Annotated in this window: 422 protein-coding genes, 10 tRNA genes, 2 other RNA genes and 2 pseudogenes (2 of these 436 cut by a window edge); 153 read left to right on the plus strand and 283 right to left on the minus strand. The window is 70.9% G+C overall.

All coding sequences use genetic code 11. From position 1 onward, the window contains the following. The 7 genes from AS850_RS07655 to AS850_RS07685 form a co-directional block, all read right to left on the minus strand. A protein-coding gene (locus AS850_RS07655; protein ID WP_216819870.1) for a peptidoglycan D,D-transpeptidase FtsI family protein crosses the window boundary here: on the minus strand, window positions 1-256 show its 5' end (the start). Its footprint begins 1,493 nt before the window's first position; only the first 256 of its 1,749 coding nucleotides appear in the window; it begins with the start codon at window positions 254-256; its stop codon lies beyond the left edge, outside the window. A gap of 171 nt (window positions 257-427) precedes the next feature. Beyond that, on the minus strand, window positions 428-2,014 hold the full coding sequence (locus tag AS850_RS07660; RefSeq protein WP_119868579.1) for an MFS transporter: 1,587 nt from the start codon (window positions 2,012-2,014) through the stop codon (window positions 428-430). 72 nt (window positions 2,015-2,086) lie between these two features. After that, complete coding sequence (locus tag AS850_RS07665; RefSeq protein ID WP_119868580.1) at window positions 2,087-2,455, minus strand: VOC family protein; 369 nt, start codon at window positions 2,453-2,455, stop codon at window positions 2,087-2,089. 89 nt (window positions 2,456-2,544) lie between these two features. Beyond that, complete coding sequence (locus AS850_RS07670; RefSeq protein ID WP_119868581.1) at window positions 2,545-3,468, minus strand: universal stress protein; 924 nt, start codon at window positions 3,466-3,468, stop codon at window positions 2,545-2,547. Next, on the minus strand, window positions 3,465-4,361 hold the full coding sequence (locus AS850_RS07675) for a universal stress protein (RefSeq protein WP_119868582.1): 897 nt from the start codon (window positions 4,359-4,361) through the stop codon (window positions 3,465-3,467). The genes AS850_RS07670 and AS850_RS07675 overlap by 4 nt, the downstream gene beginning before the upstream one ends. Before the next feature lie 130 nt (window positions 4,362-4,491). Continuing rightward, complete coding sequence (locus AS850_RS07680; RefSeq protein WP_119868583.1) at window positions 4,492-4,908, minus strand: pyridoxamine 5'-phosphate oxidase family protein; 417 nt, start codon at window positions 4,906-4,908, stop codon at window positions 4,492-4,494. A gap of 83 nt (window positions 4,909-4,991) precedes the next feature. Further along, window positions 4,992-5,067: transfer RNA gene (locus tag AS850_RS07685), tRNA-Val, on the minus strand. Window positions 5,068-5,234: 167 nt separating this feature from the next. Between AS850_RS07685 and AS850_RS07690 the strand changes: the two genes are divergently transcribed. The 3 genes from AS850_RS07690 to AS850_RS07700 all read left to right on the plus strand — a co-directional run bounded on the left by AS850_RS07690 (window position 5,235) and on the right by AS850_RS07700 (window position 5,548). After that, a tRNA-Gly gene (locus AS850_RS07690) sits at window positions 5,235-5,306 on the plus strand. A gap of 86 nt (window positions 5,307-5,392) precedes the next feature. Beyond that, window positions 5,393-5,463 (plus strand) — tRNA-Cys (locus AS850_RS07695). A 13-nt stretch (window positions 5,464-5,476) separates the two neighbouring features. Beyond that, window positions 5,477-5,548, plus strand: a tRNA-Val gene (locus tag AS850_RS07700). A 102-nt stretch (window positions 5,549-5,650) separates the two neighbouring features. Here the strand turns inward: AS850_RS07700 and AS850_RS07705 are convergent. Together AS850_RS07705 and AS850_RS07710 are read right to left on the minus strand one after the other, a co-directional pair. Then, complete coding sequence (locus AS850_RS07705; RefSeq protein WP_236940875.1) at window positions 5,651-5,989, minus strand: hypothetical protein; 339 nt, start codon at window positions 5,987-5,989, stop codon at window positions 5,651-5,653. Between the two features lie 108 nt (window positions 5,990-6,097). Next, window positions 6,098-6,391 (minus strand): DUF4193 family protein, encoded by a 294-nt coding sequence (locus AS850_RS07710; protein ID WP_119868584.1) that lies wholly within the window; start codon window positions 6,389-6,391, stop codon window positions 6,098-6,100. 138 nt (window positions 6,392-6,529) lie between these two features. Between AS850_RS07710 and AS850_RS07715 the strand changes: the two genes are divergently transcribed. The 6 genes from AS850_RS07715 (at window position 6,530) to AS850_RS07745 (ending at window position 12,273) form a co-directional block, all read left to right on the plus strand. After that, complete coding sequence (locus tag AS850_RS07715; RefSeq protein WP_119868585.1) at window positions 6,530-6,868, plus strand: hypothetical protein; 339 nt, start codon at window positions 6,530-6,532, stop codon at window positions 6,866-6,868. Between the two features lie 391 nt (window positions 6,869-7,259). Then, on the plus strand, window positions 7,260-7,598 hold the full coding sequence (locus AS850_RS07725; protein ID WP_119868587.1) for a YciI family protein: 339 nt from the start codon (window positions 7,260-7,262) through the stop codon (window positions 7,596-7,598). Between the two features lie 288 nt (window positions 7,599-7,886). Then, window positions 7,887-8,921 carry a methionine ABC transporter ATP-binding protein gene (locus AS850_RS07730; RefSeq protein ID WP_119868588.1) on the plus strand — a complete coding sequence of 345 codons (1,035 nt, stop codon included), beginning with the start codon at window positions 7,887-7,889 and terminating at the stop codon, window positions 8,919-8,921. Next, on the plus strand, window positions 8,918-9,682 hold the full coding sequence (locus AS850_RS07735; protein WP_236940876.1) for a methionine ABC transporter permease: 765 nt from the start codon (window positions 8,918-8,920) through the stop codon (window positions 9,680-9,682). The genes AS850_RS07730 and AS850_RS07735 overlap by 4 nt, the downstream gene beginning before the upstream one ends. A gap of 86 nt (window positions 9,683-9,768) precedes the next feature. Next, a complete protein-coding gene (locus AS850_RS07740; protein ID WP_119868589.1) occupies window positions 9,769-10,686 on the plus strand; it encodes a MetQ/NlpA family ABC transporter substrate-binding protein in 918 nt (305 codons plus the stop codon). Window positions 10,687-10,845: 159 nt separating this feature from the next. Beyond that, a complete protein-coding gene (locus tag AS850_RS07745) occupies window positions 10,846-12,273 on the plus strand; it encodes an LLM class flavin-dependent oxidoreductase (protein WP_119868590.1) in 1,428 nt (475 codons plus the stop codon). 299 nt (window positions 12,274-12,572) lie between these two features. Here the strand turns inward: AS850_RS07745 and AS850_RS07750 are convergent, their stop codons facing one another. Then, the gene (locus AS850_RS07750) at window positions 12,573-13,865 is read right to left on the minus strand and encodes an ammonium transporter (protein WP_119868591.1); all 1,293 of its coding nucleotides are present in this window, start codon (window positions 13,863-13,865) and stop codon (window positions 12,573-12,575) included. Window positions 13,866-14,079: 214 nt separating this feature from the next. Continuing rightward, window positions 14,080-15,087 carry a cell division protein ZapE gene (gene zapE / locus AS850_RS07755; protein WP_119868592.1) on the minus strand — a complete coding sequence of 336 codons (1,008 nt, stop codon included), beginning with the start codon at window positions 15,085-15,087 and terminating at the stop codon, window positions 14,080-14,082. Between the two features lie 152 nt (window positions 15,088-15,239). Here zapE and AS850_RS07760 point away from each other — a divergent pair, with 152 nt between their 5' ends. From AS850_RS07760 to AS850_RS07790, 7 genes are all read left to right on the plus strand, one after another. Then, on the plus strand, window positions 15,240-16,151 hold the full coding sequence (locus AS850_RS07760) for a sulfurtransferase (protein WP_119868593.1): 912 nt from the start codon (window positions 15,240-15,242) through the stop codon (window positions 16,149-16,151). Then, on the plus strand, window positions 16,148-16,594 hold the full coding sequence (locus tag AS850_RS07765; RefSeq protein ID WP_119868594.1) for a SufE family protein: 447 nt from the start codon (window positions 16,148-16,150) through the stop codon (window positions 16,592-16,594). Before AS850_RS07760 ends, AS850_RS07765 begins: the two co-directional genes overlap by 4 nt. Next, window positions 16,591-17,379: a dihydrofolate reductase family protein gene (locus tag AS850_RS07770; RefSeq protein ID WP_119868595.1), complete on the plus strand. Its 789-nt coding sequence runs from the start codon at window positions 16,591-16,593 to the stop codon at window positions 17,377-17,379. The genes AS850_RS07765 and AS850_RS07770 overlap by 4 nt, the downstream gene beginning before the upstream one ends. 20 nt (window positions 17,380-17,399) lie before the next feature. Continuing rightward, window positions 17,400-18,023: a DUF3000 domain-containing protein gene (locus AS850_RS07775; protein WP_119868596.1), complete on the plus strand. Its 624-nt coding sequence runs from the start codon at window positions 17,400-17,402 to the stop codon at window positions 18,021-18,023. After that, a complete protein-coding gene (locus AS850_RS07780; protein WP_119868597.1) occupies window positions 18,013-19,281 on the plus strand; it encodes an HRDC domain-containing protein in 1,269 nt (422 codons plus the stop codon). Before AS850_RS07775 ends, AS850_RS07780 begins: the two co-directional genes overlap by 11 nt. A 91-nt stretch (window positions 19,282-19,372) precedes the next feature. Then, window positions 19,373-20,587 (plus strand): thiolase family protein, encoded by a 1,215-nt coding sequence (locus AS850_RS07785; RefSeq protein ID WP_119868598.1) that lies wholly within the window; start codon window positions 19,373-19,375, stop codon window positions 20,585-20,587. Further along, window positions 20,584-22,713, plus strand: a complete 2,130-nt coding sequence (locus AS850_RS07790) for a 3-hydroxyacyl-CoA dehydrogenase NAD-binding domain-containing protein (protein WP_119868599.1) — start codon at window positions 20,584-20,586, stop codon at window positions 22,711-22,713. The genes AS850_RS07785 and AS850_RS07790 overlap by 4 nt, the downstream gene beginning before the upstream one ends. Window positions 22,714-22,804: 91 nt before the next feature. Here the strand turns inward: AS850_RS07790 and dxs are convergent, their stop codons facing one another. The 5 genes from dxs to dut form a co-directional block, all read right to left on the minus strand. Next, window positions 22,805-24,736, minus strand: coding sequence for a 1-deoxy-D-xylulose-5-phosphate synthase (gene dxs / locus AS850_RS07795; RefSeq protein ID WP_119868600.1), 1,932 nt, complete (start codon window positions 24,734-24,736; stop codon window positions 22,805-22,807). A 219-nt stretch (window positions 24,737-24,955) separates the two neighbouring features. Then, on the minus strand, window positions 24,956-27,772 hold the full coding sequence (gene acnA / locus AS850_RS07800) for an aconitate hydratase AcnA (protein WP_119868601.1): 2,817 nt from the start codon (window positions 27,770-27,772) through the stop codon (window positions 24,956-24,958). Between the two features lie 174 nt (window positions 27,773-27,946). Continuing rightward, window positions 27,947-28,660 (minus strand): DUF3159 domain-containing protein, encoded by a 714-nt coding sequence (locus tag AS850_RS07805; protein ID WP_119868602.1) that lies wholly within the window; start codon window positions 28,658-28,660, stop codon window positions 27,947-27,949. Window positions 28,661-28,667: 7 nt separating this feature from the next. Then, on the minus strand, window positions 28,668-29,303 hold the full coding sequence (locus tag AS850_RS07810; RefSeq protein ID WP_119870206.1) for a DUF3710 domain-containing protein: 636 nt from the start codon (window positions 29,301-29,303) through the stop codon (window positions 28,668-28,670). 104 nt (window positions 29,304-29,407) lie between these two features. Further along, window positions 29,408-29,914, minus strand: a complete 507-nt coding sequence (gene dut, locus AS850_RS07815; RefSeq protein ID WP_119868603.1) for a dUTP diphosphatase — start codon at window positions 29,912-29,914, stop codon at window positions 29,408-29,410. A 38-nt stretch (window positions 29,915-29,952) separates the two neighbouring features. Between dut and AS850_RS07820 the strand changes: the two genes are divergently transcribed. Then, window positions 29,953-30,408, plus strand: a complete 456-nt coding sequence (locus AS850_RS07820; protein WP_119868604.1) for a DUF3093 domain-containing protein — start codon at window positions 29,953-29,955, stop codon at window positions 30,406-30,408. Here the strand turns inward: AS850_RS07820 and AS850_RS07825 are convergent. After that, window positions 30,383-30,676, minus strand: coding sequence for a DUF4193 domain-containing protein (locus AS850_RS07825; protein ID WP_119868605.1), 294 nt, complete (start codon window positions 30,674-30,676; stop codon window positions 30,383-30,385). The two genes, AS850_RS07820 and AS850_RS07825, sit on opposite strands and share 26 nt — an antisense overlap. A 208-nt stretch (window positions 30,677-30,884) precedes the next feature. On the opposite strand from AS850_RS07825, the gene sepH reads away from it, so the two are divergent. Then, complete coding sequence (gene sepH / locus AS850_RS07830) at window positions 30,885-32,045, plus strand: septation protein SepH (protein ID WP_119868606.1); 1,161 nt, start codon at window positions 30,885-30,887, stop codon at window positions 32,043-32,045. 79 nt (window positions 32,046-32,124) lie between these two features. Here sepH and AS850_RS07835 read toward each other — a convergent pair whose 3' ends face one another. After that, on the minus strand, window positions 32,125-33,252 hold the full coding sequence (locus AS850_RS07835) for an alkaline phosphatase family protein (RefSeq protein WP_173795182.1): 1,128 nt from the start codon (window positions 33,250-33,252) through the stop codon (window positions 32,125-32,127). A 54-nt stretch (window positions 33,253-33,306) separates the two neighbouring features. On the opposite strand from AS850_RS07835, the gene AS850_RS07840 reads away from it, so the two are divergent. Genes AS850_RS07840 through AS850_RS07850 form a run of 3 tightly spaced genes read left to right on the plus strand, consistent with a single transcriptional unit; the run spans window position 33,307 to window position 37,265 of the window. Continuing rightward, window positions 33,307-35,769, plus strand: a complete 2,463-nt coding sequence (locus tag AS850_RS07840; protein ID WP_119868608.1) for a DNA gyrase/topoisomerase IV subunit A — start codon at window positions 33,307-33,309, stop codon at window positions 35,767-35,769. Then, complete coding sequence (locus tag AS850_RS07845; protein WP_216819872.1) at window positions 35,766-36,212, plus strand: DUF1801 domain-containing protein; 447 nt, start codon at window positions 35,766-35,768, stop codon at window positions 36,210-36,212. Before AS850_RS07840 ends, AS850_RS07845 begins: the two co-directional genes overlap by 4 nt. Before the next feature lie 48 nt (window positions 36,213-36,260). Beyond that, window positions 36,261-37,265: an aldo/keto reductase family protein gene (locus AS850_RS07850; RefSeq protein ID WP_119868609.1), complete on the plus strand. Its 1,005-nt coding sequence runs from the start codon at window positions 36,261-36,263 to the stop codon at window positions 37,263-37,265. Between the two features lie 57 nt (window positions 37,266-37,322). Here AS850_RS07850 and AS850_RS07855 read toward each other — a convergent pair whose 3' ends face one another. After that, window positions 37,323-39,440 carry a DNA gyrase/topoisomerase IV subunit B gene (locus AS850_RS07855; RefSeq protein ID WP_119868610.1) on the minus strand — a complete coding sequence of 706 codons (2,118 nt, stop codon included), beginning with the start codon at window positions 39,438-39,440 and terminating at the stop codon, window positions 37,323-37,325. 241 nt (window positions 39,441-39,681) lie between these two features. Between AS850_RS07855 and AS850_RS07860 the strand changes: the two genes are divergently transcribed. Further along, complete coding sequence (locus AS850_RS07860; protein WP_119870208.1) at window positions 39,682-39,909, plus strand: DUF7455 domain-containing protein; 228 nt, start codon at window positions 39,682-39,684, stop codon at window positions 39,907-39,909. Window positions 39,910-39,979: 70 nt separating this feature from the next. Here the strand turns inward: AS850_RS07860 and AS850_RS07865 are convergent, their stop codons facing one another. The 5 genes from AS850_RS07865 to AS850_RS07885 all read right to left on the minus strand — a co-directional run bounded on the left by AS850_RS07865 (window position 39,980) and on the right by AS850_RS07885 (window position 45,969). Next, window positions 39,980-40,735, minus strand: a complete 756-nt coding sequence (locus tag AS850_RS07865; protein WP_119868611.1) for a type 1 glutamine amidotransferase — start codon at window positions 40,733-40,735, stop codon at window positions 39,980-39,982. Further along, the gene (locus tag AS850_RS07870; protein WP_119868612.1) at window positions 40,732-42,012 is read right to left on the minus strand and encodes a Mur ligase family protein; all 1,281 of its coding nucleotides are present in this window, start codon (window positions 42,010-42,012) and stop codon (window positions 40,732-40,734) included. Before AS850_RS07870 ends, AS850_RS07865 begins: the two co-directional genes overlap by 4 nt. A 4-nt stretch (window positions 42,013-42,016) precedes the next feature. Then, window positions 42,017-43,408 (minus strand): RNA polymerase sigma factor, encoded by a 1,392-nt coding sequence (locus AS850_RS07875; protein ID WP_119868613.1) that lies wholly within the window; start codon window positions 43,406-43,408, stop codon window positions 42,017-42,019. Window positions 43,409-43,626: 218 nt separating this feature from the next. After that, on the minus strand, window positions 43,627-44,952 hold the full coding sequence (locus tag AS850_RS07880; RefSeq protein ID WP_119870209.1) for an MFS transporter: 1,326 nt from the start codon (window positions 44,950-44,952) through the stop codon (window positions 43,627-43,629). Window positions 44,953-45,042: 90 nt separating this feature from the next. Then, window positions 45,043-45,969 (minus strand): proteasome assembly chaperone family protein, encoded by a 927-nt coding sequence (locus AS850_RS07885; RefSeq protein ID WP_119868614.1) that lies wholly within the window; start codon window positions 45,967-45,969, stop codon window positions 45,043-45,045. A gap of 152 nt (window positions 45,970-46,121) precedes the next feature. On the opposite strand from AS850_RS07885, the gene AS850_RS07890 reads away from it, so the two are divergent. The 3 genes from AS850_RS07890 (at window position 46,122) to sucB (ending at window position 50,774) form a co-directional block, all read left to right on the plus strand. Continuing rightward, window positions 46,122-47,666 carry a leucyl aminopeptidase gene (locus AS850_RS07890; protein WP_119868615.1) on the plus strand — a complete coding sequence of 515 codons (1,545 nt, stop codon included), beginning with the start codon at window positions 46,122-46,124 and terminating at the stop codon, window positions 47,664-47,666. A 144-nt stretch (window positions 47,667-47,810) separates the two neighbouring features. Next, window positions 47,811-49,184, plus strand: coding sequence for a dihydrolipoyl dehydrogenase (gene lpdA / locus AS850_RS07895; RefSeq protein ID WP_119868616.1), 1,374 nt, complete (start codon window positions 47,811-47,813; stop codon window positions 49,182-49,184). An 84-nt stretch (window positions 49,185-49,268) separates the two neighbouring features. Further along, complete coding sequence (gene sucB, locus AS850_RS07900) at window positions 49,269-50,774, plus strand: 2-oxoglutarate dehydrogenase, E2 component, dihydrolipoamide succinyltransferase (protein WP_119868617.1); 1,506 nt, start codon at window positions 49,269-49,271, stop codon at window positions 50,772-50,774. A 13-nt stretch (window positions 50,775-50,787) separates the two neighbouring features. On the opposite strand, the gene AS850_RS07905 is transcribed toward sucB, so the two are convergent. Continuing rightward, window positions 50,788-52,125, minus strand: a complete 1,338-nt coding sequence (locus AS850_RS07905) for a protein kinase family protein (protein ID WP_119868618.1) — start codon at window positions 52,123-52,125, stop codon at window positions 50,788-50,790. A gap of 151 nt (window positions 52,126-52,276) precedes the next feature. Here AS850_RS07905 and AS850_RS07910 point away from each other — a divergent pair, with 151 nt between their 5' ends. Further along, window positions 52,277-52,999, plus strand: coding sequence for a DUF4191 domain-containing protein (locus tag AS850_RS07910; protein WP_119870210.1), 723 nt, complete (start codon window positions 52,277-52,279; stop codon window positions 52,997-52,999). A gap of 101 nt (window positions 53,000-53,100) precedes the next feature. Here the strand turns inward: AS850_RS07910 and AS850_RS07915 are convergent, their stop codons facing one another. Beyond that, complete coding sequence (locus AS850_RS07915) at window positions 53,101-53,529, minus strand: RDD family protein (protein WP_119868619.1); 429 nt, start codon at window positions 53,527-53,529, stop codon at window positions 53,101-53,103. A 142-nt stretch (window positions 53,530-53,671) separates the two neighbouring features. Between AS850_RS07915 and glnA the strand changes: the two genes are divergently transcribed. Together glnA and AS850_RS07925 are read left to right on the plus strand one after the other, a co-directional pair. Continuing rightward, a complete protein-coding gene (glnA, locus tag AS850_RS07920) occupies window positions 53,672-55,096 on the plus strand; it encodes a type I glutamate--ammonia ligase (RefSeq protein WP_119868620.1) in 1,425 nt (474 codons plus the stop codon). A gap of 201 nt (window positions 55,097-55,297) precedes the next feature. Then, window positions 55,298-56,257 carry a type IV toxin-antitoxin system AbiEi family antitoxin domain-containing protein gene (locus tag AS850_RS07925; protein WP_119868621.1) on the plus strand — a complete coding sequence of 320 codons (960 nt, stop codon included), beginning with the start codon at window positions 55,298-55,300 and terminating at the stop codon, window positions 56,255-56,257. 88 nt (window positions 56,258-56,345) lie between these two features. On the opposite strand, the gene AS850_RS07930 is transcribed toward AS850_RS07925, so the two are convergent. From AS850_RS07930 to AS850_RS07950, 5 genes are all read right to left on the minus strand, one after another. Continuing rightward, the gene (locus tag AS850_RS07930) at window positions 56,346-57,743 is read right to left on the minus strand and encodes a UDP-glucose dehydrogenase family protein (protein WP_119870211.1); all 1,398 of its coding nucleotides are present in this window, start codon (window positions 57,741-57,743) and stop codon (window positions 56,346-56,348) included. A gap of 105 nt (window positions 57,744-57,848) precedes the next feature. Further along, window positions 57,849-59,402 carry a glycoside hydrolase family 26 protein gene (locus AS850_RS07935; RefSeq protein WP_119868622.1) on the minus strand — a complete coding sequence of 518 codons (1,554 nt, stop codon included), beginning with the start codon at window positions 59,400-59,402 and terminating at the stop codon, window positions 57,849-57,851. Window positions 59,403-59,415: 13 nt separating this feature from the next. Next, on the minus strand, window positions 59,416-60,972 hold the full coding sequence (locus tag AS850_RS07940) for a glycosyltransferase (RefSeq protein ID WP_119868623.1): 1,557 nt from the start codon (window positions 60,970-60,972) through the stop codon (window positions 59,416-59,418). Between the two features lie 490 nt (window positions 60,973-61,462). Then, window positions 61,463-64,447 (minus strand): bifunctional [glutamine synthetase] adenylyltransferase/[glutamine synthetase]-adenylyl-L-tyrosine phosphorylase, encoded by a 2,985-nt coding sequence (locus AS850_RS07945; protein ID WP_119868624.1) that lies wholly within the window; start codon window positions 64,445-64,447, stop codon window positions 61,463-61,465. A gap of 9 nt (window positions 64,448-64,456) precedes the next feature. Then, window positions 64,457-65,794 (minus strand): glutamine synthetase family protein, encoded by a 1,338-nt coding sequence (locus AS850_RS07950; protein ID WP_119868625.1) that lies wholly within the window; start codon window positions 65,792-65,794, stop codon window positions 64,457-64,459. A 36-nt stretch (window positions 65,795-65,830) separates the two neighbouring features. On the opposite strand from AS850_RS07950, the gene AS850_RS07955 reads away from it, so the two are divergent. Continuing rightward, window positions 65,831-67,567 carry an NAD+ synthase gene (locus AS850_RS07955; protein ID WP_119868626.1) on the plus strand — a complete coding sequence of 579 codons (1,737 nt, stop codon included), beginning with the start codon at window positions 65,831-65,833 and terminating at the stop codon, window positions 67,565-67,567. 57 nt (window positions 67,568-67,624) lie between these two features. On the opposite strand, the gene AS850_RS07960 is transcribed toward AS850_RS07955, so the two are convergent. Continuing rightward, window positions 67,625-67,801: an SPOR domain-containing protein gene (locus AS850_RS07960; protein ID WP_119868627.1), complete on the minus strand. Its 177-nt coding sequence runs from the start codon at window positions 67,799-67,801 to the stop codon at window positions 67,625-67,627. Between the two features lie 65 nt (window positions 67,802-67,866). Here AS850_RS07960 and map (AS850_RS07965) point away from each other — a divergent pair, with 65 nt between their 5' ends. Beyond that, entirely contained in the window at window positions 67,867-68,736 is an 870-nt protein-coding gene (gene map / locus AS850_RS07965) for a type I methionyl aminopeptidase (RefSeq protein WP_119868628.1), read from the plus strand. 11 nt (window positions 68,737-68,747) lie between these two features. After that, window positions 68,748-69,509 carry a polyphosphate--glucose phosphotransferase gene (gene ppgK, locus AS850_RS07970; protein ID WP_119868629.1) on the plus strand — a complete coding sequence of 254 codons (762 nt, stop codon included), beginning with the start codon at window positions 68,748-68,750 and terminating at the stop codon, window positions 69,507-69,509. Between the two features lie 144 nt (window positions 69,510-69,653). Here the strand turns inward: ppgK and rnpB are convergent. From rnpB to AS850_RS07995, 5 genes are all read right to left on the minus strand, one after another. Beyond that, window positions 69,654-70,044, minus strand: an RNA gene (gene rnpB / locus AS850_RS07975) — RNase P RNA component class A. 24 nt (window positions 70,045-70,068) lie between these two features. Continuing rightward, window positions 70,069-70,809, minus strand: a complete 741-nt coding sequence (locus AS850_RS07980; RefSeq protein WP_236940877.1) for a zinc ribbon domain-containing protein — start codon at window positions 70,807-70,809, stop codon at window positions 70,069-70,071. Window positions 70,810-70,856: 47 nt separating this feature from the next. Beyond that, complete coding sequence (locus tag AS850_RS07985; protein WP_119868630.1) at window positions 70,857-71,681, minus strand: Nif3-like dinuclear metal center hexameric protein; 825 nt, start codon at window positions 71,679-71,681, stop codon at window positions 70,857-70,859. 44 nt (window positions 71,682-71,725) lie between these two features. Next, on the minus strand, window positions 71,726-72,916 hold the full coding sequence (locus tag AS850_RS07990) for a hypothetical protein (protein WP_123955472.1): 1,191 nt from the start codon (window positions 72,914-72,916) through the stop codon (window positions 71,726-71,728). A gap of 115 nt (window positions 72,917-73,031) precedes the next feature. Further along, the gene (locus AS850_RS07995) at window positions 73,032-74,789 is read right to left on the minus strand and encodes a hypothetical protein (protein WP_119868632.1); all 1,758 of its coding nucleotides are present in this window, start codon (window positions 74,787-74,789) and stop codon (window positions 73,032-73,034) included. 27 nt (window positions 74,790-74,816) lie between these two features. On the opposite strand from AS850_RS07995, the gene AS850_RS08000 reads away from it, so the two are divergent. Further along, on the plus strand, window positions 74,817-76,610 hold the full coding sequence (locus AS850_RS08000) for a DEAD/DEAH box helicase (RefSeq protein WP_119868633.1): 1,794 nt from the start codon (window positions 74,817-74,819) through the stop codon (window positions 76,608-76,610). Between the two features lie 21 nt (window positions 76,611-76,631). On the opposite strand, the gene AS850_RS08005 is transcribed toward AS850_RS08000, so the two are convergent. Both AS850_RS08005 and AS850_RS08010 read right to left on the minus strand, forming a co-directional pair. Continuing rightward, the gene (locus tag AS850_RS08005; protein ID WP_119868634.1) at window positions 76,632-77,102 is read right to left on the minus strand and encodes a DUF4395 domain-containing protein; all 471 of its coding nucleotides are present in this window, start codon (window positions 77,100-77,102) and stop codon (window positions 76,632-76,634) included. Next, window positions 77,089-77,544 (minus strand): TlpA family protein disulfide reductase, encoded by a 456-nt coding sequence (locus AS850_RS08010; RefSeq protein ID WP_119868635.1) that lies wholly within the window; start codon window positions 77,542-77,544, stop codon window positions 77,089-77,091. Before AS850_RS08010 ends, AS850_RS08005 begins: the two co-directional genes overlap by 14 nt. A 102-nt stretch (window positions 77,545-77,646) precedes the next feature. Here AS850_RS08010 and AS850_RS08015 point away from each other — a divergent pair, with 102 nt between their 5' ends. Beyond that, window positions 77,647-78,081 (plus strand): hypothetical protein, encoded by a 435-nt coding sequence (locus AS850_RS08015; protein ID WP_119868636.1) that lies wholly within the window; start codon window positions 77,647-77,649, stop codon window positions 78,079-78,081. Window positions 78,082-78,125: 44 nt separating this feature from the next. Here the strand turns inward: AS850_RS08015 and AS850_RS08020 are convergent. Beyond that, window positions 78,126-78,198: transfer RNA gene (locus AS850_RS08020), tRNA-Val, on the minus strand. 70 nt (window positions 78,199-78,268) lie between these two features. Further along, complete coding sequence (locus AS850_RS08025) at window positions 78,269-78,742, minus strand: peroxiredoxin (RefSeq protein ID WP_119868637.1); 474 nt, start codon at window positions 78,740-78,742, stop codon at window positions 78,269-78,271. A gap of 284 nt (window positions 78,743-79,026) precedes the next feature. On the opposite strand from AS850_RS08025, the gene aceE reads away from it, so the two are divergent. The 6 genes from aceE to AS850_RS08055 all read left to right on the plus strand — a co-directional run bounded on the left by aceE (window position 79,027) and on the right by AS850_RS08055 (window position 86,741). Next, a complete protein-coding gene (aceE, locus tag AS850_RS08030; protein ID WP_119868638.1) occupies window positions 79,027-81,771 on the plus strand; it encodes a pyruvate dehydrogenase (acetyl-transferring), homodimeric type in 2,745 nt (914 codons plus the stop codon). A 7-nt stretch (window positions 81,772-81,778) separates the two neighbouring features. Beyond that, complete coding sequence (locus AS850_RS08035; RefSeq protein WP_119868639.1) at window positions 81,779-83,038, plus strand: PucR family transcriptional regulator; 1,260 nt, start codon at window positions 81,779-81,781, stop codon at window positions 83,036-83,038. Between the two features lie 79 nt (window positions 83,039-83,117). Then, window positions 83,118-84,053, plus strand: a complete 936-nt coding sequence (locus tag AS850_RS08040; protein WP_119868640.1) for an ACP S-malonyltransferase — start codon at window positions 83,118-83,120, stop codon at window positions 84,051-84,053. Next, on the plus strand, window positions 84,050-85,060 hold the full coding sequence (locus AS850_RS08045; protein ID WP_119868641.1) for a beta-ketoacyl-ACP synthase III: 1,011 nt from the start codon (window positions 84,050-84,052) through the stop codon (window positions 85,058-85,060). The genes AS850_RS08040 and AS850_RS08045 overlap by 4 nt, the downstream gene beginning before the upstream one ends. A 102-nt stretch (window positions 85,061-85,162) precedes the next feature. Further along, the gene (locus AS850_RS08050; protein WP_119868642.1) at window positions 85,163-85,411 is read left to right on the plus strand and encodes an acyl carrier protein; all 249 of its coding nucleotides are present in this window, start codon (window positions 85,163-85,165) and stop codon (window positions 85,409-85,411) included. Between the two features lie 94 nt (window positions 85,412-85,505). Next, window positions 85,506-86,741, plus strand: coding sequence for a beta-ketoacyl-[acyl-carrier-protein] synthase family protein (locus AS850_RS08055; protein ID WP_119868643.1), 1,236 nt, complete (start codon window positions 85,506-85,508; stop codon window positions 86,739-86,741). Between the two features lie 156 nt (window positions 86,742-86,897). Here AS850_RS08055 and AS850_RS08060 read toward each other — a convergent pair whose 3' ends face one another. From AS850_RS08060 to AS850_RS08080, 5 genes are all read right to left on the minus strand, one after another. Then, the gene (locus AS850_RS08060; RefSeq protein WP_236940878.1) at window positions 86,898-87,347 is read right to left on the minus strand and encodes a DUF3145 domain-containing protein; all 450 of its coding nucleotides are present in this window, start codon (window positions 87,345-87,347) and stop codon (window positions 86,898-86,900) included. Between the two features lie 204 nt (window positions 87,348-87,551). Continuing rightward, on the minus strand, window positions 87,552-89,186 hold the full coding sequence (locus AS850_RS08065) for a bifunctional 3'-5' exonuclease/DNA polymerase (RefSeq protein ID WP_119868645.1): 1,635 nt from the start codon (window positions 89,184-89,186) through the stop codon (window positions 87,552-87,554). Window positions 89,187-89,229: 43 nt separating this feature from the next. Further along, the gene (locus tag AS850_RS08070) at window positions 89,230-90,060 is read right to left on the minus strand and encodes a DUF1684 domain-containing protein (protein ID WP_236940879.1); all 831 of its coding nucleotides are present in this window, start codon (window positions 90,058-90,060) and stop codon (window positions 89,230-89,232) included. A 68-nt stretch (window positions 90,061-90,128) separates the two neighbouring features. Beyond that, entirely contained in the window at window positions 90,129-90,752 is a 624-nt protein-coding gene (locus AS850_RS08075) for an FMN reductase (protein WP_173795220.1), read from the minus strand. A gap of 19 nt (window positions 90,753-90,771) precedes the next feature. Next, a complete protein-coding gene (locus AS850_RS08080; protein WP_119868648.1) occupies window positions 90,772-91,869 on the minus strand; it encodes an LLM class flavin-dependent oxidoreductase in 1,098 nt (365 codons plus the stop codon). Between the two features lie 327 nt (window positions 91,870-92,196). On the opposite strand from AS850_RS08080, the gene AS850_RS08085 reads away from it, so the two are divergent. Together AS850_RS08085 and AS850_RS08090 are read left to right on the plus strand one after the other, a co-directional pair. Continuing rightward, a complete protein-coding gene (locus tag AS850_RS08085; RefSeq protein WP_119868649.1) occupies window positions 92,197-92,526 on the plus strand; it encodes a PadR family transcriptional regulator in 330 nt (109 codons plus the stop codon). Beyond that, window positions 92,523-92,888 carry a DUF1048 domain-containing protein gene (locus AS850_RS08090; RefSeq protein ID WP_119868650.1) on the plus strand — a complete coding sequence of 122 codons (366 nt, stop codon included), beginning with the start codon at window positions 92,523-92,525 and terminating at the stop codon, window positions 92,886-92,888. The genes AS850_RS08085 and AS850_RS08090 overlap by 4 nt, the downstream gene beginning before the upstream one ends. A gap of 34 nt (window positions 92,889-92,922) precedes the next feature. Here the strand turns inward: AS850_RS08090 and AS850_RS08095 are convergent, their stop codons facing one another. Continuing rightward, the gene (locus tag AS850_RS08095) at window positions 92,923-93,357 is read right to left on the minus strand and encodes a hypothetical protein (RefSeq protein WP_119868651.1); all 435 of its coding nucleotides are present in this window, start codon (window positions 93,355-93,357) and stop codon (window positions 92,923-92,925) included. 140 nt (window positions 93,358-93,497) lie between these two features. Next, window positions 93,498-93,827: a zinc ribbon domain-containing protein gene (locus AS850_RS16495; RefSeq protein ID WP_164088414.1), complete on the minus strand. Its 330-nt coding sequence runs from the start codon at window positions 93,825-93,827 to the stop codon at window positions 93,498-93,500. Between the two features lie 160 nt (window positions 93,828-93,987). Here AS850_RS16495 and AS850_RS08105 point away from each other — a divergent pair, with 160 nt between their 5' ends. Continuing rightward, complete coding sequence (locus tag AS850_RS08105) at window positions 93,988-94,854, plus strand: ABC transporter ATP-binding protein (RefSeq protein ID WP_119868652.1); 867 nt, start codon at window positions 93,988-93,990, stop codon at window positions 94,852-94,854. Here the strand turns inward: AS850_RS08105 and AS850_RS08110 are convergent. Both AS850_RS08110 and AS850_RS08115 read right to left on the minus strand, forming a co-directional pair. Beyond that, entirely contained in the window at window positions 94,826-95,332 is a 507-nt protein-coding gene (locus AS850_RS08110; RefSeq protein WP_119868653.1) for a metallophosphoesterase family protein, read from the minus strand. The genes AS850_RS08105 and AS850_RS08110 overlap by 29 nt on opposite strands. A gap of 171 nt (window positions 95,333-95,503) precedes the next feature. Next, complete coding sequence (locus AS850_RS08115; RefSeq protein ID WP_119868654.1) at window positions 95,504-96,097, minus strand: hypothetical protein; 594 nt, start codon at window positions 96,095-96,097, stop codon at window positions 95,504-95,506. A 107-nt stretch (window positions 96,098-96,204) separates the two neighbouring features. Between AS850_RS08115 and AS850_RS08120 the strand changes: the two genes are divergently transcribed. Beyond that, on the plus strand, window positions 96,205-96,735 hold the full coding sequence (locus tag AS850_RS08120; RefSeq protein WP_119868655.1) for an AAA family ATPase: 531 nt from the start codon (window positions 96,205-96,207) through the stop codon (window positions 96,733-96,735). A 15-nt stretch (window positions 96,736-96,750) separates the two neighbouring features. Here AS850_RS08120 and AS850_RS08125 read toward each other — a convergent pair whose 3' ends face one another. Further along, a complete protein-coding gene (locus AS850_RS08125; RefSeq protein WP_123955473.1) occupies window positions 96,751-97,194 on the minus strand; it encodes a hypothetical protein in 444 nt (147 codons plus the stop codon). A gap of 75 nt (window positions 97,195-97,269) precedes the next feature. Further along, window positions 97,270-97,932: a hypothetical protein gene (locus AS850_RS16500; RefSeq protein ID WP_164088415.1), complete on the minus strand. Its 663-nt coding sequence runs from the start codon at window positions 97,930-97,932 to the stop codon at window positions 97,270-97,272. Between the two features lie 90 nt (window positions 97,933-98,022). On the opposite strand from AS850_RS16500, the gene AS850_RS16505 reads away from it, so the two are divergent. Then, window positions 98,023-98,490, plus strand: coding sequence for a DUF4870 domain-containing protein (locus tag AS850_RS16505; protein WP_164088416.1), 468 nt, complete (start codon window positions 98,023-98,025; stop codon window positions 98,488-98,490). Here AS850_RS16505 and AS850_RS08135 read toward each other — a convergent pair. From AS850_RS08135 to AS850_RS08145, 3 genes are all read right to left on the minus strand, one after another. Further along, window positions 98,487-99,011, minus strand: a complete 525-nt coding sequence (locus AS850_RS08135) for a GNAT family N-acetyltransferase (protein ID WP_119868658.1) — start codon at window positions 99,009-99,011, stop codon at window positions 98,487-98,489. The two genes, AS850_RS16505 and AS850_RS08135, sit on opposite strands and share 4 nt — an antisense overlap. A 151-nt stretch (window positions 99,012-99,162) precedes the next feature. Next, window positions 99,163-99,513 carry an excalibur calcium-binding domain-containing protein gene (locus AS850_RS08140; RefSeq protein WP_119868659.1) on the minus strand — a complete coding sequence of 117 codons (351 nt, stop codon included), beginning with the start codon at window positions 99,511-99,513 and terminating at the stop codon, window positions 99,163-99,165. Window positions 99,514-99,596: 83 nt separating this feature from the next. After that, window positions 99,597-99,911, minus strand: a complete 315-nt coding sequence (locus tag AS850_RS08145) for a hypothetical protein (protein ID WP_119868660.1) — start codon at window positions 99,909-99,911, stop codon at window positions 99,597-99,599. A gap of 205 nt (window positions 99,912-100,116) precedes the next feature. Here AS850_RS08145 and AS850_RS08150 point away from each other — a divergent pair, with 205 nt between their 5' ends. The 3 genes from AS850_RS08150 to AS850_RS08160 are packed head-to-tail and all read left to right on the plus strand — an operon-like array spanning window position 100,117 to window position 103,336. Further along, window positions 100,117-101,922, plus strand: coding sequence for an MFS transporter (locus tag AS850_RS08150; protein WP_236940880.1), 1,806 nt, complete (start codon window positions 100,117-100,119; stop codon window positions 101,920-101,922). Continuing rightward, entirely contained in the window at window positions 101,922-102,407 is a 486-nt protein-coding gene (locus AS850_RS08155; RefSeq protein ID WP_119868661.1) for a MarR family winged helix-turn-helix transcriptional regulator, read from the plus strand. The genes AS850_RS08150 and AS850_RS08155 overlap by 1 nt, the downstream gene beginning before the upstream one ends. Before the next feature lie 59 nt (window positions 102,408-102,466). Further along, a complete protein-coding gene (locus AS850_RS08160) occupies window positions 102,467-103,336 on the plus strand; it encodes an alpha/beta fold hydrolase (RefSeq protein WP_119868662.1) in 870 nt (289 codons plus the stop codon). 17 nt (window positions 103,337-103,353) lie between these two features. Here the strand turns inward: AS850_RS08160 and AS850_RS16510 are convergent, their stop codons facing one another. The 4 genes from AS850_RS16510 to AS850_RS08175 form a co-directional block, all read right to left on the minus strand. Continuing rightward, entirely contained in the window at window positions 103,354-103,506 is a 153-nt protein-coding gene (locus AS850_RS16510) for a hypothetical protein (protein ID WP_164088417.1), read from the minus strand. Between the two features lie 62 nt (window positions 103,507-103,568). Beyond that, window positions 103,569-103,642 (minus strand) — tRNA-Ile (locus AS850_RS08165). Further along, window positions 103,633-104,919 carry a glycosyltransferase gene (locus tag AS850_RS08170; RefSeq protein ID WP_236940881.1) on the minus strand — a complete coding sequence of 429 codons (1,287 nt, stop codon included), beginning with the start codon at window positions 104,917-104,919 and terminating at the stop codon, window positions 103,633-103,635. Before AS850_RS08170 ends, AS850_RS08165 begins: the two co-directional genes overlap by 10 nt. 63 nt (window positions 104,920-104,982) lie before the next feature. Further along, window positions 104,983-105,897, minus strand: a complete 915-nt coding sequence (locus tag AS850_RS08175) for a DMT family transporter (protein WP_119868663.1) — start codon at window positions 105,895-105,897, stop codon at window positions 104,983-104,985. 40 nt (window positions 105,898-105,937) lie between these two features. On the opposite strand from AS850_RS08175, the gene def reads away from it, so the two are divergent. The 3 genes from def (at window position 105,938) to AS850_RS08190 (ending at window position 107,606) form a co-directional block, all read left to right on the plus strand. Beyond that, window positions 105,938-106,504, plus strand: a complete 567-nt coding sequence (gene def, locus AS850_RS08180; RefSeq protein ID WP_119868664.1) for a peptide deformylase — start codon at window positions 105,938-105,940, stop codon at window positions 106,502-106,504. A 72-nt stretch (window positions 106,505-106,576) separates the two neighbouring features. Then, a tRNA-Asn gene (locus AS850_RS08185) sits at window positions 106,577-106,649 on the plus strand. 96 nt (window positions 106,650-106,745) lie between these two features. Continuing rightward, the gene (locus AS850_RS08190) at window positions 106,746-107,606 is read left to right on the plus strand and encodes a phosphotransferase family protein (RefSeq protein ID WP_164088418.1); all 861 of its coding nucleotides are present in this window, start codon (window positions 106,746-106,748) and stop codon (window positions 107,604-107,606) included. 23 nt (window positions 107,607-107,629) lie between these two features. Here the strand turns inward: AS850_RS08190 and AS850_RS08195 are convergent, their stop codons facing one another. The 9 genes from AS850_RS08195 to dusB form a co-directional block, all read right to left on the minus strand. After that, the gene (locus tag AS850_RS08195; RefSeq protein ID WP_119868666.1) at window positions 107,630-108,640 is read right to left on the minus strand and encodes a D-isomer specific 2-hydroxyacid dehydrogenase family protein; all 1,011 of its coding nucleotides are present in this window, start codon (window positions 108,638-108,640) and stop codon (window positions 107,630-107,632) included. A 10-nt stretch (window positions 108,641-108,650) separates the two neighbouring features. Further along, on the minus strand, window positions 108,651-109,535 hold the full coding sequence (locus AS850_RS08200) for an ATP-binding cassette domain-containing protein (protein WP_119868667.1): 885 nt from the start codon (window positions 109,533-109,535) through the stop codon (window positions 108,651-108,653). Next, a complete protein-coding gene (locus AS850_RS08205; RefSeq protein ID WP_119868668.1) occupies window positions 109,532-111,226 on the minus strand; it encodes a dipeptide ABC transporter ATP-binding protein in 1,695 nt (564 codons plus the stop codon). Before AS850_RS08205 ends, AS850_RS08200 begins: the two co-directional genes overlap by 4 nt. After that, a complete protein-coding gene (locus AS850_RS08210; protein WP_119868669.1) occupies window positions 111,223-112,242 on the minus strand; it encodes an ABC transporter permease in 1,020 nt (339 codons plus the stop codon). The genes AS850_RS08205 and AS850_RS08210 overlap by 4 nt, the downstream gene beginning before the upstream one ends. Window position 112,243: 1 nt before the next feature. Continuing rightward, window positions 112,244-113,335, minus strand: coding sequence for an ABC transporter permease (locus AS850_RS08215; RefSeq protein WP_119868670.1), 1,092 nt, complete (start codon window positions 113,333-113,335; stop codon window positions 112,244-112,246). A gap of 188 nt (window positions 113,336-113,523) precedes the next feature. Then, on the minus strand, window positions 113,524-115,182 hold the full coding sequence (locus AS850_RS08220; RefSeq protein ID WP_119868671.1) for an ABC transporter substrate-binding protein: 1,659 nt from the start codon (window positions 115,180-115,182) through the stop codon (window positions 113,524-113,526). A 172-nt stretch (window positions 115,183-115,354) separates the two neighbouring features. After that, the gene (gene dnaG, locus AS850_RS08225) at window positions 115,355-117,262 is read right to left on the minus strand and encodes a DNA primase (protein ID WP_119868672.1); all 1,908 of its coding nucleotides are present in this window, start codon (window positions 117,260-117,262) and stop codon (window positions 115,355-115,357) included. 73 nt (window positions 117,263-117,335) lie between these two features. Continuing rightward, complete coding sequence (locus tag AS850_RS08230) at window positions 117,336-118,541, minus strand: deoxyguanosinetriphosphate triphosphohydrolase (RefSeq protein WP_236940907.1); 1,206 nt, start codon at window positions 118,539-118,541, stop codon at window positions 117,336-117,338. A gap of 157 nt (window positions 118,542-118,698) precedes the next feature. Beyond that, window positions 118,699-119,871 (minus strand): tRNA dihydrouridine synthase DusB, encoded by a 1,173-nt coding sequence (dusB, locus tag AS850_RS08235; RefSeq protein ID WP_119868674.1) that lies wholly within the window; start codon window positions 119,869-119,871, stop codon window positions 118,699-118,701. A gap of 119 nt (window positions 119,872-119,990) precedes the next feature. On the opposite strand from dusB, the gene AS850_RS08240 reads away from it, so the two are divergent. Continuing rightward, window positions 119,991-120,470: a YbaK/EbsC family protein gene (locus AS850_RS08240; protein ID WP_119868675.1), complete on the plus strand. Its 480-nt coding sequence runs from the start codon at window positions 119,991-119,993 to the stop codon at window positions 120,468-120,470. A gap of 19 nt (window positions 120,471-120,489) precedes the next feature. Here the strand turns inward: AS850_RS08240 and AS850_RS08245 are convergent, their stop codons facing one another. The 4 genes from AS850_RS08245 to AS850_RS08260 form a co-directional block, all read right to left on the minus strand. Next, on the minus strand, window positions 120,490-120,675 hold the full coding sequence (locus tag AS850_RS08245; protein ID WP_119868676.1) for a hypothetical protein: 186 nt from the start codon (window positions 120,673-120,675) through the stop codon (window positions 120,490-120,492). Beyond that, window positions 120,672-121,334 carry a DsbA family oxidoreductase gene (locus tag AS850_RS08250; RefSeq protein ID WP_119868677.1) on the minus strand — a complete coding sequence of 221 codons (663 nt, stop codon included), beginning with the start codon at window positions 121,332-121,334 and terminating at the stop codon, window positions 120,672-120,674. The genes AS850_RS08245 and AS850_RS08250 overlap by 4 nt, the downstream gene beginning before the upstream one ends. A 62-nt stretch (window positions 121,335-121,396) precedes the next feature. Then, window positions 121,397-122,782, minus strand: coding sequence for a glycine--tRNA ligase (locus AS850_RS08255; protein WP_119868678.1), 1,386 nt, complete (start codon window positions 122,780-122,782; stop codon window positions 121,397-121,399). 78 nt (window positions 122,783-122,860) lie between these two features. Next, a complete protein-coding gene (locus AS850_RS08260) occupies window positions 122,861-123,949 on the minus strand; it encodes an aminotransferase class V-fold PLP-dependent enzyme (protein WP_119868679.1) in 1,089 nt (362 codons plus the stop codon). An 81-nt stretch (window positions 123,950-124,030) separates the two neighbouring features. Here AS850_RS08260 and AS850_RS08265 point away from each other — a divergent pair, with 81 nt between their 5' ends. Next, window positions 124,031-124,969 (plus strand): LysR family transcriptional regulator, encoded by a 939-nt coding sequence (locus tag AS850_RS08265; RefSeq protein ID WP_119868680.1) that lies wholly within the window; start codon window positions 124,031-124,033, stop codon window positions 124,967-124,969. Window positions 124,970-125,010: 41 nt separating this feature from the next. Beyond that, on the plus strand, window positions 125,011-125,682 hold the full coding sequence (locus AS850_RS08270) for a hypothetical protein (protein WP_123955474.1): 672 nt from the start codon (window positions 125,011-125,013) through the stop codon (window positions 125,680-125,682). A 13-nt stretch (window positions 125,683-125,695) separates the two neighbouring features. On the opposite strand, the gene AS850_RS08275 is transcribed toward AS850_RS08270, so the two are convergent. Together AS850_RS08275 and recO are read right to left on the minus strand one after the other, a co-directional pair. Continuing rightward, on the minus strand, window positions 125,696-126,487 hold the full coding sequence (locus AS850_RS08275; protein ID WP_119870216.1) for an isoprenyl transferase: 792 nt from the start codon (window positions 126,485-126,487) through the stop codon (window positions 125,696-125,698). Window positions 126,488-126,537: 50 nt separating this feature from the next. Beyond that, window positions 126,538-127,293 (minus strand): DNA repair protein RecO, encoded by a 756-nt coding sequence (recO, locus tag AS850_RS08280; protein ID WP_119868682.1) that lies wholly within the window; start codon window positions 127,291-127,293, stop codon window positions 126,538-126,540. Between the two features lie 34 nt (window positions 127,294-127,327). Here recO and AS850_RS08285 point away from each other — a divergent pair, with 34 nt between their 5' ends. After that, window positions 127,328-127,990: a trimeric intracellular cation channel family protein gene (locus AS850_RS08285; protein ID WP_236940653.1), complete on the plus strand. Its 663-nt coding sequence runs from the start codon at window positions 127,328-127,330 to the stop codon at window positions 127,988-127,990. 47 nt (window positions 127,991-128,037) lie between these two features. Here the strand turns inward: AS850_RS08285 and leuA are convergent, their stop codons facing one another. From leuA to hrcA, 13 genes are all read right to left on the minus strand, one after another. Further along, window positions 128,038-129,798, minus strand: coding sequence for a 2-isopropylmalate synthase (gene leuA, locus AS850_RS08290; RefSeq protein ID WP_119868684.1), 1,761 nt, complete (start codon window positions 129,796-129,798; stop codon window positions 128,038-128,040). Window positions 129,799-129,972: 174 nt separating this feature from the next. Next, on the minus strand, window positions 129,973-132,543 hold the full coding sequence (locus AS850_RS08295) for a bifunctional lysylphosphatidylglycerol flippase/synthetase MprF (protein WP_123955475.1): 2,571 nt from the start codon (window positions 132,541-132,543) through the stop codon (window positions 129,973-129,975). Further along, window positions 132,540-133,889, minus strand: coding sequence for an alpha/beta hydrolase (locus AS850_RS08300; protein WP_119868686.1), 1,350 nt, complete (start codon window positions 133,887-133,889; stop codon window positions 132,540-132,542). Before AS850_RS08300 ends, AS850_RS08295 begins: the two co-directional genes overlap by 4 nt. A 176-nt stretch (window positions 133,890-134,065) precedes the next feature. Beyond that, window positions 134,066-134,773 (minus strand): response regulator, encoded by a 708-nt coding sequence (locus AS850_RS08305; RefSeq protein ID WP_119868687.1) that lies wholly within the window; start codon window positions 134,771-134,773, stop codon window positions 134,066-134,068. After that, complete coding sequence (locus tag AS850_RS08310; protein ID WP_236940909.1) at window positions 134,770-136,050, minus strand: sensor histidine kinase; 1,281 nt, start codon at window positions 136,048-136,050, stop codon at window positions 134,770-134,772. The genes AS850_RS08305 and AS850_RS08310 overlap by 4 nt, the downstream gene beginning before the upstream one ends. Window positions 136,051-136,171: 121 nt before the next feature. Beyond that, a complete protein-coding gene (gene era, locus AS850_RS08315) occupies window positions 136,172-137,077 on the minus strand; it encodes a GTPase Era (RefSeq protein ID WP_119868689.1) in 906 nt (301 codons plus the stop codon). After that, on the minus strand, window positions 137,074-138,525 hold the full coding sequence (locus AS850_RS08320; RefSeq protein WP_173795183.1) for a hemolysin family protein: 1,452 nt from the start codon (window positions 138,523-138,525) through the stop codon (window positions 137,074-137,076). Before AS850_RS08320 ends, era begins: the two co-directional genes overlap by 4 nt. Before the next feature lie 9 nt (window positions 138,526-138,534). Continuing rightward, window positions 138,535-138,999 carry an rRNA maturation RNase YbeY gene (gene ybeY, locus AS850_RS08325; RefSeq protein WP_119868691.1) on the minus strand — a complete coding sequence of 155 codons (465 nt, stop codon included), beginning with the start codon at window positions 138,997-138,999 and terminating at the stop codon, window positions 138,535-138,537. Continuing rightward, window positions 138,996-140,003, minus strand: a complete 1,008-nt coding sequence (locus AS850_RS08330; protein ID WP_119868692.1) for a PhoH family protein — start codon at window positions 140,001-140,003, stop codon at window positions 138,996-138,998. The genes ybeY and AS850_RS08330 overlap by 4 nt, the downstream gene beginning before the upstream one ends. A 91-nt stretch (window positions 140,004-140,094) precedes the next feature. Then, a complete protein-coding gene (locus AS850_RS08335; protein WP_119868693.1) occupies window positions 140,095-140,472 on the minus strand; it encodes an HIT domain-containing protein in 378 nt (125 codons plus the stop codon). Between the two features lie 53 nt (window positions 140,473-140,525). After that, window positions 140,526-141,263, minus strand: coding sequence for a 16S rRNA (uracil(1498)-N(3))-methyltransferase (locus tag AS850_RS08340; RefSeq protein WP_119868694.1), 738 nt, complete (start codon window positions 141,261-141,263; stop codon window positions 140,526-140,528). A 2-nt stretch (window positions 141,264-141,265) separates the two neighbouring features. Beyond that, entirely contained in the window at window positions 141,266-142,369 is a 1,104-nt protein-coding gene (gene dnaJ / locus AS850_RS08345) for a molecular chaperone DnaJ (RefSeq protein ID WP_119868695.1), read from the minus strand. A 152-nt stretch (window positions 142,370-142,521) separates the two neighbouring features. Then, window positions 142,522-143,544, minus strand: coding sequence for a heat-inducible transcriptional repressor HrcA (gene hrcA, locus AS850_RS08350; RefSeq protein ID WP_119870217.1), 1,023 nt, complete (start codon window positions 143,542-143,544; stop codon window positions 142,522-142,524). Window positions 143,545-143,727: 183 nt separating this feature from the next. Between hrcA and AS850_RS08355 the strand changes: the two genes are divergently transcribed. Then, window positions 143,728-144,168, plus strand: a complete 441-nt coding sequence (locus AS850_RS08355; protein ID WP_119868696.1) for a DUF4870 domain-containing protein — start codon at window positions 143,728-143,730, stop codon at window positions 144,166-144,168. A gap of 21 nt (window positions 144,169-144,189) precedes the next feature. Here AS850_RS08355 and hemW read toward each other — a convergent pair whose 3' ends face one another. From hemW to AS850_RS08375, 5 genes are all read right to left on the minus strand, one after another. Then, window positions 144,190-145,416 (minus strand): radical SAM family heme chaperone HemW, encoded by a 1,227-nt coding sequence (gene hemW / locus AS850_RS08360; RefSeq protein WP_119868697.1) that lies wholly within the window; start codon window positions 145,414-145,416, stop codon window positions 144,190-144,192. 5 nt (window positions 145,417-145,421) lie between these two features. Beyond that, window positions 145,422-146,072 (minus strand): DUF1990 family protein, encoded by a 651-nt coding sequence (locus AS850_RS08365; RefSeq protein WP_119868698.1) that lies wholly within the window; start codon window positions 146,070-146,072, stop codon window positions 145,422-145,424. 91 nt (window positions 146,073-146,163) lie between these two features. Then, window positions 146,164-146,322, minus strand: a complete 159-nt coding sequence (locus tag AS850_RS16515) for a hypothetical protein (RefSeq protein ID WP_164088419.1) — start codon at window positions 146,320-146,322, stop codon at window positions 146,164-146,166. A gap of 36 nt (window positions 146,323-146,358) precedes the next feature. Next, window positions 146,359-148,209 (minus strand): translation elongation factor 4, encoded by a 1,851-nt coding sequence (gene lepA / locus AS850_RS08370; RefSeq protein WP_119868699.1) that lies wholly within the window; start codon window positions 148,207-148,209, stop codon window positions 146,359-146,361. Between the two features lie 116 nt (window positions 148,210-148,325). Then, complete coding sequence (locus tag AS850_RS08375) at window positions 148,326-149,477, minus strand: pyridoxal phosphate-dependent aminotransferase (protein ID WP_119868700.1); 1,152 nt, start codon at window positions 149,475-149,477, stop codon at window positions 148,326-148,328. Window positions 149,478-149,749: 272 nt separating this feature from the next. On the opposite strand from AS850_RS08375, the gene rpsT reads away from it, so the two are divergent. Beyond that, window positions 149,750-150,010 carry a 30S ribosomal protein S20 gene (gene rpsT / locus AS850_RS08380; RefSeq protein ID WP_119868701.1) on the plus strand — a complete coding sequence of 87 codons (261 nt, stop codon included), beginning with the start codon at window positions 149,750-149,752 and terminating at the stop codon, window positions 150,008-150,010. A 106-nt stretch (window positions 150,011-150,116) separates the two neighbouring features. On the opposite strand, the gene holA is transcribed toward rpsT, so the two are convergent. The 5 genes and pseudogenes from holA to AS850_RS08410 all read right to left on the minus strand — a co-directional run bounded on the left by holA (window position 150,117) and on the right by AS850_RS08410 (window position 158,624). Further along, complete coding sequence (gene holA, locus AS850_RS08385; protein ID WP_119868702.1) at window positions 150,117-151,157, minus strand: DNA polymerase III subunit delta; 1,041 nt, start codon at window positions 151,155-151,157, stop codon at window positions 150,117-150,119. A gap of 464 nt (window positions 151,158-151,621) precedes the next feature. Continuing rightward, window positions 151,622-153,514 (minus strand): annotated as a pseudogene (locus tag AS850_RS17050) (ComEC/Rec2 family competence protein); the annotation flags it as partial. 44 nt (window positions 153,515-153,558) lie between these two features. After that, window positions 153,559-154,389: a helix-hairpin-helix domain-containing protein gene (locus AS850_RS08400; protein WP_119868704.1), complete on the minus strand. Its 831-nt coding sequence runs from the start codon at window positions 154,387-154,389 to the stop codon at window positions 153,559-153,561. A gap of 105 nt (window positions 154,390-154,494) precedes the next feature. Continuing rightward, window positions 154,495-157,101: a leucine--tRNA ligase gene (gene leuS / locus AS850_RS08405; RefSeq protein ID WP_119868705.1), complete on the minus strand. Its 2,607-nt coding sequence runs from the start codon at window positions 157,099-157,101 to the stop codon at window positions 154,495-154,497. Window positions 157,102-157,211: 110 nt separating this feature from the next. Next, a complete protein-coding gene (locus AS850_RS08410; protein WP_119868706.1) occupies window positions 157,212-158,624 on the minus strand; it encodes an anthranilate synthase component I family protein in 1,413 nt (470 codons plus the stop codon). A 12-nt stretch (window positions 158,625-158,636) separates the two neighbouring features. On the opposite strand from AS850_RS08410, the gene AS850_RS08415 reads away from it, so the two are divergent. Then, complete coding sequence (locus AS850_RS08415) at window positions 158,637-159,452, plus strand: aminotransferase class IV (protein ID WP_119868707.1); 816 nt, start codon at window positions 158,637-158,639, stop codon at window positions 159,450-159,452. Between the two features lie 50 nt (window positions 159,453-159,502). Here AS850_RS08415 and cydC read toward each other — a convergent pair whose 3' ends face one another. From cydC to AS850_RS08460, 9 genes are all read right to left on the minus strand, one after another. Then, window positions 159,503-161,203 carry a thiol reductant ABC exporter subunit CydC gene (gene cydC, locus AS850_RS08420; protein ID WP_119868708.1) on the minus strand — a complete coding sequence of 567 codons (1,701 nt, stop codon included), beginning with the start codon at window positions 161,201-161,203 and terminating at the stop codon, window positions 159,503-159,505. Further along, a complete protein-coding gene (gene cydD / locus AS850_RS08425; protein ID WP_119868709.1) occupies window positions 161,200-162,879 on the minus strand; it encodes a thiol reductant ABC exporter subunit CydD in 1,680 nt (559 codons plus the stop codon). Before cydD ends, cydC begins: the two co-directional genes overlap by 4 nt. Before the next feature lie 28 nt (window positions 162,880-162,907). Then, complete coding sequence (cydB, locus tag AS850_RS08430; protein ID WP_119868710.1) at window positions 162,908-163,912, minus strand: cytochrome d ubiquinol oxidase subunit II; 1,005 nt, start codon at window positions 163,910-163,912, stop codon at window positions 162,908-162,910. Further along, the gene (locus tag AS850_RS08435) at window positions 163,912-165,324 is read right to left on the minus strand and encodes a cytochrome ubiquinol oxidase subunit I (protein WP_119868711.1); all 1,413 of its coding nucleotides are present in this window, start codon (window positions 165,322-165,324) and stop codon (window positions 163,912-163,914) included. The genes cydB and AS850_RS08435 overlap by 1 nt, the downstream gene beginning before the upstream one ends. A 259-nt stretch (window positions 165,325-165,583) precedes the next feature. Then, entirely contained in the window at window positions 165,584-166,513 is a 930-nt protein-coding gene (locus AS850_RS08440) for an ABC transporter substrate-binding protein (protein ID WP_335589165.1), read from the minus strand. Next, complete coding sequence (locus AS850_RS08445) at window positions 166,510-167,268, minus strand: ABC transporter permease (protein ID WP_236940654.1); 759 nt, start codon at window positions 167,266-167,268, stop codon at window positions 166,510-166,512. The genes AS850_RS08440 and AS850_RS08445 overlap by 4 nt, the downstream gene beginning before the upstream one ends. Continuing rightward, window positions 167,265-167,945 (minus strand): ABC transporter permease, encoded by a 681-nt coding sequence (locus AS850_RS08450; RefSeq protein ID WP_119868713.1) that lies wholly within the window; start codon window positions 167,943-167,945, stop codon window positions 167,265-167,267. The genes AS850_RS08445 and AS850_RS08450 overlap by 4 nt, the downstream gene beginning before the upstream one ends. Next, entirely contained in the window at window positions 167,942-168,802 is an 861-nt protein-coding gene (locus AS850_RS08455; RefSeq protein WP_119868714.1) for an ABC transporter ATP-binding protein, read from the minus strand. Before AS850_RS08455 ends, AS850_RS08450 begins: the two co-directional genes overlap by 4 nt. A 182-nt stretch (window positions 168,803-168,984) precedes the next feature. Then, window positions 168,985-169,629, minus strand: coding sequence for a TetR/AcrR family transcriptional regulator (locus tag AS850_RS08460; protein WP_236940655.1), 645 nt, complete (start codon window positions 169,627-169,629; stop codon window positions 168,985-168,987). A gap of 64 nt (window positions 169,630-169,693) precedes the next feature. On the opposite strand from AS850_RS08460, the gene AS850_RS08465 reads away from it, so the two are divergent. The 6 genes from AS850_RS08465 to AS850_RS08490 all read left to right on the plus strand — a co-directional run bounded on the left by AS850_RS08465 (window position 169,694) and on the right by AS850_RS08490 (window position 175,408). Next, on the plus strand, window positions 169,694-170,386 hold the full coding sequence (locus tag AS850_RS08465) for an SOS response-associated peptidase (protein WP_119868716.1): 693 nt from the start codon (window positions 169,694-169,696) through the stop codon (window positions 170,384-170,386). Window positions 170,387-170,390: 4 nt separating this feature from the next. Further along, window positions 170,391-171,449, plus strand: coding sequence for an App1 family protein (locus AS850_RS08470; protein ID WP_119868717.1), 1,059 nt, complete (start codon window positions 170,391-170,393; stop codon window positions 171,447-171,449). Between the two features lie 65 nt (window positions 171,450-171,514). Continuing rightward, window positions 171,515-171,856, plus strand: a complete 342-nt coding sequence (locus tag AS850_RS08475) for a helix-turn-helix domain-containing protein (RefSeq protein WP_119868718.1) — start codon at window positions 171,515-171,517, stop codon at window positions 171,854-171,856. Then, complete coding sequence (locus AS850_RS08480; protein WP_119868719.1) at window positions 171,856-173,142, plus strand: type II toxin-antitoxin system HipA family toxin; 1,287 nt, start codon at window positions 171,856-171,858, stop codon at window positions 173,140-173,142. Before AS850_RS08475 ends, AS850_RS08480 begins: the two co-directional genes overlap by 1 nt. A 62-nt stretch (window positions 173,143-173,204) precedes the next feature. Further along, complete coding sequence (locus AS850_RS08485) at window positions 173,205-173,531, plus strand: DUF6504 family protein (RefSeq protein ID WP_119868720.1); 327 nt, start codon at window positions 173,205-173,207, stop codon at window positions 173,529-173,531. Between the two features lie 17 nt (window positions 173,532-173,548). Further along, window positions 173,549-175,408 carry a glycoside hydrolase family 15 protein gene (locus AS850_RS08490; protein ID WP_257788657.1) on the plus strand — a complete coding sequence of 620 codons (1,860 nt, stop codon included), beginning with the start codon at window positions 173,549-173,551 and terminating at the stop codon, window positions 175,406-175,408. 67 nt (window positions 175,409-175,475) lie between these two features. On the opposite strand, the gene AS850_RS08495 is transcribed toward AS850_RS08490, so the two are convergent. Then, the gene (locus tag AS850_RS08495; RefSeq protein ID WP_119868722.1) at window positions 175,476-176,852 is read right to left on the minus strand and encodes a glucose-6-phosphate dehydrogenase; all 1,377 of its coding nucleotides are present in this window, start codon (window positions 176,850-176,852) and stop codon (window positions 175,476-175,478) included. A 278-nt stretch (window positions 176,853-177,130) separates the two neighbouring features. Here AS850_RS08495 and AS850_RS08500 point away from each other — a divergent pair, with 278 nt between their 5' ends. From AS850_RS08500 to AS850_RS08525, 6 genes are all read left to right on the plus strand, one after another. Then, the gene (locus tag AS850_RS08500) at window positions 177,131-180,625 is read left to right on the plus strand and encodes a DNA polymerase III subunit alpha (protein WP_119868723.1); all 3,495 of its coding nucleotides are present in this window, start codon (window positions 177,131-177,133) and stop codon (window positions 180,623-180,625) included. A 10-nt stretch (window positions 180,626-180,635) separates the two neighbouring features. Further along, on the plus strand, window positions 180,636-181,664 hold the full coding sequence (locus tag AS850_RS08505; RefSeq protein ID WP_119868724.1) for a glutathione S-transferase family protein: 1,029 nt from the start codon (window positions 180,636-180,638) through the stop codon (window positions 181,662-181,664). Further along, window positions 181,661-182,026, plus strand: coding sequence for a TraR/DksA family transcriptional regulator (locus AS850_RS08510; protein WP_119868725.1), 366 nt, complete (start codon window positions 181,661-181,663; stop codon window positions 182,024-182,026). The genes AS850_RS08505 and AS850_RS08510 overlap by 4 nt, the downstream gene beginning before the upstream one ends. Before the next feature lie 168 nt (window positions 182,027-182,194). Continuing rightward, window positions 182,195-183,463 carry a GAF domain-containing protein gene (locus AS850_RS08515; RefSeq protein WP_236940656.1) on the plus strand — a complete coding sequence of 423 codons (1,269 nt, stop codon included), beginning with the start codon at window positions 182,195-182,197 and terminating at the stop codon, window positions 183,461-183,463. 151 nt (window positions 183,464-183,614) lie between these two features. Next, the gene (exaC, locus tag AS850_RS08520; RefSeq protein ID WP_119868727.1) at window positions 183,615-185,156 is read left to right on the plus strand and encodes an acetaldehyde dehydrogenase ExaC; all 1,542 of its coding nucleotides are present in this window, start codon (window positions 183,615-183,617) and stop codon (window positions 185,154-185,156) included. Next, window positions 185,156-185,548, plus strand: coding sequence for a DUF779 domain-containing protein (locus AS850_RS08525; RefSeq protein WP_119868728.1), 393 nt, complete (start codon window positions 185,156-185,158; stop codon window positions 185,546-185,548). Before exaC ends, AS850_RS08525 begins: the two co-directional genes overlap by 1 nt. A 27-nt stretch (window positions 185,549-185,575) precedes the next feature. Here AS850_RS08525 and AS850_RS08530 read toward each other — a convergent pair whose 3' ends face one another. Beyond that, window positions 185,576-186,205, minus strand: coding sequence for a hypothetical protein (locus AS850_RS08530; RefSeq protein WP_119868729.1), 630 nt, complete (start codon window positions 186,203-186,205; stop codon window positions 185,576-185,578). Between the two features lie 109 nt (window positions 186,206-186,314). Between AS850_RS08530 and rplU the strand changes: the two genes are divergently transcribed. From rplU to AS850_RS08545, 3 genes are all read left to right on the plus strand, one after another. Next, the gene (gene rplU / locus AS850_RS08535) at window positions 186,315-186,626 is read left to right on the plus strand and encodes a 50S ribosomal protein L21 (RefSeq protein ID WP_119868730.1); all 312 of its coding nucleotides are present in this window, start codon (window positions 186,315-186,317) and stop codon (window positions 186,624-186,626) included. Between the two features lie 16 nt (window positions 186,627-186,642). Then, complete coding sequence (gene rpmA, locus AS850_RS08540; RefSeq protein WP_119868149.1) at window positions 186,643-186,900, plus strand: 50S ribosomal protein L27; 258 nt, start codon at window positions 186,643-186,645, stop codon at window positions 186,898-186,900. A gap of 372 nt (window positions 186,901-187,272) precedes the next feature. Next, on the plus strand, window positions 187,273-188,238 hold the full coding sequence (locus AS850_RS08545; protein ID WP_119870219.1) for a phosphodiesterase: 966 nt from the start codon (window positions 187,273-187,275) through the stop codon (window positions 188,236-188,238). A 359-nt stretch (window positions 188,239-188,597) separates the two neighbouring features. Here AS850_RS08545 and AS850_RS08550 read toward each other — a convergent pair whose 3' ends face one another. Continuing rightward, complete coding sequence (locus tag AS850_RS08550) at window positions 188,598-190,193, minus strand: stealth conserved region 3 domain-containing protein (RefSeq protein WP_119868731.1); 1,596 nt, start codon at window positions 190,191-190,193, stop codon at window positions 188,598-188,600. Window positions 190,194-190,314: 121 nt separating this feature from the next. Here AS850_RS08550 and mmuM point away from each other — a divergent pair, with 121 nt between their 5' ends. Continuing rightward, the gene (gene mmuM, locus AS850_RS08555) at window positions 190,315-191,196 is read left to right on the plus strand and encodes a homocysteine S-methyltransferase (protein ID WP_119868732.1); all 882 of its coding nucleotides are present in this window, start codon (window positions 190,315-190,317) and stop codon (window positions 191,194-191,196) included. 82 nt (window positions 191,197-191,278) lie between these two features. Here mmuM and AS850_RS08560 read toward each other — a convergent pair whose 3' ends face one another. From AS850_RS08560 to AS850_RS08570, 3 genes are all read right to left on the minus strand, one after another. Beyond that, window positions 191,279-191,653, minus strand: a complete 375-nt coding sequence (locus tag AS850_RS08560) for a DUF6804 family protein (protein WP_119868733.1) — start codon at window positions 191,651-191,653, stop codon at window positions 191,279-191,281. Between the two features lie 94 nt (window positions 191,654-191,747). After that, on the minus strand, window positions 191,748-192,323 hold the full coding sequence (locus tag AS850_RS08565; RefSeq protein WP_119868734.1) for a GDSL-type esterase/lipase family protein: 576 nt from the start codon (window positions 192,321-192,323) through the stop codon (window positions 191,748-191,750). A 28-nt stretch (window positions 192,324-192,351) separates the two neighbouring features. Next, window positions 192,352-193,893 carry an SDR family oxidoreductase gene (locus AS850_RS08570; protein WP_119868735.1) on the minus strand — a complete coding sequence of 514 codons (1,542 nt, stop codon included), beginning with the start codon at window positions 193,891-193,893 and terminating at the stop codon, window positions 192,352-192,354. A gap of 75 nt (window positions 193,894-193,968) precedes the next feature. Between AS850_RS08570 and deoC the strand changes: the two genes are divergently transcribed. Then, window positions 193,969-194,697 carry a deoxyribose-phosphate aldolase gene (deoC, locus tag AS850_RS08575; RefSeq protein ID WP_173795184.1) on the plus strand — a complete coding sequence of 243 codons (729 nt, stop codon included), beginning with the start codon at window positions 193,969-193,971 and terminating at the stop codon, window positions 194,695-194,697. A 31-nt stretch (window positions 194,698-194,728) separates the two neighbouring features. Here deoC and AS850_RS08580 read toward each other — a convergent pair whose 3' ends face one another. The 5 genes from AS850_RS08580 to AS850_RS08600 all read right to left on the minus strand — a co-directional run bounded on the left by AS850_RS08580 (window position 194,729) and on the right by AS850_RS08600 (window position 198,146). Next, window positions 194,729-195,688, minus strand: coding sequence for a bifunctional riboflavin kinase/FAD synthetase (locus AS850_RS08580; RefSeq protein ID WP_119868736.1), 960 nt, complete (start codon window positions 195,686-195,688; stop codon window positions 194,729-194,731). Window positions 195,689-195,694: 6 nt separating this feature from the next. Continuing rightward, complete coding sequence (locus AS850_RS08585; RefSeq protein WP_119868737.1) at window positions 195,695-196,177, minus strand: hypothetical protein; 483 nt, start codon at window positions 196,175-196,177, stop codon at window positions 195,695-195,697. 91 nt (window positions 196,178-196,268) lie between these two features. Beyond that, entirely contained in the window at window positions 196,269-196,637 is a 369-nt protein-coding gene (locus AS850_RS08590) for a hypothetical protein (RefSeq protein ID WP_119868738.1), read from the minus strand. Continuing rightward, on the minus strand, window positions 196,634-197,533 hold the full coding sequence (gene truB, locus AS850_RS08595; RefSeq protein WP_119868739.1) for a tRNA pseudouridine(55) synthase TruB: 900 nt from the start codon (window positions 197,531-197,533) through the stop codon (window positions 196,634-196,636). Before truB ends, AS850_RS08590 begins: the two co-directional genes overlap by 4 nt. A gap of 52 nt (window positions 197,534-197,585) precedes the next feature. Next, window positions 197,586-198,146: a hypothetical protein gene (locus AS850_RS08600; protein ID WP_119868740.1), complete on the minus strand. Its 561-nt coding sequence runs from the start codon at window positions 198,144-198,146 to the stop codon at window positions 197,586-197,588. A 29-nt stretch (window positions 198,147-198,175) separates the two neighbouring features. On the opposite strand from AS850_RS08600, the gene AS850_RS08605 reads away from it, so the two are divergent. Then, on the plus strand, window positions 198,176-199,039 hold the full coding sequence (locus AS850_RS08605) for an A/G-specific adenine glycosylase (RefSeq protein WP_164088505.1): 864 nt from the start codon (window positions 198,176-198,178) through the stop codon (window positions 199,037-199,039). Here the strand turns inward: AS850_RS08605 and rbfA are convergent. The 16 genes from rbfA to AS850_RS08685 form a co-directional block, all read right to left on the minus strand. Further along, window positions 199,036-199,500, minus strand: a complete 465-nt coding sequence (gene rbfA / locus AS850_RS08610) for a 30S ribosome-binding factor RbfA (RefSeq protein ID WP_119868741.1) — start codon at window positions 199,498-199,500, stop codon at window positions 199,036-199,038. The two genes, AS850_RS08605 and rbfA, sit on opposite strands and share 4 nt — an antisense overlap. A 147-nt stretch (window positions 199,501-199,647) precedes the next feature. Further along, window positions 199,648-202,437 (minus strand): translation initiation factor IF-2, encoded by a 2,790-nt coding sequence (gene infB / locus AS850_RS08615; RefSeq protein ID WP_119868742.1) that lies wholly within the window; start codon window positions 202,435-202,437, stop codon window positions 199,648-199,650. A 156-nt stretch (window positions 202,438-202,593) separates the two neighbouring features. Next, the gene (locus tag AS850_RS17055; RefSeq protein WP_119868743.1) at window positions 202,594-202,857 is read right to left on the minus strand and encodes a YlxR family protein; all 264 of its coding nucleotides are present in this window, start codon (window positions 202,855-202,857) and stop codon (window positions 202,594-202,596) included. A 180-nt stretch (window positions 202,858-203,037) separates the two neighbouring features. Further along, window positions 203,038-204,030, minus strand: a complete 993-nt coding sequence (nusA, locus tag AS850_RS08625) for a transcription termination factor NusA (RefSeq protein ID WP_119868744.1) — start codon at window positions 204,028-204,030, stop codon at window positions 203,038-203,040. 60 nt (window positions 204,031-204,090) lie between these two features. Continuing rightward, window positions 204,091-205,851 carry a proline--tRNA ligase gene (locus AS850_RS08630; RefSeq protein WP_119868745.1) on the minus strand — a complete coding sequence of 587 codons (1,761 nt, stop codon included), beginning with the start codon at window positions 205,849-205,851 and terminating at the stop codon, window positions 204,091-204,093. 44 nt (window positions 205,852-205,895) lie between these two features. Beyond that, window positions 205,896-206,792, minus strand: coding sequence for a hypothetical protein (locus AS850_RS08635; protein ID WP_119868746.1), 897 nt, complete (start codon window positions 206,790-206,792; stop codon window positions 205,896-205,898). After that, a complete protein-coding gene (locus AS850_RS08640) occupies window positions 206,789-207,850 on the minus strand; it encodes a vWA domain-containing protein (protein WP_119868747.1) in 1,062 nt (353 codons plus the stop codon). Before AS850_RS08640 ends, AS850_RS08635 begins: the two co-directional genes overlap by 4 nt. Next, on the minus strand, window positions 207,847-208,848 hold the full coding sequence (locus AS850_RS08645) for a VWA domain-containing protein (RefSeq protein ID WP_119868748.1): 1,002 nt from the start codon (window positions 208,846-208,848) through the stop codon (window positions 207,847-207,849). Before AS850_RS08645 ends, AS850_RS08640 begins: the two co-directional genes overlap by 4 nt. After that, the gene (locus tag AS850_RS08650) at window positions 208,839-209,315 is read right to left on the minus strand and encodes a hypothetical protein (protein ID WP_119868749.1); all 477 of its coding nucleotides are present in this window, start codon (window positions 209,313-209,315) and stop codon (window positions 208,839-208,841) included. Before AS850_RS08650 ends, AS850_RS08645 begins: the two co-directional genes overlap by 10 nt. Further along, window positions 209,302-210,204, minus strand: coding sequence for a DUF58 domain-containing protein (locus AS850_RS08655; RefSeq protein ID WP_236940657.1), 903 nt, complete (start codon window positions 210,202-210,204; stop codon window positions 209,302-209,304). Before AS850_RS08655 ends, AS850_RS08650 begins: the two co-directional genes overlap by 14 nt. Window positions 210,205-210,292: 88 nt before the next feature. Further along, complete coding sequence (locus AS850_RS08660) at window positions 210,293-211,273, minus strand: AAA family ATPase (protein WP_119870222.1); 981 nt, start codon at window positions 211,271-211,273, stop codon at window positions 210,293-210,295. 133 nt (window positions 211,274-211,406) lie between these two features. Further along, window positions 211,407-212,555 (minus strand): flavodoxin-dependent (E)-4-hydroxy-3-methylbut-2-enyl-diphosphate synthase, encoded by a 1,149-nt coding sequence (ispG, locus tag AS850_RS08665; protein ID WP_173795185.1) that lies wholly within the window; start codon window positions 212,553-212,555, stop codon window positions 211,407-211,409. Window positions 212,556-212,591: 36 nt separating this feature from the next. Continuing rightward, window positions 212,592-213,938: a M50 family metallopeptidase gene (locus AS850_RS08670; protein WP_119870223.1), complete on the minus strand. Its 1,347-nt coding sequence runs from the start codon at window positions 213,936-213,938 to the stop codon at window positions 212,592-212,594. A gap of 75 nt (window positions 213,939-214,013) precedes the next feature. Then, on the minus strand, window positions 214,014-215,105 hold the full coding sequence (locus AS850_RS08675) for a 1-deoxy-D-xylulose-5-phosphate reductoisomerase (protein WP_119868752.1): 1,092 nt from the start codon (window positions 215,103-215,105) through the stop codon (window positions 214,014-214,016). Window positions 215,106-215,149: 44 nt separating this feature from the next. Beyond that, window positions 215,150-216,145, minus strand: coding sequence for an FKBP-type peptidyl-prolyl cis-trans isomerase (locus AS850_RS08680; RefSeq protein ID WP_119868753.1), 996 nt, complete (start codon window positions 216,143-216,145; stop codon window positions 215,150-215,152). 51 nt (window positions 216,146-216,196) lie between these two features. Beyond that, window positions 216,197-216,700, minus strand: coding sequence for an OsmC family protein (locus tag AS850_RS08685; RefSeq protein ID WP_119868754.1), 504 nt, complete (start codon window positions 216,698-216,700; stop codon window positions 216,197-216,199). Between the two features lie 43 nt (window positions 216,701-216,743). Here AS850_RS08685 and AS850_RS08690 point away from each other — a divergent pair, with 43 nt between their 5' ends. Next, window positions 216,744-217,772 (plus strand): asparaginase, encoded by a 1,029-nt coding sequence (locus tag AS850_RS08690; RefSeq protein WP_119868755.1) that lies wholly within the window; start codon window positions 216,744-216,746, stop codon window positions 217,770-217,772. Between the two features lie 53 nt (window positions 217,773-217,825). Here AS850_RS08690 and AS850_RS08695 read toward each other — a convergent pair whose 3' ends face one another. The 9 genes from AS850_RS08695 to AS850_RS08735 form a co-directional block, all read right to left on the minus strand. Further along, on the minus strand, window positions 217,826-218,707 hold the full coding sequence (locus tag AS850_RS08695; protein WP_123955477.1) for a hypothetical protein: 882 nt from the start codon (window positions 218,705-218,707) through the stop codon (window positions 217,826-217,828). Window positions 218,708-218,816: 109 nt separating this feature from the next. Continuing rightward, window positions 218,817-220,685 carry a zinc ribbon domain-containing protein gene (locus tag AS850_RS08700; RefSeq protein ID WP_123955478.1) on the minus strand — a complete coding sequence of 623 codons (1,869 nt, stop codon included), beginning with the start codon at window positions 220,683-220,685 and terminating at the stop codon, window positions 218,817-218,819. Window positions 220,686-220,701: 16 nt separating this feature from the next. After that, window positions 220,702-223,113, minus strand: coding sequence for a transglutaminase domain-containing protein (locus tag AS850_RS08705; RefSeq protein WP_119868758.1), 2,412 nt, complete (start codon window positions 223,111-223,113; stop codon window positions 220,702-220,704). After that, window positions 223,110-224,495 (minus strand): DUF58 domain-containing protein, encoded by a 1,386-nt coding sequence (locus tag AS850_RS08710; protein WP_119868759.1) that lies wholly within the window; start codon window positions 224,493-224,495, stop codon window positions 223,110-223,112. Before AS850_RS08710 ends, AS850_RS08705 begins: the two co-directional genes overlap by 4 nt. Window positions 224,496-224,616: 121 nt before the next feature. Further along, window positions 224,617-225,588, minus strand: coding sequence for an AAA family ATPase (locus AS850_RS08715; RefSeq protein ID WP_119868760.1), 972 nt, complete (start codon window positions 225,586-225,588; stop codon window positions 224,617-224,619). A gap of 19 nt (window positions 225,589-225,607) precedes the next feature. Then, window positions 225,608-231,469, minus strand: a complete 5,862-nt coding sequence (locus tag AS850_RS08720; protein ID WP_119868761.1) for an Ig-like domain-containing protein — start codon at window positions 231,467-231,469, stop codon at window positions 225,608-225,610. After that, window positions 231,442-232,875, minus strand: coding sequence for a serine/threonine-protein kinase (locus AS850_RS08725; RefSeq protein WP_119868762.1), 1,434 nt, complete (start codon window positions 232,873-232,875; stop codon window positions 231,442-231,444). The genes AS850_RS08720 and AS850_RS08725 overlap by 28 nt, the downstream gene beginning before the upstream one ends. A gap of 217 nt (window positions 232,876-233,092) precedes the next feature. Next, complete coding sequence (locus AS850_RS08730) at window positions 233,093-233,923, minus strand: PP2C family protein-serine/threonine phosphatase (protein ID WP_119868763.1); 831 nt, start codon at window positions 233,921-233,923, stop codon at window positions 233,093-233,095. Then, complete coding sequence (locus AS850_RS08735; protein WP_119868764.1) at window positions 233,920-234,423, minus strand: FHA domain-containing protein; 504 nt, start codon at window positions 234,421-234,423, stop codon at window positions 233,920-233,922. Before AS850_RS08735 ends, AS850_RS08730 begins: the two co-directional genes overlap by 4 nt. Window positions 234,424-234,563: 140 nt before the next feature. Between AS850_RS08735 and AS850_RS08740 the strand changes: the two genes are divergently transcribed. After that, a complete protein-coding gene (locus AS850_RS08740) occupies window positions 234,564-235,082 on the plus strand; it encodes a methylated-DNA--[protein]-cysteine S-methyltransferase (protein ID WP_119868765.1) in 519 nt (172 codons plus the stop codon). Between the two features lie 41 nt (window positions 235,083-235,123). Here the strand turns inward: AS850_RS08740 and AS850_RS08745 are convergent, their stop codons facing one another. The 21 genes from AS850_RS08745 to argS form a co-directional block, all read right to left on the minus strand. Continuing rightward, a complete protein-coding gene (locus AS850_RS08745) occupies window positions 235,124-235,876 on the minus strand; it encodes a YaaA family protein (RefSeq protein WP_119868766.1) in 753 nt (250 codons plus the stop codon). 65 nt (window positions 235,877-235,941) lie between these two features. Beyond that, window positions 235,942-236,202 carry a F0F1 ATP synthase subunit epsilon gene (locus AS850_RS08750; RefSeq protein ID WP_119868767.1) on the minus strand — a complete coding sequence of 87 codons (261 nt, stop codon included), beginning with the start codon at window positions 236,200-236,202 and terminating at the stop codon, window positions 235,942-235,944. 2 nt (window positions 236,203-236,204) lie between these two features. After that, window positions 236,205-237,665 (minus strand): F0F1 ATP synthase subunit beta, encoded by a 1,461-nt coding sequence (gene atpD / locus AS850_RS08755; protein WP_119868768.1) that lies wholly within the window; start codon window positions 237,663-237,665, stop codon window positions 236,205-236,207. 33 nt (window positions 237,666-237,698) lie between these two features. Continuing rightward, window positions 237,699-238,604 carry a F0F1 ATP synthase subunit gamma gene (locus tag AS850_RS08760; RefSeq protein ID WP_119868769.1) on the minus strand — a complete coding sequence of 302 codons (906 nt, stop codon included), beginning with the start codon at window positions 238,602-238,604 and terminating at the stop codon, window positions 237,699-237,701. A gap of 75 nt (window positions 238,605-238,679) precedes the next feature. After that, on the minus strand, window positions 238,680-240,317 hold the full coding sequence (atpA, locus tag AS850_RS08765; protein ID WP_119868770.1) for a F0F1 ATP synthase subunit alpha: 1,638 nt from the start codon (window positions 240,315-240,317) through the stop codon (window positions 238,680-238,682). A 75-nt stretch (window positions 240,318-240,392) separates the two neighbouring features. Next, a complete protein-coding gene (locus AS850_RS08770; protein ID WP_119868771.1) occupies window positions 240,393-241,187 on the minus strand; it encodes a F0F1 ATP synthase subunit delta in 795 nt (264 codons plus the stop codon). A 2-nt stretch (window positions 241,188-241,189) separates the two neighbouring features. Beyond that, complete coding sequence (locus AS850_RS08775; protein ID WP_119868772.1) at window positions 241,190-241,747, minus strand: F0F1 ATP synthase subunit B; 558 nt, start codon at window positions 241,745-241,747, stop codon at window positions 241,190-241,192. 8 nt (window positions 241,748-241,755) lie between these two features. Continuing rightward, the gene (gene atpE / locus AS850_RS08780) at window positions 241,756-241,992 is read right to left on the minus strand and encodes an ATP synthase F0 subunit C (RefSeq protein WP_119868773.1); all 237 of its coding nucleotides are present in this window, start codon (window positions 241,990-241,992) and stop codon (window positions 241,756-241,758) included. A 48-nt stretch (window positions 241,993-242,040) separates the two neighbouring features. Then, the gene (gene atpB / locus AS850_RS08785; RefSeq protein ID WP_442856882.1) at window positions 242,041-242,838 is read right to left on the minus strand and encodes a F0F1 ATP synthase subunit A; all 798 of its coding nucleotides are present in this window, start codon (window positions 242,836-242,838) and stop codon (window positions 242,041-242,043) included. A 214-nt stretch (window positions 242,839-243,052) separates the two neighbouring features. Next, window positions 243,053-243,523 (minus strand): hypothetical protein, encoded by a 471-nt coding sequence (locus AS850_RS08790; RefSeq protein ID WP_119868775.1) that lies wholly within the window; start codon window positions 243,521-243,523, stop codon window positions 243,053-243,055. Beyond that, window positions 243,520-244,902 (minus strand): MraY family glycosyltransferase, encoded by a 1,383-nt coding sequence (locus AS850_RS08795; protein ID WP_119868776.1) that lies wholly within the window; start codon window positions 244,900-244,902, stop codon window positions 243,520-243,522. The genes AS850_RS08790 and AS850_RS08795 overlap by 4 nt, the downstream gene beginning before the upstream one ends. Before the next feature lie 10 nt (window positions 244,903-244,912). Beyond that, window positions 244,913-245,590 carry an L-threonylcarbamoyladenylate synthase gene (locus tag AS850_RS08800; protein WP_119868777.1) on the minus strand — a complete coding sequence of 226 codons (678 nt, stop codon included), beginning with the start codon at window positions 245,588-245,590 and terminating at the stop codon, window positions 244,913-244,915. 61 nt (window positions 245,591-245,651) lie between these two features. Beyond that, window positions 245,652-246,518 carry a peptide chain release factor N(5)-glutamine methyltransferase gene (prmC, locus tag AS850_RS08805; protein ID WP_119868778.1) on the minus strand — a complete coding sequence of 289 codons (867 nt, stop codon included), beginning with the start codon at window positions 246,516-246,518 and terminating at the stop codon, window positions 245,652-245,654. Window positions 246,519-246,524: 6 nt separating this feature from the next. Then, complete coding sequence (gene prfA / locus AS850_RS08810; RefSeq protein ID WP_119868779.1) at window positions 246,525-247,607, minus strand: peptide chain release factor 1; 1,083 nt, start codon at window positions 247,605-247,607, stop codon at window positions 246,525-246,527. A gap of 2 nt (window positions 247,608-247,609) precedes the next feature. Beyond that, the gene (rho, locus tag AS850_RS08815) at window positions 247,610-250,021 is read right to left on the minus strand and encodes a transcription termination factor Rho (RefSeq protein ID WP_236940659.1); all 2,412 of its coding nucleotides are present in this window, start codon (window positions 250,019-250,021) and stop codon (window positions 247,610-247,612) included. Between the two features lie 187 nt (window positions 250,022-250,208). Then, window positions 250,209-251,192: a homoserine kinase gene (gene thrB / locus AS850_RS08820; protein ID WP_119868781.1), complete on the minus strand. Its 984-nt coding sequence runs from the start codon at window positions 251,190-251,192 to the stop codon at window positions 250,209-250,211. Then, complete coding sequence (thrC, locus tag AS850_RS08825; RefSeq protein WP_119868782.1) at window positions 251,189-252,271, minus strand: threonine synthase; 1,083 nt, start codon at window positions 252,269-252,271, stop codon at window positions 251,189-251,191. The genes thrB and thrC overlap by 4 nt, the downstream gene beginning before the upstream one ends. After that, complete coding sequence (locus AS850_RS08830) at window positions 252,271-253,590, minus strand: homoserine dehydrogenase (protein WP_119868783.1); 1,320 nt, start codon at window positions 253,588-253,590, stop codon at window positions 252,271-252,273. The genes thrC and AS850_RS08830 overlap by 1 nt, the downstream gene beginning before the upstream one ends. Beyond that, window positions 253,587-255,002 (minus strand): diaminopimelate decarboxylase, encoded by a 1,416-nt coding sequence (gene lysA, locus AS850_RS08835; protein WP_119870224.1) that lies wholly within the window; start codon window positions 255,000-255,002, stop codon window positions 253,587-253,589. The genes AS850_RS08830 and lysA overlap by 4 nt, the downstream gene beginning before the upstream one ends. A gap of 70 nt (window positions 255,003-255,072) precedes the next feature. Continuing rightward, window positions 255,073-255,840, minus strand: coding sequence for an LmeA family phospholipid-binding protein (locus AS850_RS08840; RefSeq protein ID WP_119868784.1), 768 nt, complete (start codon window positions 255,838-255,840; stop codon window positions 255,073-255,075). Window positions 255,841-255,844: 4 nt separating this feature from the next. Further along, complete coding sequence (argS, locus tag AS850_RS08845) at window positions 255,845-257,527, minus strand: arginine--tRNA ligase (RefSeq protein WP_119870225.1); 1,683 nt, start codon at window positions 257,525-257,527, stop codon at window positions 255,845-255,847. 98 nt (window positions 257,528-257,625) lie between these two features. Here argS and AS850_RS08850 point away from each other — a divergent pair, with 98 nt between their 5' ends. Beyond that, window positions 257,626-258,282 (plus strand): hypothetical protein, encoded by a 657-nt coding sequence (locus AS850_RS08850; protein WP_119868785.1) that lies wholly within the window; start codon window positions 257,626-257,628, stop codon window positions 258,280-258,282. A gap of 48 nt (window positions 258,283-258,330) precedes the next feature. On the opposite strand, the gene AS850_RS08855 is transcribed toward AS850_RS08850, so the two are convergent. Further along, window positions 258,331-259,071 (minus strand): gamma-glutamyl-gamma-aminobutyrate hydrolase family protein, encoded by a 741-nt coding sequence (locus AS850_RS08855; protein ID WP_119868786.1) that lies wholly within the window; start codon window positions 259,069-259,071, stop codon window positions 258,331-258,333. Window positions 259,072-259,167: 96 nt separating this feature from the next. Next, a complete protein-coding gene (locus AS850_RS08860) occupies window positions 259,168-259,836 on the minus strand; it encodes a pyridoxine/pyridoxamine 5'-phosphate oxidase (RefSeq protein ID WP_119868787.1) in 669 nt (222 codons plus the stop codon). A 117-nt stretch (window positions 259,837-259,953) separates the two neighbouring features. On the opposite strand from AS850_RS08860, the gene AS850_RS08865 reads away from it, so the two are divergent. Continuing rightward, window positions 259,954-260,025: transfer RNA gene (locus AS850_RS08865), tRNA-Arg, on the plus strand. Between the two features lie 324 nt (window positions 260,026-260,349). Next, a complete protein-coding gene (locus AS850_RS08870) occupies window positions 260,350-260,694 on the plus strand; it encodes a YnfA family protein (protein WP_119868788.1) in 345 nt (114 codons plus the stop codon). Between the two features lie 166 nt (window positions 260,695-260,860). Here AS850_RS08870 and AS850_RS08875 read toward each other — a convergent pair whose 3' ends face one another. After that, entirely contained in the window at window positions 260,861-261,076 is a 216-nt protein-coding gene (locus tag AS850_RS08875; RefSeq protein ID WP_119868789.1) for a hypothetical protein, read from the minus strand. A 129-nt stretch (window positions 261,077-261,205) separates the two neighbouring features. Beyond that, window positions 261,206-262,081 (minus strand): EamA family transporter, encoded by an 876-nt coding sequence (locus AS850_RS08880; RefSeq protein WP_236940660.1) that lies wholly within the window; start codon window positions 262,079-262,081, stop codon window positions 261,206-261,208. Between the two features lie 110 nt (window positions 262,082-262,191). Here AS850_RS08880 and AS850_RS16940 point away from each other — a divergent pair, with 110 nt between their 5' ends. The 4 genes from AS850_RS16940 (at window position 262,192) to AS850_RS08900 (ending at window position 266,908) form a co-directional block, all read left to right on the plus strand. Continuing rightward, complete coding sequence (locus AS850_RS16940; protein WP_164088420.1) at window positions 262,192-264,267, plus strand: TPM domain-containing protein; 2,076 nt, start codon at window positions 262,192-262,194, stop codon at window positions 264,265-264,267. A gap of 125 nt (window positions 264,268-264,392) precedes the next feature. Further along, the gene (locus AS850_RS08890) at window positions 264,393-265,151 is read left to right on the plus strand and encodes a PspA/IM30 family protein (protein ID WP_119868791.1); all 759 of its coding nucleotides are present in this window, start codon (window positions 264,393-264,395) and stop codon (window positions 265,149-265,151) included. Window positions 265,152-265,239: 88 nt separating this feature from the next. Beyond that, window positions 265,240-266,064: an arginase family protein gene (locus tag AS850_RS08895; RefSeq protein WP_335589166.1), complete on the plus strand. Its 825-nt coding sequence runs from the start codon at window positions 265,240-265,242 to the stop codon at window positions 266,062-266,064. A 25-nt stretch (window positions 266,065-266,089) separates the two neighbouring features. Beyond that, window positions 266,090-266,908 (plus strand): crotonase/enoyl-CoA hydratase family protein, encoded by an 819-nt coding sequence (locus AS850_RS08900; RefSeq protein WP_119868793.1) that lies wholly within the window; start codon window positions 266,090-266,092, stop codon window positions 266,906-266,908. 72 nt (window positions 266,909-266,980) lie between these two features. On the opposite strand, the gene AS850_RS08905 is transcribed toward AS850_RS08900, so the two are convergent. Continuing rightward, a complete protein-coding gene (locus AS850_RS08905; protein ID WP_119868794.1) occupies window positions 266,981-267,151 on the minus strand; it encodes a CsbD family protein in 171 nt (56 codons plus the stop codon). 139 nt (window positions 267,152-267,290) lie between these two features. Between AS850_RS08905 and AS850_RS08910 the strand changes: the two genes are divergently transcribed. From AS850_RS08910 to AS850_RS08930, 5 genes are all read left to right on the plus strand, one after another. Continuing rightward, complete coding sequence (locus tag AS850_RS08910) at window positions 267,291-268,691, plus strand: dihydrolipoyl dehydrogenase family protein (protein ID WP_119868795.1); 1,401 nt, start codon at window positions 267,291-267,293, stop codon at window positions 268,689-268,691. Between the two features lie 22 nt (window positions 268,692-268,713). Further along, window positions 268,714-269,070, plus strand: coding sequence for a Fe-S oxidoreductase (locus AS850_RS08915; RefSeq protein ID WP_173795186.1), 357 nt, complete (start codon window positions 268,714-268,716; stop codon window positions 269,068-269,070). After that, window positions 269,067-269,894 carry an SDR family NAD(P)-dependent oxidoreductase gene (locus AS850_RS08920; RefSeq protein WP_119868797.1) on the plus strand — a complete coding sequence of 276 codons (828 nt, stop codon included), beginning with the start codon at window positions 269,067-269,069 and terminating at the stop codon, window positions 269,892-269,894. Before AS850_RS08915 ends, AS850_RS08920 begins: the two co-directional genes overlap by 4 nt. 350 nt (window positions 269,895-270,244) lie before the next feature. Then, entirely contained in the window at window positions 270,245-271,372 is a 1,128-nt protein-coding gene (locus AS850_RS08925; protein ID WP_119868798.1) for a glycoside hydrolase family 16 protein, read from the plus strand. Window positions 271,373-271,409: 37 nt separating this feature from the next. Then, window positions 271,410-272,303: an aminoglycoside phosphotransferase family protein gene (locus tag AS850_RS08930; RefSeq protein ID WP_119868799.1), complete on the plus strand. Its 894-nt coding sequence runs from the start codon at window positions 271,410-271,412 to the stop codon at window positions 272,301-272,303. Window positions 272,304-272,327: 24 nt separating this feature from the next. Here AS850_RS08930 and AS850_RS08935 read toward each other — a convergent pair whose 3' ends face one another. Genes AS850_RS08935 through AS850_RS08945 form a run of 3 tightly spaced genes read right to left on the minus strand, consistent with a single transcriptional unit; the run spans window position 272,328 to window position 275,220 of the window. Then, entirely contained in the window at window positions 272,328-273,113 is a 786-nt protein-coding gene (locus tag AS850_RS08935) for an ABC transporter ATP-binding protein (protein ID WP_119868800.1), read from the minus strand. Further along, window positions 273,113-274,198, minus strand: coding sequence for a FecCD family ABC transporter permease (locus AS850_RS08940; protein ID WP_119868801.1), 1,086 nt, complete (start codon window positions 274,196-274,198; stop codon window positions 273,113-273,115). The genes AS850_RS08935 and AS850_RS08940 overlap by 1 nt, the downstream gene beginning before the upstream one ends. Next, window positions 274,195-275,220 (minus strand): FecCD family ABC transporter permease, encoded by a 1,026-nt coding sequence (locus AS850_RS08945; RefSeq protein WP_119868802.1) that lies wholly within the window; start codon window positions 275,218-275,220, stop codon window positions 274,195-274,197. Before AS850_RS08945 ends, AS850_RS08940 begins: the two co-directional genes overlap by 4 nt. A gap of 247 nt (window positions 275,221-275,467) precedes the next feature. Here AS850_RS08945 and AS850_RS08950 point away from each other — a divergent pair, with 247 nt between their 5' ends. The 5 genes from AS850_RS08950 to AS850_RS08970 are packed head-to-tail and all read left to right on the plus strand — an operon-like array spanning window position 275,468 to window position 280,437. Next, window positions 275,468-277,015, plus strand: coding sequence for an ABC transporter substrate-binding protein (locus AS850_RS08950; RefSeq protein ID WP_236940661.1), 1,548 nt, complete (start codon window positions 275,468-275,470; stop codon window positions 277,013-277,015). Further along, window positions 277,015-277,968, plus strand: coding sequence for an ABC transporter permease (locus AS850_RS08955; protein WP_119868804.1), 954 nt, complete (start codon window positions 277,015-277,017; stop codon window positions 277,966-277,968). Before AS850_RS08950 ends, AS850_RS08955 begins: the two co-directional genes overlap by 1 nt. Continuing rightward, window positions 277,965-278,855, plus strand: coding sequence for an ABC transporter permease (locus AS850_RS08960; RefSeq protein WP_119868805.1), 891 nt, complete (start codon window positions 277,965-277,967; stop codon window positions 278,853-278,855). The genes AS850_RS08955 and AS850_RS08960 overlap by 4 nt, the downstream gene beginning before the upstream one ends. Next, window positions 278,852-279,631 (plus strand): ABC transporter ATP-binding protein, encoded by a 780-nt coding sequence (locus AS850_RS08965; protein ID WP_119868806.1) that lies wholly within the window; start codon window positions 278,852-278,854, stop codon window positions 279,629-279,631. The genes AS850_RS08960 and AS850_RS08965 overlap by 4 nt, the downstream gene beginning before the upstream one ends. Further along, complete coding sequence (locus AS850_RS08970) at window positions 279,628-280,437, plus strand: ATP-binding cassette domain-containing protein (RefSeq protein ID WP_119868807.1); 810 nt, start codon at window positions 279,628-279,630, stop codon at window positions 280,435-280,437. The genes AS850_RS08965 and AS850_RS08970 overlap by 4 nt, the downstream gene beginning before the upstream one ends. A gap of 180 nt (window positions 280,438-280,617) precedes the next feature. On the opposite strand, the gene AS850_RS08975 is transcribed toward AS850_RS08970, so the two are convergent. Beyond that, window positions 280,618-282,039 (minus strand): amidase, encoded by a 1,422-nt coding sequence (locus tag AS850_RS08975; RefSeq protein WP_119870227.1) that lies wholly within the window; start codon window positions 282,037-282,039, stop codon window positions 280,618-280,620. A 174-nt stretch (window positions 282,040-282,213) separates the two neighbouring features. Between AS850_RS08975 and AS850_RS08980 the strand changes: the two genes are divergently transcribed. From AS850_RS08980 to AS850_RS16670, 3 genes are all read left to right on the plus strand, one after another. Continuing rightward, window positions 282,214-283,254 (plus strand): hypothetical protein, encoded by a 1,041-nt coding sequence (locus tag AS850_RS08980; RefSeq protein ID WP_123955479.1) that lies wholly within the window; start codon window positions 282,214-282,216, stop codon window positions 283,252-283,254. A gap of 116 nt (window positions 283,255-283,370) precedes the next feature. Beyond that, the gene (locus AS850_RS08985; protein WP_119868809.1) at window positions 283,371-285,182 is read left to right on the plus strand and encodes a chaplin family protein; all 1,812 of its coding nucleotides are present in this window, start codon (window positions 283,371-283,373) and stop codon (window positions 285,180-285,182) included. A gap of 55 nt (window positions 285,183-285,237) precedes the next feature. Beyond that, window positions 285,238-285,786, plus strand: coding sequence for a DMT family transporter (locus AS850_RS16670; RefSeq protein ID WP_216819712.1), 549 nt, complete (start codon window positions 285,238-285,240; stop codon window positions 285,784-285,786). 19 nt (window positions 285,787-285,805) lie between these two features. Here the strand turns inward: AS850_RS16670 and AS850_RS08995 are convergent, their stop codons facing one another. The 6 genes from AS850_RS08995 to AS850_RS09020 are packed head-to-tail and all read right to left on the minus strand — an operon-like array spanning window position 285,806 to window position 289,915. Continuing rightward, window positions 285,806-286,408 carry a GNAT family N-acetyltransferase gene (locus AS850_RS08995; protein ID WP_119868810.1) on the minus strand — a complete coding sequence of 201 codons (603 nt, stop codon included), beginning with the start codon at window positions 286,406-286,408 and terminating at the stop codon, window positions 285,806-285,808. 4 nt (window positions 286,409-286,412) lie between these two features. After that, complete coding sequence (locus AS850_RS09000; RefSeq protein WP_236940662.1) at window positions 286,413-287,141, minus strand: uracil-DNA glycosylase; 729 nt, start codon at window positions 287,139-287,141, stop codon at window positions 286,413-286,415. Further along, window positions 287,131-287,877 (minus strand): Type 1 glutamine amidotransferase-like domain-containing protein, encoded by a 747-nt coding sequence (locus tag AS850_RS16675; protein ID WP_236940663.1) that lies wholly within the window; start codon window positions 287,875-287,877, stop codon window positions 287,131-287,133. The genes AS850_RS09000 and AS850_RS16675 overlap by 11 nt, the downstream gene beginning before the upstream one ends. Further along, on the minus strand, window positions 287,874-288,443 hold the full coding sequence (locus AS850_RS09010; RefSeq protein ID WP_119868812.1) for a phosphoribosyltransferase: 570 nt from the start codon (window positions 288,441-288,443) through the stop codon (window positions 287,874-287,876). The genes AS850_RS16675 and AS850_RS09010 overlap by 4 nt, the downstream gene beginning before the upstream one ends. Window positions 288,444-288,497: 54 nt before the next feature. Beyond that, window positions 288,498-289,280: a YqjF family protein gene (locus AS850_RS09015; RefSeq protein WP_119868813.1), complete on the minus strand. Its 783-nt coding sequence runs from the start codon at window positions 289,278-289,280 to the stop codon at window positions 288,498-288,500. Then, window positions 289,277-289,915 (minus strand): alpha-ketoglutarate-dependent dioxygenase AlkB, encoded by a 639-nt coding sequence (locus tag AS850_RS09020; protein ID WP_119868814.1) that lies wholly within the window; start codon window positions 289,913-289,915, stop codon window positions 289,277-289,279. Before AS850_RS09020 ends, AS850_RS09015 begins: the two co-directional genes overlap by 4 nt. Before the next feature lie 132 nt (window positions 289,916-290,047). On the opposite strand from AS850_RS09020, the gene AS850_RS09025 reads away from it, so the two are divergent. Both AS850_RS09025 and AS850_RS09030 read left to right on the plus strand, forming a co-directional pair. Then, the gene (locus AS850_RS09025) at window positions 290,048-291,631 is read left to right on the plus strand and encodes an outer membrane protein assembly factor BamB family protein (RefSeq protein WP_164088421.1); all 1,584 of its coding nucleotides are present in this window, start codon (window positions 290,048-290,050) and stop codon (window positions 291,629-291,631) included. Next, a complete protein-coding gene (locus tag AS850_RS09030; protein WP_119868816.1) occupies window positions 291,628-292,419 on the plus strand; it encodes a transglutaminase-like domain-containing protein in 792 nt (263 codons plus the stop codon). Before AS850_RS09025 ends, AS850_RS09030 begins: the two co-directional genes overlap by 4 nt. A gap of 52 nt (window positions 292,420-292,471) precedes the next feature. Here the strand turns inward: AS850_RS09030 and AS850_RS09035 are convergent, their stop codons facing one another. Next, window positions 292,472-293,254: an SDR family oxidoreductase gene (locus AS850_RS09035; protein ID WP_119868817.1), complete on the minus strand. Its 783-nt coding sequence runs from the start codon at window positions 293,252-293,254 to the stop codon at window positions 292,472-292,474. A 212-nt stretch (window positions 293,255-293,466) separates the two neighbouring features. Here AS850_RS09035 and AS850_RS09040 point away from each other — a divergent pair, with 212 nt between their 5' ends. The 5 genes from AS850_RS09040 (at window position 293,467) to AS850_RS09060 (ending at window position 299,386) form a co-directional block, all read left to right on the plus strand. Further along, on the plus strand, window positions 293,467-294,786 hold the full coding sequence (locus AS850_RS09040) for a bifunctional o-acetylhomoserine/o-acetylserine sulfhydrylase (RefSeq protein WP_119868818.1): 1,320 nt from the start codon (window positions 293,467-293,469) through the stop codon (window positions 294,784-294,786). Between the two features lie 103 nt (window positions 294,787-294,889). Continuing rightward, window positions 294,890-296,095: a homoserine O-acetyltransferase MetX gene (gene metX / locus AS850_RS09045; RefSeq protein WP_119868819.1), complete on the plus strand. Its 1,206-nt coding sequence runs from the start codon at window positions 294,890-294,892 to the stop codon at window positions 296,093-296,095. A 124-nt stretch (window positions 296,096-296,219) separates the two neighbouring features. Then, window positions 296,220-297,371 (plus strand): sensor histidine kinase, encoded by a 1,152-nt coding sequence (locus AS850_RS09050; protein WP_119868820.1) that lies wholly within the window; start codon window positions 296,220-296,222, stop codon window positions 297,369-297,371. Between the two features lie 13 nt (window positions 297,372-297,384). Then, on the plus strand, window positions 297,385-298,635 hold the full coding sequence (locus tag AS850_RS09055; RefSeq protein WP_119868821.1) for a hypothetical protein: 1,251 nt from the start codon (window positions 297,385-297,387) through the stop codon (window positions 298,633-298,635). Window positions 298,636-298,708: 73 nt separating this feature from the next. Continuing rightward, on the plus strand, window positions 298,709-299,386 hold the full coding sequence (locus tag AS850_RS09060) for a response regulator transcription factor (protein WP_257788658.1): 678 nt from the start codon (window positions 298,709-298,711) through the stop codon (window positions 299,384-299,386). Window positions 299,387-299,664: 278 nt separating this feature from the next. On the opposite strand, the gene AS850_RS09065 is transcribed toward AS850_RS09060, so the two are convergent. The 5 genes from AS850_RS09065 to AS850_RS09085 all read right to left on the minus strand — a co-directional run bounded on the left by AS850_RS09065 (window position 299,665) and on the right by AS850_RS09085 (window position 305,257). Further along, complete coding sequence (locus AS850_RS09065; protein WP_119870231.1) at window positions 299,665-300,864, minus strand: MFS transporter; 1,200 nt, start codon at window positions 300,862-300,864, stop codon at window positions 299,665-299,667. Window positions 300,865-301,118: 254 nt separating this feature from the next. After that, on the minus strand, window positions 301,119-302,675 hold the full coding sequence (locus AS850_RS09070) for a hypothetical protein (RefSeq protein WP_123955480.1): 1,557 nt from the start codon (window positions 302,673-302,675) through the stop codon (window positions 301,119-301,121). A 35-nt stretch (window positions 302,676-302,710) separates the two neighbouring features. After that, window positions 302,711-303,040 carry a thiamine-binding protein gene (locus tag AS850_RS09075; RefSeq protein WP_119868823.1) on the minus strand — a complete coding sequence of 110 codons (330 nt, stop codon included), beginning with the start codon at window positions 303,038-303,040 and terminating at the stop codon, window positions 302,711-302,713. Continuing rightward, window positions 303,037-304,368 carry a glycosyltransferase 87 family protein gene (locus AS850_RS09080; protein ID WP_119868824.1) on the minus strand — a complete coding sequence of 444 codons (1,332 nt, stop codon included), beginning with the start codon at window positions 304,366-304,368 and terminating at the stop codon, window positions 303,037-303,039. The genes AS850_RS09075 and AS850_RS09080 overlap by 4 nt, the downstream gene beginning before the upstream one ends. A 64-nt stretch (window positions 304,369-304,432) precedes the next feature. Beyond that, entirely contained in the window at window positions 304,433-305,257 is an 825-nt protein-coding gene (locus AS850_RS09085; protein ID WP_119868825.1) for an ADP-dependent NAD(P)H-hydrate dehydratase, read from the minus strand. A gap of 115 nt (window positions 305,258-305,372) precedes the next feature. On the opposite strand from AS850_RS09085, the gene AS850_RS09090 reads away from it, so the two are divergent. Further along, the gene (locus AS850_RS09090; RefSeq protein ID WP_236940664.1) at window positions 305,373-306,452 is read left to right on the plus strand and encodes an NADH:flavin oxidoreductase/NADH oxidase; all 1,080 of its coding nucleotides are present in this window, start codon (window positions 305,373-305,375) and stop codon (window positions 306,450-306,452) included. A 136-nt stretch (window positions 306,453-306,588) separates the two neighbouring features. Here the strand turns inward: AS850_RS09090 and AS850_RS09095 are convergent, their stop codons facing one another. From AS850_RS09095 to AS850_RS09105, 3 genes are all read right to left on the minus strand, one after another. Beyond that, entirely contained in the window at window positions 306,589-307,629 is a 1,041-nt protein-coding gene (locus AS850_RS09095) for a hemolysin family protein (RefSeq protein WP_119868827.1), read from the minus strand. Further along, window positions 307,626-308,972, minus strand: a complete 1,347-nt coding sequence (locus AS850_RS09100) for a hemolysin family protein (RefSeq protein ID WP_119868828.1) — start codon at window positions 308,970-308,972, stop codon at window positions 307,626-307,628. Before AS850_RS09100 ends, AS850_RS09095 begins: the two co-directional genes overlap by 4 nt. A 228-nt stretch (window positions 308,973-309,200) precedes the next feature. Beyond that, a complete protein-coding gene (locus tag AS850_RS09105) occupies window positions 309,201-310,640 on the minus strand; it encodes a GuaB1 family IMP dehydrogenase-related protein (protein ID WP_119868829.1) in 1,440 nt (479 codons plus the stop codon). A 178-nt stretch (window positions 310,641-310,818) separates the two neighbouring features. Between AS850_RS09105 and AS850_RS09110 the strand changes: the two genes are divergently transcribed. Further along, window positions 310,819-314,700, plus strand: a complete 3,882-nt coding sequence (locus AS850_RS09110) for a multifunctional oxoglutarate decarboxylase/oxoglutarate dehydrogenase thiamine pyrophosphate-binding subunit/dihydrolipoyllysine-residue succinyltransferase subunit (protein ID WP_442856883.1) — start codon at window positions 310,819-310,821, stop codon at window positions 314,698-314,700. Between the two features lie 518 nt (window positions 314,701-315,218). On the opposite strand, the gene AS850_RS09115 is transcribed toward AS850_RS09110, so the two are convergent. The 3 genes from AS850_RS09115 to AS850_RS09125 all read right to left on the minus strand — a co-directional run bounded on the left by AS850_RS09115 (window position 315,219) and on the right by AS850_RS09125 (window position 316,626). Beyond that, on the minus strand, window positions 315,219-315,662 hold the full coding sequence (locus AS850_RS09115; protein ID WP_119868831.1) for a GNAT family N-acetyltransferase: 444 nt from the start codon (window positions 315,660-315,662) through the stop codon (window positions 315,219-315,221). A gap of 77 nt (window positions 315,663-315,739) precedes the next feature. Next, window positions 315,740-315,982, minus strand: coding sequence for a zf-HC2 domain-containing protein (locus AS850_RS09120; RefSeq protein WP_119868832.1), 243 nt, complete (start codon window positions 315,980-315,982; stop codon window positions 315,740-315,742). After that, window positions 315,979-316,626: a sigma-70 family RNA polymerase sigma factor gene (locus AS850_RS09125; protein WP_119868833.1), complete on the minus strand. Its 648-nt coding sequence runs from the start codon at window positions 316,624-316,626 to the stop codon at window positions 315,979-315,981. The genes AS850_RS09120 and AS850_RS09125 overlap by 4 nt, the downstream gene beginning before the upstream one ends. 96 nt (window positions 316,627-316,722) lie before the next feature. Here AS850_RS09125 and aroA (AS850_RS09130) point away from each other — a divergent pair, with 96 nt between their 5' ends. From aroA (AS850_RS09130) to AS850_RS09140, 3 genes are read left to right on the plus strand one after another with little or no spacing between them, the layout of a single operon-like run. Beyond that, window positions 316,723-318,150: a 3-phosphoshikimate 1-carboxyvinyltransferase gene (gene aroA, locus AS850_RS09130; protein ID WP_119868834.1), complete on the plus strand. Its 1,428-nt coding sequence runs from the start codon at window positions 316,723-316,725 to the stop codon at window positions 318,148-318,150. A 32-nt stretch (window positions 318,151-318,182) separates the two neighbouring features. Then, window positions 318,183-319,253, plus strand: coding sequence for a ribosome small subunit-dependent GTPase A (gene rsgA / locus AS850_RS09135; protein ID WP_119868835.1), 1,071 nt, complete (start codon window positions 318,183-318,185; stop codon window positions 319,251-319,253). Between the two features lie 23 nt (window positions 319,254-319,276). Beyond that, window positions 319,277-320,044: an inositol monophosphatase family protein gene (locus AS850_RS09140; RefSeq protein ID WP_119868836.1), complete on the plus strand. Its 768-nt coding sequence runs from the start codon at window positions 319,277-319,279 to the stop codon at window positions 320,042-320,044. Window positions 320,045-320,092: 48 nt separating this feature from the next. Here the strand turns inward: AS850_RS09140 and fdhA are convergent, their stop codons facing one another. Next, entirely contained in the window at window positions 320,093-321,316 is a 1,224-nt protein-coding gene (gene fdhA / locus AS850_RS09145; RefSeq protein ID WP_119868837.1) for a formaldehyde dehydrogenase, glutathione-independent, read from the minus strand. A 118-nt stretch (window positions 321,317-321,434) separates the two neighbouring features. On the opposite strand from fdhA, the gene AS850_RS09150 reads away from it, so the two are divergent. Genes AS850_RS09150 through AS850_RS09160 form a run of 3 tightly spaced genes read left to right on the plus strand, consistent with a single transcriptional unit; the run spans window position 321,435 to window position 323,875 of the window. Continuing rightward, entirely contained in the window at window positions 321,435-322,109 is a 675-nt protein-coding gene (locus AS850_RS09150; protein ID WP_119868838.1) for a response regulator transcription factor, read from the plus strand. Continuing rightward, on the plus strand, window positions 322,106-323,128 hold the full coding sequence (locus AS850_RS09155) for a sensor histidine kinase (protein WP_119868839.1): 1,023 nt from the start codon (window positions 322,106-322,108) through the stop codon (window positions 323,126-323,128). The genes AS850_RS09150 and AS850_RS09155 overlap by 4 nt, the downstream gene beginning before the upstream one ends. Further along, the gene (locus tag AS850_RS09160; protein ID WP_119868840.1) at window positions 323,129-323,875 is read left to right on the plus strand and encodes an ABC transporter permease; all 747 of its coding nucleotides are present in this window, start codon (window positions 323,129-323,131) and stop codon (window positions 323,873-323,875) included. A gap of 36 nt (window positions 323,876-323,911) precedes the next feature. Here AS850_RS09160 and AS850_RS09165 read toward each other — a convergent pair whose 3' ends face one another. The 7 genes from AS850_RS09165 to AS850_RS09195 all read right to left on the minus strand — a co-directional run bounded on the left by AS850_RS09165 (window position 323,912) and on the right by AS850_RS09195 (window position 329,895). Beyond that, window positions 323,912-324,544: a VTT domain-containing protein gene (locus AS850_RS09165; protein ID WP_119868841.1), complete on the minus strand. Its 633-nt coding sequence runs from the start codon at window positions 324,542-324,544 to the stop codon at window positions 323,912-323,914. Between the two features lie 155 nt (window positions 324,545-324,699). After that, window positions 324,700-325,076: a transfer-messenger RNA gene (ssrA, locus tag AS850_RS09170) on the minus strand. A gap of 111 nt (window positions 325,077-325,187) precedes the next feature. Beyond that, entirely contained in the window at window positions 325,188-325,679 is a 492-nt protein-coding gene (smpB, locus tag AS850_RS09175) for an SsrA-binding protein SmpB (protein WP_119870232.1), read from the minus strand. Window positions 325,680-325,793: 114 nt separating this feature from the next. Continuing rightward, window positions 325,794-326,708 carry a permease-like cell division protein FtsX gene (ftsX, locus tag AS850_RS09180; RefSeq protein ID WP_119868842.1) on the minus strand — a complete coding sequence of 305 codons (915 nt, stop codon included), beginning with the start codon at window positions 326,706-326,708 and terminating at the stop codon, window positions 325,794-325,796. Then, window positions 326,705-327,469 (minus strand): cell division ATP-binding protein FtsE, encoded by a 765-nt coding sequence (gene ftsE, locus AS850_RS09185; protein ID WP_119868843.1) that lies wholly within the window; start codon window positions 327,467-327,469, stop codon window positions 326,705-326,707. The genes ftsX and ftsE overlap by 4 nt, the downstream gene beginning before the upstream one ends. A 106-nt stretch (window positions 327,470-327,575) precedes the next feature. Continuing rightward, complete coding sequence (prfB, locus tag AS850_RS09190; protein ID WP_119868844.1) at window positions 327,576-328,685, minus strand: peptide chain release factor 2; 1,110 nt, start codon at window positions 328,683-328,685, stop codon at window positions 327,576-327,578. Window positions 328,686-328,731: 46 nt separating this feature from the next. Beyond that, on the minus strand, window positions 328,732-329,895 hold the full coding sequence (locus AS850_RS09195) for a cysteine desulfurase family protein (protein WP_119868845.1): 1,164 nt from the start codon (window positions 329,893-329,895) through the stop codon (window positions 328,732-328,734). 63 nt (window positions 329,896-329,958) lie between these two features. Here AS850_RS09195 and glgX point away from each other — a divergent pair, with 63 nt between their 5' ends. The 4 genes from glgX (at window position 329,959) to glgB (ending at window position 337,279) form a co-directional block, all read left to right on the plus strand. Beyond that, window positions 329,959-332,022, plus strand: a complete 2,064-nt coding sequence (gene glgX / locus AS850_RS09200) for a glycogen debranching protein GlgX (protein ID WP_236940666.1) — start codon at window positions 329,959-329,961, stop codon at window positions 332,020-332,022. A 16-nt stretch (window positions 332,023-332,038) separates the two neighbouring features. Continuing rightward, window positions 332,039-332,524 carry a Cys-tRNA(Pro) deacylase gene (gene ybaK, locus AS850_RS09205; RefSeq protein ID WP_119868846.1) on the plus strand — a complete coding sequence of 162 codons (486 nt, stop codon included), beginning with the start codon at window positions 332,039-332,041 and terminating at the stop codon, window positions 332,522-332,524. 563 nt (window positions 332,525-333,087) lie between these two features. Then, window positions 333,088-335,100: an alpha-1,4-glucan--maltose-1-phosphate maltosyltransferase gene (locus AS850_RS09210; protein WP_173795187.1), complete on the plus strand. Its 2,013-nt coding sequence runs from the start codon at window positions 333,088-333,090 to the stop codon at window positions 335,098-335,100. A 10-nt stretch (window positions 335,101-335,110) separates the two neighbouring features. After that, a complete protein-coding gene (gene glgB / locus AS850_RS09215) occupies window positions 335,111-337,279 on the plus strand; it encodes a 1,4-alpha-glucan branching protein GlgB (protein ID WP_119868847.1) in 2,169 nt (722 codons plus the stop codon). 94 nt (window positions 337,280-337,373) lie between these two features. Here the strand turns inward: glgB and AS850_RS09220 are convergent, their stop codons facing one another. Together AS850_RS09220 and AS850_RS09225 are read right to left on the minus strand one after the other, a co-directional pair. After that, the gene (locus AS850_RS09220; RefSeq protein ID WP_119868848.1) at window positions 337,374-338,342 is read right to left on the minus strand and encodes a tetratricopeptide repeat protein; all 969 of its coding nucleotides are present in this window, start codon (window positions 338,340-338,342) and stop codon (window positions 337,374-337,376) included. After that, window positions 338,339-340,108 carry a hypothetical protein gene (locus AS850_RS09225; protein WP_216819714.1) on the minus strand — a complete coding sequence of 590 codons (1,770 nt, stop codon included), beginning with the start codon at window positions 340,106-340,108 and terminating at the stop codon, window positions 338,339-338,341. The genes AS850_RS09220 and AS850_RS09225 overlap by 4 nt, the downstream gene beginning before the upstream one ends. Before the next feature lie 227 nt (window positions 340,109-340,335). On the opposite strand from AS850_RS09225, the gene AS850_RS09230 reads away from it, so the two are divergent. Both AS850_RS09230 and AS850_RS09235 read left to right on the plus strand, forming a co-directional pair. Further along, a complete protein-coding gene (locus AS850_RS09230; RefSeq protein WP_119868850.1) occupies window positions 340,336-342,087 on the plus strand; it encodes a DivIVA domain-containing protein in 1,752 nt (583 codons plus the stop codon). Continuing rightward, window positions 342,084-343,142 (plus strand): AI-2E family transporter, encoded by a 1,059-nt coding sequence (locus AS850_RS09235; RefSeq protein ID WP_119868851.1) that lies wholly within the window; start codon window positions 342,084-342,086, stop codon window positions 343,140-343,142. The genes AS850_RS09230 and AS850_RS09235 overlap by 4 nt, the downstream gene beginning before the upstream one ends. Here the strand turns inward: AS850_RS09235 and AS850_RS09240 are convergent. The 10 genes from AS850_RS09240 to AS850_RS09285 form a co-directional block, all read right to left on the minus strand. Further along, entirely contained in the window at window positions 343,139-343,879 is a 741-nt protein-coding gene (locus AS850_RS09240) for an alpha/beta hydrolase (RefSeq protein ID WP_173795188.1), read from the minus strand. The genes AS850_RS09235 and AS850_RS09240 overlap by 4 nt on opposite strands. Next, window positions 343,876-344,181, minus strand: coding sequence for a hypothetical protein (locus AS850_RS09245; RefSeq protein ID WP_119868852.1), 306 nt, complete (start codon window positions 344,179-344,181; stop codon window positions 343,876-343,878). Before AS850_RS09245 ends, AS850_RS09240 begins: the two co-directional genes overlap by 4 nt. A gap of 55 nt (window positions 344,182-344,236) precedes the next feature. Further along, on the minus strand, window positions 344,237-344,890 hold the full coding sequence (locus AS850_RS16810) for a lytic transglycosylase domain-containing protein (RefSeq protein ID WP_236940667.1): 654 nt from the start codon (window positions 344,888-344,890) through the stop codon (window positions 344,237-344,239). Between the two features lie 234 nt (window positions 344,891-345,124). Continuing rightward, window positions 345,125-345,673: a DivIVA domain-containing protein gene (locus tag AS850_RS09255; RefSeq protein ID WP_119868853.1), complete on the minus strand. Its 549-nt coding sequence runs from the start codon at window positions 345,671-345,673 to the stop codon at window positions 345,125-345,127. 55 nt (window positions 345,674-345,728) lie between these two features. Then, complete coding sequence (locus AS850_RS09260) at window positions 345,729-346,703, minus strand: phosphatidate cytidylyltransferase (protein ID WP_119868854.1); 975 nt, start codon at window positions 346,701-346,703, stop codon at window positions 345,729-345,731. 19 nt (window positions 346,704-346,722) lie between these two features. Further along, window positions 346,723-347,241: a ribosome recycling factor gene (frr, locus tag AS850_RS09265; RefSeq protein WP_216819906.1), complete on the minus strand. Its 519-nt coding sequence runs from the start codon at window positions 347,239-347,241 to the stop codon at window positions 346,723-346,725. An 82-nt stretch (window positions 347,242-347,323) separates the two neighbouring features. After that, on the minus strand, window positions 347,324-348,043 hold the full coding sequence (pyrH, locus tag AS850_RS09270) for a UMP kinase (RefSeq protein WP_119868856.1): 720 nt from the start codon (window positions 348,041-348,043) through the stop codon (window positions 347,324-347,326). 129 nt (window positions 348,044-348,172) lie between these two features. Further along, window positions 348,173-349,000, minus strand: coding sequence for a translation elongation factor Ts (tsf, locus tag AS850_RS09275; protein ID WP_119868857.1), 828 nt, complete (start codon window positions 348,998-349,000; stop codon window positions 348,173-348,175). 45 nt (window positions 349,001-349,045) lie between these two features. Continuing rightward, the gene (gene rpsB, locus AS850_RS09280; RefSeq protein WP_119868858.1) at window positions 349,046-350,041 is read right to left on the minus strand and encodes a 30S ribosomal protein S2; all 996 of its coding nucleotides are present in this window, start codon (window positions 350,039-350,041) and stop codon (window positions 349,046-349,048) included. A gap of 286 nt (window positions 350,042-350,327) precedes the next feature. Then, a complete protein-coding gene (locus AS850_RS09285; protein WP_119868859.1) occupies window positions 350,328-351,788 on the minus strand; it encodes a sugar porter family MFS transporter in 1,461 nt (486 codons plus the stop codon). Window positions 351,789-351,991: 203 nt separating this feature from the next. Here AS850_RS09285 and AS850_RS09290 point away from each other — a divergent pair. Then, window positions 351,992-352,408, plus strand: a pseudogene (locus AS850_RS09290) (peptidoglycan DD-metalloendopeptidase family protein); the annotation flags it as partial. A 144-nt stretch (window positions 352,409-352,552) separates the two neighbouring features. On the opposite strand, the gene AS850_RS09295 reads toward AS850_RS09290, so the two are convergent. The 10 genes from AS850_RS09295 to AS850_RS09340 all read right to left on the minus strand — a co-directional run bounded on the left by AS850_RS09295 (window position 352,553) and on the right by AS850_RS09340 (window position 360,793). Next, the gene (locus AS850_RS09295) at window positions 352,553-353,479 is read right to left on the minus strand and encodes a tyrosine recombinase XerC (RefSeq protein ID WP_119868860.1); all 927 of its coding nucleotides are present in this window, start codon (window positions 353,477-353,479) and stop codon (window positions 352,553-352,555) included. Next, a complete protein-coding gene (locus tag AS850_RS09300; RefSeq protein WP_119868861.1) occupies window positions 353,476-354,402 on the minus strand; it encodes a metallophosphoesterase in 927 nt (308 codons plus the stop codon). Before AS850_RS09300 ends, AS850_RS09295 begins: the two co-directional genes overlap by 4 nt. 48 nt (window positions 354,403-354,450) lie before the next feature. Then, on the minus strand, window positions 354,451-355,680 hold the full coding sequence (gene dprA / locus AS850_RS09305; RefSeq protein ID WP_236940669.1) for a DNA-processing protein DprA: 1,230 nt from the start codon (window positions 355,678-355,680) through the stop codon (window positions 354,451-354,453). Further along, entirely contained in the window at window positions 355,677-357,212 is a 1,536-nt protein-coding gene (locus tag AS850_RS09310) for a YifB family Mg chelatase-like AAA ATPase (protein ID WP_119868862.1), read from the minus strand. Before AS850_RS09310 ends, dprA begins: the two co-directional genes overlap by 4 nt. Further along, window positions 357,209-357,571, minus strand: coding sequence for a YraN family protein (locus AS850_RS09315; protein ID WP_119868863.1), 363 nt, complete (start codon window positions 357,569-357,571; stop codon window positions 357,209-357,211). The genes AS850_RS09310 and AS850_RS09315 overlap by 4 nt, the downstream gene beginning before the upstream one ends. A gap of 134 nt (window positions 357,572-357,705) precedes the next feature. After that, the gene (locus tag AS850_RS09320) at window positions 357,706-358,029 is read right to left on the minus strand and encodes a DUF2469 family protein (protein WP_119868864.1); all 324 of its coding nucleotides are present in this window, start codon (window positions 358,027-358,029) and stop codon (window positions 357,706-357,708) included. Between the two features lie 99 nt (window positions 358,030-358,128). Continuing rightward, complete coding sequence (locus AS850_RS09325) at window positions 358,129-358,764, minus strand: ribonuclease HII (protein ID WP_119868865.1); 636 nt, start codon at window positions 358,762-358,764, stop codon at window positions 358,129-358,131. A 31-nt stretch (window positions 358,765-358,795) separates the two neighbouring features. Next, complete coding sequence (lepB, locus tag AS850_RS09330) at window positions 358,796-359,608, minus strand: signal peptidase I (RefSeq protein ID WP_119868866.1); 813 nt, start codon at window positions 359,606-359,608, stop codon at window positions 358,796-358,798. A 71-nt stretch (window positions 359,609-359,679) separates the two neighbouring features. Next, window positions 359,680-360,030 carry a 50S ribosomal protein L19 gene (gene rplS, locus AS850_RS09335; protein ID WP_119868867.1) on the minus strand — a complete coding sequence of 117 codons (351 nt, stop codon included), beginning with the start codon at window positions 360,028-360,030 and terminating at the stop codon, window positions 359,680-359,682. A 202-nt stretch (window positions 360,031-360,232) separates the two neighbouring features. Further along, window positions 360,233-360,793: a hypothetical protein gene (locus tag AS850_RS09340; protein ID WP_119868868.1), complete on the minus strand. Its 561-nt coding sequence runs from the start codon at window positions 360,791-360,793 to the stop codon at window positions 360,233-360,235. A gap of 38 nt (window positions 360,794-360,831) precedes the next feature. Between AS850_RS09340 and map (AS850_RS09345) the strand changes: the two genes are divergently transcribed. After that, window positions 360,832-361,602, plus strand: coding sequence for a type I methionyl aminopeptidase (gene map / locus AS850_RS09345; RefSeq protein WP_119868869.1), 771 nt, complete (start codon window positions 360,832-360,834; stop codon window positions 361,600-361,602). A 10-nt stretch (window positions 361,603-361,612) separates the two neighbouring features. Here map (AS850_RS09345) and trmD read toward each other — a convergent pair whose 3' ends face one another. From trmD to aroA (AS850_RS09390), 10 genes are all read right to left on the minus strand, one after another. Further along, window positions 361,613-362,308, minus strand: a complete 696-nt coding sequence (trmD, locus tag AS850_RS09350) for a tRNA (guanosine(37)-N1)-methyltransferase TrmD (protein ID WP_119868870.1) — start codon at window positions 362,306-362,308, stop codon at window positions 361,613-361,615. Window positions 362,309-362,315: 7 nt separating this feature from the next. Then, entirely contained in the window at window positions 362,316-362,939 is a 624-nt protein-coding gene (rimM, locus tag AS850_RS09355; protein ID WP_216819716.1) for a ribosome maturation factor RimM, read from the minus strand. Between the two features lie 4 nt (window positions 362,940-362,943). Then, the gene (locus AS850_RS16685) at window positions 362,944-363,180 is read right to left on the minus strand and encodes an RNA-binding protein (RefSeq protein WP_216819718.1); all 237 of its coding nucleotides are present in this window, start codon (window positions 363,178-363,180) and stop codon (window positions 362,944-362,946) included. Window positions 363,181-363,183: 3 nt separating this feature from the next. Continuing rightward, window positions 363,184-363,603, minus strand: coding sequence for a 30S ribosomal protein S16 (rpsP, locus tag AS850_RS09360; protein WP_119868872.1), 420 nt, complete (start codon window positions 363,601-363,603; stop codon window positions 363,184-363,186). A 161-nt stretch (window positions 363,604-363,764) separates the two neighbouring features. Further along, on the minus strand, window positions 363,765-364,208 hold the full coding sequence (locus tag AS850_RS09365; RefSeq protein WP_123955481.1) for an ArsR/SmtB family transcription factor: 444 nt from the start codon (window positions 364,206-364,208) through the stop codon (window positions 363,765-363,767). Between the two features lie 137 nt (window positions 364,209-364,345). Further along, entirely contained in the window at window positions 364,346-364,690 is a 345-nt protein-coding gene (locus AS850_RS09370) for a hypothetical protein (protein WP_119868874.1), read from the minus strand. A gap of 361 nt (window positions 364,691-365,051) precedes the next feature. Continuing rightward, a complete protein-coding gene (locus tag AS850_RS09375; RefSeq protein WP_216819720.1) occupies window positions 365,052-367,160 on the minus strand; it encodes an FAD-dependent oxidoreductase in 2,109 nt (702 codons plus the stop codon). After that, window positions 367,141-367,974, minus strand: a complete 834-nt coding sequence (locus AS850_RS09380) for an SDR family oxidoreductase (RefSeq protein WP_119868875.1) — start codon at window positions 367,972-367,974, stop codon at window positions 367,141-367,143. The genes AS850_RS09375 and AS850_RS09380 overlap by 20 nt, the downstream gene beginning before the upstream one ends. A 52-nt stretch (window positions 367,975-368,026) precedes the next feature. Beyond that, a complete protein-coding gene (locus tag AS850_RS09385) occupies window positions 368,027-369,205 on the minus strand; it encodes an acyl-CoA dehydrogenase family protein (protein WP_119868876.1) in 1,179 nt (392 codons plus the stop codon). 2 nt (window positions 369,206-369,207) lie between these two features. Next, window positions 369,208-372,345: a 3-phosphoshikimate 1-carboxyvinyltransferase gene (gene aroA, locus AS850_RS09390; protein ID WP_119868877.1), complete on the minus strand. Its 3,138-nt coding sequence runs from the start codon at window positions 372,343-372,345 to the stop codon at window positions 369,208-369,210. 232 nt (window positions 372,346-372,577) lie between these two features. On the opposite strand from aroA (AS850_RS09390), the gene AS850_RS09395 reads away from it, so the two are divergent. Continuing rightward, window positions 372,578-373,726 (plus strand): glutamate--cysteine ligase, encoded by a 1,149-nt coding sequence (locus AS850_RS09395; protein WP_119868878.1) that lies wholly within the window; start codon window positions 372,578-372,580, stop codon window positions 373,724-373,726. Window positions 373,727-373,766: 40 nt separating this feature from the next. Here the strand turns inward: AS850_RS09395 and ffh are convergent, their stop codons facing one another. Then, window positions 373,767-375,326, minus strand: coding sequence for a signal recognition particle protein (gene ffh / locus AS850_RS09400; RefSeq protein ID WP_119868879.1), 1,560 nt, complete (start codon window positions 375,324-375,326; stop codon window positions 373,767-373,769). Between the two features lie 103 nt (window positions 375,327-375,429). Between ffh and lipB the strand changes: the two genes are divergently transcribed. Beyond that, complete coding sequence (lipB, locus tag AS850_RS09405) at window positions 375,430-376,098, plus strand: lipoyl(octanoyl) transferase LipB (protein WP_119868880.1); 669 nt, start codon at window positions 375,430-375,432, stop codon at window positions 376,096-376,098. After that, window positions 376,095-377,081: a lipoyl synthase gene (lipA, locus tag AS850_RS09410; protein WP_119868881.1), complete on the plus strand. Its 987-nt coding sequence runs from the start codon at window positions 376,095-376,097 to the stop codon at window positions 377,079-377,081. The genes lipB and lipA overlap by 4 nt, the downstream gene beginning before the upstream one ends. Before the next feature lie 19 nt (window positions 377,082-377,100). On the opposite strand, the gene ftsY is transcribed toward lipA, so the two are convergent. After that, complete coding sequence (ftsY, locus tag AS850_RS09415; protein WP_119868882.1) at window positions 377,101-377,970, minus strand: signal recognition particle-docking protein FtsY; 870 nt, start codon at window positions 377,968-377,970, stop codon at window positions 377,101-377,103. Window positions 377,971-378,178: 208 nt separating this feature from the next. Here ftsY and AS850_RS09420 point away from each other — a divergent pair, with 208 nt between their 5' ends. Together AS850_RS09420 and AS850_RS09425 are read left to right on the plus strand one after the other, a co-directional pair. Beyond that, window positions 378,179-379,171 (plus strand): TerC family protein, encoded by a 993-nt coding sequence (locus AS850_RS09420; protein WP_119868883.1) that lies wholly within the window; start codon window positions 378,179-378,181, stop codon window positions 379,169-379,171. 61 nt (window positions 379,172-379,232) lie between these two features. Next, complete coding sequence (locus tag AS850_RS09425) at window positions 379,233-379,811, plus strand: histidine phosphatase family protein (RefSeq protein ID WP_119868884.1); 579 nt, start codon at window positions 379,233-379,235, stop codon at window positions 379,809-379,811. A 22-nt stretch (window positions 379,812-379,833) separates the two neighbouring features. Here AS850_RS09425 and AS850_RS09430 read toward each other — a convergent pair whose 3' ends face one another. From AS850_RS09430 to AS850_RS09480, 11 genes are all read right to left on the minus strand, one after another. After that, a complete protein-coding gene (locus AS850_RS09430; protein WP_119868885.1) occupies window positions 379,834-380,856 on the minus strand; it encodes a PrsW family glutamic-type intramembrane protease in 1,023 nt (340 codons plus the stop codon). Between the two features lie 9 nt (window positions 380,857-380,865). Then, window positions 380,866-384,411, minus strand: a complete 3,546-nt coding sequence (gene smc, locus AS850_RS09435; RefSeq protein ID WP_119868886.1) for a chromosome segregation protein SMC — start codon at window positions 384,409-384,411, stop codon at window positions 380,866-380,868. Between the two features lie 522 nt (window positions 384,412-384,933). Beyond that, window positions 384,934-385,914 carry a bifunctional DNA-formamidopyrimidine glycosylase/DNA-(apurinic or apyrimidinic site) lyase gene (gene mutM / locus AS850_RS09440; protein WP_119868887.1) on the minus strand — a complete coding sequence of 327 codons (981 nt, stop codon included), beginning with the start codon at window positions 385,912-385,914 and terminating at the stop codon, window positions 384,934-384,936. Next, window positions 385,915-386,646 (minus strand): ribonuclease III, encoded by a 732-nt coding sequence (gene rnc / locus AS850_RS09445; RefSeq protein WP_119868888.1) that lies wholly within the window; start codon window positions 386,644-386,646, stop codon window positions 385,915-385,917. Between the two features lies 1 nt (window position 386,647). Then, the gene (gene rpmF, locus AS850_RS09450; RefSeq protein WP_119868889.1) at window positions 386,648-386,851 is read right to left on the minus strand and encodes a 50S ribosomal protein L32; all 204 of its coding nucleotides are present in this window, start codon (window positions 386,849-386,851) and stop codon (window positions 386,648-386,650) included. Window positions 386,852-386,958: 107 nt separating this feature from the next. After that, entirely contained in the window at window positions 386,959-387,531 is a 573-nt protein-coding gene (locus tag AS850_RS09455; protein ID WP_236940671.1) for a YceD family protein, read from the minus strand. Window positions 387,532-387,548: 17 nt separating this feature from the next. Next, a complete protein-coding gene (locus tag AS850_RS09460) occupies window positions 387,549-389,834 on the minus strand; it encodes a transglutaminase family protein (RefSeq protein ID WP_123955482.1) in 2,286 nt (761 codons plus the stop codon). Continuing rightward, on the minus strand, window positions 389,827-391,044 hold the full coding sequence (locus AS850_RS09465) for a DUF58 domain-containing protein (protein ID WP_119868891.1): 1,218 nt from the start codon (window positions 391,042-391,044) through the stop codon (window positions 389,827-389,829). Before AS850_RS09465 ends, AS850_RS09460 begins: the two co-directional genes overlap by 8 nt. 41 nt (window positions 391,045-391,085) lie before the next feature. Further along, complete coding sequence (locus tag AS850_RS09470; protein ID WP_442856884.1) at window positions 391,086-392,099, minus strand: AAA family ATPase; 1,014 nt, start codon at window positions 392,097-392,099, stop codon at window positions 391,086-391,088. After that, window positions 392,096-392,590: a pantetheine-phosphate adenylyltransferase gene (coaD, locus tag AS850_RS09475; protein ID WP_119868892.1), complete on the minus strand. Its 495-nt coding sequence runs from the start codon at window positions 392,588-392,590 to the stop codon at window positions 392,096-392,098. The genes AS850_RS09470 and coaD overlap by 4 nt, the downstream gene beginning before the upstream one ends. A gap of 59 nt (window positions 392,591-392,649) precedes the next feature. After that, window positions 392,650-394,866, minus strand: coding sequence for an ATP-dependent DNA helicase RecG (locus AS850_RS09480; RefSeq protein WP_442856912.1), 2,217 nt, complete (start codon window positions 394,864-394,866; stop codon window positions 392,650-392,652). Between the two features lie 80 nt (window positions 394,867-394,946). Here AS850_RS09480 and AS850_RS09485 point away from each other — a divergent pair, with 80 nt between their 5' ends. Next, window positions 394,947-395,516: an RsmD family RNA methyltransferase gene (locus tag AS850_RS09485; protein WP_119868894.1), complete on the plus strand. Its 570-nt coding sequence runs from the start codon at window positions 394,947-394,949 to the stop codon at window positions 395,514-395,516. Window positions 395,517-395,523: 7 nt separating this feature from the next. Here AS850_RS09485 and thiL read toward each other — a convergent pair whose 3' ends face one another. Beyond that, a complete protein-coding gene (gene thiL, locus AS850_RS09490) occupies window positions 395,524-396,516 on the minus strand; it encodes a thiamine-phosphate kinase (RefSeq protein ID WP_119868895.1) in 993 nt (330 codons plus the stop codon). 23 nt (window positions 396,517-396,539) lie between these two features. On the opposite strand from thiL, the gene AS850_RS09495 reads away from it, so the two are divergent. Then, complete coding sequence (locus AS850_RS09495) at window positions 396,540-397,040, plus strand: DUF3515 family protein (RefSeq protein WP_119868896.1); 501 nt, start codon at window positions 396,540-396,542, stop codon at window positions 397,038-397,040. A gap of 38 nt (window positions 397,041-397,078) precedes the next feature. On the opposite strand, the gene AS850_RS09500 is transcribed toward AS850_RS09495, so the two are convergent. Genes AS850_RS09500 through leuC form a run of 6 tightly spaced genes read right to left on the minus strand, consistent with a single transcriptional unit; the run spans window position 397,079 to window position 403,592 of the window. Continuing rightward, window positions 397,079-398,182: a D-alanine--D-alanine ligase family protein gene (locus AS850_RS09500; protein ID WP_119868897.1), complete on the minus strand. Its 1,104-nt coding sequence runs from the start codon at window positions 398,180-398,182 to the stop codon at window positions 397,079-397,081. Between the two features lie 53 nt (window positions 398,183-398,235). Continuing rightward, window positions 398,236-399,330 (minus strand): NAD(P)H-dependent glycerol-3-phosphate dehydrogenase, encoded by a 1,095-nt coding sequence (locus AS850_RS09505; protein ID WP_442856885.1) that lies wholly within the window; start codon window positions 399,328-399,330, stop codon window positions 398,236-398,238. Further along, window positions 399,323-400,117: a lysophospholipid acyltransferase family protein gene (locus tag AS850_RS09510; protein WP_119868898.1), complete on the minus strand. Its 795-nt coding sequence runs from the start codon at window positions 400,115-400,117 to the stop codon at window positions 399,323-399,325. The genes AS850_RS09505 and AS850_RS09510 overlap by 8 nt, the downstream gene beginning before the upstream one ends. After that, window positions 400,118-401,485, minus strand: a complete 1,368-nt coding sequence (gene murA, locus AS850_RS09515) for a UDP-N-acetylglucosamine 1-carboxyvinyltransferase (RefSeq protein ID WP_119868899.1) — start codon at window positions 401,483-401,485, stop codon at window positions 400,118-400,120. It abuts the gene before it with no gap. Continuing rightward, window positions 401,485-402,096, minus strand: a complete 612-nt coding sequence (leuD, locus tag AS850_RS09520; RefSeq protein WP_119868900.1) for a 3-isopropylmalate dehydratase small subunit — start codon at window positions 402,094-402,096, stop codon at window positions 401,485-401,487. The genes murA and leuD overlap by 1 nt, the downstream gene beginning before the upstream one ends. Then, window positions 402,096-403,592 carry a 3-isopropylmalate dehydratase large subunit gene (gene leuC / locus AS850_RS09525; protein ID WP_119868901.1) on the minus strand — a complete coding sequence of 499 codons (1,497 nt, stop codon included), beginning with the start codon at window positions 403,590-403,592 and terminating at the stop codon, window positions 402,096-402,098. Before leuC ends, leuD begins: the two co-directional genes overlap by 1 nt. 185 nt (window positions 403,593-403,777) lie before the next feature. Between leuC and AS850_RS09530 the strand changes: the two genes are divergently transcribed. From AS850_RS09530 to AS850_RS09545, 4 genes are all read left to right on the plus strand, one after another. Continuing rightward, entirely contained in the window at window positions 403,778-405,337 is a 1,560-nt protein-coding gene (locus AS850_RS09530; protein WP_119868902.1) for an outer membrane protein assembly factor BamB family protein, read from the plus strand. A gap of 90 nt (window positions 405,338-405,427) precedes the next feature. Beyond that, a complete protein-coding gene (locus tag AS850_RS09535; protein ID WP_119868903.1) occupies window positions 405,428-407,023 on the plus strand; it encodes an outer membrane protein assembly factor BamB family protein in 1,596 nt (531 codons plus the stop codon). 22 nt (window positions 407,024-407,045) lie between these two features. After that, entirely contained in the window at window positions 407,046-408,092 is a 1,047-nt protein-coding gene (locus tag AS850_RS09540; RefSeq protein ID WP_119868904.1) for an FUSC family protein, read from the plus strand. A gap of 155 nt (window positions 408,093-408,247) precedes the next feature. After that, on the plus strand, window positions 408,248-408,739 hold the full coding sequence (locus AS850_RS09545; protein WP_119868905.1) for a hypothetical protein: 492 nt from the start codon (window positions 408,248-408,250) through the stop codon (window positions 408,737-408,739). A 143-nt stretch (window positions 408,740-408,882) separates the two neighbouring features. Here the strand turns inward: AS850_RS09545 and AS850_RS09550 are convergent. Beyond that, window positions 408,883-408,955, minus strand: a tRNA-Glu gene (locus AS850_RS09550). 145 nt (window positions 408,956-409,100) lie between these two features. On the opposite strand from AS850_RS09550, the gene AS850_RS09555 reads away from it, so the two are divergent. Next, entirely contained in the window at window positions 409,101-409,742 is a 642-nt protein-coding gene (locus AS850_RS09555) for an MBL fold metallo-hydrolase (protein WP_119868906.1), read from the plus strand. Between the two features lie 80 nt (window positions 409,743-409,822). Here AS850_RS09555 and AS850_RS09560 read toward each other — a convergent pair whose 3' ends face one another. The 11 genes from AS850_RS09560 to AS850_RS09610 form a co-directional block, all read right to left on the minus strand. After that, window positions 409,823-410,929 carry a branched-chain amino acid aminotransferase gene (locus AS850_RS09560; RefSeq protein WP_119868907.1) on the minus strand — a complete coding sequence of 369 codons (1,107 nt, stop codon included), beginning with the start codon at window positions 410,927-410,929 and terminating at the stop codon, window positions 409,823-409,825. An 8-nt stretch (window positions 410,930-410,937) separates the two neighbouring features. Then, a complete protein-coding gene (locus AS850_RS09565; RefSeq protein ID WP_119868908.1) occupies window positions 410,938-412,008 on the minus strand; it encodes a 3-isopropylmalate dehydrogenase in 1,071 nt (356 codons plus the stop codon). 112 nt (window positions 412,009-412,120) lie between these two features. After that, entirely contained in the window at window positions 412,121-413,710 is a 1,590-nt protein-coding gene (gene serA / locus AS850_RS09570) for a phosphoglycerate dehydrogenase (protein ID WP_119868909.1), read from the minus strand. Between the two features lie 214 nt (window positions 413,711-413,924). Further along, window positions 413,925-414,353, minus strand: coding sequence for a hypothetical protein (locus tag AS850_RS09575; protein WP_119868910.1), 429 nt, complete (start codon window positions 414,351-414,353; stop codon window positions 413,925-413,927). Beyond that, window positions 414,350-414,832: a hypothetical protein gene (locus AS850_RS09580; protein ID WP_119868911.1), complete on the minus strand. Its 483-nt coding sequence runs from the start codon at window positions 414,830-414,832 to the stop codon at window positions 414,350-414,352. The genes AS850_RS09575 and AS850_RS09580 overlap by 4 nt, the downstream gene beginning before the upstream one ends. Next, window positions 414,829-415,986 carry a mannitol-1-phosphate 5-dehydrogenase gene (locus AS850_RS09585; RefSeq protein WP_119868912.1) on the minus strand — a complete coding sequence of 386 codons (1,158 nt, stop codon included), beginning with the start codon at window positions 415,984-415,986 and terminating at the stop codon, window positions 414,829-414,831. The genes AS850_RS09580 and AS850_RS09585 overlap by 4 nt, the downstream gene beginning before the upstream one ends. 115 nt (window positions 415,987-416,101) lie before the next feature. Further along, window positions 416,102-417,127, minus strand: coding sequence for a ketol-acid reductoisomerase (gene ilvC, locus AS850_RS09590; protein WP_119868913.1), 1,026 nt, complete (start codon window positions 417,125-417,127; stop codon window positions 416,102-416,104). A 99-nt stretch (window positions 417,128-417,226) separates the two neighbouring features. After that, window positions 417,227-417,733: an acetolactate synthase small subunit gene (gene ilvN, locus AS850_RS09595; protein WP_119868914.1), complete on the minus strand. Its 507-nt coding sequence runs from the start codon at window positions 417,731-417,733 to the stop codon at window positions 417,227-417,229. Continuing rightward, on the minus strand, window positions 417,730-419,610 hold the full coding sequence (locus tag AS850_RS09600; protein WP_119868915.1) for an acetolactate synthase large subunit: 1,881 nt from the start codon (window positions 419,608-419,610) through the stop codon (window positions 417,730-417,732). Before AS850_RS09600 ends, ilvN begins: the two co-directional genes overlap by 4 nt. Window positions 419,611-419,665: 55 nt before the next feature. Beyond that, window positions 419,666-421,378: a dihydroxy-acid dehydratase gene (gene ilvD / locus AS850_RS09605; protein WP_119868916.1), complete on the minus strand. Its 1,713-nt coding sequence runs from the start codon at window positions 421,376-421,378 to the stop codon at window positions 419,666-419,668. 22 nt (window positions 421,379-421,400) lie between these two features. Beyond that, window positions 421,401-422,207 carry a hypothetical protein gene (locus tag AS850_RS09610; protein ID WP_119868917.1) on the minus strand — a complete coding sequence of 269 codons (807 nt, stop codon included), beginning with the start codon at window positions 422,205-422,207 and terminating at the stop codon, window positions 421,401-421,403. Between the two features lie 71 nt (window positions 422,208-422,278). On the opposite strand from AS850_RS09610, the gene AS850_RS09615 reads away from it, so the two are divergent. Continuing rightward, entirely contained in the window at window positions 422,279-422,851 is a 573-nt protein-coding gene (locus AS850_RS09615; protein ID WP_119868918.1) for a DinB family protein, read from the plus strand. Between the two features lie 30 nt (window positions 422,852-422,881). Here AS850_RS09615 and otsB read toward each other — a convergent pair whose 3' ends face one another. From otsB to AS850_RS09630, 3 genes are all read right to left on the minus strand, one after another. Further along, a complete protein-coding gene (gene otsB / locus AS850_RS09620) occupies window positions 422,882-423,706 on the minus strand; it encodes a trehalose-phosphatase (protein ID WP_119868919.1) in 825 nt (274 codons plus the stop codon). Beyond that, window positions 423,703-425,229, minus strand: a complete 1,527-nt coding sequence (locus AS850_RS09625) for an alpha,alpha-trehalose-phosphate synthase (UDP-forming) (RefSeq protein ID WP_119870241.1) — start codon at window positions 425,227-425,229, stop codon at window positions 423,703-423,705. The genes otsB and AS850_RS09625 overlap by 4 nt, the downstream gene beginning before the upstream one ends. 92 nt (window positions 425,230-425,321) lie before the next feature. Continuing rightward, window positions 425,322-426,137 carry a fructosamine kinase family protein gene (locus AS850_RS09630; protein ID WP_119868920.1) on the minus strand — a complete coding sequence of 272 codons (816 nt, stop codon included), beginning with the start codon at window positions 426,135-426,137 and terminating at the stop codon, window positions 425,322-425,324. Between the two features lie 7 nt (window positions 426,138-426,144). Between AS850_RS09630 and AS850_RS09635 the strand changes: the two genes are divergently transcribed. From AS850_RS09635 to AS850_RS09645, 3 genes are all read left to right on the plus strand, one after another. Next, window positions 426,145-427,113 carry a magnesium transporter CorA family protein gene (locus AS850_RS09635; RefSeq protein ID WP_119868921.1) on the plus strand — a complete coding sequence of 323 codons (969 nt, stop codon included), beginning with the start codon at window positions 426,145-426,147 and terminating at the stop codon, window positions 427,111-427,113. Window positions 427,114-427,201: 88 nt separating this feature from the next. Then, window positions 427,202-428,056 carry a sugar phosphate isomerase/epimerase family protein gene (locus AS850_RS09640; RefSeq protein ID WP_119870242.1) on the plus strand — a complete coding sequence of 285 codons (855 nt, stop codon included), beginning with the start codon at window positions 427,202-427,204 and terminating at the stop codon, window positions 428,054-428,056. A 27-nt stretch (window positions 428,057-428,083) separates the two neighbouring features. After that, on the plus strand, window positions 428,084-428,599 hold the full coding sequence (locus AS850_RS09645; protein ID WP_216819725.1) for a hypothetical protein: 516 nt from the start codon (window positions 428,084-428,086) through the stop codon (window positions 428,597-428,599). A gap of 7 nt (window positions 428,600-428,606) precedes the next feature. Here AS850_RS09645 and AS850_RS09650 read toward each other — a convergent pair whose 3' ends face one another. Continuing rightward, window positions 428,607-429,755: an SLC13 family permease gene (locus AS850_RS09650; protein ID WP_119868922.1), complete on the minus strand. Its 1,149-nt coding sequence runs from the start codon at window positions 429,753-429,755 to the stop codon at window positions 428,607-428,609. Beyond that, window positions 429,752-430,576 (minus strand): glycoside hydrolase family 16 protein, encoded by an 825-nt coding sequence (locus tag AS850_RS09655; RefSeq protein WP_119868923.1) that lies wholly within the window; start codon window positions 430,574-430,576, stop codon window positions 429,752-429,754. The genes AS850_RS09650 and AS850_RS09655 overlap by 4 nt, the downstream gene beginning before the upstream one ends. 60 nt (window positions 430,577-430,636) lie before the next feature. Here AS850_RS09655 and AS850_RS09660 point away from each other — a divergent pair, with 60 nt between their 5' ends. Then, entirely contained in the window at window positions 430,637-430,828 is a 192-nt protein-coding gene (locus AS850_RS09660; RefSeq protein WP_119868924.1) for a hypothetical protein, read from the plus strand. Between the two features lie 6 nt (window positions 430,829-430,834). Here the strand turns inward: AS850_RS09660 and AS850_RS09665 are convergent, their stop codons facing one another. Further along, on the minus strand, window positions 430,835-432,028 hold the full coding sequence (locus AS850_RS09665) for a mechanosensitive ion channel family protein (RefSeq protein WP_236940672.1): 1,194 nt from the start codon (window positions 432,026-432,028) through the stop codon (window positions 430,835-430,837). Between the two features lie 99 nt (window positions 432,029-432,127). On the opposite strand from AS850_RS09665, the gene AS850_RS09670 reads away from it, so the two are divergent. Then, window positions 432,128-433,678, plus strand: coding sequence for an amino acid permease (locus AS850_RS09670; protein WP_119868926.1), 1,551 nt, complete (start codon window positions 432,128-432,130; stop codon window positions 433,676-433,678). Between the two features lie 37 nt (window positions 433,679-433,715). On the opposite strand, the gene AS850_RS09675 is transcribed toward AS850_RS09670, so the two are convergent. After that, entirely contained in the window at window positions 433,716-434,237 is a 522-nt protein-coding gene (locus AS850_RS09675; RefSeq protein ID WP_119868927.1) for a gamma carbonic anhydrase family protein, read from the minus strand. Window positions 434,238-434,336: 99 nt separating this feature from the next. Between AS850_RS09675 and AS850_RS09680 the strand changes: the two genes are divergently transcribed. The 3 genes from AS850_RS09680 (at window position 434,337) to AS850_RS09690 (ending at window position 437,104) form a co-directional block, all read left to right on the plus strand. Continuing rightward, window positions 434,337-434,828, plus strand: coding sequence for a glutathione peroxidase (locus AS850_RS09680; protein WP_119868928.1), 492 nt, complete (start codon window positions 434,337-434,339; stop codon window positions 434,826-434,828). 95 nt (window positions 434,829-434,923) lie between these two features. After that, the gene (locus AS850_RS09685) at window positions 434,924-436,150 is read left to right on the plus strand and encodes an alpha/beta hydrolase (RefSeq protein ID WP_119868929.1); all 1,227 of its coding nucleotides are present in this window, start codon (window positions 434,924-434,926) and stop codon (window positions 436,148-436,150) included. A gap of 177 nt (window positions 436,151-436,327) precedes the next feature. Beyond that, a complete protein-coding gene (locus tag AS850_RS09690; protein ID WP_123955483.1) occupies window positions 436,328-437,104 on the plus strand; it encodes a hypothetical protein in 777 nt (258 codons plus the stop codon). On the opposite strand, the gene AS850_RS09695 is transcribed toward AS850_RS09690, so the two are convergent. Then, a complete protein-coding gene (locus AS850_RS09695) occupies window positions 437,067-437,909 on the minus strand; it encodes a TspO/MBR family protein (RefSeq protein ID WP_119868931.1) in 843 nt (280 codons plus the stop codon). The two genes, AS850_RS09690 and AS850_RS09695, sit on opposite strands and share 38 nt — an antisense overlap. Before the next feature lie 79 nt (window positions 437,910-437,988). Between AS850_RS09695 and AS850_RS09700 the strand changes: the two genes are divergently transcribed. Further along, window positions 437,989-438,432, plus strand: coding sequence for a MarR family winged helix-turn-helix transcriptional regulator (locus AS850_RS09700; protein ID WP_119868932.1), 444 nt, complete (start codon window positions 437,989-437,991; stop codon window positions 438,430-438,432). 94 nt (window positions 438,433-438,526) lie between these two features. Continuing rightward, complete coding sequence (locus tag AS850_RS09705) at window positions 438,527-438,844, plus strand: hypothetical protein (RefSeq protein WP_119868933.1); 318 nt, start codon at window positions 438,527-438,529, stop codon at window positions 438,842-438,844. Window positions 438,845-438,871: 27 nt separating this feature from the next. Here the strand turns inward: AS850_RS09705 and AS850_RS09710 are convergent, their stop codons facing one another. From AS850_RS09710 to AS850_RS09730, 5 genes are all read right to left on the minus strand, one after another. Continuing rightward, entirely contained in the window at window positions 438,872-439,783 is a 912-nt protein-coding gene (locus tag AS850_RS09710; protein ID WP_119868934.1) for a carbohydrate ABC transporter permease, read from the minus strand. 1 nt (window position 439,784) lies between these two features. After that, window positions 439,785-440,738 carry a carbohydrate ABC transporter permease gene (locus tag AS850_RS09715; protein ID WP_119868935.1) on the minus strand — a complete coding sequence of 318 codons (954 nt, stop codon included), beginning with the start codon at window positions 440,736-440,738 and terminating at the stop codon, window positions 439,785-439,787. 31 nt (window positions 440,739-440,769) lie between these two features. Then, window positions 440,770-442,116: a sugar ABC transporter substrate-binding protein gene (locus tag AS850_RS09720; protein WP_119868936.1), complete on the minus strand. Its 1,347-nt coding sequence runs from the start codon at window positions 442,114-442,116 to the stop codon at window positions 440,770-440,772. Between the two features lie 109 nt (window positions 442,117-442,225). Then, window positions 442,226-442,699, minus strand: coding sequence for a VOC family protein (locus AS850_RS09725; protein ID WP_119868937.1), 474 nt, complete (start codon window positions 442,697-442,699; stop codon window positions 442,226-442,228). Between the two features lie 74 nt (window positions 442,700-442,773). Further along, a complete protein-coding gene (locus AS850_RS09730) occupies window positions 442,774-443,208 on the minus strand; it encodes an META domain-containing protein (protein ID WP_164088422.1) in 435 nt (144 codons plus the stop codon). Window positions 443,209-443,336: 128 nt separating this feature from the next. On the opposite strand from AS850_RS09730, the gene AS850_RS09735 reads away from it, so the two are divergent. The 5 genes from AS850_RS09735 to AS850_RS09755 are packed head-to-tail and all read left to right on the plus strand — an operon-like array spanning window position 443,337 to window position 447,355. After that, a complete protein-coding gene (locus AS850_RS09735) occupies window positions 443,337-444,257 on the plus strand; it encodes an ABC transporter ATP-binding protein (protein WP_119868939.1) in 921 nt (306 codons plus the stop codon). After that, window positions 444,254-445,114, plus strand: a complete 861-nt coding sequence (locus AS850_RS09740; protein WP_119868940.1) for an ABC transporter permease — start codon at window positions 444,254-444,256, stop codon at window positions 445,112-445,114. The genes AS850_RS09735 and AS850_RS09740 overlap by 4 nt, the downstream gene beginning before the upstream one ends. A gap of 3 nt (window positions 445,115-445,117) precedes the next feature. Further along, a complete protein-coding gene (locus AS850_RS09745) occupies window positions 445,118-446,275 on the plus strand; it encodes a sensor histidine kinase (protein ID WP_119868941.1) in 1,158 nt (385 codons plus the stop codon). Next, window positions 446,272-446,895 (plus strand): response regulator, encoded by a 624-nt coding sequence (locus tag AS850_RS09750; protein ID WP_119868942.1) that lies wholly within the window; start codon window positions 446,272-446,274, stop codon window positions 446,893-446,895. Before AS850_RS09745 ends, AS850_RS09750 begins: the two co-directional genes overlap by 4 nt. Window positions 446,896-446,944: 49 nt before the next feature. Next, window positions 446,945-447,355 carry a DUF1801 domain-containing protein gene (locus AS850_RS09755; RefSeq protein ID WP_173795189.1) on the plus strand — a complete coding sequence of 137 codons (411 nt, stop codon included), beginning with the start codon at window positions 446,945-446,947 and terminating at the stop codon, window positions 447,353-447,355. A gap of 13 nt (window positions 447,356-447,368) precedes the next feature. Here the strand turns inward: AS850_RS09755 and AS850_RS09760 are convergent, their stop codons facing one another. Then, window positions 447,369-447,620 carry a hypothetical protein gene (locus AS850_RS09760; protein ID WP_123955484.1) on the minus strand — a complete coding sequence of 84 codons (252 nt, stop codon included), beginning with the start codon at window positions 447,618-447,620 and terminating at the stop codon, window positions 447,369-447,371. 174 nt (window positions 447,621-447,794) lie between these two features. After that, entirely contained in the window at window positions 447,795-449,021 is a 1,227-nt protein-coding gene (locus AS850_RS09765) for an MFS transporter (protein ID WP_119870244.1), read from the minus strand. Window positions 449,022-449,113: 92 nt separating this feature from the next. Between AS850_RS09765 and AS850_RS09770 the strand changes: the two genes are divergently transcribed. Further along, entirely contained in the window at window positions 449,114-449,593 is a 480-nt protein-coding gene (locus tag AS850_RS09770) for a DUF3592 domain-containing protein (RefSeq protein ID WP_119868945.1), read from the plus strand. Window positions 449,594-449,704: 111 nt separating this feature from the next. Here the strand turns inward: AS850_RS09770 and AS850_RS09775 are convergent. Further along, window positions 449,705-449,780, minus strand: a tRNA-Lys gene (locus tag AS850_RS09775). 113 nt (window positions 449,781-449,893) lie between these two features. Between AS850_RS09775 and bcp the strand changes: the two genes are divergently transcribed. Then, complete coding sequence (gene bcp, locus AS850_RS09780) at window positions 449,894-450,370, plus strand: thioredoxin-dependent thiol peroxidase (protein ID WP_119868946.1); 477 nt, start codon at window positions 449,894-449,896, stop codon at window positions 450,368-450,370. 54 nt (window positions 450,371-450,424) lie between these two features. On the opposite strand, the gene AS850_RS09785 is transcribed toward bcp, so the two are convergent. Then, window positions 450,425-450,862 carry a hypothetical protein gene (locus tag AS850_RS09785; protein ID WP_119870245.1) on the minus strand — a complete coding sequence of 146 codons (438 nt, stop codon included), beginning with the start codon at window positions 450,860-450,862 and terminating at the stop codon, window positions 450,425-450,427. Between the two features lie 168 nt (window positions 450,863-451,030). Between AS850_RS09785 and AS850_RS09790 the strand changes: the two genes are divergently transcribed. After that, window positions 451,031-451,279, plus strand: coding sequence for a WhiB family transcriptional regulator (locus AS850_RS09790; RefSeq protein ID WP_119868947.1), 249 nt, complete (start codon window positions 451,031-451,033; stop codon window positions 451,277-451,279). A gap of 246 nt (window positions 451,280-451,525) precedes the next feature. Here the strand turns inward: AS850_RS09790 and AS850_RS09795 are convergent, their stop codons facing one another. Continuing rightward, window positions 451,526-453,022: a sensor histidine kinase gene (locus AS850_RS09795; protein ID WP_119870246.1), complete on the minus strand. Its 1,497-nt coding sequence runs from the start codon at window positions 453,020-453,022 to the stop codon at window positions 451,526-451,528. A 64-nt stretch (window positions 453,023-453,086) separates the two neighbouring features. Here AS850_RS09795 and AS850_RS16525 point away from each other — a divergent pair, with 64 nt between their 5' ends. Together AS850_RS16525 and AS850_RS16815 are read left to right on the plus strand one after the other, a co-directional pair. Next, window positions 453,087-453,410, plus strand: a complete 324-nt coding sequence (locus tag AS850_RS16525; protein ID WP_164088423.1) for a helix-turn-helix domain-containing protein — start codon at window positions 453,087-453,089, stop codon at window positions 453,408-453,410. Between the two features lie 123 nt (window positions 453,411-453,533). Next, complete coding sequence (locus AS850_RS16815; protein WP_119868948.1) at window positions 453,534-454,052, plus strand: Rv3235 family protein; 519 nt, start codon at window positions 453,534-453,536, stop codon at window positions 454,050-454,052. Window positions 454,053-454,159: 107 nt separating this feature from the next. On the opposite strand, the gene secA is transcribed toward AS850_RS16815, so the two are convergent. The 3 genes from secA to AS850_RS09820 all read right to left on the minus strand — a co-directional run. Further along, window positions 454,160-457,021, minus strand: coding sequence for a preprotein translocase subunit SecA (secA, locus tag AS850_RS09810; RefSeq protein ID WP_119868949.1), 2,862 nt, complete (start codon window positions 457,019-457,021; stop codon window positions 454,160-454,162). A gap of 132 nt (window positions 457,022-457,153) precedes the next feature. After that, window positions 457,154-457,855: a ribosome hibernation-promoting factor, HPF/YfiA family gene (hpf, locus tag AS850_RS09815; protein ID WP_119870248.1), complete on the minus strand. Its 702-nt coding sequence runs from the start codon at window positions 457,853-457,855 to the stop codon at window positions 457,154-457,156. 159 nt (window positions 457,856-458,014) lie between these two features. Continuing rightward, window positions 458,015-458,312, minus strand: the 3' end of a protein-coding gene (locus AS850_RS09820; RefSeq protein WP_119868950.1) for a ComF family protein. 404 nt of this gene lie beyond the right edge of the window; only the last 298 of its 702 coding nucleotides appear in the window; the start codon falls outside the window, past its right edge — the gene reads right to left on this strand; its stop codon occupies window positions 458,015-458,017.

The following is a 458,312-nucleotide window of genomic DNA, read 5'->3' on the forward strand; positions in this document are numbered from 1 at the left end:
TCCCGAGGGCACCCCGGTAGGCGGTGGCGATCTTCGGCGCCACGGTGAGGTCGTAGCGGGACACGCTCCCGGCGAGGACGGTCCCGGAGCGGTCGACGATGTCGCCGCGGGTGCCGTAGAGCGTGACGGGGATGCTGCGCTTCTCGACCGCCTGGAGCCGCAGCTCCTCGGCCTGGACGACCTGGATGTCGACCAGCCGCACGGTGAAGACGCCGGCCAGCGCGAAGACCAGGATCATGGCCAGTGTCTGCCGCACGCGCCTGCTCCGCACGGGCCCGCTCCGCTGCCCCATCGCTCCCGCCCTCCGCTCGCCGTCCGCGCACCGCGACCCTGCGGCCACGGTGGCTGTCAGGCGAGACAGTACCTCGGGCCGGGCGGGATGTCGGGCGGCGCGCTGGGGCCACGGGGCTCCTGCAGGATGCGCAATTCAGACGGTCGGGGACGCCTCGTCGTCGGTCTCCCGCCGCCCCGAGAGGCGCAGCGTCGCCAGGAGGCCCACGACCAGGAACGCGGCCGCGGCGAACGCGGACGCGCGCGTGCCGTCGCTGAAGGCGATGCGGGCGGCCTCGGCCACGGCCTGGCTGGTCTTCTCGAGCGCGGGGATGGAGGCTCCCGCGCTGGTGACGACCGAGTCGACGACATCGGACCGGGCCGCCTCGGGCAGGTCGCCCAACCGCCCGGTGAGGGCCGTGCCGGTCGTCGTGAAGAGGACGGTGCCGAGCACGGCGATGCCGAGCGCGGAGCCGATCTGCCGCGCGGTGCTCGAGGTGCCCGAGCCCTGACCGCTCATCTCGACGGGGACGTCGGTGAGGACGACGCCGGTGAGCTGGGCCGTCGCGAGGCCGACGCCGAAGCCGTACACGAAGAGGAAGAGCACGAGGACGACCCATGTGGCCGTGGCGCTGATGACGAGGCCGAGACCTGCGACCCCGACGATCTCGGCGGCGATGCCGATGCGGACGATCGCGACCGGCGAGAGCCTCTTCACCAGGACGCTCGCCGAGATGCCGCTGGCGACGAACGATCCGATGGCGAGGGCGAGGAGGACGAAGCCCGTTCCGAGGGCGGTGTAGCCGACGACGTTCTGAAGCCAGAGCGGCAGCGACAGGATGATGCCGAACTCCCCGAGCGAGACGATCATCGCCGCGATGTTGCCGTTCCGGAAGGAGGGGATGCGGAAGAGCGACAGCGCGAGGAGCGCCGGGCGTCCCCGTCGCTGGCGGGACAGACCCCACAGGACGACGGCCACGCCCGACACGAGGGTGACGGCGAAGGCGACCGGGATCGGCGAGAGCGCGAACGGCCAGGTGAACGAGCCGACCGAGAAGGACTTCGTGGCCGTCCACCAGCCGTAGGTGCGACCCTCGATCAGGCCGAACACCAGCGTCGCGCTCGCCAGGACCGACAGGACCGCTCCGACGACGTCAACCCGCTGCGGCTCGCCCTCGGCCCGGCTCGGAGCGACGAACAGCAGGACGCCGACGATGATGACGGCGCCGAGCGGGACGTTGATCCCGAAGGCCCAGCGCCACGAGAACGACGTCGTCAGCCAGCCGCCGAGGAGCGGCCCCACGGCGACCATCCCGCCGATCGTGGACCCCCACACGGCGAACGCGATGCCGCGCTCCTTCCCGCGGAAGGTGGCGTTGATGAGGGAGAGCGTCGTCGGCAGGACCATGGCCCCGCCGATCCCTTGGAGCACGCGGGCGCCGATGAGCAGGTCGCCGGTCCCGGCGAGAGCCGCGAGGATCGACGACAGGCCGAAGACGGCGACTCCGGTCAGCAGGATGCGGCGCCTCCCGTACCGGTCGGCGAGAGTCCCGAAGACCAGCAGCAGCGCGGCGAAGACGAGCGTGTAGCTCTCCTGCACCCACTGCACCTGGGTGGACGTGATCCCGAGGTCGTCGATGATCGACGGGATCGCCACGTTCACGATCGTCGAGTCGACGATGATGAGGGCGACGGCGACGCTGATGAAGACGAGGCCGATCCATCGGCGCCTGGTGTCCGTCACGGTGGGATCCTTCGAATGCTAAGCCGGCTGATGTCTTAGCGAGTGTAATCCTCGGTGGCCCACCCCGGCGAGTTACCGGCGGATCTCCTGAAGGGCCCACGAGTTGCCGTCCGGGTCGGCGAAGTACGCGTAGCGGACTCCCCCGCCGACGTCCTGGACGTCGGACACCTCGACGCCTCGACCCGTCAGCTCCAGGCGGGCCGCCTCCACGTCGTCCACGACGAGGTGGAGGCCCGTGACAGGCCCCGCATTCGGATCGACCATTCCGGTTCCGATCACGACCGAGCAGGAGGACCCCGGGGGTGTGAGCTGCACCACCCGCATCCCGTTCCCCGGCTCGACGTCGTGGTCGACCGCGAACCCGACGCGATCGGCGTAGAACGCCTTGCTCGAATCGACGTCGTGCACCGGAAGCGGGACGAGCTCCAGTCTCATGTCCACGGGGACCCCTTTCGGCGGCGTGAGGAGACGCCCCCGCCGATGCGGGGACGCGCCGCGCTCGCCACCCTAGCCACCGAGCTCGGCATCGCTCAGGCCTCGACGCGGTCGCGGCTCCTGCGCGCCGCCTCGCGAGGGGCGTCCGCCGGATGGTGGACGACGACCGTGGGGACGGTCGGTCGCGCCGAGAGCGCCGACGAGACCGACCCGAGGAGGTGCCGCGCGACGGCGCTGCGGGCGTGGTCGCCGACGACTAGGACGTCCGCGTGGCGGGCCAGTCGCTCCAGCTCGACCTCCGGCCGACCCCGGACGACACGGCGCACGACGGGCACGTCCGGGAAGTCCGTCAGCCCCACCTCGATGGACTCCTCGAGCAGTTCCTCGTGCTGGTGCTGCATCAGCGCCTCGAGGGCCGGCGGCGAGACGAAGACGTCGTCCCACACCACCGGTTCGCTCCAGACGTGCACCGCCACGAGCCGGTCCCCGGTCTGCCGAGCTTCGTCCGCCGCGAAGCGGAGCGCCTCGAGGGCCGCGTGCGTCCCGTCGACACCGACGACGATGGACCGTGTCAGCGACTCCTCGTCGGCGGTCGCGGGGGGTCGACCGTGCTCGGGAACGATGACGACGGGGCCGGTCGCGAGCGTCGCCAGCTGGGCGGCGACCCGGTGGCGGCGCGCCTCGAGGCGGGGACGGGAGTCCCGTCCCACGACGACGGTGGCGCCCCGGAGCGCCGAGCCCAGGAGGACCTCCACGACGTCGCCGAAGAGGACCTCGCACGACACGCTCAGGTCGGGGTGCGCGCGCCGCAGGCGGGCGACGCGGTGGAGGAGGTGCCGCTCGGAGGCGTCGACCTCGAGTCGAGGCTCCAGGTCGTCCGGACTCGTCGGCCGGGGAACCGGCAGGATGCGCACGACCGACAGCGGTCGCCCGCGCCGGGTCTCCCGGAGCGCCGCCCATTCGAGGGAGGCCTCCGAGGCCGACGAGCCGTCCCAGGCCGCCACCGTCGACTCGGTCATCGGGACACCGCCCCGGACAGCGACGCCAGGGAGAACCCGGCGACGGTGCCCGGACCGAGGATGGCGATCGGACACGGCATCGACTCGAGGAGGGCGGTCGAGACCGAGCCCAGGACGAGACTCGCCAGAGGGCCGCGACCGCGCGCCCCGACGACGACGAGCTCGGCGTCCCTCGCCCGGTCGAGGAGCGCGTGCGAGGCGGTCCCCACGTCCAGGTGCGACGCGTGCAGCAGATCGGGTGCGGCCCGGCCCACGAGGGCCGACGCCTCCGCCAGCACCCGGCGGTGAGCGTCCTCCAGCCAGGGCGCGCCCTCGATGTCCCCTCCCCGGATCGGATTCATCAGCGGCCCCAGCCAGGCGTGCACCAGGTCGAGCGGCGAGCCGTCCCGGTCGGCCTCGCGGGCGGCGAACACGACGGCGGCGTCGGATTCGGGAGACGAGTCGACGCCCACCACGATGCCCCGGGCATCCTGCGGGGACGTCTCGGGAACGATGACGACGGGGCCCCGCGCGTGTCCGGCGAGCTGGCCGCCGAACGACCAGGCGAAGCGGAAGTACGGTGCGCTGCGGTGGCGGGTGCCGATCACGAGCACCGTCTGCGGCGACGAGTTGTCGAGCAGGATCTCCGTGGCGTCGCCCGAGACGAGCTCCGAGGTCACCGCGAGACCCGGGTGCTCTGTCCGTAATCGGGCGATCTCGTCGTCGAGCGAGACGATCGATGCGGCCGTGACCTCGTCCGCCCACAGCGCCTCGGACTCGACGAAGGGGAACGGGCCGAGGACCCGGAGGACGTGCAGCCCGCCCCCGTGCCGACGGGCGCGCCTCGCCGCCCAGTCGAGAGCCGCCCGCGAGGCGCTGCTGCCGTCCCAACCGACGATCGTGGCGTGGGTCATGATCCGAATCCTCTCGTCCGTCCGGCGCTATCGCCGGTGGTCGGCCCAGGATCCCCGTGCTCGCGCTCTCGGAGCAGGGCCGAAAGTCCCGACGGGCTCCGGCCGGGATGGGGTGACGCCGCCGCGGGCGTCAGGAACGCGACGGCGGCGTGGGCAGGAGGCGTCCCGTCATGAGCACGGGCTCGATCCGGACCCGGTGCGGCTTGAGGGTGTCGACCCAGGAGCGGATGGGGTGGCGCTCGTCGGCCTCGACTTTCTCGTCGTCGGTGAGGACACCGGCGATGCCGCGGACGACCACGCTCCAGACGACGTCCCCGAGGTCGCCGTCGGCCTCGAACACGACGTCCCGACCCCGGACGAACGCGTCGAACTTCCGTCCGCCGGCGGTGAGGAGGTGGATGTTGCCTCGGTCGACGACGTAGTTGACCGGGAAGATCTCGACGCGTCCGTCCGCGAGGAACGCGAGGCGGCCCACTCGATGCCTCCGGAGGTGGTCGAGGCACTGGGTCGCGCTCAGGTCGGTGATGACGTCGTCGGTCGCAGCCATGCCCGAGTGTCTCGAGTGGTCCGCGGCGGCGACAGGGGCTTTCGTCCCGGCGGTGTCTGTGCCTGCTGTCACGAGGAGAATGATGGTGGGCGATACCGGACTCGAACCGATGACCTCTTCCGTGTGAAGGAAGCGCGCTACCAACTGCGCCAATCGCCCAATGGGACTCGTCGATACTACTGGACGACGCGTCTCCGGACCTATTCGACCGGGCCCGAGTTCCTCCCGTGTCGACGGCAGGAAGACACGAATTGTTCTCAGTTTGTGCACGACGCCGACAATCGGTTAGAGTTCCTGAGGTCGCGGGAACGCGGCAGAAACACAATGCGGATGTGGCGCAGTGGTAGCGCATCACCTTGCCAAGGTGAGGGTCGCGAGTTCGAATCTCGTCATCCGCTCGAGTGAAAGCTCACCAGAGAGGTGATCCACCTGTTTGGTGGCTTCTCCACTCCTGGTGAGGGGCCCTTCGGGGTGACACTCAGGTGGTGGGGTGGCCGAGAGGCGAGGCACCGGCCTGCAAAGCCGTTCACGCGGGTTCAAATCCCGTCCCCACCTCGAGAAACACCCTGAGCGATTGGCGCAGCGGTAGCGCGCTTCCCTGACACGGAAGAGGTCACTGGTTCGATCCCAGTATCGCTCACACAGAAAAACCCCCGGCCTTCCGGGGGTTTTTGCTTTCCCCGTGAGGATCGCCGATAGCGCCTTTCGCGGGGTCAGCGCGGCACGACCACCCCGTGCGAGGTCATGCCTTTCGAGATCTCGAGGACGCGACCACGGTGCCGACGACGAGGGCGATCGCCCCGACGGCTGCAAGAACGATGCCGACGCCGACACTCGTGTAGTCGGGTGCGACGAAGTGCTGCGTGTATTGCGCGTACGTGTGAACGGGAAGCGTCGGAAGAGGCCCGGAGAACACCGTCGACGCGCGGTCGATGGATGCCTTCGACACGAGCGCGATCATCACGCCGACGACGAGGGCCACCACCCCGACAGCGAGAAGCAGGACGACGATCGGTTTTCGTCGCGGGGAGACACCGCCCGGTATCGGACGCGGCCCTCCGCCCAGGGGCGCATCGGTCATGAGGGAAAACTAGACGATCGGGGCGCCGAGCGCTACCGGACGCAGCCGCGTCGCAGTGCGAAATGGCGACGTCAGGCTTCCGGGCGCGGTGGCGCGACTCCCCAGCAGCTACAGGGCAGCGCACTCCATGCAGACCGGCCCGAGCTTCGACTCGTGGTCGAGCTGGATCCGCGGGCGCACCAGGAAGCACTCGACGCAGGTGAACTCGTTCTCCTGCATCGGGAGCACGACGACGTCGAGCGCGTCGTCGATGATCGCGGCATCGAGCTCGAAGCCGTCGGCGCTGTCGCCCTCGTCGAGGTCGGCTGCGAGGCCGGTGGCCTTCGTTCCGCGAGCCTCGATCGAGATGGTGTTCTCGTCGCCGTCGGGGGCGTTGCGGGGTGCGTCGTAGTCGGCGGCCATGGTGATCTCCTGCAGGTTCGTGAAGTGGTCAGGCTCCGTTGCCCGCCGCCACTATAGATGCACGATCCTGTCCGTCACGTCGTGTTCGCCTGCAGAGTATCCGTCTGAGCGTCGGTGGCCCCGCCTACTGTCGCTGGCATGGGAGTCGCCGGACCGGGCAAGAGCGTCGACGCGGTACTTCGACGCCGGCCCGATGAGCACCCGTTCGCGATCCCGGTCGCACCGGGCACCCAGGGGCTCTGGCTCATCCGGGTCACGCCGACGCCTCTCGGCGACGTCCTGAAGCGCTCCGAGGGCGGCGCCTTCGTCTACGACGTCTACGCCCACTGCCGCGACGACGAGGGTGGTCGGCCGTGGCTCAGGACGTTCCGGAGGTTCAACTCGGCCGTCGCCTGGGCTGCTCAGCATGAGCGTGACATCTTCGAGCTGATCGCGAAGAACTCCCCCGAGCCGGAGCCGTGGCCGCCGCCGCAGTAGCCCCCCTTGCTACGACGTCCGATCGTCCTCGGTCGGGTCTCGATCACCGACGAGGTCGACGTCGAGGTCCCGGTGCCCGTATGTGGCGATGCCATCGACGTCACGGGCCGCCGACGAGACGACGCCCGCGCGTTCGCCGAGTACCGCCCTCCGCAGGCGACCGATCCGGGGGCGACGGTGCTCCGATGCGTCCATGCGCCGACACTACGTCCGTCACGCGTCGAGCAGAACCCGCGGGGCCGACCGCGTGCCGGCCCGGACCGCCAGTGTTTCCCGCGCCGGCTCGCTCTTCAGGGCGGCGGCGGCTCAGGGGGTGGCGCCGCCAAGGAGATCGGCGGATGCTTGACGCCAGCCGCACGGCGAACACCGCCACCCGTTCGAAGGAGAACCGATGCGCTTCCTGCTTCTCATCTGCACCGATCCGGAGGCGCCCGCCTACGTCGCCGAGGAGGACGACATCGGCGACTGGGTCGAGGAGGTCACGACGAGGAAGCTGGCCGTCGAGGGCGACCGGATCCGCCCGGCCGACGACGGGAGGACGGTCACGCTGCGCGACGGGGCCGTCCGCGTCGCGGAGGGCAGCACCGGCGGCCTCACCGACCGCATCGCCGGCTTCGACCTCCTCGAGTGCGCATCGCTCGACGAGGCGGTCGACGTCGCGTCGAGGCACCCCATGGCGCGCTTCGGCCGCGTCGAGGTGCGACCGACCTGGCCCATCGACGGTCTCTGACGGAGACGGGTTGTCAAGCGGCTCGGCGGAGCGTAACGTGCCTGCTGATCGGCCCGGACCACGCTGACGGACGGGCCGTTCCCCTGTGGTGACGGCCCCACCCACCTCCTCCGCCGACCCGAGGCGCGACGGGAGACCCGTCGGCGATCAGGCCCACCGGTCTCGGCGGGTGTCCCGGACAACGGAGTCCGGGACGCCCGTCGACTCGACCGACGTCACACGCGGACATGATCGGTCACCGACCGACATCCACCCCGGTGGCGAGCCGGATGCCCCTACTGTCGCCGCATGATCCGAATCCAGCAGCTCACCAAGGCCTACGAGCACGGCGGCACCCGCACCGTCGTGCTGGACCGCCTCGACTTCGAGGTCGACTCCGGCGAGATCGCCGCCGTGGTCGGTCCGAGCGGGGCGGGCAAGTCGACGCTCGCCGCGTGCGTCAACCTGCTGGAGCACCCGACGTCCGGTTCCGTCCTCGTCGACGGCGAGGACCTCACGGCGCTCTCCGAGGCCGGCCTCCGCGTCGCCCGCCGGCGGATCGGCACGATCTTCCAGTCCGACGGGCTCTTCTCGAGGCGCACCGCCGCCCAGAACGTGGCGCTGCCGCTGGAGTACCTCGGCGTGACCGCCGCCGAGTCGAAGGCGCGCGTCGCCGAGCTCCTCGACCGGGTGGGCCTCGCCGATCGGGCGACTCACTATCCGCACCAGCTGTCCGGGGGCCAGCGGCAGCGCGTCGGAATCGCGCGCGCCCTGGCTCTCCGCCCGCGCATCCTGCTCTCCGACGAAGCCACCTCGGGGCTCGACCCCGACTCGACCCGGTCGATCCTCGGTCTCCTCCGCCAGCTGCGCGACGAACTCGATCTCTCCATCCTGCTGATCACGCACGAGATGGACGTCGTCCGACAGGTCGCCGACACCGTCGGCCGCCTCGAGGGCGGCCGGTTCACCGAGTCCGGTCGGGTCGTGGATCTCCTGCAGGATCCGGTCTCCCGCCTCGGCCAGGACCTCCAGCCCCGCCGCGAGGCCCAGCCCGCCGCGGCCGGCGAGGTGCACCTCGCCGTGGCGTACGGCTCCTCCGCGGTCCCCACGGATTGGCTGGCGCGGCTCGGAGACGACCTCGGCTCCCCCGTCGGGCTCCTCGGCGCCTCCATCGAGGTCGTCGGCGGAGCCACCGTCGGTCACGCCACCGTCGGGATCCGCGAGGCGGATCTGCGCAGAGCCCGGGACGCGCTGCTCCGGCTGGGACTCACGCCTCGGGACGGGGCACCGGCGGTGGGCGTCGACGCGGTCGTCGCCGACGCCGACCTGGAGCGTGTCGCGTGAGCGCTCTGTCGGCGCCTCTGGCCGCGTCGATCGGCGAGGTCCGTGTCCCGCTCGACCGGATCGCCGGGCTCGTCCTCCCGGCCCTGGGAGACACCGTCGTCATGGTGGGCGTCACCATGGTGATCGTCGTCCTCGTGGGAGTACCGCTCGGGGCCGTGGTCCACAACACGGCGCGGGGAGGTCTGTACGAGCATCCTGCGGTCCACGCCGTCGTCGGCTGGGTCGTGAGCCTCGGGCGGTCGCTGCCTTTCCTCATCCTGATGGCCGCGATCATCCCGTTCACGCGTCTCATCACGGGCACGAACATCGGGATCCCCGCGGCCGTCGTGCCGATGTCGCTGGCCGGGATCGCGTTCTTCAGCCGGATCGTCGAGAACGCGCTCCGAGCCGTCCCGACGGAGTACGCCCGGGTGGCCCGCGCCTCGGGGGCGTCCCGGCTGCAGGTGATCCGCACGGCGCAGCTCGCCGAGGCGATCCCGCTGATCGTGGGCGGCCTCACGATCAACACGATCGCCATGATCGAGTACTCCGCCATCGCCGGGACCATCGGCGCCGGGGGCATCGGCTACGTGGCCGTGACCTACGGCTACCAGCGCTTCGACACGCGCGTCATGATCGCCACGATCGTGATCCTCGTGGCGCTCGTGGCCCTCGTCCAGTTCGTCGGCGACCGCCTCGCACGACGCCTCACGCCGAGCCTCGCCCGAAGGCGACCGGTCTCCGCCCGGACGCGCGCGTCGGAACCCTCCCCCGTCGTCTGACGCCTCCCCGTCACCGCAGCACCTTCCCCTTCCCTCTTTCCCCTTCTCCACCCCCGTCCCTCACCCCTCCCAGGAGCAGCTTCGCCATGCCGGAAAACAGCACCCCCACCCCGTCCACCGCCGACGACCTCGGCTTCACCCTCAAGCACCGCCGCCGCTGGCCCTTCGTCGTCGGAGCCGCCGTCGCGGTCGTCGCGATCGCGGCGGGGATCACCGTCCCCCGGCTCGTCCCCAGCGCGTCGGCCAACGACGTCAAGGGCGCGACCCTCTCCGTCGCGACCGCGGAGGGCAACTCCGCCGAGCAGGCGCTGGTGAACTTCGTCGCGAAGAACGTCGCGCCGAAGTACGGCATCAAGGTCGCCTTCAAGGGCCTCGCGGACTCCACGACCCTCAACCGGGCCGTGAGCGAGGGCGACGTCGCCGGTACGGTCTACCAGCACAAGCTCTGGCTCGGTCAGGTCCTCCAGGCGAACCCGTCGTTCCAGGAGACGGCGGCCACGCCCGTGTTCCGCTGGGGCTTCGGTCTCTGGTCGACCAAGTGGAAGTCGGTCGACGAGATCCCCGACGGCGCGACCATCTCGCTCTACTCCGACCCGGCCAACGAGGCGCAGGGGCTGTGGATCCTGGAGCGGGCGGGCCTCATCACGCTGAAGCCCGGGATCGACAAGGGCTCGGCCACTCAGGACGACATCGCGTCGAACCCCAAGCACCTGACCTTCACGCTGCTCGACTTCGCGGCGCAGTCCCGCTCGCTCGGCGACCTCGACGGGGCCGTCGGCTACACGGAGTACTACCTCGCCGCGGGGATCCCCCTCGACCAGCGCATCTTCGCCCCCGCCGCCCCCGACGAGTTCGCCGGGCAGCTCACCGTCGGGACGAAGTACCTGAAGTCCGACAACGTCAAGAAGCTGATCGCGGCGTGCAAGGACCCGGCCGTGCAGGAGTTCCTCGCCACGGATCCCAACGAGAAGGGCATCCTGCTGCCGCTCGACGCCGCGGAGTGACCCGTGGGGCGCCCTCGCGCCCCGCCGACCCCCATCCGGATCCGACCGATCGCCCCGCCGCGACCGGTCGGATCCGGCGCGCCCGCGGCTCCTGCGATCCCGTGACTCCCGGTTACGCGGGCCGAGACAGACGCCCCGCAGGGCATGCACGATGGCTCCATGACCCGTCAGATCCGCTTCAACGCCTTCGACATGAACTGCGTCGCCCACCAGTCCTCGGGCCTGTGGCGCCACCCCCGCGACCGCTCGCGGCACTACAACGACATCGAGTACTGGACGCACCTCGCGCGGCTCCTCGAGTCGGGGACGTTCGACGGCATCTTCATCGCCGACGTCCTCGGCACCTACGACGTCTACGGCGGCAACAACATCGCCGCGGTGCGGAACGGCGCCCAGATCCCCGTCAACGACCCGGTCCTCCTCATCTCGGCCATGGCGGCCGTCACGGAGCACCTCGGCTTCGGGGTGACCGCCGGCACCGCCTACGAGCACCCCTACCCGTTCGCCCGGCGCATGTCGACGCTCGACCACCTCACCAAGGGTCGGGTCGGCTGGAACGTCGTCACCGGCTACCTCCCGAGCGCCGCCCGCAACATGGGTCACGAGGACCAGCTCGAGCACGACACCCGCTACGACGTCGCCTCCGAGTACCTGGACGTCCTCTACAAGCTGTGGGAGGGCTCCTGGGAGGACGACGCCGTCGTCGAGGACACCGAGGGCGGCCTCTTCACCGACCCCGAGAAGGTCCACGAGATCGGCCACTTCGGAGAGCACTACACGGTGCCCGGGATCCACCTCTCGGAACCCAGCATCCAGCGCTCCCCCGTCATCTACCAGGCCGGGGCGTCGCCGCGCGGCGTGCGCTTCGCCGCGGAGAACGCCGAGGCGATCTTCGTCTCCGCTCCGACGGCCGCGGTGCTGAAGGCCACGGTGGGCAGGATCCGCGACGCCCTCGCCGAGGCCGGTCGCGACCGCTACTCCGCGAAGATCTACACCCTGCTGACGATCATCACCGACGAGACGCACGAGAAGGCGGTCGCGAAGCACGAGGAGTACCTCCGCTACGCCAGCGAGGAGGGCGCGCTCGTCTTCATGTCCGGCTGGACCGGGATCGACCTGTCGCAGTACGACCTCGACCAGCCGATCGGCGACGTCCAGGGGAACGCGATCCAGTCGGTCATCGAGAACTTCCGGGAGTCGGCGAAGCTCGACGGCCGCGAGTGGACCGTGCGCGACATCGCCCGCTTCGGAGCCATCGGGGGGCTGGGACCGATCTTCGTCGGCTCCGGCGCGGAGGTGGCCGACCACCTGCAGGAGCTCGTCGAGGAGACCGACGTCGACGGGTTCAACCTCGCCTACGCCGTCTCCCCCGGCACCTGGGAGGACGTCATCGAGCACGTGATCCCGGAGCTGCGGAAGCGCGACGCGTACCCGTCGGCGTACGAGGAGGGCAGCCTGCGGCAGAAGCTCCACGGGCGCGGCGACACGCTGCCCGAGGAGCACCGCGGGGCGTCGTTCCGGCTCGGCGGGAGCCGTTCGACGAGCACCGGGTCGGTCGCGGATGCGGAGCGGGTGGCCGCGCGGTAGGCGGCGCCGTCGCTGCTGCGTTCCGCGGCCCGTCGCTGCGCCCCGTACCTCCACGAAACGCCGCTCACGTCCTAACGTGAGCGGCGTTTCGTGGAGTCACACGCGACTGCGCCCGGTCGGCCCGGCGTGAGACTCCACGATGTGCGGCCTTTTCGGAACATGAGCGGCGAGTCGTGGAGTCCCGGTGGTCAGCGGCGCGCGCGGGGCCGCAGGATGCTCGGGGCTGGGCCGCCCGAGGCGGGGGGACGGCGGAGGGGCCCCGACAGCGACGCTGCCGAGGCCCCACCGGAGTGCGAGTGCTAGACGCGCTCGTCGAGGAGCACGTAGCCCTCCTCGCCGTGCACGGCCGTGTCGATGCCGGCGATCTCGTCCTCGTTGGTCACGCGGAAGCCGATCGTCTTCTGGATGATCCAGCCGATGACGAACGCGAGCACGAAGGAGTAGACCATGACGGCCAGGGCCGCCAGCGCCTGGATCCCGAGCTGCTTGAAGCCACCGCCGTAGATGAGGCCGGCGCTGCCCTGGTAGGCGAAGATGCCGATGAACAGCGTGCCGACGATGCCGCCGACGAGGTGGACGCCCACGACGTCGAGCGAGTCGTCGAAGCCGAGGCGGAACTTCAGGTCGATCGCGAGGCAGCAGACGACACCGGCGACGATCCCGAGCACGATGCCCCAGAAGGGCGTCAGCGCGGCACAGGCGGGGGTGATGGCGACGAGTCCGGCGACGGCGCCCGAGGCGGCTCCGACGGAGGTCGACTTGCCGTCCTTGATCTTCTCCACGACGAGCCAGCCGAGGACGGCGGCCGCGGGAGCCGCGAGCGTGTTGATGAAGGCGAGGGCGGCGGTTCCGTCGGCGGCGAGCTCCGAGCCGGCGTTGAAGCCGAACCAGCCGAACCAGAGCAGGCCGGCGCCCAGCATCACGAAGGGAGGGTTGTGCGGCTTGTAGGCGCCCTTGGCGAAGCCGACGCGGCGGCCGAGGACGAGCGCGAGAGCCAGGCCCGCGGATCCTGCGTTGATGTGCACCGCGGTACCACCCGCGAAGTCGATGAGGCCGAGTCGGGCGAGCCAGCCGCCGTCGACGACGACGCCGTCCTTCAGCGTGAAGTTGAAGACCCAGTTCGCGACCGGGAAGTAGACGACCGTGGCCCAGATGCCGGCGAAGATCATCCACGCGCCGAACTTGGCGCGGTCGGCGATGGCACCGGAGATGAGGGCGACGGTGATGATGGCGAACGTGGCCTGGAACGCCGCGAACGCGATCGTCGGGTAGCCGGTCGCGGTCGTCGAGTGCGCCTGGTCGACCAGCGCGTTCAGGCTGAACAGGGTCGGGTCGAAGCCGATGACGCCGTCGATGCCGATGAAGCCGGCGCTGCCGCCGGGGCCGCTGGGAGCGCCCGAGAAGGCCATCGAGTAGCCGTAGAGGACCCACAGGACCGCGATCAGGCCGATGGCTCCGAAGCTGAGCATCATCATGCTGATGACGCTCTTGGCCTTGACGAGTCCGCCGTAGAAGAAGGCCAGGCCGGGAGTCATGAGCAGAACCATGGCGGCAGTTATCAAGACGTAGGCGGTGTTGCCTTGGTCGAACATCTGGTGTCACCTCTCAGTTGTGCAGTGCAAGGGGTACCCGGCGCGCTCGACAGCTGACGTGCAGAAGAGGGATTCGAGTTCACCGCCTCGGGTACGGCCCATCCTGGCGGGCACACGTTTCGTTTCATGTGCGCGAATGTTTCCCCGATGTAACACGAATCCGCGCTATGTAAACAACACGTTTCGACGTGCTGGCCCTCCGGCGGGAGGAGGCCTAGAGGAGTGTGAGTGCGACGAGCCGAGACATGGCGCGCAGATACTTCTTGCGGTAGCCGCCCGCGAGCATCTCGGCGCTGAACACCTCGTCGAGAGGGATGCCCGAGGCCGTCACGCGGATCTGGGCGTCGTAGAGGCGGTCGACGAAGGCGACGAAGCGGAGCGCCTGCGTCTGGTCGTGAAGCAGCGCGACGTCGCGGAGGGCGACCTGGTCGAGACCGTCCAGGAGCTTGACGTACTTGCTCGGGTGCACGGTGGCGAGGTGGTCGACGACGCTCGCGAAGGAGTCGTCGGAGACGGTGCCGGCGGCCCGGTCGAGGGCGGCGTCGACGTCGTCGGTCACGACGGCGTGCGCCTCGACCTCGCGGCGACGGTAGTCGGTGCCGTCGATGCGGAGCGTGCGGAACCGGCTGGAGAGCGCCTGGATCTCCCGGAGGAAGTCGGCGGCGGCGAACCGGCCCTCGCCGAGGGCGTTGGGGGGCGTGTTGGAGGTCGCGGCCATCCGCGAGCCGCCGTCGGCCAGCTCGCCGAGGAGCCGGGTCATGATCATCGTGTCGCCCGGGTCGTCGAGCTCGAACTCGTCGATGCAGATCAGCGACGCGCCCTTCAGCTGCGCGACCGCGCCCGCGTAGCCGACGGCTCCGACGAGAGCGGTGTACTCGATGAACGTGCCGAAGTACTTCGTGCCGGGCGTGCGGTGCCACAGGGCGGCGAGCAGGTGCGTCTTGCCGACGCCGAAGCCGCCGTCGAGGTAGAGCCCGGCAGCGTGCGTCGCCGCAGCGCGTCGACGGAAGAGACCGCGCGACGCCGGGGCGGAGGCGCCGAACGAGGCGACCGCCTCCACCGCCTCCTGCTGCGACGGGAAGGCCGGATCCGGTCGGTAGTTCTCGAGGGAGGCCCCGTCGAACTGGCGCGGCGGCACGAGGTGCGCGACGATCTCGGCGGCGCTGATACTGGGCGTCCTGTCGGTCAGCGAGACCACCGTGCGCGTTGCCTCCGCTGCCATCGAACGGTGCCTGCCAATCTGTGTCAGAGTCGTGAGGGTCGCATGCGGCATGAACCGGCAGTGTCGAGCGTTGGAGCCGACGCGCGACTTCCGAGTTTACGCCGCGCCCGACCGCAACGAGTCGCCCGAACGGGGCGACGACAGGAGGAAGAATGTCCGTCGATCTCGACCCGTCCACCCGCTTCGCGGAGTACGCCCACCCCGAACGCCTGGTCTCGACCGAGTGGCTCGCCGCCCACGTCGGAGACGAGGGCCTCGTCGTCGTCGAGTCCGACGAGGACGTCCTGCTCTACGAGACCGGGCACATCCCCGGCGCCGTGAAGGTCGACTGGCACACCGACCTCAACGATCCCGTCCAGCGCGACTACATCGACGGCGCGGCCTTCGCGGCGCTGCTCGGCGAGCGGGGCATCTCGCGAGACAGCACCGTGGTCATCTACGGCGACAAGAACAACTGGTGGGCCGCCTACGCGCTCTGGGTCTTCACGCTGTTCGGCCACGACGACGTGCGACTCCTCGACGGCGGGCGCGCCAAGTGGGAGGCCGAGGGTCGTGAGTACACCACCGACGCCCCCGCCGTCGCGGCGACCGACTACCCCGTCGTCGAGCGAGACGACAGCCGGATCCGCGCCTACAAGGACGACGTGCTCGCCCACTTCGGCAAGCCCCTCATCGACGTCCGCTCGCCGGAGGAGTTCTCGGGGGCGCGCACCACGGCTCCTGCGTACCCCGAGGAGGGCGCTCTCCGCGCCGGCCACATCCCCAGCGCGCAGAACGTCCCGTGGGGCAAGGCCGCCGCCGAGGACGGCACGTTCCGCCCGCTGGCCGAGCTGAACGCCCTCTACCGCGACGGCGCCGGCCTGAAGGACGGCGACGACGTCGTCGCCTACTGCCGGATCGGCGAGCGGTCGAGCCACACCTGGTTCGTCCTGCACCACCTCCTCGGCTTCGAGAACGTCCGCAACTACGACGGCTCGTGGACCGAGTGGGGCAGCGCCGTCCGCGTGCCCATCGTCCAGGGCGCCGAGCCCGGCGAGGCCCCGGCGCCGGTCCCCGCTCGATGAGCGACTCCCCCGCGCTGCCCCCCGCCCTGGCGGAGATCCGGCAGGACTTCCTCGACCTCGGGGTGAAGGACCGCCTGCAGCTCCTCCTCGAGTTCTCCAACGAGCTCCCGGAGCTGCCGGCCCGGTACGCGGACCACCCCGACCTCCTCGAGCGGGTCGAGGAGTGCCAGTCGCCGGTGTTCATCTTCTCCGAGGTGGAGGAGGGCCGCGTCCACCTCTTCGCGACCGCCCCGCGCGAGGCACCGACGACCAGGGGCTTCGCCTCGATCATCGCCCAGGGTCTCGAGGGGCTCACCGTGGAGGAGGCACTGGCCGTGCCCGACGACTACCCGCAGACGATCGGCCTCGTCGAGGCTGTCAGCCCTCTCCGCATCCGGGGCATGACGGCCCTCCTCGGCCGGGCCAAGCGGCAGATCCGCGACAAGACGGCTCCCGCTCTGTGAGCGAGCTGCGCCTCCTGCACCGGTCGCGGGCCGCCGGGCCCGACGTCGTGACGAGTCTCGACGTCGGGTCCGAGGCCACGCAGGAGACGCTGCGGAGCTGGTACCGCCCGCCCGCGACCCCGTGGCTCCGGCTCAATCTCATCGCCGCGGTCTCGGGCGACGCGGCGGGCGTGGACGGAACGAGCGAGACGCTGAGCAACCCGGCCGACCGCGCGATCCTGCGGGCCATCCGCGACGTCGCCGACGCGGTCGTCGTCGGTGCCGCCAGCGTGCGGGCCGAGGGGTACCGCCTCCCGGCGCGCGCGAAGCTCGTCGTCGTCACCTCCTCGGGCGACCTCCAGGGGCACCGCATCGCTCCCGAGCGGGCCGAGCAGCTCGTCGTGGTGTGCCCGGCGGGAGCGTCCGACCGGGTCCGGGCGTCGCTCGGCGACCCCCTCGCCGACCTCGCGACCGTCATCGTCGTTCCCGACGCCGACGGACGCCTCGCGCCGCGCGACATCGTCGCGACCCTGCGCGAGCACTCGTTCGAATCGCTCGTGTGCGAGGGCGGCCCGTCGCTCGCGGGGCAGTTCCTCCGCGAGCGGCTCGTCGACGAGCTGTGCCTGTCGACCTCGCCGATCGTGATCGGGAGCGGACTCCCCGTCTTCGGCTCCGAGCGGTTCGACGCGTCGGCGCTCACCCTCTGTCAGCTCCTCATCGACGAGCAGAGCGCTCTCTATGCGCGGTGGCAGGTGACGCGCGACGGTCGGGGGGCTCTCGGCGTGCCTCTGGGCCCGCCCTCGTGAACGAGCCTAATCTTCCTAACGTGTCCGAAACTCCCTCGTCTCCTCCGGATCCGGCGTCCGTTCCGGACCCTCGGCCGGCCGTGTTCGCGAGCGCGGTCGACAGGGTGCGGGGTATCGCATCGCGCGACGACCTCGTCGTCTCGGAGATCCCGGCGCCCTCCGGCCTCGCTCCGCACGCCTTCGCTCTCGCCGCCGACGTCGTCGGCGCCCGTTCGCTGCCCGATCCCGACCTGGGCACCGGGCGCTTCATCGTCCTCTACGACGCGGACGAGCCCGACCAGTGGGGCGGCCCCTGGCGCGTCGTCTGCTTCGCCCAGGCGCCCCTCGAGACCGAGATCGGCCTCGACCCCTTCGTCGCCGACGTCACCTGGAGCTGGCTGATCGACGCGCTCGACAGCAACGGCGCGTCCTACGCGGCGGCCTCGGGCACGGCGACCAAGATCCTCTCGACCGGCTACGGCGAACTGGCCGAGCAGGGCGACGGCGCCCAGCTCGAGCTCCGCGCCTCGTGGTCCCCGGTCGACGGCGACCTCGCCCCGCACGTCGAGGCCTGGTCGACCCTCGTCTGCACCCTCGCCGGGCTCCCGCCCACCGCGGAGGGTGTCACCCTGTTGGCTTCGCGGAGGGTCGGGCGTGACCAGTAGCACCTCGTCGGGTTCGCCCGACGCACCGTCGTCGCGGGTCGCGACGGCCGACGACGACCACGGCTTCGTCGACGTCATCGACGACCGCGAGGGGTACCTCCGCGCCGTCGACGCGATCGCGCGCGGTCACGGGCCGATCTCGATCGACGCCGAGCGGGCCTCCGGCTACCGCTACTCGCAGCGCGCGTACCTCATCCAGATCTTCCGCCGCGGGTCGGGCGTCTTCCTCTTCGATCCGCCCGCGATCGGCTCCTTCGCCGAGCTCGACGCCGTGATCCGCGACGAGGAGTGGGTCCTCCACGCCGCCTCGCAGGACCTCGCCTGCCTCCGGGAGGTCGGGCTCGATCCGACCCGCATCTTCGACACGGAGCTCGGCGCCCGATTGGCCGGGATGCCCCGCGTCGGTCTCGGCGCCGTCGTCGAGGAGCTCCTCGGCATCCACCTGGCCAAGGAGCACTCCGCCGCCGACTGGTCGACCAGGCCCCTCCCGCAGAGCTGGCTCGTGTACGCCGCGCTCGACGTCGAGCTGCTCGTCGATCTCCGCGACGCGATGTACGAGGTCCTCGCCGAGCAGGAGAAGCTCGAGATCGCCGAGGAGGAGTTCCAGGCGACCCTCCGTCGCGAGGCGAAGCCGCCCCGGCAGGAGCCCTGGCGCCGCACCTCCGGCCTCTCCACGCTGAGGGGTCAGCGAGCCCTCGGGCTCGTCCGCGAGCTGTGGGAGGCGCGCGACGAGTACGCGCGCGAGGTCGACACCGCGGCCGGACGGCTCCTGCCCGACTCGTCGATCATCGCCGCGGTGCGCAACGCGCCCGAGACGAAACGCGATCTGGGCGCCATGAAGGAGTTCGTCGGGCGCGCCAGCCGGACCGAGCTGGCCCGCTGGTGGGCGGCGATCGAGCGCGGCCGCGCGACGAGCGACCTGCCGTCGCTGCGGGGTCCGTCGTCCGACACGCTGCCGCCGCCCCGGTCGTGGGTCGACCGCGCCCCCGAGGCCGACGCCCGGTACAAGGCCGCGCGTCCGAGGCTGCAGCACATGTCCGAGGCGATGTCGATCCCCGTCGAGAACCTCCTGACGCCCGACCACCTCCGCCGGGTCGCCTGGGACGCCCCCGAGGTGTTCGATGCGGAGCACGTCGGGGCCGCCCTGCGCGACGCCGGAGCCCGCGAATGGCAGATCGAGGCCACGGCTCCGGTCATCGCGCAGGCCTTTGTCGAGGCCCGCCAATCCCTCGAGCACCCGCCCGACGACGCTTCGTAGGAAGAGTCAAAGGATTCGAGGGCCCAGGGTGGCCCTCTTACGATGAGGAGCGATCCCGGGTCGACCGGGAGCATTCATGTCAGGAGGCAGTGTGGCCGAGAGAACAGAAGTCGTCTTCGTCGACGGGGTACGGACCCCGTTCGGTCGGGCGGGCGAGAAGGGCATGTACTGGCAGACCCGGGCCGACGACCTCGTCGTCAAGGCCATGAAGGGCCTGCTGGAGCGCAACCCGGAGCTCGACCCGGCAGCGATCAACGACGTCGCCATCGCGGCCACGACCCAGACGGGCGATCAGGGGCTCACGCTGGGGCGCACGACGGCTCTCCTCGCCGGTCTCCCCCAGTCGGTCCCCGGCTACGCGATCGACCGCATGTGCGCCGGAGCCATGACGAGCGTCACGACCACGGCCGGAGCCATCGCCTTCGGCGCCTACGACTTCGCCCTCGCCGGTGGCGTCGAGCACATGGGCAGGCACCCGATGGGCTTCGACGCCGACCCCAACCCGCGCTTCCTCACCGAGCGCCTCGTGAGCGCCGAGGCGCTCAACATGGGCAACACCGCCGAGCGGATCCACGATCGCTTCCCCGAGCTCACCAAGGAGCGGTCCGACCGCTTCGCGCTGGGATCCCAGCAGAAGCTCCAGGCCGCCTACGACGCGAAGCACATCCAGCCGGACCTCGTGTCGGTGGCCGTGAAGACGAGCGCCGGATGGGGGCTCGCCGATCGCGACGAGGCCCCGCGCCCCGAGACCACCCTCGAGGGCCTCGCGGGTCTCCGCACCCCGTTCCGGCCCCACGGTCGCGTGACGGCCGGCAACTCGTCCGGCCTCAACGACGGCGCCACCGTCAGCCTCATCGCCTCGGAGGACGCCGCCAAGCGGGCGGGGATGACCCCGAAGATGCGCCTCGTCAGCTTCGCCTTCGCCGGAGTCGCACCGGAGATCATGGGCATCGGCCCGGTCCCGGCCACCGAGAAGGCGTTGGCCAAGGCCGGGCTGACGATCGACGACATCGGGCTCTTCGAGCTCAACGAGGCGTTCGCCGTCCAGGTGCTGTCGCTGCTCGACCACTTCGGCATCGACGACGACGACCCCCGCGTCAACCCCTGGGGCGGAGCGATCGCCGTCGGCCACCCGTTGGCCTCGTCCGGCGTCCGACTGATGATCCAGCTCGCCCGCCAGTTCGAACTCCACCCCGAGGTCCGCTACGGCCTCACCGCCATGTGCATCGGCCTCGGCCAGGGCGGCAGCGTCATCTGGGAGAACCCGTTCTTCGACGGCCGCCGCACGAAGGGAGCGCGCCGATGAGCGTCGACACCACCACCCTGCTCGAGATGTCGGCTGACGAGGTCGTGACGCACTCCTACGTGCGCGACGTGACCCTCGCCTCCGGCGCCGTGCTCGCCCTCGTCACCCTCGACAACGACCGTGACCACCGTCGTCCCCCGACGCTCGGCCCGGTCACGCTCGTCGAGTTCTCCGAGACGATGGACCGCCTCCGGGCGCGCGCCGCGAAGGGCGAGATCCAGGCGATCGGCGTCACCGGCAAGCCGTACTTCCTCGCCGCCGGCGCCGACCTGTCCAAGGTCGGGCAGATCCCGACCCGCGAGGCCGGGCGTCAGATGGCCGAGCTCGGCCACGAGGCCCTCGGCAAACTGCACGACGCCGGCGTGCCGACGTTCGTCTTCATCAACGGCCTGGCCCTCGGCGGCGGGCTCGAGATCGCGCTGAACGCCGACTACCGCACGGTCGACAGCACGGCTCCGGCCCTGGCGTTCCCCGAGGTTTTCCTCGGGATCATCCCGGGGTGGGGTGGGGCGTGGCTCCTGCCCAACCTGATCGGCATCGAGAACGCCCTCAGGGTCATCGTAGAGAACCCGCTCAAGAACAACCGGACCCTCAAGGCCCAGGAGGCCTTCGACCTCGGGATCGCCGACGCGATCTTCGGTCCGGCCGCCTTCCTGGAGGACTCCCTCCGCTGGGCGGACGGCGTCGTCACCGGCACCGTCCAGGTCGTGCGGAAGAACGCCCCCGGCAAGATCGAGCGCGCCGTCAAGTGGGACGCCGCGATCGCCATCGCCCGGAAGACTCTGCAGTCGCGCATCGGCACCGTCGCGAAGTCGCCGTACGCGGCACTCGACCTGCTCGCGGGCGCGAAGCGGGCCAGCCGCGAGGAGGGCTTCCGGGCCGAGGACGAAGCCCTCGCGGACCTCGTCTCCGGCGACCAGTTCCGGGCCAGCATCTATGCGTTCGATCTCGTGCAGAAGCGGGCCAAGCATCCTGCCGGTGCCCCCTCCCCCGATCTCGCTCGGAAGATCACGAAGGTCGGCGTCATCGGAGCGGGTCTCATGGCGTCGCAGTTCGCCCTCCTGTTCGTGCGCAAGCTGAAGGTGCCGGTGGTCATCACCGACCTCGACCAGGCGCGCGTCGACAAGGGCGTCGCGGGCATCCGCTCGTCGATCGACGAGCTCCAGGCCAAGGGCCGGATCTCCTCCGACGAGTCGAACCGGCTGAAGGCGCTCGTCTCGGGCACGACCGACGTGGCCGACTTCCACGACGCCGACTGGGTGATCGAGGCGGTCTTCGAGGAGCTGAGCGTCAAGCGGGAGGTGTTCCGCAACGTCGAGCGGGTCGTCTCCGACACCTGCGTCCTCGCCACGAACACCTCGTCGCTGTCGGTCACCGCCATCGGCGCCGAGCTCGCGCACCCGGAGAGGCTCGTCGGCTTCCACTTCTTCAACCCGGTCGCCGTGATGCCGCTCGTCGAGGTCGTCAACGCGGAGGGCACCGACGACGAGACGCTCGCCACGGCGATGGTCGTCGCGAAGACGCTGGGCAAGAACGCCGTCATCACCCTCGATGCGCCCGGGTTCGTCGTCAACCGGATCCTGGCCAAGCTCCTCGGCGAGGCCATGCACGCGGTCGAGACCGGGACGCCATTCGAGGTCGTCGACCGGGCGACGGCGCCGTTCGGCCTCCCCATGACGCCGTTCGAACTGCTGGAGCTCGTCGGGCTCACGGTCGGCGCGCACGTGCTCGACACGCACCACGCGGCCTTCCCGGAGCGCTTCTTCGAGAGCCCGGCCCTGCACCGCCTGGCCGAGTACGGCAAGATCTTCGAGCGAGACGCCAAGGGCAAGCGCAAGGGCTTCGACCCGAAGGCCGTGAAGATCGTCGACGGCCACGGCACGGCCCTGACCGAGGCGGAACTGCTGCGCCGGGTCGAGGACGGCCTCGCCGACGAGATCGGTCGTATGCTCGATGACGGTGTCGTCGCCGCTCCGGAGGACATCGACCTCTGCCTCATCCTCGGCGCGGGCTGGCCGTTCCAGATGGGCGGGGCGACGCCCTACCTCGATCGGGTCGGCGCGTCCGAGCGCGTGCGCGGTCGGACCTTCCACCAGCCCGCCATCCGCGGCGTCTCCGCCGTCTGACACTCGTAGCGGCGCCCGACACAGGCTGTTGCCGGTGTCGGGCTCCGCTGCACGTGTGGGGAGCTCCTGCGGATCGCGAGGTGGTCGCGCGCTAGTCGCGGGCGGCCTGGGTCGCGCGCTCGGCCTCGCGTCGGGCGACGGGGATCTTGCTGCCGAGCACCATCGCCGTCACGTCGCGGGCGATGACCTGCGGGGTGAGACCGGCGTCTTCCAGGATCTGGGCGCGCGACGCGTGCTCCAGGAACTCGTCGGGAAGCCCGAGCTCGGTGACGGCGGTGTCGACCTCGGCCGCGCGGAGATCCTGACGGACCCGCGTGCCGATCCCGCCGACGCGGATGCCGTCCTCGAGGGTCACCACCAGGCGGTGCTCGGCGGCCAGACCGATGATGCTCTTCGGCACGGGGACGACCCAGCGGGGGTCGACGACGGTCGCCCCGATCCCCTGGTCGGCGAGGCGCTCAGCCACGTCGAGGGCGAGCGTCGCCATCGGCCCCACGGCGACGATGAGCACGTCGGGCTTGTCGCCGCGGCGCAGGACCTCGACCCCGTCGTCGAGGCGTTCGACGGCCTCGATGTCGGTGCCGGCCGGCCCCTTGGGGAAGCGCACGACGGTCGGACCGTCGGTGACGGCCACGGCCTCGCGGAGCTCCTCGCGCAGACGCGTGGCGTCGCGGGGGGCGGCGAGCCGGATGCCCGGGACGACCTGCAGGATGGCGAGATCCCACATGCCGTGGTGACTCGGGCCGTCCGGCCCCGTGACGCCCGAGCGATCGAGCACGAACGTCACGCCGGCCTTGTGCAGCCCGACGTCCATCAGCACCTGGTCGAAGGCCCGGTTGATGAACGTGGCGTAGAGGGCGACCACCGGGTGCAGTCCGCCGAACGCGAGGCCGGCCGCCGAGGCGACGGCGTGCTGCTCGGCGATGCCGACGTCGAAGACGCGCTTGGGGTACTTCTCGGCGAACCGGTGCAACCCGACGGGGCGGAGCATGGCGGCGGTGATGCCGACGACGTTCCGGTCGTGATCGGCGATGTGGACGATCTCGTCGGCGAACACGTCGGTCCAGCCGGGACCCTTCGAGGTCTCGAGGGTCTCGCCGGTCTCGGGGTCGATGTGGCCGACCGCGTGGAACTGGTCCGCCGCGTCGTGGAGGGCCGGCTCGTAGCCGCGGCCCTTCTGCGTGATGGCGTGGACGATGACAGGGGCGCCGTAGTTCTTCGCCTGCCGGAGCGCCTCCTCCATCGCCGCCTGGTCGTGGCCGTCGATCGGGCCGATGTACTTGATGTCGAGGTTGGAGTAGAGCGCCTCGTTGTTCGTGAAGCGGCTCAGGAAGCCGTGCAGGCCACCCCGCACGCCGCGGTAGAAGGCCCGCGCCGGCGAGCCGAGGTGGTCGAACGCCGCGCGCGACGACAGGTGCATGTCGCGGTAGGGGTGCGACGTGCGCACCGAGTTGAGGAACCGGGCCATGCCGCCGATGGTCGGAGCGTAGGAGCGGCCGTTGTCGTTGACCACGATGATCAGCCGTCGCGTGTTGTCGTCGCTGATGTTGTTGAGGGCCTCCCACGTCATCCCCCCGGTGAGGGCGCCGTCGCCCACGACCGCGATGACGGAGCGGTCGCCGTGCCCCGTGAGGGTGAACGCGCGCGAGATGCCGTCGGCCCACGAGAGCGACGACGAGGCGTGCGACGATTCGACGATGTCGTGCTCGGACTCGCTGCGCTGCGGGTAGCCGGCGATGCCCTCGCGGAGGCGCAGGGCGGAGAAGTCCTGGCGGCCCGTGACGAGCTTGTGCACGTACGACTGGTGACCGGTGTCGAAGACGATGGCGTCCTTCGGCGAGTCGAAGACCCGGTGCAGCGCGAGGGTCAACTCGACGACGCCGAGGTTCGGACCGAGGTGGCCGCCGGTCTTGGAGACCTCGGCCACGAGGAAGCGGCGGATCTCGGCTCCGAGGGCGATCATCTGCTCGTCGCTGAGGCCGTCGAGATCGCGGGGCCCGTGAATGGTCTCGAGGAGGCTCATGTCACTCCCTTTCCGCGCCCCGGTAGAGGACGCCTCGTCAGTTTATGCGCCGCACCTGACGGCGGCCCGCCGACGCCTCGGTGTCCCGCGAAAGCCTCTCGGCATCACGCGAGTGCGCCGCGTCACCACGCGGAAGCGCCGCGACGCCGGACCCGGTGCAGCGAGCTGCACGGGCCGACGTCGCGGCGCTGAGGCGATCCGGCGGTCACCGACCGGTCGCTAGACCAGCGAGCGGAGGACGTACTGCAGGATCCCGCCGTTCCGGTAGTAGTCGGCCTCGCCCGGCGTGTCGATGCGGACGACGGCGTCGAACTCGACGGTCTCCTTGCCGGCGGGCGAGTGCTCGGTCGGCTCCGCGACGACGTGGACCGTCTTGGGGGTCGTCCCCTCGTTGAGCGCCGTGAGCCCGGTGATGCTGATGCTCTCGGTGCCGTCGAGGCCGAGCGAGGCCCAGGTCTCGCCGGCCGGGAACTGCAGCGGCACCACGCCCATGCCGATGAGGTTCGAGCGGTGGATGCGCTCGAAGCTCTCGGTGATGACGGCCTTCACGCCGAGGAGCGAGGTGCCCTTGGCCGCCCAGTCGCGCGACGAGCCGGAGCCGTATTCCTTGCCCGCGAGGACGACCAGCGGCGTGCCCTGGGCCTGGTAGTTCGCCGACGCGTCGAAGATGAACGACTGCGGGGCGTCCTGCTGCGTGAAGTCGCGCGTGTAGCCGCCCTCGACGTCGTCGAGGAGCTGGTTGCGCAGACGGATGTTCGCGAACGTTCCACGGATCATGACCTCGTGGTTGCCGCGACGCGAGCCGTAGGAGTTGAAGTCCTTCCGGTCGACGCCGTGCTCCGAGAGGTAGCGACCGGCCGGGCTGTCGACCTTGATGGTCGACGCCGGGCTGATGTGGTCGGTCGTGACGGAGTCGCCGAGCTTCGCGAGGACGCGGGCTCCCTGGATGTCGACCACGGGCGACGGCTCGAGCGCCATGCCGTCGAAGTACGGGGGCTTCCGGACGTAGGTCGACTCGTCGCTCCACTCGAAGGTCGCGCCCTCGGGGGTCGGGAGCGAGCGCCAGCGGTCGTCGCCGTCGAAGACGGCGCCGTACTCGCGCGTGAACATGTCGGTCTCGATCGACTCGTCGATCGTCTTCTGGACCTCGGAGGCCTCGGGCCAGATGTCGCGGAGGTAGACCTCGGTCCCGTCGGACGCGGTGCCGAGGGAGTCGTTCTCGAAGTCGAAGTTCATCGATCCGGCGAGGGCGTAGGCGATGACCAGCGGCGGCGAGGCGAGGTAGTTCATCTTGACGTCGGGGTTGATCCGACCCTCGAAGTTCCGGTTGCCCGAGAGGACGGCGGTGACGGCGAGGTCGTTGTCCTGCACGGCGGTCGAGATCTCGTCGAGAAGCGGGCCGGAGTTGCCGATGCAGGTCGTGCAGCCGTAGCCGACGGTGTAGAAGCCCAGGTCTTCGAGGTAGCTCGTCAGGCCTGCCTTCTCGTAGTAGTCGGTGACCACCTTCGAGCCGGGAGCCAACGTGGTCTTCACCCACGGCTTGACCTTGAGGCCCTTCTGGCTGGCGTTCCGGGCCAGGAGGCCGGCGGCCAGCATGACCGACGGGTTCGACGTGTTGGTGCAGGAGGTGATCGCGGCGATCGCCACCGCCCCGTGGTCGAGCGTGAAGGCGGATCCGTCGTCGAGGGTGACCGAGGTCGGCTTCGACGCGGTCGTCGGGGCGCTCGAGGCGAGCACCCGGTGGAGCTCGTGGGCGCTCGTCTCGTCCTCCGACGTGAAGCCGACGGGGTCGGACGCCGGGAAGGTGCCCTCGACCGCGTCGTCGACGCCGGAGTGGGAGGTGGAGGTGTACGTGCCGAGGTCGTTCTCGAACTGGGACTTCGCGAGCGACAGCTCGATGCGGTCCTGCGGGCGCTTGGGTCCGGCGATCGACGGGACGACCGTGGCGAGGTCGAGCTCGAGGTACTCCGAGAAGACCGGCTCGACGCTCGGGTCGTGCCAGAGCGTCTGGGCCTTCGCGTAGGCCTCGACGAGGGCGACCTGCTCATCGCTCCGGCCGGTGAGGCGGAGGTAGTCGAGCGTGACGTCGTCGATCGGGAAGATCGCGGCGGTCGAGCCGAACTCGGGGCTCATGTTGCCGATGGTTGCGCGGTTGGCCAGCGGCACGGCCGCGACGCCCTCGCCGTAGAACTCGACGAACTTGCCGACGACGCCGTGCTTGCGGAGCATCTGGGTGATCGTGAGCACGACGTCCGTCGCGGTCACGCCCGTGGGGATGGCACCGGCGAGCTTGAAGCCGACGACCTTGGGGATGAGCATGGAGACGGGCTGGCCGAGCATGGCCGCCTCGGCCTCGATGCCGCCCACGCCCCAACCCAGCACGCCGAGGCCGTTGACCATGGTCGTGTGGGAGTCGGTGCCGACGAGCGTGTCGGGGTAGGCCCGCAGGATGCCCTGCACGGTGCGCGTGTACGTGACCTGCGCCAGGTACTCGATGTTGACCTGGTGCACGATGCCCGTTCCCGGCGGGACGACCTTGAAGTCCTCGAAGGCGGTCTGACCCCAGCGGAGGAACTGGTAGCGCTCCCCGTTGCGCTCGTACTCGAGCTCGACGTTGCGCTCGAGGGCGTTCTCGGAGCCGAAGAGGTCGGCGATGACCGAGTGGTCGATCACGAGCTCCGCGGGCGAGAGGGGGTTGATCTTGGTCGGGTCGCCGCCGAGGTCGGCCATGGCCTCGCGCATCGTGGCCAGGTCGACGATGCAGGGGACGCCGGTGAAGTCCTGCATGACGACGCGAGCCGGCGTGAACTGGATCTCGGTGTCGGGCTCCGCCTGCGGGACCCACGAGCCGAGCGCCTCGATCTGCGCTTTCGTCACGTTGGCACCGTCTTCGGTGCGGAGGAGGTTCTCGAGGAGGACCTTGAGGCTGAAGGGCAGTTTGTCGTACCCGGGAACCGCGTCGATGCGGAACACCTCGTACGACTTGTCACCGACCTCGAGCGTGCTCTTCGAACCGAAGCTGTTTACGTCTGACACGTGCCGTCTCCCTTGCTGCCACTGCCTTGGATGCCGTGCGCACTCCTCTCGGGAGAGCGCGACGGCCACTTCGTGGGCACGAGCCCACCGAGGCCAGCTTAAGTCAGCCCGCTCGCGCGCGACCGACTTCGGCTGTTTATCTTGATATCGAGATAAACCTAGCAGCAGGAGCCGCTACTCGGCGTCCGATCCGGCGCGCGCCGCGTAGACGGTGCGGACGAGCAGCCACGTGACCCAGAGCATGGCCGCGTAGAACGGCACCCCGAGCACGAGCTTGGCGGCGGCGAGGAGCGCCGCGTCGCGCGCCAGGAAGAGCGGCACCTCGACGGCGAGGCGGATCGCGAAGAGGAGGACCCAGAGCCACGTCGTCAGGGTCAGGACGCGACGCTTGGCCCGGTCGCCGCGCCACGAGCCGCCCTCGTTCGTCAGGAGGCCGACGACGACGCCGATGAGCGGCCAGCGCGCGGCGAGGCTGATCAGGAGGACGGCCAGCGAGACGGCGTTGATCACGATGCCCGGGATGAAGTTGTCGACGGCCCGACCGGAGATGAGGGCGAGGAACGCCGAGAGGGCGATCCCGAGGAGACCGGCGATCGCCTGCGGCAGGGGGCCGCGTTGAATCGCTCGCACCGCCACGAAGACGACTCCGACGACCACCGGGATGAGGACCGACGGAAGGAGTTCGTGCGAGAAGGTGTAGATGACGAGGAACGCGAGCCCGGGCAGGATCGACTCGACGAGCCCGCGGACTCCTCCGATGGCCGTGAGGAGCGCGTGCCCGGTCGGGACCTCGCCGGGGGCGACCCGGCCGATCCCGGCGCGGAGCGCGGCCTCCCGTAGCTGCTCCCGGAGGGAAAGCTCGGGCGTCGGGCGCTCGTCGTCGCTCATGCGGCGCTCAGACGACCGTGGCGGTCGGGTCGCTCGGGTTCGCCTTCGGCATGTGCAGCGGGATGAGGTCGCGCGGAGGCATCGGGTCGGTGCCGCGGACGACGACGACGCTGCGGAACAGCTCCTCGATCTTCTCGGCGGCCTCGGGATCGACCGTCGCGTCTCCGGCGATGACGCCGCGGAGGAACCAGCGCGGACCGTCGACGCCGACGAAGCGCGCGAGGCGGCTGGTCTGACCGGCGACGGCTCCCTCGGAGCCGGCCGCGATCGGGATCTCGGCGCGGATCTCGGGACCGAAGGGACCCTCGACCTCCTCGGTGGTGCCGCCCTGCTTGCGGATCTGGTCGGCGATCTGGTCGCGGATCTCGTGCCAGAGGCCCGTCGACCGCGGAGCCGCGAAGGGCTGCACCTGGAGCGTCGACTTGGCGAAGTCGAGCCCGACGGCGACGACGCGCTTGGACCCCTCCTCGACCTCGAGGCGGAGGTGGAGGCCCTCGCGGGGGACGATCTTCACGCCGCCGAGATCGACGTAGGGGCGCACGGGGTTGGCCTCGGACTCGTCGAGCGGGCCCTCCTCGGCCCGGTTCTCCGGGGCGGACTTGTCGTCGAGGACGACCTCGAGCTCCTCGCTCGGTGCCTCCACGAGGTCGACGGCGTCGAGGGTCTCGCTGTCGGCCGTCTCGACGTCGGCCTCGCGGACCTCGGTCTCGGCCAGCTCCTGCGCGGCCTCGCGCCTGGACTTCCTGCTCACTTGGTGCCTCCTGGCGTGGTGTGCTCCGCCCGATCGTCGGGCGCACTGGTGGTGTTCGCGTAACCGGTCGAGCCGAAGCCGCCGGCGCCGCGGACGCTGTCGGGGAGGGCGTCGACGGTGGTGAACGTGGCTCGGACGACCGGCATCACGATCAGCTGGGCGATGCGATCGCCCGCGTGGATCTCGAAGTCGGTGTCGTCGGTGTTGAGAAGGGCGACCTTGATCTCGCCGCGGTAGCCCGCGTCGACCGTTCCCGGCGTGTTGAGCACGGTCACGCCGTGCTTGACGGCGAGGCCGGAGCGCGGGACGACGAACGCCGCGTACCCGTCGGGCAGCGCGATCGACACGCCGGTCGAGACGAGGGCCCGCGAGCCGGCTCGCAGGATGAGGTCCTCCGCGGCGTGGAGGTCGGCTCCCGCGTCGCCGGGATGGGCGTAGCGGGGTTCCTGGGCCGTCCCGTGCCCGGGTGCGGGCGCGAAGGGCACGTCGAGGGTCTCGGTCACGTGTCGAGGGTAGTGCAGAAGTCTGGTCGAATAGTCCCATGACCGCCTACCGCGAACGCCTCGCGCCGCCCCCGCTCGTCTTCCTCGCCTGGGCCCTCGTGGTGCCCGCGAGCATCCTGGTGTTCCTCCCCATCGACGCCGCGGTGGGCTGGGGCGTGGGGATCGGGCTCTACCTGGCCATCTCGCTGCTGCTCTTCTTCGGCTCGCCCGTGCTGCGGGTCGACGAGTCGGGCTTCCGTGCCGGCCGGGCGATCCTGTACCCCGGAGAAGTGGGAGCGACCGCCGCTTTCCTCGCGGAGGAAGCGACGGCCGAGCGGGGTCCGCGGTTGGATGCGCGCGCCTGGACCCTCTTCAGGGGCTGGGTGAAGCCGGTGCTCCGCATCGAGCTCACCGATCAGAACGACCCGGCGCCGTACTGGCTCGTGTCGACGAGACACCCCCAGCGGCTGTCGCAGGCCCTCGATCAGATCAGGCCGCGCACTCCAGGCAGATAGGTCCGAGCTTCGACTCGTGGTCGAGCTGCGAGCGGTGCTTCACGAGGAAGCACTCCACGCAGGTGAACTCGTCCGCCTGCGGGGGCAGCACGACGACGTCGAGGTCGAGGTCGGAGAGGTCTTGACCGGCGAGCTCGAAACTGCCCGGATTGTCGGCGTCGTCGGCGTCGACCACGCCGCTCATCTTGTCGGGAACCCGCTCTTTCAGCGCCTCGATCGACTCGGAATCGTCGTCGTTCTTGCGAGGTGCGTCGTAGTCGGTCGCCATGCCCATCCAGTTCTGTACGAGGTCTTCTACCAAAATCGGCGGGCACAGTTTGCACCATGGGAAAGGCAATAGCAAACCGGTCTGAGGGCCTCGGAAGACGCTCGAAGCCGCACGAGGAGAACTTGCGGCACGCCCGCGCTATTCCCCGGATTTCCGCCTCCTGCGTGGCATCCTGACTGCGAATCACGACAACGGAAGCTGTGGGCCCATGCAAGATCTGAAGGTGATCGGCGTCGAGAGCGGCGCGCTCCTGGTGGCCACCGACGCGGGGAGCGAATACCGCCTCCGCGTGACGGGGACACTGCAGTCCCAGCTGCGGGCTGCGGACCCCGAGCGGGCCGTGACCCCGCACAAGGTGCCGCCCCGCGAGATCCAGGCGCTCGTCCGCTCCGGTCGCTCGGCCGAGCAGGTCGCCGCCGAGACGGGCGTCGAGCTCGACTACGTGCGCCGCTTCGAGGGCCCCGTCCTCGCCGAGCGCACCTACGTCCTCGAGAGCGCCCGCCGCGTGCCCGTGAGCCTCGCCGGCGACGGCGTCGCCCAGGGCGAGACCTCGACCTTCGGGAGCGTCATCGACGCACGCCTCGACGCCGCCGAGGCCACCGAGCGCGACTGGACCTCGTACAAGGACGCCGTCGAGGGCTGGGTCGTCCACGTCAGCTACACGACCCAGGAGGTCGAGCGCGACGCCACCTGGCGCTTCGATCCGAAGAAGCACGCTCTCGCGCCGCTGAACGGCGACGCCCACACCCTCTCCCGCCACGGTTCCGCCCACACACCGCTGGTCCCCCGGCTCCGTGCCGTGGGCGATGCCGGCCGCATCGCCGGCGAGGCCGGCCCGAACGACTCGGGCCGCTTCGACAGCGGCGCGTTCGAGGTCGAGCAGGAGGCCCGTGAGACGACGATCCCCGGTGACTCCGGCGAGACCTCCGACCGGTCCCGCGAGGGTCGCTCGCAGGCCTCGGTCGCCGCCGTCAACCGCGCGCCGGAGCCGCAGGCCGAGCACAACCAGACCGCCGACCTGCTGGAGGCTCTCCGGCGACGCCGCGGGGAGCGCGAGGCCGCCCGCTTCGACGACGACCCCTCCGACCACTCGCGTGCCGCTCACCCCTCGACCGGTTCGTTGCGCGTCGTGGACGTGCCGCTCGACGACATCGACGTGCCGACGGAGCCGGAGCCCGCTCGCACGACCAAGCCTCTCGCCACGCATCCGACCGCCTCGCGTCAGTCCGCTCCGCGCTCCGACGACGAGTCGACCGACACGGCCCCGAAGGCACCGCAGCGGTCCGCGCGGGCGCGCAAAGGCCGCGCATCGATGCCGAGCTGGGACGAGATCGTCTTCGGCGCCCGCTCGGACGACGACCCCGCCTGAGCCCGACCCCGCCGTAGCCCGACCCCGCCTGAGCCCGACCCGCGAGACCAGCGGCACTCCGCCGAGCACGAGCGGCTCGCTAGGCGAACGCGCCGAAGCGCAGGAGCGGGACGCGCGTCTCCTCGTCGCTCCACGAGCCGTGCTGGCCGATCATGCCCCGCCCGCGGTCGTCCTCCGAGCGGTAGTACGCGATCCCCTTGCGAGCGGCGACGAGAAGATCTCCGATCCGCGGCAGCACCGCCGGGTCGACGTCGCCGAACCAACCGGCCTCGACCGCCTCGTCGCGCGTCACGACCCAGGACCTGTGCCCCTCGGCCGCCCGCCAGGCCTCCCCGAGACGGGAGCGACCGTCGTCGTCGAGGGCCGGATCGACGTGGAGCTGAAGGCATCGCGGCTCCCCCGCCACGTGCCGGACGCCCTCGGTCAACGCGGGTTTCGTCCCCCAGATGACGTGCTTGTGCGCGGGGACGTCGACGATGCCGTGGTCGGCGGTCACCAGGACGGCCTGATCGCGGGCGAGGTCGTCCACGAGGCTCCTGACCTCCCCGTCGACCTGCTCCAGGGCTCGCGACCACTCCTCCGACTCCCAGCCGTGGCGGTGCCCGGCCATGTCGAGTTCGGGGATGTAGAGGTACGTCAGCGATCGGCCGGGCGACCGCAGGATGCCCCGCGCGGCCTCGAACCGCGCCGAGACGGTCTCGGCCGACCGGTACGTCGCCCCGCGGAGGATCGCCCTCGTGAGACCCGAGTCGGCGTACCGGGCGGGCCCGACGGTGAACGCGTCCACCCCCGATCCGGCGAGGCTCTCGAACACGGTGGGGACGCGCTGCCAGGTCGCGGGGTCGAGGTCGGCGTCCCAGCCGGACAGCTGCTTCACGACGCGGTCGTGGGCCGCGTCGAGGACGCTGTAGCCGACGAGGCCGTGCCGCCCGGGAAGGGCACCCGTCGTGAGCGTCGTCAGGCCCGCCGCCGTCGTGGTCGGGAAGCCCGACCACAGCGTGTCGCGGGGGCCTGAGAGAGTGCGGGCGTACGCGGCTCGCGCGCGGAGGGCGGACGCTCCGAGCCCGTCGACGAGGACCACGACGACCGATCGCGCCGGGGCGAGGTCGAGGGGGTTGGCGGCGCCGGACAGGGCCGCGACGCAACTCGGGAGGACGTCCGCGAGGCTCACGACCGACGGGTCGCGCGCCGGTACCATGGTCGTCATCGGCCCCAGTCTGGCACAGCCCGACCGGCGGCGGCCCGCACCAGACAGGACGACATGACGACGACCGAAAGCTCCTTCGGGGGCAACTCCTTCGAGGGCGAGCGCATCGAGGAGATCGACGTCTCCACCGAGATGCAGGGGTCCTTCCTCGAGTACGCCTACTCGGTCATCTACTCCCGGGCGCTGCCCGACGCGCGAGACGGGCTCAAGCCCGTCCAGCGCCGGATCCTCTACCAGATGTCGGAGATGGGGCTCCGGCCCGATCGCGGCCACGTCAAGAGCGCCCGCGTCACGGGCGAGGTGATGGGCAAGCTGCACCCGCACGGCGACACGGCCATCTACGACGCCCTCGTCCGTCTCGCGCAGGACTTCACGATGCGCCTGCCGACGATCGACGGGCACGGCAACTTCGGCTCGCTCGACGACCCGCCGGCCGCGGCCCGCTACACCGAGGTCCGCCTCGCGCCCGCCGCGATTGCGATGAACGAGGGCCTCGGCGAAGACGTGGTCGACTTCGTCCCCAACTACGACAACCAGCTGATGCAGCCCGAGGTCCTGCCCTCGGCGTTCCCCAACCTCCTCGTCAACGGCGGCAGCGGCATCGCCGTCGGCATGGCCACCAACATGGCCCCGCACAACCTGATCGAGGTCGTCGGGGCCGCCAGGCACCTCATCGATCACCCGGACGCCACGCTCGACGACCTGATGCGGTTCGTCCCCGGTCCCGACCTCCCCACGGGCGGGACGATCGCCGGCCTCGCGGGCGTCCGCGACGCCTACGCCACGGGGCGCGGCAGCTTCCGCGTCCGCGCCAAGGTCTCGATCGAGAACCTCACGGCGCGCAAGAAGGGCCTCGTCTTCACCGAGCTCCCGTATCTGATCGGCCCCGAGAAGGTCATCGAGAAGGTGAAGGACGGCGTCAACGCCAAGAAGCTCACCGGCATCTCCGACATCAACGACTTCAGCGACCGGCACCACGGCATGCGGCTCGTCGTCGACATCAAGACCGGTTTCAGCCCCGAGGCGGTCCTCGAGCAGCTCTACCGGCACACCCCGCTGGAGGACGGCTTCAGCATCAACAACGTCGCCCTCGTCGAGGGGCAGCCCCGCACCCTGGGCCTCAAGGAGCTCCTCGAGGTCTACGTCGGTCACCGCCTCGAGGTCGTGACGCGCAGGAGCCGCTACCGCCTCCAGAAGAAGGAGGACCGCCTGCACCTGGTCGAGGGCCTCCTCATCGCGATCGTCGACATCGACGAGGTCATCCAGGTGATCCGCACCTCCGACGATTCCGACGCCGCCAAGACGCGGCTGCGCGAGGTCTTCGACCTGTCCGACCTCCAGGCCGAGTACATCCTGGAGCTCCGTCTCCGGAGGCTCACGAAGTTCAGCCGGATCGAGCTCGAGACGGAGCGCGACGAATTGACGGCCGCGATCGCCGAGCTCCGCGAGCTGCTCTCCGACCCGCGCAAGCTCCGCGCCCTCGTGTCCGACGAGCTGGCCGAGATCGCGGAGACCTACGGGACCCCGCGTCGCACCCTCCTCACCGAGGCGGCGCCGTCGGTGGCGTCGACGTCGCGGAAGGCCGCCCCGGTGCTCGAGGTGGCCGACGTGCCGACGCGCGTGTTCCTCTCGACGACGGGGCGGCTCCTGCGGGTCGACCTGCAGGAGGCGCAGGGCGACGCCCCCGGGCCGGCCGCTCGCCGCACGAAGCACGACGCCATCCTGTCCCGGCTCGACACGACCTCGCGCGCCGAGATCGGCGCCGTGACGAACACCGGGCGACTCGTGCGGTTCAGCCCCGTCGACCTGCCCGCCGTGCCGCCCTCCTCCGTCCAGCTCGGCGCCGGCGTCCCGGCCCGCGACTACCTGGGGCTCGCCGACAAGGGCGAGCGGGTCCTCGCGATCGTGTCGCTCACCGCCGATCAGCCGCTGGCGCTCGGCACCGCGCAGGGCGTCGTGAAGCGGGTCACGCCCGGGCAGTGGCCCGGGAAGCCCGACTTCCCCGTCATCTCCCTGAAGCCCGGCGACAGCGTCGTGGGCGTGGCGCAGGGCGACGACTCCGACGAGCTCGTCTTCGTCACGTCGAACACGCAGCTCCTGCGCTACTCGGCGTCGCTCGTGCGTCCGCAGGGCACGCAGGGCGGCGGCGTCGCGGGGATCGCTCTCGCGGCAGGAGCCACGGCGATCTTCTTCGGAGCGGTCAAGCAGGGTGCGTCGGCCGTCGTGGCCACGATCTCGACCTCTTCGGCCACCATCGCCGGCGCCGATCCGGGCCGCGCCAAGGTGAGCGACTTCGCCGACTACCCGGGCAAGGGCCGAGCGACCGGCGGTGTCCGTGCCCACGCGCTGCTCAAGGGCGAGGACGCCCTGTCCGTGGCGTGGGTCGGTGCGGCTCCCGCCGTGGCCGTCGCCGCCGACGGGGGCGTCCGGAAACTGCCGGAGACGCTGTCGCGGCGGGACGCGTCCGGGACCCCTCTCGACACGGTGGTCGGCTCCATCGGATCGGCCGTCTCGTGAGCGCCGCCGAGCCGACTCCGTCGCAGCTCATCGACGGTCGGATCGCCGAGCTGGGCGACTGGCGGGGCGAGACGCTCGCCCGCGTGCGAGCCCTGATCCTGCGATCCGTCCCCGGCGTCGTCGAGGAGTGGAAGTGGCGGGGCGTGCCGGTCTGGTACTCGGACGGCATGCTCTGCACCGGTGAGGCCTATCGGGCGAGCATCAAGCTCACCTTCGCCAAGGGGGCGTCCCTCGACGACCCGGCCGGGCTCTTCACCTCGAGCCTCGACGGGAACGTCCGACGGGCCGTCGACCTCCTCGAGGGGCAGGAGCTCGACGAGGAGGCGCTCGTCGCGCTCGTCCGAGCGGCAGCGGCCCTCAACGCCGAGAAACCCGCGCGACCGGCCCGTGCGGCCCGGCGGCCCGGACCGGCTCGCCCGTCGGAGGCCGCGGAGCCCGAGTAGCGTCGATCGTGGCCGGCACCGACGCCGCCACGACAAGGAGTACGCACGATGGAATTCAGATACCTCGGCAATTCGGGCTTGAAGGTCTCCGAGCTCACGTTCGGCAACTGGCTCACCCACGGATCCCAGGTGGAGAACGACACCGCCTCCGCCTGCGTCCGCAAGGCCCTCGAGGTCGGCATCTCGACGTTCGACACGGCGGACGTCTACGCCAACACCCAGGCCGAGGTCGTCCTCGGCGAGGCGCTCAAGAACGAGCGCCGCGAGTCGCTGGAGATCTTCACGAAGGTCTACGGGCCGACGGGTCCCAAGCAGCACAACGACACCGGGCTCAGCCGCAAGCACATCACCGAGTCGATCAACGGCTCGCTGAAGCGCCTGCAGACCGACTACGTCGACCTGTACCAGGCGCACCGCTACGACGTCGAGACCCCTCTCGAAGAGACCATGGAGACGTTCGCCGACCTGGTCCGCCAGGGCAAGGTCCTCTACATCGGCGTCTCCGAGTGGAACGCGCAGCAGCTGCGCGACGCGTCGGCGCTGGCCAAGGAGCTCAAGATCCAGCTCGTCTCGAACCAGCCCGAGTACTCGCTGCTCTGGCGGGTCATCGAGTCGGAGGTCGTCCCGGCCTCGCGCGAGCTCGGCATCTCGCAGATCGTCTGGTCGCCGATCGCTCAGGGTGTCCTGAGCGGCAAGTACAAGAAGGGTGCCGCCCTCCCCGAGGGCTCGCGGGCCACCGACGACAAGGGCGGCGCCGCGATGATCAAGCGCTGGCTCGGCGACGACGTCCTCGACGCCGTGGCCCAGCTCGAGCCGATCGCCGACGACCTCGGCCTCACGCAGGCGCAGCTCTCGCTCGCCTGGGTGCTGTCCAACGACAACGTCGCCTCGGCCATCATCGGGGCCTCGCGTCCCGAGCAGGTCGAGTCGAACGCGAAGGCGTCGGGTGTGAAGCTGGAGTCGGACGTGCTCGCGAAGATCGAGTCGATCTTCGCCGGCCTCGCCGAGACCGACCCGTCGAAGACGCAGATGCCGGCCGGCCGCGAGGCGTAGGACCGCAGCGATCGACCGCGTGGTGGCACCGCTCCGGCGGCGCCACCCCGCGGCGTCTCAGGTGTCGATGCGCTCCCGGGCGAGACCCGCCCCGTCGATGATGAACTCCTTGCGGGGGGCGACGTCGTTGCCCATCAGCAGCTCGAAGACGCGCCCGGCGTTCTCGGCGTCCTCGACCTTGACACGCCGGAGCATCCGGTTGCTGCGGTCCATGGTGGTCGTGGCGAGCTGCTCGGCATCCATCTCGCCGAGACCCTTGTAGCGCTGGATCGGATCCTGGTAGCGCTTGTTGGTCCGTCGGAGCCCCGCGAGGACGCCCTGGAGCTCCTGCTCGGAGTACGTGTAGATCGTCTCGTTCGGCTTGGACCCGGGATTGACCACGACGACCCGGTGCAGCGGCGGCACAGCCGCGAAGACCCGGCCCTGCTCGATCATCGGCCGCATGTACCGGAAGAACAGCGTGAGCAGGAGGGTGCGGATGTGGGCACCGTCGACGTCGGCGTCGCTCATGATGATGATCTTGCCGTAGCGGGCGGCTTCCAGTTCGAACGAGCGACCGGATCCGGCCCCCACGACCTGGATGATCGAGGCGCACTCGAGGTTCGACAGCATGTCGCTGACGGACGCCTTCTGCACGTTGAGGATCTTGCCGCGGATCGGCAGGAGCGCCTGGAACTCGCTGTTCCGCGCCGCCCTCGCCGTGCCGAGAGCGGAGTCGCCCTCGACGATGAAGAGTTCGGTCTGCATCACGTCGTTCGACCGGCAGTCGACGAGCTTCGTCGGCAGCGAGGACGACTCCAGCGCGTTCTTGCGGCGCTGGGTCTCTTTGTGGGCCCTCGCGGCGATCCGCGACTTCATCTCGGCGACGATCTTGTCGAGGACCGCGGCCGTCTGCGTCTTGTCGTCGCGCTTCGTCGAGGAGAAGAGCTCGGAGAGCGTCGTCGCCACGACGTTCGCGACGATGCTGCGGACGGCCGGGGTCCCCAGGATCTCCTTCGTCTGACCCTCGAACTGCGGCTCCGGGAGGCGGACGGTCAGGACGGCCGTCAGCCCCGCGAGGACGTCGTCCTTCTCGAGCTTGTCGTTGCCGACCTTGAGGCGGCGCGCGTTCGCGTCGACCTGCTGCTTGAGGAATTTGAGGAGGCCGGCCTCGAACCCGGCCTGGTGCGATCCGCCCTTCGGGGTGGCGATGATGTTGACGTAGCTGCGTGTCACCGTCTCGTAGCCGGAACCCCAGCGCAGGGCGATGTCGACCTCGCAGTCGCGCTGCACCTCGGTCGAGACCATGGCGCCGCCCTCGGTGAGGACGGGGATCGTCTCCGCGTAGTGCCCGGTGCCCTGCAGCCTCCAGGTGTCGGTGACGGCCTGGTCGGGAGCCAGGAAGTCGACGAACTCGCTGATCCCGCCCTCGTAGGAGAAGGTCTGCTCGACCGGGGAGCCGTCCTCCGCGAGGTGGCCGGGCCGTTCGTCGCGGATGCGGATCGAGAGCCCGGGAACGAGGAACGCCGTCTGCTGGGCGCGGGCCAGGAGGTCCTCGGTCTGGAACGCCGCCCCCTTCGTGAAGATCTGCCGGTCGGCCCAGTAGCGGACCCGGGTCCCGGTGACGCCCCGCGGGGCCTTGCCGACCACGCGCAGGACGCTGTCCGAGACGAACGGGCTGAACGGCGCCTCCGGCGTCTTCTCGCCCGTGTCGGCGAACGTGCCCGGTTCGCCGCGGTGGAACGACATCGCGTGGACCTTGCCTCCGCGATCGACCTCGACGTCGAGCCGCTCGGAGAGCGCGTTCACGACGGAGGCGCCGACACCGTGGAGCCCGCCGGACGCGCCGTAGGAGCCGCCACCGAACTTCCCGCCCGCGTGCAGCTTCGTGTAGACCACCTCGACACCCGAGAGGCCCGTCTTCGGCTCGATGTCGACGGGGACACCGCGGCCGGTGTCGCAGACCTCGACGCTGTCGTCCTCGTGCAGGATCACGTCGATGGCCGAGCCGTGGCCGGCGAGGGCCTCGTCGACGGAGTTGTCGATGATCTCCCACAGACAGTGCATGAGGCCGCGCGAATCGGTCGAGCCGATGTACATGCCCGGGCGCTTGCGGACCGCTTCGAGCCCCTCCAGGACGGAGAGGTGGCGAGCGGAGTAGTTCGAGGACGCGGTGTCGGACGCGGACGCTGCCAAGGTGCTCCTTCTGATGCTGCTGCCGATGCCGCGGAATGCCCCGCGGCACGCGGATGTTCCAGTTTATCGAGGACCGGCGATCCGATCGGCCCCGACACCCAGAAGAGGACGCGCCCTGAAGTGGGGCCGTGGATTTCTCTTCGCGGGGAGCGAAATCGAGCGAAATGTCGCACGAACGAAACGTGCGCGTGTTTTGATGAGTGACACCCACCCGCAGCACCACCGTTTGGAGGAGCATTCAATGACTCAGATGGCCACCGACCACAACGCCGTCGACGAGCTCGGCTCCCGTTACCAGTTGTCCGCAGCCGACCGCTGCGACTCGTGCGGGGCCCAGGCTTACATCCGCGCAACCATGGCCACCGGCGAACTCCTCTTCTGCGCCCACCACGGCGCGAAGTTCAAGGAGAAGCTGCAGCCGAACGCCATCGAATGGCTCGACGAGACCGCCAAGCTGAGCGCGCACTAGCGCCGGCTGCTCGAACGTCGGAAGGCGCGCACCCCACCGGGTGCGCGCCTTCCGTCCGTCCGGGGCGAGGTCACATCGCCTTGAAGGCGCGTTCCAGGTTCGTGGTGATGACCTCGCGCGATCGACGCGCGAACTCGTCGAGCTTGGCGTGTCCCTCGCCCGTGACGTAGTCGGCTCCCCGACGCGCCAGGGCGGCGGTGAGCACCCGGTCGGCGAGGGCGGGGTTGAGCGGCAGGACGGGACCCTTGAGCTGCGTTCCGAAGGACGCACCCCGCAGGATGCCCTCTCCCCCGTCGCCGTTCCCGCCGCCTCGCACGACCCGCCCGAAGGGCGCGCCCGTCGGACCGAGCTCGAAGCGCGTGGCGTGGTCCTCGAAGCCGAGGACCTTCAGGTCTCCGCCACCGTAGGTGGTGTCGACGTCGAAGTAGTTCGTGCGGCGCTTCGCCCCGCGGTGGGCACGCGCGTCGAAGAATCCGAGGCCCTCGAGGTCGTCGCCCGTCTCGGGGACGACGCCGTGGGAGAGCACCTCCATCCCGCCGCCGATCGCGACGACGGGCACACCCGCGTCCGCCCAGTCCGGCAGGACCGAGCGGAAGCGCTCGAGGTCGGCGCGCAGCGCGCGGAGGGTGGACAGCGGTCCGCTGCCGACGACGACCAGATCGGCCGTGACCGGGAGCTCGTCGCCGGGACGCTGCTCGTGGACGGTCACCTCGACGCCGGCCCGACGGGCACGCTCGACCAGCGTGACGACGTTGCCGCCGTCTCCGGCGGTCCCGAGCTGCTCCGGGTAGAGCTGGACGAGGGTGAGGGTGGCGGGAGCGCTCACGCTTGCTTCTCCAGGTCGGGGTAGCCGAGCATCCTGCGGGCGATCATCATCTGCTCGTAGTTGACGATGAAGTTCTTCGTCTTCGACGCGGGCGCGGGAAGCGCCTTCATCAGCTCGATGGCCTTCTCGATGTCGGGTTCGACGGTCGAGATCGGGATGCCGGCGTGCTCGAGGCGCAGGGCGATCTGCCAGGCCTTGGCGCCGGACACCACGTCGACGTGGTCGAGGGCCGAGAAGTCGACGTCGTAGATCCAGGAGATGTCGGGCGTGCCCTCGTCGATTGCGAGGAGCACCTGCTCCGGTGCGCTCTCCAGGGCGTCGAGGTTGAGCTGCAGGCTCGCGGCGTTCTTGAACATCACGAACTCGGCCTCGTCGGTCCCGATCTTGAGCCGCTCGCCCCGCCCGTACGCGGGCTTCATCGCGGCGAAGGCGGCGATCGCCCGGTCGGCACGGAAGGCGTCGCCGAGGGCCACCTTGGCCGTCTGGATGGCCGCGGCGGCGTCGACGGCGTAGTGGAGGCCGCGGGCCGGAAGACGCACCTCGAGGATCGTGGCCGCGGCGCCCTCCTCCGTCAGCGTGACGGTCGCACCTCCAGAGGTGAGAGCGGTCACCTCCGCCTCCGCGTGCAGGGGGGCTGCGACGGAACCGCCGGTCGACGCGAAGTCGTTGGCGTTCTGGAGTCCGTGCGGAGCGGCCGCGACGAGGTCGCCGGAGGCTCCGAAGCGCGTCACGTCGAGCGACTCGTTCGTGAACGGGCCCAGGTACTCGTCGTCGCGGTTGGTGACGACGTGCGCCGACGAGGTCGCCGCCGTGTCGGTCATCATGTCGGCCACGCGCTCGGTCTCGTAGAAGCGGTAGAGCTGGTCGACCTGGACGTTGAGCATGAGGACAGTCGACGGGTGCAGGAGCCCGCTCAGCTCCACCGCGAACGCCTCGTCGACCTCGAGAACGCCGACGTCGGCCTTCAACCGCCCGAAGACGCTCACCTCGCCGAGCAGCGCCGAGGCGATGCCCTGAGGCAGGTTCGCCCCCGTGGGGTTCGTGAACACCCGGAGACCGTGGGCGCGCAGGATGTCGGACAGCATGTGCGTCGTCGTCGACTTGCCGTTCGAGCCGAGCACGAACAGGACACCCCGGTCGAACTGCTTCGTGACATCGGTGAGGAACGTCGGGAGCAGCTTGAGCACGAGGTAACCCGGGTACGCGGAGCCTCCCCCACGAGCTCGGGCGAGGACACGGACGAGACGCCCCAGCAGGATGGGGAGGACGTAGCGCACGGGCCTACTCGAGGTAGTCGCGCAGCGACTGCGATCGCGACGGGTGGCGCAGCTTCGCCATCGTCTTGGACTCGATCTGGCGGATCCGCTCGCGCGTCACGCCGAACGTGTCACCGATCTGGTCGAGGGTCTTCGGCATGCCGTCGCCGAGGCCGAAGCGCATGCGGATGACGCCGGCCTCGCGCTCGGAGAGCGAGTCGAGGAGGGACTCCAGCTGCTTCTGCAGCATGGTGAACCCGACCGCGTCGGCCGGGACGACCGCCTCGGTGTCCTCGATCAGGTCGCCGAACTCGCTATCGCCGTCCTCGCCGAGCGGGGTGTGGAGGGAGATCGGCTCGCGGCCGTACTTCTGGACCTCGACGACCTTCTCCGGCGTCATGTCGAGTTCGCGGCTGAGTTCCTCGGGGGTGGGTTCGCGACCGAGATCCTGCAGCATCTGACGCTGGACGCGGGCGAGCTTGTTGATGACCTCGACCATGTGCACCGGGATGCGGATGGTGCGGGCCTGGTCGGCCATGGCTCGCGTGATGGCCTGGCGGATCCACCAGGTCGCGTAGGTCGAGAACTTGAAGCCCTTGGTGTAGTCGAACTTCTCGACCGCGCGGATGAGGCCGAGGTTGCCCTCCTGGATGAGGTCGAGGAACTGCATCCCGCGACCCGTGTAGCGCTTCGCCAGGCTGACGACGAGTCGCAGGTTCGCCCCGAGGAGGTGGCTCTTGGCGCGCTGGCCGTCGCGAGCGACCCAGCGCAGCTCGCGCTCGACCTCCTTGGAGAGACCGGTCGAGTTCGACAGTTTGTCTTCGGCGAAGAGACCCGCCTCGATGCGCATCGCGAGCTCGACCTCCTCGGCCGCGTTCAGGAGCGCGACCTTGCCGATCTGCTTGAGGTAGTCCTTCACGGGGTCGGCGGTCGCGCCCGTGATCGTGGACGAGTAGACGGGGATCTCGTCGTCGTCGTCCTGTGAGATGACGAGGGCACCGGTCGGCAGAGCCTCCTCGCCCTCCTTCTCGGTGGTCTCGGTCTCGTCGTCCGTGGCTTCCGCTCCGGCGACCTCGGGGGCCTCCGCGTCGGGGGTCTCGGCCACGACCTCGACCTCGACGTCGGAGGCGTCGATCTCCTCGTCGTCGTCGTCGGCCTTGGCAGCCTTCGTCGAGGCCTTGGCGGCGGCCGCCTTGGTGGGGGCCTTGGCCGCGGTCGTCTTCGCGCCGGCGGCCTTCGCGGTCGCTTTAGCGGGAGCCTTCTTCGCGGGGGCCTTGGCCGGAGCCTTGGCCGCGGTCGTCTTGGCGGCGGCGGCCTTGGGGGCGCCTGCCGTGCTCGTGCTGTCTGTCGTCGCAGCGGCGGTCTCGTCGACGTTCTCGTCGGCGACCGCGGTCGCTGCCTTGGTGCGAGTAGCCATTGGTGCACCTTTCACTCGGGCTTCGATGTCAGAAGATATGCCCGAATTTCCGAGCCGCTGATCGCCCGACCCCACGTGGCATAACTGTTTCTTGGCATAACGAGGACCCATGTCAAGTCCTCGTGGTGGAGACGAGAGACAGGAACGGGTCCGTACGTAATTATTGCACGGCTGATGGCGACCCGTTTACAGGACCCGTGGATCCTGCTATCGGGGGTTCACCTCCGGCGCAATCTCCTGCTGAGAGCAACCCAGATCGGGGCCACCTCTATTCCCTCCTCGAGGTGCAGCCCCCTCCGCGTCGACCGTCGGGCATGGACGAGGAAGACGACGCCGAGCCCGATCACGACGTACTGCACGAGGAAGGCGACGCGGAAGCTGCTCCAGGCGAACAGGGGCGCGGGATTCCCGGTCGCCGTCGACGCGCCGTGCAGGGCGTCCAGCACGAGGCCGATCAGGTACATCATCACGAAGCTCGCCAGGAAACCGCCGACGTTGACGATCCCGTTGGCGACGCCGAGGCTCCGGAGCGGATTGAAGGTGCGGGCGAAGTCGAATCCGATCAGCGATCCCGGGCCCCCGATGCCGAGGGCGATCACCAGCAGAATGATCAGCCAGCGCGGCGGAAGGCCCGGCCAGAGGAGCACGACCGTCCAGAGGACGCCGATCAGGCTGACGATGCCGAGGACGAGGTTCGACCGGCGCAGCGGGAACCGAGCGGTCAGGAGTCCCAGAACCGGTCCCGCGATCACGCCCGTGACCACGAGGAGCGTGAGGAGCGCGGAGGCCTCGCCGCGGGTGTAGCCGAGCCCCCCGACGAGCATCGGGACGCCCCAGAGGAGGCTGAACACGGTTCCGGACGACTGGGTGACGTAGTGCGACCAGAAGCCCAACCTCGTGCCCGGGCGCTTCAGGCTCTCGGCGAGTTGGCGCCCGGCCGTCGACCACGTCGAGACGACGGGCAGCTCGTGCTGTCGTGCGGGCGCGTTGCGGACGAAGACGAGCAGGACCACGACGGAGAGCACCGCGACGGAGGCGGCCGTCGTGAAGGCGGCTCCCCAGCCGGCGGTGTGGAGGACGGCCGCCAGCGGGATGGCCGAGAGGATCTGCCCGATCTGCCCGATGTTGCCGGTCCACTGCGAGACCTGAGGCAGGACGGGCCCTCGGAACCACGACGGCAGGAGGCGGATGACCGAGATGAAGGTCATGGCGTCGCCGGCGCCCACGAGCATCCTGCCGACGATGGCGACGCCGATGACCGGCGGGGACACCGCGACCACCAGCTGACCGAGCGCGAGGACCGACGCGCCCGTGACGAGCAGCGCCCGGGGGCCGACACGGTCGAGCAGGATGCCGACGGGGATCTGGAGCCCCGCGTAGACGACGATCTGGGTGACGGCCAGCGCGGACAGCGTCGCGGCGTCGATGGAGAAGACGTGCTGCGCGTCGACGCCCGCCACTCCGAGGGAGGAGCGCTGGAGGACGGCGACGACGTAGGCGAAGACGGCGGCGCCCCAGACGATCCAGGCGCGGGCGGAATTCACGCCGTCCACGCTACCGGTCCGCGGCGGCTGTCTCGGCCGCTGCCGATCCGGAGCCGCGCCCTCGTGGCGCCCCCGCCACGACCGCCGGTATCAGGCCAGCCCGGGGCCGGCGTCGTCGTCGCGACGGGTCGACAGGAACTTCTCCAACTCGGCCGCGATCGCGTCGGCGCTGGGCACCTGGCCGTCGAGGCCGATCAGCGGCGACGGCAGGGGGTTGCCCTCCATGTACGTGTCGTGGCGCTCCTCGAGGGTCTGCACGAGTCGCGAGAGCTCGTGATTGCCCTGAACCTGCTCGTCGACCTTGGCGATGAACTCGCGCCCCTCCTCGCGGAGGCGGTCCGTCGGGAAGATGAGGCCCGTGGCCGCGCTGATGCTCGAGAGGGCGGCGACGGCCGCGTCGGGGAACTCCGTGTCAGCGAGGTAATGCGGCACGAGGAGGACGAACCCGGCCGTCGGGTGACCGGTCGCGGCGAGCTGGTACTCGACCAGGTGGAGGGCGTTGGCCGGGGCCTGCGTGGTCGGCCGCCAGACCGACAGCGACTCGATGAGGTCGACCCGGTTGCCGCTGACCGTGACGCCGAGCGGCCTCGTGTGCGGCACCGGCATCGGGATGGCGTGCACCCACGTGGTGGTCGAGACGCCGTAGCGGGAGACGAGCCCGAGGATCGACGAGGTGAACTGCTCCCAGCGGAAGTCGGGCTCGAAGCCGGACAGGAGCAGGAACTGCTGGCCGAGCTCGTCGCGCATGAGCCGGAGCGTGAGGGTCGACGCCTGGTAGTCGGCGATGTGGTCCTGGTCGAACGTGATGACGGGACGGCGGGCGCGGTAATCGAGCAGGGTGTCGGCGTCGAACGTCGCGACGATCTCGCCCTCCAGGGTGTCGACGAGGTAGCTCGTGAGCTGCGAGACGGTCGATCCGGCGTCGGCGAATCCCGTGAGGCCAGCGACGAGCGGCAGCCCCTCGGGCACGCTCTCGGCGCCGGGAGCGAGCTCGTAGAGGTCGGTGGGATCGGACATGCCCTCAATGCTAGGCAACGTTCCCCGGCGGGACGCCCGCGCGGACGATGCTGACAGCGAACAGGCCATCCGACGCGGTCGACGCAGGATGTCCGTGGCCTCGCTCGGGGCTCCGGCACGTCTCCCCTCCCCCGCTCGATACGATCGTGGGTATGACCGTCGCGAAGCTCTCCGTCTCCTCGTCCGTTCCCGACTCCGACGTGCTCGTCATCGCCGTGGCCCCGGCCGCGGCATCGACCGGCGGGTCGACCGGCGGGTCGACGGGCGGCGACGAGGTGTCCATCGAGGCCGGTGGCCCCGAGCTCTTCTGGGACTCCCCGGAGCTCGCCCGGTCGCTGGCGTCGTTCGGGGTCGCGGGCGGCCGCGACGAGCTGACCCGCCTCCCCGCGTCGGTCCTCGGCGACACGGCCGGTTCCGCCGTGTCCGTGGCCCTCATCGGTCTGGGCGGCCGTCCCAGCGTCGAGACGCTCCGCTACGCGGCCGGATCGGCCGCCCGTCAGCTCGCGGGAGCCGATCGCATCGCGCTCGCGCTCCCCGTCCAGGATGAGGACGAAGCCCTGGCGGCCCTCGAGGGGGCCGGCATCGGCGCCTACTCCTTCGACGTCTACCGGAAGGCGACCGCCTCCGAATCCAAGGGGGCCGTCTCGGACATCACCCTCGTCACCGACTTCGACGTGCCGGAGCGACTGGTCGCGAAGGCGACGAGCGTCGCCTCCGCCGTCCACGTCGTCCGCGACCTCGTGACGACGCCGCCCATCGACCTCTACCCCGAGAAGCTCGCCGACGAGGCCGTCCGACTCGCGGAGGGCACCGGCGTCGAGGTCACCGTCCTCGCGGGCGACGAGCTGCGCGACGCCGGTTTCGGCGGCATCGTCGGCGTCGGCCAGGGCTCCGCGCGGGGGCCGCGCCTCGTGAAGGCCTGCTGGGCGCCCGAGGGCGCGCAGAAGCACCTCGCCCTCGTCGGCAAGGGCATCACCTACGACACCGGCGGGCTCTCGCTCAAGCCCGCGGGGAGCATGGTCGGCATGAAGTACGACATGACCGGAGCTGCGACCGTCCTGGCCGTCGTACTCGCCGCGGCCGAGCAGAACCTGCCGGTCCGCGTGACGGCGTGGCTGTGCATCTCGGAGAACATGCTCGGTGCCGATCCGATCCGCCCCGACGACGTCCTGACCATCAAGAACGGCACCACCGTCGAGGTGACGAACACCGACGCCGAGGGGCGGCTCGTCCTCGCCGACGGGCTCGCCGCAGCGAGCGAGGAGCAGCCGGACGCCATCGTCGACGTCGCGACGCTGACGGGCGCGCAGGTCGTCGCCCTCGGCATGCGCTACGTCGGCGTGATGGGAACCGACGACCTCGCCCCGCTCGTGGTCGAGACGGCCGACCGCGCCTCGGAGCCGTTCTGGCGCGTTCCGCTCGCGCCGGAACTCCGTGCTCGGCTCAAATCCGATGTGGCCGACCTCGTCAACGCGACCCCCGGGAACACCGCCGCCGGCATGCTGCTCGCCGGCGTCTTCCTCAAGGAGTTCGTCGGGACGCGCGAGGGCACCGACGAGCTCATCCCGTGGGCACACCTCGACATCGCGGGGCCCAGCGAGAACAAGGCGGGCGGCTACGGCTTCACCACGAAGGGCGCGACCGGAATCACCGTCCGCACGCTCATCGACCTCGCAGCCAGTTTTTCGGCGGCGTAGTAGGGTCGTCAGGGCGGGAAAAACTCGCTGGAGAAGGGCTGTCCGGCCCACCCACTCTCTCCGACCACGACTGAGACCCAGTCGCTCGTCGAGGTGTGACGGTGCTTCCGACAGCCGTGTCCGAACGCACGAAGGAGTTGCTGGGTGTCGGAACAGAATTTTGACCTTGTGGTGCTCGGTGGCGGGAGCGGCGGCTACGCCGCGGCGCTCCGAGCGAGCGAGCTGGGGTTCTCGGTGGCGCTCATCGAGAAGGACAAGGTCGGCGGCACCTGCCTGCACCGCGGCTGCATCCCCACCAAGGCCCTGCTCCACACGGCCGAGGTCGCGGACGTCTCGCGCGAGTCCTCCAAGTACGGCGTCAACACCGAGTTCCAGGGCGTCGACATCCAGGCGGTCACGACCTACCGTCGCGACATCGTCGAGCACAAGTACAAGGGCCTCCAGGGCCTCGTGAAGTCGCGCGGCATCACCACGATCACGGGCGAGGGCCGGCTGACGTCGCCGTCGACCGTCCAGGTGGGCGACGACACCATCACGGGCAAGAACATCGTGCTGGCCACGGGCTCCTACTCGCGCAGCCTCCCCGGCCTCGAGATCGGCGGGCGCGTCATCACGAGCGAGCACGCCCTCGAGCTCGACTACATCCCCGACAGGGTCATCATCCTCGGCGGTGGCGTCATCGGCGTCGAGTTCGCCAGCGTCTGGAAGTCCTTCGGCGTCGACGTGACCATCGTCGAGGCTCTCCCCCACCTCGTTCCGAACGAGGAGGAGTCCATCTCGAAGGCGTTCGAGCGCGCGTTCCGCAAGCGCGGTATCGCCTTCAACCTCGGCGTGCGCTTCCAGGGCGTCACGCAGGACGACTCCGGCGTCGTCGTCACCCTCGAAGACGGCAAGACGTTCGAGGCCGATCTGCTCCTCGTCGCCGTCGGCCGCGGCCCCGTCACTCAGAACCTCGGCTACGACGAGGTCGGAGTGACCCTCGACCGCGGTTTCGTCATCACCGACGAGCGTCTCGCGACGAGCGTCCCCGGCGTCTACGCGGTCGGCGACATCGTCCCCGGCCTGCAGCTGGCCCACCGCAGCTTCCAGCAGGGCATCTTCGTCGCCGAGGAGATCGCGGGCCTCAAGCCCGTCGTCATCGACGACGTCAACATCCCCAAGGTGACCTACTCCGACCCGGAGGTCGCCTCCGTCGGGCTCACCACCGCGAAGGCGACCGAGAAGTACGGCGCCGACAAGATCGCCGCCTACGACTACAACCTCGCCGGCAACGGAAAGAGCTCCATCCTCGGTACGGCCGGCTCGGTGAAGGTGATCCGCGTGGTCGACGGCCCGATCGTCGGCATCCATATGATCGGCGCTCGCGTCGGCGAGCTCGTCGGTGAGGCTCAGCTCGCCGTGAACTGGGAGGCCTACCCGGAGGACATCGCACCCCTCGTCCACGCCCACCCCACCCAGAACGAAGCCCTCGGCGAGGCCATGCTCGCCCTGGCTGGCAAGCCGCTCCACGCCATGTAGGCGTGGACGGTCGCCGAGACACGTCCGCACACACAAACTGACAGGCAGCCCACGAAGGCTGCGCAAGTCGAAGGAGTCCCCCTGATGAGCGAATCCGTCAACCTCCCGGCACTCGGAGAGAGTGTCACCGAGGGCACGGTCACCCGCTGGTTGAAGAACGTCGGTGACCGAGTGGAGGTCGACGAGCCGCTGCTCGAGGTCTCGACCGACAAGGTCGACACCGAGATCCCGTCTCCCGTCGCCGGGGTGATCGAAGAGATCCTCGTCGGCGAGGACGAGACCGTCGAGGTCGGCACCGCCCTCGTCACGATCGGTGACGGCAGCAACGCGGGCGGATCGAACGACGCTCCGGCCGAGCCGGCCGCGGAGCCCGCTCAGCAGGAGTCCGCCGCCGAGACCGGCGACCCGGAGCCCGAGGTCGAGGTGCCGTCGGACGACGCCCCGGCTCCCGGGGAGTCCGAGCCCGAGGCCGCACCGGCTCCGGCGCCCGCCGTCGACCCCGCTCCGGCGGCGGCGGCCCCGGCCCCGGCGGCACCCGTCGCAGCGGCCCCGGCTGCTCCGGCTCCCGCGGCGCCCGCCGCCCCGGCCCCCGTGTCCGCGGCTCCCGCTGCGGCCGCTCCCGCTGCGGCCGCCCCCGCCGAGCCTGCGGCCCCCGCCTCCGGCGGCCCCGTCGGGTACGTCACCCCGCTGGTGCGCAAGCTCGCCAACGAGAAGGGCATCGACCTGTCGACCGTCTCCGGCAGCGGTGTCGGCGGACGCATCCGCAAGGAAGACGTCCTCGCCGCCGCGGAAGCCGCTGCGAAGGCGACTCCGGCCGCTCCGTCCGCCGCGGCTCCTGCCGCCTCGTCCGCTTACACGCCGCTCGAGACGTCGCCCCTGCGCGGCACGACGGTCCCGATGACGCGTCTCCGCAAGGTGGTCGCGGAGCGCGCCGTCCAGTCGATGCAGGCCACGGCTCAGCTCACGACCGTCGTCGAGGTCGACGTCACCAAGGTGGCCGCGTTCCGCGACGCCGTGAAGGCGGAGTTCCTGCAGAAGACCGGCAACAAGCTGTCCTTCCTGCCGTTCTTCACCCTCGCCGCCGCGGAGGCCCTGCAGGCGTACCCGAAGCTCAACGCGACCGTCGACGGCGACTCGATCGTCTACCCCGACCACGAGAACATCAGCATGGCCGTCGACACCGAGCGCGGCCTGCTCACTCCCGTGATCAAGGACGCCTCGAGCCTCGACATCGCCTCGCTCGCCGCGGCGATCGCCGATCTCGCCGGTCGTACCCGCGACAACAAGCTGACGCCCGACGAGCTCTCCGGTGGCACCTTCACGGTGACCAACACCGGCTCGCGCGGCGCCCTGTTCGACACCCCGGTCGTCTTCCTCCCGCAGGTCGCGATCCTCGGGACCGGCATCGTCGTGAAGAAGCCCGTCGTCATCTCGGCGGACGGCGCGGATGCCATCGCGGTCCGTTCGATGGTCTACCTGGCCCTCTCGTACGACCACCGCATCGTCGACGGTGCCGACGCCGCGCGCTTCCTCGTGGCGGTCAAGAACCGTCTCGAGGGCGGCGACTTCCAGGGCAAGCTCGGCATCTGAGTCCGTCCGCACCTCAGCGGACATCGCTCAACCTCCAGCCGGCCTCGGTTCTCACCACGAGAACCGAGGCCGGTTCGCTGTTTCCGTTGCGCGATGAGCCGGGCCGCAGGACGGCGTCGAACAACACCGTGTCGTCGAAGGCGTTCGTCTGTTCGCCCAGCTCCACGGCCACGGGGCGGGTCGCGAGGAGCGACGGGTCGGCGACGGCCGCGGCATCGTCGCGGGCGAGGGGCGACCCCGCTCGATCGACCCGGGTCAGGCAGTCGGCATCGAGACTCCGCAGGCACTCCTCGCGATGCGCGAGCAGGAGCCGCGTGGTCGACTCGACGTCGTCGTCCGCCGGCCCGCTCGGCGGGGGTGACGCCGACGGAGCACGGTCGCTCGGCCCGGGAGCCCGGTCGCCACCGGATGTCGCGTGCGCGCCGTCCGTCTCTTCGGCGCTCGACGCCGATCCGCTCGACGGACCGTCGCCCGCCTCGCCGTCGAGGGCTACGGCGGCGATCGCCACCGACGCCATGACCACTCCGGACGTCAGCCAGACGCGCGGGCGGACCTGGACGAGGGCCGCTCGCACCCGCGACTGCAGGGGCACGGTCGCGGTCTCCGCGTCGGCCGACGCACCGGAACGAGTGGCGCTCGGGTCACGGGCGGAGATCATTTGGGGAACGGTCGCGCCGACGTCGGGTCTCTCGACGGGCACAGCCTCCTCGAGACCGAACACCGCCTCGATCAGTTCGTCCGGCGAGGCCCCGGAAAGCAGGAGGCGCGAGACGAGACGGCGAGATGCCTCGTCGCCTCCCACGGTGACGTCGACGATCTCCCGGACGAGTCGGCGAGCCGCGTCGCCGACGGTCACCGGGGCGAGAGGAGACACGGCGACGATCGAGTCGGCGGGTCGGAGCGCCGTGAGGACCGGCGCGCCCCGGGCGTCGAAGAGGACGTTGTCCCACGTGATGCCCTCCGCCAGCGTCACCCCGGGGTGGAATCGCCGTCGCTCGAGATGCACGAGTGCGCGCAGGAGCGGGACGACGAGGGTCACCGCCTCGCCCGCCGTGATGACCTCGCGTTCCCGCACGAGGGCCTCGGCGGACAGCGGATCGAGGCGCGGGAGGACGAGGCCGAGGCCGGTCGGCGTCTCGGCGAGGTCGAGCAGGGGAACCAGGTGCGGGTGATCGAGCGAGGAGAGGATGGCCGCTTCGGACAGGGCCGAGCGCCTCTGCGCCGGGCCCCGGTGGATCTTGACGACCCGCGGCTCCTGCGCGGAGTCGGCCCACTCGTGCACGTCGGCGTGGGCTCCGGCGGCGAGGAGGGGACCCGTCTGCCGGGCCTGCGAGGTCGATGTCGTGGTCATGCGACGATGCTGCCGGATCGCCGCCCCACGGCGACGTTCTCGTCGACAGACCGTGGAGAACGGAGGGTTCGGCGCCCCCTGTGGAGGAGTCGCGACGGAGCGGGTTCGCCGAGGACTCCGGCACCGCCCCGGAGCCCGTATCCTAGTGACCATGGCACGCAGCAAGTCCGCGGAGAACACATCCTCCGCCCCAGCAAAAGAGCCCGGCCGTCTGAAGCAGATGTACCAGGTCTTCAACATGACCCGGCGCTACGACTCCATGGCGATCTGGTGGATGATCGCGGCGTTCGTCGTGCCCGTCCTCATCGGCATCGGGTTGGCGTTCGGCGTCTCCGGCGGCAATGTCCTGAGCTTCGTGCTCTACATCGTCGTGGGCGTCATGGCCGGCGTGCTCGTCTTCATGATCGTGCTCGGCCGACTCGCCGAGAGGGCGGCCTACTCGCAGATCGAGGGGCAGCCGGGCGCCGTGGGAGCCGTGTTCAAGAGCGGCCTCCGTCGTCAGTGGCGCGCCAACGAGATGCCCGTCGCCGTGAACGGCCGGAGCCAGGCGGCCGTCTACCGCGCCGTGGGTCGTCCCGGCGTCGTCCTCGTCACCGAGGGCACGCGCGGTCAGACGCAGAAGATCGTCGAGGAGGAGAAGCGCAAGGTCGCGCGGATCACTCCCGGAGTCCCGATCACGGTTCTCAGCGTGGGGCCGGAGGCCGAGTCGATCCCCCTGCACAAGCTCGCTCGTCGGATGAACCGCGTGAAGAACGCGATCGGGCGCAACGAGGTGCTCGCCGTCAGCAACCGGCTCGACTCGCTCGGGCAGAACAAGCTGCCGATCCCCAAGGGCGTCGACCCCATGCGTGTCCGCCCGGGGCGTCCGCGCTGATCGGAGCCCTCGATCGAGAGCCCGTCACCCTCGCGGGGTGGCGGGCTTCGTCGTTCCGCGGAGCCGTCACGCGCGGACGCGAGTCGCCGCGTCCGTCTCGCTCAGACGCGGACGAGGATCGTGCCGACGGCGCGATCGTGCAGCCCGCGCTGGTCCCGGTCGTAGATGACCGCCGGGATCACGATGCAGACCAGGAGGGTCCGCACGATGGGGCGCCAGACGCCGATCGTCCCGCCGAGAAGCGGAACGACGCGCATCCCCGTGAGCAGGTGGCCGATGCTGCCGCCGATCGTCACGAGGAAGACGATCTGCATGACGGCGAAGACCGCGAGCGTCGCCAACGACTGGTAGTGGAAGAAAGCGATGGAGATGACCACGGCGAGGGCCCAGTCGATCGCGAGGGCCCCGATCCTGCGACCGAGTCGACCCATCGATCGCGGCCCCGTCTCGGGCAGCCCGAGGTCGTGGCCCGGCCACGGTGTCGGCCTCCGCTCGGGAGGGAAGGAGTCGGATGACGCGTCGTTCGGCATGCCGTCGAGCCTACCGATCCGCCCACGCGTAACATGCGTGAAACATTGGCGTCACCAGGCAGAAACGGCCCCTCAATAGCCTCATGACTGGAGGCGTCCCGCTTTCGCCCACAGTTCCACGCCCATTGGAGAGACTTCGCGTATGTTCAAAGATTCTTCCGAGGTGCTGAAGTTCATCAAGGACACCGACGTCAAGTTCCTTGACATCCGGTTCACCGACCTTCCCGGTGTCCAGCAGCACTTCAACATCCCCGCATCCACGGTCGACGAGGAGTTCTTCTCGGTCGGTCAGCTCTTCGACGGCTCTTCGATCCGCGGCTTCGCGTCGATCCACGAGTCCGACATGCAGCTCATCCCCGACGTCACCACGGGCTACGTCGACCCGTTCCGGGCCGAGCGCACGCTCATCCTCGTCTTCGACATCTTCAACCCGCGCAACGGTGAGCTCTACTCCCGCGACCCGCGTCAGGTCGCCAAAAAGGCCGAGCGCTACCTCGCGTCGACGGGCATCGCCGACACTGCGTTCTTCGCGCCCGAGGCCGAGTTCTACGTCTTCGACGACGTCCGCTACGAGGTCAAGCAGAACAGCAGCTTCTACAGCGTCGACTCTGAAGAGGGCGCCTGGAACACCGGTCGCGTCGAGGAGGGCGGGAACCTCGCCAACAAGACGGCCTACAAGGGCGGCTACTTCCCCGTCTCCCCCGTCGACAAGACGGCCGATCTCCGCGACGACATCAGCCTCAAGCTGATCGAGTCGGGCCTCGAGCTCGAGCGCGCGCACCACGAGGTGGGCACCGGCGGCCAGCAGGAGATCAACTACCGCTTCGACACGATGGTGCATGCGGCCGACGACATCCTCAAGTTCAAGTACATCGTGAAGAACACGGCCGAGCTCTGGGGCAAGGTCGCGACGTTCATGCCGAAGCCGCTCTTCGGCGACAACGGGTCGGGCATGCACACGCACCAGTCGCTCTGGAACGACGGCACGCCGCTGTTCTACGACGAGAACGGCTACGGCGGGCTCTCCGACATCGCGCGCTGGTACATCGGCGGCCTGCTCAAGCACGCTCCCGCGGTGCTCGCCTTCACGAACCCGTCGATCAACTCGTACCACCGTCTGATCCCGGGCTTCGAGGCTCCCGTCAACCTGGTCTACTCGGCCGGTAACCGCTCGGCGGCCATCCGCATCCCGATCACGGGCACCAACCCGAAGGCCAAGCGCATCGAGTTCCGCGTTCCCGACGCCGCCTCGAACCCGTACCTGGCCTTCGCCGCGCAGCTCATGGCGGGCCTCGACGGGATCCAGAACCGCATCGAGCCGCACGAGCCCGTCGACAAGGACCTGTACGAGCTCCCGCCCGAGGAGGCGAAGAACATCCCCCAGGTTCCCGCATCCCTCGAGCACGCGCTGCAGGCGCTCGAGGCCGACCACGAGTTCCTGACCAAGGGCAACGTGTTCACCGAGGACCTCATCGAGACCTGGATCGCCTACAAGCGCGAGAAGGAACTGCTCCCCATGGCGCAGCGCCCTCACCCGTTCGAGTTCGAGATGTACTTCGGCGTCTAGTCCGTCGAGCCGCACCCCCGCTAAACCCTCGCGCTCGGCTGTCGCGGTGGTCCTAGGACCACCGCCGCGGCCGGGTGCGAGGGTTTAGCCGTGCCCGGGGCGCGGTCGGCGGCCCCTCCACAGGCGAGGTCGTGCGGCAGGTTGTGCACAGGGGGTGGAGCGGGGCGCCGCGGGGATCCCCGGAGCGGGCATCCTGCCCTCATGACCACCGCACCCGCCCTCGCCGTCCGCTCGTCCGACTTCATCGCCGCAGGTCTCGACGATCGGTCGCTCCGTCGCCTCCGTGAGCGGGGCCGCCTGGCGCGGGTCGTGCCGGGTGCGTACGTCGATGCCGACCTCTGGGGTCGCCTGAGCGACCGGGAGCGCTACGTCACCCGCGTCCACTCGACCGTGTCGCGTCTGCAGGGGCCGGTAGCGATCTCGCACTGGTCGGCGGCGGCGGTCTGGGGGTTCCCCGTTCCGGACGCCTGGCCGGAGTCGGTCCAGGTCGTCGATCCCCGCCGGGCGTCGAGCAATTCCATCCCGACCCTCCACCGTCGGCCGGGCATCCTGCCACCCGATGAGGTGGTCGACTGGGAGGGACTGCTCGTCACCACGCCGTCCCGGACGGCGGCCGACCTGGCGCTCATCAGCGGTTTCACCGATGCCGTCGTCGTCTTCGACCACTGCCTCTTCAAGGGTGTCCTCGATCCCGCGATCGTCCGCGGCCTCTTCGATCGCCGACGCACGGCACGACGGCGGCGCTCGGCGCTGGCCGCCCTCGATTTCTCCCGCGCAGGAGCCGCGTCGCCGGGCGAGTCGTTCAGTCGCGTCGCGCTGGCGTCGCGTGGTTTCCCCGAACCGGTGCTGCAGGCCCCCTTCGCCGACCACCGCGGCCCGATCGGCCTCGTGGATTTCTGGTGGCCGGAACGCGGCATCGTCGGCGAGTTCGACGGCGACGTCAAGTACACCGACCCGCGCTACACGCGCGGCAGGACCGCCGCCGAGGTCGTCACGGAGGAGAAGCGTCGTCAGGCCCGCCTCCGGGCGGTGCCTGAAGTGCGCGACGTGGTGCGGTGGGACTACTCCGTCGCGCGCGACCCGGATGAGCTGGCGCGGCGACTCCTCGCGGCGGGGTTGCCACGCGTAAACCCTCGCGCCCGGCTGCCGCGGTGGTCCTAGGACCACCGTGACGACCGAGCGCGAGGGTTTAGCGGGCGGGCGGCGAAGCGGGCGGCGAAGCCGACCGTCTACGGCGTGCCAGCGCGGGCTACGCGGGGAGAGCCGCCGACTCCAGGACGCGGCGCTGGCGCGGCACGACACGGCCGCCGAGCGGACGCACCTCCCAGCCGGCCGCCGACCAGACGCTGGCGTCCAGGGCGTTCCGCGCGTCGAGCACGACGGGATTCGCCGCGAGCTCGGCCAGGTGCTCCGGGTCGGCCGTGACGAAGATCTTCCACTCGGTGAGCAGGAGGACCACGTCCGCGTCCGTGACGGCCTCGTCGAGGGTGTCCGCGAACGAGAGCGTCGGGAAGCTGCGCTGCGCGGTGACCGAGGCCTCGGGGTCCATCACGAGGACCTGTGCGCCTCGCAGGTGGAGAGCCGCGGCCACGTTCAGAGCGGGCGAGTCGCGGACGTCGTCGGTGTCGGGCTTGAACGCCGCTCCGAGCACCGCGATCTTGCGGTTCAGCACGGAGCCGCCGCAGGCGTCGATGGCCTGGTCGATCACACGCTGTCGCTGCAGCATGTTGATCTCGTCGACCTCCTGCATGAGACCCACGACGCGTCCGGCACCGAGCTCGTTGGCCCGGTACATCAGGGCGCGGATGTCCTTGGGGAGGCAGCCTCCGCCGAAACCGAGTCCCGCGTTGAGGAACTTCCGACCGATCCGGTCGTCGTGGCCCAGCGCGTCGGCCAGGACCGACACGTCGGCTCCGGCGACCTCGCAGAGCTCGGAGATCGCGTTGATGAACGAGATCTTCGTGGCCAGGAACGCGTTCGCGCTCACCTTGACGAGTTCGGCGGTGGCGAGATCGCAGGAGATGACGGGCGTGCCCGTCGAGATCGGCTCGGCGTACACGGTGCGGAGAAGCGCCTCGCTCTTCGCGTCGGTGCCGCCGAAGACGATGCGATCCGGCCGGAGGGTGTCCTCCACGGCGTGAGCCTCGCGAAGGAACTCCGGGTTCCAAACGACCTGCGCCTCCACGCCCTCGGGCTTCGCCTCCGCGACCAGCTTGCGGAGGCGGGCGGCCGTGCCCACGGGCACCGTCGACTTCCCGACGATGAGACCGTCGTGGCTGAGCGCCTCGGCCACGGCCTTGGTGGCGGCTTCGACGTAGCTCAGGTTCGCGGAGTGGCTCCCGCGGCGCTGCGGCGTTCCGACGCAGATGAAGTGGACGTCGCTCGTGGCGACGGCGTCCGCCAGGTCGCTCGTGAAGCGCAGGCGACCGGAGGCGACGTGCTCGACGATCAGCTCGGGGAGACCGGGCTCGTAGAACGGGACGCGCCCGGCGCTCAGCGCCTCGACCTTCGTCGGGTCGGTGTCGACGCCGATGACGTCGAAGCCCATCTCCGCCATGGCGGCGGCGTGCGTCGCGCCGAGATACCCGGTCCCGATCACGCTGATGCGGGGCTTGAGCCCGGAGGCGGGGATGGTGGTCTCGTCCATCGGGTCGATGTCGTCGGCGGGCGAGGTGGGGATGGTCTTCTTGGGAGTGCTCACGGTGGTCTCCTGATGCTGGTGAGGCGGTGCGGAAAAGGGGTGGTGACGCGACTACTGGACGACGGGGCGGAGGCGGTAGCCGAGGTCCGTCCTGTCGATGCCGTCTTCGAAGGCCTTCGTCGACTGCTTGGTGGAGTTGATGCGCCAGTCGTTCGTGATGGTGCTCCCGTTGGAGGAGGTCGTCACGGCGAGGTTGAACCAGGAGAACCCGATGATGTCGGAGTTCGCAGGATCGGCGAGGCCCTCGAAGAAGCTCGTGATCCAGCCCGGCTTGATCGAGGCTCCTGCCGGTCCGACCTCTGCGGCACCGACCTCGGCCAGCATGATCTTCTTCGACGGGGCCACCTGGCGGAGCACGCCCAGGGTCTTGTCGAACGTCCCGGAGAAGGTGGTGACCTGCGTGTTCCCGGTGCTGGCGGGCCGCTCGTACCCGGACATCCCGACCCAGTCGACGTACTCGTCGCCCGGGTAGAGGTCAGCTGTGTACTCCGCGGTCTGGTGCGACGAGGTGAGGTTGTCGAGGCGGTTCGGCGCCCAGATCCAGGCGACGTACTTGTTGGCCCCCTCGGCGGCGAAGACGTCGTGGACGTGCTGCCACATCTTCACGAAGTCGCCCTTCGAGTTGCCGTTGATCGACTTCCCGTGACCGTCGTCCTCCGACCAGGGGTACCAGGTGGCGTTCATCTCCTGGTCGAGGCGGATGGCCAGGGGCTGGCCGTTGGCGACGATGTCGTCGGCGTACTTCGTGAGGTAGGCGTCGAAGTCGCCCTTGATGATGTTCGGCAGGGAGTACTTCGGCTGGTTCGCGGCGTTGTTGCTCGCCGTGATCGGCTGCGACTCCCACGTCATCATCGGCAGGTCGCCCTTGGCCCAGGAGGCCTGGACGGCCTCGGGACGGAAGTCCTGGTCCCAGCCCTGGAAGTAGCCGGAGACGTTGGGCTGCGACCCGACGTCGGTCGCCACCTGGTTGAACTCCGAGAAGCTGAACGGCGACTGCGCGGTGTAGAGACCGAAGTAACGGCTGGTGGGCGAGATGATCGAGGCCAACGACGGGGTCGCAGGAGTCACGGGTCCGACGGTGCCGCCTCCGCCGCTGTCGCCTCCCCCGGCGTCCCCCGAACCCGTCCCCGCGTCCGTGCCCGCTCCGGTGGAGTCGGCGCCGCCTCCGGCCGCCGCGGCGACCGAGGCGGGCGTCCCGCCGGCGGCCATGGCGGCTTTCAGCGACTTGACGGCCCCTTCGGCCTTCGACGCTCCGGCCTTCGCCGCGGAGAGCTGCGTCTCGAGCGCCTTGGCCTTGCCGAGAGCCGCGGCCAGCTGCGCCTTCTGCGAGGCGAGGGCCGCCGACTGACTCGACATCTCGGACTTCGTGGAGACGAGCTGGTCGAGCAGGTCGGCGCGGTCGTTCTTCAGGGTCATGTTGGTCTGCACCGGCTGGACGACGTCGCCGACGATCTTGCGCACGGGGTTGTCGGTGGGAGACATCCAGATCAGCCAGGTGATCAGGGCGAGGAGGACGACGATGGCCGTGGCTCCGAGGGTGGTTCGGCGGGCGTTCCGCTTGTCGGTGGACCACCAGGCTCCGCCGGAGCCGAGGGGGGTGATCATGGTCTCGCTGTACTCAGACAATGAAGAGCGCCTCCAGGACGATGATGGTTGCGCCGATGACGTAGGGCCACGCGGCTTTGGGGTTGAGGCGGCGTCGGGCGGGAACGGCGGGTGCCTGCGTCGCGACCGCCTGGCGGGAGCGCCTGCGGCTCTTGACGAGGACGGTCCCGGACTCCGGGTCGGCGGGCGTCCCGAAGTCGAAGAGCGTGTCGACGCCGAGCTCCGAGGGCGCCTCGGCGAACTGCGCCTCGAGGGCGTCGAGCGCGGTCGCGCCCTTCTCCTCGCGCTTCTCGACCTCCTGCGACACCTCCGCGGTCACGTCGCCGCCGGCGTAGGCACCCGCTCGGGTGCCCCATCCTGCGGAGTGACCCATGCGGAAGAAGCCGATGATGCGGATGGGCATGAGGAAGAACGTCGACACGATGATGAAGACGGGCAGGCGGATGAAGTCGCCCGGCTTCTCGGAGAGGTGGCGCATCTGACGGATCGCCATGCTGAGCACCGACGACACGACCATGAGGGCGACGATCCCGACGACACCGGCCCGGAAGCCGTACTCGTGGAGGATCCCGATGTAGAGGTTCGTGCCCTGGTGCGTGATGCCGTTGTAGATCCAGCCGCCGACGACCCCGAGGAGGACGAACGGCAGGATGATGTCCATCGCGAAGAAGAACGCCAGCATCGGCGCGTGGCCGAGCATCCAGGGCATCATGCGGAGCGTGTTGTACTGGCTGCCGCGAGCCCAGCGGAGCTGCTGCTTGAAGAGCTTCTTCACCTGCAGCGGAGCGTCCGTGTAGACGAGGCTGGTGTGCTGGTAGACGGTGCGGTAGCCCTCCTTCAGCGTGAGGTTCGTCAGCGTGCGGTCGTCGCTCACCTCGAGGAAGACGCCCATGAACTTCTCCGTCATGAACTTGTCCATGACGCGCACCAGGATCTCCCGGCGGAACGCGATCGTGCGGCCGGGGAGGCAGCCGATCTGCCCGAGGACGCTCTGGGCCGGCATCGAGTAGAGGGCGCGGCTGTTCTCCAGCCAGTCCGCCCAGCGGGTGATCCAGCTGCGCTCCGGCTCCAGGATCCGCTGCCTCGTGGTGACGCCGCCGACGCTGGCCTGCGCGAAGGGCTTGACGAGCTCCGAGAGGGTGCCGGGGGTCCAGACGGTGTCGCTGTCGACGAGGATCGTGATCTCGCCGCGCGAGAGCTCGGTGCCGATCATGACGGCGTTGCGCTTGCCGGGGATCGGCGTGTGGGTCCACCGGACCAGGGGTGCGAAGTCCTCGCAGATGGCCTGGAGCACCGGGTTGGGCTTGCCGTTGATGACGACGATGATCTCGTCGGGGCCCTGTTCGACCATGCGGCCGATGACGTCTCGGAAGAGGTCCTCCGGCTCGTCGACGACGGGGACGACGACGCTCGTCGTCCCGGTGAACGTCCCGGTGAAGGGGCGGTAGTTGCGGGAGATGACGACCTTGATGATCCAGAGGACCCAGATCATGATCGAGTACACGCTGAACAGGTAGACCTCGGGGTGGCCCTGGATCTCGTGCCGGATTTGGAGAATGAACGTTAACACGGTGTCGCCTCGCGAAAAGGGTGTGTGAGGTGGCTTCCGCGTCATTGGGGAATCGGGCGTTCGGGTGATTCACATTTGTAGTCGATGGGAATACCGCTCACAAGGCGAGAATCTGCCGCCGACCGGAACATACTGCGGGGTACGTCACGGGCGGTCGCGCGGTGTCGTGCGAAATGCCGACACGCATCGGCGGACTCACACGAGCGGGTCGCGACGGCTGGCCGGCCCGATGCGTTCTCGAGGCTCGATGCTCTGCAGGCGGACCGAAACACGGCCGTGATCAGCAACGGAGTCACGGCTCGGCGCCAGGCCGACGACCCTTGGAATCGGATGTGACCTCGATGCGGCCGCGGAGGGGCCGTGCGTGCCCGTCATCCGCCCGTAACTCCTGCGTCATCTGACGCGGGGTACACGTGCCCGAAACGGGGCACAATCCGCCGGATCGATTGAAGCCGCCGAACCAAAGCGTTCTCGGGCGTGTCGCGGACCGTCAGACGGTGGGTTCGGGCGACTTCTCGATGCCGTAGAAGCCGGCCTCGAAGACGTGTCGGGCCCGCCTCGTCGTGGCGAGGTAGTCCTCCTCGAGCTGCGTCGCCGAGCCCGGCGGGTACTCGAGGAGTCGGGCGACGGCCTCGAGCTGCCGCCGGTCGGCGGGCAGCAGGTCGCTCGTGCGGGAGGTCCAGAGCATCACGGCGGATCGGGCGCGGGAGGCGATGGTCCACGCGTCGCGCAGCTTCTCGGCATCCTGCGGTTCGACGAGCCCCGCTTCGGTGGCCGCCTCCAGGGCGCGCAGGGTCGACGGCGTGCGGAGTCCGGGCACGCGGGCGGCGTGCTGCAGCTGCAGGAGCTGGACGTACCACTCGACATCGCTGAGCGACCCGCGGCCGAGCTTCAGGTGCCGCGTCGGGTCGGCCCCCTTGGGCAGGCGCTCCGACTCGACGCGCGCCTTGATGCGCTTGACCTCGCGGACGTCCTGCTCGGAGAGTGCCTCCGGGTAGCGGACCGTGTCGGCCAGCGCCTCGAAGTCGCCGAGCAGGGCGGCGTCGCCCGCGGCACCCCGGGCCCGGAGGAGCGCCTGGGCCTCCCACGTCAGCGCCCAGCGGGCGTAGTACGCCGCATAGGCGTCGAGCGACCTCACGACGGGCCCGTTCTTGCCCTCGGGCCGGAGATCGGCGTCGAGGTCGAGAGGCACGAGCGGGTCGAGGGTGAAGCGGTGGAGGTCGGCGACGATCTGGGTGGCGCGCTGCTGCGCCGTCGTGTCGGCCGGATCCGCCGCCCGGTAGACGTAGAGGACGTCGGCGTCGGACCCGAAGCCGAGCTCCTGCCCGCCGTAGCGTCCGAGAGCGATGACGGCGAACTCGAGCCCCTCGGCGCGTCCGTCGCGCCGGGCCAGAGCCAGCGCGCCACCGATCGTGGCGCTCATGACGGCGGAGAGCCCGCGCCCGAGCTCGTCGACGGTGATGACGCCCACGATCGCTCCGAGGGCGATCCGCAGGATCTCGCGCCGCCGCGCCGACCGGATCACCTGCGCGGAGGCGGCCGGGTCGTCGTGCCGGGCCAGAGTCGCCCGCGTCTCCTCCCAGAGCGCCTCCTCGCTGCGCGGGCGGAGGTCGTCGTCGTCCTCCAACCAGGAGGCGGCCTCCGGGATGCGCTCGAGGAGGTCGGCGACGAAGCGCGAGCTCGACAGGACGGTCGTGAGTCGCTGCGCCGCCCCGGACGAGTCGCGCAGCATCCGGAGGAACCAGTACGACTCCCCCAGCCCGTCGCTGAGACGGCGGAAGGCGAGGAGGCCGAGGTCGGGATCGGTCCCGTCGGCGAACCACTGCAGCATCGCCGGCAGGAGGTGTCGCTGGATGGTCGCCCGGCGCGAGACGCCGCTCGACATGGCCTTGATGTGCGCGAGCGCGCCGCGCGGGTCGCGGAACCCGATCGCCGTGAGGCGGGCGACGGCGGAGTCGGTCGTGAGCGCCAGCTCCTGCTCGGGCCGCCGGGCGACGGCCGACAGCAGCGGACGGTAGAAGAGTCGCTCGTGGAGGCTGCGGACACGCCGCTTGATGGCGTGCCAGTGCGACTGCAGGCCGTCCGCGGACGTCGCCAGCCCGGTCGACCGCGCGAGGATCCGCAGCTCCTGCTCGCCCGTCGGCATGAGGTGCGTCCGCCGCATCCGGAACAGCTGGATCCGGTGCTCCAGCAGGCGGAGCTCCCGGTAGTCGCGGTCGAACTCTGCCGCCTCGACGCGGCCCACGTACCCCTCGGCGACGAGGGCTCCGAGCGCGCCCAGCGTGGACCGCTGGCGGATGGCCGTGTCGGCCTGCCCGTGGACGAGCTGGAGCAGCTGGATGGTGAACTCGATGTCGCGGAGACCGCCGGGGCCGAGCTTCAGTTGCACGCCGACCTGCTCGGCGGGGATGTGGGCGGTCACCCGCTCGCGCATCTTCTGGACCGACTCGACGAAGTTCTCGGTCGACGCGACCGACCAGACCAGGGGGCTGAGCCTCTCGACGTACTCGCGTCCCAGGGCGAGGTCGCCGGCGATCGGCCGGGCCTTGAGCAGCGCCTGGAACTCCCACGGCTTCGCCCAGCGCTCGTAGTAGGCGAGGTGCGACGAGAGGGTGCGGACCAGGGCGCCGTTCTTCCCCTCCGGGCGGAGGTTGGCGTCGACCTCCCAGAGCGGCTCCTCGGGGGCGAGGTCGGACAGCGTGCGCGTCGTGGCGATCGCCAGCTTCGTGGCGATCTCGACGGCACGCGCAGGATCGAGGTCGTCGCCGTCGGCCACGAAGATGACGTCGACGTCGCTGATGTAGTTCAGCTCACGGGCCCCCGTCTTGCCCATCGCGATGATCGCGAGCCGGGTCCGGCGGATCTCGTCGGCGTCGAATGCCACCTCGCGGCGTGCCACGTCGAGGGCGGCCTCCAACGCGGCGCCCGCGAGGTCGGCCAGGGCGGCCGCCACGACGTCGAGGCCGGCGACGGGGTCGTAGAGGGAGAGATCGAAGGCGGCGAGGCAGACGAGGCACTCCCGGTAGGCGACGCGGAGGGCCGTCCGGGCGTCGTCGCCCGTCAGACCCTCGACGGCGTGGAGCAGGTCGCGCTCGTAGTCGTCCTGGTGCGGGACGGTCCAGATCTTCTTCCGGAGGCACCGCAGCGCCTCGGGCCGGCGAGCGAGGAACGAGGCCAGGCCGTCGGATGCGCCGAGGACGGCCATGAGGCGGTCGCCGGGCCGCTCGTCCGTCCGCGTGGCGCTGGGGTCGGAAGCGGACCGCAGGAGCTCGCCGACCGCCTCCGGCGCCCGGTCGAGGAGCCGCTCGAACCGGACGAGCGCGCCGTCGGGATCGGCGCTCTGCCCCAGAGCGCCGAGATAGTCGGCGAGGAGCGGCTCGCGCTCGGTCAGCGCGTCGAGGAGATCACGGCTGGCGCGGAGGTCGGCGAAGCCGAACCGCGCCAGATCGGTGAGAGCCGTCGCTCCTCGTGGCATGGTCTCCCGCTAGAGCATCTCGAGGTTGGACTGAAGCTCGAAGGGCGTGACCTGCGCGCGGTAGGCCTTCCACTCCTGACGCTTGTTCTTGAGCACGTAGTTGAAGACGTGCTCGCCGAGCGTCTCGGCGACGAGCTCGCTGTCCTCCATGAGGGAGAGGGCGTGGTCGAGGCTCGCGGGGAGCTGGCTGTAGCCGAGAGCGCGCCGCTCGGCGTCGCTGAGGCTCCAGACGTTGTCCTCGGCCTCCGCGGGGAGCTCGTAGCCCTCCTCGATGCCCTTGAGGCCCGCCGCCAGGAGGAGCGAGAAGGCGAGGTAGGGGTTCGCGGCCGAGTCGATGGCGCGGTACTCGACGCGGCTCGACTGCCCCTTGTTCGGCTTGTAGAGCGGGACACGGACGAGAGCCGAGCGGTTGTTGTGGCCCCAGGTGACGAAGCTCGGAGCCTCGTCGCCGCCCCAGAGCCGCTTGTAGCTGTTGACGAACTGGTTCGTGACGGCCGTGATCTCGGGCGCGTGGCGGAGCAGCCCCGCGATGAACTGACGGCCGATCTTGGAGAGCTGGTATTCGGCTCCGGCCTCGTAGAACGCGTTCGCGTCGCCCTCGAAGAGCGAGAGGTGCGTGTGCATTCCCGAGCCGGGCTGGCCCTGGAGCGGCTTCGGCATGAACGTGGCGTAGACGCCCTGCTCGATCGCGACCTCTTTCACCACCGTGCGGAAGGTCATGATGTTGTCGGCCATCGTCAGCGCGTCGGCGTAGCGGAGGTCGATCTCGTTCTGGCCGGGGCCGGCCTCGTGGTGGCTGAACTCGACGGAGATGCCGAGGTCCTCGAGCATCCGCACCGACCGGCGTCGGAAGTCGTGAGCGGTGCCGCCGGGGACGTTGTCGAAGTAGCCGGCGGTGTCGACCGGCTGCGGGCCCTCGGGGCCGAACTTCGACGACTTGAGCAGGTAGAACTCGACCTCGGGGTGCGTGTAGAAGGTGAAGCCGCGGTCGCCGGCCCGGGCGAGCGTGCGCTTGAGCACGTTCCGCGGGTCGGCCACGCCGGGGAGGCCGTCGGGCGTCGCGATGTCGCAGAACATCCGGGCTGTGGGGTCGTCGGTTCCGCGCCACGGGAGGATCTGGAAGGTCGTGGGGTCAGGATGCACGAGCACGTCGGCCTCGAACGACCGCGTGAGGCCCTCGATCGCCGACCCGTCGATGCCGACGCCCTCCGCGAAGGCCCCCTCGACCTCGGCCGGCGCGATGGCGACCGACTTGAGGGTGCCGATGACGTCCGTGAACCAGAGTCGGATGAACTTGATGCCTCGCTCTTCGATCGTGCGAAGAACGAAGTCGGTCTGCTTGTCCATTCAGGCCCTTTCTGCTCCCTGAGTAGGCTAGTGGCTATGCCCCGACTCCGCTTGGCGCTCGCGCAGACCAACCCCGTCGTGGGAGACCTCCGGGGCAACGCCGAGCAAGTCGTCAGGGCCGCTCGCGCCGCCCACGACGCCGGGGCCGACCTCCTCGCCACGGGCGAGATGAGCCTCACCGGCTACCCCATCGAGGACCTCGCGTCGCGGCCCGGTTTCCTGGTGGCCGCGCGGCACGCGGTGGAGGCGCTGGCCGCCCGGTTGGCCGAGGAGGGGCTCGGCGATCTGGCCGTCGTGGTCGGGCATCCTGACGGACCGTTCGAGCCCCGGCTCCTCGACACGTCGAACGCCCCGACGGCCATCGCCAAGAACTGCGCGAGCGTCCTGCAGGGCGGGCGTGTCGTCACCACGACCGCGAAGTACCACCTGCCCAACTACTCGGTGTTCGACGAGTACCGGGTCTTCATCCCCGGCGACGAGCTTCTGGTGCTCCGGATCCGCGGCGTCGACGTCGCGCTCATCGTCTGCGAGGACCTCTGGCGCGACGGCGGGCCGGTCGGCCGGGTCATGGACGCCGGGGCGGGCCTCCTGCTGGTCGTCAACGCCAGCCCGTTCGTCGCCGACAAAGACGAGGTGCGTCTGCCCCTGGTCACGCGGCGGGCGACCGAGAACGACGCGGTCGTCGCCTACGTCAACATCGTCGGCGGTCAGGACGACCTGCTGTTCGACGGCGACAGCGTGATCGTCGACGGGTCGGGGGCGATCCTGGCGAGGGCTCCGCAGTGGCGGGAGCACCTGCTCGTCACCGACCTCGACCTGCCGGAGGCGGTGGCCGACGTCCTCCCGGCCGGTATCCGCCGGGTGGCCGTGGCGGCCTCGACCATCCCGGCCGTCGACGCCCTCCCCCGCGACGTCGCCGAACTGCCCGACGATCGCGAGCAGCTCTGGAACGCCCTGGTCGTGGGCACCCGCGACTACGTGGAGAAGAACGGATTCCGGACGGTGATCCTCGGGCTCTCCGGCGGGATCGACTCCGCTGTCTGCGCCGCGATCGCCGCCGACGCGATCGGAGCCGACCGGGTCCACGGCGTCTCGATGCCGTCGCAGTGGTCGTCCGATCACTCTCGCTCGGACGCCGACGACGTGGCCGAGAGGATCGGCGTGCGCTATTCGACGGAGCCGATCGCCGACCTGGTGGCGCCGTTCGAGCGACAGCTGGAACTCACCGGCCTCGCCGCGGAGAACGTCCAGGCCCGGGCGCGCGCCCTCGTCCTGATGGGGCTGTCCAACCTCCACGGCCACCTCGTCCTCACGACGGGCAACAAGACCGAGTTGAGCGTCGGTTACTCGACGATCTACGGAGATTCCGCCGGCGGCTTTGCCCCGATCAAGGACGTCCCGAAGACGATGGTCTGGGAGCTCGCCCGCTGGCGCAACGCCTTCGCCGAGTCGCGCTCGGAGACCCCGCCGATCCCGGAGAACTCGATCACCAAGCCGCCCTCGGCCGAACTCCGACCGGGCCAGGTCGACGAGGACACCCTGCCGCCGTACGAGGTCCTCGACGGCATCCTCGACGCGTACATCACCCGCGCGCTCGGCGTCGACGACGTCGTCGCGCTCGGGTACGACGCCGACGTGGTGGGAGAGGTGACGCGGCTGGTGGACCGCTCCGAGTGGAAGCGCCGTCAGGGCGCGATCGGGCCGAAGATCTCCGGGATGGCGTTCGGGCGCGACAGGCGTCTGCCGATCACGTACCGACCGACCGAGCTCTGAGGCCCGGGGCTCCTGCCCGAGGTGGCGTCCTGTCGGGCCGCCTCGTCGAGCCGACCGTCAGCGGTCGTCCTCGGCCTCCTCGGCCGCCCACTTCTCGCTGTTCGCCTTGATCTGCGCGAGGGCGTGCTCCGCTTCCGCGCGGGTGGCGTAGGGGCCTGCCCGGTCGACGGCGGGAGAGACCATGCCCTCCTCCACCTGGTGGGTCTTCGTGTTGAACCAGAATTCGTCAGCCATGCCTCGCAGCCTACGACGCCCAGCGGGAGTCCGGACGCCTTCCCGCGTCCGTCTAAGCTGGTCGCATGCCCCGGGATCACGACGGTCACCTGACCCCCGGCCGGATCTCAGCGCAGCGTCCGGTCCCTGTCGCCATTCCGCGACCCGAGTACGTGGGCAAGGCGGCTCCTGCCCCCTACACCGGCGGTGACGTCTACGACGCGGCCGACATCGAGCTGATCCGCGAGAGCTCGCGCATCGCCTCCGACGCCATCACGGCGGTCGGTGCGGCCATCGTCCCGGGCGTCACGACCGACGAGCTCGATCGGATCGCCCACGAGTACGTCATCTCGCACGACGCCTACCCGTCGACCCTCGGCTACCGCGGATTCCCGAAGTCCGTGTGCACCTCCGTCAACGAGGTCGTCTGCCACGGCATCCCCGACGACACCGTCCTCGAAGACGGCGACATCGTCAACATCGACATCACGGCGTTCAAGAACGGCGTCCACGGCGACACCAACCGCACGTTCGTCGTCGGCGAGGGCTCGCAGGAGGCGCGGGATCTCGTCGAGCGGACGCGGACGGCCCTCGACCGCGGCATCAAGGCCGTCGCTCCGGGTCGCCAGGTGAACGTGATCGGCCGCGCCATCGAGATGTACGCGAAGCGCTTCGGGTACGGCGTGGTCCGCGACTACACCGGACACGGCGTCGGGCGCGCCTTCCACTCGGGCCTCATCATCCCCCACTACGACGCGCCCCAGAACGACGACGTCATGAAGGTCGGGATGGTCTTCACCATCGAGCCGATGCTCACCCTCGGCGGGGTCGACGCCGACATCTGGGCCGACGAGTGGACCGTCACCACGCGCGACAAGTCGCTCACCGCGCAGTTCGAGCACACCCTCGTCGTCACGGAGCGTGGCGCCGAGGTCCTGACCAGCTACCAGCACTAGAGAGGTTCACCGTGGCAACCAAGGCAGTGGGTATCGACATCGGAGGCACCGGGATCAAGGGCGCCATCGTCGACGTCGATTCCGGGGAACTCCTCACCGACCGGATCAAGAAGCCCACTCCCGAGGGCGGCGAGCCCGACGCCATCGTCGCCGTCGTGAAATCGATCATCGAGGAGCTCGGCGACGAGTCGGACGACCTCCACGTCGGGGTCTGCTTCCCCGCCGCGATCATGGACGGCAAGACCCTCTCCGCCGCGAACGTGTCGAAGAAGTGGATCGACTTCGAGGCCGAAGCCCTGTTCGAGAAGACGCTCGGTCGTCCGATCCACTTCGTGAACGACGCCGATGCGGCGGGCTACGCGGAGGCGAAATACGGCGCGGCCAAGGGCATCCCGGGGCTCGTCATCATGACGACGCTCGGCACGGGCATCGGCACGGCGCTCATCCACGACGGCGTGCTCATCGTCAACGCGGAGCTCGGCCACCTCGAGATCGAGGGCAAGGATTACGAGACGAAGGCCTCCTTCGCCGCGAAGGAGCGCGACGACCTGTCGTGGAAGCACTGGGCCCGTCGGCTCCAGAAGTACTACTCGCGGCTCGAGGCCCTGCTCTACCCGCGGCTCATCGTCGTCGGCGGCGGCGTCTCGAAGCAGTACCAGGAGTTCCTGCCCCTGCTCGATCTCCGTGCGGAGGTCGTCCCCGCGAAGCTCCGCAACAACGCCGGCATCATGGGTGCGGCGGCGCTGGCGGCGGAGAGCAAGCCCTCCTTCTAGCGCGCGTCGCACCGTGTCGCGTCCGTGCGCGGTGTCACGTCTCGTGCGTGATGTCGCGTCGAGACGCGACACGGTGAACGAGACGTGACACGACCGTGGGCGCAGCGCGCAAAGCGCGGCGCGCAGCGACGCGGCGCGAGAGGGCGAATGGGCCGGCTGCTACGCCGGGTTCTGTCCGGGCGACGTGCACGCACGCCGCCGTGGACGGCCATCTCTCTCGGCGCTGCGTTGCCGCAGCGCTCTAGCGGTCTACCCGGGAACTCGGCGAGCCGCCTCGAACGTTCCCTGTCTGACCTTGCTCCGGGCGAGGTTTACATAGCCGGCCGGTCACCCGAACCGCTGGTGGTCTCTTACACCGCCGTTTCACCCTTACCCCGGCCCGTCTCGCGACGGAACCGTGGCGGTCTGCTCTCTGTTGCACTTTCTCGCGGGTTGCCCCGGGTGGGTGTTACCCACCGCCCTGCTCTGTGGAGCCCGGACGTTCCTCGGCACAGGCGCCCGGAGGCTCCTGCGACGCGACCGTCTTGCCGACCCATTCGCGAGAACGAGTCTAGGGGTGTCAGATCCCGGACTCGTCCGTGCGCACGAGGATGGCGTCGCTGTCGGGGCAGAGGATCACGTCGTCGGGGGCGGCCGACCGGACGGCCGCCAGGTCGCTCCCGGTCAGCGCCACACCGCTGGCGCTCGACACGCCGGCCCGCAGGTGCGAGGCGCCGACACCGTAGCGTTCGCGCTGACGTTCGTAGAGGGCCAGGAGGTCGGCGGGAACCCGACCGGCGATCGTCGCGCGGTTCGCGACCGCCTCGACCCGCTCGGCCTCGATCCCGGCCAGCGCCGTCTCCTTGGCCGCGACGGTGGTCGCCGCGGTCGCGGCGAGAGCGTCGAGTTCGCCGCGCGTCGCGTCGACGACGGCTCCCGTCTGCTCGACGCGATCCATCACCTCGAGCTCCTGGTCTTCGAGGTCGCTCTGGCGGGTGGCCAGGGCGGCCAGCTCGCCCTCGAGGGCCTGGATGTCCTTCTGCGACGACGAGGTCTCGAGTCGGGACCGGTCGCGCGCCACGCGTGCCTCCACGATCGCGACGTCGGATTCGAGGCGCGCGAGGTCGCGGCGGGCGTCCTCCCAGACCCCCTCCTCGCTCGTCAGGCGCACCCGGAGGGCGGATGTCTGCGTGTCGACATCGGCCAGGACCTTGTTCTCGGGAAGCTGCCGGGCCCGGTGGGCGAGCTGCTGCAGCATCATGTCGAGCCGCTGCAGGTCGAGGAGGAGGGCTTGGTCTTCGGGACGGGCTTTCAGAGGCATGTGTTCTCACTCGGTCGTGGTCGGGGGCGCAGGAGCATCGGGGTCGGTCAGCGCACGACGGCGAAGTCCCACGGGTCGGTCCGGAGGTCGCTCAGCGTGACCTCCACGTCGGGGATCGCCTGCCGGAGCTGCGCGGCCGCGGTGTCGAGCCAGAGCCACTCGGCGGCCCAGTGCGAGATGTCGACGAGGGCCGGCCCGCGCCCGAGTCGCATCAGTTCGCGCGCGTCGGAGGCGGGGTGGTGGCGGAGATCGCTCGTGATGTAGACGTCGGCGCCGAGGACCTCGGGGTGGTCGAGGAGGGAGTCGCCCGCTCCCCCGCACAGAGCGACCGTGGAGACGACGCTCTCGTGGTCGCCGGCCACGCGGACGCCTCCGGCGGTCGGCGGCAGGATGTCGGTCAGCAGCCGGGCGAGGGCCATGAGTGTGAGGGGGCTCTCGGCGGTGCCCACGATGCCGAGCCCGGTCTGACCGGTCGGGTCGGCCGCGCTCGCCTGGATCGGTCGCTGGTCGGTGAGGCCCAGCTGGTGGGCGAGGACGCGCGAGGTGCCCGTGGCGACGACGTCGGCGTTCGTGTGGGCGGCGATGAGCGCGGCGCCGCCGCGGACGAGACGGGCGATGACCGCGCCCTTCGTCGTGCTCTCGGCGACCGTCTTCGCCCCGTGGAAGAGCAGGGGGTGGTGCACGAGGAGGAGGTCGGCGCCCATTCCGAGCGCCTCGTCGACGGTGTCGAGCACGGCGTCGACGGCGAGGTGGATGTGTGTGACCTCGGCGGTGGGATCGCCGACGGCGAGACCCGGGGAATCCCACGACTCGGCACCCGCGAGCGGCCAGAGCTTCTCGATGGCGGCGTTGACCGCTCCCAGTGTGGACACGGGCTAATTGTAGTCGGCGGCCGGCAGGGCCCGCCGACGGGACGTCACTCGGCGGTGCCGGTCGAGGCGCTTCGCGACGGCAGGCCGCGGTCGACCACGACGACGGCGACGAACGCCACGACGGCCGCGGCGATCACTCCGAGGGCGACCGAGAGTTCGGTCGAGAGGCCGTGGACCGTGACGATCCGCAGGAGGTAGCCCTGCCACGTGAACGCGGCGGCATCGCTCGTCACGAGGCCCTGGCCGACGACCGTGCCGAGGACGAGGCCGGCGACCAGCGCCCACGTCGTCCGGTCGGTGACGGGGGCGGAGGCGCGGCTGCCCCGGGGGCGGAGGGCGAGACGGGCACCGACGATGCCGAGCCAGGCCGCTGCGAGGACGCCGAATGCGGCGAGGGTGGCGGCCGCGGTGACGGCGGCGCCCGTGGCGGTGAGGACGAGGGCGGCGACGACCACGAGGAGGGCCACGGCGGTGAGGGCGACGAGGAGGAGGCGGGACGGTTCGACCCGGGGCTCCTGCGGTCGGGAGGAGCGCGAGACGGGTGCGGTCGGCGCGGCCTCGTCGATGCTCTCGAGCAGGGCGTCGTCGGCGGCCTTGACGCCGCTCGGGACGTCGGGCGCGGGAACCGTTCCGGCGGGGATGATCGGCGCCGGGATCGCCGGAGCGCCCGGGTCGATCCGCTCGGGTACCAGCGTGGACCCGGTCGGGGCCTGGTCGCGCGTGACGAGGGGGGTCGCGGACTGGATCGGGATGACGCCGGTGAAGTGGAGTCGGGTGCGCTCGAGCTCTTCGAAGGCCTCGTCGGTGCCGATCCGACGGATCTCCTCCTCCCAGGCGGCGAATCTCGCCGCCTCGACGGCCCGGAGCTGCATCTGGGCCTGGAGGATGCCGATGAGGTCGACCGTGGCGGTGTCCTCGGTGTGGCGACCCACCAGGGGGACGAGGTCGTCGTCGTCGAGGGAGCCCCGCTCGGGCGGTGTCGGGAGGCCTGCGCTCGGCGAGACGGGAGCGGCGGCGCGGACGACGGCCTCGGCGAGTGGCTCAGCCTCGGCCTCAGCCTCGACGACGGTGGCGACCGTGGGGCTGGTGGGGACGATCGTGTCCTCGACGTCGGGCTCGGGCACGGCGGGCACGCCGTCGACCGGTGTGAAGGTCGCCCGGCGGATGGGGTGCTCCTGGTCGTCCATCACGAAGCTCGCCCTCCCCGTCACCCGCGATTCCAGCTGATCGGTCATGCCGGAATGATAGGCACTCACATGTTGCGTTCGCCGGAGGCGCGCCGTCGGCCTGCGTGTCGTGGCGGCCCTCCGCGGGGGTACGGGGCGGGCGCCGGGCTCGCCGACCGACATATCACTCGCTCGTGAGTCGTCCCTCGCGGTCGAGGCGGTCCTGGAGCGCACCCGGCCGCACCCACAGTCCGTTGTCGTAGCGGGAGTCGACCGCGAGCCGTTTCCATCCCTCCGCCTCCCCCGCGGGCCAGAACTGCCGACCGATCGACAGGACGGTCGTCGGCAGCGTCTTGCGGCTGTCGATGACCGGGACGACCTCCGGCGCGAGGAGGAACTGGTAGGCGTTCTGGCTGATCGCACCCGACGCGATCCCCCGCACGGGGTCCGGTGCCGTGTCGTAGGAGACGGACTCCCCCGGCAGCGCCCGCGCGACGTCGGCCAGCGTGAAGGCGGTCCGGTACTGCTCGTAGGAGGGCAGGACGGTGCGGAACTCGCCCGTAACGGATCCTGCCGCGAAGGCCGCGACGGCGACGACCAGCATCCAGACCGCGTTCCGGCGCGCCAGCCGGAGGACCAGGAGCGCCGCGAAGACGACGCCACCGACGACGCCGGCGGCGAGGAGCGGGAGACTGGCGTCGCCGGGCGGCCCGGACCAGTCGAACGCGGCGAGACCGAACACGGTCATCGGGTTCCAGCCGTGGACCGTGCCCCTGGCCGTCGGGACGAGAGCTGCCGCGACGAGTCCGTAGGCGAGGGCGGTGACCGCGAAGACCGCTCCGACGACCGCTGCGACGCGCCTCGGGACGTGACGGGCGAGCAGGACGAGGCCGAGGAAGGCGACGACGTCGGTGATCGGCTCGAGGTACCGGCCGTAGACGTAGACGTCGAGGCGCTCGGCCGTCGCCACGGCGCCGCTCACGTAGGTGACGCTGACGACGACGAGGCCGGCGGCTCCGAGCGCGAACCAGGTGGCCCAGCCGGACCTCCGTGTCCTCCACTCGCGGGCGACGGCCCGGGCGATCAGCAGGATGCCCGGGAGGACGAGACCCGCCGTCGACACGACCGCGAACCAGAACTGCCCGCTCCCGGCCAGAGCGACGGCACCGGGGGCGCTGCCGAACAGCTTGCCGATACCGTCGCTCTCGCGTCCGGCCGAGCGGTAGAGGGTCAGATCGAGGTGCCGGTAGAGGAGGTAGCCGCTTCCGGCCACCAGCGCGGTGCTCGCGAGGAGCGCGATCCCGGCGCGAGGCCGGCGGCGCAGCAGGAGCAGGAGCCCCCACACCCCTGCCGCGACGACGAGGGCGACGACCCGCCCGTGCACTACGAAGGCGAGGCCCGTCGTCGCCCCGAAGGCGGCGAACACCCGGGAGGAGCCGGTCTGCGCCGCGACGACCGCGAGCAGGACGCTTCCCGCGACGACGAGCCCGAGGAAGCTCTCCGCGAGGGCGAATCCCGCCATGAGGGCGTGGCCGGGCAGGAGCGTCGCGGCGGACGCGGCCACGACCGCCGGAGCCGCTCCCAGACCGAGTCGTCGCCCGAGGAGCGTCAGCACGGGGATCATCGCGATCGCGGAGAGCATGGCCAGGATCACCGCGACGCGGTACACCGCAAGGGGGTCCGACGTGATCCACCAGAGCGGCGCCAGCAGGAGCGACCAGCCCGGATAGTAGGAGTCGGCCGAGATCCCGAGGTCGTGACCGCCCGAGATCGAGAGCGAGTTCGCCAGGTAGCCGATCTCGTCGCCGAAGAAGACGGGGAACGTGCGATCCGCAGCGATCAGGACGAGCACCGCCGTCGCCACGAGAGCCGACACGACGGCGATCCACGCGTCGGGGCGGAGGGCGCGTCCGAGGCGCGGCGGAGGACGGTGTCGGCGCACGCGACCATCCTGCCGTACCGTTTGCCTATGACCATCGACGCGAATGCCCCGATCGAGGCAGAGACTGCCGACCGAGTGCTCACCTTCTCCGACCTCGGCCTGAGCGACGCCGTCCTCAAGGCCGTCCGCGACGTCGGCTACGAGACCCCCTCCGCCATCCAGGCGGCCACGATCCCGCCGCTCCTCGCCGGCCGCGACGTCGTCGGCCTGGCGCAGACCGGAACGGGCAAGACGGCGGCGTTCGCCCTCCCGATCCTCTCCCGTCTCGACGTGACGCAGAAGAAGCCTCAGGCCCTCGTCCTCTCCCCCACGCGCGAGCTCGCGCTGCAGGTCTGCGAGGCGTTCGAGCAGTACGCCGCGCACCTCCGCGGCGTGCACGTGCTCCCCGTCTACGGCGGACAGGCGTACGGCGTCCAGCTCTCCGCGCTCCGGCGTGGCGTCCACGTCGTCGTCGGCACGCCCGGACGCATCATGGACCACCTCGCCAAGGGCACCCTCGACCTCTCTGAGCTGAAGTACCTCGTGCTCGACGAGGCCGACGAGATGCTGAAGATGGGCTTCGCGGAAGACGTCGAGACGATCCTCGCCGACACCCCGGACGACAAGCAGGTCGCGCTGTTCTCGGCGACGATGCCGCCGCAGATCCGTCGCATCTCGAAGCAGTACCTGAACGACGCCGAGGAGATCACGGTCAAGAACAAGACCACGACCTCGGCGAACACGACGCAGCGCTACCTGATGGTGTCGTACCCGCAGAAGGTCGACGCCCTCACGCGCATCCTCGAGGTCGAGAACTTCGAGGGCATGATCGTCTTCGTCCGGACCAAGAGCGAGACCGAGACCCTGGCCGAGAAGCTCCGGGCCCGCGGCTACTCGGCGGCCGCGATCTCGGGCGACGTCGCCCAGGCGCAGCGCGAGCGCACGGTCAACCAGCTCAAGTCGGGCAAGCTCGACATCCTCGTCGCGACGGACGTCGCCGCGCGCGGTCTCGACGTCGACCGGATCAGCCACGTCGTCAACTACGACATCCCGATCGACACGGAGTCCTACGTCCACCGCATCGGCCGCACCGGCCGCGCGGGCCGGAGCGGCGCCGCGATCAGCTTCGTCACGCCGCGCGAGCGCCGCCTCCTGGGCGCCATCGAGAAGGCGACGCGCCAGCCGCTGACCGAGATGCAGCTCCCGACGGTCGACGACGTCAACGTCACGCGCCTCGCCCGCTTCGACGACGCCATCACGGCCGCTCTCGGACAGCCCGAGCGCATCTCGGCCTTCCGCGACATCATCGGTCACTACGTGGAGCACCACGACGTCCCGGAGGCGGACGTCGCGGCGGCCCTCGCGGTCGTCTCCCAGGGCGACACGCCGCTCCTGCTCGACCCGAAAGACGAACGACCCGCGCGCCGCGAGCGGGACGACCGCCCCGCACGGGACGACCGCGACTCGCGCTCGTTCGACCGCGACGACCGCGGCGACCGGCCGGAACGACGCCCGCGCACCACGAAGGCCCTGGCGCCCTACCGGATCGAGGTCGGCCGCCGCCAGCGCGTGGAGCCCCGCCAGATCGTCGGCGCGCTCGCCAACGAGGGCGGCCTGAGCCGCGAGGACTTCGGCGCCATCGCGATCCGCCCGGACTTCTCCATCGTCGAACTGCCGGCCGACCTCTCGCCCGACACCCTCGACCGTCTCCGCGACACCCGCATCAGCGGCAAGCTGATCGAGATCCGACCGGATCGTCGGGGTGGCGTGAGCGCCGGGGCCCGGTCGGGCGGAGATCGCCCCGACCGCGACGACCGACCGGCACGCAAGCCGCGCCGCTGACGCGCTGCCGGGCTGCGGGAGCTACGCCTGCGTCGTGCGACCGAGCACGCCCGCGCGGACGCCGAGGAGATAGATCTGGCAGCCCAGGCAGTACCCGAAGACCGAGTTGAGGAAGGCGGCGACGAACGCCAGGGCGGCGAAGAGCGGAACGGCCCACGCGACTCCTGCGAGCCCGAGGACGACGCCGAGGCCGGTGATCACGAGCCCCACGCCCTGGGCGAACGTCGGGGGCCGAGGGTCCTCGAGGTCCGTCGGCGGTGCGAGGCGGGGCCGCACGAGACGACGGAAGAGAGCTCCGTAGGGGTGCTTGCGGATCCCCGCGAACGCGCCCCAGCCGAAGAGCAGGGCGATGACGAGCAGCAGGACGACCGCCGCACCCGACGCCCCGACCAGGCCGAGGTAGACGGTGACGAGCAGGAGCACCCCGGTGACGGCCGCTCCGAAGCGGGGGGAGCGGGGATCGATTCCGGTCCGGGTATCAGGCGTCGACACGGTCTTCTCCGAGGAGTCGGGCGAGCTCGGTCTCGAGGTCGCGGGGTCTGGGGGGTCCGCCGATCCGGCCGCGGACGATGCCGCGGTCGTCCAGCAGGAGGGTCGTCGGGGTCTGCAGGACGTCGTAGCGCTTGGCCAGGTCGGGCGCGTGCGTGAGGTCGACGTCGACGTGGACCACGCCGTCGTTCCGCTCGGCGAGTCCGCTCAGGAGGCGCCGGGTCGCCGGGCAGAAGGTGCAGAACTCGGTCGAGAACTGCAGGAGGGTGCCCCGCTCCCCGAAGCCGCCGTCGACCCCGACATCGGCGGGCCGGATAACGGTCCCCGGGGTGTCATCGAGGGTTCGGCGACCGACACGGCCGGTGGTCCGTCGCCAGACCAGGCCGACCACGGTCGCTGCAGCGACCAGGGCGCCGAGCAGGAGGAGGGCGAGAACAGGATCCACGGGTCGACGATACGTCGGGAGCCTGGAGCTGCCCCGACGTGACGGAATGTGACGGCGGTCCGGACGGAAACCCACGACGCCCGGCGCGAATAGACTCGCAGGATGACCAGGACCCCCGTCGTACTCGCCCGTCCCGTCGAGCCCGTCGCGGAAGCGGGCCCCCGGTCACTCGTCTGCCCGCTCGGCGCGAACTGCTCCTGCGTCTTCTCCGGCAACCGGTCGACGGCATCGACGTCCTTCGACGCAACAGCGCCCCTGCACGAGGCCCTGGTGGCCGATGTCACGCACTTCGTCGACTTCGGCTGGACCGTGACGTCGTCGACACCCGACGAGGTCGTGCTCGAGCGTCGCCTCGGGTTCTCGTTCTGCGTCACCGTCCTGCTGTGCCTCGCGACCGGATTCCTCTGGTTGGCCTACGCCATCCCCTCGGGCCGACGCCCGCGGATCGACACGCGCCGGGTTGCGCTCGGCGCCGACGGCACGGCCGTCGTGACACGGACCGTGGCGCGGCGTACCGTCACGCCACCCGCGGCGTAGGTCGCACGGCCTCGTGCCGAATGCCCTGCCCGCTCGGGCACGAGTGGGCCCTGCCGGGCTCGAACCGACGACATCCACGGTGTAAACGTGGCGCTCTACCAACTGAGCTAAAGGCCCGCATCCTGCGCCGGAGCGCTATCGCGTGCCGCAAGCCTACCGAAGCACCGGGATCCCCTGCGCCGAGGGGTCAGACGGCAAGCGGGACGAGTGCGTCCAGTGCCGCGCGATAGTCGGCGACGTCGCGCGCCTGGCCCGGCGCGGTCACGAACTGCGACCGGATCACGCCGTCGACGTCGATGAGGAAGGTGGCCCGGTTCGCGAAGCCCTTGTGGTCGAGGAAGACGCCGTACTCCTTGGCGACCTCGCCGTGCGGCCAGAAGTCGGCCAGCAGGTTGAAGTCGTAGCCCTCGGTCTCGGCGAACGAGCGGAGCGTCGCCTTCGAGTCGACGGAGATGCCGATGAGCTCGACGCGGTGGTCCTTGAAGAGGGCGATGTTGTCGCGGAGGGCGCACAGCTCGGCGGTGCACGTGCTCGAGAACGCCAGCGGGAAGAAGACGAGAGCGACCGGCTTGACCCCGCGGTAGTCGGCGAGACGGATGTGCTCGCCGAACTGGTTGGGGAGTTCGAAGTCGGGTGCCTGGATGTCGTTCTCCAGAGCCATGGTCACGGTTCCTTCCGCACCCCGGGTCGGGGCGATGGTCCTCAGGTCTCCTCCGTCGGGCTGCCGACGGCACGATCGCCAATGCTACGCCTCTGCCGCCGCAAAGCAAGGACCTTGGAACCGTCCGCGACGCCGACCCGACGGGCACGCAGGATCGGGGTGGCTGAGAGTCGCCGTCGGCGGCTGTCACTAGAGTGGTTCCGTCGGGTTCCGCCCGTCCTCACCCCTGGACGACGATGTGCCCGACCGCTGTCTGTTCACTTATGAAACGAACGAGGTCAAGGGTGTCGGTAAACGATCAGGATCCGTATTCGGTCGACGATTTCGATCGGGATCCCGAAGAAACCGCTGAGTGGAGGGAGTCGCTCGACTCCCTCGTCGCGGCGAACGGCCACGAGCGGGCCCGCGAGATCATGCTCAGCCTTCTCTCGCGCTCGCGCGAGCTCCACCTGGGCGTGCCGATGGTCCCCACGACGGACTACATCAACACGATCGCCCCCGAGAACGAGCCGCAGTTCCCCGGCGACGAGGAGCTGGAGCGCCGCTACCGGAAGTGGATCCGCTGGAACGCGGCCATCACGGTGCACCGCGCCCAGCGCCCCGGCATCTCCGTCGGCGGTCACATCTCGACCTACGCGTCGTCGGCGGCCCTCTACGAGGTCGGCTACAACCACTTCTTCCGCGGGCAGAACGCGCCGGGCGGCGGAGACCAGATCTTCTTCCAGGGTCACGCGTCCCCCGGCATGTACGCGCGCTCGTTCCTCGAGGGCCGGATCGACGAGCACACGCTCGACGGCTTCCGCCAGGAGCAGTCGCACCAGGGCGGCGGCCTGTCGTCCTACCCGCACCCGCGGCTCATGCCCGAGTACTGGCAGTTCCCCACGGTGTCGATGGGTCTCGGTCCGATCAACGCCATCTACCAGGCTCAGCTCGCGAAGTACCTCACCAACCGCGGCATCAAGGACGCCTCCGACCAGCAGGTCTGGGCCTTCCTCGGCGACGGCGAGCTCGACGAGGTCGAGAGCCGAGGTCAGCTCCAGGTGGCGGCCAACGAGAAGCTCGACAATCTGAACTTCATCATCAACTGCAACCTGCAGCGCCTCGACGGCCCCGTCCGCGGCAACGGCAAGATCATCCAGGAGCTGGAGAGCTTCTTCCGCGGTGCGGGCTGGAACGTCATCAAGGTCGTCTGGGGTCGCGAGTGGGACGAACTGCTCTCCCGCGACTCCGAGGGCGCGCTCCTCAACCTGATGAACACGACGCCGGACGGCGACTACCAGACCTACAAGGCGGAGTCGGGCGCCTACGTCCGCGAGAACTTCTTCGGCCGCGACCCGCGCACGCTCGAGCTCGTCAAGAACTACAGCGACGAGGAGATCTGGCACCTCAAGCGCGGCGGCCACGACTACCGCAAGGTCTTCGCGGCGTACAAGGCGGCGTCGGAGCACAAGGGCCAGCCGACCGTCATCCTCGCGAAGACGGTCAAGGGCTACGGCCTCGGCCCGACCTTCGAGGGGCGCAACGCGACCCACCAGATGAAGAAGCTCACGCTGACCGACCTCAAGTCGTTCCGCGACGAGATGAGCATCCCCATCACCGACGCGGTCCTCGAGGAGAACCCCTACCTGCCGCCGTACTACCACCCCGGTCAGAACGACGAGGCGATCGAGTACCTGCAGGCGCGTCGTCGCGACCTCGGCGGCTACATCCCCGAGCGACGCTCGAAGTTCACGCAGATCCCGGTCCCGGACGACGCGGCCTACGCCGTCGCCAAGCGCGGCTCGGGCAAGCAGGAGGTCGCCACCACCATGGCGTTCGCCCGCATCCTGAAGGACCTCCTGCGCGCGAAGGACTTCGGTCACCGCATCGTCCCGATCATCCCCGACGAGGCGCGCACGTTCGGCATGGACGCCTACTTCCCGACGTCCAAGATCTACAACCCGAACGGCCAGCACTACACGTCGGTCGACCGCGAGCAGCTCCTGGCCTACAAGGAGAGCCCGCAGGGCCAGATCATCCACGTCGGCATCAACGAGGCCGGAGCCCTGGCCGCCTTCACGGCGAGCGGCACCAGCTACTCGGTGCAGGGCGAGCCGCTCATCCCGGTCTACGTCTTCTACTCGATGTTCGGTTTCCAGCGCACCGGCGACGCGCTGTGGGCGGCCGGCGACATGATGGCCCGCGGCTTCGTCATCGGCGCGACGGCGGGGCGCACGACGCTCACCGGCGAGGGCCTCCAGCACGCCGACGGCCACTCGCAGCTCCTCGCGTCGACGAACCCGGCCGTCGTCAGCTACGACCCGGCCTTCGGTTACGAGATCGGCCACATCGTCAAGGCCGGCATCGAGCGGATGTACGGCACCGACGAGGAGGGCAACCCGCTTCACGGCGACCCCAACGTCATGTACTACCTCACGGTCTACAACGAGCCGATGCAGCAGCCGGCGGAGCCCGAGGGAGTCGATGTGGAGGGCATCCTGCGGGGCATCTACAAGCTCAAGGAGGCCTCGAACCTCGGTCCCCGCGCTCAGCTGCTCGCCTCCGGCGTCGGTGTCCCGTGGGCGCTCGAGGCTCAGCAGCTGCTCGCCGACGACTGGAACGTCGCCGCCGACGTCTGGAGCGTCACCTCGTGGACGGAGCTGCGTCGCGACGGTCTCGCCGCCGACGAGCACAACTTCCTCCACCCCGAGGAGGAGCCCCGGACCGCCTACGTCACCGAGAAGCTGCGCGACGCCGAGGGCCCGTTCATCGCGGTCTCCGACTTCATGCACGCGGTGCAGGATCAGATCCGCCAGTTCGTGCCCGGCGACTACTCGACGCTCGGTGCCGACGGGTTCGGCTTCTCCGACACCCGCCCGGCGGCCCGTCGCTTCTTCAAGATCGACGGACCCTCGATGGTCGTGCGCACCCTCCAGGCGCTCGCCAAGCGCGGCGAGGTCGACCCGAGCGTCGTCCAGCAGGCCATCGACCGCTACCGCCTGCACGACGTGACGGCCGGGACCTCGGGCTCGGCCGGCGGGGAGAGCTGATCAGGTCGTGAGCGCTCTGCGCACACAGGATCCGGCGGCGAAGAAGAAGACCCTCGCCTGGCTGCGCACGATCTCGGGCGAGTTGGCGACGGCGGCGATCACGAAGCTCGACGAGACGCTGCCCTGGTACGGCTCCATGCCGCCGGGGCGGCGCTCGGCCGTGGGGCTCGTGGCCCAGGCGGGGATCACGTCGTTCATCTCCTGGTTCGACGACCCCCGGTCCACCCCGTGGATCGCGGCCGACGTCTTCGGGGCGGCTCCGCGCGAGCTGCTCCGGAGCGTCAGCCTCCAGCAGACGCTGCAGCTGATCAAGGTCACCTGCGAGGTCGTGGAAGACCGTGTCAAGGACGGCGACGGCTACCTCCGCGAGGCGATCCTCCTGTACTCCCGCGAGATCGCCTTCGCGGCCGCCGATGTCTACGCCCGCGCCGCGGAGGCCCGCGGGCTGTGGGACGCCCGGCTCGAGGCCCTCGTCGTCGACTCGATCCTGAGCGGCGAGTACGACGACGAACTCCCGAGCCGGATCGCGGCGCTCGGCTGGCACGGGCACGGCGAGGTCTCCGTCCTCGTCGGCACGGCGCCGAGGGTGCTCGACGTCGACGTCCTCCGCCGTACAGCCCGTCACCTCGACGCCGACGTCCTGATCGGCGTGCAGGGCTCCCGCCTCGTCCTGGTCATCGGCCGCGCCGAGACCGAGACCGAGGAGAACGACGCCGTCGGCCGCCAGCACCCGACGTTCACCGACATCGCCGCGGCCCTCGAACCGGGCTTCGGCGACGGTCCCCTGGTGCTCGGTCACGAGGTCCCCGGGCTCGTCGACGCCGCGGGGAGCGCCAAGGCGGCTCTCGCCGGTTTCGCCGTCGCCCGCGCCTGGCGCAACGCCCCGCGCCCCGCGCAGGCCGACGACCTCCTGCCGGAGCGGGCCCTAGCCGGCGATCCGGTCGCCCGCTCCACGCTCGTCAACCGCATCTACCGACCGCTGAAGGCGCACTCGAACGAGCTCCTCACGACCCTGTGGTGCTACCTCGACAACGGGCGGTCCCTCGAGGCGACCGCTCGCGAGCTCTTCGTCCACCCGAACACGGTGCGCTACCGGCTGAAGCGCGTCACCGACGTGATCGGCTGGGACGCGACCGGGGCGCGCGAGGCCCTCATCCTGCAGTCGGCCCTGATCCTCGGCTCGATCGCCGACCCCGACTCGCCGTCGACACGGCGGTCGGTGACCCGCGGGGCCGGGCAGGCCACGGCGACGAAGGCCGGCAAGTGAACGGCATCTACAACGGTTCCGGCGATTCTTCGTGGAGCGGCTACACCGCTCGCGACCGAATGCTTGGCAGGATGGACCGGTGATCGTTCTCGTTGCGCCCGGGCAGGGCTCCCAGACCCCCGGCTTCCTCTCCCCCTGGATCGACGACGCCGACGCGCGCGCCCGCCTCGAGCGGTACTCGGAGGCCGCGGGCGTCGACCTCGTCGAGCACGGCACCGTCTCCGACGCCGACACCATCCGAGACACGGCCGTCGCCCAGCCGCTCATCGTGGCGGCGTCGCTCCTGACCGCCGACGCGCTCTTCGAACGGCTCGCCGACGCGGGCGTCGAGCGCGAGCGGATCGCAGGAGTCGCGGGTCACTCGGTCGGCGAGTTCGCCGCCGCCGCGCTGGCCGGCGTCCTCACGGAGGCGGACGCCCTCCGGCTCGTCGCCGTCCGCGCCCGCGCCATGGCCGAGGCCGCGGCCGCCGCCCCGAGCGGCATGAGCGCCGTCCTCGGCGCCGACGAGGCCGAGCTCCTGGCGAAGCTCGACGACCTCGGGCTCTCCCCCGCGAACTACAACGGCGGTGGCCAGATCGTCGTCGCCGGCGACCTCGACGCGCTCGCCCGGCTGGCGGAGGAGCCGCCGGCGAAGGCGCGCGTCATCCCGCTGCAGGTCGCGGGCGCGTTCCACACCCGGCACATGGAGCCGGCCGTCGCGCGGCTCCGCGAGGCCGCCTCGGGTACGGCCGCCGCGGATCCTGCGACCGCCCTCTGGACCAACCGCGACGGCAGCCGCGTCACGAAAGGCGACGCCTTCGTCGACCTCCTCGTCGGCCAGGTGTCGTCGCCCGTGCGCTGGGACAAGACCATGGAGTCGTTCGCCGAGGCCGGGATCACCGGCCTCATCGAGCTGGCCCCGGCCGGCGCCCTCACGGGCCTCGCCCGTCGCGGCCTCAAGGGCGTCCCCACCGTCGCCATCAAGACCCCCGACGACCTCCGGGCCGCCGTCGACCTCCTGCAGGGAGCAGAATGACCAACCCCGTCCTCGCCCAGGCCCCCGGCCACGCTTTCACCCGCATACTCGGGATGGGCGCCGCCCGCGGCGACATCGTCGTGCCGAACGCCGACATCATCGAGCCGATCAACTCCTCCGACGAGTGGATCCGCCAGCGCACCGGCGTGATCACGCGAGTGCGGGCCAGCGCGGACGTGCAGGCCGTCGATCTGGCCGAGGTGGCGTCCGTCGAGGCGATCGCCAAGGCGGGCATCCGGCCGGAGCAGATCGGAGCGGTGCTGGTCTCGACGATCAGCAACACCGTGCCGACGCCGTCGATGGCGGCCCTGCTCGCCGAGCGCGTCGGCGCGAGCCCCGCCGCCGCCTACGACATCAGCGCCGCGTGCGCCGGCTACACCTACGGGATCGCCCAGGCCGACGCGCTGATCCGCGCGGGCCTCGCCGACTACGTCCTCGTCGTGGGGGCCGAGAAGCTCAGCGACATCATCGACCCGACCGACCGCTCCATCTCGTTCCTCCTGGCCGACGGTGCGGGCGCGGCGGTCGTCGGTCCCAGCGACTTCCCCGGCATCTCCCCCACCGTCTGGGGCTCCGACGGCTCGAAGTGGGACACCATCGGGATGACGAACACCATCCCCGAGTACCGTCACGGCGCGGGCGACGTCGCGTGGCCCACCATCCGTCAGGAGGGCCCCACGGTCTTCCGCTGGGCGGTCTGGGAGATGGCCAAGGTCGCCAAGCAGGCGCTCGAGAAGGCCGGCGTCACCGCCGACGACCTCGCCGCCTTCGTCCCGCACCAGGCCAACATGCGGATCGTCGACGAGTTCGCGAAGCAGCTGAAGCTGCCCGAGAGCGTCGTCATCGGCCGCGACATCGAGACGACCGGCAACACGTCCGCGGCGAGCATCCCGCTGGCCACCCACCGCCTGCTCGAGGAGCACCCGGAGCTGAGCGGAGGCCTCGCCCTGCAGATCGGTTTCGGCGCGGGCCTCGTGTTCGGCGCCCAGGTCGTCGTCCTGCCCTGAACGGGCCCTCGATCCATCCGGGCGCGCGCCCCGCGCACCCCCGCCGTGACCGTGCAATAGGATTTACCCCGGTCACAACGACACTCAAGGAGAGAGAACACAATGGCACAGTCCACCGAAGAAGTCCTGGCCGGCCTGGCCGAGCTCATCAACGACGAGACCGGTATCGCTGCCGACACCGTCGAGCTTGACAAGTCGTTCACCGACGACCTCGACATCGACTCCATCTCGATGATGACCATCGTGGTCAACGCCGAAGAGAAGTTCGACGTCAAGATCCCCGACGACGAGGTCAAGAACCTCAAGACCGTCGGCGACGCTGTGACCTTCATCACCAAGGCGCAGGGCTAATCGTCCTACTGCTCGGCCCGCGCTTCCCGGCGCGGGCCGAGTTCTTTGTGCGGCCCACGGCACCCGTGATCCGCGTCCTCGAGGAGATTTCGTCATGACCAAGAAGATCGTCGTCACCGGTATCGGTGCCACCACCCCGCTCGGCGGGACACTGCCCGACAGCTGGGCCGCCCTGCTCGCCAAGGAGTCGGGCATCTCCACCATCGAGCACGAGTGGGTCGCCCGCTACGAGCTCGCCATCGACTTCGCCGGGCAGGTGCGCGTTCCCGCCGCCGAGGTGCTCACCCGGCAGGAGACCAAGCGGCTCGATCCGAGCAGCCAGCTCGCCCTGATCGCCGCGCGCGAGGCGTGGGCCGACGCCGGCTCCCCCGAGGTCGTCCCGGAGCGCTTCCTGGTCGACTGGGCCACCGGCATCGGCGGTATCTGGACCCTCACCGACGCGATGGACACCCTCCGCGAGAAGGGCCCCCGACGGGTCCTGCCGATGACGGTCCCGATGCTGATGCCCAACGGGCCGGCCGCTGCGGTCTCGATGGACCTCGGCGCGCGCGCAGGAGCCCGGACCGTCGTGTCCGCGTGCGCCTCCAGCACCGAGTCCATCGTCAACGCCTACGAGCACCTGCAGGCCGGTCACGCCGACATCGTGATCACCGGAGGTGCCGAGGCGGCCATCCACCCTCTGCCGCTCGCCGCGTTCGCGTCGATGCACGCCCTGTCGTCGCGGATCGACGATCCCGCCACCGCGTCGCGTCCCTACGACGTCACCCGCGACGGGTTCGTCCTGGGCGAGGGCAGCGCCGCGCTCGTCCTCGAGACCGAGGAGCACGCCCTGGCCCGAGGGGCCCGCATCTACGCCGAGGTCCTCGGCGGCGGCGTGACGAGCGATGCGTTCCACATCACCGCTCCCGACCCCGAGGGCACAGGAGCCGCCCGTGCGGTCATCGAGGCCCTCTCGGCCTCCGGTGTCGCCCGCGAGCAGGTCGTGCACATCAACGCGCACGCGACGTCCACCCCCGTGGGCGACATCGCCGAGTACCACGCCCTGAAGCGGGTCTTCGGCGACCACCTGCCCTCGATCGCCGTCTCGGCGACCAAGGCCTCGACCGGTCACCTCCTCGGTGGAGCGGGAGCCCTCGAGGCGGCCTTCACCGTGATGGCCCTCCACACGAAGACGGCGCCGCCGACGATCAACACGACCGAGAAGGACGCCGAGATCGACATCGACCTCGTCACGGAGCCGCGGGCCCTGCCCGACGGAGAGCTCGTCGCGATCTCCACCTCGTTCGGCTTCGGCGGACACAACGCGGTCATCGCGTTCCGTTCCGTCTGAGTCCGCGCGCTGGGGCCCGGAGTTCCGGGCGCCTCCGACGTACCGAAGGCCGGTCCCCCTCGCGGGGTGACCGGCCTTCGTCTTGCGCCTGACCCAGTTCTCAGCCGGATCGGCACGTGGAGCAGTCGCGGAAGCGTGTGGGGAGGGAAGGGTGCGTCAGCCGACCTTGTGGAGCCAGGCGACGGCGTTGCCCTCGCCCGCGTGCCGGAAGGCCTCGAGCTCATCGTCCCAGGCCTGGCCGAGGGCCAGACGGAGCTCACGGTGGAGCTCCAGCGCGTTCGAACCGGCGATCTCCATGGCGTACCGGACGCGGTCCTCCGGGATCACGGTGTTGCCGACGGAGTCGGTCTGCGCGAAGAAGACGCCGAGGTCGGGCGTGTGCATCCAGCGCCCACCGTCGTTGCCGGCGCTCGGATCCTCCGTCACCTCGTAGCGCAGGTGCTCCCAGCCCCGGAGGGCGGAGGCGATCTGCGCGCCGGTGCCGGCGGGACCCTCCCAGTAGAACTCAGCGCGAAGCGAGCCCTTGAGGACGGGCTGCTCACTCCAGGTGAAGTTCACGGCCCGGCCGATGGCTCGACCAGTAGCCCACTCGACGTGCGGGCTCAAAGCGCGAGGAGACGAATGGACGAAAAGGACGCCCCGCGCGCTCGACGCAGTCTTCGGTTGTGCGGTTGTGTACTGCTCAGCCACGTTTCCTCCATTCGGTTCAGGTGCGACTTCCCCATCGACCTGTGAATGGAAATACGTGTGGCTTCGTGAATTATGACCGATTCGATAACGAAATCACAACCATGTGATTTCTGAGCGTCGTCATTTCGCGTCGGCGTAGGTGGTGACCACGGCGACGGTGACCGGAAAACGCACCGGGGCCCGTCCGAACAGGAGCCTGCCGGCCTCGGCGGCGGCCTCCTCGACGAGCGCCGCCACGGCCTCCGCGGACTCCACGGGCGCGTGGATCACCACCTCGTCGTGGAGGAAGAAGACCAGGTGCGGATCGTCCGCTCCGGTGCCGAAGCGCCGGCCGAGTTCGCGGCGCAGGATGCCCAGCCAGCAGAGCGCCCACTCGGCGGCGGTGCCCTGCACGACGAAGTTGCGGGTGAAGCGACCCCAGGCGCGCATCCCGCTGTCGGCCTGGGCCCGCCCGTTCTCGGGGGGAAGCTCGTCGACCATCGAGCCCGGTGGCGGCGAGCTCCGGCCGAGGAACGTCGACACCACCCCACCCTGCTCGCCCACGCGCGCCGCCTCCTCGACGAGCGCGATCGCCCTCGGGAAGGCCCGAGCGAGTCTCGGCAGGAGCCGGCCGCCGTCGCCCTGGGTCGCGCCGTACATGGCCCCGAGCATCGCGACCTTCGCCTCCGCGCGCGTCGCCACGGCTCCGGAGGCGACGATGCCCTCGTAGAGGTCGCCGTCTCCGGCACGGGCCATCGCCTCGTCGTGGGCGAGGGCCGTCAGGATGCGCGGCTCCAGCTGCGACGCGTCCGCGACCACGAGCGTCCAGCCCGGGTCGGCCACGACGGCGCCGCGCACGGCACGCGGGAGCTGCAGGGCTCCCCCGCCGCTCGTCCCCCAGCGGCCGGTCGCCGCGCCCGCCGGGACGTACTCGGGCCGGAATCGTCCGCCGACGACCCAGGCGTCGAGCCAGGCCCAGCCGTTGGCCACGAGGAGCCGCTGCATCTTCTTGTAGCGGAGGAGGGGCTCGATGGCGGGGTGCTCGAGGCGGCTGAGCTCCCACTGCCGGGTGGAGGTGACCTGGAGGCCGGCGGCGCGGAGGGCCCGGACCAGTTCAGCCGGGGAGTCGGGGTTGAGGTCGGGGGCGTCGAGGGCGAGGCGGACCTCGGTCAGGGCCTCCTGCAGGAGCTGCGGTCTCTCCCCCGGGGCGGGTCGCGGGCCGAGGCGGTCGGCGAGGAGCGCGTCGTGCCGGTCGGCCGACCAGGGGATCCCGCGCCGGCGCATCTCGACGGCGATGAGCGCCCCGGTCGACTCCGCGGCCGTGAGGAGCTCGAGGCCAGCTCGGCCCGGCGACGCCTCGATGGCGCTGCGCTGCGCGAGGAACTCGGCCAGCGGATCCGGCAGCGACTCCGGCTCGACCACGAAGAGCGCGGTGGAGTCGACGATCGCGCCCTGCGGGACGTCCCACGGGCCCCGGGTGGCCCCGTGGATCGGAGTGCCACGCGTCGCGGCGGACAGCCGCAGGATCGCGTGGCACAGCCGGAGATCGACGCAGCGCTCGACGCGGAGCCCCTGTTCGAGCAGTCGCGGGTACCACTTCGCGGTGTCGTCCCAGACCCACCTGGTCGCCGTGGCCTCGCCGATGCGGATCGTCTCCGCGAGTTCCGCCCCGGACACCCGGGTCGTCGACGTCGCCACCAGACCGCCGGCGTCGTCGCGGGCGATCGCCGTGACCTCGACCGTCTCGTCGGGGAGCCGGACGAGCAGGGTGAACATGCGTTCGAGTGTAGGTGCTGGTGTCGACTCGTGCGGCTGCCGACTACTCGTGCAGAATCGAGCCGTCCGTCGCGAGAACGTTCTTCTCGCCGGCCTCGATCGGGACCGGGAAGCGGTTCTGCTTCGGTGGGATGGGGCAGTTGAAGTTGTACGAGAACGCGCAGGGAGGCAGCACGGCGCGGTTGAAGTCGAGCACGATCGTGCCGTCGCCGGCGGGCTCGGCGAAGAGGAAGCGACCCACGGAGTAGGTCGTGTCGCCGTTCGTCGCGTCGCCGAAGACGAGCTGGACGCGGGACCCTTCGCCCGTGGGGAACGCGGCGAGCTCGTAGTCGACGCCGTCGAGGCTGAACCGGATGAGGCCCGGGAGGGGCTTCGGGCGCGAGAGGTCGAGGTCTTTCTGGTGGCGGATGTCGACCTCGGTCCCGTCGGGCGTCGGGACGAACTCGGCCGTGACGACCCACCGCGGGTCGAAGGGGAACGAGTCGATCGACCCGAAGGCGCGCACGGCCTCCGAGGTGGGATCCCACACGCGGAGGGCGTAAGAGGACCGGTCGTCGTTGGCGATGACGGTGCCGGTGGCGCCGCCGTCGAAGCGGACCCGCGACGGGTTGACGGCGTCGTCGCCGGCGACGTGGACCGTGCCGTCGACGGGGCTGCCGTCGACCACGATGCCGTCGGCCGGAGACGCGGTGACTCGGAGACCGCCGAGGCCCGTCGGAGCGGGCGCCCAGACTCCCGGGACTCCCCAGATCGGCTGCTCGGAGTCGACCCACTGAGTGTTGGTGAGCGCCAGGGGGCCCTGCGCCGAGACGGCACGCTCGCGGCGTCGCTCGTGGAATGCGGCGAGGTCGGCGCGGGCGCTGTCGGTGGACATGTCGGTCATGGTGGGGTGAACGTATCCCGTGCCCCCGACATTTCCGACGGCCCGAACATCGTCGGGCATCACTCGGCCGTCAGTCGCCGGAGCTGCTCCGCGAAGGGGACGACGTCGGCGAAGGGGTCCTGGTCCCGGGTCTCGTGCTGCGCCACGAGGTCGGCGAGCTGCTCGGCAGCACGCGCGACGCGATCGGGCAGCGTCGTGCTCGTCTCGTCGCCCGAGCCCCAGTCCTCCGACGCCGCGAAGACCCCGAGCGGGACGACGACGGCGCGGAGGTACGAGAACAGCGGCCGCAGGGCGAGGTCCAGCACCAGCGAGTGCCGAGCCGTCCCCGCCGTGGCGCCGATCAGGACCGGTACGGAGTCGAGGGAGTCCTTGTCGATCACGTCGAAGAATGACTTGAAGAGGCCGCTGTACGACGCCGTGAAGACGGGCGTGACCGCGATGACGCCGTCGGCGCCCGTCACGGTGTCGATGGCGGCCCGGAGCGCAGGAGGCGCGAAGCCGGTGAGCAGGTTGTCGGTGATGTCGTGGGCCAGGTCGCGCAGTTCCACGACCTCGACCTCTACGGGGATGCCGCGTCCCGCGAGGGAGCGCACGGCCGCCTCGGCGAGGCGGTCCGCGAGGAGACGGGTGGACGAGGGCTGGCTGAGGCCGGCCGTGACGACGGCGAGGCGCTTCGGGGTCATGTCGGGCATCCTGCGTTCTCTAGAGGGCCGGGACCGCGGCGGCCTCGCGGCGCGCTGCGACGAGGGAGTCGTGGGTGGGGGCGTCCGGGACGTGGGCGGGCCGGTTCGTCGCGAACTCGCGGCGGAGGACCGGCACCACCTCGGAGCCGAGCAGGTCGAGCTGCTCGAGGACCGTCTTGAGGGGAAGCCCGGCGTGGTCGATGAGGAAGAGCTGGCGCTGGTAGTCGCCGACGTAGTCGCGGAAACCGAGGGTCTTGTCGATGACCTCCTGCGGGCTGCCGACCGTGAGGGGCGTCTGCGCCGTGAAGTCCTCGAGCGACGGGCCGTGGCCGTAGACGGGGGCGTTGTCGAAGTAGGGCCGGAACGTCTTCACGGCGTCCTGCGAGTTCTTCGCCAGGAACACCTGGCCGCCGAGCCCGACGATCGCCTGGTCGGCGCTGCCGTGACCGTAGTGCTCGAAACACTCCCGGTAGAGGCGGACCATCTGCTCGGTGTGCGAGGCGGGCCAGAAGATGTGGTTGGCGAAGAAGCCGTCGCCGTAGAACGCGGCCTGCTCGGCGATCTCGGGCGAGCGGATCGACCCGTGCCAGACGAACGGCGCGACGTCGTCGAGGGGACGAGGCGTCGCCGTGAAGCCCTGGAGCGGCGTGCGGAAGTGGCCCTTCCAGTCGACGACCTCCTCGGTCCAGAGGCGGTGGAGGAGGGCGTAGTTCTCGATGGCGAGGTTGATGCCCTGGCGGATGTCCTTGCCGAACCAGGGGTAGACCGGGCCGGTGTTGCCCCGGCCGAGGGTGATGTCGACGCGGCCGTCGGCGAGGTGCTGGAGGAGCGCGTAGTCCTCGGCCAGCTTCACCGGGTCGTTCGTGGTGATCAGGGCGGTCGCGGTCGAGAGCAGGAGGCGCTCGGTCTTGGCCGCGATCAGCGCCAGGAGCGTCGTGGTCGACGAGTTGACGAACGGCGGGTTGTGGTGCTCACCCGCAGCGAAGACGTCGAGGCCGACCTCCTCGGCGTGCGTGGCGATCGTCACGAGCGCCTTAAGTCGCTCGTGCTCGGTCGGGGTGACGCCCGTCGTCGGATCGGTCGTGATGTCGCCGACCGAGAAGACGCCGAACTGCATTCCGCTGCCGCCTGTGTTGTCCATGTCGTCCACCCTATCTCAAGTCAATGCGTTTGCATGTATTGGGGTAACGGCGGGTGGGCGGTGACTATTCCCGAGCGCGGCCGCGACGCTGTCGCCGAGCCGGGTGTCGCTTCGGCAGGAGATTCGCCCCGGGCATCCTGCGCGAGGAGCCTCCCGGGGGCGATGTCCTGCTGAAGCCCGTTGTTGCGGCCGCATCTCCTGCGCAGGCGTCGTACCCTCCTGCTGAAGCGCCGGTCCCACCTCTGCTAATCGGTGATACTATCTACCGGAAGTCAGTGATGCTGACTAGATGAGGAGGCCGTCGTGGCGACCCCGATGACGGAGATGCTGAAGGGCACGCTCGAGGGCGTCGTCCTCGCGATCCTGACCGTTCGACCGGCCTACGGCTACGAGATCACGGCGCGCCTTCGCGAGGACGGCTTCACCGACATCGCGGAGGGGACGATCTACGCCCTCCTCAACCGGATCGAGCAGCGCGGTTACGTCGACGTCGCGAAGGTGGCATCCGAGAAGGGCCCCCCGCGCAAGGTCTACTCGCTGAACGCCGCGGGAGCCGAGGCTCTCGACACGTTCTGGAGGAGCTGGAGCTTCCTCTCGGAACGACTCGAACAGCTCCGACACGAAGGGAAATGACCATGTGGATCGACAGGGTCGTCGGCGATCTCGCCGACAAGAAGAGCTACCGCGAGTACCGGTCGCGTATCAAGAAGCTCCCGCCGGCCTATCGGGACACCGCGCTCGCTCTCGAGCGCTACCTCATGAACATGGGGCCGAGCGACGACGGCGCGGCGCTCGTCGCCATGCTCGGAGATCTCGCCGATCTGGTCGAGCGGAGCGCCGCCGACGGCACCCCGGTGCGCGACCTCGTCGGCGTGGATCCTGCGGAATTCGCCGAGACGTTCCTCGAGAACTACGCCGGTGGCAGCTGGATCCGGAAGGAGCGGCGACGCCTCGCCGAGTCGATCGACCGCGCGGTCGCGGAGGGCGGGGCCTGACGCCCGGACGCGCCTCGGACGCACCGACGAGGCCTCAGCACTCCGCCTTCGTGAAGCTGATGTCGACGGTGTCGTCGGACCCGTCGAACGCGTAGGTGTAGCGCATCGCGATGTCGTCGTCGAGGATGCGCCGCGTCTCCGCCGTCGAGCACAGCGTCGGCAGGACGGTCTTCCGGAGAGCGGCCTCGGTCAGGGACGACGGATCGACGTCGGACGACACGCGATACGTGTAGTGGATGGCGCCGGTCTCGGCCGCGACGTCCGTCCACGTCGTCACCTGGTCGAGCTGCTTCGGGAGATCGGACTGCTTCTTGATCTCCGAGACGCTCTTCGCGATCGCCTCCTGCTTCGAGTCGCCGCCGAAGGCCGACGTCAGCCCCCACCGGATCAGCCCGCCGGCGAGGGCGGCCACGAGCACTCCGGCGACCACGAGGGCGACCCTCCTCGTGTGGTTCTTCTGCGGCGGCATCGAAGAGGCCTCCCCCGAATATTCCGGCGACGGGTCGTAGGGCGGGCCTGAGGGCGGGCCGTAAGACGATGTGTTCTGGTCGGTCATGGTTCCCCCATGTGATCGTGGTGTCCGGTGTGCGGTTCTCGCCGCCTCCAGCGTCAGGCGCGCTCGTCGGGCCGCTGCTGCTCCGCCGTGATGCGGGCGTCCTCGTCGGCGAGGATCCGCTCCGCCTCCGCATTGACCTGCTGCGCCTCGTAGTCGGAGATGAACTTGTCGGCGTTCTCGCGGGAGATGCCGTAGTTGTTGCCGCAGTACGCGCACGAGATCGAGTAGGACCCGTGGCCGAACGGGAAGATAGGCGCGAAGAAGAGCGTGAACCAGGTGCGGCGGCGCACCAGTCTCTGGCCCGCCTCGTGCTGGCAGACGCCGCAGACGAAGATCAGGATGGCGACGATCTTGGACGTGGTGCGCGATCCGAACAGAATCATGATGAACTCCCCCGTGTTCTCTGGAGCCGAACCTACCGCGAAGAGGCTCTCCGGCACCAGTATTTCCTGCGCTCCGCGCACGCTCGAGCCGTCGACCGGTGAAGCGGTGCGGGGAGGCTCGCTAGGCTTCGAGGCGGTCTGCCGACCACGAAGGAGGACCATGTCGAGCACCCCGACGACCCCGACCCGCGCCGACGACCACGACGGCGACGTCGTCCTCCGGCTCGACGGCGTCACGTTCGTCCGGAGCGGCACGACCATCCTCGACCGGGTGGACCTGACCGTCAGGGCGGGTGAGCACTGGGCGCTCCTCGGCCCGAACGGGGCCGGGAAGAGCACGATCCTGGGCTTCTGCGGAGCCATGGCCCACCCGTCGTCCGGCACCGTCGACGTGCTCGGCCGACGACTCGGTCGCGTCGATCTGCAGGAGCTCCGGCGCAGCATCGGCCACGTCAACCCGCGGCACCCGGTGCAGTCCCCCCTGACGATCCGCGAGGTGGTCTCGACGGGCCTCACGGGCACCATCGAGCCGCCGCTGCGGTGGGAGCCGGATCGGGCCGAGGCGACGCGGATCGGCGAGCTGATCGGCGCGTTCGGTCTCGGGGGAAGGGCCGACGCACGCTGGCCCACTCTGTCGCAGGGCGAGCGCGGGCGTGCACTCATCGCGCGGGCGCTGATCGCCGACCCGGGCATCCTGCTGCTCGACGAGCCGTCGACCGGGCTGGACGTCGCCGCCCGCGAGCAGCTCCTGGAGACCATCGACCTGCTGGACGAGACGCATCCGGCGATCGCCTCCGTCCTGGTGACCCATCACCTGGAGGAGCTGCCCACCTCCACGACGCACGCGCTGCTCGTGGCCCACGGTCGCGTGGTCACGGCGGGGCGCGCCGCCGACGTCATCACGACGGAGAACGTGTCGACGGCCTTCGAGCACCCGATCGACGTCGAGATCCGCGACGGGCGCTGGACGGCCCGCGCCCGGCGGCGCCGGAGCCTCGTCAGCGAGGGGGTATCCGGTGCAGGGTGACGTCGCGTATCACGCCTGAGTCGAGCGTGAGCGTCAGGTAGCTGCCGGTCGGCTGGCGGCGTCGGTCGGTGGGCGAGCCCGGGTTGAGTATCCTGGTCCCCCCGGGTGTCACGGAGTCCCACGGGATGTGGCTGTGCCCGAAGACGAGCAGATCGAGGGCAGGATGCTCGTGGTCGGCCCGCACCTCGCGCCCCTCCTTCGCACCGGTCTCGTGCACCACCCCGAGCCGGACGCCGTCGACGGTCGCGTGGGCCACGAGCGGCAGCCGGTCGTCGAACTCCGGGCCGTCGTTGTTGCCGCGCACCGCGACGAGCGTGCGGGAGCGCCGCTCGAATTCGTCGAGCAGCGGCAGATGCACCCAGTCTCCGGCATGGACCACGACGTCGGCCGTGTCGATCGCGCGCCAGACCTCCTCCGGCAGAGCTCTTGCCCGCTTCGGGAGGTGCGTGTCGGAGACGACGGCGAGACGCGTGGGCACCGCTCCACGCTAGCGCTCTGCCTTGTTACCTCGGCTGCCGGAGCGCCTCACGGGCCAGAAGAAACTTGCGCTGGCCGCTGATCCCGGGTCTGCGGCGTCGCCGGGGCAGGTTCGTTCGTCGAGCGGGCGGCATTCAAGCTGCCGTTCGGGGCCAGGGGGCACGAACCCTTGTCAGTGCCTCTGGTCCGAGCGACGCTGTACGAGCGCGAGGATCACGACGAGGACGCCACTCAGGAGAATTGCGGCGCTCGACCACGACACCGAGTGGGAGCGACCGGAGAGATCGAGCGTGGTGGCAATGACGCCGAAGGCCAAGAAGAACGCGCCGAGCCAGAGCCCGGCCGTCGTATTCGTGAACCAGCGCGGGCGGCCCGCGACGTCCGCCTCACGGGTGGCCTCCACCTCGCCCGCCTCCCAGGAGGGGCCGCGGTGACGGACGAAGAATCGACGCAGCAGAAGGAGCCCGACGATCGCCGCCGCACCGACCGCCGTGACGAGAGCGGCCGCTCCGACTCGCCCCTGCACCCAAAGGGGGATCGAGAGCACCAGCAGCAGGATGCCCGCGGCCACGCCGAGGAAGGGCGCCACGTTCCGCGAATACGCCCGGTTCCCTTTCGCCAGGGCTCGATCGGCCTTCAGGAATTCGCGTTCGCGATCGCTGCGCTCCGACTCGGGTTTCCGCATGATGCGCACCTCGACCACCAGGAGCACGGCTCCGCAGACGAGGGCCACCCCCACCAGGATTCCGCCGATCCACCCCGCCATGAAAGACCTCCCCGTCGTGATACCCCAGCGGGCACCATCGTCGATACTGGCCCGCCGGGGTGCGGGATGTGATGCCCGGGTGACGCCCATCTGAGAGAATCCCGCCCATGGCTCTCGACGACCTCGGCTCCCGGATCTGCGTGCTCGGACCGTCGAACAGCGGGAAGTCGACGCTCGCGGTGGCCATCGGAGGGGCGCGCGGTCTCGCGGTGATCCATCTGGATCAGTGCCGACACCGTCCCGGTACGCAGTGGGAGCTCCGGCCGGACGACGAGTTCGCGACCCTCCACTCCACCGCGATCTCCGGTGCGCGGTGGATCATCGAGGGGAATTACTCGGCGCTCCTCCCCGAGCGCCTCGAACGCGCGACGGGCCTGATCGTGTTGGAAGCCTCTGCTCCTGCGAGCCTCGGTCGCTATCTCCGACGGACCCTCCGTGACACCGAGCGCATCGGGGGTCTCGACGGCACGAGGGACCGGGTGAACATCGACATGGTCCGCTACATCCTGGGCCCCGGTCGACGAGCGCGGGCCCGCTATTCGCAGCTCTTCCAAGAGTCGACACTCCCCAAAGTCCTTCTGCCTTCGCGGAGCGCTCTTCAGAGCTTCTATCGCGACGAGCACCTGGGGCGGCCGTAGCGTCGGCTCGCGCCGTCAGCGGGCGCCGACCGTCACCGGGGTGCTCGCCGATGCGAAGTCGCTGCCAGCCGAGGTGACCGCCAGCGTCGCGGCTCCTGCGGGAACGCCATCGGGCACGACGAAGCGGCCTGCGACGGTGAAGCGCTGGCCGGTGGCCGCGTCGACCGTTCCGAGCCGGAAGACGTGGCGGGTCGCCGTGGGCGTGATCGTCACGGTGATGTGCCGGGCGGCTCGCCTCGTGGCGCCGGTGTCGTCGCAGTCCGTGGTCATCCAGTCGACGCTGAGGTGGATCTCGCCACCGACGCGGACCTCAGCGCCGGGGCGGACCGCGTGATCGTCGAGGCGGATCTCCCGGAGGGCGCAGGAGCCGGCGGCCGACGTCGTGAGCGCGCACCCCGAGACCCCGACCATCGTCGCCCCCACGAGCATCGCCGTGAGCGCCCGCGAGGATCCCCTCATCGTCGCCTCCCCGCTTCGGTCCCAGTGGAACACAGGAAAGCGCCCCCGCGGGTCACGATCGCGACACGAATCGGCTCAGTCGGCGAGCAGCACCCGCATGGCGGCCTTGAGGGTCTCGTTGCCCGACCGCAGGCGCGCCGCCTCGGTCTCGAGGGCGGAGAGCCGATCATCGATGGTTCCGGGGACGGTGGCCACTCGAGCCGGGACGGTGACGTCGTGATTCGCCACGTCGTCGTCCGGGGAGACGGGGCCCGCGGTGTACGCGGCGACGGTCGGCTGCGGCCGGACCGCCTCGGCCGACGGCAGCGGCTCGACGTCGTCCCACATGGGGTCGATGTCGCGCTGGGGTGCGAAAGGCAGTCGAGGCGTGGGCTCCTCGGGCGAGGCGGGCGACGCGGGTGCGGCCTCCTGGGCGGGCGACGCGGGCGACGCGGGCGCCGCGACCGAGGTCGGGGAGGCGGGTGAGGCGGGTGACACCGGTTCGGCATCCTGCGCGACCGGCGGCTTGACCGTCGTGACCACCGGGGAGAAGCGCGGGCGCCGCCGCTTGGCCACCGGCGGCTCGGCGGCGGGCGACGCGGCCTTGACCCAGTCGCGGAGAGCTCCCTCGCCGACGCCGAACTCGTCGGAGACGACGCGGTAGGCGGAGCGATCGCCGGGGTTGGTGGCGAGGCGCTGCAGGACCCTGGCCATGGCGGCGTCGAGAACGCCCTCGTCGTCGTTCTGCTCGAAGGCCACCCTGTCTCCCGTCCCGGGACGGTCGAACGGTCCCGGTCGAAGAATAGGGCACCGCGACGCAGCGGACGAAACCGTCGATACTGTGAAGAAGTGACTGATCCTTATGCCTCGCCGCCGTCCCTGTCGCCGCTGCAGCCCGCGGAGGAGAAGCAGTACGCCCTCCTGACGCACCTGCTCAGCATCTTCTTCGGCTTCATCCCGGCGCTCATCTTCTTCGTGGCTTACCGGGAGCGGGGTCCGTTAGTCCGCCAGCACGTCGTGACCGAGTGGAACCTCCAGCTGACCGCCCTCGTCGCCCAGGCGATCGGATTCGCGATCGCGCTGATCGGCTGGGTGAACGTGTACGCGACGACGATCGACGCCCCGTCGCCCTCGCCGGGATTCCCGCCGGGGCTCATCGTGTTCTTCATCGGGTACGTGCTGATCGGCGCGGTCACGCTCGTCCGCGCGATCTTCGGCATCATCGCCGCGGTCGCCGCCCACCGGGGCCGCTTCTACCGCTACCCGGTCGCCATCCGCTTCGTCCGCGAGCAGCCGCGGAGCACCGACGCCGCCTAGGTCGCGTCCGCAGGATGCCCGTCCGGCTGCAGCCCGCGGACGTAGGTCTGCACGGGCCGCTCGAGCAGCGAGTGCTCCGTCGTCGGTCCGAGCGGCACCCAGCCCGCGGATTCGTAGAGTCCCACTGCCACCCGGTTGTCCACCAGGACGTGGAGCACGGCTTGCTCGAAATGGAGGCCGGCCAGATCCGCTGTGATCCGGGACAGCAGGAGCCGTCCCGCGCCCGTTCCCTGAGCGGCGGGATCCACCGCGAGCAGGCCGACCACGGCCGCGTCTGGTGGGTCGGACAGGAGGCCGCTCCCGGCGGGCGTGGCCAGGGCGAAGCCGACGATCACGCCGTCTTCTCTCTCGGCGACGGTCCACGCGACGGCGCGGTCGAATTTGAGCCGCGCACGATCGCCGACCCCGGGGACGGCGCGTCCATCACGAACGCCGCACGCCGCCACCCACAGGGCGACGCACGCTTCGCGATCTGACATCTCGGCATTCCGGAGGCGGATCGCCGTCGAGGAAGGGCTCATCGCCCGATTATGGCGCCGCCGCTCCTGCAGGATGCCCGGAGCCGAACAGTTCGCCGCCGGCGAGACTCCACGTTTTACGCGCTGCAGCGAAGGTGAGCGGCGTGTTGTGGAGTCTGGCGGAACGGCGGGCAGCAGCGGCGCCCCGCCCGGACTAGCTCAGCTCGCAGGCCAGCCCGTCCTTGTCGGCGTCGAGCTTGCTGTTGGCGGAGTAGAGGGCCGCGTCGGACTTCGGCGAGCCCTTGATCTTGCGTTTCTCGTCGGGCTTGCCCTTGTGGTGGACGATGTTCCACTTCGTGCCCGGCTTCGCGATGCCCGCGGAGTAGGTCTTGTGCACGTCCGTGCAGTTCGCGAACTTCTTCGCCGCCGACGGGCTGTGGACGAGCCTCACCTGCGAGGAGGCGCTCGAGGGCTGCGCGTGCGCACCCTGCGCGGCGAGGGTGGACGGCACGGCGATCGCCAGCGTCAGCACGGTGGCTGCCACGGCCAGACGGGGGGTGATCATGCTGCGACGCTACGGCCCGGTGCGGGCGACGCGTCAGTCCCCCTTCGGGCGCCCCTCGAACGGGGACACAAGCCCCGGCTCCGCTAGAAGTCGTCGACGACGGGCGGGGCGAGGCGGAGGTAGCGCTCGGGGAGCTGGACCCGCTGGAGCGGCCCCTCGAGGTCGACGGTGTACTGGGGCGTGTCGAACTCCACCATCCAGACGCGCGCCGATCCGCCGATGACCGAGACGCCCTGCCAGGCGGAACCGCCGGCCCGGACGACGAACCCCGTGGGGCCGTCCGGAAAGGGGCTCGTCGGATCCTCGAGGGAGTCGACGACGTAGACCTGGGCGCCGATGCCGAAACCGGTCTCGCGGGTGATGGGCGAGTCGGTTCCTCGCAGGCGCCTGCCGAACATGGGCCCATCTTGACACGGTGGGCCTCAGCATCCTGCGGTTTCCCGTCGAATTCTTGGGCAGCGGAACCCCGACGAAAGTTCCCAGAGCGCAAAAGTGCAGACTGTGCACGAAAGCGTATAGTTGCTTCACGTCAAGCAACCGGTGCGGGGGTTCACCCAGCCGGTGCGACGACCGTCCTCTCCCCCGACACTCCGGAGTCTTCCCGTGGCCTCTCGCCCCGCCCTCTTCACCAAGGACCACCCCAAGTACAAGTGGGTCGCCCTCAGCAACACCACCCTCGGCATGCTCATGGCGACGATCAACTCGTCGATCGTGATCATCTCCCTGCCCGCGATCTTCAAGGGCATCGACCTCAACCCGCTCGAGGCCGGGAACGTCAGCTACCTGCTCTGGATGCTGATGGGCTACATGCTCATCACCGCCGTCCTCGTCGTCACCTTCGGTCGGCTCGGCGACATGTACGGACGCGTGCGCATCTACAACCTCGGCTTCGTCGTCTTCACCGCAGGATCCATCGCGCTCGCCTTCGATCCCTTCCAGGGCGGCTCGGGCGCGATGTGGCTCATCCTTTGGCGCCTCGTCCAGGGCGTTGGCGGCGCGATGCTCTTCGCCAACTCGACGGCGATCCTGACCGACGCGTTCCCCGCCAACAAGCGGGGCATGGCGCTCGGCATCAACCAGGTCGCCGCCATCGCCGGATCGTTCATCGGCCTCATCGTCGGCGGACTGCTGTCGACCATCGACTGGCGCGCGGTCTTCTTCGTCAGCGTCCCCGTCGGCATCGTCGGAACGATCTGGTCGTACAAGTCGCTCCACGAGGTGGGCGTCAAGAACCGCGGGTCGCTCGACTGGCCCGGCAACATCGCGTTCGCCGTCGGGCTGACCTCGCTCCTCGCTGCCATCACGTACGGCATCCAGCCCTACGGCGGCTCCTCGACCGGCTGGACGAACCCGTGGGTCCTCACCGGCATCATCGGCGGAATCGTCCTCCTCGTCGCGTTCGTCTTCATCGAGCTGCGCACGAAGCAGCCGATGTTCGAGATGCGGCTCTTCACGATCCGTTCGTTCGCCATGGCCAACCTCGCCGGCCTCCTCGCGTCGATCGGTCGCGGCGGCCTGCAGTTCATGCTGATCATCTGGCTGCAGGGCATCTGGCTGCCCCTCCACGGCTACTCGTACGAGGACACCCCGCTCTGGGCCGGGATCTACCTCCTGCCGCTGACGATCGGGTTCCTGATCGCCGGTCCGCTCTCCGGGACCCTCTCCGACCGGTTCGGAGCGAAGTTCTTCGCCACCACCGGTCTCGCCCTCGTGGCCGCCGCCTTCGTCGGGCTGCTGCTGCTCCCGGTGAACTTCGCGTACCTCGCCTTCGCGGCGATCACGTTCGTCTCGGGGATCGGCTCCGGGATGTTCGGAGCCCCGAACCGGACGGCCATCATGAACAGCGTCCCGGCGAACCAGCGCGGCTCCGCGTCGGGCATGGCCGGGACGGTGCAGAACGCCGGCACGTCGCTGTCGATCGGCATCTTCTTCTCGCTCATGATCGCCGGTCTCGCCACGACGCTCCCCCAGACGCTCGCCAAGGGTCTCACGTCGCACGGCGTCTCGCAGACGGTCGCCGGTCAGATCGCCCAGACGCCCCCGGTCGGCACGCTCTTCTCGGCGTTCCTCGGTTACAACCCGATCCAGAACCTCCTCGGTAGCAAGGTGCTCGGCGGTCTCTCCCAGGCGGACCAGGCCACCCTGACCGGCAAGGAGTTTTTCCCCCAGCTCATCTCCGGCCCCTTCCACGCCGGACTCGTGGTCGTGTTCACCGCCGCCACGATCATGACCGTCATCGCCGCCGTCGCGTCTCTCGTGCGCGGCAAGAAGTTCGTGCATCTCGACCTGCCGAGCGGCCCCGTCGACGTCCACGAGGACGGGTCCGACGACGGCGCAGCGGTCGGCGACCGCGACGGGAGCCGGGCCGGCTCCCCGGTCACCGCGCCGACGGCCGTGCGGGAGAGCTGATGGAGACGTGGGCGGCTCCCGCGGAGTCGTCGGCCGGGGCTCCTGCCCTGCTCGACGTCGACGACGCGCCCGCTCGGCTCGCGCTGGCCGTCGGCCGGCTCAACCGCCTCCTGCGCCCCACCCGTCCGAGCCTGAGTCACGGGATGCTGTCCGCGCTGTCGACCATCGTGCGCGAGGGACCGCTCCGGCCGAGCGCTCTCGCCCGCATCGAAGGCGTGGCGGCTCCGACCGCGACCCGCGTCGTCGTCGAGCTCGAGTCGCGGGGCCTCGTCTCGCGGGCCTCCGACCCCGACGACGGCCGGTCGTTCCTCGTCGAGGGGACGGTGGCCGGACGCGAGGCCATCCTCGCCGCGCGCCGGGAGCGCGCGGCCAGCGCGCGCGACCTGCTCGACGGCCTCGACGTCGCCGATCGGGCACGGATCGTGTCGGCCCTCTCCGCGCTCGAGGCGGCGGCGGGGCTCCGCACGGACCAGGGCCGAAGCTGAGAGGTCGACCGCATCACGTGGTGAAGTGAAGGTCCTGCCCCCGACGAGAGGACTCCCCCGTGGCCGACCGTATCTTCCAGCTCGAATCCGGACGCGACCTGTCCCTGTCCGCCGCCGGCGATCCGGTCGCCCGGCGGCTCGTGTTCATCTGCCTGCCGATGGGGCTGGCCGGCGGCTTCGATCCCGACCCGATCGTGACCGACCGGTCGGGCGTGCACATCGTCTACGTCGACCGCCCGGGGTACGCCTCCTCCGGCGGGCTGTCCGGCGACGAGGAGTCGCGCGTCGAGACCTTCGCGGACGACCTGGCGGAGTACATCCGCCGGTCGGAGCGGATGGCCGACGAGGTCAGCCGGGTCGACTTCGGCACGGTGGGGGTCGTCGGCTGGGGCTTCGGCGCCCAGGTGGCGCTCTCCCTCGCCGCGCGCCACTCCGACCTCGTCGACCGCGTCGCCGCCGTCGGCGCTCCGGCACCGCACCGATCGTCGCTGCGCTCCCCCGACGACTTCGCCCTCGAGGCCCGGAAGGCCGAGAAGACCGTCTCGGCGACGGAGGACGTCCTCGACGCCCAGTCGTGGCAGCGCCTCGACGCCCTCGGGATCGAAGACGACGACCCCGCCCTCGTTCTCGCCGGTCTCGTGTCCCGTCTCGAACGCGGCATCGCGGACGGTGCCCGCCAGGGGGCCGCGGGCGTGGCCGGCGACATCGTCGCCGCATCCGATCACTCCTGGGCCGGCGAGCTCGGTTCGGTCGGGGCGCGCGTGCGCTTCTTCGTCGGTGAGGGCGACCCCGTCGCGAACGGCGACGACGCCGCGTGGTTCGCGAAGCGGATCGCAGGATCCGAGACGGTCACCGTTCCCGGTGCCGGTCGCCTCGTCGTCGCCTCGGCCTGGGCCGACGTGCTGGAGTTCGTCTCCGAGACGGACTGACCCCGCTGCGCGGGGGGTCAGTGACCTCCCGCGCCCCCGGCGGTGTCGTCGTCGTAGGAGTCGGTGCTGGTGCCGAACGCGTAGAAGGCCATGCCGACCAGGACGAGCGTCACCACGGCGCCCGTGACCAGGAAGATGTGCCAGAACGTGACGATCGCTGCGTGGTCCATGGTGTCTCTTTCGTCGGAGGTTCTGTCTGGCGGGGTTCTGTCGGGCCGGAAGGTGTCTGTCGTAGGGCGGACGGGACTTGAACCCGTGACCGACGGATTATGAGTCCGATGCTCTAACCGGCTGAGCTACCGCCCCGCGCCCCGGGCCTCGTTGACGTCGACGGGGGCGTCGGCGGCCTGCGGGGCCACCGGTTCTCCACGATACAGCTTCTCGAAGGTGTCGAGAGTGCGGTTGATGTCGTGCGGCTCGATCATGCGGAGACTCGCTTCGCGCATGGCGATGTAGTCGTCGTCGCTGCGGGTGAGGACGTCGGTGAGCTTGGCCGCGAGGTCGTCTGCGTCGCCCGGACGGAACAGGTGCCCGTTGACGCCGTCCTCGACGAGGTGCGGAAGGGCCATCGCGTCCGCGACGACGATCGGGAGGCCGGACGCCATCGCCTCGAGGCTCGCGATGCTCTGGAGCTCGGCGATCGACGGCATGGCGAACACCGTCGAGTCGGTGAGGGTCCGGCGGAGCTCCTCGTCGGAGAGGTACCCCACGAAGCTGACCCGATCCGCGAGGCCCATCTCCGCCGTCTGCTGCGTCAGCTTCTGCAGGAGGTCGCCACCGCCGACGATGGTCAGGGTGGCCTCGAGCGTCGGCGAGAGCTTCGTCATCGCCTCCAGCAGCACGTCGATGTTCTTCTCGGCGGTCACCCGACCGACGAAGACGATCCGGTTCTCGCGGGGCCGATCGCGGCGCGCCCGATAGTCGGAGGCGTCGATGCCGCAGGAGATGGGGATGACGCCGGTGATCCCGGTCGCCTCCTCGAGGAACCCGGCTGCTCGACGCGTCGGCGTCGTGATGGCCTGGCAGTGCGCGTAGGTGTTCGCGGCATCCTGCCACGCCCTCCGAGCGATCCAGTCGAGGAGCCTCTTGGGCATCGGCGGCGTGTGCTCCATCAGGTTCTCGGGCATGAAGTGGTTGGTGGCGATCACCCGGATTCCGCGCCGGCGCGCCACCTTCGTCAGTCCGCGGCCGATGATGATGTGCGCCTGGATGTGCACCACGTCGGGCTTGAACTTCTCGACGATCGGACGCGTGTTCCACTGGACGGCCCACGGGGTCGCGAAGCGGAGCCAGTCGTGGAGCGGCCAGCGGTGCGAGTTGAGCCGGTGGACCGTCAGGACGGCGTCGCCGTGCTCCTCGGTGAAGGTGCCGTGGCGCCTCGTCGCCGCCGGGGCGATGACGTGGACGTCGTGGCCGCGACCGGCGAGACCGACGGCCAGACGCTCAGTGAAGTTCGCGGCACCGTTGACGTCGGGTGGGAACGTGTCGCCCGCCAGGATGATCTTCAGCGGGGGCTTGGCGGCGTTCCCGGGAGCATCGGCGGAGGGTCGATCGGAATCGCTGGGGAGAAGAGCGTCTGACACGGCTGGTCGGCGTCCTTACCTGGTCGGGATCGGGCGGCTGGGGATGGTGGACCCTAGGCTAGCTCAGCCCCTCGTCTGCGGATGGTATTTGGCGAGCTGGAACACGCCGTAGACGGCGGCGGCACCGGCCACGAGCCAGAGGATGACCGCCCACCACGGAGCCGCGGAGGCCTCGCCGAGCACGATGATGCCCATGCTCACGGCCACGATCGGGTCGACGACGGTCAGGCCCGCGATGACGAGGTCGGGCGGCCCCGACGAATACGCGTTCTGGACGAAGTATCCGCCGAGGAGGCCCGCTCCGAGGAGGAAGACGACGCAGATCACGGTGAGGAACGAGAAGTCGCCGGTCTCGATCTTGTTGATGACGACCTTGGCCAGGGTCGCCACGAACCCGTAGAGGAAGCCGGCGCTGATGATGTAGAAGAGCGCGCGGATCCTGCTGCGGAAGAGCAGGAACGACGTCAGCAGGATCGAGAACACGACGGCCAGGATGATAAGCACCGTCACGAGCTGGGCGTCGGTGATCTTCACCTCGTGCGTCGTGATCGCGGCGACGAGGACGAAGAAGCCCACCCCGCCCACGCAGAAGAGGATGGCCCGCTTCGACGCCCGATCGAGCTTCTGCCGGGTGCTCCGGGAGTTGAGGATGGCCGTCACCACGAGCGCGACGGCGCCCAGCGGCTGGACGACCGTCAGCGGGGCGATCGACAGGCTGGTGAGCTGGAAGACGATGGCGAGACCGAGCATGAGCGTGCCGACCACCCACGACGGTCGCCCCAGCAGGCGGAGCAGCTGGCGCACGTTCAGGCCGGAGCTCGCGCGCCCGGACGACCTCTCGACCTTCGCGACGCCGCGGTGCTGCAGTTGCGCGCCCACGGAGAGGAAGACCGCCCCCACGAGCGCGATCGGGATGCCCAGGGCCTGGTACGGCGTCAGGGACACCTGCTGGGTCAGATCGGTGAGGTTCGCGGACACTCCCTCACGGTACCGGGATGCCCGTCGATAGGCTGGACGAATGGCTGTACGACCTATCAAAATCACCGGCGAGCCCACCCTCCACGAGGTCGCAGCGCCCGTCACCTCCTTCGACGCGTCGCTCGCCGCCCTCGTCGACGACCTGTTCGAGACGATGGACCTCGCCCCCGGCGTCGGCCTGGCCGGGCCGCAGGTCGGCGTCCCGCTGCGCGTCTTCGTGTACTCCTACGTCGACGACGACGACGTCACGTGGCGCGGGGCGGCGGTCAACCCCGTGCTGTGGCAGTCGCCGCTCACGATCGATCCGCTCGACGACGACGACGAATCGGAGGGCTGCCTCTCGATCCCGGGAGAGCGCTATCCGCTCCGTCGGGCCGAGGGCGTCATCCTGCGGGCCTTCGACGTCCACGGCGAGCCGTTCGAGATCGAGGCCCACGGCTGGTTGGCGCGCATCTTCCAGCACGAGTACGACCATCTCGACGGCATCCTGTACGCCGATCGGCTCGAGCACCCGTTCGGGAAGGCCGTCGCCAAGGTGATCCGGAAGAGCAGCTGGGGCGTGCCCGGCCAGGAGTGGATGCCCGGGGTCGACCACCCGGAGGGCTGACACTCGGCCGGTGGTACATCGGAGCCCCGAACCTTTGCTACAGTTGTGTGCGCTGCTTCGGCGGCGAAGTAATCCTCGATAGCTCAATTGGCAGAGCAGCCGGCTGTTAACCGGCAGGTTCTTGGTTCGAGTCCAAGTCGGGGAGCGAAGGCCTCACGGCTCCACCCGTGGGGCCTTTTTCCTTGGGTCGACGTTCTTCGGGTCGACGGGCTCCAGCCGAGAGCCGGAGCGGAGGGTCACCGTGCAGACGTCGCCGCTCTCCGCGCGGGCACTCGCCTGGGTCGCCGCGGCGCTCGGCGTGGGATCCGCCCGATGGGTGCGCACCCTGGCCGGAGGCGAGCACGCCGAGACGCACCTGGTCTCGCTCGACGACGGCGCGTCGGTCGTGGTGCGGCGGTTCCCGCCCGACGACCCGGCCGTGGAGCAGGAGTCGCGGGTCCTCCCCCGGCTCGTACCGCTCGGCGCCCGGGCGCCGCGCCTCGTGGCTCTCGACCCCGACGGGCTCGGGAGCGGGCGGCCGACGATCGTCACGACGGTGGTCGACGGGGCGGCGTGCATCCTGCCGGCCGATCCGACGTCGTTCGCGCGGCAGCTCGGAGCGATGCTCGCGCGGATCCATGCCCTGGCCGTCGACCCTGCTCTTCCCGTCCTCCTCCGGCGCGTGGCCAGGCACGCCGAGCTCGACGACGTGCAGGCGACCCTCGAGGCCGAGCCCGTCGTCTTCTCGCACAGCGACTACTGGTCGGGCAACACGGTCTGGACGGGCTCCGACCTCACGGGCGTCGTCGACTGGTCGGGGGCAGGATCCGCGCCCCGCGGCTACGACGTCGCCTGGGCGCGCATGGACCTCGCCCTCCTCGTCGACCAGTCGCTCGCCGACGTCTTCACGCGCGCCTACGAGGACGCCGCGGGCCTCCGAGTGCCGAATCTCGCCCTCTGGGATCTCCGGGCCGCCCTGCACGCCGTCCCGACCATCGAGACCTGGGACGGCAACTATCGCTCGCTCGGCCGACCGGACATCGACGCGCGCTTCCTCCGGAGCTTCCTCGACGCGTGGCTTCCCGTGGCGAGGGCGCGCGCCGGACGGCCGACGGGTCAGTAGTCTTCGGGTCGGTGATCCTCGGGTCAGTAGCCCTCGGCGGGGTCGACCACCCCGATGAACTCGCCGTCGCCGAGCAGCGCCCGGACGTTGTGCCGGATCCGCTCCGCGAGGAGCGGCGCGACCATCTCGGGCGTGTCGGCCTGGTGCGGCGTGACGATGGCCCGGTCGGACGAGAAGAGCGGGTGCCCGTCGGGGAGGGGCTCCGGGTCGGTGACGTCGACGCCGGCACCCCAGATCGCGCCCGCGTCGAGCGCCTCGACGAGCGCGTCGGTATCGACGAGACCGCCCCGGGCGATGTTGACGAGGACGGCCGTCGGCTTCATCGCCGCGAACTGCTCCGCGCCGAACATCCTGGCGGTGCCGGACGTCATGGCCGCCGCCACGACGACCACGTCGGCCGTCGGGAGCACCTCGTCGAGGGCGGCGGCCGCGACCGTGCGCGCCGCTCCGGCCACCGGCTCGGTGCTGCGGCGGACGATGGTGACACTGGCGTCGAAGGGCTCGAGGAGCCGCATGATCTCCAGGGCGATCCCCCCGGCTCCCACGATGACGACGTCCAGGCCGTAGAGGGAGATCCCCCGCTGCTCTTTCGCCCACGAGGTCGCGCGGAGGCGCTCCGGGAAGACGCGCAGGAGCCCCAGGGTCAACGCGAGGGCGTGCTCGGCGACGGGCTCGGAGAAGGCGCCCTTCGCGCTCGTCCAGAGCGGCTTCGGCCGGTCGGCGTGTCGTGCGAGGACCTCGGCGAAGGCGTCGACGCCCGCCATGGGGAGCTGCACCCACTCGATGCCGGGGTGCTCGTGGAGCACGCGGTCGAGCCCCTCGGGGTCGCGGGTCGACAGCCAGACCAGCCCGCGGGTGTCGTCGTCGATCGGGCCGAGCGTCCCGCCGCCCAGGGTGACGGCCCGCTCGATGTGCTCGGCCGACTCGGGACCGACCGCGATCGGGCCGGGCGTGGGCCGGTCGGCGGCGGCGATCGGGGCGGACGGGGTGATCACGGCGCGGTGGCCGCGGGGACGGGTGGTGCTGTCGCTCACGCGGGGACTCCTAGGAACGGTGTTTCTTGGGCAGGCGGTCTTCGGGCGGGATGATGTCGACCGGCGTCGTCTGCGAGAGCAGCTTGACGTAGGGGTCGACGGTCGTGCGGAGGACCTCGTCGACGTCGCCGTGGCCGATGACGCGCCCGGAGCGGAGCACCAGGATGCGGTCGGTCACGGCGCGCGCCTCGGCGACCGATGACGTCACCACGACCGCGGAGAACCGGCGGTCGGAGTGCAGACCGCGGAGGAGTTCGAGCACGGAGTGCCTCACGATGACGTCCACGCCGCGGGCGGGTTCGTCGGCGATCAGGATGCGGGGCTCGAGGACGAGGCTCCTGGCCAGGGCGATCCGCTGCCGCTGGCCGGCCGACAGCTCCCAGGTCTGCTTGAGCATGGTGCTCATCGGCAGGCTCACCGCATCGACCAGCCCCGCGACGAGGCGGCCCGCCACCTTGCGGTCGAACCGGCGGTCACGCTCGTAGAGCGGTTCGGCGACCGCCTCGCCGACCGTGAGATCGGGATTGAGCCTCTCGCCGTCCTCCTGACCCAGGAAGCCGACGGTGGCCGTGAGGCGGTCGCGCGACCGCTTGGAGAGCGACTTCACCCGCTGCCCGAGCACGTACGCCTCGCCCCCCACGATGGTCGGCGACCCCTCCGGGCCGCGGCCGACGTAGGCGAGCCCCGCCAGAGCCTGCGCCAGCGTCGATTTGCCGGAGCCGCTCTCCCCCAGCACCGCGAGGATCTCGCCCTCGCGGACCGTCAGGGAGACCCCGTCGACAGCGCGCACCTCGGGTCGACCGGCGCGGGCGGGGTAGAGCAGCGAGAGGTCGTCCGCGACGATGACGGCCGCGGCCGACGACTCCTGCGGTGCTCCCGCGGACGTGTCGGTCACGAGCGGGACTCGCGGTCGAGGGCCGCCAGGGCGAGGCGCCGGGACGCCTGCTCCGCAGGATCCGGGACGGGGAGCGAGGCGAGGAGCCTCCGCGTGTAGACCTCCTCCGGTGCACCGAGCACCTGGTCGTTGGGGCCCATCTCGATGAGGTCGCCGTGGTACAGGACCCCGATCCGGTCGGCCAGGAGGTTCACCACGGCGAGGTCGTGGCTGATGAAGAGCGCCGCGAAGCCCAGGTCCTTCTGGAGCTCCGCGAACAGCTCGAGGACTCGCGCCTGGACGGAGACGTCGAGGGCGCTGGTCGGTTCGTCGGCGATCAGGAGGCTCGGCTCCAGCGCGAGCGAGCGGGCGAGGCTGGCCCGCTGGCGCTGGCCGCCGCTCAGCTCGTGCGGATAGCGGTCGCCGAACGCGCGGGGCAGCTGGACGGCCTCGAGGAGCTCGTCGACGCGCTTCCGCGCGACCCGGGCATCCTGCGCGCGACCGTGCACGATGAGGGGTTCCGCGACGCACTCGGCGATCGTGAGGAGCGGGTTGAAGCTCGACGCGGGGTCCTGGAAGACGAATCCGATGTCGGCGCGCTTCGGCTTGAAGTCGCGCTCCCGGACACCGTTCATCTCGACCCCGAGGACCTCCAGCGAGCCGCCCGTGACGCGGGTGAGACCGGCGATGGCGCGTCCGATCGTGGTCTTGCCCGACCCCGACTCCCCCACGAGGCCGAGCACCTGACCGCGCGCGATGGTGAAGTCGACGCCCTTGACGGCGCGGAAGCCGGAGCGGCCGAGCCGACCGGGGTACTCGATCTCGAGGGAGCGCGCGCGGACGACGATCTCGGCGTCGTCCGCCGGCGCCTCCTGCCGGCCCCGGGCCTCGAGGCGCGGGACGGAGCCCAGGAGGCGCTTGGTGTAGTCGTCTTGAGGCGACGCGAAGAGGTCGGTCGCGCTCGCCTGCTCGACGACCTTCCCGAGGTACATCACGGCCACGCGGTCGGCGAGGTCGGCGACGACGCCCATGTTGTGGGTGATCAGCACGATCGCCGTGCCGAACTCGTCGCGGCAGCGCCGGAGGAGGTCGAGGATCTCGGCCTGCACCGTCACGTCGAGCGCCGTCGTCGGTTCGTCGGCCACGATGACCGCGGGATCGAGGACGAGAGCCATCGCGATGACGACGCGCTGCTTCTGACCGCCCGAGAACTGGTGCGGGTAGTAGTCGACGCGGGTCTCGGGGTCGGGGATGCCGACGCGGCCGAGGATGTCGATCGCCCGGCGCCGGGCCTCCTTCCGGGAGACCTTGCCGTGCGCGCGGATGCCCTCCGCGATCTGCCAGCCGACCGTGTACACCGGGTTGAGGGCCGTCGACGGCTCCTGGAAGACCATGGCGACGTCGGTGCCGCGGAGCTCGCGGACCCGCTTCGGCCCGACCGTCAGGACGTCCTGACCCGTGAGCAGGACGGCGCCGGTCGCGACCGCCGTCTCGGGCAGGAGCCCCAGGATGGTCTTGGCCGTGACCGTCTTGCCGGAGCCGGACTCGCCCACGATCGCGAGCACCTCGCCGGCGCGGACGTCGAGGGTCACGCCCTGGACCGCGTTGACGTCGCCGCCGTCGGTGGCGAAGGTCACCTCGAGGTCCCGGATGTCGACGGCGCGAGCTCGGTCGTCGCGCGGCACGGAGACGGGGTTCGCCTGATCGGTCATGAGGTCGCCTCCTCGGCGGATCCGGTGCCCGCGGGCGTGTTCGTGAGCGACGGGACCGACTTCGTGCGGCGGGCACGGCGGCGGGTCCGGAGTCGCGGGTCGGCGAGGTCGTTGAGGCTCTCGCCGACGAGGGTGACGCCCAGGACGAGCAGGACGATCGCGGCGCCCGGGAAGACGCCCGTCCACCAGATCCCGCTCGCGGTGTCGGAGAGGGCGCGGTTGAGGTCGTAGCCCCACTCCGCGGCGGCCGTCGGGCCGATGCCGAAGCCGAGGAAGCCGAGCGACGCCAGCGTCAGGATCGCCTCGGACGCGTTGAGCGTCAGGATGAGGGGCAGGCTCCTGGTCGCGTTCCGCAGCACGTGCTTGAACATGATGCGAGCGGTCGACGATCCGACCACCTTCGACGACTCGACGAACGCCTCGGCCTTGAGCCTCACGGCCTCGGCGCGCACGACGCGGAAGTACTGCGGCACGAAGACGACCGTGATGGAGATGCCCGCGGAGACGATTCCCCCCAGGAGACTGGACTGGCCGCCGCTGATGACGATCGACACGACGATCGCCAGCAGGAGCGACGGGAACGCGTAGACCGCGTCGGCCACGACCACGAGCACCCGGTCGAGCCAGCCGCCGAGGTAGCCGGAGACGAGACCGAGCGTCACGCCGATGAGGACCGACAGGACGACGGCCACGATCACGACGGAGACGGCGGTCTGGGTGCCCCAGACCACGCGGCTGAACACGTCGTAGCCGCCGACGGTCGTGCCCCAGAGGTGCGTCGCCGAGGGCGGCGCCTGGCGCGGGAACGCCGCTCCCGACGACCCGCTCTGCTGGGCGAAGCCGTAGGGGGCCACGAGCGGGGCGAAGACGGCGGTCAGGAGGAACACGGCGCAGATCACGAGGCCGGTCACGAGCATCCCGCGCTGCAGACCGACGCTGCGGCGGAGCTGCGCGACGATCGGGAGGCGCTTCCAGAGGGGGGCGCGCTGGTCGAGCGCGGCCGGTGTGGTGGTCATCTCAGTACCTCACTCGCGGGTCGATGAACGCCGCGACGATGTCGACGATGAAGTTGGTGACGGCGACGATGACGGCCAGCAGGGCGACGATGCCCTGGACGGCGACGAAGTCCCGGGCCGACAGGTAGTACTGGAGCTCGAAGCCGAGCCCGCGCCAGCCGAAGGTCGTCTCGGTGAGGACGGATCCGCCGAGCAGCATGGCGATCTGGAGGCCCATCACGGTGATGATCGGGATGAGCGCGGGCTTCAGGGCGTGCATCCGTACCAGCCGGAACTCCGACACCCCGCGCGACCGGGCCGCGTCGATGTAGTCGGCCCCGAGGGTGCCGATCACGTTCGTCCGCGTCAGGCGCAGGAAGATGCCGCCCGTGATGAGGCCCAGGGCGAGCGCCGGCATGACGGCGTGCGCGAGCACGTCGCTGATGATGACGGAGTTGCCGGTGCGGAGCGCGTCGATCAGGTAGATGCCGGTCGGGTTCGGGATGGTCCCGAGCGCGAGCTCCACCCGTGTGCTCGCCCGCCCACCCAGCGGCAGCACCCCGAGCCAGATGGCGAAGACGAGTTTCAGGAGGAGCCCGGCGAAGAAGACGGGCGTCGCGTAGGTGAAGATGGCGAAGACGCGCAGGATGACGTCGGGCCAGCGGTCGCGGACGTAGGCCGCCAGCATGCCGAGGGGCAGGCCGATGATCAGCGCGACGATGAGCGCGTAGAAGACGAGCTCCACGGTGGCCCCGCCGTAGCTGAGGAGGATGTCGCTGATCCGACGGTGGTCGGTCAGCGTCGTGCCGAAGTCGCCGCGGACGAGCTGTCCGAGGTACTCGCCGTACTGCACGACGATCGGCCGGTCGTAACCGGCCGCGTGCAGTCGCTCCTGCAGCTGCGCCGGCGTGAGCCGACCGCCGACCGACGCGGTGATCGGGTTGCCGACCACGCGCATGAGGAAGAACACGAGGGTCACCAGGATGAAGACCGTCGGGAAGATGAGGAGGAACCGGATGAGGACGTACCGGCCGAGGCCGCCTCCCCGGGTCTTTCCGCGGGAGGGGGTGCCGACCGAGGGGGCGGTGGGCGAAGTGTCGTTCAGAACCGTCACTGGGGAGCGTTCGCTTTCGTCGTGGCTCGCCGCCGCCTCTCGGCCGCGGGGGCCGCTGCTGCGTCGTCGCAGGAGTGCCTTGATCAGAGGGATGGGGCGCCCGCCGGACCGGATTCCTCCGGTCGGGGCGAGCGCCCCATCCTGGTCACGTGTCCGTCCACCCTAGCGGGCGGTCACGCACGGTCCCGTCAGCGCGAGAGGGCCGCGTAGCGGAACTTGAAGGAGGCGTCGAGCGTCTTGTCGACACCCTGGACGTCCTTCGCCGAGACCGCGACCTGGTTGCCCTGGAGCAGCGGGAGGGTCGAGATGTCCTTCGCGACGAGCGTCTGGATCTCCTGGATGTCCTTCGTGCGGGCCGACTGGTCGGTCTCGCTGCGCTGCTTCTCGATGAGGGCGTCGACCTGCTTGTTCTCGTAGTGGTTCAGCAGGAACCCGCCGGGGACCTCCTTGCCGTCGGCACCGGCCGAGGGCAGGAAGAACGGGGTCAGGTAGTTGTCGGCGTCGCTGTAGTCGGGGAACCAGCCGAGCTGGTACTCCGGGTAGGCGTCCTTCGTGCGCTGCTCGCTGTAGGTGTCGTAGAGCGTCGACTGCAGGTTGACCGTGAAGAGGCCCGTCTTCTCGAGCTGGGTCTTCAGCGCCGCGTACTCGTCGTCGGACGACGCACCGTAGTGATCGGGCGTGTACTGGAGGTTCAGCGTGACCGGGGTCGTGACTCCTGCGCTCTGGAGGGTCGACTTCGCCTTGCTGACGTCGGGCCCGCCGTTGCCGTCGCCGTACAGGTCTTTGAAGGGCGTGATGGCGCCGGTCAGACCGTCGGGGACGTACGAGTAGAGCGGCGTGTAGCTGCCCTTGTAGACGCCGCTCGAGATGGCCTCGCGGTCGACGGAGTCGGCGACGGCCTGGCGGACGGCCAGCGACTTCGCGGCGTCGGCCTCGGGGGTCTTGGCGCCGAACGGCATCGTGTCGAAGTTGAACACGACGTAGCGGATCTCGCCGCCGGGGCCGTCGTGGACGGTGAGCTTGCTGTCTTTCTTGAGCGACGCGAGGTCGGTCGGGCTCAGCGAGCGGAACGCCACGTCGACGTCGCCCTTCTGCACGGCGAGCTTGAGGTCGGTCTCGCTCGTGAAGTACTGAGCGGTGATGCTCTTCGTCTTCGCACCTCCGAGGAGGCCCTTGTAGCCGTCAAACGACTTGTACTCGATGAGCTCCTTGGGCTTGTACTGGGTGATCTCGTACTGGCCGGCGAACGCCTTGCCCTTCACGATGTCGGCGTCGGACGTGACCTTCGTCGCGCTGAAGACCTGCTCGTCGACGATGGGGCCGGCCGGGCTCGAGAGGACCTGGGGCCACGTCTGGTCGTTCGGGGTCTTGAGCGTGAAGACGACCGTCTCGGGATCGGGGTCGGCGACGCTCTTCATGTTGCTGATGAGCGAGGTCGGGCCCTGGGGGTCGTTGATCGTCAGGAGGCGCTGGAAGGTGAACTTCACGTCGGAGGACGTGAGCGCGTCGCCGTTGGCGAACTTCAGCCCGGATTTGAGCTTCACCGTGTACTCGGTGGGCGAGGTGAACTCCGCGCTCGTGGCGATGTCGGGCTTCACGTCGGGCGAGCCGTAGGGGGTGTTGAGCAGGAAGGGGTAGACCTGGTTCATCACGGCGAAGGAGCCGTTGTCGTACGACCCGGCCGGGTCGAGGGAGACGATCACGTCCGAGGTGCCGACAATGAGGCCGTCGAGGCTCGACGTGGTGGTCGAGGAGGTCGATGCGCAGCCGCTGAGGACGAGGCCGGTGGCGGCGACGCCGACGGCTCCGATCATCACGCGTCGACCGAGGGAGGACTTCGATATCACGGTGTTAACCCCTTAGGTTGTGGTGAACTCCGGGCGTGACAGCGTGGCTGGCACTGCGGTGGTGGGCGCCCCGGGTGAACCATTCGTAACACAAGACGGGTCTTCGGCTGCGATTGAGCGCGAAGTGTTTACAGGGTCGCAACGCGCGGCGACGCGATCGTGCGCCGGGGCGTCATTCGTTGCGCAGCCGACGGCGCGCCGCTTCGACATCGACCAGTTTCTGTGCGATCTGACGCCGACGATCCGGTTCGGTCGCGGCGTCGGTGCGGTGCATCTGGCCGAGCAGCTCCGCCTTCTGGCGCAGCAGATCGCGTTCGACGAGCGATGACAGGATGCCCGTGGCGTAGAGCGCCATGTCGCTGCCCTCGCGCTCCGGGAGCGGCCCCACGGCGAGCTCCTTGACCAGCCCCGCGAACGGACCCGGCGTCTGGTCGAGGACGGCCCCGAGGAAGTCGGGTGCGGTCAGCTGATCGAGGCTCGCGGCGACGGCGTCGCGCACGACCGCCAGGGAGCCGTTGACGAACTGGGCGAACGCCGCCTGGGCGACGAGCGAGCTGTCGGCCGCCGCGGGGTACTGGAGGATCGCCATCAGCGCGTCGCGCTCCATGCGCGTGGCCAGGTCGTCGGGCAGGCGCAGGATGCTCGGGCCCTCGTCGACCGGCTCCGGCTCGGGCAGGCTCGTGATCGACTGGCGCGAGGGATCGCTCGACGGGGCGAGGCGCTCGACAGCCTTCGGTGCTGCGGCCACAGCGCGGCGGGCGGCGTCGACGGCGGTGCCGACCTCCGAGGGATCGAGCCCGAGCCAGCCGGCGAGCGACCTGATGTAGCCCTGCGTCAGCGAGGCGTCGCGGATCCCGGCGACGACCGGCGCCGACGAGCGGAGGGCCGCCACTCGACCCTCCACCGTCTCGAGGTCGTGACCGTCGAGGGTCCGCTTGATCATGAACTCGAACATCGGCCGCTTGCCCTCGACGAGGCGGCGGACGGCGTCGTCGCCGCGATTGAGGCGGAGGTCGCAGGGGTCGAGGCCGTCGGGGGCGACAGCGACGAACGTCTGCGCCGCGAACCGCTGCTCCTCGGCGAAGGCTCGGCTGGCCGCCCGCTGGCCGGCCTCGTCGGGATCGAAGGTGAACACGACCTCGCCGAGGGTCGACGCGTCGGCCCCGCGGACGTCGCCGAGCATCGGGCGCAGCACCTTGATGTGGTCGACGCCGAACGACGTGCCGCAGGTGGCGACGGCGGTCGTGACCCCGGCGAGGTGGCAGGCCATGACGTCGGTGTAGCCCTCCACGATGACCACGCGCTTGGACTTCGAGATGTCGCGGCGGGCGAGGTCGAGCCCGTAGAGGACCTGCGACTTGTGGTAGATCGGCGTCTCGGGGGTGTTCAGGTATTTGGGGCCGTTGTCGTCCTCGAGGAGCTTCCGCGCACCGAAGCCGATCGTGGCGCCCGTGACGTCGCGGATCGGCCAGATCAGCCGCCCGCGGAACCGGTCGTAGGCGTTGCGGTCGCCCTGGCTCAGGATGCCCGCGGTCACGAGCTCCTCCTCGGTGAAGCCGCGCCCCTTGAGGAGCGACCGCACGGCGTCGAACGACTTCGGCGCGAAGCCGACGCCGAAACGCTCGGCGGCCGCTGGGTCGAATCCGCGCTCCCCCAGGAACCGGCGCGCAGGATCCGCCTCCGCGCTCGTCAACTGCTCGACGTAGAACTCGCGCGCGGCCTCGTTCGCGGCCAGGAGTCGCGCCCGGTTTCCGTGGTCGCTGGCCTGCCCGCCGTCCTCGTAGTGGAGGGTGAAGTTGATGCGGGCGGCCATCCGCTCGACGGCCTCCTGGAACGTCGTGTGGTCGGTCTTCTGGATGAAGCTGAACACGTCGCCGTCCTCTCCGCAGCCGAAGCAGTGGTAGCGGCCGACCTGGGGACGCACGTGGAAGCTGGGGCTGCGCTCGTCGTGGAACGGGCAGAGGCCCTTCATCGAGCCGATCCCCGCACCCTTGAGGGTCACGTAGTCGGAGACGACGTCGGCGATGTTGACGCGGGAACGGACTTCGTCGATGTCTCCGCGCTTGATCAGTCCAGCCACGGGGTGACCCTCCGTCGTGTCGATCCGCGGGTGGGCCGGGTCTCGTCGGCCGAGGCCGGCACAGCGGGCCCCCTCACGACCGGACCAGGCGGTCGTACCAGGCCATGGCGCTCTGATCGGTGAGAGACGCGACCTGATCGACCACGACCCGCCGGCGTGCGGCGTCGTCGTCGGCCAGCGACCAGTCGGTCGCGAAGCCCGGGTCGAGGGCGCTCGGCCCCGTCGCCCAGAGCGCGTCGGCCAACGACGCAAGGACCTCGCGCTGCTGCTGGTAGATGGGCTGGCGTGTGTTTCGCGTCATGACGAACGCGGCGACGATGCCCTTCAGGGCGGCGATCTCGCCGATGATGTCGGCCGGGATGACGACGCTCGCGGAGAACCGGATGAGGCTCGCCTGCGGGTAGTGCTCGTGGGTCGCCTGCGTGGCGGACCCGGCGAACCGGCCGATGAGCTGGCTCGTGAGGTTCTTCAGGCGGGCCTGGTCGATGCGGCCCCCGTCGTAGTCGTCGAGCCACACATCGAGGGCCTGGAGCCGCTCGAAGGCCTCCGTCAGTTCGTCGCGGCTCAGCTCTCCGCCGACCCACTCGTGCATGGCCGTGACGAGGCCGGCGTGGCCCTCGGCGGACCCGAGCGAGGCCACGTCGATGTAGCCGTTCACGACGGCGTCCTCGAAGTCGTGAACGGAGTAGGCGATGTCGTCGCTGAGGTCCATCACCTGCGCCTCGATGCAGCGCTGTCGCCTCGGAGCCCCCCGCCGGAGCCACTCGAAGGCCGGGGTGTCGTCGTCGTAGAAGCCGAACTTGGTTCGCCCGCTCGGATCCGCGATGCCCTGCGCGGCCGGCCACGGGTACTTGCAGCTCGCGTCGAGGCTCGCCCGGGTGAGGTTGAGGCCGTAGCTGGTGCCGTCGGAACCGATCACCTTCGGCTCGATGCGGGTCAGGAGTCGCAGCGTCTGCGCGTTGCCCTCGAAGCCGCCGATGTCGCTCGCCCAGTCGTTGAGGGCCTTCTCCCCGTTGTGGCCGAACGGCGGGTGACCGAGGTCGTGCGCAAGGCAGGCCGTGTCGACCACGTCGGGATCGAGCCCGAGGCTCGTCGCGAGCTCCCGACCGACCTGGGCCACCTCGAGGGAGTGCGTCAGCCGGTTACGGGCGAAGTCGAGGCCGGCGGTCGGGCTGAGCACCTGCGTCTTGGCCGCGAGACGTCGCAGGGCGCTCGAGTGCAGGAGGCGGGCGCGATCGCGGGCGAAGTCGCTTCTGCGGTTGGAATGCTGCTCGGGCAGCCAGCGCTCGGTGTCGCGCTCGGCGTAGCCGAGGGCCGCTGCGTCGTCGGTGACGCTGTGCGACCCGAGTGCCTGCGGCTGCTGAGGCGGGGAGGAGGAGATCACGCGGGGCCCTTCGGGCGGTGGGTCGGCATCGGGCGGGAGGGCGGTACCCCGCTCAGCCGCCGCTGTGGTGGAGCTCCGCCGCGGTCAGTTCGTCGCGGAACGCCTCGTCGAGGTCGCGGCTGTCGAGCCAGCCCTCCGGGAGGGCGGGCTTCTTGGGGCTGCCGGCCCGGCCTCGCGGCCCTTCGGCGGCATCGCCCGGGTACTCCTCGGACCAGTCGAGCGTGGCGAGGAGGTCGTCGATCTGCGCGAGGCTCCCGACGGCGGCGAGGCCGGCCCGGAGGTCGCCTCCGACCGGGTACCCCTTGAAGTACCAGGCCACGTGCTTGCGGATGTCTCGGCACGCGCGGTCTTCGTCGCCGAAGAACTCGACCAGCAGTTCGGCGTGGCGGCGGAAGGCACGGGCGACGTCGCCGAGACCCGGCTCGGCCTTCTGCTCCTCCCCGCGGAAGGCGGCCGCGAGGTCGCCGAAGAGCCACGGCCGACCGAGGCACCCGCGCCCGACGACCACGCCGTCGCAGCCCGTCTCGTCGACCATGCGGAGCGCGTCGGCGGCCGACCAGATGTCGCCGTTGCCGAGGACCGGGGTGCCCGTGATCGTGTTCTTGAGCGTGGCGATGGCCGACCAGTCGGCGTGGCCCGAGTAGAACTCCGACGCGGTGCGGGCGTGGAGGGCGATCGATGCCACTCCGGCGCCCTCGGCCGCGCGGGCGGCCTCGAGGTACGTGAGGTGGTCGGAGTCGATGCCCTTGCGCATCTTGATCGTCAGCGGGATGTCGCCGGCGGCGCGGACGGCGCGCTCGACGATCTCACGGAACAGGCCGAGCTTCCAGGGCAGGGCAGCGCCGCCGCCCTTCCGCGTGACCTTGGGGACGGGGCACCCGAAGTTGAGGTCGATGTGGTCGGCGCGGTCTTCGGCGACGAGCATGGTCACGGCCTCGGCCACGGTGGTGGGCTCGACGCCGTAGAGCTGGATGCTGCGCACCGACTCGCTCTCGTGGTGGGTGATGAGACGCATGGACTCGGGCGTGCGCTCGACGAGCGCGCGACTCGTGATCATCTCGCTCACGTAGAGGCCGGCGCCGTATTCGCGGCAGAGGCGGCGGTAGGCCGTGTTGGTGATGCCCGCCATCGGCGCCAGGACGACCGGCGAGTCGACCGTGAGCCGACCGATGGTGAGGTCGGTCGGTCGCGAGGCCGTTGCGGAGGGGGTGAGAGTCGTTGTCATCGAGACAATTGTCTCACTCTCGCTCGGGTCCCGACGAGGCCGGACCAGGGGCTGTGGAGAAGTCTCGGGCGGGGAATGCCGTGGGGGAACCGCGCGTTCGCACCGACGACCCCCGAGCCATGAGGAGAACCGTGACCGCCACCGGAACAGAGCGCGTGCTCGACGACGCGGGAGCCCGCGGCCTCGCCGTGGAGATCGTCGAGCGCCCCGCCGCGGACAGCCTCGAGGCCGCCGCGGCGCTTCTGGGGATCGAGGCCTCCTCGATCGTCAAGAGCCTCGTCGTGAAGAAGCACGACGGCACCTTCCTTTTCGCGCTGATCCCGGGTGACCGGCAGATCTCCTGGGCGAAGCTGCGCGCCGCCGTCGGAGTCAACAAATTGTCGATGCCCTCGGCCGACCTGGCCCTCGAGGCGACCGGCTTCGAGCGGGGAACGATCAGTCCGATGGGGAGCACCACCGCCTGGCCCGTGTTCGCCGACGAGCGGATCGTCGGACGCCGCGTCGCCCTGGGAGCGGGAACGCACGGCCGGAGCGCGTTCGTCGACGCCGACAGCCTCGTCAGCGCTTATAAGGCCACGGTCGCCGACATCAGCGACTGAGACGCTCCCTGCCCGCTCGTCAGAGCGAGGCGCCCTCGTCGAGGGCCGCCGCGACGGCGCGGGAGGATGCGGCAGCCGTCTCGTCGGGCGACAGCCCGAGCTCGGAGCCGGTCACGACGGGGACCAGGCAGGCGTCGCCCTCGCAGGCAAGGGCATCCGGATCGCCGAGCAGGATGAACGGGGTGGACCTGTCGGTGTCGCTCACAGCGCCTCCTGCCCGACCGTCGCCTCGAGGGCGACGGTGTCGAGCACACCGCGGAACGTCTCGGGTGCCTGGGCGCCGGAGACGCCGTACTTGCCGTCGAAGACGAAGAAGGGCACGCCGTTGATGCCGAAGGCCGCGGCCTGCTCCTGGTCGGCGCGGACGTCGGCCAGGTGTTCGTCCGTCTCGAGCGAGCGCAGGACGTCGGCGCGGTCGAGCCCCGCCTCGCCCGCGATGTCGGCGAGGACGTCGAGCCGGCCGAGGTGCCTGCCCTTCTCGAAGTAGGCCGAGAGGAGGCGCTCGACGAGGTCGAGCTGGACCCCGCGGGCCTTGGCGTAGTGAAGGAGCTGGTGCGCCTTGACCGTGTTCGTGTGATGCAGGGCCTCGAAGTCGTAGGCCAGCCCCACGTCGGAGGCGCGCGACGTCACGGTCTCGAGCATCGACTCGACCTGCGCGCGCGGCATGCCCTTGTGTCTGGCGAGGAAGTCGATCTCGTCGCCCTCGAAGTCGACGGGGGTGTCCGGGGAGAGCTCGAACGAGTGGTACTCGACCTCCACCTCCCCCGGGAAGCCCTCGACGGCGGATTCGAACGAGCGCTTGCCGATGAAGCACCACGGGCACGCGATGTCGGACCAGATGTCGACCTTGATGACGTTGTTCACGGGGACGAGAACCCCTCGGCCGAGCGTGGCATTCCCGCCGCCGGGTTCTGCCGACGCAGCGCCTACGCGCCGAGCAGCTGCGCCCCGAGGTACCCCTGCAGCTGATCGAGCGAGACGCGCTCCTGCGCCATCGTGTCGCGCTCGCGCACGGTCACGGCGTTGTCGTCGAGCGAGTCGAAGTCGACGGTGACGCAGAACGGCGTGCCGATCTCGTCCTGGCGGCGGTAGCGGCGGCCGATGGCTCCCGCGTCGTCGAAGTCGATGTTCCAATACTGGCGCAGCCCGTCGGCGACGGAGCGCGCGAGCGGCGAGAGCCTCTCGTTGCGCGACAGCGGCAGCACGGCGACCTTCACCGGCGCGAGGCGACGGTCGAGCTTCAGGACGGTGCGCTTGTCGACGCCGCCCTTCGCGTTGGGCGCCTCGTCTTCGTGGTACGAGTCGACGAGGAACGCCATGAGCGCCCGGGTGAGGCCGAATGCGGGCTCGATCACGTAGGGGATCCAGCGCTCGTTCTTCGTCTGGTCGAAGTAGGAGAGGTCGACGCCGGAGGCCTCGGAGTGCGTCTTGAGGTCGAAGTCGGTGCGGTTGGCCACACCCATGAGCTCGCCCCACTCCGAGCCGGCGAAGCGGAAGCGGTACTCGAGGTCGACGGTGCGCTTGGAGTAGTGCGAGAGCTTCTCGGACGGGTGCTCGTAGCGGCGGATGTTCTCGGGGGTGATCCCGAGCGAGAGGTACCACTTCTCGCACGCGTCGATCCAGTACAGGAACCACTCGTCGTCGCTCCCCGGTTCGACGAAGAACTCCATCTCCATCTGCTCGAACTCGCGGGTGCGGAAGATGAAGTTGCCGGGCGTGATCTCGTTGCGGAACGACTTGCCGACCTGCGCGATGCCGAAGGGCGGCTTCATCCGCGCGGAGCCCATGACGTTGGCGAAGTTGACGAAGATGCCCTGCGCCGTCTCGGGCCGGAGGTAGGCCATGCCCTGCTCGTTGTCGACCGGGCCGAGGAAGGTCTTCAGCAGGCCGGAGAAGTTCTGCGGCTCGGTCCAGGAGCCGGGCTGACCGGTGTCGGGGTCGCGGATGTCGGCGAGACCGTTGACCGGCGGGTGGCCGTGCTTCTCCTCGTAGGCCTCGAGAAGGTGGTCGGCCCGGAAGCGCTTGTGCGTGTGGAGCGACTCGACCAGCGGGTCGGAGAAGACCTCGACGTGGCCGGAGGCCTCCCAGACCTTGCGGGGCAGGATGACCGAGGAGTCGAGCCCGACAATGTCGTCGCGGCCCTGCACCATGAACTTCCACCACTGCTGCTTGATGTTCTCCTTCAGCGCGACGCCGAGGGGCCCGTAGTCCCAGGCCGAGCGCGACCCGCCGTAGATCTCGCCCGCTTGGTAGACGAACCCGCGGCGCTTGGCCAGGGCGATGACGGAATCGAGACGGTTCGGTGCTGCCACGTGTGATGCTCCAGGTGAGGTCGGCCGCGAGGTCAAGGCCCGCACTGGGTGCGCGGGCCGTCGGCGTAGGGGTCAAGCCTATCGGGAGGTGCCGCGCGGCGCGGTCCCGCGGAGAGCGGTGACGACGCGCTCCACGTCGTCGTGGTCGTTCCAGAGGTGGAAGGCGACGCGGACGCGCCCGGCGCGCCCCGACACGGTGAGGCCCGCCCGCGTGAGGGCGTCGAAGTGGCGGCCGTCCGAGTCGGGCCAGGTGACGATGGCGCGCCCGTGCGGCGGGAGTCCGAGGCTCCTGCAGAGCGCGTCTCCGAGGTCACCCGCGTGCCGCGCGACCTCGACAGGGGCCACGGACGCGAAGAGCTCGAGGGCCGGCAGCGCCCCCACGAAGGCCTGCCACGCCGGCGAGACGTCGAAGCGCCGGGCATCGGCGGCGAGCTCGACGTCGGCGCCGTAGCAGGAGGCCCAGACGTCGCTTCCCGCGTACCACCCCGTCTGTACGGGCCGGACCTCTTCGAGGAGTCGTTCGCCGATCGTGAGGAAGGCGACGCCGCGGGGCGCGCAGAGCCACTTGTAAGCGTGCGTCACGGTGGCGTCGTACCGCGAGGCGTCGACGGGGACGACGCCGGCGGCCTGCGTCAGGTCGACGAGGGTGCGGGCACCGGCCGCCGCAGCCGCCCGCACCACCTCGTCGTCGGCCGCGGTCTCCCCTGTCGCCGACTGCACCAGCGAGTACGCGACGAGCCAGGTCGACGGCAGGATGCTCGGGGCGAGGTCGCCCAGCGGGACCACCCGCACCCTCACACCCCGGTGGGCCTGCGCCCGGAACGGCATCACGAGGGACGAGAAGTCGCCCTCGGGCACGAGGACCTCCGCCCCGTCGGGGACGGACGCCGCGAGGACCGCGACCATGGCGGAGGTCTGCGATCCGAGGGCGACGAGCTCGGGCCGGACCCCGACGAGGCGCGCGAAGGCCGCCCGCGTCGCCTCGGCCGTCTCCCCATGTCGGACGGGGCTCAGGTGCCCGGTCGACCACGACTCGAGGTCGGCGCGCATCGCCCGCACGGCGGACGTCGGAGGGAGGCCTCCCGTGCACGCGGCCAGATACCCGGTGCCGCGCGGGAACTCGGCGCGCGCCTCGTCGAGGGAGACGGCGGCGGGAGGAGTCGTCATGCGTCGAGCCTCGCGCCCGTCGACGCATCACACAACGACAGATGAGTCATGATTCCGATAACGACCGCTTATGCTCGCCGGATGAGCACCGAACTCGACCTCCTCGACCTGCGAGTCATCCGCGCCGTCGCCGAGACGGGCGGCATCACCGCGGCCGCCGCCGCCCTCGGCTACAGCCAGCCGGCCGTGACGCAGAGGATCCGCCGTGCGGAGGGCGTGCTCGGCCAGCCGCTCGTCCTGAGATCGGGGCGCGGGGTCGCCGTCACCGAGGCCGGACGTCGCCTCGCCTCCCACGCCGTGCACGTGCAGGCCGCCCTCGACGCGGCGCGCCAGGACCTCGACTCGCTCGCGGGTGGAGTGACCGGGACGCTGAGGCTCGCGGGCTTCCCCAGCGCGTCGCCGACGCTCGTCCCGAGCATCCTGTCGTCCCTCCGGGTCAGCCACCCGAGCGTCACTCTCAGCTATCTCGAGGTGGAGCCGCCCGCCGCCCTCGAGCTCGTGCGGGACGGCGCGATCGACCTCGCCCTGACGTTCAGCTACCCCGGAGACGGGCAGCGGTCCGATGCTCCTCGGGTCGAGGGTCTCCGGACGACGCCGCTCTTCCGCGACACGACGATGCTGGTCGGGCCCCGGGGGACGTTCGGGGCGCACGCCGATCTGGCGGCCGTCCGCGCCGAGCGGTTCATCGGCGGGTGTCCGCGCTGCCGGGGGCACCTGCTCGCCGTCTGCCGGGCCGCGGGTTTCGAACCGGAGATCGTGCTCGAGACCGACAACGCGCTGGCCGTCACCGGTCTCGTCGCCGCCGGACTCGGGATCGCGCTGCTGCCGGGGCTCTCCCTCCTCACGGCGGGGACGCCCGCCGGCGTCGATGTCCGTCCGCTCCCGGCCGACGCCGATCGCATCGTGCAGGTCGTGCACTCGCGAGGGGCCGAACGGGTGCCCGCGGTCGCGGCGGGACTCCGGGCCGTCCTCGGCCTCGACGCCGCGACGTTCGGACTCCGCCCGGCCGACCGCGGTTAGGCTGGGGCGACCGACAGACCACCGACGGAGGAAGCGGCACCGTGCGTAGACGAATCCTCCCCGTGGCCGTGGCCTGCGCCCTTCTCGTCGGGCTGACGGGCTGCTTCTCCACGGTCGACTCGCTCACGCCCGTCCCGGGCTCGCAGAGCACCGCGGGCTCCGGCGCAGGAGCCACGGCCGCGCCGCAACCGCAGGTCACCGGCGGCCCCGGCAGCGGCAGCGCAGGAGGCACGGGATCGCCGAGCGCGCTCGCACCGGGCGGCACGCTCCTCAACCAGGTCAACTACAAGGACCTCACCGTGTACATCTACAAGGTCGGCGAGATCACCACGTCGAAGGCGTCGATCTACGCCCGGCCCGACGGCCGTGACCCCTATCCCGCCGGCACCAAGGTCTACGTGACGGCCTACGTGCTCGTCAACGACTCCAGCCAGCGCCTCGACCTCACCGACCTGAGCGCCGACTACTCGTCCTACGGCAACAAACTGGCCGCCCAGGACACCTTCGCCGGCCAGGACCTCCTGACCAGGAACGGCTACAGCACCGACCTGTCGACGCAGTTCCCGAAGGGCGCATCCACCTGGTACCTTCTGCCGGGCAAGCAGGTCGTGTTCGCGAACGCGTGGTTCCACCGCGCCACGGACGGCCCCCTGACGCTGCAGTTCCTCTGGCCCGCGGAGCGCATCTTCCTCGGCGCCAACATCACGTTCTGACGCGCGCCGCGGATCAGGGCGCTGGCGTCGGCGCGTCGACGGCCCCGCCGAACCGACGCGAGCGTCCGACGTAGGAGTCGATCGCGCCCCAGAGGTCCTCGCGGGTGAAGTCGGGCCACAGGCGGTCGAGGAACACCATCTCGGCGTAGGCCGATTCCCAGAGCTGGAAGTTGCTCGTCCGCTGCTCCCCTGAGCTCCGGAGGAAGAGGTCGACGTCGGGGAGTTCGGGCTGATAGAGGTGGCGCTGGATGACCTTCTCGGTGATGCCCGCCGGCTTCAGCCGCCCCGCCTCGACCTCGGCGGCGATGGACCGGATGGCGTCGGTCAGCTCGTTGCGACCGCCGTAGTTGACGCACATGTTGAGCGTCATCACCGTGTTGTCGCGGGTCGCCTCCTCGGCGACGCGGAGCTCGTTGATGACCGAGGCCCAGAGCTTGGGGCGGCGACCCGACCAGCGGATCCGGACCCCCCAGGCGTTGAGCTGCTCGCGCCGGCGGTGGAGGACCTCGCGATTGAAGCCCATCAGGAACCGCACCTCCTCGGGCGAGCGCTTCCAGTTCTCGGTCGAGAAGACGTAGACGCTGAGGTGCTTCACCCCGGCCTGGATCGCCCCGGCGACGACCTCGAGCAGAGCGGCCTCCCCGGCGCGGTGACCCTCGATGCGCGGCAGGCCGCGCGCGTTGGCCCAGCGGCCGTTGCCGTCCATGACGACGGCGACGTGCTCGGGCACCGACCCCTCGGGGTAGCGCGGCGGCTCGCCGCCCTGCCAGTCGAGGGGCTGGTAGACCATCTCGGTCGGCATCATGCGGCGGCCGAACAGGCCTCGGCGCTCACCGGACGCGGCTGGCGTGGACTTCACAGGACTTCTCCTCGGCGGGTGGTGGCGATGGTCCGGTCGACGTGCTGCAGGGACCGCAGCCCTCTCTCGAGGTGCCACTGGGTGTACGCGGCAACCACGCCGCTGGCCTGGTTGCGCGTGCTCTCTCCCGCGGCCTCGGCCGTCGGCCAGTCTCCGGTGAGGAGGGCGGCCAGGAGTCGCAGGGTCTCGGGGTCGAGCCGCGGCGCACCCGGAGGGGCGGCGGCATCGGCGACGACGCCTCCCAGCTGGACGACGAAGGCGGCGTGCGGGCCCGGCGCGCCGGTCACGGCGCAGTCGCCGAAGCTCGGTGCCCAGCCGGCGATGCTGAGGGCGCGCAGGAGGTACGAGTCGAGGGTGAGCTGCGAGTCGTGCTCGCGCCGCGCCAGGGCCCGCAGCGCACCGACGAGGAGGAGGTACTGCTGGAGCCCCGCCTCGGCGTCGGTCAGCTTGTCGGCCGTCTCCACCATCACGTTGGCGGCCGTGTAGCTGCCGTAGTCGGAGACGATGTCGGCGCCGTACGAACCGAGCGACTCGGCCTGCGTGACGATGTCGAGGCTCCTGCCCTCGTAGAGCTGCAGGTCGGCCACCATGAACGGCTCGAGCCGCGCGCCGAACTTCGACGCGGTGCGCCGGACGCCCTTGGCGACGGCGCGGATCTTGCCGTGCGACCGGGAGAGCATCGTCAGGATGCGGTCGGCCTCACCCAGCTTGTGGGTGCGCAGGATCACGCATTCGTCTCGGTACACGGGCACGAGTCCAGTATCCCCCGCGTGGCAGAATCGACCGGTGTCCGCCACAGCTCTCACCATCCCCCTCTGGGCGGATCTTCTCGCCGTCTCCATCGGGAGTCTCCAGGGGGCCCTCTTCGCGAGCCAGTTCCGCGACCGCCGGGTGGATCTGCTCGGCGTGGCGATCATCGGGACGGCGACGGGCCTCGGCGGGGGCATCCTGCGCGACCTCCTCCTCGGGGAGGTGCCGCGCGCCATGCAGAGCAACTGGTACCTCGCGGCCGCGGTCCTCGCCGCGCTCCTCGGGATGCTGCTGCAGCGCCTCTTCACCCGGCTCGCCGCCTTCATCACGGTCCTCGACGCCCTGACGATCGGCCTCTTCGGCGCGATCGGGTCGACGAAGGCCCTGGCGATGGGGTTGCCCGAGATCCCCGCCGTGTTCGTCGGCGTCGTGTCGGCCGTCGGCGGGTCGGTGCTGCGCGACCTCCTGATGAATCTCACCATCGCGATGATGCACGTCGGATCGCTCTACGCGGTCGCCGCCGGGGCGGGCACCGCGGTGCTCGTCGGTCTCGTCGCGTTCGGGGTGCCGACGCTCGTGGCGGCCCTCGCAGGAGCCACGACCACCGTGCTCCTGCGCCTGCTGGCCGTCCGCTTCGGGTGGACGCTCCCGGAGCAGCGCGCGCTGAGCCGCCTGCCCCGGTGGCGCCGGCCCCGCTGAGACGGCGACGCAGGGGGCGGCGCCCCGCTGGGGGCGCCACCCGCGCGTCAGGCGGAGGCCAGCTCCCGGTCGGCCGTCACGGAGCGGAGAGCGCGGTTGACCGCGGACACGATCGCCTTGAGCGACGCCGTCGAGATGTCGGCGTCGATGCCGACGCCCCAGAGGCGCGTGCCGTCGACGTCGAGCTCCACGTACGAGGCGGCCTGCGCGTCGCCCGAGGCCGAGAGCGTGTGCTCGACGTAGTCGTAGAGCTTCACGGTCACGCCCTGCGAGGCGAGGATGTCGATGAAGGCCGCGATCGGACCGGAGCCGACACCCTCGGTGGAGACGCGGTCGTCGCCGACCCGGAGGTCGACGGCGAGGTGCGTCTCGCCCGTCATGTCGCTCCGGGTGCCGGTGCGCGTGAGCTCGAACCGGCCCCACTTCGCCTCGGCGTCGGTCGAGGGCAGGTATTCGTCCTGGAAGATCGACCAGATCTGGTCGCTCGTGACCTCGCCGCCCTCGGCGTCGGTCTTGGACTGCACGACGCCGGAGAAGTCGATCTGCAGCTTGCGGGGCAGGTCGAGGGCGTGGTCGGTCTTGAGCAGGTACGCGACGCCGCCCTTGCCGGACTGCGAGTTCACCCGGATGACGGCCTCGTACGAGCGGCCGAGGTCTTTCGGGTCGACGGGCAGGTAGGGGACGGCCCACACGAGCTCGTCGATGGGGACGGAGCGCTCGGCGGCCGTGGCCGCCATGGCCTCGAAGCCCTTCTTGATGGCGTCCTGGTGCGAACCGCTGAACGCGGTGTAGACGAGGTCGCCGGCCCAGGGGCTCCGCTCGGGGACGGGGAGCTGGTTGCAGTACTCGGCGGTCCGCTTGACCTCGTCGAGGTCGGAGAAGTCGATCTGCGGGTCGATGCCCTGCGTGAACAGGTTGATGCCCAGCGCGACCAGGTCGACGTTGCCGGTGCGTTCCCCGTTGCCGAAGAGACAGCCCTCGATGCGGTCGGCGCCGGCCAGGTAGCCGAGCTCCGCCGCCGCGACGCCGGTACCGCGGTCGTTGTGCGGGTGCAGCGACAGGATGACGTTCTCGCGGTGGGCCAGGTTGCGCGACATCCACTCGATGGCGTCGGCGTAGACGTTCGGCGTGGCCATCTCGACGGTGGCGGGGAGGTTGATGATGACCTGGCGGTCGGCCGTCGGCTCGAACACCTCGATGACGGCGTTGCAGATGTCGCGGGCGAACTCGAGCTCGGTCCCGGTGAAGCTCTCGGGCGAGTACTCGTAGTAGACGGTGGTCTCGGGGATCGTCGCCTCGGCCGCCTTGCACAGCCGCGCACCCTCGAGCGCGATGTCGACGATGCCCTGGCGGTCGGTGCGGAACACGACGTCGCGCTGCAGGATGCTCGTGGAGTTGTACAGGTGGACGATCGCCTGCTTCGCCCCCGCGATCGACTCGTAGGTGCGGTTGATGAGGTGCTCCCGCGCCTGCGTCAGCACCTGGATCGTGACGTCGTCGGGGATCGCTCCCTCGTCGATGAGGCTGCGGACGAAGTCGAAGTCGGTCTGCGAGGCCGAAGGGAATCCGACCTCGATCTCCTTGTAGCCCATGCGGACGAGGAGGTCGAACATGATCCGCTTGCGCTCGGGGCTCATCGGGTCGATCAGGGCCTGGTTGCCGTCGCGCAGGTCGACGGCGCACCAGCGCGGGGCGACCTCGATGCGCTTCGTCGGCCAGGTGCGGTCGGGCAGGTCGACGGTGATCTGCTCGTGGTACGGGACGTACTTGTGGATCGGCATCCCGGACGGCTGCTGGGTGTTCTTCATGGGGTCTCCCTCTTCGACGAATGGTGATCAGGCCCCGGAATGGTCACGAGCACCGCGAACTCCGCGACGAGGGAGGCCTTAGAACGAGGTCTCGTCGCGGCAGCTAAGAAGGAGCAGGCCGAAGAACACGATCCCGACCCTAGCACCGCGCTCGGCGCCCCCGCCACGCCGGCCTCAGGACGTGACGGATCGCAGGAGCCTCGGCACCTGCCGCACGGAGAGCTCCGGGAGGTAGGCGCGCGCCAGCGCCGTCCCGATGGCGGGGAGCTGCAGCGGGTCGGGGTAGGCCATCAGGAGTGGGGTGAACTCGGGCTGGAACTTCATCTTGAAGGTGAGGAGCGACTGGAACCCGTAGGCGGGTTCGAGCACCCGGGCCAGGAACGACATGAGCCGCTCGGCCTGCGAGGCGTCGCCCCCGACCGGCTCCGACGAGGTGAGCGGCGCGGCGGAGAGGCTGACGAACTCGAGGCCCTCCTCCTTCGACTGGAGGGCCACCGAGGCGATGAGGAACTCCATCACGCCGTTCATACCGTCCGGCAGACGGCGCATGAAGTCGAGGGTCCAGCCGGTCACGGCCCCGTCGCGGTAGGTCGGGAGCCAGCTCGTGACGGCGAGCACCCGGTCGGCCTCGTCGATCGCCAGCATGAGGGCGACATCGCGGTCCATCAGCTCGTCGAGTCCGCCGAGGGTGAAGCCCATCTCGGGGAGGTCCTTCTCGGCCACCCACTGCTCCGAGATGTCCTCGATCTGGCGGGCGATCGCGGGGCGGAGGTCGGCGTAGCGCGTCCACTCGGCACGGACGCCGAGTTTCGCGGCCCGGTTGACGCTGGAGCGGACATCCTGCCATTTCTTGCCCTGCATCGCGAAGGTGCCGGGCCGCAGGACGGTCTCCTCGCCGACCGGGAGCGTCGACCAGCCGAGGTCGCGGAACACGGGGGCGAGGTCGTCGCGGACGCTGTAGAAGACGGGCACGAGACCGCGATCGTCGCACCAGCGCGCGAAGGCGAGAACGACCTCTGCGCTGCGGTCGTCGCCGCAGAGCGGATCTCCCGTCGTGAGGGCGATGTTCCCGACGACGCGGTAGGCGACGGCCGCCTCGCCGTCGGGGGTGAACCAGTAGGAGTTCCCCTCCCAGGTGGCCATGTGCGAGAGCCCCCCGGTGACACCGCGTCGCAGGATGCGCTCGATCGCGACCCGCTCCTGGGCGGAGTCACCTCGCGTGGACGCTCCCGCGGCGACGACGAGGCCGACGATGAGGACGACCCAGAACACCGGGCCGATCCACTCGAAGACGAGCCGGAGCGGACCGTCGACGGGAAGGGGCCCCAGGTGACGCGCTCCGAGGAACCCGACCGGCACGAAGCGCTCGGGCGCCGAGACGAGCAGGCGGACGAGGGTGACCGGCGTCGTGAACTCGTCGCGCCCCACGGTGCCCGCCAGGACGAAGACCGCCGAGAGGGCCAGGAAGGTCCCCGCGAGGGTCCAGCCGTAGCGGCGGAGAGCGCGGACCGGTGTCCTCACGGTGAAGTGGTGCAGGAACACGACCAGCACGACGGCGACGCCGAGGGGTGCGACGACGGAGAGGCCGCTCAGCAGAAGCCGCTCCGCGTGGTTGCCGTGCCGGGCGACCGCGGCCGACGGAGTCAGCGGCAGCAGCGCGAAGTAGATTCCCGCGAGGAGCGCGAGGAGGAGGTTCACGGCGACCGCCACGACGACCGCGAGGCGCCGCCCGCGGCGGATCAGCCGCGCCGCGACGAGCAGGGCGACGAGGGGCAGGATGCTCAGCAGCAGCGTGCCCGGACCGTGGAGGCCGACCAGCGCGGCGTCGTTCGTGCAGGCCGCACTCGCGGCGAGGCCGGTGCGCTCGGCCTCCTCGATCGAGCGCGCGCAGTAGGCGGAGAGCGGTCGGCCGGGCAGCGCCACGGCGAAGAGCTGACCGAGCGGCGCCAGGATGCCGACCGGCGCGCGCGTGAGGAGGGTCACGACGGGCCCGAGGGCGGTGATGGCCACGAGCGACGACAGCAGCACGCGGGCCTCGTGGTGCGAGCTCCGGGTCCACAGCCGGTCGGCGGCCCGCGCATGCGGGCGGAGGATCCGGCCGAGTCCGAGACCGGCGAGGGCCCCGACGAGGGCGTAGAGCCCCGAGGGGTGGCCGTCGTAGAGGAGGAACGCGGTGATCCCCGCGAAGCCGAGCACGCGGATCCTGCGCCGCCAGAGCGGACGCGCGAAGGCGCTGGCCGCCATGATCGTGCCGAGGGCCGGTGTGAACGGGTGCAGGGTCGAGTCGGCGGCGACCTGGATCGACCACACCTCCCCCACGGCGAGACCCACGGCCTGGACGGCCACGCCGACGACGGTGGCCACCACCCCCGTGACGACGTAGGCGAGCAGGGCCTTCCGCCAGCCCATCCGGCGCTCCGCCGCGCCGACGAGGACGAGGACGGCCGCGACGGTGGCGACGAGCTCGGGCAGGCCGCTGGAGAAGAGGATCGAGCCCAGCGTGCCCAGCCAGTCGAGACCGTTGGTGCGCTCGGCGATGCCGGCCCCGATGACGTCGCGCAGGCGGTCGGGCGGACCCTTGAGCGCGCTGCCGGAGACGAAGGCCAGGACGACGAGGATTCCCGCGACGACGACGCTGAGCGGCTGCGCGCGCGCGATGTCGGCCAGACGGTGGGTCGCGCGGCGGACGCGACCGGGTGTCTCCTCGAGCCGCGCCTCCGGCGGAGCGCCCTGGGCGACGCTCATCGGAGGGCCGCCTTCGCGAGGCCCCACCGGGGATACAGATCGGCGAAGCCGCGGGCGAACCCGAGGGAGGCCGTCGACCAGTCGTGGCCGCCCCCGGGTACGACGTACCGCGTGACCGCCATGCCGGCGGACCGGGCGTCCGCGGAGACGATCGTCATGCTGCGACCGTACTGCCGATCGGTCTCGCCCACGGCGAAGAACGCCGCCGTATCCGGGTAGGGCGCGTGGCGAGCGAGGATCGTCGCCGGCTTGGCCCGGTCGTACGCCGCCGCGCTTCCACCGAAGCCCTGGTCGATCGCCATCTGATCGGTCGTCAGCGTGGGGTACTCCTCGCCGGAGACGTCGAGGATGGAGCCGAACAGCCGGGGTTCCGCGGCGCCGAACTGGATCGAGCAGGTACCGCCCTGCGAGAAGCCGCCGACGGTCCAGGCGAGCCGCGACGACTCGACGTGCAGGTGGGTGCGGATCCAGTCGGGGACGTCGCGGGTGATGTAGGTGGCGCTGTTGCCGAGGGCGCCGTCGACGCACATCGGGTTGCCCGCCGACGGTCCGAGCTGGTCGGGAACGACCACGATCGGCGCCAGGCCGTGGTTGCGGGCGGCCAGGGCGTTCAGCGTGGCAGGAACGCCGCCGGACACCATGACGGTGTCGGGGCTGGCGGGCTGGCCCGACATCAGGATCACGACCGGGAGCGCCGGGCCGTTCTTCACCAGGGCGGCGGGCGGGAGGTAGACCTCGGCCGGACGCGCGGCGAAGTGGGAGATCGTCGCCGGGATCACCACCTGGCCGACCTTCCCCGTCTTCGGCATGAAGAGCGGCGGGTGCCAGGTCCGGTAGAGGAACGGGTTGAAGACGGAGCCGAGCGACACGACGGCCGTGCCCGGCTTCTGTCCCAGGGCCGAGGGCAGCCGGAGGTCCGGCGCCTGGGCGGTGCCGAGCAGTTGGCCGGGGGTGAGGTAGAGGTCGACGTCGCGGTTGATCGCGAGGGCGCCGGCGAGCAGGAACGCGATCATCGCGACGACGGCCACGATCTTCCGCCGCCACCGCGCCAGCACCACGTTCGCGACGGCCACCGCGAGCCCCGCGACGACCGCGCCGGTCCAGATCCGGTCGACCCAGGTCGGGGTCACGCCGAAGGCGTTCTGCACGTCACCCACGTACCAGATGAGGACGCCGCCGAGGACGGCGCCGATCACCACCACGAGCGGCAGGATCCGCCACCACACGCGAGCGCCGCGGGGTCGCGTCACGAGGACGAGGGCCAGGAGCACCGCGACGACGTCGACGACGGCCAGCACGGTCGTGGACGTCAGGGGCAGGTTCTCGAACCAGGTCGCGATGCTCATGGGCGCAGGTGATTCCGTTCTGTGAGCCCGGTTCCGGGCCGTTCCCGGCCCCTCCCCGCGAAGGGCCGCAGCAATCATGGAGCCGGATCGTCTGTGAGCGATCCGTACCTCGGCTGATTGAAAAGGATTCGTTGCCTGAAAGTGATGTCTGCGTCTTCGCTGAAGACGGCGTGGCGCTAGGCGGTCAGACCGTGCTCGTAGGCGTAGACCACGAGCTGCACCCGGTCGCGGAGGGAGAGCTTCGCCAGGATCCGGGAGATGTGCGTCTTCACGGTGGCCTCGCTGAGGTACTCCAGCTGCGCGATCTCGCTGTTGGACAGCCCCCGGGCCGCCGACTGGAAGATGTCGCGCTCGCGCGTCGTGAGCGACGCGAACTGCGGCGGGACCGCCTTCGTGGCGCTCGCCCGGCCGTCGAAGTGCTCGAAGAGCTCGCGCGTGGCCGAGGCGGCGATGACGCTCGTGCCCGCGTGGACCGTGCGGATCGCCGCGAGGAGGAACTCGGGGTCGCTGTCCTTCAGGACGAAGCCGCTCGCTCCTCCCCGGATCGCGCGCGTCGCCGCCTCGTCGAGATCGAAGGTCGTGAGCACCAGGATGCGCGGGGCGCGACGCCCCTCGCGATCCGCCTGCTCGAGGATGGCGGCGGTCGCCGCGATCCCGTCCATCACCGGCATGCGGATGTCCATCAGGACGACGTCCGGGTGCGTCCGCGCGACGACCTCGACGCCCTCCTCGCCGTCGCCCGCCTCCCCCACGAATTCGAGGTCGCGCTGCGACGAGACCACCATGCGGATGCCGGCCCGGAAGAGGGCCTGGTCGTCGACGAGGACGACCTTGATCGTGCTCGCGGTGGCCTGCGCCGTGGTCGAGTCGGGAGCGATGCTCATCGGAGACGAACCTCCTGGGTCAGTGCGGTGGACGGGATGTTGGCGCGGACGATGAAGCGGCCGCCGGCCTGGTGGGTCGTGAGGGTGCCTCCCGCCAGGGTCGCACGCTCGCGCATGCCGACGACACCGTGACCACGGCGCTCGTCGGGCCGGAACTGGCCGCTCGTGGTCAGAGCGTCGGGATCGATGGGGGCGCTGGGCAGGAGCGTGCTCGCGATGACGATCGTCAGGTCGTCCGGACGCCAGTCGAAGAGCACGTCGACGGTGGCCTTCGTGTCGCCGTGGCGGAGGACGTTGGTCAGCGACTCCTGCACGATGCGGTAGATCGCCAACTGGCGGTTGCTGCCGAGCTGAGCCGGTGTCCCGCTCGACCGGAGGTCGATCGACAGACCGGCCGTGGTCATCTGCTCGACGAGCTTCTCGAGGTCGCCGAGGACCGGTTGCGGGGCGGCACCCTGACTGTGCCGGAGCTGGCCGAGCAGGACGCGCACCTCGACGAGGGCCTCCCGAGCGGTGGCGGCGATCGTCGTCAGCGACTCCTCGACCGTGTCGGGATCGGCGCGGTACGAATAGCGGGCCCCGTCGGCCTGCGCGATCACGACCGCGAGCGAGTGCGCCACGACGTCGTGCATGTCGCGGGCGATGCGGCTGCGCTCCTGCTCGACGGCGATGTCGCGTTCGGCCCGCGCGGCCTCCCGCTCGGCCCGGGCGGCGTCGCCCTCGGCGCGCGCGGCCTCCCGCTCCGCGACGAGCTGCGCGTCTCGACTGGTGCGGGCGTCGACGCGGGTGCGCACGAGCTGGCCACCCACCCACGGCAGCCCCAGCAGGGCGAGGAATCCGAGGAAGGTGATCCCGATCTGCAGGAGCAGTCGGACCAGGTCGGTCACGGTGCTCACGTCGTGGAGGACGCCGAAGATGGCGAACTGCGCGAAGGTGACGTAGAACATGCCGATCGCGGCGCCGACACCGACCGACACCAGCCCGATCCACTTGATGCGCTGCGAGCCGTAGGCCGCCGTCGCGTAGAGCACGGCGCAGATGGCGAGGTTCGAGACCTGGGGCGTCGAGAGGGTCAGCATCTCGAAGGCGGCGACCGCCCAGGCGATCGACAGCGCCGTCCCCGGAGAGAGTCGACGGAAGACGAGGCTGACGACCATCCCGAGCGTGATGAGGACCGAGAACGGGTTCGCGTGGACGTCGAAGACGAGCGTGATCAGCCCGACGGCGACGGCGACGACGACGTCGGCGACGACCTGGCGGGACGTGAGGCGGCGCATGATCACCCCACCACCGTACGGTTCCGGCGGCCGTCCGTCAGCGCGGACGGCCCGCGGAACGACTTCCGGCGCGCGGAATCATCCGGTCGATGTAGTCGCTCCGGCGCTGGGCGGGCGGTGATCAGAAGCCGAGTCGCCCGAGCTGCTTGGGGTCGCGCTGCCAGTCTTTGGCCACCTTGACGCGGATCGACAGGAAGACCTGCTTGCCGACGAGCGGCTCGATCTGCCGGCGGGCCCGCTCGCCGACCTCCCGGAGACGCTCTCCGCGGTGGCCGATGATGATGCCCTTCTGGCTGTCGCGCTCCACGAAGAGGTTGGCGTAGATCTCGACGAGCTCGCGGTCGTCGCGCTCGACGATGTCGTCGATCGTCACGGCCAGGGAGTGCGGGAGTTCGTCCTGCACGCCCTCGAGCGCCGCCTCCCGGACGAACTCCGAGATGCGGTCTTCGAGGAGCTCCTCGGTGACCACGTCGGCCGGGTAGAGCTGCGGCGAGACGGGCAGGAGCTTGATCAGCTCCGAGGCGACGATGTCGAGTTGGATGCGGCTGACGGCGGAGAGCGGGACGATCGCCTCCCACTCGCGGAGGGCGCTCACGGCGAGGAGCTGCTCGGCCACCGTGGCCTTCGAGGCGACGTCGATCTTCGTGACGATCGCGACCTTCTTCGCCCGCGGGAACGCGTCCAGCTGCTCGTTGATGAACCGGTCGCCGGGACCGAGCTTCTCGTTCGCCGGGATGCAGAAGCCGATCACGTCGACGTCGCCGAGGGTGTCCTGGACGACGGTGTTGAGACGCTCGCCGAGCAGCGTCCGCGGGCGGTGCATACCCGGCGTGTCGACCAGGACGAGCTGACCGTTGCGGTGGTGCACGATGCCGCGGATCGCTCGCCGGGTCGTCTGCGGCTTGGACGACGTGATCGCGACCTTCTCGCCGACGAGGGCGTTCGTGAGCGTCGACTTGCCCACGTTGGGACGGCCGACGAACGACACGAAGCCGGCGCGGTACTCGGGGGTGGCGGGGGTGCTCATCGGATGGCCCTGTCGTCGGTGGTGCGGGAGGTCGTGCGATCGGAGGCATCGGAGGCGTCACCGGAGGGGCCGGCCGGGGCGGTGACCCCGTCGGCCCCGTCACGGGCGCCGGCGCCGCTGGGCGCGTCGGCCGAGCCGCGGCGGGAATCGCCGCCCTGGTCGCGGCGCTCACCGAATGCGGCGAGACTGTCGCTGAGGGCGGAGTCGCGCTCGACGCGGACCGTCTGGAGGTCGCGGCGACGCCCTTCGGTGCGCGTGGCGGTCAGGATGAGGCCGGAGACGACGGCCCGGGAGCCGCGCTCGGGCAGCTTGCCCAGCGCCTTGGTCAGGAGGCCGCCCACGGAGTCGACGTCGTCGTCGTCGAGCTCCAGGCCGAACAGGTCGCCCAGTTCGTCGACGGGCATCCGCGCGCTGACGAGGTGGACGCCGTCGGAGACCTCGCGGTGGTCGACGACGGCGAGGTCGTACTCGTCGCTGATGTCGCCGACGAGCTCCTCGATGAGGTCTTCGAGGGTCACCAGGCCCGCGATGCCGCCGTACTCGTCGACGACCATGGCCAGGTGGTTCTTCTCGGCCTGCATCTGACGGAGCGTCTCGTCGGCCCTCTTCGACTCGGGGACGAACACGGCCGGCTTCGCGAGGTCGGAGGCGTGGCGGACGGCTCCGCCGCGCCGCTCGTGCAGGAACCGCGCCGCGTCGCGGAGGTACATGACTCCGAGGACGTCGTCGCTGTCGCGCCCGATCACCGGGACGCGCGAGACGCCCTTGCCGAGGAAGACCGCCATGGCCGCCTCCACGGTCTGGTCGGCGTCGACCGTGACCATGTCGGTGCGCGGGACCATCACCTCGCGGATGACCGTCTCGTTGAACTCGAAGATCGAGTGGATGAGCGTGCGGTCGTCCTCGTCGAGGACCTCGAGCTCCGTGGCCTCGTCGACCATGCTGAGCAGCTGCTCCTCCGACGAGAACGACGCGCTGCGGGGCCGACCGGGCGTGACCCAGTTGCCGATCGCGACGAGGGCGTCGGCCAGCGGGCCGAGGACGACGCGGATCAGCCGGATCGGGCCGGCGAACACGGAGACGAGACCCCGGGCGTGGGCGCGCCCGACGCTCCTGGGGCTCGAGCCGACGAGCACGAACGAGACGGCGGTCATGATGAGCGCCGACAGGAGGAGCGCCCACCACCACTCCGGGATGGCGTAGGCGAACGACAGAGACACGAGCACCGCGGCCGCGGTCTCGGCCAGTACCCGCATGAAGTTGATGGCGTTGATGTGGGCGCCCACGTCGTCGGCGATGGCGGACACCGCGCGCCCGCCGCGACGGAGCGACCCGGCCAGGTCGAGCAGATCGTGCCTGCTCAGCACCGCGAGGGCGGAGTCGGCCGCCGCGAGGACCCCGCCGAAGACGACGAGGACGACGGCCGCCGAGACGAAGATCGCGATCATCACGGGCGACTACCGACTTCGGTGGTCGGCGTCGGCGAAGGCCGCGATGATGCCGTCCTGGATGCCGAACATCTCGGCCTTCTCGTCGGGCTCCGCGTGATCGAAGCCCAGCAGGTGCAGGATGCCGTGGGTCGTCAGCAGGAGCATCTCGTCGAGCGCGGAGTGACCGGCCGTCACGGCCTGGGCGGTCGCGACCTGGGGGCAGAGCACGATGTCGCCGAGGAGGCCGGGGGGCGTCGGGTCCTCCTCCGTGCCGGGACGGAGCTCGTCCATCGGGAAGCTCAGGACGTCGGTCGGGCCGGGTTCGTCCATCCACTGGACGTGGAGCTGCTCCATGGCGCCCTCGTCGACGAGGACGATGGCCAGCTCGGCCTCCGGATGCACGTGCATCTGGTCGAGAGCGAAGGTCGCGAGACGCAGGATCGTGGGCTCGTCGACCTCGATGCTCGACTCGTTGTTGATCTCGATGCTCACGCCGCGCCTCCTGCGCTGTCGGCCGACGGGGTCGGCGTCGCCGCGGGTGCCTGCTGCGCCTCGCGAGCGGCCTGGCGGGCGTGCTGGGCGGCCTGCTTCTCGGCGTCGTACTTGGTGTAGGCGTCGACGATCCGCGCGACGAGGGTGTGCCGCACGACGTCGTCGCTCGTGAGGCGGGCGAAGTGGATGTCGTCGATCTCGTCGAGGACCCGCGTGACGAGCTGGAGACCGCTCGACCCGGTCGGGAGGTCGACCTGCGTGATGTCGCCCGTCACCACCATCTTGGAGCCGAAGCCGAGACGGGTGAGGAACATCTTCATCTGCTCGGGGGTGGTGTTCTGGGCCTCGTCGAGCACGACGAAGGCGTCGTTGAGCGTGCGGCCTCGCATGTAGGCCAGCGGCGCCACCTCGACGGTGCCGGCCGCGAGGAGCTTGGGCACGATCTCGGGGTCCATCATCTCGTTGAGGGCGTCGTAGAGGGGCCTCAGGTAGGGGTCGATCTTGTCGGTCAGGGTGCCGGGCAGGAACCCCAGGCGCTCGCCCGCCTCGACGGCGGGGCGGGTCAGGATGATGCGGGACACCTCGCGGCGCTGCAGGGCCTGGACGGCCTTCGCCATCGCGAGGTAGGTCTTGCCCGTGCCGGCCGGGCCGATGCCGAACACGATGGTGTTCTCGTCGATGGCGTCGACGTACTCCTTCTGACCCAGGGTCTTCGCCCGGATGCTCTTGCCCTTGTTGGTCACGATCGCCGTGCCGAAGAGCTCGACCGGGTGGCCGCGACCCTCGTCGAGGATCCGCCCCGTGGTGACGACCTCGGCCGGACCGACGTCGTGGCCGTTCCGGACCATGGCGACGAGCTCGTCGACGAGCCCGCGAGCCCGGGCGACCTCCGCGGGAGGACCCTCGAGGGCGACCTCGTTGCCCCGGACCAGGACCCGGACCGCTGGGTACTGCTTCTCGACCGTGCGGAGCAGGCGGTCGTGCGGGCCCAGGAGCTGGACCATGGCTACCCCGTCGATGACGAGGTCGACGCGCTCCGTGGCCCCTTGCGCCCGAGGAGCGTCGGAGCCGGAGACGGATTCGTTGCGTGGACTGCTAGGCAAGTGAGCCTTCCTGGAGGTGCCCCGCCATGACGTGGGCGTGGACGTGGAACACGGTCTGACCGGCGGCTTCGCCGGTGTTGAAGATCATGCGGAACTGACCGAGCGGGAGGTCGCCCATCAGCGCAGGATCGGAGGCGAGCCGACCCGCGACGGCCACCACGTCGGCGAGGAGCGCCGCGTCGCCGGCTGCCAACTCGCCGACGTTCGCGTAGGCCTGCGTCTTGGGCACGACGAGGAGGTGGACGGGTGCCTTCGGCGCGATGTCGCGGAAGGCGATGACGGTGTCGGACTCGTAGACGATCTCTGCCGGGATCTCGCGCGCGACGATGCGCGTGAAGATGCTCGGCTCGACGGCTGCTTCGGTACCCATGCGTTCCATCGTACCGGCGGGCGCCTCGGCGCAGCCGGGGTTCTCCACAGGCGTCACCAGCGCCCGAGGAGGACGCTGAGGACGGCCAGGGCGGCGGGGCCGGCGGTGGAGGTCCGCAGCACGGAGTCGCCGAGCCGGACGGCACGGGCTCCTGCCCGTCCGAGCGCCTCGAGCTCGTGCGGGGTGACGCCGCCTTCGGGGCCCACGACGACGAGGACGTCGCCCGTGCCCTCGGTCGGAAGCGTGATCGACGAGAGAGCGACGTCTGCCGTCGGCTCGAGGACGAGCACGTCGGCACCCGCCGCCCGCTCGACGAGCTGCGCGGTCGAGACGACCTGGGCGACCCGCGGCTGCCACGGCCGGACCGACTGCTTCGTCGCCTCGCGCACGATCGACTGCCACCGCGCGACGCCCTTGGCGATCTTCGGTCCCTCCCACCGGGAGACGCTCCGACCCGCGGACCACGGCACGACCTCGTCGACGCCGAGCTCGGTGGCGGCCTGGACGGCCAGCTCGTCGCGGTCGCCCTTCGCCAGCGCCTGCACGAGCACGAGACGACGCGGGGGCGCAGGATGCTCGGCGACCTGCCCCACGGTCAGCACGAGCCGCTCCCCCGACGCCTCCCGCACCTCCCCCTCGACCACGAGGCCCCGGCCGTTCCCGACCCGGAGCACCTCGCCCGGGCGGACGCGGCTCACCGTGACGGCGTGCCGCGCCTCCTGCCCGGTCACGACGACGTCGGAGCCGACGGCCGTCGTCTCCAGGTCGTCGACGAGATAGAAGTGGGCCACGATCAGAAGTTGAGGAACCGGTCGCGGAGCTTGCCGAACAGCCCCTGCTGGAACTGCGAGAGCTGCGGCTTGTCGTGCTTGCGACCCGAGGCGAACTTCTCCATCAGCTCCCGCTCCCGGTGATTGAGCTTGGTGGGGGTGACTACCTGCACACCGATCTTGAGGTCGCCGCGACCCGTTCCGCGGAGCTTCGTGATGCCCCGCTCGCGGATCGTGATGACGTCGGCGCTCTGCGTGCCGGGCTTCACCTCGACCTGGACGTCACCGTCGAGGGTCTTGATCGTCGTCAACGTCCCGAGGACGGCGTCGGCCATCTGCACCTCCAGCGTCGCGAGGAGGTCGTCGCCGTTGCGGCTGTAGACGTCGTGGTGCTTCACCTTGACCTCGAGGTAGAGGTCGCCGTTCGGGCCGCCGGCCGGGCCGACTTCGCCCTGGCCCGGCATCTGCAGCCGGATCCCGGTGTCGACACCGGCCGGGATGTCGACCGGGATCGTTCGACGGGCGCGGACGCGGCCCTGGCCCTGGCAGGTCGGGCAGGGGTTGGGGATGACGGTGCCGTAGCCGCGGCACGTGCCGCAGGGGCTCGAGGTGACCACGTTGCCGAGGAGCGACCGCACGGTGCGCTGGATCTGGCCCGAGCCACCGCAGATGTCGCACGTCTGCGGGCTGGTACCCGGCGCACAGCAGGACCCCTCGCAGGTGGAGCACAGAACGGCCGTGTCGACCTCGATGTCGCGCTGGACGCCGAACACGACGTCCTCCAGCTCGACCTCCAGGCGGAGCAGGGCGTCCTGACCGCGCTCGCGCCGGGAACGCGGGCCCTGGCGCTGCTGCGAGCCGCCGCCGAAGAACGCGTCGAAGATGTCGCCGAAGCCGCCGGCTCCGCCGCCCGGGAAGCCCGCCTGCGGACCGGCGTCGTAGCGCTGGCGCTGCTGGGGATCGCTGAGGACGTCGTAGGCGTGCGTGACGTCCTTGAACCGCTCGGAGGCGTCCGAGCTGGGGTTGACGTCGGGGTGCAGCTCGCGCGCGAGCTTGCGGTACGCCTTCTTGATCTCCTCCGGGGTCGCGTTGCGGTCGACTCCGAGAACGTCGTAGTGATCTGCCACTGGTCTCCGTCTTGCTTCTTGTCGTGTCGGGCGGTGTCGTGTCTGGGGGTGTGGTGTGTTGGGCTGTCGTGCGTGTCGTGTCTGCGGGTGTCGAGGGCGCGGTCGCGGCGCATGTCGTGCGGACGGCCGCGCGGCGCCGACCCGTCGGGCGTCTAGCGGTCGCCGAGGAGGCCGCTGAGGTATCGGGCGACCGCGCGGACCGCGGCCATGTTGCTGGAGTAGTCCATCCGCGTCGGGCCGAGGACGCCGAGTCGGGCGATCTCGCCCCCGTTCGCGGTGTAGCCGGACGCCACCACCGAGGTCTGCGAGAGGCCGAACGACTCGTTCTCCCGGCCGATGGACGCCACGACATCGACCTCGCCCGCGCGCATCTCGCCGAACAGGCGGAGCAGAGTCACCTGCTCCTCGATGGCCTCCAGGACGGGGAAGAGCGAGCCCGAGAAGTCGTCCTCGGTGAGCACGAGGTTCGCGGCCCCGGCCATGACGAGGCGTTCCTGTCGACCGGCGGCGACCTGCTCCTGCAGTCCCGCGGTGACGGCACGGACGAAGTCGTGCCGCTCCGGACGGAACATCCCCGGCAGGTCTCCCAACCGCTGCGCCGCCTCGCCGAGCAGCGCTCCGCCGACCAGCGCGTTGACCTTGGCCCGCAGCTCGCCGAGGAACGCCTCGTCGACGTCGGCCGGAGCCTCGACCACGCGCTGCTCGACCTGACCGGAGTCGGTGATCAGGACGGTCATCACCCTCGTCCCGCTCAGGCGCACGAGCTCGACGTGTCGGACGGAGGCGTGCGAGAAGGTCGGGTACTGGACGAGGGCGACCTGGTTGGTGAGCTGCGACAGGAGCCGGACGGTCCGCGAGAGGACCTCGTCGAGGTCGGACGAGTTGCCGAGGAAGGTCTCGATGGCCGTGCGCTGCGCCGCAGTGAGAGGGCGGAGGTCGGCGAGGTGGTTCACGAACAGGCGGTAGCCCTTGTCGGTCGGCACGCGACCCGACGACGTGTGCGGGGCGGCGATCAGCTCCTCCTCCTCGAGGAGGGCCATGTCGTTGCGGATCGTGGCCGCGGAGACCCCGAACTGGTGCCGGTCGACGATCGACTTCGAGCCCACGGGCTCGCGCGACTCGACGTAGTCGTGCACGATGACACGCAGGACTTCGAGACCTCGTTCGCTGACCACGCGCACCTCCCTGACCTCGACGCTGGCACTCCATCGATAAGACTGCCAATCGTACTCCACTCGGGACGAATCACTCTGGCGCGGAGCCCTCACGACCGATATGCTCGGCGCCGATTCGCCACCTCGATCGGCACACCCGCCGGTCGGGCAGGCGGCACGACCGGGACGATTGGTGGCACTCGAATGACCGATACACCTCCCCCTCCCCCGCAGGGTGATCCCCTCGGGTCGGAACGACAGCCGAACGGCCCGGGAGCCCCGGGAGAGCCCTACGGCGGCGGCTACCAGGCGCCTCCGCTCCGCCCGGAGGACGAGAAGCTCTGGTCCACCCTGATCCACATCGGTGGGATCTTCTTCAGCTTCGTGCCGGCGATCATCGGCTACTTCGTGCTGCGCGATCGGGGCCCCTTCATCAAGGAGCACACGCGGGTCGCGCTGAACTTCCAGCTGACGATGCTGATCGGCTACGTGGTCGGGACGATCCTGTCGGTGGTCGGTATCGGATTGCTCATCGACCTCGCCGTCTGGGTGGTGACGATCGTCTTCTCGATCATGGCGGCGATCGCCGCGAACCAGGGCCGCTACTCCAAGTACCCGCTGTCGATCGAGTTCTTCAAGAGCTAGCCGCGACGTCGAAGCGGTCGCTCAGTCGCCGAGGAGGCGACGCACGACCGCGTCGGCGAGGAGCCGCCCGCGGAGCGTGAGCCGGATCGTCCCGGCGATCGCCTCGCGGCCCTCCACGAGACCGTCGGCGATGAGGCCGGCGACGCTCGATCGCCCCGCGTCGTCGAGTTCGTCGACGCGCAGTTCGTCGCGCACGCGGACGGCAAGCAGGATGCGCTCCGTCGCCCGGGTCTCGTCGTCGAGCGTCTCGCGGCCCGCCGCGGGCGAGACCCCGGCCAGGATCCGCTCCGCGTACGCCGCGGGGTGCTTCACGTTCCACCAGCGCACTCCGCCGACGTGGCTGTGAGCACCGGGACCGACGCCCCACCAGTCGTGCCCCTGCCAGTACGCCAGATTGTGCCGCGAGGCGTGCGCGTCGCCACGGGCCCAGTTGCTCACCTCGTACCAGGAGTACCCGGCCTCCGCCAGGAGAGCGTCGGCGAGCTCGTACATGTCGGCCGCCGTGTCGTCGTCGGGCCGCGCCACCTCACCCCGCCGGATCTGCCGGGCGAGCTTCGTGCCCTCCTCGACGATGAGCGAGTAGGCCGACAGGTGATCCGGCCCCTCCGCGAGAGCCGCTTCGAGCGACGCGCGCCAGTCGTCGAGGGATTCGCCGGGTGTGCCGTAGATCAGGTCGAGGCTGACGTCGAGCCCGGCCTCGCGGGCCCACCGGACGACGAGCGGAACACGGGCCGGGTCGTGCGTGCGTTCGAGGGTGGCGAGCACGTGCGGCACGGCCGACTGCATGCCGAAGCTGACGCGGGTGAATCCCGCCTCGCGGAGCTCGTCGAGGTAGGCGCGGTCGACGGAGTCGGGGTTCGCCTCGGTCGTCACCTCGGCGGTGTTCGACAGGCCCCACGCGTCGCGGACGGAAGTGAGCATCGCGGCGAGATCGGACGCCGGAAGGAGGGTCGGTGTTCCGCCTCCGAAGAAGACGGTGGAGACGGGACGCTCGGGGAGGCCGGCCCGCTCGAGGACGGCTCGGGCGGAGGCCACCTCGGCGACCGCCTGCGATGCGTAGTCGCTGCGTCGCACCCCGCGGAGCTCGTCGCCGGTGTACGTGTTGAAGTCGCAGTAGCCGCAGCGCACACGGCAGAACGGAACGTGCAGATAGACGCCGAAGTGGCGGTTCTCGGCGCCGTCGCGGACGCTCTCGGGCAGGAGGCCGTCGGCGGGAGCGGCGTCGGCGATCGGGAGGGTGCTGGGCACGCCGGTCAGTCGCCCACGAGCACGCGGAGGTAGCGCTGGGTGTACTTCTTCTGCTGGGCCCGCAGGAACGGCGACACGAGACGCCACTTCCAGGTCGACGGGCGGGAGAACGCCCGGATGGTCAGCCAGACCGAGCCGTCGTCGGTCTGATCGATCACCCACGACTCCTCGCCGCTCTCGGGGTGGCCCTCGAGCGTGCCGTAGGCGAAGCCCCGGCGGGTCGGCTCGTCGATGACGTAGACGACGCGGACCGGCGCCTCGACGTGGCGGCCGTAGGCCTTCATGAGCAGGGTGGCGGTGGTGCCGGCCGTGAGGAACGGCTCGCCCTCCGGCGAGAAGTGCGACTCGCTGTCGGGCGCGGCATAGTCCGCAGGATCGAGGGGGTTGCCCTCGTCGTCGAAGGTGACGGGCGTGTAGGCGCCCTCGTGGACCGCCGGCACGTCGTCGACACGGACCTCGATGCCGCTGCGCTCCTGCACCTTCCAGGTCAGCAGAGCGGCGGCAGCGGCCTCGAACCGGGCGTCGCCGTGGCCGATGCGCGTGCGGTACTCGACCGGGCGGAACCCCTTGGGCGGGTACTGCAGGAGGTCGGGGGCCTGCGTCGCTCCGACCTGCCCGTAGGTGGTCTGGGTGTCGGTGTGGGTTGCTCGGCGCATTCGCTCAGTCTAGCTTCGGCACCCTGCGGGCCGGCTTCCGCCCCCGTCGGCCGGCCTCGGTGCCCGTCGGCCGGTCTCGGTCGGCGGCGGCTCAGGCGCGGTTGCGAACGCTCCGCACGACCCAGCCGATGACGGCGAGCACCACGATCACGATCCCGATGAAGAGCAGGAACTTGAGCGCGGCGACGAAGATGCCGAAGCCGAAGAGGACGACGCCGACGATGATCGCGATGATGAGAAGAGCAGGCATACCTCCAGCATGCCCGTTCCGCACCCCGGAGGACCGCTACTTGTCCTTCTTCTTCTCCGTGTCGCCCGACAGCGCGGCGATGAACGCCTCCTGGGGGACGTCGACGCGACCGATGGTCTTCATTCGCTTCTTGCCCTCCTTCTGCTTCTCGAGCAGCTTGCGCTTGCGGGTGATGTCGCCGCCGTAGCACTTGGCGAGCACGTCTTTCCGCATCGCGCGGATCGACTCGCGCGCGATGATCCGGGCGCCGATGGCCGCCTGGATCGGCACCTCGAACTGCTGCCTCGGGATGAGTTCCCGGAGCCGCCCCGTCATGAGGACGCCGTAGGCGTACGCCTTGTCGCGGTGCACGATGGTCGAGAACGCGTCGACCTGCTCGCCCTGCAGGAGGATGTCGACCTTGACGAGATCGGCATCCTGCTCGCCGCTCGGCTCGTAGTCGAGGGAGGCGTAGCCCTGCGTCTTGCTCTTGAGCTGGTCGAAGAAGTCGAAGACGATCTCGCCGAGCGGCATGTTGTAGCGGAGCTCGACGCGGTCCTCGCCGAGGTACTCCATGCCGAGGAGGGTGCCTCGTCGGCTCTGGCAGAGCTCCATGATGACGCCGACGTAGTCTTTCGGCGCCAGGATGGCCGCCTTGACCATGGGCTCCGCGACGGAGGCGATCTTCCCGTCGGGGAACTCGGACGGGTTCGTCACGGTCACGGTCTTGCGGTCCTCGGTGGTGACCTCGTAGACGACGCTCGGCGCCGTGGTGATGAGGTCGAGGTTGAACTCGCGCTCGAGACGCTCGGTGATGATCTCGAGGTGCAGGAGCCCGAGGAACCCGCAGCGGAACCCGAAGCCGAGCGCGACCGACGTCTCGGGCTCGTAGACGAGCGCCGCGTCGGACAGCTTCAGCTTGTCGAGGGCCTCGCGCAGGATCGGGTAGTCGCTCCCGTCGATCGGGTACAGCCCCGAGAACACCATCGGCAGGGGCTCGGTGTAGCCGGCCAGCGCCTGCGTGGCCGGCTTCGCGGCCGTCGTGACGGTGTCGCCGACCTTCGACTGGCGGACGTCTTTCACGCCGGTGATGAGGTAGCCGACCTCGCCGACGCTGAGACCCTTGCTGACGGTCGGCTCGGGCGACGAGACGCCGATCTCGAGGATGTCGTGCACCGCGCGGGTGGACATCATCTGGATCTTCTCGCGCGGCTGGAGGGTCCCGTCGATCATGCGGACGTAGGTGATGACGCCGCGGTAGCTGTCGTAGACGGAGTCGAAGATCATGGCGCGCGCCGGGGCGTCCTTGACGCCCTTGGGCGCGGGGATCCGATTCACGACGACGTCGAGGAGCTCCTCGACCCCGACGCCCGTCTTGCCGCTCACGCGCAGGACGTCTTCCGGCCGGCCGCCGATGAGCTGGGCCAGCTCGCCGGCGTACTTCTCGGGGTCGGCGGCGGGGAGATCGATCTTGTTCAGCACCGGGATGATCTCGAGATCGTTCTCGAGCGCCAGGTAGAGGTTGGCCAGCGTCTGGGCCTCGATGCCCTGCGCCGCGTCGACGAGGAGGATCGCACCCTCGCAGGCCGCGAGCGACCGGGAGACCTCGTAGCTGAAGTCGACGTGACCCGGCGTGTCGATCATGTTGAGGGCGAAGGTCTTCCCGTCGACCTCCCACGGCATGCGCACGGCCTGGCTCTTGATGGTGATGCCGCGCTCGCGCTCGATGTCCATCCGGTCGAGGTACTGGGCGCGCATGGCGCGATCCTCGACGACGCCCGTGATACCGAGCATCCGGTCGGCGAGAGTCGACTTGCCGTGGTCGATGTGCGCGATGATGCAGAAGTTGCGGATGTTCTCGGGCGCGGTCGACGCGGGCTCGAGGGCGGTTGCTGCTTTGGGGCTCACGCTGTCTTTCTGGCCGGAGTGCTGATTCGGGTTCGGATGATTCTCCCATGCGCGGGCACGCGTGGGCTCCGCGCCGCGTGACCCGGGCGAAGTCGGCCCGTCTCAGGCGGGCGTCGTCACTCGCTGCGCACCGGAGCCGGGATCGCGGTGAGGCCCTTCCGGAGGCTCTCCTCGGTGGCGGCGAGGCAGACGCGGATCCAGCCCTCGCCGGTCCGCCCGAAGGCGCTGCCCGGAGCCACGGCGACGCGCTTCTCGACGAGGAAGTCCTCCGCCCAGCGCGCGACGTCGCCGCGGGAGACGTGGGACACGTCGATCCAGAGGTAGAAGGCGCCCTCGGGCTCGAGGTAGGACAGCCCGCGCTCGTCGAGGAGGGCGATCGCGAATTCGAGGTTCTCCTGGTAGTGGGCACGGGCGTCGGCCACGGGTTGGTGGTCGCCGACGACGGCGGCGAGGGCGGCGTACTGGTCGGGCTCCGCCACGCAGCTGATCTGGGCCTCCTGCACGGTGCGCATCGTCTCGGCGAGCCCGCGGGGAACGACGAGATAGCCGACCCGGACACCCGTCATGGCGTACGTCTTGCTCAGGGAGAAGACGCTGAAGACGCGGTCGTCGTCGTCGAGCGACGCGAGGCTCGTGTGCGCCGCCCCGTAGGTGAAGTACTCGTAGACCTCGTCGCTGATGACCCAGAGGTCGTGCCTCTTCGCGAAGGCGAGGAGGTCGCGGAGGACCTCCTCGCTGAAGACGGAGCCGAGGGGGTTGCTCGGGGAGTTGACGACGAGGGCTCGCGTCCGGTCGGTCACGAGGTTCTCGAGCTCGTCGAAATCGGGCTGGAAGCCGCGCGACGGGCTGAGCGCGTAGGGGACGGGGCGGGCGTCCATCATGTGGGCGTTCATGGTGAAGGTCGTGTAACCGGGATCGGGAACCAGGATCTCGTCTCCCGCGGCCAGGAGCAGCCCCATCGCCTGGTGCAGCGCCTGCGTCGCCCCGACCGTGACCCAGACCTGCTCGACGTCGACGTGGACGTCGTTCTCCCGCGCCAGCTTGTGGACGAGGGCCTCTCGCAGCGGCAGGATGCCCCCGTTGGGCGTGTAGCCCGTCCGGTCGTCGGCCCACGCTCGCCGGGCCGCGTCGATGATGTGCCGCGCGACGGGGACGTCGGGCTCGCCCACGCAGAGGAACGTCACGTCGTCGAGACGCATCGCCATCTCGAAGACACGGCGGATGCCGGAGGCGGGCACGGACGTCATGTGCGGAGCGAGCGAGGGCATGCGGCGACGGTACTACGACCCGCCGACACGCCCCGCGACGGCCTGGACCTCTCGCGGACACACCCGGCCCGTCCGATTGAGTGTCGGGGTCGCTCCTGGTAACGTTGACCCTTGGCTTCCGCTGCCGCTTCCCCGCTGCGCAGCGAATCGCAGCCGAGTTCGCTTCGGCGATCGGGTCCGCCCTCTACGGATCAGGTCGGCTGCGTACACAGAATCGCACTCCGGTAGACGCCTACCGGGGTCACTCGTCCAGACAGAGAAGGTACAACCAAGTGGCAAACATCAAGTCGCAGATCAAGCGCATCGGCACCAACAAGAAGTCGCAGGAGCGCAACAAGGCCGTCAAGAGCGAGCTCAAGACCGCCATCCGCTCCACGCACGCGGCCATCGCCGCCGCCGACAAGGACGCGGCCGTCGCCGCCCTCACCGTCGCGACGAAGAAGCTCGACAAGGCCGTCAGCAAGGGTGTCATCCACCAGAACCAGGCTGCGAACCGCAAGTCGTCCATCGCCAAGCAGGTCGGCGCTCTCTAGAGAGTCACCCGCCTCGCCGAAGGCCCCGCACCCCTCGAGGGAGCGGGGCCTTCGTCATCCCCGGCCGTGCGTCATCTGCCGGCCGTGAGGCGAGCAGGGTCGCCCGTCACCGCGGTAGACGGCCCCGCGCGCTGATGACGGACACCATCCGCTCCAGCGCGTAGACGGCGTCGCGCTCCCGGCCCTTCACGGCGGCGTCGGTGGTCGCGAGCAGGTCGATGGAGGTGCCGAGCCCGTCGTCGGTCCAGCCCGCGAGGTCTCGCCGGGCCCGGTCGACCTGCCACGGCGCGAGTCCGAACTGCGAGGCGAGCTGACCCGAGCCGCCGCGCGCCCCGCTGATCTTCGCCATGGTGCGGATCTTGCTCGCGAACGCGGCGACGATGGGCACCGGGTCGGCGCCGGAGGCGAGGGCGTGGCGCAGCAGGATCAGGGCCTCGCCCTGCCGACCGGCGATCGCGGCGTCGGCGACCTTGAACGCGTTCGTCTCGACGCGACCCGAGTAGTACTTCTCGACGGTCGCCTCCGTGATCTCCGCCGCGGAATCGGCGAGGAGCTGCTGGCACGCGGACGCCAGCTCGGAGAGGTCGTCCTGGAACGCCTGGACGAGCGCTCGGAGAGCACCCGCGGAGATCCGTCGACCCTCGGCCGCGAACTCGGCCGCGGCGAAGTCGAGCTTCTCGGTGTCTTTCTTGAGCTCCGCGCAGACGACCTCGATGCCGCCTCCCAGACCTCCGCGGAGGGCGTCGAGGAGCTTCTTGCCGCGGACTCCCCCGGCGTGGCGGAGGACGACGTACGCGCCGTCGGCCGGCGCCCGGAGGTAGTCGAGGATCTCCGTGAGGAAGGCGTCGGTGCACTTCTCGACGGCCGAGACGCGCAGGAGTCGCGGCTCGGCGAAGAGCGACGGGCTCGCGAGCGTGATGAGCTCACCCGGAGAGTAGTGGTCGGCCTCGACGTCGTTGACCTCGAGGCTCGGATCCTCGGCCGTGAGCTGATCGCGGAGCTGGCGGACGGCGCGGTCGGCGAGGAACTGCTCGGGACCCGACACGAGGACGACGGGGGCGGGCCGGATGCGATCCCACGCGAGCTGGTCGATCTTGACGGCGGCCTTCTTGGCCCCCGTCGTCCTGCCCGTGTCGCGCTGAGCCACGTTTCTCCTCCGGCGGCGTTCCCGGTGAGCCGACCGGGTTCCACTTTAGGTGCAGCCGCCGACGCTCGCGGCCCGTCGTGCCAGACGTCCAGCCCTCCGTCGCGACCGACGCCGACCGCGACGGTGCCGTCCGTGTCGGATCGCAGGATCGACGCGCCGAGTCGCCCGAGCATCGTCAGCGTCTGCGCCGTCGGGTGCCCGTAGCTGTTGTCCGCCCCGACGCCGACGAGCGCCAGACGCGGTCGGAGGGCTTCGTAGAGCCGAGGGCTCTGGTCGCGCGACCCGTGGTGGGACACCTTGACCACGTCGACCTCGCCGAGCCCCTCCCGCCCCGCGAGCCGTTGCTGAGCGCGCGCGCCGAGGTCGCCGAGGAGGACCGACGTCAGGCACCGTTCGGTTGCTCGCGGGCACGACACCCGGACGACCACGCTGGCGTCGTTGCCGGGTGCGGCCGCGGGTGGCGGCCAGAGCAGCTCGAGGTCGACCGCGCCGAGCGGCAGCACCGTGCCGATCGTCGCCTCGGAGACCTCCGCTCCCGCCGCCTCGAAGCCTCTGACCAGACGTTCGTCGCCGCGTCCGTCCGTCGGCCCGACGACCACCGAGCCGACGCGCCCGGCGAGGACGGGCGCGGCACCGACGTGATCGCGATCGAAGTGCGTGAGGACGAGGACGTCGATCCGCTCGACTCCCACGAGCGACAGACAGGCCTCGAGGAGCTCCCGGTCGTCCCCCGTGTCGACGAGAGCCACCTCCTCACCGGATCGGACCAGGACCGCGTCGCCCTGCCCGACGTCGCACTGGACGAGCTGCCAGTCGCGCGGCAGCGCGAGCCGTCGGCCCACCTCGCGCCCGGTCGTCACGGACACCAGGGGCAGCGCGAGGGCGAGGAGTGCCGCGACGGCGACCCGGCGGCTCCTGCGGTGCGGAGTCGTCAGCACGACGCCCGCGACCGCGACGACGAGGAGTGCCGCGACCGCGACCGCGAGGCCGCCGTCGCCCCAGGCGAGCGTCGACAGCGGCGCCCGAGCGAAGAAGCGCGCCACCGCGGCGATCCACGCGGACGGCACCCACGCCACGGCCGCCACGATCTGCGCGGCGCCGGGCCAGACGGGCTGCAGGAGGCACGCCGCCAGCCCGAGGACGGTCGCCACCGGTGCGGCCGGTTCGGCGAGGACGTTCGCCACGACGCTGTGCACCGGCACCGTCGGCGAGAGAGTCAGGAGCAGCGGCTGGCACGCCAGCTGTGCGGCCAGGGGCACGGCGAGCCCCGTGGCGAGCGGATCCGGCAGGATGCGCGCGAGCAGTCGGGTCAGCGGTCTCGTCAGGACGACCAGGCCCGCCGTGGCGAGGACGGAGAGGGCGAACGAGTAGCTGCGCGCCAGCCACGGGTCTCCGACGAGGAGCAGGGCGACGGCGAGAGCGACGAGCGGGAGCCCCCGGACGGGTCGGCCGCAGGCGATCAGGACGAGCGCCGCCCCGGCCATCACCGCGGCCCGCATCACGCTCGGCTCGGGTGTCACGAGCACCACGAAGAGCACCAGGGCGACCCCGGCCGCCGCCAACCGCGCGAGTCGGGCGAGCCGCGCCAGACCCGTCACGGCCAGAACGAGGGCGACGACGACGGCGCAGTTGGCCCCGGAGACGGCGGTGAGGTGGCTCAGCCCGGTCGCGGTCATCGCCGCGTCGAGCGACTCGTCGACGGCGGACGTGTCGCCGATGCTGAGCCCGGGCAGGAGCGCACCGCCGTCTCCCGGAAGGTGCGCCGCCACGGCGGAGAAGGCGGCTCGCAGCTCGCCCGCCCACCCGACGACCCCTCCGGCCCGTTCCAGGATCGCCACGGTCGTGGTCGCCCGACCGAGATGAACCACGTCTCCCCCGGAGTCGGCGGGACGGAGCGTCGCCTCGACCCGGACGCGATCGCCGGCCCGGGGCACGTCGTCGAACGTCGCCTCGAAGAGCAGGATGGGTACCGCACCGCCGCCGAGGACCGACTCTCCCCCGAGGGTCGCCGCCCTGTCGACCCGGAGTCTCAGTCGATCGGCCCCCGTGTCGCCCCCGGCGGTCGCCGTGCCCTCGAGCACCAGGGTGCGCCCGGACCGCGCGGAGTCCGACAAAGCGGCCGGGTCGCGCTCGGCGAGCCGCGACGCCCCGACTCCCGACGCCGTCGAGACGATCGCCAGGCCGAGCCCGACGAGCACGAGAGCGGCGACGAGGCGCGTCGACCCGCCGGATGCCACCCGCCGGCCGAGGAGCACCGCGGCGACCAGGGCGGCAGCCGCCGCGGCGCCCGCCCCCAGGCCGAGCGTCGGCAGGCTCGCAGGATGCGGGAGCGCGAGCACGAGCGCCAGCCACGCCATCGCGCAGGGCCCGGCGAGCCGGAGGTCGATCACGCCGGTGCTCGTCAGCGGACGGCGACGGCGTCACGCAGCGCGTCGAGCTTCTTCTCGCCGATGCCGGGGACGTCGAGGAGGTCGTCGACCGACTCGAACCTCCCGTGTTCGTCCCTCCAGGCGAGGATGGCCTCCGCGGTGGCCGGCCCGACACCGCGGAGGGTCTCGAGAGCCGCCGCGTCGGCGGCGTTGAGGTCGACCGGGCCGGAGACGGTATGCGCCCCCGTGCCCGCGGCGGCGGGCGACCCCGGTGCCGGCGCCGGCGGTGCCTCCCCGACCGCCGTCACCACGATCTGCTCGCCGTCGACGACGGGTCGAGCCAGGTTCAGGGCACCCTGATCGGCCGATTCCGCGAAGCCGCCGGCCGCCTCCACGACCGTGACGGCCCGGGATCCTGCGGGCACCTCGTAGAGACCGGGCGAGGCGACACGGCCGACGATGTGCACGAAGACGGTCGCGGAGGCCGTCGGCGCAGACGTCGGCGAGGGTGTCGGAGCGCCGGAGAGGCGCCCCGAGTGCCCGGACGAGGGCGGGCGGACCTCCTGAAGGGCGGAGCTCCCCCGCGCGCTCGATGCGGCGGAGAGGGCGATGCCGATCGCGAGGAGCACGAGGACGGCCACGACGCCGGCCCCGGCACCGAGCCGCCACCGGGGCGCGGAGCCGGGCTGACGGAAGTCGGGGCCGGGACGACGGAGATGGGCCGAGGCCCGCCCACCCGAGCCGGGCCGTCCGTCGTCGGGCGGTCCGTCGTCGGGCCGTCGGTCGCCCGGCCTGAGGTCGCCCGGCCGCCGGTAGTCGGGCAGCGGTGGAGTGGTCGCGGTGTCGGGGCGTGGTGTCGGCATCCCACGACGGTAGGGTTCGCCGGCCCGCCGCTTCCGCGTCGACAGGTGCCGCTGGGGAGAACAGGGGGGCCACCGCTCCTGTGGGGGAACGGTGCGCCCACCCGGTCACTTCACGGCGATGTTCACCAGTCGCGGCGCGCGCACGATGACGTTCACGATCGCCTTGTCGCCCACGGCCCGCACGACGGCGGCCGAGGCGCGGGCGAGCGCCTCCAGCTCGTCGGACGAGATCTTCGGGGACACCTCGATCCGGTCGCGGACCTTGCCGTTGACCTGAACGATCGCGGTCACGCTCGTCTCGACGAGGAGCGTCGGGTCGGGCTTCCGCCAGCCGAACGTGGCGACGTCGGACTCGTAGCCGAGCAGCTCCCACATCTCGGAGGCCGTGTAGGGCGAGAAGAGCGAGAGGACGAGGGCGACGGTCTCGGTGGCCTCGCGGACGGCCGGGTCCGCGGCTCCTGCGCCCGAGTCGATGACCTTGCGGGTCGTGTTGACGAGCTCCATCAGACGGGCCACGACGACGTTGAACTTGAACGCCTCGGTCAGGCCGGGCGCCTCCGACAGGAGCCGGTGGGTGGCGCGGCGGAGGGCCTGGTCGCCGTCGGCCCAGACGACGTCGGGCGACGAGGTGACGTCCTTCGCGAGGCGGTAGGCCCGGGCCAGGAACTTCGCGGCACCGGCGGGCGAGACGTCCTCCCAGTTGATGTCGTCCTCCGGAGGGCCGGCGAACGCCATCGTCAGGCGGATTGCGTCGACGCCGTGCTGCGCGAGCTCCGACGAGAGGTCGACGCCGCCCTTGCTCTTCGACATCTTCGAGCCGCCGGAAAGCACCATGCCCTGGTTGAGCAGAGCGCTGAACGGCTCGGTGAAGGAGACGTAGCCGAGGTCGAAGAGCACCTTCGTGATGAACCGCGCGTAGAGCAGGTGCAGGATCGCGTGCTCCACTCCGCCCACGTACTGGTCGACGGGAGCCCACTTGTCGGCCTCCGCGGGGTCGAAGGCGCGGGTGTCGTCGTTCGGGTTCATGTAGCGCAGGTAGTACCAGGACGAGTCGACGAAGGTGTCCATGGTGTCCGGGTCGCGGAGCGCGGGCGAGCCGTCGCGGGGGTCGGGGACGTTCACCCAGTCGGTGGCCGCACCGAGGGGCGACGACCCCTTCGGCTTCAGGTCGAGGCCCTCGGTGGAGGGCAGCGCGACGGGGAGCTGGTCTTCCGGCACCGGGATCTCGGCACCGTCGGCGCCGTGGATGATCGGGATCGGCGTGCCCCAGAAGCGCTGGCGCGAGATGAGCCAGTCGCGCAGGCGGTAGGTCTTCGCCGCGCGGCCGTCTCCTGTCGACTCGAGCTTCTCGATGATGCGCTTGATGGCGTTGGCCTTGCTGAGGCCCGTGAACGGGCCCGAGTTGAGGAGTCGCCCCTCGCCCGTGAGCGCCTCGCCGGTGATGGCCGGGTCGGACGGCGGGAGGTCGTCGGGCAGGATCGCCACGCCGTCCTCGTCGAGCTCGAGGGCGGGGATCACCCCGGTGACCGGCGCGTTGACGTCGACGACGACGCGGACGGGGAGGTCGAAGCGCCTCGCGAAGTCGAGGTCGCGCTGGTCGTGCGCGGGGACGGCCATGACGGCGCCGTGGCCGTAGTCGGCGAGGACGTAGTCGGCGGCCCAGATCGGGATCCGCTCCCCCGTGATCGGGTTCGTCGCGTAGCGGTTGAGGAAGACGCCCGTCTTCTCGCGGTCGGCGGTCTGGCGCTCGATCTCGCTCGACTTCTGGACGGCCGTGAGGTAATCCTGGAACCGGGCTCGCACGACCGGGTCGTCCTGACCGGCGACCAGCTCGGCGGCGAGGTCGGAGTCCGGGGCGACCACCATGAAGGTGACGCCGTAGAGGGTGTCGGGGCGCGTCGTGAAGACGGTGATGCGCTCGGCGCGACCCTCGACGGTGAACTCCACGTCGGCCCCCTGGGAGCGGCCGATCCAGTTGCGCTGCATCGCGAGGACCTTGGGCGGCCAGGAGCCCTCGAGCTGGTTGAGGTCGTCGAGGAGGCGGTCGGCGTACTCCGTGATCTTGAAGTACCACTGCGTCAGCTTCTTCTTGACGACGACGGCGCCGGAGCGGTCGGAGGTGCCGTCGGCGAGGACCTGCTCGTTCGCGAGGACGGTCTGGTCGACCGGGTCCCAGTTGACCCAGCTGTCCTTCCGGTAGGCCAGCCCCTTCTCGTACATCTTGAGGAACAGCCACTGGTTCCACTTGTAGTACTCGGGGTCGGAGGTGTGGATCTCGCGCGTCCAGTCGACGGCGATGCCGTAGGCCTTCATCGACTCGCGCTGCTGGTCGATGTTCTGATACGTCCACACGCTGGGGTCCACGCCCCGCTTGATGGCCGCGTTCTCGGCGGGGAGCCCGAAGCTGTCCCAGCCGACGGGGTGCAACACCTGGAAGCCCTGCTGCCACCAGTAGCGAGCCACGACGTCGCCGAAGGCGAAGGCCTCGGCGTGCCCCATGTGCAGGTCGCCCGAGGGGTAGGAGAACATGTCCATCACGTACTTGCGCGGGCGCTTGTCGGCGGGGTCGTCGATGGTGAAGGGCTGCTTCTCGTCCCAGACGGCCTGCCACTTGGCCTGGATCGCGGCGAAGTCGTAGGACGGTGCATCCGGGGTCCGTGCCTCGCCGGTGCTCGGGTCGGCCGGAGGAGTCTGCTCGTGCTCGTGTGCCACGGATGTCTCGATTCGCGTCGGGAGAGCGGGTGCGGCGGCTCGCGGCCGAGACCGTGCCGAGCGACCCGAAGAGGGCGGGGCCAGTCGTTCTGGCGCCCCGAGGATCTAGATTAGCGACTCCCCGGCGACGGCGACGACGAGCCGGGGTCGCCCACGCCCAGCACGGCGAGCAGCGCTCGCGCCTTGGTCCGCACCTCGGCCAGTTCGTCGGCCGGCACCGACGCGCTCGTGATGCCGCCGCCGACGCCCACGGTGGCGCGCCGCGTCTCGGCGTCCAGCACGATGGAACGGATGACGACCGCGAGGTCGACCGTCCCGTCGAAGCCGAGCCTCCCCACAGCTCCCGAGTAGAGGCCCCGCGCGCCCGCCTCCCAGTCGGACAGCAGCCTGACGGCGCGGTGCTTGGGAGCGCCCGTCATCGAGCCCGGCGGGAACGTCGCCACGACCGCGTCGACCCCGGACGCGCCGGGGCGCAGCCGGCTGGTGACCGTGCTGACGAGCTGGTGCACGTGCTCGTAGCCGCGCACGGCGAACAGCTCGGACACGCCGACGGAGCCGGCCACCGAGATCCTGCTGAGGTCGTTCCGCATGAGGTCGACGATCATGAGGTTCTCGGCGCGCTCCTTCTCGCTGGTGCGGAGCCCTTCGCGGAGGCGCTCGTCGCTCGCAGGATCCGCGCCCCGCGGCCTCGTCCCCTTGATCGGCGCGCTGGTGACGATCCCGTCGCCGTCGACCGTCAGGAACGTCTCCGGGGACGCGCCGAGGAGCGAGACCCTGCCGATCCGGACGAACGACGCCCGCGGCGCCGGCGACGACCGCCGGAGGCGCCGGTAGACCTCGAGGTCCGTCTCCGCGACGGGGCCGACGGACACCGACGTCGTGAGGCAGAAGACGGAGGCCTCCCCGGCGCGGATCGCCTCGCGGCAGCGGTCGACCAGGGCCAGGTAGGCCCCGTCGCCGTCCGCCCAGGTGGCTTCCCGCCGCGGCGGCGGGAGCGGGGACGGTTCGGCGGCCGTGACCGGGTCGCGCGTCCAGTACTCGCGGACGACGTCGAGCCACGCCTCCTGCGTCCCCGAGGTGACGGCCTCGACCGTTCCGCGGTCGTGGTCGAAGACGAGGGCGCGGTCGACGCGGAGGAACGCCAGGTCGGGGTGGCGGGGGTCGCCGAGCGCATCGGCCCAGGCTCCGTCGCCCGGCTGGAGCAGTTCGGCGGCGGCTCCGTACCCGAGGACGCCCCACCAGCCCAGCGGCTCCTGCACTCCCGATGCCTCGGTCGTCTCGCGTCGCAGCCGGTCGAGGGCGGGGGCGATCCCCCGGGCGTCGCGCACCGACGCCGTGAGTCTCTCGGAGCCCCACCCGACGAGGGACCGCCCGGGATGCCCCTCCCGCGGCGTCGCCCCGGCGCCGTCGGCCTCCACGCCCGCGTCGAACCAGACGACGTCGCCCGTCGCTCCGAGCGCCAGGACGACGCGCTCGGGCTCTCTCCAGCCGTCGAGCAGGATCCGGGTGGCGGGCTCACGCATAGGGTTGATCGTATGAGTGCGGCGAGGAATTGGGTCTGGTCCGATGGTTCGCTCGCGCGTGTCGACGCGGCGGAGGAGGGTGTCGCTCCGGCGGAACGCGTCCTCGTCAGCGATTCCTGGGTCGCCGACGGCGGTCGGACGCTGGCTCTCGACGTGCACCGCGACCGCTTCCTCGCGTCGGTCGAGGCAGCCGATCCGGGCCTCGTCGGGGAGGCGACCGCTTTCTGGGAGGCCGCCGTCGCGGTGGTCCCGGCCGCAGGATCCTGGTGGCCCCGCTTCGACCTCGTCGACGCCGCCGCAGCGCGCGCGCCCTTCTTCCGCGCCGCCGTGCGGCCCGCCCCCGAGCGACGCCTCGCCGCGCGCCTCGTCACGGCCTCGCACGATCCGCGGCGGTCGCCCCTGACCAAGGGCCCGGACCTCGAGGCCCTCCTGGCGCTGCGGGCCGAGGCGCACGAGCGAGGGGCGGACGAGGCGGTGATCCTCTCCCCCGAGGGTCTCGTCGTCGAGGGGAACTACGCGTCGATCGTCTGGTGGAGCGGCGACGCCCTGTGCGTCGTGGCCGACGAGCTGCCCCGCCTGCCCGGCGTCACGGAGCGCTCTCTGGTGACGCTGGCGACGGCCCTGGGTGTGGAGGTCCGCCGCGAGGTCGTCGCGCCCGAGGACCTCGACGGCGTGGAGGTCTGGATCCTCAACGCGCTCCACGGAGCGCGTATCGCGACGGCGTGGGAGGGCGGGCCCGCTCTCGCCGAGGAGCCGGGACGACTGCGCACGTGGCGCTCGCGGCTCGCACGGCTGGCGCGGCCTCTCCCCGAGGCTGCGACGCGCTGACCGCGCCGCCCCTCAGGCGAGTGGGCCGGACGGCCCCCGGCGTCGGCGGATCAGGCCGGTGAGGACGCGCTGTCGCGGACGACGCGACCCTTCTCGATCCGGATCCGCCGCGTCACGAGGGAGTCGTCGACGGGCACGTGCGAGATGAGCACGACGGTCGTCTCGGCGGTCGAGGCCGCCCGGAGGACGTCGCGCAGGAGGTCGTCGGCGAGGTCGGCGTCGACACCCGCCGCGGGTTCGTCGAGCACCAGCACCGGGAAGCCGCGCAGCAGGGCTCGTGCCAGAGCGATCCGCTGCGCCTGACCTCCGGAGACGAGCGTCCCCCGCTCGCCCAGTCGGGCCTCGAGGCCGCCGCGCTCCCGGAGCCACGGTCCGAGGCCGACGCGCTCGAGGACGTCGAGGAGCTCGTCGTCGGTCGCCGTGTCGCGCGCGAAGAGGAGGTTCTGCCGGACGTTCTCGTCGAACAGGTAGGGCGTCTGCTCGAGCAGGCCGATCGCTCCGCGGACGCTCTCGGGGTCGAGGGTGCGCACGGGCCGGCCGGCGAGCTCGAACTCGCCCCGGTGGTCGAGGAACCGCACGAGGACCGCGGCGAGGGTCGACTTCCCGGCTCCGCTGGGGCCGTCGACGACGAGCCGTTCGCCCACCCGCACGGTGAGGTCGACGTCGCGGAGCGCCGCCCCCGCGGCTCCCGGCCACGATGCGGACAGCCTCCGGAGGCGGAACAGGATCTCGCCCGGACCCGGAACGTCGACGGCCTGGGGCACGGCGTCGTCGTCGGACCGGTCGTCGATGACGACCTCGGACGCGACGACCACGGGGGCGGCGGAATCGACGCGCTCCGCGCTGGCGCGCACGCGCCTCCAGGCGAGGACGGCGACGGGGACCGCGCCGACCACCTCGAAGACGGCCAGCGGCACGAGGGCGACGAGCGCGAAGGCGGGGCCGGTGAGCGCGTGGCCGACCGACGACGACGTCGCCGCGACGATCGCGAGCACGGTGCCGCCGGAGACGAGCGACAGGAGCGCCGCGACGAGGCCGGCGGTGGACGCGCGTCGGAGGGTCGCGCGCCGGAGGTCGTCGTCGAGCGCGCTCACACGATCGAGCTGGCCCCCGACGGCGTCGAAGGCGACGAGGACGTCGAGGTTCTGCAGCGTGTCGAGGACGGCGGCGGACAGGAGACCCCGCCGTCGGGCAAGCGTCTCCTCCGTCCGCCGGGCGAGGCGATCGGCCGTGAGGCAGCCCACGGCGAAAGCCACGACGAGCGCCGCGAGCAGGATGCCGGCGGCGACGGGCGACACGACGGCGACTCCGACGACGGCGGCGAGAGCCGTGACGGCCGAGACCGCGAGCGGCTGGACGACGCGCAGCGGGAGATCCTGCAGAGCGTCGACGTCGGAGACGAGCCGGGAGAGGAGGTCGCCCCGGGAGGAGCCGCCGAGGCCGGCGGGCGCGATCCGGACGAGGCGGCGGTAGAGCGTCGTCCGCACGACGGCGAGCTGGCGGAACGCCGCGTCGTGACTCGCGAGACGGTCGAGGTAGCGGAAGAAAGCCCGGGTCAGCGCGAACAGGCGGACGGACACGATGGCGATCGACAGGAAGAGGATGGGCGGCTGCTCCGCCGCCCGCGTGATGAGGAAGGCCGACGCCGCGAGGAGGGCGACTCCCGACAGCGCGCTGACGGCCCCGGCCGCGATCCCGCGCCAGGAGCGGGCGAGGGGCGGTTGGGCGGTGCGCAGGAGCGACGGCGTCACGGGGTCGCCCCGCTCGGAACCCGCTGGGCGGTCAGCGTCACCACGCGGTCGGCGGCGTCGCGGACGCCGGGCCGGTGGGTCACGACGAGCACAGCTACGCCCCCCGCCGCGATGCGCGCCAGACCGTCGACGAGCTCCCGCTCGGTCTCGAGGTCGAGAGCGGAGGTCGGTTCGTCGACGAGGAGGAGCCGCACGTCGCGCCGTCGGATCCGGTAGAGGGCCCTGGCCAGGGCGACGCGCTGCGCCTGCCCGCCCGAGAGGCCCGTGCCTCCTGCGCCCAGCTCGATGCCCGGATCGATGTCGCGGCCGCCCGCCGTCGTGAGCGCCTCGATGACCTGGTCGAGGTCGATCTCGTCTCCGAGGGCGACGTTCGCGGCCACGGAGCCGGACATCAGGCCGGGCTGCTGCCCCGACCAGGCCGTCTCCGCCCGGGTCGGTGTGCCGCCGCCGTCGCGCCAGCGGGCGCTCCCGCCGTGCGGGACCACGCCGAGCAGCGCGGCCACGAGCGACGACTTGCCCGAGCCGCTCGGGCCCGTCACGGCGGTCACCCGGCCGGTGGGCAGCTCGAAGCTGATGGGCCCGGTGGCGCGGAGACCGCCGTAGTCGACGGTCAGGTCGCGGACGACGAGGACGTCCGGGTCAGTGGGTGCCGCGGAGGCGGCGCGGGCGGTCGGCGACGACGCGCTCGACGAGACGGCCGTCGCAGCGGGGGCGGGCGACGCGGCCGCGTCGTCGTCGAGCACCTCGAAGACCTCGTCGGCGGCGGCGACGCCCTCGGAGGCCGCGTGGAAGTTCGCGCCGACCTGGCGGAGCGGCAGGTACGCCTCCGGGGTCAGCAGGAGGAGGAAGAGCCCCAGCGGGAGCGCCAGCGATCCCTCCACGAGCCGGATCCCGATGGCGACGGCGACGAGGGCGACCGACAGCGAGGCGGCCATCTCGAGGGCGAAGCCGCTGAGGAACGACACCTGGAGCACCTTCATGGTCTGCACCCGGTAGTCGTCGGTCAGGGTGCCGATCCGTCGGATCTGCCGACGCTCGCGTCCGAACACCTTCAGCGTCGACAGCCCGTTGACCGCGTCGAGGAAGGCGGACGCCAGCGCCGCGAGGCGATCCCACTGACGGGCCTGGGCGGCCCGAGTGGTCCAGCCGATGAGGATCATGAAGAGCGGGATGAGCGGCAGCGTGACGAGGACGATGACGCCGGACAGGGGATCCTGCGTGAAGAGGACGACGAGGAGGAGCGGCGTCGCCAGCGCCGTCAGGATGAGCTGCGGGAGATAGCGGGCGAAGTAGTCGTCGAGCGCGTCGAGGCCCGGACCGATCAGGATCGCGAGCCTCGCGGAGTTGCGCTCGGCGAGCCACGCGTGCCCGCGGCGGACCACGGTCTCGACCACCCGGCTCCGCAGCTGGCTCTTCACGCGCGCCGCGGTGCGCGCCGCCACGGCCTCGAGGGTCCAGCCGACCAGCGACCGGGCGACGAGGACGAGCGCCAGGGCCGCGAGGACCCCTGGGAGGTCGGCCGTCCGTCCGTCCACCGCGTAGACCACGGCCCGCGACACCAGTGCGGCGAACGCGACGGTGAGGGCGGTCTGCAGGAGCCCCAGCCCGGCGCCGGCCACGAGGAAGGTCCTGGCCGCGGACGCGTAGCGGAGCAGTCGCGGGTCGAGAGGCTTCACCGGGCCCTCTCCCCCGCGGGTCGCCGCATCAGTGCGCGCCGACGGGGACGATCCCCCGGGTGATGCGCTTCCGGAAGATCCAGTAGGTGAACCCCTGGTACGCCAGGATCAGGGGCACGAAGACGAGCGCGATCCAGCTCATGACGCTCAGCGTATACGTCCCGCTCGCCGCGTTCGCCACCGTCATCGTGTTGGCGGGGTCGTTCGTGGCCGGGAGGACGTTCGGGAAGAGCGCGGCGAAGAGGCTCGCGACGACCACCGCGATGGTCGTGGCCATGAAGGCGAAAGCGACGCCCTCGCGACCCCGGAGGTTCGCGACGTACGCCACGACGAGCGTGACCACGGCCACGGCCGACAGGGCGATCGAGACCGGACGACCGTGGGCGACGCTGGTGGCGAGGAGGAACGCGCCGCCGACCACGATCGTCGCGACACCGGCCCGCGCCGCGAGCCTGCGGGCCCGGACGCGGATGTCGCCGTCGGTCTTCAGCGAGACGAAGATCGCGCCGTGCGTGAAGAACAGCAGCAGCGTCGCCAGGCCGCCCACGATCGAGTAGGCGTTGAAGAGGTCGGCGAAGCTGCCGATGTAGTCGAAGTTCGCATCGAGGGCCATGCCGCGCACGAGATTGGCGAAGATGAGCCCCCAGAAGAACGCGGGGACGACCGAGCCGATGAAGATCATCCGGTCGAAGGTGCGCTTCCACCGGTGCTCCGGGCGCTGATGGCGGTACTCGAACGAGACGCCGCGCAGGATGAGGGCCAGCAGGATGAAGAGCATCGGCAGGTAGAACCCGCTGAAGACGGTCGCGTACCACTCCGGGAACGCGGCGAACAGCGCGGCTCCGGCGACGATCACCCAGGTCTCGTTGAGATCCCAGACCGGGCCGATCGTGTTGATGAGGACTCTGCGGTCGGTGTCGTCGCGGGCGAGGAACGGCATCGACATGCCGACCCCGAAGTCGAAGCCGTCGAGGACGAAGTAGCCCGTGAAGAACAGGCCGATCAGGAGGAACCAGACGTCGGGCAGGGTCATCAGTACACCGTCGCTTCGTGGCGGAGTTCGCCGGTCGTCTCGTCGATCTCGGTCGGTTCGTCGGGGCCCTTCTGGGCGGCCCGCAGGATGAGGCGGAACTCGACGACCGCGAGCGTCGCGTAGATCGCGGTGAACGCCAGGAGCGAGAGGAGGACCTCGACCCCGGTCGTCCCGGGCGAGACGCCCGCGCTGGTCTTGAGGAGGCCGAAGACGAGCCAGGGCTGCCTGCCCATCTCCGTGAAGACCCAGCCGATGACCATCGCGGCCAGCGGGAGCGGGAAGCTCCACGTCGCGGCGCGCCACACCCAGCGGTTCCGCGGGAGCCGTCCGCCGCGCGTGATCCAGAGGCCGACGACCGAGAGGAGGATCGCGACCATGCCGAGGCCCATCATCCAGCGGAACGACCAGTAGGTGATCCAGATGATCGGCGAGTAGTCGCCGGGGCCGTAGGCGGAGACGTACTGGGCCTGCAGGTTGTCGATGCCCTCGACGGTCCCGTCGAAGGTGTGCGTCGACAGGAACGACAGGAGGTACGGCACGCGGATGCTGAAGATCTCGCTCGAGCCGTTCGGAGTCCCGAGGCTGAACACCGAGAAGGAGGCGTCGAACCCCGTGGAGGTCTTGTAGAGCGCCTCGGCCGCGGCCATCTTCATCGGCTGCGTCTCGACCATGGCCAGGCCGAGCTGGTCGCCGGAGAGGAGGGTCAGGGCTCCTGCCGCGACCATCATCCAGAGGCCGAACCGGAGCGCCGGGCGCATCGTGTCGAGGTGCTGGTTGCGGTGGAGGTGCCAGGCCGCGACCGCGATGATCACGGCCGCGGAGACCATGAAGCAGGCGAACAGGGTGTGCGGGAACGCGGCGAGGGCGACCTTGTTGGTGAGGACGGCCCAGAGGTCGGTGAGCTCGGCCCGGCCTTTCGCCTGGTTGATGACGAAACCGACCGGGTGCTGCATGAAGGAGTTCGCGGCGATGATGAAGTAGGCGCTCGCGATGCTGCCGACGGTGGCGCCCCAGATCGCGGCGAGGTGGAGCCGCTCCGGCACCTTGCCCCAGCCGAAGATCCACACCCCGAGGAACGTCGCCTCCAGGAAGAACGCGAGGAGTCCCTCCAGGGCGAGGGGCGCGCCGAACACGTCGCCGACGAAGCGGGAGTACTCCGACCAGTTCATGCCGAACTGGAACTCCTGGACGATGCCGGTGACGACGCCCATGGCGAAGTTGATGAGGAAGATCCTCCCGAAGAACTTCGTCAGCTGGAGGTGGTGGGCGCGACCCGTGCGGTGCCACGCCGTCTGGAACACCGCGACCGTGAAGCCCATCCCGATCGTCAGGGGGACGAACAGGAAGTGGTAGACGGTGGTGAGGCCGAACTGCCACCGGGAGAGCAGCAGCGGGTCGAGGAGGGCGTTCATCGGATGCTCGGCTGGTGGTGCATGAGGCGCTTCTTCCTCGGGCGGGGCGGGTGGTGGTCTCGTCGTCGCGACTCCCAGGACGCTTACGATTTTACGGATCGCCCCGGACCCGAACGGGCCGCCGCTCCTGCGAAAACGCTGATCACGCCCCGGATCGCTCGTCTTCGAGAGAGGCCCCCGGACAGACCGACGGGGCGGCCGCCCGGTGCCTCTCATCCGGACGACCGCCCCGTCGGGCGATCCGTGGTGCTCGAATCGACTACTTCAGAAGACCCGCATCCGTGAGGAACGCCTTGGCGATGACCTTCGACGACTGCTTGTCGTTGACGCTCTTCGAGTTCATCGAGATGAGCTCGTCCGAGGTCAGCTTCGCGTTGACGGCGTCGATGATCGACTCCGCCTTCGAGTCGACCTTCTTGTCGACGAGCGGGATCACGTTCTGGGGCAGGATCAGGTTCTTCGGGTCCTTGAGCGTGACCAGACCGTTCTTCTTGATGCTCGGGTCGGCCGAGTAGATGTCGGCGAGCTGGACCTGGTTGTCGAGCAGGGCCTTGACCGTCAGGGGTCCGCCGGAGTCCTGGATCGCCTTGAACGACACGTCGACGCCGTACGCGCTCTTCAGGCCGTTGGGGCCGTAGGGGCGCGTCTGGAACTCGGTGTTGCCGCCGACCGTGAGCGCGCCGTTGACGTAGCCGAGCTCGTCGAGGCTGGTGACCTTGTACTGGTCCGAGAACGCCTGCGTCACGTTGTAGCTGTCCTGGTCGGTCGCGCTGGCGGCCTTGAGGACCCGGAGGTTCTTCGGCAGGGCCGTGCCGAGAGCCTTCTCGATGTCGGTCTCGCTCTTCGCGGTGGTCGACTTGTCGTAGTACTGGAGGAGGTTTCCGCTGTACTCCGGGATCACGTCGATCTTGCCGGACTCGAGCTCCGGCAGGTAGACCTCCCGCTGGCCGATCTGGTACTGGCGATCGACCTTGAAGCCGCCGTTCTCCAGCGCCTGCGCGTACGCCTCGGCGATGATCTCGTTGGAGTAGTACTGCTGCGAGCCGATGACGATCGTCCCGGCGCTGGCGGAACTCGTGGAGCCCGACTGCAGCGGGTCGCCGGACGTGCACCCTGCCAGGGCCACGACAGCCCCGATCGCGACCACGCCGATGGCGGCCAGTCGGCCCTTCTTCGCTGTGAACATCATTTGTTTCCTTCCTGGAGTGGAGAACCCACCACCGAGCGCGGGCGGGTCGCCCTCGCGCGGTCGTTCGTGGCGAGCCCGGCGGCGACACCGGCGGGCACGACGAGTCGCTGGACGATCGAGAACACGATCTCCAGGACGATGGCGAGCAGGATCACGAGGATCGAGCCCGCGACCATCTGCGTGTAGTCCTGCGTCTGCAGGCCGAGCAGGATGAAGGTCCCGAGACCGCCCGCTCCGACGTAGGCCGCGAGGGTCGCCGTGGCGACGATCTGCAGGGTCGCAGCGCGGAGTCCCCCGATCAGCAGGGGCAGCCCGAGCGGGATCTCGACCTGCGTGACGATCTGCCACTCCGTCATGCCGACGGCTCGCGCGGCGTCGATGGTCCGCCGGTCGACGGCTTCGAAGCCCGTGTACGCGCCCGCGAGGACCGAGGGGATCGCGAGGATCACGAAGGAGATGATGGGCGCGCTGAGCCCGATCCCCAGCAGGAGGCCGAAGAGCGTGATGACGCCGAACGTCGGCAGGGCGCGGGCACCGCCGGAGACGGCGATCGCGACGCTCCGGAACCGGCCCGTGTGGCCGATGGCGTACCCGATGGGGATGGCGATGACGGCCGCGATGACGAGCGCGAGCAGCGTGTAGAAGAGGTGGTCGACCATGGCCGACGGGATGGTGTTGTTCCCGGCCTTCGGGTTGGTCCCGTCGTAGTTGGCCGGGTCGAGGAGGAACGCGATGGCTCCGGAGAAGTAGTTCACGAGGCGAGCGCCACCTTCCGCACCGCGCGGCGCTCGGCGGACTTCGTGCTGCGCGACCAGGGCATGAGCGCCCGGCCCAGCATGACGAGGAGGGCGTCGAGCACGAGGGCGATGACGACCGTCAGGACGATGCCCGTGCCGATCTCCTCCAGGATCCCGCGCTGGAACCCGTCGGTGAAGAGCAGGCCCAGGCCGCTGATGCCCAGGATGCCGCCCACGGTCACGAGGCTCACCGTGCTGACGACGACGACGCGGAGGCCCGCGAGGAGGACGGGACCCGCGAGGGGCAGCTCGACCATCCAGAACCGCTGCCAGCCGCTGAAGCCGACCGCCGTCGCCGACTGCCGCACGTCCGTCTGCACGGAGGCAAGACCGTCGGCCACCGATCGGACCATGAGCGCGATCCCGTACAGGGTGAGGGTGATGTCGAGGTTCAGGCCGCTCCGGAGGGGGACGCCGACCGTGACGGGGATGACGATGAGAAGCGCGAACGAGGGGACGGCGTAGAGGAGGCCGGCCACCGTCAGCAGCGGCGCCCTCACGACGCGGAAACGACTGGCCGCCCACCCGATCGGGATGCTGATCACGAACGCGATCAGGATCGGGGGGATGGCGAGCCGGAGGTGGTCGAGCGTGAGCTGACCGATCATCCCCAGGTTGGCGAGGACCCAGGTCACCGAGCCGTCTCCCCGGAGCGGTTCCGGCCCGAGCGGACCGCCCCGTCGTCGGTGAGCGTCCCGGCGGGTCGGCCGTCCGCGTCGACGACGATCCGGCCGGCGGGCGTCTCCTCGATGTGCAGGGCCCGCTTGCCACGGTTCGCCCCGACGAAGTCGGCCACGAAGTCGTCGGCCGGAGCCGAGAGGATCTCGGCGGGCGTGCCCACCTGCGCGACGTGGCCGCCCTTCTTCAGGATGACGACCTGATCGCCCAGGTAGAAGGCCTCGTCGATGTCGTGCGTGACGAAGACCACGGTCTTGTCGAGCTCGCGCTGGAGCCGGATGAGCTCCTCCTGCAGGTCCGACCGGACGAGGGGGTCGACCGCGCCGAACGGCTCGTCCATCAGCAGGATGTTCGGGTCGACGGCGAGACCGCGCGCGACGCCCACGCGCTGCTGCTGCCCGCCCGAGAGCTGGCTCGGGTACCGGTCGGCGAAAGCGCGGTCGAGACCGACCGTGTCCATCAGCTCGAGGGCCCGTTGGCGGGCGACCGACTTCTTCTCGCCCTTCAGGAGCGGGACGGTCGCGATGTTGTCGACGACCTTCCGGTGCGGCAGGAGGCCGGAGTTCTGCATGACGTAGCCGATGCTGCGGCGCAGAGCCACCGGCTCCAGCCCCCCGATGTCGTCGCCGTCGATCTGGATGCTCCCCGACGTGGGGTCGACCATGCGGTTGATCATGCGGAGGATCGTCGTCTTGCCGCAGCCGCTCGACCCGACGAAGACCGTGGTCTTGCGGGAGGGGATGACGAGGCTGAAGTCTTCGACGGCCCGTGTGCCGTCGGGGTATTCCTTGGTCACCGAGTCGAACTCGATCATGGAAGGCTCATTCCTCGTGGGCAACACGAATCGACACTTGCCAGGGCGTCAACTGAATCACAGTTCTCTCATCGGGGTTACGGGGTCGCCACGAAGCGACACAATTCCGTAAGATCCGCTATCGCGCTCGGCACGGGAGCCGTGAGCTCCGCGCGGAGGCCGCACCCGGCGTCGGTCCGGGGTCAGACCGCGGAGAACGCCCGCTCGAGGTGGTCGCGGACGATCGTCCGGCACTCCACGACGAATCGCTCGTCGCCGGCGCGGTCCGTCGCGAAGGCGCGACCCACGAGGCCGCTCGCCAGCTCCGTGGCCACGTCGACTGCGAAGTCGACCTCCGGGGACGGGGCGACGCCGGCGCGATCGGCGAGATAGAGGGAGACCTGCTCGGCGAGCGGTCGCCGACCGCCTGAGCCGAGACGGTCCGGGGTGTCGGACTCCCCGAAACGGATGGCACGGAAGCCGGGCTCCGATCGGTAGAGCTCGACCAGCGAGTCGACGAGGACGTCGACGGCGACGCGCCAGTCGGCTCCCGCCGCCGCTCCGAGCGACTCGGTGGCACGCTCGATGAGGCGGGACACACCGCGGACCGAGAGGGCCTCGACGACGGCGATGCGATCGGGGAAGTAGCGGTAGACGGTGCCGATGGAGGCGCCGGCTCGCTCGGCGACCATGGCCGTCGTGAGGCGCTCGAAGCCGATCTCGTCGATGATGGCGGCGGCTGCGTCGAGGAGGCCCGTCAGGCGAGCCGAGCTCCGCGCCTGGACCGGCTCGTTCCGCAGGAGCGAGGATCCTCCGGGCAGTGCTTCAGTGACCTCGGTGACGAGCAACGGTTCTCCTTCAGACAGTCGTGCGGCTCCTCGAATGTCGGCCGCAGATGGTTGACTCGACGTCATGTGCGGAAGATTCGTGATGTCGCGCGCCGCGAGCGACCTGGTGGCCCTCTTCGACGTGGATGTGACGGGAGACACTCTGGCAGAGCCTTCCTGGAATATCGCTCCGACCGACCCGGTGAGTCTCATCGTCGACGCGGCCCCCCGGGGCGACGACGCCGGAGGGCCTCCCGTGCGTCGTCTGGCGACGGCGCGCTGGGGCCTCATCCCCTCCTGGGCGGACGATCCGCGGGTGGGCGTCAAGGCCATCAACGCGCGGGTCGAGACGGCGGCCGAGAAGCCGACGTTCCGCGACGCCGTGGTGTCCCGGAGGGCCGTCGTCCCCGCGACCGGCTACTACGAGTGGGTGACGGCGCCGGACGGCTCGAAGGCCGCGCACTACGTCCACCTGCCCGACGACGAGCTGCTCCTGTTCGCCGCCCTCTACGAGTGGTGGCGCGACCCCCGCGTCGCCCAGGGCGATCCGTCGCGCTGGGTGCTGTCCACGAGCATCCTGACCCGCGAGGCGGCCGGGCCGCTCCGGGAGCTGCACGATCGGATGCCGGTGATGATCGGCGCCGAGGTCATGGAGGAGTGGCTCGATCCCGACACGGAGGGCGATCACGACCTGCTGGAGGGCATCTCCGGCGAGTCGCTCGGGCAGGCCGAGCGCGCGGTGTTCCGTCCGACGAGCCAGGTCGGCGTGCCACAATAAGCGAATGCTGGGATCCCGAAAGGCGTACGTCGCCACCAGCGTCGAGCCCATGCTGCATCGTGCGGCCCGCATGGAAGACGCCGTCCACGCCCTCCGGGAGCGGAACGCCCGCCGTCGGGGCCTGATCCCGACCGTGGTCCCCTACGCCGGATACGGCGGTCCCGGCTGGATCCGCGTCCTCGGCCGGGTGCTCCTCACCCGCGACGGGGAGTTCCGCACGAGCGGAGACATGCACGTCCGCGGCTGGCGGAGTTTCACCGTCGTGCCGATCGACGACGTCGTCGTCGAGGTCGTCATCGGCGGTGACGTCCACCGCGTCCGCGCCGATCGCGGCGGCGTGGTCGACGCGCGGGTCGAGGTGGATCTCGCACCGGGCTGGCACACGTTCGTCGTGCGCACCGAGGGCTCGCTCGAGGTGGAGGCCCACGTCTACGTGGTCGACCCGAGCGTCGGTTTCGGCATCGTCTCCGACATCGACGACACCGTCATGGTGACGGCTCTCCCCCGCCCCCTGCTCGCGGCCTGGAACACCTTCGTCCTCGACGAGCACGCCAGACGCCCCGTCCCCGGCATGGCCGTGCTCTACGAGCGGCTCCGCAACACGCACCCCGGTTGCCCGGTCATCTACCTCTCGACCGGCGCGTGGAACGTCGCCCCGACGCTGTCGCGCTTTCTCCTCCGCAACTTCTACCCGGCCGGTCCGCTCCTGCTCACCGACTGGGGTCCCACGCACGACCGCTGGTTCCGCAGCGGCCCCGAGCACAAGGAGCGCTCCCTGAACCGCCTCGCCCAGGAGTTCCCGGGCGTCAAGTGGCTGCTCGTCGGCGACGACGGCCAGCACGACGAGGAGCTCTACGGCGCCTTCCTCAACCGGCACCCCGACAACGTCGAGGCCGTCGCGATCCGACAGCTCTCGAACAGCGAGGCGGTCTTCGCGGGCGGTCGCTCCCGCGGCGAGGAGCACGAGCGGACCACCAACGTGCCCTGGGTCTACGCGCCGGACGGCGCCGGGATCTGGAATCAGCTCGTGGCGAAGCGGTTCGTCGACGCACCGACCCCGTAGACCCCCCTCCGGAAAAGCGCGAAAGACAACTATTGGCACCGAAAATCGGTGCTAAAGTTGTTTTCATGACTCTTCTGGGCAGCAATGCCGAATCCGGCGGGCGTCCCCTCGACACCGCCGACGGGGAGGCGCGCGTCGGCGAGCAGGTCCGGGCCCTCCGCCTCGACGCCTCACTCGACCAGGCCGGGCTCGCTGCCCTGGCCGACGTGTCCATCAGCGCCCTGAAGAACCTCGAGAACGGGCGGGGAAGCACCCTGCGCACCCTGATCCGGATCCTGCGAGCGCTCGGCCGGGACGACTGGCTGACCACGCTCGCCCCCGGTCCGACGATCAGCCCGATCGACGTGCTGCGAAGCTCGTCGACCACGCCACGCCGACGCGTCTACCGCCGCCGGAGCGGCGACTGATGGCCTACACACCCGTCCAGGCCGTCGAGGTGACCGCGTGGGGGCACCGGGTCGGAGCCGTCGCTGCCGACCCCGGCGTCGGCGCCTACGTCTTCGAGTACTACCCCGACTGGATCGCCCGCGGCATCGAGCTCGCCCCGCTCGAGATGCCCATCTCCCGGCGGAGGCACGTCTTCCCGGCGCTCCCCGAGGCGACCTTCCACCGGCTGCCGGCGCTGCTGGCCGATGCGCTGCCCGACGACTTCGGCAACGCGATCATCGATGCGTGGCTCGCTCGGCAGGGCATCCGGCGCCGCGACGTCTCGCCCCTCGACCGCCTCGCGTACATGTCGAACCGCGCCATGGGGGCGCTCGAGTTCCGGCCGTCGCGGGGTCCGCGCCAGCGTGTCGCGAGCGCCGTCGAGCTGAGCGCGCTGGTCGAGGGGGCCAGGAGCGTGCTCGACGAGCGCTTCGCGGGCGACCGGGAGACCGAGGCGGCGATCCAGAGCCTCATCCAGGTGGGCACGTCGGCCGGTGGGGCGCGCGCGAAGGCGGTCATCGCCTGGAATCCGGAGACGGGCGAGATCCGCTCGGGGCAGCTGCCGGCCGCGGAGGGGTTCGAGTTCTGGCTGATCAAGCTCGACGGGGTCGGTCGCGACTCGGAGCTGGGTTCCGGCGGCGAGTACGGGCGGGTCGAGTACGCCTACTCGCTGATGGCCGAGGCGGCGGGGCTGTCGATGACGCCGTGCCGGCTCCTGGAGGAGAACGGGCGGGCTCATTTCATGACGCGCCGCTACGACCGCCGGGGGGATCGCAAGATCCACGCGCTCACCCTCTGCGGCATGACGCACCTCGACTTCCGGCAGCGTCAGACCCACGACTACGGCCAGTACTTCGACGCGATCGGCGAGCTCGGTCTCGGGCCGGACGCCCGGGAGCAGGCCTACCGCCGGCTCGTCTTCAACGTGCTCGCCGCCAACTGCGACGACCACACCAAGAACTTCTCGTTCCTCCTGCCCGGCCCCGATGCCGCGTGGGAGCTCGCGCCCGCGTACGACGTGACGTTCGCCTTCAATCCCGAGGGGCAGTGGACCTACCAGCACCTGATGAGCGTCGACGGGCGCTTCCGCGACATCACGCGGTCCGACGTCCTGGCCGTGGCCGACCGCCACCTCGTGCCGCGGGCCACCGCCGTCGTCGAGGAGGTGCGCGAGGCCGTCGGGCGCTTCCGCGAGTTCACCGATCGGGCGGGCGTCTCGCAGGCGTGGGCGGCCCGGATGGAGGCGGCCCTGCCGGTCTGGGACTGACCTGGCGGATGTCGGTGGCCCTGCCTAGTATTCGAACATCCTTTCGAACGCAGGAGGCACGGATGAGAGTCGACGAGAAGGTCCCGGTCGAGACGACCGAGGGGGGCGCCCCCCTCCGGTTCACCTGGCGCAGGGTGGTCTACGGGGTGGTGAGCGCGCCCGAGATGTGGATCACGCGGCAGGCCTGGTGGCAGAGCGCCACGAGGGCGCCGCGCGGTGCGGGGCCGGGGCTGCTGGAGATGCGCGTCTGGCGCGTCGACGCCCTGCCGCTGACCGACGGGGCGCACCGGGTCGACGGCACCTTCGACCTCGCGCTCGATCCGGTCAGCCGGGAGTGGCTGCTTCTGGGCGTCTTCGACGATCACGTCGACCAGCAGTTGTTCGCCTGATTCATCGATCGACCTGGTTGGATGAGCGCATGCCCCTCGCGATCGAAGACTACGCACTGATCGGCGACTGCCACACGGCCGCCCTGGTCGGCTCCGACGGCAGCATCGACTGGCTCTGCCTGCCCCGGTTCGACTCCGCCTCGATGTTCGCCGCCCTCCTCGGCGACGAGAACAGCGGCCGCTGGCTCGTCGCCCCCGACGACCCCTCCGCCACCTCCACGCGCTCCTACGTGACCGACACCTTCGTGCTCGTCACCCGCTGGGTGACCCCGACGGGCGAGGTGGAGGTGACCGACCTGATGCCGTACGGCGATCGCCGGGCCGACGTGGTCAGGCGCGTCACGGGCATCAGCGGGAGCGTGACGATGGTCGAGGACCTCCGCATCCGCTTCGGCTACACGACGGCCATCCCGTGGATCCGGCAGATGCCCGACCACGGCCAGAACGCCCTCGTCGCCATCGCGGGTCCCGACGCCGTCGTGGTGCGCGGCCCCAAGCTCACGGCGGCCGATCACACCCACCGTGCCACCTTCACGGTCGAGGCCGGCGAGGTCGTCGACCTCTCCCTCACCTGGTTCCCCGCCCATCGCGAGCCGCCCGCGCCGGTCGACGTCACGGCGCGGATCGACGAGACCGTCGCCTGGTGGAGCGACTGGGCCTCCCGCTGCGACGCCCCCGCCGCCTACACGCGGGAGGTCCACCGGTCGCTCCTGCTCCTCCGGGCGCTCACGCACGAAGACACGAGCGGCATCGTCGCCGCCGCGACGACGAGCCTCCCGGAGCAGTTCGGCGGCTCCCGCAACTGGGACTACCGCTACGTCTGGCTGCGCGACGCGTCGATGACCCTGCAGGCCCTCATCCTGCACGGCTTCGCCGAGGAGGCTCAGGGGTGGCGCAACTGGCTGCTGCGGGCCATCGCGGGCGACCCGGCCGACGTGCAGATCATGTACGGGCTGAGCGGAGAGCGGTACCTCCTCGAGAACACCATCGACGAGCTCCCCGGCTACCGCGGCTCGGCGCCGGTGCGCACGGGCAACGGCGCCTTCACGCAGTACCAGGGCGACGTCTTCGGCGAGGTCATGGTCGCTCTGCACGACGCCCGCACGCTCGGGGTCACCGAGGACGGCGACTCCTGGGCCCTCCAGCGCGCGCTGATGCAGTTCGTCGAGGACAACTGGGATCGCGCCGACAACGGCATCTGGGAGATCCGCGGGCAGACGCAGCACTTCACGCACTCCCGGGTGATGATCTGGGCCGCTCTCGACCGGGCGGTCAAGGGGGCGCAGCTGTTCCACCTCGACGGTCCCGTCGACCGGTGGATGGAGCTCCGCGAGAAGGTGCGCGACGAGATCGAGGAGCACGGCTTCGACGCCGAGCGCGGCACCTACGTCCAGTTCTACGGTTCGAAGGAGGTCGACGCGTCGCTCCTGCAGCTGTCGCAGGTCGGCTACGTCGACGCCCACGATCCGCGGATGCTGGGCACGGTCAAGGCCATCGAGGAGGACCTCCTGCACGACGGCCTGCTCCTGCGATACCGCACCGAGTCGGGCGTCGACGGGCTCGAGGGGTCGGAGAACCCGTTCCTCACCTGCTCGTTCTGGCTCACGGAGCAGTACGCCCGGAGCGGCAGGCTCGACGACGCGACCCGCCTGATGGACCGCCTCGTCGGCTTCTGCAACGACGTGGGCATGCTGTCGGAGGAGATCGAGGTGTCGACCGGTCACCACGTGGGCAACACGCCGCAGGCCCTGTCGCACCTCGCGCTCGTCCGCGCGGCCGACGCCATCGAGGCCGCGATCGAGCACTCCCGCGGCAATCGGGGCCGGCGGCTCGCCAGCCAGACGGACCACGAGACGACCGCACCCGCCCCGCGGTAGGAGTCCCGACGACGAACGAGGCCCCCGCGACGTGTGTCGCGGGGGCCTCGTTCGTCGTCGGGTGCGGCTACGCCTCCTTGGAGGTGGTCCAGCCCTCGGGGCCGGCGGAACCCGCCGGGTAGGTGTCGAGCGGCACGAGGTCGGCGTGCCAGGCGTCGATCACCGGCTGGACGATCGCCCAGCAGCGCTCGGCGACGTCGCCGCGGATCGAGAGCGTCGGGTCGTCGTGGAAGACGCCCGAGAGCACCTCGCCGTAGGGGGTCAGCTCCGGCTTCCCGAGCGTGGTCGAGAAGGTCGACTTCTCGAGCGAGAAGGGGTTGCCCTTCCCGTTCGTCGTCACGCCGAGCTCCATCGTCTCGGGGCTGATCTCGATGCGGAGGGTGTCGGGCGTCGATGCGCCCTCGAGGCCCGCCGGGAGCACCGGCACGGGCTTGAACGTGATCAGCACCTCCTTGCGCACCTTGGTCATCCCCTTGCCGGAGCGCAGGACGAACGGCACGCCGGCCCAGCGGCGCGACTTGATCTCGAACTCGACCTCGGCGAGCGTCTCCGTCTGGCGCGACACGTCGACGCCGTCCTCGTCCGCGTAGGCGGGGACGTCCTTGCCGTCGATCGAGCCGGCGGCGTACTGGCCGCGACGGCTCGCGGTGACGGGGTCGGAGTCCTTGACCCAGGTCGCGCGGAGGACGCGGGCGATCTCGCTGCGGAGCTCGACGGAGTCGATCGACGAGGGGGCCTCCATCGCGATGACCGCGAGCACCTGCAGGAGGTGGCTCTGGATCATGTCGATCAGGGCGCCGGCCTTGTCGTAGTACTGCGCGCGGCCCTCGAGGCCGAGGACCTCGTCGTAGAAGATCTCCACCTTCTCGATGTTCTCGCTGTTCCAGACCGGCTCGAAGAGACGGTTGGCGAAGCGCAGGCCGATCATGTTGAGGACGGTGGAGCGGCCCAGGAAGTGGTCGGTGCGGTGGATCCGCTCCTCCGGGACGATCTTGAGGAGCTCCTCGTTCAGCTCGTGCGCACCCTTCTCGTCGCTGCCGAAGGGCTTCTCGAGCGCGAGGCGGATGCCCTCGGGCAGGGTGATCTTGCCGAGCGCCTTGATCACCTTGACGGAGATGGCCGGCGGGAGGGCGAAGTAGAGGACGGGGGCGCCCTCGGAGGCGTCGAAGAGCTTCTCGAGGTGGGCCGCGTCGGTCGGGTCGCCCTGGATGTACTGGCTGCTCGCCAGCGTCTTCTTGGCGAGGTCGCTGTCGCCGTCGCCGTTGAAGGCGGTCTTGACGACGGAGTCCCACTCCTCCGGGTTGCGCTCGCTGCGGCCGGTGCCGATGAGCTGCACCTCGACGCCGCGGTCGCTCTTCAGCAGGCTCGCGAGGCCGGGAAGCAGGAGTCGTTCGGTCAGGTCGCCGGAGGCGCCGAGGATGATGAGGGTGCTGGTGTCGGTCATCGCGGAGAACGCTCGATGCGAGTGAGTCTGACGGAGTCAGAGCGGTGGATGGTCATGGACGTCCTTTCCGAAGTCGAACCGTGTGGGCCCTCGAGACCCAACGCGCGGGCGACGGGCGCATTCCCGACGGACACTGCTCGGAGGCAGGACGCGGGCCGCGAGGGGCCCCGGTGCCAGCGTCCACCGTACTGCCCGTCGCGGGTCTTGGTCGCGCATCCAGCGAGCCGGTTCGCAATGACCTACACTGTTCGAACATACGTTCGATTCGAGGAGGTCAGATGGGGTTCACGCACCTCCACGTCGCCTCCGCGTTCAGCGCCCACTACGGCACCGCGCAGCCGGCCGACCTGGTCGGTCACGCCGTCGCCGAGCACCGCTCCGACGCCGCGGCCATCACCGACCGCGACGGCCTCTACGGGGCGATCCGGCACATCGGGGCCTGCCGCGCGCTGGGCATCGACCCGATCGTCGGGGTGGAGCTCGGGGTCAGGGCCGACGGTGCGGCCTCCGGCCCCGTCCCGACGGCCGCCGCGGCCGACCGGGTCGTCGTGCTGGCCCACGGCCGCCTCGCGGGAGCGGGCTGGGCCTCCCTCTGCCGGCTCATCAGCGCCGCCCACGGCCGCGCGACGCGCAAGGTCAACGGCAGCGCGAACAGCGTCGCGACGATCGCCCGGTCGCGGGTCCGGGCCTTCCTCTGGGGAGACGACGGCCCGACCGGCACGGTGCTCCTCGGCCCCGACTCCGACGTGGGGCGCGCGGTCGCCCGCGGGCGGCGGCGCGAGGCGCTGGCCCTGCTCGACGAGTGGCACCGGCTCCTTCCGGGCGGCGTCGTCGTCGAGGTGGTCTGCCACCTGACCGAGCCGGGCGAGAGCAGGAGCCTCCGGCACGCCGCGAACCTCCTCGAGGTGGCCGACGCCGCCGGGGTGCCCGCCATCCTCACCAACGCCGTCCGCTACCGGGTGCCCGACGAGGCCCTCACCGCCGACGTGCTCGACGCCGCCGGCCACCTCGCCGCCCTCGGCACCTTCCTCCCGCAGCCGAACGCCCAGGCGTTCCTCAAGTCGCCCGGCGAGATGCGCGACCTCGCCCACCGCATCGCCGACGCGTCCTCGCTCGATCGCCGCGCCGCCGAGGAGATGCTCGCCGCCACCGAGCGGCTCGCCGACCGCTGCCGCCTCGACCCCGACGCCGACCTCGGCTGGGGCCGGGCGAAGGTGCCGGAGCTCAGCGCGATCGGCGTCGAGGGCGATCCCGACGTGGTGCTGCACCGGCGCGCGCAGGCCGGCATCACGGAGCGGTTCGGCGACGTCTCCATGGCCAAGCGCGAGACCCTCGAGCGCCGGATGCGGATGGAGCTCGACACCATCACCGGCTTCGGGTTCGCGGGCTACTTCCTCACCGTCGCCGACGTGTCGCAGATGATGCGCGACCTCCGGGTCCGGAACGCCGCCCGAGGCTCCGGCGCCGGCAGCCTCGTCACCTACCTGCTGCGCATCTCGAACGTCGACCCGCTCGAGCACGATCTCCTCTTCGAGCGCTTCCTCGGCAACAAGCGCGAGACCCTGCCCGACATCGACATCGACGTCGAGTCCGCCAGGAGGCACGAGGTCTACCGGGCGATCTTCGAGCGCTACGGCAGCAACCGCGTCACCCTCATGTCGATGCAGTCCACCTACCGGGCGCGCGGGGCCGTCCGCGACGCCGGCCTCGCGCTCGGGCTCGACGACGACCAGATCGACCTCGTCGCGAACAACGTCTGGCGGTTCAACGCCCGCGAGTTCCGCTCCGCGCTGGCCGAGAAGCCGGAGCTCCGCGAGATCGCCGAGCTGGTCCGCTCCAACGACCAGATCGATCTCCTCGTCGATCTGACCGAGCGGCTCGACCGGCTCCCCCGGCACATCTCGATGCACCCCTGCGGCGTGATCCTCGGCAACGACGGCCTGCTGAGCATGACCCCGGTGCAGCCGAGCGGCATGGGGCTGCCCATGAGCCAGTTCGACAAGCACGACATGAACGACGCCGGCCTCCTCAAACTCGACGTCCTCGGGGTGCGGATGCAGTCCTCCATGGCCTTCGCCCTCGGCGAGATCCAGCGGATCAACGGCCCCCGCACCGCCCTCGCCGGAGCCCTCCCGATCGACGCCCCCTACGTCAACCGCGACGGGCGCGTCGAGCTCGACGCGATCCCGCACGACGACGAGCCGACCTTCGAGGCCATCCGCACGACGCACACGCTCGGCATGTTCCAGATCGAGAGCCCCGGGCAGCGCGAGCTGATCGGAAAGATGCAGCCCGACCGCTACGAAGACCTCATCGCCGACATCTCGCTCTTCCGGCCCGGGCCGATGAAGGGCAACATGGTCGCCCCCTACCTCGACACCAAGCACGGCTTCCAGCAGCCCGACTACCTGCACCCGAGCTTCGCCCCCTTCCTGGCGGACAGCTACGGCGTCGTCATCTACCACGAGCACGTCCTGCGGATCCTCCACACCACCATGGGCATCTCGCTCGCCGAGGCCGACGAGATGCGGCGCGCGATGGAGAAGCGCGCCGACCTCGAGGAGGAGTTCCGCAGCCGCACCAGGGCGAACCTCGACGAGAAGGGCAGGAGGCGCTTCACCGACCGCGAGATCGACCGCATCTGGGGCGTGCTGAAGGGGTTCGGCTCGTTCGGGTTCTGCAAGGCGCACGGGGCGGCGTTCGCCCTGCCGACCTACCAGACGGCGTGGTTGAAGACGCACTACCCGGCGGAGTTCCTGGCGGGCATCCTGACCCACGATCCGGGCATGTACCCGAAGCGGCTCCTGCTCACCGAGGCGAAGCGCATGGGCGTGCCCGTTCTCCCGCTCGACGTCAACCACTCCGACGCCGTCTACCACGTGGAGCGGGTGCGGCCGCCGCGCTCCCCGGTGGCCCGGACCCACCCGGGCGAGCTCGGCATCCGGCTCTCGCTCGTCGACGTCCAGGGCATCACGGAGGCGGAGATCGCGCGCATCCTCGACAACCGGCCCTTCACGTCGATCGCCGACTTCTACCAGCGGGCGACCCCGTCGCGGCGCCTCTTCGAGCGGCTGGCCCAGGTGGGGGCGCTCGACGGTCTGGGTGGCGAGGGGCGCACGCGAGGCGACGTCCTCGTGCGCGTCCGGCAGCTGATCGGCCGAAGCACGAGACCGGTGCCGGGCGACGCCGCCAACCAGCTCGACTTCGACGTCGACGAATCGAACGAGGTGCCCGTCGGCACCCCCGACGTCTCCAGCCGGCAGCGCGTGAGCGACGAGCTCGACATCCTGTCGATGGAGGTCAGCGACCACGTGATCGAGAGCTACCGGCCGATGCTCGACGACCTCGGGGTGACGCGGGCCGCCGACCTCCTCGGGCTCTGGAACGGCACCACCGTGCTCGTCGCAGGCATCCGGATCGCGACCCAGACCCCGCCGATGCGCAGCGGCAAGCGCGTGGTCTTCATCAGCCTCGACGACGGGTCCGGTTGCTCCGACTCGACGTTCTTCGAGGAGGCGCAGGAACGCGCCGGGTCCCTCCTGTTCGGTACGCGGCTCCTGCTGATCCAGGGGCGCACGCGCCGCACGGGCGAGCGCGGCATCTCGCTCGAGGCCGAGAACGCCTGGGATCTCAAGGCGATGTGGCGCGACTGGCAGCGGACCCGCGCGGCAGCGGGTGCCGCTCGCGACGGCGACGGCACGGCTGGCGGCGCGCTCGACGGTTCATTCGACGGCGGCGTCCCCGCTGAGAGCGCCGGGCTCATGAGTCCGTAGGCTCAGACGCATGAGCGACGACAGCGATTCCACCCCCGGCCGGTACGTCGATCCCGGCCACGAGTACACGCGCGACACGACCTACATCGAGGACCGCATCACGCAGGATGCCCGTGACGGCTGGCCCGTCGAAGCCGGTCGATACCGGCTCGTCGCCGCCCGAGCGTGCCCCTGGGCGAACCGCACCGTGATCTCCCGCCGACTCCTCGGGCTCGAGGGCGCCATCTCCCTGGGGCTCCCCGGCCCGACCCACGACGCCCGGAGCTGGACCTTCGACCTCGACCCCGGCGGGATCGACCCCGTGCTCGGCATCGAGCGCCTCCAGGAGGCGTTCTTCAAGCGCGTGCCCAACTACCCTCGCGGCATCACCGTGCCCGCCGTGGTCGACGTTCCGAGCGGCAAGGTCGTGACCAACAACTTCCCGCAGATCACCCTGGACTTCGCAACCGAGTGGACCGCCTTCCATCGCGACGGAGCCCCGGACCTCTACCCGGAGCACCTCCGCGACGAGATCGACGACGTCGCCGAGGTCGTCTTCCGCGATGTCAACAACGGCGTCTACCGCGCCGGGTTCGCGGGATCCCAGGGCAGCTACGAGCGCGCCTACCATCGGCTGTTCGACCGTCTCGACTGGCTGGAGGAGCGTCTCTCCTCTCAGCGCTACCTCGTCGGCGACACGATCACCGAGGCCGACATCCGCCTCTTCACGACGCTCGCCCGCTTCGATGCGGTCTATCACGGTCACTTCAAGTGCAACCGCAACAAACTGACCGAGATGCCGGTGCTCTGGGCCTACGCGCGCGACCTCTTCCAGACGCCCGGGTTCGGCGACACGATCGACTTCGACCAGATCAAGAAGCACTACTACATCACGCACAGCGACATCAATCCGACCGGGATCGTCCCAGCCGGCCCGGATCCGCGCGTCTGGCTCGCTCCCCACGACCGCGACGAGCTGGGCGGCCGCCCCTTCGGCGACGGCACCCCGCCGCCGCCGCCGCCCGCGGGCGAGCGCGTGCCCGACCTCACACCGGCGTGACGGCCCGCTCAAGCGTCACCCCCGAGGCCGAGCGAACGGGTCGGCGCCTCGACGCGATCCGCGACGACGCGCTGGCTCTCGCCGAGCGACTGAGCGACGACATCCGCGCCGTGTCGGAGGCCCGGGAGGCGTCGAACGTCGACGACGAGCACGATCCGGAGGGGTCGACGATCGCCTACGAGAGATCGCAGCTCGAGGCGATCCGCCGCTCCGCCCTGGAACGCGCCGCCGACGCCTACGAGGCCCGCAGGCGGCTCGCCGACGGTCGCTACGGCATCTGCGTCCGCTGCGGTCGGCCCGTCCCGGCGGCTCGTCTCGAGGCGCGCCCCACCGCTTCGGTCTGTCTCGATTGCGCCGTGTAGCGGAAGCCCGCTCCCGCGACGCCGAGCACGGCGAAGTCACAGCGGACGCGGGGGTGGGAGCGCTTCCGCCCCCTGGGGAGTGCGACGTAGAGTAGCCGGAACACGACGGCGGCACGACCATCCGAGCCGCCGGGCACGATCGACGACGATTGGCGTGGCATGGTTTCGATGACGAGCGCGCGGTCCGCCCCGGGCGGCAACCCCTGGCTGGCCGCCCCCGGGCGCACCACCGCCGAGCGTCCCCGCCGGATCGTCGCCGAATCGTGGGAGCGGGCGCTCCGACGCCGCCTCGATCCGGAGCGTCTCCTGCCCGAGTTCGAGCTGCAGCCCGACGACGTGGCCGACTACCGGCGCGACCACCCGCTCTCTCTCCTCCTGCCCGTCGTGCGCCGCCTCCTGCTGAACGACATCGAGGGCTCCGGGCTCATCGTCGCGATGGGGGACGCGGAAGGACGACTGCTCTGGGTGGAGGGCGACGGTTCGGCGAAGCGCGGCGCAGAGGACATGCGCTTCGTCGAAGGGGCGGGCTGGGCCGAGAGCCGAGTGGGGACCTCGGCTCCCGGCACGGCTCTCGAACTCGACCACGGGATCCAGATCCACGGTACCGAGCACTTCAACCGCCTCGTGCAGAACTGGAGCTGCACGGCGGTGCCGATCCACGATCCCGCCACCCGGGGCATCCTGGGGTTCCTCGACATCACGGGCGACGACCGCGCCGTGGGCCCGCACACCCTCCCCCTCCTGGAGGCGACCGCCGCCGCGATGGAGGCGGAGTTGATGCTGTCGAGGCTGCGCCAGAAGGGCAGGCGCTCCCCCGCCGAGAAGCGCGCCGATCGCGCCGCCGCCAGCGGACAGGCGTCGCTCACCGTCCTCGGCCGGGACGTCGCGCTCCTCTCCGACGGCCGCCGCATCGTCTCGCTCAGCGCCCGACACAGCGAACTCCTCACGCTCCTCTCCTGGCACACCCACGGCCTCTCCGCGGAGGAACTCGCCTCGCTCACCTACGGCGACCCGCGCGCGGTCATCACCGTCCGCGCCGAGATGGTCCGCCTCCGACACGCCCTCGAGGTCCTCGACCCGCGGCTCGCTGCCCTGTCGCGCCCGTACCGACTCGCCGGACCGATCGACAGCGACATCCGCCGCGTGATCGCTCAGCTCGACCGCGGGGCGCACCGCCGGGCGCTCGAGATCTACACCGGGCCGATCCTGCCGGACTCCACCGCGCCCGGGATCGAGGAGATCCGGGAGACGCTCCGGATGCGGCTGCGCGAATCCCTGCTCGCCGACGCGTCCGTCGACGTCCTGCTGGACTACGCGTCGCGATCCGACTGCGAGTCGGACCGGGGCATCCTGCTCACGGCCCTGCAGATGCTCCCGGCCAGGTCGCCCCGACGCGCCGGGATCGTGGCGCGCCTGGAGCTGCTCGACCGGAGCTGACGGCCCGGCGGCGAGCGGTCGCCCAGCGTCGACGAGGGTCGTTGCCCGCGCAACCGGGTGCAACCTCGATCGGCGTACGGTCCGGGTACGCGCGAAGCACGCCTCCCGGCGTCGCACCGTGCCTTTGACAACGACGTCGAAAGGGAACGCCATGACCGTCACCACTCCCCCGAACACCTACGCCAGCCCCGGCTCGCCGGATGCGAAGGTGCAGTTCAAGCCCCGCTACGACCACTTCATCGGGGGCGAGTACGTCGCTCCCGCGAGCGGACAGTACTTCGAGAACCCCAGCCCCGTCACCGGCAAGGTCTTCACCGAGGTCGCCCGCGGCAACGCGCAGGACGTCGACCGGGCCGTCGAGGCCGGATGGCGCGCCTTCGACGGGTGGAAGAAGACCACCATCGCCGAGCGGTCGCTCATCCTGAACAGGATCGCCGACCGCCTCGAGGAGAATCTCGAGATGCTGGCCGTCGCCGAGACCTGGGACAACGGCAAGCCGATCCGCGAGACCCTCGCCGCGGACATCCCCCTCGCCATCGACCACTTCCGCTACTTCGCCGGTGCGATCCGCGCCCAGGAGGGCTCCACGGGCGAGATCGACGGCGACACCGTGGCCTACCACTTCCACGAGCCGCTCGGAGTCGTCGGGCAGATCATCCCCTGGAACTTCCCGATCCTGATGGCGGTCTGGAAGCTCGCACCGGCTCTCGCCGCGGGCAACTGCATCGTCCTCAAGCCGGCCGAGCAGACGCCGGCGTCCATCCACGTCTTCATGGACCTCATCAAGGACCTCCTTCCCGCGGGCGTCCTGAACATCGTGAACGGCTTCGGAGTCGAAGCGGGCGCCCCGCTGGCCTCGCACCCGAACATCCGCAAGATCGCGTTCACGGGCGAGACGACGACCGGTCGCCTCATCATGCAGATGGCGTCGGAGAACCTCATCCCCGTCACGCTGGAGCTCGGTGGCAAGAGCCCCAACATCTTCTTCGCCGACGTGGCGCAGGAGAAGGACGACTTCTACAGCAAGGCCCTCGAAGGGTTCAGCTTCTTCAACCTCAACCAGGGCGAGGTCTGCACCTGCCCGTCGCGCGCCCTCGTCCAGGCGTCGATCTACGACCAGTTCGTCGGCGACGGCATCGAACGCGTGAAGCAGGTCAAGCAGGGCCACCCCCTGTCGATGGACACGATGATCGGGGCCCAGGCGTCCAACGACCAGCTCGAGAAGATCCTGAGCTACATGGACATCGGCAAGCAGGAGGGCGCGAAGCTCCTCCTGGGAGGCGAACGGAACGTCATGGAGGGCGAACTCGCGGACGGCTACTACGTGCAGCCGACGATCTTCGAGGGCCGCAACTCGATGCGCATCTTCCAGGAGGAGATCTTCGGCCCGGTCCTGTCGCTGACGAGCTTCAGCGACTACGACGACGCCATCAAGATCGCCAACGACACCCTGTACGGTCTCGGCGCGGGCGTCTGGAGCCGCAACGGCGCGCAGCTCTACCGCGCGGGTCGCGACATCCAGGCCGGCCGCGTCTGGTCGAACACCTATCACCAGTACCCGGCAGGAGCCGCCTTCGGTGGCTACAAGCAGTCCGGCATCGGTCGCGAGAACCACAAGATGATGCTCGACCACTACCAGCAGACGAAGAACCTCCTCGTCTCGTACGCGGACGGTCCGATGGGATTCTTCTGATGACGACCGTCTCGTCGTCGCTGTCGCGGGTGGACGTCTCCCCCGCGGCAGCGGCCTTCCTGGTCGAGTTGACCGCGAAGCACGGGCCGCTCATGTTCCACCAGTCGGGAGGCTGCTGCGACGGGAGTTCGCCGATGTGCTATCCGGTCGGCTTCTTCCGGGTGGGAGCCGTCGACGTGCACCTCGGCGACCTCCGGGTCGACGGGCTCGACCCGATCGAGGTCTACATGTCGAGGAGCCAGTTCGAGTACTGGAAGTACACGCACCTCACGATCGACGTCGTCCCCGGCCGAGGTGCCGGGTTCAGCGTGGAGTCGCCCGAGGGCAAGCGCTTCCTGATCCGCTCGCGCATGCTCGACGACGAGGAGCTCCGGGCGTTCGACCTGATCTGACGATCGAGGCGCCGCGATCCGCGAGGATCACGGCGCTTCGTCGTCGGCGCTCCCGCCGGGGAGCGCGTAGACGCCGTGACCGACCCGCAGGAGGCGGCCCTCCCGGGCGAGGACGGACAGCGTCGACAGCACGCTCGAGCGCCGGTAGCCCGGAAGGTGCTCCACGATCTCCGTGGTACGCAGGGCCCCCGCCACGAGGAGGGCGACGATCCGGTCGGCCAGCGACCCCTCGTCGCCCGCGACCTCGCCGGCGGGCGACGGGTCGTCGAGGGCGTACTCGGCCCGTGCATCCTGCAGGCTCTCGGCCGAGACCCGGGTGACGGCGCCGGATGCCCGGGCGTACGGCGCCAGCGTCAACGACTTCCCCACCCGGTTGTAGACGTTCGACGCGCTCGTGCCCTGGTGCTCCGCGATGTCCGGGTAGGAGGCGCCGCCCAGCAGGAGCACCGCCTCGCCCTCGAGCCCGAGCCACTGCCCGAGGCTCGCGAGCTCCCAACCCGCCGAGGCGACGGCCTCGCCCCACGGCTCGATGTCGGACCCGGCGTCGTCCAGCCGCTCGGAGAGCTCCGTCAGCAGCGCCTGCAGCCGCGCCCGCGCGTCGTCGACGATGTCGACGGTGAACTGCGGCGGATGGCGAAGTTTGATGGATCGTGACATTTGTGAAAGGATAGCGAAGTTGTCCGGCGATCCGGGCACGCATCGAACCGTGTGCGACTCCCCGAGGTCTGATCCTCGAGAATCGAGCGCCCACCCCAAGGAGTCACTAATGGTCTACGCAATCGTGCGCGCCGGTGGTCGTCAGGAGAAGGTCGAGGTCGGGACGATCCTGACGGTCGATCGCCTGAAGGCGTCCGAGAGCGACACCGTCTCGTTCGTCCCCGTGCTGCACGTCGACGGCGACACCATCCTCGCCGGCGACAAGCTCGCGAAGGTCACGGTCGAGGGCGAGGTCCTGAACGACCTCCGCGGCCCGAAAATCGTCATCCAGAACTACAAGAACAAGACCGGGTACAAGCGCCGCATGGGTTTCCGCGCCGACCTCACCCGCGTCAAGATCACCGCGATCACCGCCAAGTAAAGGGAGCCGACACCTCATGGCACACAAAAAGGGCGCATCGTCCACCCGTAACGGTCGCGACTCGAACGCTCAGCGCCTCGGCGTGAAGCGCTTCGGCGGCCAGGTCGTCCTCGCGGGCGAGATCCTCGTCCGCCAGCGCGGCACCCACTTCCACCCCGGCGTGAACGTCGGCCGCGGCGGCGACGACACCCTCTTCGCCCTCGCCCCCGGCTCCGTCCAGTTCGGCGCCAAGGGCGGCCGCAAGGTCGTCAACATCGTCGCCGCCGAGGCGTAACAGCCCCGCGGCAGAGCAGCGTTCCCCCACAGCGGGCGGCCTTCGGGTCGCCCGCTGTTTCGCGTTCACCATTCGAAAAGGTAATAACTCGTGAAGACCCCGGACGGGGGCGTGGACGCGCACGGCTCCGCGGACTAACGTCGGCCAGGCTCGTCTCGACTTCCGGTGGAGTTCACCGACTCACGGACGGGCGTTCACCGCGTGGCCAGCAATCCCGTGATGGACTTGGGTACGAACACAGAGCATCACCGTTTTCCGCACGACAGCGTCACAGCACCGAGCGTCACAGCACGACAGATCCAAAGCACGACAGCGTCACAGCACTGCGTGAGCGTCACCGTCGCCCACGTCGGCACACCGAATGCGAGAATCATGGATCCCCGGACGGCCGAGCACCCTCGGCCGAACCACTTCATCCTGCACCTCAGCGACACGCACCTGATCGGTGGTGACGGTGATCTCTACGGCGATGTCGACAGCGAGAGCCGCCTGCGCCAGATCATGGCCGAGCTCGAGGAGTCCGGGGCCCGTCCCGAGGCCATCGTCTTCACGGGCGATCTGGCCGACAAGGGCGAGCCGGAGGCGTATCGCAAGCTCCGTGCCCTGATCGAGCCCGTGGCCCTCCGCCTCGGTGCCCAGATCATCTGGGCCATGGGCAACCACGACGACCGCGGTGCCTTCCGGCACGAGCTCTTCGGCCAGATCCCGTCGGATCGACCCGTCGACCTCGTCTACGACGTCAACGGCCTGCGGATCATCACGCTCGACACGACCGTCCCCGGGCGGCACCACGGTGAGCTGACCAGCGCCCAGCTCGACTGGCTCGCCGAGGAGCTCGCGACCGCGGCCCCTGACGGCACGATCATCGCGATGCACCACCCGCCGGTCCCGTCGATCAAGGACCTGACCGTTCTCGTCGAGCTCCGCGACCAGGCATCGCTCCGCGAGGTCATCGAGGGCAGCGACGTCCGCTCGATCATCGCCGGGCACCTCCACTTCTCGACGAACGCCATGTTCGCCGGGGTCCCCGTGTCCGTCGCCTCGGCCACCTGCTACACGGCCGACCTCAACATCCCGGTCGACGCCACTCGGGGCCAGGACGGCGCGCAGTCGTACAACCTCGTCCATGTCTACCCCGACACGATCGTCAACTCCGTCGTCCCCATCGGCAGCTACCGGACGGTCGGCGAGTACGTCTCGCCGGAGTCGGTCGCCGCACGTCTCGCCGCAGCCGGCGTCACGATCCCCGCGGCCGCCCCGCGTCACCGTGCCGAGCCCGAGACCCTGGTCGTGCCGGAACGCGACCTCTCGCTGACGGGACCGATCGGGACGCTGTAGCCGCGGATCCTGCGCTCCGCTTTGGGGTCTCGCTCGCGAGGCTCCACGATTGGCCACGCCCCACGAAAGTGAGCGGCGAGTCGTGGAGTCTCGCGCAGGAGCAGCACACGCCCGGCCGCGACACTCCACGTTTGTCCACGCCCCACGAACATGAGCGGCGAGTCGTGGAGTCTCGCGCAGGAGCAGCACACGCCCGGCCGCGACACTCCACGATTAGCCACGCCCCACGAAAGTGAGCGGCGAGTCGTGGAGTCGCACGCAGGAGCAGCACTCCCCCCGCCCGCGACACTCCACGATTGGCCACGCCCGACGAACATGAGCGGCGAGTCGTGGAGTCTCGCGCGGAAGGACAGCGCGCCCTAGCGCTCCCAGGGGGCGCGGAACGGGAAGTACCGCTCCAGGAAGTCGGTCACGACCGTCGTCCGCTCCTCGTCGCTCACCTCGGGGAAGCTCCCGTCGTTGAGGCAGAAGAAGTCGAACGACCGCTTCTTGAGCAGCTCGGAGAGGAAGGCCAGGCCTGACACCATCGTGGTGTCGACGTAGCTGACCTTGGCGTTCTCCTGGACGATCGCCCGCCCCGTCATGAGCGCGTAGTAGTGGTAGAGCGAGTTCGTGACGGAGATGTTGGACGCCGCCCGGAAGGGCGACGCGGCCGTGTCGCGGAACTCGTCGGCGAACTCGTGCTCCATCTCCGTGAGGACGCTCCGCCGGAGCGGCGCCGCCGTGTGCTCGAGGTGGCGCGTGGTCACGCGACCGAAGCGCTGCTGGAGGAGCGCGCGGTTGACCCGGGCGGCGTTCTCGAACCCGCTCCGCTCGGCGTTGTTGAGCCCGAGACCGATCCGCGTGTTGGCCTCGATGAACTTGGTGACGGATCCCGGCGAGAAGAACATCCCCGGGCTCACGGGGCGCCCGAAGAACATGTCGTCGTTGGAGTAGAGGAAGTGCTCGCTGAGGCCGCGGATGTGGTGCAGTTGCGCCTCGACCGCCTGCGAGTTGTGGGTCGGCAGGACGGACGGGTCGGCGAAGAACTCCTCGCTGCGCACCACATGCACGCGCGGGTGCTCCTCGTCGAGCCAGGCGGGGACGGGCGAGTCGGTCGCGATGTAGATGTTGCGCACCCAGGGGGCGAACATGTACACCGACCGGAGCGCGTACTTCAACTCGTCGATCTGGCGGAAGCGGGCGGCGGAGTCGTCGCCCTCCCCCACGACGTGGCGCTTCGCCCGCGCGGCGCGCGCACGCTGGTACTCGACCGAGTTGCCGTCGACCCAGGAGAAGACGATGTCGACGTCGAAGGTGATGTCGGTCGCATGGTCGTCGAACATGTGCTCGAGGGTGACCCACTCGAGCCCGTAGCGCTCGATGCGCGTCGAGACGGCCTCGTCGACGGGCAGCGTGCGCCGCATGAGGGCGTTCTCCATGGGGACGAGGATCTCGGAGTCGGTCCGGATCCAGAACTCGATCTGAACCGCGAGCGAGGCGCCGTAGCGCAGCCGCCCGATCGGCTCCACGCGGGGACGGTAGAGGCGGAACACGCGCTCGTTCTCGTGCACCAGGCCGTCCTCGCCGACGAGGACGGCGCGATGCTTGCCCGCCTTGGCGTAGAACGGCTCGCTCTGGCACGCCTCGATCAGGACGCGCTCAAAGGCAGCGCGGTCGGTGTTCTCGATCGCGATGACCGGCCGCTCCTCGTTGCCGCGCACGAGGAGGTGCGGGATGCCGCCCTCGTCGAGCACGTGCTTCAGGAAGACGAGATCCTCCAGCATCGACTGCAGGGGCGTCAGGTGCCCGTTCAGGAGGGTGAGCTGACCCTTCCGGACGACGACGTCGTCGCGGCTGGCGCCGCCCGCGGAGGAGCGACCCAGAGTCGTCTGGGACGAGGACGCGAGACCACCGGAGGGCGAGCGAGGATTCAGCAGAGGACTCTCCGTCGCGCCGACGATCTCCGTGCCCATTCAGACTCCGCTCCTGCTGCGGCCCGGGTGGCCGCCGATTGTGCAATCCCTCGATTTTAGCCCTGTCGCGGTGCTTTCCCGACGTTCGAGCCGAACAGCGCGCTCCCGCTAGCCTGTTGGCATGTTCGACAGCCCCCGCCCCATCGCCATCGACGGCGGCCTGGGCACGCTCCTGGAGTCCCGTGGTCTCGATCTCTCCGGTGGTCTCTGGTCGGCGCGCGTGCTCGAGCGGCACCCCGACGAGGTGCGGGCCGCGCACGAGTCCTTCTTCCACGCGGGAGCCACCCTCGCGATCTCGGGCTCGTACCAGGTCTCCTACGAGGGCTTCGCCCAGGCCGGGCTCGACCCGGCGGAGACCGACCGCATCCTGCGCCGGAGCGTGTCCCTGGCCGTCGAGGCCCGCGACCACGCCGCTCCGACCGGCCTCGTGGCCGCGTCGGTCGGTCCGTACGGCGCGATGCTGGCCGACGGGAGCGAGTACCGCGGCGACTACGGCCTCACCACGGCGCAGCTCCGCGAGTGGCACCGGCCCCGCCTCGACGTCCTCGCGGAGACGGACGCCGACCTGCTCGCCTTCGAGACGATCCCGTGCCTCGCCGAGGCGGAGGCGCTCGTCGACTCCGTCGCCGGGACCGGCCGGCGCGCGTGGCTCGCCGTGACCGCGTCGTTCGGACGTCTGCGGTCGGGCGAGTCGCTCGAGGAGGCGTTCGCGCTCACCCGGGGTGTCGACGAGATCGTGGCGGTCGGCATCAACTGCAGCCACCCCGGAGAGGTGCTCAGGGCGATCGACGCGGCCAGGGCGGCCACCGACGCGCCGATCGTCGTCTATCCGAACGGCGGCGAGGAGTGGGACGCGAAGAACCGCACCTGGATCGGAGAGGCCGGCTTCCCGCCGGAGCTCGTGCGCTCCTGGATCGACGCCGGCGCGAGCCTGGTGGGCGGATGCTGCCGCGTGGGGCCGGAGCAGATCCACGAGATCGTGACGCTGCTCGACGAGGAGTAACTGCTCGACGAGAAGCAGCTGCCCGACGAGGAGTGGCTCCCCGACGAGGCATAGCCGCTCGACGAGGAGTGCAGGCCCGTCCTCAGCGGCGTCGCGACACCGATCCGCCGCGCGTCGCGGCCGGGGCCTCGGGGGCGGGCACGCGGATCCGGATGCCGGCCACGACGAAGACGAGCCCCGCGGCGAACTGGAACGACTGCCAGAGCTGACCCGTCAGCGGGATCACGTACACCGGGTTCCAGAGCACCGCGATCGCGGCGAGGAACGGCAGGTAGACGTAGGCCCGCCCCCGCCAGGCGAAGACGAGCACGATGAGCGCCAGGATCGACACGACGTAGCGGAACCCGACGAAGATCGTCGAGTCGAGCACCACGACCCCGGCGACGAGCGCCACGGCGGCGAGAAGACCCGGCGCGAGAGCAGGGCGCAGATACGCGGCCTTGGTCGGTGTGGGCATGCTCGCAGCCTACCGCCCGGTGCCCCGCAGGAGCCCCGCCCGACGTCGCCCCGGAGAGACCCTGTCGACCGGCACGCCGCGAGGGCCGCACGCCTCAGCGCGGCTCGGGCAGCCGGATGATGCTGATCGGCCTGCTCATCGGCGGTTCGTCGCGCAACCGCTCCAGCCCAGGACGGAGCTCCCCCAGCCACGCCTCGTAGCCCGCGGCCGTGAGGTGCAGGCCGTCATCGCTCAGATCGGGATTGAGGTGGCCGTCGACAGAGAGCGCGGGCCAGAGATCGAGGTACTGGGCCCGGACCGTCGCGGCGAACTGGCGGAGGTGGCGATTCGCATCCTGGATGCGGTCGCCGTAGTCGCTGCCGCGCGGCATGATCGACTGCAGGAGCAGCCGGACCCCGGGCAGGAGCCTGCGCAGGTCGACGAGGATCGACTCGACGTTGCGGACGACCTGCTCCACGGAGCGGCGCGAGCCGAAGTCGTTCGTGCCGATCAGCAGGACGATCGAGTCGGGTGCCGTCTGCACGACCTCGTCGAGGCGCTCCAGCACGTCGGCCGTGGTGTCGCCGCCGACGCCGAGGTTCACGACCTCGTCGTCGGGGAACCACGCCTGCCAGTCTCCCCCCTCGGTGAGGCTGTCTCCGAGAAAGACGATCTTCTCTCCATTGGTCATCGAGGACCTCCCTGGTCGGTAGCTGCCATTATGTCGTCGCCGTCTCCTTCTCGGCGGTCGCGGAGATGCGATTCAGCATCCCCGAGAAGATCACGCCGTGGAACGGCAGGATCGCGAACCAGTAGAGCCGGCCGCTCAGACCCGTCGGGAAGAACACGGCCCGCTGCCGGTAGTGCGATCCGCCCTCCCTCGGCTCGACGCTCATCTCCAGCCAGGCCTTGCCCGGGACCTTCATCTCCGCCCGGAGGCGCAGGAAGCGCCCGCGGTCGATCTTCTCGACGCGCCACCAGTCGAGGGCGTCTCCCGTACCGAGCGTCGTCTGGCTCCGGCGTCCGCGACGGAGGCCCACGCCGCCGACGAGGCGGTCCATCCAGCCGCGTGCCGCCCAGGCGAGCGGGAAGGAGTACCAGCCGTTCTCGCCGCCGATGCCCTCGATGACGCGCCACAGCTCGGCCGGCGCGGCCGTCGTGTCGCGTTGCCGGTCGTCGGTGTACACGGTGTGGCCCGACCAGTTGGGGTCGCTCGGCAGCGGGTCGCTCGGGGCGCCGTAGATCGAGGAATCCTGCCAGCTCGTCTCCACCTCGCCGTCGCGCATCTTGCCGAGCGCGAGGCGGACCGCCCGACGGTAGCCGGTCAGACCGCCCTCGGGCGGCGCCACGAGGCTCTGGATGTCGCTCTCCCGGACCACGCAGTCGTACTGCAGCGACTCGATGATCGGCACGGCCAGCGATCGCGGGATCGGCGTCACGAGGTTGACCCACTGCGACGCGAGCCAGGGGGTCATCACGGGGATGGCCGCGATCGGGCGCTGCTTCAGACCTGCCTCGAGGGCGTAGCCGTTCATCATCTGGCCGTAGCGCAGGACGTCCGGGCCGCCGATGTCGAAGGTGCGGTTCGTGTCGGCGGGGACGTCGGCCGCGCCGATCAGGTAGTGGAGCACGTCGCGGACGGCGATGGGCTGGATGTGGTTCCGCACCCACTTCGGCGCCGGCATGTAGGGGATGACGTCGGTGAGGTGGCGGATCATCTCGAACGACGCCGACCCGGAACCGATGACGACGCCCGCCTGCAGCGCGACCGTCGGCACGCCGCTCCCGAGCAGGACGTCACCCACCTTCTTCCGCGACTCGAGGTGACGCGAGAGGTGGCCGTCAGGATGCAGTCCGCCGAGGTAGACGATGCGCGAGACGCCCGCGTTCCTGGCCTCGGTGGCGAACGTGCGCGCCGCCTCCAGCTCGGCCCCCTCGAAGTCGCCCCGACCGGCCATCGCGTGCGCGAGGTAGTACGCGACGTCGACGCCCTCGAGCGCCCGCCGGACGGCGCGCGCATTCGTGAGGTCGCCCTGAGCGATCTCGACGTCGGTCGACCACGGGACGTCCGCCAGTTTCTCCGGGGTCCGGGCGAAGACGCGCACGTCGAAACCGGCGGCCACGAGCCGCGGGGCGAGTCGACCGCCGATGTAGCCCGTGGCTCCCGTCACCAGGGCTCGTCGACGACGACCCGTGTCGGGGACGTCCGCGGGGACGGGGTCGGCCGCTGCGTCGGGCTCGCGGTTCTCCTCGGTTGACATGGCCTCACGGTACCCTGGTCCGGAGCGCGGTTCCCAGGTGTCCGCGACCCCGAGACAGTCAGAAACAGGACCGACATGACCACCACCACCCTGCCCACCGTCGCCCGCATCGCCGGGATGATCGACCACGCCATCCTCAAGCCCGAGCTCACCCGCTCGGAGGTCGACGAGGCGCTCGATCTGGCCGCGTCGCAGCACGTCTTCAGCGTCTGCGTCCGCCCCTCCGACATCGCCCACGCCGTCGAGCGCCTGGCCGGCACCGGGGTCGCCGTCGGCACGGTGATCGGCTTCCCCCACGGCACCACCTCGACCGAGGCCAAGGTCGCCGAGGCCGCGCAGGCCATCCGCGACGGCGCCGTCGAGCTCGACATGGTCCTCAACATCGGCCGCCTGCGGTCCGGCCTCGTCGACGACGTCGAGGCGGACATCCGGGCGGTCGTCGAGGAAGCGGGCGACATCCTGGTCAAGGTCATCCTCGAGACCGCGTACCTCGACGACGAGCAGATCGTCGCCGGGTCGAAGGCCGCCGAGCGCGCCGGGGCCCGGTTCGTCAAGACCTCGACCGGATTCGCGGGCGGCGGGGCGACGAACCCCCACCTGCGCCTCATGCGCGACAGCGTCTCCGACGCGGTCGAGGTCAAGGCGTCGGGCGGGGTCCGCGGGCTCGACACCGTCCTCGAGATGCTCGATCTCGGCGTGACCCGCTTCGGCACGAGCGCCAGCGAGACCATCCTCACCGAGCTGGCCCACCGTCACGAGACCGGCGCCGCCTCGGGCGCCGCGGACGACCAGTCGTCCTACTGAGGCGGTCTCCGCGTCCGTCTCCCGAGACGGTCTACGCGTCGGAGGAGTCGCTCGCCTCGCCCCGCAGGACGACGCGCGTCTCCTCCACGTCGGCCGCGATCTGCGCGATCAGCGACTCCATGCCGTCGAACTTGACGTTGCCCCGGAGAAACCTGACGAAGAAGACCGTCACCTCCTTGCCGTAGAGGTCGAGGGTGACGTCGAGCAGGTACGCCTCGACCTGCTTCTCCGGCACGCCCTCGAAGGTCGGGTTGTTGCCCACCGAGACGGCGGCGTCGTAGAACGTGCCGTCGACGGAGACCCGGGCCGCGTAGACGCCGTCGGCGGGGACGAAGCCCTCGCTCCTCGGCTCCAGGTTGGCGGTCGGGTAACCGAGTTCGCGGCCCCGTCTCTCTCCGTGGACGACGACGCCGCGCACCGAGGGCGGGCGGCCGAGCAACACGGTCGCGTCCTCGATCCGGCCCGCGTCGAGGAGCTCGCGGATCCAGCTCGAGGAGGCCCGTCGCTCACCGTCGCCGGGCATGACCTCGGGGATGATCTGGACGTCGAAGCCGCGGGTGCGACCCAGCTCGCGGAGCACGTCGACCGTGCCGGATCCGCGCACGCCGAACCGGAAGTCCTCCCCCACGAGCACCACCTCGGCCTGCAGGGTCTCGACGAGAACCCGGTCGACGAACTCCTCCGGCGTGAGCGCCTGGAGGTGTCCGTCGAAGGTGAGCATCAGGGTCGCCTCGACGCCCGTCTGCTCGAGGAGCTCGCGCTTCTGCTCCGTGCTCGTGAGCGCCATGGGCACGAGCTCCGGCCGGAGCACGGCCAGAGGGTGGCGATCGAAGGTCACGACGGCCGACACGAGGTCGCGCGCCCGGGCGGCCGCCTCGAGTTCGGCGATGACGGCGCGATGACCGAGGTGCACGCCGTCGAACTTCCCGATCGTCACCGCGGAGGGCCCGAAGCCCGGTGGCACGTCGGCGGGAGACGTGTAGAAGTCCATACGCGGTCAGGCCTCGACGGAGGGCTCGGGGCGCGTCTCGGTGCTCGGGGCGTCCTCGCCCGGACGCGGGCGTGTTCGACGGAGCCACAGCATGCCGAGGATCGGCAGGACCAGGGGCACGAAGCCGTAGCCGATGCCGAAGTACGTCCACACCGTCGAGTGGTCGGAGTGGGCGTACTGCGAGCTCGGGACGAAGACCTTCGGATCGATGATCGACAGCAGGCCCACGAAGACGACCCCGAGGAGCTCGAACGAGATGGTCGCCCACGCGATGCCGTACCAGCGGCGGCCCGGCATGATGAGCGCCACGGTCGCGACGATGTAGACGAGGGCCGACAGGGCGCTCAGGCTGTAGGCGAGGGGGGCCTGCTCGAACTGCGTCGCGATCTGGAAGACCGACCGCCCCGCTGCGGCGAGGGCGAGGATCGCGTAGACCGCGATGAGGACGCGACCGAGACCGACCGCGCGCGTTGACTTCTGCTGAACCATCACGTCAAGGATATGGCCCCGGGCGCACCGGCGTGGACGCCTGCGCCGCGACTCCTGCGGGTCGTCCGCGCGGGGGCGCCGGCGGCGGCGGTCACGACGCCGTCGCCGTCCAGATCTGCAGCATGCGGACGACCATCACCGCGACGGCGAAGGCGCCGGCGCCGAGGACGACGTTGCTCCAGCGGCTCCGGTCGACGAGAGCCCAGACGACGGCGAGGGGCGGCAGGAGCAGGGCCACCACGAGGTAGATGTAGAACTCGACGACGCTGCCCGACGCCGGATTGCCGACGAACGGCGCCACGATCGCGACGACGAGCTGGACCACGAGCAGCAGTTCGACGACGGCCAGCGCCCCGACCGTGAAGTCGTCGGGCACCCGCCGGGCGAGCCCGGCCACGATGCAGAAGAGCGCGGCCGCGGTGGCGATGCCGGCGATGACCCAGGTCAACCAGTCGATCATGCGAACACCTCGTCCGTCGGGAAGTTGACGATGGCCTTGGCCCGGCCGTCTGTCACCGAGACGAGGCCGGCGAGGCGGCCCTCCGGCGTGACGGCGGCGACGGGCCCCGGCGTGTCGTCGAGGGACACGCCGACGCGCTTGCCGTGACCGAGGTCGACGCTCTGTTCGGCCGTGAGCGGCAGGACGTCGAAGAGACGTTCGGCGACGCTGCGGGGGTCGAGGAGATGCGAGGCGACGTCGATGCCCTCGAGGACGGCGGCGTCCGACAGGGCGAACGGCCCGATGCGGGTCCGGCGGAGCGCCGTCAGGTGCCCGCCGACGCCGAGGTCGCGACCGAGATCACGGGCGAGCGCGCGGATGTACGTCCCCGAGGTGCAGTCGACGACGACGTCGAGGTCGATCACGGTCCGCCCCTCGACGACCTCCCGGCGCTCCGCGAGGACGTCGAAGCGGGAGATGGTGACTGGTCGGGCCTTCAGGTCGACCTCGACACCCTGGCGGACGAGATCGTAGGCGCGCCTGCCGTCGACCTTGATGGCGCTCACGGCGGTCGGCACCTGCTCGATGTCGCCCGTGAGGCGCTCGACACCGGCTCGGAGGGCGCTCGTGGCGACGTGGGCGGCGTCGACGCTCTCCAGGGTCTCCCCCTCGGCGTCGTCCGTCGTCGTGGCCGCACCGAGGCGGATGGTCGCGACGTAGGTCTTGTCGAGGCCGACGAGGAACGTCAGGAGCCGCGTGGACGAGTTGAGCCCGAGGACGAGGAGCCCCGTGGCCATCGGGTCGAGTGTGCCGGCGTGCCCCACCTTGCGCGTGCCCGCCGCCTTGCGGATCCGGGAGACCACGTCGTGGCTGGTGATGCCCTGCGGCTTGTCGACGAGGAGGATGCCGCTGTTCACGCGTCGAGACTACCAAGCGGTCGGGACCGCAGGATGCGGCGACCGCTCGCCGTCAACAGGCGTCGTCGAACAGTCGGCGAGGATGCTCGGGGTCGGCGTTGTCGATGACCGCGAGCGAGCGGGCGCGCGCCTCGTGGCTCCGGCCGGCAGCTTCGCGGCCCTCGACCCAGACCGTGTAGTTCCACAGCCCCGCGAGGTTCTCGCGGCCCGCGAGAGCGCCGTCGACGATCAGCAGGGCGTCTTTCGGGCCGGTGACCCAGGTCGCCTGCACCTCGCGGTCCGCCTCCCTGTCGAAGGCGCGCGGGACCCACGCGGCGCTTCCGCCCAGGCGGAAGGGCTCCACCAGCATCCGCCGCAGCTTCGACTCGTCGACGGCGTCGTCGCCGTGCACGGCGCGGTCGGCGCGGGGCAGGAGGAAGTCGGTCAGCGAAGCCCGGAAGGCCGCGTGGCCCTCCTCCTTCACCAGGGCGGCGAGGTCGTCGGCGAAGGCTCGGGCGCCGGAGCCGTCGAGGCCGTCGACGGCCACGAAGGCCCGGCCGCGACCGTAGTTGTGCAGGATCTCGGTGGCGAGTGCCCGCACCGTGTCGCTCTTCTCGGGTGCCCATCTGGTCATGGGTCACAGCCTAAGCTCGACGGGTGACAATCTCCCCCGCGGTCGTCGACTGGTACCGCGAGAACCGGCGTGACCTTCCCTGGCGGCGGGAGGGCTTCACCGCGTGGGGCACGCTGGTGAGCGAGTTCATGCTGCAGCAGACCCCGGTGGCCCGGGTCGTCCCTCGCCTGGCGGAGTGGCTCGAGCGCTGGCCCACCCCGCACGATCTCGCCGTCGTCCCCGCCTCCGAGGCGGTCCGCGCCTGGGATCGCCTCGGCTACCCGCGGCGCGCGCTGAATCTGCACGCCTGCGCCGTCGCGATCACCGAGCGGAACGGAGGCGTCGTGCCGTCCGACGTCGACGAGCTGCTCGCCCTTCCGGGCGTGGGCGACTACACGGCGCGGGCGGTCGCCGCATTCGCCTACGGGAAGCGCGTCCCGGTCGTCGACACGAACGTCCGGCGCGTGCTCGCCCGTGCCGTGGAGGGGCTGGCCGAGCCGTGGTCGCCGAGCGCGAAGCGCGACCTGCCGGCCATGGAGCGCCTCCTTCCGGAGGGGCTCGCGGAGGCTCACGACTTCAACGCGGGGATGATGGAGCTCGGGGCGCTCGTCTGCGTCGCGCGGTCGCCGCGCTGCTCCGAGTGCCCGCTCCGCGACTCCTGCGCCTGGCTTCTGGCGGGGAGTCCTGCTCACGAGGGGCCGAAGGCTCGGACCCAGAAGAAGTACGAGGGCTCGGACCGACAGGTCCGCGGTGTCCTTCTGGCCGAGCTGCGGGCCGTCGACGTGCCGCTGACGGCGGTCGAGATCGACGGCCTGTGGCCCGAGCCCGTTCAAAGGGCCCGGGCTCTCGCCGGTCTCCAGCGTGACGGCCTGGTGGTCGGCGACGCGACCGAGGGCTACCGGCTGCCCGACTAAGGGCGGTCGGCCTCGTTGTCGGCCTCGTCGGCCTCGCCGAATTCGCGGGGCTTGACGTAGGGGTCGGCATCGCCCGCGTACTGGGCGGTCTCGGCGAGGCTCTGCGAGTCGGCGTCGCGCTGGCGAGCCTCCTGCAGGAGCCGGTCGATCGACGCCGCGTTCTCGGGGATGCCGTCCGGGATGAACTCGAGCGACGGCGTGAGGCGAGCCGTGATGTTCTTGCCCACCTCGGTGCGGAGCATGCCCGTGGCCGACTTGAGGGCGGCGGCGGAGTCGGCGCGCTCTTCGTCGGTGCCGTAGACCGTGTAGAAGATCGAGGCGTGCTGCAGGTCGCCCGTCACCTTCACGTCGGTGATCGTGACGAAGCCGATGCGGGGGTCTTTGATCCCTTTCTCGAGCCGTCGCGCGACGATCTCCTGGATGCGGTCGGCCATCTTGCTGGCGCGCTGTACGTCGACCATGACTTGCTTCCTTTCACAGGCCCGGCCCCGCACGCGATATGCGTGCGGGGCCAGGTCCAGGCGGAGACGCGGTGGAATCCCAAACGGAGGGAGGGGGGTGATAGCGGGGCTATCGACCCCCTCCGACGACGCCGGAGAGTGCCGCTTCTACGCTCGGACCTTTTCGACCATCTCGATTGTTTCGATTTCGTCGCCGATCTGGATGTCGTTGAACTTCCCGAGACCGATACCGGCCTCGAAGTCCGTCCGAACCTCGGTGACGTCGTCCTTGAAGCGACGCAGCGAGTCGATGGCGAGGCTGTCGCCGACCACGACGCCGTCGCGGATGACGCGCGCCTTGGCGTTGCGCGTGATCGTTCCGGAACGGACGATGACACCGGCGATGTTGCCGACCTTCGAGGAGCGGAAGATCTCGCGGATCTCCGCCACACCCGACTGGACCTCTTCGAACTCGGGCTTGAGCATGCCCTTGAGCGAGTTCTCGATGTCCTCCAGCGCGGAGTAGATGACCGAGTAGAAGCGGATGTCCACTCCCTCGCGGGCAGCACGCTCGCGCGCCTTCGTGTCGGGGCGGACGTTGAACCCGATGATGATCGCGTTGTCGACCGTCGCCAGGTTGACGTCGCTCTCGGTGACCGCACCCACACCGCGGTGGATGATGCGCAGCTGCACGCTGTCGTCCACCTCGATCTTGAGCAGCGACTCCTCGAGCGCCTCGACGGCACCGGAGACGTCACCCTTGATGATGAGGTTGAGCGCTTCGACCTTGCCCTCTTCGAGAGCGCGGGTGAAGTCCTCGAGCGAGATGCGCTTGCGGGCCTTGGCCAGCTGGGCGTTGCGCTCGACGGCTTCGCGCTTCTCGGCGATCTGACGGGCCGTGCGGTCCTCCTCGGTGACGAGGAAGGTGTCGCCGGCTCGCGGAACGCTCGAGAGGCCCTGCACCTGGACCGGACGCGAGGGGTAGGCCTCGTCGACCGCGTCGCCGTTCTCGTCCATCATGGCGCGGACGCGGCCGTAGGCCGTCCCCGCGACGATGGCGTCGCCGACGCGCAGGGTTCCGGACTGGATGAGGACCGTCGCGACGGCACCGCGACCCTTGTCGAGTCGGGCCTCGATCGCGACACCGCGGGCGTCCTTCGTCGGGTTGGCACGGAGGTCGAGCCCGGCGTCGGCGGTCAGCAGCACGGCTTCGAGGAGAGCCTCGATGTTCGTGTTGTTGCGCGCCGAGACGTCGACGAACATGACGTCCCCGCCGTACTCCTCCGCGACGAGACCGTACTCGGTGAGCTGCTGACGGACCTTGGCGGGGTTGGCCCCCTCCTTGTCGATCTTGTTCACCGCGACCACGATCGGCACGTTCGCCGCCTGGGCGTGGTTCAGGGCCTCCACCGTCTGCGGCATGATGCCGTCGTCGGCCGCGACCACGAGGATCGCGATGTCGGTTACCTGGGCACCACGGGCACGCATGGCGGTGAACGCCTCGTGGCCCGGGGTGTCGATGAAGGTGATGGCGCGCTCGACACCCTCGTGCGGAGCCCACACCTGGTAGGCGCCGATGTGCTGGGTGATGCCACCGGCCTCGCCGTCGACGACGTTCGCGTTGCGGATCGCGTCGAGGAGTCGGGTCTTACCGTGGTCGACGTGACCCATGACGGTGACGACGGGCGGCCGGATCTCCAGCACGTCGTCGTCTTCGTCTTCGAGCTCCTGCTCGAGGTCGATGTCGAAGCCCTCGAGGAGCTCCTTGTCCTCATCCTCGGGAGAGACGACCTGGATCTTGTAGCCGAGCTCCTCGCCGAGCACCTCGAAGGTGGCCTCGTCAAGCGACTCCGTCGCCGTGGCCATCTCACCGAGGTGGAACAGCACGGTCACGAGGTTGCCAGGGCTGGCGTCGATCTTGTCGGCGAAGTCGCTGATGGACGCACCGCGACGCAGTCGGACGATGGTCGAGCCGTCACCGCGAGGAACGCTGACACCGCCGAGCGACGGCGCCTGACGCATCTCGAATTCGGCCCTCTTCGTCCGCTTCGACTTGCGCGCCTTGCTCTTGCCGCCGCCGCGACCGAACGCACCGGCCGTGCCGCCGCCGGGACCACGTCCGCGACCGCCGCCGCCACCCGCAGGGCGGGGGCTGGTGAAGCCGGGACGGAAGCCGCCGGGGGCACCTGCGCCGGCACCGGGGCCGCCGCCGGGGCGCTGGAAGCCACCGCCGCCGGGGCGTCCGCCGGCACCCGCGGGGCGCTGGCCGAAACCACCGGGGCGCGGTGCGCCGGGACGCGGAGCACCCGGACGCGGGGCGCCGGGGCGAGGAGCCTGGGGACGCGGACCTGCTGCGCCGCCCGGACGCGGACCGGCAGCGCCGGTCCCGCCGGGACGCGGAGCCGTGGGACGGCCCATGCCCTGGTTGGAGCTGTAGGGGTTGTTTCCCGGGCGCGGGGCGCCGGGTCGGGGCGCCGCACCTGCGGGGCGGGGTGCACCTGGGGTCGCCGCGGGAGCGTCGGCCGCCGGCTTCGGGGCGTTGCGCGCCGCCTCGGCCTGAGCCTGACGCTCGGCGACCGTCAGCGGAGCGGGTGCGACCTGAGGTGCCTCGGCCGCGGGGGCCTCGACCTCGACGGCGGGGGCCTCCTCCTTCGCGGCGGGGCGGGGAGCCGGCGCCGGAGCGGGGGTGGGCGCCGCGGGGCGCGGCGCACCGGGACGGGGGGCGCCGGATGCGGGTGCCTGAGCCTTCGCGGCGGGCGCCTTGGCGGCGGCCTGCGTCGAGCCCTGGGCCTTGGTGCCCTGGTCGGCGAATGCCGCACGCAGCTTGCGCGCGACGGGGGGCTCGATGCTGGACGACGGGCCCTTGACGAACTCGCCCATCTCTTTCAGCTTCTCGAGTGCGATCTTGCTTTCGATACCGAGCTCGCTGGCGATCTCGTGTACGCGTGGTTTAGCCACTGTTCTCCTGTCTCGGGCCTCCACCCGGGAACAGGGGAGACCTTCAGTTGTGGACGGAACTCATTTCGAGCCGCTCATTAGTTGTCCATAAGCCGTTCAGCCTTTACTTGATGCGCGTCGACGAGATGTCGGCGGCGCGGGATCGTGGAATGGTGCTCACGGGAGGGGATGTTCGAGGCGCTGGAGGTACTCCAGCACCTGGCTGGTGTCAGGCTCCGAGTCGAGCCTCAACGCCCGACGGAATGCCTTGCGCCGAACGGCGGACTCGTAGGCCTGCATCGACGGCTGCAACCAAGCGCCCCGCCCGGGTTCCGTCGCGGTGGAATCCACCACGACGCGACCCTCGTGGGCCACGATCCTCAGAAGAGAGGACCTTGGAGCGCGCGTTCGCGTGCCGATGCACGTTCTGACAGGAATCATCTTACCCCCTGCTCTCTCTCGGACGGGGACGCCACGGGCGAACTCGCATCCTGCGGTCGCGTGTCGCCCGGTCCGTTCATCCCTCGAGACTCCACGAAACGCCGCTCACCTTTCGGGAGAACGCCCGTTCGTGGCGTGTCGCGAGGGCGTCAGTCTTTGAGGACGTCAGCGCCCGACGCCTCAGTCCTCGAGGATCGAGTCGGGCTGGATGTCGATGCGCGCGCCCGTCAGCTTGGCGGCGAGACGGGCGTTCTGGCCCTCCTTGCCGATCGCGAGCGACAGCTGGTAGTCGGGGACGAGCGCCCGGACGGCTTTGGTCGCGGCGTCGATGACGAATGCACTGGACACCTTCGCCGGCGACAGCGCGCTGGCGACGAAGGTCGGGAGATCGGGCGAGTAGTCGACGATGTCGATCTTCTCGTTGTTGAGCTCCGCGGTGACCGCTCGGACACGCTGGCCCAGCTCGCCGATGCACGCGCCCTTGGCGTTCACGCCCGGCTCGGTCGCGCGGACGGCGATCTTCGTCCGGTGTCCGGCCTCGCGGGCGAGCGACACGATCTCGACGACGCCGGAGGCGATCTCGGGCACCTCGAGCGCGAAGAGCTTGCGCACCAGTGACGGGTGGGTCCGCGACACGGTGACCGACGGTCCCTTGAGCCCCTTGCTCACGCTCGTGACGAAGACGCGGATGCGGGTGCCGTGCGCGTAGTTCTCGCCGGGCACCTGCTCCTCGGGAGGCAGGATCGCCTCGAAGGAGCCGAGGTCGACGTGGATCATCCGCGGGTTGGGACCCTGCTGGATGACACCGGCGACGATCTCGCCCTCACGACCTTTGAACTGGCCGAGCACCTTGTCGTCGCCGATGTCGCGCAACCGCTGGTTGATGACCTGCTTGGCGGCGAAGGCCGCGATCCGACCGAAGTCGTCAGGCGTCTCGATCGCCTCGCCGACGACCTCGCCGTTCTCGTCGTGCTCGATCGAGTAGACCGACACGTGACCGGTCTTGCGGTCGAGTTCGACGCGGGCCGAGGGCTTGTCGCCCGGGGCCTCCGGGTGGTCTTCGTGCTTGAGGTAGGCCGTGAGGATGGCCTGCTCGATGATGCGCACGAGTTCGTCGAAGGGAATCTCGCGCTCGCGCTCCATGAGACGCAGCACGCTCAGGTCGATATCCACTGAGGGCCTCCACTATTCAGAATTGTTCGCTGCACGCACGGTGGCGCGCGCAGCACCCCTCTACGGTACCCGAGGTGAGGCGAGTCGGCTGACCGCATCCGCCACGGGGACCGGCGTGCGCTCCCCCGTGCGGCGGTCCCAGAGCTCGACGATCCCCTCGGCGGCGCTGCGCCCGACGATGACGATCCACGGCACGCCGATGAGCTCGGCGTCGCCGAACTTGACGCCGGGCGACACCTTGGGGCGATCGTCGAACAACACGTCGAGACGGTGGGCCTCGAGGTCTCCCACGAGCTTCTCGGCGACGTCGTAGACGACCTGGTCTTTGCCGGTGGCCACGACGTGGACGTCGAACGGCGACACGTTCTCGGGCCAGACGAGGCCCTTCTCGTCGTTGTTGGACTCGGCGATGACGGCCAGGATGCGCGTGATCCCGATCCCGTACGAGCCCATCGTCACCGTCACCTGCTTGCCGTTCTCGTCGAGCACCTTGAGCCCGAGGATCTCGGCGTACTTCCGGCCGAGCTGGAAGACGTGGCCGATCTCCATGCCGCGCGCGGTCTCGATGGGACCGGAGCCGTCGGGCGCAGGATCCCCCTCCCGGACCTGTGCGACCTCGATGGTGCCGTCCGGCGTGAAGTCGCGCCCCGCCACGAGGCCGCGGACGTGGACGCCCTGGACGTTCGCACCGGTCACCCACGCGGATCCCTCGACGACCCGCGGGTCGACGACGTAGCGGATCCCCGACTCCGACTCGGCCCCGAGCACCTGCGGCCCGATGTAGCCCTTGACGAGAGCGGGGTTCTTGGCGAAGTCGGCCTCCGTGGCCTGCTCGACCTCGGCGGGGTAGAACGCCACCTCGACGCGCTTCATGTCGACGTCGCGGTCGCCGGGCAGGCCGACGGCCACGATCTCGCTGGTCCCGTCGAGGTGCGTGAGCGCCAGGATCACGTTCTTGAGCGTGTCGGCGGCGGTCCACGGGCCCTCGGCGCGGGGCACAGTGGCGTTCAGCTCCGCCACGAGCGTGTCGATGGTGGGCGTGTCCGCAGGATCGAGGAGGGTCGCCTCGTCGAGGCCCTCGAGCGGGATCGACGCGGGGACGATCGTGGTGAAGGCCTCGACGTTGGCCGCATAGCCACCCGCGGAGCGCACGAAGGTGTCCTCGCCGACGGGCGTGGGGTGGAGGAACTCCTCGCTCTTCGACCCGCCCATCGCGCCCGCGTCCGCCTTGACGATGACGTACTCGAGGCCGAGCCTCGCGAAGATGCGCTCGTAGGCGTCCCGCTGGATCTGGTAGCTGCGGTCGAGCCCGGCGTCGGTCGCGTCGAACGAGTAGGCGTCCTTCATGGTGAACTCGCGGCCGCGCAGGAGTCCGGCGCGGGGACGCGCCTCGTCGCGGTACTTGTCCTGGATCTGGTAGAGGCTCAGCGGGAGGTCCTTGTAGGACGAGTACAGGTCTTTCACCAGCAGGGTGAAGGCCTCCTCGTGCGTGGGAGCGAGGAGGTAGTCGGCGTCCTTCCGATCCTTGAGCCGGAAGATGCCGTCGCCGTACTCGGTCCAGCGACCGGTGGCCTCGTAGGTCTCGCGCGGCAGGAGCCCGGGGAAGTGGACCTCCTGCGCGCCCGCCCTCTCCATCTCCTCCCGCACGATGCGCTCGATGCGCCCCTTGACCCGGAGACCGAGGGGCAGCCAGGCGAAGATGCCCGGCGCCTGGCGACGGATGTAGCCGGCGCGGACGAGCAGGCGGTGGCTCGTCACCTCCGCGTCGGAGGGATCTTCACGGAGGGTTCGGACGAAGAGCTGAGAGAGGCGCGTGGACACCCCGCTACCTTATCGGCGCGGCTCGGGCACCGCAGAGCCGACCGTCACCAGGGCTTGCCGGAGTAGTCCTTCGGATTCTGCTCGAACGACCGGTTGCGGTCGTTCTGCTGCTGCTGCTGTTTCTGCGCCTGACCGTCTTTCTGCTGGAGCTTGTCGAGAGGGCTCTGTCCCTGGCCGCCTTGCCCCCCGGGCGACGGGTCCTGACCGCCCTGACTCCCCTGGCCCTGGCCGTTCTGCCCGCCGGGGTTCTGCCCGCCGGGTGCGCCGCCCTGGCCGGGCGAGCCCGTCGATCCGCCGGCCTGTTGTTCGGCCTGCTTCTGCTTCTGCTCGAGGCGGCTCTGCGCGTCGTCGAGCGGCTTCTTGCTGTCGGGCGTGGCGGCTTGGTCGGATGATCGGAAGCAGCCGCCGGGTGCGCCCTGGAGGAGTGCCAGCGACTGCTTGTAGAACGCGTCGGCGCGTGCGAACTGCTGATCGAGGACGGCGCTGTCGCCCTGCTGCTCGACGACGAGGACGAGGTCGGTGCGCACGCGGCAGCTCGACGTCGTGTCGCTCGCCGGAACGAGTGCGAGGGCTCGCTCCAGCTCGGAGCGGGACTCCTCCAGGAGGCCGATCTGCCCGAGGGCCGCACCGCGATCGAAGTGCTGCACCCAGCGTTCGACGACGTTCACGACACCGAGGCCGTCCGCGGCGGCGACGCTGTTATCGTACGACCTGGCGCCGTAGGTCGCCTGCGACACGGCGGCGAGCACCGGCATGCTCAGGAGCTTCAGCGCGACGAGGACCACCACGACCACGAAGGGCAGCGAGACGAGCAGGAGGCGCCGGCGGAGGCTCCTGCGATAGGCCACGACCTCGGGGGGCGTCGCCTCCTCGCGCTCGAACGGCTCGATGACCCCCGGCGGCGGGGGCGGGGAGAACAGGGGACGGAGGGTGTCGGTCACGCGTTCTCTCCTCGAGCGGCTCGGGCCCCGCGGCGGAGCCCGGGTCGCTCCCCCGGGCGGGGTCGGACGTCGCCGAGGGCCCGCGCGACGACGGCGATCTCGACGAACAGCAGAAGGAAGAGCGGGATGGCCCCGATCCAGTAGAGATCGATCACGCTGTCGGTGCTCCCGGTCGAGGACGTCACGCGCCCACCCTTCTCGTCGGCGACCACGCCGGCCAGAGAGCCGCCCGCCTCGCGGTGGAGGTAGGGCACGCCGAGCTGCTGGGCCACGGCTCGCAGGGCGCCCTCGTCGATCCGCGAGAGGGCGTCCGGGGAGCCGCTCTGCGTCTTGTCCTTGATGTAGCGATCGGCGGAGTACTCGTCGCCGTAGCCGTCGAACTCCTTCATGCGCCCGCCTGCCGTCGTCCCGTAGCCGAGGACTCCCCCGCCGTCGGTGGCGTTCTTCGCCGCCTGGAAGGAGCCGGGCGAGGTGGCCGCCGTCTGCTCCCCGTCACCGAGGTAGTAGACGACGTTCGCGCGGTTCGGGTCGCTCTTCCGGGCCGCGGCCAGCCGGTCGACGAGCAGCGTGTTCGCCTCGGAGATGGAGCTGCCGCGCGAGTAGTAGGTGACCTCCTGGCGCATGGTGTCGGCCGCCGTGACGATCGCGGAGGCATCCTGCGTGAGGGGGACCCGCTGGATGGCGGTGCTGTCGAACGTGATCAGGGCGAAGCGGGCGCCGGCCAGATCGCCGGTCAGTGCTCGGATGTCGCTGCGGACGCCGTCGAGACGGGGCTTCTGGCCGTCCCAGTCCTCCGCGGCGACGCTGGAGGTGGTGTCGACCACGAAGAAGACGTTGAGCTCGGCGACGGAGGCCGCGGCCGAGCCTCCCGGGAGCCCCGGTCGTGCGGCCATCACGAGGAGGAGGGACACGACGACGCCGCGGCGGACCCAGGCCCCGAGCATCCTGCGGTGGGCGCGCTCGGCCACCAGCCGCCAGACGACGAACCCGAGGGCGACGACGCCCAGGGCCACCAGGAGGCCGACGGGCAGAACGGGGTTCCAGACGAGGCGGGTCACAGTCGGAGCCTCCAGAGCAGACCCAGGGACGCCATCACCACGAGGAGGGAGACGACGATCAGCGGGCCCGGATGGTCGGCGACGACGAGCCGCTTCGCCCCGGTGAAGAGGCCGGCCTCGCGCTCGTCGATCTTCTGCACGATGGTCGGGATCGTCTCGGCGCTCGTCAGGCCGAAGAAGCCGCCACCCGTGCCCTCCGCCACCGTCTTCAGCTCGGTGGCGACCGACGGCAGCGAGCCGTCGACCGAGTAGTCGACGGGATCGACCGCGTAGACCCGGACGCCCTTCTTCGTCGCGAGGTCGCCCGCCTGCTTCAGGGTGAGGAGCGGGCTGCCGTTGACGTAGTTGTCGGTCGCCAGGACGATCGATCGCGGCCGCGAGCTCGACGCGGAGCCGTCGAAACCGAGGACGCAGGAGGCGAGGCCGTCACCGATGAGCGAGGCGCCCTGGCCGAGGTCGGTTCCCGTCCAGTAGCGGACGCCGCTCTCGCCCTGGGACCGGAACGAGTCGCGGTAGCTGCGCAGCTCGGTCTGGACGAAGCCGTAGTCGTCGGTCAGCGGGAACACCTGGACCGCCGAGCTGTCGAAGATGGTCAGGCCGATGCGTTCCCCGTGCAGCGAGTCGGCGAGCGTCGCGAACGTGTCGACGATCTTCGCGTCGACGTCGGTCATCGACCCGGAGACGTCGAGGCAGAGGACGATGTCGCGCTTGTAGGACTGCGGGTCGACGACGTCGACGCTCGAGACGCGCGATGCCAGGAGGACCCCTCCCCCGGCCGCCACGACGACGAGGGCGAGGAGCCCCGCGAGCAGGGTCCGGTAGCGCCGGAGGACACGGCGGTACTCCGGCAGCTCGGTCAGCCGCTCGCTGTGGGCGACGGGGGTGCCGCTCCTCGTCGACCGCTCCCGGGACCGCTTGCGCCAGGTGACGTAGACGACGACTCCCGCCACCGCGAGGGCGATCGCGACGAGCGGCATCCACCAGAAGGTCAGCTCCACGAGCGCACCACCTCCCGGGCCGTCGCCACGGCACCCGCGGGATCGCCGGGGTGGCGCTTCTGGAAGGCGGGCGGGTAGTACTGCTCGACCGCGCCGGTGACGGCCGGAAGGGCGGCCTGGCGGAGGTCGGTCAGCGTCATCACCTGGGCGTCGACGCCCGACGCTTCGAAGGCGAAGAAGCGGAGCAGGAGACTCAGGCGGGAGGCGAGGGCACGCTCAGGGAGGCGTCCGGCGCGGTGCTCCGACTCGACCTCGTCGATCATCGCCAGGTATTTCGCGCGGAGCGCCGGCAGGTCGGGTCGCGGCGCCGGCCCGGCGACGACGGGCCGGGGGAACCGGCTCCTGGAGAAGCGGACGACGAAGACGTACCAGCCGACGACGAGGGCGAGCAGCAGGATGCCCACCACCAGGTAGACCGGGAAGTGCGGGTATTGAGCCGGCCCGAAGTAGCCCCTATCGTTCAGCACGCCGATGCCTCTCGAGGAGGGTCAGCAGCCCGCGGACGACCTCGGCCTCGGAGGCGATGCGGTTGCTCGCGACGCCGAGGAGGCGCAGGTCGTCTTCGGTGGCGCGGACGTTCCGCTCGGCGACCTCGGTGAAGAGGCCCCGCAGACGGCGGTTCGAGCGCACGTAGGCGGGGAGGGCCGCCATCTCCTGCACATCGTAGATCTCGGGATCGACGACTCCGCCTGCCCTGTCGGCGCGCGGGAGGCGGCCGGCGGTCGCCGGGACGGGCTCGCGGACCAGGTCGGCGTCGCCGATCGTCAGCCACAGCACGTCGTGTCTCGCCCGGAGCCGACGGAGGACGGCGGAGTGCGCCTCGGTCAGCCGGATGTCGTCGGTGACGACGAGCAGGAGGGACCGCGTGACGAGGTGCCGGGCGACGTGGTCGAGGAGGCGGAGCACGTCGCTCCTGGGGGCGTCGAGGGTGATGCGGGCGTCGACGGCGCGGAGCAGGCGTTCGAGATGATCCTCCTTCTGACCCGTCGGGAAGGCGCGAGCACCCGTCTCGTCGCCGACGACCATCGACACGACGTCGCCGTGGGCGGCGGCGATGGAGGCCAAGCCGCCGGCCGCGAGGATGGCGACGTCTTTCTTGCTCTCCCCGCTCTCGGAGGTGGCCGCCATGTTGCGCCCGGTGTCGACCACGAGGACGAGGTGGTGCCGGCGGGAGGCGATATAGCGCTTGACCAGCGGCTCGCCGTGGCGGGCGGTGGCCTTCCAGTCGATGTCTTTGACCTCGTCGCCGGGAACGTAGGCGCGGAGATCGTCGAAGTCGTGGCTCCTGCCGCGGTGCACGGAGGCGTAGCCGCCCTCCAGGAGATCGAGGGTCTTCCGGTGGGCGAAGATGCTCATCTTCGTCGAGACGCGACGCAGGAGTCGGGGCACTAGGAGACCTGCACCCGCGCTCGGCGAGTCGCCGGAAGATGCCCCACGCGGGGACTCACGGGGTTCGCACGGCGCCGAAGATCGCGTCGATGATCGTCTCGGGCTTCACCTCGTCGGCGGCCGCCTCGTAGCCCAGGATGAGCCGGTGGCGGAGGACCCCGTGACGGAGGTGCTTGACGTCGTCGGGGATGACGTAGTCGCGCCCGTTGAGGAGGGCCAGAGCCCTGGCCGCCTGCGTGAACGCGATGCTCGCGCGGGGGCTGGCGCCGAACTGGATGTAGTCGGCCAGAGTGCCGGCGATGTACGAGTGCGGGTGCCGCGTCACGTAGACGAGCTGCACGATGTAGTTGACGATCGACGGATCGATGTAGACGCGCTTGGCGAGCGACTGCAACTCGATCACGTCGTCGAGGTGGACGCCGGTCGGCTGCTCGGCGTCGGCCTCGTAGACGCCCCGCTCGATGCGACGGATGATCTCCGCCTCCTCGGCCGGCGAGGGGTAGTCGAGGATCTCCTTCAGCAGGAAGCGGTCGAGCTGCGCCTCGGGGAGCTGATAGGTGCCCTCCTGCTCGATCGGGTTCTGGGTCGCGAGGACCAGGAACGGCTGCGGCAACCGGTAGACGGTGCCGCCGATCGACGTCTGCCGCTCCTGCATGGCCTCGAGCATGGCGCTCTGCGTCTTGGCGCTCGAACGGTTGATCTCGTCGAGGAGGACGAAGTGCGAGTGCACGGGGCCGAGCTGCGTCACGAAGGTCGAGCTCTTGGCGTCGTAGATCTGCGTGCCGGTGATGTCGCTCGGCAGGAGGTCGGGCGTGCACTGGATGCGACGGAAGCTGGCGTCGACGGCTCGGGCGAGGGTCTGCGCCGCCGTGGTCTTGGCGAGCCCGGGAACGCTCTCGAGGAGGACGTGCCCGCCGGTGAGCAGGGCCACCAGCAGGGAGTCGCGCAGACCCCTCTGACCCACGACCTTCGCCTCGAACGCCTCCGTGACGCGCGCGACGATGTCGCCCGCCCGACGGAGCTCGTCGGCCGTGATGGGAGGCGCGTCGTGGGCCTCGCCGGGGGACGCGGCTCCGGCCGGATCGGCCGAGGGGGGTGCGGTGGTGTCTGTCACGCGGTCAGCCTAAACCAGCCCTCTGACAGCCCGACCGGAGGCCGCCGACCGGCGCTCAGACGGTGACGACCTCGGGCGATCCGAGCTCACCCGGGGGCATCTCGGCCGCGAGGCGGTTCGCCTCGAAGATGAGCGTCTCGACGATCTCGCTCTCGGGAACCGTCTTGATGACCTCGCCCCTGACGAAGATCTGACCCTTGCCGTTGCCGGAGGCGACGCCGAGGTCGGCGTCGCGCGCCTCGCCCGGGCCGTTCACGACGCAGCCCATGACGGCGACGCGGAGCGGCACGGTCATGCCCTCCAGGCCGTCCGTGACGTCGTTGGCGAGCTTGTAGACGTCGACCTGCGCGCGACCGCAGCTGGGGCAGCTGACGATCTCGAGCTTGCGCTCGCGCAGGTTGAGCGACTGCAGGATCTGGAGGCCCACCTTGACCTCCTCGGCCGGCGGCGCGCTCAGGGAGACCCGGATCGTGTCGCCGATGCCCTCGCCGAGCAGGATGCCGAACGCCGTGGCGCTCTTGATCGTGCCCTGGAAGGACGGCCCGGCCTCGGTCACGCCGAGGTGCAGCGGCCAGTCGCCGCGCTCCGCGAGGAGCCGGTAGGCCTTGACCATGACGACCGGGTCGTTGTGCTTGACCGAGATCTTGAAGTCGTGGAAGTCGTGCTCCTCGAAGAGGCTCGCCTCCCAGACGGCGCTCTCGACGAGCGCCTCCGGGGTCGCCTTGCCGTACTTCTGCATGATGTTGGGCTCGAGCGAACCCGCGTTCACGCCGATGCGGATGGAGACGTCGGCGGCCTTGGCGGCGGCGGCGATCTTCCCGACCTGGTCGTCGAACTTGCGGATGTTGCCCGGGTTGACGCGCACGGCCGCGCAGCCGGCGTCGATGGCCGCGTAGACGTAGTTGGGCTGGAAGTGGATGTCGGCGATCACCGGGATGTTGCTCTTCTTGGCGATGATCGGCAGCGCCTCGGCGTCGTCGCGGCTCGGCACCGCGACGCGGACGATGTCGCAGCCCGAGGCCGTCAGCTCGGCGATCTGCTGGAGCGTCGCGTTGATGTTCGTCGTGGGGGTCGTGCACATCGATTGCACGCTGACGGGGGCGTTGCCGCCCACCAGGACCTTGCCGACCTTGATCTGGCGCGACTTGCGACGCGGAGCAAGGGTTTCGGGGACTTTGGGCATTCCGAGATTGACTGCAGGCACGACCTCATCGTAGGCCCGCCTCCCGCGATCTGGCTGTCAGCCGCCGAGCTTGATCGGGTTCACGATGTCCGCGTAGACGAGCAGCAGGCTCATGGCCCCGAGCACGGTCACGACGACGAGGGTGAGCGGCAGGATCTTGGACGGGTCGACGGGGCCGGGATCGCGCTTCCCGAAGAGCTTCGCGACGGATCGGCGGACGCCCTCGATGATCGCGCCGGCCACGTGGCCGCCGTCCAACGGCAGGAGCGGGACGAGGTTGAAGACGAAGAGCGCCACGTTGAGCGACGCGAGGATCCCGACCAGGGCGCTGGCGCGGTCGAGGATCGGAACCGAGTCGAGGCTTGCGACGTCCCCGGCCAGGCGACCGACGCCGACGACCCCGACGGGACCGTTGGGATCGCGGGTCCCGCCGCCGAACGCGGCCTTGGCGACTCCGACGAGGCGCTCGGGCAGGTTGACGATCAGATGGACGACGCTCCCGATGTTGTCTCCCACCGCCGGGAGGACGGCCGTGACCGGCTGCTGCACCCTCGCGAGAGCCGCCCCGATGCCGACGAAGCCGACCTTCTCGGTCTCCTTGACCCCGGCGGCGTTCGTGACGACGTTGCCCGCCGTGTCCGTGACGTAGCGCTCGGTCAGGAGCGGGGTCATCGTCAGCGTCTTCCGCGCGTGGTCGCGCAGCACGACGATGTCTATGGCGGTGCCCGGGCTCTTCTGGATGATCGAGGTCGCCTGGGTCCAGCCCGTGACGGCGGTGCCGTCGACGCTGACGAGCTCGTCGCCCGGGCGGATGCCCGCGGCGGCGGCGGGTGACTCCGCGGCTCCTGCCGGGCACGAGGTGGCGGTGGACGTGGGCGGGAGGACGCACTGGGAGACCGAGCCGACGGTGGTGGACGGCTGCTGCACGCCGAACGCGCAGAGGACGACGCCGTAGAGCACCACGGCGATGAGGAGGTTCATCAGCGGGCCGCCCAGCATGATCACGATCCGCTTCGGCACCGCCAGTCGGTAGAAGGAGCGGGCGTCGTCGTCGTGCGACGTGGGCTCCGCCGGGGCCTCCTGGACGAGGGTCTGGAAGACGCCGGTCGTGGCGGTCCGCGAGTGCGCGCCGCCCGGCTCGGCGGCTGCCGCCTCGGTCTTCGGCGGCGGGTACATGCCCGCCATCGAGATGTAGCCGCCCAGCGGGATGGCCTTCACGCCGTATTCCGTCTCGCCGCGTTTCCGGGAGAACAGCGTCGGACCGAAGCCGATCATGTACTGCCCGACCTTGACGCCGAACGCCTTCGCCGGGACGAGGTGGCCGATCTCGTGCAGGCCGATCGACAGGACGAGGCCCGCGGCGACGATCAGAATGCCGAGGACGTAGAGCAGGACGGTTTCCACGAGCACACAGTACGGGACCGATTCGGTGATTCCGCCGGACGCGCGCCGAGTGGCGGCTGTCGCTCTCGCGCCCGCTCAGCGCGCAGAAGACCTGGCATCGATCGCCTGGTCGGCGCGGGCACGGGCCCAGCGCTCGGCCTCCAGCACGCCGTCGAGGGAGAGCGCCTCGGGCTCGTGGACGTCGACCACGGCGCGGATCGTGTCGAGGATGTCGAGGTACCCGATCCGGCCCGCGTGGAACGCGAGCACCGCCTGCTCGTTGGCCGCGTTGAAGACGGCCGGGAACGTCGCTCCCCGCGTGCCGACCTCCTTCGCCAGGGCGACGGAGGGGAAGGCGACCTCGTCGAGCGGCTCGAAGGTCCACGTCGACGCGGTGGTCCAGTCGAGGGGGACGCCGACCCCCGGAACCCGGTCGGGCCAGCCCATGCCCAGCGCGATCGGAAGGCGCATGTCGGGCGGCGAGGCCTGGGCGATGGTCGAGCCGTCGACGAACTCGACCATCGAGTGGACGATGGACTGCGGGTGGACCGTGACGTCGATGCGGTCGTAGTCGACGTCGAAGAGCAGGTGCGCCTCGATGACCTCCAGCCCCTTGTTGACGAGGGTCGACGAGTTCGTCGTCACGACGAGCCCCATGTCCCAGGTCGGATGGGCCAGGGCCTCGCGGGGCGTCACCCCGACGAGGGAGTCGCGGCTCCGCCCGCGGAACGGACCGCCGGATGCGGTGAGCACGAGTCGCCGCACCTCCGTCTCGGCGCCGGCTCGCAGCGCCTGCGCGATCGCCGAGTGCTCCGAGTCGACCGGAACGAGCTGACCGGGACCGGCCGCGGCCTTCACCAGGTCGCCGCCGACGATCAGGCTCTCCTTGTTGGCGAGGGCGAGCGTCGCCCCGGACTCGAGCGCCGCGAGCGTGGGGCCGAGCCCGACCGACCCGGTGATGCCGTTGAGGACGACGTCCGTCTCGACGTCGCGGACGAGGGCGACCGACTCGTCGGTGCCGAGCGCCGTGTGCTCCACGCCGAACTCCGCCGCCTGCTCCCCGAGGAGGTCGCGGTTGCTTCCGGCCGAGAGACCGACCACGGTGAAGAGGTGCGGGTTGGCGCGGATGACGTCGAGCGCCTGGACGCCGATGGAACCGGTGGAGCCGAGAACGGTGATGCGTCGCATCGCACCAGACTAGGACGTCGCCCCGGGGCTCCTGCGGCCCGCTGTCAGCTGGTGGCGAGGATGTCGACGACGAAGACGAGCGTGTCGGTGCCCTTGATGCCCGCGGTGTCGTTGCCGGCCGTGCCGTAGCCGTCGGCGGGAGGCACGATCACGACCACCTGCGACCCGATCGTCTGACCCACGATGGCCTTCTTGAAGCCCGTCACGACCTTGTCCGTCGAGAACGTCGTCGGCCCGGAGCCCCAGCTCTGGTCGAAGACCTTGCCGGTGCGCCAGAGCGTGCCCTGATACTGCACGGTGACGTTCGCGCCGGACGCCACCGTGGCGCCCGTGCCCTTCTTCAGGACCTCGAGCTGGAGGGACGACGGCGGGTCGGTCTTCGGCAGCGTCAGCGCGGGGCGACCGTCGTCGGCGAGGGCGACGGTCGGGAAGCCGGCCTTCGGCGTGACGGGCGTGCCCGTCGCCTTCGTCGGGACGCTGTCGAGGAGGTCCATCACGACGACCAGGTCGTCGCCCGCGGCGATGCCGAACGACTCGGACCCGTTCGTGCCGAACATGTCGGCGGAGTCGGCCACGGTGACCGTGCGGGACCCGATCGGCGCGCAGTGCATCGCCTTGACGAGGCCGGGGAGATAGAGGCCGGTGCTGACGGTGAACTGGGCGGCGGCCGTGCCCTTGTAGCCGGCGCTCGTGACCTTCTTGCCCGTCTCGGCGTCGTAGATCGTGAAGGCGACGTCGAGCAGCGTGCCCGTCACCGCCTTGGCACCGGTGCCCTCGATCGCCGTCGAGCGCTCGGTGGAGGACACCTGGAGGCCCTTCGAGAAGGAGACCTTCGGCTCGACGCCGAGGTCGCCCTGGACCGACACGGCCTTCGACGCCGTGCCGGCGGTGGGCGCGGCACAGGAGGCCTGAGTCTCGGCGGACGCCGTCGGCGTGGGTGTCGCGGAGGCCGTCGGCGACGAGGACGACGTGCAGCCGGCCAGTCCCGCCACGAGGGCGGGAACGAGGACGACGGTGGCGAGGAGGAGCGGTCGGCGCATCAGGAGCTTTCGGGATCTCGGGCGGGGGTCCCGTCAAGTCTCGCCGACGAATCAGGCCGGATGCTGGGTGCCGTCCGTCGTCGCCGGCGCGGCGACCCGCACCACGGGCTCGTGGCGGACCGGGAAGTTGACGGAGGAGGCGATGAAGCACTTCGTCGACGCCTCGCCGTGGAGCGCTCGCGCGGCCTCCACCATCGACGCCTCCGCGACGGTGACCGTCGGCCGCAGGACGACCTCCGTGAAGTGACCGCCGCCGTCGGCCGTCTGCACCATCGTGCCCTCGGCCCGATCCACATAGGCGGTCACCACGACTCCCCCCGTCGCGCAGGAGTGCAGGTAGCTCAGCAGGTGGCACTGCGAGAGCGCGCTCAGGAGCATCTCCTCCGGGTTCCAGCGGTCGACGTCGCCGCGGAACGGCCGGTCGGACGACCCCTGGATCTCGTGCTTCCCCGCGGCCCGGATGACGTGGTCGCGGCCGTAGGACCGGTAGTCGAGGGTGCCGCTCCCGCGGTCGCCGGTCCAGGTCGTCTCGATCTCGTAGTGGTGGTCGAACATGCGCGTCGCTCCTCGGGGTCGCTCCATCGTTACACTCCCCCTCATGAACGACCACCACCACGCCATCCCCACGCCGCCGGCCGACCGCCATCCCCTCGATGTCGCAGGCTCGGTGGAACTCGCCGTCGTCGAGCGCTCGGGACTCGCCGAGAGCCGCCACATCGGAGCCGCCGTCGTCGTCGACGCCGAGGGACGAGTGCTCCGTACCGCGGGTGATGCCGGGGCCACCATCTACCCGCGATCGTGCCTCAAGCCGTTCCAGGCCCTCACCGTGCTGCGCTCGGGGGTTCGACTCGAGGGGCCCCAGGCCGTGCTGGCCATGGCCAGTCACGCCGCCACGCCGGCGCACCAGCGCGTCGTGACCGACATGCTCGATCGCATCGGCGCCACCGAGGACGACCTCCTCTGCCCGCCCGACTGGCCCTTCGACCGCGAGACGGCGCGCCGGGCGACCGCCAAGCGACGCCTCTTCATGAACTGCAGCGGCAAGCACGCGAGCTTCCTCCTCGCCTGCGCCGAGAACGGCTGGGATCCGAAGCGCTACGACGACCGCGACCACCCGCTCCAGCAGGCGGCCCGCGACACCGTCGCCGAGTACACCGGCGAGGCGATCGACCACGCCGGTGTGGACGGCTGCGGCGCACCCGTCTTCGCGACGACGCTGACCGGGCTGGCGAGGGGTATCGCCCGTCTGGCCGCGTCGGCCACGACGGACGCCGACCCTCTCGCCGGCCATCTCGTCCGGGCGGTCCTCCAGGATCCCTGGGCGCTCGACGGCGAGGGCCGCGCCAACACGGTCACGATCGAGGAGCTCGGCGTCGTGGCGAAGCTCGGGGCCGAGGGCGTGCTGGTCGTCGGCACCACCGACGGCGTCGCCGTCGCGGTCAAGGTGCTCGACGGCAGCATCCGTCCCGCAACCCTCGCCGCCCTTCACCTGCTCGTGGCCGAGGGGGCCGTCGCGCAGGATGCCGTGGACCGCGTTCTCACGCGGACGACGGAGAGCGTCCTCGGCGGTGGCGTCCCGGTCGGAGGCCTCCGTCTCGGCTCGGGACTCGTGCCCGCGACCACCTGACACCACCGCCTCGCTGCGGCGCGCAGACACGTCGGGAGGACGCGGCTCCCGCCTCACCGTCGCTCCTGCGCACCGGGATCGGCTCGGGAAGCCGGTACGGCGACCGGCACCGAGTACGCCTCGGCGTGGATCCGGGGCTCGACGGCCACCCAGCCGCCGCGTGCCTGGCCGACCGATCGGGCGAGTGCCGAGCCGTCCGGCCCGATCCAGAGTTGTGCGGCGGGACCCCTTCCGGCGCCGCCGCTGCCTTCGACGGGCCCGCCCGCGACCAGTCGGCAGTCGATCGGGCGCCCCCGCCAGGGGACCCGCACGACGAGGGCGAGAGTGCCGTCGGCCGTCTCGTGCTCGATCAGGACGGCCCCGGGCACCCGTCGCGCGAGGTCCGCCGCGAGTCCTCGTGCCAGCCGACGGGCGAGCCGGGGCGGGGCGGAGACGAGGACGCCCCCGGAGGCCGGGACGAGGAGAGGGGCCCGATCGACGACGGGCCGGCGGTCGGCGTCGGCCCGGGGCTCCTGCGTGGCCGAGGGGCCAGGAGGGACGACCTCGATCGCCGAGACGACGCTCCCCCGCCCGAGCTCGAGGAACGGCCCGGAGTCGTCGCCCGGAGGCGGACCGGACGAGGAGGACCGGACGAGCTCGGCTCGCTCCCGGTCGAGGAGACGACGCAGGTCGACCGCGAAGGAGTCGCTCTCGGACTCGAACCGGCGCTCGTCGGCTCGTCGCGCGACTCGGGAGCGGATCAGCGACTCCGACCACGCGGCCGCGACGAGGACGGCGCCCGCTGCCGCCCCGACGGCGACGCCGGGTCGGAGAAGGCCGAGAGCGGCCGCCACGAGAGCCGCGACGGCCACGATGACGCCGGGAAAGGGTCGAGGGCGAGCAGGATCCGGGGGGACCGGACGGTGGAGACGGACGCTGGGCGCGGGGCTGGGCATGGAACGAGCAAAGCGTTTCCGCCGCTCAGACGGCGGGGCACGCGTCGATCTGTGGAGAACCCCGATTCCGTCGGATCCCTGTGGAGGACGCCTACACGGCCGGCGACCGTCAGTGCACGATGAAGAACTGCTCGCCGATGTCGACGCGGGAGCCCCTGACGACCCGGACCCGCTTGCCGGGCTCGCACGGTCGTGCCTCGCTCGACGGCTCTCGGACGACCGAGCCGTTGCCCGACCATCGGTCGGAGACCCAGAGCGCGCCGTCCTCCTGCCCGAACTCGAGGTGCGTCTTCGACACCGACTTGCCCGGGTCGACGATCCGCACGAGCAGGTCGATGGCCTCACCCGGTTGCGGTGTCGGGGCGCGCCCGACGAGGCCGCTCCCCTGCACCGTGAAGCTCTCCCCGGTGCTGAACTGCAGCACGAACGGCTCACCCAGCGGCTGGCGTCGGACGATGCGCGTCTTCTCGACGTCGTCCTCACCCGATCCGACCAGCCACGGCGCGGCCGACCGGGGCGACTCCGGAGCCTTCGGCACCGGGGCCAGGACGGGCTCGGCGGTCTGCGACGGGGCGGCCACGGGTGTCGCGGCGAGCGGGGCGGGAACGGGGACGGACGGGGTCGCTCGCGGTGCGACGGGCACCTCGTCGACGCTCAGCGGCGGCGGGCCGGGTTCGGGGTCCGGCGCGGACGCCGGAAGCGGTCCGCCCGGGATCGGCGGGATCTCGGCACCCGTCGGCGTCGACGGGGACGGCGAGGCCGTCGGTCCCGGTGCGGCGGTCGGGGACGGGAAGCCGGCGGCGGGCGTCGACCAGAGCTGCGGCGCGGCGTCCTGACCGCGACGGCCGAACAGCCGACGCTTCTTGGCCTGCGGAGCCGCCGGAGGCGCGCTCTCCGGGGCCGGCGCCGGCTCATCGGCCCGGGGCGCGTCGTTCGCGGGGGCTCCGGTCGAGGGCTCGGCGTTCGCAGGCGCGGCCGGGCGACCCGGCGACTCCCGCGGTGATGCGGCGCTCGTCGGCGCGGGATCGGTGATGATCGGAGTGATCGGTCCGGTGAAGGACTGCGCGACCGAAGCCCGGACGGCGCCGCATTCGCCGCAGAAGATGTCGTCCTCGTGCAGCGGCGCGCCGCAGTTCGTGCAGTGCAGCCGGCCGTCGACGAGTTCCGAGGCCGGTGCGACGAGGGGCGCGATGACGTTGGTGTCGCCGGGGCGCGGGGCCTCGACGGGTCGGACGTCCTCCGTGCGGTCCGGCTGGTCCGACTCGTCGACGATCGGCGCCGGGGCGTCCCGCGGAGTGTCGAGCGGGCTCTCTCCGTGCGCGGCCGACGACTCCGCGTCGGCCCCGGCGTCGGCCTCGGTGTCCGTCACGGGCGTCAGCGATGCCGTCCAGAGGGGAGCGGACGTCGGCCTGCCCGACGGCGCGTCGACGCCGTCCGGGCGCCGGAGGGGTGCCGGTCGGGCCGGCTCGGTGGGGGCAGGAGCCCCGGCCCCGGCATCGGGTTCCGTCACCTCGTGACGCGCGGCGGTCCGTGCGCCGGACTCGTCGTCAGCCGTCGGCTGAGAAGAGGGCGGGGCCGACGAGACGTCGGCGGGCTGCTCCGGCTGTGGGTGCGTGAGATCCATCGGCTGTGAGGGAGACGGCTCCGCGGGCGACGGCGCTGAGGGAGACAGCTGTGAGGGCGACGGCTCCGCGGGCGACGGCTCCTCCGGGGCGGCGAGCGGGGCGACCTCGTCGACGCCGGCATCGTCCGGGTCGCGATCGCCGACCCACCACGGCGTACCCGCCGGAACGGCCGCGGCAGGAGGCTCCTGCAGCTGCCACGCGGGAATCGACTCGGGGGCCTCGCCCTCCGCGACGTCGGCCTCGCTGCCACGGCGTCGGAACGCCGCCCAGTCGGCGCCGGTGATGGACCGCCCGCACTGACCGCAGAACATGGCTCCGTCGGGAAGGGGACTCGAGCAGGTGGGGCAGTGCATGGGTGGTGATGATCCTCTAACGCTTGGATGCTTTCCGGCCATGGTAGCGACGCAGGGAGCGGGTGGAGACGGCGGCCTTGAATCGCTCCCACCTCGTCAGACGCGAATCGAGCTGGACGCGCATCTCGCCGACGGCCTTCCAGACGCGATCCGCGTCGGCCGGGTCGGCCTCGTCGGGAGAGAAGACGGAGCGGTCGACGACCCGGGCGAGGACGGCCGGGCGCCGTCCGCCGACGGCTGCCGCGACCTCCGAGCGCGTCGCGGACGCGGGCGTGTCGATGCCGTGGTCGACGACGGCGTCCTCGAACTCCCGCCACCCGGAGGTCACCCGGCGGACCGGGTCGCGATCGCGCCTCCGACGCAGCCGGCGCCGGGCCTTCACCGCGACCACCGTCAGGAACGGCGCCATGGCGATTCCGGCCACGAGCAGCACCCACGCGGCGATGCGGACGACCCCGAGGAGCACCCCGAGCCACGCCGGCTGCTCCGCCGGGTTGTCCTGCTTGCTCTGCGGCTGCGTCTGGTCGACCTGGGGATCCTGCTGCTGCTGGGGCGGCGGGATGACCGACCGGGGCCGCGAGACCTGATTGGGGTCCTGCTTCGTCTGGTCGGGGATCGCCCGGGGTGCGGGGTTCGGGTCGAGCGTCACCCAGCCGAACTGGGCGGTGTCGACCTCGATCAGGCTCGTGATGTCGGAGCCGCGGAACGTCGTGCTCCCCCCGGTCGACGACTCGGAGCGGAAGCCGAGCACGACGCGGGCGGGGAAGCCGAGCTGGTCGGCCATCAGGGCCGCGGCCGCCGAGTACTGCTCGGCGTCGCCGACCATGAGCTTGTCGGTGAAGAGCTGGGCGAGCCGGTCGGATCCGTGCCCGGAACGGCTGACCGGCTCTCCCGAGGAGACCCCGTGGCTGATGTAGCCGTTCTTCCGGAGGCCGTCGAGCGCCGCTTGGAGGCGCGCGCCCTGGCCGTCGACGCCGTCGACGTAGGACTCCAAGGCGGTCTTGAGCGACGTCGGGACGGCGGACGGCGTCGGGACCGACCGGTCGCCCGGAGTCAGCGCGGCGAGTTGCTCGCTGGTCGGCTGCGTGGGAGCGACGGTGGTCAGACGGTAGTCGACCCCCTGCCCCACTCCCCCGACGACGGCGGCGGTGCCCGTGCTGTCGTTGTAGAAGAACGCGTCACGCAGGCTCGCGGCGTCCGCTCCGGAGAAGTCGACGGTCTCGAGCTGTCCGACCGTCGGCAGCCAGACGCCCGAGTAGCCGTCGACCCGGACGCCGACCGTCTGCTGCCGACCCGTCACCTTCGACTGGTCGAACGAGGTCGGGACGCGCGTGAAGGTCCCCGAGGCGGTCGAGGTGCGGTCGCTGCCGACCGAGAAGGTCACACCGTCGTAGGTGTCGAGGGTCGCGATCCGGACGAACTGCCCGGGCGCGAGCCCCGTCACCGTCAGCTGGGCGGAGTCGACCGCCGGTTGCTGCTCGTAGGCCCGGAAGCCGCTGAGCGGGCTCAGGTAGTCGCGGGGGTCGAAGGGCTTGATGACGGCCGTCCGCGCGACCCAGCGCGCACCCTGCGGCGCCAGCACCGACGCCGCACCGACACCGAGGGCACCGGCGACGAGGAGCGTCACGAGGGTCCCGCCCACGGCCCGCCGGGCGACAGCGCGATTGCCGGACCGGTGGACGACGACCGCTTCGGCCGCGCGCGAGGCACCCACCGCGACCGGGATCGCTCCGGCCCGGGATCCGAGAGCCGTCTGCCGGGTCAGCCGCTCGAGAGCGAGTCGCCGCCGGCGGAGGCGGAAGAGCACGAGCCAGAGGACGCTGAGGGCGAGCAGCAGGAGCCCCGTCACCAGCGGCAGCACGGGCTCGCTGGGGCCGAGCACGATCCCGGCGACGAAGACGACGACCGGCACGACGAGGGCGACCTCGGGTCGCCGCGACCGCAGGGCGACCGACAGGCCGACCACGCCGCCGACGAGGAGGAGCACGAACACGGGGACGAGGAGAGCCTGGTAGGCGCCGACGGGCAGCGTGATCGTCACGAGCTGCTTCCAGGCTAGCGCGACGCCGGCCACGAGCTCGCGGAGTCCGCCGATCGTCGGCAGGAAGCCGAAGAGCGCCTGGCTCGGCACGGCCAGCCCGACGCCGAACACCCCGAACGCGACGACGACGAGCAGCAGGATCCAGAGGCTCGACAACCGCAGGAACACCCCCGCCAGCGAGATCACCGCGGCGAGGGCCAGCGTGACTCCGACGAGGACGAGGAATTCGGCGCTCCGGTAGACCGGCCAGAACGGCACGACGGCGGCCGCGAGGATCGCCACGAAGAAGAGGGTCTGGCCGACGGCCGCGGCCACGGTGAGCCGGCTCCTGGTCGATCGCGGCCGGAGCGGCGCGGACGGCCTCGCCGACGCGGACACGGCGCTCACGCGGACACCGCCTTGGCCATCGACTTCTGGAGGTCCTCGAGATAGCCGACCGTCAGGACCGTCATGCCCGCGATCCGCACCATGCCCGGCACGACCTCGGGGTCGCACACGATGGCCACCGCCTCGACACCGGGCGGGAAGGCGGCCGCGGCCGCACGGAGCTCCGTGATGGTGGTCGTCGAGCCGACGACGAGGAACGCCACGGAGATGCCGCCGACCTCGTCGCCGGTCACCCGGGCGACGTCGGTGATGCGGAGCGCCGACTCGTCGAAGGTCACGACGGCGAGCTCGTCGAGGAGCCGCGTCCGCGTCAGCGTGCCGAGGGACTTCACCGCGAGCGTCTTGCGCTTGGCGAACTCCGGGGTGCGCTCGCTCACCACCACGCTCACCTCGCGGGCGTCGCGGATGGCACGGACGCCGAGCGAGGCCGCGACGCTGACCGCGAGCTCGAACTCGTCCTCGGTCGCGAAGTCGGCGTTGGCCAGGCTGAGGGCGATGACGATGTGGCTCCGACGGGTCTCCTCGAACTGGCGGACCATGTACGACCCGGCTCGCGCCGAGGACTTCCAATGGATGTGGCGCCGATCGTCGCCCGGCACGTACTCCCGGAGAGCGTGGAACGAGATGTCGCTCGCCGACAGATCGCGCGTCGGGTTGCCCTCGAGATCGCGGATGAGACCGGTGCTGGTCGAGGGGATGCCGATCGTGCGGGGATGGACGAAGAGCTCCACCACGCCGGTCCAGTCGAGCTCGCGGCGGACGAGCCCGATCGGGTCGCCGCGGACGGTCCGGACCGGACCGACGGGGATCACGCCGCGCCGAGCCGTGGGAACGACGAAGGACTCCTCGACCGTGTCGCCCGCCCGGAGACCCGGCAGCGTGATCTCGGCCAGACCGCGCCCGATCGGGATCTCCACGGTCACGCCGAGCACCCGGCGCCGGGTCGGATTGGTCACGCGGACCTGCCCCGTCGCCTCCTCGCCGACCGCCACGCGGAGGTGAGGCAGGTCGAGGTCGATCGTGAAGGCGTTGCGGCCCACCGCGTAGAGCGCGGCCAGCAGGAGGAGGACGACGAGGGCGAAGCCGACGACGACGAACTCGACCCAGGCGAGGGCGTACCCCGCGACGAGGGCGGCCGGGGCGAGGCCGAGGGCGACCCACCCCGCCGGGGTGACGACGCTCGACGCCGCGCGCGCCCACCCGGCGACGACGGTGGCCACCGCGCGCCACAGGCGGACGGCGAGGATCACCACGTCGGCGGTGAAACCCGTGCGCGTGCCGACGATCCGCGTGCGTGCGTTGGTGAGCCCCTCGGTGCCGGTGCCGTAGGCGGCGTCGCCCCGCGACTCCTGCGGGTCGGCCCGCCGGGACGAGCGTGTCACGGCCCCACGCCTCTGGCTCGGCCCCGTCAGCGTCGTCGCGCGCACGCCGGGGCGCGGACGATCGTCGCCGTGCGGCGGAGACGGCGACCGGGTCGGCGGGAGGGGCGTGCTCACGGTCGGATCACGCGGAGACGCGCTCCGCAGGAGGCGCGATCTCGATCAGGAGCTGGCTCACGATGCTGGAGGGGGTCACCCCGTCGAACTCCGCCTCCGGGTCGAGGACGATGCGGTGGGCGAGCACGGGCTCGGCGAGGAGCTTGACGTCGTCGGGCGTGACGTAGTGCCGACCGGTCGACGCGGCGTACGTCTTCGCGACCCGGATGAGCGCGAGCGCCCCGCGGACGCTGACCCCCAGCCGGACCTCGGGCGCGGTGCGCGTGCCCTCGACGAGTCGGGCGACGTAGTCGGCGACGACCGGGTCGACGTGGACGGTGCGGGCGAGCCGCGCCATCTCGGTGATGACGGCGGCCTCGACGACGGGTGAGAGGGAGCCCTCGTGGACCCGGGTCGCCGCCCCCTCCAGGATCCGCAGCGTCGCGGCGTGGTCGGGGTAGCCGATCGACGTCTTAAGCAGGAAGCGGTCGAGCTGGGCCTCCGGAAGGCGGTACGTGCCCGCCTGCTCGATGGGGTTCTGCGTCGCGATGACCATGAACGGGGCGCCGACGGGGTGGGAGACGCCGTCGACGGTGACGCGCGACTCCTCCATCACCTCGAGCAGGGCCGACTGCGTCTTCGGGCTGGCCCGGTTGATCTCGTCGGCGAGGACGATGTTGGCGAAGATGGGGCCCGCGTGGAACTCGAACTCGCCGGTCTTCTGATCGAAGATGCTGACGCCCGTGATGTCACCCGGCAGGAGGTCGGGCGTGAACTGGATCCGGCTGCTGCGGCCCTGCACCGTCTGCGCGACGGCGCGCGCGAGCGACGTCTTGCCGGTGCCGGGGAAGTCCTCGAGGAGGAGGTGCCCCTCGCTCAGGAGCGCGGTGAAGGAGAGCTTGATCACGAACGACTTCCCGAGGAGGACGCGGTCGACGTTGGTCACCAGGCGCGCGAAGATGTCGGCGAACCAGGTGGCCTGCTCGGGCGTCATGCTCATCGTCTCGGCGTCTCTTTCGTCAGTTCGTCGGGGTCGAGTAGATCTTGTCGTAAGTCTGGCCGCCGTTGGCGGTGATCCGGATCAGGAGGGTCGGCGCGGCAGCGGGATCTCCGCTGTCGCCGACGCAGGTGTTGCCCGCTCCCGCCAGCGTCGGCTGCAGCAGACCGCCCTGGCACTGGAACTGCATGTTCTCGTACGCAGGGCCCTGCGGGGCGTTGAAGGTCCAGACCCCGACCTGGGGCCCGGAGACGGGATCGGGGGTGAAGGTCGCCTGAGCGACGTTCGCGCTGACCGGAACGATCGTCCGGGTGGCGGACGCGGGCCCGCAGTACGTCGTGGTCGCGTCGCGACAGCCGACGAAGGCGTAGGTCTGCGTCGTGCCGTAGACGCTCGAGTCGCCGCCCGTGAGGACGTCTCCCTCGCGGACGACCGCCCCCGGCTGACCGCCCGAGCTGAGCCGGAAGGACGCCGCCGTGCCGCTCGTGACGTCGAGACTCCCGACGACGACGTCGAAGGTCCCGCTGCCGGTGCCGCTCTCACGGAGCGAGACCGACCCGGTGGCGGCACCCGGCGCCTGCAGGCTGACGATCGAGTTCGACCGGGAGCTCGAGCAGAAGTAGCCGTTGTCGGCGTAGACGAAGTAGGTGTAGACCTGGCCGTCCTGCGCCGTTCTGTCCTGCCCGCCGGGGAGGGAGATGGCGGACGGCTTCGAGGTGGGCGAGCAGGCCGGGGCCGGCTGGTCGGCGCCCGTCGCGCGGCCGAAGCTGTAGCTGACCTGAGCGGCTCCCCCGGGGTCGGCCGCGCCGTTGGTGATCTGGACCGTGCCGTCGGTCCCGACGAGGCTCGCCGTCACCGACACCTGCCCGGGGACGCCGACGGCCGTACCGGTCGCCGGTGCGCTCCGCGACCAGTCCGCCGCGCTCGACACCTGGGAGGCGTTGGTCGCGTAGACCTGCACCGTGTACTGGGCACCGGGCGTGAGGCCACCGATCGTCGTCTGCGTGCCGCTCACGGTCTGGGTGCCCGGGGCTCCTGCTCCTGCGATCTCGACGACGTAGCCGCTCACGGCGGTGCCGCGAGCCGGCTGCGGGACGGTGTTCCAGGAGACGACGAGCGACCCGGGGGTGCTCGTCGACGGGGTCACCGTCACGCCCGTGGGCGCCGAGGGCACGAAGTCGGCGCTGTAGGGCACGCTCTGCGGGCTGGACGGCGAGGTGCCGATCGCGTTGACGGCCTGCACCGAGAAGCGGTATCGCGCACCGGGGTCGAGATCGGTCAGGGTGCAGACGGTCGAGGTGCCGCAGTCCTTCGTGTAGGTGCCCACGCTCGAGACGCCGGTCAGGCGGTAGGAGGTGATGGCCGAGTTGTTGGCCACCGGCGGCTGGTACGACAGCGTCAGCTGACCGCCGACGAAGGCGCCGGTGCGCAGGGGGGCCGCAGGAGCCTCGGGGACGTCCTGCACGGAGATCGTGACGTCTCCCCAGACCGACCGCGCCGGGTCGCCCGTGACGTCGGCCAGCTGGTATTGGAGGTTCGTGTTGAGCGGCTTCGCCGAGGCGGCGACGGACACGGTCAGGCGGCTGTTGTCGGCGCTGGGCGTGACCCTCACCCCGGCCGGGAGCGACGAGCCGCTCAGGCCGCGGATGGCCACGACCCGGAGCGGCTGGCCGGGGAACGGGTTGGTGGCCTGATCGTTCGCGAGCACGTCGATGACCGTGGTCTCGCCGCGCTTCGCGACGGCGGAGTCGGGTGCCGCGATGGCGAGGGGCCGGGTCGAACCGACCACGGTCAGCGCGATGGTGCCGGACTGGGCCGCGGACACCGCGTCGCGGACGGTGAGCCCGAGGTTGCTCGTGAGGCCCTTCTGCGCGGACGCGTCGGCCGTCACCGTCAGCGAGCGCCCCTGAAGCGAGTAGCGGAACCCCGGGACGGAGGGGGTCGTGACGGCGTAGCGGAGCTCGCCGGCATCCTGCTGGCTGGTGTAGGTCGTCAGGCGGGAGAGGTCGAGGGTCCGGGAGTCGCCGGGCTCGAGGTCGAGGGTCGCGCCGGTGAACGAGGGCGGCTGGTTCGTGCGCGGGGTGACCTCGATCGGCAGGACGAGGGTGGCCCGATGGCCGTTCGGGTCGTTGGCCGACGTGCCGTCGGTCACCTGGAAGGAGATCGACGCCTGGCCGAAGAACAGCCGCGCCGAGGTGAACGACAGCGTCGTGGCGTTCACGACGAGATTCGCCCCGTCGGCGTGGGTCGCCCGAACGGTGCCGGAGTCGGTGAGCCGGACCCCGTTCGACCCCGTCGAGACGACGTACTTGTTGAGGTCGATGGTCAGCGTCTTCTCGCTCGACACCGTGAGGGGCGCCGCGGCCTCGTTGATCTGCGGGAGGGCGTCGTTGAACCCGGGCACGCGGATGAACGCGTAGGCCCTGATCCGCGGGTCGTCGGGATGCGAGACCCAGAACGGGATGATCTGGCTCCGGTCGGTGACGGTGACGCGGATCCGGTGGGTGTCGGTGACGACGGCGTCGCGGCCGTAGCCGGGCTGGATGCCGAGCCCGAGCGCCGACACCGAGCCGTCGGCGAAGAACACGTTGGCGAGGACGTTCACGTCGACGGTCTTCCGGCCGAGGATGTCGGTCAGCGTCAGCACGCTGTCGTCCGCCTCGGGGTAATTGAGGGCGGAGTTCGGGTCGACCTTGACGGTGATGAAGTTCGAGCTGCTGCCGCCCACGTCGTTGGCGACCGTGTAGACGAGGCCGTAGGTCTTCGGCGTGCGGGGCGGTGTCACGCGGACGATGCCGCCCGGCAGGATCGTCGCCCGGACGTCGCTGTCGTTGGCTCGCACGCCCGTGATGTGGAGCGCGCCGCCGTCCGGGTCGGAGTCGTTCGCGAGGACGCGGACGAGGATGCTGCCTCCGGGCCGCATGGTGACGGCGTCCGGCACGGCGATCGGGTTGCGGCTCCCCTGAGCCCTGCCGGAGATGCCGATCCGGACCGTGCCGGTGGCTCGAGCGCCCAGCCCGTCGACCACCGTGTAGGTGAAGGTGTCGGTGCCGGCCGAATAGCTGCCCGCCTGGTAGTCGAGGTAGGTGGCCCCCACACTCGTCACGTTGCCCTTCTGCGGGTTCGAATCGATCCCGAGGAGCTGCACGGAGTCGCCGTCGGGGTCGATGCCGTCGAGCGGGACCTGGACGCGGACGCTCTGACCGGCCACGACGCGGCCGGTCAGGGTCTGCGGGACCGGCGGGTTGTTGGTCGCCGCGTCGGCCTCCCGGACGGCGATCGCGACCTGACCGGTGGCACGCTGACCGTCCGGACCCTCGACGGCGTACTCGGCGGTGAAGTTGCCCGGTGTCGTGGGAGCCAGGTAGCGCAGCCGGGAACCCGAGACGAACAGGAGCCCGCCGCCCGTCGACACGTTCTTCACGAGGTTCGGCAGGAGCGTGATCGACTCGCCGTCCGGCTGCTCGTCGTTCGCGAGGACGTCGATGTTGACGGCGTCGCCCACCCGCGCGCTGACCTGGTCGTTGGTCGCGATCGGGGGCTGGAGACGCGTCGGACGCGGGATCTGGACGACCGTGACCGTACCCGTCGCCGACGCCAGGCCGTTGGTGATCGTGTAGGTGAACGTCACCGGCCCGCTGTCGAGCGGCGCCGTCAGGGTGATCCGGAGGTAGCGCTGCTCGAGGGTCTGCACCTGCACGCCCGAGGTCGGGTCGACGGCGCCGACCGCCGTCACCATCAGGACGTTGCCCGCAGGATCCGAGTCGCTCTGGGTGATGTCGACCGTCTGCGTGCTGAGGCTCTGGACGAAGACCGTCTTGGGCGTCGTGACCGGCGCGGTGTTCGGCTCCGGCGGGGCCTGCACGTCGATCCGGACCGTGCCGGAGGCGGTCTTGTCGCCGTCCGTCACGGTGTACTCGACGTTGTGCGTCCCGACCTGGGTGCTCACGAAGGTGAAGGTGCCGGCCGAGTAGCTGGGCGTGATGGTCGCGCCGGCCTTCGCCGGGACGCTGTTCAGCTTGATGACCCCCGTCCCCCCGCTGGCGTAGCGGAGTGGGGTCACGGTCTCGACCTGGCCCGCGTAGGCCTCGACCGGGAACGACTTCGTGGTGAGCGGGGTCTGCCCGGCGCGGTCGACCGTGATCGTGACGGTGCCGCGCCCCGTCGCGGTCCCGTCGGAGACGCTGAGGACGATCTCCTGGGTCGACGGGCCTTCGCCTGCGTCCTGGTAGACGACCTCGCCCGTCGGTTTGAACGTGACCGTCCCGCCGTTCCCGCCGGAGGCTCCGGTCAGGTAGAACGGATCACCGTCGGGATCGAGGAACGACCCGGCGGTGTCGACGGTCACGCGACCCGAGGACGAGACGGCCGCGGTGATCGGACGGACCTGAGCCGGCGGGCTGTTCTCGCCCGGTTGCCGCACCGTGACCGTCGCCCGTGCCGTCGACGACCCGCCACGACCGTCGGTGATCGTGTAGTCGAAGGCGATCACACCGGCCGCACCGGTCGGGAGTGTCAGCAGCAGCTGCTGTCGACCAGCGATGACGTCGATCCGCCCCGTCGTCGCGGGGAGTCCGTCGACCTTGCTGATGACGATCGGGTCGCCGTTCGGGTCGTAGTCGTTGAGGAGCACCGGAAGGACGGTGGCTCGTCCCGGCCGGGCGCCCAGGACGTCGTCGACGGCGACCGGCGGCTTCTGCTGGACCTCCAGCTTCTGCTGATCCTGCTCGGTCTGCGTCTGCTCCTGCTGCTGGTCGCGCTCGTTCGTGATGAGGTCGGACCAGTTGTCGATGAGCTGACCGCTGCGCTGGACGGCCCAGCTCGACCCTCCCGCCGTGTCGTTCAGCACCACCCGGTCGCCGTTGACGGCGAAGGCGAGATCGGCCGAGGCGGGAACGGAGCGGAGCGTCTGGAGGGCACCGCCGGACGACCCGCAGTCGTTCCAGGCGGAGCCGTCGGCCCAGCCGGCCCAGGTGCAGCCGGCGGCGACGACGGGTCGGGCCGGCGACCCGGCGCGGTCGCGGACCAGCTCGGTCACGGCCCCCGAGAACGACACGGAGAAGAGGCCGTTGGTGGACGCGACGCGGACGGACGACCCGCCGTCGGAGGACTCCTGCAGGGCGATCCGACCGGTGACGCGCCCGGACAGGTCGACGCGCTTGCCGTCGACGACGAGGACCGCGTCGTCGGTGTCGAGGACGGCCCAGTGCGAGCCGACCGAGGCCACCTGGAAGACGTGGGACTTCGGCAGTGCGAGCCGCGCGCTGGCCGTGATGCCGAACTGCGCCACGTCGTCGACCCGGGACACGCGGCCGCTGTCGGCGGAGTAGACGGCGAGCGTGCCCGCGGGCGTGATGCTCGCCGTGGCGTCCGCACCGAGACTGAGATCCGCCTGCGACGAGGCGTCGAAGGCGTTCAGCCCGGACACCGGGACCGACCAGAACTGACCGGTTTTCGCCGACATGACGACGCTCGTGCCCCCGGCCAGCATCACCTCCGGCTCGTTCGGCGGAAGCGGCACGGTCTGCGCCACGGAGGCGGTCGCGGGGTCGACGACGCCGACGGTCGCGTTGCTCCGGTCGACGAGGAGGACGTGTGCGGGATCCTGGACGACCGCGAGATCGGCACCCGTGCTCCGCACGGCCGAGTTGAGCTGCAGGACGGACGGGTTCGCCCGGCCGATCGCGGTCAGACCGTCGTTCGCGACCCACACCGTGCCGTCGCCGAGGTCGAGCCTCTGGGCCTGGTAGCCGGAGCTCGTGATGGCGACCGTCGCGACGACCGCCGTGACGACCGCCAGTGCGACACCGGTCGCCGCCGACGAGCGGTGACCCCTGACCCAGCGCAGGAGCCGCTTCACCGACTGCCCTCGGGCGTCGCGCACTTCTCGGCGCTGGCGGGGCCGTTCTTCCCGGCCCGGTTGACCGTCACGCTGATGCAGACCTGCTGGCCGGCCTGGGCCGGCGCGACGAAGCTCGTCGCCGTCTGCGTGCTCGTGTCGGTGCCGGACGTGACGACGTAGGAGTCGCCCGGCTTGAGGCCGGGATCGGTCCAGGTGAAGCGGATCGAGCCCCCCGTCGCGGACGAGGCGATGTTCGCCACCTGCGGGATGTCGGTCGACGTGGCCCGGACCAGGAAGATCGTGGCCAGGCCACCGAGGGCCAGCACCACGACGCTCAGGGCGATCAGGCCCCAGGTGAGGTAGTGGACCCGCCGCGGTGTCCGCGCCTCCGGCCTTGTTCCCGTGCTCCGGGGGATCGCGTTGCTGTTGTGGCCGGACGCCTCGCGGAAGGCGGGACCCGAGACGGCGACCGGCGCGCGCCGACGCCGGCGACGGGCACCACCGCCGGCGGGCATGGTCTGGACCCCGCGCACCCGGGTGCGATCCTCGAGATCGGCGACGGTCGCGAGAGCCCAGTCGTCGACGGCGACCTCGACCGCGGTGGGCGACACCCCGAGCTCCGACTCCACCTGCTGGAACTCGCGGATCAGGTCGATCGCGCTGGCCTGCCGGTTCTCCGGCCGGTGCGACATCGCGCGCTGGAGGGTCTTCTCGAGGCTCGCGGGGACGTCGGTGCGCCCGATGGCCTGGATCTTGCCCTTCTCGATGCGGGACATGAGGTCGTGGGACGTGTTCGATCCGCCGAGCACCTCGAAGGGGCTCCTGCCGGCCAGGAGGGAGTAGACCGTCGCTCCGAGCGACCAGACCTCGGACTCGATGGTGCCGGAGGTGTCGTCGCGGAGCACCTCCGGTGCCGACCAGGGGATCGAGAGGCCGACGACGTCGCTCGGCTCGCTCTCGCCCAGGGTCGCGGCGATCCCGAAGTCGGAGAGCACCGGATGGCCGTAGGCCGTGGTGAGGATGTTGGAGGGCTTGATGTCGCGGTGGAGCACGCCCTGGCGGTGTGCGGTCTCGATCGCGCTGCCGATCTTGATCGCGATCCGCAGGACGTCGGGGACGGGGATGCGCTCCCGCCGGTAGCGCTCGCTCAGCGACGCGGAGCAGAGCTCCATGACGAGATAGGGGCGGCCGTCGGCCGAGACGCTCGCCTGGTAGACGGTGAGGATGGACGGGTGGGCGCTGAGCTGCGCCATCAGGTTCGCCTCGGCCTGGAACATCTGCCGGACCTGGTCGTTCACGACCTCGCTCAGCATGACCTTGACGGCCACCTGGCGGCGCGGCATGTTCTGCTCGTAGAGGAAGACGTCCGCGAAGCCCCCCGAGCCGAGGACGTGCAGGTGTGAGAAGCCGGGCAGCACCGGGGGCTGCGACGGCAGACGCCGTGCCATGTCGCCCCCTCAGAAGCTTCTTGCGAAACACCTCCGGGCGCTTCGTCGAATTGCGGATCCCCGTCATTGTAAGCGGAGGGCCCCTGGGCGAGCAGGGGTGCGGACCCCCTCTGGGGATAACTGCCGCTCCCCCACTTCGGGGGGCGAACGGGTCGACCGCTCACCCCGCGCGAGGGACCGTCGAGGGCAGGATGCCCGGACCGCCGTCCCCCGAGGGTCAGGCGCGCGGCGTCTGCCCCGTCGGAACGGTGGACTCGACGTCGACCGCCTCGACCGTGCCCCGGACGTCCACCACGACGGCCGTGACGTTGTCGCGACCCCCTGCGGCGACGGCGTCGCGGACCAGCGAGTCGGCTGCATCCTGCGTGCCGGGGTGGGTGACGAGAGCCGCGGCCAGGGCGCTCGCGCTGAGCTCCTTCGTGAGCCCGTCCGAGCAGATCAGGAGTCGGAGGCCCGGTCGGGCGGGGACGCGCCAGTAGTCGGGGCTCGGCTCGGCCCCGAAGCCGATCGCCTTGGTGATGACGTTGCTGTCGGGGTGCTTCTCGGCGTCGTCCGGGTGCAGCATTCCGGCCTGCACCATCTCCTGCACGACGGAGTGGTCGACGGTCACCTGGCGGAGCACTCCGGAGTCGAGCATGTACACCCGGGAGTCGCCGACGTTGAAGATCGTGAAGTAGGGGGCGTCGCCCTCGCGCGAGAGGACCGCTCCGGTGACGGTCGTGCCGACGCCCAGCTCGGTGCCGATGGCGGCGACGTCGATGTCGTCGCTGGCGAGGCGGAGCGCCTCCTCGAGCGCCTCGGTGTCGAAGAATTCGCCGTCGATGGCCTCGTCGAGCCGCCGGACCACGGCATCGCTCGCGACGTCGCCCGCGCTGTGGCCGCCCATGCCGTCGGCGACGACGAAGAGCGGCGAGCGGGCGAGGTAGCTGTCCTCGTTGTGGGCGCGGCGGAGGCCCACGTCGGTGGCTCCCGCCCAGTCGAGCACGACGTCGCGCCCGTCGCCGAGAGGGATGGTGTGCGCGGTCGTCGGGCGGCCGATCTCTGTCACGGGTGTGGTTCTTCCTGGAGGGTGATGCGCGAAAGGGGGAGGATCTCGAGTCGGTTGCCGTCCCCGATGTCTACTATCGTGCCCGCGAGCACGACTCTCGACTCGCCCTGCCGAAGAACGGCGGGTTGCCTCCCCGGGACGTCGACGCGGGTGCCGTTGGTGGAGCGGAGGTCGGTCACGACCGCGACCGCGCCGTCCTGGCGGATCTCGACGTGACTCGACGATACCTCGCCGAGCGGAGACGCGACGGTGACGAGCTGCGGGACCTGGCCGCGGACGACGCGGGGGCGGGAGGGCCGACGCCCGACGACGACCGGGGCGTCCAACGTCAGGATGCTGGTCCCGACGCGAACGCGGAGGCGCGGGAGCGGAGCGTGCGGGTGCGGGTCGTGCCCGCGGGAAGCACCGACGCCGGGGTGGCCGACGCCGGGGTGTCCGGCGACGGGGGCCGAAGCGGCCACCGTGTCCTCGCCGTCGTCGGCGCGTCGATCCGTGTCCATGGTGGTCCACACGCTACCAAGTCGGGCGGGGACCGGCAGGATGCCCGACCGCTCCCCCACAGGTCGGCGACGCCTCCGCGTTCCCCACAGCCCGGAGTCGACCGAGCCGACGCCGTCCGCACTCTCCCTAGCCTGGCCCGATGACGACAGCCTTCCTCCCCACCCCGCTCCTGACCACCGACCTCGTGCGGCACGACTCCCCCGTCGGTCGGCTCGAGATCCGCACGCGCTTCGACCGACTGGCCGGGCTCGACATCGAGTCCGGCGGCCGCCTCCCCGGCGACGACGACGCGGAGCGGCCCACCTCCCTCCACGACGAGACGCGTCGGCAGCTCGACGACTACTTCGCCGGTCGCCGGAAGCGCTTCGACCTCCCCCTCGATCGCGAGGGCACGCCCTTCCAGACCGCCGTCTGGGAGATCCTCGACGAGGTTCCGTGGGGCACGACGGTCACGTACGGCGATCTGGCCCTGCGGACCGGCAGGCCGACCGGCGCCCGAGCCGTCGGCGGGGCCATCCGTGCGAACCGCATCGCGATCGTGGTGCCCTGCCATCGAGTGCTCGGGGCGACGGGCGCCGTCACGGGCTACAGCCCCGGAGACGGCGTCACCACCAAGACCTGGCTGCTCCGTCACGAGGGGATCCCCTTCCGGGAGTGACGTCTTGCCCGGCTGGCGGGTTTGGCCGGCGGAGCGGGCCGTCAGCCTCCCAGGACGCTCTCCGACACCACGACGAGCTCGTTCCCCTCGCGCTCGACCACGATCCCCCGACCGCGGGCCCAGTCGACGAACTCGCCGACGTCGCCGAGGTCGGGCCTCGACTCCAGAAGCTGCGAGACGAGGACGCCCTTCGTCTTCTTGTTGAAGTGGTTGAGAGCTCTCCGGCGCCCTCCCTCGTCGGAGACGATCCGCACGAAGGCGCTCCCCTCGGGAGACGGTCCGAGACCGACGTAGCCCTCGCTCCGGAGATCGACCACGGGTCGGCCGAGGCCGGCCAGGGCTCGGGAGACCGGTGGCGCCCAGTGCGAGCGCAGGACGAGGTCGGGAAGCCGGGAGTCGTGCGAGAGCCGGTACGCCGGGATCCGATCGGTCGCCGACACGGGGCCGAAGAGGGCCGAGTGGACCCCGATGTGCGCGCTCGCCCACGTCCAGGCGTCGTCGGTGAGACGATCGGCGGCGATCGGGTCGTAGACGACGCCCGTGTAGCGCTCCAGGGCCCGCAGCGTCGGCGACGATCTGACGCGACGGTTGCGCGTCACCTCGTCGGCCAGACGAGGGCCCAGTCTGAGCGCGCGCATGGCGGCATCGGCGTCGCGGCTGAGCCGCACCAGCGAAGTCAGAGCGGCTCGCCGAGGGCGCAGGAGCGACGGGTGCGACAGCGACGCGAGATCGAGCGACGACCCGTCGGAGCCGCCGTCCCGCTTCGTCTCGGAGGGAGGGAGGAGGAAGAGCATGGGATGCGAAAAGGCCCGGGCGGACGCCACCTCGAAGGTGACGCACCCGCCCGGGCCCCAATCCGTTACGCCAGCGCGGCGCTTCGCGACACGATGGTGACCGTGTCGTTCTCGACCGACAGGAAGCCGTCCTCGGCCGTGGCCTCCACGACGGTCCCGTTCGCCTGCCGAACCCGCACCTGGCCCGAGGCGAGGATCGCCAGCACCGGCTCGTGGCCGGGCAGGATCCCGATCTCGCCCTCGGTGGTGCGGGCCGTGACCTGCGCCGCCTCGCCCGACCAGACCTGCTGGTCGGCCGAGACGACGTTGACAGTGAGAGCAGCCACGATCAGCTGTTCTCCTTCTGGATCTGAGCCCACTTCTCCTCGACGTCGGAGATGGAACCGACGTTGAAGAAGGCCTGGGTGGCGACGTGGTCGAACTCACCGTCGGCGATCGCGGTGAACGACTCGATGGTGTCCTTCAGCGGAACGGTCGATCCCTCGACGCCCGTGAACTTCTTCGCCATGTACGTGTTCTGCGACAGGAACTGCTGGATCCGGCGCGCACGCGACACGGTGATCTTGTCCTCTTCGGAGAGCTCGTCGACTCCGAGGATCGCGATGATCTCCTGGAGCTCCTTGTTCTTCTGGAGGATCGCCTTGACGCGGATCGCCGTGTTGTAGTGGTCCTCGCCCAGGTAGCGGGGGTCGAGGATGCGGCTCGTGGAGCTCAGCGGGTCGACGGCGGGGTAGAGACCCTGCGACGCGATCTCACGCGACAGCTCGGTGGTCGCGTCGAGATGCGCGAACGTCGTCGCCGGAGCGGGGTCGGTGTAGTCGTCGGCCGGCACGTAGATCGCCTGCAGCGAGGTGATGGAGTGACCGCGGGTCGAGGTGATGCGCTCCTGGAGGATGCCCATCTCGTCGGCCAGGTTGGGCTGGTAGCCCACCGCCGAAGGCATGCGGCCCAGAAGGGTCGACACCTCCGAACCCGCCTGCGTGAAGCGGAAGATGTTGTCGATGAAGAGGAGGACGTCCTGCTTCTGCACGTCGCGGAAGTACTCGGCCATGGTGAGGGCCGAGAGGGCGACGCGCAGGCGCGTCCCCGGCGGCTCGTCCATCTGACCGAAGACGAGGGCGGTCTTGTCGAAGACGCCCGCCTCCTCCATCTCCATGATGAGGTCGTTGCCCTCGCGGGTGCGCTCACCGACTCCGGCGAACACCGAGACACCACCGTGGTCCTGCGCGACGCGCTGGATCATCTCCTGGATGAGGACGGTCTTGCCGACGCCCGCACCACCGAAAAGGCCGATCTTGCCACCCTGCACGTACGGCGTCAGGAGGTCGATGACCTTGATGCCGGTCTCGAAGAGCTGCGTCTTCGACTCGAGCTGGTCGAAGGCCGGCGGCTGGCGGTGGATCGGCCAGCGCTCGGTGATCTCGACGGTCTCGCCGGCGGTGCCGTTGAGGATGTCGCCGGTCACGTTGAAGACCTTGCCCTTGGTGACGTCGCCGACGGGCACCGAGATGGGCGAGCCGGTGTCGGTGACCTCCTGGCCGCGCACGAGACCGTCGGTCGGCTTGAGCGCGATGGCGCGGACGAGGTCGTCACCGAGGTGCTGGGCGACCTCGAGGACGAGGTCGACCGTCTGGTCGCCGATGACGATGGTCGTCTTCAGGGCGTTGTAGACGCCCGGGATGGCGTCGTGCGGGAACTCGATGTCGACGACGGGGCCCGTGACGCGAGCGATGCGCCCGACGCCGGGAGCCTGCTCCGTCGCGACTGGCGCGGTGGCGGTGTCAGTCATTGGCTTCTCTCTTCTTCTCTGACTCGTTACGATTCAGGATCGTTTGGCCGAGCTGAGGGCGTCTGCGCCGCCCACGATCTCGGAAATCTGCTGCGTGATCTCGCTCTGACGGGCGTTGTTGGCCAGTCGCGTGTAGTCGCGGATCAGGGTGTCGGCGTTGTCGCTCGCCGATTTCATCGCCTTCTGGCGGGCCGCGTGCTCGGAAGCGGCGGACTGCAGCATGGCGTTGAACAAACGGCTCTCGATGTAGACCGGCAGGAGCGCGTCGAGGACGTTCTCGGCGTCGGGCTCGAACTCGTAGAGCGGCAGGATCGCGTCGTCACCCGGCTCCTCGATGCCCTCGACGACCTCGAGGGGAAGCAGGCGGACGACCTCGGGGACCTGGGACACCATGTTGACGAACCGGTTGTAGACGACGTGGATCTCGTCGACGCCTCCCTCGCTCGCGTCGGTGAGGAACTTCGCCACGACGGCGTCGCCAATCTCCTTGGCCGTGCCGAACTCCGGCTGGTCGGTGTTGCCCGTCCAGGTCTGCTCGGAATCGCGCTGCCGGAAGGCGAAGTAACTGGCCGCCTTGCGACCGACGAGGTAGTAGACGACCTCCTTGCCCTGGCTCCGGAGCAGCGTGGCGAGCTCCTCGCCCTGCTTCAGGACGTTCGACGAGAAGGCTCCGTTGAGCCCTCGGTCGGACGTGAAGAGGACGATGGCGGCGCGGTCGATCGACTCGGGCTCCGTCGTGAGTACGTGGTCGACGTTCGAGAACGTCGCCACCGCCGAGACGGCGCGCGTCACGGCTCGCGAGTACGGCCCGGACGCGGTCATCCGCGCCTGCGCCTTCTGAATGCGCGAGGCCGAGATGAGCTCCATGGCCCGGGTGACCTTCTTGGTCGTCTGGGCAGAGCGAATGCGCTGTCGGTAGACCCGAAGTTGCGCTCCCATGTGTCTCCTGTTGGTGTCTGGGTGCCGGGGCCCCGACTGGTGTCGAGGCCCCGGCAGCGAAGAGGATCGGTTCGGCTAGCGAGCCGACTTGACGATCTTCTCCTGGTTGACGTCGTCGGCGTCCGTCGCGGTGAACTCCTCGCGACCGACCGACGCGAGCGGCTTGCCCTCGCCCGTCTGGAACTCCTTCTTGAAGTCGTCGATGGACGACGTGAGCTCCGTGACGACCTCGTCCGAGAGGACGTTGGTCTCGCGCAGCGTCGACAGGACCTGGGTGTTGCGTCCCAGGTAGTCGAGCAGCTCGCGCTCGAAGCGCAGGATGTCGGGGACCGGCACCTCGTCGAGCTTTCCGTTCGTGCCGGCCCAGATCGAGACGACCTGGTCTTCCACGGGGTACGGCGAGTACTGCGGCTGCTTGAGGAGCTCGGTCAGGCGGGCACCGCGGGCGAGCTGGCGGCGGCTGGCCTGGTCGAGGTCGGACGCGAACATGGCGAACGCCTCGAGCGAGCGGTACTGCGCGAGTTCGAGCTTCAGGGTGCCCGAGACCTTCTTGATCGACTTCACCTGCGCGTCGCCACCGACGCGCGACACCGAGATGCCGACGTCGACCGCGGGGCGCTGGTTGGCGTTGAAGAGGTCGGACTGGAGGAAGATCTGGCCGTCGGTGATCGAGATCACGTTGGTCGGGATGTACGCCGAGACGTCGTTCGCCTTGGTCTCGATGATGGGCAGACCCGTCATCGACCCGGCGCCGAGCTCGTCGGACAGCTTCGCGCAACGCTCCAGCAGACGCGAGTGCAGGTAGAAGACGTCACCCGGGTAGGCCTCGCGTCCCGGCGGACGGCGCAGGAGCAGCGACACGGCACGGTAGGCCTCGGCCTGCTTCGACAGGTCGTCGAAGATGATGAGGACGTGCTTGCCCTCGTACATCCAGTGCTGGCCGATGGCCGAGCCGGTGTAGGGCGCGAGGTACTTGAAGCCGGCCGGGTCGGAGGCGGGGGACGCGACGATGGTCGTGTACTCCATGGCTCCGGCGTCTTCCAGCGCACCCTTGACGGAAGCGATGGTCGAACCCTTCTGACCGATGGCGACGTAGATGCAGCGGACCTGCTTGTTCGTGTCGCCCGACTCCCAGTTGGCCTTCTGGTTGATGATCGTGTCGATCGCGATGGCCGTCTTGCCGGTCTGGCGATCGCCGATGATCAGCTGGCGCTGGCCGCGACCGATGGGGATCATGGCGTCGATCGCCTTGATGCCGGTCTGCATGGGCTCGTGCACCGACTTGCGCTGCATGACGCCGGGAGCCTGGAGCTCGAGGGCGCGGCGACCGGACGACGCGACCTCGCCGAGGCCGTCGATGGGGTTGCCGAGGGGGTCGACGACGCGGCCGAGGTAGCCGTCTCCCACGGGGACGGAGAGGACCTCACCCGTGCGCGTGACCTCGAGGCCCTCGTCGATCCCGGAGAACTCACCGAGGACGATGACACCGATCTCGTCTTCGTCGAGGTTCTGGGCGAGGCCCAGGGTGCCGTCGGCGAAGCGGATGAGCTCGTTCGCCATGACGCCGGGGAGACCCTCGACGTGGGCGATGCCGTCGGCGGCGTCGATGACGTGGCCGACCTCGGTCGTGGTCGTCTGCGAAGGCTCGTACGCCGAGACGAAGTCTTTGAGGGCGTCGCGAATCTCATCGGGGCTGATCTTGATGTCTGCCATTGTGATTCCTATTCGTTTCGAGGCAGGTGCCCCGAGTCAGTGATGTAGCGCGCGGGTTGTAGCGGTGACTCGGCCTCAGCCGGCGAGCTGGAGGCGGAGTTCGGAGAGCTTGGTCGCGACGCTACCGTCGATGACCTGGTCGCCGACCTGGACACGGAGACCTCCGAGGATCGACGGATCGATCACGAGGTTCACGCGAAGGCTACGACCGAACTGCTTGGCGAGACCGCGCTCGAGCCGCTGGATCTGCTCGGCAGCGACGGGCACGGCGCTCGTGACGACGGCTACCAGTTCGTTCGACTGGTCGGCGACGATCGCGGCGGCGTTCCGCAGGAGCTCGCCGATGCGGCGACCGCGAGGCTGCTGGACGAGCTGCGAGACGATGGAGATCGTCTGCTGGGAGGCTTTGCCACCCAGGAGCCGCTGCACCAGCGCCGCCTTGGCCGGACCGTCGCTCAACTTCGTTCCGACGGCGAGCTCGAGGCTCGAGTCGGACGAGACGACCTCGCCGAAGGAGAACAGTTCGCTCTCGATCTGGAGATCGGCCGGGGCGCTGGAGGCGATGGTGCGGATGCCGATCTCCTCGATGCCGGCGAGGAGGTCGCCGTGAGACGACCAGCGGCTGCCGACGATGGAGGTCAGCAGGGCCCTCGCGGGCTCTCCGAACTCACCGAAGACCCGATCGAGGAACCTCTTCTTGTCGGCCACGTCTTCTGACGGGTCGGCGAGGTAGGACTGCAGCTTCGACGAGGAGCCGATGATGCGCCCCGCGTTGAGCAGCTGTTCTCCGGTGGCCAGGTCGGCCGAGCCACCGAGGTCGGCGAGCACGCCGCGCGCTGACGCGACAGCCTCTCTGGTCATGGATCCCATCGTCAGTTGCCCGCCTTCGACGCTTCGTCGGCCTCGAGGTCGGCCAGGAAGCGGTCGACGATGGCCGATGCCCGACGGTCGTCGGTGAGGCTCTCGCCGATGACGCCCGACGCGAGGTCGATCGCCAGCGAGCCGACCTCGCTGCGGAGCGAGACGAGAGCGCTCTGACGCTCGGCCTCGATCTGAGCAGCGGCGTTGGCCGTGATGCGGTCGGCGTCGGCCGAGGCCTGCGCCTTGACGTCGTTGGCGATGCGCGTCGCATCGGCACGGGCCTGCTCGCGGATCTTGGCCGCTTCGGCACGCGCGTCGGCGAGCTGCTTGTTGTACTCCTCGAGGGCTGCGGCAGCCTCGGCCTGAGCGTTCTCGGCCTTCTTGATGCCGCCCTCGATGACCTCGGCGCGCTCGTCGAGGAGCTTGTTCATCCGAGGCAGCACGAGGGTGAGGAACACGACCAGGATGACCACGAAGCACACGCCACCCCAGAGGAGGTCGGGCAGTGCGGGGATGAGCGGGTTGTGTGCCTCACCCGCCGCTACCACGAGTGTGTCTGCAGTGAGCATCGGGGGCCTTAGTTCGTGAAGATGAAGTACGTCGCGATACCGATGAACGCCAGTGCCTCGGTGAAGGCGATACCGATGTACATGAGGACCGTGAGACGGCCCTGGAGCTCGGGCTGGCGGGCGACGGACTCGATCGTCTTGCCGACGACGATGCCCACGCCGATGGCCGGGCCGATCGCCGCGAGGCCGTAACCGACCGTCGCGATGTTTCCGTTGATTGCAGCGAGAACGGTTGTTGCGTCCACGTGTGTTTCCTTCCGTGATGGCGGATCGGGCGGATGCCCGGACCGTTGTTAGTGTTCGTCGTTCAGCGCGAGCTGAACGTAAACAGCGGTGAGCAGCGAGAAGACGTAGGCCTGGAGGATCGCCACGAAGATCTCGAACAGGGTGAAGACGAAGCCGAAGGCGAGCGTTCCGATGCCGAACAGCGCGAAGAGGTTGTGCGACTCGAAGAAGAAGAACGACGTCGCGGTGAAGAAGAGCACCAGCAGGAGGTGCCCGACGACCATGTTCATGAGGAGTCGGAGGGTCAGCGTGATCGGCCGGAGGACGAACGTCGAGACCAGCTCGATCGGGAACACGATGACGTAGAGGAACCACGGGACGCCGGGCGGGAAGAGCGAGTTGCGGAGGAACGTGCCCGGGTGCTTCTTTAGGCCCGCGTAGATGAACGTGACGTACGCGACGATGGCGAGGATCAGCGGCACGCCGATGACCGACGTACCCGCGATGTTGAACCCGGGGACGATGCCCGTCAGGTTCATGAACAGCACCATGAAGAACACGGTCGTCAGCAGCGGCAGGAAGCGACGGCCGTCTTTCTTGCCGAGGATGTCGTCGGCGACGTTGCCCCGCACGAAGTCCAGGCCCATCTCGATGACGCTCTGGAAGCGGCCCGGAACGAGCTTCATGCTCCGCGTGCCCAGCCAGAACAGCAGGATGACGAGGATGGTTGCGAAGAAACGAGCGAGCGTGATGCGAGTGATCTCGAACGGCGTGCCTGCGAAGAGAAGGACCGACGGGAAGAACTCGTCGATCGATGGGCCCTGGAAACCCCCGCTGCTATCGCTCGCGGCAGCGAGAGGATGCAACAGGGTGATGGCGTTAGCTAACAGCGCTATCTCCTGATTCGGGACGCGGGCACTCGGCGACTTTCGATCTGCACAAGGATTTCAGCAGACCGTCGGCACCGCGAGACGCGGCGATGATCTATGGGGAAGCGACCCTTCGGCAGTGAACAGGCCGGGGACACGAACACAGACAGCCTATCAACAGAAATGGTCGCGGACGAACCATCGTGGGCGGTCAGAGGCCTTTTTCTTCGCGGTTTGCACGGTCTGCATCACCCGGGAGGGAGATGTCGCTGACGTACGGCATCCGTGATCGGCTGACGACGAGCACGTCGACGACGAGGCTCCCGATGACGCCCGCCACGATGCTCAGGAAGAGCACGAGCGTGTTGACCCAGGGCTGATCCTTGAGCAGGATCACGATGACCAGGAACACGATGAACTTGAGCAGCCAGCCCCCGAGAACGATGCCGAAGAAGGCGCCGCTGATGAGGGTGCCGCCGGAGACGCGGAGGCCCAGCAGGATGCTCGCCGCGGTGAGACCCGTGAAGACGAGCGCCAGCGCCGTCCCGATGAGGGCACCCACGATCCCCTCGACCCCGAAGGCGAGCCCGCCGACCACGCAGCCGACCACCGCGATGGCGAGGGCCAGGAGGCTCCCCAGCCGGATGATCGAGGTGAAGACGCGGTTGTTGGCGGGGTTCATGCGGATCTCTCTGTGTCGGTGAGCGTCGTTCGCTCACCCGTCGGTGCGGTCGGCGCGGGCTCCTGCGGTCCGGAGCGGTCCGCACCCGCGGCGGGGCGACCCGCCTGCTCCGCGGAACCGCTGTGGAGGGCCGTGATGGCCACGCGCTCGTCGTCGAGGGTCGGCTTCGGCGAGACGGCGACGCGCCGGCCCTCCTCGTCGAGCGGATCGAAGCGCGTCACGTCGGCGCCGGAGGCCGACTCGGGCGGCGCGCTCTGCACGGCGATCTCGACGCGCTTGCGCCGGCTCAGCGGAGCGAGCGTCAGGCCCGTGCAGATCACCAGCCCCACGATCAGGAACACGATCACGAGGTGCGCCGGCACGAACACGAAGAGCAGGCAGCCGACCGAGACGACTGCGGTCCAGCCGTAGAAGATCAGGACGGCGTGGAAGTGGGAGTGCCCCATGTCGAGCAGGCGGTGGTGGAGGTGCTTCCGGTCGGCGCTGAACGGGGACTTGCCGGCGCTCACACGGCGGAGGACCGCGAGTCCGAAGTCGAGCAGCGGGACGATCAGGATCGCGAACGGCAGCAGGATGGGGATGAACACCGGCAGGAGCGTCGTCTTGTCGGTCGTCGCGGGGTCGATGTTGCCCGTGACGGAGATCGCGCTCGTCGCCATGATCATGCCGGTCAACAGGGCGCCGGCGTCACCCATGAAGAGCTTCGCGGGATGCCAGTTGAGCGGAAGGAAGCCCACGGCGGCACCGATGAGGACGGAGGTGAGGAGCGCCGCGAGGTTGAAGTACTCGTACTCCGAGGCTCCTGCGAGCACGAAGCTGTAGATGAAGAAGACGCCGTTGGCGATGATCGTCACACCCGCGACCAGTCCGTCGAGGCCATCGATGAAGTTGACGGCGTTCATGACGAGGACGATGGCGAGCACCGTGAGGATGAGGGACATGTAGCTGGAACCGACGGTGAGGCCGCCGATCGGCAGCGACACGAGCTGGACCCCCTGCCAGGCGAGGAGCCCGGCCGCGATGATCTGGCCGGCGAGCTTCGTCATCCAGTCGAGATCCCAGAGGTCGTCGATGACTCCGATCACGACGATGATGGCCGCGGCGCCGAGGATGGCGATGATGTGGCCGGGCTCCGCGAAGACGAGGCGGAAGTAGTCGACCTGCGATATCAGCGGGAAGACGAGCCACGCGGCCAGGAGGGCGACCACGATCCCGGCGAACATCGCCACTCCCCCGAGCCGCGGCGTCGGGTTGACGTGGACGTCGCGCTCCCGGATCTTCGGGGCGAGGCGGTACTTCGTTCCGAGCCGCCAGGCCAGGACCGAGAGAGCGAAGCTCACGACGGCCGAGATGGCGGCCGCCAGGAGGTAGTACCTCACCGGGGGGACCTCATACGACGACGTCGTTCCCGGCCACGCGGCGGATCTCGTCGTCGGAGATGACCCCGTGCCGGACGATGCGCAGCACGCCCTCGTCGGCCGCGGTGGCGTCGACGATGGTGGAACCGGAGTTGGCGCCGGGGCGCCGCTCGTAGCCGGTGCCGACCGTGCCGCCGTCGAGGTAGATCTCGACCGAGTCGCCCAGCATCTCGCGGGCCTCGGCGGCGGTCGTGGCGGCCGGGAGACCGGTCTTGTTGGCGCTGGAGACGGCGAGGGGACCCGTCTCCTCCAGCAGCTCGAGCACGAGCTTGTTGCTCGGCATGCGCAGGGCGACGGTGCCTCGCGTCTCTCCCAGATCCCAGACGAGCGAGGGCTGCGCCCGCAGGATGACGGTCAGCCCACCGGGCCAGAACTCGTCGATGAGCGGCTGCACGAGGTCGGGCACGGTCTCGGTCAGCGCCTGGAGCGTCGCGGGCCCCTTCACGAGCACGGGGGGCGGCGACTGGCGCGACCGGCCCTTCGCGTCGAGCAGTCGCTGCACCGCGAGAGCGTCGAACGCATCGGCCGCGATGCCGTAGACGGTGTCGGTGGGGATGACGACGAGCTCGCCGCGGGCGATCGCGCCGCGCGCGAGGCGCATACCGGTGAGGAGTTCTGCGTCGACGGCGCAGTCGTAGAGGGAAGCCATGGCCTCGCAATTGTAGTCCGCCGAGCCGGAACCGCCGCTGAGGGCTCGCCCGGAGCGGTTCTCAGCGGACGGCGGTGGTGGCGCGATCCCGCCGGGTGAGGTCGAGGTGGGTGGCGGCGAGGCGCCAACCGTCGCGGGTGAGCAGGTCTCGGATGGCGGCACCCTGCTCCTCGCCGTGCTCGATCACCAGGGTGCCGCCGGGCTGCAGGAGCCGCAGCGCCCGGGCGGAGAGGGAGCGTACGACGTCGAGGCCATCCGCTCCCCCGAACAGGGCGAGGTCGGGGTCGAACAGCCGCACCTCGGGATCGCGTGGCACCATCCCGACCGGGATGTACGGCGGGTTGGAGACGACGACGGACACGGAGCCGTCGAGTTCCGGCAGGGCGTCGGCCAGGTCGCCGACGACGAGGTCGACGCGCGCACCGGTGGAGGCGATGTTGCGGGCGGTCCAGACGGCCGCCTCCGGCGACAGCTCGACGGCGAAGACGTGCGCGTGCGGGACCTCCGTCGCCAGGGCGAGGGCGAGCGCCCCGCTGCCGGTCCCGAGGTCGACCGCGATCGGCGACTCCTGCGGCGCCGCTCGGAGGGCGTCGATGGCGATCTGCGCGACGCCCTCGGTCTCGGGGCGCGGGACGAAGACACCGGGGCCGACGTGCAGCTCGAGAGAGCGGAACGGGGCGAGACCGGTGATGTGCTGCAGCGGCTCCCGGGTGGCGCGACGGGACACGAGGTCGTCGAATCGCGCGGCGTCCGCGCGGTCGAGGGCCGTGCCGATGACCTCCTTCGTCGCGACCTCGCCCCGGGAGAGTCCGAGGACGTGACCGAGGAGGAGCGCCGCGTCGACGTCCGGCTGCGGGATCCCCGCCTCGGAGAGCACGGATCGCGCCGACCCGAGGGCCGACGCGATCGTCGTCGCGGCAGGAGTCACGGCTCGCTACTCGCCCGTGTCGCCGATGTCTGCGAGGCGTGCCTCTTCGTCGGCCTGGATGCACGACTCGATGACCGGCTCCAGGGCCCCGTCCATCACGGCGTCGAGGTTGTACGCCTTGTAGCCGGTCCGGTGGTCGGCGATGCGGTTCTCCGGGAAGTTGTACGTGCGGATGCGCTCCGAGCGGTCCATCCCGCGGATCTGGCTCTTGCGCGCGTCGGACGCGACCGCCGCCTGCTCCTCCGCCTGGCGGGCGAGGATGCGGGCGCGCAGGACGCGCATGCCGGCCTCGCGGTTCTGGAGCTGGCTCTTCTCGTTCTGCATGGCCACGACGATCCCGGTCGGGAGGTGCGTGATGCGGACCGCGGAGTCGGTCGTGTTGACCGACTGACCGCCGGGACCGGAGGAGCGGTACACGTCGATCTTGAGGTCGTTCTGATTGATCTCGACCTCCTCGGGCTCGTCCACCTCGGGGAAGACGAGAACGCCCGTCGTCGACGTGTGGATGCGGCCCTGCGACTCGGTCGCCGGGACCCGCTGCACGCGGTGGACGCCACCCTCGTACTTGAGGTGCGCCCAGACGCCCTGCGCGGGATCCGAGGTGTTCGACTTGATCGCCACCTGGACGTTCTTGTAGCCGCCCAGGTCGGATTCGTCGCGCTCGAGCAGCTCCGTCTTCCAGCCCTTGGACTCGGCGTAGTGCGAGTACATGCGCAGGAGGTCGGCCGCGAATAGCGCGCTCTCGGCACCGCCCTCGCCGCCCTTGATCTCCATGATCACGTCGCGGCCGTCGTCGGGGTCGCGCGGGATGAGGAGGCGACGCAGCTTCTCCTGCGCGGTGTCGAGGATCTCCTCGAGCGCCGGGACCTCCTCGGCGAAGGCCTCGTCCTCGCGGGCGAGCTCGCGCGCCGCCTCAAGGTCTTCGTCGGCCTGCTTCCAGGCGGCGTGGGCGGCGACGATCCGGCTCAGCTCGGCGTAGCGCCGGTTGATCTTCTTCGCCCGGGCCGCGTCCGCGTGGACGGCAGGATCAGCGAGCTGATTCTGCAGATCCTCATGCTCGGCCAGCAGCACCGCCACCGACTCGAACACGCTCAGTCCTCCTTGTGGCCGTTGGCCGCAGGCACCGACTTCTGGACCTGCACGAGGAACTCCACGTTCGACTGCGTCTCCTTGAGGTTCCGCAGCACGATCTCGAGAGCCTGCTGCTGGTCGAGCCCGGCGAGGGCTCGGCGCAGGCGCCACGTGATCTTGACCTCGTCGGGGCTGAGCAGCATCTCCTCGCGGCGCGTGCCGGAGGCGTTGACGTCGACGGCGGGGAAGATGCGCTTGTCGGCCAGGTGGCGCGAGAGACGGAGTTCCATGTTGCCGGTGCCCTTGAACTCCTCGAAGATCACCTCGTCCATCTTCGAACCGGTCTCGACGAGAGCCGTGGCGAGGATGGTGAGCGAGCCGCCGTTCTCGATGTTGCGGGCGGCTCCGAAGAAGCGCTTCGGCGGGTAGAGCGCCGACGAGTCGACACCGCCCGAGAGGATGCGGCCGGAGGCAGGAGTGGCGAGGTTGTAGGCGCGTCCGAGGCGGGTGATCGAGTCGAGGAGCACGACGACGTCGTGACCGAGCTCCACGAGTCGCTTGGCGCGCTCGATGGCGAGCTCCGCGACGGTGGTGTGGTCCTCCGCGGGACGGTCGAACGTCGAGGCGATGACCTCGCCCTTGACCGTCCGCTGCATGTCGGTGACCTCTTCGGGCCGCTCGTCGACGAGGACGACCATGAGGTGGACCTCGGGGTTGTTCTTCGCGATGGAGTTGGCGATCGCCTGGAGCACGAGCGTCTTGCCGGCCTTCGGCGGGGAGACGATGAGGCCGCGCTGACCCTTGCCGATGGGCGACACGAGGTCGATGATGCGCGTCGAGAGCTTGCCGGGCTCGGTCTCGAGGCGGAGTCGCTCCTGCGGGTAGAGCGGCGTCAGCTTCGAGAACTCGACGCGCTTCGACGCCTCATCGACCGTCTGGCCGTTGACCGAGTCGATCCGCACGATGGCGTTGTACTTCTGGCGGCCCTGCTGGCTCTCGCCCTCGCGGGGCTGGCGGATGGCGCCGACGACGGCGTCGCCCTTGCGGAGGTGGTACTTCTTCACCTGACCGAGCGAGACGTACACGTCGCTCGCACCCGGCAGGTAGCCGGTGGTGCGGACGAACGCGTAGTTGTCGAGCACGTCGAGGATGCCCGCGACCGGGATGAGGACGTCGTCCTCGGTGATCTCGGGCTCGTCGATGTCGCTCTGGCTCGAGCGTCCGCGCTTGCGATCGCGCTGGCGATTGCGACCGCGGCCGCCCTCGCTGTCGTCGCGCTGCTGCTGGGCCTGGCTCTGGTTGTTCTGGCCACCCTGCTGGCGACGGTCGTCGTCGATCTCGGGAGCGCTCTGCGGCGCCTGGCCGGAGCCCGCCTGCTGGGGGCTCTGCGGGGCCTGCTGCGCGGCGTTCTGGCCGTTCTGCTGGCCGTTGTTCTGCTGGCCGCCGCTGTTCTGGCCGCCGTTGTTCTGGCCGCCGTTGTTCTGGCCGCCGTTGTTCTGGCCGTTCTGCTGGCCACCGTTCTGGCCGCCGCGGTTGCGGTTGCGGTTGCGCCGCCCGCCACCGGAGGACTGCTCGCCCTGGCCCTGCTGACCGTTCTGGGGCTGCTGGGCGTTCTGGCTCTGCTGGCCGTTCTGCGGCGTGCCCTGGTCGGCCTGGTCGCCGGCGCCGGCGGCCTCGTCGACGCGGTCGGCGGCGGCCTCGGCGGCCGCCTCCGCTTCGCGCTGCTCCCGCAGGCGGGCCTGCTCGGCGCGCGTGCGGTCGGCGCGGGACTGGCGCGGCGGGAGGTCGAGCGTGATGTCGGGGGTGGTCTCGGCGGGCTTCTCCGAGATCGCCTGCGGCGAGCCGCCGGCATCGGTCGCGCGACGCGAGCCGCGACGGCGACGCGACGAGCCTTCGCTCGGAGCGGCCTCGGTGGCCTCGGTCGAGTCGGCGGCGGCCGGCTCGGCTGCCGGGGTGTCCGTGGACACGGGGACCGCCGAGGGGACCTCGGTCGGGAGCTCGAGGAGCGGGGAGACGCCCGACTCGGCCTGGTTGGCGTGGCCGGCGGCGGCGCGCGGCTCGGGTGCCCCGGCGGCGGCGGTCGCGCGACGAGGGGCTCGCTTCGCCCGAGCGGGCGCTGCGGCGGGAGCCTCGGTCGCGGCTTCGGCGGGGGCGCTGGCGTCGGCGGGAGACTCCTGCGCGACCGCGTAGTCCGAGGCGGGAGCCTCGTCGACGGTGGACTCGGCGGCGGGCTCGGCGTCGACCGGCGCATCGACGCCTCCGCGACCCTGCGCGGCGGCGATGGCGGTGACGAGGTCGCCCTTACGGAGCTTGGAGATACCGCTGATGCCCAGCGTCGAGGCGAGGGCCTGGAGCGCGGGGAGTCGGAGCGCCGTGAGGTCTGCGGTGGAATCGGTGCTCGAGGCAGGGGTTCCGGGGGTGATGTCGGTCAAGGGTGTGGTTTCCTTTCGCTCCCCCGCGAAGAAGGCGGGGCTGAGCAGGTCGTGCCTCTGGCAACGACCGGGCGCGTTCCCGGCTGGCAGGAAGTGCCGCATTCGAAGGAGCTGTACGGATGCACAACCGGTCAAGAATGAGACGAGCGCATGGGTGAATACAGAAGGTGAACTAGCAACCCGGGCTTCACGAGGGTGGAACGGACGTGGTTTCTACCGGGTGCGGCACCACTGTAGCACCCTTGAGATCGACGGCCAGCATCAGCGCGCGCCATGTCGAGACGGAGTGCTCGTCGACCAGGGAGGCCGCGAAGAGGCGCTGGGCGGGGTCGCTGCCGAGGACGAGCAGCGACGGGCCGGCACCCGAGACGACGGCCGCGAGCCCCGCGTCGCGGAGCATCCGGATGAGGACGTCGGTCTCGGGCATGGCGCTCGCGCGATAGCTCTGGTGGAGGCGGTCCTCCGTCGCGGCGAGGAGCAGCTCGGGGCTCTGGATGAGCGCCGCCACGAGGAGCGCCGAGCGCGAGACGTTGAACGTGGCGTCCTCGTGGGGCACCGAGGCGGGCTGCAGGCTCCGCGCCAGCTTCGTCGAGAGCGTCGACTCCGGCACGAAGACGACGGGCGAGACGCCGCGGTGCACCAGCAGCCGCTTGTGCGAGGGGCCCTCCGACGTCGTCCAGGCGATGGTGAGACCTCCGAAGAGAGCCGGAGCCACGTTGTCGGGGTGTCCTTCGAGCTCCGTGGCGAGCCGGAGCAGCGTGGACGCGTCGACCTCGACGATGCCCTCCAGCAGACCCTTCGCGGCCATGATGCCGGAGACGATCGCCGCGGCGGACGAACCGAGGCCCCGGCCGTGCGGAATGGCGTTCGTCGCGCGCAGCTCCAACCCGGGCACCTCCTGCCCCAGGGCCTCGAACGCGTAGACGATGGCCTGGACGACGAGGTTCGAGGAGTCGGTGGGGACCTCGCCGGCGCCGACGCCGGTGACGTGCACCGCGACTCCTGCGCCCGGGGTCGCCGTCACGACGAGCTCGTCGTAGAGCGAGAGCGCGATGCCGAGCGTGTCGAAGCCAGGGCCGAGGTTCGCCGAGGTCGCGGGGACCTTGACGAGCACGCGCCGCCCGACGACGGTCGGCGGGGCCGCCGCGTGCCCCGCAGGGCCCGTGGTCATCGGGTGGCTCGCACCAGTCCGAGAACGCCGGCGACCTCGTCGGTGTCGACGGCGACGACGGTCGGCGTGACCTCGCTGCCGTCGGCTCGCTTGAGAGCCCACTGGGGATCCTTCAGGCCGTGGCCCGTCACCGTGAGGACGACGGTGGCGCCCTTCGGGATCTGGCCGGCGTCGGCGCGCTCGAGAAGACCGGCGACGCTGATCGCGGAGGCCGGCTCGACGAAGATGCCCACCTCCTGCGAGAGGATTCGCTGCGCGTCGAGGATCGCCGCGTCTTCGATGGCGCCGAAGTAGCCGTCGGTGAGCTCGCGGGCCTCGAGGGCGAACTGCCACGAGGCCGGGTTGCCGATCCGGATGGCGCTGGCGATGGTCTCCGGGTGCTTGACGACGGAGCCGCCGACGATGGGGGCGCTGCCCGCGGCCTGGAAGCCGAACATGCGCGGCAACTTCGTGGTGCGGTTCGCCTCGAGGTCTTCGCGGTAGCCGCGCGTGTAGGCGGTGTAGTTGCCCGCGTTGCCGACCGGGAGGAAGTGGAAGTCGGGAGCGTCTCCGAGCACGTCGACGACCTCGAAGGCGCCCGTCTTCTGGCCCTCGATGCGGTCGTTGTTGACGGAGTTGACGAGGTGCACCGGGTAGTTCCTGGCGAGGTCGCGCGCGATGTCGAGACAGTCGTCGAAGTTGCCCTGGATCTGCAGGAGCTGCCCGTTGTGCGCGACGGCCTGGCTCAGCTTCCCCATGGCGATCTTGCCCTCGGGGACGAGCACGGCCGCCGTGATGCCGGCGTGCGCCGCGTACGCGGCCGCCGAGGCCGAGGTGTTGCCGGTCGACGCGCAGATGACGGCCTTCGCGCCGTGTTCGACGGCCTTGGAGATGGCCATGGTCATGCCGCGGTCCTTGAACGACCCGGTCGGGTTCATCCCCTCGTACTTGACGAAGACGCGCGCGCCGGTTCGGTCGCTGAGAGCCTGCGCCGGGATGAGCGGCGTGCCTCCCTCGCCGAGCGTGATGATCGGGGTGGCCTCCGTCACGTCGAGACGGTCGGCGTATTCGCGCAGGACACCCTGCCACTGGTGGGCCATCAGGCTCCTTCGACTCTGAGCACGCTCGTGACGGAAAACACGACGGCTGTGGTGGTGAGGTCGGCGACTGTCGCCGCGAGAGCGGACTCGCGGGCGCGGTGCGTTCCGATGATCAGCGTAGCGGTGGCCTGGCCCCCGGCCTCGCGTGTGACGCCCGCGGTCTGCTCGACCGTCTCGACGCTCACGTCGTGCTGAGCGAGCAGGCCGGCCACGGTCGCGAGCACGCCGGGCTGGTCGGCGACGTCGAGGGTGATCTGGTAGCGCGTGGACACCTCGGCCATCGGCAGGACGCGGAGGTTGGCGCGGTTCGACTCGGCGAGGCCGGGGCCGCCGATCACGTGCCGCCGCGCGGCCGAGACGAGGTCGCCCAGGACGGCCGACGCGGTCTCCACTCCCCCGGCTCCGGCGCCGTAGAACATGAGGTCGCCGGCGGCCTCCGCCTCGACGAACACGGCGTTCTTGGCGCCGTGCACCGCCGCGAGCGGGTGGCCGAGGGGCACGAGCGCAGGATGCACGCGGGCGGCGACCCCGTCGACGCCCTCGTCGTCCACGAGCCGCTCGCAGATCGCCAGGAGCTTCACGACGTAACCGGCCTTGCGCGCCGCGACGACCTGCTCCTGCGTGACGCCCGTGATGCCCTCGCGGTGGACGGCGACGAGCGGCACGGTCGTGTGGAACGCCAGGCTGGCCAGGATCGTCGCCTTCTGCGCCGCGTCGTACCCTTCGATGTCGGCGGTCGGATCGGCCTCGGCGTACCCGAGGGCGGTCGCCCGCTCGAGCGCCGCCTCCAGCGACTCGCCGAGGGTGTCCATCCGGTCGAGGATGAAGTTGGTGGTGCCGTTGACGATGCCCATGATCCGCTGGATCCGGTCTCCCGCGAGGCTCTCGCGGAGCGGCCGGATGATCGGGATGGCGCCCGCGACGGCGGCCTCGTAGTAGAGCTGGGCGCCGACCTGCTCCGCCGCGTCGAACAGCTCCGGCCCGTGACTGGCGAGGAGCGCCTTGTTGCCGGTCACGACGTCGGCGCCCGAGGCGAGGGCCTGGAGCACGAGGCTCCTGGCGGGCTCGATGCCCCCGATCAGCTCGACGACGATGTCGGCGCCGAGGATGAGCGACTCGGCGTCGGTCGTGAAGAGCTCACGAGGCAGGTCGACGTCGCGGCGGGCGTCGAGATCGCGCACGGCGATGCCGGTGAGCTCGAGACCCGCACCGGCGCGCCCGGCGAGTTCGCCGCCGTGCTCGAGGAGGAGGCGCGCCACCTGGCTGCCCACGGATCCGGCGCCGAGGAGGGCCACCCGGACGTTGCGATATTCGATCATGAGGTGCTTTCTGCCCGGGTGATCCCGGCGTCGCGGGCGAGGAGGTCGTCTTCGGTCTCGCCGTGCACGATCACTCGCGCTTCTCCGTCGAGGACGGCGATCACGGGGGGACGACCGACGTGGTTGTAGTTGCTGGCGAGGCTCCAGCAGTAGGCGCCGGTGACCGGGACCGCGACGAGGTCGTCGGGCGCCACGTCGCCGGGGAGGTAGTCGGCGAGGACGACGAGGTCGCCGGACTCGCAGTGCTTTCCCGCGATGCGGACGAGCGCCGGGTCGGCGCCCGAGCGGCGGCCGGCGAGCCGCACCGTGTAGTCGGCGCGGTAGAGCGCGGGGCGGGCGTTATCGCTCATTCCGCCGTCGACGCTGACGTAGCGTCGGACCGCGGTCTCCCCCGACTCCGCCGTGACCTGGACGTCTTTGATCGTGCCGACCGTGTAGAGGGTCGTGCCGGCGGGCCCGGCGATCGAGCGGCCCGGCTCGACGGCGACGGTCGGGACGGCGATGCCGAGCCGCGCGCACTCGGAGGCGACGACCTCCGCTATGCCGTCCGCGAGGTCGCCGATGTCGGCCGCGTCGTCGACGCTCGTGTAGGCGACGCCGAAGCCGCCGCCGAGGTTCAGCTCGGGGACCTCGCCGCCGTCGAGGAGGTCGGCGTGGACCTCGAGCAGGCGCCTGGCGGCCTCCGCGAAGCCGTCCGTGCCGAAGATCTGCGACCCGATGTGCGAGTGCAACCCCAGGAAACGGAGACCCGGGTGCGACCGGATGGCCCCGACGGCGTCGGCCGTGTCGCTGAGCGCGATGCCGAACTTCTGGTCTTCGCGGGCCGTGGCGAGGTACTCGTGGGTCGAGGCGTGGACGCCGCTGTTGACGCGGAGGCGCACCGGCTGGACGACGCCGTGACGAGCCGCGGCTCCGGCGATCCGCTCGATCTCGACGAGGCTGTCGATGACGATCGCACCGACGCCGATCCCGACCGCCCGGTCGATCTCGGCTCGCGACTTGTTGTTGCCGTGGAACCCGATGCGCGCGGGAGTCACGCCCGCGGCCAGGGCGACCGCCAGCTCTCCACCGGTGCACACGTCGACGCGGAGCCCGGCGGCGGTCACCCAGCGGGCGATCTCGGCCGAGAGGAACGCCTTCCCGGCGTAGTAGACGATCGCCCGGGAGCCGATGCCCGCGAGGGCGCGGTCGAACGCGGCCCGGGTCTCCTCGGCACGCGAGCGGAAGTCGGCCTCGTCGACGACGTAGAGCGGTGTGCCGAATCGAGCGGCGAGGTCGGCGGACGAGACCCCGCCGACGGAGATCACGCCGGCCTCGTCGCGCCGGGCCGAGCGCGACCAGACACGCGGGTCGAGCGCGTCGGCGTCGTCGGGGACCCGCAGCCAGGCGGGCGCGAGCGGGTTGGCTGTCACGGGCACCTCGGGAGTCGGATCGGGAGACGGACCGAGCTTATCGGGAGGGCGGCCGGGGTTCGGCCGTGTCTCACGAGCACGAGCCCGTCTCGGTCAGCCCCGCGGAGGTCAGCGGCAGGCCGGGGCTCCGCAGATCGAGGGCCAGCGACCCGTCGGCGACCGTCACGCGGCTCACCGTCGCCCCCTGAGGGAGGTAGTCGGCGGCGCAGACGTCGAAGGACAGCGTCTTGAGGTAGGTGAGGAGCGCAGCACCGGAGATGGCCGAGTTCGAGGACGAGATCGCTGCGTCGGTGGGCGTGATCCGGATGGTCTTCCCGTCGGCTGCGAGCGATGGCTTCGCCGTGACGGCCGCGGTGAGATCGAGCCCGAGGACCTTGACGGTCTTGTCGAAGACGACGTCGCCGGGTTTCAGGGTGACGCGGCCCCCGATGTCGGTGACGGCCTTCGTGGTGTTCAGGGCCTCCTGCGAGACGGTCAGGGTGGCGTCGACCGGACCCGTCGTCGCGCCGCTCTGGAGCGGCACCTGCGTCAGGTCGGCCGTGAAGGCGAGGGGGACGCCGGAGACGACGAGGTCTTCCGAGGAGAGATGGACGTCGTCGAGCGACCCTCCGAGCGCCTGCAGGATCACGGAGAAGCCGCGGATGTCGACGCCGACCCGACCTGTCGTGCCGCTCGGCAGCGACGACTCGATCTCCTTCTCGGCGCGCCCCTCCGCGTAGGACCGGGCGGCGAACTCGGCGGCCACGGCGAGCACCACCAGGACGATCAGCAGGACCGCGATCACGATGAGGGCCGTGCGGCCGCCCCGGCGACGCTTCGGGCCGTCGACGAGAGCCACTCGGCTACATCCTCTCCGGAGCGGACACGCCGAGGAGGGTGAGCCCGTTGCGGATCACCTGCCCGGCCGCGTCGTTCAGCCAGAGGCGCGTGCGGTGGAGGTCGGTGATCTCCTCGTCGCCGAGCGGCGTGACGCGGCAGGCGTCGTACCAGCGGTGGTAGGTGCCGGCGACCTCTTCGACGTAGCGCGCGACTCGGTGGGGCTCGCGGAGCTCCGCCGCCTGCTGCACGACGCGCGGCAGCTCGGACAGGGCCCCGAGGAGGGCGGCCTCGGTCGGGTGCGTGAGGAGCGAGGCGTCGAAGGCGCTTCGCTCGACTCCGGCCGCCTGGGCGTTGCGAGCGACCGCGCAGGTGCGGGCGTGCGCGTACTGGACGTAGAAGACGGGGTTGTCGTTGCTCCGGCGGGTCAGCACGTCGAGGTCGATGTCGATCGACGAGTCGATGGGCGAACGGACGAGGGCGTAGCGGCCCGCGTCGACGCCGACGGCCTCGACGAGGTCCTCCATCGTGACGACGGTGCCCGCGCGCTTCGACATGCGGACCGGCTCGCCGTCGCGGACGAGGTTGACCAGCTGGCCGATGAGGATCTCCAGGTTGACGCGCGGCTCGTCGCCGAACGCGGCGCACATCGCCATGAGGCGGCCCACGTAGCCGTGGTGGTCGCTGCCGAGCATGATGAGGTTGCGTTCGAAGCCGCGCTCGCGCTTGTCGAGGTAGTAGGCGAGGTCGCCGGCGATGTAGGCGGCTTCGCCGTCGCTCTTCACGACGACCCGATCGCGGTCGTCGCCGAACTCGGTCGTGCGGAGCCAGGTCGCGCCGTCGGCCTGATAGACGTGCCCGAGCGCGTCGAGCCGCGCGAGGGCGCGATCGACGGCCTTCGACTCGAAGAGGTCGTTCTCGTGGAAGTAGACGTCGAAGTCGACCCCGAAGTCGTGGAGAGATGCCTTGATGTCGGCGAACATGAAGTCGACGCCGACGCTGCGGAACAGCTCCTGGGCCTCCGCCCGCGGGAGGTCGGTCACGTCGCCGTCGAACGTCTCGATGACGCGCGCCGCGATCTCCTGGATGTAGAGCCCGCCGTAGCCGTCCTCCGGCGTCGGCTCGGACAGGGCCGCGGCCACGAGGCTCCGGGCGAACCGGTCGATCTGCAGGCCGTGGTCGTTGAAGTAGTACTCGCGGGTGACGAGGCCGCCGACCGCCTCGAAGACCCGGGCCAGGCTGTCGCCGACGGCGGCCCAGCGGACACCGCCGAGGTGGATGGGCCCGGTCGGGTTCGCCGACACGAACTCGAGGTTGATGGTGACGCCGTCGTAGTAGACGCCGCGGCCGTAGAGGTCGCCCTGCTCGACGATCGATTTGGCCAGGGCACCGGCGGCGGCGGCCTCGAGCGTGATGTTGATGAAGCCCGGACCGGCGACGTCGACCGCGGCGATGCCGTCCTCCTCCATCAGCTCGGCAGCGATGGCGGTCGCGAGCTCGCGGGGGTTGGTCGCGACGCGCTTGGCGAACTTCAGCGCGATGTTCGACGCCCAGTCGCCGTGGTCGCGGTTCTTCGGCCGCTCGAGGACGGCGTCGGCGATCGTGACCTCGACCGCGGGGGCCTCGGTGTCGCCGCTCTCCGCCCGTCGACGCGCGAGGACGCCCTGGACGACGGCGAGAAGGGAGGCGGAGAGTTCGGCGGGAGTCACGGTCGACAATCCTACCGGGCGGCACCTTTCCTCTCGGCGTTCTCCACAGGTGCCGTGGACTCCCCTCCCGCTCTCCGATTCCACGACAGGATGGACGCATGACCCCGGACCTCCGATCCCCGCTCGTCCGCTCGGCCGCCGGCAACCTCGTCCGCACGGCTCCCCGAAGCCCTGCCCTCCGGGCGGCCGGCGCCGCAGTCGTCGTCGCCGCCCTCACGGTCCTGACCGGCTGCACCGGATCCACCGCTCCGCGGGCGGACACCTCGGCGTCGCCGCGGGCAGGAGCCACGGGCCAGGCGTCGCCCCGTCCCTCCGGCGTCGGCGCGCTGACCTCGACCCCGCTGACGGTCCCCTGCGACGAGCTGGCCCCCGCCGCCGCCGTCTCCGCCGCGTACGGGGGCATGACCCTCGACGGCACCCCGACGGCTCCTGCCGACTCCGACGCCGCGGTCATCGAGGCCGAGGGCGGCACGGTCTGCTCCTGGACCGGGCAGGCGGGCGCCACGATGACCCTCGCCGTCGGGAGCTTCGACAAAGCGAGTCTCACGACGTTGAAGAACAGCCTGGTCACGACGAGCAACCCGGTCCCGACCTACCACGGCGAGGGCTACTTCCAGCTCGACGGCACGACGGGGATCGCCGAGGCGTTCAGCGACCCGTACTGGATCGTCGCCCTCTCCGGGACGTTCAGCGAGCCGGGCGCGGCCGAACCCCTCGTCGACCAGGCCATCTCGGCACTCGCCGCCCGGGGCTGAAGGCTTCGACGACCCTCGCGGGCCGGCTCGCAGGAGTCGCGCGCCGCCTCACGCCGCGCGGACCTGCTCGCCGAGGTGGTCGAGCAGCCGGAGCAACTGCCCGGCGGGAGCCTTGCGATCCTCCGGGTGCCACTGCACGCCCGTGATCGGGGCCGTGTCGTGCTCGACGGCCTCGACGACGCCGTCGCTCGCGCGCCCGACGACCCTCAACCCCTCGGCGACCGTACCGAGGGCCTGGTGGTGGGCGCTCTGCACCCCGATCGACTCGCCGAGGACGGCGGCCAGGCGGCTGGTGGTGCCGAGGTCGACGGAGTGAGCGTGCATGAGCTCCTCGACCGGTGCGCCCGTGTTCCGGTGCTGGGTCTCTCCCGGGATGTGCTGGAGGAGCGTCCCGCCGAGCGCGACGTTGATGAGCTGGTGACCGCGGCACACGCCGAGCAGTGGGGTGCCGCGACGCAGGGCCCGATGGACCGCCGCGATCTGGCCGGAATCGGCCTCCTCGTAGTGGCGCCCCTCCTCCTGGTAGCCCGAGTCGCCCCCGTACCACTCGGGGGCGAGGTCCTCGCCGCCCATCAGCACGACGGCGTCGGCCGCATCCGTGGCGCGCAGCAGCTCCTGCTCGCCGAGGTCGGCGGCGGCGAAGCGTTCCGACTCCCAGCCGGTCACCTCGGCCAGGGCCGCGATGCGCGCGTTCAACGTGTCGACGTAGGCGTGATACGAGGGAGCGTGCGGCCGGAACCGGGTCACTTCGATCACCGCCAGACGAGGACGGGCTGAGGGCGAGGTCATGTGTCGATTCTCACCGGAACGGAACCCGGCCGCCCCGGAGTTGCGCCGTGTTACGCCGAGCGAAGACGCGCGGCACTCTCACCCGAAGAGAGCGGCCTACGGCCAGAGCGACGCCTTCGACCAGGATCCGTCCGCCTCGAGGTCGTAGCGGAGCCGCACCTGATCGCGGCCCGTCGTGGCCTGCCAGAACTCCACGACGGTCGGGGCGACGCGGTAGGCGGTCCAGTCGTCGGGCGCGAAGTCGTCGTCGGCCGCGATGCGCTCCTTGGCCGCGTCGAGGCGGGCTCGGGCATCCTGCGGGCTGTCGATGACGTCGCTCTGCGGCATCGCGATCGCGACGGCGCGGGAGTCCGGGTGCCGAGCGGTGAAGTCGGCGACGCTGACATCGCGAGGGCCGGGTGCCGCCGGGCCCGTCACACGGATCTGACGGCCCTGCTCCCGCCAGTAGAAGGTCAGGGCGACCGCAGGATGCCCGGCCACCTGCTTCCCCTTGGGGCTCAGCGACGACGTGGCGAACCAGAACGCGTCGTCGAGGTCCTTCAGCAGCACCGTGCGAGCCTGGGCCGACTCCCCGTCGACAGTCGACAGCGTCATCGCCTGAGGCTGGACGACTCCCCCGTCGACAGCCCGCTCGAACCACTCCCGCGCCAGGGCGAGCGGGTCGGCCGGAGCCGCGTCCTCGTCGAAGGAGGGAGAGGTGGCCTGATCGGGACGTGCCGCGCGGCGCAGCAGCGGCCGGATGCCCGGGGTGGAGTCGTCAGTCATGCCCCCAGCCTGCTCTGCCGACCCCCGTCTCGCCCGCCCCGGCCCGCCCGGACGCTCCGTCGCGCGCGACCTGTTCGGAACGGCTCCCCGGGACTGCTAACGTTGAGCGCACTCCGGGCCCCCATAGCTCAGGGGATAGAGCACTGCCCTCCGGAGGCAGGGGCGTAGGTTCGAATCCTACTGGGGGCACTTATTGTCGGAAGCCTGCGGCTTCCTCCCGTCCGCACGAGGTGCTTGTTGCGGCGCACCCGAGGGTGCGCCGGCGGGCACTTTCTGGTCGGATGCCTGCGGCTTCCTCCCGTCCACACCAGGTGCTTGTTGCGGCGCACCCGAGGGTGCGCCGGCGGGCACTTATTGTCGGAAGCCTGCGGCTTCCTCCCGTCCGCACCAGGTGCTTGTTGCGGCGCACCCGAGGGTGCGCCGGCGGGCACGCCCTGTCGGACGACTGCGGCAGGGCGGCTCCTGGCGGCTGTCCCGTGGCCTGGGATGACCGGGGTGCGGGAGACTCGGGGTATGGGCATCCTGCGCATCGTCATCGTCTTCGTCCTGGCCGCGATCGCCGAGATCGGCGGGGCCTGGCTGATCTGGCAGGCCGTCCGCGAGGGCCGGGCGTGGTGGTGGGCCGGCCTCGGCGTCATCGCGCTGGGGCTCTACGGCTTCGTGGCGACCCTGCAGCCCGACGCGAATTTCGGCCGGGTCCTCGCGGCGTACGGCGGGATCTTCGTGGCCGGGGCCCTCGCCTGGGGTGTGATCGTCGACCGGTTCCGACCCGACCGCTGGGACCTCCTCGGTGCCACCGTCTGCCTCTTCGGCGTCGCCGTGATCATGTTCGCGCCACACGCGCGAACCGACGGGTGACCGCGCGCCACACGCGCGAACCGACGGGTGACCGCGCGCCACACGCGCGAACCGACGCGTGACCGCGCGCCCCACGCGCGAGGTCACCCTCGACGACCGAACGGCCCGACGAGATCGTCGGGCCGTTCGAGCACTCACCTCGCCGAAGCGAGGCCGCGCATCGGACTCAGGAGTAGGTCAGCGCGATCACCGCGACGTCGAGGCTCCCGTAGGCGCCTTCGGCTCGCGTGGCGCTCCGAACACGGCCGCGCAGCACGTGGAAGCGCCCGCTCTCTTCGCGGACGAAACCGATGACTCCTGCGGTCGGCGTGGACACGCGCGAGTAGCCGTCTCCCAGAGGGATGACCTCGGCCTGCGATGTGCGTTCCAGAACAGCTCCCATGATGTCCTCCCAAACAACGTTGTCGGGCCCGGGCGCACCCGGAACCTTCTGTCCACAGACTACCCCTCGGGTGGGGTACACCAGCTGGGGATTCTCCCCAGAATCCGCTGAAGGCGGGCGTTTTTCGGGTTACACGGGCTCGATCAGCGGCGCTCTGCGGCCCCGGTCCGCCCGCCCGAGGGTGACCGCCACGCTGGCCACCGACACCAGGACGAGCGCCGCGATCTCACGGAGCGCGAGCGTCTGTCCGAGCACGATCAGCCCCGCGATGGCGGCGACCGCCGGGCCGAGGCTCGACAGCACGCCGAAGACCCGCGTCGGCAGGGTCCGCAGCGCCACGAGCTCCAGGGCGTACGGAAGGGCGGACGTCAGCACGGCGACGATCAGGAAGACGATCACGAGCGACGGGGTCGACACCAGCGCCGCCGCCGCTCGTCCGCCGCCGAAGGGCGCGACGAGGACGGCCGCGATGACGATCGCCACCGCGAGACCGTCGATGCCGCCGATCTGTCGGCCGACCCGGGAGCTGGCGAGGATGTAGCCGGCCCAGAAGAGACCCGCGCCGAGTGCCAGCACGACACCGGCGAGCACCACGGCGCCGCTCGAGCCGACTCCCAGGAGGACGACTCCGGAGAACGCGACGAGCGCCCACAGCGCGTCCCGCCACCTCCGCGTCTGCACGAGCGCGAGGACGAGCGGGCCGGTGAACTCCAGCGTGACGGCGACGCCGATCGGGATCCGGTCGAGGGCCAGGTAGATGAGCGAGTTCATCCCGGCCAGAGCGATGCCGAGGAGCACCGTGGACAGCCACTGCGCTCGCGACCAGCGCCACGCCCGAGGGCGGACGACGGCCAGCAGGATCAGGGCGGCGAAGACGAGACGGAGGGTCGCCGCTCCGACGGGCCCGACCTCGTCGAAGTGCGTCCTGGCGAAGGCGCTGCCGAACTGGACGGAGACGATCGCGCCGACCGCGAGGGTGGGAGCGGGGACGCGGGGCACGCTCACGATTAACTCACGTCCGCGTCGGTCGGTCTCGCTAGACTCCCCGAAACGCTGTCCCCTCGGTGATCCGGACGGCGGAGATCAGCGTCGAAACAGCAGAAACGGGGAACACCGTGGGAGCCACCTCAGCCCGGCAGCATCGAGTCGGGACGACCGGCACGGGGCGTCCGTCGCTCCTTGCCCGCCTCGCCGCCGCAGGCGTCGTCCTCGCATCCGCCCTGGCCCTCGCCGTGGGCCCCACGGCCGCCGTCCACGCGACGGCGCCCGTCGACTTCTCGGGCAAGTACGTCGTCGACGACGCGAACGTCATCAGCGCGTCCGACGAGGCACGTATCACCGCGTCCTTCGACAAGCTCCAGAAGGACACGGGGATCCAGCTCCTGGCCGTCTACGTCCCGTCGTTCAGCGATCCGACCGACCGGGCCGCCTGGGGCGCCGCGACGGCCGAGCGCAACTCCCTCGGGACGAACGACATCCTGCTCTCGGTCGCGGTCGACGACCGCCTCTACGACGTCTCGAAGGCCTCGTCGTCGACCCTGACGACGGCCCAGCTCTCCTCCGTCGAGACGAACGACCTCGTCCCGAAGCTCAAGAGCACGCAGTGGGCGGACGCCGCCGTCGCTCTCGCGACCGGCATCGACAAGGCCAAGGGCCCGGCCGACCTCAGCTGGGTCCCGATCGTCCTCCTCGTCGTCGTCCTCCTCGTCGTCGCGGTGATCGTCGTCTTCTCGGTGCGCCGGAGGCGTCGCCGGGCCGAGGCTCTCGCGACCTCGCGCGCGGAGCAGGACGTCCTCGACCGCCGGGCGGCCACGCTGCTCGTCGGCATCGACGACCAGATCACGCAGGCCACGCAGGAGGTCGACTTCGCCCGTGCGCAGTTCGGCGACTCCGCGGCGGCCCCGTTCGCCGCGGCGGTCGACTCCGCCAAGCAGAAGGTCCGGCAGGCCTTCGAACTCCGGCAGAAGCTCGACGACGAGATCCCGGACACCCCCGAGGAGACCCGCGCCTGGACGGAGCAGATCATCGCTCTCTGCGAGGGCGCCCACACCGACATCGAGGCGCAGTCCGAGGCCTACGCGAAGCTGCGCGCTTCCGAGGCGACGGTCGAGGACGACGCCGCGCGCCTCCGCACCGACGCGGCCGCCCTCGCGGCACGGCGCGGCCAGTCGCAGTCCACCCTCCAGGCGCTGTCGGCCACGTACTCGGCGCGCGCCGTCGCGAGCGTCGCCCAGAACCCGGACCAGGCCGACCGGCTCCTGCAGTTCGCGGGCGAGCGGGCGGCCGAGGCCGACGCCCTCATCGCGGCGGACAAGAAGGGCGAGGCCGTGGGCGTCGTCGACGCCGGCCGTCAGGCGCTCGTCCAGACCGACCAGCTCCTCGACGCCATCGACCGCGCCTCGGAGTCCCTCCGGACTGCGCAGGCGTCGATCGACGCCGCCTCGGCCGATCTCCGCTCCGACCTGCAGGCGGCCGCGCGGGTCCCGGCCGGATCCACGCCGCAGAGCGCGGAACTGCCCGCCGCGGTGGGCGAGGTGCAGGCCGCCCTCGCTTTCGCCGAGGCCACCCGCGACGATCCGCTGGCGGTGCTCGACCGCCTCGGTCAGGCGAACACGCGCATCGACACGACGATGGCAGCGGTCCGCGACGCCGAGGTGTCGCGGCAGCGAGCCCAGGCCGCCCTCGACCAGGCCTTCCTCAACGCGCGCACCCAGATCAGCGCCGCCCGCGACTTCATCGAGACGCGCCGGGGCGCCATCAGCGCGACCCCGCGGACGCGTCTGTCGGAGGCCGAGCGCCACCTCCAGACCGCCGTCGGTCTCGCGACGACCGACCCGCAGTCGGCCCTCGTCGAGGCGCAGCAGGCGGCCAACATGGCCTCGCAGGCCGCCAACGACGCCAACAACGAGGTGGGCAACTTCCAGCAGCAGGACCTCTTCGGCGGAGGCGGCCTCGGTGGTCGCGGCATGGGCGGGGCGAACCTCGGCGGGATCCTCACCGGCGTCATCATCGGCGGCCTGCTGAACGGCGGCGGACACGGCGGCGGCTTCGGCGGGTTCGGCGGCGGAGGAGGCTTCGGCGGCTTCGGCGGCGACGGTGACGGCGGCGGGTTCGGCGGCGGCGGCGGCGACTTCGGCGGAGGCGGCGGCGACTTCGGCGGCGGCAGGGACGACAGCGGCGGGCGGTTCTAGCCTCCCCGCGGATCGGCCGACGCCCGCGTCCCGCTCTCGGCGGCACGCGACCAGCACCCCGACCACACCTCGACCACACCACGACCACCCTGTCCCCCGGGGGACACCACGAAAGGAAAGCACCGATGGCAAAGCAGTCGATCTTCGGACGCATCGCGCAGCTCACGAAGGCCAACGTCAACAACCTGATCGATCAGGCCGAAGACCCCAAGCTCATGCTCGACCAGCTCGTCCGGGATTACACGAACAGCATCGCCGACGCCAAGAGCGCCGTCGCCGAGACGATCGGCAACCTGCGACTCCTGGAGCAGGACCACCGCGAGGACGTCGACGCGGCCGCCGACTGGGGCAACAAGGCGCTCTCGGCCAGCAAGAAGGCCGACGAGCTCCGCACGGCCGGCCAGGCGGGCGAGGCGGACAAGTTCGACAACCTCGCGAAGGTCGCGATCGGCCGCCAGATGGCCAGCGAGAAGGAGGCCAAGGACGCCGAGCCGACCATCGCTCAGCAGACCGAGGTCGTCGACAAGCTCAAGAAGGGCCTGACCGACATGGAGGGGAAGCTCAACCAGCTCGCCTCGAAGCGGAACGAGCTGGTGGCCCGCTCGAAGATGGCGGAGGCGCAGTCCCGCGTCAACGACGCCATCGGCAGCATCAACGTGATGGACCCGACGAGCGACCTCGGCCGCTTCGAGGACAAGATCCGGCGCGAGGAGGCGAAGGTCCTGGGCCAGCAGGAGCTGCAGGCCTCCAGCCTCGACGAGCAGTTCAACAGCCTGGAGGACCTCAACGCCCAGACCGAGGTCGAGGCGCGCCTGGCGCAGCTCAAGCTCGGCGGCGGTTCCGCCCCGGTCGACCACTGGGAGTCGAAGCCCCTCAGCTCCTGACCCCTCCAGCGTCCTGCGGCGTCCTGCGGCTGACTCGCCCGACGACCTTCGATGGTCCGGGCGGGTCCGCCGTGCAAGACTGTCGCGCGTGAGGTTCGTAGCGGTACCGCAGTGGCAGGGCTCGCCCTCGCCGCGAGCGATGAGGCTGGCCGACGGCGCGGACGCCATCTTCGGTGATCTACCGGCCCGGGCCAGCACCATGATCGAGGTGCCCGTCGGGGCGGGCGACGCCCTCGGTACGACCGTCCATCGGCTGTCGGCCGTCGCCGCGGTGACCGAGCTCCTGACGACCGAGCTGGCCTCCTCTCCCGAACCGGCGCTCGTCGTGGGCGGCGACTGCGGTATCGAGCTGGGAGCCGTACGCCACGCCCTGCGCGACGACACCTGCGTCGTCTGGTTCGACGCGCATCCCGACGTCCACTCCCCCGACGACAGCGAGAGCGGTGCGTTCAGCGGTATGGTCCTCGGGGCCCTGCTCGGCCGCGCCGATCAGCAGTTCGTCGCGGGCGGCGTGCCGACGGCGGCCGCTCTCGCCCCGTCCCGCGTCGTCCTGGCCGGGACGCGCACCTTCGACGACGCCGAGGACGCCTTCGTGGAGGAGTCCGGCATCGTCAGCCTGTCCGCGTTCGACCTCGTGCCCGACGAGGTCGTGTCGGCCGTCGCCCTGACCGGAGCCACGTCGGTCTACATCCACGTCGACCTGGACGTCCTCGACCCGTCGTCGTTCGACGGCCTCCTCGATCCCCAGCCTTTCGGCCTCGAGCCGGCGACGCTCGTGGCCACGATCACGGCTCTTCGCGCGCGGTTCGAGCTGGTCGGAGCCGGTATCTGCTCCTTCGCGCCGGCCACCGACGCGGCGGCCGCCGACGACCTCGGGACGATCCTGCGGGTCGTGGGCGCGCTCGCGCGCTGAGAGCGGCGACCCGTAGCATCGGGGCATGAGCTCCCGTTCCGCCACCGCCCGTCTCAGCGACGACCGTCCGCGCGTCAGTGTCGAGCGAGACGGCCACGTCCTCCTCATCGGCCTCGACCGGGAGGAGAAGCGGAACGCCGCCGACCTCAGGATGCTCCGCGAGCTCGCCCTCGCCTTCGGCCGGCTCGAGAGCGACCCGGAGCTGTGGGTGGGCCTGGTCTTCGCCCACGGCGACCACTTCACGGCCGGTCTCGACCTCGGCGACGTCGCCGCCGCCGTGACCCCCGAGGGCCTCGACATCACGCCCGAGGGCGGCATCAATCCGTGGCAGGTCGACGGCGTCCAGCTGACGAAGCCGCTGGTCATGGCCGTCCGCGGCACGTGCCTCACCCTCGGTGTCGAGCTGGCGCTTGTCAGCGACATCGTCGTCTCGGGCCGATCGTCGCGCTTCGGTCAGATCGAGGTCCGCCGGGGCATCCTGCCGTTCGGCGGCGCCACGATCCGCTTCCCCGCCCGCTGCGGCTGGGGCAACGCCATGCGCTGGATGATCACCGGCGAGACCTTCGACGCCCGCGAGGCCCTGCGCATCGGACTCGTCCAGGAGGTCGTCTTCAACGACCAGGTCTACAACCGCGCCTACGACATCGCGCACCGGATCGCCGCTCAGGCGCCCCTGGCCGTGCAGGCGACGCTCGCGAACGCCAAGCTCGCGGTCCGGGAGGGCGACCGGGCGGCCGAGGCGCGCCTGCAGTCGGAGCTCGTGCGGCTGATGCGGACGGAGGACTCCCGACTCGGCATGCAGTCGTTCCAGCAGCGCGGGGACGCCACGTTCACCGGCCGCTGACACGGAAGGGCCCCGCGCGCCTGAGCGAGCGGAGCCCTTCGAACGCTCCCCGGTGAGAGCGGGCGCGAAGACCTACTTGAAGACGTCCTTGACGTCCTCGCCGACCTTCTTGGCCGAAGCCTTGGTCTGGTCGTTCTGGCCCTCGGCCTCGAGGCTCTCGTTGTCGGTCTTGTTGCCGACGACCTCTTTGGCCTTGCCCGCGATGTCTTCCGCTGCGTTCTGGATCTTGTCGCCGAGTCCCATAGAGAACCTCCCGTGTCGAAGAAATTCGGACCCGAACGAGCCCGTGCCCAGGAACCTACCCGCACGACCGGCGGTCCGCTCACAGGGAATCCGAGACTTTGCCCAGACCCCGCTGTCACCCGGGCGCTACGTTCTCCCCATGACGACTTATGACCTGATCGTGATCGGAGCCGGCGCCGTCGGCGAGAACGTGGCCGACTACGCCACCCGGAACGGGCTCGCGGTGGCCCTCGTCGAAGCCGAGCTCGTGGGCGGCGAGTGCTCCTACTGGGCCTGCATGCCGTCCAAGGCGCTCCTGATGAGCAGCACGGCCCTCGACGCGGCCAAAGCCGTCGGCGGTGCACGCGAGGCCGTGACCGGCGATCTCGACGTCAAGGCCGTCCTCGATCGCCGCAACTCGTTCACGAGCAACTGGGACGACCAGGGGCAGGCCGACTGGGTGACCGGCGCCGGTATCGATCTCATCCGCGGCCACGGGACGATCACCGGGGTCAAGGAGGTCACGGTCGACGGGACGGTGCACACCGCCCGGCACGCGGTCGCCGCCGTCACGGGATCGGCCGCGCTCCTGCCCGACGTCCCCGGTCTCCTCGACGCGAAGCCGTGGACCAGCCGCGAGGCGACCAGCGCCCAGACCATCCCGCAGAGCCTGATGATCATCGGAGGCGGCGTCGTCGCCGCCGAGATGGCGACCGCCTACCAGCAGCTCGGCGCACGCGTCACGCTCGCCTCCCGTCACTCCCTCCTGGGCGGGCAGGAGCCGTTCGCGGGCGAGTTCGTCGCCGACTCCCTCCGCGACCTGGGCGTCGACCTCCGCCTCGAGACCTCCCCGACCGGTGTGACGCGCACCGAGCACGGCCTCGTCGAGACCACCCTCTCGGACGGCACCACGGTCACGACGGACGAGATCCTCGTCGCCACCGGTCGCGTGCCTCGCACGGGCGACCTCGGCCTCGAGAACGTCGGTCTGCAGCCGGGCGAGTGGCTCGACACGGACGACACGCTCCTCGTCACCGGCACCGACTGGCTCTACGCCGTCGGCGACGTCAACCACCGCGCGCTCCTCACGCACCAGGGCAAGTACCAGGCGCGTGCGGCCGGCGAGGTCATCGCGGCCCGCGCGAAGGGCGAGGCGGTCCGCGCGGAGCCGTGGGGTGCGCACGTCGCGACGGCCGACCACGCGGCGGTCCCGCAGGTGACGTTCACGAGCCCCGAGGTCGCAAGCGTCGGGCTCACCGCGGACGCCGCCGAGAAGCAGGGCATCGACGTCCGGGTCGTCGACTACGACCTCGCCGCCCTCGCCGGCTCCGCCCTGAAGTCCGACACCTACCGAGGTCAGGCGCGCATCGTCGTCGACGAGAGCCGCAAGGTCATCGTCGGCGCGACCTTCGTCGGCCCGGAGGTGTCCGACCTCCTGCACGCCGCGACCATCGCCGTCGTCGGAGAGGTCCCGATCGACCGCCTGTGGCACGCCGTCCCCTCCTACCCGACCGTGAGCGAGATCTGGCTCCGCCTCCTCGACGCCTACGGTCGGCCGTAGCGGACGGGTGGGGAGGCCGCTCGTGTGGAATCCACTGGTCGACTCCTCGATCTCCCGGGCGGGATGCTCGGTGGCGACCGCCCTCGGCCTGCTGATCGGAGTGCCCCTCAGCACCGGTCGCGTGCGCGTGCGGGGCGACCTCATCGTCTGCCGCGGACTCCCCCGCTGGGCCTTCCGGCGGGGCGGCACCTGCATCGGCCGGGTCTACCTGACCCGGGACAACGACGGCGAGGGCGTCCTCGACCACGAGAGCGTCCACGTCGAGCAGTGGAAGAAGTACGGCATGCTGATGCCGTTGCTCTACGGCATCGCGGGCCGGGATCCGTTCACCAATCGTTTCGAGATCGAGGCTGGCCTCGAGAAAGGCGGCTACCGATGACGGAGCCCCGAACCATCGTCCTGACCGGAGCATCGAGCGGCATCGGGCGGAAGGCCGCGGTGACGCTCGCGAAGGGCGGCGCGACCCTCGCGATCGTCGGCCGCAACCCCGATCGCACGCGCGCGGTCGCGGAGGAGGTCGGCGGCGTCGCCCACGTCTGCGACTTCGATCGCCTCGACGACGTGCGACGCCTCGCCGACACCCTCCTCGACGCGCACCCCCGTATCGACGTCCTCGCCAACAACGCCGGCGGGCTGGTCAGCCGCCGCGAGACCACCACGGACGGCTACGAGCGCACCCTGCAGTCGAACCATCTCGCGCCGTACCTCCTCACGCGGCTCCTGCTGCCCCGTCTCGTCGAGAGCTCCGGACGGGTGGTGTCGACCTCGTCCGCGGCCAACCTGTTCGGCCGGGTCCGCCTGGACGACCTCAACTACGGGAAGCGGGCCTGGCTGGGTGGCTGGGGCGCCTACAGCCAGGGCAAGCTCCTGACGAACATGTTCATCAGCCAGCTCGCCGCCCGGTCGAGCGTGTCCGCGTTCGCCTTCCACCCCGGCTTCGTGTCGACGAACTTCGGCATGGACACCTCCGTGATGCGCCTGATGAACACGGTGACGAACGGGAACTACGGGATCAGCGCCGAGGCCGGGTCGGTGCCCCTGGTCCAGCTCGCCGGTCCGACGACGATCGACGTGCCGAGCGGCACCTATTTCGACCAGCTGAAGCCCTTCGGCCGGCAGAACCATCAGGCGAAGAACGTGCTCCTCGCGGAGGCCGTCTGGGATCGCTCCGCGGAGCTGGTGGGTCTCCCCTCGACGCTCTGAGAGTGAGCGCTCCCTGAGTGCCGTGTACCCCGGTGTCCCCCTCATAGCCGACACCCTGCTTGGGGGATGTCACGGCCCCGGAAACCTGGTTCTCTGGACCCAGGAAGAACAAGGCGGCACCGTCCACTGGGTAAGCGGGCGCGGTACCGCCCCTCCGGCTGTCGCGCGGTGACGTTTTCGGGAACGTCGCCGCGCGGGCCGAGGTCCGAAGGGCTCCCCGGTGTTCGGGACGCCGAGTCGGTCCCGGGGTCCCACCTCGGCGCCACCTCGACGTATCCGGGGAGCCTTCGGCGACCCTTCCGCGATCCGTCGACTCCGGCGGGGTTCCCTCCCGAGACGAGGAGCGGACCATGCGGACACCGATCAGGCTCGTCGCCGCCGTCGCCGCGGTGCTCGCCGGCCTCGCGGGGCTGAGTCTCCACCCGGACCTCGCCCGCGCCGCGGCGGTCCCCTCCACGGACGCGGCCCTCGTGGCTCACGTCGGACGACTCGTCTCCGGACTATCGACCTCCGCCGCCCGGCAGGCGCTCTCCGACTCGACCGCGGCCGTCTCCACCCCCTCGGCCGCCGCACGCTCGACCTCGGCCGCCCCGACCGCTGCGCAGACGTCCGCGCAGTCCGCCCAGCGCGCGGTCACGCAGCAGATCCGCGCCTCCGTCCGCACCCCCTCGACCGCTCGCCAGAAGGCCCTCCCCGTCCCCGTGTCGGTAGCGTTGCCTCCCGTGGGAGACCCCGGAACACCGACGACCGATCCGACGACTCCGGCGGCCGGGGACACGCTGCCCCGGGGCGACGTCACCTCGAACGGCCGCACCTGGACCCAGAGCTACGCGGAGGACTTCTCGCGCGACGCCCCGCTCGGCCGCGTGTCATCCGTGTACCCCGGCATCGACACTTACGACGGCTTCTCGGACACCTCCGGTCAGGGCCTGTACGCGCCGGACCGCGTCCTCAGCGTGGCGAACGGCACCCTGGACTTCTGGCTGCACTCGGAGAACGGTCGACCCCTCGTCGCGGCGATCATGCCCGACGGCTACGCCCCGCACACCACCGGGCGCGTGTCGATCCGCTACCGCTCCGACACGACGGCGGGCTACAAGTTCGTCGGGATGTTCTGGCCCGTGAGCGACGACTGGAACGAGGGCGAGATCGACTGGCCGGAGGCGGACCTCGGTCGGACGCCGCGCCCCGCGTCGGCCGTCCCCGGCAGCTTCCGCAACGGCGGCATGACGTTCCGGCCCGCCACCGAGGCGTTCGCCCCCACCGACTCCACGGGCTACCACGTGGCGACGACCGAGTGGGACACCCACGCGATCCGCTACTACTGGGACGGCGTCCTCGTCTCCACCGTGACCGACGCCGTGCCGACGACGCCGATGCGGGTCACGCTGCAGGCCGAGACCTTCCTCGGCCAGGGTGCCGTGCCGAAGACGTCGAGCGGCCACCTCGACATCGACTGGATCAGCATCTGGGACTGACCTCCTGCGCCCCCGATCCTCCCGCTAGGGTGATCCGATGCCCGACGCGACCCCGGTTCCCGACGACCGCGAGGTGACCGTGGCGCTCGTGCGGAGCCTCCTCGACGAACAACGGCCCGATCTGGCCCGCCTCGACGTCCGTCACGTCGCGGACGGCTGGGACAACGCCGTCTTCCGCCTCGGCGACCGACTCGCCGCCCGGCTCCCCCGCCGCAGCACCGACATCGTCGGCAACGACGTCGCCTGGCTCCCGCGCCTCGCCGGCCGGTTCACCGTACCCGTGCCGGCGGCCGTGTTCGTCGGCCGGCCGGGTCGGGGCTATCCCTGGCCGTGGAGCATCGTCCCCTGGTTCGAGGGCGACCTCGTGGCGCTCTCCCCCGTCGCCGAGCGTGCGACCCTGGTCGCCGACCTCGCGGTTTTCCTCCGGGAGCTCCACGTGCCGGCACCCGCCGACGCGCCGGTGAACGCCGTAAGGGGCGTTCCCCTCGCCACGCGCGGCGAGGCGATGCGCGCGCGATTCGCCACGGGGCTCCTGCCCGACGCCGCGCGCCTCCGGCGGGTCTGGCAGGAGTCGCTGGCCACGCCGGGCTGGACGGGCGCCCCGCTCTGGATCCACGGCGACCTGCATCCGGCGAACCTGCTCGGTCTCGACGGTCGCCTCGCCGCCGTCATCGACTTCGGCGATCTCACGTCCGGCGATCCGGCGACCGATCTCGCGACGGCCTGGCTGACCTTCGATCCGGAGTCGCGGGCGGCGCTCCGGGATGCCCTCGGGCCGGACGACGACACCTGGCGGCGAGCCCGCGGCTGGGCTGTCGTGATGGCGGCCGCCATCCATGTCTCTCCGCAGAGCGACGCCACCCTCCGCGGTGTCTCGACGCACGCCCTCGGCGAGATCGCGCGCGACGACGCCGTCCGCCCGGGAGGCTGAGGATCGGGACCGCCGCGCGAGTCCTCAGGCCCCGGTGCGCGCGAGCGGGACGACGAGCGGCGTGTGCGACTGCGGGTCGTCGATGATCTCGCAGGGCAGCCCGAAGACGTCCTCGACGAGATCCGGTGTGAGCACGTCGCCCGGTCGCCCCGCGTCGACGATGCGCCCCTCCTTCATCACGACGAGATGGGTGGCGTAGCGGGCCGCCTGATTGAGGTCGTGCAGCACCACCACGAGGGTCCGGCCCTCCCGGTGCAGGCGGGCGCAGAGCTCGAGGACGTCGTACTGGTGCGCGATGTCGAGGAACGTCGTCGGCTCGTCGAGCAGCAGGATGCCCGTCTCCTGCGCCAGCACCATCGCGATCCACGCCCGCTGCCGCTGGCCGCCCGACAGCTCGGACACGTGCCGCGCCGCCAGGCCGTCGACGTTCGTGGCGACGAGCGCGCCGGAGACGGCCTCCTCGTCCGCGGACGACCACTGTCGGAAGAGCCCCTGGTGCGGGAACCGGCCCCGACCGACGAGGTCGCGCACCGTGATGCCCTCGGGCGCGATCGGGCTCTGCGGCAGCATGCCGAGTCGCTTCGCGATGTCCCGGCTGCGGTAGCTGCGGAGCGGCCGGCCGTCGAGCTCCACGACCCCCGCCGTCGGCGTCAGCGTGCGGGCGAGGGCCTTCAGCAGGGTGGACTTGCCGCAGGCGTTCGGCCCGACGATCACCGTCAACTCCCCCTCGGGGACGTCGAAGGTCAGGTCGTCGACGACGATCCGGTCGTCGTAGGCGAGGCGCACGTCCTTCGCGGTCAGGAGCGACATCAGAGGGTTCCCTTCTTCCACTCCCGGAGGAGCAGGTAGCCGAGGTAGACGCCGCCGAGGAGCGCCGTGAGGAGGCCGACCGGCAGCTGCGAGCCGAACACGCCGCGCTGGACCACGAAGTCGGCCAGGACCATCAGGAGCGCGCCCACGAGGCCGGACAGGACGATGCTCGCACCCGGCGCCCGGGCCAGGCGCCTGGCCACCTGCGGTGCGGTCAGAGCGACGAAGGCGATCGGCCCGGCGCTCGCCACGGCCGCCGTCGAGAGACCGATCGCGGTGAGGACGACGAGCGTCCTCGTCGCGGTGCTCCGCGCTCCGAGCGCGTCGGCCACGTCGTCGCCCATCTCGACGAGGTCGAGGCGGCGGCCGAGGGCGACGGCGCACGGGACGAGGACGACCACGGCGACCCAGACCACCGAGGCGTCGCCCCACGAGCGGTCCGCGAGGGTGCCGCTGAGGTACGCGGCGAGGGCCGTCGCCTCCTGCAGCTGGACGCGGGTGAGGACGAACTGCACGAACGCCGTCGCCATCGCGGACACGCCGATGCCGACGAGGATCATCCGGCCGGGCGACGAGAAGCCCCGGCCGGTGCCCAGGTAGACGAGGCCGATGGCGACCAGGGCTCCGACGAGCGCGCCGACGGGCGTCGGCAGGATGCCAGGCAGGAGCAGCCCGAACGTCGCGGCACCCGCGCTCGCCCCCGCCCCCAGGCCGATGACGTCGGGACTGCCGAGCGGGTTGCGCGTCACCGTCTGGAACAGCGCGCCGGAGACGCCGAGGGCCGCTCCCGCGCCGATCGCGGTGACGAGACGCGGGCCCCGGTAGACGTTCAGGACGAACTGCGTCCGCGCGTCGCTGTCGCCGAGAACGGCGCGGGCGAGATCCGGGAGAGGCACCCCGAGGCTCCCGAGCGCGAGCGTCAGGAGGGAGAGCACGAGGAGCCCGAGCAGGGCGACGGAGCCGACGACGATCAAGCGACGACGGAGCGGCAGGCTGAGCCACGAGCCCAGCCGGAGCACCGGCCGGGACGGCGCGGGAGGGGCGGCGGGGAGCGACCGGGCGGGTCGGGTGACGGGCGCGGTCACTCGGCGCCGCGCATCCTGCGGACCGCCAGGAGCAGGACCGGCGCGCCGAGGAACGCGGTGACGACACCCACCTGCAGCTCGCCGGGGCTCGCGACGACGCGGCCCAGGACGTCGGCCGACACGAGCAGTACCGCGCCGCCGACCGCGCTGAACGGCAGCAGCCAGCGGTGGTCCGCGCCGGTGAGGAGCCGCACGACGTGCGGGACGGCGAGACCGATGAAGGCGATGGGCCCGACGGCCGCGGTCGAGCCGGCGCAGAGGAGCGCCGTGGCGAGAGCACCCACGAGGCGCGTCCGGCCCACCGTGGCACCGAGGGCCGTCGCCGTGTCGTCGCCGAGAGCGAGCGCGTTGAGCGACGACGGCAGGACGAGCGCCAGCACGAAGCCGGCGACGAGGTACGGCAGCGTCTCGACGATCAGCGCCGGATCGCGCCCCGCGAGAGAGCCGACGACCCAGAAGCGGTAGCTGTCGAACGCCTCCGGATGCGTCAGCGTCACCGCCTGGATGTACGCGCTGAGGACGGCGGTGACGACCGCGCCCGCCAGGACGAGCCGCACCGGCGTCACCCCGCGTCGCCCCGAGCCGAGCGCGAAGACGGCGACGACGGCCACGAGAGCGCCCGGGAGGGCGAGCCAGACCCGCTCCTGTCCCGAGCCGACCCCGAAGAAGGCGAGTCCGGTTACGATCGCGGCCGCGGAACCCGCCCCGATGCCGAGGAGGCCCGGGTCGCCGAGAGGGTTCCGGGTCAGGCCCTGCATGATGACTCCCGCGGTCGCGAGCGCCGCTCCGGAGAGGAGGCCGAGGACGGTGCGCGGGACCCGGGAGAGGACGACCGTGTCGTCGAACGATGACGACGGATCGGTCAGCGCCCGCCAGACGGTGTCGAGCGGGACCGAGCGCGTGCCGACGGCGACGCTGACGAGACCCACCAGCACGAGGAGCCCCAGGGCCAGGGCGAGGGCGGGCAGGAGCCTCGTGGCCCGAGCGCGCGTGGGGGCGGGTCGGGCAGAGAGCAGGAGCATGGTCCCTCCAATATAGGTAAGGCTCACCTAAATTGCCACCGGAGCGACCGGAGGCCCGTCGCCACCGTGCTATTTTTCCTTAGCGCCCTCTCCAGCAGCGATCGGGAGCGAAGGACTGACGACCGTTCACCAGCGACGGACGACTCAGCAGCGATACCGGGTTCAACAGCGACGGGTGTCCCCTCCATGCACCGTGCCCTCCGACACGGTGATCCCCACCGCCCCGCACCCGCGGGGATCAGGAATCATGGACCCGACACCGCTGGTCCTGAAAGGTCTGCCCACACCCATGCGCCCCGCACGACTCCTCGCCGCCGCAGCCATCGCCGCGAGCCTCGCCCTCGTGGCTTCCGGCTGCACCTCCGCCGGAGGGTCCCCCGGAACCTCGAAGGCCCCCGACACCGCGGCCACCGTCAAGGTCGGCCTCGTGCTCGAGCCCACCGACCTCGACATCCGCACGACGGCGGGCATCGCCCTCGACCAGGTGCTCATCGACAACGTCTACCAGGGGCTCGTCGGCCGCACGTCGACGAACGACGTCGTGGACGTCCTGGCCGCGAGCCACACCGTCTCCGCCGATGCGCTGACGTACACCTTCACCCTCCACAAAGGGGTGACCTTCGGCGACGGCGCCGCCATGACGGCGGCCGACGTCGTCTGGTCGCTCGAGCAGGTCAAGAAGACCACCGCGTTCCAGAACAGCCAGGACCTCGCCGGGGTCTCCTCGATCACCGCCCCGTCGGCGGACACCGTGAAGATCACCCTGGCGAAGCCCGACTCCAACCTCCTCTGGGCGCTCTCCGGACGCGCGGGGCTCGTCCTCGAGAAAGCCGCCACCAACGACCTCTCCACCACCGCGAACGGCACCGGGCCGTACCGGCTCGCGAGCTGGAAGCAGGGCGACAGCATCCGGCTCACCCGCAACGACTCCTACTGGGGCACGAAGGCGAAGGTCAAGGAGGTCGACTTCACCTACTACACGAGCCCCTCGGCCGCGATCAACGCGGTGATCTCCGGCGACGTCGACGTCCAGACGGCGGTCGACCCGACGCTCAAGGCGCAGCTGAACGGCGTCAGCGGGATCACCCTCAAGTCGGGCAAGACGACCGACAAGTACACGCTCGCGTTCAACGACCGCGTGGCCCCGTTCACCGATCCGAAGGTCCGCCAGGCCCTCCGCGAGGCGATCGACAGCAAGGCGCTCATCACGGCGCTCGGCGGAGCGGGCGTCGAACAGGGCGGCCCGATCCCGGAGCTCGATCCCGGATACCGCGACCTCACGAAGGTGGACGCGTACGATCCCGCGAACGCGCGGAAGCTCCTGAAGGAGGCCGGTGCGACGAACCTCACCCTCGACCTCACCTATGCGAACTTCTACCCGGCCTCGATCGGCGACGTCCTCACGACGCAGCTCAAGGCCGTCGGCATCACGCTCCGGGTGAAGCAGACCGACTTCACGACGTGGATCAACAACGTCTTCGTGAAGCACGACTATCAGCTGAGCATCGTGAACCACGCCGAATCGCACGACTTCGGCAACTGGGCGAACCCCGACTACTACTTCGGCTACGACAACAAGAAGGTCCAGGCGCTCTATCAGGAGTCCCTGGCGGCGACCGATCCGAAGGTCGTCGACGAGAAGCTCGCCGCCGCCGCGGAGATCGTCGCGCAGGATGCCCCGGCCGACTGGCTCTACACGGCGACGACCCTCACGGCCATCCACGACGGCGTCACGGGCTTCCCGACCTCGTCGACCAGCGCCCGCCTCGACCTGGCGAACCTCGCGAAGTCGTAGTGGCCCGCTTCGTCCTCTCGCGCGTCGTCCTGCTCCTGGTGGGCCTGGTCGTCGCCAGCGCCCTGATCTTCGGCACGCTCCGGCTCCTCACCGGTGACGTGGCGCAGGTCATCGCGGGGACGCAGGGCACGCCCGAGCAGGTCGCGGCGATCACGCGGTCGCTCGGGCTCGACCGCCCGCTGATCGTGCAGTACGGGTCGTGGTTGGCGGGGCTCCTGCGCGGCGACCTGGGCGACTCCCTCGTCACCGGGACCCCCGTGGCGTCGCAACTGGTCGAGAAGCTGTCGGTGACGCTCCCCCTCGCCGGGCTCTCGCTCCTGTTCGGCCTGGCGCTCGGGATCCCGCTCGGGGTCGTGTCGGCGCTGCGGCGTCGGCGGGTGTCCGGCACGCTGATCTCCGTCTCGGCGCAGGCGCTGGCCGCGGTGCCGGCGGTCTGGGGAGGCATGATCCTGATCGCGGTCTTCGCCGTGGCGCTCAAGCTCCTGCCGACCCAGGGCTACCCGAGCGACGGTTGGGCGGAACCCGGCCTGGCGGTGCGCAGCCTGCTCCTGCCGGCCCTCACGATCGGGGTGATCGAGGGCGCCGTCCTGCTGCGGTTCACACGCTCGGCCACCCTCGGCGCACTCGACGAGGACTACGTGCGGACGGCGGCGGCCAAGGGCCTGACCCGGACCCAGGCGGTGATCCGGCACGGTCTGCCGAACGTGCTGCTGAGCGTCGTGTCAGTGCTGGGGGTGCAGATCGCCGCGCTCCTGGTGGGCGCGGTCCTCGTCGAGCAGCTCTTCGCCCTCCCCGGGGTGGGCAGGATGCTCGTGGCCGACGTCGCCGTCCGCGACCTCACGAAGGTCCAGGGCGAACTGCTGGCGCTCACGGGTCTCGTTCTCCTCACCGGCTTCGCCGTCGACCTCGTCCACCGCGCCGTCGACCCGCGCCTCCGGGAGCCCGGCGAATGAGCGGCGCGGCGACGACCCTCGAGCGGACCTCCCGGCGCCGGGCGACCTGGCTGACGGAGCTCCTACGACGCCCGGCGGGTGTCGTGGCCGCGGCCTGGATCCTGCTGCTCGTCGTGTCCGCGGCGGTCTCGGCCGTCTGGACGCCGCACGACCCCTTCGCGACCGATCCCTATCACGCGTGGGCGACGCCGTCCCCCGCGCACCTGTTCGGCACCGACGGCGTGGGCCGCGACATCTTCAGCTACGTCTTCCGCGCGAGCGGGACGACGCTCACCGTCGCCGTGGCGGCCGGCCTCATCGCCTCCGCCGTCGGCATCGGCCTCGCGGCCCTCGGCTCGCTCACGACCCGCTGGGTCCGCGAGTCGATCGCGGTCCTCATCGACATCCTCATCGCCTTCCCGACGATCCTCGTCGCGATGCTCCTCGCCTCCGTCCTCGGCGGCTCCCTCGGCGTCGTCGTGGTGTCGGTCGGCATCGGCTACGGCGTGACCATCGCGCGCGTCTCGCGGGGCGAGATCCGGCGCGTGCGTCGGACCGACTACGTGCTCGCGGCGCGGGCCGCGGGGGTCTCGGGGGCGGGCATCCTGCGGCGGCACCTCCTCCCCAACGTCGCACCCGTCTTCGTCGTCCAGCTCTCGCTCGCCATGGCGACGTCGATCCTGGCCGAGGCGGGCCTGTCGTACCTCGGCTACGGCGCCACCGCGCAGACGGCGTCGTGGGGTCGCCTCCTGAACGACCTCCAGGTCTACATCTCGATCCACCCGGGCAGCGTCGTCTGGCCCGGGCTCGCGATCACCCTCACCGTGCTCGCGTTCAACCTCCTCGGCGACGCCCTCCGCGAGGCCTCCGACCCGAGGCTCCGCAGCACCGGGAAGGGAGCGGCATGAGCCTCGACGTCTCTCACCTCCGCGTGTCGATCGGCGGGACGGCCCTCGTCGACGACGTGTCGTTCAGCGTGCCGACCGGGGGGCGCCTCGGCCTCATCGGGGAGTCGGGCTCGGGGAAGTCGCTGTCGCTCCTGGCGATCCTCGGGCTCGCGCCGTCCGGCGCCGAGGTGACCGGGAGCGTCCTGCTCGACGGCGAGGAGATCCTCTCGCTGCCCGAGCGCCGGCTCGCCCGTCTCCGTGGCTCGCGGATCGGCACGGTGTTCCAGGACCCGCTGACCGCACTGAACCCGCTCCACACGATCGGACGGCAGCTGGCCGAACCGCTCCGGATCCACGAGGGGCTCGGCAAGCGCGAGGGGCGGGCGCGAGCCGTCGAGGCGGCGCGCGAGGTCGGGCTCCCCGACCCGGAGACGATCGTCGACCTTTTCCCGCACCAGATCTCCGGCGGACAGCGGCAGCGCGTCGGCATCGCGATGGCGCTGGCCTGCCGACCCGGGCTCCTCCTCGCCGACGAGCCGACGACGGCTCTCGACGTGACGACGCAGAAGGAGATCCTCGACCTGTTCCGCCGGCTCTCGGACGAGCTCGGCGTGGCGCTCGTGTTCGTCACGCACGACCTCGCCGTCCTGGCGCAGATCACCGAGGAGGTCGTCGTGCTCTCCGGGGGGCGCGCGGTCGAGCGCGGCACGGTGACGGGCATCCTGCAGGAGCCCCGCCACCCCGTGACCCGGGGTCTCGTCGATGCCGCACGGGCCACCACCTGGGGGGATCGATGAGTGCGCTGCTGACCGCGAGCGGCGTCGGTCGCGACTTCGTGCTGCCCCGTCGGACCCTCTTCACGCCGGGGGTCGTCCGGCACGCGGTCGTCGACGCCTCCCTCGAGGTCGGCCCGGGCGAGAGCGTCGGGCTCATCGGGGAGTCGGGATCCGGCAAGTCGACGCTCGTGCGCATCCTGCTCGCCCTCGACCGGGCGACCACGGGGACCGTGACCTTCGACGGCCGGCCGGTCGTTCCGGGCCCCGCATCGCGCCTGCGGTGGCTGCGTCGCCAGACCGGGGTCGTCCTGCAGGATCCGTACGCCTCGCTCGACCCGCGGATGCGCGTTCTCGACATCGTCGCCGAACCCCTGCGGGCGCTCCGCATCGAGGGCTCGCACCGCGACCTCGTCGTCGACGTGCTCGCCCGCGTCGGCCTCGACGACGGCACCCTCGACCGGTACCCGCACGAATTCAGCGGCGGTCAGCGGCAGCGGATCGCGCTCGCCCGCGCCCTCGTGCACTCGCCCCGGCTGCTCGTCGGCGACGAGCCCCTGAGCGCGCTGGACGTGACCGTGCGGGCGCAGATCCTCGAGCTGCTGGCGTCGCTCCGCGAGGAGCTGGGGCTGTCGCTCCTGATCGTGTCGCACGACCTCGGGCTCGTCGATCACCTCTGCGATCGGGTCGCGGTGATGAACGCCGGGCGGATCGTCGAGCAGGGTCCGACCCGCGACGTGCTGGCCGACCCGCAGGATGCGTACACGCGGCGGCTCGTCGCGTCGGTGCCGAGGTTGCCCGGTGCGGGGCCCGTCGGGTCGTCAGCGTGACCCCCGGGGCGCGAGACTCCACGACGTGCGAGGTTTCGCGAACGTGAGCGGCGAGTCGTGGAGTCTCGCGGGGGGCGGCGTGGGGCAGCGGCACCGAGACTCCACGATTGGCGACGTTTCACGAACGTGAGCGGCGAGTCGTGGAGTCTCGCCGAGGTGGGCAGGCCGGGCGCAGCCCACTCACCACTGCCGCGGGTGCCGCCTCTGCCAGTGCAGGCGCCGTTCGAGCTGCGCGCCGATCGCGAGAAGCACGTCCTCGCGCCCGGGCCGCCCGATCAGCTGCACTCCGACGGGCAGGCCGTCGACCTCGTGCACGGGCAGCGAGATCGCCGGGAGCCCCGCCACGTTGACGAACGACGTGAACGGCGCGTAGAGGCACTGCTGCTCGAAGTTCCGCTCGGCGTCGTCCGCGTCGTACCAGCCGACGGGCCGTGGCGGGAGGGCCAGCGTCGGAGTGAGGATCGCGTCGAACGACGAGAACTGCTCGATGACGCTCCGTTCGAACGCCGTCAGCCCGGCGAGCGTCTCGGCGAGATCGCGCGCCGACATGGCGCGACCGCGCTCGACGAGCCAGCGGGTGATCGGCTCGAGCAGGTCGAGGTCCGCCCCCTCGGCCGGAATGGACGCCGCGCCCGCCTGCCAGAGCGAGTGGAAGAGCTCCCCGTAGTTCGAGGGCCGGAGCGAGGCCTCGTCGACACCGTGCCCCATCGCCACCAGCTCGTCGGTCGTGACCGCCAGCGCCTGGAGCACCGACGGGTTGAGGACGACGTCGTAGGTGTCGTCCCACGGGCTCGCGGTGAGAACCCCGACCTGGAACCGCCCCTCGCCGCGCACCGCCGCCCCGAGGAACGATCCGGCCGGATTCTCGGGGGCCCCCAGAGCGAACGGGTGACGGGCGGGCATCCCCTCGGGCGACACCATCGCGTCGAGCAGCATCCCCGCGTCGGCCACCGTCCGCGCGATCGGACCGCCGACGGCGAGTCCGCCGAGGCTCGTGATGCCCGACTGCGCGGGGACCCGCCCCCGAGAGGGTTTCAGCCCGACGAGACCCGTCGCCGACGCCGGGATCCGGATGGACCCCCCACCGTCCGATCCCGGGGCGAACGGCAGGAGCCCGGCGGCGACCGCCGCCGCGGCTCCCCCGCTGGAGCCGCCGGGACCGAGCTCGAGGTTCCACGGGTTGCGGGTCGGGGGTCCGATGAGCGTCTCGGTGTAGGCGGTGAGACCGAACTCGGGGGTCGCGGTCTTGCCGAGGCTGACGGCTCCTGCGCGGTCCACGACCTCGACGATCTCGGAGTCCGACCGGGCGATGCGCCCGCGGCCGAGGCGCGACCCCGACCACGTCGGAACGCCGCGGCGATCGGTGAGGTCCTTGTCGGCGAGCGGGAGACCCCAGAGGGCGGCCGTCGTGCGCCCCGCCTCGGTGAGCGCGTCCGCCCGGGCCCGGGCTCCGTCGGCGGTCACCGTGACGAAGGAGCCGATCGCGGGGTCGAGCCGCGCGATGCGCTCGAGGTAGTGGTCGGTGAGCTCGCGGGGCGTGACGTCGCCGCGGCGCAGCCAGTCCCACTGCTCCTGCGCGCTGAGGTGGTGGAGTTCGAACATCGACACCGATCCTACGGACCGCACTCGGCGATCTCGCAGCAAACCGTCTCGTTCGATCCTGGACATCCGGTCGACCGCGGGCGTATGGTCATCGACACAGGCGGGCTCAACCATCCCGTCGCTCGGAGACCAACCACCTCCGGCAGACACGATCGACCGAAGAAGGTGATCGCCGTGGATCAGACGGCTGAACGCACCCCCTTCGTTCTCGTGCGCCTTCTCCTCGTCGCCGGCCTCGTGGCCGCGGCGTGGCTGATCCTCGGTTTCGCGCTCTCCTCGCCGGCCGCATCGGCCGCCGACACACCGTCCGCGTCCGCCGCGACCGCCCCCGCGAAGCCCTCTCTCGTCGGCTCCGTGGCCGGAGTCGTCGGACGCGTCGCCGCGCCCGTCGCGAAGGTCACCACCACCGTGGGATCCGGCGCCGGAGCCACGGTCGGTCGGGTCACGACGACCGTAGAGAAGGTCACCGCGCCCGTCCCGGTCGTCGGGAAGGTCGTGGCGAAAGCCGCCCCCGTCGTCCCCGCCGTCGTCACGCACGTCACCGCATCGAAGCCCGTGTCGGCCGTCGTCACGCCCGTCGCGACCACCGTCGACCACGTGGTCGACAGCGTGGGCACCGCGGCTCCCGTCGTCACCGCGGTCACCGGAAAAAGCCCGGTCAGCACCGTGACCGCACCGGTCGTGTCGACCGTCGACGAGACGCTCTCTTCGGTCGCCGACGGTGCCGACGGCGCGATCGCGGCCCCCTCGCCGAGCGCTCCGACCGGCCCGCAGGCGGGCACTCCCGGCTCGTCCCCCGCGGCGCCGACCGAGGCCGTCGTGCCCGGCCACGACGCACCGATCGTCGCCACCGCGTCCGCCGCAGCCGCGTCCGCGACGACGACTCACGCGTCCCCCTTCTCGACCGCGACGGCTTCGACCACCACAGGAGCCACGGCCCGCGCCACCGCCGCCACGCACTCCCCCGTGCAGCCGGTCACCGCCCCCGCGCCCGTCCCGGCCCCGCAGCCCGGACCCGTGGCTCCGGCCCCCGTCGCTCCGGCGCCGACCGCCGGCGCCGGCGGAGCCGGCTCGGGTCCTGCCGCCTCGGCCCCCGCCGCCGTCACCACGGACGGCGTCCCGCTGCCGTCCCCGGCCGCACAGCTCCACGCTTCCGCGGACGGCTCGCGCCTCCCGCTGGCCCCCACGTACGACTCCGACACGACGCCCGACTGACGGTCCGCTCACTGCCCCTGCGGCAGAACGAGCACACGTCGCACCAGCGACACGACCATCACTCATCCGGGTCGAGATCCCTCGACTCGAGAACGTCGACACAGGAGTTCTTTCTCATGAACAAGTACGTCTTCCGCGGGCTCATCGGAGCCTGCTTCGTCGGAGGCCTCTGGGCCGCCGGCACCACGGCGGCCAGCGCCGCCACGACCTCGGGAGCCGAAGGACTCGTCTCCGGCACCCAGGTCACCAGCGCCGTCTCCGCACCCGTCACCGCGACGGGCAACGCGATCAGCGTGATCGGCCACTCCCGGAGCACCGGGGCGACGACGCACACCGCGGCACCCGCCGCATCGACCGCCCCGGCGGCGCCGGCGACGGCTCCCGCCACCTCCCGCACCAGCGGGCTCGGCGGCATCCTCTCCGGAACGCAGGGCATCGTCTCCGTGAAGGTGCCGGTCACCGTCACCGGGAACGCCGTCTCGGCGGTCGGTCACTCGGCGTCGACGAACAGCAGCGCGGCTCCGGCCGCCCCCGCAGCGGCCCCCGCGACGTCGGCACCGGCGGCGGCCCCGTCCGCTCCCGTGACATCCGGCGCCCACGGTGTCGCTTCGGGCACGCAGGTCGCCCCGGCGGTCTCCGCTCCCGTGACCGTCTCGGGCAATGCGGTCTCGGTGGTCGGCGACTCCTCGTCGACGGACTCCCGCACCTCGGCTCCGACCGCAGGAGCCACGGGCCCGGCGTCCTCCGCCCCGTCCGCCGCCACCACGTCCGGTGCCGACGGCGCAGCCAGCGGGACGCAGGCCCTCGTCGACGTGACCCTGCCGGTCACCGTCTCCGGGAACAGCCTGTCGGTGCTCGGTGACAGCGCCTCCACCGGCAGCACCACCGGATCCGGCACCACCCCGGCCACCGGCACGACCGGCACCACCGGCACCGGAAGCACCACCACCGGCACCGACAGCGTCCTCGGCGGAACCCAGATCATCCCCGTCGTCACGGCGCCCATCACCGCCGGCGGCGACGCCGTCTCCGTCATCGGTGACAGCGCCTCCACCGGCAGCACCACCGGCACCGGCACCACCCCGGCCACCGGCACCACCGGCACCACCGGCACCGGAAGCACCACCACCGGCACCGACAGCGTCCTCGGCGGAACCCAGATCGTCCCCGTCGTCACGGCGCCGATCACCGCCGGCGGCGACGCCGTCTCCGTCATCGGTGACAGCGCCTCCACCGGCAGCACCACCGGATCCGGCACCACCCCGGCCACCGGCACCACCGGCACCGGAAGCACCACCACCGGTTCCGACGGCATCGGCTCCGGCACGCAGATCGTGCCGGTCGTCGGTCTCCCTGTGACCGTCTCGGGTGACGCGATCTCCGTCATCGGCGACTCCAGCAGCACCGGAAGCACCGTCACGGGTCAGCCCACCGGCACGACGACCGGCGGCGGCAGCACCACGAGCGGGAACGGCGGCCTCCTCGGAGGCACGCAGGTCGTGCCCGTCGTGTCCCTGCCCGTCACGATCGGCGGCTCGGCCGTCTCGGTGATCGGCGACAGCTCGACCACCGGCTCGACCACCACGCCGACCACGCCGACCACCCCGACGACACCCACCACGCCGACGACGCCGACGACGCCCACCACGCCGTCGACACCGTCCGGACCGACCCTGCCGACCACCCCGGCGACCCCGATCACCCCGGCAGCCCCCGCCTCCGACGGTCTCCCGACCGTGACGACGGCCGCCGCGACGGGTAGCGGCTCGGCTCTCGACCCGGCCGGCCTGGGCGCCGCCACGACCGTGGCCTCCACGGGCAGCCTCGCCTACACCGGCAGCGACTCGCCGCTCCCCGGCCTGCTCGCGGGCCTGCTCATCCTGCTGGGAGGTGCCGGCCTGCTCCTGCGGGCTCGCCTCCGCCGCTGAGTGTCCGCCCGGTGCCCCGTCGCTCGACGGCGAGGCACCGGGCGACACCGGCAGGATGCCCGGAACCGATCGATCCGCTCGACCCGACCCGCTCGGGCCGACGCGGATCGTTCCCGTGCGCTCGGAGAGCGGCACCGCCCGGCGGTCCGCATCGGACCGCGCGGGCCGCTCCGCGTTCACCCGCGTCGGCTACGGTGTGGCCGATAGCGCTCCCCCGGTCGAGCAGACGGCCGGCGGCGTCGGGGCGCGACACGGAGAGATCGTGATCGGTTACCTGTTCCTGGCGCTCGCCATCGTCGGCGAGGTCGTCGCCACCAGCTTCCTCAAGGTCGCCAGCGGGCCGAGCGCCCCCTGGTGGCCGTACATCGTGGTGGTCGTGGGCTACGTCTTCGCCTTCGCGATGCTGGCGCAGACCCTCGGGCACGGCGTCCCCCTGGGGATCGCCTACGCGATCTGGGCCGGGGTGGGTGTCGTCCTCGTCGCCGTCATCAGCCGGCTCGTGTTCCACGAGACGCTGTCGCTGGTCCAGCTCGGCGGAATCGTCCTCGTCATCGGCGGCGTGACCATGCTCGAACTCGGCGGCGGGCACCGCGTCGAGTCGTGAGGCACCCGGGACGGCTCCGCTACGCCCGCTCGCGCCGCGGTTTCTTCTTGATCGACTTCTGCATCATCACGGTTCCGAGCCAGCGGTCGAATTTGAAGCCGACCCTGCCCATCCTGCCGACCTCCTTGAAGCCGAACGACGCGTGGAGGCGGATCGACGCGTCGGCGCCCCGGTCGGCGATGACCGCGATGATCTCGCGGATCCCGACCTCCTGGCAGGCGTCGATGAGGGCGGCGAGGAGGGCCTTGCCGAGACCCTTGCCTGTCGACGCCGGGTGCAGGTAGATGGAGTTCTCGACGGTGAAGCGGTAGGCCGCCTTGGACTGCCACGGCATCACCATCGTGTAGCCCAGGATGTGGCCCGAGGGCGACTCCGCCACGAGCATCGGCATCTGGAGCTTCTGCGCCTTCGCGAAGGTGGTCCGCCACTCTCGGAGCGTCTTCGCCTTCTCGTCGAAGGTGACCGTGGAGTTCGCGACGTAGAGGTTGTAGACCTCCCGGATCCCGGGGAGGTCGGCCTCCAGCGCGGGCCGGATGACGTAGCTGAACGGCGGCTCCTCGGGCGGCTGCTTGCGGAGCGCGCGCGGGAGCTGACGACGCTGCTGGTATTCCTCTTCGAGCACGTCTCTACCCTGCCACGGGTCCCGGCAGAGCCGGTAGGCGCCAGTCGACGGGCGCGGCCCCCTGCTCCTCGAGGAGCTCGTTCACACGGCTGAACGGACGCGAGGAGAAGAACCCGCGCGAGGCCGACAGCGGGCTCGGATGCGCGGACTCGACGACGGGGGTGTCGCCGAGGAGAGGCTTGAGCGACTGCGCGTCGCGACCCCAGAGGACGGCGACGAGGGGGCCTCCCCGCTCCACCAGCGCCTGGATCGCACGATCGGTCACCGCCTCCCAGCCGGCACGACGATGCGAGGCGGCCTCGCCCGGACGCACCGTGAGAACACGGTTCAGCAGCATCACCCCCTCCTCCGACCACGCCGTGAGATCGCCGTGATCGACCGGCAGGAGCCCCAGGTCGTCGTTCAACTCGCGGTAGATGTTCGCCAGGCTCCTCGGGATCGGCCGCACGTGCGGGTCGACCGCGAACGACAGACCGATCGGGTGCCCCGGCGTCGGGTAGGGATCCTGCCCGACGATGAGCACCTTCACCTCGTCGAACGGGTACGTGAAGGCACGGAGGACCTGCGACCCCGCCGGGAGATAGGGCCGCCCGGCGGCCACCTCGTCGCGGAGGAAGTCGCCCATGCGCGCGACCTGAGAGGCCACCGGCTCGAGCGCCTCGGCCCAGCCGGGGTCGATCAGGTCGCCGAGCGGGTGCACGCCCGGGGCGCCCGCAGCGGCGTCAGGAGACACCGATCGTCCCGACCGAGACCCCGACGATCTCGCCGGAGTCGTCGTCGAGCTGCGGCTCGACCCGCCAGACGCTGCCCGCGCCGATGACGGCGAGGGCTCCCTCGCCGACGACCAGGGCCGTGTTCTCGTCGATGGCGACGCCGCCCGTGACGAGGCCCGCCTCCGTCGCGGCGATGAGGCGCGTGAGGGTGCCCCACTGGGCCGCGTGGACGTCGATCGCGAGATCGACGAGGCCGAGGCCCTGGGCGAGCGTGACCTCGTCGAGGTCCTCCGACGACTCCTGCGGGCAGACCTCGACGCCGCCGATGCGGTAGCCGCCGAGGATCGCCGTGTCGGCGGCGATCATGGCGCCAGCCGAGAACCCGAGGTAGGGCAGGCCGTCGGCGACGAGCAGCCTGACCTGGTCGATCAGCGGGACGATGGCCTCGAAGTAGGCGGGGGTGATGCCGCCGCCGATCAGCAGGCCGTCGATGTCGGAGAGGACGCGCGTGTCGAAGACGTCGCTGGAGACCACCTCGGTCACGAGCGGTTCGCACGGGCCGATCGCGGCCAGGAGCCCGGGGAACTCGGAGCGGTAGTCGGCGCTCGGCACGTCGTCCTCCACGACGATGAGCACGGCGATGCGGGGCACGTCGCGGCCCACTCGCGCGCCGCGGGTCGCGGCCTCGGCCACGAAGAGCTCGTAGACCTCCGTCGACTCGCTCGACCAGCCTCCTCCGACGAGGTGGATGCTCACGCGCTCACCGTCACCGGGGGCAGAGCGCTCCACGGGAACGTGATCCAGTCGGCCGTGCGGCGCCAGATGTGGTCGGGCTCCAGGATGGTGCGGGGCTTCGAGTAGAGGCAGACGGTGTGGACGTCGGCGCCATGACCGCGCAGGATGTCGCGCACGAGCTGAAGGGTCCGCCCCGAGTCGGAGACGTCGTCGACGAGGAGCACCCGCTTCCCGGCGAGGGCGGGAGCGTCGAGCGCCGGAGGCAGGACGACCGGCTTCTCAAGGACCGCGTTGACGCCGGTGTAGAACTCGACGTTGATCGAGCCGCACATCTTCGTGTCGAGGGCGTAGGAGATGGCCCCGGCGAGGACGAGCCCGCCGCGAGCGATCGCGACGACCACGTCGGGGCGGAATCCGCTCGCCAGGACGTCCTGCGCCAGCTCGCGAGCGGCCTCGCCGAACTCCAGCCAGCCGAGGATCTCGCGGCTGGAGTCGCGGGAGGATTCCTCCACCCCGAGGGACGTCGGGTCGCCGTCGCCGCGCTCGGCACCGCCTGGACTCTGGGCATCGTCGGGGAGGAGAACCATGCGGACAACCGTAGTGCCAGAGCACCCCGCGCGCTCACGGCGGTCGACCCGGTCTCAGCGGGCGGGCGCCGCGAAGGTGGTGTCGACGCCGCGCGAGTAGAGCAGGGAGTCGGGCGCGCGGTCGGTGACCCCGGGCAGCCCCGCCCAGGCGACCAGCTCGTCGTCGAGGTCGACGAGCTCCGCCCGCTGGAGCGGCCAGGCGCCGTGCTCGTTCGGCCAGTAGCGGGTGCGGGCCCCGCGGGCGACGTGCATGCCCCAGCGGGCCGTGAGGAAGTCGGCGAGCGGGTCGCCGACGACGGTCTCGGCCAGCGGCCGGATGGTCATCCGGCTGCGCGGTCGCGTCAGCCGGCGACCCGACTCGGCACCGGTGCCGACGCGGGCCGGCCACCGTCTCGACGTCTCGTAGCTGATCGTCCCGCCGCCGCGGACGATGCTCATGTCGGCCCACATGTAGGGCAGGCCCAACCCGATGCGTGCGGTCAGCACGGGGACGAGCCTGGCCGCCTCGAGCGAACGGAAGACCACCCCGCGCCGACCCTCGGAGTCGACGCTGTAGAGGCGGACGTTGGTCTCGGCGAAACGCCCGAAGTAGGGGACGGCCGGGGTCGGCGGGAAAGCGCTCCGGGACAGCTCGAACGGGATCAGACCGACCCAGGCGGAACCGTCGAAGACGTCGGGCCGCGTCCCGGGCGGCAGGAGCGGCGCGACGCGCTCGGGCTCGACCCGCCAGTGGGCGAACGCGAGATCGCCCCAGTGCTGGCTGATGACCGCCCTCCCGGCGAGCGCCGGAGCGACGGAGGACACGGCCTGCGGCGGGACGCCTTCGCGGTCGTTCATGCGGTTCGCGACCAGACGGGTCGGAACTGGATGCTGATGCGGGGTCCGACGGCGCGCTTCGACTTCGCGATCGAGTGCTCGTGCGTGCGCTGGCAGCTCCCGCCCATGACGAGCAGGTCGCCGTGGCCGAGGGGGAAGCGTCGGACGTCGCCGCCGCTGCGGGATCGGACGGCGAGCGTGCGTTCGGCTCCGACCGAGACGATCGCCACCATCGTGTCGTCGTCGATGCCGGGCCCGACGTTGTCGCCGTGCCAGGCGATGCTGTCGTCACCCGTGCGGTAGAAGCACAGACCCGCCGTCTCGAAGACCTGACCGGGCGGGCGCCCATAGTGGTCGTTGAGGGCATCCCTGGCCGCCGCGAGCGCAGGGTCGGGGAGGCCGTCGGAGGGGCCGAACCAGGAGACGAGTCGCGGGACGTCGACGACGCGGTCGTACATCTGCCGCCGGTCGGCCTGCCACGGCACGCTATCGACGAGTCGTTCGAAGAGCGCGTCGGAGTTCTGGACCCACCCGGGCCGGAGGTCGAGCCAGGCTCCTTCGCCGAGGTCGATGCGCTCGACCGTGGTCGCGAGCGCGCCGATCAGGGGCTCGGCGTCGAGGTCGTCGAAGAGCGAGGTCTGGAACGCGAGGGTCATGGGTGAAGCCTACCCCGCTTCGAACGTGTGTTCGAGTCCGTCTTCTCGTCGCGGAGCGCTTCGGGTCCCCGTCGGCCCGGGAGACCTAGCATGGGCGGTGGGCGGTGCCGCCGCCGAGCGCGAAGGAGCGACATGGACGTCGAGGAGGGCCGGTGGGTGCCACCGAGGCCGAGCCGGGTCGACGTGCGCGGCGCGGCGGTCGACGGTCCCGGGCATCCTGCGGTTCCCTCCTCCGCATCTTCCGGCCCGCTCCCGGGCGACCGCGGCCTCGAGAGCCGACGAGCGGACGGTCGCCGGTCGCCCCTCCGGCGCGTCGGTCTCCTCTACCTGGGACTCCTCGCGCTGACTGCCCTGGTCGCCGGCGCAGGAGCCGCGGCGCAGCCCGTCTACGGATCGCTCGCTCCCGCGGGCGGGACCACCGTGGCCGACGTCCGCGACCGGCCCACCCCGACCGGCTGGACCCGGGCGCTCGTCCCGCTCTTCGGCGAGGGGATCCCGGCCTCGTGCTTCTCCTTCCGGGACGAGACGATCGACGCCCGCCACGTCGTCGTCACGGCCACGGTCCCGCCGCCGAGCTCGACCGCCGAGAACCAGGAGTGCCAGGTGTCGGGGGCCAGGACGGCCGGCATCGTCGTCGCCCTCGATCCCGAGAGCGGTGCGGTGCTGTGGAGGCGCGACCTGGAGCTCGACCTCGGCACCACCGTCTCCTCGCTGATCGCCCACGCGGCTCCCTCGGCCGGCGCCGTGGTGATCGGGATCGACGGCTCCGGCGGCGACACGCTGATCGCCCTCTCCGCAGCGAACGGCGACACGATCAGCCAGGGCAGCATCGACCGGATCGACGAGGTGATCAACTTCGCCGTGTCGGGCTCGCTGGTGCTGAGCGTCGTCCCCGACAGCGGCGGCACCGTGCAGACCTACTCGCTCCGGCGACTCGACAGCCTCGACACCCTGCGCTGGCGGCGGGCCATGTCCACGGCCATCTACCCCGAGTTCCTCTCCGACCGCGTCGTCGTCCCCCTGGTGTCGGGCACGATCCAGGTGAGCGGGGAGACGGGTCGGGAGACCCCCTGGGGCACGGACATCCGCCGGGTGCAGAGCGTCCGGCCGGTCGACGACGACCAGCTGCTGACCGTCACCTATCCGCGCGGTGTCGGCCTCTCGTCGACGATGACCCTGCTCGACCGCGACGGGAGGGCGCTCTGGAGCCAGCCCATCCCGCAGCTGGCGGCCCTCGTGCCGTCCCGCACCTGCATCGTCGCGTCGACCGGCGCCGCGAGCCTGACCTGCTTCGACCGCTCGACGGGCAGGAGCCGGTGGACAGCCCCGATCTCGGGCGATGTCATCGGCACTCCCCCGGGCTCGACGACCGACGACATCCAGGTGATCGGACCGGTCGGGGGCACCGACTCCACGCTGACGATCCGCGAGGTCGACGCCGGGTCGGGACGGATCCGCTTCACGACGACGATGCCCCGCGGAAGCGCCGTCGTCGGCCAGGGCACGACCACCGGCTACGGCCTCGACACGACCGGGGGCGACGGCCGGTCCCGGGCGACGGCGTTCGATCTCGACGACGGCCGGACCCTCTGGACGATCGCCGCGGCGGACGTGCGGCTCTGGGGCGGTCGACTCGTCGAGATCTCGTCGAGCGGCGTCGCCGGCGAGCTCGTCGGCACCACCCGGCCTCCCCGGCATGGGATGCTCGACGGATGATGCGCACCGCGACCGCCCGCCTCGTCCTCGACGCCGCCTCCGATGCGGAGCTCGTCTTCAGCGTGGCGGTCGCGGAGGGGCAGGATGCCCGGGAGACGCTGTCCATCACCCAGGCCGGCCGGCCCCTGCCCGTGCGCGAGCTCCTCGACGACCGGGGCACGCGGCTCCACGTCGTCCGAGCCGGGAAGGGCCGCGTCGAGGTGGACTACCGCGTCGACGTCGCAGGCCGGACGGCACCGATCCCGGTCGTGCCGCTCGATCCGATCCAGTACCTGCGCCCGAGCCGCTACTGCGAGTCCGACACCCTCGGCCCCACCGCGAGAAGCGAGTTCCGCGGGCTCGCGGGGCTCGAGCTCCTCGCGGCCGTGTCGTCATGGGTGGGCGGGCGCCTCCTCTACGTCCCCGGCGCGAGCCAGCCGACCGACGGCGCCGTCCAGACGTTCCTCGACCGGCGGGGTGTCTGCCGCGACTACGCCCACCTCGTGATCGCCCTGCTGCGAGCGCTCGACGTGCCGGCGAGGCTCGTGTCGGTGTACGCGCCGGGGCTGTGGCCGATGGACTTCCACGCCGTGGCCGAGGCGCTCGTCGACGGTCGCTGGTACGTGGTCGACGCCACGACCCTCGCGCCCCGGCAGAGTCTCGTGCGGATCGCGACGGGTCGCGACGCCTCCGATACCGCGTGGCTGTCGACCTCCGGCGGTTGGGTGTCGCTCGTCGAGATGGAGATCGGCGCGGTGGCCGACGTCCTGCCGCGCGACGACGTCACCGAGCTCGTGCAGATCGGCTGACGCCGCGGCGCGACCCTCGTGGTCGGGCGGAGCCTCAGCCCCCGGCGGGGCCTCAGCGAGTCGAGAGCGGCCCGCGCGTCAGCTTGTGGGGCGCCGCCTGCGCGACGGGCTTGATCGTCACGAGGTCGAGGTTGACGTGCGGGGGCAGCAGGGCCGCGTGCACGATCGACTCGGCGATGTCGGCGGCCGTGAGCGGGGCCTCGACCCCGTCGTAGACGGCGTCCGCGCGCGCACGGTCGCCGTCGAAGCGGATGAGCGAGAAATCGGTCTTGACCATCCCGGGCGCGATCTCGATCACCCGGAGGGGCTCGCCGTTGAGCTCGAGCCGGAGCGCCGCGACCAGAGCGTGCTCGGCGAACTTCGCGGCGTTGTAGCCGCCGCCGTTCTCATAGGCGACGTGACCGGCGATCGAGGTGACGGTGATGATGTCGCCGGACCCCGTCTCCTGCGCCCCGCGTCGGAGCGAGGGCAGCAGCGAGGAGACGGCGCGCTTCGTGCCGAGCACGTTGACGTCGAACATCCGCTGCCAGTCGTCGATCGAGCCCTCCTCGACCGAGTCGAGGCCGAAGGCGCCGCCGGCGTTGTTGACGAGGGCGTGGAGGGGCCCGGTGGCCTCGACGTGGGCACGGAGGGCGGCCATGTCGTCGTCGCTCGTGACGTCGGCCCGGAACCAGGTGGCCCCGGTCTCCTCGGCGAGCGCCCGGAGGCGGTCCTCACGGCGGGCGACGGCGAGCACCTCCCAGCCGTGCTCGCGGAAGAGGCGGACCGTGGCCTCGCCGATCCCCGAGCTCGCTCCGGTGACGAGGGCCCGCCTGGTGGTCTCCGTGCCTGTCATGCCGATGTGCCTCTGTCTCTCGTCGCGGTCGGTCCCCCCACGCTACCGCGTGCTCCGCACCGCCCCGCCGGAGCGCAGGATGCCCGGGGTTACGCCCCGTGTCCGTGCCCGTTGCCAGGGCCCCCGCCTGTCCCTAGGCTCGCCCGCAACGGCGCGTCGCTCATCGACGAGCGACTCCCGACCCGACGCCCCATGACGACCCAGGAGACACCATGACCGATCAGCCGAAGGACTGGAAGTTCGAGACCCAGCAGATCCACGCCGGTGCTCAGCCCGACCCCACGACCCACGCGCGCGCCACGCCCATCTACAAGACGACGTCGTACGTCTTCGACAACTCGCAGCACGCGGCGAACCTCTTCGCCCTCGCCGAGTTCGGCAACATCTACTCGCGCATCATGAACCCGACCCACGACGTCGTCGAGCAGCGCATCGCGACGCTGGAGGGCGGCTCCGGCGCTCTCCTGGTCTCGTCCGGCCAGGCGGCGGAGACCCTCGCGATCCTCAACATCGCCCGGGCCGGCGACCACCTCGTGTCGTCGTCGTCGATCTACGGCGGCACGTACAACCTCTTCAAGTACACCCTGGCGAAGCTCGGCATCGAGACGACCTTCGTCGAGAACCAGGACGACGCCGACGAGTGGCGCCGCGCCGTCCGCCCGAACACGAAGCTCTTCTTCGCCGAGACGATCGGCAACCCGAAGATCAACATCCTCGACATCGACCTCGTCTCGGAGGTCGCTCACGAGAACGGCGTGCCGCTCATCGTCGACAACACGATCGCGACCCCGTATCTGATCCGCCCGTTCGAGCACGGCGCGGACATCGTGGTCCACTCGGCCACGAAGTTCCTCGGCGGTCACGGGACCGTCATCGGCGGCTTCATCGTCGACGGCGGCCGGTTCGAGTGGTCGAAGAACGTGGAGAAGTTCCCGGAGCTCACCGAGCCCGACCCGTCGTACCACGGGGCGAGCTACACGACGGCCGTCGGCGACCCGCTGGCCTACATCATCAAGGCGCGCGTGCAGCTCCTGCGCGACCTCGGCTCGTCCAACTCCGCCGACACGGCCTTCGCGCTGATCCAGGGCATCGAGACGCTGTCGCTCCGGATCGAACGCCACGTGCAGAACGCCCAGGACATCGCGGAGTGGCGCGACGACGTCGCCGCCGTCTACTACGCCGGCCTCCCCACGTCGCCCTGGTACGCGGCGGCCAACAAGTACGCCCCCCGCGGAGTCGGCGCGGTGCTGTCGTTCGAGCTGAAGGGCGGCGTGGACGCCGGGCGCGCGCTCGTCGACAGCCTCTCGCTGTTCAGCCACCTCGCCAACATCGGCGACGTCCGGAGCCTCGTCATCCACCCGGCCTCCACGACGCACTCGCAGCTGACCCCCGAGCAGCAGCTCACGACGGGTGTGACGCCCGGCCTGGTGCGCCTCTCGGTCGGCCTCGAGAACGTCGACGACCTGAAGGCCGACCTCGACGCCGGCTTCGCGGCCGCCGCGAGCGTCACGGAGGCGTCGCTCCGGTCCTGACGGCGGCCGCTCCGGCGGCACCAGGACGACCACGACACCCCCTCGGAGGGCATCGGCCGTAACACGCGGCCGATGCCCTTCGCCGACTGCGACACTTACCCTGATGGACTGGCAGACGACCCCCGAAGACACCGTGCCCTCGAGTGTGATCACCGAGCGGACGCGGCTGTCGATGCTGGGCAAGCCTCCCGTGACGGGGGCGTGGCGGGAGGGGGATCCTGCGGGCCGGAGGCTCTTCGTCACCCTCGACGACCTCCCCCTCGAGAGCGGTGCGGTGCTGCCCCGGCCCCGCATCGCCTACGAGACGTTCGGCGAGCGGCTCGCCGACGACTCCAACGTCGTCCTCGTCCTCCACGCGCTCACCGGCGACAGCCACGTCGCGGGACCCGCCGGCGAGGGCCACGCGACCGGCGGCTGGTGGAGCGGGATCGTCGGGCCGGGCCTCGCCGTCGACACCGACCGCTGGTTCGTGGTCGCCCCCAACATGCTCGGCGGCTGCCAGGGCTCCACGGGTCCCGCCTCCCTCGATCCGGACGGACGCGAGTGGGGGTCGCGCTTCCCGTCCCTGACGATCCGCGACCAGGTCGAGGCGCAGCTCCGGTTCGCGGACGCGCTGGGGATCGTGCGCTTCGCCGCCGTGATCGGGGGCTCGATGGGCGGGATGCACGCGCTCGAGTGGGCCGTCACGGCTCCGCACCGCGTCGAGCGGCTCGCCGCGCTCTCGACGACGGCGCTGTCGAGCGCCGACCAGATCGCGCTCAACATCGTGCAGATCGAGGCCATCCACATGGACCCCCACTTCGACGACGGCGACTATTACGAGGCCCCCGAAGGCGAAGGCCCCTACCGCGGTCTCGCCCTCGCCAGGCGGATGGCCCTGCTCAACTACCGGTCGCCCGACGAACTGAACGAGCGCTTCGGCCGGAGCTGGCAGAGCGACCTCTCTCCCCTCACCGGGCGGGGGCGGTTCGCCGTCGCGAGCTACCTCGACTTCCACGGCAACAAGTTCACCCGGCGGTTCGACGCCAACAGCTACGTGACCCTCGTCCACGCCATGAACACGCACGATCTGGGGCGCGACCGCGGCGGCGTCGACTCGGCGCTTCAGCGCATCACGGCGCGCGCACTCGTCCTCGGGATCGACAGCGACCGGCTCTTCCCGCCCGACGATCAGCGCAGGATCGCGGACGCCCTCCGGCCGACGTCGTCGACCGGTGCGATCATCCTCCCGAGCGAGTTCGGGCACGACGGCTTCCTCATCGAAAGCGTCGACGTGGGAGAGCACCTGCGGTCGCTTCTCTCGGCGTGACTCTCGACGGCCGAGGGATTCTCCGACCAATCCGCGCGCCACGGCCCTCGGACGGGGTCGAAATATGGAACGATGTGTCTAGGCGTCGTGCATCGACGCCCTTCCCCATACCTCTTGGACTCGAATGGACCTCTTCGCCCAGGAGCGCGATCGGCTGCTCCGGACGACGTCGCGCTTCCTCGGAATCGCGTGCACCGTGGCGTCTCTCGCCGCTCTCGCGTTCCCTGGGGTGACGGACGTCCCTCGACAGGCGATGATCACCGCCGCGGGCCTGGCCATGATCGCGATGTTCATCATGGTGGGGCGAAGTGGAAAGATCCTGTGGGTCCTCCTCGGAATCGCTGCGGGTCTTGTCGCCGGCGGGATCGCCCTCGTCCCGGGCGGCATCGACGGCCCCGTGACCAGCGCCCTGGCGCCGCTGCTCGGCGGATCGGTCGCCTCGTTCGCCATCCTGCTGTCGACCAGCAAGCGCCGGGTGGCCCTCGCCGCGGTCTCCGCGGCCCTCGCCGTCCTCCTCGTCGTCCTCGGGACCCACGAGATCTTCAGCGTGCAGGTCGCCGCCGTCCTCCTCGGTTGGGTCCTCTGCTTCGTCGCCGGGTTCTGGATCAGCAACAGCGTGCCCCGCGCCGCCCGCCGCATCTACTCGATCGGCAACGCCCACCGCGCGGAGCGGCAGGCGAGCGAGACGGAGGCGCAGCGGCGACAGGGGGCGCGGCTCCTGCACGACACGGTCCTCGCGACCCTCACCCTGCTCGCCCACTCGGGCTTCGGCGTCACGCCCGACGCCCTCCGCGCCCAGGCCGCCGAAGACGCGCGCCTGCTCCGCCACCTCCGACTCGGCTCGACCCCGCAGCCGCAGGCCTCCGGCAACTACAACCTCGACACCGCCGAGGAGAGCCCCCTCGGCCAGACCCTCGAGTCCGTCAAGCAGCGCTTCGGGCGCATGGGCCTCGAGGTGAGCTGGCACGGCACGGGTCAGGTGCTCCTGCCGACGCACGTCCTCGACGCCTTCCTGCTCGCCCTCGCCGAATGCCTCGAGAACGTCCGGCGTCACGCCGGCGTCACCGAGGCCCACGTCACGATCATCCACGACGAGACGATGGTCCGCGCCATGGTCACCGACGCCGGAGTCGGCTTCGAACTGAACGGCGTCTCGGAGGAGCGGCTCGGCTTCAAGGAGAGCGTCGTCGAACGCCTCCGCGAGGTCGGCGGCGGCGCGCGGCTCTTCTCGGCGCCGGGCGCCGGAACAACGGTCGTGCTGGAGGCACCACGATGAATCGGACCACCGCGTGAGCATCGACGAGAACACCCTCGGAGTCCCCCGCCACCGGCGCGCGGCCCGCGGGCTGCCGACGTCCTCCACCGGAGCGCGGTCGCTTCGGCAGGCCCAGGCGGCCGGAGCCACGCTCGGTACCGGCTACCTCGGCATGGGGGCGGCCGCCGTCGCAGCCGTCCAGGCCGTCTACGGGCTGATCTTCTTCCTCGTGCACCTGTCCCGCTACCCGGTCGCCGCCCCGGCGATCATCGCGTGGCTCCTCTACCTGGCCGCCTTCGTCGGCGTCGTGACTCTCGTCGCCATCCAGGGCGAGAGACTCACCGGCCCGGTCATGATCGCGCTCTGCGCCGCACTCGCCCTCGTCGTGGTCCTCGACTTCGTGGCCGTCTGGCCGCTCCACGACGTCGGCGTCTACGCGACCGCCAGCGCCTCCGTCGGATTCGGGCTCCTGCCCCTGGCGACACTCCGGCCCGCCCGTGAACTGGTCGTCGCCACCGCCGTGCTCTTCGTCGTCTTCGTCCTGGCGATCGCGCTGTCCACGCCGCTCGACCACGTCACCTTCCCCCAGCAGGTCGCCGTGCTCGCCCTCGCCGTGCTCCCGCCCGCCGTCGGCACCTACGCCGTGCAACGCTTCCGCCACATGGTGCAGATCGAGCTCGACCGGGTACTCGTCCAGTCCACCGTCACGCAGCCGCGCTTCGCGGTCGGCATGCTCGCGAGCGACGAGCTCGCCCGCCTCGACCTCGCCGCCGAGAAACTCCTCGACGGGGTCGCGACCGGAGACGTACCGCTCCCCCTCGAACCCCAGGTCGCGTCCACAGCGGCGTCCCTCGCCACGGAGCTGCGCCTCCACCTCATCGAGGGCCGGCGCGAGACGTGGCTCTACCACGCGGTCACCGAGTCGGAGTACCTGGGTCGAGCCGTGAAGCTCGCCGACCCGTCGTCGCTCGCCGGGCTGCTCACGCCGGAGCAGCGCGACGGGATCCTGCAGGCCGTCTGGCTGCTCCTCGGGGACCGCCGCACCCGGGCCGCCGGCACCGGCATCACCCTGACCCTCGGGCCCATCTCGACCACGATCCAGAACCTCGCCGGCCGCCAGGTCGAGGTGCCGATCGACCTCACCTCGACCGGCATCCGACGCAACCGCGTCACCCCCGCGACCTGGAACGCTCTCGCCCGCGTCGGCGAGTACTCCGTGTCGACGCACGAGGGCAGTTTGCGGCTCGCCATCCGCTGTACCGTCGACAACCCCGCCGAGACCTAGCATTAGCCCTGACGGCGCCCCTGTGATCCGGCTCCATCAGCGCCACACCCTCCCAGTGAAAGAGAGTTCACACGTGCCCGACTCCGAAGGCCGCATTCGCCTCGCCCTGGTCGACGACCACAAGATGCTCCTCGGTGCGCTCAGCGAGTGGATCCGCGGTGCCGCCAGCGACATCTCGATGGTCGCCGCGGTCGCGTCGTGGCCCGAGCTCCTGACCCACCCCGAGTTCCCCGTCGACGTCGTGCTGCTCGACCTCGACCTGAAGGATAACCTCCCGATCTCCCTCAAGATCTCCACGCTGAAGACCGCCGGGGTCAAGACGGTCTTGATGAGCACCTACTCCGAGCCCAACCTGGTGCGAGAGGCCCTCGCCGCCGGCGCGCTCGGCTACCTCGTCAAGAGCGAGGACGCCGAGATGATCGTCGAGGCGATCCGCTCCGCGTCGAACGGCGAGTCGTACATCTCCGCCGAGCTCGACCTCGCGCTCAACGCGGCGGAGGTGGGCGGCGTGCCGAAACTCAGCGCGCAGGAGCGACGGGTCATGGCCCTCTACGGCGGCGGCGAGCCCGTCAAGGCGGTCGCCTACCAGCTCGGCATCTCCGAGGAGACCGCGAAGAGCTACCTCAAGCGCATCCGCGAGAAGTACCGCGTCGCGGGCTTCGACGTCGGCACCAAGGTGGCGCTGCGGAAGCGGGCCATCCAGGACGGCATCCTGCTCCAGACGGACGACGCCGGCCCCGCCGGCTTCTAGCCCGGCCGGGCTCCGCCCGCCCCGCGCCTCTCGCGCGAGACTCCACAACACGCCGCTCACTTTCGCCAGAACGCACCAATCGTGGAGTCTCGCCGCACGCGCCGGTGCCCGCGCTTCGCGAGACTCCACAACACGCCGCTCACTTTCGCCAGAACGCGCCAATCGTGGAGTCTCGCCGCTCGCGCCGGTGCCCACGCTTCGCGAGACTCCACGACACGCCGCTCAACTTCGTGAGAACGGGCCAATCGTGGAGTCTCGCCCCGGGCGATAGCGCCCGGCTACGCGGGGATGGTCCGGATCTCCCGCGTGTCCGACGGCACGGGCTCGCCGCGCAGAGCCTGGCGCCGCTGCACGGCGTAGCTCACCGCCGTCAGCACGATGCCGCCCAGGGCGAGCGCGACTCCGACCCACGCCGGAGCCTGGAACCCCAGCCCCGCGGCGATGACCGCCCCGCCGAGGTACGCGCCCAGGCTGTTGCCGAGGTTGAAGGCCGAGTGGTTGAGCGCGGCCGCGATCACCTGGCTGTCGCCCGCCACCTCCATCAGCCGCGTCTGAATAGCGGGGCTGATGAGCGAGGAGGTCAGCCCCAGGAGGAAGGCGAAGAAGAAGATCCCGACGATCGTGTTCGCCGTGAGCCCGTATCCCACGAGGGACACGACGAGTCCGCCGAAGCCGAACACGAGGGTGCGCCGGATGCTCTTGTCGGCGCCCCAGCCGCCGAGGAGGTTGCCGATGGTCATGCCGACGCCGACGCCGACGAGGACGAACGGGACCAGCGACTCCGAGTAGCCCGTGTGGGTGACGGCCGGCGAGACGTAGCTGTAGACGGCGAAGAAGCCGCCGAAGCCGATCGCGCCGATGCCCATGACCAGCCACACCTGCGGTTTGGCGAAGGCCTGCAGCTCGCGCCTCAGCGACGCGCCCTCGGCGGCGTCCTGGTGCGGCAGGGCGAGCGCGACGGCCGCGAACGTGAGGGCGAAGATGAGCGCGACCGCGACGTAGGCGATGCGCCAGCCTGCGACCTGGCCGAGCCAGGTGATGAGCGGCACTCCGACGATGTTGGAGATCGTGAGGCCCGACAGGACGAACGCCACGCCCTTGCCCTTGTTCCCGGGCCCCATCAGAGAGGCCGCGGCCAGCGAGGCGATTCCGAAGTAGGCGCCGTGCGGGAGACCGGCGGCGAACCGCGCCAGCAGCACCAGGCCGAACGACGGGAGGACGGCCGACGCGACCGTCCCGACGACGAACGCGGCGAGCAGGATGAGCAGCAGCTTCTTCCGGGGCACGTGCGAGGTGGTCGCGGCGATCGTGGGGGCCCCGACGACGACGCCCAGGGCGTAGGCGCTGATCAGCATGCCGGCGTGCGCCGTCGTCGTCGAGGCCGACTGGGCGAACGCGGCGGGCATCAGGTCGCGCGCGATGTTCGGCAGGAGCCCCATCGCCACGAACTCCGTGGCGCCGATGGCGAAGCCGCCCATCGCGAGGGAGACGAGCGCGAAGCGCCGGCGGCGGGCGGAGATCTGGGACACGGCGGGAGCCCTTTCGGACGGAAGCGGGGGCTCGCCATCGAGCGGGGACTGGAGCGGTGACGCGATCGGAGCGACCGACGGCCGACCGGGGCCGACCCAGGGGCCGACCAGGGCTGACCCGGAGGCCGACGGGGCCGCACGGAGACAAGCTGCCGTGATCGTGAACGAACGCCCGAGACGAGTCTAGGGCTCGACCCCGCTCGTCACTTCGTCAGGACGAGTTCCTGCCCCCGGAGCGCGATGTATCCCTGCTTCGGCAGGTAGAGGTCGACGTCGTCCAGACGGATGTGGTCGAACCGCGACGCGTTGGCCCGGAGGAACCGGGCGACGCCGACGTCGGAGGCGCGGTCGGTCGCCCGGTAGGCGATGGCGCCGTAGGGCGCACCGTAGAGGAGGGGCGCTCCGGACGCGGTGACAAGCGGACTGGTCGCCTGCGGGCGGAGGTACGGGCGCCACTGCCACGGCAGGTAGCCGACGGCCAGGACCCCGGGCACGGTCTGGCCGTGCTCCTGCAGGACCCCGCGCACGCGGGCGAAGCCGGTGGGGCGCTCCGCCGCGATCGCGACCGAGGTGGTGACGGCGTTCACGACGGCGACCGCGAGGACGGCGGCGACGAGGGCGCGCGGCAGGATCCACGGACGTGCCCCGTCCCGCCGCCGACGGCGGACGAACGGCGACGCCATCAGCCAGAGGTTCCGGAGACCGATCGTCGCGAGGGCGATCAGCGACCACATCCAGACGTAGCAGTACTGCGCGAGCGCGTTCGACACCACGACCGAGTAGAAGGCGACGAGGAGCACCGTGGTCGCACCCAGGTAGACGGCGAGCCCGCTCGGGCGGGGCAGGAACGCGAAGACGGCCGCGACCACGAGGGCCGTCAGGAGCCACGGGCCGAGCGCCTGCTCGGTGAAGTACAGGTTGGCCCACCAGGGCGGGTGCGCCACGAGCCGACCGTTCAGGAGGACCGCGTGTCCCTGTTCCTTCTGGACCGCCTGGAACCTCAGCATGTACTCGATCGCCGTGACGACGCCGACCGGCAGGTAGACCACGACGAACGTCACCGCGAAGCCGACGCCGTAGAGCACGAGCGGGAGAAGGACCTTCCGGAGGCCGTCGCGACGCCCCGCGGCAACGACGAGACCCGCGAACGTGAGCACGAGGATCGCCGTCGAGATCTTCGACGTGACGGAGAACGCCATCAGCACGCCCGCCAGCGGCGCGGCCCACCAGCGCCCGGACGTGAACCACCACCACCCGACGGCGAGCGACACGACGGCGAAGCCGGCCATGTAGGGCTCGAGGAGGGCGAAGCGATCGAGCCGGATGCCCGACGGCTCGAGAGCGCGCGGCAGGAGCCACCAGAGCGCCGCGACGACGACGGCCCACGCGAATCCGAGCTCCTTCCGGAACCAGGCGAACAGCACCCAGCCGACCGCGAAGACGAAGCTCGTCGTGAGGAGCCGCGCCGCACCCTTCCCCTCGTGGAGGAGGAGCTGGACGCCGCCGAGGAGGTACTTGACGAGGGGCGGGTGCTCGAGGTTCTGGCTCAGGTCGCCGTGGACGTACTGCCAGCCGACACCGACGTAGAGCGACTCGTCGGATGCCGCGTTCGCTCCGGTGAGGTTCCAGTAGCACTGGTAGAGACCCCACGTGACGAGCACCGCGAGGACGGCGATGCCGACCAGGCCGCGCGGCCTCCGTCGACGGGCCGTGACCGACGTGTCGAGCACGTCGGGAACGGTCGTCGGGGCGGCTGGCACGCCGTCGACCCTATCGCGCGAGCGGCTCTCGCCCGCTAGGCCTCGTCGAGCGCCCGCTCGAGTCGCTCCACCTTGCCGTCGAGCTCGCCCGTGCGCCCGGGGCGGATGTCGGCCTTGAGCACGAGCGAGACCCGGCTCCCGAAGGGCGCGACGGCTTCGGTCGCCTTCTTCACGACCGCGAACACCTCGTCCCACTCCCCCTCGATCTCGGTGAACATCGACGAGGTGCGGTTGGGCAGGCCGGAGTCGCGGACCACCTTCACGGCGGCGGCGACGGCGGTGTGGACGGAGTCCGGTTCGCTCCCGGCCGACGGCCCTCCGTCGTGGGCGGAACCGCTGGGCGACACGCTGAAGGCGACGATCATGCGTCCATCCTCGCACCGGGCGGTCGGTTCGCGTCGGCTTCCGAGGCGGGCACGGCGGGTGCGACGAACCCGGCGCCGGCCCGGCCGACGCGCCACACCCGACGCGCCGCCAGGACGAGGAGCACCACGAGCAGCGTGTTCCGCACGGTGATGACCCCGACGATCCACGGCTCGGCCAGAAGGAGCGGGTCGTAGCCCCACGGGTACACGACCTGCGTCAGCACCGCGATGGCGAGGGTGACACCGGCGAACGGCGTGAACGACGGCGAACCGCGACGGGCTGCGACGAGCCCCACGAGGACGGGGACCGCCAGCCAGGTCTCGTACTGCGGCGAGCCGACCTTGTTCGTGACGATGAACGCGGTGGTGAGGGCGAGGGCGAGCGGCGCCAGGAGCGCGTCGGGCGCCGCTCCCCGACGCACCGCGCGGACCCCCAGGAGCAGGAGGCCCGCCATCACGACGGCCATCACGGGCGTCATCGCGGTCGACGCCGCCTCGGCCCCTGGCCCTCTGATCTGGAACGTCAGGAGCTCGGGGTTCCACACGGTCGCAGCCCCGGGCACGCGGAGCGCCTCCAGCCAGAGCCACCAGGTCGCGACCGGCGCCTCGATCTGGAGCCCGCGCCCGGTCTGCTGCGTGACGAAGCCGAGGAGCCCCGTGGCCGTGCCGCCGAGGGCGAGGACGCCGACCACGACGAGGAGGCCGAGGGCGGCGAAGCCTCCGACCACGGGCATCCTGCGCTTCGACGCCACCACCGCGGCGACCACGAGGGCGACCGGCCAGACCTTGATCCAGGTGGCGATCCCGAGCAGGATGCCCGCCACGAGGGGTCTCCGGGAGACCCAGAGCAGCCCGACCAGCGCCACCGGCACGGTGATCGTGTCGATGCGCCCCACCGCGATCGGCCCGAGGAGCAGGAGGAAGACGAGCCACCAGGCGCCGAGGCTCCTGCGCCGCGTGCCGAAGCGGGTGAGCACCGCGAACGCGACGGCGTCGAGGATCGCGACGAGGACGAGCCAGGTCTGCGTGTACGCGGCGAAACCGAGGGCGGCCGACGCGAGCATCGGCACGAGCGCGAGCGTCGGGTAGACCCAGACGCGGTCGATGCCGACCCAGCCCTCGCCGCGGACGCCCTCGAGCATCCAGTCGTGGTAGACCGTCGTCACGTCGTTGAGGGGCGTGTGCGCACCCACCAGGGCGGCGGTCGAGAGCCCCGCGTGCACGACGACGAAGGCCAGCCAGAGAGAGGCGGTCGGCAGCCAGGAGCCGCGTCGCCCGGCCGCGGTCGTCGGGGCCGCGGTGGTCGGCGCGACGCGGATCTCGGACATGACTGCCAGGGTACCGGGCCCCTCCGGGCGACCGGCCCGGCGGGTGGATCCGGCGGGCGGATCCTCAGGCGTCGGCGAGGAGGGCCGCGATCGTCGCGGGGACGCGGTCGACGAGGCCGAGCACGGTGAGGGGTCCCCCGCCGCTCGCCCGGGACGCCGCCAGGCCGTGGACGACGGCCGCGGTGGCCGCGAGTCGCGCCAGAGCGCCCTCGTCGGCGTCGATCGCGTCGGCGTGCGTCGCGACGAGTGCTCCGAGGATGCCGCCGAGGGCGTCTCCGGCCCCGGCCGTGGCCAGCCACGAGGGCGCGCTGGCGGCGACGAGTCGGACGCCGTTCGGCGAGGCGACGTAGGTGCTGTGGCCCTTGAGCAGGACGGTGGCGCCCCAGGTCTCCGCCGCCTCGATCGCGGCCGCCGCAGGATCGGCGGCGATGTCGTCGACCGTCCGACCGGTGGCCTTCGCGAGCTCGCGGAAGTGCGGGGTGACGACGACGGGGGCATCGGTCCGGTCGCGGAGGGAGAGGGCGCCGGCGTCGAGCACGAGCGGGACTCCCGACGCGGCCGCCTGCCGGAAGCGCTCCGTCGTCACGCCGTCGAGGGTGTCCGGGTCGATGCCGGAGCCGAGGAGATACGCCTGCACGCGCCCCGGGCTGGTCACGGCCTCCGGACGTCGCTGCAGGACGAACGACGCCGCCCGCTCCGGCCCGAGGTAGCGGAGCATGCCGACGCCCGTGTGGAGGGCCGCCTCGACGCCGAGCACGGCGGCTCCCGGGTACTGGTCGGAGCCGGTGACGACCCCCAGCACGCCGCGGGAGTACTTGTCGTCGTCGTCCCGCGGGACGGCGATCCACGCCGCCGCGTCGCGGGGCGTCCAGGCGGCGTAGTCGGTCATGCCCTCACGATAGGCCCGCCGACGCGGGGCGCACCTCGGAATGATCTCGGGAGCCGGGTGTTGGGTCGAGAGGTCCCATGCCCGATCCCTCGACAGGAAGGCGGTTCACCTCCTCGTGACCTCGCAGCTCTTCTCCCCCATCACCCTCCGCGGAGTGACGTTCCGCAACCGGCTCTGGGTGCCGGCCATGTGCCAGTACTCCGCCGAGAAGCGCGACGGCGTGCCCACCGCGTGGCACCTCGTCCACCTCGGTTCCTTCGCCCGCGGGGGCGCCGGCGCCATCGTCACCGAGGCCGCGGCCGTCGTGCCGGAGGGCCGCATCTCCCCCCAGGACCTCGGCATCTGGAACGACGCCCAGCGCGACGCGTTCCGCCCCATCGTCGACTTCGTCCACTCGCAGGGCGCGAAGATCGGCGTCCAGCTCGCCCACGCGGGCCGCAAGGCGTCGACCCCGCGCACCTGGGAGGAGCAGGTCGGCACCCTCGACGAGGCCCACCACGGCTGGCCGACCGTGGGCCCCTCCGCCGTCGCCTTCGACGGCTACGACGTCCCGCGCGCCCTCTCGGCCGACGAGGTCCGCGCCGTCATCGACGCCTTCGTCGCAGCGGCCGTCCGCTCGCGCGACGCCGGCTTCGACTTCGTCGAGTTGCACGCCGCCCACGGGTACCTCCTGCACCAGTTCCTGTCGCCGCTCAGCAACGAGCGCACCGACGAGTACGGCGGCTCCCTCGAGAACCGCGCCCGGCCCGTCCTCGAGATCGTGAAGGGCATCCGCGCCACGCTCGGCGAGGACTTCCCGATCCTCGTCCGCTTCTCCGCCACCGACTGGCTCGAGGGCGCCTGGGACGAGCACGACACCGCCCGGGTCGCGAGCTGGGCGAAGGAGGCCGGTGCCGACCTCTTCGACATCTCCTCCGGGGGCAACGCCGCGGCGAAGATCCCCGTCGGCCTCGGCTACCAGGTGCCGCTCGCCGAGTCCGTCCGTCGCGAGGGCGACGTCGAGACCGGGGCCGTCGGCCTCATCGTCGGCGCCCAGCAGGCCGAGGAGATCGTCTCGTCCGGTCGGTCGGACGTCGTGTTCGTCGGCCGCGAGTTCCTCCGCGACCCGCACTTCGCCCTCCGTGCGGCGTTCGAGCTGGGCGTCGAGCTCGACTACTTCCCGCAGCAGTACCACCGGGCGCCGTTCCACGCCTGACGACCGTCGGCCGGGCGGCGGCGACGCCGGACGGTGAGACGCAGGATGCCCGGGGCGAGGTCGGCCCCGGGCATCCTGCGCGTCGTCACGGTGCCAGCGTCGTCACGGTGTCAGCGTCGTCACGGTGTCAGCGTCGTCACGGCCGCCGGGTCGTGGCGTCCTGCACCTCGCCGACGAGCTCCTCGATGATGTCCTCCAGGAAGAGCACGCCTCGCGTGGTGCCGTCCGCGTCGAACGAGCGGGCCACGTGGATCCCGGCCCGTCGCATGGTGGCGAGGGCGTCCTCCAGCTCGGTGCCCTCGTAGATCGAGATGAGCTGGCGGATCCGCTTCGGCGGCACCGGGTCGAAGAACTCGTCCGCGTCGATGTCGAGGACGTCCTTCAGGTGGAGGTACCCCGTCGGTTCGCCCCGGTCGTCGACGAGGACGTACCGGGAGAAGCCGCGCTGGGCGACCGCCCGTTCGACCTCCGCCGGCGTCGCGGCCTCCGACAGCGTCACGAGACCGTCCATCGTCACGGCGATGTCGAGCACGCGCTTCTCGGTGAACTCGAACGCCGCTCGGAGGGTGCCCGTCGTGTCCATCAGAACGCCCTCGCGCTGGGACTGCGCCACGATCGTCTGCACCTCCTCGACCGTGAAGGCGCTCGTCGCCTCCGACTTCGGCTCCACCCGGAAGGCCTTGAGCACGAGGTTGGTCAGCCAGTTGAGCGTGACGATGACGACGCGGAACACGCGAGCGACGAACACCAGGGGCGGGGCCAGCAGCAGCGCCGCCCGATCCGGCACCGAGAACGAGAGGTTCTTCGGCACCATCTCGCCGAACACGACGTGGAGGAACGACACCAGCAGCAGCGTGATGACGAAACCGACCGTGTCGATCACCTCGGTGGTCCAGCCCGTGAGGCCCAGGGGGCCCGCGAGGAGATGGTGGATCGAGGGTTCGGAGACGTTCAGGATCAGCAGCGAGCAGACCGTGATGCCGAGCTGGCTCGTCGCCAGCATGAGCGTCGCGTGCTCCATCGCGTAGAGGGTCGTCTTGGCGGCGCGGTTGCCCGCCTCCGCCTTCGGCTCGATCGACGACCGTCGGGCCGAGATGACGGCGAACTCCGCGCCGACGAAGAAGGCGTTGCCGATCAGGAGCACGACCAGCCAGACGATTCCCCACCAGTCGCTCATCGGCCCGCCTCCTGCGTGGTCGGGACCGCAGGAGCCTCGGCCCGCGTCTCGTCGACGGTCGGCGTGTACCGGATCCGGTCGATCCTCCGGCCCTCCAGCCGCTCGACGCGGAACGCTCCCTCGGCGGCCTCGACGACGTCGCCGATCCGCGGGAGGTGGCCCAGCTCGCTCATGAGCCAGCCGCCCACCGTCTCGTAGGGGCCCTCGTCGGGAACCCGGACCCCGGCGCGCTCGAGGAGCTCGTCGGGGCGCAGGAGGCCGGGGAAGGTCAGCCAGTCTCGGGAGCGCACCACGTCGACGCGGCTCCGGTCGTGCTCGTCGGACACCTCGCCCACGAGCTCCTCGATGAGGTCTTCGAGGGTGACGACTCCGGCGGTCCCGCCGTACTCGTCGACGACGACGGCCATCTGGTAGCCCTTGCCGCGCACCTCGCTCAGGAGGTTGTCGAGCTTCATCGTCTCCGGCACCCGGATCGCCTCCGTCTGGAGGGCCGACACCGGGACGTCTCTCCGCTTCTCGCGCGGCACCGAGACGGCCTGCTTGACGTGGACGAGGCCCACGATGTCGTCGATGTCGTCGTCGGTCACGGGGAAGCGCGAGTAGCCCGTGCGGCGGGCGCGCTCGAGCACCGTCTCCGCGGAGTCGGTGCGCGAGACGCTCGTGACGCGCGGACGCGGGGTCATCACGTCGGACGCCGTGTGGTCGCTGAACACGAGCGTGCGCGCGAGGAGCGTCGCCGTGTCGAGGTCGAGGCTGCCCTCGAACGCCGAGCGGCGGACGAGGCTCGAGAGCTCCTCCGCCGTGCGGGCGCCGGAGAGCTCCTCCTTCGGCTCGATGCCGATGGAACGGAGCACGACGTTCGCCGTGCCGTTGAGGAGGGCGACGGCCGGGCGGAAGACCCGCGTGAACCCGACCTGGAAGGGCATGACGAGCTTCGCGGTCGCCAGCGGGAGCGCCAGCGCGAAGTTCTTGGGGACGAGTTCGCCGATGATCATCGACAGGAGCGTCGCGAAGACGATCGACACGATCGGTGCGACGACGTCGACGACCACGAGCGAGACGCCGGCCGAGCGGAAGGGATCCTCGATCAGGGTCGAGATCGCCGGCTCCATCGTGTACCCGGTGAGAAGCGTGGTGAGCGTGATCCCCAGCTGCGCGCTCGAGAGGTGGGTCGACGTGACCTTGAGGGCGCCGATGGTGGTGCCGAGGCGCTTCTCACCCCGGTTCTGGCGCGCCTCCAGGTCGGCGCGATCGAGGTTGACGAGCGAGAACTCGCTGGCCACGAAGAGGCCCGTCCCGATGGTCAGGACGAGGCCGAGACCGAGCAGGATCCATTCGTTCACGACGAGGCCTCCCGCTCGGCGGGCCTATGGTGCGAGGGTCCGTCGAGGGCGGAGGAGCCGTCCTCGGACGAGTCGAGGGGCGTCGTGGTCGGCGACGCCGCGGTGTGTTGACAAGAGGGCTCTGACGTACGAGACGGAGGGTCATCCATAATCCGTCGATCTTAGCCGACCCTAACCGGGTCGACCCCGGGCATCCTGCGCCTCTCAGCGACCACGCAGGAGGAGTCGTCACCAGGAGACGGGGAGCGCTTTGCCCTCCTCGTAGCCCGCCGCGGACTGGATGCCCACGAGCGCGCGCTCGGCGAACTCCTCGCGGGTCCGTGCCCCGGCGTAGGTGAAGGAGCTGCGGACGCCGGAGGTGATCATGTCGAGGAGATCCTCGACCGAGGGCCGCTGGGGATCGAGGTAGATGCGCGACGACGAGATGCCCTCCGCGAACAGCGTCTTGCGGGCCAGCTCGTAGGGGTCGAGGCGTTCGAAGCGGCTCTGCACCGCCTTCGTCGAGGCCATGCCCCAGCTCTCCTTGAACACCCTTCCGGACTCGTCCGCGTCCAGCTCCCCCGGCGCCTCGATGGTGCCCGCGAACCACGAGCCGATCATGACCGAGGCGGCCCCCGCCGCCAGGGCGAGGGCGACGTCGCGCGGGTAGCGGACCCCTCCGTCGGCCCAGACGTGGGCGCCGAGGGCACGGGCCGTCTCGCTGGCCTCGAGCACGGCGGAGAATTGCGGGCGTCCGACGGCGGTCATCATGCGCGTGGTGCACATGGCGCCGGGGCCGACGCCGACCTTCACGATGTCGGCGCCCGCGCTCACGAGGTGACGGACGGACTCGGCCGTCACGACGTTGCCGGCCACGATCGGCAGGCCCAGCCCGAGCGCCGCCACCTCCGCGATGGCGCGGAGCATCGACTCCTGGTGCCCGTGCGCGGTGTCGAGGACGAGCACGTCGACCCCCGCCGCCGCGAGCGCCCTGGCCTTGACCGCGACGTCGCCGTTGATCCCGACGGCGGCGGCCACCCGCAGCCTCCCTCCGGCGTCGACGGCGGGCCGGTAGAGGGTCGAGCGGAGGGCGCTCTTCCTGCTGAGCGTGCCGATCACGTGTCCGTTGTGGAGGACGGGCGCGAAGTCGATGTCCGCGGCCACGAGGAGGTCGAAGGCCGCGCGCGGACCGTCGATGTCGTCGGCGTCGATCGAGGTGAGCGCGCCGTGGACGAGGTCGCCGAGCAGCGCGTCGCGCGGGGCCGTGGCGAGTCGCGAGGCCGCGATGCACCCCGCGTAGGAGCCGTCGGAGTCGTGCAGCACTATGCCCTGGCCGTCGACCGGCGGGAGCTTCGCGAGCGCGTCGGCGACGGTGTCGTGCGGCGCCATCGCGTAGGGCGTGTCGAAGCCGACCGGCTGCGCCTTCACCCAGCGGATCGCGCCGTCGAGATCCTGCAGGTGCATGTCCTGGGGAAGCACCCCGAGGCCGCCGCGACGAGCGAGGGTGGCGGCGAGACGCGGGCCCGTGACGGAGTTCATGTTGGCCGAGACGAGCGGGATCGTCGCGCCCGTCCCGTCGTTGGGCGCGAGCGACACGTCGAGCCGGCTCGCCACGGAGGATCGGCTCGGGACGAGGAAGACGTCGGAGTAGGTCAGGTCGTGCGTCGGGGTCGTCTCGTAGTACCTCATGCGGATCAACCTATTCCTTCGCGACGCCGGGAACGAGGGGGACGAATCCGTGCCGCGCCTGTGGATGGCCGCTACCCGCGCCAGACGAAGCGATTAGTCTTGACACCTGGCGAGCAGCGGACGGCTCGCCTCTGATCAACAATCAACGGAGAGTGGGCGATCGGCTGTGTCAAGCCACGTGACCGGAACAACCGACGAGGGCGCTGCCGCCGAATTCGGCGCGAACGAGTGGCTCGTCGACGAGCTGTACGAGCAGTACCTCGTCGACAAGAACTCGGTCGATCGGTCGTGGTGGCCCACCCTCGAGACCTACCGGCAGTCCGACGCCGGTGGGGCGGGCACCGCAGGAGCCCCGGCTCCCGCCGCGACCGCCCCCGTCCCCTCCTCGCCCGGCGCGCCCGCCGACCAGCCCGGCGTCTCCGGTGCCGGCTACGCCGCGACTCCTGCCCCCGTCTCTCCTGCCCCCGTCTCTCCGGCCCCCTCCCCCGCCGCGCCCGTCGCGTCGGCTCCCGCCACCCCGGCTCCCGCCGGCAAGGCGGCTCCCGCGAGCACCTCCGGCCCCGTCGTCGCCGCGCGCACCACCTCCGTCCAGCCGCGCGAGAAACCGATCCCGGCCGACGCGCCGACCGCTCCCGCGGCCAAGAAGAAGCCCGACGCCGAGCAGCCGGTCGCCGAGGCCGAGAACGTCGTCCAGCCCCTCCGCGGCATGTCGAAGAGCCTCGCGACCAACATGGACGCCAGCCTCACCATGCCGACGGCCACCAGCGTGCGGACCGTCCCGGCGAAGCTGATGATCGACAACCGCATCGTCATCAACAACCACCTCAAGCGGGCTCGCGGCGGCAAGATCTCCTTCACCCACCTCATCGGCTGGGCGCTCGTCCAGGCGCTGAAGGAGTTCCCCAGCCAGAACGTGTTCTACGACGTCGTCGACGGCAAGCCCAGCGTCGTGACTCCCGCGCACATCAACCTCGGCCTCGCGATCGACATCCCGAAGCCCGACGGCACCCGTGCGCTCCTCGTTCCCGGCATCAAGAAGGCCGAGACCCTCACCTTCGCGCAGTTCCTCACCGCTTACGAAGACATCGTCAAGAAGGCCAGGGCCAACAAGCTCACCGCCGACGACTTCGCCGGCAACACGATCTCCCTCACCAACCCCGGCGGCATCGGGACCGTCCACAGCGTCCCGCGCCTCATGAAGGGCGCCGGGGCGATCATCGGTGCGGGTGCCCTCGAGTACCCCGCCGAGTTCCAGGGCTCCTCCGCCAAGACGCTCGTCGAGCTCGGCATCGGCAAGACCATCACGCTGACCTCGACGTACGACCACCGGGTGATCCAGGGGGCCGGGTCGGGCGAGTTCCTCAAGATCGTGCACGAGATGCTCATCGGCGGTCGCGGCTTCTACGACGACATCTTCGCCGCGCTCCGCATCCCCTACGCGCCCATCCGCTGGAACTCCGACATCAACGTCAACCTGTCGGAGCGCGTCGGCAAGACGGCCCGCGTGCAGGAGCTCATCAACAGCTACCGCGTGCGCGGCCACCTCATGGCCGACATCGACCCGCTCGAGTACCGCCAGCGCACGCACCCCGACCTCGAGATCGAGCGCCACGGGCTGACCTTCTGGGATCTCGACCGCGAGTTCGTCACCGGCGGCTTCGGCGGCCGGTCCAGCATGCTCCTGCGCGACATCCTCGGCGTGCTCCGCGACTCCTACTGCCGCACCATCGGCATCGAGTACATGCACATCCAGGACCCCGCGCAGAGGCGTTGGGTGCAGGAGCACATCGAGGTCCCCTACACGAAGCCGACCCACGACGAGCAGATGCGCATCCTGGGCAAGCTCAACGAGGCCGAGGCCTTCGAGACGTTCCTCCAGACGAAGTACGTCGGTCAGAAGCGGTTCAGCCTCGAGGGCGGCGAGTCCGCCATCGCCCTGCTCGACACCGTCATCCAGGAGGCGGCGGCGTCCGGCCTCCAGGAAGTCGCGATCGGCATGGCCCACCGCGGTCGCCTCAACGTGCTCACCAACATCGCGGGCAAGACGTACGGCCAGATCTTCCGCGAGTTCGAGGGCACGCAGGATCCCCGGACCGTCCAGGGCTCGGGAGACGTCAAGTACCACCTCGGCACCGAGGGCGAGTTCACCTCCGCCGCCGGCAAGACGATCCCCGTCTACATCGCGGCCAACCCCTCGCACCTGGAGGCCGGCGACGGCGTCCTCGAGGGGATCGTGCGCGCCAAGCAGGACCGCGGAGCCCCGATGAGCTTCGCCGTCCTGCCGATCCTCGTCCACGGCGATGCCGCCATGGCGGGCCAGGGCGTCGTCGTCGAGACGATGCAGATGTCCCAGCTGCGCGGCTACCGGGTGGGCGGCACGATCCACGTCGTCATCAACAACCAGGTCGGATTCACGACCTCGCCCTCCGAGGGGCGCTCGTCGATCTACTCGACCGACGTCGCAAAGACGATCCAGGCTCCGATCTTCCACGTGAACGGCGACGACCCCGAGGCCGTCGCCCGCGTCGCCGAGCTGGCCTTCGCGTACCGGCAGGAGTTCAAGCGCGACGTCGTCGTCGACCTCATCTGCTACCGCCGCCGCGGGCACAACGAGGGCGACGACCCGTCGATGACCCAGCCGCTCATGTACAGCCTGATCGAGGCCAAGCGAAGCGTCCGGACCCTCTACACCGAGGCCCTCGTCGGTCGCGGCGACATCACGCAGGAGGAGTACGAGGGCGCCCACCGCGACTTCCAGGACCGCCTCGAGCGCGCCTTCGGCGAGACGCACGCGGCTCAGACCGGCTCGATCCCGGTGGTCACCGACGACGACAACGCCGTGGCCGACCTCGAGCGTCCCGTCGCGCAGCAGAACGACGACGGAGCGAACCAGGTCTTCGACACGGGCGTCGACCTCAGCCTCATCCACGCGATCGGCGACTCCTTCGACAACCCGCCCGCCGGCTTCACCGTCCACCCGAAGCTCCAGCAGCTCCTGAAGAAGCGCGTCGAGATGACCCGCTCGGGCCAGATCGACTGGGCCTTCGGAGAGCTCCTCGCGCTCGGGACCGTCCTCACGGAGGGCACCCCCGTCCGGCTCGCTGGCCAGGACAGCCGCCGCGGCACGTTCGTGCAGCGCCACGCCGTCCTCCACGACCGCGAGAACGACCAGGAGTGGATCCCGCTCCAGAACGTCACCGACGGCCAGGCCAAGCTCTGGATCTACGACTCCCTGCTGAGCGAGTTCGCGGCGATGGGCTTCGAGTACGGCTACTCGGTCGAGCGCGCCGACGCCCTCGTGCTCTGGGAGGCGCAGTTCGGCGACTTCGCGAACGGCGCCCAGACGATCGTCGACGAGTTCATCTCGAGTGCCGAGCAGAAGTGGGGCCAGCGCTCCAGCGTCGTGCTCCTGCTCCCCCACGGCTACGAGGGTCAGGGTCCCGACCACTCCTCGGCTCGTATCGAGCGCTACCTCCAGCTCTGCGCCGAGAACAACATGACGGTCGCCCGGCCCTCGACACCGGCGTCGTACTTCCACCTGCTCCGCCGCCAGGCGTACGCGCGACCCCGCCGTCCGCTGATCGTCTTCACGCCGAAGGCCATGCTGCGGCTGCGCGGTGCCACAAGCGACGTCGAGGCCTTCACGGGCGGCCGTTTCGAGGAGGTGCTCGACTGCACCCGGGTGTCCGATCCCTCGAAGACGAAGCGGATCGTCCTCCACTCCGGCAAGATCCACTACGACCTGCAGGCCGAGCTCGAGAAGCGCGGCGTCGACCAGAACGACGTGGCTCTCATCCGTCTCGAGCAGCTGTACCCGCTGCCTCTCGAGCGCATCCGCGAGATCCTGGCGCGCTACTCCGGCGCCGACATCGTGTGGGCGCAGGAGGAGCCGGAGAACCAGGGCGCCTGGCCGTTCATCGCCCTGGAGCTCGCGCCTCACCTCGGTGGGCGCTCCGTGAGCGTCGTGTCGCGGCCGGCGTCCGCGTCTCCTGCCGCCGGATCGTCGAAGCGGAGCGCGGCCGAGCTCGCCGACCTGCTCGATCGGGCGCTCACCCTCTAGTCGCACCGGTGCGGGGCGTTCGACTTCGGTCGGGCGCCCCGTCTCGTCGTGCTCTCGTGTCGTCGTGCTCGCTCTCCGCACGGGCGTGACTCCACGTTTGGCACGTTCTCCCGAACGTGAGCGGCGTGTCGTGGAGTCACGCCGCGGGGCGTGCGGCGCCGGCCCCCGAGACTCCACATTTGGCACGTTCTCCCGAACGTGAGCAGCATGTCGTGGAGCCACGTTGCGGAGCGTGCGGGGCCGGTTCCCCGGACTCCACGTTTGGCACGTTTCCCCGAACGTGAGCAGCGTGTCGTGGAGTCACGTTGCGGGGCGTGCGGCGCCGCCCTCCGAGACTCCACGTTTGGCACGTTTTCCCGAAAGTGAGCAGCGTGTCGTGGAGTCACGTTGCGGGGCGTGCGGCGCCGCCCTCCGAGACTCCACGTTTGGCACGTTTTCCCGAAAGTGAGCAGCGTGTCGTGGAGTCTCGCGGCGACGCGCCCGAGCGCGACGGCGCGCGGGGGCGGAGCGCGACCGCGTCAGGCGATCTTCGTGTAGCGGAGCACTCCCGAGTCGTGGTACCCGCGCTTCTGATAGAAGCGGTGCGCCGAGTCGGTCGCCGCAGCGGACACGGCGCTGAGCTGCAGCGCCCGGTGCGACCGCCCCCAGCGTTCGAAGTGCGCGAGGACGAGCGAACCGAGGCCGTCGCGCCGCACGTCGGGCCGGACGACGAGCAGCAGGAGCTGCGCGGTCGGTTGATCGGAGTTGTACGCCCAGGTGACATGGCCACCGGCGACGGCGGAGATCCTGCCGTCCGCGTCGCGAACGACCCACGTCTCGTGGCCCGCCTCCCGCGTCAGCCGCGCGAGGCGCGACGCGAGCTCGTCGGACTCGATCGAGTAGCCGAGCAGTCGGATGAGGGCGACGAGATCGTCGAGGTCACGAGCGGTCGCCTGGCCCAGCGACTCCACGGTGGCGGTCATGCGTCGACGCTACCGCACGCCCGGGACGCGTGACGCCGAGGCGGAGCCGGCCCCCTCGCACGCGAGGACGGACCGGCTCAGTGCGACGACTGCAGATCGCGCAGTCGCGCGAGGACCTGCAGGCGCAGCACCTCGGGTGCCGTCTCCCGGCAGGCCCGCTGGACGGCCTCGGTCATGACGACGTTGACGTGCAGCTCGCTGGAGCAGTCCGTGCATCCGGCCATGTGCTCGCGGATGTCGGCGGCGTCGTCGCGCGCCAACTCGTTGCGGAGATACTCTTCGAGCTCAGCCTTGGCTTTGTCGCAGCCGCAGTCGGTCATTTCTTGCTGCCCTTCGTTGCGGGGGCCGGCACGGCGATGCCGCGATCGCGCGCGTAGTCGGCCAGGAGGTCGCGGAGGAGTCGGCGGCCCCGGTGGAGTCTGCTCATGACGGTGCCGACGGGCGTCTTCATGATGTCGGCGATCTCCTGGTAGGAGAATCCCTCGACGTCGGCGAAGTAGACGGCCATCCGGAAGTCCTCCGGCACGAGCTGGAGGGCGTCCTTCACGGCGCTGTCGGGGAGGTGGTCGATCGCCTCGGCCTCGGCGGAGCGCGACGTCGTCGTCAGGGTGGCGGAGGTGGCGCCGCCCATCTGCCAGTCCTCGAGGTCGTCGATGGTGCCCTGGTAGGGGTCGCGCTGCTTCTTGCGATACGTGTTGATGAACGTGTTCGTCAGGATGCGGTACAGCCACGCCTTGAGGTTGGTGCCCTGCGTGAACTGGCCGAAGGCCGCGAAGGCCTTGACGTAGGTCTCCTGCACGAGGTCGGCCGCGTCGGCCGGGTTGCGCGTCATGCGCATGCCGGCCGCGTAGAGCTGGTCCATGAACGGCAGGGCCTGCTCCTCGAAGAGGGCTCGGACGTCCGGCACCTCGTCGGGAAGGGTCTCGACGGGGGGCGGGGTGGTGTCGCCAGTGGGAGTGCTCATCAGCGCCAATTCTAGTTCGGCGATGGTGGGCGGCTCCGCTACGGATGTCGCTGCCACGGGTCCTCCTTCGTGCGCTTGCATTACCCTTGACAACCGATGCAGGTATTCAGGTATTCCGGCCCCGAGTTCAGCCCCTACGAAGACGGCAGGCTGCCGGAGATCGACGAGGGTTTCTGGGTCGCGCCCCGCGCGGCCGGCCCGCTGAGCGCGACGGTGTCGCTCCCCGGCTCGAAGTCGCTGACGAACCGCGAACTCGTGCTCGCCGCGCTGGCCGACGGTCCGAGCATCCTGCGCCTGCCCCTCCACTCCCGCGACACCACCCTCATGATCGAGGCGCTCCGATCCCTCGGGGCGACGATCGACGACATCGACGCGCCCGACGGCGAGACGAACGCCTTCGGGGCCGATCTCCGCATCACGCCGGGCCCGGTCACGGGCAGCACCTCCATCGACTGCGGCCTCGCCGGGACGGTCATGCGCTTCCTCCCCCCGGTGGCCGCGATGGCGACCGGCCCGGTGACCTTCGACGGCGACGAGCACGCCCGGAAGCGCCCGATGCGCACGACCATCGAGTCCCTCCGAGCCCTGGGCGTCGAGGTCGCCGACGACGGTCGTGGCACCCTCCCCTTCAGCCTCTACGGCACCGGCGAGATCGAGGGCGGCGAGGTGTCGATCGACGCCAGCGCCTCGAGCCAGTTCGTGTCGGGGCTCCTGCTCTCCGCTCCCCGGTTCGCGCGGGGCCTGACGCTCCGCCACGCCGGCGAGAGGCTCCCGAGCCTGCCCCACATCGAGATGACGATCGCCGCCCTCGCCGCGCGCGGCGTCGAGGTGGAGTCGCCGGAGCCGGGCGTCTGGGTCGTCCCGCCGGCCCGCATCCGCGCGCGCGACGTGGTCGTCGAACCCGATCTCTCCAACGCCGCGCCGTTCCTCGCCGCCGCGCTGGTCGCCGGAGGCCGGGTCACCGTCCGCCACTGGCCGGAGACGACGACCCAGGTCGGCGCCGACCTCATCGAGCTGCTCCCGCTCTGGGGCGCCACCGTCACGCGCGACGGCGACTCGCTCACCGTCGACGGGGGTGCCGGTGTGGTGGGCGGCGCGACACTCCCCGGCGTCGACCTCGACCTCTCGCGCGGCGGCGAGCTCGCCCCCGCCCTCGTGGCGCTGACGGCCCTCGCAGGAGCATCGAGCACCGTCACCGGGATCGGTCACCTCCGCGGCCACGAGACCGACCGCCTCGCGGCCCTCGCCGCCGAGATCAACGGTCTCGGCGGCCGCGTGACCGAACTCGACGACGGCCTGCGCATCGAGCCCGCACCGCTCCACGCGGGGCAGTGGCGGACCTACGGCGATCACCGGATGGCGCACGCCGCGGCCCTGATCGGCCTGGCGGTCCCCGACGTCGAGCTCGACGACGTGCGCGTCGTCTCGAAGACGCTCCCCCAGTTCGTCGAGCTGTGGGACGACCTCCTCGGCCGCCGCGTGTACGAGTCCCCCGCCGACACGTCGCTCCTCGGGTTCCTCTAGACCGTGGTGGGCGACACGAGGGGACGGCACCGATGAGCTGGTGGTCAGACGGCGACGACGCGGACGACGACGAGCGGGAGTACTCCGAGTACGACGAGAGCTCGGTGCGGATCCGCCCGAATCCGAAGGGCAACAAGCCGCGGACGAAGCAGCGGCCCGCCTACGCGGAAGCCGTCGACGGTGTCGTGTGGACGGTCGATCGGGGGCGCTACGGCGTCCTCATCGACGCCGGCACCCCCGACGAGCGGGAGATCACGACGGCGAGGGCCCGGGAGCTCGGCAAGAAGTCCGTCGTCACGGGCGACCGGGTCGACGTGGTCGGCGACACGAGCGGCGCGGAGGGGAGCCTGGCCCGCATCGTTCGCGTCCAGGAGCGGTCGACTCTCCTGCGCCGCAGCGCCGACGACAGCGACGCCGTCGAACGGGTCATCGTCGCCAACGCCGACCAGATGCTCATCGTCGTCGCGGCCGCCGACCCGGAGCCGCGTCCCCGACTCGTCGACCGCTACCTCGTGGCCGCCTTCGACGCCGGCGTCGAGCCGATCCTCTGCATCACGAAGACCGACCTCCGCGACCCGGAGCCCTTCGCCAGCCAGTTCTCGTGCCTCGATCTGCGGATCCTGACCTCGACCTCGCGGGCGTTCGTCACCGACGGCGGGGAGGAGTCGGACGCCCTGCGGGAGCTCCGCACCGTCCTGGACGACCACGTCACGGTCACCGTCGGTCACTCCGGCGTCGGCAAGTCGACCCTGGTCAACGCCCTGACCGGGTCGCAGCGCGCGGTCGGCGTCGTCAACACCGTGACGGGCCGGGGCAGGCACACGTCGTCGTCGACGGTGTCGTTCAAGGTGCCGTCCGGCGGCTGGATCATCGACACGCCGGGCGTCCGGTCGTTCGGCCTCGGCCACGTGAATCCGGAGAACATCCTGCGGTCGTTCGCGGAGCACGCCATCGTCCCGGAGGGCTTCGAGCCCCCCGGCGGGATCGCCCTGCGCGACGCGCACGACTGGGAGATCGTCGACCGCGTGGAGGCGGGCGAACTGGGCGACGTCGGACGCGACCGGCTCCGGTCGCTCCAGGCGCTGCTGGCGAGCAAGGGCTGAGCCCGCGTCGCTACGCTGAGTGCGTGACCCACGACGACGATCTCGCCCTCGCCCTCTCCCTCGCCGACGCCGCCGACGCGATCTCGTCCGCGCGCTTCCGAGCGGCCGACCTCGACGTGTCGCTGAAGGCCGACAGCACGCACGTGACCGACGCCGACAGGGCGGTCGAGCGGGCGATCCGCGACCGTCTCGCCGCGGAGCGACCCGACGACGCCTTCTACGGCGAGGAGTCGGGGAGCGCGGGGCAGGGCTCCCGGCAGTGGATCGTCGATCCGATCGACGGCACGGCGAACTTCCTCCGGGGGGTGCCCGTCTGGGCGACGCTCATCGCGCTGGTCGTCGACGGCGTGCCCGTCATCGGCGTGGTGAGCGCCCCGGCCCTCGGCAGCCGCTGGTGGGCCGCGCAGGGCGGCGGTGCCCGGTCCACGCACGGCCCCGTCCGGGTCTCCGGCGTCGACACCCTCGCGGACGCCTCCCTCAGCTACAACGGTCTGCAGTACTGGCAGCGGGCCGGCCGGGTGGAGCAGCTTCTCGCGCTGGCCGACCGGGTCTGGCGGACCCGCGCCTACGGCGATTTCTGGTCGTACATGCTCGTCGCCGAGGGCGCCGTCGATATCTCGGGCGAGTTCGACCTCCAGCCCTACGACATGGCGGCTCTCTACCCGATCGTGACCGAGGCCGGCGGTCGATTCACCAGCGTCGACGGCGTCGACGGCATCTGGGGCGGAAGCGCCCTGGCGACCAACGGCCTCCTGCACGACGAGACCGTGGCCGCCGTCGCCCTGCCCTGACCCGGAGGGTCCGGCACGGCGGCGACGGCCACGGCGGTCGGCGGCGGGTCAGGCCGCCTTGCCGTCCAGGTACCCGTTCGGGTTCAGGACGTACTTGGTCGCGGCTCCGGCATCGAACTCCTTGTAGCCGCGCGGGGCGTCCTCGAGGGTGATGGCCGTCGCGTTGACGTTCTTGGCGATGTGCACCCGGTCGTGCAGGATCGCCTGCATCAGCCCGTGGTTGTACTTCATGACCGGGCACTGGCCCGTCGTGAAGGACAGCGATTTCGCCCAGCCCGTGCCGAGGGAGAGCGAGAGCGAACCCTTCTTGGCGGCCTCGTCGGCGGCTCCCGGGTCGCCGGTCACGTAGAGGCCGGGGATGCCCATCGAGCCACCCGCGGCGGTGATGTCCATGAGCGAGTTGAGCACCGTCGCCGGCGCCTCCTTCGCATCGTGACCGTGGCCCTTCGCCTCGAAGCCGACTGCGTCGACGGCGGCGTCGACCTCGGGCACCCCGAGGATCTGCTCGATCTGCTCGCCGGGGTCGCCCTTCGAGAGGTCGATCGTCTCGCAGCCGAAGCTGCGTGCCTGCGCGAGCCGCCCCTCGTTCATGTCGCCGACGATGACGACCGAGGCGCCGAGGAGCAGCGCGCTCGTCGCGGCCGCGAGACCGACCGGGCCTGCCCCCGCGACGTACACGGTCGAGCCGACTCCCACCCCGGCCGTCACGGCGCCGTGGAAGCCGGTCGGGAAGATGTCCGACAGCATCGTCAGGTCGAGGATCTTGTCGAGCGCCTGGTCCTTGTCGGGGAACCTCAGCAGGTTCCAGTCGGCGTAGGGCACGAGCACGAACTCCGCCTGTCCGCCGACCCAGCCGCCCATGTCGACGTAGCCGTAGGCGCTGCCGGGGCGGTCCGGGTTCACGTTGAGGCAGATGCCGGTCTTGCGCTCCTTGCAGTTCTTGCAGCGGCCGCAGGAGATGTTGAACGGCACCGAGACGATGTCGCCGACCTTGATGAACTCGACGTCCGGTCCGACCTCCACGACCTCGCCGGTGATCTCGTGCCCGAGCACGAGGTTCGTCGGGGCGGTCGTCCGACCTCGCACCATGTGCTGGTCGGATCCGCAGATGTTCGTCGCGACGGTCCGCAGGATGGCGCCGTGCGGGACCTTCCGACCGACGTTCGCGGGGTTGACCCCGGGGCCGTCCTTCAGTTCGAAGGTCGGGTACTCCGTGTCGATGACCTCGACCTCACCCGGTCCTTTGTAGGCGACAGCTCTGTTTCCTGACATCTGAGAATCCTCCTTGATTCCGGGGCCGGGTCTTCGGCCCGCACGTCCGCACCCTACGCCCGCGACGTCCGGATCCGCCCCGTCGTGCGCTTTCCGGAGGACTGGGTACCCTGACGGGATGGACACCACCGCGGGTCGCAGGATGCGCCTCCTCCTGATCGAGGACGATCCGGCGCTCGGCCCCCTCATCGAGGAGGTGCTCTCGGAGACCTACGACGTGGAGCGGCACGTCGACGGGCGCGACGGGCTCCTCGCCGGGCTCGATCGCGACTTCGACGTGATGGTGGTCGACCGCCGGCTGCCGTCGGTGGACGGGCTCGGCATCGTGGAGGCGCTCCGGCGCGGCCGGGTGACCGTCCCGATCCTGCTGCTGACGGCCCTCGGCACGGTCGCCGACCGGGTCGACGGGCTCGATGCGGGAGCCGACGACTACCTCGTCAAACCGTTCGAGTTCGACGAGCTGCTGGCGCGGCTCCGCGCGCTGACGAGGTCGTTCAGCGCGGCGGGCGCCTGGCTCGCGATCGGGACCTGGCGGTTCTCCCCCGACGACCGCATCCTGACCTCGCCGTACGGAGCCCGGGTCGTCCTGACCGACCGCGAGTCCGAGCTCCTGCGCGTGCTCGCCCTCGAGCCCGACCGGACCTTCTCGCGCGACCACCTTCTGCGCGTGGTGTTCCCGGCGGGTGAGAGACCCGGCACGGTCGACACCTACGTGCACTACCTCCGCCGGAAGTCGGAGCGGGACATCGTGCTCACGATCCGCAACCGCGGCTACCGGCTGGGCGCCCTGTGAGCCCCCGTCGGCCGAGCGACGACCAGGACGCCCGGGAGACGCGCCGAGCGTCGTTCCTGATCGGCTGGCAGATCATGCTGGCCTCGGCCGTCCTCGTCCTCGGGATCGTGTCGCTGGCCATCGCGTTCCTCCTTCACCAGTCGCTCCCCAAGGAGCAGCTCGACCAGCTCCGGAGCGGCCGCCCGCGGGTCTACGTCGACTCGGGCGACCTCGTCCAGGCCCTCGTGCTGATCGGCATCGGCGCCGTCCTCTTCGCGGGCCTCGTCAGCTGGGTCATCGCCCGGAGGGCCGTGACCCCCCTCGGGACGGCACTCCGCCTGCAGCGCCGGTTCGTCGCCGACGCGAGCCACGAGCTGCGGACCCCGCTCGCGGTCCTCGACGCCCGGATCCAGGTGCTCGAGCGCCGCCTGCGGAGCGCGAACCCCGCCGAGCCCGAGGAGACCGCGAGGACGGTCGCCGAACTCCGGACCGACTCGAAGGCGCTCGTCGACATCGTGAACGATCTCCTTCTCGCGGCCGGCGGCAGCGACGAGACCGGGAGTCGGGACCCCGTGCCCGTCGCGCCCATCGCCCGGGAGGCGCTCGACAGCCTGCGGATCCTCGCCTCGGAGCGCCGCGTGACCCTCGCCCTCGACTCGGGCGACGACGAGATCCGGGTCAGGATGCCCAGCACCAGTCTCCGCCGCGCCGTCGTCGCCCTCGTCGACAACGCCGTCACGCACTCGCCCGAGGGAGGGACCGTCACGGTGCGCCTCCGCCGGGAGGACGCGCACCTCGTGCTGACGGTGAGCGACGAGGGCGCGGGCATCACGGGCATCGCTCCGGAGCGGGTCTTCGAGCGGTTCGCCCACGCACCCGCCCGGGAGACGACGACGACGGGGGCCCCGGCCCGACCCAGCTTCGGAATCGGCCTCGCCCTCGTCCGCGAGATCGCGCAGCGGCAGGGCGGCCGGGTCTTCGTCGCCGAGACCTCCGCCACCGGCACCTCCATCCGCTTCGACGTGCCGGCGGTGGCGTGAGTGTCGCTCGTCTCCACCGGCGTGGCCGTGGCCGCGCTCGTCGTGGTCACGGCCGTCATCGTCTTCTCCCTCCGTCTCGAGAAGCCCTGGCTGCAGCCGTGGGCGGTCGTCCGCGCCGGCGTCCAGCTCGGGCTCCTGAGCCTGATCCTCGCCGGGGTCATCTCGTCTCCGGTGTGGGTCGGCGTCTTCCTGCTCGCCATGGTGCTGGCGGCGAGCTGGACGGTGTTCACACGGCTGCGGCTCGCTCGAACCACCCTCCCCTTCGTCGTCGCGCTGGTGGCCGTCGCCTCCGCCCTGCCGGTCGTCCTCGTCTTCGCCCTGGGGGCGGTCGACTTCACGCCCCGCTACGTACTGGCCTTCGGCGGGATCGTGGTCGGCAACGTGATGACCGTCTCGACCCTGATGGGTCGCCTCCTCGCCGATCAGCTGCTCTCGGGGCGCGACCAGGTCGAGGGCTGGCTCGCTCTCGGAGCCACGCCGCGGAGGGCCGCCCAGGGCGTCTCGCGGTCGGCGGCCTCCTCGGCCCTCGTCCCCTCGACCGACCAGACCCGCACGACGGGGATCGTCACCCTGCCCGGAGCCTTCGTCGGTGCGGTCTTCGGGGGCGCGTCACCCCTCGCGTCGGCGCAGTTCCAGCTCGTCGTTCTCGCGGGCATCCTGGCGGCCGGCGCCCTGGCCATCGCGCTGATGACCTGGCGATTCGGGGCGCCGCGGACGCTGCCCCTCGAGCCGACGCCGCTGCGCTGACGGCTCGGACGCTCTCGAACCGGTACTCCGTCGGGCTCAGCCCTGCGGCGCCCGCGTCTCGCGACGACGGCCTCGCCGTGCGACCGACCGGCCGTACAGACCGTGGATCAGGATCGGCAGCACCGACACCGCGACGATGACGACGGCGAGGACGTCGATGTTCTCCGCCACGATCGGGAGCCCGCCGAGGAGCGAACCGACGACGGTGAGGCCGACGGCCCAGAGGAGGGCGCCCAGGAGGTTCCAGACGAAGAAGGTGCGGTAGCGGTAGTTGCTCGTGCCGGCCGCGAGCGGGACGTAGGTCCGGACGATCGGGACGAAGCGCCCGAGAACGAGCGCCTTACCGCCGTGCTTCGCGAAGAACGCCTCCGCCTGCTCGAGGTGGGCGGTCTTGAGGATCCGGGCGTCCGGCTTGAAGAGACGCCGGCCGAAGCGGTGCCCGAGGTAGTAGCCCGTCTGGTCGCCGAGGACGGCCGCGACGAAGGCGCAGACCGCGATGATCGCGACGGAGAGGCCGAGCTGCTCGTGCAGGAGACCGGCCGTGACCAGCAGGGAGTCGCCCGGGAGGAACGGGAACAGCACACCGGACTCGATGAACACGATGAGCGACAGCCCGGCGAGGGCCCAGGGGCCGAGGTCGTTGAGGAGGGTTTCGGGATCGAGCAGCATGGACACATGGTTCCAGCCGACGATCAGAGAACTCCCAGAACGTGCGCGTCGTGAAGAGGTGCAGGGCACGCAAAAGCCCTCCCCCGAAACCGGGAGAGGGCTGAGCGCGACGCCCCGCTCGATGAGCGAGGACAGCACAGGCACGACAGAGGCAGGAGTGGAGATGGGGGGAATTGAACCCCCGTCCATCGCTGAGATTGAACGTCTTCTACGGGCGTAGCCAGATGAGGCGTTCTACTCGGCTCCGACCTTTGCTACTGGCTTCTAGGTCGACGAGCCCAGTCGGAGTGGAAGTCCCGTGTGACCCTCCGGCGCGATCACACAGCGAGCCCTCTAGCTGACGCCAGGATCCGGTTAGAAGGCGATCACCGGTCTGACGGACTTATGTGGCTCTGCTACTTACGCAGCGAGAGCGAAGTCAGTGCGCGATTTATTGGCACTTATTGTTTTCCAGAGATCGTTTACGAGATAACCCTGGATCCTCGGCCCGCTTCTCGTTCGCATACAGGCGATGTCGAAACCGATCATCCCCTCGAAGGAGCCTCTGTCGTGCGCTGTGGAGTTGTCGTTCTTCGTGCTGCTGGTGCAGCCCCCTACTCTACCGCGGGAGCGGCATCCACCGCCACCCGCGGCCGATCGGCGATCAGTCGCCGAGGTTGCGCCGAGCCGACATTGCCCGATCGGCCTCGCGGCGGTCCGTCCGCTCGCGGAGCGTCTGGCGCTTGTCGTACTCCTTCTTGCCCTTCGCCACGGCGAGCTCGACCTTGGCCCGACCGTCGGAGAAGTAGATGCGGAGCGGGACGAGCGTGAACCCGCCCTCCTTGGTCTTGTGGCTGATCTTGATGATCTCGGTCTTGTGGAGGAGCAGTTTCCGCTTGCGCCGCGGCGAGTGGTTGTTCCAGGTGCCCTCGGTGTACTCGGGGATGTGCACCGCGTCGAGCCAGATCTCGCCGCCGTCGACGAACCCGTAGCCGTCGACCAGCGACGCACGGCCCTGTCGGAGCGCCTTGACCTCGGTACCCGTGAGGACGATGCCCGCCTCGTACGTGTCGTCGATCAGGTAGTCGAAGCGGGCGCGCCGGTTCGTCGCGACGATCTTCTCGCCGCGATCTCTCGACGACACTTCTTTCGGCATGGCCCTCTCCCGGTGCTCACGATGGTGCTGCTGGTGCGACTTCGCCGCCGTCGGCAGCGCCACGGCAGCCTTCCAGTATAGGGGAAGGCTCGGGAGCTGAGGAGACCGCCGGACTCAGACCTTGAGGTAGCGCCGGATGGCCACGTTGGCGGAGAGCGCCGCCAGGACCGCGCCGATGACGATGAGGAGGGGCACGACGAATGCGGTGTCGCCGAGCCCGACGAACGGGGTGCTCGCGAAGGATTCGGCGAGGTAGCCGCGGACGAAGAACTTCACGATCAGCACGATGGCGCCGCCGGCGAGCACCGATCCGACGAGCGCGGCGATCACGCCCTCGAGGATGAACGGCGTCTGGATGAACCGGTTCGATGCTCCCACGAGTCTCATGATGCCGAGCTCCCGTCTCCTGCTGAAGGCGGAGAGGCGGATCGTCGTGGCGATGAGCAGGACCGCCGCGATGAGCATGAGGACGGCGATCCCGATGGCCGTGTAGCTCGCGGCGTTCAGGACCGAGAAGATCGGCTGCAGGTATCCCCGCTGGTCGACGACGCTCTGCACGCCGGCCTGGTTGGAGAGGCTCTCGATGAGGACGTCGGACTGCGAGGGGTTCTTGAGGTTCACCCAGAAGGTCTCGTTGAGGTACGACGGCTGCACGAACTCGGTCGCCGGGCTGTTCGAGAACTGCTGCTTGAAGCGCTCGTAGGCCTGCTGCTGCGTCTCGAAGTAGTCCTTCTTGATGTAGGGCTTGAGCGTCGTCGAGTCGAGCTGCGCCTGGACCTGGTTCTTCTGGTCGGTCGTGGCCTTGGCCCCGGTGCAGTTGCCGGTGGTGTCGGTGTCGGTGCAGAGATAGACCGCGACCTGCGCCTTGTCGTACCAGTAGCCCTTCATCTGGTTGATCTGCATCTGCATCAGCACCGCGACGCCGACGAAGGTCAGCGAGATGAAGGTGACGAGCACGACGGAGATGACCATCGAGAGGTTGCGGCGGAGGCCGGAACCGACCTCGCCGAGAACGAGTCCGAGTCTCACTGGGCGGCCTCCTGGACGAACGCGGTCTGGGTCGGGTCGGGCGTCGCCTCGAGGCCGACGCGCTGGATCGGGACCGCCTGGGTCTGGTACCCGCCGGAGCGCTCGTCGCGCACGATCGTGCCGCCGGAGAGCTCGATGACGCGCCGCTGCATCTGGTCGACGATGCCCGCGTCGTGGGTGGCCATGAGCACGGTCGTCCCGGAGGCGTTGATCCGGTCGAGGAGCGTCATGATGCCGGCGCTCGTCGAGGGGTCGAGGTTTCCGGTCGGCTCGTCGGCCAGCAGGACCGCGGGACGGTTGACGATGGCGCGCGCGATCGCGACACGCTGCTGCTCGCCTCCCGAGAGCTCGTGCGGCAGGCGCTGGGCCTTGCCGGCGAGGCCGACCATCTTGAGCACGTCGGGGACGGCCTCCTGGATGTAGCCGCGGCTCTTCCCGATGACCTGCAGGGTGAAGGCGACGTTGTCGAACACCGACTTCTGCGGCAGCAGGCGGAAGTCCTGGAAGACGACGCCCAGGTTGCGGCGGAAGTAGGGCACCTTGCGGCTCGAGAGCGTGCCGAGGCGCTGGCCGAGGACGTGGATCTGCCCCTTCGAGGGCTTCTCCTCCTTCAGCACGAGGCGCAGGAAGCTCGACTTGCCGGAGCCGGAGGCACCGACGAGGAAGACGAACTCACCCTTCAGGATTTCCAGGGTGATGCCGTTGAGAGCCGGACGGGGGTTGCCGGCGTAGAACTTGGAGACCTCATCGAAGCGAATCATGACGGGCCAACACTAGGCACGGATGGGAGGTTTCGCTGCGAGGCGCGCCCCTCCGATCCGACGCGTCACCGACCCCAAGAATCGGCTGTGCGCGGGGTGGGAACGATCAGTCGTCGTCGCCGCGCTTGCGCCAGCGGATCCCCGCCGAGAGGAAGCCGTCGAGGTCGCCGTCGAAGACGTTCGAGGGGTTGTTGACCTCGAACTCGCTCCGCAGGTCTTTGACCATCTGATAGGGCGCCAGCACGTAGCTGCGGATCTGGTCGCCCCAGCTCGCCGTGATGTTCCCGGCGAGCTCCTTCTTCTTCGCGTTCTCCGCCTCCTTCTGCAGGAGCAGGAGCCGCGACTGCAGCACCCGCATGGCCGCGGCGCGGTTCTGGATCTGGCTCTTCTCGTTCTGCATCGAGACGACCGTGCCGGTGGGGAGGTGGGTGATGCGCACGGCGGAGTCGGTCGTGTTGACCGACTGGCCGCCGGGGCCCGACGAGCGGAAGACGTCGACGCGGATGTCGTTCTCGGGGATCTCGATCGACTCGGTCTCCTCCATGAGCGGGATGACCTCGACGGCGGCGAAGCTCGTCTGGCGTTTGCCCGCGGCGCCGAACGGCGACATGCGGACCAGACGGTGGGTCCCCGCCTCGACGCTGAGCGTGCCGAAGGCGTACGGGGCGTCGACCTCGAAGGTGGCCGACTTGATGCCCGCCTCCTCGGCGTAGCTGGTGTCCATCACGGTGGTCTTGAAGCCGTGCTGCTCGGCGTAGCGCAGGTACATGCGCAGGAGCATCTCGGCGAAGTCGGCGGCGTCGACTCCCCCGGCCCCCGCGCGGATGGTGATCACGGCGGGGCGCGGGTCGTACTCGCCGTCGAGGAGCGTCTGGATCTCGAGGGTGTCCATCATCGCCTGGATGCTCTTGAGCTCGGCCGCGGCCTCGTCGGCGGACTCCTGGTCGTCGCCCTCGTTCGCCATCTCGACGAGCACCTCGAGGTCGTCGAGACGCTGCCCCGTCGTCTGGATCTTCTCGAGCTCGGCCTTGCGGTGGCTCAGATCGCTCGTGACGCGCTGCGCGTTGTCGGTGTCGTTCCAGATCTCCGGGTCGGACGCCTCCTGCTCGAGCGACGCGATCTCGGACTCGAGCCGCTCCACGCCGATGACGGCGGAGATGTCGGCGAAGGTGGACCGCAGCGCGGCGATCCGGTCGGAGAAGTCGAGCTCGATCATGGTCCCCAAGCCTACCCGGCGGCCCGCGAGGGCAGGATGCCCGGACTCAGCGCCCCAGGAGCGGGGTGCGGTCGGCGTAGCCGGCCTTCGTCGCCCGGGCCACCGCGTCGGGCAGGACCGCGAGGAACGCCTCGACGTCGGCCTCGGTCGTGGTGTGACCGACCGTGATGCGGAGCGCTCCTCGGGCCTCCTCCTCCGGGACGCCCATCGCCAGCAGCACGTGGGACGGCTCGGGGATGCCCGCCTGGCAGGCCGAGCCCGTGGAGACGCTGACCCCCGCGGCATCGAGGAGGAACAGCAGCGAGTCGCCCTCGCAGCCGGGGAAGGTGAAGTGCGCGTTGCCGGGCAGGCGATGCCGGGGATCGCCGCGGAGCACCGCCCCGGGGACGCCGGCGACGACGCCGCGGACGACTCGGTCGCGGAGCGGTGCGAGGTCGGGGTGAGGATGGGAGGCGGCGACCGCGAAGGAGACGGCGGCCGGGGCATCCTGCGTTCCCGACCGCACCTGGCGCTGCTGCCCGCCGCCGTGCAGGAGCGGGACGACCGTGGCCGCCCGGGAGAGGACGAGAGCGCCGATGCCGATCGGCCCGCCGATCTTGTGCGCGGAGACGCTGAGCGCCGCGAGCCCGGACGAGCGGAAGTCGACGGGCACCTGGCGGTACGCCGCGACCGCGTCGGAATGGACCGGGACGCCGTGGGCCGCGGCGAGCGCGACCACCTCGTCGACGGGCTGGAGGGTGCCCACCTCGTTGTTGGCCCAGAGCAGCGTGACCAGCGCGACGTCGTCGGAGCGGCGGAGCGACTCCTCGAGCGCGTCCAGCCGGATGCGGCCGAGGGCGTCGAGCGGGATCCACTCGACGACCGCCCCCTCCGCGGTGGCCAGCCACTCGACGGTGTCGACGGTGGCGTGGTGCTCTCCCCCGGGCACCAGGAGCCGCGGGCGCGGCCGGTCGCGCTGCCTCGCCCACCACAGGCCCTTGATGGCGAGGTTCACCGATTCGGTGCCGCCCGAGGTGAAGACGACCTCGATGGGGTCGCAGCCGAGCGAGGCGGCCACGCGCTCGCGCGCCTCCTCGAGGACGCGCTTCGCGTTCTGCCCGGCGGAGTGGATGGAGGACGGGTTGCCGACCTCGCGGAGGGCGAGCGTGTAGGCGTCGATCGCCTCCGGGAGCATCGGGGTCGTCGCCGCGTGGTCGAGGTACACCGCCACCGCGTCTCCTTCCGCTCGTTCCGGGTTCCGGCCTTCACCCGCCGTTCATTTACTCTAAGACTCGTGACCGGAGTCCAGCTCGTGCGAGACGAACCCACCGCTGTCGATCCCCTGCGCGATCTGGGGCTCCACCACGGGCCGGACGGGCCCACGCTGCGTGTCTGGTCGGGGGCCGCCACGAGCGTCGACCTCGTCATCGACGACGCCCCTCAGGAGCGCGTCGTCCCGATGCGACGCGACGCCCACGGCGTCTGGACGGGCTCGGATCCGCGACTCACGCCGGGACGGCGCTACTGGCTGCGGGCCGACGGCCACCCGAAGAGCGCGCTGGGCGTCGTGACCCCGTTCGACCCGAAGGTCAACCTCCTCGACCCCTACGCGCGCGGTCTCGGCCGGACCGGCCGCGGCGAGTGGCGCGGCGTCGTCGTCGACGAGGCCTTCGACTGGGGCGGCGTCGAGAAGCCCCTGACCCCGCTCGACCACACGGTCGTGTACGAGGCGCACGTCCGCGGCTTCACGCGCCTGTCGCCGCACGTGCCGGAGGATCTCCGCGGCACCTACGCCGGGCTGGCCCACGAGTCCACCATCGCCTACCTGACGAATCTCGGCGTCACCGCCGTCCAGCTCCTGCCGGTCCACCAGCACGTCGACGAGCAGCGGCTCGTCGCGCAGGGGTTCGAGAACTACTGGGGTTACAACACCCTCTCCTACTTCGCCCCGCACGCCGGATACGCCTCCCGGGACGCCCAGCTCGCCGGAGCGTCGGCGATCCTGCGGGAGTTCAAGGGGATGGTGCGGCTCCTGCACGAGGCCGGCATCGAGGTGTGGCTCGACGTCGTCTACAACCACACGGCCGAGGAGGGCGAGGACGGCCCGGTGACGAGCCTCCGCGGGCTCGACGGCAGCTACTACCGGCACGACGCCGAGGGGCGGCCGATCGACGTCACCGGGTGCGGGAACACGCTCGACACGAGCCTCCCCGCCGCCCGACGCCTCGTGCTCGACTCGCTCCGGTACTGGGCGAACGAGCTGCAGATCGACGGGTTCCGCTTCGACCTGGCCGCGACCCTCGGCCGCGGTGCCGACGCGGTCTTCTCGCCCGACGACCCGCTCCTGACCGCGATCCGCGACGACGCGGCGCTCGCGGGCGTGAAACTCGTCGCCGAGCCCTGGGACGTCGGCCTCGGCGGCTGGCAGACGGGGAACTTCCCCGACGGCTGGAGCGAGTGGAACGACCGCTTCCGCAACCGGGCCCGCGATTTCTGGCTCCGCGACGTGGCGGACGCCCGGGCGGGCGGAGCGGCCCGGAACGGCCTGGGGAGCTTCGCGTCCAAGCTGAGCGGATCCAGCAACATCTACGCGCACGACCGGGGCCCGCTCGCGGGGGTCAACTTCATCACGGCGCACGACGGCTTCACGCTCGCCGACGTCGTCGCCTACGACCAGAAGCACAACCTCCGGAACGGCGAGGAGAACCGCGACGGCACCGACGACAACCGGTCGTTCAACCACGGGGTCGAGGGACCGACCGACAACCCGTGGATCCTCGACGCCCGGCGCAGGGCGAGTCGGAACCTCCTCGCGACGCTCCTGCTGTCGGCCGGGATCCCGATGATCACCGCCGGGGACGAGATCGGCCGGACCCAGCGGGGCAACAACAACGGCTACTGCAGCGACGACGAGATCTCCTGGGTCGATTGGCAGCTCGACGACGCCCGGGAGGCTCTCCTCGCCGACACGAAGGCGCTGATCCGGCACCGGCGGGAGAACCCCGCCCTCCGCCCGGTGCGCTTCGGCACCCAGGGGCGCGTCACGCTCTCGGCGACCGACATGAGCTGGTTCGGCGACGACGGCCTGCCGATGGCCGCCGACGCGTGGAACGACCCCCACCGGCGAACCCTCCAGTACCTGGCCGCGTCGACGCCCGAGACGGAGGAGTTCAACCGGGTCCTGGTCGTGGTCCACGGCTCGGAGACCTCCGTGACGGTGACCCTGCCGGAGGCTCCCGGGGTGAGCGGTTACGAACCCCTGTGGACGAGCGGCGACGTCTTCGACCCGGCCCCGAAGAAGCCGGGCGCGGGTCACGACCTGCACGGGCCGACCGTCACGCTCTGGCGCGTGTCGTGACCGCCTTCGTCGCCTCGTGAGCACCAGGGCGCCCGGCACACCCGCGACCGTCGCGCTCGAGCGGGCCGGGATCCCGTTCACCGCGCACACCTACGAGCACGCCGACACCGCGACGAACTTCGGCCTCGAGGCGGCGGCCCTGCTGCGGCTCGACGAGGAGCAGGTCTTCAAGACGCTCGTCACGGACGTGGACTCCCGCCTCGTGGTGGCGGTCGTACCAGTGTCCGGTCGTCTCGATCTCAAGGCGCTGGCGACGGCGGTCGGCGGGAAGAAGGCGCAGCTCGCCGATCCTCACCTCGCCGAGCGGCGCACCGGCTACATCGTCGGAGGCATCAGTCCGATCGGGCAGAAGACCGCTCTCGAGACGGTGGTGGACGAGACGGCGTGGCTGTTCGACACCGTCTTCGTGAGCGGCGGGCGCCGCGGCTTCGACATCGAGCTGACGCCGGACGACCTCCGCCGGGCGACCGGGGCGACGGTCGCGGCCATCGCGCGCGACTGACGCGTTCACCGACCCGGGCGGCTCCTGCCCGGCGTGAACCGCCGATCGACGTCGGACACACCGAAGTCCGCTCCGGATCGGGCATCCGGAGCGGACTTTCAGGGAGCCGGGCACGTTCGGGCGCGCCGGATCTCTGTCGACGACCACGCGACTCCGCGTTCGGGCGCGGAGCGGCGCCGTGGCGATCGCTCGGAGGGCGTCCCCGATTCGGGCGGGGGCGAGCCGGGCGGGTAGTCCCGGGTTCTCTCGAGAGCTGGTGATCGCGTGTCGTCGAGTCGGTGTGGGCACCGGCCGGGCTGATCGTCCCCGCCGGACGGCGATCGGTGGGGGCCGGTGGAGCTTCTCCGGACCGTTCCGTTCGTCGTGAGAGTGACATTACTGGTCCCCCAGAGTGCGGACAAGCGAACACGCCCGGGCCGGGTCCCCCAGAACGGGGGTGACTCCCGTATCCGCTGTTCGGCGGACACTCACTTGTCCCCCGATCGCGCCGCGGACCGCAGGATGCCCGTCCCCCGGTCATCCCGCCTGACCCGCCGACCCGCCAGACCGGGTACGGTCGATGCGTGGCGACGCGAGCAGAATCCAAGGCCGGAACACGAGTCGGGCGGATCCCCATCCAGGGCCTCCGCCCTCGAACCCCCGACGGCGTCTTCGACACGAAGGCGTTCGCGGGAGAGGTGGTGCCCTTCCAGGCGACCGTCTTCCGGGAGGGGCACGACATCATCGACGTCGCCCTGGTGACGATCGACCCGCGCGGGCAGGTGTCGAGGCGTCGCATGACCCCGGGCATCCCCGGCACCGATCTCTGGAGCGCCGAGGTCCTGTTCGAGGCCGAGGGCCTGCACACCTGGTTCGTCGAGGCGTGGAACGACGACTGGGCGACGTGGCTGCACGCCGCCGAGATCAAGATCCCCGTCGGCCAGGACGTCGACAACGTCTTCGCGTCGGGCCGCGAGCTCCTCGAGCGCGCCTCCAAGCGGGAGCCGGACAGCGTCCTCTACCGCGACGGCGCCAAGGCCCTCGGGAACGCCGGGCTCAGCCCGGCCGCGCGACTCCGGGTCGCCACCGACCAGCGGCTCGCCGCGGCGCTCCACGCGCGCCCTCTCGCCAGCCTCATCACCCAGAGCGGCAAGCAGCACCTCCGCGTCGAGCGCACGCGCGCCGCCGTCGGCAGCTGGTACGAGTTCTTCCCGCGCTCCGAGGGAGCCAAACGCCAGGAGGACGGTACCTGGAAGAGCGGCACGTTCCGCACCGCGGCGCGGCGGCTCCCCGCCATCTCGCGGATGGGCTTCGACGTCGTCTACATCCCGCCCGTCCACCCCATCGGGACGACGTTCCGCAAAGGGCCGAACAACAGCCTCGAGGCCGGCCCGAACGACCCCGGCTCGCCCTACGCCATCGGCTCCCCCGACGGCGGCCACGACGCCGTGCACCCCGACCTCGGGACGATCGAGGACTTCGAGTGGTTCGTCGGCGCCGCCCAGAACGTCGGCCTGGAGCTGGCCCTCGACCTGGCCCTGCAGTGCTCTCCCGACCACCCCTGGGTCGCGGAGCACCCGGAGTGGTTCACCACCCTCCCCGACGGCACCATCGCCTACGCCGAGAACCCGCCGAAGAAGTACCAGGACATCTACCCGCTCAACTTCGACAACGACTACGAGGGAATCAGCCGGGAGATCCGCCGCATCGTGCGGTTCTGGATCGACCGCGGCGTGACGATCTTCCGCGTCGACAACCCGCACACCAAGCCGGTGCACTTCTGGGAGTGGCTGCTGGAGGACATCCGGAGCGACCACCCGGAGGTCGTCTTCCTGGCGGAGGCCTTCACGAAGCCCGCCATGATGCAGGCGCTCGCCCAGGTCGGCTTCCAGCAGTCGTACACCTACTTCACGTGGCGGAACGAGAAGTGGGAGCTCGAGGAGTACCTCCGCGAGGTCTCCTCCGAGACGAGCCCGTGGTTCCGTCCGAACTTCTTCGTCAACACGCACGACATCCTCACCCCCTACCTGCAGTTCGGCGGTGTGCCCGCCTACAAGATCCGCGCGGCGATCGCGGCCACCGCGTCTCCCACCTGGGGCGTCTACTCCGGGTACGAGCTGGTCGAGAACGTCGCCCGGCCGGGCTCCGAGGAGAACATCGACAACGAGAAGTACGAGTTCAAGCCGCGCGACTGGCAGGCCGAGGAGGCGGCGGGCGCCTCCATCGCGCCGTACCTCACCCAGCTCAACCGGATCCGCGCCGCACATCCCGCCCTCCGCCAGCTCCGCAACCTGACGGTCCACGGCAGCGACGACGACGCGATCCTCGTCTACTCGAAGTACCTCGCCGGCGAGCACACCCGCTCCGGCCGCTCCGACGCGATCATCGTCGTCGTGAACACCGATCCCCACTCCGCCCGGGAGACGACGGTCCGGTTGGATCCGACCGCGTTCGGCGTCGCACCCGGCACCCGATTCACCGTCCGCGACCTCATCACCCAGCAGTCCTGGGTCTGGGGCGGAGACGACTACGTGCGGCTCGACGCCTTCGTCGAGCCGGCGCACATCCTCGCGGTCGACTTCAACCGCGCTCCCTAGGAGGTTCCCCATGCCCGAAAACACCCTCCTCGTGCCGGTCCTGGACCCCCACGAGTCGTACCTCGTGTCCATCGGGAGCCACCCGCACCCGCACCGGATCCTCGGCCCGCACCACCTCGACGCGGGAGTGCTCGTCCGTGTCCTCCGGCCGCTCGCCGAGTCCGTCACCCTCATCATCGAGACCGGTGCGCGCCTGTCGATGGCGCACGTCGGCAACGGGATCTGGGAGGCCCTGGCGATCATCGAGCCGGGCGCCTACTCCGTCGAGGCCACCTACGAGGGCGGCTCGCCCTGGACGACCGACGACCCCTACCGCTTCTGGCCGACCGTCGGCGAGGTCGACCTCTACCTCTTCGGCGAGGGTCGGCACGAGGAGCTGTGGCGCGTCCTCGGGTCGCACGTCAAGGAGCAGCAGGGCGTCCTCGGCACCTCCTTCGCGGTCTGGGCACCCCACGCCGGCGCCGTCCGGGTCAAGGGGGATTTCAACGGCTGGTACGGCGTCTCCCACGCCCTCCGCCGCCTCGACGGCAACGGCGTCTGGGAGCTCTTCGTCCCCGGGCTGACCGAGGGCACCTACAAGTACGAGCTCCTGACCGCCGACGGCCGCTGGGTCGAGCGGGCCGACCCCATGGCCCGGCAGGCAGAGACGCCCCCGCAGACGGCGTCCGTCATCACCCGCGCCCAGCACACCTGGGACGACGAGGCCTGGATGCGCAAGCGCGCGTCGGTCGAGCCGTCCAGCCAGGCCATGAGCGTGTACGAGCTCCACGTCGGATCCTGGCGCCCCGGCCTGTCCTACCGCGACCTCGCCGACCAGCTGATCGAGTACGTCTCCGATCTGGGCTTCACCCACGTCGAGTTCATGCCGCTCGCGGAGCACCCGTTCGGCGGCTCCTGGGGCTACCAGGTCTCCGGCTACTACGCTCCGACGTCGCGCTTCGGCTCCCCCGACGATCTCCGCTACCTGATCGACCGGCTCCACCAGGCCGACATCGGCGTGATCATGGACTGGGTGCCCGGGCACTTCCCGAAAGACGAGTGGGCGCTGGCGAAGTTCGACGGCCAGCCGCTCTACGAGCACAGCGACCCGCGGCTCGGCGAGCAGCCCGACTGGGGCACCCTGGTGTTCAACTTCGGCGACTCGCAGGTGCGCAACTTCCTCGTCGCGAACGCGCTCTACTGGCTGGAGGAGTTCCACATCGACGGCCTCCGCGTCGACGCCGTCGCCTCCATGCTCTACCTCGACTACAGCCGCGAGGAGGGCCAGTGGGTGCCGAACCGCTTCGGCGGGCGGGAGAATCTCGAGGCCATCTCGTTCCTCCAGGAGGCGAACGCCACGGCCTACAAGCGCTCCCCCGGCATCGTGATGATCGCCGAGGAGTCCACCTCGTTCCCCGGCGTCTCGCGCCCGACGAGCGAGGGCGGCCTCGGCTTCGGGATGAAGTGGAACATGGGCTGGATGCACGACTCGCTCGAGTACATCCAGCGCGACTCCCTCTACCGCAGCTACCACCACAACGAGATCACGTTCTCGTTCGTCTACGCGTTCAGCGAGAACTTCCTCCTGCCGATCAGCCACGACGAGGTCGTGCACGGCAAGGGCTCGCTCATCGGCAAGATGCCCGGCGACGACTGGCAGAAGCGCGCGAACCTCCGCGCCTACCTCGCCTTCATGTGGGGGCACCCGGGCAAGCAGCTGCTGTTCATGGGCTCCGAGTTCGGGCAGCCGTCCGAGTGGAGCGAGCAGCGCGGCCTCGACTGGTGGATCCTCGACCAGCCGACCCACCAGGGCATCCACGCCCTCGTCAAGAGCCTCAACACCAGCTACCGCGCCGAGCGTGCCCTCTGGGACCACGATTTCGACACGGACGGGTTCGAGTGGATCGAGGGCGGCGCGGCCGAGCAGAGCGTCGTGGCGTTCCTCCGGAAGTCGGACGACGGCGGCAAGATCGCGGTCCTCGCCAACTTCTCCGGTCAGCCCGTCACCCAGCGGCTGGGGCTCCCGGTCTCGGGTGTCTGGACCGAGATCCTCAACACCGACGCCGAGGCCTACGGCGGCTCCGGAGTCGGGAACCTCGGCAGCGTCACCGCGACCGACGACCCGTGGGGCGGACGGCCCGCCTCCGCCGAGGTCCAGCTGCCGCCGCTCGGCGTGATCTGGCTCCGACTCGAGAGCTGAGGAGCACCCTGCGACCGGAAGAGCCGGCCGCCCCCGTCGACGACGGAGGGCGGCCGGCTCTTCTTCGCGCGGGAGACCCCGGTGAGCGACGCCGCTAGTAGAGCAGCATCGTCAAGCGGCGCCGCGCCGCGGTGACGCTCGGCGCGTCGACCCCGACGATCTCGAAGTAGTCGAGGAGCCGCGTGCGGACGGCGTCGCGGCCGGCCTGGTCGAGCGCGGGGAAGAGCGTCAGGAGCCGGTCGAACGCGTCGTCGACGTGGCCGCCCGAGACGTCGAGGTCGGCGACCGCGAGCTGGGCGTCGACGTCCTCGGGCCCCGCGGCGGCGCGCGACCGGATGTCGGCCAGCGTCGCCCCCTGCAGGCGCTCGAGGAGCGACACCTGGGCGAGGCCGGCCACGGCGAGCTGGTCGCGCGGGTCCTGAGCGATCGCCAGCCGGTAGGCCTCCTGCGCGCGCTGGTAGTCGCCGGCCTCGATGGCGTCGTACGCCTCCTGGTGGTGCGGGGGCAGCGGCTCGGGCTCCGGTTCGCCCTGCTCGTCGGCGGGGGCCGCGGCCTCGTAGGGGACGCTCCCCGTCACGCCGTTCTGCTCCGCGAGCTGGAGGACCTGCTCGAAGACCTCCCGGACCTGCGCCTCCGGGAGAGCCCCGACGAAGAGCGACACGGGTCGACCGCCGATGACCGCAGCGACGGTCGGGATCGACTGCGCCTGGAACGCCTCGGTCAGCTGCGGATTCGTGTCGGCGTCGACCTTGGCGAGGACCAGTCGGCCCGCGTACTCCTCGACGAGCTTCTCGAGGATCGGTGAGAGCTGCTTGCAGGGCCCGCACCACTCGGCCCAGATGTCGACGATGACGGGGACCTCGCGGCTGAGGTCGAGGACGGCCGTGAACGTCTCGTCGGTGACGTCGACGACGAGCGACGTCGTGCCGCGCGCGCCCCGGGACGGCGCCGCGCCGTCGCCCTCCGCTCCGCCTCGCGCGGCGGGAGCCGCGGGCCGGTTGACGAGGGACGACAGGTCGACGGCTCCGCGGAGACTAGCGGGGGTCGGGGGGACGTTGCTCATGAAACCTCTTTCGCTGAGATCAAAGCCTGGCTGAAGCCGAGCAGCACGATCTTGTCGGTGCTGCCCACCTTCGGGACGGAGAAGAGCAGCTGCACGCCGTAGGTGGCCGTGATGCCCTTCGTGGACTTCGACACGCCGCTCAGCGACTTCACCTCGCCCTCGGTGTTGACCTCTGCGCCCGCCTTCGTCGGCTTGACCGTCTCGATCTCGTCGAGCGAGACGGACACGATGGCGCCCGCGGTCGTGTCGGCGAGGGCGATGATCGGGTCCGTGCCGTTCTGGCTGGAGTACGCGATCGACGCGGTCGTCGGCAGCTTCTTCGCCTTGGCGTCCTTGTAGGGCTTGCCGATCTTGTCGCGGAGGGTGTCGCCGTCCTTCTGGAAGGCGTCCGCCGACGAGCTCGCGTCGCCGTTCTTGAGGATGTCGGCGTACGCGGACGCCACCTTGTCGGGCTCCATGGCGAGCAGCTTCACGTCGGGCGCGAGTCGGGCGGCGCCGATGGTGGCGGACGGCACGTTGTCGACCTTCTCGCCGGCTTCGAGCCCGACGAGGTAGTCGACCTTGTAGGGGTCGCGGGCGGTCTCCTGCAGGAGCATGACGCCGACGGGGGCCGCCTTCGTGTCGGAGGCGTCGGAGACGACCGCGAACACCGTCCGGGGCCAGGAGTCGGCCTGCTGGGGCAGCATCACGCGGAGGGGACCCGTCGGGATCGACAGCGCGGGAGCGACCGACGAGTCGGCCTTGCGGATCGTGTAGTTGGCGGTGCGCTGCGCGAGGGCGGGCCCCGTGAAGCGCGTCTCTGCGAGCTTCGCGTCGAGGTTCTTGTCGGCCGAGGCCTGGACGGCGACGATGCGCTGCAGGATCCGCGACGCCTGCGCGTCGGTCACGGCGGGAGGCTGGAGGCCGTTCGAGGACGGCGACGTCGGGGTCGCCCCGGGCGTGGCGGCGGGTGAGGCGGCGTTCTGCCCGCCCTGCGGCCAGTACTCGGAGGAGCAGCCGGCGAGGCCCAGGGACGCGACGAGGACGACGGGGACGACCGCGATCATCCTGCGACCGGACCGGCGGCGCGGCCCGGCGGGGCCGCTGCCGAGGGCGAGCTTCCGCTCGGCGCGCACGGACCGCTGGCGCTCCACCCGGGGCAGCTTCGGCGGCTTACCCGTGCCGGAGGTGCGGCGCGGACCCCGGGTGCGCCGGTGGTGGCGGATGGCCCAGACGAAGAGCAGGATGCCCAGCAGGAAGACGACGAGCCCCGCGGTGACGAGCGGACCGACGAGCGGCGTCGCGGTCGAGAGAGGCCACGTGACGGAGACCTTCGTCGGGGCCGGGTCGGTCCCGTCGGACGCGATCAGGAGCGAGATGTCGTTCGGGGCGTCGAGACGGAAGTCGAGGCTCCTGCCGGAGTACTGCTGGTACCAGAGGTCGGAGTCCGCCGGATCGGCGGCCTCCGCACCGCTGCCCGCGACGGTCTTCGAGACCAGTTCGCCCGACGTCTGGTCGAAGCGGACGGAGTTGTAGGAGGAGTCGCCCACCCAGCCGGCGATGTCGCTGGAGCGACCGTAGGCCGCGAAAGCTTTGGACCCGCCGGAGACGGTGATCGTCTCGACGCCGTCGTGGCCCTTCAGAGCCGAGGCCGGGATGACCGTGACCGGGGCGCTGGAGGTCGTGGTGACCGTGGAGGTGACGCTCTCGGGAGGAGCGAAGACCGTTCGCTGAGCCAACCCGAGCAGCACCAGCAGTGCTGCCACCACCAGGGTGACGACAGCCAAGACGAAACGCACGCTTTTTCTCCCTTCGTGCCACCATCCGGGATCTGGCGGCAGCGAATTTAAGACGGTTCAGGATAGCCGACGTCTCTGAGAGCAACCTAGCCTCCGCCCGAGCCGCCGTATCCCGCTAAAATGCGGAGGTTCGCCCTCACTCGGCGGCGGACTCCCCCACCGCTACCGCGCGCGCCCTGCCAGACGTCCGGGCCGCGCACCACCAGGGAGACATCGTGGCCACTGACGAGGCTGAATTCGGAACCGAACTCCGCGGGTACCGCAAAGAAGAGGTCGACAAGGCCCTGAACGAGCTGCGCCGCGAACTCATCAAGGCGAACGCCGATCGCGCCGAGTCGGCGAACGAGACCCGTCAGCTCGCTCAGCGCATCGAGGCGCTCGAGGACGAGCTGGAGGAGGTCGGGCACCCCAGCTACAAGGGGCTCGGAGCCAAACTGGAGAACACGCTCCGCCTGGCCGAGGAGCAGTCGAACGACCTCATCGCGAAGACGGAACGCGAGGCGAGCGAGCTGCGCACCACGTCCTCGGCCGAGGCCCAGCGCGCGGTCGAGGAGGCTCACGAGCGCTCCGCCGACATCCTCGACGACGCCCGCGGTCGCGCCGCGGCCCAGATCGAGGAGTCGACGGGAGAGGCCGACCGGCTCGTGTCCCGCGCCCGCGCCGACGCCGCCGCGATGATCGAGGACGCCGAACGGGACGCCGCCGCGACGCGGACGACGGCCAGCACCGAGGCCGCCGAGGCGCTCTCGACGGCCCGACGAGAGGCCGCCGCCCTCCGAGCGGAAGCCGAGCGCGAGGTCGCCGAACTGCGCTCGCGGGTCGACGCCGACCTCGCCGCCGCTCGCGACGAGGCCGCCACGCTCGCCCGCGACACCGCGGAGTTCCGGGCCCTCCTCACGAGCGACACGGAGCGCCAGCGGGCCGATCTCGACAACGAGGGCCGCACCGTCCGCGACGAGCTCGCCCGCCTCGACGAGACGACCCGCGCCGAGCTCGCGCGGGAGATCCAGGCCCGCCGGGCCGACCTCGATCGCGAGGTGCTCAACACCCGCGCCGAACTCGACGACGACCGCGACAACCAGCGCGCCGAGCTGGAGCGCGAGATCAGCGCAGCCCGCGCCGCCCTCGCGAACGACGCCGAGACCACGCGGCTCGCTCTCGAGCGCGAGGCCGAGACCACGCGAGCCGACCTCGACCGCGAGGTCGAGGAGGCCCACCACGACATCGAGGCCGCCCGACTGGCCAGCCGCGAGGAGATCGAGCGCACCACCCGCCAGACCCGGGAGCAGATCGAGCGCGATGTGGAGCAGACGCGGGAGCGCCTCGCCAGAGAGACCGCCGAGCAGGCCGCACGACTCCAGGACGAGGCCGACCGAGCCCACGCCGATCTCGCCGCCGACCTCGCCGAGACCCGTGCCCGCCTCGCGCACGACGACGAGGAGCAGCGCGCTCGGCTCCGGAACGAGCGCGAGACCCTCGAGGCCGAGATCGCGGCCGAGCGCGAGCGCGTGGCGGCAGAACTGGCCGCCGAGGCCGAGACCCGTCGTCGCGACCTCGACGTCGAGCTCGCCCAGCGCCGAGACGAGGCTGAGCAGGACTTCGTGCAGCGGCACGACGACGCCGTGGCCGAGACGCAGACGTTCCTCGACGAGGCCAACGCGCAGCTCGCCGAGGTGACCCAGCGCGCCGAGACGAAGCGGCGCGAGGCACGGAAGGCCGAGGAGAGCGCCTACAACGACGCGCGCAAGATCCGCTCCGACGCCGACCGCGTCAGCAGCGAGACGCTCCGCAACGCCGAGAGCCGCGCCGAGTTCCTCGTGTCCGACGCGGAACGCCGCGCCCGTGACATCATCGGAGACGCGGAGGAGCGCCTCGCCGACATCACCCGCGAACGCGAATCCGTCGCCACCTACTTCGAGAACCTCCGGGGGATGGTCGGCCAGATCGAACAGGTCTCCCCCGAGTGAGAATCCACAACCCCTACCGGCTCGGCCTCTTCGGCGGGCTCGGCGTCCTGAGCGCGGTCGTCATCGGAGCCGCCATCGGCGAGCTCTCGACGATCCTCACCTACTGCGGCGTCGCCCTCTTCCTGGCGCTGGGCCTCGACCCGGTCGTCCAGTGGCTCGAGAACCGCAAGCTGCCGCGCCCCCTCGCGATCACCATCGTCATGGTGGCCGTGCTGCTGGCCTTCGTCGGCGTCGTGTTCGCGATCGTCCCCACGATCATCAGCCAGACGACCGACCTCGTGAACAACCTGGCGACCTACCTCCAGAGCGTCACGGCCAAGCAGTTCGTCGACAACCTGCAGTCGCTGGTCCCCGAGAGCGTCTTCAACGTGCAAGACGCCCTGAACGGCGTCATCGGCTTCCTCACCGATCCCAAGAACGTCGTCGCCATCGGCGGCGGCGTGCTCGCCGTCGGCGTCGCCATCGGCAACGGGGTGGCCGGCACCATCGTCGTGCTCATCCTCACGCTCTACTTCATGGCGTCGCTCAACAGCATGAAGGGCGGGCTCTACCAGCTCGTCCCGAAGTCGAACCGCTCGGAGTTCGCCCGGCTCTCCGATGCGATCAGCCGCTCCGTCGGCCGCTACGTCATCGGCCAGGTGGCCCTGGCGCTCCTGAACGGTGTCCTGAGCTTCGTCGTCCTGTCTATCGCAGGAGCCCAGCTCCCGGCCTTCTTCGCCTTCATCGCGTTCATCGGCGCACTGATCCCCCTCGTCGGCACCGTCAGCGCCGCGGCGATCATCGTCCTCGCCCAGGTCGCGCTCCTGCCGCTCAGCCCCGCCACCTGGATCTTCCTGGCGATCTGGTACCTGGTCTACATGCAGGTGGAGGCCTACATCCTGGCTCCCCGCGTGATGCGCCAGGCCGTCAAGGTGCCCGGCGTCATCGTCATCATCTCGGCGCTCGTGGGCGGCACGCTGCTGGGCGTGCTGGGAGCACTGATCGCCGTCCCCGTCGCTGCGGCCGTGCTCCTCATCGTGCGCGAGGTGGTCATACCGAGGCAGAACGCCCGCTAACGCTCCGAGCCGGGCTCCGGCCAGGTCTCGCCGAGCGGCAGGGCCCGCGGGTTGACGACGCGGACGATCTCGCTGAGAACACGCCGGGTCTGGTTCTCGCCGACCCACAGGTGCTTGCCGTTCTCCACCTCGATCAGTTCCGTCTCGGGCACCGCGGCGAACCTCTCGCGCGCCTCGGCGGGCCGCAGGAAGTCGTCGAACTCCGGGATCAGAGCCACGAGCCTCCTGCCGGAGCCTGCCCAGCGCGCGAGCTCGTCGGGGCGCGCGCGACGGAGTGGAGGCGAGAGCAGGATCGCGCCCGCGATGTCGTGCTCGAGTGCGTGCTTCAGGGCGACCTCCGTGCCGAACGACCAGCCCACCAGCCACGGGGTCGGGAGCCCCCGCTCGCGGAGGAACGCGACCGCTGCGGCGAGGTCGAACCGCTCCGTCTCGCCGTCGCCGAACTCGCCCTCCGACCGGCCCCGGGGCGACGAGGCGCTGCGGAAGTTGAACCGGAGGACGGCGAGGTCGGCCTGCGCCGGGAGCCGGGCCGACGCCTTGCGGAGCACATGGCTGTCCATGAAGCCGCCGGCCGTGGGCAGAGGGTGCAGGGTCAGCAGAGTGGCCACGGGCTCCCGGTCGACCGGGACGGCCAGTTCGCCGACGAGCGTGAGACCGTCGGAGGTCTGCAGCTCGATGTCGGTGCGGACGGCGGGCAGCAGGACGCCGCCCTTCACCTCGACGGACGGGTCGGTCACGAGATCCTCCAGCAGTGGGTGTGCCAGTGACGGCGAGCGGCGAGGTCGGCCTCCTCGCCGAAGAGGCCGTCGGCGCGCCAGGCGACGATGTGCGGCGTGCCGGGAGCGACCGTCAACTCGCACCCCGGGCAGACGTACGACTTCGTGGACGACGTGCCGGCTATGGCCTGGACGACGAAGTCGCGGCCCCGCCGGGACTCCACGTGCTGACCGCCGTAGAGAACGCGCGAGAGATCCGAGCCCTCGGAATCGTCACGCCTCGGCCCGAATCGGCTGCTGCGAGGTCGGTTGCTTCGGGGCATGAGTCCACCCTATCGACGCCAGGACGCCCCCCGGGATGCGGAGGACGCGTGCCGATCAATACCAGTTGAAGGCTTCGGAGTGCGCCCAGGCGCCGCAGGGGTTCCCGTAGCGGCCCTGGATGTAGTTGAGGCCCCAGGTGATCTGGGTGGAGGCGCTCGTCTGCCAGTCGGCACCGACGGAGGCCATCTTGCTGCCCGGGAGGGCCTGCGGGATGCCGTAGGCGCCGGAGGGGTTGGAGGCGTAGACGTTCCAGCCGGACTCCCTGTTCCAGAGCGACACCAGGCAGTTGAACTGCGAGGAGTCCCAGCCGCGCGCGGCGACGAGCTGGGCGCCGATCGCCTGCGCGCTGCCCGGCGTGGGAGCGGCGGCCGCGGGGGCAGCGACGACGGCGGACTGGACGGCGGCGCCCGATCCCGTGGCGGTCGCATCGGCGACGGGCGCGGCGGCGACGACCTTGGGCTTCACGACGACGGGCGGCGTGTAGTTGACCGTGTAGGCGTCGCGGGCGGCGGAGACGCTGCTGCCCGCCGCGACGGTGAAGGTCTGACCGGCGACTGCACGGGCGGTCCCGGCCGGAGCCACGACCGTCGAGGCGTCGGGGGTGGCCGCGTAGGCACCCGACAGCGGGTTGACCAGGGAGGCGGAGACGAACGCGAAGCTCGCGGCGAAGCCGACCATCGGAAGGACCACGCGCTTGCTGCGGAGCACCGAGCTCCGGAACGAGGCCGGAGCCGCTACACGGGCGCTCGAGGCGGCCGGCTGCGGGAGACGCCGCACGGGCTGTGCCGCCCGGGGTCGCTCGGTCGCCGACCGGGTGTGTTGTCCCGCCCCTGTCGCGATGGTGCCGCGCGAGGGACGACTTTTACCGGATACGTGAACTGCCGCGTGCCTGCCCATAAGTTCTCCGAGTGTAACGGAAGGATCACGGACTGCCAAGGCGCCTCACCGAACGGCGAGCATCACATCCACGACGCTGTCGAGGACGAGGTCGACCTGACCCTCGCGGTAGCCGCCCCGCCGGGGACGGAAGACGCTCGTCCGGACGTCCTCGATGCTGAGGGGCCGACCCTCCGAGAAATACCCGCGGAGCTTGGTCACGAACGCGTCGACGTCGCTCGGGTGATAGCCCGTCGTCAGGAACGAGACCCGGTCGAAGCGGTGGCCGGCGGGACGCTCGAGCCGCTGCACGATGGCCTCCGCGAGCTCGCGGGCCTCCGAGAACCACGTCTCGTCGCCGGTCTGACGGAGTACGCGCTCCCGCTCCCTCATGGCGAAGGCGTCCTCGAGCCGCTCGAGGGCGGAATCGACGTGCTGCGGCGCGTAGCCGCCCTTGACCATCGAGAAGGCGGTGTGTCGGATGCTCTCCGCGTCGATGCTCCGGGCGTCCGCCTCACCCGCGTACGCGCTCCGCGCCTCCTGCAGGAACGTCTCGACCTGCTCGACGTCGTAGCCGCGCTCGGACCCGGTCACCTTCGGAAATGTCGCACTCACGCGCCCATTGTGCCGCAAAGAGTCGTGCGGGATGCGCGGGGCGCGCGAGCTCGCGTCAGTGCGCGAAGATCAGGTAGAGGCCGTACGCCGCCACCGCCGACGGCAGCGTGCTGTCGAGCCGGTCGAGGAAGCCTCCGTGGCCCGGAAGCCACGTGGAGATGTCCTTGATGCCGAGGTCGCGCTTGATGAGCGACTCCGTCAGGTCGCCGACCGTCGCGGTGATCGTGAGGACCGCACCGAGGATGAGGCCGAGCCACCAGGCCTCGTGGATCATGAAGAGCGAGATCAGGACACCCGTGATCATCGCCGCGGCGGCCGATCCGGCGAAACCCTCCCACGTCTTCTTGGGGCTGATGCGCGGGGCCATCGGGTGCTTGCCGAAGTTGAGCCCCGTCGCGTAGGCACCCGTGTCGACCGCGATCACGACGATGAGGGAGCCGAGCGCCCACCACTGCCCGCCGTCCTGGGCGGCGAGGAGCACGAGGAACGTGCCGAGGAAGGTCGTGTAGATCTGGACGAATGCCCCGGCGGCGAGGTCGCGCCAGAGGTCGACGGCTCCGGTCCGCTTGCCGGGGGCGAGCTCCGTCGCGAGACGCCAGAGCGTCACGACGACGATGCCGCCGAGGAGGGCGAGCCAGTGCCCCTCCGCCCGGTAGAAGTAGGCGAAGGGCACGACCGCGAGAGCGACGATGGCACTGGGGACGCGGGGCACGTCGCGCCCGGCGAACCGCAGAGCGCTCGTCAACTCGATGACCATGAAGACCACCAGGATGGCCGCCACGATCATGAAGAGCGGCTTGAAGAGCACGAGGCTCAGCAGGACCGACCCGCCGAGGCCGACGCCGATGCCGATCGCGGCCGGAAGGTTGCGCCCGGTGCGCTCCGTCAGCTTGACATTGCGCGCTTCGAGCCGGTCGCGCTGAGCGCGCAGCTGCGCCTCGAGATCATGCCTGGCGGCCTGCGCCCGCGCATCGAAGTCGGCTCGCCGCGAGCCGGCGGGGGGAACGTCTCGCCCTGAATCGTCTTTCACGTGTGATGACCCGGAGCCGTCAGACCTCGAGGAGCTCCGCTTCTTTCCGCTTCAGCGCCTCGTCGATCTGGTCGACGTAGCTCTTCGTGATCGTCTCGAGCTCCTTCTCGGCGCGGGCGACCTCGTCGTCTCCGACCTCGGTCTTCTGCGCGTCGAGGTCGTCTTTCGCGCGGCGACGGATGTTGCGGATCGCCACCTTGGCGTCCTCGCCCTTCGAGCGGACGATCTTGACGAACTCCTTGCGGCGGTCCTGCGTCAGCTCGGGGATCGTCACGCGCACGATGGTGCCGTCGTTGCTCGGGTTGGCACCGAGGTTCGGGAAGGTCGCGATGGCCTTCTCGATCTCCTTGAGAGCCGACTTGTCGTAGGGCGTCACGATCAGCGTGCGTGCCTCCGGCGCCTGCAGCGACGCGAGTTGCGCCAGCGGGGTCGGCGTGCCGTAGTAGTCGACCGGGATCTTCTGGAAGAGCGCCGGGTTGATGCGGCCGGTCCGGACGGTGTTGAAGTCGTCTTTCGCGACGTCGACGGCCTTGCCCATCTTGTCTTTGGTCTCGGTCAGTACGTCAGTGATCGCCACAATGCTCCTTAGGTCTCTGGGAAGCTTACCCGGGAGGGCGAGCTCAGTTGCTGACCAGCGTGCCGATGCGCTCGCCCCGGATGGCGCGGGCGACGTTCCCCTCGCCCTCCATGCCGAACACGTGCATCGGCATGCCGTTGTCCATGCAGAGGCTGAACGCCGTCGAGTCGACGACCTTGAGCCCCTGGACCAATGCCTCCTGGTAGGTGAGGCGGTCGAGCTTGATCGCCGACGGGTCTTTCTTCGGGTCGCCCGTGTAGACGCCGTCGACGCCGTTCTTGGCCACGAGGACCTCGTCGGCGCCGATCTCGAGGGCGCGCTGGGCGGAGACCGTGTCGGTCGAGAAGTACGGCAGGCCGGCGCCGGCACCGAAGATGACGATGCGACCCTTCTCGAGGTGACGCCCCGCGCGACGCGGGATGTACGGCTCGGCCACCTGCGTCATGGCGATCGCGGACTGGACGCGTGTCGCGGCTCCTGCCTGCTCCAGGAAGTCCTGGAGGGCGAGAGCGTTCATGACCGTGCCCAGCATGCCCATGTAGTCGGCCCGCCCCCGGTCCATGCCGCGCTGGCTGAGCTCGGCGCCGCGGAAGAAGTTGCCGCCGCCGACGACGATCGCCACCTCGACGTCGGACGAGGCCTCGGCGATCTCCTTGGCCAGCCCCGACACGACGTCGGGGTTGACGCCGAGGGAGCCGCCGCCGAAGGCCTCTCCCGAGAGCTTGAGGAGGACGCGCCTGCGTGTGGTCTTCGAAGTGGTCATCGGTCGTCTCCCTCGGTGATGGCTTCCGCCAGGTTATCCAGTTCGTGGTGCCCCGTGTTCGCGTCGGAACCCGGGCGCAGAAAACGGGGCCCGAGACGACGGATCGTCTCGGGCCCCGTTCGAGTGCTGCTAGGAGCCGACCTTGACCCGGGCGAAGCCCGAGATGGTCATGCCGGCGTCGCTCAGGACCTTCTCCACGGAGAGCTTCGAGTCTTTCGCGTAGGGCTGGTCGAGCAGGGCGATCTCCTTGAAGAAGCCCGTCAGGCGACCCTCGATGATCTTGGGCAGCGCCGCCTCCGGCTTGCCCTCGTTCTTCGCGGTCTCCTCGACGATGGCGCGCTCGCGAGCGACCTCCTCGGCGGGGACCTCGTCGCGGCTCAGGACCTTCGGCGCTGCGAAGGCGATGTGCTGCGCGATGGAGCGGGCCGTCTCGGCGTCGCCGCCGGTGTAGCCCACGACCACGCCGACCTGCGGGGGCAGGTCTTTGGAGGTCTTGTGCAGGTAGATCGCGAACTGCTCGCCGGGGACCGAGGCGACCGTGCGGAGCTCGACCTTCTCGCCCAGCAGGGCGGCCTCGTCGTTCACGAGCTCACCGACGGTCTGGCCGGCGGCAGGAGCCGCGTTGCCGGACTCCGCGTCGGTCGCGCCGGACGCGGCGACCGCGTCGAGCACGGTCTCCGCGAGAGCGATGAACTTGTCGTTCTTCGCGACGAAGTCGGTCTCGCTGGCGAGTTCGATGAGGGTCGCGGAGCCCGCGCCCTCCTTCGCCGTGACGAGGCCGGCGGTGGTCGTGCGACCCTCGCGCTTGGCGACGCCCTTCAGGCCCTTGACGCGGAGGATCTCGATCGCCTTGTCGAGGTCGCCGTCGGCCTCGACGAGAGCGTTCTTGCTGTCGAGCATGCCCGCGCCGAGACGGTCACGGAGAACCTTGACGTCGGCGAGTGAGTAGTTGGCCATGGCTGTGCCCACCTTTCGTGGATCTGGCTTGCTGAAAAAGGGGAATTACTTGGAGGCGGCTTCGGCGTCGATCGCGGCGGCGTCGGGGTCGACGGCGGCAGCGGTCTCGGCGTCCGGCGTGGCGACCGGCTCGGCGACGGGGTCGCCCAGGGGCTTCCCGGCGACCTGCGCGTCGGCGTCGTTCTCCTCGACGGGCTCGACGACGGCCGTCTCGGCAGCGGCGGGCTCGGCAGCGGCGGGCTCGGCGGCCGGCGCAGCAGCGTCGGTCGTCTCGGACGCGGCGTCCTGCGCGAGGAGCTCGGCCTCCCACTCGGCCAGGGGCTCGACGGGCTGCTCGCCCTCCTCGGGCTTCTGGTGACGCTGGATGAGGCCCTCGGCGGCGGCGTCGGCGACGATGCGCGTGAGCAGGCCCACGGAGCGGATGGCGTCGTCGTTGCCCGGGATCGGGAACTGGATCTCGTCGGGGTCGCAGTTCGTGTCGAGGATGCCGATGACCGGGATGCCCAGCTTCTTGGCCTCGTCGATCGCGAGGTGCTCCTTCTTGGTGTCGACGACCCAGAGGGCCGACGGCGTCTTCGTGAGGTTGCGGATACCGCCGAGCGTCTTGTGCAGCTTGTCGAGCTCGCGCTTCTTGATCAGAAGCTCTTTCTTGGTGAAGCCCTGCGTGGTGTCGTCGAAGTCGATCTCCTCGAGCTCCTTCATGCGGGCGAGGCGCTTCGAGACGGTCTGGAAGTTGGTCAGGAGACCACCGAGCCAGCGCTGGTTGACGAAGGGCTGGCCGACGCGGATGGCCTGCTCGGAGATGGAACCCTGAGCCTGCTTCTTCGTGCCGACGAAGAGGATGGTGCCGCCGTGCGCGACGGTCTCCTTGACGAAGTCGTAGGCCTTGTCGATGTAGCCGAGCGACTGCTGGAGGTCGATGATGTGGATGCCGGAGCGCTCGGCGAGGATGAAGCGCTTGACCTTCGGGTTCCAGCGGCGGGTCTGGTGTCCGAAGTGGACGCCGCTGTCGAGCAGCTGGCGGATGGTGACGACGGCCATGGCCGTTCTCCTTCTCTTCGCACGCGATCGCGTGCGTGTTCTCGGTTGGATGGACGACCGGTCGGTCGCCTCTGCCTGGTGCCCGGGCGCGCATCCGCCCCGCGGAGAACCGAGGGGACCGATTGGATGCGGAGGCCGTGGTGTCCGGTCGAGACGACCGGAGCAGGGCACGCGAAGTCAGCCTGCTGAGCAGACTGCGGGTACATCGTAACACCGGAACGCCCCGCCCCCGAACGGGAGCGGGGCGTTCCTCGGGGCGTCGACCCGGGGCATCCTGCGGAGACGGTCAGGCGCGAGAGGTGGAAGTGACGGCGTCCTTGCCCATGTCCTCCAGCGATCGGCCCTTCGTCTCCTTGATCTTCGCCAGGACGAAGACGAACGACAGGAGGGCGAAGAGCGCGTAGATGCCGTAGGTGAGGGTGAGGTTCACGCTCGAGAGCACCGGGAAGGTGACGGTGACGACGAAGTTGGCGATCCAGTTCGCCGCGCTGCCGACGCCGAGCGCCGCGGCGCGGATCGACGGCGGGAACATCTCGCCGAGCAGGACCCACATGAGCGGGCCCCAGGTCGCGCCGAACGAGATGACGAAGAGGTTGGCCGCGATCAGGGCGACGATGCCCCAGGCACCCGGGAGGGACGGGTTGCCGTTCACGATGTCGGCCTGGCTGAAGGCGATCGCCATGAATCCGAGGCTGACCGTCATGCCGATCGACCCCGCGAGGAGCATCGGCCGCCGCCCGACCTTGTCGACCAGCAGGATCGCGACGAACGTGACCGCGACGTTGACCACGGAGGTGATCGTGGAGATGGTGAACGAGTCGCTCTCCTTGAAGCCGACGGCCTGCCAGAGAGTCGTCGAGTAGTAGAAGATCACGTTGATGCCGACGAACTGCTGGAAGATCGCCAGGATGATGCCGATCCAGACGATGGGCTGGAGGCCGAAGCGCGAGCCCCGGATGCTCGACTTCTTCGTGAGCTTGGCCTCGGTCTCGATCGCGTCGTTGATGTCGTGGAGGCTCGTCTCGACGGTCTCGGTCGGCACGATCTGGCTCAGGACCTCCCGGGCCTCGTCGTTGCGCCCCTCGGCCGCGAGATAGCGGGGCGACTCCGGCAGCCGGAGGGCCAGGACGCCGTAGACGACGCTCGGGACGACACCGACGATGAACATCCAGCGCCACGCGGGGATGGGGCCGAGCATCGCGTCGGCGGAGCCGGCCGTCACGGCGAAGATCTGGTCGGACAGGAGGGCGGCGAAGATGCCGAGCGTGATGGCGAGCTGCTGGAAGGAGCCCAGACGGCCACGGATCGCCTGGGGCGACACCTCGGAGATGTAGGCCGGAGCGATGACCGACGCGATGCCGATGCCGAGACCGCCGACGAGGCGCCAGATGATGAAGTCCCACGTGGCGAAGGCGAGGCCGGCGAAGATCGAGCTCACGAAGAAGAGGATCGAGGCGATGAACATGACCCGGATGCGACCCCAGCGATCGGCCATGCGGCCGCCCGCGTAGGCGCCCACTGCGCAGCCGATGAGGGCGGAGGCCACGGTGATGCCGGAGGCGGCCTCGGGGATGCCGAACGTCTTCGTGATGGAGTTGACGGCGCCGTTGATGACGGACGAGTCGAATCCGAAGAGGAACCCTCCGATGGCTGCGGCGACGGCCAGCGCGGTGACTCGCCGGTTGAGCTGCTTCGCGCTCGCGGGGGGACGTGGTGTTGCTCCGGACACTTCTGATCTCTTTTCCATCACGGGGAGCCTGACCCGTGACCACGACTCCCCCACATTTGGCGTGCACGCGTCGTTGTGCACAGAGAGCACCCTACGCTCCTCGCGCGATCCGCCGCCCGCCGCAGGATGACGGCATGGATCGACAGAGACTCACGGCCCGCGGGGTCGTCCGGATCGCCGCGGCCGCTGCGATGTGCCTGCTGTGTGTGGTGTGGGGCGTGATGGGTGACGCGCGGCTGGCCGCGGCGGCACCGGCGTCCGGGCCACCTGCCCCGCGTGACACGCCCACGCCGCGGTGGAGCTGGCCCCTCCCCGCGCCCCACCCCGTCGTGACGCCGTTCGAGAGACCGGAGGAGGTGTGGTCCCCCGGTCACCGGGGCATCGACGTCGGCGGGTCGGAACCCGGGGCCGTCGTCCTCGCGCCCGACTCGGGTGTCGTCCACTTCGCCGGCGTCGTGGTCGACCGGCCGGTCCTGTCGATCGAGCACGCCGACGGCGTCCTGTCGAGCTTCGAGCCGGTCACCGCCACCGTTCGTGCGGGAGAGTCGGTGGAGCGGGGCCGGCCGGTGGGCGTCCTGGAGGCGGGGCACTGCGGTGGGGCATCCTGCCTGCACCTCGGCGCGCGGATCGACGGGGAGTACGTCTCCCCGCTGCTCCTGCTCGGGGAGCTCCGGCCGTCCGTGCTGCTGCCGACGCGCGGGGCCGCCGCGGCTCCGCGGGCCGCGGACCGGGTGACGTGGGGCCCGGAGCCGAGAGGTCCGGAGGGGTCTGGCGAGCTGGGGTCAGGCCCTCGGGTGGGCCGTCCGGTAGCTCTCGCGCAGGCGCTCGGTCGAGACGTGCGTGTAGATCTGCGTCGTGCCGAGGCTCGCGTGTCCGAGCAGCTCCTGGACGGCGCGGAGGTCGGCGCCGCCGTCGAGGAGGTGGGTGGCGGCCGTGTGGCGGAGGGCGTGGGGGCCGGCCGGCCCCGTCCCGGGGATCGACTCCAGGAGTCGCGCGACGAGGGAGTAGACGGCGCGCGTCCCCAGCCGCCGCCCTGACGCACCGAGGAAGAAGGCCGTCGCATCGGCCCCCTCGGCGCGAGCGAGAACCGGCCTCGCCTTTTCCAGGTAGCTGCCGAGAGTCGCCGCCGCGGGGACCCCGAACGGGACGATCCTCTGCTTCGCCCCCTTGCCGACGACGCGGACGGTGAGGCGCTCGAGGTCGACGTCTCCGACGTCGCAGCCGACGAGCTCACCGACGCGGAGACCCGACCCGTAGAGGAGCTCGACGACCGCGAGGTCGCGCCGTGCAGACGGATCACCCGTCGACGCAGACGCCGCCAGCCCGTCGAGGAGGTCGTCGATCTGCGCTCGCGTCAGCACCCGCGGCAGACGACTCTCGGCCTTGGGGGCCCGGAGTCTTGCACCCGGGTCGAGCGGCAGGCGCCCGGACTCGTGGAGCCACCGCGTGAGCCCGCGCGCCGAGGCCGACCGGCGGGCGATGGTCGAGCGCGCCAGGCCCTGCTCGGTCGACGCCCAGAGCCAGTCGCGGAGGGTCTCGAGATCGAGTCCGGCGGTCTCCGGTTCGCCGTCGATCCTGCCGCGGACGAATGCGACGAGGGTGTCGAGGTCTCCGCCGTAGGCGCGGACGCTCTGGTCGCTGAGGCCCCGGGCGTGACGCAGGTGCGCGAGGAACTCCTCGGCGTCGTGGGCCAGGAGCCCCGTCGTCACGCCGGGCCGCCCGACGGCGGGCGCTTGCGCGAGAACGCCTCGAGGCGATCTTCGGGCGAGAGCGCCTCCAGGCGCGCGAGGAACTCCTCGTCGAGCAGGCCGACGGGCTCCTCCTCGTCGACGGGAACGCTCGAGTGCGTGATGCCGTCGGGATAGACGTGGACGAGCGAGAAGGTGCGGGCGCCGTCGACCTGGGAGAGGGTGCGCGGGGGTGCCGCGAGATCCATCGTCGTGCACGTCGCCGAGGCGACCGAGACCGGGATGCTCGCGAACGTGCCGAACGTCGAGTAGTGCAGATGGCCGCCCAGGACGGCCCGGACGTCGGTGCCGCGGACGACGTCGGCGAGTTCGTCCTGGTGCTGCAGCTGGAGGATATTCATGAGCTCGAGCGGCGTGCGGATCGGGGGGTGGTGGAGCGCCAGGAGGGTGCCGTGCTCGGCGGGCTCCGAGAGGATCCCGGCCAGCCACTCGAGCTGCGGGGCGGACACGTCGCCGTGGTGGTAGCCGGGCACGGTGCTGTCCAGGGACACGATGCGCAGCCCGCGGACGTCGTAGACGCGGTCCTGCGGGTGGTCCTCCGCCGGCCCCGCGAGCTCCGTGCCGAAGAGCTCCCTGGCGTAGACCGGCCGCTCGTCGTGGTTCCCCATGACCCACACCAGCTGGGCTCCGACCGATTCCGCGACCGGTTCGACGATGCTCCGGAGGCGCGCGTACGCCTCCGGCTCGCCCAGGTCGGTGAGGTCTCCCGTCAGGACGATGGCGTCGGGACGTCGCCCGGAGCGCTCCAGCTGCGTCAGGGCGCTCGCGATCTGCGCGTCGGTGTCGACGACCCCCTCCCACCGGCGGCGGCCGCCGAGGAAGTGCGTGTCGCTGAGGTGGGCGATGGTGAAATCGGCCCGCGGGGAGAGCCCTGACGTCGTCACGCGGTCAGCCTAGCCACGCCGGGCGCCGTCGGCGGGAGACGCGCGCCGTCAGCCCCGCCCGCGGAGCCAACCGCCCTCCCCCTCGACGGCTCGCCCGTCGAGCTCCAGGACCGCCAGCACGCCGGCGACCCGCTCGGCCGAGAGCCCGCTCGAGGCGGCGATCGCGGCCTCGTCGCGCGGCCGTCGACTGCTCAGGGCGTCGAGCACCCGCAGCTGCTCCGGTGGGAGCCGCAGTGGTCCGGCGTCGCCGCCGAGATCGAGCGTGGGCATCACGAGCTGGCGGACGTCGTCGGCACTCGTCACGCAGACGGCACCCCCGTCGCGCAGGAGCCGGTGGCACCCGGCCGACGCGGGCGACGTCACCGGCCCCGGCACGACGCCGAGCGGCCGCCCGAGCGCGGCCGCGTGGCCAGCGGTGTTGAGGGCTCCCGAGCGATGCCCCGCCTCCACGACCACGGTCGCCGCCGTCAGAGCCGCGAGGATCCTGTTCCGCTGAAGGAATCTCCACCGGCTCGGGGAGGTCCCGCAGGGGAGCTCGGAGACCACGGCGCCGCGCGCGGCGACGCGCGACAGGAGGTCGTGGTGGCCCGCCGGATAGAGGCGATCCACACCACCGGCCATGACCGCGGCGGTCGTCCCCTCGGCGGCGAGGGCGGCCCGGTGGGCCATCCCGTCGATACCGTAAGCGCCACCGGAGTGCACGGCGAACCCGCGCGAGACGAGACCGTCGGCGAGCTCCGCGGCGACCTGCTCGCCGTAGGCCGACGCCGCCCGGCAGCCGACGAGCGCCACGGAGGGCCCTGACACGAGGACGCCGGGGTCGCCCCGGACCCACAGGGCCGCCGGCCCGTGCGCCCCCAGATCGGACAGTCCGCCCGGCCACTCCGGATCACCGGCCACGACGAGACGGACCCCCATCACGCGCGCGCTCCGGAACGCTCCGCGGAGCCGCCCCTCGACGGCTCGGGGCGCCCAACGCGCCCGGGCCGCCGCGAGGCCGAGCCGCGACGGATCCGGCACCCCGGCATCGGTCAGACGTCGTTCGACGACGGCGTCGCTCTCGTCGAGGGCGACGAGAGCCGCCGCCGGGCCCAGGGCCAACCGCAGGACGCCCGCCGTCGCATCGCCGGGCTCCACGAGGCACGACCAGACGGCGTCCGCGAACGCGTCGCGCCGAGTGGCGTTCTCGGTCGAATCGGGCGCGGCAGGTCGGAGCGGCGCCAGGAGATCGGCGATCTCCCGATCGGAGAAGCCCGCCACCTCTCGCCCGGCGATCACAGCGACCGCCGCAGCGCCAGCGCGGAGGCGACGTGGTCGGCCGTCGGCCGATCCGCCTCGTCGAGGTCGGCCAGGGTCCATGCGACGCGGAGCACGCGGTCGTAGCCGCGCATCGTCAGGGCGCCACTCTCGAGAGCGCGATCGATCGCCGCCGTCACGCCGAGCGGCGGGCGGACCGCCTCCGAGCGGAGGAACATGCCCGTCACCTCGCTGTTGAGGCGCCAGGGGGTCTCGCGGAGACGATGCCGTGCCCGCTCGCGTGCGGCGAGCACGCGCTCCCGGGCGGCCGCGGTGGAGATCGTCCGCGTTTCCGGGTCGGCGGCGAGCCGGAACTGGGCGGACGCGATCCGACCGACGCGGAGCTGCATGTCGATGCGGTCGACGAGCGGGCCGGAGAGCCGCCCGAGGTAGCGCCGCCGATCGTGCGGGGAACAGGTGCAGGCGAGGTCGCGCGAGCCGAACTGCCCGCAGGGACACGGGTTGGCGGCGAGGACGAGCTGGAAACGCGCGGGGAAGACCGCCACCGCGCGCGACCGATGGACCTGGATCTCGCCCGATTCAAGAGGCTGTCGCAGGCAGTCGAGGACGGCGGGTGCGAACTCCGGCGCCTCGTCGAGGAAGAGGACGCCGCGGGAGGCCCTGGACGCGGCTCCCGGACGCAGGACCGCACTGCCGCCGCCGACGAGCGAGGCGGCACTGCAGGAGTGGTGCGGGCTCTCGAAGGGCGGCCGGCGCTCGAGGTCGCCCGCGACCGGTTGCCCGCAGAGCGAGCGGATCGACGACACCTCCAGCGCCGAGTCGACGTCGAGGTCGGGCAGGAGGCCCGGGAGTCGAGCCGCGAGCATGCTCTTCCCCGCGCCGGGCGGGCCGACCATCAGGAGGTGGTGTCCGCCCGAGGCGGCCGCGATGAGGGCTTTGACGGCCACCGGGTTGCCGATCACGTCGCTGAGCTCCGGGACGACGGACGCGTCGCGGGACGGATGAGCGAGCCCGAGCGGATCGACGGGCACGGGCTCGAACGCCCCTCCGTGCCAGATCGCGGCCTCACGGAGACTCGCCACCCCCACGACGCGGATGTCGGGCACGAGGGACGCCTCGTCGACGTTGGCGCTCGGCACCATGACGATGCCCGCCCCGGAGTGGGCGGCGCCGAGGACGGCCGGCAGCACCCCCGTGATCGGACGGAGCCGGCCGTCGAGGCCGAGCTCGCCGAGGTGGACCACCCGCTCCACGGAGGCGGACTCGACCAGGTCGGCGGCCGCCAGGGCCGCCACGGCGATGCCGAGGTCGAACGACGACCCGTGCTTGGGCACCGACGCCGGGGAGAGATTGACGGTCAGCTTGCGGGGCGGGAGCGGGCATCCCGAATTGCTCGCCGCGGCCCGGACGCGATCGCGCGCCTCGCCGAGCGACGCATCCGGGAGCCCGATCAGGACGAACCCGGGAAGCCCGTCGCTGATGTCGGCCTCGATCTCGACGACCGAGCCGGTGAGCCCGAGGAGGGTGACCACCCGCGTGCGCGCCACGCTCACGCGGAGACCTGCTCGAAGTGGAGCAGTTCGTGCGATCCGTCGGGCCGGAGCGTGATCCCGATCACGTCGATCTGGATCGATCGACCGGCCGCCTCCGCGTTCTCCAGCAACCAGGCGCCGGCCAGGAGTCGGAGTCGGGCGAGCTTCGCCGGGGTCACGGCCTCGAGGGGATGGCCCGCACCGTGTCCGTAGCGGGTCTTCACCTCGACGACCACGACCGCGTCGCCCTCCGCCGCGACGATGTCGATCTCACCCTGCCGACAGCGCCAGTTGCGGCGCAGGATCCGGTAGCCCACCCCCTCGAGGTAGTCGGCGGCGATCTCCTCGCCGCGGCGTCCGCGCTCCACGTTCTTCGTCATCCCGACCTCTCGGGCCGGGGACTTCCCGGCCTTCCGAGACGAGGTTCGCGGACGGGGGCCCTCCCGCGCGGCGTCCCGGGGGATCTGGGGAGAAAGCCTGCCGGCGGGTCGCCTGTGGAGGAGAGGCGAAGGCGCTACTCGTCGAGCGCGAGTTCTTTCGGCAGCTCGAGGTCGCGCGTCGTGAGCTCCTCGACGTTGACGTCTTTGAAGGTCAGCACCCGCACGGACTTCACGAAGCGGTCGGAGCGGTAGACGTCCCACACCCAGACGTCGCTCATCGTCAGCTCGAAGTAGAAGTCGTGCTCGGTGTCGCGGCGGACCAGCTCCACCTCGTTCGCGAGGTAGAAGCGCCGTTCCGTCTCGATGACGTACCGGAACTGCGAGACCACGTCGCGATACTCACGGTAGAGCGCCAGTTCGACCTCGCGGTCGTAGTCTTCGAAATCGTCGTCGTCCATCGAGGGACCATCCTACGCATCCCGCCCGGCCCCGGACGCACCGTCTCGCGGCCGGACGCGACCCGTCTCGCCCCGATCGGAGGGCTCGACGCAGGCGACTCAGTGCAGCCAGCTGAGCCGATGGATCGGAGACGGCCCGAGCAGCCGGAGGGCGTCGTAGTGGGCGCTCGATCCGTATCCCTTGTTGCCGGCCCAGCCGTAGCCGGGGTGCTCGGCGTCGTACGCGATCATCATCCGGTCGCGGTGGACCTTGGCGATGACCGAGGCGGCGGCGACGGAGGCGCAGTCGCGGTCGGCCTTGACCCGCGTGACGACGCGCGGCGGACGGGAGAGCGCGGGCGTCAGCCAGTCGTGGCTGCCGTCGAGGAGGACGACGGAGTCCAGGATGCCCACTCCGCTCTCGTGGAGCTGGACGAGCGCTCGCCTGGCCGCCAGCCCGAGCGCCACGACGATCCCCACCCGGTCGACCTCGCCGGCGTCCGCGAGCCCCACCGCCGAGACGGAGCACCAGCTCTGCGCGACCGGATACAGGGCCTCGCGACGCTTCTCGCTGAGCATCTTGCTGTCCCGGAGCCCGACCGGGATCGGCTCGCAGTCGGGCAGGACGGCACTGACCCCGACCGCGACGGGGCCCGCGATCGCACCCCGGCCCACCTCGTCGCACCCGAGGACCCACGAGGCCCCCTCCTCGTGGAGGCCGCGCTCGATCTCGAGCGTCGGATCGGCGACGGCCATCAGCGACCGCCGGGGGCCGACCGGCAGCCCGTCATCGTGAGGCGCTCCCAGTGCCGCGGAACACGCTCGGGAAATCGTCGAGGAGACCCCAGCGGCTGGAGGGCCACGTGATGACGAAGGCGCGACCCACGACGTCGCTCATCGGCACGAAGCCCTTCGAGGGCGTGCTCGTCTGGAGTCGGCTGTCGGCCGAGTTGTCGCGATTGTCGCCCTCGACCCAGAGGGACCCGGCGGGGACCGTCACGGAGAACGGGATCTTCCGCTGCTCGCCCGCCGGCGTCTTGACGTACGGCTCGTCGAGCGGGACACCGTCGACGGTCGTCTGCCCGAAGTCGTTGCAGCAGGAGACCGTGTCGCCCGGGAGGCCGATGACGCGCTTGACGAGGTGGTCGCCGCTGTCCTGCGTCCCGAGGCCGACCTGCGTCAGGAACCACTGGAAGCCGTCGACGACCGGGTTGCCCGTCGTCGAGGACGGCTGCTCCCCCGCGCTCAGCCAACCGCCAGGATCGGTGAAGACGATGACGTCGCCGCGCTTCACGGCGACCGCCCCGGGGACGAGCTCGTTGACGATGATGCGGTCGTTGATCTGGAGCGTGTTCTCCATCGACGCCGACGGGATGTAGAAGGACCGGACGAGGAACGTCTTGACGAGGAACGAGATCATCAGAGCCGCGACGAAGATGATCACGATGTCGCGGACGAAACGGCCCGTGGAGCCGCGCTTGGTCCTGCTCCGGCTCCCGCCGCGTCGCCGACCGGCTCCGTCGACCTCTCGGGCGGAGCGACGCCCGTGGAGCGCCTCGCTCGCGGAACCGTCGTGCGCCCTGGACGCGTCTTCTGTCATTTAATCACCGAACTCCCCGCAGAATCGTACTGGACGGGGAGTTCGGGTGAAGCCTCGGTGAAGGGCGCGGCTCAGTTGTCGCGCTTCTCCTTGATCTTGGCCTTCTTGCCGCGGAGTTCGCGGAGGTAGTAGAGCTTCGCGCGGCGGACGTCGCCGCGGCTGACGATCTCGATGTGGTCGATGACCGGCGAGTGGACGGGGAACGTGCGCTCCACGCCGACCTGGAAGCTGACCTTGCGGACGCAGAACGTCTCGCGGATGCCGTCGCCCTGGCGGCCGATGACGACGCCCTGGAACACCTGGATGCGCGAGCGCGTGCCCTCGATGATGTTGACGTGGACCTTGACGGTGTCGCCGGCGCGGAAGTCGGGGACATCGCTGCGAAGCGACGCGGCATCCAGACTGTCGAGGATGTGGCTCATGATGGTTCGCTCTCTCGGGCCGCCACAGGTCGACCGCGGGTTCGTCGTAAAGGGGAAGTGCGCCCGATGATGCGGCGCCGGTGCCTCGTGAAGAGCCGACTCCCCTGTGGCAGAGTCGTGCGCGGGCACAAACGCTTATTGTGCCACAGCCGGACGGCTCCCCGCTACGCGCGGGCGAGGGCCGTCGACTCCTCGAAGGCCGTCAGGCCCGCGGCGTGATGCGGATGGTGCGCTCGGGGTCGCTCGCGAAGGACGGCTCGCGGAACGTCGCGCTCCGCCGCGCCGGATCGAGACCGGCCAGGGCGCGCTGGACGCCGGCCCGGGCCTCCTGCACGGCCTGCCAGACGCCCGCCACGATCAGACCGCCGACCGCCGCGACGGTGAGGACGATCGACGCGGCGGAGAGGGCCGTCGAGACCGCCAGCGACGACGACCCCGCCAGGGCGGTGAACGCCGACGCGGTCGATGCCCTCGCCCCCGAGTCGACGAGGAAGAAGCCGATACCGAGCTGCCCGACCCAGGCGAGAGCCAGCAGCACGGCGTCGAGACCGGAGACGGCGCGCGAGCGTCGGACCGACGAGCGGAGGAACACGATCCCGCCGGCGGCGGCCTGCCCGACGAAGAGCAGCGGCACGAGGACGATCTGCGCCAGGAACTGGTAGCCGAGCGGGGCTCCGAAGAACGCCCGCCCGAGGAACACCCACAGCGGCAGGACGATCGAGGCCACCCAGAGGGCCGAGAAGAACGCGCGTCGCAACCACATGGTGGGAATCGTACGAGCGGACGGTGAAGAATGGCTGCATGATCGACCTGCGAACGCCCGGAGAGATCGACGCCATGAAAGCGGCAGGACGCTTCGTGGCCTCGGTCCTCGAAGCCACCCGCGATGCCGCCCGCCCCGGGGTGAACCTCCTCGAGCTCGACGCCCTCGCGCACGAGATGATCCGCGGGGCCGAAGCGGAGAGCTGCTACATCGACTACCACCCGTCGTTCGGGGCCAGCCCGTTCGGGAAGGTCATCTGCACCTCCGTCAACGACGCCGTCCTCCACGGCCTCCCGCACGACTACGCGCTCCGAGACGGCGATCTCCTCAGCCTCGACTTCGCGGCCAAGGTCGACGGCTGGGTCGCCGACTCCGCGATCAGCCTCGTCGTCGGCGGTCGGGCGAGCGCGCAGGATGCCCGACTCATCGCCACCTGCGAGCAGGCTCTCGCCCGGGGCATCGCCGCCGCGCAGCCCGGCGGGCGCATCGGCGACATCTCCGCCGCGATCGGGGCGGTGGCGCACGAGGCCGGCTACTCGGTCAACCTGCAGTTCGGCGGGCACGGGGTCGGCACGGAGATGCACGGCGATCCGCACGTGGCGAACGACGGTCGCGCGGGACGCGGGTTCCCCCTCAAACCGGGTCTCGTCATCGCGATCGAACCGTGGCTGATGGAGTCCACCGACGAGATCTACACCGATCCCGACGGCTGGACCCTGCGGAGCGCGGACGGATCGAGGACGGTCCACGTCGAGCACACGGTCGCGATCACCGCGGACGGACCGCTCGTCCTGACCGCGCGGTCGTAGCGCCGGATCGTCAGTCGGGCAGGAGGTCGGGCCGCACGCGACGGGTGCGCTCGAGCTGCTGCTCGCGGCGCCAGGAGGCGATCGCCCCGTGGTTGCCGCCGAGCAGGATCGGGGGCACCTCGAGCCCACGCCACACGGAGGGCTTGGTGTAGCTCGGGTACTCGAGCAGGCCGTCCTCGTGGCTCTCCTCGGTCAGGCTCTCCGGGTTGCCGACGACGCCCGGAACCAGCCTGCCGATGGCCTCGATCATGGCCATCGCCGCGACCTCGCCCCCGTTGAGGACGTAGTCGCCCAGGCTGACCTCGCGGACCTCGACGTTCTCGCGGGTCGCGGCGTGGTCGATCACGCGCTGGTCGATCCCCTCGTAGCGGCCGCAGGTGAACACGAGCCGGGGCGCCAGGGCGAGCTCGCGCGCCTGAGCCTGGGTGAACGGGGTGCCGGCCGGCGAGGGTACGACGACGATCGTTCCGGGAGGGGGATCCTGCAGGATCGCGTCGAGCGCCTCGCCCCACGGCTCGGGCTTCATGACCATCCCCGCTCCCCCGCCGTACGGGGTGTCGTCGACGGTGCGGTGACGGTCGTGCGTGAAGTCGCGGAGGTCGTGGACGGCGACGTCGAGCAGCTTCTGCTGGCGGGCCCTGCCGAGGAGGGAGACGTCGAGGACGCCGAAGAACTCCGGGAAGATCGTGACGATGTCGATGCGCACGGCGGAGCTAGCCGGTCTCGGCGGTGTCGCCGGTCTCGGCGGTGTCGTCGGTCTCGGCCGGGGCCGGCTCGTCGTCGGGGACCTCTTCGAAGAGGCCGACGGGCGGGGTCACGGTGACGACTCCTGCGGCCAGATCGACCGTCGGCACGATGGCGCTGACGAACGGCACGAGGACTTCGCCCGACGGGGTGTCGACGGCGAGGAGATCCTGCGCCGGCAGGTGGTCTACCCGCGCGATGACGCCGACGGGGGCTCCGTCGCGGTGGACGCTGAGGCCGACGAGCTGGTGGTCGAACCAGGCGTCGGGCTCGTCGCTGACTTCGACGCCCTCGTGCTCGACCCAGAGAATCGCCTTCACGAGCGTCTCGGCGGCGGAGCGGTCGTCGACGCCATGGAAGAAGCCGACGGGGTGGGAGTTGTACCAGCGGAGCTCCGTGAGCTCGAGGGTCTTGCCGTGCCAGGGCGACTCGGGGGGCACCTGGAGCGAGAACACGGCCCCGGGCACGAAGCGCTTCTCGGGAGCGTCGGTGTAGAGCTCGAGCTTGAGGGCGCCCTTGAGGCCGTGCGCCTTGGTCAGGCGCCCGACGCGGAGCTCGGTCTTACCGGCTCCGGGGGATGCGGGGGTGGCCACCCGATCAGGAATCGGTGTCGACGACGTCGACGCGCACGCGCTTCCCGTCGGCCAGAGCCGTGACGAGGGTGCGGAGCGCCTTGGCGGTGCGCCCGGAGCGTCCGATGACGCGTCCGAGGTCTTCGGGGTGGACTCGAACCTCGAGCACGTCGCCGCGCGGGGAGGTCTTCGAGGACACCTGCACCTCATCCGGGTGATCGACGATCCCCCGGACGAGGTGTTCGAGTGCAGGTGCGAGCACCGACTACGCCTCGGTCGACTCGGACTCGGCAGCCTCGGCGGCCGGAGCCTCGGGGGCCTTCTCGGCGGGCTTCTCCGCCTTGGGCTTGAGGACGGGCTTCTTCTTCTCGTCGGCGACGAAGGCCTCCTTGGGGGCCTTGGTCTTGACGGTGCTCGTGGCGTTGGCGTCACCCTTGAAGGTGCCCCAGTCGCCGGTGAGCTTGAGGATGGCGGCGACCTGCTCGGTCGGCTGGGCGCCGACGCCGAGCCAGTACTGCGCACGCTCGGAGTCGACCTCGATGAACGAGGGCTCCTCGGTGGGGTGGTACTTGCCGATCTCCTCGATGACGCGACCGTCGCGCTTGGTGCGCGAGTCGGCGACGACGATGCGGTAGTACGGGGCGCGAATCTTACCGAGACGCTTCAGACGGATCTTGACAGCCACAATTCTCCTGTAGGCATTGTTTTGGGCGAGTTGCTAGCCGTGAGCGTGGGGGCACACTCGGCTCGAAAGCTCTGATGAAGTCACTTGCCGCCGACCGGTCTTCAACGGACCATCGGCACGGCCACCTGATTAGAGGGTCGGGTGGCCGCAGACTCGACCTCTCATTGTTGCAGACCAGGACCCATACGGCCAATCTCATTCGAGTCGGCGCGCCGCTCGGGCGAGCGCGGCCGGGGCCACCGCGCTTCCGGCAGCTCCCCTCGGACGTGATAGCCGGATCCCCGCCGATCGTCCCACAGGCGTCTCAGCTCGGCCACTCGGTCCTCCAGCCTCGTGATGGCGGTGTCGTCGAGCCGGTAGTACCGGTTCGGCCACGCATTCCGAACCCGGACGAAGCCGGTGCGGTGGAGGATCTTGAGGTGCCGCGTGACGGCGGGCCAACCGATTTCGTAGGCCGAGCAGACCATGTCGGCCAGTTCGCCGGCCGGAGCCTCGTAGACGGCGAGCAGTTCCACGAGGTACCGGCGCACCGGATGTCCCATCACCTGGAAGGGATCCATGGCGCCGGGTGGCCAGGGTCTGTCGAATCGCTGTCGCTCGCTCATGGCAGGAGCCTCGGGGAACGGACGCGCGTGGCCTCGGTCGTGCGGGCGGTCGGTGGAGAGGCGGTCGCTGCGCGAGGGTTGTGGAGGACGGGTGTCTTCGAGCCGCCGCCGCTCGGCCGCTCAGCCGGCTCCGCCGCTCATCCGCTCAGCCGGCTCGCGACGAGGAGCGACGCCACCGGTGCCACGAGGACGATGAGTCCCACGAGCGCCACGTCGCGACGGGGCTGCCCGCCGATGAGGACCGCCACGTCGGCAAAGACGGTGATGATCCAGAGGCCCAACGAGATCAGGCCGGTCGCCAGGGCGACCACGATGTCGGGACCGGACCCGCAGGAGACCTCGCAGGCCGGGCCGTCGTTCGTGCCCGCGTACGTCCAGATCGTCAGTCCCAGACCGGCTGCAGCGGCGGCGTTCAGGGCTCCCAGTCGGATCGCCGCCTTCGCTCGAGGTGCGGCGCGGCTCCGTCGCTCTGATCCCTTCACGTGTGGAACGCTAACCGATGGCCGGACTGACCCGGTGCCCGTCGTCCTCCGTCGCCGACCGCCATCCACTCGCCCCATGTCGCTCGCCGCGGGAAAACGTGTGTCTCCGAGCCTGTACAGCTCCCCCTGAATTCAGGCGCATCTGAATATCCGGACCGGTCCCGGCCCGCCTCCGTCCGCGCGACGCCCGCGCGGGTTTCAGATCCGCCTGAATTCAGGGCGGGCGGAAACGGCGCGTCGGTCGGCGTGACGGCCATGCGGCACCGCGGAGGCGTCGTTTCAGGGCCGCCTGAATTCAGGCGGACCTGTACCGGCCCAAGAGGACAGGGTTTGCCCGGCGGCCGGGGCGGGGCTGGGCGGATCAGGGCGCGATCGCCCGCGCGGCCTCGAGACCCTGGGTCGTCGCCCGGACCGCGTCGACACCCGAGGCGTCGAGCGCCCCGCCGACGACGGTGTGCGGCAGACCCGCGGCGGCGAGCGACTCGACCAGGCCTCGGACCGGCTCCTGCCCCGCGCAGACGATCACGACGTCGGCGGGGACCTCGACGACGGCGCCGGACTCGTCGACGACGTCGACGACGCCGGCGCGGATCTCGCGGTACTCGATCGGTCCGACGAGCCGGACACCCGCGGCCCGGAGGCGACCGAGAGCCACCCAGCGGGAGGTGGGGCCCGTGCCGCTCCCGAACGTCCCGGAGCGGCTCAGGACCGTCACGGAAGCGCCGGGGCGCACCTCGTGCGGACGCGCGACGGCTCGCCGCTGCGGCGCGGACGCCGCGGCGGTCGACCCCTCCGGGAGACCGTTCTCGCGGGCGAATGCCGAAGCGCGGACCGACTCGCGACCCGACTCGACGAGGAACGTCGCTGTGTCGATCCCGATGCCACCGGCGCCCACGATCGCGACGCTGCCCGGGGGGACGCCCTCGCGGAGAGCCCGCTCGTACGTCAGGACGTGAGGCAGGTCCGCGCCCGGGAGGTCGAGGGCCCGCGGCTCCACCCCCGTCGCGACGACGACGTGGTCGAACGACACCAGGTCGGGGACGGCGACCCGCCGCCCCGTCACGATCGTCGCCCCGAGGAGCTCCAGCTCGGCCCGGAACGAGTCGACCGGACCCGCGTAGTCCTCCTTGCCCGGGATCGACGCCGCGAGGTCGAACTGACCGCCGAGCGCCGGGCGGGCCTCGAAGACGGTGACGTCGCTGCCGCGTCGGGCGAGGTCGAGGGCCGCTGAGAGCCCGGCCGGACCGGCGCCGACCACGGCGACCCTCCGGTTCCTGCGCGACGGCACGAGCGCGAACTCGAGCTCGCGACCCGCACGCGGGTTGACGAGGCACGAGACGGCTCGGCCGAAGAGCGACCGGTCGATGCAGGCCTGATTGCAGCCGATGCAGGGGGTGACGAGGTCGAAACGGCCGGAGAGGCTCTTGGCGACGATCGCCGGATCCGCCAGGAAGGGCCGAGCCATCGCCACGGCGTCGACCCGCCCGCGGCGCAGGACGTCCTCCGCGTCGCGGAGATCGGTCAGACGGTTGCTCGCGATCACGGCGACGCCCGGGCGGGAGCCTTCACGGACGACCCCCGCGATGCGCTCCGCGAGCGGCACCCACACCCCGTGCGGCACGGCGGCCTGCACCGTGGGGACCCGCGACTCGTGCCAGCCGACCCCCACGCTGATGCCGTCGACGCCCGCGTCGACGAGCGCCCGCACGAGGTCGTCGACGTCTCCGGGGGTGGAGGAGCCCGGCATGAGGTCGTCGCCGGAGATCCGCACGCTCACGGGGAAACCCGGCGACACGGCGGCCCCGATGGCGTCGACGACCGCCACGGCGAAGCGTCGACGCCGCGCCGCGTCCCCGCCCCAGGCGTCGTCGCGCAGATTCGTGATCGGCGAGCAGAACTGGTTGACGAGATAGCCCTCGGACGCCATCAGCTCGACCGCGTCGAAGCCGAGGCCCTCGGCCGTCCGGGCGGCGTGGGCGAAGTCGTCGATGGTCCGCAGGATGCCCGCCTCGTCGAGAGCGCGCGGCACCGCTCCCCGCGCCCCGCGCCACGCCACGGCGGAGGGCGCGACCACCTCGGCCGCCTCCCCGTCCGGCCCCACGAGCCCCTCGGTGAGCGCGTACCGCCCCGCGTGGAACAACTGCGCGGCGATGGCCCCGCCGGCCTCGTGGACTGCTGCCACGGCGACCCGCAACCGCGCGTCCGACGCCGGGTCTCCGAGCACCGCGTAGTCGACGCCGCCCCGTCCTTCGGCGTTGACGGCGAGACCGCCGGTGATCACGAGGTCGGCGCCGCCCTCGACCCGCTCCCGGTAGAAGCGCGCCAGCGCCTCTCCCCCGTCGTCGCGCGTCTCGAGACCCGTGTGCATGCTGCCGACGACGACGCGGTGCTGGAGCCGGAGCCGGCCCAGCGACCAAGGCGTCGACGTGACGTCGAGCGCGTCCGTGGACTCAGGAGGCGTCGGAGGCACCGAGGACCGCGTCGCGCAGGGGGCTCGTCGTGTCGGCCCAGAACGGCGGGGCGACGATCGTGAGGCCGCCGTCGACGGAGAGCGTCTGCCCGGTGATGTAGCCGGCCCGGTCGCTCAGGAGGAAGTCGATCGCGTCGGCCATGTCGTCGGCCGTGCCCTTGCGCTGCAGCGGGATCTTCTCGAGCACCGTCTCCATGGGAGCCATGCCGGGGACCGAACCGTAGAAGTAGTCGAGCGAATCGGTGTCGATCAGGCCGCCGTTGACGGCGTTGACCGTGATCCCGCGGGGGCCGTACTCGGTCGCCATGAAGGTGACCCACGCCTCGTTGGCGGCCTTCGCGGCTCCGAGCGCGGCGTAGGTCGGGAAGGCGCGGAGCGAGCCGTAGCTCGTCACCGTGACGATGCGACCGCCGTCGGGCATCAGCTCGGCGGCGCGCTGCGCCATCAGGACGAACGAGCGCGTGTTCGTCGCGTAGCTCCGGTCGAGGTGGTGGAGCTTCAGCTGCGACACCGGCTTGAAGGCCGCGGCTGCGGCGTTCGCGACGAAGAGGTCGAGGCGGCCGTAGCGCTCGGTCACCTCGGCGAAGAGCCGGTCGATGTCGTCGGGCTGCTCGATGTCGGCCTGCACGGTGAGACCGTCCGCACCCGCGGCACGGATCTCCCGGAGGGTCTCCTCCGCGAGGTCGGCGTTCTTCTTGTAGTTGACGACCACGTCGACGCCGCGCGCGGCGAGCTTCAGGGCGAGGACCTTGCCGATGCCGCGGGACGAGCCCGTGACGAGGGCGACGGGGCGGGCGGGTGTTTCGGGAGCCACGGAGGGCCTTTCTGACTCGGAGAGGTGGAAGGGGTGGGGACGCCGGACGCGATCAGAACGAGACGGCGCCGGTGACGACGGCCCGTCCCACGATCAGCTTCTGGATCTCGTTCGTGCCCTCCTCGAAGCGCTGCGCGCGGGCGTCGCGGTAGACGCGCTCGATCGTGTTGCGCTTCCAGTAGCCCTGGCCGCCGTGGACCTGCAGCGCCTTGTCCGTCACGCGGGCGAGCATGTCGACCGCGATCATCTTGGACGCGCTGGAGAGCACGCCGGCGTCGGGACGCGACTCCTCGAACGCCTTCGCGGCCTCGATCACCAGGGCGCGGGCCGCCTGGATGTCGGCGTAGTTCTCGGCGAGGTAGAACTGGATCGCCTGGCGGTCGGCGAGCTTCCTGCCGAACGTCTCGCGCCGGTTCGCATACTCGACCGCCAGCTCCTGCGCGCGCTCGGCGAGGCCGACGGCGCTCATCGCGACCGAGACGCGGCTCGGCAGGAGGAAGCCACCGAGGGCGACGCGGAGGCCGTCCCCCTCCTCGCCGAGGAGCGCCGAGGCCGGCACGGGGGTCTCGGTGAAGCGCAGGATCGCGTGGTCGGTCCCGCGGATGCCCATCGTCTGCGAGTCGTCGATCACCTCGGCCCCGGGGAGACCGGAGTTCGGCATCAGGAACGCGACGAAGCCGTTCTTGTCGGTGGAGCCCTCGATCCGGGCGGCGATCAGCCAGTAGTCGCACTTCACGCCGAACGTGATCATGTGCTTCTCGCCGTTGAGGTACCAGGTGTCGCCCTCGCGGCGGGCGGTGGTGCGGAGATCCTGCCCCGTTCCGGCCGTCGCCTCCGTGAGGGTGAACGCCACGAGCTTCCGGCCCGCGATCGACGGCTTGACGACCTCCTCCATCTGCTCGGGGGTCGCGAAGTCGACCATGGCTCGCCAGGTGCCGTTGATCACGTGGACGAGCATCCGGACCGACGCGTGCGACCGGGAGACGATCTCCATCAGCTCCAGGTAGCGCGAGAAGGGGATACCGCGGCCGCCGAGCTCGACGGGGGCGGCGAGCGACAGGTAGCCGCGGTCGCGGAGTTCCGGCAGGAGCCGCGCCGGCACCTCGCCGGTGGCCTCGATCTCGTCGGCGTACTCCTCGCCGGGGCCCTCGACCCACGCGGTCATCTCGTCTTTCAGGGCCTGGAACTCGGCCTCGTCGAACGCGGTCGGGGCGATGGCCGTTACGGTCATGGTCACTTCTCCTTGACGGTCGTGCTGGTCGACTGGGCGACGAGGGTGGCGGCCTGCTCGCGCAGGAGATTCTTCTGGACCTTGCCGACGACGTTGCGCGGGATCTCGTCGATGTACTCCAGACGCTCCGGCCAGTAGTACTTCGACACCCCGGCGTCGCCGAGGTACCTCTGCATGGTGGCGAAGTCGAGTCGGTCGTCGTCTCGCGAGGCGACCACGAAGGCGCAGGCGCGCTCTCCGAGACGAGGGTCCGGCATGGCCACGATAGCCGCGTCGGAGATCAGCGGGTGCTGGTAGAGGAGGTTCTCGATCTCGACGACGGGGATCTTCTCGCCGCCGCGGTTGATGACGTCCTTGACCCGGCCGGTGATGTGGAGGAATCCCTTGTCGTCGAGCCGCGCGAGGTCGCCCGTGCGGTACCAGCCGTCCTTCGTGAAGACGTCGTCCGTGAGGTCGGGGCGGTCGAGGTAGCCGCCGAACATCGTCGGCGAGTAGAGCTCGTAGTTGCCCTCGGCGCCGCTGGGCAGCTCGACCCCCTCGTCGTCGACGATGCGGAGCCGGATGCCCGGGAGCGGACGGCCGTCGCTGCCCCAGGCGTCCTCCGGCGCATCCTGCGGGGTCGAGAGCGCACCGAGACAGGTCTCGGAGGTCCCGAAGGCGCCGAGCACGCTCGTCTCGAGCACGCGGGTCGCCTTCTCGGCGAGCGCTCGAGGCACCGCGGCGCCGGTCGCGACGAAGATCCGGAGGCTCCGAGGAGCAGGGAACCCGCCCTCGACCTCGGCGACGAGATCGGTGAGGAACGGCGTGGCGCACTGCACGAAGGTGGCCCCGGACCGGGAGAAGGCCTGCTCCAGCGCGACCCGGGGGTCCCAGACCGGTTGGATGACGCTCGCGACGCCGAGCCGCCAGGAGAGCAGCATCCCGTAGAGGAAGCCCGTCTGGTGGGCGAGGGGCGAGGGGATGTAGATGCGGTCGTCCCCGGTGAGGCCGAGGTGCGACACCTCCATGGCGGTGGCGAGACCGAGGGTCCGGTGGGGGTGCTGGACGCCCTTGGGTTCGCCGGTGGTGCCGGAGGTGAACAGGAGCTGGCAGATGTCGTCGGGTCGCGGGGCGAGGCTCTCGATGAGAGGGACGTCGGGCTGCACGGCGCCGAGGGCGATGTCGTAGTACCGCCAGTTCCAGCCCGAGGCCTCGGCGGCCGCTGCGGCCCCGGCGGGGATCGGCGTGACCTCGCTCCGCGCGCCGGCGTCGCCGCGGCTCTCGGACCGCAGGACGACGACGTGCTCCAGCGAGAGGCGGCGCTTCTGGGCCCGGGCCTCGTCGACGACCTCGAGGAGCTCGATCGCCGGGCGGCGACGTCGGAAGACGTTCGGCAGGAAGACGACGCGGGCCCTCGAGCGCGCCAGCGTCATCGTGGTCTCGCGCGGGCCGAAGACGGGCATGATCGGCGTCGCGACGGCTCCGATCTGCACGGTGCCGAGGGTGATCGCCGTGAACTCCTTCCAGTTGGGCAGCTGCAGGGCCACGGACTCGCCCTTCTGCACGCCCAGCTCGATCAGGAGCTGCGAGACGCGGTCGGCCTCCTCCTGCAGTTCGCGCCAGGTCGTCGTCACCGGCTCGACGCCGCCGACCTCGATGACGGCGGGATCGTCGGGGTTGGTCCGCGAGAGCCGTCTCACCCGGTCGCTCAGCACGAGCGGGTCGGCGTCGACGTCCTGGAGCTCGAGCGGGGCCTCCTGCAGCGAGGCCTGCTCGGCGAGGTCGTCGCGCTCGAAGTCGACGTTGTCGCTCGTCTCGCCGTTCGAGGCGTCGCCCATGTCGAGGTCGAGCCCGATCGAGGTCATCGCCTCGAGGAACGTCGGGTAGGAGATGCGGTAGGCCCGCGGATAGGTGAGCGTGGACGCCCCTTCCGCCCGGGTGGAGGCGATCGCGAGCGACATCAGGACGCGGTGGTCGTTGAACGACGACAGCGGCGCCCCGCGGAGCGGCCCGGCGGCCCCGGTGACCCGGAGTTCGTCCTGGGTCTGGTCGGCGCTGCCGCCGAGGGTGTTGAGCTGCAGCATCGCCGACACGCGGTCGGACTCCTTCAACCGGATGTGCCCGACGTTCCGGAACGTCGAGGTGCCCGAGGCGAACGTCGCCATCGTGGCGAGGATCGGCAGGAGATCCGGGATGGGCTGGCAGTCGATGTCGATCGCGCGGAGCGGAGAGCCGTCGTTCACGACGCGGACGAAACCGGTGGCCTCGTCGAGCGACAGGGGGACGCCCATGTCCCGGGCGAGGTCGAGGAACTCCGCCTCCGGGTGGTCGGTGTCGCTCGACGAGATCGCGGAGAGGCCGCGGAACAGGACGTCCGACGGGTGGATGGCCGCCGCGGCGATCCCGAAGGCGGCGGAGCCGATGTCGGGCGGGATCACGTAGTCGTGCGGGACCGCCTGCTGGTTGCCGGGGATGCGGAACGTGAGCCAGTCGTCGTCGTGCTCGACCACGAGGCCGAAGAGGCGCATCATGCGGACCGTCAGGTCGACGTAGGGCTGCTCGTTCAGCGTGCCGCCCGTGACGTGGATGACGGTGTCGGAGGTGGCGAAGGGGGCGAGCAGGAGCAGGCCCGAGAGCCACTGGCTGAGCGTGCCCGCGATCGACACCTCTCCCCCGGTGGGCCGCCCCGGCTGCACCGTCACCGGCGGCCGGTCGAGCTCGGCTTCGAGCGACACCCCCATCTGCCCGAGCGAGTCGAGGAGCGCCTTGATGGGGCGTCGGCGGAAGTACTTCATGCCGGTGAGCGTCATCGGCTGGTCGGCCAGGGCGGCGAGCCCGGTCATGAAGTAGAGCGTCGTGCCGGAGGATCCCATGTTCAGGAGACCCTCGGCGCCGCGGGACCCGTGGTCGATGACGTCGGTCGCCCGGTACGGGCCGCCCTCGACGACGTAGGTGCCGTCGACGACGGTGATCCGCGTTCCGAGGGCACGCAGGGCTCCGACCGTCCACTCGACCTGGCGCGTCGTCGACACGCCCGTGATGACGCTCCGCCCGGGAGCGAGGGAGGCGAGCACGAGGGCCCGGTGGGCGTGGTACTTCGACACCGGGATGTCGAGTTCCCCTGCGAGCCGCGTCGACGTCCCACGAACGACCAGTTGCATCGGGTCTCCTCCTCGCCTGGGACCCCCGGGGGCGCCAGCACAAGCTCAACCCGTCCGGCGCTGGTCCCGTCACGTCACGGTAGCCCACGGTCCGCCCCGCGGAACCGTCGTGATCGCGTGTGCCGACCGCTCTCCGAAAATTCGTGCGCAGCGTGCAAAGATCGGGCCGGTTCTTCGTCGGATGCGCGCTTGCCGACGTGACCCCGGGGCTCCTGCTGGCAGGATGTCGGCCATGCACGAAGAGACTCCCCGCATCGAGTTCGGGCGATCCGAACGGTCCACGCTCGGCCTCGAGTGGGAGCTGGCCGTGGTCGACCGGACGAGCGGGGAGCTGGCGCCGCACGCCCCGAGCATCCTGCAGTCGCTCCGTCACCTCAACGACGACGGGGTCCGCGTCACACACGAGCTCCTCACCAACACGGTCGAGGTGGTCACGGGCGTCCACCACCGGGTCGCCTCCGCCGTGGACGATCTCGCCACGACGATCGACGCCGTCCGGGCGTCGGCGGAGGTGATGAACGCCGACCTCCTCTGCGCGGGCACCCACCCGTTCAGCCAGTGGTTCCAGCAGGAGGTGACCCCCGACAGCGAGCGCTACGAGACGCTCATCGACCGCACGCGCTGGTGGGGGCGTCAGATGATGATCTGGGGCGTGCACGCGCACGTCGGCGTCGACGACCGTCGGAAGGTCCTGCCGATCCTCAACGCGCTGCTGACCTACCTGCCGCACTTCCAGGCGCTGACCGCGTCGAGCCCGTTCTGGGTGGGCGAGGCGACCGGCTACGCGTCGAACCGCGCGCTGATGTTCCAGCAGCTCCCCACCGCGGGCCTCCCACCGCAGTTCGACGAGTGGGGCGCGTACGAAGAGATGGTGCGCGACATGACGCACACGGGCGTGATCGACCACCACTCGGAGCTGCGGTGGGACATCCGCCCCTCGCCCAAGTGGGGGACCATCGAGGTGCGCGTCTTCGACGGGATCTCCAGCGTCGCCGAGGTGGCGGCGATGGCGGCGCTCGTCCAGTGCCTCGTCGACGACTTCTCCGAGCGGCTCGACCGCGGCGAGACCCTGCCGACGATGCAGCCCTGGTTCGTCCGCGAGAACAAGTGGCGAGCGGCCCGCTACGGCATGGAGGCGATCATCATCCAGAACGCGGCCGGAGACGAGCGCCTCGTCCGGGAGGACACCGAGGAGCTCCTCCGCCACCTCGAACCCGCGGCCGAGAGGCTCGGCTGCCTCGACGAGCTCCACGGGATCGAGCGCATCCTCACCCACGGAGCCAGCTACCAGCGGCAGCTCGCCGTCGCGGCGAAGAACGACGGGAGCCTCAAGGCCGTGGTCGCCTCGCTCGTCGCCGAGCTTCGCGACGGCGTCGCCTGACCGCCGACACCTACACGCATCGAGCGCGCAAGGGCGGCGGCTAGCGACCCAGGAACTTCTGCAGGCTGGCGAGCTCCTCCTCGGACGGAGCGGCCTTGCCCCCCTTGCCGAGACCGAACCCGGTGCCGGACCCGGCGGCAGGAGCCACGGGCTTGCCCTCGGCGAGGCGCGCGTTCTCCGCCGCCCTCTTCGCCGGGTTGCCCGCCTTCGAGCCCTTCTTCTTGGCGACCTGCTTGCGGCCGCCGCCGAAGCCCGCACCCGGGATCGGACCCATCCCCGGAACCTGGGGCATCCCGCCCTTGGCCACCGTCTTCATCATCTTGGCGGCCTGCTCGAAGCGGCTGACGAGCTGGTTGACGTCGGTGACCGTCATGCCGGAACCGCGGGCGATGCGGAGACGCCGGGAGCCGTTCAGGATCTTGGAGTTCGCTCGCTCCGCCTTCGTCATCGACTGGATGATCGCCTCGGTGCGGACGATCTCCTGCTCGTCGAAGTTGTCGAGCTGCTCGCGCATGCCCTTGGCGCCCGGCAGCATGCCGAGCATGCCCTTGATGGACCCCATCTTGCGCAGCTGCTGCATCTGCTTGAGGAAGTCGTCGAGCGTGAAGCTGTCGGTCGCGAACTTCTCGGCGATGTCGCGCGCCTCGGCCTCGTCGAACGCGCCCTGCGCCTGCTCGATGAGCGTGAGGATGTCGCCGAGGTCGAGGATGCGCGACGCCATGCGGTCGGGGTGGAACGGCTCGAAGTCGTCGAGACCCTCCCCGGTCGAGGCGAACATGATCGGCCGGCCCGTGAGCTGCGCGACGCTCAGCGCCGCACCACCGCGGGCGTCGCCGTCGAGCTTCGTCAGGACGACACCGGTGAAGTCGACTCCGTCCTGGAAGGCCTTGGCGGTCGCGACGGCGTCCTGGCCGATCATCGCGTCGATGACGAAGAGCACCTCGTCGGGGTCGACGGCCTTCCGGATGTTGGCGGCCTGCTTCATGAGGTCGGCGTCGACGCCGAGGCGCCCGGCCGTGTCGACGATGACGGTGTCGTAGAGCTTGTCGGCGGCGAACTTCACGCCGTTCCTGGCGACCTTGACCGGGTCGCCGACGCCGTTGCCGGGCTCCGGCGCGAAGACGGGGACCCCGGCCTGCTCGCCGACGACCTGGAGCTGCGTCACGGCGTTGGGGCGCTGGAGGTCGGAGGCGACGAGGAGCGGGGTGTGCCCCTCCTTCTTCAGCCACTTCGCCAGCTTGCCCGCGAGGGTCGTCTTCCCGGCGCCCTGGAGGCCGGCGAGCATGATGACCGTCGGCGGCCGCTTCGCGAACTCGAGGCGGCGCTGCTGGCCGCCGAGGATCTGGACGAGCTCCTCGTTGACGATCTGCACGACCTGCTGCGCCGGGTTCAGGGCCTTGTTGACCTCGTCGCCGAGCGCGCGCTCGCGGATCGCCTGCGTGAAGCTCTTGACGACCTCGAGCGCGACGTCGGCGTCGAGCAGCGCGCGTCGGATCTCGCGGACGGTTCCGTCGACGTCGGCGGGCGAGAGCTTGCCCTTGCCGCGGAGATTGGTGAGGGTGGCCGCGAGGCGGTCGGAGAGGGATCCAAAGGTTGCCATGGTGCCCCAATCTTAACCGCTCGGCTCACGAAGCGGCACCGGGCGGACCGGGCGCTGCGGATCGCTTTTTTGTACTCGGTCCAACAATTGGTAGCGTGACCGCATGACGACGATGCGACTCGGCCTCGAGGGGCCTCTGCTCGACTACACCGAGGGCCTGGCGCTGCAGCGCCGCCTCCACGCCGAGGTGGTCGAGGGCACGACCGGGCAGGCGCTGATCCTCTGTCAGCACCCGTCCGTCTACACGGCCGGCACCCGCACGCAGGAGAGCGACCTCCCCCGCGACGGCAGCCCGGTGGTCGAGGCCGACCGGGGCGGCCGGATCACCTGGCACGGACCGGGACAGCTCGTCGCCTACCCGATCGTCCGGCTGCCCGAGCCCGTCGACGTCGTCGCTCACGTGCGGGCCCTCGAACAGGTCGTCATCGACGTCTGCGCCCGGTTCGGCGTCGACGCCGAGCGCATCGACGGCCGGAGCGGCGCCTGGGTCCGCGGACCGTTCCGCGACGAGAAGGTGGGAGCCATCGGCATCCGGGTCGCCCAGGGGGTCACGATGCACGGCATCTCCCTCAACTGCGACAACTCCCTCGACCCTTACGCCACGATCGTCGCCTGCGGGATCGCCGACGCCGGCGTCACGACCCTGTCCCGCGCGGCGGGCAGGACGATCTCCGTCCTCGACGTCGCCGACGCGCTGGAGGAGCGGCTCGACGCCTACCTCGAGACCCTGCTCCGGGTCGCCCCCGTCGAGGCGACGGCGGTGACCGCGTGACCGCGACGGTGCCCGACGGGCGGCGGCTCCTGCGGATCGAGGCGAGGAACGCGGAGACGCCGATCGAGACGAAGCCCGGCTGGATCAAGACGCGGGCCACGCAGGGCCCCGAGTTCCGAGCCCTCAGCGCCCTCGTCACGGAGAAGAAACTGCACACCGTCTGCCAGGAGGCAGGCTGCCCCAACATCTACGAGTGCTGGGAGGATCGCGAGGCCACCTTCCTCATCGGCGGCTCCCAGTGCACGAGGCGCTGCGACTTCTGCCAGATCGACACGGGGAAGCCCTCCCCGCTCGACCTGCGCGAGCCGCTCTCGGTCGCGGAGTCGGTGCGCGAGATGGGCCTCCGCTACGCCACCGTGACCGGTGTGGCCCGCGACGACCTCGAGGACGAGGGCGTCTGGCTGTACGCGGAGACGATCCGCAGGATCCACGAGCTCAATCCCGGCACCGGCGTCGAGATCCTCGTTCCCGACTTCAGCGGGAGGCCCGAGCTCCTGGCGAAGGTCTTCGAGGCGCGCCCGGAGGTCTTCGCGCACAACGTGGAGACGGTGCCGCGCATCTTCAAGCGCATCCGGCCGGCCTTCCGCTTCGACCGGTCGCTCGACGTGATCCGCCAGGGGCACGACGCCGGTCTCGTGACGAAGTCGAATCTCATCCTCGGCATGGGCGAGGAGTACGGCGAGGTCATCGACGCGCTGGAGCGGCTGCGCGAGGCGCACACCGACATCATCACGCTGACGCAGTATTTGCGGCCGAGCCCCCGCCATCTCCCGGTGGCCCGCTGGGTGAAGCCGGAGGAGTTCGTCGACTTCAAGGAGATCGCCGAGGACCTCGGGTTCAGCGGCGTCCTCGCGGGGCCCCTCGTGCGGTCGTCGTACCGTGCCGGGCGCCTCTGGGCGCGCACGATGCGCGCGCAGGGTCGCGACATCCCCGCGGCCCTCGAGCACCTCGCCCTGCAGGAGGCGGGCGCTCAGGCGGTCTGACCGCGTCGCCGTCGCAGCGTCAGCCGATGAGGTTCTGGACGAAGACGTGCGGCGTGAAACCGGTGAGGTCGCCGATGCCCTCGCCCTGGCCGACGAGCTTGATCGGGATCCCGGTCTGCTCCTGCACGGCCAGCACGAAGCCGCCGCGGGCCGAGCCGTCCAGCTTCGTGAGGACGAGGCCCGTGACGCCCGCGTGCTGGATGAACGCCTCCGCCTGAGCGAGGCCGTTCTGGCCGGTGGTGGCGTCGAGGACGAGCAGCACCTCCGCGATCTCCGTCTGCTTCTCGACGACGCGCTTGATCTTGCCGAGCTCGTCCATCAGCCCAGCTTTGGTCTGGAGGCGGCCGGCCGTGTCGATGATGACGATCTCGATGCCCTCGCGGATCGCCAGGTCGACGGTCTGGTAGGCCACCGACGCGGGATCCTGCCCCTGCGCCTGCGGCTTCACGATGCGGACGCCGGCGCGCTCCGCCCAGGTGCCGAGCTGCTCGACGGCGGCCGCGCGGAATGTGTCGGCCGCACCGACGACGACCGAGCGGTCGAAGTTGCGGAGGAACTTCGCGAACTTGCCGATCGTGGTGGTCTTGCCGACGCCGTTGACCCCGACGACGAGCACGACCGCGGGGCGGTTGGAGAGCTTGAGCGTCGAGTCGAGCTTCGACAGGCGCTCCTCGAGCGTCTCGCGGAGCATCCGCTTGAGGTCGGCCGGGTCGGTGGTGTTGTACCGCCCGACCTTCTCGCGGAGGTCGTCGATGACCTGCTCGGTGACGTCGGGGCCGAAGTCGGCGCCGATCAGAGCCGTCTCGAGGTCGTCCCAGGTCGTGTCGTCGATCGTCTTGCGGCCGAACATGCCGCGGAGTGCGCCGGAGAGGGACCAGGGGTTTGCCATGGGTGCAACTTTAGTCGGCCCTGTGACAGCCGCCGGATCTCTCGGTACGCTGGTCACACGAAGGGGAGTATTCCCGTCCGCGGTGTCGCCGTCAGTACGGCCCAGAACGATCTGGGTCCGGTGCATCGGCCTCTCGATCTCGAGAGGCGGAAGAGACCTTCAGTATCCGTCGCACCCTTTTTCGGGGTGCCGTACTGAAGGAAACCTCATGGAGACCCCGTTCCTCGTCTGGGCACTGACGATCGTCTTCGTCCTCGGCCTGCTGATCTTCGACTTCTACAGCCACGTGCGCACCCCGCACGAGCCGACCATCCGCGAGAGCGCGACCTGGTCGATCGTCTACATCGGCATCGCCGTCCTCTTCGGCGTCGGGGTCGGCGTGACGAGCGGCTGGCAGCTCGGCGGCGAGTACTTCGCCGGCTACATCACCGAGAAGGCCCTGAGCGTCGACAACCTCTTCGTCTTCCTCATCATCATGACGAGCTTCGCCGTGCCACGGATCTACCAGCAGAAGGTCCTCCTCGTCGGCATCGCGATCGCCCTCGTCTCCCGCGGGCTCTTCATCGCCCTCGGCGTGACGATCATCGAGAACTTCTCCTGGGTCTTCTACCTGTTCGGCTTCCTCCTCTTCTGGCTCGCCTACAGCCAGGTGAAGGGCGGACACGACGAGGCCGAGGAGGGCGACAGCCGGCTCATCCGCATCCTGCGCCGCATCGTGCCCACGAGCGCCGACTACGACGAGGACCGTCTCACGACCAAGGTCGACGGCAAGCGCCTCTTCACCCCGCTCTTCCTCGTGATGCTCGCCATCGGCCTCACCGACGTGCTCTTCGCCCTCGACTCCATCCCCGCGATCTTCGGCCTCACGCAGGACGCCTACATCGTCTTCACGGCGAACGCCTTCTCGCTCCTCGGCCTCCGCCAGCTCTACTTCCTCATCTCGGGCCTCCTCGAGCGCCTGGTGTACCTCGCGCAGGGCCTCGCCGTGATCCTGGCCTTCATCGGAGTAAAACTGCTCTTCCACGCGTTGCACGTGAACGAAGTACCCTTTATCAACGGCGGTCGCCCCATCGAATGGATCCCCGAGATCCCCATCTGGTTCTCTCTCGGCTTCATCGTGGTCACGATCCTGGTCGCCACCGTCCTCAGTCTCCGCAAGTCGGGCAAGGACGCGAAGCGAGACGAGCTCGCGGCGTCCTAGCGGGTTCGCGCCGACACCGTCGCACCGGGCACCCGGTCACGCAGCAGAACAAACGGAGAACATGCGCCTCGAACTCATCCGCCACGGTCAGACGGACTGGAACCTCAACGATCAGCTCCAGGGGTCGTCCGACATCCCGCTGAACGAGACGGGTCGGGAGCAGGCGCACGCGGCGGCGGCGCTCCTGGCCGGGCTTTCCTGGAGCGCCATCGTCTCCTCCCCCCTCGGGCGTGCCCGCGAGACCGCGCGCATCATCGCCTCCGATCTCGGCATCGAACTCGGCGACGCCTACCCGGAGCTGATCGAGCGCGACTACGCGTCCCGCGAGGGCACCGTGCCGACCGACACGATCCCCGACGAGCCGAGCGGCGACTTCCTCGACATCGAACCCCGCGAGTCGGTCGCCGCTCGGGGCCTCGGCGCCCTGCAGGACATCCGCGACACCCGCCTCCCGCTCGACGGCGAGGACGGCAACATCGTCGTCGTGTGCCACGGCACGATCATCCGCTTCACCCTCTCCGCCATCCTGGGTCGCGAGGTCGGCCACATCCACAACGCCGCAGCCAACACCGTCGAGTGGATCGACGGTGGCTGGCGCGTGCTCACCGTCAACGGCGAGTCCGTCCTCGAGACGGCCTGAGCCGACCCGCCGCCCCCGCCCGCTAGACGAGGTCGTGCGCCGGTGACGGCGCGGACTCCTCGGGTCGGGGCGGTTCCTCGGGCAGAGGGTCCGGCGGGAGCGGCTCCCCCGTCGGCGGCCGGAGCCACCAGGCGACCGGCAGCTGGAAGGCGAATCGGGCGCGACGCGCGACGCGCAGCCAGACGAGACCGCTGCCGACGATGACGCCCGGGATGACGACGAGGACCAGGAGCAGCAGCACCGGGTTGCCCGTCGCGAGGAGCAGGCTGCCGGAGCCGTCGAAGAGGCCGTGCGCGACGGCGACGCCGAGATACGCCAGAACGACTCCCCCCGTGATCCGGAAGCGGCCGTTCCGAGCGGCCGCGAACACGGCGGCCGCGAGCAGCGCGGTGAAGATCGGGTGCAGCACCGGTGTCTCGGCCGCCCGCAGCGGGACGAGCAGGAGCGCCGACTGCAGGCCGTCGAGGTGCAACTGCGCCAGCGGGTGGTCGATCACGCGGACGGCGTAGCCGAGGTCCTCCATCGCCGCGAACCCGAAGCCCACGGCGCCGCCGAGGAACAGCCCGTTGCGGACGCTCCTGTCCGCGAGGCGCCAGGACACGGCGACGACGGCGACGATCTTCGCGAACTCCTCCGTGACTCCTGCGAGCAGGAGCACCACGGTGCCCGGCTGACCCGCCGGGCTGCCGGTCGCCCGAGCGACGAGGATGTCGAGCGTCGAGCCCAGCGTCACCGCGATGAGGCCGCCGAACGTGGCGGCCAGCAGGAGCCTCGGAACGGTCAGGGTGTCACGGGGCCCGATGCGGTACGCCATCACGTACAGCAGGGCGACGGCGGAGCCGAACGACCCCACGAGGAGCCCGATCGTGATCGACAGCGTGTTCCCGAGGAGGAGACCGTCGACGAGCACGAGGAAGAGGAAGAAGAACAGCGAGGCCGCGCCGATCCAGAGCCCGCCGAAGCGGCCGATCCACTTGCCGGTCGGTCGTTCTCCGGGAACCCAGATGGGTGGTGGCCAGTATCCGCGCTGCCGAAGTTCCCGCATCCTCGAAGGCTACCCGGGCACCGACTCCACGGCGCTCCCCCGTTCACGGGCGGTGACGACCCTCTGGCCGACGACGGCGGAGACGCCGTCCTGGCGCATCGAGACCCCGTAGAGGGCGTCGGCGATCTCCATCGTGCGCTTCTGGTGGGTGATGACGATGAGCTGCGACGACTCCCGGAGGTCCTGGAAGATCGTCAGGAGCCGCCCGAGGTTGGCGTCGTCGAGGGCCGCTTCGACCTCGTCCATGATGTAGAACGGGCTGGGGCGCGCCTTGAAGATCGCGATCAGCAGCGCCACGGCCGCGAGCGACCGCTCCCCGCCCGACAGGAGGGACAGGCGCTCGATCTTCTTGCCCGCCGGCTTGACGGTGACCTCGATGCCCGTCTCGAGGAGGTTGTCCGGGTCGGTGAGGTGGATGCTGCCGCTCCCGCCCGGGAAGAGGATCGGGAAGACGCGGTTGAACGCCTCCTTCGTGTCGTCGAAGGCCGCCTTGAAGATCACCTGCATCTTCTCGTCGATCTCGTCGATGATCGTGAGGAGGTCCTTCCGGGTCGACGTGAGGTCGCCCAGCTGGTCGGTGAGGAACTTGTGCCGCTGCTCCAGCGCCGCGAACTCCTCCAGGGCGAGCGGGTTCACGCGACCGAGCTGCGCCAGGGTGCGCTCGGCGGCGGCGAGCCTCTTCTTCTGCTCGGCGCGGTCGAAGGGCGTCGCCTCGTCGTCGTCCGTCGAGCCCGGGACGGGGACCTCGGGGCCGTACTCGTCGACCAGGACGCTCTCCACGAGTCCGAGTTCGGATCCTGCCCGCTCGAGGAGGCCGGAGAGGTGGAGCTTCTTCTCGTAGATCTCCATCTCCAGGCCGTGCACGTTCTCGGTGACGGTGTGGAGTCGCTCGCGGAGAGCGCGCTCCTCGCGGCGGAGGGTCGCCAGCTCGGTGTTCTGCTCGGAACGCTCCCCCTCGCGCCGGGCGAGGACCGCCCGCGCCTCGGCGACCGAGCGGTCGACGGCGTCGAGGACGGCGGGGAGGGCGTCGAGGACCGACGTCGTCGCCACCATCTGGCGCTGGCGCACCACGGTCTGCCTGGCGTGCTCCTCGGCAGCGGCGCGTTGCTCGTCGAGCTGGCGCTGGAGATCCTTCGCCCGCGAGACCTCGGCCCGCACCCGCTCCCGGATCGTCTCCAGTTGGATGCGCTTCTCGATCTCGACCCCGCGGGCGTTCTCGACCTCCGCGAGCACCCCGTCACGAGCCGAGGCGTCGAGCATGGGACGCGGCCGGGAGGAGAACTCGCCGAGCGCCGACTCCGCCTGCGCGACGGCCCGCTCCGCCTGGTGCACCGCCTCGGCGGACGTGGCGAGGGCTGCCGAGAGACGCTCGGCCTCCGCTTCGGCGGCTTCGAGCTGGACCCGGAGACGCCCGGTGCGCTGGTCGAAGGCGGCCAGGCGGGACTCGTGCTCGCGCGCAGCGGCCGTGGCTTCTTTGGACGCCGTGCGCCGCTCGGAGAGGGCCGCTCTGGCCTCGTCGAGGTCGGCGGACACGCGTTCGATCTCGACGCTGACCCCGGTCAACGAGTCGGCGGCCGTGTCGCGCTCGGCGACGAGCTCGAGTCGGGAGCGGCCTCCTGCGGATCCGCCGCGGACGACGAAGTCGGTCAGGACCTCGCCCTGCCGGGTGATGACCGTGACGGGCGCGTCGAGGCCGACCGCCGACCCGGTCACGGCGCGGGCGATTGCCAGGTCGTCGGCGATCACCGTGCGGGCGAGGACGCCGAGGACGCCGCCCGGGGCGGTGACGACGGCGACCGCGGGGCGGGCTCCGGCGGGGAGGTCGAGGTCGAGAGCGCCCGGGGTCCGGGCCGGAGCCGCGACCACGACCTCGACGCGGCCCAGCTCCTCCGCGGTCACGTGGGCGACCGCGTCGAAGGCGTCGTCGGCGTTCTCCGCGAGCACGGCGTCGGCGACCGTGCCGAGGGCGGCGGCGATCGCCACCTCGAAGCCCGGCTCGACCTGGACGTGCTCGGCGACGAGACCGCGGACGCCCGGTCGACCGGCCTTCACGAGGGCGCTGGAGGCGTCCTTCTGGTCGAGGGCGAGCGACAGGGCGCTGGTGCGGGCCCCGAGCGAGTCGTGCTCCCGCTCGAGGGCGTGCAGGCGATCCCGGAGCGCTTCGACGGCGGTCTGGGCGGCGGACACGCCCTCCTCCGCGACCCGCTGCGCCTCGGCGTGGTCGACGCGGGAGGCGTCGTCGCGGTCAGGGGCGTCGTCCTGGGCGGCGGCGTAGTCGCTCCTGCTGGAGTCGCGGCGGAGCTCGGCCGCCTGGAGGGCGTCGGTCTGCCGGAGCTGCTCGCCCCGCACGGCGGCGAGCTTCGACCGGGCGACCTCGACGGCCCCGCCGAGGCGCGCCACCTCCAGGTCGTGCTTCGAGACCAGGGCGCTCTGGGCCGCGATCTCCTCGTCGAGGGAGTCGAGGGAGGCGCGCGTCGTGGCGACCTCGGCCGCCGCGTGGGCGACGGCGAGCTCGGCCTCGGCGACGCCCTCCTGGAGGCGCTCGGCCTCGTCGCGGGCGTCCGCCACCATGCCGGCGCTGACAGTCGTCGCGACGGAGGGCTGGTCGGCCTGCTGGGCCAGGAGGGTGAGCTTCTGGTTGGCGAGGCTCGACAGGCTGCGGAGACGCTCCTGGACCGACTCCAGTCCGAAGGCGATGCGGCGGGCCTCGTCGACGGAGTCGCCGACCATCGCCTGTTCGAGGCGCTGCTCGCGGAGCTTGTTCTGATCGAGCTGCTCCTGGAGGACGATGCGCTCGCTCTTGCGCTCGTTCTCGTCTTTCGACTGGGCGGTGAGGACCGTCCGGAGGCCGACGACCTCGTCGGCCAGGAGCCGGGCGCGAGCGTCGCGCACGACCGCGGCGATGCCCTGCGCCTCGCGGGCGATCTCCGCCTGGCGCCCGAGCGGCTTCAGCTGGCGTCGGATCTCGCCCGCGAGGTCGCTGAGCCTCGTGAGGTTGGTCTGCATGGCCTCGAGCTTGCGGAGCGTCTTCTCCTTGCGCCGGCGGTGCTTCAGGATGCCCGCGGCCTCCTCGATGAACCCGCGACGCTCCTCCGGCGTCGCCCGCAGCACGGCGTCGAGCTGCCCCTGGCCCACGATGACGTGCATCTCGCGCCCGAGCCCGGAGTCGCTGAGGAGCTCCTGGACGTCGAGGAGCCGGCAGTTGTCGCCGTTGATCGCGTACTCGCTGCCGCCGTTGCGGAACAGGGTCCGGCTGATCGTCACCTCGGTGTAGTCGATCGGGAGGGCGCCGTCGGAGTTGTCGATGGTCAGGACGACCTGAGCGCGCCCCAGGGGCCCGCGGGTCGACGTGCCGGCGAAGATGACGTCCTCCATCTTGCCGCCGCGGAGGGTCTTGACGCCCTGCTCGCCCATCACCCAGGCGAGGGCATCGACGACGTTGCTCTTGCCGGAGCCGTTGGGGCCGACGACGCAGGTGACACCCGGCTCGAAAGCGAACGTGGTCGGCTGCGCGAACGACTTGAAGCCCTTGAGCGTGAGGCTCTTGAGGTACACGCCGCGCCCTTCCGTCGCCCGCCGCCACGGCCCTGCACCGCGCTGCCCCCAGGGTACCGGGGGCGTCGTCGACGCGGGGATCGGCGCGCCTGCGGCTGTCGCGCCCGCCCCCGGCGATCGGCGCGGGCCTCCCCGCCGGCCCGGTGTGCCCCGGGGCTGCTGGCTGCCCCCTCCCCGAGCAGTGATGTCTCCCGGGCCTGTACAGGTCCGCCTGAATTCATCGCGACCTGAAACGCGCCCGCCCGTTTCGCACCCGAAGTCCGGCCGCGTTTCAGGTCCGCGTGAATTCACGCGCGGCTGAAATCTCCATGCGCGTCGCCTGGAGGGTTTCAGGGTCGCGTGAATTCAGGCCGACCTGTACAGGCCCCGGAGATAACACTCTCTCCCTGGGGCGCGGGTCGCCTGGGCGGAGCACCGAGCACCGAGCCTGAACCACGGAGGACCGAGCACCGGCGCACCACCCCGCGCGGGCGGGACGCCGGCACCACCGGGCACGAGCTCGACAGCGCGCAGCCGCCGACCTCAGGTCGTGAGCTTCTGACACCTCGGACAGAAGTGCGACGACCGGTTCATGAACGCCACCCGGCTGATCGGCGTCCCGCAGCGAGGACACGGCTTCCCCTGCTGCCCGTACGCGTTGAGGCTGTGCGAGAAGTACCCCGACTGCCCGTTGACGTTCACGTACTGCTGGTCGAAGCTCGTCCCGCCCTCGGCCAGGGCCTTGAACAGCACCGCCTTCACCTCGAGCAGGAGCAGCGCCGCCCGTCTCCGCGACAGCGACGAGCAGGGCTGGTCGAAGTGGATCTTCGCGGCCCAGAGCGACTCGTCGGCGTAGATGTTGCCGATCCCGGAGACGAGCCCCTGATCGAGCAGCGCTCGCTTGACGCCCGAGCGACGCGCCAGGAGCCGGTCGACGAAGGCGCGCTCGTCGAAGGCCGGGTCGAGGGGGTCGCGCGCGATGTGCGCGACCTGGTGAGGGATCCGCGTGACCCAGCCCCGATCCTCCTGCGGGCCGTGATCGTGCAGCGACCCCGCATCCGCCTCGGCGTCGTGGCCCAGGATCGTCGGCGACGAGTAGCCGGCCGCGCGCCCGTCGGGCGTCGGCTCGGTGTCGTCGAGCGCCATCGACCCGAAGATGCGCTGGTCGACGAAGGCGAGGCGGACGTCCCCGAGCGCAGGATGCACGAGGTCGAGTCGGATCCGCAGCAGGCGGTCGTCGACCTGGTCGCGCGAGCGGAGCAGCACCTGCCCGCTCATCCCCAGGTGGGCGACGAGCGCCTCCACCGGCCCGCCGGGCACGGCGAACGGGAACCAGAGGAACTTCCCGCGACGGACCGCCGAGAGGAGCACGGCCCCCGTGAGGCGCTCGACGAAGTCGGCCTCGGGGCCGGCGTGCCGCCGCAGCGACCGGGGTTCGAGCACGTCGACATGGTCGACGACGGCACCCGTGACGGCGGGGTGGAGGCCGGCCCGCACGACCTCGACCTCGGGGAGCTCCGGCACCTAGACGGCGTCGGGCGCCGAAGGAGGCGCACTGAGGGTCGTCCAGGCCTCGAGCGCGGCGGCCATCTCGGCCATCTTCTTGCTGCTGCCCGTCCCGGAGGCGATCTCGTCCTTGCCGAGGCGCACGATCGCGTGGAACCGCTTGTCGTGGTCGGGGCCGGAGTCGCTGATGACGTAGTTGGGCATGCCGCGACCCTGGGCGCTCGCCAGCTCCTGCAGGCTCGTCTTGGGGTCCATCGCCGCACCGAAGCGATCGGGATCGGCGAGGAGCGGCGCGATCAGTCGCATGACGAGACCGGTCGCGGCCTTCGGCCCGGCGTCGAGGTAGGTGGCGCCGATGATGGCCTCCACGGTGTCGGCGAGGATCGAGTGCTTGTTCCGCCCGCCGGTGAGCTCCTCGCCCCGCCCGAGCAGGATGAAGCGGCCGAGACCGATGTTGTCGGCCACCTCGGCCAGCGCGACCGTCGACACGAGGCTCGCGCGCCGCTTGGCCAGGTCTCCCTCGTCGAGGTCGGGGTTCTCGCGGTAGAGCATGACCGTGACGGCCTGCCCCAGAATCGAGTCGCCGAGGAACTCGAGCCGCTCGTTGTTGCGGATGCCACCGTGCTCGTAAGCGTACGAACGGTGGGTGAGGGCGAGCTCGAGGAGTTCTGGGCTGATCGCGACGTCGAGGAACGAAACGAGATCAGCCCGGTCAGAGGACTCTGACACGGGCTGATTCTTGGCGCTCATCTCAGACGTCGGCGACCTTACGGCCCTTGTACTCCATGTACAGGGCGGTGCCGGCGCTGTCTTCCACGACCTTGGCGCGGTGGGGGAGGCTGTAGACGGTCTTGCCGCCTTCGATGCTCTTCACGAGCGTGACAGGCGTGGCCTTCCACTGCGAACGGCGAGCGTGCGTGTTGGAGCGCGACTGCTTCCTCTTGGGAACGGCCATGAGTGTCTCTTCTCTATCTGTGGGTGGTGACGTGGTCGTCCGGCGCCCGAGCCGTCAGGCCGGTCTCCGCAGTGTTCGGGCCCGATCGTGCTGGGCCCGCACGCCGTCTAGTCGGTGGGCTTGGGGTCTCCGTGGGCCTCCGCGTCGGCGTCCGTGGGGACGGTGTCGCTGACGAGCTGGCTCAGTGCCGACCACCGGGGATCGAGCACTTCACGGGGGTGGTAGTCGACCAGATCTTCCACTCGCTCGCCCGTTTCGGGGTCGAGGCCTGGGCAGTCCGGCCGGCATACCGGCTGGAAGGGCAGTGAAAGAACCACTGCGTCTCTGACGACGGGTTCAAGATCCACGTGATCGTCTTGAACCTGATAGTCAAAAGCTTCGTCTTCAGAGTACGCGAAAAGCTCGGCGAAATCGACTTCGACACTCTGGGCGATGGGTTTGAGGCATCGGCTGCACTCCCCCTCGGCGGTCGCCGAGACGTGGGCCGAGACGAGGAGGCCGTCGTGGAGGCTCTCGATCTTGAGGTCGATGTCGACCGGGCTGCCCACGCGGACGGCCGTGAGCCCCTCGCCCATCTTCGTCGGCGCAGCGACGTCGAGGTCGCTCTCGCGCATCTCGCCCGGACGGTGCATCAGGTCGTACACCGGGACGGTATAGGGGGTCTTTTCGAAATGAGGCACGAGCGACGAGTGTACGCTCACTCGGCTGGACGCGGGCGCTGTTCCGCGAAGAGGCTCCTCGGCGCGACGGTAGCCCGGACGCGCACCGGCACCGGGGACGCCGCCCGCAGCCCGTCGATCACCGTGCGGGCGTCGTCGTGCACCCCGACGTCGGCCTCTCGGCCTCCGAAGCGTTCGGCCTGGACGGCGGCGAGCAGGTCGGCCAGGGCGGCGCGGACCGGGATCCTGCCGCCGGAGCGGGACAGGGCCTCGTCGAGGAGAGCGGATGTCGACTGCGGGGTCGCCCCAGGGTCGACCGGGAGACCGAGGTCTCTCGCCGTGTCGACCACCTCGAGCCAGGCCGAGAGGGCGGCGTCGGGGGGCCCCTGCCCGAGGCGCCGTCGTCGCCGCGAGACGCGCAGCCACCACGGGACGAGGGCGAGCAGCACGAGGACGGCGATGCCCAGCGGCAGGCCGAGCTGGGCACCGTCGAGGGCCGTCGAGGTCGGGCTCTGCGCCGACGACGAGCCGGACGCGTCGGTCGTCGGTGTGGCCGTGGCGGCGGACGACGCGGGGGCCGAGGCCGGCGTGGTCGGCTCGGCCGTCGGCTGAGCCGAGGTCGACGGGGCGGCGGTCGGCTCCGTCCCGGTCTGCTGCAGGTAGCTGGACGTCGTGCCGAGGGAGACGGTCGGCTCGAACGGGATCCAGCCGAGCCCCTGGAAGTACAGCTCCGGCCAGGTGTGCAGGTCGTCGCTCGTGACGGTCCACGCGCTGCTGGAGCCCGGGCTGACCTGGTCTCCCGGGAGGAAGCCCACGGCGATGCGCGAGGGGATGCCGAGAGTGCGCGCCATGACGGCCATGGCCGAGGCGAAGTGCACGCAGTAGCCGCTCTTGCGCTGCAGGAACGTCTCCACCATGTCGAGGCCGCTGCCGTCGTACCCGCCGCGGACGGGAGTGTCCTCCGAGTAGGTGAAGTCGCCGTTCCGGAAGTAGGTCTGGAGGTCGACGGCCGCGTCGAAGCGGTTGGACGCCGTCGCCGTCACGCGCTTCGCCAGGCTCGTGATGGAGGCGGGCACGCCGTCGACCTTGAGGTACGGAGCCAGATCGGCGGGGGTCGTCCCGAGCGACGCCGAGATCTGCTCGGGCGTGGGGTCGACGGGCCGCGAGGTGACCTTGTAGTCGAGACCCTGCGAGCCCTCCGTGGCGCTCCGGATGGTGACGCCCGACGAGTCGACGTACTTCCAGCGGTCGTCGATGCCCGTCACGGTCGTGGCAGGCACCGGCAGGGGGAGGTACGGGCTGCGGAGCAGGCTGACCGCCACGTCGGTGGTGACCGTGTCGCGGGTCGTGGCGCTGGCGATGCCCGGAGCCGCGGGGAGACGGTCGACGGAGTTCCGGCTGTCGAGACGCACCGACGCGGGGCTCCAGGTCGTGCCCGAGAAGTCGACGAGGTCGACGAGCTTGAGGTAGGTGCCCTGCGGGGCCGACGTCGTGTAGGTGAGGACGGTCACGGGCGCGCCGCGGCGGAGGTCCTTCCCGAGGTCGATGACCGGGTTCACGCCGGTCGAGATCCCGATGCCGGTGCCGAGGCCCGTCACGGGCGAGACCAGCGAGACCGGCAGGACGCTCGTGACGACGCCGGCGACGGCGACCGCCGCGACACCGGTCACGAGCGCCCCGCGAGACAGACGTCGGCCCGTCGACACGACGAGCACCGCCACGTAGCCGATCACGGCGAGGACGACCCAGAGCCAGTTCGGTGCGACGTCGGGGACGAAGGAGGGAACGACGAGGACGACGACGAGCACGACGCCGCTCAGCCCGGGCATCCGCCCCACATGGGCGACGAGGTCGATCAGCACCGCCGCGGCCGCGACGGCGACGACCACGACGAAGAGCATCGACGGTTGGACCGGGATCGGCGCCTGATCGCCCACGATCGTGTCGCGGGCCTGGCCGACGAGGAGCCGGATCCGCTCGACGGTCGCCGCCGAGGGGAACACGCCGAGGACGGCGGTCCCGCCGGAGGCGACGGCGGTCGACGCGAGCGCCCCGACGACGGCGCCGACGGCGGTGGCGACGAGGGGCCTCCAGCCGAGAGCGCGCGCACCGGCCGCGGCGGCGGAGACGAGGGCGGCGACGAACGCCGCGGTCAGCCACCAGGACGCCCCCTGGAACAGAGGCTGGAGGCTCGCCAGCGACAGGACGAGCGTCGCCCAGAGCACCACGACGAGACCCCAGCGGGGTCCTCCCTCGGCGCTCCGGGGTCGCCCGGAGCGCACGGAGGCGGGGCTGGTCGGAGTCCGGGTGAGGGTGTCAACCACCGAGGACCCCACGGGTGGCGAGGACCTCTGCCCGATCGGCGGTCGAGTCGGCCTCGACGACCTGCCAGCCGGACTCCCGGAGGAGCGACGCCACCGCGGTCGGAGAGTCGACGGACCGGTCGTCCGGCGTCAGCGGGTGGGCGTCGAGGTGCACCACGAGCGCCACACCCGGGACTCCGGGGCCCCGCGCCTGAGAGAGGAGATCGAGGTCGAGCCGGCTCAGACTCGACACGACGGCGATCACGGGCTCTCGCGGCGACGGCTCCGGCGTGCGCTCGTCGATCTCGGCGGCGTCGTCGAGGCGGAGGTCGGCGAGGTGGTCGAGGAAGACCGGCGTCATGGAGGGATCGTGGAGCGCGACCGTGCCCCCGGTCAGGCTGACCACGCGCGTCTGGGATCCTGCCATGCCGTACTCGAGAGCGATCGACGCGGCCTGCGAGACCGCCCACTCGAAGCCGTCGCTGACGGGCTCGCCGGAACCGAGGGCAGGATGCGCGTCGCGCCAGTTCTCGCTGCGCACCGGCAGGACGACCCGGGCGCTGGGAAGACCGTGCTGCTCCTCCTGCCGGACCATCAGCTCGCCCTGACGCGCACTGGCCTTCCAGTGGACGCGCCGCATCGGGTCGCCGCGGCGGTACTCGCGGGTGATCGGGTCGTCCTGACCTCCCGCCGCGCTGTGGTCGCGGCGCTGCCTCGAGCCCTCGCCGAGGGAGCGCGACTCGCGGCCCCGTCCGACCGACACGACCTCCGGCACGACGACGAGCTCGCCGCGACCGGGGACCGTGACGAGACGCTGAGCCAGACCGAAGGCCTCGATCACCTCGATCCGGGCGGGGCCCACCCGGTGTCGACCCCGGGGCAGGTCGTCGTGCTCGAACGCCGCCTCGACCGACGCGCCCCGCTCCAGGGTCGCCACGACCGACTCGTCGGTGGCCATCGTGCGCCAGGAGAGCGTGTCGCGGACGCGCAGCGTCACGGACCCACCGGGCTCCCGCCGGCGGATGGTCATCGTCTCGACGACGGACCAGCCGGCGACGGCGCGGTCGGGGGCGAACCGTCGCGACACGACGAGCTCCGGCGTGCGGACGGCGAGGCTCACGACCGTCGCGACGACGAGCATCACGAGGACGACGCCGCCGAAGACCAGCGGTGCGGAGGTGAGGAACGAGCCGATCGTGCCCACGGCGACACCGGCGACGAGCGCGGCCACGCCGCGTCGGGTCGGTCGGGGCCAGAGGGGAGGCCGCACGGTCAGCGCGCGGAGTCGTCGTCGAGCGGGACGGGCGTCGAGGCGACCACCGACTCGACGATGTCGTAGGCGGCGGCGACCGCCCCCGCGCCCGCGCGCCCGGCCAGGATGAGGCGGTGCCCGAGGACGGGACCGCTCAGGGCGTCGACGTCGTCGGGGATGACGTAGCGGCGCCCGTTGAGGGCGGCCCACGACTTGGCGGCGCGCATGAGCTGCAGGGTCGCGCGCGGGCTCGCCCCGAGGCGGAGATCGGGATGCACCCGGGTCGCCTGGACGATGTCGACCGCGTAGCGCTCGACGACGCCCGCGGCGTAGACGCCGCGGACCGTCGCGATCATCCGACGCAGGTCGTCGAGGGACACCAGCGGACGCAGGGCGTCGAGGGGGCTGGCCGTCTCTCGCTGGCGCAGCATCCGCACCTCGCTGTCGGCGTCGGGGTAGCCCAGGGAGATGCGCGCCATGAAGCGGTCGCGCTGGGCCTCCGGGAGCGAGTAGGTGCCTTCCATCTCGACGGGGTTCTGCGTCGCCACGACGAGGAAGGGGTCGGGGAGCGGGTGGGAGAACCCGTCGACGGTGACCTGCCGCTCCTCGAGGCTCTCGAGGAGGGCCGACTGCGTCTTCGGCGAGGCGCGGTTGATCTCGTCGCCGATGACGATGTTGGCGAACACGGGCCCCGGCTTGAACTCGAACTCGTTCGACTGGCGGTCGAAGATCGACACGCCCGTGATGTCGCTGGGGAGGAGATCGGGGGTGAACTGGATCCGGCTGACGGTCGCGTCGACGGCGCGGGCGAGCGCCCGGGCGAGCTGCGTCTTGCCGACGCCGGGGACGTCCTCGATGAGGAGGTGGCCCTCGGCGAGCATCACCGTGAGAGCGGTGGAGATCGCACCGGCCTTCCCGTCGATGACGGTGCCGACGGCCTCGAGGATCCGCCGGGCGTGATGCTGGACCTCGTCGAGCTCCATGGGTGCCGAAGGGCTCCCCTGGGTGCTCGCGGTGGTGGTCGTCGTCGTCATCGGGTGTCTTCTTCTCGTCGGAGGTACTCGGCGACAGCGCCGGGCACGTAGGGGGTGACGTCGCCGCCCAGGGAGGCGACCTGCCGCACGAGCGAGCTCGACACGAGGGCGTGCGCGGGATCCGGCAGGAGGAACACCGTCTCGACGCCGGCGAGGCTGCGGTTCATGATCGCCATCGGGGTCTCGTAGGCGACGTCGACCTGGGAGCGGATGCCCTTCACGAGGACCCGGGCCCCGACGTTCACGCAGTAGTCGACCAGGAGCCCCTCGGACCAGCTCGTCACCACGACGTGCTCGCCGAGATCGAGCTCCGCGACCGACCTCTCCACGAGGGCGACGCGCTCCTCGAGCGGGATGAAGGCGGTCTTCCCGGGGTTGTGCACGACGAGCACGTGGACCTCGTCGAAGATGCGGGCGGACCGGGCGACCACGTCGAGATGCCCGAGTGTCACCGGGTCGAACGACCCGGGAACGACGGCGATCGTGCTCATCCGCTCACACTAGCCGCGAAGGGTGGCCGATGCCTGAACGGGCGGGCGGCGCGGAGCCGTCAGTTCTTGGCCAGGAAGTCGCGGCTCGCGTCGTCGAGACGGCGGGCGAGGGCGGCCGAGAGCGCAGGATGCCCGGCCAGCGTCGGATCGGCCTCCAGCACCTCGGCCGCGTGCTCGCGGGCGAGCGCGATCACGTCGCCGTCGTGCGCCACGCGCAGCAGCCGCAGCGACGAGCGCCCGCCGGACTGCGTGCTGCCGAGGACATCGCCCTCCCGGCGCAGGTCGAGGTCGATCTGCGCCAGCTCGAACCCGTCGGTGGTGGAGGCCACCGCGTCGACCCTCTGACGGGCCACCGTCTCGGGCTCGGCGTTCGTGACCAGGAGGCAGAGGCCCGGGTGACCGCCGCGGCCGACGCGGCCGCGGAGCTGGTGGAGCTGCGAGACACCGAAGCGCTCGGCGTCGAGGACCACCATCGTGGAGGCGTTCGGGACGTCGACGCCGACCTCGATGACCGTCGTGGCGACGAGGACGTCGATCTCGCCGCGGGCGAACGCCTGCATCGTCTCGTCTTTCTCGGTGGCGGACATGCGCCCGTGCAGCGGTTCCACCCTCCGGCCGGCGAGGGCGGGGGCCTCGCGGAGCGCCGCCAGGACGGCGGTGACGCTGGCGATGTCGGGGGCGCGGGTCGGGGCTCCTGCGCCCTCCGGCTCGGTCGCAGCGGGCTCGCCCGCCTCGGGCTCCTCGACCCCGCCCTCGTCGCCCTGCTCCGCGGAGGTCGGGTCGATGGCCGGGCAGACGACGAAGACCTGCCGACCGCGCGCGATCTCCTCCGCGCTGCGCTCCCAGACGCGCGAGATCCAGCCCGGATGGTCGACGAGGGCCACGACGAACGACTCGATCGGCTGTCGGCCCTTCGGGAGCTCCGCGATCGTCGAGATGTCGAGGTCGCCGAAGACGGTCATGGCGACGGTCCGCGGGATGGGGGTCGCGGTGAGCACGAGCACGTGCGGAGGGGTCGCGCCCTTCCGCCGGAGGGCCTCGCGCTGCTCGACCCCGAAGCGGTGCTGCTCGTCGACGACGACGAGGCCGAGGTCGTAGAACTCGACGTTGTCGCTGATGAGGGCGTGCGTGCCGACGACGATGCGCGCCTGACCGCTGACGATGGCGAGGGTCGCGCGCCGGCGCTCGGCGACGGGCATCTGGCCGGTGAGGAGCACCGGCCGGAGGCGCGCCGCGAGGTCGGGGCCGAGGGTCGCGACGATGGAGCGGAGGTGCTGGGCGGCGAGGACCTCGGTCGGAGCCAGGAGGGCCGACTGCCCGGAGCTCTCGGCGACGGCGAGCATGGCCCGGAGCGCCACCAGCGTCTTGCCGGACCCGACCTCGCCCTGGACGAGGCGGTTCATCGGCACGTCGGCGGCGAGGTCGCGCGCGATCTCGTCGCCCACGAGGCTCTGGTCGCCGGTCAGGTGGAACGGCAGGGCCTCGTCGAAGCCCGCCAGGAGCCCGTCGACCGAAGCGCGTCGGGACACGGCGGCCGTCGCGCGGAGAGCCGCCCGCTGCTGCAGGAGCGCCGCCTGGAGGACGAACGCCTCCTCGAATTTCAGCGTCTCGCGCGCGGCCTTCCAGTCGCGGTCGCGCTCCGGCCGGTGCACCCTCTCGTACGCCTCGCGGAGCGGCATCAGCTCGAGCTCCCGGCGGACGCCCTCCGGCACCGCGTCGGACAGCGGCGGGAGCGTGTCGAGCGCCACCTCGATCGACTTCTGCACCTGCCAGGAGGCCACGGAGGCGCTGGCCGGGTAGATCGGGATCGGCTGCTTGGCCCAGGCCTGCGCCGTCGCGTCGCCCGCCTCCGCCACCTTCTCGTCGTCGCGCTCGAACAGCTCGTAGTCGGGGTGCGCGAGCTGCCTGTTGCCTCGGTAGTCGCCGACCTTGCCCGCGAAGATGCCCCGCACGCCGGGAACGAGGTCTTTCGCGCGCCAGGCCTGGTTGAAGAACGTGAGCGTCAGGATGCCCTTGCCGTCGCCGATCCGCACCTCGAGGATCGACCCCCGACGCGCCCGCATGGTCCGCTCCCGCACATCCAGCACCTCGGCCACGATCGTGACGGCCTCGCCGATGGCGAGTTCGCTGAGCGCCGTCAGCTCGCCCCGGCGGGCGTAGCGCCTCGGGTAGTGCGCCAGCAGATCGCCCACGGTGAGGTGACCGAACGCGCGCTTGAGGGCGGCCGCGGTGCGTCCGCCGAGCGCGTTCGTCAGGGTGACGTCGAGCGGGGAGATGGTCACGATCCCACGCTACAGGGGCCCTCCGACGTCGACGGCGGCGGGGCCACCGGGCGAGCACCTGCCAGGATGGACGGGTGACGCGCATCATCGCCGGCTTCGCCGCCTCGACCACCCTCGACGTGCCCCGGGCCGGTACGCGCCCGACGAGCGAGCGGGTCCGCGAGGCGCTCTTCTCGGCCCTGGAGGCCCGCGACGAGCTCCGCGGGATGCGGGTGGTCGACCTCTACGCCGGCACCGGTGCCCTCGGCCTCGAGGCGGCCTCCCGCGGAGCCGCCCGGGTGACGCTGGTCGAGAAGGCGCCGCAGGCCGCGCGGGTCTGCCGGGCGAACGCCGCTCTCGTGACACGGCGGGCGCCGCGCGACGCCGCTCCGGCGATCGAGGTGGCCGCGCAGGCGGTGAGCGCGTTCCTCAGGACCGCTCCCCCGGCCTCCGTCGACCTGGCGCTCATCGATCCCCCCTACGAGCTCGGCGACGACGACCTGACCCTCGACCTGGTCGCCCTGGTGCCGCTCCTCGACCGCGAGGCGCTCGTCGTGGTGGAGCGGCGCGCCCGGAGCGGCGAGCCGACCTGGCCCGCCGGTCTCGTCCTCGAGGCGAAGAAGGCGTACGGCGACACGATCCTCTGGTGGGCGAGGGCGCGCTAGCGGGTGGTCAGCCGGCTCCGCCCAACCACGCCTCGTAGGGGTCCCAGCCGGCGGGGTCGGCGAGGGGGCGCCCGTCGAGGCGGACCTCGCCCCGGGCATCCTGCGCGTCGCGGACGACGCCGACCGCCCGGAAACCTCCCGGCAGGGGGGTGCCCGCCGGGAAGGTCGCCAGGAGCGAGTGGTCCTCACCGCCGTGCAGAGCCGCTCGCGGATCGACCCCCAGCGCCTCGGCCGCGAGGTCGACGACGACGCCGGACGCCCGGGCCACGCGCCCCGCGTCGAGCGCGAGCCCGTCGGAGAGGTCGAGCATGCTCGTCGCGCCGGCCAGGGCCGCCAGGACGCCGTCGGCGATCGGCGGCGTGGGTGCGAGGTGCCAGTCGACGTCGTCGTCGCGGCGGCGGAGGAGCCGTCCGAGTTCCGCGGACGGGGTCCCGTCGTGGTCGACGCCGAGTCGGAAGAGCACGTCGAGACCGCGACCGGAGCGCCCGAGAGCGCCGGAGACCGCGACGACGTCGCCCGCTCGGGCCCCGTCGCGACGCACCGGGGAGCGCCCCTCGAGGTCGCCGAACGCCGTGACGGCGATGGTGGTCGTCGGCGAGACGGACATGTCGCCGCCGACGACGCCCACGCCGGGAGCCATGGCGGCGCAGCCGTCGCGGAGACCGTCCGCGAACTCCTCGAGGAACGCCACGGTCGTCTCGGCAGGCACGGCCAGGCCGACGACGAGAGCGGTGGGCCGGGCGCCCATGGCCGCCACGTCGGCGAGGTTCGATGCCGCCGCCTTCCAGCCGAGGTCGTGGGGGGTCGACCAGGCGAGTCGGAAATCGGGTCCGTGCACCATGAGGTCGGTCGTCACGACGAACCGGCCGTCCGGCGCCGAGACCACCGCCGCGTCGTCTCCCGGGCCGAGGAGCGTCCCGCTCCCCTCGGGAAGGCGGGGCAGGATGCGCGCCAGGGTGGCGACCTCCCCGAGCGTCGCGACGGTCTCAGGTGCACTCATGCCTTCACGGTAACGTGAACGCGATGTCTCCCTCGCCCCGCCGCCGACTCGCAGCGCTCGGCCTCGCGCTCGTGCTCTCCGCGACGGCGCCCCTCCTGGCCGCCTGTTCGAGCACCGTCTCGCTGACGCCGGCCGCCGGGGCGAACAGCGTGGGCTGCGCCGACGTGATCGTCCACCTGCCGAAGACGATCGAGACGTTCGCCCAGCGCGACACCGACGCGCAGGGGACGAGCGCCTGGGGCTCGCCCGCCTCCGTGCTCCTCCGGTGCGGCATCACGACGCCGCGCGTCTCCGACCTGCCCTGCTACACGATCCAGGGCGTCGACTGGCTGGTCGACACCACCGGGAAGAGCGGGCAGGATGCGGTCTACACGACCTACGGACGGACTCCGGGCGTCGAGGTCGTCACCGACTCGAAGGCGACGCCGAGCGTCCTGTTCGACCTCTCTCCCGCGGTGAAAGGCCTCCCCGTGACGGGGAAGTGCCAGTCGGTGAGCGACTCGACGCCGCCGCCCGTCCCGTAGCGGGACGCCGGGACGCTGGGACGCCGGGACGCGACGACCTAGCGCTCGGTCTCGAGACCCAGGGCGATGAGTTCGTCGAGGAGCTCGGGGTAGCTCAGGCCGCTCGCGAGCCAGCAGGCCGGGAACATCGAGATGGGCGTGAATCCGGGCATGGTGTTGAGCTCGTTGACGATGAAACCCTCGTCGGTGAGGAAGACGTCGACGCGCGCCAGCCCCGCGCCGCCGATCGCCTCGAACGCCCGTGCGGCGAGCTCCTGGAACTCGGCGAGGACGTCGTCGTCGAGGTCGGCCGGGCACACGAGGTCGGCGCCCGGGGCGCCCAGGTACTTCGACTCGAAATCGTAGAAGCGGCCTGCGCCGAGGACGATCTCGCCGGCGACGGAGACGCGCGGCGCGGCTCCTGCGCGACCTCCGAGAACGGCGCACTCCAGCTCGCGCCCGACGACCGCCGCCTCGATGAGGACCTTGCCGTCCTCGGCGAACGCGACCTCCATCGCCCGCTGCAGCTCGGCCAGCGAGGAGACGCGCGAGACGCCCACGCTGGATCCGGCGCGGGCCGGCTTGACGAACACGGGCCAGCCGAGCTCCTCGGCGCGCTCCTCGACGACCGCGCGGTGGTCGGCCCAGTCGCGCCTCGGCACGGTGACCCACGGGGCGACGGCGATCCCGGCCTGCTGGAGCACGGTCTTGGAGAAGTGCTTGTCCATCCCGACCGCACTGGCGAGGATGCCCGCCCCGACGTAGGGCAGGCCGACGAGTTCGAGGAGGCCCTGGACGGAGCCGTCCTCGCCGAACGGCCCGTGCAGGATCGGGAACACCACGTCGACCTCGCCGAGGGAGGATTCGACGCCGTCGGAGTCGACCACCGTGAGTTCGCGCGAGTCGGCGCTCTCCGGCCAGCGGACACGACTGCCGTTGTCGACCACGGTCGGCAGGTCGTCCTCGCGGAGGGCGAACGCCTCGGCGTCGTCGGGCTGGAGGGTGAAGGCCCCGCTCTTCGTGATGCCGACCGGCACGACGTCGTAGCGGTCGCGGTCGAGGGCCCGGAGGACTCCCGAGGCGGTGGCGCAGCTGATCGAGTGCTCGCTCGACCGGCCGCCGAAGAGCAGGACGACCTTGAGTCGCGGGGAGGTTTCGGTCACGGCCTGGTCTTTCTACGAGCGGCTGACACCCCGTCCGGAGCCCCGCGAAGCGGCTATTCGCCCTGGGGCTCGTCGGTCTCGGTGAGGTGCGGCGCGATGTTGCGCGGATCCAGCGTACCGGCGAGCACCTCGGCGACCTGCTGGACGATGGGCATGTCGACTCCGCGCGACGCCGCCAGCTCCAGGATGGGGGCGACCGACGACAGGCCCTCGGCGGTCTGCTTCATCTGCCTCACCACGTCGTCGAAGCGGTAACCCTGACCGAGAAGGCGCCCGGCCGTGTTGTTGCGGGACAGCGGCGACTGGCACGTCGCGATGAGGTCTCCGAGGCCCGCGAGGCCGGACAGCGTCTCGGGGCGGGCTCCGAACGAGACGGCGAAGCTCGTCATCTCGGCGAGACCGCGGGTGATGATCGACGCCTTGGTGTTCTCGCCGTAGCCGACACCGTCGACGATGCCGATCGCCACGGCGATGAGATTCTTGAGGACGCCACCGAACTCCGTGCCGATCACGTCGGTGTTGACGAAGGAACGGAAGTAGGGGTTCGTGGCGGTGGCCGCGACCAGGGTGGCCGTCTCGAGGCTCTGCGACGAGACCACGGCCGCCGTCGGCTGGCGCTTGGCGATCTCGAGGGCGAGGTTGGGGCCGGACGCGACGGCGACCAGGTCGGGGTCGATGCCGAGCGCCTCGACGACGACCTCGCTCATCCTGCGCCCGGTGCCCTTCTCGACGCCCTTCATCAGGCTGACGACCGGGATGCCCGCGGGGACGAGGTCGCGGATCTCCTCGAGGTTCTGGCGCAGGGACTGGCTCGGGACCGAGACGTAAACCTGCTCGGCTCCGTCGAGCACCCTCTCGATGCTCGACGACGAGGTGAGCGTGATGGGGAGGTTGATGCCCGGCAGGTAGTCGGTGTTGCGATGCGTCTCCGTGACCTCGCGGGCCACCTCGGGACGCCTCGCCCAGAGCGCGACCTCGGCGCCGCCCTCCGCGAGGACCTTGGCGAAGGTCGTGCCCCAGCTCCCGGCTCCGAGGACCGCCACCCGGCGCTCGAGCGACGAGGCCTGCACGATCGAGATCGCCTCGGTCGTCACGACTCCGCGGCCGAGGCGGTCGAGGGATTCGGCGGGGGTCGATCGCTTAGTCAAAGTGCCCGGTCTCGGTCTGGTGGTGCTTGGCGGGGTCGTAGCGCTCGGTCGGGGGCGTGCCGCCGCGGAGCTCCACGAGGAGGGCTTCGATCGCCTTCATGACGAGCTCGGTCGCCTCGACGACGTCGTGCGCGTCGAGGTGCCGACCCCGGTACGCCGACAGGTCGACGGGGTCGCCGAACACGAACCTCAGGTGCTTCCGCGGGAAGACGCTGAGGCCCTTCGTGTAGCGGCCCATGATGTCCTGGACGCCCCAGTGGGCCATCGGGATCAGGGGGACGTCGGCCTCGATCGCGAGCCGGACGGCGCCGCCCTTGCCGCGCATCGGCCAGAGGTCGGGCTCGCGGGTCAGCGATCCCTCGGGGTAGACGATCACGCCGCCCCCGGTACGGAGCGTCGAGAGCCCGCCGAGCAGGGGGTCGGAGCCGCGGGTCCGGCCGGTCCGGTCGACGGGAATCTGGTCGGTGTGCCGCAGGATCCAGGACAGACCGGGCACCTTCCAGAGCGACGCCTTCGCGAGGAATCGCGGGATCCGGCCCAGGCGCCACACGAGGAACGCGACCGCCAGCGGATCGAAGTTGCTGTAGTGGTTCGGAGAGAGGACGAAGGCCCCGCGGGCCGGCAGCTTCTCACGGCCGAGCACCTCGTAGCGCGAGATCGCCACCAGAGGGAGGTACGCGATCCGGCCCACGACGGCGAAGACGCCGTTGGGCTCGCGAATGCGCTTCGGCGAGGGCGGGAGAGGAGCGTCGGGTGAGGGAGCCCCCGACGCTCTCCGGTCGGCCATCTAACCCGCGAAGTCGAAGTCGGCGCCGAGCTTCCGCAGCTTCGCCACGAAGTGCTCGTACCCGCGCGCGATGATGCCGACGTTCGTGATCTTCGACTCCCCCTCGGCGGTCAGGGCCGCGATGAGGTGGCTGAAGCCGCCCCGGAGGTCGGGGACCCGGATGTCGGCACCGTGCAGCGGTGTGGGACCGGTGATGACGGCCGCCTGCTCGAAGTCGCGGCGCGCGACACGGCGGTCGTCGCTCTTGAGGCCGTCCTTGTGGACGACGATCTTCGCGCCCATGTCGTTGAGGGCCTCGGTGAACTGGAAGCGGTTCTCGTAGACGGTCTCGTGCACGACGGACGTGCCGATGGCCTGCGTCAGCGCGACGACGAGGGGCTGCTGCCAGTCGGTCATGAAGCCGGGGTGGACATCGGTCTCGATGACGACGGGCTTGAGATCGCCGCCCGGGTGGTAGAAGCGGATGCCGTCTTCGTGCACGTCGAACTCGCCGCCGACCTTGCGGAAGATGTTGAGGAACGTCATCAGGTCTTGCTGCTTGGCGCCCTCGACGAAGATGTCGCCCTTGGTGGCCAGCGCCGCGGCGGCCCAGGAGGCGGCCTCGTTGCGGTCGTTGATCGCCCGGTGCGTGTACCCGCGGAGCGACTTCACGCCCTCGATGAAGATGACGCGGTTGGGCTCGACGTTCACGATCGCGCCCATCTTCTGCAGGATCGCGATGAGATCCATGATCTCGGGCTCGATCGCGGCGTTCCGCAGCTCGGTCACGCCCTCCGCGAGGACGGCGGTGAGGAGCACCTGCTCCGTCGCCCCGACGCTCGGGTAGGGGAGCTTGATCTCCGCGCCCTTGAGGCCGTTGGGGGCGGTCAGGTGGATGCCGTTGTAGGACTTGTCGACGATGGCGCCGAAGGCCCGCAGGGCGTCCATGTGGAAGTCGATCGGACGGTCGCCGATGCGGCAGCCGCCGAGGTCGGGGATGAAGGCCTCGCCGAGACGGTGGAGGAGCGGACCGCAGAACAGGATCGGGATGCGGCTCGACCCGGCGTGCGCGTCGATCTCCGCGAAGTGCGCGCTCTCGACGTTGGACGGGTCGAGGATCATCTCGCCGCGGGCGGGGTCGGTGATGCGGACCCCGTGGATCGAGAGGAGGCCCCGGACGACGTTGACGTCGCTGATGTCGGGGACGTCCTTCAGGATGCTGGGGGTGTCGCCGAGCAGCGACGCGACCATGGCCTTCGTCGCGAGGTTCTTGGCCCCGCGGACCTCGATCCGGCCGATGAGCGGCTTGCCGCCGCGGATGACGATTTCGTCGGACTTGAGGCCGACGCGGGCTCCCGCCGCTGCGGCGTCCTGGACAAGAGAGTTCACTACTTCACCGGCAATGTCTTGGGCCGCCACGTGGCACGGCGTGATTCGAATTCTGTGATGGCTGCCTCGTCGCGCAGGGTCAGTGCGATGTCGTCGAGACCTTCGAGAAGGCGCCACTTAGTGTAAGCATCGACCTCGAACGAAACCGTCAAGCCGCCGATCGTGGCGGTTTGCTCGGGGAGGTCGACCGTGATCTCGGCCGGGCGTCCGCCCGAGGCCAGGGACTCGTCGATGACTGCCCAGATGCGCTCGATGTCGCTCTCCGAGACGACCGCCGCGAGGAGGCCCTGCTTGCCGGCGTTGCCGCGGAAGATGTCGCCGAACCGCGACGAGAGGACGACCTCGAAGCCGAAGTCGCGGAGCGCCCAGACGGCGTGCTCGCGGCTCGAGCCCGTGCCGAAGTCGGGGCCGGCCACGAGCACCGTGGCACCCTGGAACTCCGGCCGGTTGATCACGAAGTCGGGATCCTGGCGCCAGGAGGAGAAGAGGGCGTCCTCGAAGCCCGTCTTGGTGACGCGCTTGAGGAAGACGGCCGGGATGATCTGGTCGGTGTCGACGTTCGAGCGCTTGAGGGGCGCCGGGATCCCGGTGACGACGGTGGTCTTGTGCATCAGCGTGCTCCGTTCGAGAGGGCCCCGCCGGCGGTGGCGCCGGCCTCCGCGAGATCGTCGGTCGCGGCGTCGCCGGACCGGAGATCCCACGGGCTCGAGAGCGTGCCGCGGATCGCGGTCGCCGCCGCGACGAGGGGCGACACGAGGTGGGTGCGCCCGCCCTTGCCCTGGCGGCCCTCGAAGTTGCGGTTGCTCGTGGAGGCGCAGCGCTCCCCCGGTGCGAGCTGGTCGGGGTTCATGCCGAGGCACATGGAGCAGCCGGCGAACCGCCACTCGGCGCCGAAGTCGGTGAAGACCTTGTCGAGGCCCTCGGCCTCGGCCTCGATGCGGACGCGGGCGGAGCCCGGGACGACCATCACGCGGACGCCGTCGGCCTTCTTCTGACCGCGGACGATCGACGCGAAGGCACGCAGGTCCTCGATCCGGCTGTTGGTGCAGGACCCCATGAAGACGGCGTCGACCGGGATCTCCTTCATCGGCGTTCCCGCCTCGAGATCCATGTACTCGAGGGCGCGCTCGGCGGCGGCCCTCTCGTTCGGGTCGGCGACGGCCGCAGGATCCGGGACGGTCGCGGAGAGCGACACGCCCTGCCCCGGGTTCGTCCCCCAGGTCACGAACGGCTCGAGCTCGTCGGCGTCGAGGAAGACCTCGGCGTCGAAGACGGCGTCGTCGTCGGTCGCGAGCGTCTCCCAATAGGCGACGGCGTCGTCCCAGTCGTCGCCCCGGGGAGCGTGCGGGCGCCCCTTCAGGTAGTCGTAGGTGACCTGGTCGGGGGCGACCATGCCCGCGCGTGCGCCGGCCTCGATCGACATGTTGCAGATCGTCATGCGGCCCTCCATGGAGAGCGCGCGGATGGCGCTACCGCGGTACTCGAGCACGTAGCCCTGACCGCCGCCCGTCCCGATCTTCGCGATGACGGCGAGGATGATGTCCTTCGCGGTCACGCCCGGACGCAGCTCGCCCTCGACGGTGATCGCCATGGTCTTGAACGGCTTCAGCGGGAGCGTCTGAGTGGCCAGCACGTGCTCGACCTCGCTCGTGCCGATCCCGAAGGCCATGGCTCCGAAAGCGCCGTGGGTCGAGGTGTGCGAGTCGCCGCAGACCACGGTGATGCCGGGCATCGTCAGACCGAGCTGCGGGCCGACGACGTGCACGATCCCCTGCTCGGCGTCGCCGAGCGAGTGCAGGCGGACGCCGAACTCCTCCGCGTTCCTGCGGAGCGTGTCGATCTGGGTACGGCTCGTGAGATCGGCGATGGGCCGATCGATCGCGAGCGTCGGCGTGTTGTGGTCTTCGGTCGCGATCGTCAGATCGAGGCGGCGCACCCCGCGGTCGGCCTGGCGGAGGCCGTCGAAGGCCTGCGGGCTGGTGACCTCGTGGACGAGGTGGAGATCGATGTAGAGAAGGTCGGGAGCGCCCTCGGTGCCCTTGACGACGACGTGGTCGTCCCAGACTTTTTCGGCGAGAGTACGGCCGCTCGATGCGTGAGTGCCCACAGGCCTGCCCTTCTTCAGATCGAGTTCGTGATCGGATGAGTCTACAGGCGTGTTACGGCCGTGTTTCGTCGCCGGGCGCGGCCTGTGGACAATCCTTCCCGGGGCGTTCACCCGCGCTCCGGAGACGAGTCGGAGGGGCCGAATAGCATGGTCCCGACGGGCGAGAGCGGCGAGGCGAGGTGGGCATGGACAGCTGGAGTCCCCCGCGGCCCGAGCGCGTGCGGCCCGCCGACCGGTGGGGCGACGTCGCGAGGCCGTCCACCCCCGACCCCGGGCATCCTGCGGTCCGGCGGCCGGAGGCGGGCTCCGTCGGGCGCGTGCGGCGACCGAGACGGAGCCCGGTCCAGCGCGTCCTCCTCGCCCTCGGCGCCCTCGTCGGCGCCACGGCCCTGATCGCCGGAGCCGGCTCGGCGCTGACTCCCGCGTACGGCACCCTCGCGCCGTTCCAGACGACGGCCGTCGTCGACCTCCGATCCGCCCCGACCCCTGACGGCTGGTCGATCGACCTGGCCCGAGACGTCCTGCCCGGCGTTCCGCCGCGCTGCGCCTCGTTCTCCGCCTCTTCGTACACCGACCCGCTGGTGGTGCTCACGGGCGAGGCGCCGCCGCTCGGCTCGTCGACGGACTGCGCGGCCCTCGACCGCATCCGGGTCGCGTCGACGGTGGCCCTGTTCGATCCGTCGACGGGCCTCCTCCGCTGGAGCCACGACCTCTCCCGCGACTTCCCCTATCGCAACTCGCCCATCCAGATCGGGCAGGCCTCCGTCGTGACGCGGGCCGGGCGCGTCCTCGTGCAGCTGACGGTCGACGGGGTCTACACGGTCGCGGCGCTCTCGCTGTCGACCGGCGACGTCCTGGCGTCGACGACGCTCGACGCCGACGCGGTCGGCGCGCCGCCGGAGATCGCCGGCACCCTCGTGCTGTTCGGCGGGACCACCTCCCGGGAGGGGTCGACCGCGTGGCAGCTCGTCGACGCGCGGCAGGTCGGCCGCCCGATCTGGACCGGGGTCGTCGACGACTCGAGGCAGCCCGTCCTCACCACGAGCGCCGTGTTCGCGACCGTCGACGGACGGAGCATCCGCGCCGACGGCGTGACGGGGAGGGTCACCCCGCTGGGCGACGGGAACGTCGACCTCGCGTCGGCCGGCGTGGTCGACGCGACCACCGACGCCTTCTACACCTCCCGGTCGGTGCCTTTCGGCCTGATCGTCGAGGCCTGGGGCGGAGACGGCCGGCGCCTCTGGTCGCGGGGCGGCGTGGGAGCCCTCGCGGGGGTGACGCGCGACTGCGTCGTGACCTCCACCTACGGCGGCGGCGACACGCGCTGCCTCGACCGCGCGACGGGGCGGTCGCGCTGGTCTTCGCCCGTGACGGGGAACGCCTTCGCCGGCGCCGTGGTCGGCCAGACGACCAACGACGTGGCGCTCTACAAGCCGCTCGGGAGCACCCTCCAGCAGCTGGTCCTCGACGGGTCGAGCGGGCGGGTCAAGTACACCCTCCCCGCGGCCGATCAGGCCTACATCGCCGCCGCCGGTCCGACGGTCGGCTACCTGCTCCGCCGCACCGCGTCGGGTTCGTCCGTCGGCGTCCGCGCCTTCGACGCCGAGACCGGTCGGACCCTCTGGTCGCGAGGCGACACGCGCGCCGGCCGAACCGAGCTCTGGGGCGGGCACTTCGTCCTCCTGTCGGAGAGCGGCGTCGCGACGGAGCTCGTCGACCCGCCGGGCTTCGTGCTGGGCCGCTGACGACGACACGAGCTCCGGCCGGCTCGCAGCGCGCGGCCTAGCATCGAGGGGCACCGTCGTCGCAGCGCGCCGGATGCGCGAGGAGGCGTGATGGGACGGTCGACCGACGACCCCTGGCTCCCCGCGCGCCCCGCGGGTGATCGCGCCGCCTGGGACGCGTCGTCCGCGTCGGGTCCTCGGTGGCCCGGCACGACCGTGCCTCCCCTCTCGCCGATCGCTCGCGACGGAGCACCGTCGGGTTCGCGGCCGGGTGAGCGGCCGAGTGGGCGGCCGGGCCGTGGTCGCTTCCGCCGTCTCCGGACCGGGAGCAGGATCCTCGCGGCCTACCTCGCCCTCGCGGCCGTCGTCGCCCTCGTCGCCGGTGTCGGCACCGCTCTCCAGCCCGTCTACGGCTCCCTGTCGCCGTGGCACGGCATCGCCGTCGACGACGTCCGCTCGGCTCCCTCGACGAGCAGGTGGGCCGTCGACCTGACGCGGACGCTCGCCCCCGGGGCTCCCCCGGAGTGCGTCCGGTTCACCGCCGTCGACGCGGGCCAGGACCTCGCCCTCGTCCGCGCCGACGCGGCGTACGCGTACGGATTCTCCGAGAACCCGATCTGCTCGGCGGTGCCCGCGGGATTCCGCTCGCGGATCGTCCTCCTCGACGCGGCGACCGGAGCCGTCCGCTGGGTGCACGACGCCTCCTCCGGCTTCTCGGCCGGACAGGGCGTCGGGATCGCCTGGCTGTCGACCTTCGACCACTCCACCCGCGTCCTCGTCCGGGCGCAGTCGATCTCCCTCGCCGTGACGCAGACGCTCTCGCTCGAGACGGGGAAGGTCCTGTCGTCGACGGATCCCGCCCCGTGGTCGCAGGAGGATCGCTTCACGGCCACCGGATCGGTCGTGGCGCAGGGGACGCTGAGCGAGGACCGGCTCACGTACACGTACACGCTGCGCGACGCGGACGACCTCCGCCGCGTGGTCTGGAGCGGCGAGGGCAACCAGGAGGCGACCCTCATCGCGCTGAGCGACCGGCTCCTGCTCGGCACCGACGGCACGGAGCAGATCCCGCTGTCGACGGGTCGGCCTTCGGCGTGGGGTCCGGCGATCGACACGTCGCTCGGCGTCGTGGTCCGCGACGACGTGGTCTACGCGGCCGACACCTCCGGCTCGGGGGTCACGACGCAGGCGCGAGCGGGATTCACCGCCACCGACCGGACGGGCCGCGTCCTGTGGCGCTCGGGCCTCGCGCTCCGCGGCAGCTCGTCGTCGACCCGCTCGTGCCTGGCGGTCTCGAACGCGCCCGGCGACCGGCTGAGCTGCCTCGACTACCGCACCGGCCGCGCTCTCTGGTCGGCCGAGGTCGGACAGTTCGCGCTCGCCGGGAGCGCCTCCGGCCAGCACAGCGACGACGTCTACGTCCTCACCGCACGCCGCGACTCCCGCCTCGTCGCCCTCGACGGCCTCACCGGCCGGGAGCGGTTCCAGACCCCGGTCCCGACCGGGGCGGCCCTCGTGGCCGCCGGGACGAGCGCCGGCTACGCCATCGCCTATGGGCGCTCCGGCGCGCAGTCGACGGCGATCGCCCTCGACCTCTCGAGCGGCTCGCGCCTCTGGCAGTACGACTCGACGCTGCAGCTCGGCATCTGGGGCGGCCACCTCGTCGACATCGGTCGCGACGGTCTCGCGCGGAGGCTCGACGACTGAGCCGGTGGAACAATGGCGGGACATGGCTGCCGCGCGATTCACCCCGTCCTCCCCCCGCACCGTCGACCTCGAGATCGCCCTGCGCGCGGCCATCGGTCTCGCCGTGCCGCTCCTCGTCCTCCTCGCCGTGGGCCGGATGGAGCTGGCCGCCTACGCCACCTTCGGCGCCTTCACCGGTCTCTACGGTCGGGGCGAACCGTACCGGAGCCGCATCGTCACCGTGTCCGCGGCGGGTGCCGGCCTGCTCGCCTCGATGGCGCTCGGCGTCGCGGTGTCGCTGACCGGCGCGCCGCTCGCCGTCGAGGCGGCCCTGCTCGTCGTCGTCCTCGTCGCCGGATCGCTCCTGCACAGCTATCTTCAGGCGATCCCCGGGCAGCCCTTGTTCTTCTGCTTCGCGTTCGTCGTCACGGCCGTGATCCCCGTGGCGCCCGGGACGCTCCCGGCCGTCACCGCCACGGCCCTCGGCGGTGCCGCGTTCGCGTGGCTCGTCAGCCTCGCGGGATGGGGGCTCCGGGCGCGCTTCGGCCCCGGGCATCCTGCTCTCTTCCGCCCCCTGGCGCGGAGGCCGCGGCGCACCCGCGCGACGCTCCGCGATCCGATCGTGATCGAGTACGCCGTGCTCAACGCCGTCGGAGCCCTCGCGGCCGGAGCGATCGCCCTCGCGATCGGCCTCGGCCACAGCTACTGGGCCGTGATCAGCCTCGTCGCGTGTCTGCCCGCCGCGAACGCTCGGCACTCTCCTGCCCGAGCGCTGCACCGGGTGATCGGGACCGCCGTCGGCGTAGGGGTCGCGGCCCTCCTGCTCGCGGCCGATCTCCCTCCGCTCGGGATCATCGGGGTCGCCGTCGTGTGCCAGTTCCTCGCCGAGCTCCTCATCGCCCGGAACTACGCCGCGACGCTCGTCGTCCTCACCCCGCTGGCCCTCCTCGTGACCACGCTCAGCTCGCCGAGCCCCCTCGGGCCGCTCATCCGTGACCGACTCGTCGACACGCTCATCGGGGCCGCCGTCAGCCTGGCCCTGCTGGTGCTGCTGCTGCCGCTCCGGAGACGGCGGATCCTCGCGTCCTGACCGCGACCCCGGGGCCGGCACGTCGTCGTCGTGCGGACAGCCGGAAGCCTGCAGGGCCGCACCGTCGCGCGGACAGCCGGGGGCCCGCCGGGCCACACTCGAGGGCACGGCACCGGCGCTCCGACGGGCCGCCCCCCGTCGAGAGAGGACCCGCCATGACCGACGACCAGACCACCACGTCCCCCGCAGCCGACTCCGAGGCGCCGGGGCCGGACACGCCCGACGCCGCGCACCTCCGCCCCGAGGGCGTCGACGACGCCACCGTCGAGGCCGTCGGGAAGCTCTCCGAGGCGCTCGAGGTCGTGGAGCAGGCCCGCGTGTTCCTCTACTGCTTCCACCGCCTCTCCGGCAAGGCCGACCTGAACCTCGGCGAGGCCGTCGAGCTGCTGCGGAAGGCGGGTCACACGGAGCAGGCCGACCGTCTCGACCGGGAGATCGTCGGCCGGAACGTGATCGAGGGACGCTGGACATTCCAGATCATCGAGGACTACGACGACACCTACTACGGCGCCTTCAGGGAGGCGGAGCGGGCCGTGCGCGAGGATCTCGTCGCCGGCCGGAAGCACCTCTTCGAGTCGGAGATGAAGGAGGACCGCCGGACCCCCGGAGCCCGCCACCACGAGTCGCGACCCGAGCAGGGCGTCTGATGTGCCGTTCCGTGCAGGATGTCGCGTCGAGACGTGACACGGTGCGCTGAACGTGACACGGTGCACGGAACGTGACACGGTGCTCGCGCGTCGCCTCGTGCAGAAAGACGAAGGCGCCTTCCTGAGAAGGCGCCTTCGGGTCGTGACCCCAACCGGATTCGAACCGGTGTTACCGCCGTGAGAGGGCAGCGTACTAGGCCGCTATACGATGGGGCCGTGTTTGCGACTCGTCGAGTATGCCACACCCGCTGGGACGCAACAAATTGAGCGAGGCTCGTGTCTCGGAGGGCCTCGCCGCCGCCCGGAATCGGCTCCGAACGGGCACCGGTAACGGGGATGCTCGCGAGCGTACGCTCGACGTATGCGAGTAACGAAATATGAACATGCCGCGATGGTCGTCGACGAGGGCGGGCGCAAGCTCGTCATCGATCCCGGATCGTTCACGCGGTCGCTGACCGACCAGACGGACGTCGAGGCGATCGTCGTGACCCACGAGCACGCCGATCACTGGACTCCCGAGCAGCTGAAGGGCCTCCTCGAGACCAACCCCTCGGCCTCCGTCTTCGGCCCCGCAGGAGTCGCGAAGGCGCTGAGCGCCGAGGGCATCGAGGTCGAGACGGTCACCGATGGCGACACCGTCGAGGTCGGCCCGTTCACGCTGACGTTCGCCGGCACCGATCACGCCGTGATCCACGAGAGCATCCCCGTGCCCGACAACACGGGCGTCCTGGTCAACGGCAAGCTGTTCTACCCCGGTGACGCCTTCTTCGTGCCGCCGTTCCCGGTCGAGGTCCTGGCGGCCCCCGTGGGCGCCCCGTGGCTGAAGATCTCCGAGGCGATGGACTACGTGTCGGCGGTCAAGCCGGCCCGGAGCTTCCCCGTGCACGAGAAGACGCTGTCCGACGCCGGCTTCGGCATGCACGCCGACCGGATCGGGGCGGTGACGACCGAGGGTGGCGGGAGCCCGAGCATCCTGCAGCCCGGGGAGTCGCTCGACATCTGACGCCACGGCGACGACACGAACGCCCCGCGCACGGCCCGACGGATCGGGTCGGCGCGGGGCGTTCTCAGCGTCGAGGACGACTAGGCGTCGAGGCGGGTGAGCCAGCCGTGGACGTCGGGACGACGGCCGTACTGGATGTCGGTGAGCTCCTCGCGGAGCGACATCGTGAGCGGCCCCGGCTGAGCGTCGGGAGAGCCGACCGAGAAGCCCTCGCCCTTGAGCTCGGCGATCGGCGTGACCACGGCGGCCGTCCCGCAGGCGAAGACCTCGACGATGTCACCGGACTCGACGCCCTCGCGCCACTCGTCGATCGTGACCCGGCGTCGCTCCACCCGGTGACCGCGGTCTTCGGCGAGCTGCAGCAGCGAGTCGCGGGTGATGCCCTCGAGGATGGAGTCGGACTCCGGGGTGACGAGCGTTCCGTCTTTGTAGACGAGCACAACGTTCATGCCGCCGAGTTCCTCGATGTAGGTGGCCTCGACCGAGTCGAGGAACAGCACCTGGGCGCACCCGTGCTGGTACGCCTCCTCCTGCGGCAGGAGCGACGAGGCGTAGTTGCCGCCCGTCTTGGCGGCGCCCGTGCCGCCCTTGCCGGCGCGCGAGTAGTTCGTCGACAGCCAGATCGACACGGGGGCCACGCCCCCGCTGAAGTAGGCGCCCGCCGGGCTCGCGATGACGTAGAACCCGACCTTGTGGGCCGCGCGCACGCCGAGGAAGCTCTCGGTGGCGATCATGAACGGGCGGATGTAGAGGCTCTGCTCGTCGGCGGACGGGACCCAGTCGACGTCGGCCCGGACGAGCTGCTTGAGCGACTCGACGAAGTCGTCGACCGCGAGCTCGGGCAGGGCCAGGCGACGCGCAGAGCGCTGCAGGCGGCGGCCGTTGGCGTCGGGGCGGAAGGTCCACACCGAGCCGTCCTCGTGGCGGTAGGCCTTGAGCCCCTCGAAGATCTCCTGCGCGTAGTGCAGGACGGAGGCCGCCGGGTCGAGCGTGATCGGACCGTACGGCACGACGGCCGCGTCGTGCCAGCCCTCCTCGGTGGTCCACTCGATCGAGACCATGTGGTCGGTGAAGAACCGGCCGAAGCCCGGGTCGGCGAGGATCGCCTCGCGCTCGCTCTCCGCGCGGACGGCCTCCGACGGGGTGAGCTCGAATCGGAGCGGGAACGTGTCGTGCGTGGTGGTCATGGGGATCCTTAGCGGGAGGCGGCGGTGAGGCTCGAGACGGCCGCGGCGATCGCGTCGCCGATCTCGGTCGTCGAGCGGGCGGAGGTGCGGGCGGCGATGTCGTGCTCGACGGCGCGGGTGACCAGGGCGGCCTCCTCGGGGAGTCCGACGTGGTCGAGGAGGAGCGCCGCGGAGAGGATGGCCGCCGTGGGATCGGCCTTCTGCTGACCGGCGATGTCGGGCGCGGAACCGTGGACCGGCTCGAACATGCTCGGGAAGGCGCCGTCGGGGTTGATGTTGCCCGAGGCGGCCAGACCGATGCCGCCGCTGATCGCGCCGGCGAGGTCGGTGAGGATGTCGCCGAAGAGGTTGTCGGTGACGATGACGTCGAACCGGGAGGGGTCGGCGACGAGGTGGATCGTCGCCGCGTCGACGTGCTGGTAGTCGACCTGGACCGCAGGATGCTCGGCCGCGACCCGATCGACCGTGCGCTGCCAGAGCGATCCCGCGAAGACGAGGACGTTGGTCTTGTGCACGAGCGTGAGCCGGTGTGCGGGACGCTTCTCGGCGAGGTCGAAGGCGTGGCGCACGACGCGCTCGACGCCGAAGGCGGTGTTGACGCTGACCTCGTTGGCGACCTCGTGGGGCGTGCCGGTGCGGAGGGAGCCGCCGTTGCCGACGTAGGGCCCCTCCGTGCCCTCGCGGACGACGACGAAGTCGACCTCGCCGGGATCGGCGAGGGGAGAGGGGACGCCCGGGTAGACCTTGGTCGGCCGGAGGTTGACGAAGTGGTCGAGCGCGAATCGCAGCTTGAGCAGGAGACCCCGCTCGATGATTCCGCCCTGGAGCGCCGGATCGCGCGGGTCGCCGCCGACGGCGCCCAGGAGGATCACGTCGTGGCTGGAGATCGCTTCGAGATCGGCGTCGGTGAGGATGTCGCCCGTGGCCTTGTAGCGAGCGGCCCCGAGAGAGAACTCGGTCACGTCGAAGGAGACCTCTCCCCCGTCGGTGACCGCCCGGAGAACCTTGAGCGCCTCCGCGACGACCTCCGGCCCGATCCCGTCGCCCGGGATAGCGGCAAGTCTGACGGTACGGCTCATGGCGGCTCCTCGTGCTCGATGCGTTGCCCCAGCTTACCGACGCGAAAAGGGCCCCGCGGCTCGTCCGCGGGGCCCTCGTCGCGCGCGTCGGACGCCCGCGCGCGAACCGGATCTAGAGGGTGACGTCGATCTCCTGCATGACGTCGGCGTCGATCGCGCGGCGCACCTTCTCGAGGAGACCCTCGGGCGCGGGGCTGTCGATGGTGAGGACGCTGAGGGCGGCGCCTCCTGCGGTCGTCCGGGCGATCTGCATGCCGGCGATGTTGATGCCCGCCTCGCCGAACTCCTTGCCGTAGACCGCGACGATGCCGGGGCGATCGGTGTAGAGCATGACGATGTGGTGCTTCGCGATCGGGACCTCGACGTCGTAGCCGTTGATCCCGACGATCTTCTCGACCTGCTTGGTGCCGGTGAGCGTGCCCGACACGGAGATCTGACGGCCGTCGCTCAGGGCGCCCCGGATCGTGAGGATGTTGCGGTACTCGTCGGAGACGGCGTCCGTGATGAGCCGCACGTCGATGCCGCGCTGCTCGGCCAGGACCGGCGCGTTGACGTAGCTGACGGTCTCCTGCACGGCGTCGGAGAAGACGCCCTTGAGGGCCGCGAGCTTGAGGACGCTGACGTCGTAGTCGGCCAGGTCACCGTGCACCTCGACGTCGATCGACGTGAGCGGGCTGTCGGCGAGGCCCGCGAAGACCTGGCCGAGCTTCTCGACGAGCGGGATGCCCGGGCGGACGTACTCGTCGATGACCCCGCCCGCCACGTTCACGGCGTCGGGGACCAGCTCGCCACCCAGAGCGAGTCGGACGGACCTGGCCACGGAGACGCCGGCCTTCTCCTGAGCCTCGTCGGTGGACGCGCCCAGGTGCGGCGTGACCACGACGTTGTCGAGGGCCAGCAGGGCGGTGTTGGTGGGCGGCTCGGAGACGAAGACGTCGAGGCCGGCTCCGGCGATCACGTCGTTCGTGAGCGCCTCGAACAGCGCCTCCTCGTCGATCAGACCGCCGCGGGCGACGTTCACGACGTACGATGTCGGCTTCATCAGGGCGAGCTGCGCGGTGGAGATCATGCCGGTCGTCTCGGGCGTCTTCGGCATGTGGATCGTGACGAAGTCGGACGTGGCGAGGAGCTCGTCGAGGGTGAGGAGCTGGACGCCGAGCTGCGCTGCCCGCGCGGGCGTCACGTAGGGGTCGTAGGCCATGACGTTCATACCGAAGGCCTGGAGGCGGGCGGTGATGAGCGCGCCGATCCGGCCCAGTCCGATGATGCCGACCGTCTTCTCGTAGAGCTCGACGCCGGTGTACTTCGAGCGCTTCCACTGGCCGTCCGCGAGCGACGCGTGGGCGGCGGGGATGTGACGGGCGAGGCTCAGGATGTGACCCACGGTGAGCTCGGCGGCGGAGATGATGTTCGAGGTCGGCGCGTTGACGACCATCACGCCCGCGTTCGTCGCCGCCTTGATGTCGACGTTGTCGAGTCCGACGCCGGCCCGGGCGACGACCTTGAGGGCCGGAGCCGCGGCGATGGCCTCGGCGTCGACCTTCGTCGCCGACCGCACCAGGATCGCGTCGGCGTCCGCCAGGGCCGAAAGGAGCGCCGGACGGTCGGTTCCGTCCACGGTGCGGACGTCGAAGTCGGGCCCCAGGGCGTCGACGGTAGCGGGCGAGAGTTCTTCGGCGATCAGGACGATCGGCTTGGCCACGGAGGATTCCTAACGCTGGGGACGGGGTCGGCGCGCGGCCGGGGAGCGGCTCGGGCGCGGATCCAGACTAGCCACGGGCATCCTGCCGTCGAGGCCCCCGAGCCACCCCTGGCGGCCGAACCTGGGAATCAGCAGGCAGTCCGCAGGCGAGGCGGACCATATTCGACGCCGAGCGCAGGGGACGAGAGGGGCGGAGCGCCGGGGCCCGAAGGGCTCAGAGCCCGAAGGCCCCGGAGATCGACGCCGATACCGACGCCGCCACGGCGCTCACCGCGGCGAAGACGACCAGGAGCCACAGGGCACGACGCCAGAGCGAGCGACCGCGTCCCAGCAGGATGCCCGCGACGAAGCCGACGACGGGGCTGACGACAGCGATGACCAGCGGGGTCCACGGGACGGGCTTGATCAGCCCGTCGAGGCCGTTCGCCCGGTAGAAGTCGTAGTTGCGCGTGATGAGCGGCGGCACCGTGATGACGTTCTGGACGGCGGTCCAGGTCGTGTAGGCGTACAGGAGCGCGAAGAGGGCGAGCATCACGATCCAGCCGACGAACACGCCCGTGCTCGAGCGCATGTCGCCGTTCTCCGGGGTGTCGTCCTCCGGCGTCTCGTCGAGGAGCTCGTCGTCGACCTCCGCGCGGCTCACAGGGAGACTCCCAGCAGGAACGGCCACGGCAGCAGCACGACGACGCCCGCGACGAACCAGATCAGGCGGGCCTTCGGGGGCGTGACGGGGGTGAGCAGCAGCGCGGCGGTGAACCAGAGGGGTGCCGAGACCACGGCGAGGTACTGGCCGATGTACCAGAACGCCAGCGGTACCCCGGCGAGGTTCGGGGCAGAACCGCGACTGACCGCCAGGAGCCACGCGACCGTGTAGAGGAGGAATACGGCCCCGAAGACGCCGTGCGCGACGAGGAGGGGCGAGCTGAGAACGCCCTCGGGGAGCTCCTCGTCGTCCTCCTCGGGATCGTCGTCGGGATCGTCTCCGACAGCGGTCGACGCCGCATCGGCGGCGGGACCCTCGACGTAGCTCGGATCGCGGGACTCGCCCCAGCTCAGCGCCTCGTCGTCGTTCTCCGGGCGCGTCTCGAGCCCGGCGTCGTCGCGGCCGGCACCGACGCTCACGCCGTCACCCTGCTCGCGGCCAGCTTGTCGGCGACCGCCGAGACGAGCGACGCGAACAGCGGGTGACCCGCGTAGACGCCGGTGAGGGTCTCGGTCAGCAGTTCGACGGGCGCACCCGACGTCAGCAGCGACTGCAGCTCGCGGCTCTCGACGTCGTCGGGGACGTCGAAGTCGAGGGCGGCGCGGATGGCGCGGACGAGGGCGTCGAACGGCAGGCCGCGTTCGGCGAGCTGGGCCGCGGGTCCGACGAGTCGCTCGTGACGGCTCAGCTTGCTGAGCGGATTGCGGCCCACGCGGCCGGTGGTGTCGGGCAGCCAGGGGTTGGAGATGCGCTCCAGGTTGCGGCCGATGTACGCCTGCTGCTCGTCTTCGTCGAACCCGTGCTTGGCGACCAGGAGGGCCTTCGTCTGGTCGAGGACCGCGAGCACCTCCGCGTGCACGACGGGGTCGGCGAGCGACTCCCGGATGCTCGTGAGGCCGCGGCCGTAGCCGTAGTAGGCGGCCGCCGCGTGGGCGGTGTTGACGGTGAAGAGCTTCCGGTCGATGAACGGCGCCAGGTCGGTGACCCACGAGACACCGGCGATCTCCGGGTGGTCGGTCCGCCCGAAGAACGGACCGCTCTCGACGATCCACTCGGAGAACGACTCGATCGCGACGTCGAGACCCGGCGTCTGCTCGGGGACGATGCGGTCGATCACGCAGTTGGCGAAGACCGCGTTGTCGATCGGGGCGATCTGCGCCACGGCCGCCGCCAGGCTCGCGGTCGCGCCGATGGCGGTCTCGCAGGCGATCACGACGAGAGGGCCGAGGGCCGCGGGGCGCTCGGCGAGGCCGCGCGCGATGGCGGGGGCGAGCGACGGCAGGATGCGCGGGCCCACCGAGGTCGTGACGACGTCGGCGGTGGCGATCTCCGCCACGACGGCGCTCTCGTCGGTGCGGTTGTTGACCGCGCGGTAGTCGGTCACGGTGTGGACGCGGGCGTCGCCCCCGACCTCGTGGACACGGTACGTTCTCTGTTCGCCGAGTGCGCGCACGACGGCGTCGTCGACGTCGGCGAACACGACCTCGAAGCCGCTCGCGGAGAGGAACTGCCCCACGAAGCCCCGGCCGATGTTGCCGGCCCCGAAGTGGACCGCCTTCTTGCTCAAAGCCATCTGCCTATCGTCTCACGAGCGTCTGGGCGAACGAGACACCGGTTCCGGCGTCCGCCCCTGATCTCTCGGGGTGGAGCGTCGGAACCGGTGTCGGGGGAACGCGTCGAGCGGTGCTCTAGCGAGCGGCGCTGCCGTCGACGTAGTCGGAGTCCTGCTGCTTCCAGGCGAAGAGCGCCCGCAGCTCCTGGCCGGTGGCCTCGATCGGGTGCTGCTCGCCCTTGGTGCGGAGGGCCTTGAACTCGGGGGCACCGGCATCCTGGTCGTCGATGAAGCGCTTCGCGAACGCGCCGGACTGGATGTCGGCGAGGACGGCCTTCATGTTCTCCTTGACGTCGGGCGTGATGACGCGCGGGCCGGAGACGTAGTCGCCGTACTCGGCCGTGTCGGAGACGGACCAGCGCTGCTTGGCGAGGCCGCCCTCCCAGATCAGGTCGACGATGAGCTTGAGCTCGTGGAGGACCTCGAAGTATGCGATCTGCGGCTGGTAGCCCGCCTCGGTGAGCGTCTCGAAGCCGTACTGGATGAGCTGCGACGTGCCACCGCAGAGGACGGCCTGCTCGCCGAACAGGTCGGTCTCGGTCTCCTCGGTGAACGTGGTCTTGATGCCGCCGGCGCGGAGTCCGCCGATGCCCTTGGAGTACGACCAGGCGAGATCCCACGCGGATCCGGTGGCGTCGACCTCGACGGCGACGATCACGGGGACGCCGCGGCCGGCCTCGAACTCGCGGCGCACGGTGTGGCCGGGGCCCTTGGGGGCGACGAGGACGACGTCGATGCCCTCGGGGGCCTCGATGTAGCCGAAGCGGATGTTGAAGCCGTGGCCGAAGACGAGCGCGTCGCCGGGCTGGAGGTTCGGGGCGATGTCGTCGGCGTAGACGTGGCGCTGCACCTGGTCGGGCGCGAGGATCACGATGACCTCGCCCCACTTGGCGGCCTCGTCGGGGGTGAGGACGGTGAAGCCCGCCTCCTCCGCCTTGGCGCGGCTCTTCGAGCCCTCCTTGAGCCCGACGACGACGTCGACGCCGGAGTCGCGGAGGTTCAGCGCGTGTGCGTGGCCCTGCGAGCCGTAGCCGATGACGGCGACCTTCTTGCCCTGGATGATCGAGAGGTCGGCATCGTTGTCGTAGACGATTTCAGTCACGTTCGTGGTTCTCCTTGGTGTGTTGTCGTGAGTGTTCTGCAGGGGCCGACGGGCGGTGGCCCGACCGCAGGAGCTGCGGTGCGGGCCCCCGGCGCCGGCTCAGTTCTTGAAGACCCGGTCGGTGATCGACTTCGAGCCGCGACCGATGGCGAGGAGCCCGGACTGCGAGATCTCCTTGATGCCGTAGGGCTCGAGGACGCGCAGGAGCGCGTTCGTCTTGCCGGTGTCGCCGGTGACCTCGATGACGAGCGCGTCGGTCGAGACGTCGACCACGCTGGCGCGGAAGAGCGTCACCGCCTCGAGGACCTGGGACCGCGAGGTGTTGTCGACGCGCACCTTGATCAGCATGTGCTCGCGCTGGACCGACTGCGAGTAGTCGAGCTCGACGATCTTGATCACGTTGATGAGCTTGTTCAGCTGCTTCGTGACCTGCTCCAGCGGGAGCTCCTCGACGTCGACGACGACGGTGATCCGGCTGAGGCCCGCGATCTCGCTCTTGCCGACGGCGAGGCTCTCGATGTTGAAGCCGCGGCGCGCGAACAGGCCGGCGACACGGGTCAAGAGACCCGGTTTGTCTTCGACGAGCAGGGAGAGGACGTGGCTCATGCGTGTTCTCCGGTCATGTCGCCGTCGCGCGTGGTGTCGGAGGCGCTCGTTCCGGGCGCCTCGTCGTCCCACTCGGGGGCGAGGGCGCGGGCGTGCTGGATCAGGGAGTTGCTGACGCCCTGCGGCACCATCGGCCAGACCATCGCGTCGCGGCTGACCACGAAGTCGATGACGACCGGGCGGTCGTTCGTCTCGAGGGCGAGGGTGATCGCGTCGTCGATCTCGTCCTCGCGGGTGACGCGGATCCCGAGCGCTCCGTAGGCGTCGGCCAGCTTCACGAAGTCCGGCACCATTCGCGTCTCGTGACCCGTGTTGAGGTCGGTGAAGGAGTGGCGACCGTCGTAGAACAGGGTCTGCCACTGCCGCACCATGCCGAGCGACGAGTTGTTGATGATCGCGACCTTGATCGGGATGTCGTTGATGACGCAGGTGGCGAGCTCCTGGTTGGTCATCTGGAAGCAGCCGTCGCCGTCGATCGCCCAGACGACGCGGTCGGGCTGGCTGACCTTGGCGCCCATCGCGGCGGGCACCGAGTAGCCCATCGTGCCCGCTCCCCCGGAGTTGAGCCAGGCGTGCGGGCGCTCGTAGCTGATGAACTGCGCGGCCCACATCTGGTGCTGACCGACGCCCGAGGCGTAGACCGCCTCCGGCCCGGAGAGCTGGCCGATGCGCTGGATGACCTTCTGCGGCGAGAGGAGGCCGTCGTCGGGCTCGGTGAAGCCGAGGGGGAACTCGGTGCGGAGCTCGGTGAGGCGCTCCCACCACGCGGCGATGTCGGGTCGGGTGCCGCCGGTGACGTCGGCGAAGGCCGCCGTGAGGTCGATGATGACCTCCCGGGCGTCGCCCACGATCGGGACGTCGGCGATCCGGATCTTCGAGATCTCGGCGGGATCGATGTCGACGTGGACGACCTTCGCGTCGGGCGCGAAGAGGTCGGCCTTGCCGGTGACGCGGTCGTCGAAGCGGGCTCCGAGGGCGACGATGAGGTCGCTCTCCTGGAGGCCGAGCACGGCGGGGACGGTGCCGTGCATGCCGGGCATGCCGAGGTGCTGCTGGTGGGAGTCCGGGAAGGCTCCGCGGGCCATGAGCGTGGTGACGACGGGCGCACCCGTCGCCTCGACGAGGGTCAGGAGCTCGGCCGAGGCCTCCGAGCGGATGACGCCGCCGCCGACGTAGAAGACGGGCCGTTTGGCCTCGGCCAGGAGCTGCGCGGCCGCGGTGATCTGCTTGCCGTGCGCCTTGGTGATCGGACGGTAGCCCGGCAGGTCGACCGTCTCGGGCCAGACGAAGGGGGCGGAGTTCTGCTGGGCGTCCTTGGTGATGTCGACGAGAACGGGACCGGGGCGCCCCGTGGAGGCGATCTGGTAGGCCGCCGCGAGGGTCGCGGGGACGTCCTCCGGCTTGGTCACCAGGAAGGAGTGCTTGGTGATCGGCATCGTGATGCCGACGATGTCGGCCTCCTGGAAGGCGTCCGTCCCCATCAGGGTCGAGAAGACCTGACCCGTGATCGCCAGGAGCGGCACGCTGTCCATGTAGGCGTCGGCGATCGCGGTGACGAGGTTCGTCGCTCCCGGACCGGAGGTGGCGATGGCGACACCGACCTTGCCGGACGCGGCGGCGTAGCCCTCGGCGGCGTGACCCGCGCCCTGCTCGTGGCGGACCAGGATGTGGCGGATCGTCGTCGACGACATGAGCTCGTCGTAGAACGGGATGATCGCGCCGCCGGGCAGGCCGAAGACGTCGGTGACGCCGAGCTCCTCGAGCGAGGCGAGGATCGCGCCCGACCCGGTCATCACCGGGGGCGACGCCGGCCTCTCGGGCGCGATCGTGCGGGGGCGCGTCGGCGCCGTGGGCAGGGGTGTGGTTTCCGGAGGCATGAGAGCCGATTCCCTCTTTGGCTGGTGGTGAACGTGACGCGCGTTCGCGTGTCGACTAATACGTGACAGCGCCCTCCGCCGCGGAGCGGACCTGGCGCGCGTACTTCGCGAGAACGCCGCGGGTGTAGCGCGGAGGCAGAGGAGCCCAGCCGTCACGGCGGGCATCAAGCTCGGCTGTGTCGACGAGTAGGTCGATCGAGCGAGCGGCGATATCGACCCGAATCAGATCACCATCGCGCACGAAGGCGATCGGACCGGAGTCGACCGCTTCGGGTGCTATGTGGCCGATGCACAGGCCGGTTGTGCCGCCTGAGAATCGTCCGTCCGTCAACAGTAGTACATCTTTGCCGAGACCCGCGCCCTTGATGGCGGCGGTGATCGCCAGCATCTCGCGCATGCCGGGGCCGCCCTTCGGGCCCTCGTAGCGGATGACGACGACGTCGCCCTTCTCGATGGTGCCCGCGGTCAGCGCGTCCATCGCTGCGCGCTCCCGCTCGAACACCTTCGCGGGCCCTTCGAAGACCTCCGCGTCGAAGCCGGCGGTCTTGACCACGGCCCCCTCGGGAGCCAGCGAGCCGCTGAGGACAGTGAGCCCGCCGGTCGGGTGGATCGGGTTGTCGAGGGTGCGGAGGACCGTGCCGTCGAGAGCCTTGGGCTTGATCTCGGCGAGGTTCTCGGCGACGGTCTTGCCGGTCACGGTCAGGCAGTCGCCGTGCAGGAGACCCGCGTCGAGCAGCGCCTTCATGACGACCGGGACACCGCCGTGGCGGTCGACGTCGTTCATGACGTACTCGCCGAACGGCTTGAGATCACCGATGTGGGGGACCTTGTCGCCGATGCGGTTGAAGTCGTCGATCGTGAGGTCGACCTCGGCCTCGTAGGCGATGGCGAGCAGGTGGAGCACGACGTTGGTCGAGCCGCCGAACGCCATCGCGACCGCGATGGCGTTCTCGAACGCCTTCTTGGTCAGGATCTGGCGGGCCGTGATCCCGTGACGCAGCATGTTGACGACGGCCTCGCCCGAGCGGTGCGCGTAGTAGTCGCGGCGCCGGTCGGCGGAGGGCGGCGAGGCGGAGCCGGGGAGGCTCATGCCGAGGGCCTCGGCGACGCTCGCCATGGTGTTGGCGGTGTACATGCCGCCGCAGGCACCCTCGCCCGGGACGATGGCGCACTCGATGGCGTGGAGGTCCTCGTCGCTGATCGTGCCCGCCTTGGAGGCGCCGACGGCCTCGAAGGAGTCGATGATCGTGACGGTCTTCTCGGTGCCGTCGCTGAGCTTCACCCAGCCGGGCGCCACGGATCCTGCGTAGAGGAAGACGCTCGCCAGGTCGAGGCGCGCCGCCGCCATGAGCATGCCGGGGAGCGACTTGTCGCAGCCGGCGAGCAGGACGGAGCCGTCGAGGCGCTCGGCCATCATGACGGTCTCGACGCTGTCGGCGATGACCTCGCGGGACACGAGCGAGAAGTGCATGCCCTCGTGGCCCATGGCGATGCCGTCGGAGACCGAGATCGTCCCGAACTGGAGCGGGTAGCCGCCGCCGGAGTGCACGCCCTCCTTGGCGCCCTGGGCGAGCCGGTCGAGGGAGAGGTTGCAGGGGGTGATCTCGTTCCACGACGAGGCGATGCCGATCTGCGGCTTCTCCCAGTCGGCGTCTCCCATTCCGACCGCGCGCAGCATGCCGCGCGAGGTCGTGGCTTCGACGCCGTCCGTGACGTCGCGGCTCCGCGGCTTCACGTCGACCCCGTACTCGTTCAGGTTCTCAGGCATGGGGTCAGTTTAGGGCTTCGGATCAGGGCTTCGGACGCCCCGCACCGGACGAGACCACAGTCGCTCCCGCGGGCGACGGCGTCATCTCGAGGAGCCCCGCCCGGAGGTCCCAGACGGCCGACACGGATCCACCCCGCGGCGTGCCGATCACCAGCCGGACGCCGCTCGCGGCCACCTCGCTCCGCGGCGTGCACGAGCTCGCGGCGCGGGTGCCCTGCACCACCATGACGAGGCAGAACGACCGATCCTCTCCCCGGGCCACCCACACGCTGGCCTCACCGTCCGCCGAGCCCCACTGGGCGAGCACGCGCCGGGTCGACGAGCCGTCGATCCCGGCGAACAGGATCGTCGGCCGGTCCACGGCCGACTGGGGCTGAGCGAAGTACTGGGCGCCGAGCGCCTCGGCGGCGGCCGCGGCCTCGGCGCTCGACGACGCCACCGGAACCGCGGGGCTCAGGGACGACCCGACCCGGGCCCGGGTCGCGAGAGGCTCCCCGGCCGGATCGCCGACCGCGAGGCTGGTCGCGACCCCGGCCCCGACGAGAGCGGCGAGCACGACGGCCACCGTCGCTCCGGCGAACCAGGAGCGGGCCGGTCTCGGCCGCTCGGGCGGCGGCTCCTGCACGGCCGGGGCGACGTCGAGGGGCGCAGGATGCCCGGGCTCCGAGCTCCCCGCCCCGGCACCGAGCAGCGCCCGCAGTGCGGCCACGTCGGACGCGTCGACCGACCCGCCGCCGTAGACCCGGGCCTCGAGGTCGCGCCGACGTCGCGCCCCCGACGTGTCGCCATCGTCGGGATGCGCCGGATGCCCCGCGACATCGCGCGCCATGCCAGAAGGGTAGACCTCCGCAGGGCCGCGCAGAAGGTGCGATCGCCGGGACTTCGGAGGAGAGTCGGGGCATGGACCAGAAGGCGACTCTCCTCCGTTACCTCACGATCGGCCGGGACGACCTCCTCGCGAAGCTCGACGGGCTTTCCGACTACGACGTCGTCCGCCCGATGACACCGACCGGGACGAGCCTGCTGGGCCTCGTCAAGCACACGGCGAGCGTGCAGCAGGAATACCTCGGATCGGTCTTCGACCGCCCCTCGGGACTCGCGGGAGCCTGGCTCGAGGACGACGCCGAGGACGACTCGGACATGTGGGTCGCGCCCTCGGAGTCGCGCGCGGAGATCGAGGCGTTCCACCGCGCTTCCGCCCGGCACGCCGACGCCACCGTCGAGGCGCTCGACCTCGACTCCCCCGGACTCGTGCCGTGGTGGTCGGAGGAGCGGCGGCACGTGACGCTGCAGCAGGTCCTGGTGCACCTGATCGCCGAGACGGCGCGTCACGCGGGGCACGCCGACATCCTCCGGGAGCTCACCGACGGCTCGGCGGGCAACGGGCCCGGCGACCCGAACCTCCCGGACAGGACCGCCGACGACTGGGCCGCGTTCCGCGAGCGCATCGAGCGGTCCGCCCGCGAGCGCTAGGCGCTCGGGCGAGCGGTCCGCCCGCGACCGCTAGGCGCGACCGAGGTGCGCCCGGAGCTCCGCGAGATCCTGGAGGACGTGGGCGACGTCGGCCGGCGACGCGACGCGGTAGTGCGCCGCGGTCTCGCCCGGCCCGCACTTGAGGCCGAGGTCGCCCTCGACGAGCGCTGCGAAGCCGTCCTCGTCGGTGACGTCGTCGCCCGCGAAGAAGACCGCGGTCGAGCCGACGATCCGGCGGAGCCGCTCGATCGCGTCGCCCTTCGACGCCGAGCGCACGGCGAACTCGAGCACGTTCTTGCCGACCCGCTCGGTGGCGGCGGAGGCCTCCTCGGCGACGCGGCGCCGCACCTCCTGCTGGACCGTCTCGGTCGTGGCGTCGTCCGCGAGGCGCGTGTGGATCGCGAAACCGGCGGGTTTCTCTTCGACCTGCACGGTGTCGTAGGGGGCGGCCGACTCCGTGAGGATGCCCTTGAGCGACTGCCGGAGAGACTCCTCCTCGGGCGTGAGCGTGACCTCGGCCTCGCCGTCGATCCGGTACTCGACCCCGTGCGAGCCGACGAGCAGAACCGAGTCGGGCGCGTCGGCGACCGTCGTCAGGCTGTCGAGGGCACGGCCGGACACGAGCGCGACGGTCGTGTCGGGCTGATCGGTCAGCCGCAGGATCGCCTCGGCCGCCTCCGGGAGGGCCCGCGCGGCGAGGGGCTTGTCGACCTCGGGGGCGAGGGTGCCGTCGAAGTCGAGGGCGACGAGGAGGTGCGGGGTCGTCGCGATGAGTCCGAGGGCGTCGGCGAGCGCGGTCTCGTCGGTGCGCGGCTGGTCGGTGGCGGGCTGGTCGGTGCGGGGCTGGTCGGTCATGCTGCTCCCTCCTCGGAGTCGTCGGCCGGCTTGGTCGGAGCGGCGATGCGGTGCCCGGGGCGGACGTCGGCGAGCGCGTCGAGGAAGAGCGCCGACCACTTCGCCACGTCGTTGTCGAGCACCCGCCTCCGGAGGGCCCGCATGCGCGTGACCCGGTCGCGCTTCGGCATCTCGATGGCGCGGACGATCGTGTTCTTCAGCCCGCCGATGTCGTGCGGGTTGACGAGGAGCGCGCTGCGGAGCTCGTCGGCGGCTCCGGCGAACTCGCTCAGGATGAGGATGCCGTCGTTGTCGTGCCGCACCGCCACGTACTCCTTCGCGACGAGGTTCATGCCGTCGCGGAGGGCCGTCACGAGCATGATGTCGGCCGCGAGGTAGAGCGCCACCATCTCCTCGCGGGGGTAGCCGTGGTGGTGGTAGCTGATGGCCGTGTGGCTCATCGTGGCGTAGTCGCCGTTGATCCGGCCCACCGTCAGCTCGATCTCGTCGCGGAGGGCCATGTAGGCCTCGACCCGCTCGCGGCTGGGGCTCGCGACCTGGACCAGCGTGGCGTCCTCCACGCTGAGGCGACCATCGGCGAGGAGTTCGCCGAAGGCCTTCATCCGGTGCCGGATGCCCTTGGTGTAGTCGAGCCGGTCGACGCCGAGGATGACCGTCTTGGGGTTGCCGAGCCCCTCGCGGATCTCCTTCGCGCGCGCCTGGACCTCGGGCTTCCTGGCGAGGACCTCCCAGTCGGCGGAGTCGATCGAGATGGGGAACTGCTTCGCCAGGACCCGACGGACCCATTTGCCGCGCTTCGAGACGGCCGCCGTCTCGGGGGCGACCTCGTCGTCGAGGGGCACCTCGATGTAGGGGCGCGTCGTCGTGTAGCCGAGCAGGTGCCGCACCGCGCGGGAGAAGTTCGACGCGTCGTCGCCGCGCTGGAAGCCGATCACGTCCGCGCCGAGCAGGCCCTCGAGGATCCTCTCGCGCCACGGGAGCTGGGAGAAGATGCCGAGGGGCGGGAACGGGATGTGGTTGAAGAAGCCGATCGTGAGGTCGGGGCGGATCTCGCGCAGGAGCTGCGGGACGAGCTGGAGCTGGTAATCCTGCACCCAGACGACGCCGCCCTCCTCCGACACCTCGGCCGCCCGCTCCGCGAAGCGGCGGTTGACCTTGACGTAGGCCTCCCACCACACGCGGTGGAACGTCGGCGGGGAGATGACGTCGTGGTAGAGCGGCCACAGGGTGTCGTTGCTGAAGCCCTCGTAGTAGCGCTGCACCTCCTCGGCGCTGAGCGGCACGGGGACGACGGTGATGCCGTCGTTCTCGAACGGCTCGACGTCGAGGTCGGGCTGGCCGGCCCACCCGACCCAGGCGCCGTCGTTGGCGCGCATGACCGGCTCGAGCGCCGTCACCAGGCCGCCGGGCGAGTGCTGCCAGCTGACCTCGCCGTTCTCGTCGACCGTGTGGTCGACGGGGAGCCGGTTGGAGACGACGACGAAGCCGTACTTCTCGGGGGTGTGTCCGTCTCGGTCAGGCATGGGGTCGAAGGCTCCGCTCGGTGTCACCGGAGGCTCTCCCCCGGGCTCCTCGAGGCTACCAGCGACGCTCCGGCCGGGGGTCGCCCGCGGGGTCAGGAGAGGAGGACGAGGGTGGCCTCGGCGGCCTCCGCGAGAGCGGCGCCGTAGCTCCGGCCGTGACCGGCGGCGTGCACGGCGAGCGGGTGGAGCTGGTGGAGCGGCACCCGCTCCTGCCAGCCGTCCCGAAGCGGGCTCGCCCGGTCGTAGGCGGCGAGGACCTCGCCGAGGAAGGGGCAGCCGAAGAGGGCGAGCATGGCCAGGTCGGTCTCGGGGTGCCCGCCGTGAGCGGCCGGATCGATGAGCACGACGCCTCCCTCGGCGAAGAGGACGTTGCCGGCCCACAGGTCGCCGTGCAGCCGCGCGGGCTCGGCGTCGTCGTCGAAGGCGCCGCGCTCGATCGCCGAGGCGGCACGTTCGACGAGAGTCCACTCCGGCGTCGTCAGCGTGCCGACCTCCCGGGCGACGCGGGCGAAGGGCAGGACGCGCTGCGCGGCGTAGAAGCGCCCCCAGGATCCTCGGGGCTCCGTCGCCATCGGACGCCGGCCGATGAAGGTGGGGCCCTCCCACCCCCGGGGCGGACTCCCGAAGGCGTCGGCTCCCGCGGCGTGCGTCGCGGCGAGCGCCGCGCCGAACGCCTCCGCCGCCTCCCGCGTCGGCCGGACCTCCCGCACCTCCTCGAGGGCGATGCGCCCCGGGCCGACGTCGTCGACGCGCACGACCCGCACGCCGCCCCGCGCTTCGGCCTCGGCGAGCCAGCGGAGCCCGGCCGCCTCGGCCTCGAAGAACCCGGTGGGCGCGTCGGGTCTGGTCTTCTCGAACGACGTCACCCCTCCATCCTGCCCGCCGCTCGGGAGAACGGCGGATACCATTCCCCTCATGCCACGCACACGGGCCTACCGAGACGGCAAGATCGTCGGCCACGGGTTCCCCCTCGACGACGTCAGCGACTTCCTGGAGCACGACGGCTGCTTCGTCTGGGTCGACTTCGAGTCGCCGACCGAGTCGGAGATGCGGCAGGTCGCCGACGAGATCGGCCTCCACGAGCTCGCGGTCGAGGACGCCCTGCACCCCGGGCAGCGTCCCAAGCTCGACCGCTACGAGGACTTCCTCTTCACGGTCCTCTACGACGTCGGTTTCGACGAGGCCTCCGGCGATCTCACGACCGACGAGGTGAAGGCGTTCATCACGCACCGGTCCCTCATCACGGTGCACGAGCCGTCGTTCGACATCGGGATCGTCGAGAAGACCTGGGACGACAACCGCGACCTGGCGAGCCACGGGGTCTCCTACCTGGTCTGGGGGCTCCTCGACACCGTGGTCGATCGGCACTACGACACGGCGGAGATCCTCGGCGACTCGATCGACGGTCTGGAGGAGACCCTGTTCGACGTCCGCCAGCAGACGATGGACGTCCAGCGCAGGTCGTTCGCGCTGCGGAAGAGCCTCGTGGAGTTCCGGCGCGTCGTCACGCCGATGAGGGAGGTCCTCAACACCCTCCTCCGCCGCGACGACTCGAACCTCGCCCCGGAGATGGGGCCCTACTTCCAGGACGTCTACGACCACGTGCTCCGCGTCACGGAGCAGACGGACGCGCTCCGCGACCTCGTCTCGACGATCCTCGACACGAACCTCAGCATCCAGAGCAACCGGATGAACCTCGTGATGAAGAAGGTGACCAGCTGGGCGGCGATCATCGCCGTCCCGACCGCCATCACCGGCTACTTCGGGCAGAACGTGCCCTACCCCGGGTTCTCGCAGACCTGGGGCTTCTGGCTCTCCACCGTCTCGATCGTGGCCATCTCGGTGCTGCTCTACACGCAGTTCAAGAAGCGCGACTGGCTCTGACCCGGGAGACCGCAACCGACACGTGAGGAACCGTGTCCCGTCAGACCTCGTTCACGGCGGGTCCACCGGGGCCGCCTAGCGTGTGGCCATGATCAGCGTCGGTATGAGCACGTCGTGCGCCTTCCCCCTCCCCCTGGAGGCCGCGTTCCGTCTATCGCGCGAGGTCGGGTTCGACGGCGTCGAGGTCATGGTCACCAACGACCCGGCCACGCACCGGGCGTCGCGGCTGCTCGCCCTCGCCCAGGAGCACGGCCAGCCGGTCCTCTCGATCCACGCCCCGGTGCTCCTGCTGACGCATTTCGTCTGGGGTCGCGACGCTCAGGTCAAGCTCGAGAGGAGCGCGGAGCTCGCCGCGGCGACGGGGGCGTCGACCGTGGTGGCGCACCCGCCGTTCCGCTGGCAGGGCGCGTACGCCGACCGCTTCCTCGACATCGTCCGCTCGGTGAGCGAACGCCACGGCGTGACGATCGCGATCGAGAACATGTTCCCCTGGCGGATCGCGGGACGCTCGATGAAGATGTACGCCCCCGGGTGGGACCCCAGCACGATGGACTGCGATGCCGCCACCCTCGACTTCTCGCACGCCTCCCTGTCGGGGCGCGACTCCCTGGAGCTGGCGCGGGCGCTCGACGGGAGGCTCCGGCACGTCCACCTCTGCGACGGCTCCCGCGCGGCGGTCGAGCAGGAGCAGGCCGGCGGTCTCTTCGACGAGCACCTCGTCCCCGGGCGGGGCAACGAACCGGTCGCGGCGGTCCTCCGCGAGCTCGCCTCGCGGGACTGGTGCGGCTCCGTGATCGCCGAGGTCAACACCCGGAAGGCCGGCACGCAGGAGGCACGGGTCGCCATGATGCGGGAGACGCTGTCGTTCGCGCGCGAGGCCCTGGCCGTCCCGCGCCTCCGCCAGGTTCCGCCGCGGGCGTCCGTCGAGCGCCGCTCCGCCTGACGCCGCACCCTGTGCCAGAGTGAGCCCATGATGGATGCGCTCCTCGTGAACGGCGCGGTCGGCGTCGGCAAGTCGACCACCGCCTCCGCCGTCGCGGCGTCGGAGCGCTCCTGCCCGATCGCCCTGATCGACGTCGACGAGGTGCGCCGCTTCTGGCCGGCCCCCGCCGACGATCCGTTCCACCACCGCCTGACCGTCGCGAACCTCCGGGCTCTCGCGTCGGAGTACCGGCGGGCCGGGGCGCAGCGTCTCGTGCTCGCCGGCGTCGTGGAGGATCGCGCCTCCGCGGAGGAGTACCGCGAGGCGCTCGGTGTCGACCGCCTCCTGCTCTGCCGTCTCACCGCGGCCGCCGAGGTCGTGCGACACCGGCTCGAGTCCCGCCACGCCGACGATCCCGCGGGGCTGGCCTGGCACGTCGATCGCGCCGTGGAGCTCCACGGGATCCTGGAGCGTGCGGGTCTCGACGACGTCGTCCTCGACGTGTCCCGGCTGCGGCCGGACGAGGCCGCCCGGTCGCTCCGGGCCAGCGCGGGCTGGGATTGACCGCCGACTAGAGGGTCAGGAGCAGCGTCGCGAGCGGCAGGGCGACGACCGTGATCACGAGGCCGGCGATCGCGAACTTGCCCCAGGGCACCTCGACGCCGAGCCCGGTGAGGCGCCCGTGCCAGAGCAGCGTCGCGAGCGAGGCCCACGGCGTGACGATGCAGCCGATGTTGACGCCGATCAGGATCGCGACGAGCCGCACCGACGACCCGCCGACCGGTTCGAGGGCCAGGTAGGCCGGCAGGTTGTTGGCGACGTTGGCCGAGAGGGCCGCCCCGCCGGCGAGGCGGAGCAGGTCGGGCCAGGAGTCACCCTTCCCGACGACCTCGGAGAGGAGCGTCGCGAGGCCGAGCGCCTGGGCGGCCGCCACGACGAGGAAGAGACCGGAGGCGAACAGCAGGGTGCCCCACGGCACGAGCGTCAAGCGGAGGGCGCCGGGGCGACGCACGGCGAACGCGATGACGAGGACGAGGGCGGCGGCGGCGGCCGGGATCCACACCTCGATGCCCGACACGAGTGCGGGCACGAGGAGCAGGACGACGATGGCGGCGACGAGGAACAGGGGGCGGTCCTCCGCCCGGTCGACGGTGACGACGTCGAAGCGCGCCGACAGCTCGCGGCGGTAGCGCACGGCCACGCCGACGAGGGGCACGAGGACACCCACTGCAGCGGCGGGGGCCACGAGCGACGCGAACGCGAGCGGCGCGGGGTTCCCGAGAGCGTGGACCGCCAGGAGGTTCGTGAGGTTCGACACCGGCAGGAGCATCGAGCCGCAGTTCGCCAGCCACACCGTCGTGAAGGCGAACGGCAGCGGCGACGCCCCGACCTTCCGGGCGACGAGGACCACGACGGGCGTGAGCAGCACCGCCGTCGTGTCGAGCGACAGGAACACGGTGCAGAGCACGGCCAGGACGACGACGAGGAGCCAGAGGATCCAGACGCGGCCGAGCGAGAAGCGGGCCGCGGCTCCTGCGAGCCAGGCGAAGAGGCCGGCCTCCGCCGCGAGGTCGGCGACGATCGTCAGACCCACGACGAAGCCGAGCACGGGCGCGACCCGGTCGAGGAGGGCGATGAGCGCATCGCCGCTGAGAATTCCCGTCAGGGCGGCGATGACCCCGAGGAGGGCGAGGAACGCCCCGATGAGTGCTGACTTCACCTGCTGTACTGAACCACCCAGTCGACCTGGATGTGACCTTTCGCCGTCGTGGAGACGGTCTTGCCGTCGGTGTTGGTCTCGGCCTGGAGGGTCCAGCGCATCGGTTTCGTGGGCACCCCCGCCGCGTTGCTCGTCTGCCCGATCATCCGGCCGTCCCAGTACCAGCGGACCTTGCCGGGCGTCCACTCGGTGACGGCCGTGTGCCAGCCGGTGCCGACGACCGGCGACGCCGAGTGCGGTGGCCCGTCGAACGTCATCTTCCCGTTCTTGTAGCTGCCCTTGACCGCCGAGGCGGCGTAGGCGTTGCCCGCGAGGTTGCCGTCGGGCCAGTCGATCTCGCCGTCGTTCCAGTCGTCGGAGGTCGGCCAGAGCAGGAAGGCCATCTTGTAGCCGGCCACCGCGTCGGTGCGGAAGCGGATCGCGTAGCGGCCGTAGGTCTGCGGCTTGTAGCCGTTCGGCATCGGGGCCGCGACCATCGGACGACCGCTCTGGCTGTGGAGGGAGAAGTCGAGCGAGCCGTTCTTGGCGCTGAGCACCCGAGACGGGGCGTAGAGGCCCTTGCCCGAGGTGTCGGAGAAGCTCGAGTAGCCGTTCCACGCCGCCCCGTAGACGGAGGCGAACTGGCCGATGCCCGCGGTCTTCGTGAAGTCCTGCGACACGACCGGCTTCCAGGTGGTGCCGTTCGACGACACCGTCCCGACCGGCATCGTCGTGCTCGCGGCGGCCTGCGCGGCGGGGCCGTGACCCGCGGAGGCGACGACGACACCCCCCACGGCGGCGGCGGCGGTGAGCCCGAGCAGGGCTTTCCCTCGAAGTCGCATGGGGGACACGCTACAGGCTCGGCACGCTACGGTGGACACCCCCGACGGCAAGGAGAAACCGTGCGCAAATTCCTCTTCAACGGCGCGATCATCAGCGCGGCCTTCAGCGGCTTCAGCGCCCTCCGCGCCACGGCCAGCGGCCCCCGCGACTGGCGGCTCCTGCTGCTGTGGGTGAGCTGGGCCGCCTCGACGGCCATCGCCATCGGCAACGTCGTCGACGCGGCCAACGGCGGGGACGACCCCACCGCCTAGCCTCGGCTAGTCCTTCGCGGGGCGCGGGTCCACGCCTCGGACGTGGTCGCGATCGACGATCGGGATCGACGACGTGAACAGGGCCGCGCGCTCGGCGTCGGCGTGCTCGCCCGTGAAGAGGCCCGAGGCGTCGGAGGTCGACTTCGAGAACGCCGGCCGCGGCTCCTGCTCGACCATCTGGACGCGGGTGCGCGGGATCGATTGCGGGCTCTTCTCGTGGAGCCACGCGATGAGGTCCTCCCGCACCAGGCAGCGGAGATCGAAGAGCGACCCGGCGTCCACCGCCGACACGAGCACCCGGACGTGCACGAACCCGCCGACCGCGTCGGTGATCTGCAGGACCTTCACGCGCCCGTCCCAGAGTTCCGTCCGGTCGAGGACGCGGCCGAGCTCGGCGCGCATCTCGCCCGGCGTCACCCGCCAGTCGAGGTCGAAGTCGACCGCGCCGAGGAGTTCGGAGTTGCGCCTCGTCCAGTTCTCGAAGGGCGTCGTCGTGAAGTAGGTCGACGGGAGCACCATCCGCCGGTCGTCCCAGATGTGGACGACGACGTACGAGAGGGTGATCTCCTCGATCCGGCCCCACTGCGTCTCGACCACCACGACGTCGTCGACCCGCAGAGCGTCGCTGAAGGCCAGCTGGATGCCCGCGAAGACGTTCGCCAGCGTCGACTGCGCTGCGAGACCCGCGACCACCGACACCAGGCCCGCGCTCGCCAGGACGCTCGCGCCCACCGCCTCGACACCCGGGAACCCGAGCAGGATCGCGCCGGTCGCCACGATCACGACGAGGGCGACCGTGAGCCGCCGGATGATGAGCACCTGGGTCCGGAGCCGCCTCGCGACCCGATTGTCCGGCTGATCCAGCCGGTAGCGGGCGAGCCCGAGATCTTCGAAGTAGATGGCGAGCGAGGCGACGAGCCACGAGATCGACACGACGAGACAGACGCGGAAGGCCTGCTCGACGATCGCCTGACCCTGGTAGCCCCGCGGCGCGACGTTCTGCATCGAGACGGAGAAGGCGGCCCAGACCAGCGCGACGACCAGCGTGACGCGGAACGACCGCCTCACCCGGGCGATCAGCGCCTTCGCCCACTCCTCCCGGCGCGCGATCAGACGGAAGACGAGCGACACCAGGGCCACGACGACCACCGCGGTCAGGATCGCGCCGAGGACGGCGAGGACGGGCTGCAACCAGAGCATGCCGACCATGGTGGCAGGTCGTCGCCCGGAGCGGGGTGCGGGACGGGTGTCCGGCGGGGCAGACGGACACGACCACCCGATGCTTGGTAGCGTGCGCGGATGACGACCTCCACGAAGGGGGGCGCTAGCGCCCCCGACGGAAACGGCGCCGAGGAGACTCTCCCGGCGCAGGACTTCAGCCACGAGCAGGCAGGGTTCCAGCACGGACTGAAGCCCCGGCAGCTCCAGATGATCGCGATCGGAGGGGCGATCGGCACCGGGCTCTTCCTCGGCGCCGGCGGACGCCTGAACAGCGCCGGGCCCGCCCTGGCGATCGTCTTCGCCATCTGCGGGGTCTTCGCGTTCTTCATCCTGCGCGCCCTCGGCGAACTCGTGCTCCACCGCCCGTCGTCGGGCTCGTTCGTCTCGTACGCCCGCGAGTTCTTCGGCGAGAAGTTCGCCTACGCGGCCGGCTGGATGTACTTCCTCAACTGGGCCATGACCGCGATCGTCGACACGACCGCCGTCGCCCTCTACCTGCAGTACTGGAAGGCCTTCACCTCCGCACCCCAGTGGCTCCTGGCCCTCATCGCCCTCGCCGTCGTGCTCAGCGTGAACCTGCTGGCGGTCAAGGTGTTCGGCGAGCTGGAGTTCTGGTTCGCCCTCGTCAAGGTCGCGGCGCTGGTGCTGTTCCTCGTGATCGGCGTGGTCTGGCTCGCGTTCGCGTTCCCCGTCACGCACGACGGGCAGTCCATCCAGACGGGCCTCGCCGTGATCAGCCAGACGGGCATCCTGCCGAACGGTCTCCTGCCGGCCGTCATCGTCGTGCAGGGGGTGGTCTTCGCCTACGCGGCGATCGAGCTCGTCGGCACCGCGTCCGGCGAGACGCAGAACCCCGAGAAGGTCGTGCCGCGCGCGATCAACACCGTGATCATCCGCATCGCGGTCTTCTACGTCGGTTCGCTCGTGCTGCTGTCGCTGCTCCTGCCCTACACCGCGTACAAGGCGGGTCAGAGCCCCTTCGTGACGTTCTTCTCGAGCATCGGCAACCCGCAGGTCGGTGCCGTGGCCGGGTCGATCATGAACTTCGTCGTCCTGACCGCGGCCCTGTCGAGCCTGAACGCCGGGCTCTTCTCGACCGGCCGCGTGCTGCACTCGATGGGCATGAACGGATCGGCGCCGAAGTTCACCACCGTCATGTCGAAGGGCGGTGTGCCCTACGGCGGCATCCTGCTCACCAGCGCCATCACGCTGCTCGGCGTCGGTCTCAACGCCGTCGTCGGAGCCTCGACCGCGTTCGAGATCGTGCTCAACATCGCCTCGCTCGGGATCCTCACGGCGTGGGGCACCATCGTCCTGTGCCAGATGAGGCTCCGCACCTGGGCCAAGCAGGGCAAGGCCAAGGAGCCGAAGTTCCGCCTGCCCGGGGCTCCGGTGACCAGTTGGCTCACGCTGGCGTTCCTCGTGGCCGTCCTCGTGCTGATGGCGATCGACTGGCCGATCGGCAGCATCACGGTAGCGTCGCTCGTCGTGATCATCCCGCTGCTCGTGCTGGGCTGGTATCTGCAGCGCGACCGCATCCTGCAGATCGCCGCGATCCGCGAGGGCGTGACCGGGCCGTTCCCGGTGAACGGACGCGACTCGTCGAAGCGCCCGCGCGGCGACCGCTAGCGGATCACCGGGCGTCGCGCGGAGGTCAGCGCGACGCCTACGCCGCCCGGTGGTCGGCCGCGAGAGCGACGTAGTGCTGCGCGTTCCGCCGGATGCCCTCGACCTCGTCGTCGGTCAGCTCCCGCCGCACCTTCGCGGGGAGCCCGGCGACGAGGGAGCGCTCCGGGATCACCGTGCCCTCGAGGACGACCGAACCGGCCGCGACGAGCGACCCGCGACCGATCACGGCCCCGTTGAGGACGGTGGCCGACATGCCGATGAGGCAGTCGTCCTCGATCGTGCAGCCGTGGAGGACGGCGTTGTGCCCGACGCTGACGCCGCGACCGATCGTGGTGGGGAGTCCGGCGTCGGCGTGCACCGAGACGTTGTCCTGGAGGTTGCTGCCCTCCCCCAGCGTGATCGCCTCGACGTCGGCGCGGACGACGGCCCCGTAGAAGACGCTCGACCTCTCGGACAGCGTCGCCCGGCCGATCACCCGGGCTCCCGGGGCGAGGAAGACGGTGGACGCGATGCTCGGCTCGTGGCCGGCGAACGCCAGGACGGACTCATCTGCACTCATGCGCTCACCCTGCCACGCCCCGGCGCCTCAGGTGGCGCGCGGAGGAGCCGCGTCGGCGGACCGGGGCCGGGATCCAGGCGGCGGTCGTAGCATCCGAGCATGACTCTCGACACCATCCCGCTCACGACGATCCGCGGCGAGGCCACCACGTTCGGCGCCTACTCCGACAAGGTCGTCCTCGTCGTCAACGTCGCCTCCCGGTGCGGCCTGGCGCCCCAGTACGAGAAGCTCGAGGCCCTGCAGAAGACCTACGGCGAGCGCGGCTTCACCGTCCTGGGGTTCCCGAGCAACCAGTTCCTCCAGGAGCTCTCCACGGAAGACGCGATCGCGGAGTACTGCTCCGCGACCTGGGGCGTGACCTTCCCGATGATGGAGAAGACGAAGATCAACGGCCGGAGCGCCCACCCGCTCTACACGGAACTCACGAAGACTCCGGACGCGAAGGGCAAGGCGGGCCGCATCATCTGGAACTTCGAGAAGTTCGTGATCACCCCCGACGGCACCGTCCACCGGTTCCGCCCCACGACGGAGCCCGATGCTCCCGAGGTGGTCTCCGTCATCGAGTCGGCGCTTCCGATCACGGCGGCGTAACGCCGCGCCCTGGGCCCGCTGGGAGATGCCCGAGCGCTGGCCGTGACCGCGGCTCGAGGGCGCGTTCCCGCCCGTCGTCGGCATACGATCCAGGCGTGCCCGCCTCGCTCTCCCCGTTCGCGCCGCTCCTCGTGGTGATCCTCCTCGCCGCCCTGGCGGCGGTCGTGCTCGTCCTGCTGCCCGTCCGCGGACGAGGCCCGGGGCGGCTCCGCCTCCTCGTGGCGGCCGTCGCGGTCGCCGTCGTCGGGGTCGCCGGGGTCGGCCTCGCCACCGCTAGGCCGGTGGCACCCCGTGCCGCCGTGGCCGACCCGACCGTCGACGCGCGCCCCTCGGCGACTCCGTCGAGGGCCCCCTCCGCCTCCCCCGCGCCCGTGTCCGGCGCCTCCGAAGCGACCGTCGCCCCCACTCCCGCTCGCCTGACGACCGGGCTGACCGCCGCGAGCGACCTCGATCGCACCTGGGTCGCCCCGGCGGGCATGCCGACGCGGGGCCGCGAGTACTCCGTGGCGATCCCGGGGACGGTCTCCCGGTTCGCAGCCCGCCCCGCGGACGTCTACCTGCCCCCGGCGGCGCTCGTGGCGAACGCCCCCGCCCTGCCGGTGGTCGTCCTCCTCTCCGGCCAGCCGGCCAGTCCCGACTCGGTCATGACCGTGGGGAGCGTTGTCCGCACCGAGGATGCCCTCGCCGCGAAGGACCACGGCCTGGCGCCGATCGTCGTGGTGCCCGATCAGCTCGGGAGACCCCAGGACAACCCGATGTGCGTCGACGGGCCCCTCGGGAACGTCTCCACGTACATCCTGCGCGATGTCACCTCGTGGATCCGGGGCCACCTCCGCGTCCTCCCGGGACGGGACGCCTGGGCGGTGGGAGGCTTCTCCGAGGGCGGCACCTGCTCGATCCAGTTCGCGACCGCGCACCCCGACGTCTTCGGCTCGTTCATCGACGTGAGCGGCGAGCGCTACCCGACGATGCGGACCGACGAGGTGGCGATCCAGGCGGGGTTCCGCGGCAGCGTCACCGCCTACGACCGGGCCAAGCCGGAGAACATCCTGCGAAAGCACGGCCGCTACGTCGACGAGCAGGCCGTGTTCGCGGTCGGGGCGACGGACACTCACTACGGCGCGATCATGACCCTGATGTCAGGGAAGGCCGAGGCGGCCGGGATCACGGTGGCGCGCTACGTCTCGCCGCACACGGGCCACGACTGGACGACGGCGAGCAACGGTTTCGCCAGCGGCATCGGTGCGCTCTACCCGCGCTTCGGACTCGCACCCGCCGGGATCTACCTCGACGCGCTGGTCCCTCCCGCGCCGACCGCCTGAGGGCCTCTCACCCGGGGGTGACCGCCTCCCCCACGCGGGTGGACCGCCGGGACTCCCCCTGTTCTGGGAGGCCTCACCCGCGGGTGGTCTCATTAGGATTTCAGTGAATCGACATTACCCAAACGATTCATGGGCGAATACCCGTCGCCCGTCCGCACTCACTCCCCGGAGGACCCCGTGGAACCCGTCCTGGTCTCCCTTCTCAGGCCCTTCGCCCCCCTCCGCTTCCTGAGCGTCCGCTCGGCGTTCGCCGGGGTCCCGCGACCCAACGACGAGCCGCGCGCCCTGGTCGCCGGCCCCGACCCGCTGAAGCTCCTCCTCCTGGGCACCGACGCCGCCACCGGCTGGGGGGTCAGGAGCCACGCGCTCGCCCTCCCCGGTCAGCTGGCACGCGAACTCGGCGCAGCGACGGGGCGGGGCGTCACCGTCGACCTCGTCACCCGGCCGGGTATCCGCCTCTCGGGCCTGTCCGAGCTCGTCGCGGGGCGCGACCTCCGCGGCTACGACGCGGTTCTCGTCGTAGGCGGTCTGTACGATGCCGCGCTGCTCGTCCGCGAACGGACCTGGCGTCTCGAGATGGGCGACCTCCTCGCGCGGCTGTCGAACGCCACGCTGGAGTCGACGCCCATCGTCGTCACGGGCCTCGCCCCGGTCAGCTCGCTCGCCGGATCCCCTCAGCCGGGTCAGCGCACCTGGGACGACTGGGCCTCCCGACTCGACTCGGTCACGGCCGACCTCTGCGCCGTCTCCGCGAACGCGCACCACCTCCCGATGGCCGAGGCGGTCGGCGAGGTGACCGAGCTGAACCAACCGGACCGCTTCCGGTCTCCGGCTCAGTACCGCTGCCTGGCCCGCCGCAAGGCGCGGTGCCTCGCGGAGCTGCTGGAGCCGACGGGCCGGCGCTCGATCGCCGGCGTCAGCCGCGGAGAGCCCGAGGCCCTCGCGGTGCCCTGACCCGGGCGACGACGGTCACCACGACCACGGCGGCCACGGCGACGAGGGCCGCGATGGCGGTCGGCACGGACGGCAGCGTCCCGGTCAGGCGCGCCACGGCGATCCAGGCGAGGCCCCACGACAGCGAGAGCGCGGGAGCGATGCGCCCGTGACCCGACACGGCCACGACGGCCCCGACGACACCGGCGACCGCCACGATCGCGACGCCCCACGCGTCCGGCGCGACGCCGAAGCCGCGGAAGCCCTCGGCGACGAGGAGAGCGGTGACGTTCGCGGCCGTGGCGACCGACACCCAGCCGAGGTAGAGGCCGAGGGTGCCGTCGGTGACGATCGTGTCGACGACGTTCGCGGGCCGACTGGCCAGCGCGCGACGGAAGCAGACGACCAGGACGATCAGGAGGAGGGCGATCACCGGGACGCTCAGCGCGAGGAGGTCCGCCTGGATGCTGAGGATCCAGGCGGCGTTGAGCAGGAGCGACGCGGCGACCGGGTAACCGAGCCGGCGGTGGCGCTCGGCCGTCGCCTGCGCGGGCAGGAGCTGCCAGACGGCGTAGGCGACGAGCCCCAGGTAGATGACGCCCCAGATCTGGAAGGCTCCCGTGCCGGGCGCGACGAGCGTGGCGTCGGCACCGAGAGCTCCCCCGGCGGCCTCCGCGATGGGAGTCCCGATGACGGCTCCCGATCCGACGAACGATCCGGCGAGGGCCAGCACGGCGCTCACGGCGACGACGATCTGCCGGGCGCGGTCCCGGCCCGTCGCCTCCGTCGTTCCGAGGTGTCCCCTGGCCTGTACTGTCGCTTGCACGTCCTCGCTCCGATCGCTCGTCCTCCGGCACCGATCCGATACTCAGCCGGCTGAGCACCCACGGTAGACTTCCGACACGATGAGCGACCCAGAATTCTCGCAGCCGGCCGATCCGATGGCCTCCTGGCCGATCGGGCGCCTCCTGTCGACGGCCGCGCGGCTCGTGGAGCACGACTGGGTCGAGGCCCTCGAGAAGCTCGGGCTGACCCACGCCGGCCTGATCGCCCTGCACCTGCTCGATTCCGGCTCGCTGAGTCAGACGGAGCTCGCCCGCCAGGCGCGGGTCGAGGCGCAGACCATGTCGCGGACCCTCGAGCGCCTCGAGCGCCAGGGGCACGTCACCCGGGAGCGCTCCCCGCTCGACGCGAGGCGGCACGTCGTCGCTCGGACCGCGAGCGGCACCGAGGCCTGGCGGGAGGCGCAGACGCTCGAGGCCGATCTCTTCCCGGCGCTCGACGATCCCGACGGTCTCCGTCGGGCGCTGCTCGCGATCGTCCACGCCGCGTCCGCGCCGCGCTTCTAGGACGGCGCCTCCGGAGCCCGAGCACTCGACCGGCGGGGCCGTGTGATCACAAGTGCACCTTTCGGGCCCGCGGAGCCGCGCCTAGCGTGGTCCCATGGAACGGATCGTCAGCGTGTTCGGGGGCCACGGGGATCTCGTCGCCGTGATAGCGGCGGGAGCGGGACTCATCACGCTCGCCGCCATCGTCGTCATCGTCGTGCGGGCGGTCCGCCCCGCTGTCCGCGGCCCGGTGCGCACTCCGCACCGGCCGCCCCCCGGCCTGGCCGAGCAGATCGCGGACGGCCTCCGGGCCGAGCGCATCCGCCGGCTCGAGCGCCGGCTCGCCCTGCTCGACGGCGTCGCCGGCTGGCAGACCGCCACCCCGGGTCGCGGCCGACACGACGCAGGAGCCGACGGCCGCGACGCTGCGTGACCTCCGGCTCCTGCGCGGGTCGACACGTCAGCCCTTGAGGCCGCTCCCGGTCACGCCCTCGACGATCTGACGCTGGAACGCCAGGTACAGGATGATCAGCGGCAGAGCCGCGAGGATGGCACCCGCCTGGATGTCGGCGTAGCGCTGACCGAACGAGCCCTGGACAGTGGCGAGACCGACCGGGATCGTCATCAGGTTCGGGTTCGAGAGCACGAACAGCGGCAGGAGCAGGTTGTTCCACACCCCGACGAACGTCAGGATCGTCACCGCCGCGAGGACCGGCCTCGACAGCGGCATGACGACCGACCAGTACACCTTCCACAGCCCCGCACCGTCGATCCGCGCGGCCTCCTCGAGCTCGCGCGGGATGCCGTCGAAGAACTGCTTGAAGATGAAGACGGCGATCACGGCCGGCACCTGCGGGAAGATGACCGACCAGTAGGTGTTCAGCAGGTTGAGGGCACCGAGCTCCTGGAAGATCGGGATGATCAGCACTTGGCCGGGGATCATCACGCCCAGGATGATCAGCAGGAAGACGACGTTCTGCCCGCGGAACTTGAGGCGCGAGAGCGCGAACGCGGCCATGGACGCGAACAGCACGGTCAGGGCGGCCGTCACGACGCTCGTCACGCCGCTGGCGAGGTACCAGTTCCAGATGTCGCCCGCCTGGAAGAGCGCGGCGTAGGAGTGCAGCGTCGGGTTCCAGGTGGACAGGATCGAGGTCGCGCCGAGGGCGGCGACGCCGTTGTCGGAGAGCGACGTCTTCAGCGCGAAGATGCTCGGGATCAGCCAGATGATCGCGAACACGACGAGTACGACGGCGGAGACGATTCCGAAGGTGCGCCCGCTCACCGCGGTGCGCGGCGCGACCTGCCGGGGCGCCGCCGCGGAGAGGGGCGACTTCGACCGGGAGCGCGTGGGGGTGGTGGTCAGAGCCATGTCAGGCCGCCTTCCGGGCGAGGGAGCGGTCGATGATCTGCCGCACGACGGCGATCCCGACGATCACGATGAACAGGAGCACCGAGGCGGCCGACGCCGCGCCGATGCGGTTGTCGGTGAAGCCGGTGTTGGTGACGAGCCCGAGCGCGACCTGCGTCGAGATGCCGGGACCGCCGGAGGTCATCAGGTAGACCTGGTCGAAGATCTTCAGGCTCGCGATGATCTGGAGCAGGATGACGAGGGTGGTCGTCCGGCCGAGGAGCGGCAGCGTGATGTAGCGGATCTGCTCCCAGGCCGACGCACCGTCGACGGCGGCGGCCTCGTAGAGCTCGCGCGGGATCTCCTGGAGACCGGCGAGGTAGAGGACGAAGTTGAACCCGAGGGTCCACCAGACCGTGGCGACCGCGATGCCGATCATGGCGGTGTTGGGGCTCGCGAGGACCCCGGCGTCCGTGATGCCGAAGACGCCCTGGATCGTCGCCCAGAGCCCCGAGGCCGGCGTGAAGATGAAGACCCAGATCAACGAGATCGTGGCGGACGGCAGGATGTACGGGAGGAAGAAGGCCAGGCGGAAGAACCACTGACCGCGCCGGATCCGGTTGGTGAGGATCGCGAAGACGAACGCCAGGATGACGAGTGGCGGCGTCGTGTACAGGGTGAACTGGAGCGTGTGCCACATGGCGCTCCAGAAGTCGGCGCGGGTGAGCATCTCGCCGTAGTTCGCGAATCCTGCGAACGACCCGAGCCCCGGGCGCACCGTCGAGGTGTTGAAGAAGCTCGTCACGAGCATCCAGACGGTGGGCCCCAGGAGGAAGGCCAGGTAGAACAGGCCGAAGGGGGCCAGGAAGAGCCACGCGCCGCGGGAGTCGCCGCGGTTGAGTGGAGCCTGGCGCCTCTTCAGCGAGGATGACCCGGCGAGCCGCGCGGGGCGGGCCAGGGTGGGTGCGGCGGTCACGTCGTTGTACCTCCAGGAAGATGGGTGAGGGTCAGAGCGGGCTGGGAGTGTTCAGGTAGACCTTGAGCTGGTCCTTGATCGCGGACAGCGCGCCCTGCGGTGTCACGGCGAGCTGCTGGACGAGACCGAGCTGGGCGCCGACGGTGTTCTCGAACGTCGAGCCCGATCCGCCGTACCAGGCCGGATCGTCGTACACGGCGTAGTCGGCGGCCGACGCGTAGTCCGCCTGCGGCTCGAGGGCCTTGTAGGCGCTGCTCTGGAACGTCGGGACGTAGGCGGGGACATGGCCGCCCATCGCCCAGGTCTGGCTCTGGTCGAGCATCGACTTGATGAAGCCCATGGCCTGCTTGCGCTGCTCCGGCGTGCGGTCCTTCTTGGGCAGGACGAACGTGTGCGAGTCGGCCTGCACGGCCGGCCGGTCGAACAGCATCGGCAGCGGCACCATCCCGAACTTCAGGCCCTTCACCGACTGCGCCGTCGTGATCTCCCACTCGCCCTGGAGGTAGAAACCGGACTTGCCCGTGAACATCTGCGTCCCGGCCCCGGCGTAGTCGAGACCGCGGTTGAGCCAGCCCTTCTTCACCCAGGTCTGGATGCGCTCGGTCACCTTCGCGAAGGCGTCCTCGTCGACGGTGAGGGCGCTGCCGTTGTTCGAGATGAACGGCTTCACGCCGTTGGTCTGGTTGTAGAGGGTCCAGAAGACCCGCCACGGGGTCGCCGTCTCGCTGACGTTGCCGACCGTGATGGCCGTGCCGCCGGTGACCTTGCTGACGGCGGCCAGGGCGGACTCGAAGGTGTCGAGGCCGTCGAGCTTCTTGAGCTTCCCGTCCGAGTCGAGGAGCCCCGCCTTCTTGCACACGTCGGAGTTGAAGAACATCGTGAGCGGGTGCGTGTCGAGCGGGATGGCGATGTTGCTGCCGCGCGTCTTCTGCGCCTCCCACGACTTCGAGTTGAAGTCGGCCGACGAGAGGCCCACGGAGGCCAGGTCGGCGTCGGTGATCGGCTCGAGGATCCCGCCGTCGAACAGCGGCTTCGCGCGGGTGAGGTGGGCCACGGCGACGTCCGGCGGCTTGTTACCGACGGTCGCGATCGTCACCTTCGAGTAGTAGGGGTTGCCCCAGGCGAACACGGTCGCCTGGAGCGAGGACGGACCGCCGTGGGTCTTGGTGTAGCCGGCCTCCATCGTCTGCATGCGACCGCCGTCGCCGCCGCCGAAGAGATTCCAGAAGATGAGCTGCTGCGGGTTGAGAGCGCTGCCCACGAGACCCGCCCCGAGGGGGCTGTTCGCGCACCCGGCGAGCGCGAGGGTTCCGGCGGCTGCGAGCCCCGCCCCCAGGATGCTCCGCCGGGTGAATGTGGCGGGATTGTTCGGTGCCATGATCGACCTCCTCGTCGTTCGTGCATTCCAACGTTGTAACCCTACGATGCCTCCCTGTGGGCGCACAAGCCTTTTCGCCGGGGCCCGGGGTCCCGCCCGTCGCGAGGCGTCAGCGGCCGTCGGCCGCGGCCTCGAGCGCTGCGATGTCGATCTTGATCATGTCCTGCATGGCCGCCATGGTCCGGCCCGCGCGACTCTGATCGGGATCCGCGAGCAGTTCGCCCAGGCGGACGGGTGTCACCTGCCAGGCGATCCCCCATCGGTCGGCGCACCAGCCGCAGGCGATCTCACGGCCGCCGTCGGCGGTGAGGACCTCCCAGAGCCGGTCGATCTCCTCCTGCGTCTCGCAGTCGACCTGGAACGAGACGGCGTCGGTGTGCGGGTGGCCCGGGCCGCCGTTCATGGCCCGCCAGGGCTCGCCGAACAGGGTGAACGACACCACGAGGACCTTCCCCGCGTCCGGGGTCCCGTCGGGCCAGCGCTGGATGTCGTCGACGTGGGAGTCGGGGAAGAGGCCGGCGTAGGTCCGAGCGGCGTCCTCCGCCTGGTCGTCGAACCAGAGGAACGGGACGATGCGTTTCATGGGAAGCTCCTTTGCTCCGTCGGACGCCCTGCCGGTCGTCCGGGCCCCACGCTACGGCGTGGCTCGCCCCGTGCCTACCCCCGGGCGGCGACGCGGACGAAGCGGAGCTCGCTCGAACCGGGTGCGTCGAGGACGAGGTCGGCGCCGTCGCGTCTCGCCGTCGTCGCGGCGGCGAGGAGAGTCGTGAAGCGAGCCCTGAGCGGATTGTCGCCCGAGACGCACCCCATGGCCGTCGCGGCCAGGTCCGACGCCTTCCACGGGTCGGTGGAGAGCACCCTGCCGTCGTAGGAGTTGCACGAGTCGTCGCTCGCGATCTCGTCGCCCGTCAATCGGAGCGTGATGGCCTTCCCCGTCGAGGTGGCCGAGCCCCGGGCGTCGGTCAGCGAGGCGAGCCGCCACGATGCCTGGACCCCGTCCGGCACGGCGGAGCATCCCGACAGGGTCGCCAGGAGCAGGGCTCCGCCCGCGAGCGCGGCCCACCGCGCTCTCGTCGTCCATCCGCTCGTCATGCGCGCGAGCCTAGCGAGATCGACCGGCGGGTGCGTCGACGCGGGGTCCGGCATCGACCGGTCGGTGGATGCCGGAGTCCCCCGGCGGATCACTGGTGCCGGAGCCGCGCCACGCCCAGACTTGCCCCATGACCGAGCCAGAGAACGTCGTCTCCGTGAGAGACCTCCGCAAGTCGTACGGCGACACCGCCGTCGTCGACGGCCTGACCTTCGACATCCGCGCCGGCGAGACGTTCGCCCTCCTCGGCCCGAACGGCGCCGGCAAGAGCACGGCCATCGAGATCCTCGAGGGGTACCGCAGCCGGAGCGGCGGCGAGGTCTCGGTGCTCGGGACCGACCCGCAGCACGGCGGCGTCGACTGGCGGGCGCGGCTCGGCATCGTCCTCCAGGAGACGGGCGAGACCGGCAACGTCACCGTCCGCGAGCAGCTCGACCAGTTCTCCCGCTACTACGCCCGGCCCCGCGACGTCGACGAGGTGATGTCCGCCGTCGGCCTCGAGGGCAAGGGCAGGATGCTCATCCGCAAGCTCTCCGGCGGTCAACGCCGCCGGGTCGACGTCGCACTCGGCATCGTCGGCCGACCCGAGCTCCTCTTCCTGGACGAGCCCACCACGGGCTTCGACCCGGAGGCGCGGCGGAACTTCTGGGACCTCATCCTGCGGCTCAAGGCCGAGGGGACCACGATCCTGCTGACCACCCACTACCTCGACGAGGCCGCGCACCTGAGCGACCGGGTCGGGGTTCTCCTGCGAGGTCGTCTCATCGACAGCGGCACCCTCGACGAGATCGGCGACGCGGAGGCGCGCGTCCCGGTGGTGCGCTGGACCGACGCCGACGGACGGCACGACGTCCGCAGCGAGACACCCGGGGCCGTCGTCGCCGCGCTGATGGAGTCCGGCCGCGAACCCGAGAACCTCGAGATCGTCCGCCCGAGCCTCGAGGACGTCTACCTCGCCCTGGTCACCGATCGGGACGCCGCGGACGCCGCGGAAGCCGCTCACGACCCGGGCGCCGACCCGGCCCGCCTCGCGACGGAGGCGACCCGATGAGCGCCCCCACCGCGACGGATCCGCGGGCGACCGTGCCGCGGTCGTCGGTGCGTCGGTCGGTCCGACTCGGTGCCGGCCGGATCCGCTACGAACTCCGCGCCTACTTCCGCCAGGGCGACTCCGTGTTCTTCACGTTCCTCTTCCCGCTCGTCTTCCTCACCATCTTCTCCGTCGCGTTCAGCACGACCGACTTCGGTCGCGACAGCGCGGGGACCAGCGTCACGGCGGCGCACTACTACCTCCCGGGGATGATGGCGGCGGGGCTCCTGCTGACCGGGATGCAGAACATGGCGGTCGAGATCGCCGGCGAACGCAGCGACGGCACCCTGAAGCGGCTGGGCGGCTCCCCGCTCCCCGTCTTCAGCTACTTCCTCGGCAAGATGGGCGCGGTCGTCGTCTCGGGCCTCCTCCAGGCGGTCCTGCTGCTCGTGGTCGCGCGCGTCGTCTTCCAGGTGCCGCTCCCGACCGACCCGGCGAAGTGGGCGACGTTCGCCTGGATCTTCCTCCTCGGCGTCGCCACGTTCGCCGTCCTCGGCATCGCCCTCAGCGCTCTGCCCCGGAGCGGGAAGAGCGCGACCGCCGTCGTCATCCCGATCACCCTGATCCTGCAGTTCATCTCGGGTGTCTACCTGCCGTTCTCGCAGCTCCCGACCTGGCTGCAGAACGTCGCCGGGATCTTCCCGGTGAAGTGGTTGGCGCAGGGCATGCGCTCGGTGTTCCTGCCGGACTCGTTCCGCCAGGCCGAGCAGACCCACGGCTGGGATCTCGGCGGCGTGCTGCTCGCGACGATGATCTGGCTCGTCGTCGGACTCGTGCTCTGCCGGGTGACGTTCCGCTGGATCCACCGGGACAATTGAGCCATGAGGACCCTGGGGTGGTGGCACGTCGCAGTGGTGGGCGCGGTGGTGGTGCTCGGCCTGCTCCTCGTGGCTCAGGGCGAATCGACGGAGGCACTCCTCGGCGGCCTCGCATCGATGGCGGTGCTCCTCGTCTCCTGGCTCCTCCTCGGCCCGCGCGCCGAGGCGAGTCCCGCAGCGGCCACCGCCCTCCTCGTCTCGGTCTCCGTCTCGATCGGTGTCGCGACGGGTTTCTCGCCGTCGCTGGCCGTCCTCCAGTGCGTCGGCTACCCGCTCGTCTGGTTCTTCGCCGGCGGCACGAGGAAGGGCCTCCTCGGGAACGTCCTGCTCGTGACCGCCGTCTGGTTCGGCTTCCTCGCCTCCACCGGCACCGACACGCGGAGCGTGCTCGAGTCGACGATCACCTGCGGTCTCTCCGCGGCGCTCAGCCTCGGTCTCGGCCTCTGGTTCACGAGGGTCTACCGGCGGGTCGACGAGCGCCAGCAGCTCATCGACCGGCTGGAGGCGACGCAGGCGCAGGTCGAGGCCCTCAGCCGGGAGGCGGGAGCCGTCGGCGAGCGGGAGCGCCTCGTCCGCGAGATCCACGACACCATCGCTCAGGACCTCACCGGGCTCGTGCTGACGGCGCAGCTCGGCCGCCAGGAGCTGGCCGACGGCGACGTGATCGCGGCCTCCGAGCGTCTCGCGATCCTGGAGGACACCGCCCGCCAGGCCCTCCTGCAGACACGCTCCCTCGTCGTCTCCGGAGCCGCCCTCGGCATCGAGGGGCAGTCGCTCGCGGAGTCGCTCCGCCGTCTCGGCGAGAGGTTCCGCCGCGAGACGGGACTTCTCGTCAGCGTCTCGGCCGACGACGTCGGGAGCCTCGACCGCGACGGTCAGGTCGTCCTGATGCGCTGTGCGCAGGAGGCCCTGGCGAACGTCCGCAAGCACGCCGGTGCCGGAGCGGCCACCGTCTCGCTCACCACCCGCGGCGGGGAGGCCGTCCTCGTCGTCGAGGACGACGGCTCCGGCTTCGACGCCCGCGCTCGGACGTCGGGCTTCGGCCTCACCGGGATGGCCGAGCGGCTCGCCCTCGTCGACGGTCGGCTGACGCTGACGACGAACCCCGGCGGCGGGACCGTGCTCGAGGCCCGCCTCCCCGTCCTGCAGCGGTCGACGTGATCCGCGTCGTCGTCGCGGACGACCACCCCGTCGTCCGGAGCGGCATCGTCGCGCTGCTCGCCCGCGAGGACGACATCGACGTCGTCGGCGAGGCCGCGACCGGCGACGAGGCGGTCGACCTCGCAGGGAGGCTCCGGCCCGACCTGATCCTTATGGACCTCCGGATGCCCGGGCTGACCGGCGACGAGGCGACCGCCCGCATCCTGACCGAGCGCCCCTCGACCAAGGTGCTGATCCTCACGACGTACGACTCGGACGACAGCATCCTCACCGCGATCGAGGCCGGAGCCACGGGGTACCTCCTCAAGGCGGCTCCCCCGGACGAGATCCTCGCCGGCGTCCGCTCGGTGGCGCGCGGCGAGATGGCGCTCGCGCCCACCATCGCCGCGACCCTCGCCCGACGCGTGCGTTCGCCCGTCCCGAAGCTCAGTGCGCGCGAGACGGAGGTCCTCCGGCGCGTGGCGGCAGGAGACAGCAATCCGACGATCGCCCTGGCCCTCCACGTCACCGAGGCCACCGTCAAGACGCATCTCCTGCACGTCTTCGCGAAGCTCGGCGTCAGCGACCGGACCCGGGCCGTCACGCTCGCACTCGAGCTGGGCATCCTGCGCCTGGGCTGACTTCCGGGAGCCTTCGTGCCAGGATGACGAGCGACGAAGGGATCCACCCGTGGCCACCGCATTCAGCAAGGAAGAACGAGCCGCCATGAGGGCGGCCGCCGCCGAGGCCAAGGCCGCGAAGCAGGGCGCCGACCTCGAGGCCGCGTGTGTCGCGGCGATCGAGGCGATGACCGGCACCGACCGGTCGCTGGCCGAGACCCTGCACGCGCTGATCGCCGAGCAGACGCCCCTCAAACCCAAGACCTGGTACGGGATGCCCGCCTACGTCGACGGCGACGGCAAGGTGGTCGTCTTCTTCCAGAGCGCCGCGAAGTTCAACGCCCGGTACGCCACGATCGGGTTCCAGGAGTCGGCGCACCTCGACGAGGGCGCGCTCTGGCCCACGTCCTACGCCGTGACGTCGCTCGAGGGCGACGCCCGGGAGCAGGTCGTGGCGCTGCTCCGGCGCGCGGTCGGCTGACGCCGGATCGTCGCTAGCGCGTGCGCCGACGCAGGAGCGCCGGCAGCACGAAGCCGAGGACGCCCACGACCACCGCCCCCGCGACCAGGGCCACGCCGAAGGGGACGCCGTCGATCGAGGCGAGAGCCCAGGTGACGAGTCCGCCCGCACCGTAGGCGGCGACATCGGTGAGGACCTCCCGCGGGGTCGGCCACACCGACGGCCTCTCGACGACGTCGTCGGCCCGCACCGGTCGGAGGGGCCGCAGGGGCGCTTCGTTCGTCATGCTGCGATCCTGGCAGTGATCGGTCGCTCCGGGCATCCCGCGTTCGCGGGGCCTCCGTCGAGATCGCGATCGAGGTCGCGATCGAGGTCGCCTCGGGAGCGCCGAGGCGACGCGAAGTGCGATCTCGACGGGCCGGTCCCGCGAGGCAGAGCACGTCAGGGACCTCGCGGAGCGTCAGGCGCGCTGCGCCGCGCGCGGGGCACGCAGCGCCCCGGCCGCGGCGAAGCCGACGACGAGGAGCGCGACGACGAGCCACAGAGCGCCGAGGATCCCCAGCCGGTCGGAGAGAGCCCCGACGAGGGGCGGCCCGCCGAGGTTCGCCAGGTAGCCGATCGACGCCACGACGCTCACGCGCGCCGCCGGGTTCGGGCCGCTGTCCGCCGCCGCGGACATCCCGAGCGGGAACCCCATGGACACGCCGACGGCCCAGAGCACCGTCCCCACCAGCACCACCCAGCCGGGCCCGCCGGCGATGAACAGCACGAGCCCGACGACGCCGAGCGCGGTCGTGACGCGGACGGTGCGCACCCGGCCGATCCGGTCGACGAGAGGTCCGCCGCAGACGCGCGCCACCGTCTCCCCCGCCGCGAACGCCACGAAGAACAGCGGTGCGATCGTCTGCGGCTGCCCGTGGCCGTCGTGGACCGCCAGCGTCAGCCAGCTGTTGGCGGTGCCCTCGCCGAGCTCGACCCCGAGCATGACGAGGCCGATCAGGAGGAGGCGGCTCTCCCTCCATCCGGACGCCCAGGCCCGGACCCGCTCGCGGACCGGCGGCTTCGCGGCCTCCTCCGCGACGGCCGTCGCCTGCGGCAGGAACGCCACGGCGACGCTCGCAGCCACCGCGATCAGCACCGCCTCCGCGAGGAACTGCCAGGCGAAGTCGACGTCGAGAGCCGCGCAGGCCGCCCCGATGCCGGCTCCTGCGATGGCCCCCGCCGACCAGCCCGCGTGCATGAGCGGCATGAGCGTCCGGGCCGCCGCCTTCTCGACGGCGGCGCCCTCGACGTTGATCATCACGTCGACCGCCCCGATCCCGAATCCGACCAGGACGAACCCGACGGCCGTGAGCGGCAGGGACTGCAGGAGCCCCGCGGCCACGCCGACCAGGGCCACGCCCGCGGCGCCCGCCCCGAGCGCCCCCAGCACGGCGCGCCGGTTGCCCAGCCCGGCCAGCAGCGCCGACGACGCGGCGAGGCCCGCGATCGACCCCACGGTCACGCCCGCCAGCGCGAGGCCGATGGCCCCGTCGCCGATGTCGAGGGACTGCCGGATGCTCGGGAGCCTCGGCCCCCACGTCGACACGGCCACTCCGCCGAGGGCGAAGAGCACCAGGACGGCGTTGCGCCAGGCGGCGGTCGAGGCTCGGGCAGGCGTCGTCGTCGACGTTCCGTGATCGTTCACGGACGCCACCGTAGCAACCTGTGAGCGCTCGCGTCGAGTGCGCCCCAGGATCGGGCAGGATGGAGTCGTGGGGACGAAGAGGCGCGGGACGGTTGGGGGGTGCGAGCCTCAGCGCGGCCGCCATCCTCTGCGCCGCGATCGGCCTGATCGTGTCCGTCATCGGCCTCGACGGCAGCGGGCCGGCGTTCGTTCGCGACACCTCCGTCCGGGCCCACGGCGTCAGCGCCACGGGCACGGTCGCGGAGGTCGTGCACGAGACCTCTCACACGAGACGCGGATCGCAGGAGCACTACTCCCCCGTGATCGCGACGACGATCGACGGACACGCGGCCCGGACGAGGACCACGGCGTACAGCGTCTCGAGCCCCGGTCGCTTCTTCGTCGGCGAGACGGTGGGCGTCCTCTACGACTCCCGCGACCCGTCGCGGATCGTCCCGGACTGGCCGGGCGCCGCGGCCGACCTCGCCGTGAACTTCTGGTTCCTCGCCGGGATCGGCATCGTGAGCGTCGGGGGCGGGACCGCCGCGATCGTGCTCCAGGGCGTCAGGAGGCGACGCGAGGCGAGCCGCTAGGCGGGCGGGGCGACCGCAGGATGTCGTCGTCGAGGACAGTCCCGCCGCGAACCGCCGGACACACGAAGAAGGCCCGATCCGCCGAGGATCGGGCCTTCTTCGTGAACCAGGTGGTGCACCCCCTCGGACTTGAACCGAGAACCCACTGATTAAGAGTCAGTTGCTCTGCCGATTGAGCTAGAGGTGCGTGGCTTTCGGATTGAACATCCGCAGCCGAGGATCAAGATTAGCATGAGATTCGAACGCCCTTGACCACCCCCACGCCGGGTTCGCACGAGCCCGCCGCGACGAAGGAGAACCATGTCCGATCGCCTCGAGAAGGGTGCCACGGCACCCGAGTTCACGCTTCCCGACGAGAACGGCACGCCCGTGTCGCTGTCCGACTTCCGCGGAACCAAGGTGATCGTCTACTTCTACCCGGCCGCCTCCACGCCGGGCTGCACGACGGAGGCCTGCGACTTCCGCGACAACATCAACTCGCTGAAGTCGGCCGGCTACCAGGTGCTGGGCGTCTCGAAGGACGAGGCCCCGGCGCTCCGGACCTTCCGCGAGGAGCAGGGCCTCAACTTCCCGCTCCTGAGCGACCCAGACCTCTCCGTTCACCGGGCGTACGCCGCCTACGGCGAGAAGTCGCTCTACGGCAAGACGGTCACGGGTGTCATCCGCTCCACGGTCGTCGTCGACGAGGACGGTCTCGTCGACCTGCCGCTCTACAACGTGAAGGCCACCGGCCACGTGAAGTCGCTGCGGAAGAAGCTCGGCCTCGACGCCGCCTGAGGCGGTCGCGGGGCCGCGGTGCGACGCGCACCGGCCCCGCGGCTCCTGCGAGCCTCAGCCGCGGTGCGCCGTGGCCCGGACGACGGGTCGGGACAGCAGCAGGAGCACGACCACCACGGCCGGGACGATGAGCGCCCAGCCGACCGCCGGCGTGGCCGTCAGGCCCTGGAAGCAGCCGATGCCGATGGCGAACTGCATGACCTGCCAGACGATCGCCGCGCCGCGGATCCACGCTCGACCCCGGAGCGCCCCGACCACGATGTAGGCCAGCCACACCGTCGCCACGAGCGTGAGGACGAAGACGGCGATGCCCGAGGCGACGGAGACGGGCGTGCTGACGATCAGCTGGATGATCAGGTACGCGGAGACTCCGGCCATCAGGAGGAACTCGGCCGTCAGGAGCGCAATCAGCAGCCACACGAGCGGCGGGCGCCGAGTCGTCGACGGGGTACGGGAGTTGTCTGCGAACTCGCCCTGAAGTCGTTCCGTCACGCTCTCCACCCTCGATCGAACCCTTGATTTGGTTCCCCCAGTATGCGACCATATTCGAGGTTGAAGTGACGCGCACATTGCCGTGCGTGCCTCCCGAATTCTTTCCTTTCCCCCCACCGGAACCCCGGCATTTCGCTGTGCGGTTCAGCATTTAAGGAGTACCCATAGATGGATTGGCGTGACAAGGCCGCCTGCCTGACCGCGGACCCGGAGCTCTTCTTCCCCGTCGGCAACACCGGCCCGGCCGTCGACCAGATCGACAAGGCCAAGGCCGTCTGCGGTCGCTGCACCGTCACCGAGACGTGTCTCCAGTACGCGCTCGAGACCAGCCAGGACTCCGGCGTGTGGGGCGGCCTCAGCGAAGACGAGCGCCGCGCCCTCAAGCGCCGCGCCGCTCGCGCCCGTCGCGCCAGCTGACGACGTCACGCCAGCCGGCTCCGGTCGGCGCCGACGCGGACCGCTCGCGTCGCACCACAACTCCACACCGGGCGTGATCGCCGGGGCACTCCCCCGCCGGTGACGACCGATCGGCGGCTCCTCTCGGGGAGTCGTCGAGACACCGCGCGGGGGCGCGCTCTCGGCATCGCAGGATGCCCGGGGGCGCGCCCCCTCGTCGTGGAGCTCGCACTCCCCGCGCCGCTCCACGGGGCCGCCCCGCGACTCCTACGCCGTCTGCGTGACCCAGCGCAGCGGAACGTCGATCGTGACCTCGGTGCCGGACCCGACGAGCGTGTGCCAGTCGATGGTGCCGCTGAGCTCGCCCTGGATGAGCGTGCGGACGATCTGCGTCCCGAGGCCGGAGCCGACCTTGCCCTCGGGCAGGCCCACGCCGTTGTCGCGGACCTTGACCGTGAGGTGGTCGTCGTTGCGGTCGGCGATGATCTCGACGTCGCCGTCGCGACCGTCGAGCCCGTGCTCGACCGCGTTCGTGACCAGTTCGGTGAGGGCCAGGGCGAGCGGCGTGGCGTACTCGCTGGGCAGCGTGCCGAAGCTGCCGGTGAACTGCGGTCGCACCGTCGTGTTGTGGCTCGACGCCACCTCCGCGATGAGGAGCAGGACCCGGTCGAACACCGTGTCGAAGTCGACGTTCTGGTTGAGACCCTCCGACAGGGTGTCGTGGACGACGGCGATCGACGCCACGCGTCGCATGGCCTGGTTGAGGGCGTCGCGGGCGACGTCGGTGTGGGTGCGGCGGGCCTGGATACGCAGGAGCGACGCCACCGTCTGCAGATTGTTCTTGACCCGGTGGTGGATCTCGCGGATCGTCGCGTCTTTCGTGATGAGCTCCCGCTCCTGGTGCCGGAGCTCGGTGACGTCGCGGCAGAGGACGATGGCGCCGACCCGCTCGCCCCGGTCGCGGAGCGGGATCGCGCGGAGCGACACGGTGACGCCCTTGGCCTCGACGTCGGTGCGCCACGGCGCGCGCCCGGTGACGACGAGAGGGAGCGACTCGTCGACGACGAGCTTGCCGGAGAGGAGGGCGGTCGTCACCTCGGCGAGCGACTCGCCCTCGAGCTCGCCCAGGAACCCCATGCGGTTGAAAGCGGAGAGCCCGTTCGGGCTGGCGAAGACGACGGTGCCGTCGACGTCGAGCCGGAGGAGACCGTCGGAGGCTCGGGGCGCGCCGCGACGCGGCCCGGTGGGGGCGCCCAGGTCGGGGAAGTCGCCGGCCGCGATCATCGCGAAGAGGTCGTTGGCGCACTGGTTGAAGGTGAGCTCCTGCCGGCTGGGCGTGCGCGCCTCGCTGAGGTTCGTGTGCCGCGTGATGACCGCGACCGGCGTCTCGCTCACATCGGGGCGGCTCGCCCCGAGGCGGCGGAGCACGGGGACGGCGCGGACGCGGGTCGGCGTCTCCTCGTACCAGTCGGGCGCGGCGGAGTCGACGATCTGGACCGAGTCGAACGCCTGGGTGATCTGGGCGCGCCACTCGGGACGCACCTCCTGCCCGACGAAGTCGCGGTAGAACAGCGTCGCGGAGCTCGAGGGCCGGGCGTGCGCGACGGCGACGAAACTGCCCGCCTCGGTCGGGACCCAGAGCACCATGTCGGCGAACGCGAGGTCGGCGAGGAGCTGCCAGTCGCCGACGAGCAGGTGGAGCCACTCGACGTCGGCCTCACTGGATCGGCCTTGGGCGAGAACGAGATCACTGAGCGTCGACACGCACATCAGCCTAACCGGAGGCGGCTGGGCGCATCGTCGCCGTCCACAGGCCGATAATCGACGTATGCACCCTGACGAGCAGGAGCCGCCGCTCCGCCGCTTCTTCCCCGTCGACGACGTGGCGAGGATGCTGAGCCTCGATGTCGGGGCCGTCGAGGAGCTCGTCGAGAGCGGGGAGCTGCCGGCGGTGCGGCTCGGTCCGCTCGCCGAGTGGCGGATCGAGCAGCGCGTGCTCGACGACTACCTCGAGGCCAAGTACGAGGAGACGCGGAGGACGGCGCTCTGGCGCGGCTTCGACTTCGCCAGCGTCGCGGACCTCGACCCGGAGACGCGTCCGCGGAAGCCGGGTGCGGCTCCTGCGACCGACGAACCGCGCCCGACCGCCTGAGGCACCGGACGGAGTTGTCCACAGAATCCGGCCGCGGGCGTGTCGCGACATAACAATGTCATATGTTTGTGCTATTCCCGCTCCGGCGGGCGCTCAGTCCGTTCACGAGCGAGAGCAGCTTCCATGAGCACGTCCTCCGCTGCGCCCCGGCGCACTCCCCTTCCCTCCGAGCAGGAGCCACCGGCCCCTCGCGCGACCGCCCTCGAGCCCGCCCGGGGCGCGACGCTCCACGCCCTCCCGGGCGTCGCCGCACCTCCCGGGGCGGACGCCTTCTTCGACGCGCAGCCGACGCCGCGCTCGGGGCTCCCCGATCCTGCGCCGCTCGTGACGAACCTCGCGCGCTGCGTCGTGGAGATCCTCGTCGGCGCCCGCGAGATCGAGCAGCTCGCCCGCTGGGTGACGGACGACGTCTACCGGCACCTCGTCAAGCGGGTCGTGCTCGCGACGCGGGCGCGGGCGGCACGCGGAACGAGCGCCGTGCGCCCCTCGTTCTCGGTCGGCACGGTCGTGATCTCGGAGCCGGCCGACGGCGTGGTCGAGGCGGTCGTCGTCATGCACGGTCGCGTCCGGAGCCGCGCCGTCGCGATCCGCCTCGAGGGTCTCGACCGCAGGTGGCGAGCCACCGCGATCAACGTGCTCTGAGGCCCGGCCGCAGACGAACGCCCCCGACGCGAAACGCGTCGCCCCGAACGGATCGGGGCGACGCGTTCAGCGATGCCGGACGGAGGCCCGCCTGGGTAACGGCCCGACTACTTGCGCTTGCCCTGCGACCGACGCTCGGCGCGGTTCACGGGAGGGGCGGTCGTCGTCGTGTTCTGGCCGAAGGCGCCGCGCTTGGCGGGCAGGCCGTCGCCTCCCGAGGCCTCGGTCGAGCCGGAGGTCGCGCGGGCAGCGGCGATCTCGGGGTCGGCCATCTCGTTGACGAGCTCCTGCTGGCGCTGGGCACGGGCGGTCTCGGCCTTCTCGAGACGACCGCGCTGGTCGCGGACCTCGACGTCGCCGTCGATGTTCGGTGCGGAGAAGTTGAGGACGGCGTCGGCGTTCTCGCCCTCGCCGAGCCCCTTGGCCGCGATGATCGGACCGTGGTCGTGGCCCTCGTGGCCGACCTGGCTCTGCACTTCGACCTCGAGGTTGAAGAGGAACCCGATCGACTCCTCGCGGATCGCACCCATCATGTTCTGGAAGAGCGCGTAGCCCTCGCGCTGGTACTCGACCAGCGGGTCGCGCTGCGCCATGGCGCGAAGGCCGATGCCGTCTTTCAGGTAGTCCATCTCGTAGAGGTGGTCGCGCCAGCGGCGGTCGATCACCGAGAGGACGACCTTGCGCTCGAGCTCGCGCATGGCGGACTCGCCGAGCGTGCCCTCGCGGGTCTCGTAGGCCACCTTCGCGTCGGAGAGGATCTCCTTGGCGAGGAAGTCGCGCGTCGCCTTGCCCTTCGAGCCGGCCTCCGTGATGACCTCGTCGATCGTGATGGAGATCGGGTAGAGCGTCCGCAGCTCGGTCCACAGGGCGTCGAGATCCCAGTCGTCGGGGTTGCCGTCGCCCGTGTGGGAGTCGATGACCTCGTTGACGACGCTCTCGAGGAACGTGTCGGTGCGGTCGCGGAGGTCGTCGCCCTCGAGGATGTGCCGGCGGTCGCTGTAGATCGCCTCGCGCTGCCTGTTCAGGACGTCGTCGTACTTGAGGACGTTCTTGCGGATCTCGGCGTTGCGACCCTCGACCTGCGACTGGGCGGACCGGATCGCACGGCCGACGATCTTGTTCTCGATCGCGAGGTCGTCGGGCACGTTGCCGCGACCCATGATGTTCTCGGCGGCACCGGAGTTGAACAGGCGCATCAGGTCGTCGGTCAGCGACAGGTAGAAGCGGCTCTCGCCCGGATCTCCCTGACGACCGCTTCGACCACGGAGCTGGTTGTCGATGCGGCGGGACTCGTGGCGCTCGGTTCCGAGCACGTAGAGGCCACCGACCTCGCGGACCTTGTCGCCCTCGACCTCGACCGCGGCCTTCTGCGCGGTGAAGACGTCGTCCCACGCGGCTTCGTACTCGTCGGGGGTCTCGACGGGGCTGAGACCGCGGGAGTTCATCTCGGCCACGGCCAGGAACTCGGCGTTGCCGCCGAGCATGATGTCGGTGCCTCGACCGGCCATGTTGGTGGCGACCGTCACCGCTCCGAGCCGGCCGGCCTGGGCCACGATCGCGGCCTCCCGGGCGTGGTTCTTCGCGTTGAGAACCTCGTGCTTGATGCCCTTCTTGGCGAGGAGCTTGGAGAGGTACTCGCTCTTCTCGACGCTCGTCGTGCCGACGAGGACGGGCTGGCCCTTCTCGTGGCGCTCGGCGATGTCTTCGGCGACCTGCTCGAACTTCGCGGTCTCGTTCTTGTAGACGAGGTCGGTCTGGTCTTTGCGCTGCATCGGCTTGTTGGTCGGGATGGCGACCACGCCGAGCTTGTACGTGCTCATGAACTCGGCGGCCTCGGTCTCGGCCGTACCGGTCATGCCGGAGAGCTTCTTGTAGAGGCGGAAGTAGTTCTGCAGCGTGACGGTCGCGAGGGTCTGGTTCTCGGCCTTGACCTCGACGCCCTCCTTGGCCTCGATGGCCTGGTGGATGCCCTCGTTGTAGCGGCGGCCCGAGAGGATGCGGCCGGTGTGCTCGTCGACGATGAGGACCTCGCCGTTGATCACGACATAGTCCTTGTCGCGCTTGAACAGGGCGTCGGCCTTGATCGCGTTGTTGAGGAACGAGATCAGCGGGGTGTTCGCGGACTCGTAGAGGTTGTCGATGCCGAGGTAGTCCTCGACCTTCTCGATGCCGGGCTCCAGGACGCCGACCGTGCGCTTCTTCTCGTCGACCTCGAAGTCGATCTCCGGCTGGAGGCGGCGGGCGAGGGTCGCGAACTCCGCGAACCAGCGGTTGGCCTCCCCGGAGGAGGGGCCGGAGATGATGAGCGGCGTGCGAGCCTCGTCGATGAGGATCGAGTCGACCTCGTCGACGATGGCGTAGAAGTGGCCGCGCTGCACCATGTCGGAGGCCTGCCACGCCATGTTGTCGCGCAGGTAGTCGAAGCCGAACTCGTTGTTCGTGCCGTACGTGATGTCGGCCGCGTACATCTCGCGACGCTCGGCCGGCGTCTGGCCGGCCAGGATGCAGCCGGTCGTCATGCCGAGGGCGCGGAAGACGCGGCCCATGAGCTCCGACTGGTAGCTCGCGAGGAAGTCGTTGACCGTGATGACGTGGACGCCGCGCGAGGCGATGGCGTTCAGGTACGCGGCGGTCGTGGCGACGAGCGTCTTGCCCTCACCGGTCTTCATCTCGGCGATGTTGCCGAGGTGGAGGGCCGCGCCGCCCATGAGCTGGACGTCGTAGGGACGCATCCCGAGAGTGCGCGTCGCCGCCTCGCGGACGGCCGCGAACGCCTCGGGGAGGAGGTCGTCGAGCGACTCCCCCTCGGCGTAGCGCTCGCGCAGCTCGCTCGTCTCGTTGTGGAGATCCTCGTCGCTGAGGGCCTTGAAGTCGTCTTCGAGGTCGTTGACGGCGTTCGCCAGCGCCTTCAGCTTGCGAAGCGTGCGGCCTTCGCCGACGCGGAGGACCTTCTCGAGAACGTTGGCCACGGAGACTCCCAAAGTGTGTAGAGCGGGCAGCGGCGTGGTGTGCCGATACCAGCCCGTGATGTTATCAAGCCTAGTGTCCGGGGCCCTGGGAGGCGGCCAAGCGCCGACCGCCTCCCGGGGCTCTGCCGGACGTCAGCCGACGAGACCGCCGCGGATGGCCATCTCGGTCTCCTGGCGGACCGGCGCTTCGTCGTCGAGGCCGATGACGCCGTAGTCCCAGCCCTTCCGGCGGTAGACGACGCTGGGCATCCCGGTCTCCGAGTCGGTGAAGAGGTAGAAGTCGTGGCCGACGAGCTCCATGTAGTAGAGCGCGTCGTCGACGGTCATCGGCGAGGACGCGAACACCTTCTTGCGGATCACCACGGGGCAGTACGCGTCCTCCTCGACGGCGTCCTCCTGCTCCGAGGCGACCGGGATGGAGCCGGTGCGCACCTGGTCGAGCGTCTCGGCCGAGGCCGGGACGACGCCCGAGCGGCTGAAGTCCTCGGCGGACGCCTCGCGGAGCGAGGTCGGCCGGTGCTGTCCGCGGTGCACCTTGGAGCGGTCCTTCGCCCGGCGCACCCGCTCGAGCAGGCGGGCGATGGCGAGATCGAAGGCGACGTACTTGTCGGATCCGCTCGACTCGGCTCGGACGAGGGGACCGGGGCCGATCAGAGTCAGCTCCACGCGGTCGTCTCCGGACGATCCGGACGACTTCTCGTTGTGCCGTGAGACCTTGATCTCGAGGGCCAGGGCCCGCGTGGCGAGCGTCCCGACCTTCTCGGCTTTCTCCGTGGCGTATTCGCGGAACCGATCGGTGATACCGACGTTTCGACCCGTTACGGAAATTTCCATGACGATCTCCCAGCCACTCTGGCGTGCCGCCATTCCAGTAGGCGGGTTTCCTTTCACGCCTTGTATGCACACCGTAACGACGTGGACTACGAGATGTCACGAACTGTTCACCGTTTTGAGGCGGATCGATGGCTCTCCCACCCGGCGTGGAGCGGATCGTCACGGAGAACATGGCGCTTTCGCAGACATGAGCGGCGTGGCTGCCAGGCACGCGCATCCGGCGACCTCCGCTCCACCGGCGCGGAGCGCCCTCACCGCCTCGACGAGGGTCGCGCCGGTCGTCACGACGTCGTCGACCACGATGACGCGGCGGCCCCGGAGCCGGGGCGACGCGCGCATCGTCCCCGACCGGCTCCGGACGCGTGCCGCGCGCGACCGCCCCTTCTGGGACCCGCTCGACCGCAGGATGCGCAGCGCCCGGGGTCGGGACCGCCCGCCGAGGGCCCGCACGAGCAGC

Source organism: Frondihabitans sp. 762G35 (assembly GCF_002074055.1).
GTDB lineage: Bacteria > Actinomycetota > Actinomycetes > Actinomycetales > Microbacteriaceae > Frondihabitans.

Excerpts from the sequence above, each read along its gene's own strand:
- AS850_RS07670 (WP_119868581.1), bottom strand. The coding sequence starts at position 3,468 with ATGACCGAGTCGACGGTGGCGGCCTGGGACGGCTCGTCGGCCTCGGAG.
- AS850_RS07675 (WP_119868582.1), bottom strand. The coding sequence starts at position 4,361 with ATGACCCACGCCACGATCGTCGGTTGGGACGGCAGCAGCGCCTCGCGG.
- AS850_RS07680 (WP_119868583.1), bottom strand. The coding sequence starts at position 4,908 with ATGGCTGCGACCGACGACGTCATCACCGACCTGAGCGCGACCCAGTGC.
- AS850_RS07705 (WP_236940875.1), bottom strand. The coding sequence starts at position 5,989 with ATGACCGATGCGCCCCTGGGCGGAGGGCCGCGTCCGATACCGGGCGGT.
- AS850_RS07710 (WP_119868584.1), bottom strand. The coding sequence starts at position 6,391 with ATGGCCGCCGACTACGACGCACCCCGCAACGCCCCCGACGGCGACGAG.
- AS850_RS07715 (WP_119868585.1), top strand. The coding sequence starts at position 6,530 with ATGGGAGTCGCCGGACCGGGCAAGAGCGTCGACGCGGTACTTCGACGC.
- AS850_RS07725 (WP_119868587.1), top strand. The coding sequence starts at position 7,260 with ATGCGCTTCCTGCTTCTCATCTGCACCGATCCGGAGGCGCCCGCCTAC.
- AS850_RS07730 (WP_119868588.1), top strand. The coding sequence starts at position 7,887 with ATGATCCGAATCCAGCAGCTCACCAAGGCCTACGAGCACGGCGGCACC.
- AS850_RS07740 (WP_119868589.1), top strand. The coding sequence starts at position 9,769 with ATGCCGGAAAACAGCACCCCCACCCCGTCCACCGCCGACGACCTCGGC.
- AS850_RS07745 (WP_119868590.1), top strand. The coding sequence starts at position 10,846 with ATGACCCGTCAGATCCGCTTCAACGCCTTCGACATGAACTGCGTCGCC.
- AS850_RS07750 (WP_119868591.1), bottom strand. The coding sequence starts at position 13,865 with ATGTTCGACCAAGGCAACACCGCCTACGTCTTGATAACTGCCGCCATG.
- zapE (WP_119868592.1), bottom strand. The coding sequence starts at position 15,087 with ATGGCAGCGGAGGCAACGCGCACGGTGGTCTCGCTGACCGACAGGACG.
- AS850_RS07760 (WP_119868593.1), top strand. The coding sequence starts at position 15,240 with ATGTCCGTCGATCTCGACCCGTCCACCCGCTTCGCGGAGTACGCCCAC.
- AS850_RS07765 (WP_119868594.1), top strand. The coding sequence starts at position 16,148 with ATGAGCGACTCCCCCGCGCTGCCCCCCGCCCTGGCGGAGATCCGGCAG.
- AS850_RS07790 (WP_119868599.1), top strand. The coding sequence starts at position 20,584 with ATGAGCGTCGACACCACCACCCTGCTCGAGATGTCGGCTGACGAGGTC.
- dxs (WP_119868600.1), bottom strand. The coding sequence starts at position 24,736 with ATGAGCCTCCTCGAGACCATTCACGGGCCCCGCGATCTCGACGGCCTC.
- AS850_RS07805 (WP_119868602.1), bottom strand. The coding sequence starts at position 28,660 with ATGAGCGACGACGAGCGCCCGACGCCCGAGCTTTCCCTCCGGGAGCAG.
- AS850_RS07820 (WP_119868604.1), top strand. The coding sequence starts at position 29,953 with ATGACCGCCTACCGCGAACGCCTCGCGCCGCCCCCGCTCGTCTTCCTC.
- AS850_RS07825 (WP_119868605.1), bottom strand. The coding sequence starts at position 30,676 with ATGGCGACCGACTACGACGCACCTCGCAAGAACGACGACGATTCCGAG.
- sepH (WP_119868606.1), top strand. The coding sequence starts at position 30,885 with ATGCAAGATCTGAAGGTGATCGGCGTCGAGAGCGGCGCGCTCCTGGTG.
- AS850_RS07835 (WP_173795182.1), bottom strand. The coding sequence starts at position 33,252 with ATGACGACCATGGTACCGGCGCGCGACCCGTCGGTCGTGAGCCTCGCG.
- AS850_RS07840 (WP_119868608.1), top strand. The coding sequence starts at position 33,307 with ATGACGACGACCGAAAGCTCCTTCGGGGGCAACTCCTTCGAGGGCGAG.
- AS850_RS07850 (WP_119868609.1), top strand. The coding sequence starts at position 36,261 with ATGGAATTCAGATACCTCGGCAATTCGGGCTTGAAGGTCTCCGAGCTC.
- AS850_RS07860 (WP_119870208.1), top strand. The coding sequence starts at position 39,682 with ATGACTCAGATGGCCACCGACCACAACGCCGTCGACGAGCTCGGCTCC.
- AS850_RS07875 (WP_119868613.1), bottom strand. The coding sequence starts at position 43,408 with ATGGCTACTCGCACCAAGGCAGCGACCGCGGTCGCCGACGAGAACGTC.
- AS850_RS07885 (WP_119868614.1), bottom strand. The coding sequence starts at position 45,969 with ATGTCCGATCCCACCGACCTCTACGAGCTCGCTCCCGGCGCCGAGAGC.
- AS850_RS07890 (WP_119868615.1), top strand. The coding sequence starts at position 46,122 with ATGACCGTCGCGAAGCTCTCCGTCTCCTCGTCCGTTCCCGACTCCGAC.
- sucB (WP_119868617.1), top strand. The coding sequence starts at position 49,269 with ATGAGCGAATCCGTCAACCTCCCGGCACTCGGAGAGAGTGTCACCGAG.
- AS850_RS07905 (WP_119868618.1), bottom strand. The coding sequence starts at position 52,125 with ATGACCACGACATCGACCTCGCAGGCCCGGCAGACGGGTCCCCTCCTC.
- AS850_RS07910 (WP_119870210.1), top strand. The coding sequence starts at position 52,277 with ATGGCACGCAGCAAGTCCGCGGAGAACACATCCTCCGCCCCAGCAAAA.
- AS850_RS07915 (WP_119868619.1), bottom strand. The coding sequence starts at position 53,529 with ATGCCGAACGACGCGTCATCCGACTCCTTCCCTCCCGAGCGGAGGCCG.
- glnA (WP_119868620.1), top strand. The coding sequence starts at position 53,672 with ATGTTCAAAGATTCTTCCGAGGTGCTGAAGTTCATCAAGGACACCGAC.
- AS850_RS07925 (WP_119868621.1), top strand. The coding sequence starts at position 55,298 with ATGACCACCGCACCCGCCCTCGCCGTCCGCTCGTCCGACTTCATCGCC.
- AS850_RS07930 (WP_119870211.1), bottom strand. The coding sequence starts at position 57,743 with ATGGACGAGACCACCATCCCCGCCTCCGGGCTCAAGCCCCGCATCAGC.
- AS850_RS07935 (WP_119868622.1), bottom strand. The coding sequence starts at position 59,402 with ATGATCACCCCCCTCGGCTCCGGCGGAGCCTGGTGGTCCACCGACAAG.
- AS850_RS07945 (WP_119868624.1), bottom strand. The coding sequence starts at position 64,447 with ATGCCACGAGGAGCGACGGCTCTCACCGATCTGGCGCGGTTCGGCTTC.
- AS850_RS07950 (WP_119868625.1), bottom strand. The coding sequence starts at position 65,794 with ATGGACAAGCAGACCGACTTCGTTCTTCGCACGATCGAAGAGCGAGGC.
- AS850_RS07955 (WP_119868626.1), top strand. The coding sequence starts at position 65,831 with ATGCCCCGACTCCGCTTGGCGCTCGCGCAGACCAACCCCGTCGTGGGA.
- AS850_RS07960 (WP_119868627.1), bottom strand. The coding sequence starts at position 67,801 with ATGGCTGACGAATTCTGGTTCAACACGAAGACCCACCAGGTGGAGGAG.
- map (WP_119868628.1), top strand. The coding sequence starts at position 67,867 with ATGCCCCGGGATCACGACGGTCACCTGACCCCCGGCCGGATCTCAGCG.
- AS850_RS07980 (WP_236940877.1), bottom strand. The coding sequence starts at position 70,809 with ATGCCTCTGAAAGCCCGTCCCGAAGACCAAGCCCTCCTCCTCGACCTG.
- AS850_RS07990 (WP_123955472.1), bottom strand. The coding sequence starts at position 72,916 with ATGACCGATCAGCTGGAATCGCGGGTGACGGGGAGGGCGAGCTTCGTG.
- AS850_RS08000 (WP_119868633.1), top strand. The coding sequence starts at position 74,817 with ATGACCATCGACGCGAATGCCCCGATCGAGGCAGAGACTGCCGACCGA.
- AS850_RS08015 (WP_119868636.1), top strand. The coding sequence starts at position 77,647 with ATGACCAGGACCCCCGTCGTACTCGCCCGTCCCGTCGAGCCCGTCGCG.
- AS850_RS08025 (WP_119868637.1), bottom strand. The coding sequence starts at position 78,742 with ATGGCTCTGGAGAACGACATCCAGGCACCCGACTTCGAACTCCCCAAC.
- AS850_RS08045 (WP_119868641.1), top strand. The coding sequence starts at position 84,050 with ATGACCAACCCCGTCCTCGCCCAGGCCCCCGGCCACGCTTTCACCCGC.
- AS850_RS08050 (WP_119868642.1), top strand. The coding sequence starts at position 85,163 with ATGGCACAGTCCACCGAAGAAGTCCTGGCCGGCCTGGCCGAGCTCATC.
- AS850_RS08055 (WP_119868643.1), top strand. The coding sequence starts at position 85,506 with ATGACCAAGAAGATCGTCGTCACCGGTATCGGTGCCACCACCCCGCTC.
- AS850_RS08065 (WP_119868645.1), bottom strand. The coding sequence starts at position 89,186 with ATGTTCACCCTGCTCGTCCGGCTCCCCGACGAGACGGTCGAGGTCACG.
- AS850_RS08070 (WP_236940879.1), bottom strand. The coding sequence starts at position 90,060 with ATGTCCACCGACAGCGCCCGCGCCGACCTCGCCGCATTCCACGAGCGA.
- AS850_RS08075 (WP_173795220.1), bottom strand. The coding sequence starts at position 90,752 with ATGACCCCGAAGCGCCTCGCCGTCGTCACGGCCGGCCTCAGCCAGCCC.
- AS850_RS08080 (WP_119868648.1), bottom strand. The coding sequence starts at position 91,869 with ATGCAGTTCGGCGTCTTCTCGGTCGGCGACATCACGACCGATCCGACG.
- AS850_RS08090 (WP_119868650.1), top strand. The coding sequence starts at position 92,523 with ATGACCATGTGGATCGACAGGGTCGTCGGCGATCTCGCCGACAAGAAG.
- AS850_RS08095 (WP_119868651.1), bottom strand. The coding sequence starts at position 93,357 with ATGCCGCCGCAGAAGAACCACACGAGGAGGGTCGCCCTCGTGGTCGCC.
- AS850_RS16495 (WP_164088414.1), bottom strand. The coding sequence starts at position 93,827 with ATGATTCTGTTCGGATCGCGCACCACGTCCAAGATCGTCGCCATCCTG.
- AS850_RS08105 (WP_119868652.1), top strand. The coding sequence starts at position 93,988 with ATGTCGAGCACCCCGACGACCCCGACCCGCGCCGACGACCACGACGGC.
- AS850_RS08115 (WP_119868654.1), bottom strand. The coding sequence starts at position 96,097 with ATGGCGGGGTGGATCGGCGGAATCCTGGTGGGGGTGGCCCTCGTCTGC.
- AS850_RS08120 (WP_119868655.1), top strand. The coding sequence starts at position 96,205 with ATGGCTCTCGACGACCTCGGCTCCCGGATCTGCGTGCTCGGACCGTCG.
- AS850_RS08125 (WP_123955473.1), bottom strand. The coding sequence starts at position 97,194 with ATGAGGGGATCCTCGCGGGCGCTCACGGCGATGCTCGTGGGGGCGACG.
- AS850_RS08135 (WP_119868658.1), bottom strand. The coding sequence starts at position 99,011 with ATGAGCCCTTCCTCGACGGCGATCCGCCTCCGGAATGCCGAGATGTCA.
- AS850_RS08140 (WP_119868659.1), bottom strand. The coding sequence starts at position 99,513 with ATGATCACCCCCCGTCTGGCCGTGGCAGCCACCGTGCTGACGCTGGCG.
- AS850_RS08145 (WP_119868660.1), bottom strand. The coding sequence starts at position 99,911 with ATGTTCGGCAGGCGCCTGCGAGGAACCGACTCGCCCATCACCCGCGAG.
- AS850_RS08155 (WP_119868661.1), top strand. The coding sequence starts at position 101,922 with ATGGAGACGTGGGCGGCTCCCGCGGAGTCGTCGGCCGGGGCTCCTGCC.
- AS850_RS16510 (WP_164088417.1), bottom strand. The coding sequence starts at position 103,506 with ATGGACCACGCAGCGATCGTCACGTTCTGGCACATCTTCCTGGTCACG.
- def (WP_119868664.1), top strand. The coding sequence starts at position 105,938 with ATGGCTGTACGACCTATCAAAATCACCGGCGAGCCCACCCTCCACGAG.
- AS850_RS08205 (WP_119868668.1), bottom strand. The coding sequence starts at position 111,226 with ATGACCGATCAGGCGAACCCCGTCTCCGTGCCGCGCGACGACCGAGCT.
- AS850_RS08210 (WP_119868669.1), bottom strand. The coding sequence starts at position 112,242 with ATGACCACCACACCGGCCGCGCTCGACCAGCGCGCCCCCCTCTGGAAG.
- dusB (WP_119868674.1), bottom strand. The coding sequence starts at position 119,871 with ATGACAACGACTCTCACCCCCTCCGCAACGGCCTCGCGACCGACCGAC.
- AS850_RS08240 (WP_119868675.1), top strand. The coding sequence starts at position 119,991 with ATGAGGAGAACCGTGACCGCCACCGGAACAGAGCGCGTGCTCGACGAC.
- AS850_RS08260 (WP_119868679.1), bottom strand. The coding sequence starts at position 123,949 with ATGACGACTCCTCCCGCCGCCGTCTCCCTCGACGAGGCGCGCGCCGAG.
- AS850_RS08265 (WP_119868680.1), top strand. The coding sequence starts at position 124,031 with ATGAGCACCGAACTCGACCTCCTCGACCTGCGAGTCATCCGCGCCGTC.
- AS850_RS08275 (WP_119870216.1), bottom strand. The coding sequence starts at position 126,487 with ATGATGCCGACCGAGATGGTCTACCAGCCCCTCGACTGGCAGGGCGGC.
- leuA (WP_119868684.1), bottom strand. The coding sequence starts at position 129,798 with ATGAAGAACACCCAGCAGCCGTCCGGGATGCCGATCCACAAGTACGTC.
- AS850_RS08295 (WP_123955475.1), bottom strand. The coding sequence starts at position 132,543 with ATGAGCGTCGCCCAGGGCGCTCCGCCGGAGGCGCGGCTCGAGGAGACA.
- AS850_RS08300 (WP_119868686.1), bottom strand. The coding sequence starts at position 133,889 with ATGAGCATCGCGACCTGGTTCGAGAACCTGCCCCTGACGTCCACGACC.
- AS850_RS08305 (WP_119868687.1), bottom strand. The coding sequence starts at position 134,773 with ATGAGCATCGCTCCCGACTCGACCACGGCGCAGGCCACCGCGAGCACG.
- AS850_RS08310 (WP_236940909.1), bottom strand. The coding sequence starts at position 136,050 with ATGCGCCGCCTCACGTCCCGCCAGGTCGTCGCCGACGTCGTCGTCGCC.
- era (WP_119868689.1), bottom strand. The coding sequence starts at position 137,077 with ATGAGCACCCCCGCCACCCCCGAGTACCGCGCCGGCTTCGTGTCGTTC.
- AS850_RS08320 (WP_173795183.1), bottom strand. The coding sequence starts at position 138,525 with ATGATCGCGATCTTCGTCTCGGCGGCCGTCGTCCTCGTCGTCTTCGGC.
- AS850_RS08330 (WP_119868692.1), bottom strand. The coding sequence starts at position 140,003 with ATGGTCCAGCTCCTGGGCCCGCACGACCGCCTGCTCCGCACGGTCGAG.
- AS850_RS08335 (WP_119868693.1), bottom strand. The coding sequence starts at position 140,472 with ATGGGTACCGAAGCAGCCGTCGAGCCGAGCATCTTCACGCGCATCGTC.
- AS850_RS08355 (WP_119868696.1), top strand. The coding sequence starts at position 143,728 with ATGACCGATACACCTCCCCCTCCCCCGCAGGGTGATCCCCTCGGGTCG.
- AS850_RS08365 (WP_119868698.1), bottom strand. The coding sequence starts at position 146,072 with ATGCGCCGAGCAACCCACACCGACACCCAGACCACCTACGGGCAGGTC.
- AS850_RS16515 (WP_164088419.1), bottom strand. The coding sequence starts at position 146,322 with ATGCCTGCTCTTCTCATCATCGCGATCATCGTCGGCGTCGTCCTCTTC.
- AS850_RS08375 (WP_119868700.1), bottom strand. The coding sequence starts at position 149,477 with ATGCCCTCGCTCGCTCCGCACATGACGTCCGTGCCCGCCTCCGGCATC.
- AS850_RS08400 (WP_119868704.1), bottom strand. The coding sequence starts at position 154,389 with ATGCCGACACCACGCCCCGACACCGCGACCACTCCACCGCTGCCCGAC.
- AS850_RS08410 (WP_119868706.1), bottom strand. The coding sequence starts at position 158,624 with ATGCGTGAGCCCGCCACCCGGATCCTGCTCGACGGCTGGAGAGAGCCC.
- AS850_RS08415 (WP_119868707.1), top strand. The coding sequence starts at position 158,637 with ATGAGTGCGGCGAGGAATTGGGTCTGGTCCGATGGTTCGCTCGCGCGT.
- cydB (WP_119868710.1), bottom strand. The coding sequence starts at position 163,912 with ATGACCCTGCCCGACGTCTGGTTCCTCCTGATCGGCCTGTTCTTCACG.
- AS850_RS08435 (WP_119868711.1), bottom strand. The coding sequence starts at position 165,324 with ATGAACGCCCTCCTCGACCCGCTGCTGCTCTCCCGGTGGCAGTTCGGC.
- AS850_RS08440 (WP_335589165.1), bottom strand. The coding sequence starts at position 166,513 with ATGATGTTCACAGCGAAGAAGGGCCGACTGGCCGCCATCGGCGTGGTC.
- AS850_RS08455 (WP_119868714.1), bottom strand. The coding sequence starts at position 168,802 with ATGATCGAGTTCGACTCGGTGACCAAGGAATACCCCGACGGCACACGG.
- AS850_RS08465 (WP_119868716.1), top strand. The coding sequence starts at position 169,694 with ATGTGCGGAAGATTCGTGATGTCGCGCGCCGCGAGCGACCTGGTGGCC.
- AS850_RS08470 (WP_119868717.1), top strand. The coding sequence starts at position 170,391 with ATGCTGGGATCCCGAAAGGCGTACGTCGCCACCAGCGTCGAGCCCATG.
- AS850_RS08475 (WP_119868718.1), top strand. The coding sequence starts at position 171,515 with ATGACTCTTCTGGGCAGCAATGCCGAATCCGGCGGGCGTCCCCTCGAC.
- AS850_RS08480 (WP_119868719.1), top strand. The coding sequence starts at position 171,856 with ATGGCCTACACACCCGTCCAGGCCGTCGAGGTGACCGCGTGGGGGCAC.
- AS850_RS08485 (WP_119868720.1), top strand. The coding sequence starts at position 173,205 with ATGAGAGTCGACGAGAAGGTCCCGGTCGAGACGACCGAGGGGGGCGCC.
- AS850_RS08495 (WP_119868722.1), bottom strand. The coding sequence starts at position 176,852 with ATGACCGACACCAGCACCCTCATCATCCTCGGCGCCTCCGGCGACCTG.
- AS850_RS08500 (WP_119868723.1), top strand. The coding sequence starts at position 177,131 with ATGGGGTTCACGCACCTCCACGTCGCCTCCGCGTTCAGCGCCCACTAC.
- AS850_RS08505 (WP_119868724.1), top strand. The coding sequence starts at position 180,636 with ATGAGCGACGACAGCGATTCCACCCCCGGCCGGTACGTCGATCCCGGC.
- AS850_RS08515 (WP_236940656.1), top strand. The coding sequence starts at position 182,195 with ATGACGAGCGCGCGGTCCGCCCCGGGCGGCAACCCCTGGCTGGCCGCC.
- exaC (WP_119868727.1), top strand. The coding sequence starts at position 183,615 with ATGACCGTCACCACTCCCCCGAACACCTACGCCAGCCCCGGCTCGCCG.
- AS850_RS08525 (WP_119868728.1), top strand. The coding sequence starts at position 185,156 with ATGACGACCGTCTCGTCGTCGCTGTCGCGGGTGGACGTCTCCCCCGCG.
- AS850_RS08530 (WP_119868729.1), bottom strand. The coding sequence starts at position 186,205 with ATGTCACGATCCATCAAACTTCGCCATCCGCCGCAGTTCACCGTCGAC.
- rplU (WP_119868730.1), top strand. The coding sequence starts at position 186,315 with ATGGTCTACGCAATCGTGCGCGCCGGTGGTCGTCAGGAGAAGGTCGAG.
- rpmA (WP_119868149.1), top strand. The coding sequence starts at position 186,643 with ATGGCACACAAAAAGGGCGCATCGTCCACCCGTAACGGTCGCGACTCG.
- AS850_RS08545 (WP_119870219.1), top strand. The coding sequence starts at position 187,273 with ATGGATCCCCGGACGGCCGAGCACCCTCGGCCGAACCACTTCATCCTG.
- AS850_RS08550 (WP_119868731.1), bottom strand. The coding sequence starts at position 190,193 with ATGGGCACGGAGATCGTCGGCGCGACGGAGAGTCCTCTGCTGAATCCT.
- mmuM (WP_119868732.1), top strand. The coding sequence starts at position 190,315 with ATGTTCGACAGCCCCCGCCCCATCGCCATCGACGGCGGCCTGGGCACG.
- AS850_RS08560 (WP_119868733.1), bottom strand. The coding sequence starts at position 191,653 with ATGCCCACACCGACCAAGGCCGCGTATCTGCGCCCTGCTCTCGCGCCG.
- AS850_RS08565 (WP_119868734.1), bottom strand. The coding sequence starts at position 192,323 with ATGACCAATGGAGAGAAGATCGTCTTTCTCGGAGACAGCCTCACCGAG.
- AS850_RS08570 (WP_119868735.1), bottom strand. The coding sequence starts at position 193,893 with ATGTCAACCGAGGAGAACCGCGAGCCCGACGCAGCGGCCGACCCCGTC.
- deoC (WP_173795184.1), top strand. The coding sequence starts at position 193,969 with ATGACCACCACCACCCTGCCCACCGTCGCCCGCATCGCCGGGATGATC.
- AS850_RS08580 (WP_119868736.1), bottom strand. The coding sequence starts at position 195,688 with ATGGACTTCTACACGTCTCCCGCCGACGTGCCACCGGGCTTCGGGCCC.
- AS850_RS08585 (WP_119868737.1), bottom strand. The coding sequence starts at position 196,177 with ATGGTTCAGCAGAAGTCAACGCGCGCGGTCGGTCTCGGTCGCGTCCTC.
- AS850_RS08590 (WP_119868738.1), bottom strand. The coding sequence starts at position 196,637 with ATGATCGACTGGTTGACCTGGGTCATCGCCGGCATCGCCACCGCGGCC.
- AS850_RS08600 (WP_119868740.1), bottom strand. The coding sequence starts at position 198,146 with ATGACCAGATGGGCACCCGAGAAGAGCGACACGGTGCGGGCACTCGCC.
- rbfA (WP_119868741.1), bottom strand. The coding sequence starts at position 199,500 with ATGGTCGACGTACAGCGCGCCAGCAAGATGGCCGACCGCATCCAGGAG.
- AS850_RS17055 (WP_119868743.1), bottom strand. The coding sequence starts at position 202,857 with ATGATTCCTGTCAGAACGTGCATCGGCACGCGAACGCGCGCTCCAAGG.
- AS850_RS08655 (WP_236940657.1), bottom strand. The coding sequence starts at position 210,204 with ATGAGCATCTTCGCCCACCGGAAGACCCTCGATCTCCTGGAGGGCGGC.
- AS850_RS08675 (WP_119868752.1), bottom strand. The coding sequence starts at position 215,105 with ATGCGACGCATCACCGTTCTCGGCTCCACCGGTTCCATCGGCGTCCAG.
- AS850_RS08680 (WP_119868753.1), bottom strand. The coding sequence starts at position 216,145 with ATGCGCCGACCGCTCCTCCTCGCCACCGTCGTCCTCGTTCCCGCCCTC.
- AS850_RS08685 (WP_119868754.1), bottom strand. The coding sequence starts at position 216,700 with ATGTTCGACCACCACTACGAGATCGAGACGACCTGGACCGGCGACCGC.
- AS850_RS08690 (WP_119868755.1), top strand. The coding sequence starts at position 216,744 with ATGAACGACCACCACCACGCCATCCCCACGCCGCCGGCCGACCGCCAT.
- AS850_RS08695 (WP_123955477.1), bottom strand. The coding sequence starts at position 218,707 with ATGCCCAGCCCCGCGCCCAGCGTCCGTCTCCACCGTCCGGTCCCCCCG.
- AS850_RS08700 (WP_123955478.1), bottom strand. The coding sequence starts at position 220,685 with ATGCACTGCCCCACCTGCTCGAGTCCCCTTCCCGACGGAGCCATGTTC.
- AS850_RS08715 (WP_119868760.1), bottom strand. The coding sequence starts at position 225,588 with ATGAGCATGACGCCCGAGCAGGCCACCTGGTTCGCCGACATCTTCGCG.
- AS850_RS08725 (WP_119868762.1), bottom strand. The coding sequence starts at position 232,875 with ATGGCACGGCGTCTGCCGTCGCAGCCCCCGGTGCTGCCCGGCTTCTCA.
- AS850_RS08735 (WP_119868764.1), bottom strand. The coding sequence starts at position 234,423 with ATGGACACGGATCGACGCGCCGACGACGGCGAGGACACGGTGGCCGCT.
- AS850_RS08740 (WP_119868765.1), top strand. The coding sequence starts at position 234,564 with ATGACGACAGCCTTCCTCCCCACCCCGCTCCTGACCACCGACCTCGTG.
- AS850_RS08745 (WP_119868766.1), bottom strand. The coding sequence starts at position 235,876 with ATGCTCTTCCTCCTCCCTCCCTCCGAGACGAAGCGGGACGGCGGCTCC.
- atpD (WP_119868768.1), bottom strand. The coding sequence starts at position 237,665 with ATGACTGACACCGCCACCGCGCCAGTCGCGACGGAGCAGGCTCCCGGC.
- AS850_RS08760 (WP_119868769.1), bottom strand. The coding sequence starts at position 238,604 with ATGGGAGCGCAACTTCGGGTCTACCGACAGCGCATTCGCTCTGCCCAG.
- atpA (WP_119868770.1), bottom strand. The coding sequence starts at position 240,317 with ATGGCAGACATCAAGATCAGCCCCGATGAGATTCGCGACGCCCTCAAA.
- AS850_RS08770 (WP_119868771.1), bottom strand. The coding sequence starts at position 241,187 with ATGGGATCCATGACCAGAGAGGCTGTCGCGTCAGCGCGCGGCGTGCTC.
- AS850_RS08775 (WP_119868772.1), bottom strand. The coding sequence starts at position 241,747 with ATGCTCACTGCAGACACACTCGTGGTAGCGGCGGGTGAGGCACACAAC.
- AS850_RS08790 (WP_119868775.1), bottom strand. The coding sequence starts at position 243,523 with ATGAACCCCGCCAACAACCGCGTCTTCACCTCGATCATCCGGCTGGGG.
- AS850_RS08800 (WP_119868777.1), bottom strand. The coding sequence starts at position 245,590 with ATGGCTTCCCTCTACGACTGCGCCGTCGACGCAGAACTCCTCACCGGT.
- thrB (WP_119868781.1), bottom strand. The coding sequence starts at position 251,192 with ATGACCACGGGCCCTGCGGGGCACGCGGCGGCCCCGCCGACCGTCGTC.
- thrC (WP_119868782.1), bottom strand. The coding sequence starts at position 252,271 with ATGGCCCACCAGTGGCAGGGTGTCCTGCGCGAATACGCCGACCGTCTC.
- AS850_RS08830 (WP_119868783.1), bottom strand. The coding sequence starts at position 253,590 with ATGATCGAATATCGCAACGTCCGGGTGGCCCTCCTCGGCGCCGGATCC.
- AS850_RS08850 (WP_119868785.1), top strand. The coding sequence starts at position 257,626 with ATGACCCCGGACCTCCGATCCCCGCTCGTCCGCTCGGCCGCCGGCAAC.
- AS850_RS08855 (WP_119868786.1), bottom strand. The coding sequence starts at position 259,071 with ATGACCTCGCCCTCAGCCCGTCCTCGTCTGGCGGTGATCGAAGTGACC.
- AS850_RS08860 (WP_119868787.1), bottom strand. The coding sequence starts at position 259,836 with ATGACTGACGACTCCACCCCGGGCATCCGGCCGCTGCTGCGCCGCGCG.
- AS850_RS08870 (WP_119868788.1), top strand. The coding sequence starts at position 260,350 with ATGGGCATCCTGCGCATCGTCATCGTCTTCGTCCTGGCCGCGATCGCC.
- AS850_RS08875 (WP_119868789.1), bottom strand. The coding sequence starts at position 261,076 with ATGGGAGCTGTTCTGGAACGCACATCGCAGGCCGAGGTCATCCCTCTG.
- AS850_RS08890 (WP_119868791.1), top strand. The coding sequence starts at position 264,393 with ATGGCAAAGCAGTCGATCTTCGGACGCATCGCGCAGCTCACGAAGGCC.
- AS850_RS08900 (WP_119868793.1), top strand. The coding sequence starts at position 266,090 with ATGAGCTCCCGTTCCGCCACCGCCCGTCTCAGCGACGACCGTCCGCGC.
- AS850_RS08905 (WP_119868794.1), bottom strand. The coding sequence starts at position 267,151 with ATGGGACTCGGCGACAAGATCCAGAACGCAGCGGAAGACATCGCGGGC.
- AS850_RS08910 (WP_119868795.1), top strand. The coding sequence starts at position 267,291 with ATGACGACTTATGACCTGATCGTGATCGGAGCCGGCGCCGTCGGCGAG.
- AS850_RS08920 (WP_119868797.1), top strand. The coding sequence starts at position 269,067 with ATGACGGAGCCCCGAACCATCGTCCTGACCGGAGCATCGAGCGGCATC.
- AS850_RS08925 (WP_119868798.1), top strand. The coding sequence starts at position 270,245 with ATGCGGACACCGATCAGGCTCGTCGCCGCCGTCGCCGCGGTGCTCGCC.
- AS850_RS08930 (WP_119868799.1), top strand. The coding sequence starts at position 271,410 with ATGCCCGACGCGACCCCGGTTCCCGACGACCGCGAGGTGACCGTGGCG.
- AS850_RS08935 (WP_119868800.1), bottom strand. The coding sequence starts at position 273,113 with ATGTCGCTCCTGACCGCGAAGGACGTGCGCCTCGCCTACGACGACCGG.
- AS850_RS08945 (WP_119868802.1), bottom strand. The coding sequence starts at position 275,220 with ATGCTCCTGCTCTCTGCCCGACCCGCCCCCACGCGCGCTCGGGCCACG.
- AS850_RS08950 (WP_236940661.1), top strand. The coding sequence starts at position 275,468 with ATGGACCCGACACCGCTGGTCCTGAAAGGTCTGCCCACACCCATGCGC.
- AS850_RS08960 (WP_119868805.1), top strand. The coding sequence starts at position 277,965 with ATGAGCGGCGCGGCGACGACCCTCGAGCGGACCTCCCGGCGCCGGGCG.
- AS850_RS08965 (WP_119868806.1), top strand. The coding sequence starts at position 278,852 with ATGAGCCTCGACGTCTCTCACCTCCGCGTGTCGATCGGCGGGACGGCC.
- AS850_RS08970 (WP_119868807.1), top strand. The coding sequence starts at position 279,628 with ATGAGTGCGCTGCTGACCGCGAGCGGCGTCGGTCGCGACTTCGTGCTG.
- AS850_RS08975 (WP_119870227.1), bottom strand. The coding sequence starts at position 282,039 with ATGTTCGAACTCCACCACCTCAGCGCGCAGGAGCAGTGGGACTGGCTG.
- AS850_RS08985 (WP_119868809.1), top strand. The coding sequence starts at position 283,371 with ATGAACAAGTACGTCTTCCGCGGGCTCATCGGAGCCTGCTTCGTCGGA.
- AS850_RS16670 (WP_216819712.1), top strand. The coding sequence starts at position 285,238 with ATGCCCGGAACCGATCGATCCGCTCGACCCGACCCGCTCGGGCCGACG.
- AS850_RS09010 (WP_119868812.1), bottom strand. The coding sequence starts at position 288,443 with ATGGTTCTCCTCCCCGACGATGCCCAGAGTCCAGGCGGTGCCGAGCGC.
- AS850_RS09015 (WP_119868813.1), bottom strand. The coding sequence starts at position 289,280 with ATGAACGACCGCGAAGGCGTCCCGCCGCAGGCCGTGTCCTCCGTCGCT.
- AS850_RS09020 (WP_119868814.1), bottom strand. The coding sequence starts at position 289,915 with ATGACCCTCGCGTTCCAGACCTCGCTCTTCGACGACCTCGACGCCGAG.
- AS850_RS09025 (WP_164088421.1), top strand. The coding sequence starts at position 290,048 with ATGGACGTCGAGGAGGGCCGGTGGGTGCCACCGAGGCCGAGCCGGGTC.
- AS850_RS09030 (WP_119868816.1), top strand. The coding sequence starts at position 291,628 with ATGATGCGCACCGCGACCGCCCGCCTCGTCCTCGACGCCGCCTCCGAT.
- AS850_RS09035 (WP_119868817.1), bottom strand. The coding sequence starts at position 293,254 with ATGACAGGCACGGAGACCACCAGGCGGGCCCTCGTCACCGGAGCGAGC.
- AS850_RS09040 (WP_119868818.1), top strand. The coding sequence starts at position 293,467 with ATGACCGATCAGCCGAAGGACTGGAAGTTCGAGACCCAGCAGATCCAC.
- metX (WP_119868819.1), top strand. The coding sequence starts at position 294,890 with ATGGACTGGCAGACGACCCCCGAAGACACCGTGCCCTCGAGTGTGATC.
- AS850_RS09050 (WP_119868820.1), top strand. The coding sequence starts at position 296,220 with ATGGACCTCTTCGCCCAGGAGCGCGATCGGCTGCTCCGGACGACGTCG.
- AS850_RS09065 (WP_119870231.1), bottom strand. The coding sequence starts at position 300,864 with ATGGGCGGCTTCGCCATCGGCGCCACGGAGTTCGTGGCGATGGGGCTC.
- AS850_RS09075 (WP_119868823.1), bottom strand. The coding sequence starts at position 303,040 with ATGATCGTCGCCTTCAGCGTGTCGCCCAGCGGTTCCGCCCACGACGGA.
- AS850_RS09080 (WP_119868824.1), bottom strand. The coding sequence starts at position 304,368 with ATGTCCGAGATCCGCGTCGCGCCGACCACCGCGGCCCCGACGACCGCG.
- AS850_RS09085 (WP_119868825.1), bottom strand. The coding sequence starts at position 305,257 with ATGACCGACTACGCCGCCTGGACGCCCCGCGACGCGGCGGCGTGGATC.
- AS850_RS09095 (WP_119868827.1), bottom strand. The coding sequence starts at position 307,629 with ATGAGCGACTGGTGGGGAATCGTCTGGCTGGTCGTGCTCCTGATCGGC.
- AS850_RS09105 (WP_119868829.1), bottom strand. The coding sequence starts at position 310,640 with ATGAGGTACTACGAGACGACCCCGACGCACGACCTGACCTACTCCGAC.
- AS850_RS09115 (WP_119868831.1), bottom strand. The coding sequence starts at position 315,662 with ATGACCGCCACCGTGGAGTCGCTGGGCCAGGCGACCGCTCGTGACCTC.
- AS850_RS09120 (WP_119868832.1), bottom strand. The coding sequence starts at position 315,982 with ATGACCGACTGCGGCTGCGACAAAGCCAAGGCTGAGCTCGAAGAGTAT.
- AS850_RS09125 (WP_119868833.1), bottom strand. The coding sequence starts at position 316,626 with ATGAGCACTCCCACTGGCGACACCACCCCGCCCCCCGTCGAGACCCTT.
- aroA (WP_119868834.1), top strand. The coding sequence starts at position 316,723 with ATGCAGGTATTCAGGTATTCCGGCCCCGAGTTCAGCCCCTACGAAGAC.
- rsgA (WP_119868835.1), top strand. The coding sequence starts at position 318,183 with ATGAGCTGGTGGTCAGACGGCGACGACGCGGACGACGACGAGCGGGAG.
- fdhA (WP_119868837.1), bottom strand. The coding sequence starts at position 321,316 with ATGTCAGGAAACAGAGCTGTCGCCTACAAAGGACCGGGTGAGGTCGAG.
- AS850_RS09150 (WP_119868838.1), top strand. The coding sequence starts at position 321,435 with ATGGACACCACCGCGGGTCGCAGGATGCGCCTCCTCCTGATCGAGGAC.
- AS850_RS09165 (WP_119868841.1), bottom strand. The coding sequence starts at position 324,544 with ATGCTGCTCGATCCCGAAACCCTCCTCAACGACCTCGGCCCCTGGGCC.
- smpB (WP_119870232.1), bottom strand. The coding sequence starts at position 325,679 with ATGCCGAAAGAAGTGTCGTCGAGAGATCGCGGCGAGAAGATCGTCGCG.
- ftsE (WP_119868843.1), bottom strand. The coding sequence starts at position 327,469 with ATGATTCGCTTCGATGAGGTCTCCAAGTTCTACGCCGGCAACCCCCGT.
- prfB (WP_119868844.1), bottom strand. The coding sequence starts at position 328,685 with ATGATCGAGCTCGACTTCTCCGACCGGATCGCCGCGCTGCGGTCCACC.
- glgB (WP_119868847.1), top strand. The coding sequence starts at position 335,111 with ATGCCCGAAAACACCCTCCTCGTGCCGGTCCTGGACCCCCACGAGTCG.
- AS850_RS09220 (WP_119868848.1), bottom strand. The coding sequence starts at position 338,342 with ATGAGCAACGTCCCCCCGACCCCCGCTAGTCTCCGCGGAGCCGTCGAC.
- AS850_RS09245 (WP_119868852.1), bottom strand. The coding sequence starts at position 344,181 with ATGCCCCGAAGCAACCGACCTCGCAGCAGCCGATTCGGGCCGAGGCGT.
- frr (WP_216819906.1), bottom strand. The coding sequence starts at position 347,241 with ATGGGCAAGGCCGTCGACGTCGCGAAAGACGACTTCAACACCGTCCGG.
- pyrH (WP_119868856.1), bottom strand. The coding sequence starts at position 348,043 with ATGACCACTTCGAAGACCACACGCAGGCGCGTCCTCCTCAAGCTCTCG.
- tsf (WP_119868857.1), bottom strand. The coding sequence starts at position 349,000 with ATGGCCAACTACTCACTCGCCGACGTCAAGGTTCTCCGTGACCGTCTC.
- rpsB (WP_119868858.1), bottom strand. The coding sequence starts at position 350,041 with ATGGCCGTCGTCACCATCCGCCAGCTGCTCGACAGCGGCGTCCACTTC.
- AS850_RS09285 (WP_119868859.1), bottom strand. The coding sequence starts at position 351,788 with ATGGAAAAGAGATCAGAAGTGTCCGGAGCAACACCACGTCCCCCCGCG.
- AS850_RS09315 (WP_119868863.1), bottom strand. The coding sequence starts at position 357,571 with ATGACGAAGAACGTGGAGCGCGGACGCCGCGGCGAGGAGATCGCCGCC.
- AS850_RS09320 (WP_119868864.1), bottom strand. The coding sequence starts at position 358,029 with ATGGACGACGACGATTTCGAAGACTACGACCGCGAGGTCGAACTGGCG.
- AS850_RS09325 (WP_119868865.1), bottom strand. The coding sequence starts at position 358,764 with ATGGCCGTCGCCGATCCGACGCTCGAGATCGAGCGCGGCCTCCACGAG.
- lepB (WP_119868866.1), bottom strand. The coding sequence starts at position 359,608 with ATGACAGAAGACGCGTCCAGGGCGCACGACGGTTCCGCGAGCGAGGCG.
- rplS (WP_119868867.1), bottom strand. The coding sequence starts at position 360,030 with ATGAGCCACATCCTCGACAGTCTGGATGCCGCGTCGCTTCGCAGCGAT.
- AS850_RS09340 (WP_119868868.1), bottom strand. The coding sequence starts at position 360,793 with ATGTGGTTGCGACGCGCGTTCTTCTCGGCCCTCTGGGTGGCCTCGATC.
- map (WP_119868869.1), top strand. The coding sequence starts at position 360,832 with ATGATCGACCTGCGAACGCCCGGAGAGATCGACGCCATGAAAGCGGCA.
- AS850_RS09365 (WP_123955481.1), bottom strand. The coding sequence starts at position 364,208 with ATGAGCGAGCGACAGCGATTCGACAGACCCTGGCCACCCGGCGCCATG.
- AS850_RS09385 (WP_119868876.1), bottom strand. The coding sequence starts at position 369,205 with ATGACCGTAACGGCCATCGCCCCGACCGCGTTCGACGAGGCCGAGTTC.
- aroA (WP_119868877.1), bottom strand. The coding sequence starts at position 372,345 with ATGCAACTGGTCGTTCGTGGGACGTCGACGCGGCTCGCAGGGGAACTC.
- AS850_RS09395 (WP_119868878.1), top strand. The coding sequence starts at position 372,578 with ATGCACGAAGAGACTCCCCGCATCGAGTTCGGGCGATCCGAACGGTCC.
- ffh (WP_119868879.1), bottom strand. The coding sequence starts at position 375,326 with ATGGCAACCTTTGGATCCCTCTCCGACCGCCTCGCGGCCACCCTCACC.
- lipB (WP_119868880.1), top strand. The coding sequence starts at position 375,430 with ATGACGACGATGCGACTCGGCCTCGAGGGGCCTCTGCTCGACTACACC.
- ftsY (WP_119868882.1), bottom strand. The coding sequence starts at position 377,970 with ATGGCAAACCCCTGGTCCCTCTCCGGCGCACTCCGCGGCATGTTCGGC.
- AS850_RS09420 (WP_119868883.1), top strand. The coding sequence starts at position 378,179 with ATGGAGACCCCGTTCCTCGTCTGGGCACTGACGATCGTCTTCGTCCTC.
- AS850_RS09425 (WP_119868884.1), top strand. The coding sequence starts at position 379,233 with ATGCGCCTCGAACTCATCCGCCACGGTCAGACGGACTGGAACCTCAAC.
- AS850_RS09430 (WP_119868885.1), bottom strand. The coding sequence starts at position 380,856 with ATGCGGGAACTTCGGCAGCGCGGATACTGGCCACCACCCATCTGGGTT.
- rnc (WP_119868888.1), bottom strand. The coding sequence starts at position 386,646 with ATGAGCGCCAAGAATCAGCCCGTGTCAGAGTCCTCTGACCGGGCTGAT.
- rpmF (WP_119868889.1), bottom strand. The coding sequence starts at position 386,851 with ATGGCCGTTCCCAAGAGGAAGCAGTCGCGCTCCAACACGCACGCTCGC.
- AS850_RS09470 (WP_442856884.1), bottom strand. The coding sequence starts at position 392,099 with ATGACGACGACGACCACCACCGCGAGCACCCAGGGGAGCCCTTCGGCA.
- coaD (WP_119868892.1), bottom strand. The coding sequence starts at position 392,590 with ATGAGCACGATCGCCGTCGTTCCCGGGTCGTTCGACCCGGTGACACTC.
- thiL (WP_119868895.1), bottom strand. The coding sequence starts at position 396,516 with ATGAGTGCACCTGAGACCGTCGCGACGCTCGGGGAGGTCGCCACCCTG.
- AS850_RS09495 (WP_119868896.1), top strand. The coding sequence starts at position 396,540 with ATGTCTCCCTCGCCCCGCCGCCGACTCGCAGCGCTCGGCCTCGCGCTC.
- AS850_RS09510 (WP_119868898.1), bottom strand. The coding sequence starts at position 400,117 with ATGGCCGACCGGAGAGCGTCGGGGGCTCCCTCACCCGACGCTCCTCTC.
- leuD (WP_119868900.1), bottom strand. The coding sequence starts at position 402,096 with ATGCACAAGACCACCGTCGTCACCGGGATCCCGGCGCCCCTCAAGCGC.
- AS850_RS09530 (WP_119868902.1), top strand. The coding sequence starts at position 403,778 with ATGGACAGCTGGAGTCCCCCGCGGCCCGAGCGCGTGCGGCCCGCCGAC.
- AS850_RS09535 (WP_119868903.1), top strand. The coding sequence starts at position 405,428 with ATGGGACGGTCGACCGACGACCCCTGGCTCCCCGCGCGCCCCGCGGGT.
- AS850_RS09540 (WP_119868904.1), top strand. The coding sequence starts at position 407,046 with ATGGCTGCCGCGCGATTCACCCCGTCCTCCCCCCGCACCGTCGACCTC.
- AS850_RS09545 (WP_119868905.1), top strand. The coding sequence starts at position 408,248 with ATGACCGACGACCAGACCACCACGTCCCCCGCAGCCGACTCCGAGGCG.
- AS850_RS09555 (WP_119868906.1), top strand. The coding sequence starts at position 409,101 with ATGCGAGTAACGAAATATGAACATGCCGCGATGGTCGTCGACGAGGGC.
- AS850_RS09560 (WP_119868907.1), bottom strand. The coding sequence starts at position 410,929 with ATGACCACCACGCACGACACGTTCCCGCTCCGATTCGAGCTCACCCCG.
- AS850_RS09565 (WP_119868908.1), bottom strand. The coding sequence starts at position 412,008 with ATGAGCCGTACCGTCAGACTTGCCGCTATCCCGGGCGACGGGATCGGG.
- AS850_RS09585 (WP_119868912.1), bottom strand. The coding sequence starts at position 415,986 with ATGGCTTTGAGCAAGAAGGCGGTCCACTTCGGGGCCGGCAACATCGGC.
- ilvN (WP_119868914.1), bottom strand. The coding sequence starts at position 417,733 with ATGAGCCACGTCCTCTCCCTGCTCGTCGAAGACAAACCGGGTCTCTTG.
- AS850_RS09600 (WP_119868915.1), bottom strand. The coding sequence starts at position 419,610 with ATGCCTCCGGAAACCACACCCCTGCCCACGGCGCCGACGCGCCCCCGC.
- ilvD (WP_119868916.1), bottom strand. The coding sequence starts at position 421,378 with ATGCCTGAGAACCTGAACGAGTACGGGGTCGACGTGAAGCCGCGGAGC.
- AS850_RS09610 (WP_119868917.1), bottom strand. The coding sequence starts at position 422,207 with ATGGCGCGCGATGTCGCGGGGCATCCGGCGCATCCCGACGATGGCGAC.
- AS850_RS09615 (WP_119868918.1), top strand. The coding sequence starts at position 422,279 with ATGGACCAGAAGGCGACTCTCCTCCGTTACCTCACGATCGGCCGGGAC.
- otsB (WP_119868919.1), bottom strand. The coding sequence starts at position 423,706 with ATGACCGACCAGCCCCGCACCGACCAGCCCGCCACCGACCAGCCGCGC.
- AS850_RS09625 (WP_119870241.1), bottom strand. The coding sequence starts at position 425,229 with ATGCCTGACCGAGACGGACACACCCCCGAGAAGTACGGCTTCGTCGTC.
- AS850_RS09630 (WP_119868920.1), bottom strand. The coding sequence starts at position 426,137 with ATGGTATCCGCCGTTCTCCCGAGCGGCGGGCAGGATGGAGGGGTGACG.
- AS850_RS09635 (WP_119868921.1), top strand. The coding sequence starts at position 426,145 with ATGCCACGCACACGGGCCTACCGAGACGGCAAGATCGTCGGCCACGGG.
- AS850_RS09640 (WP_119870242.1), top strand. The coding sequence starts at position 427,202 with ATGATCAGCGTCGGTATGAGCACGTCGTGCGCCTTCCCCCTCCCCCTG.
- AS850_RS09645 (WP_216819725.1), top strand. The coding sequence starts at position 428,084 with ATGATGGATGCGCTCCTCGTGAACGGCGCGGTCGGCGTCGGCAAGTCG.
- AS850_RS09655 (WP_119868923.1), bottom strand. The coding sequence starts at position 430,576 with ATGCGACTTCGAGGGAAAGCCCTGCTCGGGCTCACCGCCGCCGCCGCC.
- AS850_RS09665 (WP_236940672.1), bottom strand. The coding sequence starts at position 432,028 with ATGCTCTGGTTGCAGCCCGTCCTCGCCGTCCTCGGCGCGATCCTGACC.
- AS850_RS09670 (WP_119868926.1), top strand. The coding sequence starts at position 432,128 with ATGACGACCTCCACGAAGGGGGGCGCTAGCGCCCCCGACGGAAACGGC.
- AS850_RS09675 (WP_119868927.1), bottom strand. The coding sequence starts at position 434,237 with ATGAGTGCAGATGAGTCCGTCCTGGCGTTCGCCGGCCACGAGCCGAGC.
- AS850_RS09680 (WP_119868928.1), top strand. The coding sequence starts at position 434,337 with ATGACTCTCGACACCATCCCGCTCACGACGATCCGCGGCGAGGCCACC.
- AS850_RS09700 (WP_119868932.1), top strand. The coding sequence starts at position 437,989 with ATGAGCGACCCAGAATTCTCGCAGCCGGCCGATCCGATGGCCTCCTGG.
- AS850_RS09705 (WP_119868933.1), top strand. The coding sequence starts at position 438,527 with ATGGAACGGATCGTCAGCGTGTTCGGGGGCCACGGGGATCTCGTCGCC.
- AS850_RS09710 (WP_119868934.1), bottom strand. The coding sequence starts at position 439,783 with ATGGCTCTGACCACCACCCCCACGCGCTCCCGGTCGAAGTCGCCCCTC.
- AS850_RS09720 (WP_119868936.1), bottom strand. The coding sequence starts at position 442,116 with ATGGCACCGAACAATCCCGCCACATTCACCCGGCGGAGCATCCTGGGG.
- AS850_RS09725 (WP_119868937.1), bottom strand. The coding sequence starts at position 442,699 with ATGAAACGCATCGTCCCGTTCCTCTGGTTCGACGACCAGGCGGAGGAC.
- AS850_RS09730 (WP_164088422.1), bottom strand. The coding sequence starts at position 443,208 with ATGACGAGCGGATGGACGACGAGAGCGCGGTGGGCCGCGCTCGCGGGC.
- AS850_RS09735 (WP_119868939.1), top strand. The coding sequence starts at position 443,337 with ATGACCGAGCCAGAGAACGTCGTCTCCGTGAGAGACCTCCGCAAGTCG.
- AS850_RS09740 (WP_119868940.1), top strand. The coding sequence starts at position 444,254 with ATGAGCGCCCCCACCGCGACGGATCCGCGGGCGACCGTGCCGCGGTCG.
- AS850_RS09745 (WP_119868941.1), top strand. The coding sequence starts at position 445,118 with ATGAGGACCCTGGGGTGGTGGCACGTCGCAGTGGTGGGCGCGGTGGTG.
- AS850_RS09760 (WP_123955484.1), bottom strand. The coding sequence starts at position 447,620 with ATGACGAACGAAGCGCCCCTGCGGCCCCTCCGACCGGTGCGGGCCGAC.
- bcp (WP_119868946.1), top strand. The coding sequence starts at position 449,894 with ATGTCCGATCGCCTCGAGAAGGGTGCCACGGCACCCGAGTTCACGCTT.
- AS850_RS09790 (WP_119868947.1), top strand. The coding sequence starts at position 451,031 with ATGGATTGGCGTGACAAGGCCGCCTGCCTGACCGCGGACCCGGAGCTC.
- AS850_RS16525 (WP_164088423.1), top strand. The coding sequence starts at position 453,087 with ATGCACCCTGACGAGCAGGAGCCGCCGCTCCGCCGCTTCTTCCCCGTC.
- AS850_RS16815 (WP_119868948.1), top strand. The coding sequence starts at position 453,534 with ATGAGCACGTCCTCCGCTGCGCCCCGGCGCACTCCCCTTCCCTCCGAG.
- hpf (WP_119870248.1), bottom strand. The coding sequence starts at position 457,855 with ATGGAAATTTCCGTAACGGGTCGAAACGTCGGTATCACCGATCGGTTC.